Here is a 461,373-nt window from a genome sequence, read left to right as displayed (position 1 = left end):
TAAAATGACCCCGAAGACCTTGCGAATAACGCTAAGTCCGTTTTTGCCCAAAACCCGTTCTATTCTGGAACTGGACTTTAATACAAGATATACAAAGATAATATTTACAATAATTGCTACGATAATGTTTTCAACATGATATTCTGCCCGCAATGTTAAAATGGAGGTCAATGTACCTGCACCGGCTATAAGTGGAAAGGCAATGGGAACAATAGAAGCAGTTTCGGGCATGTCGTCCCTAAAAAGTGTAACGCCCAATACCATTTCAATAGCTAGGAAAAAAATTACAAAAGCACCGGCAACCGCAAAGGAATTCACATCAATTCCGATCAATCCAAGAATACTCTCGCCTACAAAAAGAAAAGCAGTCATAATAAAGGCAGCTACTATAGAAGCTTTTTCAGATTGAATATGGCCCACTTTATTCCGTAAAGAGATAATGATAGGGATACTGCCCAAAATATCGATTACCGCAAAGAGAATCATGCTGGCCGTTATTATTTCTTTAAAATTAAAATGCATTGTTCAAATTTTAAGGGTGCAAATTTACGTGTAAAAATTACTTTTAGATAATATAAAAATGTATAGAAAACATCAAATTTTATGTTTTGAATTACCTTTACCGCAAAAGTTGATACTATCATGTTCCAAATTGGAAAAACTATTGTCTCTGAGGAGATTATTGAAAATGATTTTGTATGTAATTTAAGTGCATGTAAAGGTGCTTGCTGTGTGGATGGCGAATATGGCGCTCCCTTGGAAGATTATGAAACTGAAATACTGGTGAATGTTTTTGAGGCTGTAAAACCATATTTAAGACCAGAGGGAGTAGATGCCATTATGGAACAAGGTGCCTTTGTTAAGGGAGAGGATGGCGAATGGGAAACACCTTTGGTGAACAAGAGTGAGTGTGCCTATGTTATTTTTTCTGAAAAAGGAATTGCAAAGTGCGGTTTGGAAGCGGCTTATAATGATGGGGCCACAACTTGGAAAAAACCGGTCTCTTGCCATTTATATCCCATACGAACCAGAGAGTACAGTGAGTTTACGGCAGTGAACTACCATAAATGGGAAATTTGTGATCCCGCATGTAGTTTAGGCGAAGAACTTAAAGTCCCTATCTATAAGTTTGTAAAAGATGCGCTGATCAAAAAATTTGGAAAGGCTTGGTACGAAGAATTGGAAACCGTGGCTGCGGAAAATTCTAAATCGTAGGAATATCCAAGATAACTTTGGTCCCTTTGGGATTTCCATTTTCATTGAACAGATCTATAATATCAACTTCGAATTTGTTTTGGTAGTCCTTTGAAAAGTTTGCCAAGCGTTCTTTGGTAATACGAATGCCTACGGATTTCCTTTTTAACACTCTATTTTCTTTATTGGTCTGTGCCGCACTTCTTCCTACCCCGTTATCCGTAATTTCTATAGAAATATGGCTTTCGTTTTTCTTTTTGATGTTTACATGGATTTTCTTTTCCCCTTCCTTAGGAGATAGGCCATGCCATAGGGAATTCTCTAAAAATGGCTGTAATGCCAAAGAGGGGACCTTTATGTTTTCGGGATTAACGGTATCATCTACGGTAATCTTAAAATCTATTTCATTTGAGAATCGTATGTTTTCAATATTCATGTAGAGTTCTACGGTCTCTAATTCCTCTGCAAGGGTAATCTCCTTTAATGAAGACGCTTCCAATATCTTGCGCACCAATTTGGAAAATTTGTTCAGATAATGGACAGCATTTTTTTGCTCATTGTTAATGATATAAAGTTTTATGGAATTTAATGAGTTGAACAGAAAATGAGGGTTCATCTGACTGCGCAACAGATTTTGTTCCAAGCTTAGCACCCTTTTTTCATTTTTGCTCTGGTATTGTCTGTAAAGAATATAGAGAATTGATGCGATTAGGCCTACTATGAGGGTACTGACGAGCAATGTTGTCTGATTTTTTCTAAGCCTTAACCGAACAATCTCATTTTCCTTGGCAAGAACAGAGATTTGGTTGTTTTTTTTATCTGCTTCATAACGAACGATGATATCGTTCATATACCTAAAATTGGTGGCACTGGAAATCTCTTCGTCGTATTCGTCCGCTTTTTTATAGAATTCATATGCTTTTTGGTAGTTGCCCCTTCTTAACTCAAAATCTGAAAGTTTTTGATAACCATAGAGTATGTTGCCAGGCATACTGTGAGTTTTTGCCATATTCAGGCCATCTTGTATAAATTCTTCCGCTTTATCAAAATTGCCAAGCTCTGTATGTGCCCATCCGGTATTTATGAAAACAGAGGAGGTAACATAAAAATCGCCAACATTTCTGGTTTGTTCATAAAGTGGCTCTAGAAGAACCAGGGCAGCGTATGGCATATTCTGCTTTAAATAGATTTGAGCTATACTGTTTTTACAATAGATTCGCCCAAAGTTGGAGTCGATTTCATCATTGTAAGCCAATGATTTTCTATAGTTTTCAAGTGCACCTTCTAAATCTCCCTTTTGTTCAAGACAACCCCCAATGTTTTGATGGTTAATGGCCAAACCAAGCTTATTGTCGAGCTCCTCTTCAAACTTTAGTGCTCTTTTAAACTGTATTATAGCTAAATCGTATTGTTCCAGTGCTTTATAGAGATTTCCAATGCAGTTGAGTGAGACATTGATACTTCTTTTTATGTGGTGCGAAGGATTTACGACATCTTCTGCCAATTCAAGTGCTTTTTGATTATAGTCCAAAGCAGTTTTAATGGCATCCGTTCTTCTATAGACTACCCCCAACATGTTTAGAGCTCTTACTTTGAGTTCTGTGTTGTTTGCCTCTTCAGCAATACGCAATGCTTCCTGATGAAGGTCTGCCGCCTTTTTAAATTGTGATATGTTTCTATACTTGGCACCAATTTGGTCTAGGGCATAGGATTCGCCTTCCAAATAGTTTTCTTCTTTGCATAAATCGGCAAAATAACGCAAGAGTGTTGTATCTCTTTTTTCAATTTGCAACTCGGTATCCAAAGTAAGATAGGTCTTGGGCCTCATGGATACGATTCTTTCTGCTTTTTCTTTAAATGAATCTGGAATTTCTTGAGCGTTTATGGTATAAAAAGCCAGAAAAAAAAGAAGTGTAAGTTTTTTTTGTGATAGTAGGTTTCCGGGTGTTATCAATAGTTTTTTAAGCACAGTCGGTTTGGGAAGTTACAGCATATCCAAAAAATCGGATTTCTTTTGCCGGGAGACGGGAATTTTATGATTGGACTCCAAAACCACATAACCGTCCGTTTTTAAAAACTCTTTTATCTTATTGAGGTTGATGATGTATGAATTGTGTATCCTAAAGAAACTATTATCTGGGAGTAGATTGTTCACCTCTTTAAGTTTTTTGGTAAGTAAAATTTTTTGTCCATCACTAAGAAAGATAGTACTGTAGTTTCCATCCGACTCTGCATATAATATGTCATCACTGTTAAGGAACAACAATTTACCATCCGTATTTATGGTTATTTTTTTACTCTTGGATTCTGCATTGAAGTTTAGTAGAATTTTTTCCAACTTGTCAATCGTCAGATTTTTTGCATTGTACTTTTTGATTTTGGTAAGTGTCTCGCGAAGATCATCCGTATCTATGGGCTTCAACAAATAATCAATGGCTTCGTTTTTTAAAGCCTGTAGGGCATATTGATTGTAAGCCGTAGTAATGACGACTGGGAAATCTTTGTTTTTTAGATTCTTAATAAATTGAAAACCGTCCATAGTCGGCATTTCTATATCCAAAAAAAGACAATCTGGAGTGTTTTTTTCAAGGTAATCCAATGCTTCTTGGACATCTGTAAAGGAAGCTATGATATCCACTTCATCGCTTAAGTTGGTCAACTCCCAACTCAAGCTTTGCAAGGCTTTTACCTCATCATCAACTATAACTGCTTCTAACATTCCTTAATTTATATGCTATAGTATCAAATTTAAGATTATTCTGCTCAAGCTATTCAAAAATATGTGCTAATGGACATTTTAGGCTTATAACTGGTAAGAAAACTTAGGCGATGTACATATTGTAGCATTTTTCTTAAAAGCTAATTTCTTTTTTCTATCGCCCTTGCATTCAAGCTAAAAGACTAAAAACCAACTATACACAAAAAATAACCGTTTATACATACTGTGTTATTTACGATCTTTTCGTTTCATACTTTCACAATGTCAAAAATAAATAGACAGCCAAAACCAAACTCAAATGAGAAAATGTGTTGTATTATTCGCGATTTTGATATTTGCTCTAATTTTTGCTGCGGTTTTAGAGAATAAAGAATTGAAAATGCAGTCAAACTGGGAAAAGGTAGTTGCAAAAGACTAAAATTTTCGACAGTAACAAGTTCATAAACATTACCAATAAAAGTACGGCCAGGGCAACCAAACTCTTGATTATAGAAACTGCTTGCAACGTATAACCTTTGGTTGGGTTTTAGAAAGAAAGTTGGCTTTGGGTTTCGGGGGAACTACCTAAGGACAAAATAATTCTAAGGTACAACTAAGTTGGCCGTACAATTTTGGTAATGTTATATCGCTCCATGAACCTTATCATAAATATAGTAGCTCAAGACCAAAAAGTATATTTATAAATACTTTTTGGTCTTTTTTGTTATTGTTGAATCTTGTCCAAAAACACATCCAAAGACTATAGTTTAAAAAGCCTAGCGAACATCACTTGCGAACCTAGATTTCAACATGTTGTGTTAAAAACTTTGTTTTCAATTTGATGAAACAAACTTTACAATCTGATTACATTTTTAAATCTTTGTTTAGCTTGCAGTAAGTTGTTTCTTCCAGAGTATAAACTTTTAACAAAAAAAAATGTCCGTAGCAGTAGAACCTATTTTAGAAGAGAATGAAGACAGATTTGTGATTTTCCCTATTCAACATCATGATTTATGGGAATGGTACAAAAAATGTGAAGCCTGTTTTTGGACTGCTGAAGAAATCGATTTACACCAAGACCTAAGGGATTGGAACAATAAATTAAATGACGACGAGCGCTATTTTATAAAGCATATTTTGGCATTTTTTGCCGCCTCGGATGGTATCGTCAATGAAAATTTGGCCGAAAACTTTGTAAATGAAGTACAATACTCTGAAGCCAAGTTCTTTTATGGGTTTCAGATTATGATGGAAAACATCCATTCAGAAACATATTCGCTACTGATAGATACCTACGTAAAAGATGAAAAAGAAAAGAATGTTCTTTTTAAAGCAATAGAGAACTTTCCTGCAATTAAAAAGAAGGCGGACTGGGCGTTAAAATGGATAGATTCCCCAAGCTTTGCAGAGCGATTAATTGCTTTTGCAGCAGTAGAGGGTATTTTCTTCTCAGGAGCGTTCTGTTCCATTTTTTGGCTCAAAAAAAGAGGCCTTATGCCTGGATTGACATTTTCTAATGAGCTTATTTCCAGAGATGAAGGAATGCATTGCGATTATGCAGTACATCTTCATAATAAACATCTGATAAACAAAGTGTCCAAAGAACGCATCACTGAAATTATTGTAGATGCCCTTAATATAGAACGCGAGTTTATCACAGAGTCACTTCCCGTAAGCCTTATTGGAATGAACTCCAAATTAATGACTCAGTATCTAGAGTTTGTAACGGATAGGCTTTTGGTAGAATTAGAGTGTGAAAAAGTATACAATTCGACCAATCCTTTTGATTTTATGGATATGATTTCATTACAAGGAAAGACCAATTTCTTTGAAAAGCGGGTGTCAGAATATCAAAAAGCGGGCGTTTTAAACAAAGAAAAAGATACTGATGCCCAAAAAATCAGTTTCGATGCTGATTTTTAAATAGACCACGCACGGCCTTAAAAAGAAACCCCATTACCCCAACCGTTCTTAACTGTTCTTGACCAACTTGCATTGCGAAACCCGTAATGCATAGCAAAATGTAACCATGGCTTGATTTTTCATGCCATATTAAAAATATTCGTAGCCTATGTTTGTAGTAAAAAGAGATGGAAGAAAAGAGCCGATGATGTTCGATAAAATCACGGCCAGAGTAAGAAAGCTTTGTTATGGCCTCAACGATTTGGTCGACCCTGTGAAAGTGGCCATGCGGGTGATTGAAGGTTTGTATGACGGAGTGACTACTTCAGAACTTGATAACCTTGCTGCTGAAATTGCAGCGACAATGACGACTACCCATCCGGATTACGCTAAACTGGCAGCTCGTATTTCAGTTTCAAACCTACATAAAAACAGTAAAAAATCCTTCTCGGAAACCATGAAGGATTTGTATGAGTATGTCAATCCAAGAACTGGAAAAAAGGCCCCGTTGTTATCGGACGAGGTGTATAAGGTAATTTCTGAAAATGCCGATAAATTGGATTCAACGATTATCTATAATCGGGATTTTGGCTACGATTACTTTGGCTTTAAAACATTGGAACGCTCTTATTTGCTGAAGATCAATGGTAAAATAGCAGAACGTCCACAACACATGCTCATGAGAGTTGCCGTTGGGATTCATTTAAACGATTTGGATTCGGTAGTGGAGACCTATGAGCTCATGTCCAAAAAATACTTTACGCACGCTACACCTACCCTTTTTAATTCTGGAACACCAAAACCGCAAATGTCCTCTTGTTTTCTTCTGGCGATGAAGGACGACAGTATAGATGGCATTTACGATACCCTAAAACAAACTGCTAAAATTTCTCAGTCAGCCGGTGGAATAGGTCTCTCTATACATAACGTTAGGGCTACTGGGTCCTATATTGCAGGAACTAATGGTACTTCCAACGGAATTGTGCCCATGCTTCGTGTATTTAACGACACTGCCCGCTACGTAGATCAAGGCGGAGGCAAAAGAAAAGGAAGCTTTGCCATTTATGTAGAACCATGGCATGCCGACATTTTTGACTTTTTGGATTTGAAAAAGAATCACGGTAAAGAAGAAATGCGAGCCCGTGACCTCTTTTATGCGATGTGGATTCCCGATTTGTTCATGAAACGGGTAGAAGCAGATGGGGATTGGACGTTAATGTGTCCTAACGAGTGCCCAAACCTTTTCACTACCCACAGTGAAGAGTTTGAGGCCCTGTACACCAAATATGAAGCTGAAGGAAAAGGTCGTAAGACCATAAGAGCCAGAGAGCTTTGGGAGAAGATTTTGGAATCCCAAATAGAAACGGGAACACCATATATGCTTTATAAGGATGCAGCAAACCGTAAGAGCAACCAGAAAAATCTAGGAACCATTCGTTCATCCAACCTTTGTACCGAGATTTTGGAGTATACCTCACCAGATGAGGTTGCTGTCTGTAACCTTGCGTCAATTGCATTGCCCATGTTCGTAAAGAACGGAGCGTTTGACCATAAAGAACTTTTTAAGGTCACCAAGAGGGTCACTAAAAATTTAAACCGAGTAATAGACCGCAACTATTATCCTGTAAAAGAAGCGGAAAACTCCAACATGAGGCATAGACCAATTGGATTGGGAGTGCAGGGACTTGCAGATGCTTTTATCATGTTACGATTGCCTTTTACAAGTGATGAAGCTAAAAAGTTGAATCAAGAAATCTTTGAAACGCTTTATTACGCGGCAGTTACAGCTTCAATGGAGGAAGCAAAAGAAGATGGACCTTACTCAAGCTACAAGGAATCACCTATAGCCAAAGGAGAGTTTCAGCATAATCTTTGGGGAATTGATGACGAAGAGCTATCTGGTAGATGGGATTGGGGCAAACTGAGAAAAGAAGTTAAAAAACATGGTGTACGCAACTCGTTATTGGTCGCTCCCATGCCCACGGCTTCAACTTCACAAATTTTAGGTAACAATGAATGTTTTGAACCCTATACCTCAAACATTTATACAAGAAGAGTACTTTCTGGAGAATTTATCGTAGTTAATAAACATCTTTTAGAAGACTTGGTAAAACTAGGACTTTGGAACGAGAACCTAAAGCAAGAATTAATGCGTGCCAACGGTTCCATACAACATATAGATGGTATTCCAGAAGATATAAAGGAACTATACCGAACGGTATGGGAGCTTAGCATGAAGGACATTATAGATATGAGCAGGCAACGGGGCTATTTTATCGATCAGAGTCAATCCTTGAACTTGTTCATGGAAAATGCCAATTATCCAAAATTGACTTCTATGCATTTTTACGCATGGAAGAGTGGTCTCAAAACGGGTATGTACTATCTAAGGACCAAGGCTGCCGTTGATGCTATCAAGTTTACGCTGGACAATACCAAAAAGAAAGAAGTTCCAGTTAGTGTTGCCGCTGAAGCTGAAGTGGTCGCAGCTACTCCTAATGCTACTGAAGAACTTAAAGTTGATCCTACTCCGGTAAATCAACAAGAAGTAGATATACAGCCAATGACGGCAGAAGAGATGAAAGAAATGATTGCACGGGCCAAAGAAGGCCAAGCGGACGATGATTGCTTAATGTGTGGATCATAGTTTATACTGAACTTATCAGTATGTGATAGTGTTTATTAAATAGACGCCTCGGGAAAGTTCCTTAAATAACGAACCTTTCTCGGGGTGTTTTTATTGATTATTGAGATAAAAGATGTCTGAAACTGAATCCAATGTCAGAATTTAGAAAATATATCCCCTAACTCATTTATTTTGATGAACTAAGGCTCTAAATAAACCAAACATCTAAGAAATCACACTACGCGCTTGTCGAGATGTTCAACCCCTGACCGTTTATCGGAAGTCAAAAAAATAGATTTAGATTCAGAATTAGTTTTGAACTTAAAAGGTATAATTAACTTTTACGTTTTACCCTTGACTCAAAAAAAATCAAGAAACAAAAACTAAACTTTAGAGCTTATAAGTGAGCATCCATAAAATTACATTTCGTACTTTTCACCTAACACCTAACACCTAACACCTAACACCTAACACCTCTAAAGCGACCATGCCTTACCTTGTGTCAAGGTCTGTTCATCCTCACAGGCAATATATTCTCCAGGAACTGGTAAATAGGCCAAGACCTCTTCCCCTACATATTCGGACGTCTTATATGACCAAATAGCCATGTCCCGCAAAGAAGTGGCAAAGCTAAAGTGGGCAATCTCATCGTCTATAATTGCACTGCCATTTTCTTTTACCGCAATGAAATAATCCTCTACTGCTTTTTCGTGTGACTCTTCAATAGCATCTGTTCTTTTCTTTAAGTACTTGGCCAGAGTAGGTTCTAAGTCTTCTTCGCCCAGTTCGGCAAGTGTTTCTTTTTGTGCTACTGTCAAAACGGTGTTCATGAATTTGTCCATACCGTTTTTTAGAAAGTCCTGATGCTCTTTTGGCAATACTTCGTTCACAAACTTGTCTATAAAGACATGTACATTCACTTCTGTGGCAGAAGGAGTATCTGTTTTGGGCAATATCATGTCTACAAGGGTATGCAGGACAACACCTTCATCTTTGGTAAAAAAGTCTGGTGTCCAATCCAATACCTTTTTGGTGCTACAGCTTTGTACAATTCCCAAAAGTGTGGGGGCGACAATGGTATACCCAAAGGCAAGCCCCATGTTTTTTAATGCAACTCTTCTTTCCATTAGATATTTCCTTTTTTAAGTTCTTGGACTGCATGATTGGCAGCTCTGGCCGTAAAAGCCATATAGGTTAATGATGGATTTACACAACTTGCGGAAGTCATAAAGGCACCATCTGTAACATAAACATTTTCAACAGCATGCAATTGGTTGTTTGCATTAACTACGGAGGTCTTTGGGTTCTTGCCCATTCTGGCCGTACCCATTTCGTGTATACCAAGGCCAAGCGCATAGGTTTCATCGTAGGTTTCAATATCGCGAACACCTGATTTTTCCAACATGGCCGCTGCCTGCTCCTGCATATCCTTGCGCATATTGAGCTCGTTATCCTTTATTTCAGCATCAAAAGTAACCGTAGGCAGACCCCATTGGTCTAATTTGTCATAATCTAAGGTCATCTTGTTTTCGTGATAGGGTAAAATTTCACCAAAACCATTAATGCCCACCTGCCATCCTCCGACCCCCAAGATAGCTTCCTTAAGCTCTTTTCCGTGGGAGACCTCTGCAATTATATCCTCATAATTTCCTCTGGATGCACCTCCTTGATAGCCATAACCGCGATTAAAATCTTTCATTTCACTGGCACCTCCGAGGTTTCTAAAACGGGGAACGTAAATTCCGTTCGGCTTTCTTCCTTTGTAATATTTGTCTTCGTAACCATCCATTTTACCTCGTGCACCTGCCTTAAAATGGTGGTCCATGATGTTGTGTCCAAGTTCTCCCGAATCATTGCCCATCCCATCAGGAAATCTATCCGATTTGGATTGCATAAGAATGGAAGTTGAGGCCACGGCAGAAGCACAGAGGAAAATAACCTTTGCCTTGAACTCATAAGTTTCCTTTGTGACCCTGTCAATTACTTTTACACCGGTAGCCTTCTTGGTGTCCGCATCATAAATAATCTCATGGACAATGGAATCCGGTCTAAGTGTCATGTTTCCGGTACGTTCAGCTGCGGGCAAAGTAGACGAATTGCTGCTAAAATATGCCCCAAAAGGACAACCTCTTATACATCTGTTCCTAAATTTACACGAACTTCGGTTTAGGCCCTCAAATTTTTTATCACTATTAATATGGGCCACTCTACCTGCCGTAATCACCCGTCCATCAAAATGTTCCGCTACTTGCTCACGAACATGTTGTTCTACACAGTTCAACTGCATCATGGGCTCAAAAATGCCATCGGGCAGTTGTGATAATCCGAGAGTTTCCCCGGTAACCCCTATATAACTTTCCACTTTATCGTACCAAGGGGCAATATCCTTATAGCGCACTGGCCAATCTACAGCAACACCCTCCTTTTTATTGGCCTCAAAATCCATTTCACTCCATCGATAGCTATGTCTTCCCCACAATAATGATCTCCCGCCTACATGGTAGCCTCTCATCCAATCGAAGCGTTTTGTTTCATTGTAGGGATGGTCAATATCATCCACAAACCAAAAATGGTGCGCTGCTTTTACCGTGTAACCTGTTCTATTTTGCTTTTCTTGTCTTGCAATTTTCTCAGGAGACAGTTCCCCATTGTTGGGAAAATCCCAGGGATCTAGGTTTGCCGTGGGATAGTCCGTAATATGGTTAACCATACGACCACGTTCCAAGACCAATGTCTTTAGTCCGTTCTCGCAGAGCTCTTTGGCGGCCCAACCTCCACTAATGCCCGTTCCTACTACAATGGCATCATAAGATTCCTGCTCTTCGTTGTAATAAAATTTACTCATTTAACAGTATTGTTTATTTCCTAAATGTATTAATTATTAAATTAATTTTCTACATTTAATCCCTACGTTTATTGAGAATTCCCTACTATAACGTTGTAGTTTTTTGATTCTTTTTGACGTATTACAATTAATTTTTATGAAAAGAAGGTATTTTATCCAAAATAGTGCCCAAGCAGGGATAGCTCTTATGATATTGGGAAATTACGCATGTAAACAAAATCAAAAGAAGGATATGACTGCTCCAATAGCAGAAGAAGTTGAACCATTATTCAAACTCTCCCTTGCGCAATGGTCCATACATAGGATGATCAAAGACGAGGGAATGGATCCATATCAGTTTGCGAAAAAAGCAAAGGATTGGGGATTTTCAGGTTTGGAATATGTGAGTCAACTTTATGAAGAAGAATTGAAAGCCGCTAATTTTTCTAAAGAAGCAATGGATGGTTTTGTAGCAAAGTCCAAAGCAGCGAGTGAAAAGTATGGATTGGAGAATCTTATCATAATGATCGATCACGAAGGGGATTTATCCGCTGCCGACGAGAAGGAACGGAAAGCTGCCGTTGAAAACCATTATAAATGGGTAGATGCTGCTGCTGCTCTTGGATGCCATTCCGTTCGTGTAAATTTAATGGGAAGTAAAGTAGCAGAAGAGTGGACACCTGCCTCAGTAGATGGATTAACGCAATTGGCGAGTTATGCGAAAGACAAAAACATCAATGTTATTGTTGAGAATCATGGTGGATTTTCATCGGATGCGCAAATGTTGGTCGAAGTGATGAAAAAGGTGAACCTTCCCAACTGTGGTACACTTCCAGATTTTGGCAATTTTTGTATGAAAAGAGAAGATGGTTCTTATTTTGAAACTGCTTGCATTGAAGAGTACGACAGATACAAAGGAATAGAAGAATTGATGCCCTTTGCAAAAGCCGTAAGCGCAAAATCACATGACTTTGATGAAAAGGGCAACGAAGTCCATACAGACTATGACCGTATGATGAAAATTGTAAAGGATTCAGGTTATACCGGTTACGTTGGGGTAGAATATGAAGGCGAAGGTCTAAGTGAAGAAGAAGGAATCATTGCTACAAAAGAATTAGTTGCCAAATCACTAAATCTATCTACATAAAACACTAGGTTTATGAAGGCATTCTTACACCAGCTCTTTGATTATAATTTTTATTGCAACAAAAAACTTATAGAGCAATGTACGGCCATAAAAAAAGTTCCTGAAAAGAGCTCAGGGCTTTTTAACCACATCCTAAATGCACACCATACATGGAACAAAAGAATTGTGGGAAAACCGACAGATTTTCCTATTTCCCACATACATCCAATAGAAAACTGGGGAGATATACACTACGAAAACCAGCGGTCTTCCTTTGAGATCATCACCAATACAGAAGATTTTAGCACACGTATAGATTATGAAAGTAGCGAGAACAGAACTTATGCCAATGAGTTAAAGGATATCCTATTTCATATTATAAATCACTCTACTCACCACAGAGGGCAGATTTTGGCAGATTTTCGAGTCAATGGAATAGAGCCAGAATCTTTGGACTATATATTTTACAAAAGATAACCCCTGTTTGTATGAGCTTTAGAATTAAGTTTCAGCTTTCTTTTATGATGTTCTTGGAATTCTTCATTTGGGGAGGATGGTTTGTTACACTAGGTACTTTTCTGGGAGAAAACCTAAATGCAAATGGTGCAGAAATAGCCCAAGCTTTTTCGACTCAATCTTGGGGAGCCATAATAGCGCCATTTATTATAGGCCTGATTGCCGACAAGTATTTTAATGCTGAACGAATTCTTGGGGTTTTACATCTTTTAGGTGCATTATTAATGTATCAAATGTATGCCACAAACGATTTCAATACTTTTTACCCATATGTCTTTGTGTACATGATTTTATACATGCCAACACTAGCCCTTGTAAACTCTATATCTTTCAATCAGATGAAGGACCCTGCGAAGGAATTTTCTTTTGTAAGGGTATTTGGTACCATGGGATGGATAGTTGCAGGATTAATCATAGGTTATGTTTTTTTATGGGATTCCCCACAATCACGTTCTGAAGGCTTGTTGAAAAATACCTTTTTAATGGTAGCAATTGCTTCTGCTCTTCTAGGGTTGTTCAGTTTTACCCTTCCCAAAACACCACCCAGAATCGCAAAAGACGAAAAAGTAAATATTTCCACATTATTGGGGTTGGATGCACTTAAGCTGCTTAAAGACAGAAACTTTCTTATTTTCTTTTTAGCTTCTATCTTGATATGCATTCCTTTGGCATTTTACTATCAAAATACAAATCCGTTTCTTTCGGAAATTGGAGTAAACAATCCTACCGGGAAAATGACCATTGGACAGGCATCAGAAGTGGTTTTTATGCTATTGTTGCCCTTTTTCTTTAAAAAATTTGGTTTTAAGAAGACCATATTGATAGGAATGCTCGCTTGGACCGTTCGTTATATATTGTTCGCCTATGGCAATGCTGGAGAATTGGCCTTTATGTTGTTGATTGGGATAGCCTTGCATGGAATTTGTTACGACTTTTTCTTTGTGTCAGGACAAATATATACCGATTCAAAAGCAGGGGAAAAATACAAAAGCGCCGCTCAAGGCCTCATAACACTAGCTACCTATGGAGTAGGGATGCTAGTTGGATTTTGGATTTCGGGAAAGGTTACGGACATGTATCTCATTTCTGAAAAAATACATAACTGGCAAAGTATCTGGATTATTCCTTCGGTCTTTGCTTTAGTTGTGATGCTATTGTTTGCCTTGTTCTTTAAAAAAGAAGAGGTGGAATATAAATCTTGATAAAAACCAAAACTGATAATAACAATGGAAAGTGTAAACAAAAATCGATTATTTGTCGCGTCCTGTATCGCACTCTTGGTAACGGCCATGACATTTGCGATTAGAGCAAGATTGGAAACCGTTTTTGGACCCGAAGGTATTGGACTGACATTAGAACAAATAGGTTGGGCTTTTACCCCAGCTTTTTTTGGCTTTACCATTGCAATGATATTTGGTGGGTTTTTGGTAGATACCTTGGGAATCAAAAAAATCACTTGGTTGGCCTTTATTACCCATGCTATAGGAATTACATGGACATTATTGGCCAAAGATCAGACTTCTCTCTTTTTGGCCACGCTTTTTGTGGGCATAGGCAACGGTATGGTCGAAGCGGCCTTAAACCCTATGATTGCATCCATGTATAGTGAAAACAAAACAAAAATGCTGAACCGTTTCCATATCTGGTTTCCTGGGGGAATTGTAATTGGGTCAATAGTAGGATGGTTGATTATGGATGTAATGGGTCTAAGCTGGCAGATTATGGTAGGAGTTCTGTTTATTCCATTGGTTATTTATGGTTTTATGTTCTTAGGACAGGATTTTCCTGTTACAGAGCGTGTAAAACTTGGCGTAAGCAATCAGAAAATGTTTTCCAGCGTTGCTAAACCACTTTTTATTTTTATGGTGATTTGTATGCTGTTGACAGCAGCTACGGAATTAGGTACCAATCAGCGGATAGAATCCTTGCTCAAATCAACCGTAGCAGTACCACTTTTAGTATTAGCGTTCATAAATGGTATCATGGCATTGGGAAGAGCTTCTGCTGGCAAAGTAGTACATAAACTAAAACCGGAAGGAATGTTATTGTTTTCTGCAATTTTTGCTTTTTTGGGCCTATGGCTACTCACTATAACAAGTGGACCGATGACATTTTTTGCAGCAGCGGTTTTTGCTGTGGGAATAACGTTTTTTTGGCCAACTATGCTTTCCTTTGTGGCGGAATACATTCCAGAAAGTGGAGCATTGGGATTATCCATAATGGGAGGTGCCGGAATGTTCTCCGTTTCCTTGATTTTACCCATCATGGGAAATATAATCGATAATGCCAGTGCCAATGATGCGTTAAAAATAATGTCGATCCTACCAGCAATTCTAATCATTCTGTTTATTGGATTGAATATTTACATGAAAAAAAGAAAAACAAATCCACAAGTAGTTTAAACGAGTTAACATGCCAAAAAAAATAAAACTTGGAGTTCTTGGTGGCGGTGGTGACTCCCTTATTGGGGTGCTTCACAGAGTAGCCGCACATATCAATGATAATTATGAAATTGTAGGTGCCGTATTTAATGCCGATTTTGAAGAGAGCTTAGAATTTGCCAAAGAAATCGATGTGCCCACAAATCGAATTTATAAAGATTTTGAAACCTTGGTGGAAGAGGAGTTAAAACTTCCCGAAGGCGAACGTATTCAGGTATGTTCAATATTGACCCCTAATTTTCTGCATTTTCCCATGGCGAAGAAATTGCTGGAAAATGGGTTTCATGTTATCTGTGAAAAACCGATGACCACAACATACGAAGAGGCCAAAATTTTACAAGAGGCTCTGGTAAAAGCGGGAACTGTATTTGCAGTTACCCATACCTACACAGGTTATCCTATGGTACGCCAAATGCGGGAAATGATTAAGGAAGGAGCTCTAGGAAAAATGCATAAAGTAGATGCGCAATATTACCAAGGATGGATAAATACAATCATCCATGATAAGGACAAACGTTCTTCCGTATGGCGTCTTGACCCAGAAAAAGCGGGAATAAGTTCCTGTATGGGAGATATTGGGGTCCATGCCTTCAATATGATTGAGTTTACCACAGGATTACAGATTAAATCGCTTTTATGCGATTTTAATTACCTGTACAAAGACAATCAAATGGATGTGGACGGTACGGTATTGATACGGATGGATGAACATGTAAAAGGTGTCATCAGGGCAAGTCAGGTTGCAACAGGAGAAGAGAATGGGCTAACAATTGCCATATATGGGGAGAAAGGAGCTTTTAGATGGGAACAGGAAAATCCAAATTTTCTTTATAAGCTGAGCGATACGGAGCCATTACAGGTTTATAAACCGGGGCATGCCTATAATTCTGAATTGTCCTTGGATGGAACTAAGTTACCGCCCGGTCACCCTGAAGGTATTTTTGATGCCATGGCCAATATTTATTTGGGTGCTGCTCGTGCCATTCGTGGTGAAAAATATAACGATGGTGAATTCCCTACAATGTTGGATGGTGTAAGGGGACTAAACTTTATTGAGAGTACAGTAGCTTCCCATAAGCAGGGAAATGTTTGGATAAACCTGGACTAAGGGGAAATTATCTTTCAAATACTTTTTCGAACTGCTCAAAGACTACGATCATACTTTCTCTTGGTGTTTTCTCAAATGCCGAAAGTTCTCTGGTATAATAGTCCCAGTGTGTTTGTTTCCAGTATTCCAAGCTTTTGTCCCCTTCACCTTCTATGCGGGCATGATCTGCATTTATGGCGAAATAGGGCACTAGTTTTACAGAGGTGGTCCTAATGACGCATTTTGCATTTCCAGACCAGTCCGTCACTATTGCAAAATCACCGATTTTAGGCAATTCTTCTTTGCGCAGTTGTAATCCTAAAAGCGAATGTGAAGTAGCTCTTTTAATATCTTTTCGGACTAGGCTTGCACAAGTATTGGCGTCTTTTTCATTATCACAAAAATGAATCACTTTTGGGGCATCCTCAGAGGCAAATTCCAGATGTGCATCAAGAAAATCGCCCCATAAATTTCGGGCTGAAGCATTTTCCATAGTAGGTATTTAAGAAAATTTATTGTTTTTAAATTGTTGTACTGCATGATTGGCCGCTCTGGCGGTAAATGCCATATACGTTAGAGATGGATTTACACAGTTGGACGAAGTCATAAAAGCACCATCCGTAACATATACATTTAGTGCTTCATGTACTTGATTGTTCTTGTTTAAAACAGAAGTTTTTGGATTATCTCCCATCCGAGCACCACCCATTTCATGTATTCCTAAACCTGGACCAGTTTCCTTATCGTATGCCTTCACCTTTTTATACCCCGCTTTTGTTAACATAGAAACTGCTTCTTTTTTTATGGCCTCCCGCATGTTTAGCTCATTTGTTTTAAACTCAACATCAAAATCCAATTGTGGTAATCCCCACTTGTCTTTTTTAGTTGTGCTTAAAGTTACACGGTTTTCCGGATGGGGCAACATTTCCCCAAAACCTGTCATGCCAATTTCCCAACCTCCAGGTTTAAGAACAGCCTCTTTAAGTTTTTCTCCATAGCCCATTTCAGCTATGACCTCAGACCAATTTCTTCTGCTTGCCCCTCCTTGATATCCAAAACCTCGTATAAAATCCTTTTGTTTCGTATCCTCGTCTAAGTTTACAAATCTGGGAATATAAAATCCGTTTGGTCGTCTTCCCTTGTAATATTTATCCAAATGGCCGTCAACTTTTGCAGATGCACCTAATTGGTAATGATGATCCATGATGTTACGTCCAAGTTGGTCATAGTTGTTGCCTATTCCGTTCGGAAATGTTTTTGATTTGGATTGCAATAGAATTCCAACAGAAGCCATAGCAGAAGCACATAGAAATATAATGTTTGCTTTGAATTCCAGTTTTTCATGGGTTTCCGAATCTATGACTTTTACTCCAGTCGCTTTTTTTTGCGTATCATCATAAACCACTTCATGGACTATAGAATTTGGCCGTAAAGTCATATTTCCTGTTCGCTCTGCAGCAGGCAGTGTAGAGGAATTACTGCTAAAATACCCTCCAAACGGACAACCTCTCCAACATCGATTTCTATATTGGCAAGGTCCTCTACCTTTAAATTCAGTAGTATTTTCTGTAATATGGGCAACCCTACCTATGGTCAAAAGCCGATTATCATCAAAATTGGCGCTGATTGAATCTTGTAGGTCTTTTTCAACGCAATTCAACTCCATGGGAGGTTGAAACTGACCATCAGGCAATTGCTTCAAACCTAATTTTTCACCACTAACACCTATGTACGATTCAACTTTATCGTACCAAGGAGCAATATCCTTATAACGAACGGGCCAGTCTATAGCAATACCATCTTTCTTATTGGCATTAAAATCAATATCGCTCCAACGATAACTTTGCCTGCCCCAAGTCAGTGATCTGCCTCCAACGTGATAGCCACGAATCCAATCAAAACGTTTGGTCTCTTGGTAAGGATGTTCCAAATCATTTACAAAAAAATGTTTTACGTCATCTCTTGGAGCCCACCCGACACGCAGTTGTTTTTGGTAGTTTTTTTTCTCATGCTCAGATAGTTCACCCTTTAACGGATAATCCCATGGGTCATCGTGCATGGTTTTATAATCTTCTATATGTTTTACCATGGGACCGCGCTCCAATACAAGTATTTTCAAGCCATTTTCGCAGAGCTCCTTAGCAGCCCAGCCACCACTTATTCCAGTGCCTACAACAATTGCATCGTAAACCATATTTTCATTCACTGTTCTGTTGTTTTAATTGTTCGCTAATTCCTATATTTATGTTTTTCTACGCAGAAAATAAAAACACGATAGTTTTTTTCTTAAATATAGGTGATAAATCCTAAAATGTTAAGGATTTATCAATTCTTAAAAAGCACAACTAAATGAAAACAATTAAAGGACCTGCAGTATTTCTTGCGCAATTTGTTGATTCCCAACCCCCGTTCAATTCTTTGGATGGGTTATGTAAATGGGCTTCAGACCTGGGTTATAAAGGAATACAGATACCAACTTGGGAATCGTTTTTGATAGATTTGGACAAAGCTGCGGAGAGTCAAGACTACTGTGATGAACTTAAAGGGAAAATCAACTCCTATGGTTTGGAGATTACCGAACTCTCCACTCACTTACAAGGACAATTGGTAGCTGTAAACCCTGCGTACGATATTATGTTCGATAATTTTGCACCAGATGCTGTTAAAAACAATCCTAAGGCCCGGACGGAATGGGCTGTGGAAACCGTAAAAAAAGCAGCTACTGCAAGCAGAAGATTGGGACTAAATGCCCATGCCACATTTTCAGGGGCCTTACTTTGGCATACCGCGCACCCTTGGCCCCAAAGACCACCGGGTTTAGTTGAAATGGGTTTTGAGGAGCTGGCCAAACGTTGGATGCCCATTTTGAATCATTTTGATGCAGAGGGTATCGATGTTTGCTATGAAATACACCCGGGAGAGGATTTACACGATGGGGATACTTTTGAGCGATTTTTAGAGGCAACGGGAAATCATAAACGGGTAAATATTTTATATGACCCAAGCCATTTTGTGTTGCAGCAATTGGATTATATCGCATACATAGATCACTACCACGAATTTATAAAATCATTTCATGTGAAGGATTCCGAGTTTAATCCCACAGGAAAGAAAGGTGCATTTGGGGGCTACAACGATTGGGGCGACCGTGCTGGCAGGTATCGTTCCTTGGGCGATGGACAGATCGATTTTAAGACCATTTTTTCCAAGTTAACACAGTACAGTTGCGATGTATGGGCAGTGATGGAATGGGAATGTTGTATTAAAAGCCCGGAGCAGGGAGCCCGTGAAGGCGCAAAGTTTATTCAAGAACATATTATTGAGGCAACCACAAAAGCCTTTGATGATTTTGCTGGCGCAGAGATCGATAAAGAAAAACTTAAAAAAATATTGGGACTATGAAAAAACCAATTTTACTAGTTGTACTAATAACTGTTTTTGCATGCAAGGAAAAATCAAAGGATACTCCTGGCGAAGCGAAAGAAGAAATGGAAATACAAACAGAAGAAGACGATGAATGGGTTGTTTTGTTTGATGGGTCCTCTTTTGACGGCTGGCATTTTTATAATGGTGAGGGAATTACTGAGCCCTGGAAATTGGAGAACGGAGCTATGGTTTTTTATCCACCCGAAGAAAGACCGGAAGGAGAAAGCTATAACATAGTTACAGATAAGGAATACACCAATTTTGTGCTTACCTTGGAATGGAAAGTCGCCGAGGGAGGCAATAGCGGTATTTTCTGGGGAGTTTTCGAAGGCGGTGAATATGGACAACCCTATCAAACCGGGCCAGAAATACAAGTATTGGATGATGAAAGGCATCCCGATTCCAAGAATGGCACGACCCACCAGGCCGGTGCCTTGTACGATATGGTTGCACCTGCGAAAAAAGTAGTTAAACCAGCAGGTGAATGGAACAAGGTAGAACTGATGGTGAATCACGATACGAATGAAGGCCATGTTTTGCTCAATGGGAAAAAAATAGTTGAATTTCCTGTACATGGTCCAGATTGGGAAAAGATGGTGGCCAGTTCCAAATTTGCAGATTGGGATGGATTTGGCGAATATAAAACGGGAATAATAGGATTGCAGGATCACGGTGACCGTGTAGCCTTTAGAAATATTAAAATCAAAGAATTATAAAAATGTTAGAGTACTCAAAAATCTTTCTGGTCTTTCTACTAATTTCTACTATTTCTTTCGGTCAAGAAAAAGAACCGACTACGCCAGAAGCTACTGAATTTTATGAGCCAGTTCCTCCAAAGGTTGTCCCCGGAAAAGATGGTGCACCGCCAAGTGATGCCATTGTTCTTTTTGATGGAACGAGCTTTGACCAATGGATAAGCAGCGTAGATAGTACCGCTGTAACATGGCACTTAAATGAGGATGGTAGCATGACCGTTAAGGACAAAACCGGAGACATACAGACCAAAAAGACCTTTGGCAGCATACAACTTCATCTGGAGTGGAAATCACCGGCCGAGGTACAACGTGAAGGTCAAAATAGGGCCAATAGTGGTGTTTTTATACAGCAGCGTTATGAAGTGCAAGTCTTGGACAACAACGACAACCCTACATACACCAATGGCCAAGTAGGGTCTGTTTACAAACAAGGAGTTCCTTTGGCAATGGCGTCGGTGCCAACAGGCGAATGGAATACGTACGATATTATTTTTCATGCTCCAGAGTTCAGTAGGGGCGGAAATATTGTTGAACCTGCAACGGTAACGGTACTGCACAATGGTGTTTTGGTACAGGACCATTTTGTCATTGAAGGTACGATCAAGTATATAGGATGGCCCAAATATGAGGCCCATGGAAAAGCTCCGTTAGTATTACAGGACCATAGGGATAACAGTAGGGTGAGTTACAGAAACATTTGGGTGCGGGAATTGGATTAGGCTATAAAGTAGCCCCTTAAGCGCCCTAGTACAAACCAAACGGTAGAATCCTATTTTGGTTACCTTTGTTGAAATATAATCACCCCGTATGATTCAATCCATGACAGGCTTTGGGAAGCATGTAGTACAGCTTCCTTCTAAAAAAATTACCGTTGAGCTCAAATCACTTAACAGCAAAAACCTCGATATCAATGCCAGAATATCCCAATCGTATCGGGAAAAAGAATTAGAGCTTCGGAAAATGATCGCCAATATTTTGGTTAGGGGCAAAGTGGATTTTGGACTTTACGTAGAAATTACGGGAGAGGAGACTACAGCAGAAGTAAACCAGGTTGTAGTGAAACAATATATGCAACAACTTTCCAAAATAGCAGATGGCGATGATTTGAAATTATTGGAAATGGCCTTGCGCATGCCAGACACCATGAAGACCGAAAAAGGGGACATTGACGAGACGGAGTATGCATCCATAAAAGAGGCAATGAAACAGGCACTTACCAAAATCGTTGCGTTTCGTAATGAAGAGGGAGAAGTTTTGGAAAAAGATTTTATAGAACGGCTTAAAAATCTAAAAGTTCTCCTAGACGAGGTAAATACTATGGACCCAGAACGTTTAAATACCGTAAGGGAACGTTTGGAAAAAGCTGTTGCTGACTTGAAAGTAGAATTGGATGCCAATAGGTTTGAACAGGAATTGATCTACTATCTGGAGAAATACGACATCACCGAAGAGAAAGTGCGCCTGACGAACCATCTAAACTATTTTGAAAGTACACTGCAATCCAAAGACTCCAATGGTAAGAAACTTGGTTTTATTGCGCAGGAAATCGGTAGGGAAATCAATACGATAGGTTCTAAAGCCAACTATGCACCAATGCAGCAATTGGTAGTCCAAATGAAGGATGAGTTGGAGAAAATTAAGGAACAAATGTTGAACGTATTATGAAGAAAGGTGGAAAACTTCTCATTTTTTCGGCACCTTCGGGCAGTGGAAAAACCACAATAGTCAAATATTTATTGGAACAACCAGAGCTTAATTTGGCGTTCTCCGTTTCGGCAACATCACGCCCAAGGAGAGGTAAGGAGAAGCACGGTATCAATTATTATTTTATGTCGATATCCGAATTTAAAAATCACATTAAAAATGAAGATTTTTTAGAATGGGAGGAAGTCTACCGCGATAACTTCTATGGTACGCTAAAGAGTGAGGTGGAACGTCTATGGTCCGAGGGCAAGAATGTAATTTTTGATATCGATGTGGTTGGCGGATTGCGCATAAAAAAGAAGTTTCCTAAAGAGACCTTGGCAGTTTTTGTAAAGCCACCCAGTGTTGATGAATTAAAAATTAGGCTCAAAAAACGCAGTACAGAAAGCGATGATAAAATAAACATGCGTGTCGCAAAAGCTTCCGTTGAACTTGCTACGGCACCACAGTTTGATGAAATCATCAAGAATTATGATCTAGATATTGCATTAAAAGAAGCCCATAAATTGGTCTCTGATTTTGTGGGAGCGGAAATAACCACTTCAGACGAAGATTAGGAAATGAAGCAAGTAGGACTCTACTTTGGTACTTTTAACCCCATACATGTTGGACATTTGGCCATTGCCAATCATATGGTCGAATTTTCCGAATTGGATGAGATTTGGTTCATCATCACCCCGCAAAGCCCCTTTAAAACAAAACAATCCCTATTGGAAAACCACCATCGGTATCAAATGGTTTTTGAAGCGGTACAAGACTATCCAAAATTGAAACCGAGCAAGATAGAGTTTGACCTACCACAGCCCAATTATACCATTACAACTTTGGCACATTTGGATGAGAATTATGGCGAGGGCCATAGCTTTTCACTTATCATGGGCGAGGATAACCTAAAGAGCTTTCATAAATGGAAAAATTATGAAGCCATTTTAGAACATTATTCAATCTACGTGTATCCCAGAGTATCTGAAGGAACCATAGAACATAGGTTTAAAGGACATCCAAAGATTACGGCCATAAAAGCTCCTATAATGGAGATTTCCTCTACGTTCATTCGAAAAGAACATAAAAACGGGAAAAACATCAGGCCATTACTACCTGATGCTGTTTGGCGGTACATGGATGAGATGAATTTTTACAGGTAAGTTTACTTTTGAGCTGAACCTTTTAAAGTATCCGTAGCCAAATACGTATTATCCTTGTTATAGTACCATGCCCTTTTCTTGGGCATTTTTATTCCATTGATATCTTCTAAGTCTTCCAAAAGAATATACTCCCCATCATTTTTTGTCTCATCATGATAAAATTGGTAGACTTCCATAGCATAGGTTTTCGGGTCAAAATAGAAGTACCAGACATCATCACCAACGCCCTCTGTATAATTAACTTTTAGAACCAAATAGTCTTTCCCCTTAAATTTTTTGTGCTGTACCTTGTCATCAATAATAGTTCCAGGGTCTTTTAATTTCATGGGAAGCCCATATAGATAGGTATAGTAATTTCGCATCATTTTACCCCGTTCACAGGTCAATCTGTACTTTTTTCTAGCTGCATCGGTAACTTCTGGAGAGCCATTCAGGGTTGTAGTACACTTCTCTCCATCAAAATCATATTGGTAGACGGCACTATCTTTTTCTACTTTTAAATTGAATTGTTCCTTTGGGTTATTTAAAGCTATTATACTTAATCGCTCGCTGGATTTAGGAGTTTGCATTGTAATCTTAAAAGAACCTTTAAAGGTGTTCCATCGTTTGTTTGGATCGTGAAATTCGATGGTCTTTTCCAATAATTCAGTAGCTGAAATGTTTTGGGCAACAGCAATTCCACCAATTAGCAGCACAAAAACTATAAACAGTTGACGCATAGGACCAAAGATATGTAAGGTAGACTAATTATTTTGTTTTTCAATTCTGGCCGGCTCCACAGTGCTATCATGCTCTGAATAATAGAGTTCCAATAATTTCATTGTGGATTTTACCAAGTCCTTACTCTCTGTCAAAAAGGAGAAATATAAGGTTGTGTTTTTTGGGCTCGACTCTTCGGTACGTGTTCGTGCTACCTGCTTTTCTATTTTTTCCGAAATAATTTTAAACAGTTGATCCCTACGTATCAAGATTGATTGAATTTTTTCAAAAGTCCTGGTCTGAAAAATTTCTTGGGTATTGTTAAAAAGTTGTTCCAGTTCAACATCCAGTTCCTTGAGTTCCTTGATCTGTGTATACTTTAACTTTTTATGATTGTTATGCACATGTTTGTAACCCAATGTGGAAATGTATTCCAGAGATTGTGAAAAATCCTGTAGGTGGCCCAATAGACTGATGTAGAAATTACTGGCACCACCAACACTGGATTCGTCCAAATTTTTGATAAAATAGAAAATGTTGTTTTTTAGATCGTCTATTTCACCAGACATTTTATTGACCCCCTTTCTATTTTTTCTGAGTGTTTCTATATCATGTCTTGCCAATCCGTTGACACAATTGGTGTATATTTTGTTACTTCTCTTGATCATGTTGCCAATATTATCGGCACTTTCTTCGATAACCCCCTGTATGGAACTGCTCTCTGCCCTGCGCAAGCTATCTTCCGCTCTAATGACCTTTGTTTTTTTGTTGTGAGACATGTAATTGCGCAGTAAAATAGTGGCTGCGGCAAGCAACAATAGTATCAGTCCAATAAATCCGCCAAGGTAAAGGATATAGGCTATGATCGAAGCTGCTACAAAGGCACTCAAGGCCGTAAAGAACCAACCGCCTATTACATTCAATACTCCGGCAACTCTATATACAGCACTTTCCGCTCCCCATGCCCTATCTGCTAGAGATGTACCCATGGTGACCATAAATGTGACATAGGTAGTCGATAAAGGCAACTTCATGGAGGTGGCAATGGATATAAGAACACTGGCCACCATAAGATTTACAGAAGCTCTTACCATATCGAATGCAGGCATTTCCTGAACTTTACTTTTTGGAACATAAGTGTATGGAACAGCAAAACGTTTGTCTATACCTTTTTGAATAGAAGGTGGAATTACTTTTGAAAGATTTTCAAATGCGGCAATACTCAGTTTTACAACCTGTCTAGAAAGATAATTGGGTTGAAAACGCTCATCGCCTTCGTCCTGTCTTGCAAGATCTACACTGGTCTTAACGACACTTTTTGCTTTAGAGGAAAACCAAAGTGTAATGACCATGATGCCACCAGAAAGAAGTAAAAGTAGTGTTGGGGTCTGTACAGCAGCAGATAATCCACTCATGTTATAGTCTGCCGGGGCTATACCTGAAGCACTCCAATCTTGGAAGGATTGTAGTGCTGCAATGGGAACACCTATAAAATTTACGAGGTCATTTCCAGCGAAGGCCATAGCCAATGCAAAGGTTCCAAAAGCAATGACAAGTTTATAAACATTCCAGTTCAGAAATTTGGCAAAAACATAAGAAATTAGTGTCCATACTATAATGTCCGCCAATACAAAAAGTTGTGGTTGGGTGGCAATAAATTCAGAAAGAGCGCCATTAAAAATAGCGGCACTTTTTAGGCCCTTTACCAATATAAAATAAATAATCGCGGTAATGGCCAAGCCCCCAAAAAGAGCTTCTACCCATTTGGACCTTGCTTTAAAGTTAAAGGAAATCCATAATCTTGAAAGGAACTGAACTATGGCACCAATGGTGAAAGCTATAAAAACCGAGAGCAATATTCCTACAATGATTTCTGTGGCCTTATCTGTATTGATGTAGGTTGCCAGGTCTGAAAACCCACCATCCATTTTGTTTATTTTGACCAATGAGATTGCCACGGAAGCACCTAAAAGTTCAAATACAATGGAAACAGTTGTAGAGGTGGGCATACCCAACGTATTGAAAAAATCCAAGAGCAGAATGTCCGTGATCATGACCGCCATAAATATGATCATAATCTCCTCAAAGACAAATTCACCCGGATTAAAAATACCCTTTCGGGCAACTTCCATCATACCACTTGAAGATATAGCACCAAAAGCGATACCTACACTTGCAACGATCATTATTGTTTTAAAGGAAATTGCTTTGGACCCTATTGCAGAGTTTAAAAAGTTAACAGCATCATTACTGACACCAACCACTAAATCGGTTATTGCAAGAATTGCCAAGGCGATAACCATGAAAATGTAGATGTTCTCCCCCATATAAAAGAAATATGGCAAAAATGCTATTATAAATCCGCATCAAGGTTAATAAAATGTTACGAAATGCAATCAGGAAAACAGGATTATTTTTAATGCTAAAAGAAGAAAATTTATCTTTTGGCATATCTTCGCCCAAAACTAATAATGCTATGGACTGGGAACGGTTACTTTCTTTGAAGCGCTATGGGGATACGGGCAAAAGGCTACGAAAAGAACAGGAAGAGACACGTTTAGGATTTGAAGTAGATTACGATCGTATCATTTTTTCTTCTGCATTTAGAAGTCTTCAGGACAAAACCCAGGTCATTCCCCTGCCCATAAGCGTTGGTTCTAAAAAGGACTTTGTGCACACACGACTCACCCATAGTCTGGAAGTTTCGGTAGTGGGTAGGAGTTTAGGACGTATTGCAGGGCAACGGATCTTATCAAAAAATCCATATTTAAGCGAAGTCCATGGATATCATTTTAATGATTTTGGGGCCATTGTTGCTGCGGCGGCCCTTGCCCATGATATAGGAAACCCGCCTTTTGGTCATAGTGGTGAAAAAGCTATTGGAAATTACTTTAAGCAAGGAAATGGAAAGAATTATAAAGCTCTCCTTTCAGCCGAAGAGTACCAAGATATCATAGATTTTGAAGGAAACGCAAATGGATTTAAACTTTTGACCGAATCGCGAAAAGGGGTTCCCGGTGGGCTGCGTTTAAGCTATGCTACCTTGGGGGCATTTATGAAATACCCCAAAGCTTCATTGCCTACAAAACCTTCCAAGCATATTGCGGATAAAAAATTTGGGTACTTTCAGTCCGAAAAAGAGTTTTTTGGACAAGTCGTTGAAGAAATTGGCCTTAAGACTAATCCCAATAATCCTAAAACAGGATTTTATAGGCATCCTTTGACTTATCTGGTGGAAGCTGCAGATGATATATGTTATACCATTATTGATTTTGAGGATGGTATCAACCTAGGTCTTATTCCAGAAGAATATGCATTGGAATATCTCATAAATCTGGTAAAAGGCAGCATCAATACCAAAAAGTACAACGCCATGAAATACCCAAGTGATCGACTTAGTTATTTGAGAGCACTTGCCATAAACACTTTGATTTTGGATGCGGTCGAGGTTTTTGAAAAGAATGAGAAGGAGATTCTGGATGGTAGTTTTAGTTCATCCTTATTGGACAAAGGAATGTATAAAGCACAAGTAGATGATATCATAAAGCTAAGTATTGAAAAAATCTATAGGTCGACAGAGGTAACTGATAAGGAATTGGCCGGATATAAAATCATTTCAGATATTCTTGATATTTATACGAATGCGCTTATCAACAAGAAAGAAGGAAGCCACACCAATTATGATACGCTATTGATACGGAGTTTGCCTGAAACGTATAGAAATACGGATACCTCTGTTTACAGTATTTTATTGAATACCTGTTGTTTTGTTGCTAGCTTGTCGGATAGTGCAGCGGTACACATTCACGAAAAATTGATGGGGAAACATTTTTAGAAGGCATAGGTCAACCCTACACCCAACAATTGTTTAAACTGTATTCGTGGAGTTCCGGGGTCTGTGACTGTTCCGTCATCGGCAACCACTTCGTCAAATTTAATATCATCATCATAAATTACATGGGTGCCTATATTGGCGTTGATGAACTTGTTCACTTTTAGATTAAAGTTCATTTCCCAATCGATATCAACATTTCCAAAGCTTAAGAGGTAATCTGTATACAGACTTACCCTATGGTTCATAAGCACGTTTTTGAGGATTTCAGTTTCCCATGAGTTATTGATAAGAAATCCAATTTCCATAAAAATGTTTTCACCTTGCTCTACTCCAAAAGCTCCCTGTTCAGATAAATCTTCGTCTAAGACAAATGTTGCTTTTTGGGTCAATGGTGATATATATAGATTGAACTTTCCATCTTCGGGAATATAAGATTTACCTGCACCTACAAATAGGTATCCAGGGGACATAAACCTAGAGATAGGAGTATCTCTATTTGGGTATTTAAATCCATTGGAAAATTGTGTGTTAAATGTTGCTTTGACGGAATAATACCAGTTGGTAATCGTATCTTTCCTGAAACTTATTGCGGATGCGAGACGAATTTGATCGTCGGTTTTTCTGAGTTTCCTTCCTTCCTGTGCGTTTACACCATATCTAAGTTGGGCCTCATTGTTCCAGTTTAAGTATCGAAACTTATAGTTCCTGACAAAACGTGCGCTACTCAGTGCGGATACCGAGTTTTCTCCACCCGCGTTCCAGTTGACAAATGCAACTTCATTGATGTTAAGGCCAAACTCATTGACTTTTGTCCAAAACGAGGTTGGTTTAAACTGCTTGTATCTTTTACGAACAGGCTTCACCCTGTTAAGAACAGTTCTCGGATCCGTAAGTTTCGCACTCCGCGGAACATACTTTAGTTTGATGTCTTTAATGCGCTGCACCTGAAATGCTGGTGCTACGCTATCCTTTTCAAATACTTGTAAAGGATTTACCTGTGCATAAACCGAAGAAAAAGCAAAAAGAAAAATAGCGAAAAAAGTAACTAGTCGCATGATGAGGTTGATTTAATATAAGTGTATAGTGCATCAAAATCCGTACCAGCCATTTGCTGGGTTTCTGGTATTGTACCATGCTCAATAAATTTATCTGGAATACCAAAGATTTTAATGGGAGTTGAAATATTTTGTTCGTTGGCAAATTCTAAAATAGCAGAACCAAAACCACCTGTCTTGCAACCATCTTCGACCGTAATGATGTGGTCATATTGTGTAAAAATGTTTCTGAGCATTTTTTTATCCAATGGTTTTACAAAACGCATATCGTAATGCCCTAAAGATTTTGGCTGGCCTAGTTCTTCCATAATGTTGGCAACCTGATTCCCGGGATGCCCCAAGGTCAGAACAGCAGTTTTTGTACCTTTTTTTAGACAACGTGCCGTGCCAATTTCAATAGGCTTTAATTGGGTTTTCCAGTTAAGGTTTGCACCACGCCCCCTTGGGTAACGTATAGCTATTGGTGACTCTATTCCTCTTTGAGCAGTGTACATGATGTTGCGGAGTTCCATCTCGTTCATGGGGGCATAAACAATTAGATTGGGAATACACCTTAGATATGCTAAATCAAAAACTCCGTGATGGGTTGGGCCGTCCTGCCCTACGAGTCCTGCCCTGTCCAAGCAAAATATGACAGGAAGTTTTTGTAGTGCTACATCATGTATTACCTGGTCATAGGCCCGTTGAAGAAAAGTGGAATAAATAGTGCAAAAAGGGATCAGGCCTTGAGTTGCCATTCCTGCAGCAAGAGTTACTGCGTGCTGCTCTGCAATACCGACATCAAAAGCTCTTTCTGGAATCTCTTCCATCATGAGCTTTAGGGAACTTCCAGTAGGCATGGCCGGGGTAATACCAACAATTTTTTTGTTTTGTTTGGCCAGTTCAAGTAAGGTAAGACCAAAAACATCTTGATATTTGGGAGGTTGTTCTATACCGGCTTTTTTTATTTGTTCGCCAGTATCTTTGTCAAATTTTCCCGGGGCATGATAGACTACCTGATTTTCTTCGGCTTTTTTTAGTCCTTTTCCTTTTGTGGTAATGATGTGAAGTAATTTAGGTCCCTCCACAGACTTGAGTCGTTGCAGTTCTGATACTAGCTTGTGGATATCATGCCCATCAATAGGGCCCGAATAATTTAAATTAAGACACTCAAAAATATTTTCATCCTTTGCTGTTCCCAACTTCACATTGGTAAGGTATTTTTTTAATGCGCCAACACTTGGGTCGATACCGATAGCATTATCATTGAGTATGACCAAGCAGTTTGTATTGGTGACCCCAAGGTGGTTCAAACCTTCAAAAGCCATTCCGCTGGCTATGGAAGCATCACCAACAACAGCGATATGTTGTTTTGAATTCTCGTCGACTATCTTTGAAGCCATGGCCATACCGAGAATGGCAGAAATGGCGGTTGAACTGTGTCCCGTGCCAAAATCATCAAACTCACTTTCACTACGTTTGGGAAAACCGCTTATGCCTCCTAACTGTCTGTTCGTATGGAAATCTTCCTTTCTACCTGTCAAAATTTTATGTCCATAGGCCTGGTGTCCAACATCCCATATCAATTTGTCATTTGGAGTATCAAAAACATAGTGTAGCGCAATGGTAAGTTCTACAACTCCCAAACTTGCGCCAAGGTGTCCTTCCTTGGCAGAAACAATATCAATAATAAACTCCCTCAGTTCCAAGGCAAGTTGAGGCAACTCATCGAGCGATAGTTTCTTGAGGTCTTTTGGAGTATTGATATGTGTTAAAAACTTTTTCAAGGAAACCAAAAGGCAAAAGTACCCATTAATCGGCAAAAACTATTTTATGCTTAGCTTAGCCTCGTTATAAATTTGTAGAAAATAGTGGAGAATCCGTTTGATGATAATTACTTTATGAGAAAGGCCTTACAGGAGGCCGAGATTGCTTTTGAAAATGGTGAAGTACCCGTAGGTGCCGTGGTAGTCATAGATAACAGAATCATTGGCAGGGCACATAATCTCACAGAACGGTTAAAAGATGTAACGGCACATGCAGAGATGCAGGCTATTACTGCTGCATCTAATTTTTTAGGCGGTAAATATTTACATGGATGTACACTTTATGTAACTCTAGAACCTTGTCAAATGTGTGCTGGTGCATTGTATTGGAGTCAAATTTCTAAAATTGTATATGGAGCTCCCGATTTGGAAAGGGGCTTTAATGTAATGGGAACGAACATACATCCCAAAACCGAAGTTGTTAGTGGTATTTTGGAAAACGAAGCCTCACAGCTTTTGAAACGTTTTTTTGTGCAGAAAAGAAATTTAAACTAAAAACCCTGATGCATGCATCAGGGTCGTAATCAAATCAAGAATACATATTTTTACCCGATTACCTGCACTTGTGCGGCAACTGTTCCTTTTCTCCCTTCTTCTTCTTGGTATTCTACTTTGTCGCCTTCGTTCAGTTCCACTCCGTTCAATGCCGTAACATGAACAAAAATGTCTTTTCCCGTGTCGTCGTTGGTAATGAAGCCAAAACCTTTTGACTCATTAAAAAATTTTACTGTACCAGTCATGAAATTAAATAAATTGTTAAAATACTAATGTAGGGTATTTTGAATCTATCAAAGTAAATTAAGCTTTAAATCTTAAGAAAATTATTGATTTTCAGGGTTTTTCTGGTCTTTACCTTGCATTTTTTTAATGTTTTCGTTGGTTAGCATATAATCTTTCATACTTTTCCCCTTACTTTCCTTGATTAAAAAAAGAGGCATAGCAATTAGGAAAAGTCCTAAAGTACCAAATCCGATACATTTGTTGGCTTTAGGTGGATTTTCTTCTTTTATGCTGAAACCATAACCAATTGAAGCGAATGATGCCAGTACAATGATGACTATAAGATATTTAATCTTGAATTTCATTTCGTAAAATTGATAAGTTTTCTTCGATATGCGGTCAACAACTTTGATTTAGAAATAAATCCTACATATTTACCTTCTTTTATTACCGGCAAATTCCATGCCCCGCTATCTTGAAATTTTTGCATTACTTGTTTCATGCTATCTGCTTCGTAGAATATTTGTTCGGGTGGGGCATGCATTAAATTCTTTACATATACGGAAGTGTAAAGTTCGGTATCGAACATAAACTCTCGAATATCATCCAAAACAATGATGCCCATTAATTTTTCCTCTACATCAAGTACAGGAAAAATGTTACGATTTGATTTGGATACCGATTCATGGAGCATTTGTCCAAGTGACATTTCTGGACGGACAGCTTTAAAGTTTTTCTCAATAATGTTTTCCATTTCTAGCATCCTCAGTACCATTTGGTCTTTATCATGGGTTAAAATCGCTCCAATTTTCGCCAATTCTTTGGTGTAAATAGTATAGTCCAATGCATTTTTTGTAATCAGATAAGATATGGATGCCGTAATCATCAACGGGACAAAAAGTTGGTATCCTCCCGTAATTTCAGCTATCAAGAAAATAGCCGTTAAAGGGGCATGGATAACCCCGGCTATCAATCCTGCCATACCAATAAGGGTAAAATTACTTTCAGAAACCTCAAAACCCAGCCCAAGGTTATTGATAACTTTTGCAACTGCATTGCCAAGTGCACTTCCCATGACCATTGTGGGTATAAAGATTCCTCCTGCACCGCCAGCTGCAAAAGTGGTCGTCATTGCAATGGCCTTAAAAATGGTAATCCCGAACAATAAGGCGATAACCACCCAAATATTATCCATGTAAGCATCTAGAGGAGTTTTTCCCAGTGCTTCTACATGATTCCCGTCTAATAGGTTGTTTATAAACCCAAAACCTTCTCCATATAAGGGTGGTACGGCGTAGAGCATGATTCCAATGGCAATACCCCCGACCAAAAGCTTATATTTTGGACTTTTAAAACGTTTGAATATATCGAAAATGCCAAAATACATTTTGGTAAAATATATAGATGAAAAAGCGGTGCCAACACCCAGAAGAATGTAAAAGAAAGTGTCCTCTAGTTGAAAACCTTCAGATAATGAAAAACTAAAAAGGACTTCATTTCCCAAAAAGAAATAGGAGGTAAGCACCCCGGAAATTGAAGCCAAAAGTAATGGAAGCATAGACAGCATGGTCAAATCCATGGTAAATACTTCTACGGCAAAAATAATGGCTGCAATAGGGGATTGAAAAATAGAGGAGATAGCACCAGCTGATGCACAAGCAACGAGCAACGAGCGTGTTTTTGTATCTATATGAAATAATCTGCTAAGGTTTGAACTTATGGCTGACCCTGATTTTACCGCAGGGCCCAACAATCCTACCGACCCTCCGAAACCAACGGTCAAAGGAGCCGTGATTAAAGGGGCATAAATATTTTTTACTTTTAATAATCCTCCTTTTTTTGATAGTGCGAAAATGATGGAAGAGACAGCATGTTGGATCGGTTTTTTGTTTACAAACTTTACATAAAGAAAGACAAAAGTCAAGCCAATGGTAGGAAGGATAAAGTACAGTTGATTTTCGGAAAAAACAATGCCTTTTTCTAAAAGGGCTTCAATAAAATAAGTGGTGTTTTTTAGGGTTACAGCTACCAATCCTGCTAAAAAACCAACGATTATGCTCATAAGGTGCACAAAAGTCTTGTTGGAAATGTGTTTGTATCTCCATTTTAAAAATCTTGTGAGAAGTTTTTTGGTGTTCGGCATGGGGTTAAGGTTGATTAAAAGTACTGATTTAGTCATCAATACTACTGCTCAATTCCTCTAAATCTTCCCAATAAATTTGTCGCAGAGCCTCTACATAAACCCTATTGTTGTAAAATCCTTTTTTAAAATCCACTTTAGCCTCTTCTACGAATTTCCTTGCTTTTTTGTACTGCTTTTGTTCGAGGAAAATTTTGGCCATATAGTATTTTGCGTCTGCAGAGGATTTGAAGTATCGCAGAATTTTTTCGAAGTCTTCCAAAGCTCTATCAGTATTGTCGGATTCATAATATGCTATGCCACGGTATAGAAATGCTTCCAATTCTACCCAATCTTCACCGGAATCGTTGGTTTCTTTTATAATGTGCTTGTCCCAATAGGCTATGGAATTCTGATAATCCTTCAATCCTAAATAAGCGATGCCCCTCCAAAAATCTACACTATGTCCTTGCGGATAATCAATATGGGGCGTTAAGGTATCTGAAGCATTAAAGTCGGCAATGGCCTTTTCATAATCTCGATAAAACCATAAATAGAGATAACCCCGCCATGGTTGCCAAGTTTTGGCATCGTAATAAACTGCTCGGTCTATAATTGGCCTCCATTTATGTGGCATACCTCTTTTAAGATATGCAACCGAGAGTTCTTGAATAGCCTCTGCATACGTGGTATCAATCTTTATAGCTGCTTCTATCCTAGTCATGCTTTTTGGTGAACCTTGAGGTAGATGTGAACCATTCTTAAAAACTTCTTCCGCACGGGCTCTTCGTTGCGCCGCATTTAGTTCGGGCTTTTTTTCATGGCAAGCCAAACAAAGTATGGCCAGATAAAGGCTAAGGTAGTATTTCAACAATTTCTCCATTTTCAATACGATAGGATAAGTAAATGTAAGAATCCCAAAATTCATCTCGAATAAAATTGGGATTCCAATTTTTTAATTGGGTTGTCAACTGAAAAATTTGTTCCACCATATCTTCGTTCAGTTTTTTGGGGTTGAGGTCCAAATCGTTTTCGTGTATGATATACCTTCCTGCTTTTCCGTGGCAATTTATCACAAATCTGATGTTAAGGTATCCTGAGTCCGAATACCCCTTGTTGGTATAATTTGTGAGAATAAATTTTCGCAGGCCATTCTTACCTTTGCTGTACGTGGCTTTTTCTGGATTATAATATTGACCTATTCGACGTTCGTTGCATAGTTTAAAGCCTTCGTTCAATCGAGCCTCATTAGGACTTATGTATTCCACATTATGGACATATTTTTTGAAACCTTTTGAAGAGTCACAGGATTTATCAACTGTTTTATTGCAGGACATGATGCCTACAATCCATATGGATACGGTAACTATTGATAATATTGATTTTTTAACCACTTTTAAAATTGATACTATTTTATGCATCGATTCTGTTTTTAATCGAAGACATAAACTCATATATTTTAACTAGAGGCTGAAACTTTTAATGAGGTTGCTATAAAGTTAAGCAAATATTATAAATCAAGTTTTAAATGTAGTTCTTTCAATTGTTCGTTGTCGATTGTTGCAGGGGCATCTATCATTACATCTCTTCCGCTGTTGTTCTTGGGAAATGCTATAAAATCTCGAATAGTTTCCTGTCCACCCAAAATAGCGACCAACCTATCAAGTCCAAAGGCAATTCCACCATGGGGTGGGGCACCATATTGAAAAGCATCCATTAAGAATCCGAATTGCGCTTTTGCTTCCTCTGGCGTAAAACCAAGATGCTTGAACATGGTAGCTTGTATTTCCTTATCGTGGATACGTATGGAACCGCCACCTATTTCATTGCCATTAAGCACCAAATCGTAGGCGTTGGCCTTTACGTCTCCGGGATTGGTTTCCAATAGCTCTAACTGTCCAGGTTTTGGTGAGGTGAACGGATGGTGCATAGCATGGTAGGTACCTGTTTCTTCATCCAATTCCAATAATGGAAAGTCAATCACCCACAATGGAGCAAATTCATCTGGTTTTCTAAGTCCTAAACGTTCAGCAAGCTCCATACGGAGTGCGCTCATTTGTGCTCTGGTTTCATTGGTGTTTCCTGAAAGCACGCATATCAAATCCCCTACTTTTGCATTCGTGACCTCTGCCCATTTGGCCAAATCACCTTGATCGTAAAACTTGTCTACCGAGGATTTATAGGTGCCATCTTCGTTACATTTTACATAGACCATGCCCTTGGCTCCAACTTGAGGACGTTTTACCCAATCCACAAGCTTATCAATTTCTTTACGAGTGTACGAAGCACCATCTGGAACTGCAATACCAACTACTAATTCTGCTGAGTTGAACACATTAAAATCCTTATGTTGGGCCACGGCGTTGAGTTCGCCAAATTTCATTTCAAAACGAATATCGGGCTTATCGTTACCGTACAGGCGCATGGCATCGTCATAAGTGATTCTTGGAAAATCCCCAGAATCTATACCATGTACTTCTTTTAACAGATGTTTGGTCAACCCTTCAAAAGCGTTTAGAATGTCTTCCTGCTCTACAAATGCCATTTCGCAATCTATCTGGGTAAATTCAGGTTGTCTATCTGCACGCAGGTCTTCGTCCCTAAAGCATTTTACAATCTGAAAATACTTGTCCATTCCACCTACCATTAGCAATTGCTTAAAGGTTTGCGGCGATTGTGGGAGCGCATAAAATTGTCCTTCGTTCATTCTGCTGGGCACCAAGAAATCACGTGCACCTTCTGGAGTGGATTTTATCAAATATGGTGTTTCCACCTCAATAAATCCATTGTCCGATAGATATTTACGGACTTCCATGGTAACCTTGTGCCTGAAGATAAGGTTGTCTTTAACAGGATTTCTTCGTATATCTAGATAGCGGTATTTCATTCTCAAATCCTCGCCACCATCCGTTTTATCTTCTATAGTGAATGGAGGTAGAATCGACTCATTCAAAATTTGAAGCTCAGAAACAAGTACCTCAATGTCTCCTGTAGGAATATTAGGGTTTTTGGAAGCCCTTTCTATCACCTCTCCCTTAACCTGTATTACAGTTTCTCTTCCCAGTGCTATGGCATTGTCCAAAAGTCCTTTTTCAGTGCGGTCTTGGTCGAACACCAACTGCGTAATGCCATAGCGATCGCGCAGATCTACCCAAACAACAAAGCCCTTGTCCCGTACCTTGTGTACCCATCCACTTAATGTAACCTTTGATGTAATATGTGATGCTCTAAGTTCACCACATGTATTGCTTCTGTACATAATCTTTAATCTGAGCGGCAAATTTAATAGGAATGTCCATATTAATTGCCAGTTATGGTCATTTTCTGAATCTTAATGTGCCATTGCTGTTTTTTGGAAGTAGTGGACGATGAAATAACTTGACAGTCATCATGTAATTGAGATGTGGCGTTAAGATTACAATCGTTTTTCTTGGATTAAAAGTAAGATTTGTTCGTTGATTGTTTCTTTTTTACAGCGCTCTTGATTTTTTAATCAATTGAAAATAAGTATTTTATAATCTTAAAGTTAATTTAATGTAAATTAATTGTTATTTAAACATGTAATTAATGTAAAATAATATTTACTTTTGTAACGTTAATGTTATTGAAATAATTTAAAACCCATATCATAATGAAGAAAGCAATATTTTTTTTAGCGGTGATGTTTTCGGTCTGTATATATGCTCAAGGTACAGAACCGACTTTGGAAAAAGTGGGGAAAATGGTAAAAGCTACATATTTTCACGAAAACGGTGAGATAGCCCAAACTGGCTATTTATTAAAAGGTAAGTTACATGGACAATGGTTCAAGTACGATACAAATGGTAAAAAAATTGCCTCTGGTAAGTACAATGAAGGTAAGCGAGCCGGGAAATGGTTTTTCTGGGAAGGTCAGATATTGAAAGAGGTCGATTTTGCGGATAATCGTATTGTCAACGTAAAGAATTGGAATCAATCTGAATTGGTTTCGGTAGATAAATAATTTTAGAATTAAGTGTGCTAAAAAGCCCTGACCGTAATTTTACGGTCAGGGCTTTTTATTTATGCTCAAACTAAATTAGGTCTAGGCCGCTATCTCCAGAGTTCCTTTTTTATTGTTCTCTTTCTTATTTCTATTTCTTCTAATCCTTACTTTAATTCTGTAGACAAGGCTGAAAAGAATTGGTACAACTACCAAGGTTAAGAACGTAGCCACTAATAGTCCGTAAATGACGGTCCATGCCAAGGGTCCCCAGAAAATGACATTATCTCCACCAAAATAGATATTGGGATTAAATTCACTAAAGAACGTAAAGAAATTAATATTGAACCCTGTTGCCAAAGGAATTAATCCTAAAATAGTAGTAATAGCGGTAAGCAATACAGGTCTTAGTCTCGCCTTACCTCCTTTTACTACAGCTTCCATAAAATCCTCTCGTTCCAACATGTCATCTTCTTCAAGGTCCAATGCAACTTTTTTTCTATCTATCACCAACTGAGTATAGTCCAAGAGTACCACACCGTTGTTGACCACGATACCTGCCAATGAGATGATGCCCATCATGGTCATTATGATAACGAAGGCACTACCGGTAGCAACAATGCCTCCAAATACTCCGATCAAACTCAAGAATATTGCTAACATGATGATTCCCGGTTTGGAAACCGAGTTGAATTGGAAAATCAAGATAAAGAAAATCAATCCGAGCCCAGTAAAGAAAGCACCCATCAAAAATGAAAACTCTTTTTCCTGCTCTTCTATTTGACCCGTATAGTCAATTTTGATATCCGCAGGAAGTCCATCAAAATTCTTCATTTCGTCTTGAACTTTGCTTACAACTACTCCCGCATCGTTAAACCCTGGAGCAAGTGCAGAATAAACCGTAACAACACGTTTAACATCACGATGTTTTATGGCGCTAAAACCAGAACTGTTCACTTGTTTGGCCACTGCAGAAACAGGAACTTCCTTTATTTGGCCCGAGGATGCATCCCTGAATGTGATTTTTTGGTTGAAGATTGCACTCGTATTGTATCTATTCTGTTCATTGAAACGAACATAGATGTCATAGTCCTCGCCATCTTCTTTGTAAATACCAGCTTTGGCCCCAAAAATTGAATTACGTAATTGTTGTCCAACTTGTCCGGTGGCAACACCGAGTTCGCCAGCCTTTTTACGATCAACTTCAACCAACATTGCAGGCTTGGATTTGTTCACATCGACCTTAAGCTCATCTATACCTGGGATGTTCTTTGAGTTGATGTAATTCCGCATTTTCTCCGCGGTAACAATCAATTCTGAATAGTCATCACCTTCCAATTCTATATTTATAGGGTAACCGGCTGGCGGGCCAACGGCATCTTTTTCAACAGAAATCGCAACACCGGGATAGATGTCTTTTAATGCCTCTTGAATCTCTTTCATGAGTTCATTACTATCCGCTCCCTCTCTAAACTTATACTCTCTCATCGTAGCGGTTATCTTTCCACGATGGGGCATTTCTGCAGCTGAACCTCCATCCGTCATTGGATTTCCGGCTCCTTCTCCAACCTGTGATACCGCACTTTCTGTTAAAAAGTTGAAATCCGCGTTCATGTAGGTATTTTGGTTGATGATATCATAAACCCGCTCTTCTATATCTTTTGTGATAGCATTGGTTTTTTTAATATCGGTACCTTCTGGATATTCAATGTAAACCGTAATTTGATTAGGAGTATTATCTGGGAAAAATTCGATAGCTGTCCGTTGGGTAGCTGCAGAGAATATAAACCCAGCTATGGCTACAAACAGAAGTACAAAGGTTCCAACAGCAATGAAAATTGCTTTTTTGCCAGACAAAGCATAGCGCAATGTTCTTTCATACAGACGTTCCCATCTTGGCAAAATCTTGTTCTGAAACCCGTTCGCCCAATTTCTTAAGAAAAGTCTGTAAATCCACAGTAAGATAGCTGTAAACAACATTAAAGTGCCCAGTGCCCGGTAGGCTCCGCCAAAAATCAAAATCAGTAGTCCTATTACGCCCATAATTGAGGTAGTTCTAATAATTTGTTTTAACGGCATACTTTTGTCCTCTGTGGTCATAAACTTGGAGACCAATACAGAGTTAAAAAAGATAGCAACAAATAGTGATGAACCAAGAACTACGGAAAGGGTTACAGGGAAGTAGATCATAAACTGCCCCATCACTCCTGGCCAAAGACCAAGCGGAACAAACGCTGCTACCGTTGTCAACGTAGATATGATTATAGGAAACGCGATTTCCCCAATCCCTTTTTTAGCCGCTTCTACGCGCGACATACCTTCCTCATCCATTAAGCGGTATACATTTTCGACAACAACAATTCCGTTATCTACCAACATACCAAGCCCCATGATCAATCCAAAAAGAATCATGGTATTCATGGTGTACCCCAAAAGATTCAAAATCATGAGTGACATGAACATGGACATTGGGATGGCAAAACCAACAAACAATGCATTCTTGAATCCCAGAAAGAACATAAGTACTGTAACCACCAGAATGATCCCAAAAATAATGTTGTTCACCAAATCATCTACTTGACCTATGGTTTTGGAGGATTGATCGTTTGCAATGGTCACTTCTACATCCTGTGGAAATACGTTTTTTACAGCTTTGTCAACGATGACTTGAATTTGTTCTGCCGCAGCAACCATGTTTTTGCCGGCACGCTTTTTTACGTCCAACATAACTACTGGGTGTCCAAATTCCCTTGCGAACGTAGTTTTATCCTCTTCTTTAAAGGACACTTTTGCTATATCCTTTAAATAGATAGGATTACCGTTTTCGGCTTTGACAACAAAATTTTCAAGCTCACTGGGTTTGTCGATTTCACCAACTATTCTAATGGTTCTTCGCTGTCCGCTCGTAATAAGATTACCTGCGGAGGTCGTCATGTTTTCCCTACTGATCGTATTGATAACATCATCGAAACTTACTTGTGCAGCCATCATTTTATAGATGTCCACTGCAACTTCTACCTCTTTCTCCTGAACCCCTCTAATATCTACCTGCTTTATTTCCTGCAAGCCCTCGATTTCATCTTCTAAATATTCCCCATATTCCTTTAGCTTATCAACTGGATAATCACCGGAAATATTGATATTGAGAATTGGTATTTCTTCGGACATGCTCAAGTCAAAGACATTGGGCTCTACTTTAGCCCCATTGAAGGTAGGCCAATCTTCACCAGCAGTTTCGGTGTCTACCTCGTCTTTTACTTTTTGTAAAGCAGCTTCAACAGTAATCTTTTCATCAAACTCAACAATGATCATGGAATAATCCTCTTGCGATGTAGATGTAATCTCGGTTACGTTACTTACCGTTTTCAACTCATCTTCGAGTGGATCGGTAATCAATTTTTCAATATCCTCAGCAGTATTCCCAGGGTATATGGAGCTAATGTAGATTTTGGTTTCCTTTATCTCTGGAAAGCTTTCCCTTGGCATACTAAAGTAAGCCGAAGCCCCCAAAAATAAGATTACAGCAATTAAAACATACATGGTTGTTTTATTGTCGATAGCCCAAGACGATAGCTTAAATTCTTTGTCTACTTTTTTCTTTTGCTTACTCATATTTCTGTCTTTTGACTATTCAGCATTCTTAATTTTTACTTTTTGCCCTTCTTTTACGCTTCTGGCACCTTCATCGATGATGCCGTCACCATTATTTATTCCAGAAAGTACTTCTACAAAGTCTCCTTGCGTTTTTCCTGTTGTAATAATGGTCTTCTTGGCAATGGCATCAGCGGAGACCGAATCACCCTCGACCACATATACATACTGTTCTCCTTCTGCATTTTCAGATACAATACTTTGAGGGATTAGAATGGCACTTTCATTGGTATAGTCGTTGATCATTACCCTTGCGGTCAAGTTGGGCTTTACCCTACCATCATTACTTGGAACGGGTATTTCAGCGGTAAAAGACCTATTACTTGGGTTAATGAAATTGCCTGTTTGCCTGATTTTGGCGGTAACACTATCACCTAACACAGGAAAATAAACATTTACATTTTTCCCAGGTGTAACATTGGGCAGGTGACTTTCGGGCACTTCTACTTCAATGTACATGTTCGATAGGTTAACGATTCTAAAAACTTCAGAACCAGGGCCTGGAGCTACCACTGTCCCTTGGTCTTTTATAACATCGTCTATGATTCCTGAAAACGGTGCCCTGATATTGGATTTAGAAACCTGGCTCTGCATTTGTTTTACAGCGCTTTCTTGTGCTTCGTAAGAAGTTTTTGCCTGCAGGTACTGAATCTCTGAACCGATATTTTGTTCCCAAAGTCTCTTTTGTCGCTCAAAAGTAGTCTTAGCCAGTTCGGATTGCGTTTTCATTTGTGCCAATTGACTGGACAATCCACCATCGTCTATTGATGCAAGTAACTGACCTTTGGAGACTTTTTGTCCTTTTTTGACATAAACACGATTCAATGTTCCGGATATTTCTGGATAAATAAGCACATTTTGTTTGGTCATTACATCTCCTTGGAGTTCAAGATAATGGTCAAAGTTTTCTGCTTTTGCTTCTATGGTGGTAACCAATGGTAGTTTTTCATTAACATCCAAAGTAGCGATTACAGAGTCCAATGAACGGATTTGATTTTCCAAAACCTTTTGTTGTTCAGAGATTTCGCTTCGTTTTGTGCGCATGGCAGCCAAATCGTTTCCAGCAATAACACTTTCCACTGTGGCTTTGGAATTTCCGCCGCAAGAGTATAAAATGACTGATGTAAGGACTAGATATATGATTGTTTTCATGATGATGTGGTTTTCTTTTTTGATTATTGATTAAGTATGATTTCCAGTTCGGTTTTTCTATTGATAACATCTACCATTGATTGTAGATATTCCTGCTGGGTCGTGTACAGCTGCGTTTGTGCTTGCCTCAATTCAAAACTGGTAGCTATACCTTCTGAATATTTTATCTGATTCTTGTTTTCAATACGTTCGGCAAGTTTTAAGTTTTCTTTTGAAGTACCGTATTCCTCTATCGCCAAAATATAATCGCTCTTTGCATTTGCCAGTTGAAGACGTATTTGCTCCTCTGCTTCTGTAAGTTGTGTTTTTGCTTTTTCCAAGGCGATTTTTGCCCTTTGGGTACTTGCGCTTCTTTTGAAAGAACTAAAAATTGGGATGTTCAAGTCAACGCCAAAGTTTGAAAAAGCAAACCAGTCTTGTCCGTTATCCAAAAAAGTGAAACTATCCCCAAACGAAATACCGCCATAGTTAATGAAAGCGTTAAGGGTGGGCAAAGCTCTACTTTTGGCCAATTTTAATTCGTAAAAGCGTTGTTCATTTAAATTGTCGGCAAGTTTAAAATCAACATTGTTTTCCATCTTAAACTCGGTATCTAACAATCCCAAATCTATTTTTTCTTGGGCCAGATCATCCAAGTTCTCCGTAAGACTTGTTGGAGAATCAATGGGCAACCCCATCATTAGATTTAGCATTTGTAACGTAATCTTTTCCAAACGCTTGGCATTCTTCAGTTGATTTTCAACTGAAGAAAGGGTGATTTGCAATTGGTCTACACTTTCTTCATCTCCAAGCCCATTTTCAAAGATGCGTTTGGTTTCATAAAGATTTTTCTCTAAAGTAGTCTTGTTGTTTTCTGAAATTAGAACACTCTCTTGAGCCAGAAGTACATTACCGTAAGCTTCCACTACCGCTTTGCGAACGTCTAAATCCGTTTTTTCTTTGTTGTTCTGGCTATAGCTCAAAAAAGCTTTTGTTGCTTGTACTCCAACAATATAGGAGCCATCAAATATTTGTTGCCTTAGCGTAGCCGTTGCCGTTGCCTGTTGGGGCTGTCCAAAAACAACTTCTACAAAAGTACCGGGTTCACCATCTGCAATTTCACCAGGTAACTGAACTACTTGCTGTTTTAATTGGTTCAGATAATTTACGGTACCGTCTATCTGTGGTAATCCTCCAGCAATGGTTTCCCATTTTTGTTTTTGGGCATCAACAATATCCCTATCGGCATTGATGGCCTTATAGTTGTTCTGTAGTGCATATATGATAGCCTCGTCTAGACTAAAACTAGTTTTATCGGTACTTTCTTGAGCCAGTAAAAACCATGGCAAAATCAAAAGTATACTTGTAAGTGTTGTTCGCATTTATTCTTGGTTTGAGTTGATGATTGAGTTTAATATTTTTCTTCCTTTTGGGGTTACGATTCCCCTTAAATGATATTCTAAGTAATAGTCTTCCAGCTCAATTTTCGTGAACATGGTTGATGGAAAAAGGTCCAAGTCGCCAAGACTTACCGCACCCGAAAAGTAAATGCGGGCTACAAATTGTATGTTCAGATTTTCGCGGTATATTCCAATTTCCATTCCTCGTTTTATATTATCGACCACACATTTTTGCATTACTTCGAACTCTTTCTTTTTTAGAGTTTCAAAAATTTTTGGATAATATTTTCGTAGTTGATGCTGCGGGGACGATTTCTCATCTTTTAAATGTAGCATCACAAACTTTTTTATTTCATACAGTTCCTCAATAGGGTTTTTTTTATCGGTCAGAATCTCGTCAATGCCATTGGAAATACACCAGAATAAATCCATTGTACTTTCTTCTATCAATTTGGTCTTATTGTCAAAATGGGAGTAGATCGTCTTTTTTGAGATTCCCATTTCATTGGCCAAATCGTCCATGGTAACACTCTTAAACCCCAGATTTAAAAACAATTCCGTTGCTTTGTGTAAAATTTTTTCTCGCATAACAGGGCGCTAAAGTATACATGGAAACTTTAGAAACAAAAAAAGTTTCTAAAGTTTTACATTTTTTTAACGTCTTATTCATTTTCAGTTTTCACATCTAAATGAATACTATAGAGACGAAAGTGCGAATTGATTTTGGACTGAATTGTCGTTTTTTTTCTTGAATACATGAAAAAATGTCCTGTATTGCTTCTCATTCTGGCCTTTAAAGAGGCAAGTCTTTTTTTGGGGATCATTCTTCTTTTTGTTTACGGGTTACATAATCTGTGTAAGCAGACTTACCTTCTTCTTTCCAAAATGCATCGTAATGTTTCCAGTCGGAAAATTCATCTTTAGAGTCGCAAAACCGTTTAAGTTTGCTTTGGTGTTTATTCTTTTTATGGTTTTTGCTTCCACCTTTGTTGCCAAAACCAAAGATTATTTTGGCCAATGCCAGTAATCCCATTGCTTGCCAATAACTCAATGTTGCTAAGCCAAAAATATCGGGCATAAGCCAATTCCATAGTAGCATAAGGATATATCCCATTAGAAATATAAACAGGATACCAATGAAAATCATGAACAGGACCTTAAACCCTTTGGTGACATATTTCTCTATTTTTCTCTCGTATTTTTCTCGTTTTTCCATAATTTATTTTTTTATGTACTTGTTTTTTCTTGTTCTAATTTTTTTGATAATATAGATAATGCCCTATGTCTTCTGGACATTAAAGTACCTTGGGAAATACCGGTCTGCTCCGATATTTCTCTATAGGAATATCCTTCAAAGTCTATGGCCAGAATAATGTCCCTATAGTCTGGCTTTAAGCTTTCTATCTCGTATTTTAAGGCATTTTTTAAGCCTGGGGGATAGGCATTGTCGGCATCACTGTAAAATAATTCAGCAAAGTCGGCCCAAAGTCTGTCAATTTCATCATTTTCTTGTCTTACCCTTTTTCCCGTCCGCATAATGTCGATGATTCTATTTTTGATAGCATTGTAGACAAAACCAGCAATATTGGTTATGGGCGAAGCGTCTTCTGACCTTGAAAATATGCGCAGCGCCACATCTTGTATTATATCTTCGGCATCCTGCTCGGTAGTATCCGTTATTTTTGAATGCACATACCCTCTTAAAGAACTATATTCTTCACTAAAAAAAGTGGATAGTTTATTATGATTTTCTTTATTGGATACCATTCAAAAAAGGCTGTTAGCTGTCTTCAATTATAAAGACGAACATTTTCAAATCTATTGCGTTTTCAGATAAACTTTTTTTAAATTTTGCTTTCGTGTCTTTATTGACATTATTTTTGATTCATGGTAAATTCAAAAACTATAGACGACTACAGGGCGGAATTTGTTTCGTACCTGAACCAAGAAATCCAATCAAAAGAACCTAAAAACCTTTATGAGCCCATCAATTATATTTTGGGGCTGGGCGGTAAGCGTCTGCGTCCAGTACTAACACTTATGACAACTGACTTGTTTGGTGGTAAGTCCAAAGATGCCATGAATGCCGCATTGGCCGTAGAGATGTTTCATAATTTTTCGCTGGTCCATGACGATATTATGGATGACGCCCCGCTCCGAAGAGGGAAAACTACAGTGCATGAAAAGTGGGATATAAATACGGGTATTTTGTCCGGTGACGCTATGCTCATCAATTCGTATCAGTTTTTTGAAAGTTATCCTCCCGATAGTTTCAAGGAACTTATATCATTGTTCAGTAAAACAGCGGTTGAAGTTTGTGAAGGACAGCAGTATGATGTGGATTTTGAATTACGGGACGATGTAAGTATTCCCGAGTATCTAAAAATGATAGAATACAAAACAGCAGTTTTGGTCGCTGCGGCCATGAAAATGGGAGCTATAATTGCCAACGCATCCCAGCAAGACGCCGATGCTATATATGATTTTGGAAAGAATCTTGGATTGGCATTTCAACTTCAAGATGATTATTTGGATGCTTTTGGGGACCCTAAATCTTTTGGCAAACAGGTTGGTGGGGATATTATAGAAAACAAGAAGACCTTTCTTGTTTTAAAAGCGATGGAGCTGGCACCAAAAGAACAAAAAGAAGGTCTTATGCATTTGTATTCCATAAGACCAAAAGAAGCCACTTCTAAGATTGAGACGGTAAAATCAATTTTTATGGAAAGTGGTGCCGTTGAAGAGACAAATGCTGCCATAGCTGATTATACAAAGAGGGCTTTTAATGCGTTGAACGCTATCAATATTTCAGAATCGAATAAACAGGTATTGAAAAAGTTTGGTGAAAACCTTATGAAACGGACAGTTTAAAAAATCCTGCTTAAAAGTGCTTTTATAAATGGGAAGGGTTTTGGTGCCGACATAATTTTTATATCCTCCCAAAGCGAGGTTTCGTTATCTAAAAATTTTAAGATAAGCGATGCTTTTCTCCTTTTAAATAGTGATTCAAAAATCGGTTGTCCCAAGTGGTTCTTCTTGTAAAGAATATCTAACAACAATAGATCGTAAAACCAGAATTTATCTTTCTTGGCAAATTGTTTTAAAGGTTTTTTCTTTTTTAGGTGACCAATCAATGCATCCACTTTTTTATTGGTATTGTAAAAAGTAAAACCTGTGCTTGGTTTTGCCCACCCTCCTGCAATGCCAATATGTAAGATTCTATTGGAATTATGTTGATGAAACTCATAACAGGTCATTGGAATATTGCCACTTTCCTTTTCCAAAATAGTATAGTTGGAGCATTCCAATTTATTTTCTAGGTAATCTATGATACCTTTTTCATATTCCGAACGTTCAAGTGTAGTATTGGAAAACAAGGTGTATTCCAAGAGGGCTTGGTTTTCAGAGAAAGGAAGTACGTACATAAAACGTGTGTTTCCTTTCTGTGGAATTGAAAAATCCATAAAGGTAGCCTCATCCGGTTTGAAGACCGGTTTTTCTGTTTTAACGAACCAGCCCACAAAGTGCTGTTGTAGAACAGGATATTTTTTTTGGTTTTTGGCTTGTTTATAATCAAAGAGGCTATTGAAGACTTTTCCCCCGGTATGGCTCTCGGTCTCGGTAACTACCGTTACATCATTTTCGTTGTCTTGAATATCGATGACCTTGTCGTGCAGCCAAGTAACATTCGCAGAATTCTTGACTTCACTTATATATTGGTTATAAAAGTCGATTCCTCGAAGCATCTTATAGCAATACGGATGCAATGGTGTTGAAAGCGCTAGCTTTTTACCGGCAAAAAAAATGTTTGGCCATTTTCTGTATATGAGTTCATCAAATTTACCACTGCCTTTCTCCCAAAAACACCAAGTACGGTCATTTTTGGTCTTATCATCTTTATCAATTATCAATATGGATTTGGATGAAAAAAAGTCATCTTTTCCAAAAGCGCTGGCCAATAGAAGCCCCGAAGCTCCAGCGCCGATAATGATGTAATCGTAGTTAGGCATTCATCAAAAATAAGGAATGGAAAGTTCTACTCCGCAAAAACTTCATAATGCGTCACTTTTTCTTCAAATTCCAGTAAGTACTCATGATCAAGCGTGTAGTATTTGGCAATTTCAAAATCATCACCAGCAAAATTTTTGATGACACCAATGTTCTCCCAGTAGGTTATTAAGGTAAAATGGGCAATATCCCCCTCAATTCTTCTTAAAAAAGAGAGCTTTACAAAACCTTTTGTTTCTCTATAATCTGGTATCGCTTTAGATTTCATAAAGGCGGTGTACTCCTCATAATCTTCAGCCTTAGTTGTTCCATGCCATATTCGTGCAATCATAATGAGTTATTTTGCTGTTCGCTAAGAATAAATGTATTTCAATTATTCCAGTTCCTGAACAAACATAACTTTCCTTTGGGAATTCTAGCTATACTTTTATTTAATAATGTTTATGGACTATGCTTTAAAATTTAAGAAAGTGTTTTGTATATCAATTTGAAAGCGATTTTAGAGTCATCTAAAAATTTGTTTTTACAAATAAAAATGTATTTTTGAAAAAATATTCTTATGACTCGCTCTGAGGAGAATTATATCAAAACCATATTCCATTTAGGAGGGAATACTACAACACTTGTTGCCACCAACGCTATTGCGGAACAGATGGAAACAAAGCCGTCCTCGGTAACGGATATGGCCAAAAAACTTGCAGACAAAGAGTTTTTAAACTACCAACCCTATCAAGGTGTTTCTTTGACAGATTTTGGAATAAAAACAGCGCTTTCCATTATACGCAAGCATCGTTTGTGGGAAGTGTTTTTAGTTAGGAAGCTGGATTTCTCTTGGGATGAAGTTCATGAAGTGGCCGAACAGTTGGAACACATTAAAAGTGAAAAATTGATCGATAAGCTCGACGAGCTTCTGGACTTTCCAAAGTATGATCCACATGGTGACCCTATACCCACAAAGGATGGAATCTTTTTAGAACGGGACAAACAATTGTTGAGCGAACTACCAATAAATACCAAGGGAGTTTGTGTAGGCGTAAAGGATACCTCATCAGCTTTTTTAAAGTTTTTGGATAAGTACAATATTGCCTTGGGCAAAACGATAGAGGTTTTGGAAAGAGAAGATTTTGATGAATCGTTGCATATAAAAATGGAGGGCAAAGACCTTCATATATCCCATCAAATAGCATCTAACCTATATGTTAAAAAGAATGACTAATGGAACAGGTTGTCCAATATTTTGAAAGTATCAATCCCATTTTAGCAGCTTTTTATGCTACACTTTTCACGTGGGGATTAACCGCCGCCGGAGCAGCTTTGGTGTTTTTCTTTAAAGGAATGAACCGTGCGGTACTGGACGGAATGTTAGGTTTTACTGGAGGTGTTATGGTTGCAGCAAGTTTTTGGAGCCTACTTGCACCGGGTATTGAAATGAGCGAGGGAGAAGGTTTTGTAAAAGTGATTCCGGCTGCGGTAGGATTTTTATTGGGAGCAGCTTTTATTTTTGGTCTGGACAAAGTACTTCCGCATTTGCATATCAATTTTAAAGAAAGTGAAGCCGAAGGCGTAAAGACACCTTGGCACAGAACAACCTTGTTGACTTTAGCAATTACATTGCACAACATTCCGGAAGGATTGGCCGTCGGAGTACTTTTTGGAGGTGTGGCCGCTGGTTTTGATGGTGCAACGATTGGCGGGGCAGTTGCACTGGCCTTAGGGATAGGCCTACAAAACTTCCCTGAAGGCTTTGCAGTAGCAATGCCACTTCGTAGACAGGGATTGAGTAGAACTAAAAGTTTTATGTTTGGGCAAGCTTCTGCAATGGTAGAGCCTATTGCAGCTGTTTTGGGAGCTTGGGCCGTACTCACTTTTGAACCTATTTTGCCCTATGCACTATCTTTTGCAGCCGGGGCTATGATTTTTGTAGTGGTAGAAGAAGTTATTCCCGAGACCCAAAGAGATAAATATACCGATATAGCTACGATGGGTTTCATAGGAGGTTTTATCATTATGATGACTCTGGATGTAGGACTAGGGTAACAATAAAGTACATTCTAAAAGATTGAGTTATGCGCAAGTTAATTTTGATACTCTTTGTATTCACTGCTTTTTTGAGCTATTCCCAAGATTCTGTCACCCAAATTCAAGAAGAAATCAACAGAGAAGTTTGGAAGCGTTTCAAAATAGCTTTTGAAACGCTAGACGGTATTGCATTAAATTCAATATATGCAGATGAGGTACTAAGAGTAACCCCACAAGGAATTGATACCGAGAGTATATTTAAATCCGGAAATCTGGAGCGGTTTCAAAAAAATAAAGCAGATGGAATGTCTATTGCGCTGGACTTCTGGTTCGATAGTAGGCATACCAATGAATCCACATCATACGAAGTAGGTTTTTATCGAATTGGGTTCAAGGATAAGGCAGGCGTGACCAACTATAGCTATGGGCAATTTCATATTGTGCTCAAAAAGATTGATGGCACTTGGAAGATAACCCAAGATTGGGATACCACCAATATCAATGGGAAACCCATTACAGCTGAAGATCTAGCTAAGAAAGAGTTTCAAAAATTTTAGTATTCCAATTCTTCAAGCATTAACCCAAAATCATATTGCAGATCTTCATGTAAGAGAAGTATTTTTTTACGGATATAGATTAGTTGCCGCTCATAAAGGTTGGTCAACGTAGTGTTTCGTTCAATAGAGGGTCTAAAGTCTTTGAGTTTTTGGCAAAAATATAGTAGCAGCTCAACTTCTGTTTCCTTGTTCCCCGAGTAACGGATATACTTTTTGAGATTCCTGAGGATTTTTCGAATACTTTTTTTAATGTAGAAATAGCTACTGGTATTGATTTCTTCGAAGAGTTCGTCTATTTCGGACTTTACGGTTTCTATATACCCTTCTTCATTATCTGCTTCGAACAAGAGATAAGTCAATAACTCTTTATTTTCTTTTTTAAATTTTGATAAGCGAAGGCATAATTCCAATAACTCATCAGGATTTTTATGTTGAAGCTCTTTTTTAATTTGGACAACGGTAGCTGCTTTCATAATGCAAAGTTAACTCCTTAAATAAGAAGCCCCATTAACATCAATAATTGTTCCCGAAGAATACTCAGCACCTTCCGAAGCTAAGAAAAGTATGGCATGAGCTACTTCTTTTGGCTGTGCCATGCGCTGAAAAGGAGATTCCCTAAGCAGGTTTTCCCGTTCGGCAGGGGTCAAGGTTACAGCGGCCATTTCAGTTTCGGTAAAACCGGGAGCCACAACACCAATATAGATTTTATGGGGCGCCAATGCTTTTGCCAAAGACTGACTCATGGAATTCAATGCAGCTTTGCTAGCACCGTAGGCCGGTTTGGTTGGCTCTCCTCTAAAAGCACCTCTAGAAGAAACATTTACAATACGTCCGCCTCCTGTTTGCATCATGGCTTTTGCACCCCAATAGCACAAATTTGAAACTGCAAAAAGATTAGTTTTGAAGGTGTTTTCCCAAGCTGATGTCCAATGGTCAAAATCAACTTCATCAATTGTATGAAAAATAGAGATGCCCGCATTGTTAACCAAAATGTCCAATTTGCCATAATGCGAGACAAAGTCGTTAATGAGTTTTTCAGGACCTCCTTTTTCCGAAATATCTTGTTGGAACAGTTGATGACCCGTACCTGGCAACTCTTCTAGTGTTTGTTTTGCATTTTTGGTATTTGTTCTATAATTAATGCCCACTTTGGCACCTTTTTCGGCAAAAGCAATTGCCGTGGACTTTCCAATGCCCCTCGAAGCTCCAGTAATTAAAATATGTTTTCCCGAAAAATTCATTTTGACAAAAAGTATGGAATTAGTTTTTGTTGCGTGAAATTAGTTGTTTTTAAGAAGAATATCCGATACTTCAACTGGTTGTTGAAATCACTTCTTTCCACTACCTTTAAAAATTACAAAAACAGCCTAACATGCGTACTCTTTTTCCATTATTTGTATTTCTTTTTTCAATCCAATTTTCAACTGGACAAAAACAGCATTTCTCTTATTTGGATGTCTTTGATCTGCAATATGTGTCCGACCCTCAAATTTCGCCAAATGGGGAGTGGGTGGTATATCGCAGAATGGGCTTTGATATGATGAAAGATAGATCTGTCGGGAATTTATGGCTCATAAAAACTGATGGTAGCCAACACCAAAAAATGACGACAAGGGAAGGCAACGAGTCCAGGGCCAAATGGTCGCCCACAGGAGATAGAATCGTTTTTTCCAGCAGTACGGAAGAAGGTTCTGAAATCTACATGTATTGGGTAGCTTCAGGCAAAGTTGCCAAGCTGACCCAACTGCCTTTTAGTCCCAGTTCTTTAACGTGGTCACAAGACGGAAAGCAATTGGCTTTTTCCATGAACGTTCCCAAAGCACCACTAGTGATTGCCAAGATTCCCAAAAAACCAAAAGGGGCAAAGTGGGCAGATTCCCCACGGATTACGGATAGGGTCTATCATGAAGCAGATGGCCGTGGCTATATAAAGCCAGGGTTTAACCATATTTTTGTTATGCCTTCCAATGGAGGTGCGGCAAGGCAGATTACTTCTGGGGATTGGCACCACAGAGGCACACTATCGTGGGCGCCAAATGGTTCTAAAATTTACTTTTCAGCCAATCGGGTAGAAGATTGGGAATATCGTTTTCGTAATAGTGAGATTTATTCTGTCGATGTTGAAAATGGTACAATAGTCGCTTTGACCGACAGGGATGGCCCGGACAACACTCCAGCAATATCTCCAGATGGAAAACATATAGCCTACATCAGTTATGGTGATAAACGGGAAGCCTATCAAACACGAAAATTATACCTCATGGATAGTGATGGTGGCAATAAGCGAAGCATTACGGACAATTTAGATAGGAGTGTTTCAGGATTGATGTGGGATGCCAAGAGCAATGGACTTTATTTTAATTATGATGATAAAGGCAATGGAAAGGTTGGCTATGTAACTACTTTGGGAAAAATAACCAAGCTAGCGGACAATAGAGGAGGAACTACCCTTGGAAGGCCTTATGGTAGTGGTTCGTACAGTGTTTCCAACAGCGGTACTATTGCCTATACCCATTCAAGACCCGATTACCCTGCAGAACTTGCGATTATTGGCCCAAAGGCAAAAACACCTAAAAAAATCACAGATTTAAATGGTGGATTATTAAAATATAGAACTTTAGGAAAGGTGGAAGAGGTATGGTATAAATCTTCTTTTGATGGCAGGGATATTCAAGGATGGGTAGTTTATCCCCCAAACTATGATGCCTCTAAAAAATATCCGTTCATGGTAGAAAACCACGGAGGACCAATTCTTAATTACGGAGATCGTTTTTCCATTGAAATGCAGCTCTATGCATCCGAAGGGTATGTAGTCTTTTATCCAAACGCTCGCGGAAGTACAAGTTACGGAGAAGAGTTCGCCAATTTATTATACCGTAACTATCCAGGGCAAGATTATGACGATACTATGGACGGCGTGGATCATTGTATAAAAATGGGAATTGCTCACGAAGATCAGTTGTTTGTTACGGGTGGTAGTGCCGGAGGCATCATGTCCGCTTGGATGATTGGCAAGAACAATAGGTTTGAAGCGGCAGTGGTCGCAAAACCTGTCATGAACTGGATCAGTAAGACCTTGGTCGCCGATAATTATTTTGGCTATGCCAATTCGCGATACGAAGGACAGCCTTGGGAAAATTTTGAGCATTATTGGAAATTTTCACCAATTTCGCTCGTTGGTAATATAGAGACCCCAACTATGGTAATGGTAGGCATGAACGATTTGCGAACGCCACCAAGTGAGGCCAAACAATTGTACCACGCTTTAAAATTGCGCAAAATTGAAACCGTTTTGGTCGAGATTCCGGGGGCAAGCCATGGAATTGCAAGCAAACCGAGTAATCTGATCGCCAAAATTGCACATACCGTTGCTTGGTTTGACAGGTATAGAACAGCGAACAAAAATGAATAAAGAGAAACGGCATTGGTTGTGGAATATCATAATTGTTGTAACACTCGTTGTTTGCGTTTTTGCATTTATCCTACACTATAAAAACTGGCATAAAATTGAAGAAGGGGAGCTTAGAATCCTATCTGGCATCTATTACCAGAACATCCCAATAGCGGAAATCGACAGTCTTTTATTGGTCGATAAACTGCCCGAAATGGAACGTTTTAACGGATTCTCTTGGATGGCAAAGGAGAAGGGAGTGTTCAACGATTCCATTACACAGACCAAAGTTTATGTTTTTGTAGATGATTTAATGCAACAAAAAATAAAGCTGGTCCATCATGATTCACTAAAGACGTATCTAAATTTTAATGATAGCTTACAGACCCAACAATTTTACGAAACCTTGAACTCGCAATTCATGGCAAACCTTGAGAACCCTAATTAAGTTTTGACACAATACGTGTTTTTTAAAAATAGCTGATATCAAAAGTATCTATGAGATTTACTTGTTTTTCTTTTTTTCTGATTCCTGCTTTTTTGCTTTCACAACATACGATTACGGTAAATGTGACCAACATTCCTTCGGAAGAGGGAAATATTAACGTGGCAGTTTATGATTCTGATGCAACTTTTTTAAAGTTTGAAGGTGTTTTTAAATCTGGAAGCACCTCTGCCAAAAAAGGAAAGGTCAGTTTAAAAATTGATGATATCCCCACTGGAAAGTATGCCATAGCACTGTTTTATGATAAGAATGGCAATGACGAGTTGGATACCAATTGGTTGGGGATTCCCAAAGAAAAAGTAGCCTTTTCCAATGCCAAAATGAAAACGTTTGGTCCCCCAAAATATGAGGAATGTGCTTTTAGAGTAACTTCGGACTTTGAAATTCGCATAGACTTATAAACTTACATTAAGCAACGACATTCCTATGGAAACGATTTTACTGGCCCAAGTTATGGGCGCTCTTTACGGACTTTTGGCGGTTATTTTTGGTGCATTCGGTGCACATGCCCTAAAAAAGAAACTCACCCCAGAACTCCTCCATAGTTTTGAGACTGGGGTGAAATATCAAATGTACCATGCTATTTTGCTCGTCATTCTGAGCTTCAATTTAGGCTTTGACCAATCTTTAGATAGCTATATCGCCTATTGTTTCATTATAGGCATTTTGTTATTTTCCTTCAGTATTTATGGCTTATGTCTAAGCGCTGCCAACGGAAAAAAACTTCGTTTTCTTGGGCCCGTTACGCCGATAGGAGGTTTGCTACTGGTGATTGGTTGGGCTTTGTTGCTGTATTCTTTTATCGCTCCAATACTATAAATACCATTCTAAAGCCTAAGATACATGTTCCCGTTTACGGTATCTAACCGCAAGCTGTTGGTGGCGTTTCCAAAGTTACCTTTGACTTTTTGACCAACGTGGCGGTCGGTCACCTGCAAGTCTAGTTTTTCATCTGCATAGATTTGCCCGTGAACCGTTTCTGCGCTGAACGTAGTATCTGTGAGTGTTACATCTATCTCTCCATTAATAGTCTTTAGGTCTAGGTCACCCTTGTATTTTTTGATATCGATAGTGCCATTGATCAAATCAGCAGTAAAATCCCCTTCAATGATTTCTGCTTGCAAATCACCATTGATACTGCTCACCGAGAAATTGGCATTTTTGGGAACATACAAGGTATAATCAAACTGATACATTTGATAGGTGAAGTAATAGCGTTTTTTTCCATCTGGCCTGTTTTTATCGCGCTCTTCTTGGAGTGCCTTAAAAATTGCCTTTGTCTCTGAAGTAATTGTGATGGAACTGGAGCTTTCCTTTACATCGAGTTTGTACATGTCAAGATATTTTTCACCCTCGGTCATTATCTCTGCTTTAAAGTATACCGTAGATTTATCCCATGTCTTCACCTTGATGTCCGAAGCGAATTTCACATCAACGGAAACGGTCCGGTTGTTAAGTCCAATATTCTTTTCAATGATTCTTTGGGCATTCAACGGTAGGTATAGAAAACCTACCATCAGTAGTATTACTAATTGTTTCATGATTGTTCGTTTTTTGATGCTATAAACTTTATTACAGGTACTTTCTTAAAAGGGAAACCATTTTCTTGTCATTAGAGGCAAGGGCATGGTACATAGGGTTTTCATCACCTGGGGCCTCAAGTTTTGGATCTGCCCCGTTTTTTAATAAAAGTTCTGCGACCTTTTTATGACCGTTCTTTGCAGCTTGTATCAATGCAGTACCATCGCCAGTGACTATGGTATTGACTTCGGCGCCATTTTTAATAAGATAGTTTGCCACCTCATAGTTGCCTTCTCTTGCAGCAATCAACAACGCAGTGCCATCGCCAGAAAGCGCTTTATTTATAGTCGCTCCTTGTTGTATCAAATAGTCAACAAGCGCCACATTATCATTTAATGCGGCTGCCATCAATGGGGTTTCGTCTCCTTTACTATGGAACTTTACATCTGCCCCTGAGGTTATTAATTGCTTTACGATTTTAAGATTCCCCATTCTTCCTGCCAAGACCAAAGGTGTTCGTGGATCGCTGTTCCATTGGCACGTACAATTTGGGTCGGTGGTTTTAAGAAATTGTGTAATTTCTTCTGCTTCATTGACTTCAATCGCTTTGAGTAAGGTTTTACAAGAATCGACATCTGTTCTTTTGGCCTGGGATAGCATACTAAGAAATCCAAGTAACGTGAATACGGTTAAAAATAAGGTTCTAGTTTTTTTCATGATTGTTCGTTTTTTGATGTTTCGACTTTGCTCAGCACAAGTATTTCGACTTCGCTCTGTACAGCTTATTTTTTTCTTAGATAAATAGTTCCATTGGTGGACTTTAGTGAGATATTCACTCCTCCATTGTTGATCGTTGCTTTTACTTTTCTGCCGGACATTGATTTTAGTCCATCCTTTTCTTCCCGCGTAAGCTCAAAATCGGTATAAATATCTCCATTGGTCGTACTCATGACCAAGTCTGATGGAGTATCCGAAGGGAGGGTGACATCCACTTCGTCATTTGTGGTATAAATAGAGATGGGAGAGTCTTGATTTACTTTTCCAAAAACCACGTTAATTTCGCCGTTCAAGGCATTAGCGGTAACAGGGCCTCTTGCATCCAAGATCTCTATACTACCGTTTAATTCCGCATCTGCTTCGATTTCTCCATGAAAGCCGCTCATCTCAATGTCGCCATTCCATGTGCTTTTAACCGATACATTTTGGTCCTTGGGCAAGTAGATTTCGCCTTCGTCATTCTTTCTCAGGTTTTTGACAATCAAGGTGTTTCCATCCTGTACTACATAAAAACCAACATCGGTATTGTCGGAGCCTCCTTCGCCAATAAGTCTAAGGCCTTTCGCCCTTTGGGATACTTCTGAGCTTCTACTGTTTTTTATCAATAGTTCATCCGCAGAATGTGTCTTTAGGATAATGTCCGATTTTGATTCGATTTTGACCCATTCAATACCACTTAGGGATTTGGTGTAATCTGTTTGGGATTTAGCACTTGTTCCTATGACAAATGCGAATAAAATTAGTGTTAACTGTTTCATGATTTTTCGTTTTTGATGTTTCGACTTCGCTCAACACAGCTATTTCGACTGCGCTCAGCACTTTACTTTTGTTTATATAATTTTTGGTAATCCTTGTTCAATTTCTTTTTTGATAAAAGGTTGTGTATCCTCTTTTTCCAATAATTTTTGCATAGGACCTATGGCTTTTTTTTCCTGTATTTTCACCAATGCTTGTATTATAGCAACCTGTATGCTTGGATTTTTCTCTTGTTCCAATGCCTTAATAAAAGCGATTTTTACTGTTTCCGAAGTAGTGAAACCTGATAGTGCTTCAAAGGCATTTAACCGTACGTTGTCATTTTCGTCATAAAGCAATCGGTCCGTTAATGCTTTCACGATAGCTTCGTCTGGATTTGGAAATTCCTCAATATAATTTACGCCTTGAATGCGTTTGCTTGCAGATTGGTTTTCCATTAAAGAAAGCATTGCAGCTTGCTTAAACTGAAGGGTCTCGTCTTGTAGAACAACCAACTCTTGATTGTTTTTCTGTGATTGTATCACCCTACCTATTTGAAAAGAAGTAACCAATAGTGCAATACTTGCGGCAACCTTGAGCAAGTTGGACGCCCAATTGGATTTTTCTTTTTTGGGAGCAATGGAAACTATTTTTGTGGTAGCGGCTTTTTCTTGGTTCAAAGCTGCTTCAAACTTAACCGAAAGCCTATCCGAAGGAACAGAAACACTATCGTTTTTAAAGGCTTTGAACAAGAGTTTCATTTCGTCCAACTCTAGTTTGCACTGTATACAACTTGCCAGATGTTGCTCTATCTTTTGTTTGTCGCTATCGTTCAATGTATTGTCCAGATATTCTGGGAACAAATCTGATATATGGTCGTCTTTCATAGCTATATACTTTCTAAATAAATATTCTTAAGTTTTTTCAATACCCTACAGACCCTTGTTTTTACAGCTCCTGGAGTACTTCCAATAATTTCTGCCAGTTCTTCGTACTTCACTTCTTGAAACCGGTTTAAGATGATAAGTTCTCTGTCTGCTGAATCGAGCTTGTTGAGTGCGTTTTGTAAATGCGAATAGTCTTCTTTTTCAGTTTCCCCATTTTCTGCAGGTTTGAATTCGAGTACATCGATATCATCGTGTTTTTGATTATTCCTTGTAAAATGGGTCTTTAAATTATTTCTTGCTATGGTGAATAACCAAGACAGAAAAGACCCATTCTTGTATGAACTTCTATACTTGATTAATTTGTAAAAGACATCTTGTGTTAAATCCTCGCTCAACATGCTGTCTCCCGACATTTTGTACAAAAAATTATATACGTGTTTATGATGTCGGTCAAAAAGAACCTTTAACAAATCCAGATTGCCCAAAGCAACTTTTTGCATTAACATTTCATCTGAAAGCTCTTTCAAATCTTCTTTTTAATTGGTGTTGTTATGCTATAGAATCAGGAATTTAGAAAAGGTTACACAAGAAGTGGAATTTTTTTGAAAAATTGTTTTCTAAGGAGAAGTTTGACTATTGATAACGTTCAAAGTACGAGACGGGAAGTACAAAGTATGAAATAGGAAAAAGTGCGAAGTACGAAAAGAGTAGACTTTTTATCAACCATCAAATATTCAGCTACATCCACAATCTTCTTGACCACAAGATTTGGAAGTCTTTTTTTTGCTTGAAACCAAAGACTTGGGGAGCACAAATTTCCATAACAAATATCCAATCGCGACGGTTAAGGTCAGATACATCAAAGTGTGTTGCAGAAGTTCCATTAGTTAAGAATTTGATAAGCGGTCAATGCTACAAGATACGCAATAATGCTCATACTTAGTAATTGTAACAAGGGCCACTTCCAAGAGTTGGTCTCTTTTTTTACAATAGCTAAGGTACTCATGCACTGCATGGCAAAAGCGTAGAACAGCATTAAAGAAATTCCTGAAGCTAAGTTGAAAAGGGGCTTTTTCCCCGAATGGTGCAGCTCGGCCGCCATTCTACTTTTAATGGTTTCTTCTTCATCATTGCCAACACTATAAATGGTTGCCAAAGTACCTACAAATACTTCTCTAGCTGCAAAAGAGGTTATTACTGCTATTCCTATTTTCCAATCATAGCCCAATGGTCGTACCAAAGGTTCTATAGTCTTGCCTAAGTTACCTATGTATGAATGTTCTAATCGGTAGCTTGCTATTTCCTGTGCTCTTGCTCTTTCTTTAAGAATATTTGTCATTATTTGCACAGAATCTTGTAGTGATTTTAATCCAATGGCATTAGACTGGTCGACGACACTCAATTTTGTATTCTGCTTATATGCAGTAATATTATTCTGAATGTAATTTTTGCTATAGGGGGACAATCCTTGTTCCTCAATTCTTTTGCTTACGATTTCTTCCGCATTTTTAAAATCTTTGGAATATCCATTGGAGCCCAAGAACCAAAGCACGATTGAAATTGCCAGAATAATCTTTCCCGCCCCAAAAACAAAACTTTTGGTCTTTTCCAGAACGGTATAGGCAACATTTTTTATTAGCGGAAGCCGGTATGTGGGCATTTCTACCATAAAAACAGAACTACTTCTTATTTTGAGGATCTTATTCAATACCATGGCTGAAAAAATGGCCATTCCAAATCCCAAAAGATATAAGAGCATCAATGTTAATGCCTGATAGCTTAATCCTAAAAATCTCCCTTCAGGGATTACCAGGGCAATAAGGATAAGATAAACCGGTAGTCTGGCAGAACATGTGGTAAACGGTGTTACTAAAATGGTAATCAATCGTTCTTTCCAGTTTTCAATAGTTCTGGTCGCCATAACTGCAGGGATGGCGCAGGCGGTTCCAGATATAAGCGGCACGACACTTTTGCCACTTAGCCCAAAAGGGCGCATGAGTTTGTCCATTAGAAAAACCACTCTACTCATATACCCTGTCTCTTCAAGTAGTGCGATGAACAAGAATAAAAAGGCTATTTGTGGAATAAAGATAACGATGCCCCCAATGCCCGCAAGAATACCTTCAGCCAATAAATCTGTAAACACACCAGCAGGCAGGGTGTTTTTGATCCATTCCCCTGCCATTGCAAATTGCTCGTCGATAAAGTCCATGGGATAAGTGCTCCAGTCAAAAATAGCCTGAAAAATAGTGAGCAGAATGACAAAGAAAATAATATAGCCAAAAATCTTATGAGTCAAGATTTTGTCTAGGGAAGCCCTTAATCCTTTAGCGGCTTGAAAATCTACTTTGTAGGTTTCTTTTAAAGTGTCATTAATAAATTTGTAACGTAGTACGGTTTCTTTATGCTGTAGTTTTTTGAGCTCTGCTTTGGATTTTGTGGAAAATGAAGTGGCATCTTGAATCCGCTTCTTCTCAATACGCATAAAATTCACATCTTGCGTAATGACCAACCAAAGTTTGTACAAATCCTCTTTTGGGAAAGCTTTCTGTAAACGCTCAAAATATTCTGGGGAAATTCTAGCGGTATTCACATTTGGTGAATTGGACAATGCCGTATAGTCGGCAATCAATTCCTTAATGCGTGCAATGCCATTGCGTTTTCGGGTACTTACCAGGGCAATTTTTGTATTCAGTTTTTTTTCTAAGGCCTCAACATCAAGTGTGATCCCTTTTCTGGACATCCTATCGGACATGTTGATGACCAAAATTGTTGGAATCCGTAAATCCTTTATTTGGGTAAATAACAATAGATTCCTTTTTAGGTTTTCTACGTCACTTACTACTACGGCAACATCTGGATAATCTTTATCTTTTTTATTTAGCAAAAGCTCTATAACCACGCTTTCGTCCAATGAAGTGGTGTTTAGACTATAAGTACCAGGGAGGTCAAGAATATGGGCTTTGACACCCATAGGTAGTTTGCAGATTCCTTCTTTTTTTTCAACGGTGATGCCCGGATAGTTGCCTACTTTCTGTTTTAATCCGGTAAGTTGGTTAAAAACGGAAGTTTTTCCGGTGTTAGGATTCCCAATGAGTGCAACATTGATTTTTTTGCTCATACGGTCGTGGAATCTTCAATAACATCAAGCTCAATAAGTTTAGCCAAAGAACGTCTTATAGCTATGTGGCTTCCATTCACGTTGATGTAAATAGGGTCGTTTAAAGGCGCTGTCTGTATCAGTTCCACCATGTTACCTGGCAAGCATCCCAATTCCAATAACTTTATAGGAAGAGCGGTTCCTAAAAAATCACGTATAATTCCCTTTTGCCCTTGTTTAAGATCGGTAACTGTGGCCACAAAATCTTATTTAGATTAATTTTAATTAAGCGCAAAAATAGGTAAAAAAGCGCATATGGATTTCCAAATATTCAAAAGACACTCTTAAATTATTCAGAATAGCTGGCTTTTAAGATGTCCAAATCTATAAGAAGCTTCTCTATTTCTTCTGGATTGGTTCCATCGTAAAAACCTCGAATACGTCGTTCCTTGTCCACTAGAATAAAGTTTTCGGTATGGATCATATCATAGGGGCCACCATCGCCATCGGTTTTTACTGCCAGATATGATTTTCGAGCAAGCTCATAGATTTGTTTTTTATCACCAGTGACCAAATTCCATTTTTTGTCAATAACGCCCTTTTCTTTGGCGTATTTTTTTAACTGGGGTACGGAATCAATGGCTGGGGTAACCGAATGGGACAGCAACAATACGTTGTCATCGTCCAAAATCGAATTTTGTATCTGCACCATGTTTTTGGTCATAATGGGGCAGATGGTGGGGCAGGTGGTAAAAAAGAAATCTGCCACATATATCTTGCCTTGATAATTCTTTTGGGTTATCATATCGCCATTTTGATTGATCAATTCAAAATCGGCTATGGTGTGGTACTTTTTTTTATAGTGCAAAGTGCTATCGACCAATTCTTGACTTACCATAGAGGGTTGGAAAACGGGAAGCATTTTTTTTGGCTGCAACGCATTGTAAAACAAATAGATGATGACTGCAGAAAGTAGCAACAGGACAACCCCAAAAAATTTGTATTTTGAGAAAAATGAGCGCATAGCCTACAAAATTACGACCATAGGGTAGATTCTTCAAGATAAAGTATGAGTTTTGGTGCTAAAACTTTCTTAAATCCGTTAATTGACATGGTCATCTTTTTTAGGAAAGTGTTAAAAGCTTACTTTTGTGAGCTTAAATTTAGATACAGTTGTCGATGGGTATTTTTACGCAGATAGTGATGTTCGTGTTGATCATCTCTGTTTTGGTGATTTTGCATGAGTTGGGGCATTTTCTGCCCGCCAAATATTTTAAAACCAAAGTTGAAAAGTTTTACCTCTTTTTTGATGTTAAATTTTCCCTGTTCAAGAAAAAGATAGGGGAGACTGTTTACGGTATTGGATGGTTGCCTTTGGGCGGTTACGTTAAAATCGCCGGTATGGTGGACGAGAGCATGGATACCGAGCAAATGAAGGAGGAGCCAAAACCATGGGAGTTTCGTAGTAAACCGGCATGGCAACGTCTTATCATAATGATCGGGGGAGTAGTGGTTAATTTTCTTCTTGCATGGATTATCTACACCTTTTTACTTTTCAATAATGGCGATACCTACATTCCTTCAAAAAGTTTAAAGTACGGTATTCAGGTTGATTCAATAGGAGAGAAACTGGGTTTAAAGACCGGGGATAAAATAGTTGCTGTGGATGGTAAACCGTCCAAACGATTTAATGAAGCCGTTCTCGATATTATTTTAGGAGATGAAGTAACAGTAGACAGGAACGGTGAAAACCTGACGTTTCCACTGACCGACGAAGGCAAAAAAGAAGTGCTTGAATCTCAAGGCCGAAACTTTATTGGATATAGATCAAAGGCCAAAGTCCTAGCGGTCTTAGATTCATCTGTTGCAAAAGAGGCAGGGATAACAGCCGGGGATGAAATTTTACGTATCAATGGTGAAAAAGTTGATTTTTGGGATGAGTTTACGGATATCGTACAATCTTCACCCAATAAAAAGCTGGATATTCAAGTACTAAATGATGGAAAAGAAAAAACCATCACCGTTACTGTTCCAGAAGAGGCGAAAATAGGGGTTTATCCAGATTATGATGATCTTAGAACGACAGATACCTTTGGATTTTTTCAAGCAGTTCCCGCTGGTTTCACTAGAACTATCAAAGTTTTGACCGACCAAGTAAGACAGTTCAAAATAATATTCAATTCCAAAACAGGTGCCTATAAGCAAGTAAAAGGACCTATTGGAATTGTTGAAATGATGCCAACATCTTGGAACTGGACTTTTTTCTGGAGCTTCATGGCCATGTTCTCCGTTTGGTTGGCCTTTGTGAACATTTTGCCCATCCCAGCTTTAGATGGCGGACATGTCATGTTTTTATTATATGAAATGATCAGTGGAAGACCGCCAAGTCAAAAAGTATTGGAGCGGGGACAGATAGTAGGTTTTGTTATTTTAATGGGGCTTATGGCCGTAATCTTCGGTAATGATATCTGGAATCTTGTGAAGCGTTTTATTTAGGTTTTGATGTTTTGCATGTTTCTATAATGCACTCTGATTTTTTATGAAATTTTGGAAAAAATTTTAAGGGTAAAAAAGTTTTTTTGTTTGTAACGTAATAAAGAAACTGCTATATTTGCAGCCGCTTAAGACAAATATTCCTCCTTAGCTCAGTTGGTTAGAGCATCTGACTGTTAATCAGAGGGTCCTTGGTTCGAGCCCAAGAGGGGGAGCAATAATAGTAAGGCTTTAGAGAAATTAAACTCTAAAGCCTTTTTTATTTGCACGCAATTTGCACTCGGATTGAGAAAAATTTTATTTGGAGTTAAACTTTAACATTTCAGTCTAAAAATTTCTAGAATTACTTGCAATTTGTCCCAAATCCTTACCCTTAAACTTTGCGCATGGATCCTGTTCCAATTTTATAGTGTTCGGAAAGATACGCGTAAAGTAAAATTGGGATAGGGCGCACCTACCATCCTCTTAATATCCTTTTTTCAATCTAAAATGAGACTTTCAAACAGCACTAAACAATGTCAAATTAAATTTGACACAAAAAGTTTCCCAAACGGCTACAAATTGAGGTAAATAATATTTTTACAGTAAAAAATTCTAGTGTTTACGGGACCTACCAAGGTTTTTACAGTAAAAACTTATTTTGATCATACTTTAAATCATCATAATTTATTGAAAATCGAAAAACTAAAAAACGTAACATTGCGTTAGCGTGTTACCCTCTTGCTTTACATTCTTCGTCCTGCAGGTAGGACAAAAACTGTAAACACTAAGGCCTTTCGCGTCAATCATATTTGGCCAAAAGACTCCAAATTTTGCTGATACCTAAAATCTAAAGAAAATCAGATTCTTAGAAATAAAATAAACCTGTTTAACATTAATTATAATCAAAATGTGATAAGAAACTGAATATGTGTGTCGAACTGTCCCATAAAAGGTGAATTAGCGAAACTATTAAAAAAGACCAAGAAAAGGACACCTCAATTATCCGGAAATTGATTTTGTCATACATTCCCTTAAAACTGCCAAAAAATAAAACCCGGTTCTATACTGATTAAATCAATAATTAGAAATAAGTAATTTTAACCCATGGCAAGGTGAATTCTTGTCAAATTGTTTAACAATTAAGGTTTTATCAAATAGGTTCACTGTTCATTATAGGGATTTTACAAGGACTCATACTTGGCTTTGGTTTACTGATCAAAAAACAGAAAGATAAATCAATTGATATTTGGTTGCCTCTATTGATATTAATAGCGACCTTATGGATATTTGGTGAATATTTAGTGCAAAATTCACTTTATCTTCAGATTCCAATTGTTTTCTTGATTGCTACAACTGCTCCACTGATATTGGGCCCTATTCTTTATCTTCACATTCGCGGATTTTCAAACCAAAAAAAGTCCTCTTTTAGCAATCGTGACCTGTTGCACTTCGTAATAGCATTAATCTATACTTTGTTTGTTCTAGGCTATTATTACTTTTATTTAAAAGGAGATCCAAAAAAGCTAATTATTGGTTTTAATTCAGTAAATACAGGGGAAAATTTGATTTCCTTTCCTAGTTTAATTAAGGGATTACATCTATTATTATATACCAGTAGTTCTATTTATTTACTTCGAAAACAGAGGTTGAGTATAAAAAGTTCTTTATCAATATTCATTTTATCATTTATTATTGTACAAATAGCTTTCTGGACTACTATTATATCTGGAAATCTTATATCTGATTCATTTTATGCGATTCTCTTGGTTGCACTTATTTTTTTTCTAGGGTATATTGGGTTCTTCTTTCCTATGAATTTTACAAAACCAAAAATCGAAAAATACAGCTCTAATAAACTTTCTTACCAAAAAGCAAAGGAAATCTTTGAAAGAGTGGACTATCAAATGGTTAAACAACAACTGTTTCTAGACCCACAATTATCTTTGAAAAAAATATCCACAGAGCTCGCAGTTAACGAAAGACAACTTTCCCAGACCATTAATCAAGTCTCAAAAAAGAACTTTTCAGATTACATAAACTCTTACAGAGTGGAACATGCTAAGTCTCTTTTATTATCTAACGATCATAATCATCTTAAAATTCTGGGAGTTGCTTTTGAATCTGGTTTCAATAGCAAGGATTCGTTCTACACATCGTTCAAAAAATTCACAGGGAAAACACCAAATCAGTTCAGAAAGCAAAAAGAGGAATAGAATCCATCCGTTTAAATGAATCTGGGATGATGATTCCGTACTTTTTTTGAATGAATTGTTCCCAGTTTTGCTAAAAAAGACAATGAGATACTTAGTTTCTTTGGTTTTGATTGTTTCAACGACCATGCAATCCCAAACTGTCTCCTTAGAGGGGGTCAATATAGTAGACGTAATTTCTGGTACGATAATAAAAAATCAGAATATCCAATTAAACAATGACATCATTCAACAGATTGGTCCAAGACCATTTAGGAAATCCGACAAAAGAATAAAACTAAAAGGCAAATATGTCATTCCTGGTCTATGGGACATGCATGTTCACCTGACCAACGTTGGTAAAGAATCTCTGCCGCTTTTTATAACCAATGGCATTATTGGCGTAAGAGATATGGGTGGAAATTGGAAGGATATCAAAAAATGGAAGGAACAAAAACATAGTTACTGGCCCACAATTTTCTCTCCAGGCCCGATACTTGAGTCAAAACCATTTTATCAACTTGTAAAACAGTTAATGGGACCGGATTTTGCAAAAACAAGAATTCCCGTTCCTTCACCTGAAAGGGCCTTTGAAATCATAGACTCTCTAAATACAGAAGGTGTTGATTTTATTAAGGTAAGATCTGCAAAAGATATGCCTACCTTATCAGCGATTGTACAATTCGCCAAAAAAAAGAACCTTAATGTTGCTGGCCATATCGAAGCTAACCTTAGAATGATGGATGCATTGAATATCCATCTTTATAGTGTGGAACATACAACCTTTTTCCAATTGTTAGGAGCTGAAGATTCTATAAAGGAAAGTATCATCGAATCCTTTAAAAGTAAATCCCCTTACTTCACCCCAACACTAATAGCAACTGAAAATTCAAGGCTCAACTCTACAGCATTTAAAGATCTAACAGCTATTGAAAAACAACAACTTAGTCCAGAACTTAAAGAAAACTGGGAAGTTTTTGATGCCATTAAAATGTTGGAAGCTCCAATGAAGTGGGACAGTATAAATGCAATTTTCAATGAATTCTCCAAGAGGATTGTCAATCCAGAAACTTTGTTAGCTGGAACAGATTTAGGAGTGCCGGGAGTTTTAACCGGTTCAAGTCTTCATAAGGAACTTGAATTACTAGTAAATAGATTGGATGTGACAAATTTGACTGCCCTCAAATCCGCTACCATCAATGCATCAAAAACCCTTGGCCTTCAATCAGAATATGGAAGCATCGAAGAAAACAAGAAAGCCTCTCTATTGGTTTTGGATAAAAACCCACTGGAAAATATAGCTAATACTAGAACGATTTATATGGTAATACACAATGGTATAATAATCGATAAGGAAAAAGGCATTGAACTTACAGCAGATGTAGAAAATGAATTAAATCTAAGTAGAAAGAATTATCCCAATTCCATTTTGGACCATCTAAAAGAAAGCATAAAGAGAATGAAAGGAAACAAGTAGCTAAATCAAGAGCAGCAACTTGCCCACTATTCTTGAATGGAGTTCCTCCATCCCGATATTAACTCGTTCTCATTATTTAGCAATTCATCCAAATCATTGAACCCCAAAAGTCCTATCAGCTTTTCCCTTCCATATTTTAAATCTATATATCTAACAATGGAACTGGCCAGACCATACTTATTGTCACCTTCCCAAAAACTCGCAAGTTTGGATGGTGGCCCATTTGTTAAGATGAAAAATTGTTAAAAAAAGAGTTTTTGACGAATCAAAGTTTAAAAATTCCATTCTCTTTCCGATGAATAACTAAAAAAATGTAGTGGATGAAGATAGATAAAGGATTTTGCCCTATGGAACTTTGAAAAAGCATTCGTGGTTTCAAATCCTTGACGGTATAAATCCTAAAATTTTCTAGCACTACTGTAACAAAACTGATAATAAGAATTCTTTAAAATCAAATTTCCAAACATCTAAAAATGATACGATCTATGACCCGAATTATGCTAGTATTTTCTTTATTGATACTGTTCGCAAGCTGTAAGAAGAAAGAGCTTACAGAGGTGGAAATACAAGAAGGGTTAGTCTATGCACTACCGATAGAGATGCCCAAAATTGATGGAAATCTGGACGATTGGCCCCAAACGATAAAGTGGAATACGATATCCAGGCCTTTAAAGCATCCTGAATCCAAAGATACCTTACGAAATACAGCGTTCAAGGTAGCGTACGATTCGGATAATAGCAAGTTGTTTGTGGCAGTACGGTATTTTGACAAGTACAGACTAATCAGTGACTCCCTATCCAATGCGTCACAAGACGTGCATATACTTTACATAGATAACCATCGAGATCTTGGGGGGCCGGCCGTATTGTCTCACTATGCTAACGAAAGAATTGCGAAAACAGAAGGAACAAACAATTCTTGGGATAAGAGTATAGCGCAATTTACTTCCGAAAATATTACATCCAAAACAAAGTATGAAAACGGAAAGGTCACAATTGAATATGAGGTGGAACTTGGAAAGCCCATAGAGGTCGGAAGCTCCATAGGTCTAGGTCACATGACTGTTGATTTTAACAAGGATAACACCAATGAGTTGATTGTATGGACAAAGGCAGGTGCCAAAAGTTATACTTCCCAGAGAATGGGTGTTGTAGTGTTCGCAGATACTGGATATTTGAAGAAAATGGGAAAATTACAGGGTAAGATTCAACCGCCAAAAGGCACTGTTCTGGAAATGCCTAAATATCTTAGGGTCAAATCGATGGATAATGCTAATCTGTGGTTTGATCTAGCAGTAGACAGCATAGGCAACTATAGTGCACAACTACCTATGGGGAGGTATAGCATAACTCCATTTTCCACTTTTATAAGTAAGGGTGAACAAAAGACGGCAACAGATATAAGTTGGATAAAATGGGATAAGACACTTTCCCATTCCGAAGTAGTAGTAAAACAAAATGAAGAAACTGTGCTTGAGGGGCCGGAATTGCACTTGAAACCTTTTGATTCACCAGAATATCCCTTATCGCTATTATTGGATGAAAAAGAGTATGACAAATCGATTATTAAAGCGGAACTAACAAAATATATGGATTACTTTCAGGTACCGGGCATCAGTTTAGCGATTATCAAAAATGGTAAACTAAAGGATACCTTGACCTTAGGAAAGGCGAACGCTTATTCTGGTACTGCATTGGACAATAAGTCCCTCTTTGAGGCGGCTTCCATTTCCAAGCCTGTATTTGCTTTTGCTGTAATGCGCCTTGTTGAAAAGGGTATTATTGATCTTGATGAACCGTTGTACGAAACTTTGACACATCCTGACGTGGCAGACGACCCTAAAATGAAATTGATTACGGCACGCTACGTTCTCAATCATAGCACAGGTTTTCCAAATTGGCCGGGAGGAAACGCAAACAATAAGTTGTCGATCAATTTTACTCCAGGTACAAGTTTTGGTTACAGTGGAGCTGGATTTGAGTACCTCAAAGATGTAATTGTCATTAAGACGGGCAAAGACATTTCTACGGTATTAAAAGAGGAAGTCTTGGATGTTTTCAACATGAAAAATGCGTACTTCGAAGAAAACGACTACCTTAAAGAATACAAAGTCAATGGTCATCTGGATGGTCACCCTACTCGACGGGATTTTCTCGAAACCGCTGAGGTGTCCTCTAGTTTGCACATCAATGCTGCCGAGTTGGCCAAGTATTTTATTGGAATAAGAAACAGAGAAGGGTTACAACCGAAAACGTACGACGCCTTTCTGGAATTTGATACTCGAACCCATAGCGAATGGGAAGATAAAATTGGTTGGAAAAGCTGGTTTGGTCTTGGAATGGGGCTTCAAGAAACACCATTGGGCAAAATCTTTGGGCATAGCGGCAACAATGGTGATTTCACATGCATTGCCACGTATTTTGAAGAAAAAGATGTTGGTTTTGTATTGATGACCAATAGCAATAAGGGCGGCATATTATTTGAACCTCTTGAACGTATGCTCGTATCGGGCAAAAACGTAGGTCGTTAGTCTTTATACTACTATTAAAACCTTAGTGATATTGCTCTTTACTTTCTACAAATGATATTCAACGACACTGTCAATTAAAGTAATTCAAGGAAACTCTTGATAAAAGGGCTTTGAAGACTAAATGGCACAAGAACCCTAACACACTATGGTTTTTTATTTACTGTTTTTGAAAAAAGTAACTTTTTGACAAATACATAAGTAGGTGAACCTATTACTTTTACCCAGAACCTGGAATTTTATAGCAATCGAACCTACTTTACTTTGCATATAATTTTTAATGAAAGTTTAGTTTCCCCGTCTTGGTCAAGTGCGGTAAGTAACATCCATAAAGAGAATTTTCCTTATAGGATGTCCGTACTTGTTCCGAGTAAACGAATCATGGGTTCGTTTTTGTCCCTCTTGTTCTTTGAAGGGCAGTTTTTTTTTAATCCAAAACATTTCAATGCCACAAGGTGTCTTCCAATGGTCGCACTAAAGAAAATGATGCGCCAGGTTTTGCTGGTTATACACGAGAATGCATTATGGGATATCAGAATTGTAAATAACACACGCTCTTTTTCTGATAATTGAAAAACAAATAAAACGTAAGATGATGAACCACATAAATGTTGAAGTATTAAGTTTAATTCTAAAAATGGATATATAATGATAGGAGGAACAATTCTGCTGATTCTTGCACTGGTTTTTTGGTTCGTTATGTCAGAAGCCCCATCCGAAGAATCAACAACCATGTTTGTAAAAGTATTCAAATCTATATTTGGAGTAAAAGGATACGTGGTTACCATTAAAGTTTTGGCGGTAATTCTTTTATGCGCTTCGCTCTTTGAGTACTATAAATATTTTACGGTAACGTCGTTATAATTATAATGTATCAATAAAAATAACTTGACCATGGAAACAATTACTTACAATCTTACTAGGAATGAAGGGGAAGACATTGAAATAGTTTTGAAAAACACCTGTACTGAGATTATTGCAAAACTAAAAAATGAGTTTGGCGAAGCATATGAAATTTCATTTTCCGATATAGAACCCCCAAAAGAAGATTGGTCTCATGAAATTAAGATAAGAAAAGGAGCCAAGATAGGAGCGCGGTTAGATTTAAAGTGGAAAAAGGAATCCCCTGCTATCGTAGAGATGAATGTTGAAGAATCATCAAAAATAGGCAACATCTTAATTTATGTTGTTTTAATACCCATCTCGTTAATCTGCGCATATATGGGGTTGAACAATATAGAACCTCTTGCATTTTTGCCGGGAAGAAAATTAGCAGCAGCGTTAGGAGGAATCGTTGGACTTATTCCAGGTGGGCTATTGATATATTTTTTTAAATCGATATTTCTCAAGCAGGAGAAAAAAGAAAACGACCAATTAATTCTAGATATAAGAAAGGTCATATCTATGCAAATTGTCGCTTAGATGAAAAAGGGTTTAAAAATAGGCTGTTCAGTACTAATTGTATTGATGTTAATAGCCGTTGTCTTTGGTGTTATTGCTGACCGGTCCGATGGCCCGAGACAGTCTTTTAAATTTGTGAATACAAGCAATGGTACAAAGTCGGTAACGTTTGAGATGTTCAATGCTGATGGTGAACTATCCGATGTATGGTACGTTGACGAAAAGCTTGAACCCAATTCGAGCATCATTAAAAGAATTCCTGAAGGCAAATACAAAATCAGTGTCTGGGATGATAATGATAATCTGTACAAAGAGATCATTTTTGAATTTAAACTAGAAAACCCTGATGAATCGGATTATAGGTTGTACCGATTTGATCTGGCAATGGACAAACACCATGTTTTGGTGTGTATGAATGCCCTTTATGAAGGCAATAGTTTGTCAGAAAGTATTTCAAAAGTTGCTGGAACCAATCACAATTCTTTGAAAATAGAACAAATTTACAATGGTAATTTGCCTTATCGTATTTCTGAAACATATACAGGCAGGACTTTTAAGGATTTAGGGGAAAGCCTGCCAAGAACAATAAGATCTCGTGAACTTATCTATCGCTTGTTCGCATTTCCAGATTCTTTAAGTACAAATCAAATTGATAAAAAACTTAGGAGAGGATTGCTTGACAATTATATTGATTAAGCCCTGTACAAACCTAAAAAGCTTGGTGAATATAAATAATGACTACTTTTTTTCATGGCCTCAAAGAACAAATTGGGTACAAGGGGAGTCACCTTTCTGGGATTATTTCAGTCAGATGGTTTTACATAACATTGATTAAATAGAAACCTTACTTTTATATTACTTGTTTTCACTTTTAACAGCAACATGTTTTCTCCTTATCATATAATTGATTGGTTTTGTCAACCATTTATTAATGTACTTTGCAAGTAAAAACGAGAGGATAATAGTGGATAAATACAACACGTAAATAGCTTCCTTTGGAGCCTTGATTTTATTGAAGGCACCCACCAAGGCTATAATGATGAACATATGTGTTAAATACATCTCATAGCTCAATATTCCCATTTTTCTTATGCCATTGAGTAACCAGTAGTTTTTCTGTTTCCCGGATATATGACGATAATGCATCCAAATGACCAGCAAACCGGTCCCCAAGGATAACAGTGTCACATTTAGACCAATCGAAGCTAATCCAGATCTGTAGACAAAACCTCTAAAAAATAATACCAAAACGATTAGAGCCAAACCGTTTACCAAGGCAATATTTTTATAATATGCCAATTCCTTAATTCTATGGACCGCCAAAGATGTGATGCAACCGATACCTATCGCGTCTAAGTATGCCAAATGATTACGGTCTCCCAGCTCGTTCTCTGGAAAAAACCCTGTTCTGGCCCAGGGCGATATAAATAGAAAAATCAACACTAGTGCTGCAAAGTGCCATTCCTTACGGACAATTAGGCAGAGTAGCGGAAAAACGAGATAAAAAGATTCCTCAATGGAGATAGACCATAAAATATCCCAACTGCCCGGTAAATAGCCTACTTCTAATTGCAAGTGATTCATATGAAAGGTCAAAACAGAAAAGATGGCTGTTCCCAAAGATGTTTGCTCCTCGTTGATTACAAATCCAGGAACGGACATTAAGTGCAATACAGCCAGTACCGCTAGCAATGCCAACAATAAGGGCATGATTCTGGCGATTCTTAAGATATAAAAGTCACTGGCTTTGATTTTCGTCAGATTCCCCCATTTCTTCAATGTGGAATTGGTGATTAGGTATCCAGATAAAGTGAAAAATACGATTACACCATAATACCCGCTCCAAAAGAATAAGGTGTACAACTTTTTGGGCATAAACGTTCCAAGAAAGGTATCCTTAAAAGGCACTTGAATGTTGAGGTGTAAAAGGATTACCGCCAGAATACATAAACCCCGTACTACATCTATGGCACTATTTCGTTTATTTTTTTTCAAATCACTGTACGGGTTTTTTGCAGCTATTACTGTTTAATGGCATGACATTTTTCAGCATGTCCGTCCGCAAGAAATCCGTCAATATAGGCTAATCACAGTCAATACGCTGTTTACTTCCGGGAATTACCCTTCTGTAGAACAAAGGTCCGGAAAATTCACTTCCGTTGTAAGCCTGACCAATGGTAAATTCTTCTATCATACACTTGCTATCGTGAACAGTATAGGCATAAAACCTAATTTCCCTAACCCTAGAGGTCTTTCCGTAAGCTGTTGCATAAAAAGAGTTCCAGTCCGTATTGAATTTCACCTTCTGCAAAGTTCCATCCCATCCTTTGTCTTTATAAACTTTGGACATTACTTTAACCACTTCATTCGCTAGTTTGGGGTCTTTTCGTGCCTCATCAAGGTCAGCATATTTAATGCCAGTGGATACTGTGGCGTTACCGCTTTTCACCAAGGTAAATTCGCCCGCGGCCAAGGGTCTTATCACATGATCGTTACTATTGCCAGGAATGTACTCTATGCGAACATGGTGCTCTCCCTCGGGCAGTTTATCCAATTCTTGCAACCAATACCGGGATACTGGTTCGTCCTCCGGTTTGGGGGCCAACCAGACTTGTCGTGTTGTATGGTGCAAAGATTCTTCGGTGAACTCTACATTTTGTATGGCCCAACTGGACAACTCCCCATTGATAAACAACCTATACGAAGCTCTGGCATCTCGATAGTAATCATGGCCGCGCGTCACCCATACTTTTTTCTTCTTGGTCAATAGTTGCAATCCTTCGCGATTATCATTGTCTCTTCCAGAATTGGAATAGAGGGTGTCATTGGGTATGGAACATACTAAGTACATTCTACCATAAATGTTGTCACTAACGTTCAAACGTGTTTTTAATTTTGAGGCATCTTCATTTCTAAATGGAATCTTTTCGTTGGAAAAAACGATCTTTCCAATATTGTTTCCGTGCATCTCACTGGTTATTTCCTGCTCTGGCAGGGTTTCTCGCCATGAGGCGGAAATATAATTGACCCCATCTTTCGTATATTGATAGGTTTTCTTGCCTTTATGGAACCGCTGTCCATATAAGTTTGTAGTACCAAGCCCGAGTGCAGCAAGAGCTATAACAAGCCTTATTTTTTGTTTCCTCATATGTTGTTTTTAGTTTTGATTAATTTGAAAACGATACTCCTTCTCATAGGTATTCCTGTTAGCATCTTCAAGGATTACTTGGATGATATTCTCTCTTGTATGGTCTATTTCGGTCACCAAGAAACTGTGATCGACTTCCACCTGATCGGCCTCTGGTCCTCCATAGTTATGAAGCGTAATATTCAAAGCGGGAATATGAACTGTTAGGTATTCCGCACCGTCGGAATCCGACCCTGTGATTTCTATCGTAAATTCTCCCCCCAAACTGACACTACCATCGGTATTGTCGCCAAAAGCATTTATGTTGATTTCTCCTTCAGAGTCACGTTTGGTATCTAAGTCTACGTCCGCATCACAACTTAAAAATCCTACTGCTAGCAATGCCCAGCTAAATCTAATTTTCCTATTCATCTTACTTTGTATGTTGAAATTTTATGCTTTTTATTTTTGAATTATTGTTCGCACTCGGCGGTATCGTCTTTTATAATCCCTTCTAGTTTTGGTAAATCACAAATTTCAGAGGGTATCACAGTTATCTGATTTCTATGGATGTACAAGTATTGTAATTGGGTAAGACCAGCCATTTCAGATGGTAAATTGGTAAGCTTGTTATTATCAAGGAATAGAGTCCTCAGTACACCAAGATTTCCAATTTCCGAAGGTATGCTTGTCAGAGCATTTTCACTCAAATCCAAATAAGTAAGGTTCTCAAGGTTGAAAAACTCAGGATTCAAACTATCTATTTCATTTTCTGACAAGTTTAAAAGCGTAAGACCGTTTAGTTCATTGATTGCCCCAGGAACCTCTGTAAAATCATTTTTATATAATTCTAAATAGGAAAGATTCTTAAGATTGCCTATCTCTTTTGGTAAGGAGGTCAAGCGGTTAATGCTTATAAACAACTCACTAAGGTTTGTCAGGTTTCCAATTTCAGCAGGAATTTCACTTAGTGAATTCGCAACTAAATTTAGGACTTTAAGATTCTTAAGATTGCCTATTGAAGCTGGCACGGATGTTAAGCGGTTTTGTTGTACGGATAAACTTTCAAGTTTGGTCAGGTAACGGATAGAAGCAGGTAAGGTGGTCAGGTTTTTCCCTCCAAAGGGTGGTGCGTCGTTAAATCCGTTAAAAAAGCGCAGTCCAACCACTCTACCGTTCTTAACGGTAACATTTTCCCAGTTGGAGATGTCCTCATCGTCCAAGTCCCAAGCCAAAGTATTATCGGGATTGGCATTGTACAGTTCGATCAATACCTGTCGGTCGGTAAGTGCCACGTTTACTGTAATGGTATACACTAGTGTACTGCCGTCTTGGGCAGTAACTTTATATTCTACTTTTGTACTGAAGTCTTTTGCCACTCCATTATCTGGAGAAACCGTGGAGCCCTCCGATACAACGATACTGGGCATTAAAGATGTGGTGACCGTACCGATGGGCATTTCTGCGGTTATGGTCTTCTGCTCTTCATCAATTTCTGCCTCAACATCTTCTGAAAGGGCTTCGTTGTCCGCTGCCAGGAACACAAAGGAGGTGATTTCCTTGGCACTGGACTTTCCAACAGAGACCGTAACAGCGTACTTGGCCTCACTGCCATCTTCTGCGGTAACGGTATATTCGACCGCTTCGGTAAAGTCTTTAGCCGCTTTGTTGTCAGGTGAGGTCTTTGCCTTCTCTGAAACCGTCAAGGTGGGTTTCAAGACCTTAACGTCGGTTCCCGAGGGTACCGTGGCCGCTATTGTTTTTTCGCCTTCATCAATTTCGGCCTTGATGTCTTCGGTCAGCGCATCATTATCAGCTGCTGCGAACACAAAGGCGGTAATGGCCTTGGCATCGCTTTTATCAACATTAGTGTTGTCATCGTCCTTGCTGCACGAGACCAGCACCAATAGGCTTAAAAATAAAATACTTACTTTTTTCATCTTTAGGTATATGAATTTGGTTTTTGAATACATGTTATTGCCCGCATGGAACGGAAAGGTCTTTTTGGAAAATTGTAAAATCTAAATCACAAATAACCTTTGGAACGATAGTAAGCTGGTTGTTTTGCAAATACAAGAACCGCAACTCTTTAAGATTGCCGATTTCAGCTGGAACCGAAGTCAAGGAGTTGACCGAAAGATTCAAAAATTCGAGATTTGTAAGGTTCCCTATGGAAGTAGGAACAGCTGTAAGAACATTGTTCGATAGACTTAATCTCTCAAGCTTTGTCAAACTTCCAATAGATTCAGGAATGGATGTTAGACGATTGTTTTCTAGGCGTAATTTTGTAAGATTGGTGAAACCATCTAAAGAAATAGGGAGTGATGTTAAAACATTATTGGCCAAGAATAATTCATTAAGATTCTCAAGATTTGTAATTTCAGCTGGAATCTGGGTCAAGGAATTCGAAAATAGATCGAGGATCTTCAGGTTTGATAAATTACCGATCGTAATAGGAATAGATGTTAGGGAATTCTGGTCCAAGAACAATTTTTCAAGATTTCCGAGACTCCCTATTGAAGAAGGGATATTGTTCAACGCTGTTTTTCTGAGAAATAATTCAACGACTTTACCATCTCTTAAGGTTACACCTGACCAGTTCGAAATATCATCATCTTCTAGATTCCAATCCAATGTATTATTTGGGTTCGCATTGAACAATTCTGTCAAGACCTGTCGTTCCGTAAGCTCCGTTATAAGGATACTTACACTATATTTTACCTCACTGCCATCTTCTGCAGTCACCGTATATTCCACATCATCGCTAAAATCGGCGCCAGCTTTCCCATTTGGGTCGATGACAGCACCTACAGATAGTTCAATACTGGATTTGAGGGCCGTAACGTCCGTACCAAAAGGCAGCTCAGCACGTATTGTTTTATTATCTTCATTGATTTCGGCCTCAACATCTTCTGAAAGGGCCTCATTGTCCACTGCCAAGAACACGAAAGAAGTGATTTGCTTCGAATCCGACTTTTCGACCGTGACGGTAACGGTGTACTTCTTTGTGCTACCATCCTCGGCAGTAACGGTATAGGTAACGTCATTGTTAAAATCGATTGTCATTTTTTCTTTTGGGTCTACCGTGGCATTTTCCGATAGTGTGATGCTGGGCTTTAGTGAGGTTACATCCGTACCAAGAGGTATTTCCGCAGTTATCCTTTTTTCGTCTTCGTCAATGGTCGCCTTTACGTCATCCGCTAACGCTACATTGTCGTCGGCCAAAAAGGTAAAAGCCGTGATTGCTTTGGCATCGCTCTTTTTGTCGCCACCAGCATTATTGTCGCCGTTATTGTCATCGTCCTTGCTGCACGAGGCAAGTACAAAAAGGCTCAAAAAAAGTATGCTGATTTTTTTCATGATTAAGATTTTATGGTTTTGATTTGAGTTTATTGTTCGCACACAGTGGTATCATCTCTTAAGAACACCAACAAGTCCAAGTCACAGATTTCCTTAGGAATACTGGTCAATGGATTGGATCGAATCCTTAAGTCTCTCAATACGCTAAGATTTCCAATTTCTACAGGTAAACTGGTCAACTGGTTTCTTTCTATATAAAATGAATTAAGGTTGGTAAGGTTTTCTATTTCAGATGGAAGAGCCGTAATCTCGTTCCCTGATAAAAAAAGGATTCTCAAATTGGCAAGATTTCCAATACTGGTAGGAAGACTTGTCAAGTCATTGTTAAAAATTGTCAACCTTTCAAGTTTTGTCAAATTTCCTATCTCCTCCGGTAAGCTTACAATGGGGTTATTTGAAAATTCCAACAACTTTAAGTTGACCAATGCACCCACTTCTGCAGGTAAACTCGTCAAGGAATTATCACCTAATGCCAACAGTTCTAAATTGGTAAGCTTCCATAACGAATCGGGTAAATCTGTAATCTGATTATCATCTAAGCTAAGATATCGTAGATTGGAAAGTTCACCTATCTGTCCCGGCAACTGTGTGATTGCATTACCTGAGGCAATTAAATTCACCAAATTGGAAAGTTCACCTATACTTGGCGGTATTACGGAAAGCTGTTTTTCGAATAGAATCAAACTGTCAATTTCAATGCCATCCATTGAATACACTCCTTCTAAATCATTAAGTTCACCTTCATCTAAATTCCAGCCTAGAATATTATCAGGATTTGCATCTAAAAGTAGCTTTAACACCTGTCTGTCCGTAGGGCCAGTTATGGAAACAGTTACCGCATAGGTAACTTGACTGCCATCCTCCGCGGTAACGGTATACTCCACCGCTTCCGTAAAGTCCTGTGTTGTCTTGCTTTCTGGCGAGACCTTGGTTTTTTCAGATATGGTGATGGTCGCTTTCAATGCCGTGACATCGGTACCAAAGGGTACTTCTGCATTTATTGCCTTTTCGCCTTCGTCAATGGTCGCCTTTACGTCATCCGCTAACGCTACGTTGTCGTCGGCCAAAAAGGTAAAGGTCGTGATTGCTTTGGCATCGCTCTTTTTGTCTCCGCCAGCATTATTGTCGCCGTTATTGTCATCGCCCTTGCTGCACGAGGCAAGTACAAAAAAAGCTAGGAATATTATGCTTAGTCTTTTCACGGGGGTATGATTTTTTGCTTTTATGTATGGTCTAGGTTATTGTTCGCAGATGGCGGTAGAGTCCCTAAAGAAGTTTTGTATACCTAAATCACATATAGCCTTTGGTATCATTGTAATCTGATTTGATCGTAGGTCTAAAAAATTGATATTGAAAAGGTTGGCCAGCGTATCTGGAATTTGAACAAGTTCATTGTTCGACAATATCAAAGACTGTAGATTTGATAAATCCCCCAAGGTATCGGGCAAACCGGTAAGAGCATTATGCTGAACATCCAATAGTTCTAAATTGGAAAGGTTGCCTATCGTATCCGGAAGTGTTGTTATTGAGCTATAGCCCAAGTTAAGAATCGTCAAACTAGAAAGACTTCCAATGCTTTGAGGTATGCTCAAGCCTTCATTCCGTGATAATTCTAAACGTTGAAGATTCTTTAGATTACCAATGTTGGAAGGTAAGTTGGTCAATTGGTTCGAAAATAAAAATAGAGACTCCAAGCTTTCCAGTTCGGACAAAGCATTTGGAAGCTCAGCAATTTGATTTGAAGCCAACTCTAGTCTTTTTAGCTTTTGTAGTTGGCCAATATTTGCCGGTAAACCTGTTATCTTATTTTCGGATAACGAAAGATCCTCTAAATCTGGATATTCCAATACAATGCGGGGAAACTGGTTAAAGTTACAGCTTGAAGCATATAGCCCCTTTAGCTTTTTGAGACTGGCAAGCTCTTCTGGAATCTCGGATAGCAAACGATTATTGCCAATGGAGATACGCTGCAATGCTATCAAACTTCCTAGTTCTTTTGGAATGTTTTGTAACTCATTGGAGGATGCCAACAGAATTTCAAGCGCTTTCAAATACTTTATTTCGGGTGGCAATTCTCCAATGTTGCTTTGACCAATATTTAGCCTATAGACCCGTCCGTCTGCATTTAGCTCCACCCCGGACCACTGGGAAAGGTCCTGCTCTTCAAGGTCCCAATCCAAGGTATTACCCGGGTTGGCATTGTACAGTGCAACGAGCACCTCACGGTCGCTCAATGCCACATTTACGGTAACCGTGTACTCGATTGAGCTCTCATCGTTAGCCGTTACCATGTAAGTGACCGTCTTGCTAAAGTCCGTTTCTATGGAACTATTAGGGGCAACCTTTGCCCCTGCGGAGATTTCGATATTGGGCACCAGTGCCGTTACATCTGTCCCCGAAGGAACTTCTGCAATAATGGTCTTTTCGTCTTCGTTAATGGTCGCTTGCACGTCTTCGGAGAGTACTGCGTTGTCCTCGGCCAGGAACACAAAAGACATAATTTCTTTGGCCCCAGAGGTGGCTATGCCAATGTTCACTAGGTACTTGTCGGTGCTACCATCTTCTGCAGTGACCATGTATTCCACTTCTTCCGTAAAGTCTTTGACGGCTTTGCTATCTGGCGACACCTTGGCTCCTTCGGATACTGTGATGGTAGGTTTAAGTGCCGTTATATTGGTGCCAAAAGGCACTTCTGCATTTATCGCCTTTCCGTCCTCATCAATTTTGGCCTTTACATCTTCGGTCAATGCTTCATTGGCCGTAGCCGCAAATACAAAAGCAGTGATTGCCCTAGCACTGCTCTTTGCGTTATCGTTATCATCATCCTTACTGCAGGAAACAAGTACAAATAGGCTTAAAAATAGAATGCTCAGTTTTTTCATCTGTAGGGTTATTAATTTAGTTTTGAATACATGCTATTGTTCGCACTCGGCTGTGCTATCTTTTAAAAAAGTCTCTATGTTTAAAGCGCAGATTTCCCGGGGAATAATCGTTATTTGATTGTTAGCTACCCAGAATACCGCAAGTTTTGTAAGCTTGCCCATTTCGGGAGGCAACGATGTCAGGGAGTTTTCGGTTAAAAATAATAGTACAAGATTCGTTAGATTACCGATCTCGGAAGGTATCGACGTTAAGGAATTACCTGACGCCGACAAATCTACAAGGTTCGTTAGATTGCCAATCTCGGAAGGCAACGATGTCAAAGAATTTTTAAACAAGCTCAAGTCTACAAGACTTGTCAGATTACCAATCTCGGAAGGCAACGATGTCAAGGAATTTTCATCCAAGTCCAAGATTTGAAGACTTGTCAGATTACCGATCTCCGGAGGCAACAATGTCAGGGAATTTTTTTTCAAACTCAGGTTTTCAAGATTCGTCAGGTATCCTATTGTGGCAGGTAAGTTGTCCAAACCAGCTCCATCTATATCAAGCCTCACAAGCCTATCGTTGTCGTCGAGCGTTACTCCGTCCCATTTAGCAATATTAGCCTCTTCAAGGTCCCAACCGAGTGTATTGTTCGGGTTCGCATTATATATACCAACAAGTGCCTCTCGTTCCGTAAGCGGCCTTGTAACGGCTGCAGTATACTCGACTTTAGTATCGTCCTCCGCAGTTACCGTGTAGGTGATCGCACTGCTAAAGTCCGTCAACACCTTTTCTTTAGGGTCAATGGTAGCTTTCTCAGATATGGAAATGGTCGGTATAAGAGCGGTCACATCAACTTCCGTGGAAACCGCTATCGCAATGGTCCTTGCCTCAGTATCAATAGATGCTGAAAGGTCGTCGGACAAGGCATCATTGTCCGCTGCCAAGAACACGAAAGAAGTAATCTGTTTCGCATCCGACTTTTCGACCGTGACCGCTACGGTATATTTCGCTGTGCTGCCATCCTCACCGGTAATGGTATAGATAACGTCGTTGCTAAAATCAGTTGCCGTTTTCTCCTTTGGATCTACTGTGGCATTTTCCGATATTGAGATACTTGGTTTTAGCGTCTTGACATCGGTATCCGAAGGCACTTTGGCGTTTATCGTTTTTTGGTCCTCATCAATTTCGGCCTTGACATCTTCGGTCAAGGCTTCATTGTCGGTAGCGGCAAAGGTAAAGGCGGTGATAGCGGTGGCTCCACTTTTCTTGCTAGCTTCATTATCATCATCCTTGCTGCAGGAGGCCAGCACAAATAAGCTTAAAAATAAAATAATGATCTTTTTCATATTTACTTTTTTAAATGGGGTTTTGACTATGCGAGTTATTGTTCGGGTGCCGCAGATTTATTCTTTTGTATACCTTGCATGTTCAGGGTATATGTTTCTTTTGGCATGTAAATTTGATGTGGATTCAATCATTTGCTGATTCTAAAAAAGAAGGTTATGCTGTGATTGTCTGGTCGATCTTATTTTTGAATTTGGCAGCTGCCAAATCTTTTTGCGTCGAATTAAATATGTAAGTTTCTAATGGATATAAGTTTGATTTTTTCAAGGCTTAAGTTTTGGAATTAGTAACGATTTCGCTAAAACCCGACCGTAAAATTAACCAGGGCTTTATCCAAGAACTCGTCGAAAAATTAAGATTTTGGTTTTTTTGTAGATTATCCTTCTTAAGGACTCACCATCAACTTTGCACAGAGCAAGTATGTAAAAGTGAGACGGACCCAGACTTAAGCTTTAGGTACGGTAGTATGAGGGTGGACGACCATATGCTTTTTTAAAGACCTTACCAAATACGGTTGGGTCGTTGTAACCAAGAATATCCGATATTTCGCTTAAGGAGAAATGACTTTCCTGAACATATATCTTGGCCTTAGCCATTTTTAGCCTATTGATATATTGGTGCGGCGTTTTGCCATAAATCTTTTTAAAAGAGTTGTATAAGTGATAATTGGAAAGTGCGGATACCCGTGATATATCATCCAAGGATATGGGATTCATTAAATTATCCTGAATATAATCGTTTGCCACCAATAGACGTTTCAATGTTTCTAGCTTAGTGGAAGATTTTTTCGCTTCAATATGAGAGGCAAGGTCATATCCCCTATGTTGGTCTTGATAGATGGCCTGTAGCACTTCCATACAAAGTTCTTCTGCAGATGTAAACCTATAATCGCCATTATTGCTCAATGTATGGACAACTTGTAGGAGATTTCCAGAACGATAATAATCCGCGCCAAAAGTTTGTTCCATAAAATAAGTTTGTTCCGTAACAATTTGAAATGGATCATCGAGGAGTTTACGTTGCGATGCACTGATATAATGATCGAATTGCTTCTTAAAACTATCACAGATTACCATGCTCAGCACATCGATATATTGCTTTTTTTCGTTAACATATTCCCACCCTATACTCGGATTGATTGCTATAAACTTATTGGCCTCTACTTTTACACGTCTATCTGTACATAGTAATTCACCCACGCCATCTTTAAAATATATTATGGTTAGGTTGTTGTTGTCAAAAGTAAAATGTGAAAGGGGAGCACAAAACCGCATCATGTAGTTTTCCTCTTTCCTAAATACTGGTGGGATCTTGCTGTTTCTTTTTGAAAAATGGTCGTAGTAATTGTCGGCATATTTGGAAATCATCTAACCTCAATCTTAAAGTTTTAAAAACCAATGACATTCCGATGATCCTTTTAGGCATATCCAAACCAAGACATGACGTAAATAGTATAAGTTGCTTTCAAATACTTATTATTGAGTGTTTTATGATGATGCTATTTTCAAATAACCAATGATTGTACTGAAAACAAAAACATGAAAAGTCATTATATTTTGAATTCCAAATATGAAAGAACCAATAGGTGACGAAGTCTCATTTTGTAACTAATGAGACTTGTTTTAACAAAAAACCGATGAAAATTTAACTTTTTATAATCAAGATGTTTAAGAAAACAATAGGAATCCCTTGGGCACACCATACCTTTTAAATATCAAATGGCGCCAATCAAAATAGAAAAGGAAAACTTTTAAATCTTGATTGTGAGTTGTTTTTTGGTTTATCCGATTCAATTCTCAATTTTTAGTTGAAAGCAAGTGTTTATATATTTGGGGCTTTTGTAAGACCATAAATTTCATAAAAGCAATTAATTCATGGATGAACAACAAGTAGTTGGACTTATAGCCTTAATGCTTTATTTGTTGATCGTTATTTTTCCATTTCTGTTGCTTCCCATTATATTCTTTAAAAAGAACAAAGAGCTTCATGATAAGGTTTTAATTGCTTGGCTAAGTATGAGCGCCGTCAACTCGCTTATAGAAATCTTGAAAATTGTTGAACCTTCAACTTCGATACCGCTGCTTGTTGATATAAATAAATCTTTCCTTTTCCTGAATCTATTTTTCTTTTATGCTTATGGTAGAAGTGTCCTGCAAGAGGAGTTTAAATGGAATCGAATACTTACGATTACCCTTGTTCCATTTACTATTTGGACGTTAATGGGTATAGGTATTTTGGGTTATATGAATGTACCCCAAAATGAAGTGTTTGAATATACTGCTGTCACGCTTGAATATCCCTTTTTGTCCAGTTTAGTACATGCGCTGTTTTTAGTGGGTACTTTGCTAATTAGTATTGGTGTCTTTCTTGAAAAAAGGAAAATAGTTAAATCGGACAACAACCTGATTATCCTAGTACATACCAGTAACCTTCAGAAGATATTGGTAATCCTGACCTCCATTTATTTTTTGTTCGCAATATGGGAATATGTCATATCCAAGTTGGTGGAAAACGATGATTTTGAGTTATTCTTGGGAACTTTTCTATTGTCTGTTGTTGTTATTTTGATTTTTGTTTTAAGCTTTTTGTTTTTTAGGCAAAAGGGCGTATACAAAAAACGGAAAGCAATACTGGAATTAACTGAACCGATCAAGCAGTTAGCGAGCAAAATAAAAATACTTATGGAAAAAAATAAACCTTATTTGGATGCTGACTTCTCTGTTTCTAAGCTTGCTGTGCTATCTGGTGAGTCGCCCCAGAAAGTATCCGAAGCGATTAAGGCCAGCACTAATGAAAACTTCTTTTCTTTTGTAAATAAATATCGGGTAGAAGAGGCCAAAAATCTGTTTCAGAATATATCCTATAAAGACTATACCTTGGTTTCGATAGGTTTGGAGTCTGGTTTTAACTCTAAAGCAACGTTCAATAGGGTCTTTAAAAATGAAACAGGTATGACGCCATCGGCCTATTGCAATAAGGTTAAATCCTTAAAGGGGTATTGACCAGTACTGAACGTGCATGTTTTTGCGGCTATAAACTTTCTTTCTTTAAAAGGTACATTGAACTTCGAGAAAGAATTTTTTTATCAAGTTTTTTAACGTATTCTTAGGGTGTAATTGGTTAACCAATTCCGTATTTTTATGATGCTTTGACATCAATTGGCATAAGCACTTAAGATTAATGAAAAAACTGTATACTGTTTCGGGTATTGTATCCTTGGTTAGTCTCTTAACTACAATTTTACTTCTACTGGTGGGGCATACCCAACAAACAGGGCCATCACTGATCCTGCTCTTTTTGTCTTTAGCTCTGGCGGCAAGGGGGCATAAAAAATTTAAAGGCTTTTCTTTTACCATATTAATATTTGCTGCAGTATCCCTTTCCATGTATTACCCTTCTTATTTAATAGAAATTAGTGGCTTTCAAATGAAAGTTTTGATTGTGCCATTACTACAGATTATTATGTTTGGTATGGGAACCGCAATGAGTTTAAATGATTTTGTAGGGGTCATTAAAATGCCCAAAGGAGTACTGGTTGGACTTATTTGCCAGTTTACGCTCATGCCCATCTTAGGACTTTCAATTGCAACTTTGTTCGGCTTTCCTGCAGAAATAGCGGCAGGCGTAATATTGATAGGTTCATCACCAAGTGGATTGGCATCTAATGTTATGGTCTATTTAGCCAAAGCGAACGTTGCACTTTCTGTAACACTTACAGCTGTTGCCACGTTGATGGCCCCTTTAATGACTCCTCTATTGATGGATTTGTTTGCAGGTGAGTTTGTGCCCATAGATTTTTTGGGGATGATGTTGAGCATTGTCAAAATGGTCATTTTACCTATCATAGCAGGGTTGCTGTTCAATCACTTTTTTAAGGGCAAGGCCAAATGGATGGATAAAGCAATGCCTATTGTTTCTATGGCAGGGATAACCTTGATTATTATGATTATCACGGCTTCCGGGAGAGATAGCCTACTTTCTATTGGATTATTTCTAATACTTGCAGCGATACTTCATAACTCAGCTGGCTACTTTTTGGGGTATTGGGGTGGGCGTCTGTTTAGAATGGAGGAAAAAGATTGCCGCACCATTGCCTTAGAAGTAGGAATGCAGAATGGGGGACTTGCCTCTGGTATTGCCTTAGAGATGGGAAAAGTAGCTACTGTAGGTTTAGCTCCTGCTGTTTTTGGACCTTGGATGAATATTTCAGGGTCTTCGTTGGCAACGTATTGGAGAGATAAGGGTCTTGAAAAGAAGAAAATACCGCATAAGCGTAAGAAGGACTAATCCTGAATCCCAGTACCTAAAAACCAAAAAGATTCTTTCAAAACAATTACCTTAGAAGAATAATCTTTAGCTCAATGACGGAAGAATTCCTAAAAACTTTTGGAGCCCATTTTGAAAAACCCCTACTTGATGAAATTGCTGAAGTTGGTAATAGTATTGAAGTATCGGCAGGAGATACTATAATGGAAATTGGTAACTATGTAAGGGCCATGCCATTGCTTTTGGTCGGTGCCATAAAAGTTTTGAGAGAAGATGACGAAGGGGATGAATTGCTCTTATATTATCTTGAGCAGGGAGAAACCTGTTCTATGTCCCTGGCTTGCTGTATGGGATCAAAAAAAAGTGAAATTAGGGCCATTGCCGAGACGGATGCGAAGATACTCATGGTGCCTGTGCACAAAATGCAAGAATGGATGGCCAAATACAAAGGATGGCGAAACTATGTGTTCGAAAGCTATCATTCCCGGTTGAACGAACTCTTGAACACTGTGGATACCATTGCCTTTAAGAATTTGGACCAACGACTTTTAGAATACCTGAAAAAGAAATGCCAAGTCACCAATGATACCAACATTTGGAATACCCATCAAGAAATTGCGTATGATCTGCACACTTCTAGAGTAGTAATTTCCAGATTATTGAAAAAATTGGAAAAGATGAAAAAATTAAAACTCCATAGAAGCCACATTCATCTCTTGGATGTGTAGGTTTATAATCTGTGCTATTTTTATAAAAAATTGGTGAATGCTCAAACGCTACTTTCCATTTTTAACTTGGATAACAACGTATAAACGTTCTTTCTTATATCGGGATTTAATTGCTGGTGCCACCTTGGGAGTGCTCTTGGTACCGCAAGGAATGGCTTATGCGATGATTGCCGGGATGCCTCCAATTTATGGACTTTATGCTGCCCTTGTTCCACAATTCATATATGCGTTCACAGGAACATCAAGACAATTGGCGGTTGGCCCTGTTGCAATGGATTCGCTTTTGGTGGCCACTGGTATCGGTGCATTACAACTTTCTAACATTCAGGATTACATCGCCGCGGTAATCTTTCTAACCTTTATCATAGGGAGTATTCAACTCTTGCTTGGGTTTCTAAAGATGGGCTTTTTTGTTAATTTTTTGTCCAAGCCCGTTATCAATGGTTTTACATCCGCAGCAGCTATTTTGATTGCATTGGGCCAATTGAAACATGTATTGGGAATCACTGTTGAACAATCTAGCAAACTACATACCCTTATCGCAAATACGATGATAAATATTAACGAAACAAACTACTATGCCCTGGGCTTGGGCGCTGGTGCAATGTTATTTATCTATTTATTGAACAAAACAAGCAACAGGATACCTACACCATTGTTAGTGGTCGTTATAGGAATCTTGACCGTTTTTTTCCTTGGCTTGGAAGAACAGCATATTCGGATTGTAGGTGATGTTCCAAGTGGACTGCCCAAGTTTCAATCCCCAAATATGCAATTGGGTGTGTTCGGTCAATTTGTGCCCATAGCATTGACCGTGGCTATTTTCGGATTCATGGAATCTATGTCCATAGCAAAGACGGTAGAAGAAAAGCATCCGGAATATGAGTTGGATGTCAATCAAGAACTTAGGGCATTGGGGCTATCAAATCTTTTAGGGTCTTTATTCCAATCCTTTCCAGTATCGGGTAGTTTCTCAAGAACTGCAATAAATGATCAAGCCGGCGCCAAAACAGGTATGGCGCTCATCTTTAGTGCACTTCTCATAGGGTGTACGTTACTGTTTCTTACTCCATTATTTTACTATTTACCAAATGCGGTGCTTGGGGCGATTATTATTATGTCAGTGGTGAAGCTTGTCAATTTCAGTTATCCTGTAGTACTGTATAAACATCGAAAAGACGAATTCCTATTGCTGGTAATCACGTTTTTAATCACCCTTTTTATTGGTTTGATGGAGGGTATCCTATTAGGGGTTCTATTCTCGTTGTTTTTGTTGGTATACCGTATTTCCCGTCCGCACATAGCAATATTGGGCAGGATTAAGAACACGGAATATTTTAAAAACATCCATCGTTTTGATGAGGTTGAAGTAGATGCGGATAAATTGATTCTAAGGTTTGATGCACAACTTTACTTTGGAAACAAAGACTATTTCAAAAAAGAACTCGACAGACAAATTGAAAAAAAAGGTCCAGAATTAAGGTATGTCATTTTAAATGCTGAAGCCATTAATTATATTGATAGTAGTGCGGCATTAATGATGGAACGTATCGTTTTGGATTTGCGTGCCCGTAATATTCAATTTTTTATTGCGGGAGCAATAGGGCCTACCCGAGATATTTTTTACAGCAGTGGACTTATCAATAGCATTGGAAAAAAGAATCTTTTTGCCCGTACTTTTGAGGCCGTGACCTATTGTTCGGATCAAAAGGAGAGAAGTAAAATCGAAAAGAAGATTTCATTGCAATCCAAAACGGGGGATTTGTAACTTTGGTAACATCAAAGTAGTACGATCAATACTATCTTTGGACGCAAAAATCAACTCAAAATGAATATAGAGCAGATATATACCGGATGTTTGGCCCAAGGAGCCTATTATATAGAAAGTGATGGAGAGGTGGCCATTATTGATCCGTTACGAGAGGTGAAACCCTATATAAAAAGAGCAGAAAACGACGGTGCTACGATAAAGTATATTTTTGAAACCCACTTCCATGCCGATTTTGTGAGCGGACATGTAACACTGTCCAAAGAGACGGGTGCGCCAATTGTTTACGGTCCAAATGCAAACCCATCTTATGATGCTATTGTTGCGGAAGATGGTCAAGAATTCAAATTAGGAAAGTTGATAATAAAAGTCTTGCACACGCCTGGCCATACTATGGAGAGCACCACCTATCTCTTAAAAGATGAAATGGGAAAAGACCACGCTATTTTTAGTGGCGATACTCTGTTCTTGGGAGACGTAGGAAGACCGGACCTAGCACAAAAGGCTGCTGATATGACCCAAGAAGAACTTGCGGAAACTTTGTATGACAGTCTTCGAAAAAAAATAATGCCCCTTGCCGATGACGTTATCGTGTATCCTGCTCATGGTGCAGGTTCCGCATGCGGAAAAAACATGATGAAAGAGACGGTCGATACGCTTGGCAATCAAAAACAGATGAACTATGCACTCCGTGCCGATATGACCAAAGAAGAATTTATCAAAGAAGTCACGGACGGTCTATTGCCTCCGCCTCAATACTTTCCTTTAAATGTGAAAATGAATAAAGAAGGCTATGAGGATATAGATACGGTATTGGAAAGAGGTACAAGAGGATTGTCTCCAGAAGCTTTTGAGGCTGCTGCCAATGAAACGGGAGCAGTGATTTTAGATGTACGCCACCAAGACGATTTTGCTAGGGGACATGTGCCGAGGTCAATTTTTATAGGACTTGGGGGAAGTTTCGCTCCATGGGTAGGTGCTTTGGTCGCAGATGTAAAGCAGCCCATACTTTTAGTGGCTCCAGAAGGAAAAGAAGAAGAGACCATTACCCGTTTGTCCAGAGTAGGTTTTGATGGCACTTTGGGATTTTTGAAAGGAGGTCTTGAAGCATGGAAACAAGAAGGAAAGCAGATAGACACGGTAAAAAGTATAAGCGCTGAAACATTTAAAAAAGTGTTGACTGAAAAAGTTCCTGTTTTTGATGTGAGAAAAGAAACCGAATTTTCTGCTGAACATATTGAAGGTGCAGCTCTGGCACCCTTGGATTTTATCAATGAACACTTAACGGAATTTCCTGAAAACGAAACATTTTATGTTCACTGCGCCGGGGGTTATCGCAGCATGATTGCCGCTTCAATCCTGAAAAGTAGAGGCATTCACAATTTGTTTGATGTTGCCGGGGGCTTTAAGGCCATAAAAGAAGCAGGAATACCGGTCACGGATTTTGTTTGTCCCACAACATTAAAATCATAAATGAGAAGTTTGACCATAACCACACTAGTCGTTTTTTGCTTTTTACAAATAACGGCTTGCCAGTCACGACAGCAGCGCACCATTGTCAAAATAGATAAGAAAACAGTACTGGAAAAAGTTATTGGTGCCGATGTGCAATTTATTGATGTTAGGACCCCTAAAGAATACCAGGAAGGACACATAGGACATGCGTTAAATTTCAACATAAAAGACAGTATTACTTTTCGTAAACAAATAAGTACCCTAAATAAGAAGGAGCCCGTTTACCTCTATTGTCGAAAAGGGGGCAGAAGCAATAAAGCTTCCCAAATACTAAAAGAAAATGGATTTAAAATCATCTATGATTATTCAGAAGGCTACAATGATTGGAAAATGACCGAATAGTAGTACAGCTTACTGTAACAAAGTGTTGCTATGTTTCTCTTTTATAAAAACCCATAATAATGAGAACAAACAGTACTATTTTCTTCATGTTATTGGCAATGCAGATAGGCATTGGACAACAACTTTCAAACAACAGTGAACAAATCAAACCCCCTTCAGAATTCTTTCCCAAAAACCGGGCAAAAGTGCTCGTTATAGGAACGTTTCATTTTAACTTTCCTGGACTTGATACTCACAAAACAAGTGACTCCAACAAAATCGATGTTTTAAAAGAGCCAAAGAAAACAGAAGTAACCCAACTGGTCGAATACATTAAAAAGTTTAAACCCAATAAAGTTTTCATTGAAGCGGAAACCGATTGGAACGACCGATATCGAGCTTATCAAAAAGGGGAGCATCGAGATAAGAGGGATGAACGTTATCAAATTGCTATGCGAATTGCCAATGAGCTACATATAGATAGCATTCAAAGTATCGATGCGCCTACGTTGGAAAGTGAGATGTTAAAAAAGGATTCAGTATTGACAAAATCGCTAGTTGACAAATATGACTGGAAGGCCAGGGATTCCTATTTGAATATGGGTTTTTCCTATATAGAATACAGGGACAGTATGATGAAAAAAGTACACCTTCTTGACTTTTTGAAAAATATGAATACCAGGGAATCGCATAACATGAATTTTGGTCTTTATCTGACCGGTGAATTTGCGAATGCCGATTACGATGGTGCGGATAAACTCACGATATGGTGGTATAGCCGAAACGCAAGGATATTTGCGAACATTGCAAGATTGAGCAAAAAAGAAGATGACAGGATCCTTGTGGTCATCGGGAATGGTCATGCAGCAATTCTTAGACAGTTTTTAGAAGCCAGTCCCCAATTTGATTTTATTGAGTTCGACAGTCTGTCCGAATAAATTTGGAAATCACTTTTTGAGCTTTTGGAATCCATGTAAAAGTTGAGCCATAAAGTTTTTAGGGACAGATTCATCTCCTGGGAAACCCAGTTGAATGGTACCACTATCCTCTGGAACATGGTGTGTGGCAAAAATATAATCCCATAAGCTAAGACTAATCCCAAAATTAACTCCAAATTTTCCTGTGGGTAGTTTGTAAGAATGATGGTAGAGATGCATTACCGGATTGTTGAATATATATTTTAACGGGCCATAGGTCAGCTTTACGTTTGCGTGGTTTAGATGGCCAATGCCAATTGCCGCAAAGTGAACAATATATGCCTGTTCCGGTTCAAAACCACCTAAGAGCATGACCCCAAATGTTTTTAGAGGTTTGTAGAGAATATTCTCCATCCAATGGTAACGTAAATGGGCGGCAAACCCCATTTCCTTAACACTATGGTGCACTTGATGAAACTTCCATAAGAAAGAGAACTTATGCAACAGCACATGCGTAAACCACTGTACAAAATCAAGGATAATAAAAAAGATAAGTAACTGCGACCAAACGGGCCAGCCTGAAAAATCGATAAGTGCAAGACTTTTGGCATTGATTCCTAGATTGTTGAACAATAATTCCAGCACTTTGTAAACTCCACTTATGATAATGGCGAAAATGAAAAAATTAAAGAACATGTAGAAACCATCCAGCCAAAAATCCTTTCTAATAATGGATTGTTCTTTTCGCCAAGGAAAAAGTACTTCCAATCCCCAAACCAGAAGAGATATTATAAGTAAACCCCAGAAATAATTGGTATACCATGGCACTTGAAACAGGATTGATTTCCAGGTCCATTGTGCGGTTCCTAAAAACCCGCTGCTAAAAGCCTCAACTAACTCTTGCATTTTTTTAAATTCAGAATTAAAAATAGGATAAAATAATGTAGGATAGTGTAACCAAAGTTACTGAAAAGTATGCATGGGCAACATAGTTTTGAACCTTCTAAAAGGTTATGGTAAGTAATATCGATTTTGAAGGTTACGCTAACCAAAACAAAAAAATGAATATGAAAAAAAATATGGGTGGACTAGACCGTGCCATAAGATTTATTATCGCAATAGGGGTAGGTCTGTTATTTTACTTTGGTGTGATCGAGGGAACATTGGCGTACATCGCTATGACATTGGCAGTGGTGTTTTTAGTAACAAGTTTTATAAACTTTTGCCCGTTGTACGCTCTTTTTGGCATTAACTCTTGTAACGTAAAAAAATAGTTTTAGCGAGGTGTTTTATAACTAATAGCGATTGTATGAGGAATATCATGTTTTTTATCGGCTATGCTGGTTAAATTTGGATTTCATCAAATTTGAAAAATATGAAACTACTTCATGTAATACCTTTGGTTTCTTGGGAAAATGGTATCTGGATGATCGGTGTTTTTGCTGCAGTTGTCATTGTCCTGATAGTAGGCGTATTGGCATTAATGAACAGTGGCAAAAAAGAAGGGCAAAACCCTTGAGACCATATCGTTCCATATGCCGAACAAAGCCAAAGGGCTGCTACTATAGTATGAAGCATCCAGATTGATTGTATAATAGATAGCAGTGATTGGGGTTTTTGGTTTGAATACGTATTCATTCAATATCTTCCTACTTTCACATAAAATAGTATTGAATGGATTGGATTTTACAGCCTTGGCCGTGGTATGTTTCTGGCCCTTTGATCGCATTGGTCATGTTTTTGCTTATTCTGTTGGGCAAAGGTTTTGGGATGTCATCAAATTTAAGAACGCTTTGTACGATTTGCGGTGCGGGGAAACAAGCGGAGTTTTTCAGGTTTGATTGGAAGGCCCAAAAATGGAACCTTATAGTGGTGTTCGGTGTCATTATAGGGGGCTATATTGGCGCTAATTTTTTATCTACGGACACAGCTGTGAATATAGATGTGGGTACTGCATCCCAACTAAAGGCACTGGGTTTTGATAGTGCCGGAACAGCATATCTTCCAACAGAACTGTTCGCCACAACGGTATTTTCAGATGTAAAGGGAATCTTTTTATTGATTATTGGTGGTTTTTTGGTGGGATTTGGAGCTCGCTATGCAGGTGGCTGTACCTCTGGCCATGCCATCTCTGGTCTTAGTAATTTACAACTTCCTTCTTTAATTGCCGTAATCGGTTTCTTTATAGGCGGCCTGCTTATGGTCCATTTTTTATTTCCTCTAATATTTTGATTATGCGTTCACTAATATACTTGCTGATAGGTATTTTCTTTGGAATAGTATTGTTCAAATCACAAGCTGCTTCGTGGTTCAGGATTTATGAGATGTTTCAGTTTGATGCATTTCATATGTATGGAATCATAGGCTCTACCGTGGTTTTGGGTATTTTGGGCATTCATTTGATCAAACGATTCAGCATTAGGTCTTTTTACGGTGATCAAATTGTTTTTCAACCAAAAGAAAAAAAGGTTAAAAGATATATTTTCGGAGGTATCCTTTTTGGACTTGGTTGGGCTTTGGCAGGCGCATGCCCAGGCCCCATATTTACCTTGTTGGGAGCAGGTTTCCTACCAATGGTCATCGTATTGGCTTCAGCAGTTTTAGGAACTTATGTCTATGGGTTACTAAAAAATAAACTGCCACACTGAACCCTTTGCGACTACTTTATTGCACTTAAAGGAACTTTTAGGTTTTAAATCGATTATATAGGTTTTTTTAAAGAAGAATCCTATAAATTTGTAGGTTGATAATTATCCTTCTCAATACCAAACCAATAGGTATGAACAGAACAATATGGATTATTGACGATGACCTTGTTTCGCAATTTGCAACACGCTACTGCATTGAACAATATGACGAGGTTTTTAGTATTGAAACCTTTGAGAATGCCGAAGCAGGCTTGGTCGCAGCTTCTGAATTGAAAGAAAAGAAAAAGCCATTGCCACATATTATTTTTCTTGATTTGATTATGGACGATATGAATGGTTGGGAATTTATCGATAACCTTAAACTGTTGGCCAAAGGAATGATATTGCCAGATATCTACGTATTATCCGCTTTTGTTAGGGCCAAAGACAGGGAAATTGCAAAGAAGCATAAGGTCGTTTCCGGTTATTTTGATAAACCTATTACGCGGATGGGTCTGAATAAAATTTTCGCAAAAAAAGTTCCGGTAAATCCTTAAAAGGTACTTTTTACAGCAGGTATAGATTTCTAAAAAAGTATATTTTTGCAGTCCATTCACCATAATGGCCCCGTAGTTCAATGGATAGCCCCGATAGCTATCGGGGGAAGTTTCAAATATCAGCACATTAAGATGCACTATGTATACATTATTCAATCAAAAATCGATAATGGGTTTTATGTTGGAGAAACCAGAGATTTAGTTGATAGGCTGACAAGGCACAATACGAAAGAACTGAACGCTGGTATAACCAATAGAAAAATACCTTGGGACTATTTTTATATTTTAAAGGTTAAGAATTCTACAGTAGCTCGCAAAATTGAAAGACACATCAAGAAAATGAAGAGTAGGGCCTACATAGAGAACTTGAGAAAATATCCTGAAATCGCTACTAAACTTATAGAAAAGTATTCATAGCTTTGCTTTTTTTGGCCCCGTAGTTCAATGGATAGAATAGAAGTTTCCTAAACTTTAGATGCAAGTTCGATTCTTGCCGGGGCTACTTTTTAAGGTTTATCGCTCGCCAGTTTTATTCAAGGATTTATTGCAACTCAGCTTTCACCAAGGTTAAAATATCCGATTTTAGAAGTTTTAGTATTTTTAAGTACCAAACCAAACTTAAATTGAAACGATGTCTAAACATATTTTTGCTTCTCCTCTGTACTGCATTTTTGGTACAGGCTCAGACCGAAAAGTTAGATAGTTTACAGAGACGCTTTGAGGATAAAAGCATTCCCGATTCGGTTCGTTACGAATCTGGTGTTGCCATGGCCCGGTTGCAACTACGGTTTAGCGCGGATGATTCCAGAAATACAGGCGAAAAGATTTTAGCATTCGCCAAAGAAAAGGGCAATAAAAATTGGGAAGCGGAAATCAATAAATGGATAGGCATTACCTATGCCCACCAAGGCCTGTTTTCAAAAGCCCGTACGTATTTTTTTAAAAACCTTGACCTTGTCAAAGAACTTGGTGATCGAAAAGGATTGACCATCATACTTGGAAATATTGGTACGGTCTATTATGAACTGGGCAACTATCCCCTAGCGCAAGAGTACCTTTTAAAATCACTGAAAATTGCTGAAGAAATTGGTGATGAGGTCATCATTTCAAGAGCTTTGAATAATCTGGGCAATATCAACTACGACCTAAAAAATTACAAAACTGCTCTTGACTATTACAAGAAGAGCTTAGAAATAAAAGACAAACTTGGGCTTAAAAGCAGTCTTCCCCTTGTTCACAATAATATTGGGCTGATACATTCGGAAATGAAAGACCACAATTTGGCCGTAGCCAGTTTTGACAAAAGTGTGTCATTGTCAAAAGAATTGGGGAATTTAAGCTCCGAAGCACGTACCTATACGAATCTTGGCGAAGAATTTTCAAAAGTTGGGGAGTATGCCAAAGCCTTGGAATACTTGAATAAAGGAGTACAAATAAAAACCAACATCAATGACAAAGATGGCTTGGCCACAGCGCTCGTTCAACGTGGTAGAAACTTTCTGCTCATGGGCCAATTTAGGAGCTCGCTCAATGATTGTCAAAAAGGGTTGGATATTGCTTTGTCCTCTGGTGCCATCATTCTTCAAAAAGAAGCATGCGATTGTTTGGGCGAAGCATACAAAGGCCTTGGCGATTATAAAACCTCATTGACATTCAATGAAAAATATATGGTATTAAAAGATTCATTGTTCAATAAGGAACGCACCCAAGCGATTACCCGTGCCGAAATGAACTACCAATTTGAGAAAAAGCAGTTGGCCGATAGCATAAAATTTCACAAACAACAGACTGAACAACAAGTTGCCTATGAGCGTAAACTTAACAAACAGAATACCAAGTTTTACGCATTGCTCATTGTGAGTTTGGTCATCATTGGTTTTTTAACGTTCCTGTACTATAAATACCGTCAGAATCTCAAATTGAAAAAGGTGGAAAACCAACTTTTGAATTCTGAAATTGAATACAAAAAGAGGGACTTGACGACGATGGCGGTCAATATTTCAAACAACCAAGAATGGGCCGAATCATTAGCTGAACGATTAGCATCTGTGAAAGCTGCTACTGGACGTAAGCGTCAAAAGGAATTGGAAGATTTGGAAGGAGAAATCAAGAACAAAGTTTGGGTCAATAAAGACGGTGACGACTTTTACCACAAGGTCGATGAACTAAGTAGCTCGTTTTATGCTAGGCTTAATGAACAGTTTGAAGGCCTTACCAAAACCGATGTTCGTTTATGCTCATTTATTAAGTTGGATTTGAATACCAAACAAATTGCAACCTTACAGAATATTAATCCTGCTTCGGTAAAAATGAGCAGAAATAGACTCAGAAAAAAGCTGAATCTCTCCCCAGAAGATGATTTGTCAGCGTTTTTGCACACTTTTTAAGTTTTTAATTAATAATTTGATTTTCAAGATATTAAAAAATTTAAAAATCATTTTGTAACCCATTTGTAATCCCGTTAATTCGAAGGTGTAACCCATTTGTAACCGTACCAAATTCTTTTGAAAGCTTTCTCCATGGCTAGGTTTGCCCCAAATTAAAATCTAAAAGTCATGAAGAAAATTTTAATGTTTACGTATTCCGTGATAGCGTATTTGATCGCTTTTGCTTCCATTCTTTTTTGGATTGCCTCTGTTGGCAACCTGATTCCAGAAATTGGAATTGACCAAGAACCCCAATTACCAGTTTTATGGGCACTATTGAACAACGTTATGTTGATTTCCCTATTTGGGGTCCAACATAGTGTAATGGCAAGGAAATGGTTCAAAGAACTTTTTGCACGTTATTTCCCAAGACCCGTAGAGCGGAGCACGTTTGTTCTGGTGTCTGGGATATTGCTTTTTAACCTAGTTTACAACTGGCAACCTATCGGTGGGCAAATATGGCAAGTAGCGACCAACAGTATAGGGTACTTTGTACTTTACGGGCTATTCTTTGCGGGTTGGGCCATTCTGTTCATTAGTTCTTTTTTAATCAATCACTTTGATTTATTTGGGCTTCGACAGACGTTTTTGGAATTGATGGACAAGCCCTATACCCAATTGAAATTCAGGGTGACCTTATTTTATAAATATGTACGCCATCCACTCTATTTTGGAATGCTCTTGGGTATGTGGGCAACACCAAAAATGACGGTAACCCATTTGATCTTTGCAATGGCCATCTCCATATATGTGATTATCGGAACCTTGTTTGAAGAAAAAGACCTCGCCAACGAATTTGGAGAGACCTATAAAGCATATCAGGCTAAAAAACCAATGCTTATCCCTTTTACCAAGTGGAGAAAAAATAAGGGCGCAAATCAGATAGCTACAGAGAAATTATAACAGCAAATCAATCATTCATCAAAAAACGCAATACATAATTCAACCATGAAAACAAGAACACACTACAGAACACCCGTATTCTTCGGATGGTATACCGCCAATTCCGGAAACAGAAAAAATCAAAACAATTTCACAAAAAAGCACAAATTTTCTGAAAAGGATACAGGTTCTTTAAAGTGAACTGTAAAAACTAAAAGGGCATCTATTAAGATGCCCTTTTAGTTTTGCGACTATCACGGATTACCCATGAGAATATTCATATTGTTTTTATTCGATTCGAATTTACAGGTAAGTGTGTGGTAAAACCAGTCAATTACATTTGTAAGTTAAATCTTGATAAAATTAAAGATATTATGTAGTATAAAATATCAGAATTTTATATTTTTAGTGTGCAACCAAGCTGATATATCTAATCATGGAATTTTTCCTTTGAGGAAGGTTCTATTTACAAGAAATACACCCTAATGCTATAATTAAGTTAGCGTATGCTTTGTTGTTAAAACCAAGAAAGCATGAAAAAACTTTTACTCTTCACTTTACCCTTCACGTATTTTATTTCATTTGGTCAAATCCATGAAGCTCCCAATGGAAATGTAGGAGTAGGAACAACCAACCCAGATATCAAGTTACATGTCCTAAAAGAAGAAGTTGGGGTTAAATCTACACATTCAGCTTCTATTATCGAAGCTATCGACTCACAATTGGATTTAACTTCAAGTGCTGCGGGAACTTGGGGGTCAGCTATCAATCTTATTGAAGGGAATGGCTTGTCCAATACAGATATTTGGTCTTTTGCCAGACAGACTACCAACGGAAATGGAGATTCCAGTTTAAGAATCAACTTTGGAAATTTAAATCGGCACGATAACACCTCGTTGGCCACTTTTAAGTCAAATGGAAATGTAGGTATAGGTACTGCTAGTCCAGATGCTAAACTTACCGTAAAAGGAAAAGTCCATGCGGAGGAAGTCAAAGTAGACCTATCGGTTCCAGGACCTGACTATGTCTTTAAAGAAGACTATGAGCTTAAATCTTTAGAGGAAGTCCAGGACCATATTAAAAAACATGGACACTTGCCCAATATCCCCCCAGCTAAAGAGATGGAAGAAAACGGCATTGAACTGGGCGAGATGAACATGAAGCTGTTGGAGAAGATTGAAGAGTTGACGCTATATATTTTGGAACAAGAAAGACGCTTACATAAAATAGAACTACTCTTAAAACATAAATAATGGACAAGTACAAATTACAATTTCTAATATTCGCACTAATCGTATGGTGGTGCTTAGGAGTAGATGCTCAAGTTACCAATACGTTCCCTGATGACGGTAACATTGGAATCGGTACTGTCAACCCGCTTCAAAAATTGGAAATATTTAATCCAAACTTGTTTAATACAAGTATGAATTCCGAGTCCCAAGACCATATTTCTTTTACCTCCAATATTGCAGGTTTAGATAATTTTTTTGGGGGGATAACTTGGAAAGTTGGTTCGAGACGTAGAGCGGCCATAGCAGCAGTGCAAGAACATACTGATTCTGATCATGTTGGTCTAGTGTTTTTTACAAAAGGGACTGATGGTCCGGGCCCTATGTATGAAAGCGTTAGAATTACAAGAAATGGATTGATGGGAATTGGAACTTCTTCGCCCGACTCCAAACTCACCGTAAAGGGAAAAATACACGCTGAGGAAGTGAAGGTAGATATTTCTGTTCCAGGACCTGACTATGTCTTTAAAGAAGACTATGACCTCAAATCCTTGGAAGAAGTCCAGGACCATATCAAAAAACATGGGCACTTGCCCAATATCCCCTCGGCAAGGGAAATGGAAGAAAACGGCATTGAACTGGGCGAGATGAACATGAAGCTGTTGGAGAAAATCGAGGAGTTGACGCTTTATAACATTCAATTGATGGAAAAAATTGAGAACCTATCGTTACAAAACGAGAAACATCAAAGACAACTTGAGAAAATTTTAAAAGCAATAAAATGAAACAACTACTGCTATCAATTTTTCTGTTCGCAACACTCATTGCTTTCGGTCAAATCCATGAAGCTCCCAATGGAAATGTGGGGATTGGCACCACAAATCCTGATTCTAAATTACATGTAGCTGGCAACGGAGCTGTAATTCGCTTGCAGAACACCAACCATGAGGATACGGACAATGCCTTCTATGGATGGTTAGGGGGTTATGATATGAGTGGCGATGAAGTGTGGTGGTTGGGCGAAGGAAGTAGCAATACAAAACAGCTTGGTTTTTTTACCAATAGGGCAGGGTATGATCTAAAGATTTTTAACAAAGACCGAGGTATAAATATAAGAGACAATGGAAATGTTTCCATAGGAACCGAAGCATACCCAAAGTCACAATTGGTGGTTGAAAGCAATTTTGGGGCGAATATTTCTGGTTCCACAGGAGGCAACGCTGTTTTCGGTTCCAACTTAGCTGTTGTGCAAGGAGGGACTAGCCATAACAACATCGTTACACCGGCCAGCCATACCAACAATTACGGTTTTTCCGGTATGCGGGCTAGTTGGGGAAAACTATACTTCTACACAAAATATGGAGATACTGTTGAGGGCGTAGTGGTCACCGAAGAGCCAAGAATGTATATAGGTCATAATGGAAAAATAGGTATGGGAACTACTTCTCCTGATTCCAAACTTACTGTAAAAGGAAAAATACACGCTGAGGAAGTGAAGGTAGATCTTTCTGTTCCTGGTCCTGATTATGTGTTTAAAGCGAATTATGAGCTTAAATCTTTAGAGGAAGTCCAGGACCATATCAAAAAACATGGACACTTGCCCAATATCCCCTCGGCAAGGGAAATGGAGGAAAACGGTATTCAACTGGGCGAGATGAACATGAAGCTGTTGGAGAAGATTGAGGAGTTGACGCTTTATATTTTAGAACAAGAGGAAAAGCTTGCCGAACAGGAAACCCGCCTCATAAAAATTGAAAAGCTTTTAAACCAAAACCGATGAACAAATCAAGGTTAATGGCAACTATTGCCTTATTGTCATTTTTGACCATAAATTCCCAAATCACCAATTCATTTCCCAACGATGGTAATGTTGGGATAGGAACTTTATCCCCACAGGCCAAATTACATGTTGAAAGGAGTGGTACCATTGGTGGCACTTGGAATCCTACCAATAGTTTTTTGACACTTTTTGACGGTGGTGGTCAGTATACTATTATGGACTCTAATGAAATGTATGGTTCTAGCACATTGCACATTGGTTCCAGAGATGGGGATGTGGTTAAATTTCGTTCGGTTTTTGATGGTGGTCTCGCCATTGACCGGATGGTTATAAAAAGCAATGGATCTGTTGGAATTGGTACCACATCTCCTGCCGGTCAACTTGATGTTCGTACAACTGACAATAAAGGTGTTTGGATTAATCGAAATAATGAATCTGCGGTTAGCTTTTGGCCAAACAACGGTAATTCTATTTTTCATATAAGCCATGGACATGATAACAGATTACATATCTCAACAGGGACCAATGTTGAAGGAGGTGAACTTTTTACAATAGTACATAATGGTGCCGTTGGTATTGGAACCACAAATCCTGGGACCTACAAATTGGCAGTTAAAGGCAAGATTCGCGCCGAAGAAATCAAAGTAGAAACTGGTTGGGCAGACTATGTGTTCAAAGAAAATTACGACCTACCTACGCTTGAAGAAGTGGAAAAACACATTCAAGAAAAGGGACACCTCATCAATATTCCCTCGGCCAAAGAAGTTGAGGAAAATGGGATTCAATTGGGCGAGATGAACAAATTGTTATTGGAAAAGATAGAGGAATTGACGCTGTATACCCTTCAACAACAAAAAGAAATTGAGCAGTACAAACGGCATATGGCACGCTTAAATACAAAACTGGAGGCCATCGACCAAAAAATCAATAACCTTAAAAACTAATATTTTGAAGCAAAAATTACTTCTATTTGGGATGTTATGGATATTCTCATTGACAGCTGCAATGGCCCAATCCCAGTATAAAATCCAGTTTAGTTACGACAGCGCAGGAAACCAAACCTTAAGAGATAGGGTATGTGTCAACTGCGGAACATCAAAACAGGCTTTGGACTCTACTTTGGTGGAAGAGGTTGCTTTGCAAGAAGACATTTTGGAAGAACTGTCCGGTCTAAATGAAGGAGACAATTTTTCCAATATCGTAGCGTATCCAAATCCCGTGACCGAACAACTTACAGTGCAATGGCAAGACAATCAAAAGCAGGTTGCGCAAATAGTGCTGTTCAATGGTATAGGCCAGCAACTATTTCAAAAAGTGGTACAAAACAGGCAAGGGAGCATGAATCTCAACTTTGGCATCTACCCTGCAGGCAGGTATATGGTCTCGGTATTCTACACGGACAACACCAAACAAACATTCCACGTCATCAAAAAATAGCCCAATGAAAAACCTAACATTTCTTTTTTGTTTTTTTGCAATTCAAATAGCTATAGCACAAGATACATTTACATACAAAACTGTAAAAGCTTCCAGCGTAACGGAAAGTACTGTCCAATTGGAAGGTGCCTCTGAACAAACCACAAATTTTTCCTCAAAATCTATCAATTTATCAGCTGCCTCTAAAGGTGGTGGTACTGTGAATGGAAGTACGATAGGAAACCTTTCCGTTTCTCCTACGGGTGCGGTAACCTACTCGGTTCCCATCGATGTTCCCCCTGGTATCAATGGAATACAGCCAGAGATAGCATTGGCTTACAATAGTCAATCTGGCAATGGACTGGCAGGTTGGGGATGGAATGTATCTGGAATTTCAGTAATCACCAGAATTCCATCCACACTTTTCCATGATAATCAGATTGATGCCGTAGATTTTGATTCCAATGATCGGTTTACTTTGGACGGCCAACGCCTTATCCTAAAAATAGGAACTTATGGTGCCAACGGGGCAGAATACCAAACGGAGAGCTATTCAAATATCAAGATTACGTCCCATGGAACCCATCATACATCCGGTATAGCCGGCCCAAGTTATTTTAAGGTATATTATCCAGATGGATCTATCGCTTTTTATGGTCAAAACACAAATTCAAGAGGGCGTAACGACTATGCCATCACCTATTGGGAAAATCCGCAAGGAATACGAATCAACTATAGCTACAATACCATTCAGAATTCGTTACGGATCTATAAAATATCTTATGGACATAGGGGAACGGCATCTCCTATAAATGAAATTGAATTTGTCTACGGAGATAGAAAACGGGATGAGCAGTCTTACATCAATGGCACACGGTTCATAAGGAATACCATCCTTAAGGAAATCAATGTAAGAGGGCAAGGCGGAACAGCGTATCGTAATTATGTAATACAGCATAGTGAAACATCCTTGGGCTATGAACGGGTGACAAGTGTTCAAGAAAAAACGGGTGACAATAGTGATTCACGTAATGCCATTACTTTTACCTATGGGAATACACCTACATCCACAAGTAGGGTCGACCGGGCAGGACTAACAGTCCAGAACATTGAGCAAAGAAATGCTAAAGTGATACCTCTGGATATGTCAGGAAATGGAAAAATGGACTTTATCGTATATCCTACTACTGGAACAGATGCAAGAAAGAAGTTCTGGTTGTTCAACGATATACAGAATGCAGGGGGTATTAATTTTTATAACGAGGCAAATACGGGACGCTTCCAAGAAATTTTTCCTGTAACTTGGTTAAATTATGACTATAAATTATTGCCAAATCAAGGCTTGGCGATTATACAGAATAGTGGAAATACCCAAGTGAAATTTAAGGTGTATTCCTCTGGGAGTGCAGCTCAACCCATAGCTTACAAATACGAAAAAATATGGGATGCTCCTACCTATTTAGATTATCCTATTTTTCAGTGTGATTTAAGTTTTGAAACACGGATCGAGCAAGAATATTTGTCAGGTGATTTTGATGGCGATGGACTATCCGATGTAGTTGCCATATCTAAACCTTATAGCCAAGAAGCCTGTACTTTTAACCAATCTACGAACGAATGCAATTGTCAGTATAACTATGTTACGCCCAACAGTATTAAGTTGATAAAGCTCGACAGAAGGCTCACCACAAATTTTGCATCCAGTATAGGCGGTTTTTCAGGTGGCCCATATAAATCCTCAGATCAACTTCTCACTTTCGATGCCAATGGGGATGGAAAAACGGATATTTTACGATTTCAAGATGGAAAAGTACAGGTATACTCGTTAAACCCAAGTAATTCATCACTTACTTTGCTTTGGGAAACTTCAGATTCGAGAATAAATCTGGACTATCCCATTCTTCCAGGCGATTATAATGGCGATGGAAAGACAGATTTTATAATTCCCACTGCGGACAATAGTTTGGATTTTGCCACATTTCTTTCAAGAGGGAACAGTTTTGTAAAAGATGTAAAATTAGAACCTTTTCAATACAAGGAAATGGATTATAATGGACAGGGAACACTTTATGGATATAACTTAATCCCTGTTGATATTAATGGCGACGGAAGAACAGATATTATTGACTATAGGACCACGACCTATAACAACAGTAGTAATGGGACTCAAAATATAAGGATTTATCAGAATTTTAAGCCTTCAAGTACAAGTTCCAATCCTAGATTTATTTTTTCAGGTTCCACTAGTAAAACGGGTGATTTAAAACACTATCCTATACCGGTTTTTTTAAGCTCGGATAGACCCAATAACAACCTGGATTTTGCCTCTATTAGCGATAATCATGTTACTTCTTTTGTGTTCAATAAAGATCATCGGGAAGATGTAGCCATGCAACAGGTTACCAATAATGGAGTAACCACCACAATAAAGTATGACCAAGTAAACCCATACTATAACGGGGGTGGTGACCCGTATTATTTTCCTTCATATAGCGCTGGCTACGGTGAAGTATATCCTTTTATCAACGTTAACGTGGCTCCTTCTTTTAAAGTGGTTCGTGAACTGGAGCAAAATGGGTCTGGGCTTACCAGAAATCAAAAATTTTATTATAAAGGGGCGGTGTCCCATGCCACCGGTTTGGGATTTGTGGGATTTCAAGAGCTTAAACGCTCCAATTGGTACGGCGATGGGGTAGGCACCTTATGGAATATTTCCAAACACGACCCCATGTTAAGGGGAGCGGTAACTGAACAGATAGTTGCCAATTCATCTAGCTCTAATCCATCCCAATACCAGAGTAAGGTCAACTATTTTTATGATTATAAACTCATTGCCAATCCAGGATCCCCCAGTGCACCACAGTATATGGAGAACATTACTAGAAGTTCCAGTATTTCTGGGGCACAAACCGACTTTGCTGAACAAACCATTACTTTTTTACCCGGTTTTCATGCCATAGGAGCAAATGGAAATTATCATGCCTATATATTTCCGCCAAGCGAACAACCTGGAGATGTAGGTTATGCCGGTGCCGTGGACATTCGGTTAAAACGTATGGAGACCGATAACGGGCTTACCGGTGTTAGCACAACCGAAACCTATTCGTATGATGCCTATAACAACCCCTTGGTAACCAATACATCTTTTACAGGGGGTAATAAGGCAACTACCTATCAATATTATAACAATGCAAGTGCTTCCAATAACACCTATCATATAGGACGGGTCAAAACAATGACGGAACGAATCACCTTAAACGGAAATTCGTTCAATACCGAAGAACAATATGCCTATAGTAATAATCTGGTCACCCAGGTTAAAAAAAGAGGGAATGGCACCAATTGGTTAACAGAGGACTTTACACATGATGTCTACGGAAACGTACTGACCAAAACCTTAACGGCAAGTGGATTATCGCCCAGAACGGAGACTTTTGAATACAGTGCAACCTATGGGGGTAGGTTTTTGACCAAATCCATTGATATTGAAGGTTTGGAAACGACCTTTTCCTATACATCGGCCACGGGTAATCTGGTGTCCACAACAAATCCTTATGGGCTTACTACGTCCTATATAAATGATAAATGGGATCGGGTCGATAGAATGACAGATTACCTGAACAACCATACGGACTACACCTACACGCCCTTGGTGGGGGAGGTCAAAAGAATACGGTAGACCACCCCGATGGCGGTATGGAAGAAACCATTTACAATGCTTTTGGATGGATAACAAAATCGGGTACGCTGAGCCTCAATAGCCAGTGGATTTATAAAAGCTATGAATATGATGTAAGCGGCAGGAAAAAACGGGAAAGCGAACCCCATAACGGTTCCCCCAACCAATGGAATACCTACACGTTCGATGAATATGGGCGACCGGTCACCCAAACCTTGTATACGGGCAAAAACATCAATTACACCTATTCGGGATTATCCACAACGGTGAACGATGGTACAAAAAGCGTTACCTCTACCCTTGATGCCTTGGGCAACACGGTACAACTACAAGATCCGGGGGGCAGTATCGATTATACCTATTTTGCGAATGGTACGTTAAAGACTGCAGATTATGGCGGTAATGTGGTCACCGTGGGGATAGATGGTTGGGGGCGTAAGACCAGCCTCAATGATCCTTCGGCGGGCAATTATACCTATGAATACAATGACTTTGGGGAATTATTGGAAGAAACCACACCCAAGGGAACGACCACCTATGTTTACGATGCTTTTGGAAAGGTGACATCCAAAACTATGACCGGAGACCTTACGGACCATAGCTTAAACTATGTGTACGACAACGCCACAAAGCAGGTAAAGACCATAAATGGATTGGACAATACCAATACGGCCCGAGCCTATACGTACCAGTACACCTACGATACCTATCAGCGCCCTGCTACCATAAAGGAGAATACAGGATTTGCAAGCTTTGAACAACGCTTTACCTACGATGGGTACGGAAGGGTATCTAAAGAAACCATGATTTCCAATCTCACGGGAGGGGCCTCCAAAACCTTGGTGACCCGTAATGAATATGATACTTCTGGGATTTTAACGGAAATTTGGAACGATGGTACACCGGATAAACTATGGGAGCTCGCTAGCATTAATGCTAGGGGGCAGGCCCTAACGGTCAATTTGGGCAATGGCATTACCAAGACCAAAGTGTACGATGCCTATGGGTATCTGACCAAGATCGAAGATAAGGAAAGCGGCACCAACCCCACGGTGGCATTGCATATGGAGTATGATTTTCACCAACAACGGGGCATTCTCAACAGCCGTGAGAATTTTGGGTTTAACTGGCAGGAGACCTTTACCCATGACAACCAAGATCGCCTAACAGGTATCAGTGGGGATGTGGCCCATACCAAAACATACCTGAACAATGGGAACATTGCGACAAATTCTGCCCTTGGGGATTACGAATATGGGGATACCAGTAAAAAGTACAGGCTTACGGAGATTGACCCCAATACCACAGGTGCAACCTATTTTGAACAACATCCTACCCAACAGATCAGTTACAATGCTTTTAAAAAACCTATCGACATACATCAAACCGGTCATGGTAGGGTAAGTTTTGAGTACGGTCCACTAATGAACCGTAGTACCGCCTATTACGGAGGAGAAGATGAAGATAAGGCCCTACGTAGGTATAAAAAGCACTATTCTGCGATTATTCCTGTGGAGATTGTTGAGGATACCCAGGCCAATACTACCAAGATCATTACGTATGTGGCGGGGGATGCCTACACGGCCCCTATTGCCCATATTAAGACCACTGGTACAGGAGCTGTAGACGAATACCACTACCTACATCGTGATTATCTGGGAAGCATTTTGGCCATTACCGATGCTGATGGGGATGTGAAGGAAGAGCTACATTTTGGAGCTTGGGGCTCCGTAGATCAATTTATGGACAGTGGTGGCGGTACCACTTTTGGTCATGATTCCCTTTTGGGCAGGGGCTATACGGGCCACGAGCACTTTTTTGAGGTAAGCCTTATCCATATGAACGGCCGTATGTACGATGCCCAGTTAGGGCGCTTTTTAAGCCCGGACAATTTTGTACAAGACCCTTACAATACACAGAACTATAATAGGTATGGGTATGTAATGAATAGCCCTTTGAGGTATACTGATACGAGTGGGGAATTATTATTTTCTGTCATTCTTGTTGGAGCGTTAATTGGCGCGGCAACTGCTGGTGCTGCATATATTGGTTCTGCAATAAAAACAGGGTCATGGAATTGGGGAGATTTTGGAATTTCTCTTTTGGGAGGCGCGGCAATAGGTGCATTAACGGCGGGACAATTGCCAGCTAGCATAAGTATTAGTTATGTCACCTCGACAGTGGTTGGAGGTTTGGCAGCTGGGGTATTACCAAGCTTAAATTTAGGTATTGGAAATTGGAATTTTGGAATTTCCCCTGCTATTGCGTTTGGAAAGGCCGGGGGAATAGGTGCTAATTTATCGGTTGGTTTTAATGATGGAAATTTCAGTGCTTCGGCTGGTATTGGAGCTAGTTTTTATGGTTCAGCCTTTGGCACGGGAAAAAGTGGATGGGAGTTTAGAAAATCTTGGGGGGTAAACTGGGACGATGGCAAAAATGGTTTTGGTATATATAGTACCAAATATTCCAGTGGTGAAACATCACAGACTCTAGGAGGTTTTAACTATAGAAATGGAGATTTCAACTTACGATATGAAAATGATTTTATTGAAACTCCGTTAGTAGGCATAGGAAAAGTTCTTGCAGATGGTTATGATAGATATAGAACTACTGCAGCTTCTGTGGGATGGAAAGAATTTAGTTTAAATTTAAAGATGTTTACGGGAGACCCAACTAAAGATTCAGGTGGAATTATTGCTGGAGACGAGTTTTATCCTGGTGCCTCACCTTATGGAGGCCCAAACGGCAGTTATCAGGGTGCTAATGCTAATAAATATAGATTAGGGTTTATGTCGGTCGGTTATAAAGGATATCAAATGGGAAGAAATAGTGAAGTAATTAGGAATTTTTGGCAAAATTCGGTTATTCATGATAATATAAAGGTGCCAAGGTTTCCTGTATCTCCTCTAGCTCCTAATGAAACTATTTTTCAATATCAATCCTCGAATCGATTCTCGCTATGGTAAATAAATTTGCATTTTTGATTGTAATCGCAATCATAGTACTAAGTTGTGCAAGTAGATATCCAGTAGGAAAAATGACTTTTTTGCACAAAGAAGGAGGTTCTTATAACGGAATCCCCAGAATTCAAGGTTTTTATCATGTGTCTTTAAAGGGAAAAAGTAATATTGCCTTTATTCTTTACGAAGATAATTCTGTTTTATTTTTCAATAAAGAGAATTATGACGCTAAATTCTTATTTAACAACTTTGAAAAAGGAACTGATTTAAAAAGTAGTATGTGGGGAGTGAGCAAATTTTATGAAGATTCTTTAAAAATACAACATTTTGGAAAAGCAGGATTTTCAAAACTATTTGTATTCGAAGATACATTTTTAATAGTAGATGAAAGAACGTTAAAACATATAAGAACTAGGAGTCTTGTAGACTCCCAACCTGATATTGAATATGATATACCGATGACATATCAGTTTCATGAACTGAATAAGAAACCAGATTCTTCTAATTGGTTGAGTAAATTGAGAAAGTGAGTGATTTAATAATGATTTTAGTATTACTATCCCCCCGCTCCCGCCAGTTTATAACTGGTGGCAGATATGAGTAAGCAACACGAGAACCAATCTAGTTTTATGTATTGGTGTTTTGTCAATTCAAACAGCGCATCCGTCCATTCTGTAAACTATTCATACGGCGGATATGTTATTCTTGCTTTATGAGCAGGAACTATAAGTTTCATAATAAGGCCGGTGCTTACTTTGTATCGTTTGCCACGGTGTACTGGATAGACGTTTTTACGCGACAGCTGTATCTGGACATTCTTGTGGAAAGCTTACAATATTGTAGGATGAATAAAGGAATGGAAGTCTATGCCTACTGCTTTATGCCCAGCCATGTCCATTTCATATTCCGTTCGACAAGGGAAGATCCTTCGGGAGTATTGCGCGATTTCAAGAGGTTTACTTCAAGGAAAGTGATACGTACAATTGAGGAAAACCCTCAAGAAAGCAGGAAAGAATGGTTGCTTTGGATGTTTGGGCGGGCCGGTAAAAAGAAAGGCAATATTGTGAAGTATCAGTTCTGGCAGCACCATAACAATCCCATCGCCTTATGGAGTGCAAAGATCATTGGGCAAAAAATCGATTATGTTCACAATAATCCAGTTGTATCAGGTTTTGTGACCATGTCGGCTGACTGGAAGTACAGCAGCGCAAGAAATTTTGCAGGAGACCATACGGTGATGGAAATCGATACCATTGGTTTTTTGGGCTGATTTATTTTATATTGTTTGGCCACCAGTTGCAAACTGGCGGTAGCCGGGGCCTAAAAGGACAATATTTTGCAATAACAAATACACAAGTAGGCACCGATGTACCTGTTCTTGGAGTCTACTTTGACGATGCATCAGTATTTAAACAAGTAGAGACATGGTATTTAAAATACCACATACAAAATCAGCCTCAATATGAAAATCCTTGGAAAAATTAAACTTATAGCTTCAATAGTTGTTTTAATTCTAATTTCTATTTTTTGTTACAATAAGTATTCTCTTTATGATCAATTTTTTGACGAAGAAATTTTGAAGAATCTTTCTGATGGTCTTGGTAGATATACTCTCTCATATTTAGATAAAAACCTTGAGAATGATTCTGAAATATTGAATAAAAGTGAATTTGAAAAAATGAAATCATGGCTCGAAACAAATATGGTTTTGAAGGAAGATGAAGCTAAGATTTTGAACTTTGGTTATTCAATTAAGTATCTTCCAGAGGAAGAAATTTATATTTGTTGCCTACATGGTCCAGATAGAAAAGAAAGTGATTTAAACTATGTAGTACCTGAAAATTTAAAATCACAGATAACAGATTTTGAGGATATACCCTCGTTTTCTTCTTTTTTATTTAAATCAAATGATTTTGATATTATTTTATTTGGATACAAATCTGATAACATTCCCCGCTCCCGCCAGTTTACTTCAGCAAGCTCAGTTTATTTTTTGAGCTGTCCAAACTTACTTTCCTTTGGACTTTAATACCAGAACTTCCTCGCTTAACCGTTCTATCTCTTTTTGTTGCTGAATCGTATACAACATAAGCTCCTCGATTTTTTGCAGGAGTTTTGCATTCATCTCACCTAAATGAACACCATTTTCTTCCACTTCCTTCGCACTGGGAATATCCTGTAGATGTCCTTTGTGGGCAATGTGCGCTTCTACTTCTTGTAATGTTGGTAGTTCGTAGTTGTTTTCAAAGACAAAATCGGGCCAGCCGATTAAATCCACTTTTACTTCTTTAGTGTGGATGTTGCCGTTTACGGCAAGTCGCGTATCTGGAGTGGTTGTTCCTATTCCAATATTGCCGTTGCTATCAAAAACCATGGCATTTGAACCATTGTGATAATTATATACACTTAGTTTATCTTGATGTGGATAATGGGACAAGAGTCCCCAAGTATCGGTTCCCGCATCTTGAAATCTGATAATTGATGGTCTTCCGTTCGTAGAGGAATTGATGTGTATCTCGGCATTGTCATCGGCTACTGATTTTACTTCAAGTTCTGCTGAAGGATCAGACGTTCCTATGCCAAGTGAACCAGAGTTTGTTAATGATAGTTTTGTTACATAGTCATCTGCTTCATAGTGCTTCCAATTAATGGCCAATCCGTTATACATGACTTGATAATAGTTGGCACCATCAACCTTGAACCGATAACCCATTTCAGAATGGTCGGTTCCGTCAAAAGCCAAGGAAACACCTTCATTTTTTGTGGCATTCGAAACGGAAGTAATGGTTATTGGAGCCCACGTTTGTGATGCTCCAATGGCTAATTGCCCTGTAGTATAATTGTTCCCAGAACTCGTCCATTGAGATTGCAACTGGGAACAAAATAGTATAGCGGTTGAAAAAAACAGTAATGTTTTCATTGTATTTATTTAATCGAATTTCGGGTTATGTTCACTAGCTACAGTGTAAGGCTATAAGTGTGCTATATTACAAATATAAATAATAGGTGTCACAATCTATAGGATTTATCTTATACGATATTAAAAAAGATACTGCATACAAAACTTACCAAACAAACAATCTTTTACAAGGGATACAAATTGTATCTTTTCATTTTTTCTTAATTATTTTAGTGTAAATTGGTTTTATGAAAACGAAAATTAAGAACGTATTCGTGGAAGGCGCCATAAGTCCCAACTTTATCGCTGATTCCATTGCCAAACACCAATCAAAAACCCAAATAGGGGCTCACGATATTTTTTTGGGGCAAGTACGGGCCGATGACATAGATGGAAAAGCAGTAAGTGCCATTGAATACAACGCTTACGAAGAAATGGCGAACAAAAAATTTCATGATATTAAAGAAACCACCTTTTCAAAGTTTGATATTACCTGTATGCATATCTACCATAGTTTGGGAAAAGTTGGGGTGGGTGAGTTGTGTCTCTTTGTTTTTGTTTCCTCCCCGCACCGTAGGGTAGCGTTTGAGGCACTTGAATATGTCGTAGAGGAAATCAAGGCGCATGTGCCCGTCTTTGGAAAAGAGCTTTTTGAGGACGATTCGTACCAATGGAAAGTAAATACTTAGATTATGGTAGACATTACACAAAAGCAACCTACCCATAGAACTGCCATTGCACAAGCTATTGTTAAAGTAAGTTCTACCGTTACTATTGATGCCATTAAAAAAGGTGCGGTTCCAAAAGGAGATGTGTTTTCAATGAGTAGGGCGGCGGGTTTTTTAGGAGTGAAAAAAACAGCCGATTTGTTACCGGACTGTCATCCTTTGCCCGTTGAACATTGTAGCATTGATTATGAAATCAATGAACTGGATATTACGGTAAAGGTCTTGGTGAAGACGTTCTACAAAACAGGTGTCGAGGTAGAGGCCATGCACGGCGCAAGTGTTGTGGCTTTAAATATGTACGATATGCTCAAACCTATTGACAAAGGTGTGGAAATCCATCAAATAAGGCTCTTGAAAAAAACAGGCGGCAAATCAGATATTAACAATGCGTAAAGTTTCATAAAAAATTTCCAGTTATATCGTTTTTGTTCTAATTTCAAGTTGATTTATTGCTATGCTCTGAACATGAATAACCCCAAACGAGTAATTGTCGATTATAAAAAACTGACCCCAGAAGTACTGAAACTTTTGGTAGAACGGTATCCAGACGGATATGGTGACAGCGATATCATCAATTTTAAAAACCTGAAAGGAGAAGCCATCGAAGCTGTTGAAGTTTGCAAGGACGACACCAAGTATCTGGTCAAAATAAGTTCAAAACTAGAGCGTAGCATGGCCAATTTTGATGATGATACCGAGGTTTCCGATGCAGGGGATATGGAAGATTTTCCCAATGCAGATTTTGCTGAATCCGAAGAAGAATAAGGAACTAAACTGTATCCTTTAAATTATCCAACATCTCTTCCGTAGTTTTTTCCAAATCAAATTCAGGTTGCCAGTTCCAATCCCTTTTGGCAGCACTATCATCAATACTACTGGGCCAAGAATCAGCAATTTGCTGGCGAAAATCAGGATTGTAGGATATTTCAAAATTGGGGATATGCTTCCGGATGTTTTGAGCAACCTCTTTGGGTGTAAAACTCATGCTTCCTAAATTATAGGAAGACCTAACACTAAGTTTTTCGGAAGGACTTTCCATCAAATTTATTGTGGCCCGTATGGCATCGTCCATGTACATCATGGGTAATTTAGTAGCTTCGTTCAAGAAACATTCATACGACTCCTTTTTCAGGGCTTCATGGTATATGTCTACAGCATAATCCGTAGTACCGCCCCCGGGCATGGTTTTCCAACTAATTAGACCAGGGTAGCGTACACTTCGTACATCCACATCAAATTTCTTAAAATAATACTCGCACCAACGCTCCCCGGATTGCTTGCTTATCCCGTACACCGTACTAGGTTCCATTATGGTGCTTTGCATGGTGTTTTCTTTTGGGGTATTGGGTCCAAAGACCGCTATGCTCGATGGCCAAAAAATCTTGCTTATCTTTTTCTCCTTTGCTAAGTTGAGCACATTAAAAAGCGAGTTCATGTTCAAGTTCCAAGCGCGCATCGGAAATTTTTCCGCGGTAGCACTCAACATAGCGGCCATGAGATAAACTTCATCAATTTCGTAATGCATCACCACATCTTCAATGGCTTCGTAATTGGTAGCGTCCAAAAGTTCAAAAGGCCCAGACTGCATAAGGCTTTCACCACCTTCCCTAATATCACTGGCGACTACGTTTTCAGAACCATACCTGGCCCGTAATTCAATAGTGAGTTCTGTGCCTATCTGACCACATGCACCAAGAATAAGAATGGATTTTTGCATTTAAATTGGAGTTAATAAAATTTGGCGATAAAGATAGCCTTTATTAAAATTTGTACATTCGCTTATGCGAAAATTGTCATACCTTTTGGTTATTGCATTGTCCTTGTCGGCATGTAGGGATAGTGGTGATGGTACTGAAGAGATTCAGGAAGAAGAACGGTTTTTCAACTATCAGAAAATGCCAAAAAAACTAGCGATAAATTCGGTAGCGACCCCAATGGTCGATGAGTGGGCGGAATTCCAAGAACTATCAAGCAGTTTTGATGTGCTCTACAAAGCAAAAAATGATGAAGACTTGCTTTTGGCCATTGACGACCTTATCGAAAAAGAAAAGCTGTTGGCAAAAGGAACCTATCCAGAACTGTTCGATAAACTTCAGATTAAAAGCCGACAGCGTGTGCTAAAAACGTATATGATAAAGGTAAAAGCGGCCATTCTGAGCAAAAATGATACGGCAGAGCCTACAAAAGAAATGATAGAAGCCTATAATGCACTTCGGAATCAGTTCAATGTCATCGTAAACAACCCTCTGGATAAAAAACTAATTTTAGATGAAGAATAGCATCACTTTCTTGGTAGTATTGATATGCGGCTTTATGGCAAAAGCACAGACCAATGAGAAAAGTAGTATTGACAATGTATTGAATGCATGGCATCTTGCTGCTGCCAGTGCCGATTTTGATGCTTATTTTGATAAAATGACCGAAGATGGTGTTTTTATTGGAACAGATGCTACGGAAAATTGGCAAAACGAAGCCTTTAAAGCATTTTCAAAACCTTATTTTGATAAAGGGAAAGCTTGGAACTTTACAGCGGTCGAGCGAAATATCTATGTTGACGATTCTAATGAAATTGCTTGGTTTGACGAACTGTTGGATACACAAATGAAGCTGTGTCGAGGTTCTGGTGTCGTAAAGAAAATAAACGGTGATTGGAAAATTGCCCATTACGTGCTCTCCATTGCCGTACCCAATGAAAATGTTTCAGAACTTATCCAGATTAAAAAAGAAAAGGACAGCCTATTGCTTATCGAACTTAAAAAGCAAAAGTGATTTGGAATACTCTTATTTATTGACCTTCGGGTTTTTCTTTTCTGGATTCCAAAGCTTGCTTGCTCAAACTGGCCAGATTAAAATTGGGGTCAATTTTTAAAGCTTCATCAATAGAAGCAATGGCACTGTCTATTTTGGTCTTGTCCTTATTGTATTCCACAAGGCCCTTTAAATGATAAAATGCTGCTTTTAATGCGACTTCGTAGGGTTGTTGTCTTTCATAAAAGGCATATTTCATGTCGTCCTTGGCATTGGCAATACCGTACTCTATGTTTACGGAAGCACCCTCGTTATTTCCGGTTTGTATTTTTAAGTCTGCCAGTTCATAGGCCAAATAGGCAGAAGGCTTACGTTTGAACAGTATTTCAAAATGTTCCAATGCTCTTTTTGGTTGATTTAATGCTTTTAAGGAAACGGCCTTTACTTGTACCGACAAATCGGAATCGTCATCTTTTTTCTCGATCCCAATAGTGTTCAATGCCTGCATATGCTGGTTGTTGTTCATATAGACAAATGCCAACGTATCTTTTCTTTCTTTGCTAGGGGAGAGCACATTAAGATGTGTCAAGGAATTGATTACCCCATTGACATCTCCTTGCAATCGCATTTCTTTGTAAAAATTCTGATAGTGTTCAAGAAGCTCGTTTTTGGTCTGTGAAATAGCGGTAAAGCATACGAACGTTAACAACAATACAACGACTTTTTTCATTTTCTCGGGTTTGGAGCGGCTAAACTAAAAAAATAATTGATATCGTGCTGTTAAAGAATGCTATAAGAATCAAAAACAAGAACCAACATAATGGTATTGTTCAATTAAGAACATACTTAACCAAAATACCTATTTGTTGGATTTCTGCTTTATAACGCTAACAAGGCCACGTCTTTGTTTGTATATTGTTTAAGTAAGGTGGCATAAAAAGCAAGTGTGCTCACATCTTCCGTTAAGCAAGCCTTTAAAAAGGAGCTCAGATTTTTATAATGTAGATTTAAGGGCATTGTGGAAACCACCGTATTGATTTTTTTTGGATCGTACTCATGATCGTTGAGCACAACATCCATTTTTATACGCTGCCTATGATAATCTATCTCTACATCCGCTGCATTGTAGTGCTTTCTTAGAATTGATTTATGTAAATCTTGAAATCTTGAGGTTATGTTTTTTCTTGTACTACTTTCTGTAATCAAATCATCCATCGCCATCAAGATTCTTGTTGTTAATCTTGAATTTCCCATGACATTAATAAATTAATCTGCTACAAAGGTAAAATCAAGATTTATAATTAGTTTAAAATCAGTTAATTAATTAACTTAAAATTGTCTTAATTGTTGTGAAACATCAGTTTTGCAATGTCAGTCACGAGATTATGGAAGTGTAGAAAATATGGTTTTTATGAAGATAGTTATTACTGCGTATAATTTTCCCCGGTTTGCTTGTGAACTCGTCAGAATATTCTGGGATGTTTAGGCCACGTTTTATGGCTTCATTGGTATAGTATTCCTTCTTGCTGGGATGCAACGGATAGACTCCATTAAAGACTTCGCTCCAATAATTGTTTTCGATAATGGTATCTATTAGATGTATACAGTCTTTTAGATGGATTAAATTAACGGGATCATTCCCATTCTTGAGGTTCTGCCTGCGGGATAGCATCGTAACCGGATGTCTAGTCGGTCCGATCAATCCGCCAAAACGAATTATTGTACTCTCCAGTGCTCCATCATTGATAAATAACTGTTCACATTGTAGCAATTGCTTTCCAGATTCTGTTACGGGCTCTGGTCTGGTCTCTTCCGTAACCTCACCTTCTACATCACCATACACCGAGGTGCTGCTTACAAAAATGAGTTTAACTACAGCGCTTTTCTTTACTGCACTGTATAAAAGTCTTATTTTTTCAATATAACTCTCTTTATTCGCCCCTCTAAGTTTTGGGGGAACATTTAGAATCAAGACATCTATATGGGACAAAAAGTTTTGAATATCTCCTTCAATTTTAGTGACTGATAAAGAGATGTGATAAGGAACGATCCCTTCTTGTTTTAGTTCCCTTAACTTTTGCTCAGAAGTAGTAGTGCCGTGTACTTCATATTTTTTGCTTACAAAATGCTTCGCTAATGGTAAACCCAGCCAACCACAACCCAAAATACCGATTTTCTCAATCAAATTTCATCGTTTTGGTGACCAAGATAGCATCATTTAATACAAAAGGCATAGGAATACTGTTTTTAGGTCTTTCGGGAACTCCAAATTTTTTGTTTGTCAACAAATCATTGGAAGCTTCATAAATGGTAATATCTAGAATGGAATCTTTTGGGAAACTCAACTCAAGTTCCGTGTAGTCGTTATCGCTTATGTAATGCGTAATCAATCTTCTTTTTCGGTTTTCAAGAAAATAATCGGAAAGGACCACATTGTTTATCTTGGCAGCATTAAGTTTTAGAATATTGGTGTAAATATCCAATCGATTGACTGCTCGCTTGGGCGTAATACACAGATCAAGAATTCGTTCCTCGCCTATGACCGTGTCCCTAAGCGTATCTATCCATGGTGCTTGCACGTTTTTTCTGGGTGCATTGGCAACATACGTGAACTTAGTTCTGTATTTGCTTGGTATAGTTTTTAGTTCGCCAGCTTTTGGAACTGTTTTATCAGGTCCAATTAATTGATTGTTCCAATCTATGAGTTGATTGTCATAGGTGGCCCAGATAGCGGAATCGGTATCTGCATCGTAAACATAGAGCAAACTGCTGGGTTTTGGTCGTTCTTCGTTAAAGTCCGATTTAATATGCCCAGAAATACTAAATACTAGAAACAAGAATAAGCTCAGATATGCTAATCGGTCCTTCTTCAGTTGATTTAAAAAAGGAAGCGTTATGAAGAACAAGAGTGTGGTGAAAACAGTGGCTGCGACCATCATTTTTAATCCAAGTCCTACGGGGAACATTTTTATAAATGGAGCAAATATAAAAACTCCGGGAAGGGTTAGAAATACCAATAAGAACGGATTGGGCTTATCTTGATTTATGACTACCATGAATGCTACCAGAAGACTAAATACAGGTACTACAAAAAAACTGGCCCCTTGCAAATAAGCTGCCATAAGTCCGCATAGTAACAACCAAATTATAATAGGAGCTACCAAAAGGTCTTGGGTGTTTGTTTTTCGGAACTTATGATATGTCCAAAAACAAATGGTCAAAGAAAGCAATACATAGACCAAAATATAGGTATGCCCGTTGTAGGTAAACCCATGAAGCATATCTTTAAACCCTGGATACCACCATGTAATGGCAGTCCAAGCAAAGTATCCTATTATCCCATTTAAGACCAAGCAGATTAAAAGTGGCAAGAATCCTTTTATGGTTCCCATTAAGGAAAGCCTTCCTTTTTTGAAACCTGCAAAGAGCAGTAGTAAAAAGGCAATGATAGCGATACCGAACATGGGCCAAATCCATTCAAAAGGATACGAAATCAACTTGAAAAAGGGAATGTTGAAATACACTAGGTCATCCAAGCTTTTCAAGTTGTTCAAATCGGTTTCACTAAAATAATGGAGCAATGGCATCAGATAGCTTCCTTGATGTGCCAAGGATGTTCTGTCCAATCGTTCATAGGTGTCCAGAGCGGTATGATAATCGAAATGGTCATCGATAAATGCAAAATTAAAACCTTCAATATCCGCATCTTCCCTAAAAACGGTCAAATCGGTATCGTTGGGCAACATTTTGTAAATACTGTATGCCAAAGAATTTGCTACAGGATACTCAGGATTTGCCTTTGTAAATTCCTTTATCAACGTTCCGTTCCCCCTGTTGGTTTCAATGAGCATATAGCTGGGACCTCCGCTACCGCGTGCTTCAAAATTAAGAACAAGTCCAACATCTTCTGCCCAAGGGTGCTTGTCGACAAACAAATCTGCACCATTGAGCCCTAATTCTTCAGCATCGGTGATTAAAATGATAATATCATTCTTTGGAGTCTTATTTTCTGCAAGAAATGCCCGCACCCCTTCTAGAATGGTAGCTACACCACTGGCAGCATCACTGGCTCCAAAAGAAGAATGTGGGCTGCTATCATAATGCGACATTAGCAACAGTGCCTTTCCTTGTTCAGAACCTTCAATCCTTGCCATGATATTAGTGGCCTTGCTCAGATTGGCCCAATCACCTGCCGTGTAACCTTCTTGGGTATTGGTCTCTAATCCAAGTTTTTTGAGTTCGGCAATAATGTAAGTTTTGGCATTCGAGTGCCCAGGGAAGCCTACCGCATGGGGTTCTTTGGAGAGATTTTTAACATGTTCCAATGCCCTATCCGTTGAAAAACTGTGCAAGGCTATATCAGCATCACTCTGGTATGACGGCATCAAAGATTTATAACTCCAATAAATGGCCAGAAAAAGTAATAGAAGTGCGAGGGTTTTAGAAAACTTCATGGTTTGATTAAGTTGTATATAAATGTATGAAATTATGAAAGGTTCTCATATAAAAGGGGAAATACTTAAATAATTCGTTAAATTTTCCTATATTTAGTAATCAACCCAAAAAAAGTAACGATATGGCTATCAAGAGTTTTCAAGGTGCTAGATCTAAAGATGCCTCAAAAAAAGAATACAAAGCCCCAATACTTGTGGAGGACTATATGACAAAGAAGTTGGTTACTTTTTCACCGGAACAATCTATTTTAGAAGTCATGGAGGCATTTGCAAAATACCACATATCCGGTGGTCCTGTACTTGATCAAAATGGATTTTTGGTCGGTATTATTTCTGAAGCCGATTGTATGAAGCAAATCTCGGAAAGTAGATATTTTAACCAGCCCATTCTTGACAAAAGTGTGGAACGCTACATGACCAAAGATGTGGAAACCATACCACACGATACCAGTATTTTTGATGCCGCTGGTGTTTTCGATATACACAACAGGCGAAGGCTTCCGGTAATGAAAAACGATATTCTGGTCGGTCAAATAAGTAGAAAGGACATTGTGGTAGCAGCATTAAAGTTAAGTGCTCAAAACTGGAAATAAATACTTTGTCATTTTTCTTATTCCCGCTTTACGATCATATAACGGTCGTTGTCAAGAGGTAAATAACCAAGGTCATACACAAAATAATACGTGCTTCCTTTTTTGGTGGTATAAAGATTGGTAATATATTCAAAGTCAAAACCTTTGTCTACCAACCTCATTTTGGTGGTAGTTGTTTTTCCGTCTTTTAAAGTAAAACTATCCAATACCCTATAATTCTTTCGGAGCCTGTTATTAATGTTGCGGACCAAATTTTTACTGTCCTTGTTCAACCTGTTGTTATAGGCATTTCTGCAATGGTCGGAGCAATATTTTTTATCGACCCTTCCCATTAGTTTTTCACCACATTCCAAACATTCTTTTGTCAAAGTTTAACCCTTTTGTAATTGAACTTGATTTCTTCGGGGTTATTTGCTTCGCCACTGATCATGGCATAGATGTTTACTTCGTTATTCTCGATTCTTTCAAAAGTAAATCCTTCGAAATATACACGATTTTCATCCACTTTTACCAGTTTGAAGGATTGTACTTCATTTTTTTCCTCCCAGCCCTTTAGGTCATTGTTGAAATGTTTCAATTCAAAAACCAAGGTTCCACCTATTTCCCTAATATGTCCCGTTTCGTAAAAATTGACTTTATCATCCATTACATGTTTGAAAACAAACATCATTGAACCGCCAAATGGTGGGCTCCATATTTCTTCCGCAATTCCCCCAAAGGCTTCTCCTTTCCAATGGCCCTCCATCCAAGAAACGATGGTGAGTGTGGCTTTTGGTGAAAGCTCACCGTTTTTTAAGGATAAGGTGTTCTGCGCTTTTACAGAGACGGTCACAAATAGGCATAGCATAAAATACTGTCGCATCATTTACGTTTTATTTGATTAATATAAAATTGAACATTGCGTTTCATTCTATTTTATGAAGGCATCAATGTTCTAACAGTACGACGTTTTCAGCGAGGTTAATTGGACAGCTATACTATTTTTATTTCATATTTCTTCAAAAGACCGGATAGCCCGTTTTTAGAAAATTTGGCTTTTTTCAGTTGATTTTTTTCTGGGTCGATGGTATAGTTGAAGGAAGTACTCAGGTCTGCACCTTCAAGTATCGTTTGAAAGAAGATGGCTTTTTCTAAATTACAATTTTGGAGTTTGGCTGATGTCAAATCGGTTCCGGTAAAATCTGTTTCTAAGAGGCTACAACCTGAAAATAACGTTCCCTTTAATCCAACTTGATAAAAAGAGGTCAAATGTAAATTACAGTTATCAAACTGAACGGACAACAAGAACTCGTTACAATCTTCAAACCGGAGGCCAATGAGCTTAGAATCCTTAAATAGGGACTCTTTAAAAGTAGTATGGCTTATGTTCGCATTGGTTAGGTCACAAGCAACAAATTCACACTCCATAAAGTTCTGGTTGTCCAAATACGCATTTGTAAATGTGCAATTCGTAAAAATACAGTTTTCATAGTCTGCTTTGGGCAACCGATTTTTAGTATAATCAATACCTACAAATTCTTGATCCGCAATAAATGAATCCTTCATAAGCAATATCTAGTCTTCCAATAGAATGGCCGGTAGTTTTAGTGCACCGTACAAATCATTGTAGCTGTCCATTTCATTCGTAACAATGGTGCTTTTTTCATTCTCAAATACCTTCCATTGTGCCAAAAGATCACGTAATCGCTCTTTGGCTCCTTCTGTTACTTGGGGTTCCGAGGAATCAACAAAGCCTTTTAAATGCATAAAATCCGCGTTGAGCTGGTTGTTGAAATTAATCACATCCTGAAACGTTTTTTGCTTAGGTTGGATGAGCTTTTCCTCCCATGTTTCAATTCTTTTTATCAATGAATCACCAAGTTTAACAAGTTCTTCCGCATCATCGTTGTCTTTTAGAAGTTTTTTATAAGCTTTTAATTGTGATTTTGCAGAACGCATCTGGTTGACGGCTTCATGCATGGAACGAAGCGTATTTTCAATTTGGTTCAAAACCTCTTGTTGTTCTGCATATTCCGCTTCAGAAGCCTTGATTTTTGGATTGGGTAAAATCGTGACCATAGTTTCTACAGTTTCATCTTCTAATGTTAAACGTAAGGTATAATCACCTGGTGCTACACTTGCGCCGCTATAATTTCCAAAAACAAATACGTTATCTATAGCAGGAATAGGATCTTTGCTAAAATCCCATGTAAAACGGTTAAACCCTTTTTTTGAAGGAAGTACAACAGGTTTTGGTGGACCTCCGGGCCATGATTTAAAATTTTCAGGTTTTTTATTTGTCAAGGTTCGGATTATTTTTCCATTTTGAAGCACTTCGAGTTTCAAGTCTAGGGAATCTGCTTCTTTCGGTAAATAATAGTCAAAGGTTACACCCTGCTTCGGGTTTTGTCCTAATCCGGGAACAGGTTTTTCCGGGCTTCCACCAAAAATTCTGTAGGTGTCCTTTGGTTTGAAGATTTTCAATTCTTCCGTAGTGTCAAAACTATTTTGAATTGCTCCTAAATCATCCAAAATCCAAAAAGAACGTCCAGCGGTGGCCGCCACCAAATCGTTATCTTGAATCACTAGGTCATTGATGGGAACTATAGGGAGATTCAGTTGAAACTGTTGCCAGTTTTTGCCATCATCCAGAGAAACATAAAGACCTGTTTCTGTGCCCGCATACAACAAACCTTTTTTCTTTTTGTCCTCACGAACAACGCGAACAAAGGTATGCTTGTCTTTAAAACCGTTTGTGATTTTCGACCAGGTTTTCCCGTAATCATTTGTTTTAAAGATATAGGGTTTTAAGTCCATAAATTTGTAGCGCATTACGGTCATGTAGGCCGTTGCTGGGTCATGTGGCGATATTTCGATACTGTTAATGATGCCTTCCGATAGACTCGGGGGAGTAACGTTCTCCCAGTTTGCGCCACCATCTTTGGTAATATGCACAAGGCCATCATCGCTACCGGCGTAAAGTACGCCTTGTTCATGGGGCGATTCAACCAAGTACATCAAGGTATTATAGTTTTCACCTCCCGCGGCTTCATTGGTATAAGGACCGCCACCCGGACCTTGTTTTTCAATTTCGTTTCTAGTCAAATCCGGACTTACTACATCCCAACTTTGCCCTCCGTCTGTTGTTTTAAAAACAACGTTGCCTGCATGGTAGATGGTATTCCTGTCATGGGGCGAACTGATGATCGGTGCGTTCCAGTTGTATCGAAACTTAAAGTCTTTAGGTACTTTTCCTAACCCTAATTCGGGATATGCTTTAATGGCTTTTCCTTCTCTAGAAGCTTTTATCCATCGTTCAATGATACCTTGGTAACAACCTCCGTAAACAACCTCGGGGTTATCCGGATCAAAAGCCAAATAGGCACTTTCGCAACCTGCAACGGAATACCAATCCTTCCAATCTATTCCGTTATCGTTGGTTCTGCTTGCAATAGCGATGGCCGAATTGTCCTGCTGGCCTCCATAGACATTATAAGGTACCAAATTATCGGTAATGACCCGATAAAATTGCGATGTGGGTTGATTTTGCTGTGTACTCCAACTTTTACCTCCATTGTTGGAAACATTGGCACCTCCATCGTTGGAGTTTATCATTTTGGAGTTGTCGTAGGGATTGATCCATAAATGGTGGTTGTCTCCGTGTGGCGTAGGTAATGGCTTGAATGTTTTACCGCCATCTATAGATTTGGTGACCGGAGCATTCAATACATAGACGATATTTTCATTTTGGGGGTCTGCGAAGATTTCCATGTAATACCAAGACCGGGCAATGTTGATTCGGTCCGAATTGATTTGCTTCCATTTTTTTCCGGCATCATCACTTCTGTAAACACCACCTTTTTTGTCTCCGGCTTCAATTACTGCGAAAACGCGCTCAGGATTTGCCCGTGAAACTGAAATCCCTGCTTTTCCGAATTCTTCCGGTAACCCTTCTTCCAATTTTTTCCATGTTGTGCCACCATCAGTCGATTTATGGATTCCAGAAGAAGCTCCACCAGATTCCATAGTCCACGGATAGCGTCTGTGCTGCCACATAGCCGCGTAGAGAATCAAAGGGTTTTTCATATCCATGGATAACGAAGAAGCTCCAGTGTTCTCATCCACAAAAAGTACATTTTCCCAAGTAGTTCCTCCATCCAAGGAGCGATAAATACCTCTTTCTTTTGAAGCTCCATACTGTGCACCCTGCGCAGCCACAAAAATGATATCAGGATTTTTAGGATCAATAATGACATCTGAAATGTGTCGGGTTTCATCCAATCCAATGTGTTTCCAGGTTTTTCCGGCATCGGTAGATTTATAAACCCCGTCTCCCATGGATGTCATTACCCCTCTTGCAGCATGTTCACCCATTCCGACGACTATAATATTTGAATTGCTTTCGGAAACGGCAATTGCTCCAACAGTTCCTGTACTGAGTTGTCCATCTGAAACATTTTTCCAAGTGATACCGTCATCAACAGTTTTCCATATGCCTCCACCTGTAGAACCCATATAATAGGTCATGGGTTGGTCTATAACGCCAGAGGAAGCAACGCTTCGCCCTCCCCTAAAAGGACCAATGTTTCGCCATTTTAAACCATGATAGGTAGAATCGTTAAGAACAATGTTTGGCGTTGTTGCTTTCTTCTTTCTACGTTGCGCTTCACTTTGAAAAGAGATAAGCAACAGAACAACTAGGAGTAATCGGAGTACTTTCATTTTGGTTTGATTTAGCTAGTGGTAAGATACGAAAACGGAACTTTATTGTTAACAAAAAGATAAACCTCGTTTTTTATTTGGAACAATCGTTCCGTTATTTATATGTTTGTATTGGAATGATTGTTCCAAATAAAATTAAAAACTTTAAATAAAATCAAAATGGGAAATCTAGAAGGAAAAATAGCTGTAGTTACCGGTGGAAATAGTGGTATCGGTTATGCTTCAGCGAAAAAATTTAAAGAGCAAGGGGCCAATGTGATTATCACGGGGCGCTCAGAAGAAAAAGTAAACACGGCGGCCAACGAACTTGGCGTACAGGGTGTAGTGGCGGATGTTAAGGATCTCAATGCCTTGGACAGTTTGGTTGCCCAAGTAAAAAGCAATTATGGCGCGGTCGACATTCTATTCGTAAATGCTGGTATTTTTACTCCGGCCCCAGTAGGTCAAATTACAGAAGAGATGTTCGATAACCAGATGGGAATCAACTTTAAGGGAGCAGTATTCACTGTTGAAAAGTTCCTGCCTATTATTAAAGATGGTGGGGCCATTATCAACCTGTCTTCGGTCAACGCCTATACCGGTATGCCGAATACTGCTATCTATGCCGCAAGTAAAGCAGCAATGAACTCGTATACAAGAACGGCAGCAACGGAGTTGGCTCCAAGAAAGATACGTATCAATTCGGTGAATCCTGGCCCGGTATACACCCCAATTTTTGGTAAGACAGGTATGCCTGAAGAACAATTGAACGGTTTTGCCGAAGCTATGCAAAACAGAATTCCCTTAAAACGTTTTGGACAACCTGAGGATATTGCTAGTTTGGTCAACTTTTTAGCATCTGATGAAGCCTCTTTCATCACCGGTGCAGAGTACAATATTGACGGGGGTATCAACGTAAATCCATTATTGGCGGGATAATCTTATTTTTGCATATGCCACGTACCAAACAGTTTGATGAAAAGGAAGTGCTGCAAAAAGCCATGGAACTCTTTTGGGAAAAAGGGTTCCATGCCACTTCCATTCAAGATTTGGTGTCGCATTTGAGTATAAATAGGGCAAGCCTTTATGATACGTACGGTGGTAAGGAAGAACTTTTTAATCAGGCTTTCCAGCATTACAGAACCACCAATGGGGCTATTGTAAAAACCCTTTTTGAAAAGGAAAGCTCAGTGAAAAAAGGGTTGAAGATACTTTTCGATAAAGCGATCCATGCATCGGTGCAGGATGATTGCAAAAAAGGTTGTTTTGTCGTAAATACCGCTACGGAGCTTATTCCCGGTGATGAAGCCATACATAAAGCTTTAATGGCGAATACCGAAAGTTCTGAAAAACTCTTTGTCGACTATGTCCAAAAAGGAATCGATGCTGGAGAAATTCCATCTTCCAAAAATGCAGCAAGTGTAGGGTTGATGCTTTTTACGTTGTATAATGGGTTACAGGTTCTGGCAAAAATAGAAACGGCTCCGGATAAATATAGAAGTATGATAGAAGCGGGTCTATCTGTTCTTGATTGACCCTATTCTGAAATCTTGAACTTCACGTTCACTGAGGTCTCTACTTTTATCTTTTCAAAATCGATATCCAAAGGCTCTGCTTCCACAGCATCCATGGTCTTCATTTCCATGCGTGGAGCTTGGTTGTATCTTGGATAGTAGGGCGTAGATACATCCATAATATGAATTGCAGTACCTACGTTCTGTCCCAATGGAGAGGTTAGCGCTTCAGCTTTTTTCTTGGCTTTTTTGACCGCTTTGGATTTTAATTCCAATTCCAGAGCATCCATCTTTGAATATTCGGTTTTTTCCAGATATGTATTGGAAATATCCAGTTTTTCCAAAGCGACCATAACTTCACCGGCTTTTTTTCCGGAATAGACCAGAAGTGAGTATTGTTTACTTTTAAGTACTTCTTTTTGTCTTAGAAAGTACTTTTTGAAGTTGCTGCTAAGATCTTTAATAACCAACTGCTTATCCAAATTAATGCCCAATGCCTTAAGTCTAGTGGCCATTTGGTTCTCTTGTTCTTCAACTGATTTTCGCCCTTTTGAGTCTTTTTCCTGGATGGTAATACTCAAGTATATCTTATCGGGAGTAACCAAGGTATCGACCCTTGCGGAGGTTTCTAGATAGGGAACGTCCAAGAAGTTTTTGGTTTGGCTTAATAGCGCAGTAGTAAATAAAAGGCAGAGTATGGGAATCAGGGTATGTTTCATGAGTTGAAATTTTAGTTAAAGGTAAATACTTTTTTTGAGGGGCAAAACCTTTACCACTTTGATAAAACTATAAGGTTAGAATAAGAAGGGAAAGAGTCCTATTCTTTCATTATTTTTAGCGTAAACTAATTCCGTCCAATAATTTACAATACATGAAATTTGTTCTGGCCCCAGATAAATATAAAGGTTCCCTGAGCGGACTACAATTCTGTGAAGCTGTAGAAAACGGATTGCAAAAAGTGTTCCCCCATGCAGAAATTTTAAAAAAACCCTTGGCCGATGGGGGTGACGGTACCATTGAAGTGGTAAAGCACTACTTGAATGCTGTTGAAGTAAAAACCACGGTCAAAGACCCTTTGTTTAGGGATATTGCATCGGGATATCTTTTTTCAAAAGAAAAGGAAATTGCCTTTATAGAAATGTCCGAAGCCTCAGGTTACAAATTACTTTCCAAGGATGAATTGGACTGTATGAAAACCACCTCATTGGGAACAGGACAACTGATTGCCAATGCATTGGAACTGGGTGCAAAAGAAATTATTTTGGGTATTGGAGGTAGCGCTACCAACGATGGTGGTATGGGAATGGCTTCTGCTTTAGGGTATTCTTTTTTGGATAAAAACGGGGAAGTTCTAGAACCCATTGGCCAAAATCTGAATGAAGTCGTAGATATTAAAACGGATAAGGTACTGCCACAACTCAAAAGCCTTAAGGTGAAGGTAGCGTGTGATGTTAAGAATCCACTTTATGGAAAAGATGGGGCAGCTTACGTATATGCTCCCCAAAAAGGGGCATCTCCCGAAGAGGTTAAAAAATTAGATGAAGGACTTCAGAATTTTGCTGAGGTAATTTATAAAAAGTTTGGTGTTGCTATACAAAATATGCCTGGAGCTGGTGCAGCTGGTGGTATGGGTGCTGGAGCAGTAGTCTTTTTGAATGCTTCCTTGATTTCGGGTATTGATTTGGTTTTGGATATGGCCACTTTTGATAAAGCTTTGGAGGATACAGACTGGATTATCACAGGAGAAGGGCAGTTAGATGACCAAACACTATCGGGAAAAACCATTGCAGGTGTGCTAAAGGCTGCCAAAGAAAAGGATATTCCTGTAGCGGCATTATGTGGGTCGGTTACCTTATCGATAGACGAGCTCGAAGTTGCAGGATTGCAGTATGCGACTTCTATATTGAATCAAGTGGGTTCGTTGGACGAGGCAAAAAAGAACAGTTTTAAAAATTTGGAATTGGCCAGTTATAACTTTGCCAATCTTTTAAAAAAATCAATCGAACGGTAAAAGATCTGGTTGTAAGTACTCCTGTTTTGCCAATGTGGAGTTGTAAATGTCAAACCCATAATGACACACCATGAGTTCCTTGAAATTGAATTTCAGTCTAGGGAATTCCTCAATAAAGTCTTGAAATGTTTCGGATTTTGATTTAAGCACAAAATGATATACGGCTCTAACCGCTGCTATGGTAAGGGTATGGTTGTATTTGTCCAAAGCACCATGCTTACGGGTAAACTGTCTTATTTGTTTCGTGACATTGTTAACAGCTGCAGTAATACCGTATTTTGTGACATGAATCCAGGCTAGTCTCAAATGGGCTTCATGTGTAAATAAAGCTGGAGGTAATTCGCTCGTAGCAAATAGTTGTTCAAATTCTAAATCGGTCATAGTTTTCGATTTATTGCGATTATCGTATTAACCTAAATACTAAATATGACTAAAGTTAATAAACTTATTTAAATGGATTTGAGATATTTATGATTGACAATACTTTATCACCAGTTACCTTTTTCAAAAAGGTCCAAAAAAGCTGGAGCGGATAGATTGAAAAAGTCCACCAAGAAGTGAGAAAAAATAGCCCATCGCAAACTTTTTGTTGTATGGTGCAAGAGGGCCCAGACCAGACCCATAATAAACGTGGAAATAATCAATTCCACTCCTCGATTGACTTCTGAGTTGATGCCAAAAGCGATATGATTTACGGCAAATAGGGTACTGCCAAACAGTATCGAAACCCATATAGGCCAATGTTTTGTGTAATCGGATAGCAATCCTCGCCAATAAAATTCTTCAATCCATGGGTTAATAAGTGCCAATACTATCCAAGGGAACCAGACTTCCCATTCTTTTAGGCTCGCTGAATGTAGAATGAAAATTGGTAGGGGAATAAGTCCGATAAGTAACGCCAACAAGCCCCATCCCAAAGAAGCTTCGGGCCTTGTCAACCATTTTTTGATGGAGTTGATTCCCCCAAATCTTAAAATGAAGAAGGACCATAGTCCCCATCCTATCAAAATCATGGGAACAAAGGCCCATTTTCCTATCACGCAACCAAAAAAACAGGCTGTCAATAGATTAATGACTATGATGAGAAAAGGCGATAAGAGAACAATTCTTTGACGGGTCATTTATGATAGATTTAATTTTTTAAACGTGTCAATGCTATCAGGTTTAAAAATCTCTTCTTATGATTTTATTCCTATGGAATTAACTCCTTATCAACTTGCATTGTTCTTTCTATTTCGAGAATCTCGGACCACGAATCATTTTCAAAAAGATATATTCCAGTGCCTATACCACTATATTTAGGCCCCTGGCCCATAGGATATAATTTCCATTGAAAGTCGACCAGTACTACCTTTTCCGAAAGCATTTTAAGTTTCAGCTCGGGGATCTCCATTTTCATATTTGGAAATTTTTGGAACAGCTTGGCAAAACGCTTTCGCAATGCTTCCTTTCCAACATAATTGCCATCAGTGCCATACATATGGATTTCATCGGAAAAATTGGCAAGGAACAACTTTAGATTTCCTTGGTTGAAACCTTCTATAGTAGATAGAAACAACGCTTTAACGGAATGGTCATTTTCTAAATTTGGTATGGTTTTCTTAGTGTTCCCAGAATGATTACAGGCATAAAAATTCAGTGACAGCAATACAATAATACTTAATGCTCGTTTTGTTCTCATGATAAAAAGTGTTTGTGTTATTCTTTCACAAGTAGTAGATAATCAATGACTTGGGAAAGCGTTTTTTGGCGAGTAGCCTTAAAGATCAGTGAATGGTGTTTTCCTAAGGGTAAACGGAGGTAGGGAGTAAGCAAAATAGATTTTGAAAAACGTGTTCGACTTGGAACCTTACTTGCTATTGTAGTTTTATAAGCTTGCGAATGCTATTTGAATAGCCTTTGCTACTTATAATAGGATTTAGTTGGGGAGCGTTAAAATGAATGACATAACGCCCGTTCATATGAGGCTTGAATTGCTTGATTTGCCCCACATTGACAATATATTTTCGATGTACCCTTAAAAATGAATCTCCCAGCCGTTTTTCCAAAAAAAGTAAGGAATAGTCGCAAAGCTTTTTTTCTCCTTTTAGGTCGTGCAAAAAAGAATAATTGTCATAAGCTTCCATATAAGCTATCTCTTCTATGGGAATCAATAGAATGTTGTCTCCTAGCTTCACAGGAACCTGGTTTATGATTTCAGAGCTATCGGAAGACAGATCTGCTTCATTAGAGGAAGTATCTAAATTTTTTTCTCGAAGCGCCTCTGCATAAGGAAAAAGCCTGTGGTTAATAAAAAAGCTAAAGCCCAAGACGATTGAAATCACACCATTGAACACATAAATTTTTCCTCCTGAAAATGGTCGGTACTCTTCGTTGTTAAATAAAAGGGGACCAATGATTCTTTCGACTTCTGAAGCTATAACACCGGTTATAAAAAATGCTAGAAAGAGTATGGAATACAATTGCCAGTCAGATTTAAAGTAGGCTCTGAACCAAGATTTATTCGATGCGATCAAAACCAAGATGTACCCAATAATAAAACTATTTGAAATGGACTGCACTATCCATTGAATCCAGTTGAGGTTAGGATTCATAAAGTAATTGGCCGTTCCTATTCCCACTCCTATAAATGCTATATGAGGCAAATATCTCTTAGCTTTTTTAAAATCAAATCGGGGCATTGCCATGGTATAGTTAATAGGTTCTGTTCATCTTAAACTCCAAAGAAGTTTTTACAGTAGGCCATTCGCTGTTCAAGATAGAAAAGATAACCGTATCCCGAATGTTTCCTTGTTTGTCAATACGATGATTTCTAATGATTCCGTCTTGTCTTGCCCCTAATCGCAAAATGGCATTTCGTGAAGGGAAATTAAAGAAGTTGGTTTTGAACTCTACGGCGATGGCATCAAGTGTCTCAAAAGCATGTTGCAACAATAAATACTTACATTCTGTATTGATTCCTGTACGTTGAACATGCTTTGCATACCAAGTATAACCTATTTCCACCCTTCGGTTTGGTGCATCAACACTACAGAAACGGGTTGACCCAACTATTGTATTTGTTTTTTTATCAATAATCACAAAGGGAAGTGCGCGCTGTGCTTTTTGTTCGTTGATGGCAAAATCCATATAAGCATCCACGGTGGTAGAAGATGGAACAGAGGTATACCACAATTCCCAAAGATTACCATCTGTGGCTGCTTCCAATAGCCCCTCTCTATGTGTTTGCTGCATGGGAATTAGCTTGACCAAGTTCCCTTCAAGTTCAATAGGATGTAACCATGAATTCATATCAACAAGTTTTTTGATACTCAAATATAGGTTTTATGCATTGCTTTTTTTGAGTATGATTTTAATCAGCACTTTATTGTACTAAGTTTCATCGATTTTCTATCTAGCAGTATCTTTATGGATTGATATATATGTTTAATGGTTTCGCTATTTGTTTTTCAATAAATAAAGAAGAAGGAAAATATTTAATCAGATTAGATGAATTATAGAACACTTGGAAAGACAGGGCTAAAAGTTTCTGAGATAAGTCTAGGAACATGGCAGGTTGGAGGAAAATGGGGAAGTGGCTTTGATGCTAAAAATGCCGAACGTATTCTTACTGAAGCTGTGGATAACGGAATAAACTTTATTGACACAGCAGATGTATACGAAAATGGGAAAAGCGAACAAGCCGTAGGCAAACTCATTCGTTCGCGAAAAGAAAAAGTGTATATAGCTACTAAATGTGGTAGGTTCATAAATCCCCATGTTAGCGAAGGCTATCAACCAAAAGTGCTCAGGGAATATGTAGAGCAGAGTTTAAAGAATACAGGTCTTGAGAAGTTGGACTTAATTCAACTGCACTGTCCGCCTACCGAAGTATATTATCGGCAAGAGATTTTTGAAGAATTTGAAAAACTCAAAAAAGAGGGTAAGGTATCCCATCTTGGGGTGAGCGTTGAGAAAGTCGAAGAGGCCTTAAAGGCAATAGAATACCCCAATGTGAGTACGGTCCAGATTATTTTTAATATGTTCAGGCATCGACCTGCTGAGTTGCTTTTTGAGCAAGCGAAAAAAAGAAATGTGGGAATTATTGCCCGCGTACCATTGGCAAGTGGATTGTTAACTGGCAAATTCCATACAAGATCCATATTTTCTAATGATGACCATCGCCAATTCAACCGCAAAGGTGAAGCTTTTGATCAAGGCGAAACGTTCTCGGGAATAGATTACAATCTAGGTCTTGAAGCAGTAGAGCGGTTAAAATTGATTTTTCCCAAAGAATTTGAGTTGGTGCATTTGGCTATAAAGTGGATATTGATGTTCGAAGAAGTAAGCTGTGTAATACCAGGTGTATCAAAAAAAGAGCAATTGTATTCCAATTTAGAAGCGTTGAAGCTCCGTAATCTTTCAAAAGAAGAAATGCTGGCAGTTGAAGATGTTTATAATGAGATGATTCGCCCATCGGTGCATCATCGGTGGTAAAGCTTAACTATTATAGACGTTACCTACCCAAGCATCTGATTGCATTTTTCAAAAATTAGCAGCCTAAAGTATGGCAATTGTGTGACTAGCATATATCATAAACCAATTGGGGTGATAGTCGCTGTTACGTAGGGTAAATGTATTGTTTTTTTACCTCCCCTTTTTCCCTTTTAAGTGTCGATTTTCGCCCTCACTGAGGTTTTGTGGCATATTTTTCTTCATCATCATTTCTTTGTTTCATCAATTAAATCAACAGAACCAAATGAAAAGAGAAGCTACGAACAAACTGATTTATTTCTTTTTCCCCTTTACCTGTTTTATTCTTTCAACAGTAGTTTTCATAGTCCTATTGACGGTACGTTTAGGAATTTATAAGTAAAACGCGTTGTTGTAGAAAGTGAATTAGCAAACTCAGAAAAAAGGGAGATTAGTAGTACCCGAAACGTATAGTTTAGTGTTTATTTTAGTTGGGAAGTGCCCTCAATACATACATTGTTTTGAGGGCTTTCTTATAGTATGGTTTCTATCCTTTATTTGAACTTTTGAATTACGTTTGGGAGGTTTAAAAAGAATCCGAAAATATCCACTTGGTCAGCATTCCCACTATTCGCAAGCAATTAACGAGTCGCCATATTCTACCTAATTATCTCGGGACTGTATATACCACTATTTTATATAAATGTCCAAGTTCCGATTTCTATGGATTAGTGAATCAAAAATCAGATTCATCGCCAGTTCACTTTCACAAAACGGGTGTTTTTCCTAAAAGAATCGGGGGTATTGGACAGTATCGATTTTCTAAGTTCCATAACAAGGCGTTCCCTTATAAAATTTTTATGCGTAACAATACTGATTTCCCGTACGGGCTGTGGTTCCCTAAAACGAATAATACTTTTCTTATCGGTGGATTCCTTATAGGAAAGCTCTGGAATCAGCGTATATCCGGATACTTTCTTTATCATGGGTTTTAAGGTTTCGATGGACCCACCTTCCATGATTAGGTTACGTTCAAATTCCAACGTATCGAATTCGCAGAACTTCAAGGTTTGGTTCCTAAAACAATGTCCTTTCCCCAATAACCAAATACCTTCGGGCTTTAGGTCGTCTGTGCTTATCCTATCCTTTCCGTTCCTTATTTTTTCCACATCATCGGTATAGACCAAAAAAGGTTCGTAAAAAATAGGGGTTTCCACTATGTTCTTCTCATTTAGCGGTGTGGCCAACAATCCCATGTCCAACTGTTCCTTTTCCAATTGCTCTATGATTTCCTCGCTCTGTAGCTCCTGTATCTGAAGCTTGGTCTTAGGGAAATCCGTTAAAAACTCCTTTACGAACAAAGGCAACAAATACGGCGCCAAAGTGGGTATGACCCCAATACTGAACGTACCCTCCATTGAATTCCGCTCATCATTGACCAAGGCCCTTAATTGCTCTATCTCCCCTAGTATTTCCCGTGCTTTTTGGATAAACTTTTCTCCCGTGGGCGTTGGTTTTAAAGGTTGTGTACTTCGGTCGAACAACGTCAGGGATATCTGGTACTCCAACTTTTTTACCTGTAATGTAAGCGTGGGCTGGGCCACATGGCAACTTTCGGAGGCCCGTACAAAATTCCTGTGGTTGTCCAAGGCCACTATATAACGTAATTGTTGAATTGTCATATTTATTTTATAAATATCATAGTTTATATTATCTATTTGATAAATATAATCAATCCCTCTTACTTTGTTTAAAAATAAATAGTAAAACCGTGAGAAAACTGAACATCACTTTAATCTGCGTATTGTGTTTTGGATATACAATGGCGCAACAAATGACAACTAATTTTGGTGCCCCTGTGGGAGACAACCAAAATTCAAAGACCGTTGGTGAATATGGTCCCGTTTTATTGGAGGACATTCATTTGATCGAAAAATTGGCCGCTTTTGATAGGGAAAGAATACCCGAACGTGTGGTACATGCGCGTGGTGCCGGAGCTTTTGGTTATTTTGAAGCTTCAAGCGACATGTCGCAATTCACCATGGCCGCCCCTTTTCTGGAAGCTGGCAAAAAGACCGAGGTAGCGGTGCGCTTTTCTACGGTAATCCATGGGAAGGGCTCTCCTGAAACTGCTAGGGATCCCCGTGGTTTTGCAGTAAAGTTCTATACCGAGGATGGGAATTATGACATTGTCGGCAACAATCTACCAGTGTTTTTTATCCGGGATGCCATTAAATTTCCGGATATGGTACATTCTTTAAAGCCCTCTCCCATTACCAACAAGCAAGACCCGAACCGTTTTTTCGATTTCTTTTCCCACATTCCCGAAGCGACCCATATGTTGACCCGAGTATATTCCGATTATGGTATCCCTGCTGGCTATCAGTTTATGAACGGTAGCAGTGTGCATGGGTTCAAATGGATTAATGGAAAAGGTGAAATCACCTATGTAAAGTATCACTGGGAATCCAAACAAGGTGAAAAAAACCTTACTGTGGCAGATGCCACTAAACAGCAAGGTATGGATTGGCAACATGCCACCGTGAGCCTTCGCAATGATATTGACGAAAAACGCTTTCCGCAATGGGACCTCTATGTACAGATGATCAAGCCCGAAGACTTGCACAGTTTTGATTTTTTTCCGTTGGATGCCACTAAGGACTGGCCCAAAGATAAAATTGAGCGTATCAAGATTGGGACAATGACCCTTAACAAGAATCCCATGAACTTTTTCCAAGAGGTGGAGTCCATCGCATTTTCCCCTGGTTCCTTGATACCTGGTGTTCAGGCTTCTGAAGATAAATTGCTACAAGGCAGGCTCTTTTCCTACTTTGATACGCATAGACACAGACTTGGGCCAAACTATCTACAGATTGATGTCAACAGGCCCAAAGAGAGCGTGGTGAATTATAACTCCGACAGCTATGCGAGTGCCCGAAATGATAAATTCGCCCATGCCGATGTGAATTACCAGCCCAGCACCAAAATTTCCGTTTCCGATGACGAAAAGTACAAGTATGTAAAGGAAACCTTGAAAAACGTGACCTTGGGGCAGCAAAAAATATCAAAGACCAATGATTTCTCCCAAGCAGGAGATTTTTACAGGTCGTTGACCAAAAAAGAACAGGAAAACCTCATCGGTAATTTAGCTGGGGATTTGGGTCAGGTGAAAGATAAGGCCATCCAAAAAACAATGATTACCTACTTCTATAGGGCAGACCGTGATTTTGGTATGAAACTGGCCACGAACTTAGGTTTTTCCATGAAGGATTTTGCGAAGCCTTCCAGATAGCACAATCAAAACAATAACAATATTCTTGCGGAGCGTGTTGGGCGTTCCGCAAGTTAAAGCCGATCAAATGAGCAATCGATTAATGTATGTGGGTATTACCCACGAAACAGCTTCGGTATCTGAGCGCTCCTATTATTCGTTGGATGCGGTTCAAAAGGAGACTCTTATTGTGCGCCTGGAAAGGATTTTTCCCATAAAGGGAATTCTGGTGTTGACCACGTGCAATCGTACCGAGCTTTATTTTGAATCCCACTCCGCTACCCCTATTCTTGTTAGGGATAGCCTAATGGATTTTGTTCAAGAACGCCACAAAGTGGAACTGAATGCTTCCTCTTTTTCGTTACTGAATACCACGCATGATACTGTGAAACACCTTTTGCAAGTTTCAAGTGGCTTAAGGTCAGCTGTTCTTGGAGATGGACAGATAATTACCCAGATGCGGACAGCTTTTAAAGAGACTTTAAGGCAGAAACGGCAAGGATCATTGTTGGAACGGGCTTTTCAATCCGTCTTCCGCACCCACAAAAGGATTGCAAAGGAATCCTTGTTTCAATCTGGGAGCTCATCAATTGCCTACCTCTCCTTAAAATTGATTCGCGGTTATTTTCAAAAACAGTATGCCCCCAATAAAAAGGTATTGCTCATCGGTGCGGGTGATATGATACAGGAAACCTTGAAATACCTTAAAAAATTTGAATTGACCAACGTATACATTGCAAACCGTACCGAAGCGAAAGCCAAAAAAATGGCGAAAGAATATCAAATCAAAGTATTTGACTGGCAACGTGTGGTCGACAATTCCATTGAATCTTTTGATGCCGTCATATCGGCAGTGGGAAATCGAAAATACCTAATCAATAGTATACGGCTCTACGATAAAAAACGAATATGGATTGATTTAGCGGTGCCCTTCAATATTGATAAATCCATTGCCAATAGATTCAATGTCATTTATGATATCGATTTGATAGGAAAAGGGATAAGTCCTGAAAGTGATATACAGACCGACGCAGTTTCCGCTGTTGAAAACATCATCTATGAAGAACTTGAAGTTTATGCCACATGGCTGCACAAACATCTCAATAGAAGTTACCTGATCACGGTTCAAAATAAAAAACAGCAACATAACGCTACAATCAATAGGGACAATCCAATGTCCAAAGACCAATGTCCCCATTGGAATTTGGCCGTTTGAATGTCAAAAAACAAAATCATGAAACAAATTACAATAACTATAATCACTTTGCTACTATCTTGGAATGGCATCAAGGCCCAGTATTCCTCCAGTATCCATGATGCGAGCAGAAATGGAGAGACGGAAACGGTTAAAGCATTGATCGCAAAGAATCCTGACATACTAAACCAAAAAAATCCAATGGGCTTTACCCCTTTAATTTTGGCGGTCTACAATGACCAAGAGGAAACTGCAAAAGTCTTGATAGACGAAGGTGCCGATATCGATGCATTTGATAAAAGTGGAAATACAGCGCTAATGGGTGCCATCTTTAAAGGTTTTCTGAATCAGGTTGAACTTTTGGTCGCTTCTGGGGCCAATGTCAATCAACAAAACTATAACCATGCCACAGCGCTGACTTTTGCCGCTACTTTTGGCACCGCAGAACTGGCCAAAATACTTATGGAAGCAGGTGGTGACCCAAACTTAAAGGACAATCAGGGGAAAACACCCTTGGATCATGCCTTGTTCCAAGGAAATGGGGAAGTGGTCAGAATCTTTAAGAAACAATAAATCGTTTAGCAGGATGACATCTTACATCCTTAAATTTGCAATGATGACAAAACTAGATACTATACTTTCAGAAATAAATCCACTGCGGCAGCAACTGAAAGACCATCCACTTTATGATAATCTAAAAACTGTGGATAGTATCGAGATATTTACCGAATATCATGTGTTTGCTGTTTGGGATTTCATGTCATTATTGAAGGCATTGCAAGTGGAACTTACCTGTACCAAGACACCATGGCTTCCCAATAGAAATACCAACCTGGCCAGATTCATAAATGAAATTGTCTTTGGGGAAGAAACCGATATAAATGAATTGGGTGAGGCAAAAAGTCATTTTGAGATGTATTTGGAAGCCATGCAACAGTTGGGCGCAAATACCTCATGTATCCAAGATTTTGTTGATAGGGTTTCCGAGGACGTGCCCGTTAAAATAGCTTTGCAACAAGCGCAGGCCGATACTTGCGTCCAAGACTTTGTGAATTTCACCTTTACCATCATAAACACTCGAAAACCACATTTGATTTCAGCTGCGTTCACCTTTGGCAGAGAGGATTTGATACCTGATATGTTCGTTGAGGTCTTAAAACAAGCCGATGCCGAAAATAAAAAGTATGATAAGTTCAGGTATTATCTGGAAAGACATATTGAATTGGATGGTGATGAACATGGCCCCTTGTCGCTGCGGATGGTATCGGAATTATGTGGCTCCGATATTAAAAAATGGCAAGAGGCCTCGTTGATTGCAAAACAAGCTTTACAACAACGGATACAACTTTGGAACGGGATCAATACGATTTTTGTCAAAACGTTGGTCTGAATCCCTTTCGGCCTTGATTTCATTCTGAACCCAGTGCATCTAAGCTTCGTTGCCTGTCCGCAGTTCTCGGTTTTCAAAAAACAATCGTTTTTTTGAACTTTTGAAAGGACTTGTGTATGAAACGTAGCGAGCAAAAAGACACTAACTTTTCAGATTAACACTGAGCCGAATTTTTTATATTTTGTTTTTAACTTATCAATTTTAAAAGCCAAATTAAAAATTTGGTGGACTTTCTAAATATACACAAACCTTTCGGTTTAGCATTTATTAGCTATGTTTTATACACCGTGTTGTACTGCTTTATTTTTTGTCAAATTCATTTATCAGATTATGTAATTTATCTTTTTCAGGAACCCTTTCAATCCATTTTCTGGCTGAAATTCCGTGATTGTTTATTTTATCCAATTCAGCTCCACGATTCAAGAGTTCTTTGATAATTTCAAATCGCAATTGGTTGACTTCTTTTTGTTCTTCTCGCCAAGTCAGTCCGTATTCACGAATTGCAATAAATATTGGGCTATTTCCGTGTTTATCCTCCACAATATTTACATCTGGATTACCTTTTCTTAATAACAATAAAGATATTTTTGAGAGATTATGATAAGCAAGCGAAATATGAAAAGCATTGTATCCATCATCATTTTTCCAATTTACGTCAGCACCTTTGTCAATAAGAAATGATATTAGCTCTAATTGTTTTTCCGAACCTTTTAGTTTAGATAAACATGAAACGGCTTCAATTAAAATAGTGTCATTATTATCAAATCCCACATATTCGTTTACATCAATTTTTCCCAAATCCATCAATTCATACACCTTATCCAAGTCCAAATGGATAATTGCTTTGCTGAACTCAACATGGTCAATTATGGTGGATTTAAAAGGTGAAAATAGTTTTGGCAACTTCATCTAAATTGATTGTCTATAATGCATTACAACGGTCTCGTATAACCGTCAGTTACGGGTTAATATGAGTTAATTTTCGGTTTGGCACCGACTTTAGCAATTCCGAGTGGATTCGGACGTAGTCGAATCCGCCGTAATTGCGGTTATACATTGTTGTACGCAGTTTTTTATTCCTCCACAATATCAACTCCATAAATTCCATTTTTATTTTCTGGATAAATTTTTCTCATTGTTTCGTAATAATCGGATAGAAATCTATTTAAGTCCACAAGTCCATCTGTCGAATATCTTATTGTGTCTTTTTTATCTGTCAACGTTAAAATTCTACGCCTGTTTTGGTCAGTGTTTTTCCACTTTTCATTTCGTTTTAGAAACTGCTCAAATTTCCAAATTGTATCGTTTTCAGGTATTTTTTTGTCATAAACTCTTTCCCATTTTGAGTTTTCCTTAAAAGTCATTTCTTTAAAATTACTAACAATACTGATTGAGTCATATTGTTTTGTTATTTCAATTCGTTCATATCCTTGATAAGTACAAACAGAATGATCAAAAGAAATTGTCAAAGTGTCTAATTCAGTCATTTTTTGTCGGAAGTTGGTCAAATCCGCAATCAAGTCAAATTCGGACACGGGCTTTTCTTTTTCCGCTTTTTGTTTTTCTTGACAAGACACGAAAATTAATAGTCCGATTAATATGTAGATTACTTTTCTCAAATTGCGTACAACGTAGGAGTATAGATCATGTGATCTATACTTATTTTATGTATGGAACTAAGTTAAGATAATTTCAAAAGGATTGTTTAGGGATATTACAATCGTTTATTCGAACTTTAGATTGATTTGGTTCTTGTATTTGCCCACAAACTCTATTGCATCTCTCATGTTTTGAGGATAAGTGGCATAATTGGCCAAAACCGTTACCTCTCCAATTTCATAAATCTGTTTATAAACATGCTCATATAGAAAACCATTTCGCATTAGATGTTTTGCTACTTCCCATTGCTTTAGGTCTTTCTGTTTTGGTGGTCTAAATCTGTGAGTAACTTGTTTTATCAATTTTCCACAATCAGGACATTTAGATTTTCTAATCTCATTTAAATCAGTTCCTTGATTAAAGGATTTCCTGCAATCAAAACAAACATTTTTATAGCCCATTTTCTAATCGTATTTTGAACTTAGATGTAGAAGATTTCAGTCTTTTTTGTCAAATTTAGGTTTTCAAACCAATCATGAAAATATATTACCAATACTATTGCCAAATGATATCCAATTAATATCTTAACCATAAGTAATTTTGAATCGCTGGAATATATACCATAAAGTCCTGAAGCAATATGATAAGCAACCAACAGGAAAAGTCCTATTCTGGATTTGATTGCCAGTATTAAGAATATCAGGATAAGTTGAAATAACAACCTAACTGATTGTTCGGGAAGTCTTTCAATCCCAATCTTATTATAAACTAAGACAATTAGAACTCCTTCAACTAATTGTTCTAAGAATTAAGCCATTGTTTAAACTCGGCAGCTTTGTTCTTGCTGATGATAATATCGACTTCAGAATTAGGGTCGACCAAAATCTTTAATTGATTATTACCATACTTAATGATTTTATTGATTGCCGAAATCGCAACTATAAATTGACGGTTGGCTCGATAAAAATGACTTTCGTCCATATTTGAAAACAATTCATCCAAACTAACATTGGTCGTGGAACGACTTCCATCAAAACAAACTACATAGGTAATCGTACTTTCAGTATAGATATAGGCAATGTCCTCGGTGGAAATGGGTCTAAGTTCATTTCTTACGTAGGTGAGTATCCTTTTCTTATTCTTTTCAGATTCTGTTTGTTGCACATTGAGTTTGTCATCTACAACCCGTTGTTGATAGCTGTCCAGGTCTTTGTTGAGTTTGGCCAGGTTCACCACCTCATCCCCCAATCGTTGGTTTTGGTCTTCCAACTTTTGGTTTTTGGCTTCCAGCTTTTTCTCGTAGGCGCTTCCTATGATTCGTACCATAATGACGGAACAAAGAATCAATGCCGCACCCATGATGATGAAAATAACGTAGAACTTGTTTCTAATGTCATCAATCTGTGTAGAGATCTTTTTTACATTGGCATGGGCGGCAATGATCCAGTCGGAGTTTTTTACCGGATATAAATAGATGATTTCGGAATCTCTGTCTTCTTCTTTAAAATCCCTGACCCCTCCAAAGCTTTTTTTGTTGGTCAACAATTCGTAAAAATCCTCTGAGGTCATTTCACCATCTACCGAGGTTACTGAAGATTGATTTGGATTGATCTGCTGTCCCACTTTTGTAATATCCGGATGGCAGATTTCCTTTCCAGACCAATCGAACATGCAAATGAAACCATTTTCAAGATTCGTGTTTTCAATACTTCTTTGGACATTAGCGATTACCGAATCCTTTGGTATACCACTTGCCAATTGAAAACCTATTAGACTTGCAATTTCCCGAGCTTCTCGTTTACTGGATTCCAATTGTGTGTTTAAAAGGTTATTGGCACTGACCTTTATAAATGACCTGGTTGATATTCCTGCAATGAGCACAAAAATTACCGTAATGGCCAAAAATGTAAAAAAATAGAGCCTATCCTTTCTCATGGGGTTACAATGTTCAAAATGTAATTTCCTTAACTACGGAATAAGATTGATTGGTTTTAAAAAATCCATCACAAACCTTCTTTGCAAAAATAACTTTCTTTCCCAGTTTTGGGAAACTAGTTTTTCATTGGAAAATCTCTTTCCATATCACGGTCAATTCTTCCCTTTCAAAGTCAATTCTTCCCTCTCACGAACATTTTGTTCTTATAACCCCCTGGTATATAGTTGTTTTGCTGTGAACAAAAAATCAAACACAAATGAAGAACATTTTAAAACCCATCTTGCTTTTTTCAGCTGTTTTGGTATTTGGTTGCACCAACGATAGTGAAAGTGATCTATTGCTAGTGGACGATACCGAGAACACGGATAATGAAGGTGATGGTGAAAATGGAAATGCCACGGTTACATTTTCAGCCAACATTCAACCCATAATCACAAGCAATTGTTTGGGGTGCCATTCAAGTCCACCAAGAAACGGGGCGCCATTTGCTCTGGTAACCTACGACCAGGTACGTGCTCGAAATGCAGGAGTACTGAACACCATCTCCAAACAAACCGGAGAGCCTAGCGCCATGCCGCCTTCTGGCAGGATACCCCAATCATCGATAGACCTTATCGAACAATGGATTCAAGAAGGATTGGCAGAATAACACATAAACATAACACCAAAATAGACAACAATGAAAAACGTAAAGAACACGATTTTGTTAGCTATGATCTCTACAGTAATAGGAGTTTATACTGGCAATGCGCAAGAAAAATACATTGATAAAAATGCCAATATTGTATTTGAAGCTTCAGAAAAACTATTTGAAGAAGTGAAGGCAGAGACCGAATCTGCTACTGCCATATTGGATACGGGAACCAACCAAATAGCTTCTCTGGCTTTAGTAAAAGGATTTCGCTTCAAGAATTCGTTGATGCAAGAGCATTTCAATGAAAACTATATTGAATCCGATACTTATCCAAAAGCAACCTTCAAAGGAAAACTATTGGATTTTGATAGCTCAAAACTTACGGAATCCCCATCGGATGTTCCCGTAAATGGAACGCTGGGATTGCATGGAAAAGAAAAAGATATACGGACAATCCTATCGGTTCGTAAAGTGGAAGATGTCATTGTCATGGAGGGTGCTTTCAAAGTTGCTCCAGAAGATTTTGATATTGAAATTCCAAAATTAGTGCGCAACAAGATTGCTAAAGAAGTATTGGTACAAATCAACTTTAATCTTGTTGGAAAATGAAAATGCAAAAATATCTGACCATTGCCTTTGTAGCACTAATCATTATAACGTTTGTCTCTTTTTTTATGTACAGCTACATGTACAAACCTCACAGAAATGTGATTGAAGAACAAACAGTAGCGGTTTTATCGGCGACAGAGTTACAGAACAGATTTGCCGATGCTAACGGTTCGTTGGAAAGCTTTGCGGATAAAATTATTGAAGTCAATGGCTTAATAAGCAATGTGGAACAACAACGAACCATTATTGTAGATGATAAAGTTCAAATAGATTTTGATGGCAATAGCGACATTGAAGCAACCTTGATAAAAGGGAACATGATTCGTGTAAAAGGAAGATGCGTAGGCTATGACGATCTGCTCGAAATCGTAAAAATAGACCAGGCTATCCTAATCAATACCTACTAAACACTTCAGAAAACAGAAAAAATGAAAATAATATATCTCATCATATTTTTTATACCCATAGTTGTTTTTTCACAAGACGACCTATTATCGGAAATTGATACTAACGATACCAAAGACTTTGAAAGTGCCGCTTTTAAAGGATTGAAAATCATAAACTTTGAATCTACCAAAATGGTATCCCAAAAGGAGCTGTATTTTGTGGTATCCCACAGGTTTGGCTCCATAAAACCAGGATTTGAAGATTTTTTCGGGCTTGATCAAGCGGTTACCCGATTGAACTTCATCTATGGGGTCTCTGACGGTATCAACATAGGGGTTTCGCGCAGTTCATTTTTAAAAACCTATGAAAGCTCGTTAAAGCTTCGATTGGTAAGGCAGCAAAAAAAGGGATTTCCCGTTACATTGGTAGGCTTTGGAACTTTGCTTATCAATGGAGCTTTGGATGATGCCAATTTACCGCTCCTTCAGTTTGAGAATCGTCTTGGATATACTGCCCAACTGTTAATAGCTAAGAAGTTCAACAAGAACTTTTCTTTAGAGCTAATCCCGACCTTTTTCCACGACAATTTGGTGCAACTGGATGAACAAGAGAATTCACAATACGCCCTTGGAATTGGAGGTAGGCATAAATTGTCAAAAAGGCTATCGCTTAATATCGATTACGGATTTCACCTGAATAGAGCCGAAAACGCTCCTTTTAACAATCCCCTTTCCGTGGGTATCGATATTGAAACGGGAGGTCATGTTTTTCAACTGCATTTTACCAATGCCCAACCAATGAATACTAACGGTTTCTTAGGGCAAGCAACGGGTGACTGGTCTGACGGGGATATATTCTTTGGGTTCAATCTATCAAGAGTCTTTTAAAACTAAAACAATGAAAACAAGTAAACTAAGTATCGCAAGGATTCCGGTGCAACAATCATTTTGCTCTCGTTGTTCGGTCAAGATCAAAGAAGCACTATCAAGTATCAAGGACATCACCAATGTGAATCTTTACCCAATGGAGTCGCTGGTCGTATTCAATTTTGTTAGGGCAAATCAAATTTCCAATGCGCTGAACGTGCTAACGGAACTCGGCTATCCAGAAATGGGTGAAAAAAATAATGGCAGAACTCCTGTTCCGGTGTACAGTTGCAATGGGTGTGCCGCTAAATCATGTCAAAAATCAAATTATGAAGCATAAAGCGGAGAGGAAATCTATGTACCAGAGCATGCGATAAGCAATACGCTTAACAATTTTTCTAAAAACATAGCATCCCACCCTTTCCGCTAAACTTAATAGATGGCACAGTAATCAAAACGGTTACTGGACATTCAAACTTTTTAAATCTTCAAAACAATTATTCTTTAATTAAAAATTATCTAAAAATGAAAAATTATCTATTATCCCTTTTAACAGTATTGGCAGTATGGAGCTGCTCGGAAGACGATGCATACAACGACGACATAGACCCTGGAGGTCAGGATCCGGTTGAAGAAGGCCAAGATCCCCCAGCAGAAGAAGTACGTTCTGTAATTATCAACGAAGTAGAATACTTAGTGAACGACCAGATTGAACTTTATAATAATGGAGACGTAGCCGTGGATCTTACCGATTACTGGATGTGCCTTGGCCCTGGACAATATTTTAGAATCGGTGATGCAGAAGCTACCGAGATCGTAAGTGGATCGGTAACCCTTGAGCCCAGTGAATTTTTGGTGATAGCACCAGTAGCTCTTGAAGCGTCTGACAATGCGGGTGGACTTGGGCTCTACGCCAACAACGATAACTTTGGTAGTGCAGATAACATTAGAAGCTTTGTACAATGGGGTGCTGCTGGTAATGCAAGAGAAGTTGTTGCCGTGGAAGCTGGTATCTGGAATGCCGGTGGTTTCATCCCCAATGTGCCAACTGGGTCTAGTATAGCTTATGACGGAGAAGGCAACACATCAGATGATTGGTCAGGGACATCTACCCCTACCTTGGGCGAGGGCAATACATTTACAGAACCTGTGGCGGAGGTACGCTCCGTAATCATTAATGAGGTGGAATATTTGGTCGATGATTATATCGAATTATATAATAACGGAGATGTAACCGTAGACCTTTCAGACTATTGGATGTGCCTTGGACCAGGAAAATATTTTAGGATAGGTGACGGTGATGCCACTAAGATTATAAGTGGTTCTGTTTCCTTGGAGTCCGGTAACTATTTGGTTATTGCACCTATGGCTCTTGAAGCTCCTAACGATGCGGGTGGACTTGGGCTCTATGCCAATAACGATAACTTTGGTAGTGCAGATAACATTAGAAGCTTCGTGCAATGGGGTGCTGCTGGTAATGCAAGAGAAGTTGTGGCCGTGGAAGCCGGTATATGGAATGCTGGTGGTTACGTTCCCAATGTGCCGGTCGGTGCAAGTATTGCTTACGATGGTGAAGGACTTACTTCAGACGATTGGGCAGGCACTGATATGATCACCTTTGGTGAAGAAAACATATTCAAGGAAGTTGTGGTAGAACGTTCTGTGATCATCAATGAAGTGGAATATTTCTTGAATGACGATATCGAACTTTACAATAACGGAAACATAACAGTAAATCTTTCCGACTACTGGATGTGCCTTGGCCCTGGAAAATACTTTAGGGTAGGTGATGGCGACGCTACCGAGGTTGTAAGTGGTTCCTTATCCCTGGCCCCTGGTGAGTTCTTGGTCATATCACCAGTAGTTCTTGAAGTACCTGAGGACGCAGGTGGATTAGGTCTATATGCGAACAATGATGGCTTTGGTAACGCTGATAATATTAGAAGCTTTGTACAGTGGGGTGCAGCAGGTAACGCAAGGGAGGTCGTCGCTGTAGCGGCAGGTATTTGGAACGAAGGAGGTTTTGTTTCAGGTGCGTTCAGTGGTACCAGTATTGCCTATGATGGCGAGGGTTTCACTTCAGACGATTGGGGTGTTGATTCCAGAAGCTTGGGTCAAGACAATGGTGTCATTGGAATAGAGGTCGAAGAGATTGGCGGACTTGAATAAGAGTATGCTGTAAAGGCAGAGATGGGAAACAAATTGCTATGTTTGATTTTCTTTCAAACCCACGAAGTAAAAAATACTATTTTAAGCTTCGTGGGTTTCACTAATTTTGCAATAAACGGAGAAGTCTTTTTATGATATCTAAAAAAGTAAAAATTGTAACGATTTCATTATCAATTCTAATATTGATGGTCGGCTCTTACTATTTTTATAATTTTTTAACCAGAGAACCGTATGCTAGGGACGTTATTGTTGCTTCACCAGAACTTGCTATAAGTTCGGAGCTGTTGGTAGATAGGTTTCTAGAAGATGAACAAGAAGCTAACGCTGCGTACATGGAAAAGGTCATTGAAGTGGAAGGCGAGGTCAAAGAAGTAACCTTTCTAAACAATAGATACACCGTGTTGCTCTATAGTGGAAGTAAAGTTTCTTATGTAATGTGCGATATGCGAACCGAACAAGCAGAAATGGTAAGAAAATTAAATGAAGGGGATAAAGTTAAATTGAAAGGAGTGTTCAAAGGTTTTTTAATGGACGCTATAATGCTAAACTGTGTTTTACAGTAAGTTATATATATGAATAAATTCTTTACATTGTTTTTTGTCTTATTGTTCTACTGTGGGTTTTCCCAAAACACTTCCAAATACATCTCTAGACAAGGGCATGTCTCCTTTTTCTCGTACACATCTGTGGAGAATATTGAGGCGGAGAACAATCAAGTACTAAGTATCTTTGATACTACCAATGGTGAGATTGCCATAAGTATGTTGATGCGGGCCTTTGTTTTTAAAAAGGCATTGATGCAAGAACATTTCAATGAAAGTTATATTGAAACGGATATTTATCCGAAAGCTGTATTTGAAGGGGTCATAACCGACCTTGAAGTGCCTATTCCTGAACAGACCACAAAAATTGTAAAAGGTGCTTTAACATTACATGGTATCACAAAAGAACTGGAAATTAAGACCAAAATGGAACGGACTAACGACCTTCCTGTTTTTTCAGGATCTTTTGAGGTTTTAGTATCCGATTTTAAGATAAAGATACCTCCCGTGGTAGCGGGTAACATTGCAAAGCGTATAGAAGTCCAATTTAGATTTGAATATCAACCTTATGAGAACTAGACATTTTATTTTTTCACTTTTAGTTTTAGTATTGGGTTTTTCAAATACCGTAGTTGGCCAAGATTTGCTCAATACTTTGGAAAAAGAACGTCCACAAACCACGAACCACGTTCAGGCAACTTTTAAAACAACACGGATAGCCTTGGGACATTCTGTTGAGACCAGGAAAAAGGGAACTATGGAACTTTCGGCCAATACCAGGTTTTGGAATATTCCCGAACCGGATACCCAGACCTTCTTGGTAGATCGCATATCCACCCGGTTTGGTGTTTCCCATGCTTTTTCGGACAGATTGACTTTAGGTGCAGGAGTTACCACGTTTGACGGTATTTTTGACGGTTACTTTAAATATAAACTCCTAAAACAAGTTGAAGGTGGCAAAGGTTGGCCTTTTACCATTACATTATTGCAAAACTCCAGTTTACGGACAAGCGGTAGAGCTGGAAGAAATTTTAATGACGTTACAAGTTTTTCGGATAAACTGTCATTTACCTCGCAAGTTTTGATTGCTCGGAAGTTTACAAGAAATTTTTCGTTACAGCTGTCGCCAACCTTCATACACCGAAATTCCACACGATTTGAAGAAGACCCTACCAGTCATTTTGCGCTGGGTATTGGAGGTCGATATAGAGTAGGGGGGCATGTTTCCATTTCTTCTGAATATTACTATTTAGCCAATCCTGTGGAATCTGTGACAACTTATGATGCCTTTGTTATAGGGGTCAATTGGGAATTAACGGATTTAATGCTCCAGTTCCACGTATCAAACACCTTGCATATTGCCGAAGATGCATTTATTACGCAAAACAGAAGAAACTTCAATACCAAGAACGGGAGTCTTTTCTTTGGTCTGAACGCTGTTTTTTTATTGCACTTTAAAAACCAGTTGAAGAAATAGTTTTGCAAAAAGTTAGTTCCAACGATTGCTCAATTCTTCGTTACCATCTTCAAGCGGAAAGCTTTGTTGGTTTGTCATTATCAAGAAGGAAAAAAGGAATACCGTGCTTCTCAAACGCTATATTTCAATGAACATGGCCTATTCCAAATTCTTTAACACTCTATTTAAGCTTCTAATGGAGATTCCCAAGTAATTGGCGATATCATTTTTGGGTATTTTTTTTTGTAGTTCAGGAAATTGCCCAATCAGTCTGTTCAGATTTGATTCCAATGGGTGAGATTGGTTGTAAGAATGTCGGAGCGCAGTATATCGGATTTTTGACGCCATTAAATTAAGTACGAGTAAATTAAAACAGGAATCGTTTTTTATAAGGCCCAAGAAATCTTTATTATCTATCGTAAAATATGACATAGGAGTAATTGCTTCAATTGCACAAAAACTGAAATCCTTGGTGAATATCTCTATTTCTCCAAAAACTTCACCTTCACCGAAAAACTCTTGTATAAAATCTTTGCCTGTATCTTCAGTCAAGTAACATTTTGCCAATCCCGATTTGATAATATAAACGGTATTTATTCTAGTTTGCTGTTCAATGATTTTCTGGCCGATGGCAGCTTCTTTTTCAAGGATGGTATTCTTTAGTGTAGAATGCTTCAGTCTGGTTACATAATCCAAGAATTCTCTATTGATTCGTATCATTTTTTCTGCTCGGACAAATGTCCTTTTAAAATTCAATCCGTGGATTTTTCTTTGCTATGTGCTTTACTATTCAAAAAGAAAAATCACCCAAATGCAAAAAGGTCATGTAATTTATAACTTTCGATTCGGATTGTTGTGCATGAGCTCATTGTTCTTTTCCACAAGTTACAATATGCTCATTCCAGAGTTGCCAAGCTATTTGTCAAGTTTGGGAGGTTCACAATATATAGGTTTGATCATTGCATTATTTACATTGACGGCAGGGCTTTCCAGGCCCTTTAGTGGAGTGTTGACCGATAAAATAGGTCGAAAACCGGTTATGGTCTTTGGGGCTATGGTATGTGTGGTGTGCGGATTGTTCTATCCCATTTTAGGTACGGTTTCAGGGTTTTTGTTTTTAAGGTCAGTTCATGGGTTTTCTACAGGATTCAGCCCCACGGCAATAGTCGCGTATGTGTCGGATATAATTCCAAAAGACCGATGGGGAGAGGCATTTGGCATTCAAGGGCTGTGTTTTAGCACAGGTTTGGCGTTGGGCCCAGCAATTGGTAGTTCCATACGATTGCACTATTCCTTTGACATATTGTTTCATTGCTCTTTCGCAATGGCTCTATTATCGATTATTCTGATTTTAAAACTTGAGGAAACTCTTAAGAAAAGACAAGGGTTTAAACTGGGGTTGCTTAAAATCTCAAAAAGCGATATCATCGCTGTAGAAGTACTAAAGCCTGCTTTAATCACTTTTTTATCATACTCGGCTTTTGGGATGGTACTTACTTTGATTCCCGATTGGAGCGACCACTTGGGGATAAAGAACAAAGGCACTTTTTTCATTGTCTTTACAATTTCATCTTTGACGATTCGTTTTCTTGCAGGAAGGCTATCCGATAAAAAAGGAAGGAAAGTTGTAACAACTATAGGTTTGTTGGTTTTATGCCTTTCCTTGATCATTATGGCCCACTATAAAACACCAAACGGATTGGTAATAGGGGGATAATCTATGGTTTATCCATGGGAATATCCTCTCCAACGCTTAACGCGTGGACCATTGATTTAAGCCCAAAAAATCAACGTGGAAAGGGAATAGCTACGATGTTCATAGCGTTGGAAGCCGGTATAGGGCTTGGTGCTTTATTTTCTGGATGGTATTATGGAGGTTCCATCGAAAATATTCCGATAGCTATGTTTGGCTGTGCCGGGCTGGCTTTTATCGGGATTTTCTTCCTCTTTGTGAAAACAAAATAGATTCACTTATTCCATGACTTGTGCTAAACGCCTGCTTTTAAATTCGACAAATGTAGTTTCGTAAAATATATCTTTTTTGAATGGACGGGCTTATTCCTAACGTACTGTTCCCATTCAAGGCTCAAATAAAGGATTATTGGCCAAATGGCTTGTGGATAATCAAAATAAAAAACTAAGTTTATGATATGGCCAATTTCCAAATTGAACCTTTAAGAAAGAATAACTGGGGAAAACGACTCTAACTCTTAAAAGCAGCGTTAAGACATGCGAAGGAAGAGGGAATCGATATTTTGGAAGCCTATCCTACCATTCCGACCCAAGAAAAATTACCGGATGGTTTTTTATGGATAGGTCATTACAAGTCGTTTGAGAAAGCAGGTTTCGAAACTGTTGATAGGACATCGAAGCATCGACCAATGGTTAGATTTTATGTCGAACAATAAAGTTCAAACAAACGATATCCAATATCTCAAATTCTAACATAATATATCTATCGATTCCAATGCAATAAAACCAAACTTTACCAACTCAACCCAGTTTAAATATTATGATGAAAGCGTTTTTTTAAAGAAATATGTGACCTTTTCAATTTGATGGTGTCTGATTAACTGAGGTAAAGAGAAGTCAAATCCTAGAATTGACACTTTATCCTTAACTGAAAATCAGCACACCCATCGTAACCGGAAACGTTAAGAATTCATTTCCCCGGGATTGTACCTCGATGGGTGGCTTGTTTTACATTTGTGAGTTGCTGACCAATAACTTCCATTAAATAACCCGAAAAATGGAGCGGTATCGTTTCCATAGATTACCAAATAGGATTTCCCGCTGCCGTATATGATGTTGAAGCTCGATGCCTATGAAAACCTTGAAAAACTTAGAAATGCCAAATGAAGCATAATTTCACCTAAAGTCACTACTTTTCTCATTCTTTATCTAGGTATTTTAATTAAAGGGTTTATCTGTTTATAATAATAGTATTGAAACCACTTTGAAGGGATAAAGAGCCAGTATTGTTGTTGGTTATCAATGTTCCGTTAATAGTCACTTTTTTGGCATGCTTGGGAAGAATGAATTCTGCTGTCATTTCCTTGGGAAGAATCAATTTAAAGGTTTGTTGCCTTCCTTCTTTCTTATAATCTCCCAAAATATAACCTTTTATCGTTGGCACTTTAATTTTAGAGAAAGTTAAATCATCTAATTGCGGTCTTATCCGTGCAGTTTCAAAACCGGGTGTCTTAGGGGTAACCCCCCAGAGATGTCTAGTAACTATATTTGTTGGTGCCGTTCCCCAAGCATGGTTCCAATCTAAATTGGGCTTATAGGCGGGATCCCAAGCTTCTAAGGTCATTGTGGACCCTATTTTGATCATATTATACCAACTACGGTCATGTTTTGCGGTAAGTAAAGCTAAAGCATATGAAGCTTCGTCAGCATTAAATAATGCATCCAAAAGATATTGTGCACCATAAACGCTACAGGCCATACCCCTACTTTTAATAAAAGCTACTACGGTTTTTTTGTATTCCTCTGAAACCAAACCAAAGGCCAATGGAAACATATTTGCATGCAATGAGGCATGATTTGTGCCTTCACCATCAATATAAATGCCCTTATCTTTATCAAACAATTTGGTATTGATGGTTCTCTTTACTTTTTCAGCTTTGGTATTCCAAAAAACAACTTCCTCGTTTTTATTTAAATGCCCAGCAATTTTAGACATCAAGACCAAGTTCCTGTAGTAAAATGAATTTACCACTGTATTTATAGGAACCATATCATACCCATCGCGTTCACCGGCTGCATTTTTTAATTTCCAACCAGTATCTTGTTGTCCAGGTGGCCAGTCCACGATATCCTTAATTTTTGTTTCAGGATTTTTAAAGCCCAGTTTTGAAACAAAGGCTTGGTCCATTTTTTTAGATTTGGAACTAATTAATCCATCTTCACGTTCCAAGTCCAAGAGTGTTCTTAGTTTTAAGGCTTCGTAATTGCTAGCTAGCGTTTGAATATCCCCACTGTACATAAAATCATGATAAAATAATAATACGGTATGCAAAAGCCACTCTGTGGGCCAAGTGGGATTGTCTAAAAAATATTGGTTTGTTCTTTTACCGATAGAATAATCATTGTCCAAGCAATAATGACTCAATTGATTGATATATGCATCTGCTTCGTAAGGCAAACGTTCCCTATCACCATCTACATAAAAACCAGTAAAACTTGTCGCTTTAACAGTATGCTTGCATAAATCCCAAATAGTATCCAGTATGGCGTTGGAGGAAGAAAAATGACTCGCTTCGTCATTAAATTTATAGTGAAAGACTTTTTGTAAAATCTCAATGTCAGCTATGGGAATTTCTAAATTCTCAATTTCAACATACCTAAATGGCATAACAACCCCAAAAGAAGGTGGTAGTTGTATCGCTGGTTGGCTAGTATTTTTTTTATTTGCCGGTAATGATAGAACAACAGGTGTGTTAGGTTGGTTGATAGTTAATTTGGTTTTTTGATATCGGATACTTCCCCCAGGGTTTCTATCTATGGTATGGAGAGTAGCAAGTTTTTCACCTAGATGAAAAATTAATGAATCGTTTTGAGTGACTTTGCTCTGTATTTGAACTGTGCCAAAAAAAGACTTTCCAAAATCAACAAAATAATGCCCTTTCCCTTTTTGTATAATATCAACAGGTGTATTTAAAACAGTTTGAAACGCTGTTTCAGGAACATCAAAATAGTCTTGCCCGTAACTTTTCACAAAAAAAAGTAACATTAAAAAGCAAGGGGCAATTGCATTTCTGCGTAGTCCTTCACTAAATCTTAAAGCTAGTTCTAAAGCCCGTTTGGCATAATTGTCTAGTGCAGCCTTGGAGGTCGAATAGCCTACTACACGATTAATGGTACTTTGCGCTGGTATGGATGATATATTAATAATGACTCCTTTTTTATGTTTGACCACTTCTTTCCCAAAAATGAGTGATGGGAGTACGTTGGTAAGATTTTTTCTTTCAATGCACTGCAAGCAAAGCCGAAACCTTATCGCATATCTTTTAAGGTGCGTAACGGCAGTATCCACACTTTCTTCACAAGGTTCAATATGGTAAGGGTAGCTTCATTTTTTAACAGCGATTACGCTATACTGCCTCCAAGAACACCACCACCTTTAATTAACACCACGTTGTCTTTTATGCTAAAGAGGTTCATTTATTTCTTTAGTTGGTTAAGAATTAATATGGATTGCCCAACTTCATGAGTTGATTTTATTCTTTGCTATTGTTGTATATAATTTTATCCTTGTACATGGCATCTAGCCCCATTTGCACACAAATGGCGGCATTTGCACCGGTTGTGATACCCGAGAACGACTTTTTGTTATCAACAACGTTATCACGAAAATCGATAAGTGCTTGTAAGGTAGGTTCGGTATGTTCCATGTGAATAGGAATTCCTTTTCCCTCTTTCCAAGATATGGTAGCTCCAGATACACCGTCCACTTCGCCAATCTCTCTTTTGTAGTTCCCTTCTGGATAAAACCATGCCCTTGCATATTCCAAAATTAGAGTTCCTTTATCCCCAATGACTTTAATTTTATACCCATCTTTTGCATTTGCGGTAAGACAGGTGAATTTGGCCTTCACGCCATTGGGATAGCTATATATTAAGTGTATATTGTCATAAGTTTCCCTGCCATCTTTCCAATAATCTACGCCGCCAACTCCCATTACTTGATTAGGCATGGCCTCCAATATCCAATTGACAAAATCCAGTTGGTGTGAGCAAAGCTCTGCAAGCAGACCGCCAGAAAACTCACGATACATACGCCAATTGATAATCTTTTCATATTCGGGTTTGGGAACTGGTCGTCTCCAGTCGCCATTTCGGTTCCATTGACACTCAACAGTCTGTATAGTCCCTACTTTTCCATCTTTAATAAGACCTACAGCATGCCTATATAGTCTTGAACTACGGTATTGATGACCCGTTTGAAAAATCGTATTGGACTTTTTTTCTTGTGCAACTAGGTTGTCTATACCCTCATAGGTTTTAGCCATGGTCTTTTCGCAATAAACATGTTTTCCAGCGTCCAAAGCATCAATGGCTATTTGAGAATGTGTATTAAACGGTGTAGCTACTAGAACGGCATCAATATTTTTATTATCTAGTAAGTATCGATAATCCTTATAAGCTTTAGCTTTCCCACCATCAACTTTCGCTAATGCCTTATCTAATCTGAAGGGTAGGATATCGCTACAGCCTATAACATTAAAATTTCCTATCCCATTAATTAATGGAATAGCTCCTGACCCCCTATCACCAGTTCCTATAATTCCTATGTTTACAGTTTCATTTGCACTTGATCTAGGAAAGTTATAAGCCCTAAAAGTTTCTGGAATCATAAGCGTAGCAGACGCCAATCCGCTCTTGCATATAAAATCTCTTCGTTTCATTCAGAATAGCTATAAATTCAAGTAATAAAGTTAAGAACTTGTGTCCAAATCATACAGGTTGTATCTCCCAGCCTGGCTCATAGGTTCGGGACCATAGTTTCATGGCCTCTCTATTGAAAATTCTACCTGTATTCTCATCTACTTCGAAAGCGTCATCTATTCTATAAGCAATATTGGCATAATGGGTAAGTAATTGACTAATGGCCCCTTCGTCTATAGGAGATGTTAACTTAGCTTTTCCCCTGATGGCATCAAAAAAATTGACGGTATGCAAAGTGGACATGTCGCCACCACCGCCTAAAGCAGTACCCGCTTCCTCGCCTGCAGCACTTTTTTCTTTTATAAGATCACCCTTTAAGTCGAACAGTTTATATCCGCCTCTGTCTATGTAGACCGAACCTTCAGAACCATAGATGATCGTACCGCGCCCGTATCCATATTTATTGTATCCGTTTCTACTCCTCCCGTCCCACTGAATAGTTTTATGCTTACCAAATTTAAAGGTAGCTTCCATGGTATCGTACATTTCCCAGCCATCATCTTTATACTGGTATTTACCTGCGTTGACCGATACATGCTCTGGGTACTCCACCTGTAATGCCCATCTTGCAATATCCAGTTCATGTGTGGCATTGTTTCCCATTTCGGCAGTACCGTAATCCCAACCGTACCAATGCCAATTGTAATCCCATGTATTATCGGTGTATTCCCTTCTTGGGGCCGGTCCTTGAAAAAGTTCCCAGTCCAAGCCTTCTGGTGGATTGGTTTTTGTCTGGTTTGGCACACGCCCTCTTTTGCTTGTGTAAAAAGCTATGGCATGATAAACATCACCAATAATGCCATTATGGATTTCTTTGATAATTTCTTGTGATTCAGATGAGGAACGTTGTTGATTGCCCATTTGGACCATCTTTTTATATTTTTTCTGATAAGCCACGACCAGCTCACCTTCTCTAGGGTTATGGCTACAGGGTTTTTCTAAAAATACATGTTTGCCGGCTTGCATTGCCATACATGCGCCAGGTGCATGCCAATGGTCGGGAGTTGCCATAAATATAGCATCTACCTTTTTATCATCTAAGATTTTTCTGATGTCATTCTCAAGTTTTGGTTTGTTCTTGATTTTATCAGCAACCTTAGCGGCAGCATTTTCTCGCTGACTTTTCATCACATCACATAGATACTCAAGTTCTATATTATTCTCCTTGGCAGCAATTGCGGATATGTAGGCGCCATAGCGTCGACCTAGACCTTGAAGTGCAACATGGATTCTGTCGTTGGCACCTATTATTTTTGAATAGCTTTTTGCAGACATCGCATTCACGCTAGTTGAACCTAAGCTTACACCAACCGCACCTATGGCTGTTTTCTTTATAAAATCCCTTCTATTTGAACTCATTGTATGTTTTGTTTTATTGATTGGATAACATGCTGATAGGACGAATCTTTATATTTTTAAAGCTAACATGGTCTCCATGATCTTGTAGTAGAATATGGCCCTCGTCCAATTCACCAAAATTGGGCCAGTCCACGTATTTGCTCTCGGACACCAATTTTCTATATGCTTCGCTTTTTCTTTTATATTCCAAGACCTTCATACCATTTAACCAATGCTCAACATGATTGCCTTTTGAAATGATATGGGCGGAGTTCCATGCTCCGATCGGGTTCATATATTTTGTGGTATCCGCTTGTATTAAATCATATAAGGAAGCGACCGTTCTGCTACCTTTATGATTTCCTTTTTTGGCATCAGGATGCCTTCTATCATCTAAAATTTGATATTCCAACCCTATTGAAGAACCGGGACCTTTGTTCAAATCAGTATCAACATAATATTTGATGCCACTATTGGCACCTTCGGTAAGCCTAAAATCGACCTTTAGCTCGAAATCACCATAAACATCTTTTGTGACAATATCACCACCTGCCGAGGACTCTTCGCCGCCAGAGGAAAGAACGGTCAATTCACCATTGTTGATTTCCCAACCCTTATTGGGGAAATCATCTAATCTTGCCCCACGCCATCCGTTTGTAGAATGTCCATCCCATAATAATTTCCATCCATTCTTGCGCTCGTCAATGGTCAATTGATTTTTTGTTATGATTGGTTTTATCGGACTCTTTGTGGCGTATTTGGCAACGCTGTCGGTAATGATTTTTATGTTCTTCCACCTAATTTCGGTCCCTTCTTGTTGCTCTGGTTTAATACTGTGTACCTGGAGTGCGATGAAACCTGAAGAAGTTTTCTCATCAACCAGATGGGCAGCGGGGATTCCATTTATCCATGTCTTTAAAGTATCACCGATAGCTTCAATACGATAATGGTTCCACTCGTTTTGTTTAAATGCTTTTTGAGCTTCTATATTTTCGGTCATAGGATTCAACCAACCTCTTCTGGATTCGTCATAAATACCAGCGCTCCAAGCACGATCGGATGGGTCTATTTCGACCTGATAACCATGTACTCTACCTTCTCGATAATGTGGGAAACTATTGCTTCGAATTTGAATGCCCGAATTCATGGAAGGGTCTACCTTATAGTCAAGTTCTAAAATAAAATCGCCATACTTGGTATTGGACGTCAAGAAGGAGTTAGGGGTATCATGAACGGTGCGGCCAATTATAGCACCATCGTTTACTTCGTATAGTGCTTGTCCACCTATTTGTGTCCATCCATTCAATGTTTTACCATCAAAGAGAATAAGCCAAGGGGTATCATCTTTAGTTTGTTCGGCGCAGTTTAAAAATAGTAATACAGAGAAAAGTAGTGTAAAACAGTTGAGAGTAACAGGTTTCATAGTAATTGTGGCTTGAAGTATAAATAAAACTATAAATATACTTTACAACAAGCGTATTTTAATGGATGGATTTTTCAAAAACATGGATGAATTCAATATCAGATTTATCATGTTTGCTCTGTAGAATTGAAAATAGCATTTTTTTAGGACAAATTAGATTGCCCCAGCTTTCTAAAACCATATTGTTTTATTGAAGATTTTAGCGATATCTAGAAGGCTAGCCCAAAAAATCAGCCTTTCTTTTTTCTGTTTCTGAAGGAATATCCATGTATTCGAATAAATCGTCCATAACGCTCCATTGTTTTCGATAATACTTTTAACGAAATATTAATAACTAAACAATATGAAACTGAAACTTTTACTACTGTTAGCTTGTACTGTTTCGTTTGCTTCCTTGGCACAAACCCAAATTACCGGGGTAGTGCTGGATGAGAACAACGCACCCTTACCAGGTGCCAATGTACAAGAGAAAGGAACCACAAATGGCGTGGTTACGGATTTTGATGGTAACTTTATTATTAATGTCCAAGATAGCAATTCGATATTGGTGATTTCCTATATCGGATTTGAAACCAAAGAACTTACTTTAGATGGGTCATCAAACTACACCGTACAACTAAGTACCTCCTCTACTGGATTAGATGAAGTTGTGGTTATTGGTTATGGATCTGTGAAAAAAAGTGACTTAACAGGTGCAGTGGCATCATTAAGTAACGAGACCGTAACCGAACAGCGAAAAACCGATATTGGTCAAGCCATCCAAGGTCGGGTAGCTGGGGTAGATGTTCGTACCCTAAACTCTAAACCCGGCGCACCACTATCCATTCAAATTAGGGGTAATACCGTGATAACGGCCAATCAAGGAAGTGAACGTGATGGGGTAAGCGATGATGTTACTACGGACCCTGACCAACCCTTATATGTTGTGGATGGAGTGTTTTTTGATAATATCAATGTGCTAAATCCAGCGGACATTGAACAAATTGATATCTTAAAAGATGTTTCCGCAACAGCAATCTATGGTGCCCGAGGCGCAAATGGTGTTGTTATTATTACTACTAAAAACGGTATAGAAGGTGTTTCCAGATTTACATATGATGCAACTTTCGGTTTGCGTTCCGCTACCAATTTACCCGATTTTTTCACTGGTCCGGAATATGTTGGATTTGTTGATGATGTCCTAAGGGCCAGAGAATGGCTGGGAACTGATTTGAGTATAGATGCCTACAACAATGTTGCAATTGACCGTTCAACTGAATTTCAAACATCAAACGAAGAAGCAAATAATGTAGCCAATGGCAGGTATACCGATTGGGCGGATTTATTAAGGGGTACAGGGATTCAGACCAGCCATACCGTGGGTATTTCAGGTGGAAGCAACGGTTTGGTATACAATGGATCTCTTGGTTACCTAAAAGATGAAGGTGTTATAGGAATTGAAGAATTTGAGCGCTATAACATAAGCCTATCAGCCTCCAAAAAGCTTTCTGATAAATTTACGCTGGGTATAAAAACGTACTTGGCATTGTCTGAACGTGAAGCGGGCAGTCCTGAGCTGTTTCGTAGTTCATTACGATTAGCCCCTACGGTAAACCCATTTGATGAAAATGGAGAACTGATATTGGTGCCCGACGAACAAGATCAACGCTTTATCAATCCATTCTTTGAAGACCAAGGATCATATACAGCAGAAACAAAATCTTTGGATGTTATCGCCAATGTGTTTTTAAATTACAAGCCCAATAATTGGTTCAACTTTAAGACACAGTTTTCGCCAACGGTTTCTTCTACACGTTTTGGTGAGTTTAGGGGATTGTTGACCAGGTCTTCCCGTAACGACCCAACTAGAGTTAGGTCTACCTACGATACGCGTTTACGGACATCGTACACTTGGGACAATATTGCGGATTTTGACTTCAATATTAAAGAAGGTCATAACTTAAAAACAACCTTGATTACTTCATTGTTTTATGACAATACCGAGGGTAGTGACATTGAAACTAGAAATTTTGATACCGATGCTTTCTCATTTTTTAATACCGAAGGCGGTACCGACATACGAACTTTTGATACTTTTCAGACACAAGAGACCTTGGCTTCATTTGCTGCACGTGTAAATTATAATATAAAAGATAAATATTTATTCACCTTAACGGGTAGGTACGATGGGTCTTCAAAATTAGCTGCCGGCAATCAGTGGGACTTTTTCCCGTCAGCTGCTTTTGCATGGCGTGCAAGCCAAGAGAGTTTTTTGAAAGATGTAGATTGGTTGAACAATTTAAAATTTCGAGTAAGTTATGGAGAATCGGGTAATGATAATCCAGTATCCGCATTCTCATCCTTTGCGTTTTTAGAGCAATCCAGCTTTTTGTTCGGTAGCGATTTAGCAAATGGACAATTTGTGCAAACCTTACCTAATGAAGAGTTGACGTGGGAGGTTTCTAGAGAATTAAATTTAGGAATTGATTTAGCTATTCTGAGTAATAGAATAAACCTTGCTTTTGAATACTACAATAAAACTACCGATGGAAGCATACTTGCACGTACCTTGTCCTCTATCACAGGTTTTGGGGATGATGGACTGCCAACTACAATAGGTAATTTTGGTTCCGTTCGCAATAAAGGAGTCGAATTCACCTTAAACACCGTCAATGTTCGAACGGATAACTTTTCATGGCGTACAAGCTTAAATTTTTCAGCCAATGACAATGAGATTTTAGAACTGTTCGGTGATACAGAGCAAATACCTATAAGTTCTGATGTTCGCTTTAATGGAGTTTTGCAAGAGGGTGCGCCTATAGATGCAGTATGGAGCTATGAAGTTGATGGTATCTATGGAACCGATGATGTGGCCGAGGCAGCATCGTTTGGGTTTCTGCCAGGCCAATATAGGTTTGTAGATCAAAATGATGATGGAGTCATCAACCAAGAAGATAGGGTGGTTTTAGGATCGCAAGCACCAGATTGGATTGCAGGTATGACCAATACCTTTAGTTATAAGAACTTTGAGCTCAACGTACAGGTTAACACTAGACAAGGTACGTTCGGGCATTCCGAGTTCCTTCAAAATTTTTCAACCTTTCAAGGAGATAGGGCTGTATTTAATAGTTTAGATCAAAATTATTGGACACCGCTTAACCAAGATGCTGAGTTTCCATCTCCAGAATATGGTGAAGACTCTTCTTTTCCTTGGTTCAATACTAGTTTTGATTTTGTAAGGGTAGGTAATATTGGTCTGGGATATACATTTTCACAATCTGTATTGGACAAATTAAAAATGTCAAGTTTCCGACTATCACTGGATGTTCAAAATCCGTTTACATTTACCGACTTCGCAGGACCGGATCCAGAAACAGGTCTCCAAAATTCTTTCGGCCAGACCTATGCCATAAAAACCTTTTTGTTTGGTTTAAAAGTAGCCTATTAACACTAAAAACATTAAAAATGAAACGAATTAGAAAAATTAAATATTTCAGTTTCGCACTAATAGGTATGATTGCTTTTAGTGCCTGTGACGATTTTTTGGAGGAAGATCCGAAATCAGATATAACGGCTGAAAACTTTATCAACGAAGAAAATGCAGATCAACTTGTTGTTGGAATCTATAGTGAGCTTCGTGATGTTTATCGCGATTATACATTTAAATTTTTTGGCACTGATTTATTTGCCAGTAGAGCGGAAGCCTTTTCGTTTACTCCTGAAAACGACTATTTCAACCTTAATGCAGGTATTGGGTTTACGGTTTGGGCAAGTAACTATCGTGTTATAGGTAGGGCCAATATTGCCATTAATCGATTCTTAAATGAGATCGATTTTAGTGAATCAAATATACCCGAGAGAGATTTGGGCGTAGCACAAGCAAGGGCACTTAGAGCTTTGGCGTACTTTAATTTGGTACAGCAATATGGTGGTGTTCCCATTGAACTTGAAGAGCAGACCACCGTTCGCACGGATTATACCCGCGCTTCAGAAGCGGAAGTCTACCTACAGATCATTGATGATTTGGAAACGGCTATACCTATTTTGGAAGATTCGCCAGACCCTGGGCGTTTTTCGTCTAGAGCGGCACAGCATTTATTGGCCGAAGTCTATTTGACAAGAGCGTACACCACATTTGCAGAAGCCAATGATTTTCAAGCAGCAGCCGGTTTGGCAGAGGCCGCAATTGGGTCATACGATATAAGAAGCCAGTCGTATGCAGAAGTTTTTGATATCGATAACCAAATCAATGATGAGATACTTTTCGCTATACAGTGGGGAATTGAAGGTTTGGCAGAGGATTTCAACAACAATAAGCATTCGATATTCATGAGTCAGGTTTTCCAATATCCAGGGATTAGTAGAACTGGTAATATTTATGGAGTTAGTGGCTATGATGCCCAACCAACAAACTTCTTCTATTCTTTATTTGCTGATAACGATACTAGGGAAGAAGCTACAATTCATCGTGTACTATTTGCAGATGAGGAAGTTTTGTTCGATCCTGATGGCGATGGCCCTATTCCCAGTGATTTGATTCAGCCAGGAGATACAGCTATCTTTTTTCCAAAAAACATGTTGGACGATGCTGAATTGGCCAATCGTTTGAACAGATATTTTGTATATCAACCCGACCAATATGAATTTGGGTTACCCGATAACATTCCGGGAGTTACCTATCAATACTCATCAAACATCTTGCGTAACAATTTTCCGATTTTCAAGAAATTCGATGATACCGTTTTTGATGAAACGGAAGGTGGCGCACGCGATACTTTTGTTTTTAGAGTTGCTGGCACGCATCTTCTAGCGGCAGAAGCACACCTAGGGGCAGGTAATACAGGTCAGGCCCTGTTTCATATGAATAGGGTGAGGGAACGCGCAACCGGTGTTGCAGATGAATTGACCGAGGTTGATATTGATGCAATTATTGACGAACGCGCTCGAGAATTGGCCGGTGAGACGAATAGATGGGCTGTGTTAAAACGTACCGGAAAATTGGAAGAACGTATCAATTTGTACAATCCGCAAGTAATTGATCATGGGGCATTCGATTCAAGCATACATTTATTACGCCCAATACCTGATGTTGAATTACAGCTTACAGATGGCTCTTTGGAGCAAAACCCTGGATACTAAGAATATAAGGATTGTAGGATTGTTTGAGTTTAGTTTTGTGTATGGGCAGGCAAAACATTGTCTGCTCATACTTTTTAATCCAATTGCATTCATTTACTAATTATAATCGCCAGATGCTTTTGAATTAATTATAGACTATTCCTCTTTCGCAAATGGTTTTATAAACAACTATTTTATTTTAAGAAAAACGTGACGAAAAGTATTCAAATAAAAGCTTTCTATTTTTTTTGTTTGGGGTTGGGTATATTGATTTCTACATCGTGCTCAAATGAAAATCCCGCCAACTGTTACATTGTACAAGGAACAAATTTAGACGCTGTTGAGGCCAATGTAGTGTCCGATTTAAAAAATGATCTTGAGAAGGTAATCCCTTTGGAAATTGCAATCCTTTCAGGAACAGACCCTTTACCTGAGCATGGTATCTTTTATTTTATAGGAACCCAAAAATCTAACCAAGCCATTACGAAATTGGTAAATCAAGGAAAGGTTTCAATTTCCTCTGAAAATCCTAGGCCAAGAGGTGGAATATGGACCAAAACGGAACTTGACAACAATCAAAATGCAATTGTTCTGGCCGGTTCAGACATTCAAGGGCTGCAACGTTCCGTGTACAATTACGCTCAAGAAATTCTTGGAGTAGATCCTTTAGAATATTGGACAGGTAGTGTGCCAAAAAAAATCGACGCTTCGAAACTATTCAATTTTGAAAATAAAATCATTTCACCACCAAAAGTACCTATACGATGTTATTTTGAGAATGATGTTGACGAGTTAGCAAACTATCGGGGCAAACTACTGGAATATGATTGGGAAAGCTATACCGAAATGATTAATTCTTTGGTCAGATTAGGGTATAATGCCATTGAGTTTTTTGATATGCTGGGCAGACCTGAATTCTTTCTCCGTCCTGAGTATAAGGCTTTGCATCCAGATTATGAGGTTGACTTGGACTATTTGGACAAAATGATGGACTATGCCCATGAAAAGGGCATGAAAATTCAAATAAATTTTGCCCTGGGGTATCAAATACATCCGTTTCCGCTTGAAAAATCCGATTGTTGGGACAAGTACAAGGATGATTGGGTTGCTGCGTGGAAATACTATCTAGAAAAAACGCCTTTGTCCAAAACGGACATTTTTGCGCTACGCCCAAGAAATCAGGTCTGGGATTGGGAATACAAAAGTAGTTGTGGTGAAAACAAGATAGAAGTCTTCAATGAGGTATATGAGGTGTTTAGTGAGCTTATAGATGATTACAATCCCAAGGCACAGAAAGTATTGGTGTGCTATTCAGATGCCATGGAAATGTGGAACGAGGGTTTCAGGCCTCCAAAGGATTGGATAGTTGCTTGGGCCGATGATGGGTTTGGTAAATTTGAAAGCTTACCTAAAACCACCGACGGATACGATTTTGGCACATACATGCATGCGGGCTTTTGGTCCAATCATACCGTACACGATCCTTACCCCAAGATTGTAGAAGATAAAATGAAAACGATGTTCAACGACTTTAATGCGCATGCGTACTGCTTGGTGAACGGACAAAATTTTAGGCCTTTTCTATTGAATTTGGAAGCATATGGTGCAGTATGTCAAAATCCAGATTCATTTGATGGCGAACAATTTTACAAAAGATGGACTTCGCGCTATTTTGGTGATTTGGGTAGCCCATTTGCTATAGAAGCTATGAAAAAGTTACATGAGGCCCAATTTGATAGGGTAGGCTATGTTCAAAATCTTTGGGAAATAAGGGAAGCCATATCCTACTTAAGCGATTCTCCCATAGAACGCCCTGGCAAAGCCCCAGTTCCACATTCATACGAAAAAGTACAAGCCGATTATGAATCCTTGGAAAGAAGATTGACCCATATCTCTGATGCACTTTCAGCTGCTGAAAAAGGCCAGGATTTAATCACAGGGGAGCGTATGATTTTTTATCATGATTATGTGTTGTTGCCCATCAAAATATATAACGACCTCTTGACCTTTGAACATCAATTGCATAAGCTATGTAAACTTAAGAAAGCGTATGAAGAAACATCGGATAAACAACAAATAGTGAGTGCACTAAACCTATCGGAAAAAGCGAAGGAAGATTTGAAAATTGTTCATTCAAGACGTATTGAAAGTGATAAGAACCCCAAATGGAAAGGGTGGTACGACCCAAAAATAAGAAGGCCTAACAATGGTTTTCCTACGATGGATATGATGAAGGCCATCCAAGTCAATTTAACTGGCATATTAAATACGCATGAGACTAAATAAAATCCTACTATTCATATTACCACTGTTGTTTGCACTAACGCTTACATGTAATGACTCTCCCAATAGTACTGTTGTGTCAAAAACAGTACCTGCTCTAAAGCCAGTGGATTTAGTTTACACGCAATTGGACACCGAAAATTCCCGTTGGTTTCTTTTTTCATCTGCAAGTCGTCCTTTTGGTATGGTCAATTTAAGTCCCGATACCCAACTACAAGGTACCTGGGGAAGTGGTTATCGCTATGAAGTAGATACCATTAAAGGTTTTAGCCATATTCATGGGTGGCAATTATCGGGACTATCCGTAATGCCCGTAACACTAACGGATATCAATAGGAACTCCGTGTATCAGGATTTTTATTCAAAATTCAGTCATAAGGAAGAAGAAGTATCGCCAGGCTATCATTCCTTAAGATTGCAACGATACAATATTCATGTTGCCCTTACCAGTACCAAGCGCGTAGGATTGCATCAATACATATTTCCCAAGACCAGTGAAAAGGCTATTCTCTTTAATCTTAATGGAATTTTGGGGCCGTGTGAAATTATACAAGGAAAACTGGAAAAAGCAGGAGATTCTGAACTTATGGGCAGTTTTGTCATCGCTCCGACCAAAAGAAGGCCTAAACCTGTAAACGTTTTTTTTAAGGCTGAACTGAACACATCAATTTCCAATCTAAAAAAGGATGAAAAAAGTGGTAACTATTTGGTGTCCTTAGACAGTGAAAAAGACACTGTTTTAATGAAAGCTGCTATTTCCTATACCTCTGTAAAAAATGCTGTAGCTAACTTGGAAACGGAACTGCCCCATTGGGATTTTGAAAAAACGGTCAATGAATCCAAATCCGAGTGGAATGGACTTTTAGGAAGAATCAAAGTAGAAGGGGGTACGGAAAAGGCACAAAAAAGGTTTTATACCGATTTATGGCATGCATTGCTCGGCCGTAAAATTATTAGTGATGTAAACGGTGCATACCCAGACAATACCGGAGATACTTTTAGAATAGGTCAACTACCATTAAAAAAAGATGGGACACCACAGTTCAACCATTATAATTCTGATGCATTTTGGGGTGCGCAATGGACAATAAATACACTATGGGGACTAGTTTATCCAGAAATAAAGAAAGAGTTTGTTTTATCGCTTTTGCAATATTATAAAGATGGTAGGCTAATTCCTAGGGGACCTTCGGGAGGCAATTACACATATGTGATGACAGGCGCTTCAAGCACACCATTTATTATAAGCGCCATTCAAAAAGGGCTTGTATCTGAAAATTTGGATACGATTTACCATGCGCTAAAAAAGAACCATATGCCAAACGGTATCATGGAAAAGGCCGGATATGAGCACCATACCAATCTAGGGGGCGGTCTTAGATATTATTTGGACAAAGGATATGTCCCTTACCCTATCCCAGAAGGCAAATTTGGAGGGCATCAAGACGGGGCAAGTCTCACTATGGAATATGCATACCAAGATTACACATTTGCCCAATTGGCAAAAAAACTAGGTTATGATGATGACTACGCCTATTTTATGGAGAGATCTAAAAACTATAGAAATGTATATGATTCAGATACAGGTTGGATGCGACCAAAAAATGTAGACGGAAAGTGGAAAACTGATTTTGACCCTTTTAGCTATGAAAATGGATTTAATGAATCCAATGCATCACAATCAACGTGGTTCGTTCCCCATGATTTGGACGGACTTGCCCAGCTGATGGGTGGTAAGGAGATAGCAATCGAAAAATTGAATCAACAGTTCAAGGAAGCCGAAAAGCTAAACTTCACTGCCGGTAGTTCACATGATCGCGAGATGCATCCTGATTACAGCCGCATCCCAATAAATTATGGCAATCAACCGTCTATGCAGACCGCTTTTGTATTCCATAAATTGGGGAGACCTGACCTGACCCAATATTGGTCCAGAAAAGTTGTAGAAAAGGTATTTAGTGGTCTGTCCCCCAAAACTGGGTACAATGGCGACGAAGATCAAGGCCTAATGGCAAGTTTAGCGGTGTTAATGAAAATTGGATTGTTTCAAATGAACGGTGGTACGGAAGAAAACCCTGAATATCAGATTGGAAGTCCAATTTTTGATAGAATAACCATTGAGCTGAATACTGATTTTTATTCTGGTAAAAAAATAGAAATAAACGCGTTGAACAATAGTAAAGACAACGTCTATGTTGATGGGGTTTTATTTAATGACAAACCATTAAAATCATGTACTATTCTACATGAAGATATTACCAACGGAGGTGTTCTTACTATTCAAATGTCTGGAAATAGTAGTATTGAGTAACTACTTTCGTATTAATTTTATTAAACAGGATGTAACTCAACAAAACAGCCATGTACAACAATTCGATAAAGCTTTTTTTTCTGTTGAACATAATAAGTATTTGCGCATTCGCGCAACTTAAAAACAACCCTGTACTAGAAAAGAATTTTATGGATATGGGGTTTGGCATATTCGTACATTGGAGTATGGATTCCCAATTAGGGAGCGTTATAAGCCATTCTATGGTTGGAGCATCTAAAGCGTACCTCAATAAATATATAAATGAGCTTCCCAAAACATTTTACCCTGATAAATTTGACGCTGATGAATGGGCGCGCCTTTTTAAATTGGTAGGAGCGGAATATGTTGTTTTTACTACAAAACACCATAATGGATTTTGTATGTGGGATACCGAAACAACAGATTTCAATGTCATGAATACGCCCTATGGGAAGGATATCACTGATATGCTTTTCAAAGCTTTGCGTAAGCAAGGACTTAAGGTTGGAGTATATTTTTCCCCTGAAGATTTTAGCTTTCTCAATAAACAAGGAGTTACGATTTCCCGCAAAGGAAAGATGAGCCAAGTTACCGAGAATGTTGAGCTTTTAGAATATGATAAAGCACAGATCAAAGAACTCATAACCAATTATGATCCTATAGATTTACTATTTTTTGACGCTTTTGAAAGCGGTCCGTTAGTCCAATATGTACACACGATTGACCCTAATATTCTTGTCACCCGGGGTGAAATGGAAACCCCTGAGCAAAAAATTCCTGATAGTCCAATGCCCGGCCCGTGGGAAACTTGTATGACCATGGGTACCCAATGGCAGTATAAACCTACCAATGAAGAATATAAAGATGGAACCGAGTTGATAGAAAAACTGATTGAAGTTCGTGCCAAAGGTGGAAATTTTCTATTGAATGTGGGTCCAAAACCGAATGGTGAAATCCCGATAGAACAAGAAGAGCTTCTACGCGAACTGGCCCTTTGGATGTTTGTTAACGATGAGGCCATAAAAAATATAAGGCCACTTCCTACATTGATCAAAGATGGTTACCTATGGTTCACCCAAAACGAAGATGAGAACGCTGTGTACGCATTTGTAACCGAGCAAAAAGATTGGTTCAAAGGAAGACGGCGAAACTTTCTGATAAAAAATCTGAAAGCAACATCGAATACAACAATTTCGGTATTGGGACAAAATGATCTTGTAGTTGAATATTGGCCTGAAAATATTCCCAAATCAAGATTTGTTCAACATGAAGATTTATTGGAAATCTCAATAAGTAAAGCACAAAGACTTTACAATGATAAAATTTGGCCCAATCCTATTGTGGTTAAATTGACCAACGTAGAATTCGTAGAATCAAAATAAGAATTAGCAGGTAATGTGTTTCAAAGAAAAACTCCATCTATTCTTCTTGATTTTTCTGTTACATTCAAGTGGATATGGTCAATCAGAAATCGCCTTGAACGACATTCAGGTTATTGGCAGTCACAATAGTTATAAAATTGCTATTGAAAAACCATTATGGAACTACCTTTTTAAATTGGATTCAACAATGGCAAAGTCTTTACAGTACGACCATCCATCATTAACAGATCAATTGGATTTAGGTTTACGCAACTTAGAACTTGATATTTTTCATGATCCCATAGGTGGCAGATATGCCAAACCAAAAGGCATTGCCATCATAAAGCAAACCGGGGAAACTCCCTTGCCCTTTGATATAAATTCTGAGTTGAAAGAACCTGGCCTAAAAATGTTCCATATCCAAGATATTGATTTTAGAAGCCATCAATTATTGTTTAAAAATGGGCTTCGCGAATTAAAAAAATGGTCTGATAAAAATCCAGATCACTGTCCTATCTTTATACTGATCAATGCAAAAGATAGTAGCGTACCACAAACTACCGAACCGTTGCCGTTTACAAAAGCGGCTTTGGATAGTTTGGATTTAGAAATCACTAGTGTTCTACCTAAAGATAAACTCATTACGCCCGATATGGTACGTGGTAATTATAATAGTTTGGAAAAAGCCATAACCACAAGGGGATGGCCAAATTTAAAGGCTATGAAAGGCAGATTTATTTTTGTACTTGATGAAAAGGAAAGAAAAATCAATGCCTATATCGACGAGCATCCATCTTTGAAAAATAGAATATTGTTTGTGAATATTCCCGAAGGAAATCCTGAGGCGGCATTTCGCATCATCAATGACCCAATAAAAGATTTTGACCACATCAAGACCTTGGTTGCAAAAGGCTATTTGGTGCGCACAAGGGCAGATGCCGGAACTAAGGAGGCACGTAGCAACGACTATACCCGATTTGAAAAAGCAAAAGCTTCTGGAGCGCAGATTATTTCTACGGATTACTATATTCCAACAACCTTATTTTCTTCGGATTATCAAGTATATTTTGAAAAAGGTGTCTATGAGCGGATTCAGAGGTAAAATTATGCTAGGAAGATTTTTCCTTGTCCTTTTAGTGCTCCCCTTGTCTTGTGAAAAAAAGAGGGAACAAAAAGAAGCAAGGAAAATTGCATTTTTGGCAGATATACACCTTCAGGATATATATGCGGAATTTTCAGATACCGATTACAAAGGTGTTTTAAATTCGGAAACCGGTAGACATAATACAATTAGAACCATGGGAGCGCAATTACGCTCTACCCGCTTGTTCAATGAAAACTATTTTGCCTTTACCACAGCATTAGAAGATATAGCGAAAAGAAATATTAAGCTAGTAGTTCTTCCTGGTGATTTTACCGATGATGGACAACCTATGAATGTTAGGGCACTTCAGAAAATACTAAAAGACTATTCAAAAACCCATGGGATTCAATTTTTAATGACTACGGGAAACCATGATCCTGTAAGACCATTTACCCAAGATGCCGGCAAAACGGATTTTCTTGGAGAAGATGGTCGGGAACAAGCTATCTATAGTGATTCGAGTATGGTTCAACGCTCTAAAACAGGGGTATTGACCCCTGTTATTACCCAGGACATCAAAGAATGGGGATATCAAGAGATTATCGATGAACTGGCTGATTTTGGGTTTTATCCAAAAAAAGAGTTTTTGTATTGGGAAACTCCCTACAGCACTTACTCATATGATGATTATACGCACAATAAGGCGAGCGATGAAGCGCCATTGACAAAAAGAGTGTATCGTATATCAAATACGAATAGTCCCATTCCAGATGTGAGCTATTTGGTGGAACCTGTTCCAGGAATATGGCTTTTGGCAATCGATGGCAATGTATATGTGCCAAAAGAAAATATGGCAAACGACACGAATGCGTCCACTCATTTTCATGGAGCAAGCATTGGCTATAATGATGTTATTGTACATAAAAAACATTTGGTCGAATGGGTGAGGAAAGTATCCAATGAAGCCAAGCTGAGGGATAAAAATCTGATTGCTTTTAGTCATTACCCAATGGTAGAATTCAACGATGGAGCATCAGAAGCAATTAAAACTCTTTTTGGAATCGATAAAATGCAGTCTCGAAGGATTCCGGACAAGGAAGTAGCAGAAATTTTTGCCGATGCCGGACTACAAATCCATTTTGGGGGTCATATGCATCTAAATGATACAGGAGTGCATACCTCAGCAAAAGATAACACTCTCTTTAATATACAGACCCCATCACTGGCCGCTTATCCATCGGCTTACAAGATATTGACTTTAAACTCCGCGCATGAATATCAAGTTGAAACTGTTCCATTACATGATGTTTCCGAATTTAACTCGTTGTTTTCATTGTATTACAACGAACACAAACATTTGAAAAACAATCAGGATACGCGAATTTGGGACAAGGATATCTTAAGTTCAAAAAACTATAAAGACTTCACCGATTGGCATTTACATGAATTGATTCGTTTTCGATTTATTCCAGATGATTGGCCCAAACAATTTGTGGATAACATGGTATTAAAATCGGGAAAAGAATTACTCTCTGAGAGTACCGTAAATTTCGGTGAACTTTCAACCCAACTGGATTCAATCGATGTTACCATTGCGGATTTTGAAGAATGGACTGGTTTTGATATGGTTCTTGATTTTTATAAAATGTATAAGGCGGATGAGCTTGCTTTTTCAGAAATAGGCGCTCATCGACTGAAACTATATGAACTGTTGTGCGAACAGTGGCAAAATTCAGAAGAGGAAAACCTACGGTCCTGGTCAAGTATTTTTTATAGCTCTTTTAACGGTGAACCCTCCAATAATTTTACCATTGATTTGAAAACTGGAACCATAGAACGGTTGGATGCCGAAAAATCAGTAGTAAGTGATTGATAAATTGTAAATTACACTATGCATTTGCTGTTCCAATTTTGTGAAAGACTGTACCGGAAAGAATTGATTTCCATACTATTTCTGTGTTTCATAGGGAATTCGCAGAATATCAAGTTTGAACATTACAATGATAATGATGGGTTGTCCCATAATTCTGTTCGCCACATCACACAGGACAACAACGGTTTTTTATGGTTGGGTACATTTTCGGGTCTCAATCGTTTTGATGGATACCAGTTCAAACCTTACTTGAGTAGCGTGACCAATACATACGGACTCAATAATGATGATATCACAGCATTGGAGTTCGATAGCGATTCGAATGAACTTTGGATCGGTACCAGAAATGGATTGACACATTTGAATCTAGAGCGACATTCCTTTCGAACGTTTTTGCCAGAGGCGGGTAATCCAGATAGTTTGGGCGATAGCGAAATACGTTCTGTGCTTGTAGATAGTAAAAAGAGAGTATGGGTCGGTACAAAGACCCGCGGACTGTACAGGTACTCGCGAATTGAGGATAGTTTCATAAAGATTGATATCGACGGATTCAAATACGTCAAGGAAATCTTTGAAGATCACGAAGGAAATATTTGGGTCGGTACGTACGGTAAAAAATCTGTGGCAAGGATAGTTTTGAATAGTGATGGCAATAGTAATCAGATATTCCAGTATACGTTAGCCACTGCTGGTCTAGAAGAACAAAACCCTTATTTGAATTTTATTTATCAAGACCATAAATCTGACATCTTCATAGGTACACGAAATGGTCTTTATAAATTAGATAAGGAAGAAAATGTTTTTAAAGATCTATATATCCAAGATAGAGGAGTTAGAGAACAATTGGGCCCTCATTTTATTTCTGTGGCGCGTTCCCCAGAAGGGCAATATTGGGTTGGTACCTTGGGTGGTCTTCTCACTTGTAACCAACTGGAAGATGTAGCAGATGGAAATTTCGATTGGCACTACACCATACTTTCAGATGATAGTTCTGTTGTGGACAATCTCGTCTATGCACTTTATTTTGATACTTCTGGAGTGCTGTGGATAGGCACCGAAGACGGTCTTGATAAATATGACCCATACAAAAACCAGTTCAAGCTTAATAAGAGCATCTCATTGCACATCGACAATCAAGTTCCTCGAATACGTGGATTTTCAAAAACATACGATGATAAGGTAATCGTAGCTACTAGGCACAATGGGTTGTTCATCATGTACGAAGATGGGATTTTGCCTCTTTTCGACAAAAAATATGATATTGCCAGCATCTATTCCGAAGATGGTAAAGTTTTCTATTGTGGGCTTTGGGACGGTCGTATTTTGGTGTACGACTATGTTAACAATACTGGGAGAGATGTAGATTTAGGATTTCAAAGCTCATCGGTACTTACATTTAGCAAGTACAGTAATACTGCTATGATAGCCGGTTCTTTTGAGGGCGGGGCACTTTTGTTTGACAAAAAAACATTGACTCCTATTCAAGACATGGGAAGGTTGCTTCCCGGGCGGTCCATAAATAAAATAGTAGTTGAGAACAATAATAAGAAGGTATGGTTCGCTACTGAAGATGGTGTTGCAAGTTTAGATTTGATAACAAATAATATCACAAACTATAGGGCTTCTACAAATTATCCAGAAGGTCTACCTCATGATAACGTAAGCGATATCATTATAGACACCCAGAATAATCTGTGGGCCGCGACAAGACTTGGTCTTAGTTATTATAATTCAAAAGAAGACGTTTTTGAGAAGTTTGATGGTCCTTTGGAGCTATCTGGTAAATGGATAACCGATATGCTAATCGATGCCAATGATATGCTCTGGTTGAACATGAACAACAGTATTGCCAAATTGGACACACAGGATAACGAGGTCAGTGTTTATAATACCAATAGCGGAAACCGACTGGATGTGTTCAGTTCAAGTGGGTTTTATCATGTGCCAGGCTCAGACATCTTTCTTGGAGGCAAGAATGGGGTCATTCATTTTTCACCTTACAACTTAAAAGAAAACCAATGGTCGCCAAAACCGTTTGTCACAGAATTTAAAGTACAGAACAAAGTAGTACATCCAGGGGTCGAGATCAATAAGCAAAAATTTGATATACAAGATCTTAATTATGGAAAAAAGGTCGATCTCAATTATAATAACCGCAATTTTTCACTACAATTCTCCAACCCTTCTTTCTCCAATGAACGTTTGAACAAATACGAGTACATGCTAGAAGGTTTTGATGAAGATTGGATCAGTGTTGGAAGCAATTCGAGAACCGTACAGTACACGAACCTTTATCCCGACAAGTACACCTTCAAGCTACGTTCCAGCAATAGCAATGGATATTGGAGTGATTTGGCTACTTATGATGTCACTATAAAATCACCATTTTGGTTAACTCCGGAAGCTTTATTGATCACATTTTTTGTTTTGTTGATTGTGTTTTTTGTTGTTCGACGGGAATTAAAGAATAAATCTCGTCTGCGTCAAGCATTGCTTTTTGAAAAAATAAAACAAGAGCGCATTGAAAAACTGAACAATGAAAAATTTCGATTTTTCACCAACATTTCACACGAACTTAGAACACCTCTGACGTTGATTTTAGGGCCGGCCAAAGATCTTGTTAAAAAGTCGACCGAAATACAAAATCATTTTTTGGAGTCACGTTCCCAGCTTATCCATCAAAATGCCAATCGATTGCTAAACCTGGTCAACCAAATATTGGACTTTAGAAAGGCGCAAACAGGAGAGTTGAGCCTAAAAGTTAGTCAAATCGATATACTACAGCAATGTCAGGATATTTTTGACTCATTTAAAGATTGGGCCATCAGCAAGAATATATCGTTCAACTTTAATTGTGAGTATGACATTATAACTGGATGGATAGACAAGGACAAATTGGATAAGATACTGTACAATCTTTTATCCAATGCGATAAAATTTACTGATAGTAATGGTAGTGTAGACCTATTTGTGGGGTTTGCCGACGATTCAAAAAAGCATTTACTGCTCGAAGTCAGCGATAATGGTATTGGTATACCACAATCGGCTCAAAAAAACATTTTTTCACGCTTTTACCAAGCAAGAAACAGTAAAGATAGTACTACTGGTTCAGGTATTGGCCTCTCATTGGTAAAGTCCCTTGTTGAGGTACATAAGGGAACAATTTTACTTCAAAGTGAGCCTAACAAGGGGTCAATTTTTACAGTGAAGTTGCCTATAAAACGAAAGTACTTTGATGATAGTGAAATACGTAATATATCGGTAAAAGGGTCGAGTATAAAGACATTAGGAAAAACGGCCCATAAGAAGAAGATAGTACAATCGACCCATATTAAAGAGAAAATACTCATTATAGAAGATAATATTGAATTGCGTAATTATATTGAGGAGTATCTTTCGGAATACTATAAAGTATATTGTGCAGAGGATGGGGAAGAAGGCCTGTTAATGTGCCGTAAGATAATGCCCATACTATGTGTTGCGGACATTATGATGCCTGTCATGGATGGACTACAATTCTGTGAAGAACTGAAACAAGACCAAGCCATAAGCCATATTCCTGTTATTTTGCTTACGGCACGCTCAGAAAATGAGGATAAAGTGCAAGGATACAATGTGGGTGCGGACGGCTATATGGTAAAACCTTTTGATCCTGCTTTGCTAAAGACAAGAATCGTCAATATTATAAATTCACGCAAAGAACTGAAGGCTAAATTTTCTGGTGAAGTTGATAGCGAAATATCCCTTTTGACGCACTCGCCTATCGATGAAGAGTTTATGAAAAGAATAACCAGGCTGATTGATGAAAAAATTGGCGAAGCAGATTTGACCACTTCGTTACTGTGCCAAGAACTAGGTATGAGTTCTTCTAAACTATATAGGAAAATCAAAGAATTAACCGATTTGGCACCTAATGAATTCATTCGAACAATACGTTTAAAACAGGCAGCAGTGTTGTTGAAAAGCAGAAGATATAATGTTTCTGAGGTATCTGTCTTAGTAGGATTCAACGATCCCTTGTATTTCAGTCGTTGTTTTAAAAAGCAATTTGGCTATCCGCCCAGCCAACTGATTAAAAATAGTGTACAAGCGAAATCGCTATAAAGCATGGAATTTTAAAATGTCCATGTTTTTGATATGATATTCCATATCGTAAAGTTTACGAAATAGTACTTTCATTTTTCTAAATTAACTAAATACAGCGTCTATGAAACCATCTGAAAATAAGAACCTTCGACAGCCAATGAACGATGTGGATGACTGGGAAGACGATTTGTTACAACGCTACCCAGACCCTGACGAAACCATAAAAGAGAAAGAAGACTATAGAAATTATGTAGATTCCGAAAGGGTTGATGGTGTACGTGAATTCTATCGGTTGAACCATAAATTTCAGACCTACAGTTTCGTAAAAGAAAAGGAAGCGGAATTTCTAAAATTTGATAAACGTACCATGACACTCTGGGAAGCTGTCGATTTTCTTAATACGCTTGTCGATGACAGTGATCCAGATATCGATTTAGATCAATTGCAACACTTGTTGCAAACATCAGAAGCGATTCGTGCAGATGGACATCCCGACTGGTTTGTATTGACCGGTTTCTTGCACGATATGGGCAAAGTACTTTGTCTCTTCGGTGAACCACAGTGGGCCGTTGTGGGCGATACCTTTCCCGTAGGATGTGCCTTTTCGGATAAAATAGTATATCCTGAATTTTTTGATGAGAATCCAGATTCAAAAGACGAAAGATATACAAGTAAGTTGGGGGTATACAAGGAAAATTGCGGGTTGGATAATGTAAAAATGAGTTGGGGGCATGATGAATACCTCTATCAAATCATGAAAGATTATTTGCCCGAACCAGCACTTTATATGATCCGTTACCACTCGTTTTATGCCCAACACCGTGAAGGGGCTTACGATCATTTAATGAACAAAAAAGACCATGAAATGTTTGAGTGGGTAAAAAAATTCAACCCATACGACTTATATTCAAAAGCACCCACACCACCTGATGCTAAAGCCTTAAAGCCTTATTATGAAGATTTGGTTGCCAAATATTTACCGGCAACATTGAAGTTCTAATTAGGTAACTGCCAGAATGAACTCAGCATATATTGGCTTTTTTGGATTTACGCTATTCGTCATCTTTTACACGGTTTATAAGCTTCGAAAAGATAATTTCAAAACGGCAAAAGGCTACTTTTTAGCAGGAAAAAGTCTGACAGGGCCCATAATTGCCGGGTCAATGATCTTGACAAATATTTCTACCGAGCATTTGATCGGAATGAATGGTAGTTCATATAAAAATGGAATTATCGTCATTGCTTGGGAGGTTACTTCAGCAATTGCGCTTGTCATTGCTGCAATTTTCTTTTTGCCGCGGTTTATCCGAATGGGTTTAACCACTATCCCAGAGTTCTTGGAAAAGCGTTTTGATGGCACCACGCGTTCTATAGTGGCCTTTTTATTAATGCTTTCCTTTGTGGTCACCCTGTTGCCAATTGTACTGTACTCGGGCGCTATTAACATTGAAAGTGTTTTCGATTTTTCTGCACTTTTTAATGTTCCACGGAGAATGGCGATGATCTATATGGTCTTGGTCATTGGGGTTATAGGCTCTTTTTATGCCATTTTTGGAGGATTAAAAGCCGTTGCATATTCAGACACTTTAAATGGGGTAGGGCTTATGTTGGGCGGCTTATTGATACCTGGAATTGCTTTGTATGAAATTGGTAGCGGTAATATTCTTGAAGGACTATCTACGGTATATAATTTTGCTCCCGATAAATTTGATATTATTGGAAAGCCAGATTCCGTTTTGCCCTTCTCCGTATTGTTTACTGGGTTGATGATCAATCAAATTTATTTTTGGGGAATGAACCAAGCCATCATTCAAAGAGCGTTTGGAGCAAAGAATTTGGTTGAAGCACAAAAAGGTCTCATTTATACGGGTGTTCTTAAGCTTCTGGTACCATTGATCATTGTATTGCCGGGCTTGATCGCCTTTTACTATTTTCAAGACGCTTATTATAAAACACCGGATTTGATTTACCCCATGCTGGTGAAAAAAGTACTCCCCACGTATTTATTCGGTTTTTTTGCAGCAGTTATTCTTGGTGCGGTTCTTAGTACCTTCAATAGCGTACTGAATTCCGCAAGTACTGTATTCTGCTATGACATCTATAAAAAATCCATTGATAAGAACGTTTCGGATGCAAAATTGGTACGTTACGGAAAATTGATATCAGTGCTATTGGCAGTTATCGCAATAACTGTTGCACCTATGGTAGCTTATGCTCCCGATGGGCTTTATTTTCTTTTACAGGAATTAAATGGCATTTTCTTTATACCCATTTCTTCAATCATTATAGCAGGTATATTTATTAAACAGATAAATACGGTCGGTGCGAAAGCTGGACTATTTTTTGGGTTTACCTTCTATATACTAACAACCTTCATTTTAAAAGTTGATATTCATTTTGTTCACTTATGGGGGATTGAATTTGTATTAAACTTTCTCATCATGTTTTTGTTTTCTAAATTATTCCCAACAACAGTTTTTTTGGAAGACACCTCAGAAGATTCTGCTGAAAAAGGTTGGTCTTCGGTCAATTTTGCTGGAATTATTTTGGTGGTGCTGACCATTCTAATTTACATATTGCTGTCGTGATTATACAGAGATTTAAAACCTATAAGCTCAATATTTCCAATTGGAGAGAGCGGTACAAATATTGGTCATCCCATTTTATATCTATTTTTAAAAGTTGATAGTATATTTAAGTCATTTCGTCTTTCTCTATTATTTTTAATGGACCTTAAATGATAATAAAATGATACGAATACTATATAGCTGGCAAGTAGAGCCCGAAAAATTAGAGCTTTTCATCGAGACATGGAAAAGAACAACGAATAGAATTCATAAAGAAGTTGAAGGAGCAAGAGGTAGTTTTATGTTGCAGAACGATAAGGATACCAAAGAAATAAAGACAATAGCAAGATGGGATTCTCTAAATGACTGGAAGAAATTTTGGCATGATGGCAATCATAGCCAAATGGGATCCATGCATGATTTGGGCAAACGAATCTCCGTAGAAATCTTTAGGGAAATAGATGATTTTACAAGGTGAAATTGAATGAAGTATTCTTTGAGTAAATTTTAAAGCTTAAAATAAGGGATAACAAGTGTGGCGAATATTTAGAGATATTGGAGGGTTTTTTTGGAGGGTTTTTGCAAAGTTTGGCACGTCTGAACTTGAGCATGAACAATCACAAATTAACTGGAATAGAAACATAATGGTTTCGATAATTGTTCTCCTCACATTGACTTTTGTAATTCTAAAGTTTAAATAAACGACAAAAAGTAAACGCCCTTTCGAATCGCTATAAGTATTGTCGCTCCTAATTGCTTTGTTTTTTACATCCACCCCGCTCTTTTTAAGTTAAAACATTTACATCCGTTTACAAACGAAAACAAATGTTTTAAAACCGATTCCTGTTTTTTACTGCTCTTATGTTTGCCCTGTCGAATGATAAGCGTTCGATAGTATGAACTGTTTAACATGTAAAATTTAAAAAGATGAATTCACTAAGAAACAAAGTACAGTTGATTGGAAACCTAGGAAATGACCCAGAAATCGTACTGTTGGAAAATGGCAGTAAACTGGCAAAATTTTCAATAGCTACAAACGAATCCTATAAAAACGCCGAGGGGGAAAAAGTAACGGATACCCAATGGCATAATATCGTTGCCTGGGAGAAAACAGCCGAGATTGTGGAAAACTATTTGGTAAAGGGCAAGGAAGTCGCGATTGAAGGAAAACTTACTTCACGTTCTTACGAGACCAAGGATGGTGAAAAAAGATATATCACTGAGATCAAGTGCAATGAACTTTTGATGTTAGGCAAATAAGTCGTACTAACAGATAAACGATAAAGGGGGTGTTTGACCCCCTTTTTTCTTTTCATTGATAAATTAACTTTAATTTAAAGAGAAATCACGCAACATTTTGGTCGGTGTTCCGTCCAACTTAAAATAGAAAAGATTAATATAAATGAAAGCAATTCGTTTTCCCTTAGTGGTTCTTGCTTGTAGCTCTTGGTTTGGGACGTTTGCCCAAAACCATGGCCACACGGTAAACGGATTTCGATTTTACGAAAAGCTTGCCCAGCGCGATGCGGATTACGAACAATCACTCTTACTTTTAAGTCATCAAGATGAATCGGATTATTGGGTAGATCAGAGAATGTATGAACGAAATTTAGGGAAGATGAACTTTACCTCTTATCTGGTGTATATGAAAGGTAAAAAGGATGCGTACAAAGAACATCTTAAAAACTGTACACATGATAAGCCGCATAGTGAACTGTACTTTCAGAAAGCAAAAGAGTATTTATCACTATCGGATTCAGATTTTTTCTCGATTCAGAATACTGGTAAAGTAACGCAATCTGATATGAAGAAATAATATCATGGCCAGAAAATACAAAAGCCACCGATAAGGTGGCTTTTTTTTATGCTACTTTCTTAAGCAGGTCAAAACATGGGCAACGCTTACAGCGTTTACTCTCTGCCTTTTTGTATTTTTTGCAACATTTTGTCTTACAATTGGTGGGCGTTAGCTCCTTTAGTAAGGCTTTATTGCTTTTTTTTGATTTTTTCTTTTTACCCATCGCAAAACACAGATGAGCCAAAAATAACTTATTTTAAATTAATCTAAATAAATTCGATTGTTAAAATTATTCACCACCAGTATCCGATGCAGCACTCTCAACAGTTAACTGTTGAATGTCCCTATCAAAAAGATATAGTCCTCCTTTGTCGTTTCCTATCAAATTGATCTTATCCAGAACGGTTCTTGCCAAAGCTTCTTCTTCTAGTTGCTCCGCTACATACCACTGTAGAAAATTGTGTGTGGCATAGTCCTTTTCCTCTAAAGTAACATGAACCAGGTCATTTATACTTTGCGAAACAAAAACTTCATGATCGTAAAGCTTTTGCAACATTTTTGTTAACGTTCCAAACTCGGTCTCTGGTGCTTTCAAATCTGAAATAATGGCGTGTCCCCCTCTTTCGTTTACATATTTGACCAATTTTAGCATATGCATGCGTTCTTCGTCTGAATGGCCGTACATGAATCCAGCTACGCCCTCTAATCCCTTTACTTCGGCCCAAGAAGCCATAGATAGATAAACTTGAGACGATTCAGCCTCTATTCGTATTTGATTGTTCAGCGCTTTTTCTAGCTTCTTTGATAACATATATTGTCCTTTTTAACAAAGTTACGAAATCTAGCTACGGATTTTAGAAGAAGATTTTCTGTGCAAGGCGAAAAGTATTGGCATGGGCTTCGACTATTGTTTTTATATCTGGTGAATATCCACCGCCCATGCTGCATTGTAAGGGTACTTCGGCATCCAGACATGTTTGGAGCACATAACGATCACGTTCTTTACAGCCTTCTAAAGACATTCCTAAAGTTCCCAGTTTATCCGAAGACAGCACATCTACGCCACAGAGATAAAAGATAAAGTCGGGATTCACTTTTTTCAATAGTGCTGGAAGTGTTTTCTTTAGAATGGACAGGTATTCCTTGTCGGATGTGCCTTTTTCTAAAGGAATATCCAAATTTGATATTTCTTTTTTAAACGGATAATTTCCACTACCATGCATGGAAAAGGTAAAGACAGCATCGTCATCCTGAAATATTTCAGCCGTACCATTGCCCTGGTGCACATCCAAATCTACAATCAATATTTTTTGTGCTTTTCCTTCATTTTGAAGATATCTAGCGCCTATAGCTTGGTCGTTCAACATACAGAATGCTTCGCCCCTGTTGGAGTAGGCATGATGTGTGCCTCCTGCAATATTCATGGCTATGCCATGTTCCAAAGCAAATTCACAGCCTTTTATGGTGCCGTCCGCTATAATTCGCTCCCGTTGTACCAGCTCGGTGCTTAAGGGAAAACCTATTTTTCTGGCGGCACTTGGTTTAATGTCTAGATTGATGAGTTTGTTATAGTATTCTGTATCATGGGCAGCTAAAATGAATGTATCGTTCGGAGTTTTTGGTTGAAAAAAATTGGCTTCATCACAGGTGCCTTCATACAATAACTGTTGTGGTAAGAGATCGTATTTCACCATTGGGAAGCGGTGTCCTTCCGGTAAAGGATGTTTATAAATAGGGTGGAAAGCAATTTTGAGCATTGTAAGATCAATCTTTTTTATGCAATGCCAATTGGATACGTTTTCTTGGCACATCCACATCCAGAACTTTTACTACGATTTGTTGATGTAAACTTACATGGGCATTCACATCCTTCACAAAAGAATCGGATAGGTTCGAAACATGGATAAGACCACTTTCTTTGATACCGATATCTACAAAACATCCAAAATTGGTAATGTTGTTGACAATTCCCGGCAACAACTGCCCTTGCTGTAAATCGGTAATTTGTTTAATGTTTTGATTGAAGGTGAAAACCTTCGCTTTTTCCCTACGGTCCAGCCCTGGTCGTTTCAATTCTTCAAGAATATCCGTTAAGGTTGGCATTCCAACAGTATCCGTGCAGTACAATTCTATATTTATCTGTTGTATGACAGCTTCGTTTTGGATGATATCCGATATTGCTATCCCTTTGTCCTTGGCCATGTTTGCAACAATACGGTAACTTTCAGGATGCACTGCAGAATCGTCCAAGGGATTGATACCGTCTTTTATCCGCAAAAATCCTGCGCCCTGCTCAAAGGCTTTACCGCCCAAACGGGGAACTTTTTTTATTTCTTCCCTACTTTTAAAAGCACCATTTTCATTTCTATAGGCAACTATATTTTCGGCGAGTTTAGGCCCAATACCCGATACGTAACTGAGTAAGGGAACACTAGCGGTATTTATATTTACCCCAACGGAGTTCACACAACTTTCCACGACCGTATCCAACGAAGTTTTAAGTTTTGTCTGGTCTACATCGTGCTGATATTGTCCCACACCAATGGATTTTGCATCTATTTTGACCAATTCTGCCAATGGGTCGGCCAAACGCCGTCCAATAGATACCGCTCCGCGCACGGTAACATCGTAGTTGGGAAATTCATCCCTAGCTATTTTGGAAGCAGAGTAAATAGAAGCACCCGCCTCGCTCACCACGAATACTTCAATAGGATTTTTAAAGGCTATTCGTTTTACCAATCGTTCCGTTTCGCGCGAAGCCGTTCCGTTCCCAATGGCAATAGCTTCAATTTTGTGCGCATCTACTAAGGAACTTATCTTTTTAATGGCATCCGAGCTTTTGTTTTGGGGCGCATGGGGATAAATGGTTTCATTGTGTTTTAAATCTCCGTGAGCATTCAAGCAGACCACTTTACATCCCGTTCTAAAACCTGGGTCTATGGCTAAAATTCGCTTTTCGCCCAATGGTGCCCCTAGCAGCAACTGTTTTAGATTTTTGGAAAACACTTGGATTGCACTGGTATCTGCCGCTTCTTTAGCATTTTTTAGAAGCTCATTGGACAATGAAGGCAGCAACAATCGTTTGTACGCATCGGCAATGGCCAATTTGATTTGAACAGTACATGCGTTGTTCGATTTTATGATGCGCCTTTCCATGTTGTCAAGCGCTCTATCCGTATCAATTTCAATTTTTATGCGGACAAAACCTTCTTTTTCAGCTCTTAAAATAGCCAAGAGCCTATGTGATGGGCATCTGTTAAGCGATTCGCTCCAATCAAAATAATCTCGGAATTTTTGAGCTTTTTCACTAGCCTCTTTTGTTTTGATGATTTTTGAAGTAATCAAAGCATGTCGCTCCAATTGATTTCGTAGTTGGTTGCGAATATCGGTACGTTCATTGATCCATTCTGCGATGATATAGCGAGCACCTTCCAGCGCTTCACCTTCATTAATGACGTCATTACTGAGAAATCTAGAAGCTATGAACTCAATTTCATCGCTTTTTTGGGCCATGATGATTTTTGCCAAAGGTTCAAGCCCCTGTTTTCTGGCAGTTTCTGCTTTTGTTTTTTTACTTTTTTTAAAAGGAAGGTATAAATCCTCCAAGACCGCTAAATCAATACAGTTTTCAAACTTTATTTTTAAGTCTGGAGTAAGTGCTCCTTGTTCGCCAACAGCTTTGATAATGGTTTGTTTTCTTTTTTCCAGTGCTTCAAACTGGGTTTTGAGCTTTACGATTTCACCAACCTGAACCTCGTCTAGATTGCCCGTACGTTCTTTCCGATATCTAGATATAAAGGGAATGGTGCAGTCTTCGTTCAATAGTGCAACTGTATTCTCGATACTTTTTTCTGAAAATTGTGCTTGTTTTAGAATGTAGGGGATGAGTTGCATGGATTCTTAATAGGGTGTATGTATTCTTTTTCTAGCTAGGCTCAAGTGTACTGCATCTCGACTGCCTGACCGAATTCGTCTTTCAGGTGGGCGCTCGATGTGATATACATATGCAATTATTGGAATTAATTTATACCCTCACCATTACCAACTCCATCCTCATCTGGGTTCACAAATACCAATTTACCCTCCTTGTTTTCGGTCATCAAAATCATCCCTTCGCTTTCCACACCTCGCAATTTTCTTGGTGCAAGATTTACTAAAACAGTGACCTTTTTACCTACTATTTCTTCAGGGGTAAAACTCTCGGCAATTCCGGAAACGATGGTCCTGGTATCCAAACCAGTATCTACTTTTAACACCAAAAGCTTGTTGGCTTTCGGCATTTTTTCCGCTTCGATAATTGTGCCCACACGCATATCCAATTTGGTGAAGTCGTCAAAAGTGATGGTGTCTTTTTGTGTTGTAACTTCTTTTTCCATTTGTTGGTTTGCTTTTTTTGTAGCTTCAAGTTTTTCCAATTGTGCTTCAATTTCTTTGTCCTCTACTTTACGGAACAACAATTCACTTTTATTGATTTGATGACCCGATTGGAGCATTGCTTCTTGGGTTTCGAAAGTATTCCAAGAGGTGTCGACCCCACTAGCCCCGAAATTGAGTATGTTTTTGAGTTTCTTGGAGGTAAACGGTAAAAAAGGTTCACTTAGGATAGCTAGACCCGTTGCGATTTGAAGTGCTACAAACATGATGGTTTTTACACGTTCTTCATCGGTTTTTATAAGTTTCCAGGGTTCCTCATCTGCCAAATATTTATTGCCCAATCGTGCTAGGTTCATCAACTCTTGGCTTGCCTCCCTAAATCGATAGCGCTCCAGAGAACTTGAAATAAGGGCTGGAAAATCCTGCAAAGATTTCAAAGTTTCTTTGTCAATATCTTGAAATTCGCCAGGGGTAGGAATTATGCCATCATAATACTTATGTGTCAAAACCGCCACCCGATTTATAAAATTGCCGAAAATAGCTACCAGTTCATTATTATTTCTCGCCTGAAAATCCTTCCAAGTAAAATCATTGTCCTTGGTCTCAGGTGCATTGGCGGTCAGGGTATATCGGAGCACATCTTCCATGTCTGGAAATTCTTCCAAATACTCATGCAACCAAACGGCCCAATTTTTGGATGTGGAGAGCTTGTTGCCTTCTAAGTTTAAGAATTCATTTGCAGGTACATTTTCCGGTAAGATAAAGTCGCCATGTGCCTTGAGCATGCTCGGAAAGATAATACAGTGGAAAACGATGTTGTCCTTGCCAATAAAGTGAAGCAATTTACTCTCTTTATCTTTCCAATAGGGCTCCCAATCTTTTCCCTCTCTTTTTGCCCATTCCTTAGTTGAAGAGATATAGCCAATGGGCGCATCGAACCAAACATAAAGCACCTTTCCTTCACCACCTTCAACAGGTACTGGAATACCCCAATCCAAATCGCGCGTAACGGCACGTGGTTTTAAACCATCATCTATCCAAGATTTACATTGCCCATAGACATTGGGTTTCCAATCGTTTTTGTGGCCTTCCAAAATCCATTCTTTTAAAAAATCTTCATAACGGTCCAGTGGTAGAAACCAATGTTTGGTTTTTTTCAATATTGGAATACCACCTGTTATGGTAGATTTTGGATTGATCAAATCCGTTGCATTGAGGGAAGAACCACAATTCTCGCACTGATCTCCGTAAGCTTCTTCATACCCACATTTTGGACAGGTGCCCGTAACAAATCTATCTGCTAAAAACTGCTTGGCTTCATCATCATAAAGTTGTTCTGTGACCTCTTCTATAAAATCCTCTTGTTGGTATAATTTTTCAAAAAAATTCGATGCTGTCTTATGATGGATTTCTGCCGATGTGCGGGAATAATTATCGAAGGAAATTCCAAAATCAGCAAAAGACTTTTTAATAATTTCGTGGTATCTGTCAATAATCTCCTTTGGAGTAACACCTTCTTTTTTTGCCTTCATTGGGATGGCCACTCCGTGTTCGTCGCTACCACAGATAAAAGCAACGTCTTTCCCCTGTAATCTTTGATAACGGGCATAGATATCTGCGGGGACATATACCCCTGCCAAATGTCCAATATGAATAGGGCCATTGGTATAGGGCAAGGCTGCGGTAATGGTATATCTTGAAGGTGATGAAGTCTGAGACATGTACTATTTTAATTAAGCCTCAAAAATACAGAATTTCATTAGAGTGATTTCACCATTTCTATGAAGTAGTTTATGAGCAAGCATACCGATATCGAAAACAGTATTGATTTTTAGTTGGAGATATAGATATTCCATATATTGTAAGAATATGCCTATAAAAATTGATGCTATGAGTACTGGTAATCCTAAAAGGTTGAAGAATCTTGAGAAATTTAAATCCGTTTTAAAAGAGGAAAAGAAAGAAGTGACCAAAGTCTACAAAGACAAAAATCACGAAGTGAAGAAGGCACTGTCATTTAAAACAGATAAGGACAAACCCAAGTTGACCTAAAAAGGAAACCTCCGATTATGCAACCCTAAAAGGGGTGGGGAGATGCACTATCGGAGGATTCTGGAATGTAAGTGTTACTCGTTATTACATAATCATTACTGATTTGCTCATTCTTTGGTCGCCCACCTGGATTTGATAGATATATTTTCCAGTAGATAGGCTATCCCGCATCCTTTCCCTAATGTTGATTTCTGCAGAACCTTCCAACATCATTTCGTTGAAAACTGTACCCACGTTTTGGCCAAGTATATTGTACAATTGAATATCAACATGGGCTGCAACAGGCATTTCCAAATAAATATGTGGATTTCTTTCTGAAGGATAATACGGCTTATGAACAATAGTGTTCAATAATTCCGGATCGGGGTTCAAACTATCTTGACTTGGTGGGGTATCTGGCAGAGTAGGTGAGTCGCTATCCATGGCAATATCCGGGAAATCCGTACCACTACAATTAAACCCAAGATTGACCGGGGCATAGGTATGGTTCAATAAATGTTGTTCTACCAAAGGTATTGGAACACAGAGCCATTCGGCAAGAACAGTGGCGTATAAATCTCTAAAATCCATAGTGTATTCTAAGTTTCCACGACCATTGGGATTTTCTAAAGAAGGATGTTCCCCTACAAAGGCACTCCCTTTTAATCCTGATCCAAAGAATAGCGTAGGTGCAGCTTTTCCGTGGTCTGTACCTGTAGAGCCATTTTCAAAGATTCTACGTCCAAATTCGGAGAAGGTCATACTCAATACCTGTTCGTCCTGATTGGTAAAGGCAATATCTTCGTAGAAATTGTTTATCGCTATGGAAAGATTTGACATCAACCGTTCGTGAACTATAGGTTGATTACCGTGCGTATCAAAACCACCCATGGAAATCATATAAACTTTTGTACCCAAGTTTCCTTTAATTAGTCTAGCTAACAAAGCTAACTGTCTTGCAAAACCATTGTCTTGATATTCGACTTGATTCTGCCCTCTTTCGTATGCTTCATGTATTTTACCAGCATATTCATAAGTGGTATTGGCAACTCCTCTTAAAAATTTAAGTTGATCACCGTACATACAATTATCGAAAGGTGCATTTTCAATTTCATAAAAAGATCCCGTTTGGGCAATTTCTTCTAATTGATCTACATTATTGGTTACAAACGCATAATTGGTCTCTTCACCTTGAAAAACCAAATTTGCAATATTTCCAATTTGAATTGCTGCTGGAGCATCTGGCCTTCCACTTTCCAATAAATAATCCGGATAGATGTTTTCAAAGTGTCTGCCCATCCAGCCGGTGTTTAGGCCTGAGAAACCAGAGGTGGTCAAATCCGTATTCGCAAAAATATCAGAACCCGTAAAATGGGATAAGCTTTGGCGTTCATAACCCACTCCATGCACCGCTTTAAATTGGCCTTCGCCCCAAAGAGGTTCTAAGGAACTCATATAGGTGGGTATTCCAAAGTCATCCGTAAGCTTTAAAACTTTACTTTCCGGAATATAGATATTAGGTCTTGCATTAGCATAGGTATCATATTGCTGAATAGGAATAACGGTACTTAATCCATCGTTACCTCCAGACAGTCTTATCAAAATAAGAATATTGTCGGTTTCAGCTGCTGATATGGCAGAAGTTAATGGAGAAGGTCCTGATGCGGTAAGCAGGTTGCTTCCCAAAAACATGGAACCAGAACCTGCTATACCCAATGCTTGGATAAAGGAACGCCTGCTCCAGTTTTTATGTTCTAGATCATGGCCTTCGTGTTCTAGGCCTTTATATGGTGTAGTATCGTTATCGTGATGAGTATCGCACATAATAGTAGGGGTTATTTAAGTTGAAATTCAGGTTGTCTTACCAAATGACGCAAGAGTAAGTACACTTGAACATCAGTATTCATGGGTAGTGACATGTCCCAAGAACCATTTTCAAACATATTGGTGTTCTCAAAAGGTTCCCTAAATACGGTTATGGCGGCATCATATTGGGAATCTTCCAAAAGTCCTTTGGGAGTTATTTTGTCGATGATGGCCCTAGCTACTACTTCTGGATCGTTTTCGGAGGCTCCGTCAGCTCCCGTTGCGTTTGTGGCCTCAATTCCAAATGTTATGAATTGATCCTTGTCCGCGGCGTGGAGATTGGCAAGTAACTCCTCCATACTTAACCATCGGCCAATGATAAAGTTGGTATTGATCCATTCCCTGTCCCGTTGCCAACCTGCCACATCAAACGGGTCAAAAAGTTCTTGCCCCAATAATTCTGAGCTACCAATGGCAAACGATAAGTTACTATCATCATAGGTAAAATTAGTTTCCTTGAAAAAGTTTAAATAAAGATCAAAGGGACTTTTTATGATAACACCAATTGCAGTTTCATCAAAAAAGTGCTGGCTTTTAAATAACTCTGAAAGTACTGGGGCAATTTCAAAGTTACTGGAAACCATTCTCTGTGCCATTCCGTTGATGATATCTGGAGCGTTTCCTCCCTCATCATTTGTAGAATCTGGGTGTACAAAAAATTCGTATAGTTTCTTGCAGATGAAACCAGCAATTAAATCAGCTTTTTGGGTAAAGAGAATATCAATGGTATCATCATAGTCCCAATTTCCTGTTTGACCAAATATCGTTTTGTTTTCCGTATTGAAATGTTCTGGATTGAACGTTACTTGCGTACATCCTTCTTCACCACGTTCGGTATATCCAGAAAGTGATTTGGAAGTTTCTATAATATCTTCTTCAGTATAGCCATTGCCTTCTCCCAAGGTAAAAAGCTCATAAAGTTCACGGGCATAATTTTCGTTTGGGTTGTTACCTCGGTTTCTAACGCCATCTAAATAATAGAGCATAGCACTGGTCAAACCAATTTCGCTGACGAAGGTTCTAAAGTTTCCTAGAGCGTTACGCTGTAGACAATTTATATAGTAATACAGAAAAGAATTACAATTATAAACATCCAACTCTGTAACAAAATGATTGCTCCAAAAGAAACTCATTCTATCCCTAAGGTTATTGTCCAGTAGCGAATTAACATAGGAGAGTGTAAACTCTTCTTGTTGAGCTCGCCTTATCTGTCTGGCCAGGTCGTCATCTTCTGGGTAATTGGCGTTTGTCCAATCGGCCCATTCAGGGGCTGGGATAACAGGTGCAGCTAGGGCTTGGTTCACTAAATTGTCAACAAGATTACCAGCCGTATCTCCAACAGCTGCATTAATAGTCTGTACCGATGCGCTAAAACCTAGCCTTCGGTATAAGTGTTCAGCACGGATTTTATCCAGTGGTGTATTGTACTCCGCTAAAGGTGAGGAATTACAATTGATGAAGTACTCCATAACAATGTTTGGGGTTAAGAAAGTCCATAGTTTAGGGGCAACTATATGTTTAGTTGATGTTGGTGTGGTTCAATTGTGCCAACAAATTACAATAGTTAACGTTGTTTTTGCCGTGAACTGTTAAATTTTTCGATGAACTGCATATTTTTTTTAATATTTTTCCGCATTTATGGGAAAACATAATGAGTTTGGAAAGCTTGGGGAGCAAAAAGCAGTGGATTTTCTGCTTAAAAAGGGGTATGAAATCCTATACAGGAACTATAGGTACCTGAAGGGAGAGATCGATATCATTGCTAAAAAAGAAGATACACTATGCATAGTAGAAGTAAAATCAAGGACCAGTGGCTTTTTTGAGACTATTTCGGATACCATAACTAAGAAGAAGATCGGACTCTTGGTCACAACAGCAAGTCACTATGTTGAAGAAAATGATTTGGATGTAGACGTACGATTTGATGTAATAACCATCATTAAAAAACAGGAAAGGTTTGAAATAGAACATCTGGAAAATGCATTCTATCATTTTTAACCATTTGTTTTATTTGTAACAATATGTTATTTTTGTATCAAACTAGACCAAATGAAAACAATATCTGCCGTAGTTGAGCATTACATCAAAAAAAAACCATTCTTACAAAGTGCCCTGGCCCAAGGTATCATCAACCTTACATCATTGTCCAGACAGATAAAACCTGAAATCTCTGATGCTTTAGGTAAGGATGTAAAAGACGGCGCTATTGTAATGGCGCTCAAACGGCTTTCTGATGATTTGGAATTTCGCGCAACGCACAAAATTGTTAAGGTCTTAAAGAATATTGGGGAAATTACGGTACGCTCTTCTTTAACGGATTATACTTTTTTAGCTTCTGATACCATCTTGCAACAGCAGGCCAAACTTTTAGAGGAAGTAAATGCAAACCAAGACGTGTTCTATACTTCTTCAAGGGGGGTAAATGAAATCAATATTGTCATCAGTAATATAATGGATGGTGTAGTGGAAAAATATTTTAAGCACGAACGCTGTACCCAAAAAGCAGAGAATCTTTCATCAATAACGGTTAAGCTTCCAGCAGAAAATGTCTCCGTTCCAGGAATTTATTATTTTATCTTTCAACGACTGGCTTGGGAAGGTATCGTGCTTTACGAGGTGATTTCAACTACAAATGAGTTCACTATTTTGGTTAATGAGGAACAGGTTAACGTTGCCTTCAAAACAATTAAAGATTTGAAAACCTTATAACCAGGCAAGTAATGAACTAAAGTATTGTCTTTTTCGTTGTTAAGAAAGAAATATCCCTGATCAATAATGAAAAAAAGAGTTCTGTTCGGCCTATTGGCACTATTGTTCGTATATATTGGTTATCTACTTTACATATTTGTTTTATCGCCCAAGACCAATTTACAATCCATTTATCTAATTCCGAAAGATGCGGTTTTCGTCATTGAATCCGATAAACCCGTAGAAAGCTGGGAGAAAGTAAGTAAAAGTGAGGGCTGGCACCACCTTCAAAAAAATGGATATTTTGCCGAATTGACAGAGAATATCCAGAAGGTCGACACGATTTTCAATAATAACCATAAACTGTTCGAATTTTTTGATGGTAGGTCGCTCTTTATTTCCATCCATATGGTTTCGCCTAAAGATTATGGTATTTTTTATGTGCTGGATTTAAAACGCATTGCCAAGCTCAAGCTCTTAAAAACCTATTTGAACACTTTGCTCAATGATAACTATACGCTGAGCAAGCGAAATTATCATGATCACGAAATTCTTGAGGTTTATGACCGCAAGAACAAGGAAACCATGTATCTGGCCTTTGTAAAAAATCAGTTGGTAGCTTCATATACCCATACTCTTGTTGAAGCATCAATAGATCAATATCAAGAACCTATTCTGGGTAGGGACCTTAACTTTATTGAGATCAATAAAAAAGTAGGGTATGAGGATTTGTTCCGCCTATACCTGCAATATGATTTCTTGGATGAATATTATAAACGTTTTTCCGATAAGCCAAATGATTGGGTCAATAGGATGAATGAAAATTTTCTGTTTTCAGGGTTCAGCTTTGACTTGGACGAAAATGGTACAATTACCGCCAATGGATTTACAAATCTTGATGAGACGAATCAAAACTATTTAAAAGCGCTTCAAAAATCTGGAACAGCAGAACGCACTATACCTAAAGTTGCTCCAAAACGAACCGCGCTATATGTGAGCTATGGGTTTGAGAGCTTTTCTGATTTCTATGATAATTTTGAGACGGTTCAACAAGATAATCCTGAACAGTTTGATAGCTATGAGGAGGGAATATCGAAAATCGAAAAATTTCTAAAAATCGATATAAAGGAAAATTTTGTGAGCTGGATAGGTGATGAAATCGCCTTGCTTCAAATTCAATCCACTATTACAAAAGGAAAAAATGAAGTGGCGTTGGTACTCAAGACCAACAGCCAAGAAGATGCAAAGACAAATCTGGATTTCGTCTTAAAACAGATAAAAAAGAAAACACCGGTCAAATTCAAGGCCGTAACTTATAAAGGACATGAAATCAACTTCCTTTCAATTAAAGGATTTTTCAAAATAGTATTAGGAGGTCGCTTTGAGCAGTTTGATAAACCCTATTTTACGATTATAGATGATTATGTAGTGTTTAGCAACAACCCCAATACGCTTAAAAGTATCATCAATGACTTTACGGACAAACAAACCTTGTTGACTTCGGAAGATTTTCAAGATTTCGATAAAAAATTTGAAAAAGAATCCAGTCTGTTCGTTTATAGCAACATACCGGTTTTGTACTACAACATGTACGATTTGGCCGATGGTAACACTAGGATGCAATTGCGAAAGAACAAAGATTTTATTATCTGTTTTCCGCAGGCAGGTTTTCAATTGACACCCGAAGATGATTTGTTTGAGAGCCGATTGGTGGTCAATTATCAAGATGTGGAAAAGGTTAAAAAGAAGGCACAGTTTCAAGAAGATACTATGCGACCCAAACCTAAAAATCAGCCTATAAAACAACAAGGGATTACGGAAGCTATCTTTAATTTAAAACCGATATACCCTTCAGACCTTAATGCAAAATTATATATTAAAAAGTATCCGAACGGAAAACCCAGATTTGAGGTCGAGCTAAAGGACGGTCTTAAACATGGTCGTTATACGGAATTCTATACCAATGGTACTGAAAAAATAACAGGGCGTTTTAAAAATGACCAACAAGTGGGTACTTGGCGGTACTACGATGATAAAGAAGAGTTGATTCTAAAGAAACGGTTTTAAGGATAATTTTTGTAGAACTACCTGGAATCGACTTTCATTTAGTAACTTCATTTCCCAAACCAAGAGTTACTACAAATGAAAAAGGCCTTCCAAGCAACAGTAATACTTCTTTTTGTTTTTTCAGCCCATTTTGGAATTTGTCAAGATTTTTATTTTCCAGAACGTAATGAAGCATGGCAATCCGCTGAAAAGAATCAATTTTCTTTTGATGAAAGCAAGTTGAAGGCAGCAGTAGATTTTGCAAAGCAGAACGAATACTCTGGTTCTAAGGATTTACGCCAAGCCATTTTAAAAGGCTTTCAACGCGAACCGTTTCATGAGATTTTAGGACCTACCAAGAAACGTGGTGGGCCTGCAGGAATGATTTTAAAAAACGGGTATCTCCTTACATCATGGGGAGATACCAAGCGAGTGGACATGACCTTTAGCGTGACCAAAAGTTTTCTTTCCACAATGGCTGGATTGGCCGTGGATAAAGGACTAATTGCCAATGTAGATGACAAGGTTGAAGATTACATTTGGGACGGTACTTTTGATGGCAAGCACAATAGTAAAATCACTTGGGAGCACTTGCTCCAACAGAATTCAGATTGGTCGGGCGAACTTTGGGGACTAAAAGACTGGGCAGATAGGCCTCCAAAAGAAGGTGATTTGGACGATTGGAAATTTAGAAAGCTCAACGAACCAGGTACGGTAATGGAATACAATGATGTTCGTGTTAATGTTTTATCCTATTCGCTTACCCACGTTTGGCGCAAGCCCATGCCAACGGTATTGAAAGAAAATTTTATGGATAAGATAAATGCCTCAACAACATGGCGTTGGTATGGCTATGACCATGCCTGGACCGAAATTGATGGGATACAAATGAAATCTGTTACAGGTGGTGGACATTCGGGAGCTGGTCTTTTCATCAGTACCGAAGATATGGCTCGATTTGGTTTGGTATTCCTTAATAATGGTAAATGGGAAGATGAACAATTGATAAGTGAAGATTGGATTGCAAAAGCCGTTGCACCTTCCGTACCAAACACAAATTATGGATACATGTGGTGGTTAAACAAAAAAGGGTCTCGCCATTGGGAAGGAGTTCCAGAACATATTTTTTATGCTGCTGGTTTTGGAGGTAATTTTATTGTGATAGACCAAAAAACGGGATTAATGTTGGTCACCCGATGGTTGGAACCCAACAAAATAGGGGAGTTTGTTAAACTGGTTTATGATGCTTTCAAATAAGCTTGTGAACGTTAATGCCAGAAGTTTGTCAAACTGAGCCTGCCTGTACCGAGCATAGTCAAAGTATCGAAGTGTATTTTAAACATCTGCAATAAAGTAACTCAATTTTTTAGCTTGATATCGCAAAACCCAAACGTAATGCTATTCTTTATATCCGAAGGATTATCGTAATCCCTAAAGACCTTCTCTCCAATTTCAAAAGGAACAGGGGTTTGAAAAATGGGCCCATCAAAACAAAAAGTATGAAATTCCCCATTTTCCCCACAAGGGTCAATATCCTCTGGAAATTTTTCAACGAGTTCCACAGACAGTTCCTTTCCGAGAAAGGATGCATTCAATTTGGAATTGTTGATACATACAATCACCGCTTTGAATCCTAATTCAATAAATTCATGAATCAAGGCTTTGGTATCTTTCTTCCAAATGGGAAAAATGGGTTCAATGCCAAGAGGTTGGAGCATATCTTCACGATATTGCTTTAAATCGTCTAAAAAAATATCACCAAAAACAGTTTGTGTGTATCCTCTGGATTTTAAATCCAGGACTTTGTTTTTCATTAGGGCATTGTACTCATCCATACTTGGGTTCTCAGGAACTTCGAGGATATCCAAAGGTGTTCCTATAGCTTTGGCCTGTGCTTCTAGAACCTCCCTGTGCAGACCATGCATGGACACTCTGTTATGATGTTTATTCAAGGTCGTTAACAAAAGGTCGATTTCTACGTTATTTTTCCGTTGTAGGTAATAAAACGCCAAAGCTGAGTCTTTTCCAGAACTCCAATTGAAATAGGTTTTTGTTTTTTTTGGCATGACCCTAAGATAAAATTTTAACCCTATATATTTTATGATGGTATTTTTGAAATCGTCCGTATGTTGTTGATTCAGATGTCAAATGCCGTCTAAATGTCGGGTCAAAACCCATCAAATTCCTTGGGCTTAATTTATCTTGGACTTAACATTGCTGAAAGAATTTAAAAGAGATTGCCATGCAACAGCCAGAGTTAGGATTGAAGATTGTAGAACTAAGAAAACAAAAGGGATTCACCCAAGAAGAATTGGTTGATAGGTGCAACATCAATGTAAGAACCTTACAACGAATCGAAAGTGGAGAAGTGTCCCCAAGAAGCTATACGATAAAAACAATTTTATCAGCCTTGGATTACGACTTTGAGACCCTACATCAAACAGATAATGAAAATGCTGTTAATAGAATAATTACAGTACCTCCAAAGGAAGCGAAATCCATCCATAACTTATTGACCGTTTCATTGATAGCTGGAATTTTATTTTTAATTGTAGCGGTATTCGAAGGAATCGCAGATTACATTCGGTTTGAGGATGGAGAATTAATTTACGGCACATGGGGACACGTTGCAATGAAAATTTTGGTGCTTGTTTTTAATACCCTGTTTATCTATGGTTTTTTGATATCCGGAAAACTACTGAAAAGCTATTTAATGAAAATTGCTTCAGTATTATTTATTTTTATACTCTTCCTTTTCTATATCTATGATATTATTTCAGTTTTTCACGATACCTTCGGTTTTGAAATTGTAATACTGGCGGAATCGATTTCTTTTGGTGCTATAGGAATTCTATTCGGGATAGCTATTTTGAAAGTTGGAAAGCAATTAAGAACTATAGCTTTTGCAGCTGGTGGCATGGAAGTATTGATGTCCCTTTGTCTATTAACAGTTTTTTTGGCTCCATTGGCCTTGTTTTTATTTTTTCCCACGGTTATCGTTGAGGTGGTTTTGCTCTACAAAATAATAACCTTAGTAAGGGAACAAATGTGATAGATACTGTTTTTTTAAGTCAAGAGCTGCGTAAAACCCCTTAAAACCGTGAAGTTTTTAGATGATGGTTGTGCTACTTTTGGTTTGATTAAAAACCTGTCTTATGATTTTCTTCTTTGGAACCCGAGCATCGAAAATTAAGGAGCGAAAACTAAAAGGCACAGCTTGTCCCTATTGCCAAACGAAAGATTCATTTACGGTTTCAACTTTCAGCAAGTATTTTCATTTTTTCTGGATTCCCATAATACCACTTTTCAAGACCCATGTTGCAGAATGTTCACATTGTAAGAAAACCTATTCAAAGGCACAGTTTACTCCAGAGATGTTGAGGAGCCTAGAGAATGAAAATAGGATTGATCCTGCGAAAAGACCCTTGTGGCAAGGTTGTGGATGTTTACTGTTGGTTGTTGTTTTTGCTGTTCTTTTTGGTTTGTCAATGTATGGGGTGTACATGCGTGCCAACAATCCGAATGCAGCAATTGAAAAAGTTGATGCCAGAAGACAACTTTTAGATGTTGATATAGCCAAGATGACAAAGGAAGTACAACAAAAAGATACCTTGGCCTTTGCCCTAAAGTCTTGTGTAGATTATGATATTGTTGATGGTCTGGATACAGGAAAAATTGAATATTTTACGAAGCTAAAAGAGGATAAGCTTTTGATATTGATGAAGGTAAGCGATATCAAAAAAATAGATGTCCAGTATAGAAAAGAGCTTATTGATGTTATTGAAGATTGCCTGTATGCTATGGATCGTGATAACTTGATAAAGGAAACGTATATTGGAGTTGAAGGAAAATGGAATACGGTTCTGGTCAAGACCCCATTTGATGAAGATTTGGGAGGTCGCTTTGCGGATAAAAACCTGTTATTGCCCTTCTATGGGATTAGAGATACAACTTTAACTACCACAAAAATTAAGGATACCTTCATGCTTGAATAACTAGTTTTTATTTATTTCAACAGAATTTACCTAAGCTATCCCATTGTGTAACATCTAAATCGTCTGGTTATAAAAAAGCAGTGAATTTATAAATTAACATATTATGTCTTTTAGATACAATGGAATTAACTATTCCTTAGCCTCTAGAAGCATTACTTTTTTATTAAAATTGGACGCATTGAGCATGATAAACCTATTGTTTTGAAAAGAACCGCTATATGGATGATAAATATCTCTTCCCTTGTTTTCCCTTAACTTTTCTTGTGTAACCTCTCCATTTTCATTGTATGAATAATCAAACAATGCTGTGGATTGAAGCCAGCCCTTTTTGGCCTTTATCCTTCCGTCCTCTTTTTCTTTAAGGTTTTTTCCGGCATTGAACAATATATGGAGTCTTTTATCCAGAACAAAAGCATTATATGACGGTGCGTCGGACACCTTAAAAATACTGCGTCCCCATTTCAACTTACCATGATTGTCAATACTTAGAATTAGAATGTTGTTATAGTGAAATGTGGTCATCCAATATCCGCCATATTGACCATTATTGATATAAACCTGAGTAGTATAAAACTGTTCGGCAAGGAGAGTTATATTTCCACGCTCATCTTCAATTACGTAATCGAGATAATAATTATTAAGCTCTTTGTCTTTTTTGGATTCGATTCTTTTGGAACTGTATATATCGGCTAAAACTGATTCGGGCAACTTGGTCTGTTCAGTTTCAATTATATTGATTTCATCTTTTTCAACAATAAATTTGCTTAGACCAGAAATTCTTCCAGCAACCTTAGTGGAATAAAAACCGTAGAGATGAAGTTGGTTTTCCTTTTGAATAATCTTCAAATCGGCAATATGCTGACTCTCGTTCAACTGAATTCGATTTGAAAAAGTTTCGCTTTCTGAAGTTTTGTTTATTACAATCGAATAATTCGGAATTTCATCCACTCGTCTTTCGTCCCTGCCTTCCTCGTACTCTTTGCCAATTGAGAATACCGTGCCCAAATCATCAATGACCATGTCAAAAGATTTGAAAAATTTTTCTGGATTCTCAAAAAATGTTTGTTGATAAACCAATTCCATTGTTTTGGAACTGTAGACATGGATATTATACGAATTGGAATTCTTTTTAATGTTGTCGGTTGCCACGGCAAAGAAAGTACCGTTGGGAGAAGTGGCAAAATTAGTCTGACGCTTATTTTGCCCAGAGAACAACACTTGCTTTTTTTCAACTGTAGTTTTAAAAAGTTCAACAAATTGATAAGACCTTTTTTGAATATCAAAAACATAACATCTGATTTCCCGCTCCGTTTTTTTAGGTGCAAACACAGTGAATATTTTCAGTAGGTCATTGTGCTCCAAACGCCCAACAATTTCTTCCTTTTTGTTCAATACTATGACTGCATTGAAAACGCTGTTTGCATTTGAATCATAAACGTCAAATGCTAGTTTGTTTTTCCCGGTGCTTGCTGTGGCAATCTCACCACTTGAAGCAATATAGGCCGTTTCGATAGATGAGATTTTGTTTGTATCTGGAAACGCTTCAGACTCGGTTATATCAAAATATGTGCTTTGGGAATATAATAGTTGGAACGAGATAAGCAATAAAAAATGGGTAGTCGTTTTTTTCATTCTAGGTATGATTTGGTCTTATAATTATAGTAATTTTATTGTTTTAAACTAAAGTTTCATCGTTTCGTAATGGTTTCAAAACTTTCAGTGCCTTTTCCACGCTAGTAATCCCTTCAAAGACCAATAACAAACGCAATCCGTTTCGGGTTTGTTTTTCTTTTAACTGGCATTGTTGTGGGTGACTTTGTACATATTGCAAGACCCTTGTAAATGCTGCGGTTTGATAAAATGGCGACTGTTGGTCAGATAGAAAATAGCCAATGAACTTGTTCTTTTTTAAAATTACCTTTTCCAATCCTATACCGTTGGCAATCCATTTGATACGAACCGAATTGAACAAGTCAACAGCTTGGGTAGGCAGTTCACCAAAACGGTCTACCAGTTCCGCTTCAAACGTATTCAAACTTTCTTCATCTTCAATAGTGTTCAGTTGGGTGTATAGATTTAATCGTTCCGTGATGTTATTGATATAGTCATCGGGAAAGAGCAGTTCAAAATCGGTGTCCAGTTGAGTTTCTTTCACAAAAACTTTTGGTTTTTCTCCTTCTACTTCCTCATAAAGCTCCTTGAACTCGTTTTCTTTAAGTTCTTCAATCGCTTCGGCGAGTATTTTTTGATAGGTTTCAAAACCGATTTCATTGATAAACCCACTTTGTTCTCCGCCCAATAAATCACCTGCCCCACGAATCTCCAAATCTTTCATGGCAATATTGAATCCACTGCCAAGCTCGGTAAACTGCTCTAGGGCCTCAATACGTTTTCGGGCATCGGGAGTCATGACTTCGTGCGGGGGAGTAATAAAATAGCAGAATGCCTTTTTATTGCTTCTTCCTACCCGACCGCGCATTTGATGCAGGTCACTAAGTCCAAAATTATTGGCATTATGGATAAAAATGGTATTGGCATTGGTGACATCCAAACCACTTTCAACAATGGTGGTTGATACCAGAACGTCAAATTCCCCGTTCATGAATGCGAGCATTAAAGTCTCTAGTTTTTTGCCTTCCATTTGACCGTGACCGATTCCGATTTTGGCATCCGGAACCAATCGTTGGATCATTCCTGCCACTTCTTTGATGTTTTCAATTCGATTGTGGATAAAGAACACTTGTCCGCCGCGTTGAATCTCATACGAAACAGCATCACGAATGATTTTTTCGTTAAAGCGAATCACCCGGCTCTCAATAGGGTAGCGGTTTGGTGGTGGCGTTGTAATTACAGAAAGGTCACGTGCGGCCATCAAACTAAACTGTAGCGTACGGGGAATGGGCGTTGCCGTGAGTGTCAACACATCCACATTTTCTTTGATGGACTTTAACTTGTCCTTTACGGCAACTCCAAATTTTTGTTCTTCATCAACAATGAGCAGTCCCAAATCTTTGAACTGCACACTTTTGTTCACTAGCTGATGGGTGCCGATGATGATATCGATTTTACCTTCGGAAAGGCTTTCGTGAATGTCTCGTTTTTCTTTGGCAGTTCTAAATCGGTTGAGGTAATCGACCATAACGGGCATTTCCTTTAAACGCTCCCCGAATGTTCTGGCATGCTGAAAGGCAAGAATAGTAGTTGGTACTAAAACAGCCACTTGTTTACCATTGTCAACAGCTTTAAAAGCGGCCCTAATGGCAACCTCTGTTTTTCCAAACCCAACATCACCACAGATTAAACGGTCCATTGGACGCTCACTTTCCATATCCTTTTTTACATCTTTTGTGGATTTTTCTTGGTCAGGTGTATCCTCATAGATAAAAGAAGCTTCCAGTTCATGTTGTAAGTAGCTGTCCGGAGCGTATTGGAACCCCTTTTCCAAACGTCTCTTTGCATAGATTTTGATAAGGTCAAAAGCAATTTTCTTGACACGGCTTTTTGTTTTTTGTTTCAATTTTTTCCAAGCTGCAGAACCAAGTTTATAGATTTTGGGAGGAGCTCCGTCCTTGCCATTGAACTTTGAAATTTTGTGGAGCGAATGGATGCTCACGTACAGAATATCACGTTCCCCGTACATCAATTTGATGGCTTCTTGCTTTTTGCCCTCAACGTCTATTTTTTGTAATCCTCCAAACTTGCCGATACCGTGGTCAATATGGGTGACATAGTCGCCAATCTCTAACTTATTAAGCTCTTTTAGGGTAATTGCCTGTTTTTTGGCGTATCCATTCTTAAGATGAAATTTGTGGTAGCGCTCAAAAATTTGATGGTCGGTATAGCAGACCAATTTTAAATCGTGGTCAACAAATCCTTGAAATAGGGGAAAGACTATGGTTTTATAATGGATACTTCGACTACGTTCAGTATCCGAAATACTCTCATTTTTTTGGTGGCTGACCCTTTCGGCTCCGCTCAAGACAGGCATAGTCGAAGCCACATCATCAAAAATATCGTGAAAACGCTTGGCCTGCTGATCGGTTGAACAAAAAATATAATTGGTAAAACCGGCTTCATGATTATCATTGAGGTTTTCAATGAGTAAATCAAACTTTTTGTTGAACGAAGGTTGGGGTTTGGTATTGAATGTTATTTCGTCACTTTGACTCCGCTCAGTGACCAAACCTTGTTCTTTCTGCAGGTTGAGTGAAGTCGAAGCCCCAATTTCCACCAAACAAAACTTCTGCAATTGTGTTTTTAAAAGAGCAGAGTTAAGAAACAATTCCTCTGGCCTTGAATGTTTGATCTCGTCGCTGAGTTTTTTGAAACTATCTTCGGCTTTCTTAAAAAATGAATCGATTCGGGCATAGACCAAATCCAATCGTTTTGAAAATATGATGGTCTGTGGCGAGATATATTTTAAAAAACTTTCCCGTGATTCTTGTAAAAACTTGTTTTCCACATTAGGGATAATCGTGATGCGCTTCACCTTTTCGGTTGATAGCTGTGTTTCTAAATCAAAAGTTCGGATGCTCTCAACTTCATCCCCAAAAAATTCTATGCGGTAAGGTTCATCATGTGAAAACGAAAAGACATCCACAATACCGCCTCGAACTGAAAATTCCCCCGGTTCGGTTACAAAATCCACTCTTTTAAACTGGTATTCAAAAAGCACTTCGTTCAGAAAGTCAAGTGAAAGCGTATCATCCAACTTAATTTTCAAAGTATTTTTATCCAATTCTTTACGAGTGACCACCTTTTCAAATAACGCATCGGGATAGGTTACGATGACCGCAGGTTTTTTTCTGGAATTTATGCGGTTCAACACCTCGGCTCTCAACAACACGTTTGCATTGTCAGTATCTTCGATTTGATAAGGATGACGATAACTGCCCGGATAAAAGAGCACTTCGTTTTCACCTATCAATTGCTCTAGGTCATTCAGATAATAAGCGGCCTCTTCTTTGTCGTTCAAGAGTACCAAAAACGGCAAATCACTATTGTTGAAAACTGTTGAAATTGCAAAAGATAAAGCGGAGCCGGTAAGACCTCTTAAAGAAATTGTATTGCCTCCTGTGTTATCGTGAGTTTCGGATTGGGCAATGGCAGATTGCAATTTTCCTACTTGGGAAGACTGTTCAAATAATTGCGGAACGGACGATTTGGTCAATCCAAAAAGATTTTCAGCAAATATAGATTGAAGAAAAATTATAGGCAACGCATTGTCTATACTTTTACAACTTCATCTTCCACAATGGCATAAACCTCGTCTTCCTTGGTCGGCTCTAGCACAAAAGTTCCAGTAAATTCACCAAAAGCAGGTAAAATCAATTGTTGTGGTTTTTTTAAAAAACACGGGAGTTTTAGGCGCTGTCTGCCAAATCCCTGTAGACGTATGGCTGGGTGAATGTGTCCGCAAAAATTGAAGAATCCTTCTTTTTCCTCAGGATGGTGTGTCAACAAAAAACCGTCAATTTCTAATTCAGGAAATATCTTGATACTAAGACTTTCAAATTTTTCTGGAGCGATGATATCATGATTGCCAGCTACAAGAATAAACTCTGCTGGTGTTTTTCCTACCCAATTTTCAAACAGCTGCCATTCTTTATTCAACGAGGAATGAAACAAATCCCCAAGAAAACAAATTTGAAAAGGTTGAAATTCACTAACGATTTCATCCAAAAGCATAAAGTTTTTATGTATGGCTTTTTGCGGTACGGCCGCCCCAAACTTTCTGAAGTGAGCTACCTTTCCCAAGTGCACGTCACTGATCAATACCATGGATTTTTCCATCCAAAAAATTCCACCCAGCGAATGGAGTTTAAATTCTTGATTTCGGATTTGAATTGATAGGGTCATACTATAATTCCAAACTAGAAGGGTTTTGTCTAGTATCCCAAATAAGATGGATTACAATTTCGTTTGGTCTTGGTTCATAAAAAATTTTAAAATGGCCTTTGATGAGCATGTACAGGTTGGATTGATTCGTTTTTATTCCTAATAACGGATACTTAGATAAGAGTTTGACCGCTGTCTTGATTTCTTTATTAAGTTTACGGCTGTAAGTCTTTGAGCCGTTCCGTTCACAATAGAATTCAAGAAGTTTGGTAAAAACAATATCGGCCTTTGATGTCCAAACTATTCGTTTAGCCATCTATCGTTTTTTTTGAAAACGGATTCATTGGCCAGAACCTTATTTGCCTTGTAATTGGCAATACTTTCCGCAATCAGATCGGTCTCAGTTGTACTAAGCTGATATGTTGGTGTGCCTGCATGATTGCTAAGAAGTTGTTTGAACAGCAATAATGTTTTTTCATCTTCGATGGCGAGTAAATCTTTTATAATTTCATTTTGAAGTTTGGGAATGTCCATATCACAAAATTTAAATAAAGATACTAATTTTCAATAGGGCTTATTTCATCAAAATTTTAGTCATTCGTTTAATACGATCGGCCAATTTTTCATTGGATAATTTTTCGCGAAGACGATCTGTAATAATCGGGAACGAAAAGGGTGTGGGGTTTTTACAGGGTTTCCAAACGATTTCTTGATTTGCGATTCTTTCCAGTGCCAGTCGCAAACGTCCTTCCTCAAGTTGGTGCTCAAAGGTTTCTGTAAATGCCTGTTGATACAACAAGTTGTCCGCTTCAAAATCTTTAAATACATCGAACAACAGTTGCGAACTACTTTGTAAGTGTTTCATCTTAATGCCCTTTTCTGGATATCCCGTAAAGACCATACCGCTGATTACGGCAATATCCCGAAACTTACGTCTCGCCATTTCATTACTGTTCAAGCTCTTTTGTAAATCGGAAAGCATAAATTCCGTAGTGAACAAGTCATTGTCCAAAACAGCTTGTATATCAATGGGTTTATCCGAAAGCATTTCGAAGCCGTAGTCATTGAAAGCCAATGAGCATGTAATTGGGGAAAGCAAACTGATACGATAGGATAGTAAACTGCTCATTGCCTCGTGTACTCCACGGCCTTCAAAGGGATAAAAAATATGGTGGTAACCATCCCGGGTCTTAAAAGTCTCTATTAAGAACTCATTTGGCTTAGGTACAATACTCTCTTCTCGCTGTTTGGCGAACATGGGTAAGAGTGATTTTATTTCATTGGATTGTTTTGAAATCGCTAGTTCAGCAGTGTACAGTTCCTGTCGCAACAACTCTGACATTTGGGCTGAAAAACTCAGGCGTCCTCCCATCCAACTGGGTACTTTATTGGTTCTTTTGGTTGAATTGCGAACATGGGCCTGCACCCCTTTTATTCTGATGAATTCTAGATTCCTTCCGGCAAAGGTAAACACATCTCCCGGTGTGAGTTTTGAAATAAAATACTCCTCGATAGATCCAATATAACCCCCTTTTTGATAGCGAACCGAAATAACTGCATCTCCAACGATAGTGCCTATTTGAAAACGGTGCCGCATAGCGATACCCCGATTGTTCACTTTGAACTTGCCATCGGCTTCGACTTCCACTTTTTGGTATTCATCATATGTCTTGAGACTTTGACTCCCCATGACCAAAAAATTCAACAGCCATTGCCATTCCTCTTCTGAAAGTGCTTGGTAACAAAACGTTTGTTTTATCTCTTGATAGATTTCATCAGGATAAAACCCATCAGAAACTGCCAGTGTGGTAAGATATTGTAATAACACATCGTAACTATTCAAATAGGGAATTCTATCTTCCACGGCTTCATATTTAACCGCCTTCTGCATGGCGGAAGCCTCTATAAGTTCCATGGCATGGGTAGGTAGAAAGTGAATGACGCTTTCTTCACCTGGTCGATGTCCACTACGTCCAGCCCGTTGTAAAAAACGCGCAACACCTTTGGGGCCACCTATTTGAACTACAGTTTCTACAGGTGCAAAATCAACCCCCAGATCAAGGCTTGATGTGCAAACTACCGCTTTTAAACTTTCGTTACGAATGGCCTGTTCCACCCAAATTCGGGTCTCTTTGTTGACACTACCATGGTGCATGGCCATTTCACCTGCGTATTCAGGATGCTTTTCCAGTATTTTTTGAAACCAGATTTCACATTGGCTTCGGGTGTTCGTAAAGAGTAAAGTTGTTTTACTAGCGTTGATAATTGGTACTACATCCTCTAGTAAATGAAGTCCAAGATGTCCCCGCCACGGAAAAGTCTCCATTTTCTCGGGGATGATGCTCTTGACCGTGATTTTTTTATTGAGCTTGGCTTTGACCAGAATGGAGTTTTGAAATGCTTTGGAAGTTGGTCCTAAGAGTACTTCCCTTGCCTGTTCCAGATTTCCAATAGTAGCTGAAATGCCCCAAATACGTAAATCATTGCAAATGGTCTTCAATCTGGACAGGCCCAATTCCATTTGAACCCCACGTTTGGTGCCCAGCAATTCGTGCCATTCATCGACTACTATTGCCGAGCAGTCTTTGAATACTTTTTCGTAACCTTTTGATGAAAGCAACAACTGTAAACTTTCAGGTGTTGTAATCAATAGGTCGGGCATATTGGTTTTCTGTCGGGAGCGTTCCTTGGTAGAAGTATCCCCTGTACGGATTCCAACCGTCATCTGGGTATCTAAATCCTGTGTTATCCGCTCTGCGGATTGTTTTATTTCTTGGGAGAGTGCACGGAGCGGAGTAATCCAAATTGCTTTTAGGCCTTTTTTGTGCTTGGTCTTATACTCAGGATGTTTTTTAATGTAGTTCAGTACGATGGGAAACCATAGTGCATAGGTTTTTCCGCTGCCCGTTGGGGCATTAAGGAGCCCATGTTTACCTTGCAAAAAAGCGGTCCACGTTTCTTTTTGAAATGCAAATGGTTTCCAATTCTGCTGGTGGAACCAATTTTCTGCAATCTCAAAAAGTTGTTTTCTGTTCATATTCCGAGCAAAGCGAAGGAATCTGCTGATTTATTCAAGATTCCATTCCAAAGATAAATCCTTCCAATCTGGATTTATGGAGTTTATCAAATCTTCTTTTCTTTTTCTATTGCCTGATTTTAACTGTTTCTCTCTGGCAAATGCATCTTTTATCGTATCAAATTCTTCAAAATATACCAATAGATTACAATTATATCTTTTTGTGAACGAATTTGCATATTTACCATTCTTATGTTCACTTGTGCGTCTTCGTAAATCATTGGTTGCCCCAATGTATAGCACGGTTTTATTCTTATTGGTTAGAATGTAGCAATACCCTTTTTTCAAAACTTTGATGTTTTAAGTCTTTTTATACTAATGGGGTATGCTGAAATATCCTTGTTTTTTTGTTTAATTACTAAGGGATTCCTTCACTGCGCTCGGAATCAATGTCTTCAAATCCTCCAAGCTATTTGCTTCCTCAATCTTTTTGTCTTTTCGCCATCGCAAGATACGTGGAAACCTTGTTGCCACACCGCTTTTATGTCTTTTGGAAAGTGCAATACCTTCAAAAGCAATTTCGAAAACATGGTGCGGGGTTACACTCCGTACGGGACCAAAACGTTCCAAGGTGTTTTTCTTTATCCATGCGTCCACTTGCCGAAACTCGGCGTCTGTCAATCCCGAATAGGCCTTTGCAAAAGTCACCAATTCTTTTTCTCCATTTTCCTTTTCTTGCCATAATGCAAAAGTATAATCTGTGAATAGATTGCTTCGTCGTCCATGGCCACGCATGGCATAGGTAAGTACTGCATCAATGGTCAAGGGGTCGACCTTCCACTTCCACCAATCCCCTTTTTTACGGCCTACTTGGTAGTGTGAATCTTTTCTTTTAAGCATCAATCCTTCACTTCGCATTTCTCTGGATTTTTGTCGTTCTTGGGCTACTTCGTCCCAAGTATTGAACTGCAAACGTTTAGAAAGAAGGAGGGGGAGGTCACTTCGACTCCGCTCAGTGACCGAGTCGAAAGGCTCAGTGATCATTTCTTCTTTTCGGTGGTTGAGCGTAGCCGAAACCACAGTATCATAAAGTTTTTCCAATAACACCCTGCGCTCCAAAAAGGTCCTAGTTCTAATATCTTTACCTTCCCATTCCAGTAAATCATATACTTTTAAAACTACTGGGGTTTTTTGTAGCAAAGCTTTGGAAACTGTTTTTCTACCAATACGTGTCTGAAGATCATTAAAAGTTCCTAATTCACCATTGGGGTAGGGTAGCAATTCTCCATCTAAAACTGTCCCATTTAGAATCAACTTAATAAACGTTTGGAATTCCGGATATTTATCCGTCACCAACTCTTCACCACGACTCCAAACAAAAATCTCATCGTTCCTAATAATGACCTGACAGCGAATACCATCCCATTTATGCTCAATGGACCATTCTTTGACGTCACCCAGTTCGGAAACCTCGTCTTCAATAGCATATGCCAGATAAAAAGGATAGGGTTTGGAGAGATAGTCGCTTTCGTTTTCTTTTAATATCAAATCTTCAAAAGTGATGGTGTTTGGATCCCAATTGCCCATAAGTTTGTAAGCCAATACATCTTCGTCGATTTCGGTTGCTTTTGAAAGTGCTTTGGTCATTAGTTTTTGACTGACCCCGATTCGGAACCCTCCCGTAATCAGCTTGGTGAAAACAAAGCGTTCGTAATAATTGAGTTGGCTCCAGTTACGAAACAGATACTTCTTTTTTTCTTCTTCGGTTTTGGGTTTTAGCAAAATCATCTCTTCCAAAAAATTTGTTAGACTCTTTTTGGTCGATGTTTTTCCCGCTGGAATTACCAGCGCAATGGTTTCTGCCAAGTCGCCCACAATATGGTAGCTTTCCTCGAAAAGCCATAATGGGATACTTGCCAATTCTGCGGCCCATTCACGAAGTAAGGTAGTGTTAACGGGCCGTGGTGGCCTTCGATGCGAAAGTATGGCAATGGTCCAGACCTTGTCTTTAACATAGGCCTTTTGAAAATAGTCCGCCAACGCCTGGACTTTTGCATTTGTTTTGTTGGTGCTGTCCAGAGCTTTGATGAGGTTTGCAAAATCTTTCATTCGGCCTCAACTTTTGAAGTTTCTGAGGTGTTTATTTCTGCCAGCTCACCTTCATATTGTGTACTTTCCGTTCGGGCATCGTACCCAAGCTCACGTAGATATTTTGAAAATATTTCGGTGTAACCATGGGTGCAGATAATCTTTTCGGCTCCTGTGTCTTTTATGGCACTTAGCAATCCGGGCCAATCGCAATGGTCGCTCAATACAAATCCTTTATCGATGGCGCGTCTGCGACGCGCACCACGGAAGGCCATCCAACCGCTTGCGGAAGCTGTGACATAGGGTACCATTTTACGAATCCATGTGCTGCCGTGCGCCGAAGGTGGGGCGATGACGATATTTCCTTTGATATCCTCTTTTTTAGTATCTCGTGTAATCAATTCTGTTTCGGGAAAATCGACTAGGGAACGTAATACCTGGGTCATGTTTTCTACTGCTCCATGCGTGTAGATTTTTCCGATTGATGGATCTAGGTGTTTCAACAATCTCTGTGCTTTTCCTAAAGCGTATCCGAATAGAATCGAGGTATTACCTTCCGCCTTATTTTGTGCCCACCAGTTGTTGATGTTTTCAAAAACTTCCTTTTGGGGCGTCCACAAGAATGCAGGTAAGCCAAAGGTACACTCGGTAATGAACGTATGACATTTTATGGATTCGTATGGAGTGGTCAACCCATCATCTTCAATTTTATAGTCACCTGTAAAAACCCAAATTTCTCCCTTATGCTCTACACGTATCTGTGATGAACCTACAATATGGCCTGCAGGATGTAAACTGAATTTGACTCCTTGTATAGTAAATGTTTCACCCCACTCTTTTCCCGTAATATTTATTTCTCCCAATCGATGTCTTACAATGGGTACATTGCGATGGTGGGTAATATATTTTCTATGCCCCCAACGGCTGTGGTCTGCATGACCATGGGAAATAATGGCTTTGTCCACGGGTTTCCATGGGTCTAGATAAACATTGGCCGCATGGCAATAAATTCCGCGGTCGGTGAATTGTAAAAGAGGAGTTTTCATAGCAGTGTTAATTTACAAATTTAAAAAATAGCCCGCGTTAGCGATAGCAGTGAAAAACACACAGGGCATTGCAAATGCCCGAGGCTTTGTAACGGATAGCGCGACCCAAAACAAGGGTTTGGGAAACGCCAAAATAATAAACGGCCTTATTGATGGATGCTTTTAAAAAGAATTATATTTGCGCAGAAAAATTTTAACATATGCCAATTATTGATCTCTACGAGCACGGGGAAAAGCGAAAAAATCTTGCACATTTTGCAACCTTAGCTTCTTTAGCTGCCGTTGATGGGGAAGTAAATCCCAAAGAAAAAGCTGTTCTTGATAGGTTCGCCTTTAAATTGAACATTACCGATGCCGAATACAAAGAGGTAATGAAAAAGGAAAACAAGTATCCGATCGAGACGCCCCATAGCGGTGAGAAAAGATTAAAGCGGCTTTTTGAATTTTTCCAAATGGCATTTGCAGACCATACGATTGATGATGATCAGGTAAAATTGATTGAAAAATATGCCGTTGCCTTGGGTTATCCTGCCAAAGATGCGGAATGGATCATAAAAAAATCGTTCGACATTTTTGAAGGCAAGATATCTTTTGAGGCCTACCAATACGTTCTGGAACACTAGCTTCTGAGCGCCATAAATTCCTCGGCTTTTTCCACCATTTTTTTACTTCCGCAGAAGAAAGGTACGCGTTGGTGCAATTCTTTAGGCTCAATATCCATAATAGGTGTGAATCCATCGCTTGCCTTACCATTGGCCTGTTCCGCTAAAAAGGCCATAGGGTTGCACTCGTAAAGCAGGCGAAGTTTGCCTTCTTCGGCCTTGCTGCTTTTTGGATATAGGTATATGCCGCCTTTTATCATGTTTCTGTGGAAATCCGATACCAATGAGCCTATATATCTTGAAGTATAGGGTCTATCGTCTTCCTCTTCTTGGCAATATTTGATATAATCCTTTACGCCTTGTGGAAAATGTATATAGTTGCCCTCGTTCACGGAATAGATTTTCCCCTGTTCCGGGAATTCCATGTCTGGGTGGGAAAGGTAAAAGGTTCCCAGAGCTGGATTCAAGGTAAAGCCATTTACACCGTCACCCGTAGTGTACACAAGCATTGTAGAGGTACCATAAACGATGTAGCCCGCAGCAACTTGGTTTCTCCCAGGCTGGAGAAAATCTTTAATGGTAACGGGTGTTCCCACTGGTGTAATTCTCCTATAAATCGAAAAAATGGTTCCTACGGATACGTTTACATCAATGTTTGAGGAACCGTCCAAGGGATCTATCAATACAATGTATTTGTTTTGATGCTGTTTGTCAAAGCTGTTAATACTTATAAAATCATCCTCTTCTTCTGAGGCAATACCGCAAACAATCTCACGTTTGGACAATGTTTGTATGAATTTTTCATTGGCCATGACATCCAGCTTCTGCTGGTTCTCTCCTTGGATATTGGTGTCTCCGGCAGCACCAATGATGTCTACCAGACCTGCCTTGTTCACTTCGTGATTAACAACTTTAGCAGCTAATCGTAGACCATTTAAGAGCCTTGATAATTCGCCTGAGGTGTATTGAAAGGAGTCTTGGTTTTCGATAATGAACTCTCCAAGGGTCATGGTTTTTTTGTCCATATGGGCAGGTGTTTTATTTGCTGACAAATATCGGGTATTTTGTGATACTACATCGTTTTCGACGATGTAAAGTATTTTAAATTTATAACTTTGAGTTTTATTTGTAACAATATGAATCATTTAATCAGAGAAGCACAAGAAGGAGATATGGGGCAAGTCTTGGCACTTGTGCAAGAATTGGCCGATTTTGAAAAAGAGTCCAATGCGGTTGAAGTCACCAAGGCAGATTTAATTAAAGATGGGTTTGGGGATAAAAAGCTTTTTCATTGTTTTGTTGCCGAGAAAGATGGGAATATTGTGGGTATTGCGTTAGTATACCCAAGATATTCAACCTGGAAAGGGCCCGTGATTCATTTGGAGGATTTAATCGTGTCTGAAGCTATGCGAGGAAGTGGTTTGGGAACAGCACTGTTAGATGAGGTGGTAAAATATGGGCACACTCTAGGTGTAAAACGCATCTGTTGGGAAGTGTTGGATTGGAATGAACCTGCAATAAAATTTTATGAAAAACAGGGGGCAAATGTTATGCGGGATTGGGATGTTGTGCAGTTGGACGAGAAAGGAATCAAAAATTATATAGACAACATTCGATGAGTTGTCTTAAGTAAATAGAACTATAAAATACATGAGAGTTTTTAAGTTTGGCGGCGCATCTGCAAAAGATGCTAATGGGGTAAAAAATATTGTGAATGTTCTGCAACAAGTAGGTCATGAAAATACGTTGGTCGTGATTTCCGCAATGGGAAAAACGACCAATGCTATGGAAAAAGTGGTAGCTTCCTATTTTGAGGACAAGAAAACGATATCTTCATCTCTACAGGAGGTCATTGATTACCACGAAAGTATTTTAGTCGATTTATTTGAAAACAAAAGTCACCCGGTTTATGGAAAAGTGAAATTGCTTTTTGAAGAGGTAAAAGGTTTTTTGACCTGGAACAAGTCACCCAAATATGCTTTTGTATACGACCAAGTTGTTGGTTATGGTGAACTTATATCCACTACAATAGTCAGTGAGTATTTTAAGGAAGTGGGCATATCGAACACATGGCAAGATGTCCGTAATTTGATTAAAACGGACAATACGTACAGGGATGCCTCCGTAAATTGGGAACGTACCCAAAAAGAGATCTCCACCAGAATCGATGTATCCCAGTTGAACATTACCCAAGGTTTTTTGGGAAGCGATGATAACAATTTCACCACAACTTTGGGCAGGGAGGGGTCGGATTATACGGCCGCTATTTTAGCGTATTGCCTCAATGCGGATTCGGTCACGATTTGGAAGGACGTCCCAGGTGTCTTGAATGCAGATCCCAGAAATTTTAAAGAAACCCAACTGCTCGATGAGATTTCATATCGGGAGGCTATAGAATTGGCTTTTTACGGAGCTTCCGTGATTCACCCAAAAACGTTACAGCCCTTGCAAAGAAAAGAGATTCCACTTCATGTAAAATCCTTTCTTAATCCTACACAGGATGGAACTAGGGTTGCAAAGGGAAAAGGAATATCTCCTGAAGTACCTTGTTTCATCGTAAAAAAGAACCAAGTGCTCATAAAATTATCCTCTTTGGACTTTTCGTTTATCATGGAGGATAATATCAGTGAAATATTCAAACTGTTCCACCACCATAGGATGAAGGTAGATTTGATTCAGAACTCGGCTATAAGTTTCTCTGTTTGTTTGGACAACAAATTCAATGGTCTACAGGCTATGCTAGACGAGTTGAAGCGCAAGTTCAAAGTCGTATGTCATGAAGATGTTTCACTCTACACAATCAGACATTTTAATGATAAGGCGGTAAAATCACTTCAAAACGGAAGGTTGGTCCTTGTGGAACAGCGTGGTAGGGAAACTGTGCAGCTTGTTGTAAAATAAAACCTAAAATCATTTTTTGCCAGAAAGTCCAATTAGGGTATTTTTCTATCTTTACAGTTACCTAATTAATAAAATATGGGGTTGGTTTCTGCGAAAGAGGTAGCAAAAGTCATTCATCTGGACAAATACGGATTTTTGGGAACCTTTGTGGGTTGGCTGTTAATGTTGGCCACCAAAATCACTTCTATAAACCACTTTTACAATAAGAATAAATCGCTTCCTGGCAGAGCGTTCCTTGATACTATCTTGGACCACTACGAAATTGATTTTGATATACCGGAAGAGGATTTGAAGCGCCTTCCCAAAGACGGTCCCTATATTACCATCAGCAATCACCCTTTAGGAGGAATAGACGGCGTACTGCTGCTAAAATTGATGCTTCAAGAGCGAGAGGACTTTAAGATTATAGCCAATTTTTTGCTGCACCGTATTGAGCCACTGAAACCTTATATAATGCCAGTGAATCCGTTCGAAAACCATAAGGATGTAAAGAGCAGTGTCATGGGATTTAAGAACGCACTGTTGCATTTAAGGGAAGGACACCCACTGGGCATTTTTCCTGCCGGGGAAGTATCGACCTATAGGGATGGAAAGTTGGTCGTTGACAAGCCTTGGGAAGAAGCTGCACTAAAGTTGATACGAAAAGCTGAGGTACCGGTTGTGCCCATTTATTTTCATGCACGAAATAGTAGACTTTTTTACAGATTGTCCAAACTGAACGATGTCTTCAGAACAGCAAAACTCCCATCGGAACTTACTTCCCAAAGTACGCGACCCATCAAGGTAAGGATTGGACAGCCCATAGCCGTAAGTGCACAGAAAGAAGAAGAAACCTTGGAGTCTTTTACAGATTTGTTACGAAAAAAGACATACTTGCTTGCAAATGCCTTTGAAAAAGAGCGCTTAATAGACAAAGTGCCTACTACATTAAAAATCCCTAAGACGCCAAAAAAGATAGCAACTGCAGTAAGTGCTGCCGTTTTGGAAGGAGAAATAGAAAAACTACGTGAGAAGGGCTGTAGGATGTTACAGAGCAAGAATTATGAAGTTTACTTAGCTCAACAGAAAGACATGCCCTTTATTTTGAATGAAATCGGAAGGCAACGGGAAATAACGTTCAGGGAAGTTGGGGAGGGGACCAACAACGCTATCGATTTGGATGATTTTGATTCCTATTACCACCATCTTTTTCTTTGGGACGATGAAGACAAGGCCATAGTTGGCGCATACCGAATGGGGCTTGGTTCGCAAATTTTTAAACAGTATGGAATAGATGGATTTTATCTTCAGGACCTGTTCCGTTTTGAGCCAGAGTTGCATGGAATGATGGAAAAGTCCATTGAAATGGGGAGGGCTTACATCGTAAAAGAATATCAACAAAAGCCAATGCCCCTATTTTTACTTTGGAAGGGTATTGTGCATACGACCCTACGGCATCCCGAGCATAAATATTTGATTGGCGGGGTAAGTATTAGTAATCAGTTCTCCAATTTCTCAAAATCTTTGATGATCGAGTTTATGAAATCAAACTACTGGGACCCATATGTGGCTCAATATGTTCATCCCAAAAAGGAATTTAAGGTCAAATTGAAGGATGCGGACAAAGAATTTATTTTTGATGAGACCCAGGCTGATTTAAACAAATTTGATAAACTCATCAACGAAGTAGAACCTGGAAGCCTTCGTTTGCCCGTTTTGATTAAAAAGTATATCAAACAAAATGCAAAAGTGGTTGCTTTTAATGTTGACCCGTTGTTCAACAATTCGGTCGATGGATTGATGTATATTAAAATTGCTGATTTGCCCGAGAGCACTGTTAAGCCTGTAATGGAAGAATTTCAAGCGGAATTGGAACAAAAAATGGCAGAAGGAAATAATCCAACTGCCACATACTGAACAAGACTTACCAGATCCTAGTTCAACAATTCTTCTTTTATAAAGTCCTGACAAAACTCTTTGATTTCGTTTCTGGCCTTTAGAAATGCTTCATGTTTTTTGCCTTCTGTTCCTATCACTTTTGAAGGATCAAAAAAGTTATGATGTATTCTTTCAGCATTTTCTGCGGGGATAAAAGGGCAGTTTTCCTTTGCATGGTCACAAACCGTGATAATGAAGTCCCATGCTATTCCATTGTATTCATCCACATGGTTAGAGGTATGCGACGAAATATCTATTCCATCCTCCTTCATTATGGCGACCGCACCAGGATTTAATCCGTGTGTTTCTATGCCCGCACTGTAAACGTTTGCCAAGGCGTCTTGAAAATAATTCAAATACCCATGTGCCATTTGGCTTCTACATGAGTTTCCTGTACAAAGGACCAATATGTTTTTCATTTTTTTTGATTTGATGATTACTGTATTCCGATAATTTTACTTCGTCTTTCGAACAACAAATTGTCTTTCCAATTATTATTTATTTTACCTACGCGCTCACGCTTGCCGATATATCGAAAACCAACTTTTTTATGGAGTGCTATGCTTGATTCATTTTCAGGAAAAATACTGGATTGCAGCGTCCAAAACCCTTCTTTCTCACTTTTATCGATCAATTGATGCATCAGTTGTTTGCCAATGCCCTTTCCTTGGTTTTCCAAATCGATATAAACACTGACCTCGCCTATACCTCTATAAACATACCTATGGGATACCTGTGATAGTGCTGCCCATCCCAAAATGGTATTTTCTTTGACTGCTACCAATCGACATTTAGCTGTATGTGCGCTATCCCAAACGGGGTAGTCCGGAACTTTTTGCTCAAAAGTTGCGAAGCCCGTAGCAATTCCTTGTGCATATATTTGGGCTACTTCTTCCCAATCGGATCTTTTCATTTCACGAACATGCATGGTAAAAAGTTAACAGCAACCGCTTCCCGGAGCGCAGCTGTTTTTTGATGATGGTATGATTTCTGTTTCCGTCTCGACTATTCCACAGGTTTCTTTTGCCTTGCAATCGGTTTTTTGGACAGATAGTTTTAAAACCAATGAATTCTTGTCCATGCTATAATCGTCAACAAAAAGTTGTGCTGTGTGAAAAGCTTCGTTGCTATATTCAAACTTGATTTCCGCATCCCTCACCATAGGTTTTATTCGATCTACCTTATTGAGAATGCCCAAAGCTTTGTAAGCTGACATAAATTCTTTTTTCTCTTTTTCCTGGGGGCTTTCCCAAAGTTGTACAATGGTTTCTTTCCAATAGTCTGTTCCAGCACCACAATCTACAGCGTCTATCACGATATTTTTTATTTCCGTGATATGGTAGTTTGCACCCACAAATTTACCCTTGGTATATTCAAAAAGTAAGCTCTTGTCTTGGTGTTGTTTTAATAACGATAAAAAATCAGCAGTGTTCATAATTAACAACAGTTATAGTTAATATTGGTAAAAAATGTATGAAAGGAATGTTGTAATTCTTCCCATCGTTTCTCATTGATGCAATAACAAAGATTTTTGCCTTCAAAAGTACCTTTAAGAAGCCCAATCTTTTTTATTTCGTTCAAATGCTGTGATATGGTTGGCTGAGCGAGTCCAATAACATCGACCAAATCATTGCAGATGCAATTTTCCTGTCTGCTTATGTATTCCAAAATGGCTATGCGTGCTGGATGGGCCAAGATTTTGGCTGCTTGTGCCAGCTCGTTTTGAGTTAACGAAAACATATGTGTTTTGGAGGCTCCCAACTAGTATAATATATTTTGAGTTATATAAATATATTGCAATATTACGATAATAATAGTAAATAAAAAAGCCAGAAGATAATTCTCTGGCTTTTTTTATTATAATCCTTTAAACCATTTTTGGAAATGCTCCCCTACAAGGAACACAGGTTTTTGGTTTCCGTTTATGGCACCAATTAGGCTCATAATCCACAATACAAAAGGGAAAATCCATCCAATTAGATTTACAATCGGTATTATACCTAGTACAAGTCCCACTAGAAAAATTCCAAGTACTTGTCTTACATAAAAAGAACCTATCTCAGTTTTATTGTTATTGTTCATAATAATAGCAATAATCCAACCGATAAAGGTTAAGTGTGCAATTAATGCCACTGTTTTACCACTTTCTGGATTAGCTGGATCAAAAGTATCTTTTACATCCTTTTCAAAATCTTTTGCCGCTTCTTTGGCTTCTTCTTTAGTTTTTTCAAAACCTCCTTCGGTTTCATTGGTGTCTTTGTTTTCTTCGGACATTGTAATTTTAAATTTGTTGGTTGAACATGGTTAAAATTAAGGAATATTTATTAGCTACAGAAAAGCTTTATCAACATACTCCCAAAGTCAAGTTTTGCTATTTTTTGGGCTAAGATACAACCAAGTTTACAGTGATTGCACCTACCTGTTTTAATGCTTTACTAATTCCACTACGTCTTAAACTCTAAAGTTCTTAATAAATTGTATTGCACCTGATTGAAAAATGGACTAGGTAATACGCATTTAGCGTTTTATATTTTTCTCATATAGCGATATCCAATCTTTTACGGTCATTTTTTGACATAGTTTGGCAATGAGCTCAAAAGGAATGCTTTCCATTTTTTTAAATCGAATACAGCTTTTGCCCATGTCCAATTTCGTTTTCAACACCTTGCCGTACTCTTTAACAAACCATTCTGACAATTCTTTATCGGCATAAACTCCGGAATGATACAAAGCCACATAGTTTTTTTGTGAAGCTATATTGATAAATGGCAAAGGTAACTTAGGGTCACAGTGATACCCTTTTGAATATATGGAGTGGGGCACTACATATCCGATCATTTTATAATTGATGCACTCCTCAAATCCCAATGGAAGATTTTTTCTTATTGTATCCCTTAGCCTTGAAAATGCTTCTCTACGTTCTTCTTGGACCTTGTTTACATATTCATCGGGCGTTTTAGCATCAATGGTCATACTAGTGTTATTTACGTTGAAGTATCAATGCTGAAATTAAGGAAATTATAAATCCAATGACAAAAACGGTCGTGGCCATTATTGCAAAAGAGAAAAGTGGATTCGCAAACAATGCTTTCTGAGACTCCATTTCAGCCAATTTTGCTTCAAACTCCATTTTAGGAAGGGAAGCTTTCATAGTTTCAATGGAGCTTTCATAATACTCGGCTGTGAAATCGGGGTTGATCACTTTAATGTAAAACACATCGAGAATTCCAAAGATTATAGACACAATAAGACTTATGAGTACTCCAATAATCAGTGCTTTCTTAAAACTAATTTTTCCATTATTTTCTGTGTCCCTATAACTTTTGATGCCAAAATAGACAAAACACAACGAGAGAATAATAGAGATATAGCCCAATACCTCTTGTGTGGAGAATGATAAATCGCTTAAGGCGAGCCAACTTGTCAAAAAGAGGGCGGAAATAGCAACTGCCCCGTACATTCCAAACTTAAATACTGTTTTTTTCATGTTTACACGTTTTAACTGGTTGGTATAAAGGTAGATGGATGATAGAAAGAAACACTCATACTAAAGTACCAAAACAATAGTACTTTGGTTTGAAACTAAATTAGATGGCCAAAATTTGTAAGTCTTTCGCCTTCTGAATTGCCTGTGTTCGACGTTTGGCATCCAATTTTAGCAATAAATTGGAAACATGTGTTTTAATGGTGCTTTCCGAGACAAAAAGCGCATCTGCTATTTCTTTGTTGGATAATCCTTTGGAAATTTGGACCAATACTTCATATTCCCGTTTGCTAATGCCAAGCTGCTCGACCTTTTCATGATTTATTGCAACGGAAGAGTATTTTTGGTTTTCTGATGATTTCTTTTTGGTATAAAGACCGATGATAAAGAAGACAATAGCTATAACGGAAATAACAATTTCAACGGAAATGTCACTGGAAACGTAAGCATACTTACTTAATTGAAACAGGATAAGCAAGGAAACAATAAGGGCAGAAAAAACAAATACGGTCTTTTTCACCCGCTAAATTTAGCAAAATCTAGCTTGGATTTTGTCCACGATGGTTTGTGCCAATTTTTCCTTGCTCTGTGTAGTCCAGCCGGCTACGTGGGGAGTCAATACTACATTTTTGGCCTTCCGCAAGTATTTGAAGGCCTTTGGTTTTTGGACGAACATGTTTTCGAATGATTTTTTCTCGTATTCCAGTACATCCAGTCCCGCACCCAGAATTTTCCCTGACTTTAATCCATCGACCAAATCTTTGGTGATGACACATTTGCCCCTTGCGGTATTCAATAACCAAAACGGTTTATGAAATGCCGTTATAAATTCTGAATTGACCATGCCAGTGCTATGTTCTGTTTCTGGTACATGTAGGCTTATGATATCGGATTTTTGTTGAAGCTCCATAATGCCTACCTGTCTTGCATTTTCATCGCCGACACCGCCAATAATATCAAAACATATGATTTCCACGTCAAAGCCCTGAAGCTTTTTGGCAAAAGCTTTGCCCATGTTCCCATAACCAATAATACCAACTGTTTTACCATCCAACTCGGTACCGCGATTCCCTTCTCGGTCCCACTTTCCTTTTTTCACCTCTTTATTGGCCTTGGGTATTTTGTTCAATAAGGATAACAGTAAGCCCAAGGTGTGTTCGCCAACGGCATTACGATTTCCCTCAGGGGCCGAAGCCAAGAATATATCTTGTTGTTTGGCATATCGGGTATCTATATTTTCCAAGCCTGCTCCAACACGCCCTATAAACTTTAGGTTTGTTGCTTTGTCTAGAAACTGTTGGTCAATGGTAAACCTGCTTCTGATAACGATTCCGTCATACAAATGGATTTTCTTCTCTATTTGCTCTTTGGACGACTTATAATCTTCATCGTTTTCAAAGCCAAGTGCTGTAAATTGTTCAATAAGTAATGGGTGGTTGGTATCTAGGTGGAGGATTTTCATAGACTAATATATGCAATTCCCTAAATTTTGGGATATTCGGTTTGGGTCATTTCATGTTGTACCGCACCGGTATGGGCCGTATTTTGTTTTTCGAAAAGTAATAGATGCACCTCTTCCCCATCTTTTGTTGAGGGGCAATGCTCCACACCTTTGGGGACTACAATAATTTCCCCTTCTTTTACGACTTCGGTTCTATCACGAAACTTCATGTACAAAGTACCTTTCAATACTTGAAAAAGTTCATCTTCATTTTCGTGCGAATGCCATACAAACTCTCCTTTTATTTTTGCTAGGATAACTTGCATATCATCGACAATAGCAATTTGATGTGGGTGCCATTGCTTCGTAAATTGAGCGTGTTTTTGCTTAAGATTGATAGGTTTCATAGGTGGAAAAATTTAAATACCTAAAATCATTTTGGCAATCAAAAAATAGATTAGGATTCCAAAAATATCGTTACTGGTCGTTATAAAAGGGCCTGTAGCTATTGCTGGGTCAACACCGCGTTTGTGTAGAAATAGCGGAGTGAACGTGCCTACAAATCCAGCTACAACAATTACGGCAATCAATGAAATGGAAATGGCAAGTGCGGTCATAAAATTGCCTTTCCATCCCCAGGTAAAAATCAATAGGATTATCGCCAATATGACTCCATTTAAAAGCGCCAATACGATTTCCTTTACCAATCTATTGCTTATGCTTCCCTTTAAGTCGTCATTTGCCAAACCTTGGACAATGATGGCACTGGATTGCACCCCTACATTTCCTGCCATAGCGGCAATCAATGGTGTAAATAAAAACAGAACGGTGTATTTACTGAACATTTCTTCAAATCCCCCCATGATGTAGGCTGCCGCCGCTCCACCGAAAAGCCCTAAAATCAACCAGGGCAGGCGTGCACGTGTCAGTTCCCAAATACTGTCATCCGCTTCTACATCTTGTGAGATACCTGCGGCCATTTGATAATCTTTATCGGCCTCTTCCCGAATAACATCCACAATATCATCGATGGTAATACGACCCACAAGGCGACCAATCTCGTCTACAACGGGAATGGCTTCCAAATCGTATTTGGACATTATTTTGGCAACCTCTTCAGATTTTTCATTAACGCCTACAGAATCTACCTTTGGAATATAAATGTCTTTAATATGTGTCTTTGTCGAAGTCGTGAGCAAATCTTTTAATGAAAGTCGGCCTTTGAGTTTTTCTTCGTCATCGACCACATAGATAGAATGTACACGGGTTACATTTTCTGCTTGTGCCCTCATTTCCTTTACACAGGTGAGCACGTTCCAATTTTCATTGACTTTTACCAATTCTTTTGCCATAAGTCCACCCGCTGAGTCCTCATCATAGCGTAAAAGGTCAACGATGTCTTTGGCATGCTCCCTATCCTCAATTTCGGATATGACCTCCTGAACAATTTCTTTTGGAAGTTCACCAACAATATCGGCAGCATCATCCGTATCCAATTCTTCAAGCTCACCGGCAATCTCTTTTACCGAAAGATTGTTCAGCACAGACTCTCGGATATCCTCATCCATTTCAGCAAGAATGTCCGAGGTTTTTTCACTATCCAAAAGTTTAATAAGATAGGTAGCTTCCTCTACCGTAAGCTCTTCTGCAATTTCTGCGATATCCGCATAGTGGAACTCGCCCATCATCAACTGAAGATCGGTATTCCTTTTTTCTGATATCATTAATTGAATATCAGCTATAAGCTCGTCTGTGAGTTTAAACGGAGTCATTTGCTATCTTCTGTGTTAACGTTATAAAATCTGCTACACTTAGCTGTTCCGGGCGTTGGTCAAATATAGTATCTTCTTTTAGATTATCGGATAGGTTGAAGGTTTTAAGACTGTTACGAATGGTCTTTCTTCGTTGGTTGAATGCCAGTTTTACGACCTTAAAAAATAGGTGCTCATCACAATCTAGTTTTATAGAAGCTCTTCGGGTCAATCGCAAAACACCTGATTGTACTTTTGGAGGAGGGTCAAATACCTGTGGATGTACCGTGAATAAATACTCGGCTTTATAAAAAGCTTGTACGAGCACAGATAAGATGCCGTAGGTTTTACTGCCCGGTTTTTCACAGATGCGTTGCGCTACTTCTTTTTGAAACATTCCCGAGAATTCAGGAATTTGCTGCCGCATCTCCAACATTTTGAAGACGATTTGACTAGAGATATTATAGGGAAAGTTTCCAGTTATGGCGAACTGTTCATTTCCGTACAGTTGTTTTAAATCGAATTTTAGAAAGTCTGCCTCGATAATGTTCAGCCGATCATTTTTCTCAAATACTTTTGGATGCTCCAATCTAAAACTGTGATTGAGATATACTACGGATTCTTCATCTAGGTCCATGGCGACCAAATCCAAATCTTTTAATAACAGATACTTGGTAAGTACGCCCATGCCCGGGCCGATTTCCAAAACATTGGTGTAGCCATTGAGCGATAGGGTATCGGCAATTTGTTTGGCAATATTTTCATCTTTAAGAAAGTGTTGGCCTAAGTGCTTTTTTGCTTTTACTTCACCTTCTTTGTGCCCGTTCCTGGCTTTTTTGGGTCTGCCATTGCCGAACTTTTTCTTATTCTTTTTGGACACAGCTGTTTTTTTGCAAGGTAGCATGAAAATTCGATATATGCTTTTGCTGTCGAAATTCTAATTCCACTGCTCTATATCGATGAAAACCATAGGGCAGCCAGAAAAGAAAACTTAAAAAATCAAGGGATTTGTTGGCTTATTACTTCCAATTCCGTTCTAAAGGCAACAAATTTATTTGGGAAATATTTTTGTGCATCTGCCCGTAATCGTTCAGCATCTTCCTTGTAATAGGCTTCTAAAGTAATTCTATCCTTTGTGGTATATTGGATAGAATAAGTGACTCCGCCCGTTTCTTCCTCGACCAAGACCTTGGTCATTTTGGCATGGGAGAATTTTCCCGTAGCCAACATGTCGGGAATATGTGTTTCCTGCATCCATAGCAACCATTGGTCATGAACACTTTCATCTATATTTATGGTAACATTATATATGAGCATCAGCTTGTCTTGATTGGCAAAAGTAAACAAGAATCAGTTAATGATGTCTCCCCTAAGCCTCCTAAAGTTTTTTCGCGCCTTGGGAAAATAGTAGCTGTCCTGGTAGTTGTAAATAATCTTTTCGTAATGGGTTTTTGCTTTCTCGGGCTCGTCCAATATATTTCTGTACAGTTCTCCCAATGCAAAATGTGCATCATCCGCCAAAATGCCATCCGCATAGAATTCTACAATCTTTTTATAATTGAATTCGGCTGTTTCATAAGATTTTTGGGTTTCTAAAAGCTGTCCCTGCCTTAATAGTGCTTCATCCTCTATTTTCTCGCCCTTATGGTTTTGTAGAATATCTTCCAATGCTTCAATGGCTTCTTTATTTTTGTTTTGATAGGCCAAAAGATCTGCCCTAGCGTATTTTTTGAGTGCGGTTTGTGTAGAATCTTCCAAAGAATTATCAGATATCAAAAGACTCAATTGCATGGCATCGTTGGCAATCAATTGTGAGGTGGAGCCCCTAAGTACTTTTAACTGTGTCAATGCCCAATCAAAATCACCCTTATAGAAACTGGTCTGTGCCACTTTAAAACGGGCATCCTGTCCCAATACATCGTTCTTTAAGCTTTTTTGGATTTGGGTGAAATAGATGAGTGCCTGATTGAATTTTTGATCGTACACTAAAATATCCCCTAATGCCAGTTTTACATAGGCCACGGCTGTTCTTCCCATAGGTAGTTCCAAACTTTCCTTTAGCATCGCTATGGCCGGTGCTGGGGTTTCCTTTTTGAAAGTAAGGAAGTTTGCGTAGGCTATTTGTAACTGTAAGGTGCGGCTTTGTATTCCATATTCTTCGATCAAGGCCTGAAATTTCTTTTCTACAGTTTCAAGCTTTTTCTTGCCTTCGCCTCCAAGTTCAATATCGATCAAGTGCAGTTGGGCGTTTAATCTAACTTGACCGCTGTTACTGTTTTCGACAATATATTCAAAAATAGAGGCTGCAATTTCTTGTTGTTTGTCATCTAAAGCAATCTGTCCTAAATTTTCCAACCTGTCCAATGAACCTTCACCAGTACGTTTATAGATTGCTTTTTCTTGTGCCAAGGCACTGGAATATTGCTTCTGTTGGATAAATAACCAACTCAATAATTCGTTCCAAAGTGTATCTGGATTTTTTTGGGCATTCTTGAGCAGTACTTTTCTTAGTAGCACATTATTGGTGTCCTCTGGGTCTTCCGAAATAAAATCATCAATATTCCTTAGGACATTGGAGCGAGAGGTTCTTCCTTCATATATTAGATTTAAGTACGCTTGGTACATTTGTTCAATGTTGCCCTTCTCCCCATAAATTCTTGCCAATTGATAATCGTAGTTTAGGTCGGGATTAAGTTCCATGGCTCGATTGTATGCCATTACGGCTTGGTCCAAGAGCGCATATTTTTGGAACCGATACCCAACACTATACCCAAAATTTGGGTTTTCATCTATTTTTTTGATGGCATTTTCATAATAGATCGTGGCTTTTTCAGGCTGGTCTTGTAACGTGTAATTATAGCCCAATTCTATAAAGAACGTAGGGAAGGCGTTGGAATCTTCAATTTTATTCAACAAAAAATGCTCTGCATCTTCATAGCGTTCCAATTGTTGGTAACAGGCTACAAGACCTTCTCCATAGTCGGTTCGGCGAGGATGTTTGTCGACCAATTTTTCATAAAAAACTACTGCCTTCTCATAATCCCCGTCGGTAAAATACTGTTTGGCCAAGAAGTCCTCCTGGGTATATGCCGAAGTTGATAGCACGAAGTATGTTATAAGAAATAGGACGTATCGCAATGCAATCTTTTATTTCAAATATAACGCAGAAAAACACTGAATCCTGTTAAGTGAATCCAAATAAATGCTTTATGGGCCTAGTTGATCATATCAAAACCACAATAGGGAACCAAAACTTCAGGTATTTTGATACCGTCTTTTGTTTGGTAGTTTTCCAAGATTCCCGCCAAAACACGTGGCAATGCCAAAGAACTGCCGTTTAAGGTATGGGCCAATTGACTTTTGCCGTTTTCATCCTTAAATCGAAGTTTTAACCGATTTGCCTGAAAGGTTTCAAAATTGGATACGGAACTTATTTCCAACCATCGGTCCTGCGCGGTCGAAAAAACCTCAAAATCAAATGTTAGGGCAGCTGTAAAGCCTAAATCACCTCCGCAAAGACGAAGAATACGGTAAGGCAATTTGAGTTCCCTAAGGATATCCTTGACGTGCTCTGTCATCTCATCCAATGCTTGGTACGAATGATTAGGCTTTTCAATTCTCACCAATTCTACCTTATCAAATTGATGTAGCCTGTTAAGTCCGCGTACATGTGCTCCGTAACTCCCAGCTTCTCTTCTAAAACAAGGCGTATATCCGGTATACTTTATAGGAAAGTTTTCTTGGGGAACAATATCATCCCTATGAATGTTCGTAATGGGTACCTCTGCTGTTGGAATCAGATAAAGGTCATCATTCTGTACATGGTACATCTGTCCTTCTTTGTCGGGCAACTGTCCTGTTCCATAACCCGAAGCTTCATTGACCACAAGTGGTAATTGAAGTTCGGTATATCCTGCCTCCGTATTTTTATCTAAAAAATAGGCAATGAGCGCACGTTGTAAACGGGCACCTTTTCCTTTATATATTGGAAACCCGGCTCCGGTGACCTTTACACCAAGTTCAAAGTCGATGATGTCGTATTTCTTAGCCAATTCCCAATGCGGTAAGGCACCTTCCCCTAGTTTAGGAATCTCTCCCTCTTTAAAAATTTCTTCGTTATCCTCATCAGAATTTCCTGCTGGAACAGAATCATGCGGTACGTTGGGAATTTGATACAGTAATTCCTGTAACTCAGAAGAAGTCGCAGTAAGTTCTTCTCCCAATTGTTTTGAAGCTTCCTTAAAATCGGTAGTTTGTTCTTTCAACGCAGTGGCTTCTTTTGCCTTTCCTGATTTGAAAAGCATTCCGATTTCTTTTGAAAGTTTATTGGATTTTGCCAACGTATTGTCCAATTCGGTCTGGATGGCACGTCTTTTTTCGTCTAAATCGATAATGGCCGACAATACGGGTTCTGCATCAATATTTCGCTTTTTTAAAGCGTTGATTATAGTGTCTTTGTCCTCTCTAATTTTGTGTAATTGAAGCATCGCCTTGTTTTGAGCGGCAAATTTAAGTCAATCTATGCAAGTTGACCAATTATTCTTCCTTTTGTGAGGGTAGTATCCATTCATTGTGCGATAAATGCTTCCATGGTACGCTGGTCAAATCTACTTTTGGGTCTATAAGTTCTTGGTACTTTCCATTGTTTACTTTGACCTTGCCCAAGAGAAATACCTGAATGTCCTCACCTTTTTCAGCATATTCCTTTTTTAGGTATTGGGCAAATTGCCACGAAAAATCTGGATAACAGGCTACTTTTCTTTTCTGTTTTTTGGTGAGATGGTCATCTTGTTTTATATAGGTTTCTTTGCCTGTCTCTTTATTGACTACTTTAAACCTTGCCGTGCCGGAACGACTACGCAACATCATACGCCAGCTGAGTCGGTGGCCTTCCTCGGTCCAGAGTACATCATCAGGAATAGTGTGGTGCCTTAACGGAAGTAACAACTGTATAAAGAAATAGATGCCCAAACATGCCAAGATCAATTTTCCCCTTTTTGGAACAACCAATGTTTTATCAATAACAATTGTTTTCTGCTTTAAAAATATATTTCTAATGGTCTGAGGAGGGAAAAAGAACAGATTGAAAGCCAATGACAAATAGGGGAAGATGCCTATTTGAAAAACGATGCTATTGAACAGGTGAAAAAATATTGAAAATATAAAGGCAATCTTTCGAGTGGGTTTCCAGAGTAGTGCAGGAACAATAAGCAAGTCGAACAAAATTCCAAAAGCAGCTATTATTTTGTGGATCCACTTTTCTTGTAACAAATCTCCGATCAAATAATAGTTTTGCTTGGATTTCATTAAGATTTCAATAATGCTGAAATCCAACCAATCCCCATATAGCTTTGCAATAGATGCGTAGGTGTATACGATGAACAACTGCAAAATAATCATCCATCGAATCCAATTGTACATGACCGGTGACTTGAATTCCGGGTCTTGTTTGGCATCGATTGAAAAGTCACGGTTGGCAGGAAGAAAGGCCATGATAAAGCCTAAGAGCATGAGCAAATAGTAATGATTGTTGTACGATGTTTTTTGCATGAGATAAACACCTGTCCATAGTACGGCAAAAGCAAAGGCACTAAAACGGTATTTGTAGCCTAAGGCAATCAACAATCCCAAAGTGCCCATCGCTGCAAAATAGATATACATCCAATTTCCCGGTAAAGGTTGTAGCCATTCAAACCCAATAAATGAAAAAGTAAATTTGGGCTCTACCATGGTTCTTCTTACCCAACCTGTGATAATGGCACCGTAGCATTCCGCACTTACCAATAATCCATAAAAAACCCTGAATATAACAAGTTGGGCATTGTCGATTTTTTTAAAAAGAAATTGATTGAGCACTTTACTTGGAAATTAAGGTTAACGAAGTTTCTCTGTCCCTCTTAAGTTGTTTTCTTAGTTCCTCAACGGAATCGAATTTATGCTCATCCCTAATGCGATGTAGAATGTTGACTTGAATCTTTGTATCGTAAAGGCTTCCCTCAAAATCAAAAAAATTGATTTCGATACTCTTTTCTGTACCTGATACGGTCGGGTTGAACCCAATGTTCATCATCCCAAAGTATTCTTTGTTATTTAACGTGCTCTTTGCAACGTAGACACCATTTTTTGGAATAAGCTTATAGGCTTCAGGTATATGAAGGTTAGCGGTCGGAAAACCAAATTGCTTTCCCAGTCCTTTTCCTTTTTTTATGGTACCCGTTAACATGTAAGGGTAATTTAGATAACTATTTGCCGTTTCTATATCACCCTCCAAAAGTGCATTCCTGATTTTTGTTGAACTAACGGAGACATCATCGATTTCCTGTGCGGGGATTTCCTCCACTTCAAAATCCAATGTGTTTCCAAAGGTCATTAAATCTTGAATGTTGGCATTACGATTTCTGCCAAACCTATGGTCATACCCAATAATGATTTTTTTTGTTTTTAGCTGGTTGACCAAAACATCCCGCACGAATTCCGTAGCGGAAAGCCTGGAAAAGTCTTTGGTGAATGGATGTACTATTAGGTAATCAAGACCTAGACTTTCCATTTTTTCCATTTTTTCATCCAGTGTATTCAATAACTTGATGTCCGTATCTTTTTGTAAAACCATTCTGGGATGCGGAAAAAATGTAAGTACTGTGGCTTTTAGACCAGAAGTTTTGGCATTATTTATGAGGCGTTCCAATATCTTGCTATGACCAAGGTGTACTCCATCAAAAGTGCCAATGGTCACAGCTGTTTGAAATGTATTGTCTATAAAGTGAGAGATACCCTTAAATGTTTCCACTAAACCAAGAAAATAAAAAAGGCTATTTTTGAAATTGACTATGCCCTTATCTATGAAAGCTAAATTACATCTTGTTTTCGCAATAACCATATTTTTTACCTGCTTTTACACTTACGCACAACAAGGTTACTGGAAATCCGTAACGGCAGAATCCAGTTTCAAAAGTCCTTCAATTCAAAGTATAGGAAAAGCCGAAGCTGTATTTACACTAGATACCCAGAGTTTTTCTCAAAAAATCAAATCTGTTCCTGCCTTTAAAAACCAAAGTCAGGTTATTGACCTTCCAAACTATGATGGAGAAATAGTGTCTTTTGCTTTAAGGGAAACTTCAGTCTTTCATCCAGATCTGGCAAAAAAATATCCGAATATAAAATCGTTTTCAGGTTTAAGTTTAGATGGAAAACACAGGGTGAGGCTAAGCAGTTCACCCAAAGGATTGCAAAGCATGATTGTTGATGTGGACACTCATGAGACTGTATTCATGGAGCAACTGTCCAATAAAAGCGACATGTACGTTGTCTATAAAAAAGGCGAAAGTGCTGCCGGTAAGGACGGTTTTGTTTGTAATACCGAAAAGTCAAGTTCACTTGTCGGTAAGACAATCAGCCCATTAGTGGCCGACCAAGAGCTAAGAAGGTTTAGAATTGCCGTTTCAGCGTCTGGAGAATACACGGATTTTCATGGCGGTACGGTAGCTGGTGCCCTTGCTGCGATCAATGCTACCTTAACCCGTATAAACGAAGTTTTTGAAACAGATTTGGGCGTTACTTTGGAACTAGTGCCTAACAATGACCTCATCATTTTTACCGATGCGGCTAATGACCCCTACAGTTCATTTTTAAATGGCCAAGCACCTAATACTGTCTTAAATGGGGAAGTACAGAACACGATAACCGAAACTATAGGGGAGGCGAATTATGATGTTGGCCATCTTTTTTATAAAGTTGATTTGAGTTCTCAGAACAGTGGTAATGCTGGGGATATCGGAACAGTTTGTAGGAATGGTATAAAAGGAAGTGCTTTTTCGGCTACCTCCATTCCACAAGGCGATGTGTTTGATTTGGACTTTGTTTCCCATGAGTTAGGGCACCAATTTGGAGCCAATCATACTTGGTCTTTTCAAGGAGAAGGAACAGGGGTACAGGCGGAACCAGGAAGCGGAACGACGATTATGGGGTATGCAGGAATTGCAGGGGTAAACAATGTGGCTCCCAACGGAGATGATTATTTTCATTATAACAGTATTTTTCAGATTTCTGAATATTTGCAGACAGTTTCTTGTGGACAAACTGTTAATTTAAGCAATGCTCCACCCGTTTTAACTCCAATGGGAGATTATGCTATTCCAAAGGGAACTGCTTTTGTTCTGGAAGGTACGGCTACGGATAGCGATGTGAGTGATGTCTTGACCTATACTTGGGAGCAAATAAACAATGGAATCGTTACAGTCGGCAATTTTGGACCTGAAAATCCGAGCGGAGCAAATTTTAGATCTCTCCCCCCAACTACAGATCCATCACGCTATTTTCCAAGATTGTCAAGCGTAGTGCAGGGAAATCTGACCCAAACGAATCCTACTTTAAATAGTGCTTGGGAAACAGTATCTACAGTAGAGCGAACCCTAAGCTTTGCTTTTACGGCTAGGGACAATGCATCAGGTGGTGGGCAAGTGGTTTCGGATTTGCTCGATGTTCAAGTGATAAATTCTGCAGGACCCTTTGTGGTCACTTCACAGACTTCGAACGAAGTTTATAAAGCAGGCTCCATTCAGGAGGTGACTTGGGATGTAGCTAACACGAATAGCTCGCCAATTGATGCCCAAACAGTTGATGTTTTGCTGTCCGTAGACGGAGGTAGTAGCTTTCCAATTACTCTTGTAGAAGATGAACTGAATGATGGTAGTGCGGATGTTCTCATTCCTGGGAATACTACTACTACGGCACGTATTATGGTAAAGGCTAGTGAGAATGTCTTCTTTGCAGTCAATTCATCAAACTTTTCTATTGAAACATCCAATGTGGTACTAGACTTTCAAAATCTATCATTTGATGGTTGCCAGCCAAATGACATTGTTATTCCGTTTACGTATCAAACGTTTTCAGGATTTAGCGAAACCTCTACATTTTCTGCGGATTTACCTCCTGGATTAACGGCTTCCTTTGTTCCCCCTCAGGCTTCCGCCGATAATACCAATGTACAATTGACCATATCCAACACCAACAATGTTGCTCCTGCGGCATATCCTATTACAATCACTTCTACTGCTGCTTCGGAGGTTCAAAACATACCGCTTTCGCTTGCCGTTGGTGATACAAACTTTCCTGATATAATTCTACTAGCTCCTACGGATGCTGAAGTTGGTACATCTGTTGGTCCAAGATTGGAATGGGAGGAGAACGAGCTTTATAAAGAATATGATATTGAAATCGCTACCGATGTTGGATTTGCCAATATTATTACTGCTGAAACAGTGCCTTTCAACTTCTTTCAATCAGCAAGTCTAGACCCGGGAACATCTTATTTTTGGAGGGTAAGACCAAGAAATGATTGCGGTGTAGGAACTTTTGGAACTCCATTTAGTTTTACAACTACTACAATCGATTGTAAAAACCTTTCATCTAGAAGCCTACCATTGACAATAGCTGCAGTAGGCACCCCAACTGAAACGACTTCGCTTCAATTTGTCGAAGATTTGACCATTACCGATGTTAATATTAATCTGGAACTATCGCATACTTTTTTAGAAGATTTGATTATAACGCTTATTTCACCAGCAGGTACACGAGTGGCATTGATTTCTAACGTATGCGGAAATTTAAATAATGTTAGTGCAACCTTTGATGATGATGGAGCTAGCATCGTTTGCTCTGGAAACCCTGCAATTTCAGGAACTGTAAATCCATCAGGGTCTTTGTCAGCTTTCAACGGAGAATCTGTTTTAGGAGAATGGGTTTTGGAAATTAAAGACCTGGCTGATGGTGACGGAGGTACATTAACATCTTTTTCTATGGAAGTTTGTGCCGAAGGTCAATTTAGACCAGATGAGGATGAAGATGGTGTTTTTGATGACGGTGATGATTTATGTTTGGGTACACCAGCTGGCGTTGAAGTTGATGCTACGGGTTGTCCAATAAATAGATTGCCCGCAGACAATTATACCGTCCAAATACAAAGCGAAGCCTGTAGAAGCAACAATGATGGCTCAATAATATTATCAGCTTCAAATACCTCTTTGACCTATTCTGCCATATTAAATGGCGGCGGCAACACAACTACAATTGACTTTACGAATGAACATGTTTTTGAAAACTTAACTGCTGGGAATTATTCTTTATGCATAACTGCAACGGATGGTTCTATCACGTATGATGAAACTTGCTTTGATGTCATCGTTTCAGAGCCAGAGCTTTTGAGCGTGTCTGCAATTGCAGATTCTGGGTTGCTTGCGCTTTCCTTAAATGGCGCAAGTCTTTATAATATTGAACTGAACGGCGTGGTAACGCAAACTGGGAATACACAAGTTCAATTGAACTTAAAAAATGGACTGAATACATTGAGGGTCTTTAGTAATCTGCCTTGTCAAGGAAGTTATGAGAATACTTTTTTCTTTTCATCAAAGCCTGTTGTTTATCCCAACCCAGTGGATGAGCTTACCAAAGTATTTCTAAATGACCTAACGGGGGAGATTGATATTCAGGTTTTTTCAGATAATGGTCGGTTAGTGCTGCGTGATAAAAAAAGAGTTGAAGGAAATGAAGTAGAGATGGATTTTTCGACCTTGTCCACTGGAGTTTATTATTTGAGTATAGCTGGATCGGGGATTCGGGAAACAATTAAATTAATTAAGGAATGAAACAGATTTTTCTAAGTGTGATGGTTCTTGTTTTAGTTTCTTCATGTGGGGGCAATGATGACGGCCCATCAATTCCCGAAGGTGCAAACCTGATATTTCCTGAAGAAAATTCGGAATGTACTACTGGGGTTAGTGTCAATGAAGCTTTGAGTCAAGTAACTTTTGAGTGGCAAGCTTCAAAAAATACGGATACTTATAGGTTGAATGTAGTAAATCTTGAATCCAATATTCCCCAGGAGATAACTACCGCTGCTACATCGGCAAGTCTTTCCATTGCGAAAGGCACGCCTTTCTCATGGTCTGTAACCTCCGTTAATTCTAGATCGGATGAAACTACCAGTGAAACATGGTTGTTTTATAATGCAGGTTCGCAAACGACCTATGCGCCATTTCCGGCCCAATTGGTCAGCCCGGTCTCTGGTTCAACTGCCGTAAAAAATCTTTCTAACGAAGTTACCTTAACATGGCGTGGTGCAGATGTAGATAATGACATAGTTTCTTTTCAAATTTTCTTTTCCGAAGAAAACCCACCTACTGCTATATTAGGAACTACAGCAGCAAATATAATGGAGCTCGATACCAGTGTAGAGTCCAATACCGTCTACTTTTGGAGAGTGGTCACTACGGATTCTGAAGGTAATACCTCGGACTCTGGAATTTTTGAATTTAAGGTGTTTTGATCAGGTACCATTAAATTGGTTCATGGTATTATTAATACCGGAAAAAACAAAAGAACGTATTAAATCAGCTGATTTAGGCAATCGTTCCTTTAATGAATTTGTTTCTTCGACATTCCATTCGCCCAAAACATAATCTACCTGTCTGCCCTTGCCAAAATCGGAGCCAACTCCAAATCTAAAACGGTTGTATTTTGAAGTTTGCAAAGTGTTTTGAATATCCTTTAAGCCATTGTGTCCCCCATCACTCCCTTTTGTCTTTAATCTAATTGAACCAAATGGAAGATTGATATCATCGGTAACAATAAGAATGTTTTCCAAGGCTATTTTTTCCTTGTCCATCCAATATTTTACTGCCTTTCCACTCAGGTTCATATAGGTTGAAGGTTTTAAGCACAAAACACTTTTACCTTTATGCTTAAACGTCCCTACACTTCCCAGTTTTTGGTTTTCAAAGACAAAACTTTCTTGCTCTGCTAGAAAATCCAATACTTTAAAACCAATGTTGTGTCGGGTCTTTTCATATTTGGGTCCAATGTTTCCAAGGCCAACGATAAGGAATTTTTTCATAATATCGGTTTCTTGGAGTATTTGTTCGGTTGTGCCAAAAAGAGCTTTAAAGAATCTGAACATGTAAGGGTTTCCATTTTCTCAAAAATACAAAAGCATCCCAAAGTTCCACGGAAGTGCAAAATTTTGGGATGCCCTTAAGAAATAAGTTTAAAAACTATTCAGTGGCCTCGGCTTCAGCTGCTGGAGCTTCTCCACCTTCAGCTGCTGCTTCAGCTCCTTCTTCCTCTTCTTCGTCTGCATCATCAACAGAAGTTCTAGAAGCTTTCACCTGTACAACTGCTGTACTGTCTGGATGAAGAATTGTATAATCATCATTTAGAAGTGTTTCCACTGCAATGGTACCTCCAATTCTAAGTTTGGAAATATCAACGGTGATAAAATCAGGTAGTAAATTTGGCAATGCTTTAATAGAAAGCTTTCTTTTTCTAAAAAGCAAACGTCCACCATTTCGTACACCTGGTGAATTTCCCTCTAAGCGGATAGGAATATTCATAGTGACAGGTTTGTCATCGAACAACTGATAAAAGTCTATATGAAGAATCTTATCGGTTACTGGATGAAATTGAATATCCTGTAATACGGCGTTAAACTTTTGGCCATCTTCCAACTCAATCACAGCGGTGTGCGCGTTGGGAGTATACACTAAATGTCTGAACGCTAGTTCATCTGCTGAAAAGTGTAATGGTGTTTCCCCTCCGTACAGTACGCAAGGGACCTTTCCAGCATTACGTAAGGCTTTGGTAGATACCTTGCCCACGCTTTCTCTTTGGGATCCTTTGATAGTAATTGACTTCATAACTTCTGTTATCTATATAATATTTAATTTATTCTATTTCATTTTCGAATTGCCAAGCGTATCAGCCTGAGCGTAGTCGAAGGCTACATTAAAAACTTTGATGATATCGATGTATTATGGTGTACCCTGTGCATAACATCTGCAAACAAGTTGGCACAACCCAATACTTTTATTTTTTTTCTATTGTGCTCTATTGGAATAGAATCTGTGATGATAAGCTCTGAAAGCTTTGAGTTTTCTATTTTCTCGTAAGCGTTTCCAGATAAAAGGCCGTGAGTGGTGATTGCCCTAACACTTTCAGCACCACGTTCCATCATTAAATCTGCAGCCTTTGTAAGGGTACCGGCAGTATCTACCATATCATCTACCAAAACCACGTTTTTACCTTTAACCTCACCGATAAGCTCCATATGGGAAATTACGTTTGCCTTGGCTCGTTGCTTGTAACATATCACTACATCGCTTTCCAGAGCTCTAGAATAGGCATACGCCCTTTTTGAACCTCCCATATCAGGTGATGCAATGCACAGATTATCCAAATTCAATTCCTTCAGATAGGGTAAGAATAGGGTGGAAGCAAAAAGATGGTCAACAGGTTTTTCAAAAAAGCCTTGAATTTGATCTGCATGCAAATCCATTGTTATAATACGGGTAGCACCAGCTGTCTCTAACATTTTTGCGACAAGTTTTGCCGCAATGGGTACACGTGGTTTGTCTTTTCTATCTTGACGTGCCCAACCAAAATAGGGCATTACAGCCGTAATGTGTCGTGCAGAGGCCCTTTTGGCCGCATCTAACATCAACAACATTTCCATTAAGTTCTCTGGTCCGGGATTGGTTGAACCTATAATAAAAATACGTGCTCCTCGTATCGATTCCTCAAATGAAGGCTGAAATTCACCATCACTATATCTTGAAAAATGAATCTTTCCTAGGTCTGCACCATAAGAAGCAGCTATTTTCTCCCCTAAAACAGTACTTTGGGTACATGCGAAAATTTTTGGTTCTGGGACTTGATACGGCATTACAAACTCTTGTTAACTAGCTTTTTAAAACTTGTATTTTTTAAAGAGGTGCAAATTTATAAATTAATTCGGGTTGCTAAAGGATTAATGCAGGTATTTTTGGTGGTAAACAAAATTATTTTTTAGCTTTGCAGTCCTTTACAAAAATGCTCGAGTGGCGGAACTGGTAGACGCGCTGGATTCAAAATCCAGTTCTTTCGGGAGTGTGGGTTCGATTCCCACCTCGAGTACTTTAAAAAGCTTAGATGAAAGTCTAGGCTTTTTTTATGCTTAATTATGAAGTGTAAATAGTGCTTTGCCAATCAATAATATATAATCTAGTTGTATGTTGTTAGATATTAGTAACTTATTCTCGTGAAAGAAATACTATTGAGAAAGGGTGAAATTCTACAGTATAGTGGTGAATTAAACACTAAGGTTTATCATGTTAAATCGGGTTTGTTAAGAAGTTATTCCATTGATAAAAACGGTAAAGAAAACATATTCATGTTTGCACCTGAAGGTTGGGTCATTGCGGATACTTGTAGGCCAGAATCTGAAGCAATCTTGTTTATTGATGCCCTTGAAAATTCAAAGGTGATTGTCTTACAGAAAGACCTAGAAAGAGAAAAACAACATGTTGGCGCTTTGACTAAAAGATTAAATACGTTACAAAAACGTGTTTTAATGTTGATCAGCACAAATGCTATTGAACGTTACGAACATTTTGTTCAAGCATATCCCAATATAGTCAACCGCGTACCCCAACGTATGATTGCCTCATATATTGGTGTTAATCCTGAAACTTTGAGTGCGGCCAAATCAAAATATCTAAAAAAGTAGTAAGCCCTTCATTTCTTATGAAATCATAATGCATAGTTTTTATAAGTCTGCAAACTTTATGCAAAACAATAAGCAGACTAAAAAAATAAGTGGCATTATGAAAAATTATAGCGTCTTTTTAAAAATTTCCACTGTCTTATGGATAGTATGGGGCTTAGTGCACATATTCGCGGGAGTTATGACCGATTATTTTATCCTAACTGGCGATATTGCAGGAGCTGTTGGTGGCATAGCGGATGCCATTGAACCAAGCACCCTCCAAGTAAATTACCCAGATGCCGCTGGGGCAGTAATAGGGCAACATGGATTTAATCTACTATGGATTGGACTTACTACATTGATCTGTTCTTTTTTTATTTGGAAAGGAAATAAGAATGCCATTTTCCTCGCTGCCCTAACTGGCGGCTTGGCTGATTTGGGCTATTTCCTGTTTATGGACCTAGGCGGGTATGTAAACTTTATGCTAGGTACCGTAATGACCTTAGTTTCATCTGCAGCAATTATCTTGAGCTTTACCGCTTATTTTAAAACCAAAAATCAAGAAACTGTTGCTTAATTGCAAACTGGCACGAATAAACATAGTTGTATTATTCTGTTTAACTATAGACTTGGTGTTTGCCCAAGAAGGGAAAATCCCAGATATTAATCTATTAAGAGCTGAAGAATCATATGCGTATCTAGATTCGGTGAAAGAAAAAATCATTTTTCTTCAACCCCTTAAACGTATCGCTATCGATAGGCGCAATTCTTTTTACCTGTCCTTAGGGGGTGAATATCGTGCAAGACTTGAACACTATACCAATGAGAATTATACATCAAATGACTTGACGTATTATTTACAAAGAATCAATTTACATGTATCTTTACAACTGGGTGCAAAGCTACATCTGTTTGGGGAACTTTATAGTGGTTATGTGACAGGTAATCAAATTATTGGTCTTGAATCTGACGAAGTTGGTGTACATCAAGGCTTCTTGGAATGGAAACCTGTAAACTCTTCCAACCTACAGGCAATGGCAAGATTTGGAAGGCAAGAAATAGGATATGGAACTTCTCGCTTGGTGGGTATTAGGGAAGGCCCTAATATGAGGAGGTCTTTTGATATGGCTCGTGTCGTTATCCGAAAAAACAACTCATCCATAGACCTACTATATGGAAAAGAAGTTGATATTTCCCCATTTAGCTTCGATAATACATCCAATATTTTTAAAGGTGGCGCATCAAACCCTAGTTTCTGGGGAGCATACCACAGACGCCCTTTTTTAAAGGATATAGGTAAGCTAGATCTCTACTACTTTGGCTTTTATACCAATCGCTCTCGTTTCAACGATGTTTCGGGTATGGAAACAAGGCATTCAATTGGGATTAGATCTTTTAGCGTTAAAGGACGATTGTCCTACAATACCGAAATAATTGTACAGTGGGGTAAACTAGGAAGTAGTACCATTTCTGCCTATAACATCGAAGCAGATTGGAAATATACGCTTATCGAGAATGGCTGGAAACCAAAACTTGGCATTACCGCAGACTGGTCGAGTGGAGATAAAGAGATTGAAGATGGACGAGTAGATACCTTTAATCCATTATTCGTAAATCCAGCTATTTACAGTTTAGCTGCCGTAAATACCCCGGCAAATATTACGAGTCTGCATCCTAACCTCACATTTTACCCCATTAAGGGCCTAGTGATTTATCTAGACTATGCGATTTTTTATCGAACCGAATCCAATGATGGGCTCTATGCTCCACCACGTTTTTTAACCCGTGAAGTAAATGGTCTTCGCACAAAACATATTGGGAACGTATTTGGATTACAGCTATCTTATGAAGTAAATCGTAATATCTCTTTCGACCTACGGAGTTCTTATTTTATTGCGGGCCAGTTCATAAAAGCATCAGGTGATTCGGAAAACACTTTTTATATAGCTCCAACAATGAGTTTTAAGTTTTGATTTTTAGATAAAGCAGGACATCTAATTTAAAACTGTAGTTATTTAGACATCATAAAATAATGTCTTGAACCAACTTGTAGATTTCATTTATTTAAAAATATATCTTTCAATATTCCAAGTATAATAGGACATTCCATAGTTTTTGTAAGAATTGTATGCAATAAGGTTTTTAGTAAACGTTAAAATTTTCCAAACCGTCTCATCGATTAATCGATGTTTCACAACAAATGATCGTTGAAATACAACATATATTCATTTCGTCGATGAAATTGATATACGTTTGAATATTCTTACACATAACACAACCTCATAACATTGACTATGGATGTCTTATTAACCAATCTCCTAAAAAGGCACTTTTTTGTCTTTGTAATGTTTCTTTTCATATCGCTTCAAAGTAGTTACGGTCAAAACTGTTCTGTAAATGCAGGTATCCCCGAAACTATTTGTGAAAACATTACAGTTTTTAATCTTTCTGGTTCATCATCAGGGCTAATAGGAAGTGGGCCGACATGGTCGCAAGTTGGTGGTCCATCAGTTATTATTGCAGACCCATCAGATATGGAGACCCAAATAACTGGTCTCGTTGGAGGGAATATCTATACCTTTAGACTTAGTGCCGTATGTACCGACGGCTCTACACAGTTCCAAGATGTAAACATTACTGTGGAACCGATTACTAGTGCAGATGCAGGGGATAATATTGAGTCTTGTCCCGGAACAGTGAACTTAAATGCCAACCTGCCAAGTACAATTAACGGAGAAAGTGGTTCGTGGAGCATAGTGGGCAATAATAATGCAGGGATTAGCTTCAATGATGTTACATCGCCTACTACAAGTATTACCTTACCAGAAAATAGAGCGGGAACAACAACGTTGCAATGGACCATAGAAGGGCAAGAATATGCGCCGGGAGAGTTTTGTGAATCTACTTCAACCATAACAGTTACAAACTTTGGAGGTGTTGCTACCGTGGATGCCGGGAACACTCAAAATCTTGACAATTGTTATACCGTTACACAATCAACGACCCTGAACGGAACTTTTGCGGGTAATGGAACTAATGGACAGATAGGTACGTGGTCTTTTGTATCTGGACCAAACAATCCAAATATTGTCAGTCCAAACATTAGAAATACTGGAGTTACGGGACTTATTCAAGGTCAATATGTTTTTAGATGGTCAGTTTCTGGCCCATGTGTTATTGGAGAAGATACCGTAACGGTCAATGTTGATGAAGGAACCCAAGAGATATCCAATGCTTCCATTCAAAATAATAACATACGATTCTGTGATCCTTCAATAACAACTGTAACATTAGTGGGTTCTGAACCCCAATTTGCAGGGGATACCGTAGAATGGGAGCAGATTGAAGGGCCTGGTGTTACAACTGGTGGAACACCAGCTAATATTCTTACTCCTACCAATAGCACGACACAGGTAACTGGTTTGGATGGTAGCAGTACATATCGATTTTCGTATACCATAACCAATACAACCCCGGGAACAGGATGTAGTGATTCTAGTAGCGCAGTAGTAAGATATTCAACAAATCCTGTAGGTATAGAGGTGAACGGTGGCGATGACAACATTGTAGCTGCCTGTGGTACTACTAGGGTCACTATTCCTTATACCACACAAGGAAATGGTAGCAATACCTTTAGTATAGTTAGTGGACCTATAGGTTCTACCGTAGTAAATCCAAATTTGTATAGCAATGCAGGAAGTACATCAAGAACTATCGATTTTGATTTAGAAGGAACATACACCGTAGTTTTTAGGAGGTCACTGAATGGTGCCGTTCAAACAGGTTGTAGTGAAGCTACGGATGCGGTTAACGTAATTATTTCTTTAACTCCCACACAAGCAAATGCAGGTACCGATGTGACACTTAATTGTGATGATGTATCAACGGAGTTGACAGGGAATGAAGTTTTAGATGGAAGTTCTTTATGGTCACAGCTAAGTGGACCAAGCACGGCCACAATTACTGCGCCATATAATAGAATAACAGATGTCGAAGATCTGGTTCCCGGAACTTACGTTTTTCAATATGCCATTACTGGTGGTAACGCTTGTGCACCCTCTGCCGAGGCAACTGTAGCTGTTAATGTTTCAAACGATGACCCAATAACCACCGAAGCTGGTCCTACACAAGACATTTGTTTTAATACACCTACTCGGTTAGATGCTGACGAGCCGCCTGCCAGTAATCTGGTCGGTACATGGACTGTAGATACTGCACCATTAGGTTCTACTATTGTTTTTGAAGATGAGAATGATCCTAAGACTTTAGTTTCTGGTTTGGATACTGCGGGTGAAAGCTATACGTTTCGTTGGACAGTGGCAAACCCAAACAGTAATGTTTGTCCGGCCCCAAGTTTTGATACAGTTGTTATTACTACAAATTTAACTGAAGGTCCTTCTTTAGCCGTTGCGGGTCCAGACCAATGTTTATCTGCTGGTTCGACCAGTGTCACGCTTGCAGGAAATGAGCCAGCTTCAGGTGAAACGGGTATTTGGACTTCCGTGCCAGCAACAGGCATTACCTTTGACAATCCAAATCAATTTGATACTGACGCTACCATAACAACGGAACAGAGTTATATACTCACGTGGACTATAAGCAGTCCTGGATGCCAATCGACAACAGACGATGTTGAAATAAGTATAGGTGCAGATGCAAATGCTGATGCAGGCCCAGACCAAGCCGATTGTAATGATACATTCACTTTGGATGCAACCGGTTCAGTGGGTAGTGGAGGTACCTGGTCGCAGATCTCTGGTCCGGGAGGAGTAACCATTGCAGATGAGACAGACCCTGCTACACAGGTAACATTTTCTTTTTCGGGACAATATGTGTTTGAATGGACAGCAACAAATGGAAGTTGCTCTTCTGACACCGATACGGTTACATTGGATGTAGGGATACCACCGACCATAGCACAAGTTGCTACCCCAATTGAAACAGATTGCCTTACTACAGCGGTAACAAGTATAGTACTTGATGGAAATGCATTTGATAGTAACATCGAAAATGGATTTTGGTCCGTACTTTCTGGTGCACCCAATACACCAACATTTTCAGACATCAACGATCCTAACGCTACATTGTCCAACTTGGTATCTGGAACTTACAATTTAGAATGGACTATCATTGGTGATAGTAATTGCCCAATCTCGTCAGCGTCAAAAACGATAAATGTTTATTTTGAGGCCAATGCAGGTTTGGATTTAAACCTATGTGACGTTAGCAATTTCTTGTTAGAAGCGACTTTTGGTACTACAGGAACATGGACCCAAATATCTGGACCTGGAGTTGGAGGTGCTCCTGGAACAGCTGCGACTATAAATCAAAACCCTTCGGATAGCAATGTCGCTGAGGTTACGATAATACCAGGGAATACTTATGAATTTCGTTTTACAACAAACGGCGCCGGAGCTGCAGCTTGTGGTGTTACAACCGATGATGTAACTGTTGTTTCCAGTGCAGCACCTTCCATACCGCCAAATGCAGGTCCGGACAGGATCCTATGTGCGGGAGAGTTTACTGTGGGGAACGAGTTTATAACCTTAGCCGCCAACACTGCTCCTGGAGATGTGAGTTCTGCAACATGGACAATAAGAGAAGAACCAGCCGGAAGTGCTGCTGCATTGACCGATAACACAAATCCTACAACAACACTTACCGGGTTGACCGTTCCCGGAGTTTACGTTTTGGAATGGAATTTTGTTACTGGAAACTGTTCTGATACGAAAGACGTGTTGAGGGTTGAATTATTTGAAGAATTGATTGCTGATGCAGGCCCCAACCAATCGACTGCATGTCAGTTAGACACCCAGTTGGCAGGTAATATTATACCTTTTAGTGCCGGTCAATGGACATTGACAAGTACCCCAACGGGTTCGGAAACGCTTACAATTGATGACCCAACCTCTCCAACCTCAACAATATCCAATGTTTCGGCTCCAGGGCAATATGAACTTACATGGACTTTGGAATATGATCCCTCCATCTATCCAACTCCACCTACTGCATGTGACCCAGATTCAGACACAGTTCTTATAACTTTTGGAGCAAACCCACCTTCTGATGCAGACGCAGGTCCCGATCAGGAAGTATGTGGTGACCAGACCAATATGGCCGCTGTAGTACCTGCTGTAGGTACTGGAAACTGGACACAGACAGCTGGTCCTGGTTTTGGAGGTAATCCAGGCAACGCACCAAACATTGTGACTCCATCAAGTGAAACTACTGTCATAAACAATCTAGAAGTGGGTACTTATGAATTCACATGGACCGTAACGAACGGGAACTGTGATCTCGAAGATACTATGGAGGTCATAGTTTACGAAGACCCTGGAACTGCTGATGCAGGGCCGGACCAAACAGTAGATCAATTTTCTGCTGTTACTTTAGCTGCAGTTCCACCTTTAGTGACTGGTACTGGTGTCTGGACACAGGTTTCTGGCCCAAATACGGTAGGATTTGTAGATGAAAATGACCCAAATACCGAAGTTTTCGGTGCTACTTCAGGAACCTATGTCTTTGAGTGGACCGTTTCCAATGGTAGTTGCCCTACGTCTTCGGATACAATGGAAGTTTCTTTGGTAGGGGTAGATTTAGAATTAACAAAATCTGCTTCAGTGGCAACTGCTAATGCAGGAGATACGATAACGTTCACAATCGATGTATTTAACAATGATGCTTCTACAAGTGCAGACGCAACAGGTGTTTCAGTTAGGGATGCTATTCCTTCAGGATACACCTTGGTACCTGGAACGGTTAGTAATGGAGGCGTAGTCAATATAGGAGACCTTTCGATTACATGGTCAAATCTTTCCATTACCAATGGAAGTACGCTAAGTCTTTCTTTTGATGTAACTGTTAACAATACAGGAAATTATCTAAATACCGCAGAGATTATTGCTAACGATATTTTTGATATTGATTCTACAGTAAACAATGGTCTTGATGGTGAAGATGACCAAGATTCTGCTGAAGTTGCCGTAAATGTTTCAGATTTAAGTTTAACAAAAGATATTAGTTCGGGTTCAAGTGCTACACCAGATGTTGGGGATACCATCATCTTTGAACTTTCTGTAACCAACGGTGGTCCTCAAACAGCGACCAATGTAGTGATAGAAGATATTGTTCCCTCTGGTTTTACGATAGGCACTGTAAACGATGGTGGAACTGTTTCGGGAAATACGATAAGCTGGAACATAGCTTCCTTGGCAGCAGGTTCCATAACATTGTCCTATGAAGTGACCGTAAATGCACCGACAGGAACATCTAATGAATACAGAAACACAGCACAGATAATGGCCTCGGATCAACTAGATCCAGATAGTACTCCAGGCAATGATGATGGAAACCAGAGTGAAGACGATGAATCGGCATTTACCATAACCACTCCAGATGTTATCGATTTGGAAGTAGAACTATTGGCGAGTACCAGCTCACCAAGTGTTGGGGATGTAGTGACTTTTACCATAAACTTGAGCAATCTGGGAACTATTGATGCTTCTGGCGTTAGCTTGGAAAATCTGGTGCCTTCTGGTTTTGGTAATGTTACTGGAATTACTGGAGGAGGATTATTTGATAACGGAACAGGTCTGATTACATGGAACGGGTTATCTGTTCCACAAGGTACAGATACTACGGTACTTACTTTTCAAGCTACAGTGCAATCTCCAACTGGATCAGGTGGGGAATATACCAACATCTCTGAAATTACAGCTGCCGATCAGTTTGATGTAGATAGTACACCGAACAATGACGATGGAAATCAAAGTGAAGATGATGAAGATGCCATTACTATTGGACTTACCGAAGTGGTTGATTTAAGTATTGCGAAAAATGTAATTGCGGGAACCACAACACCCAATGTTGGAGAAACCGTTACGTTCGAGTTGGTCATTTCTAATTCAGGGCTAAGTAACGCTTCTGGCGTAGATGTTCAGGATGTGCTTCCAATTGGTTTTACCCTTACTGCTGTGAATAGTGGGGGAACTATATCAGCCAATACAGCAGAATGGTCAGGGCTTTTTGTTCCTGCCGGTGGGAATGTGGCCGTTACCTATCAAGCAACGGTTAATACTCCAACAGGTGCTGCTGGAGAGTATACAAACAGTGCACAGATTACGGCAAGTAATCAATCCGATATAGATAGTGATCCCTCGGTGGGACCGGGAGTGGATGACTTAGGAGATGGTATTGCAGATGATGATGAAATAACATTGACGCTTACGCCGCAACAAGCAAACCTCTCTTTGAACAAATCAGTAAATGAATCTAACCCTGAAGTAGGGGAAGTGATTACATTCACCATTCAAGTAAACAACGCAGGACCTAGTGTGGCCACCAATGTTGGAGTAGAGGACATTGTACCATCAGGATACTCTATAGTTTCTGGAAGTGTCTCTGATGGAGGTATCTATAATTTTGGAGGCTCCTCAATACTATGGGATTTAGCTACGGTACCACTTACCGGAAGTACGCTCACATATCAGACTACGGTAAATGCACCTACAGGAGCAACAGGTGAGTATGAAAATACAGCACAGGTTACCGCCTCGGATCAGTACGATCCTAACAGTACACCAAACGATAATACAGGTGATGACCAAGACACTGAAACAGTAACGCCTAATGCCGCTGACTTAAGTCTTGTGAAAGATATTAACGCAGTATCAAGTGCAACTCCTAATGTTGGAGATACTATACTATTTGAATTGACCTTGACCAATGATGGTCCTGAAGAGGCAACGAATATTGTATTGGAGGATATTGTTCCTTCGGGATATACCTTGGGTACGGTTAATAATGGAGGAACTGCTATTGCGGGAACCTTTATTACATGGAACATTGCTTCATTACCCGTTGGAAATACTACGGTTTCCTATGAAGTCACGGTAAATGCTCCTACCGGAACAACAGACGAATATTTGAATACTGCGGAAGTTGCTTCCGTAGATCAATTTGACCCCGATAGTGAGCCAGGAAACGATGATGGAGATCAAGATGAAGATGACGAAGACTTTTTTGTCGTTACTCCTCAATCCGTAGATATTGAACTGGAAATAGTTGCAAGCAATACACAACCAGATGTTGGTGATGTAGTGACCTTTACTATTAATCTTAGTAACTTAGGAGACGTAGCGGCAACCGGAGTGTCTGTTACTGATTTAGTACCACCCGGATATGGAAACATTACGGGAATCACCAATGGCGGTAGTTTTAGCCTTATAACAAATGTCATTTCATGGTCTGGACTTGGGGTGCCCGTTGGAACCAATACCACAACCTTGACCTTTAATGCTACAGTACAGACACCGACTGGTACAGCAGGAGAGTTTACGCATGTTGCCGAAGTGACCGCTAGTGATCAATTTGATATAGACAGCACGCCAAATAACGATACTGGTAACCAAAGTGAAGATGATGAGGATGCTATAACTGCCGCTCCATTACTGGCAGATTTATCCCTGACCAAGATTGTTGTTGACAATGATACTACACCAAATGTTGGAGATGAAATAAGTTTTGAAATTACAGTTTCCAATGATGGTCCTGCTGATGCAACCAACGTTCAGGTAGTAGATCAACTACTTTCCGGTTTTGATTTTGTATTGTATAGTGCCACCTCGGGTATTTACAATGCAAACACTGGAATCTGGCAAGTAGGTACTGTGGAGAACGGTGAAACAGAGACATTGGTTATCGATGTTCTGGTTAATGCCTCAGGTTTATATACGAATACCGCACAGGTAATTGCCTCAGATGCATTTGATATTGATTCTACTCCAAGCAATGGGGTTGCAGCAGAAGATGATCAAGATGATATTGTAATTGTACCTCGATCTATAGTAGATGTTTCGTTGACGAAAACCGTTGACAATAGCACACCAAATGTTAACTCTAACGTGGTCTTTACATTGACTGTTGCCAACGACGGACCAAGTGATGCCACCACCTTACAAGTTACTGATGTTCTACCCTCTGGATTTACCTATGTTTCGGATAATGGGGCAGGCGCTTATGACGATGGAACTGGAATCTGGAATATTGGTACACTGGCCAATGGTGCTTCTACCAGTCTTAACATAACTGCTAGTGTGAATACTACGGGTGTTTACACCAACGTAGCGGAAATAACCCAGCATACAGAAGGTGATTCAGATTCTACACCCAACAATAATGTGCTTGCTGAAGATGATCAAGATGAAGTAATTGTTACCCCAGTACAGCTTGTAGATATTTCAGTTACAAAAGTAGCTGACGATCTTACTCCAAATGTTGGTGATCCAATTGTATTTACGATAACGGTGACCAATGATGGTCCAAGTGATGCAACAAATATTGTAGTAACGGACTTTTTGGCCTCAGGGTATCAATTTGTTAGTGCAGTACCGAGCGTGGGCGTCTATGAGCCGTTGAATGGATCATGGACCGTAGGAGATTTGGACAATGGTGTTACTGAAAATATAGTAATAACAGCGAATGTACTTGCAAACGGAGATTATACCAACACGGCTGAACTTACGGACTTGGCAGAGCAGGATATTGATTCTGAGCCCGCGAACAATGATGACACAGAAGATGATCAACAGACGATTGAGCCAACACCCGTATTGGTCTCTGATCTCATTCTTCGTAAATCGGTAGATGTCCTCAGTCCATTTATAGGTGATGAAGTTATCTTCACTATCAGTATTTCTAACAATGGGCCAAGTGATGTTACTGGAGTAGAGGTCTTGGATCTACTGCCTTCTGGATATACCTATGTTTCCAACAATAGAACTGCAGGGGTTTATGTGCCAGGAACCGGAATTTGGGAACTGAATGGAATCATACCAAATGGAACTACGGAGACCCTGAATATTGTTGCTATTGTAAACCCAACGGGAGATTATTTCAATGTCACAGAAGTCTTTTCTTCAAATAATCTAGATCCAAACTCAACGCCCAATAACAATAATATATTTGAAAACGATCAAGATAGTGCAGGTACCACGCCGATCCCTGCAGCAGACCTTTCATTGGAAAAAACAGTGGATAATGAATTTCCAGATGTGGCATCTAATGTGACTTTTACATTGAACCTGACCAATGATGGTCCAAGCGATGCAACAGGAGTTGTAGTGCAGGATGCTTTACCTTCAGGATATACATATATTTCTGATGATTCGGGTGGAACCTATAATGCAACTACAGGACAGTGGATTGTGGGCACAGTTCCTTTGAATAGCAGTATTGTGCTCAATGTGACCGTTCAGGTGAATCCAACAGGAGATTATATCAATAGTGCTGAAGTTGTAAGCGTTATCGAACTAGATCCAGATTCAACACCAGGGAATGGTATACTTGCTGAAGATGACCAGGATGAGCAATCAACTACGCCAAGAGTGTTGACAGATGTTTCGGTTACTAAGAATGTGGACAACCTAAGTCCTTCAGTAGGAGATCAGATTGTATTTACGATAGCCGTGAACAACGCTGGCCCTAATGATGCGACCGGTCTTGTAATAGAAGATGTTTTGGCATCAGGATATAGTTTTGTGTCGGCAACTTCTTCATCAGGAACGTATAATGAGGTGACCGGAGCATGGTCGTTGGCGAATATTGCTAACGGTGCTACCGAAACATTGGATATCACAGTTCAAGTACGTCCAAGTGGAGATTACAGGAATACGGCAGAACTTATCGCTTTGGATACATTCGACCCTGATTCAACGCCTGACAATAACTTGGAATCAGAAGATGATCAAGATACGGTTGTCCCCATTCCAGATGGACTGGCAGATCTTTCTTTAACGAAAACAGTTGATAATCCTACGCCCAATGTTGGTGATGTAGTGGAGTTTACGGTCAATGTGACCAATAACGGTTCTAGTGATGCTACTGGAGTGATAATTACTGACCGTCTACCTTCGGGATACACGTATCAATCCCATATTGTCACTGCTGGAGTATATGATGCTTCTTCAGGAATATGGAATACCAATGGGACTATCTTAAACCAGAGCACCGAGACGTTGGTCATATTGGCAACTGTTAATGTACCAACAGGCAATGCAGATGAGTACTTGAATGTTGCAGAGATTACAGCTAGTGATTTAGCTGATCCAGATAGTGATCCAAATCAAGGTTTGGATGTGGATGATTTATCTGACGGTATTGATGACGATGATGAGGCAGTAGCATTTGTGACACCACAAACTACAGATATAGGAGTTGCCAAAACTGTTGATAATGCAACACCCAATATAGGAGATGAGGTTAGTTTCACGATTACAATAACCAACCAAGGCAATTTACAGGCAACCAATATCGGTATTGAAGAACAAGTGCCATCAGGATATAGATTGGTTTCATTCCAAGCATCCGATGGAACGTATGATGGAGTTTCTGGATTTTGGGAAATAGAAGCTCTGGACGCTCTTGGCACTGCCAATCTTCAAGTTATTGTCGAAGTATTGGATATAAATGATTATGTAAACATGGCGAGTTTGGCCTTTGTGGACCAGTTGGATGTCAATAATACCAATGATTCCGCCGAAGCTACGGTTGAACCATCTTGTTTGATTATTTATAACGAGTTCTCTCCTAATGGGGATGGTGTCAATGAGTTCTTTAAAATCGATTGTATTTCTAGATATCCGAATAACCTATTACAAGTGTATAACCGATGGGGCAATATTGTATTTGAACAGCGCTCCTATAACAACGATTGGGATGGCACATCCAATGGTCGTGCTACAATACAAAAAGGAGATTTACTACCTGTAGGCACCTATTATTACGTGCTTGATCTTGGTGATGGCTCTGAGCCAAGAACGGATTGGTTGTACATAAATAGATAGAGAAATGGGTATAAAAAAAGTGATAAAAAAACCTCAAATGAAAATACAGTTAAGATATACCTGTTTGGTCGCTGTACTATTGGGAACCTTCATGGTTTCAGCGCAACAAGACCCACAGTTTACACAGTACATGTACAATACATTGAGTGTAAACCCAGCTTATGCAGGCTCACGTGGACACCTTACAGCATTATTGATGCATCGTTCGCAGTGGGTTGGCATCAATGGAGCACCTAATACCCAAGTGTTGGCCGTTGATGGTCCAGTTGGGAAAAATGTAGGTTTAGGTCTTGTACTTTCACATGATGCTTTAGGCCCATCATCAGAAGTTTTTGTGGATGCAAATTTTGCGTATACGGTAAGACTTGATGATGCAGATAAAAAATTATCCTTTGGACTTAAAGGAGGAGGGCGTTTGTTTAATGTGGATTTCTCAAAAGGATTGTTCGAAAATCCCGATATAGCCTTTCAAAATAACATTGAAAACAAGTTTTTTCCAACCATTGGAGCGGGTATCTATTACCACACGTCCAAGAGTTATCTGGGCCTTGCAGTCCCTAATTTCTTTTCTGAAGACCATTACGATGGACAGGAACAAGAAATAGCATCGGAACGGTTACATTATTTTTTAATTGGTGGAAAGATTATTGATTTGACCGCAGATGTTAAATTCAAACCAGCCTTTTTTGTAAAATGGGTGCCCGGGTCTCCTATCATAGCAGATGTTTCGGCAAATGCGATGATCAGGGAAACACTAACACTTGGGTTGGCATATAGATGGGACGATTCTTTCTCTGGGCTTTTAGGACTTCAAATCTCTCCAGATTTAAGCATTGGATATGCATATGACTTTACCACTACCGATCTGCGAAATTATAATAGTGGCACACATGAGATATTCCTTAGATACGAGTTCAAAACTGTAGAAAAACGACTTAAATCACCAAGATTTTACTAAGATGAAAAGCATAAACACCAATATAGCGCTACTTTTTTTGTTCATGGTCAGCTTTGTGCAGGCGCAATTGAAGTACAATGATGCCGACAGAAATTTTGATAATCTCTTTTATGTTAGAGCTGCAAAGCAATATGAAAGTATAGTGGAAAAAGGAGATGATTCCCAAGAAGTACTACAACGCCTTGGTGACTCCTATTTTTTTAATACGGATATGGAAAATGCCGCTAAGTGGTATGGATTGCTCTTTTCAAAGTATGAAAAGACACTTGATCCAGAGTATATTTTTAGATACGTACACGCTTTGAAAGGAGTTGGAAACTACCAATTGGCAAAAGCCATCATGAAAATATATACCAAGAAAAAGGATACTTCTGAATTTACAGTGGAGCAATTAAAGGATAATGATGAGAAATTGGATGAGCTGCTGAACAGGCAACCGCAATTCTATATATCAAACTTGGGAATAAACACTTCAGTAGCCGATTTTGGTACCATGTACTATAAAGATAAAATTGTATTCTCCTCTAGCAGGGATTCTTCAAAATTGGAAACCCGTTTGTACGAATGGAACAAACAGCCCTACTTGGATTTTTTTATGGCAGATACCAATGATCTTGGTGCCGACCTTACGGAAGTAACGCAATTTTCAGAAATACTGAACACCAGATACCATGAGGCCGTTGCTGCATTTATCCCAGAAGGAAATGTCATATATTTTACCCGTAATAACTATACAGGTCAGGATTTAGGCAGGGATGATGAAGGCACCAATCATTTAAAAATGTATACTGCGGAATTACGGGGAGGCGAATGGACCGAGGCTGAAGAAGTACCCTTTAATAGTGAAACCTATTCGGTGGGGCAACCAGCGCTGAGTCCAGATGGCAATTTTCTCTTTTTTGTGTCGGATATGCCCGGGAGCATAGGCGGTACAGATATTTTTATGGTAGAATTGCTTGAAGATGGCGGTTTTTCGGAACCTGTAAATCTTGGGCCGACCATAAATACCAGTGGACGGGAAATGTTTCCTTTTGTCACAGGGGAGAAATTATATTTTGCCTCGGATGGGCATTTAGGCCTTGGTGGTCTTGATGTTTTTGAAAGCGAACTGACTTCTAAAGGATTTGGTGCACCCGTAAATTTGGGAAAACCGCTTAACAGTAACAAAGATGACTTTGCCTATATCGTAAAAGAGCATACAAAAAGGGGATATTTTTCGTCAAATCGTGACGGTGGCAAAGGTGATGATGATATTTACTCTTTCCAGCGTTTAGAAGACCCTTGTGAACAAACGGTAAAAGGGAGTGTTATCAGAAAGGCAAATGCGCAACCTATAGTCGATGTGGATGTTGAGTTGTTCACAACAGAAGGTAAATCCTTGGGAAAAACAAAAACAGACCCCTACGGTGCATTTAGTTTTGACCTTAAATTGGATTGTGAAACAGCATATGCTATCAGAATAAACAAGGACGGATTTCTTCCAGGAGAAAAGGAGTTTACAACAACAGATGAAAAAGACTTCGAGAATAATGTTCCGTTAGAAATAGAAAAAGAATTGAACAAGCTTATTGTGAATGAAAACGGAGTGCTTAAAATTAAGATCGATAATATTTATTTTGACTTGAACAAGGCCAATATTCGTCCAGATGCTGCACAGGAGCTTGATAAAATAGTAGAGGTGATGAAAGAGTATCCTAAAATGGTAATAAAGATTGAAGCGCACACAGATTCTAGGGGAAGTGATCGCTACAATGAGAAACTTTCGGACAGAAGGGCAAAATCAAGTGGAAATTACATCGTTTCACAAGGAATAGAAGCAAACAGGATTGAAAGTGCAATAGGCTATGGAGAAAAGCAATTGCTGAACGAATGCAGCAATGGAGTAAAGTGTACCAATGAACAGCACGATGTAAACCGTAGATCGGAATTCATCGTATTGAAATTGGAATAAGAAACCTACAAAATAAAAAATCAAAAAACCTTCAACTTAAGTTGAAGGTTTTTTGATTAAATACACTTTAATGCAACCCTTGTGTTTTTTGTTTGTCTTTGGAATAGACGAATAAGAATTATTTTTAGCTGTCATTGAATAATCGTCGAGAATTTTTGGAAGCAAACGTACGTTTTACGCATCAAGCTTTGGTAGAACAGAGCAAAGAAGGAAACCGGACTGCCCAGTACCAATTGTACGGGTTGTACGTGGATGCCATGTTCAATGTAGCCATGCGCTTATTGACGATACGTGAGGATGCGGAGGATATTATTCAGGAAAGCTTTGTTGAGGCGTTTAAAAAACTGGATTCATTCCGGTTTGATAGCACATTTGGAGCTTGGTTAAAGCGCATTGTGATCAATAAGAGTATTAACCATTTAAAGACCAAACGGTTAATGTTATCTTCTTTGGAAAACGAAGGAGAACCTTCTGAAGATGTTGAAATAGAGGATGCCACCAGTATGGATATCGAAAAGATAAAACTTGGTTTAAGCCAATTACCAGAAGGGTACAAACAGATAATTACATTGTATTTGATCGAAGGATATGATCATGTGGAAATAGCAGAGATTTTGGGAATAACAAACTCAACTTCTAAATCACAATACCACAGAGCGAAAAAAAAATTAGTTCAAATTGTAAATGAATTGTAATGGACAATTTTGAAAAATATATCAAAGAAAATAGGCAAGCTTTTGAAACCCATAAAGTGGATAAAGATAAATTATGGCAAGGAATTGCCCTGGAACTTAATACAGAATCAGAAATAGAGGCAATTCCACTTTGGAAATCCAGTATACTAAGAGTGGTGGCCAGTGTTGTCCTTTTAATGGGATTATCCGTAACAGCTTTTTTAATGTTAAGTACCCCAAGCGAAAAAAATATGGAGGGCTATGTTAATGAAGAACTTTTTGATATTGATATGCACTATCAGGGTTTGGTCCATCAACAAGTACAATTGGTAAAGAACCATCCAAAACTGACTAAAAGTGATAAAGAAGAATTTTTATCGTTCATGGATGAACTGGATAATGAGTATGAACAATTGAAGCTAGAAATGCAAAACAACCTGGATAATGAGCTGGTATTGGAAGCCATTGTAAACAACTATAGAAAACGCATTGAATTGATGGAAAACCTCCTCGAACAAATCAATGCCTCTAAAAAAGAAATAGACTATGAAGGGTATACATTATAAGAGTAACCTGCTCGCACTACTGTTATGTTTGTTCGCACTTGTGGCCATGGCACAAAGTGAACAAACAAAGAAGTGGGAAAAGAGCTATGACCTTTCGGCAAATGGAAAGGTCCATATTGAAAACAAATATGGAAATGTCGTTGTAAATGGCTGGAACAAAAATCAGCTTAAAGTCTCCATTGCCATAAAAGTGAAACATAGAAAGGAAGAAAATGCAAAAAAGCTATTGGAGAGGATTCGGCCAGAAGTCACATTTGCTGGGGACTTTATAAAGATTACTTCGGAAATAGTAGACCGTAGCTCAAGTGTTTTTACCAGATATTTTAATAAGGCCAATCCTTTTGACTTTGATAAATCCAATATTCAAATAAATTATGAAATCTATTTGCCAATACATTCAGAACTAACAGTAACAAATAAGTTTGGGGATATCGTGACAAGTGGTTGGCAAGGAGATTTTGAGGCCGAGGTACAACATGGGGACATCTGGTTGAACGATGACGTGTCAACCGCAAAAATAGATATGAAATTTGGAAAGTTGAACGGGGACAATATAGGCTATGGAACTATAAAAATGAACAATGGTTCTATAGATATTGAAAGCGCGGAAAAGTTAAAGATCATCAGTAGTGGAAGCGATATAACATTGAATACGGTATCAAGGTTGGAAATGTATTCAAGTAAAGATGAAGTAAGCTTACTTAACATTGGACGTTTGCGCGGAGATTTCAAATTTTCCAATGCAGATATCGCTAGTATTGGGAGCGAAATGTTCTTGACCCTCAGAATAGCTGAAGTTGAGGTGCATGAAGTTCTGGATTCAAACGCAGCGATAAACATAGTTCAAGAATCTTCCGAAGTCAATATGGACATTTCTGGTATGGCCTTCAATTTTGAGGCTACTTTGGAACAAGGGCTTTTGAGAGTTCCAAAATCATTTTCGAATATCAGGACGGATGTTACCAATATAGGAAAGAAAATAAGGGATGTTAAAGCTACCTACGGGGCTGGGGTCATGGGAAACTTTTCCATAAACGGAATAAAGGGAGTTATTGTACTCAGGGATTAGGAATCTTTCACAATCAGAAAAAAAATCAAAAAAATAGATTTTTATGCAACCTTTTAACAAAACCGTTGTCTTTGGTACAACAACCTATATGATAAAAATGAAACCATATAAATTACTGCTCTTTTTAGCACTCCTTAGTTGTGCTGCACAGGGTCAAAATCAAGAAGATAACACGTACATAGAATTTAACGATAGAAACAATGTAGTACATGGAGTTTACCTTGGTTTGGGTACCTACTTTGGTGAAATAGATGGGGAAAACACATATCATGGTGTTTTTAAGGTGGCATACGTAGCCAATAGACAATTTGAGGTTGGTTTTGCTGCAGTCGGGTTTTATTCTGACCAGGACATAAGGGTAAATACATTTGATACTTTTGATTTTGCCGGGGCATATGGTGGGCTCCACATAGAACCTATTTTATGGGGTCGTTCCAAAGCGAATCTTTCATTTCCTATACTTATAGGTGCAGGAGGTGTAGTTTATGTTGAAGACGATAATGGGGATGTTGAAATAGATTTGGATAAAGATGATTCGGATGAGGTGTTCGTTTTTGAGCCGGGAGTCAACTTTCTATACAATCTTTCCCGTTTTGTTCAGTTAGAAGTAGGTATGCGTTACAGATTTTCGAGCAGAATAAAGCTAGAGCCCAATGAGATAAAGAACATAAACGGTTTTTCTGCAGGCTTTGGAATCAAAGTAGGTATTTTCAATATGGGGCGTAATCGATATAAAAAACATTTGGGCAATGAATGATAAATCAACGAACAAAGGCTTAATGACCAAACATGTATTTTCAGATAATGGGGCGGTATACGTAAGAAGCTCGCAAAATGTTGAGATGGATGAATGGTCGGTAATAAACTTTTATTGGATGCCGGTATTACAATTAGAACAAGAGCTCAAATAATTTTTGTATCGTAACGTCGTGGCAGCACCATGAGACAGTTATTTATTACAATTAGGTAATCCGTCTTACAATTTTTTCATTGACTCAATAAGTTCATCTTTTTTTCTGGGGGAAATACTCACATGCATATCATTGCTCATGATAATATATCCGCCATCTGATTTTACGTATTTCTTTACTTCTTTTAAATTGATCAAAAAACTATTATGAACCCTCATAAATTGTTGTTCTGCCAATAAGATTTCATACTCCTTTAAGTGTTTGCTCACCAAAAGGGTATTCTTATTTTTTAGGACAAAACAGGTGTAAGAACCGTCGGCTTTACAAAGGACAACGTCTTCAATAGCAATAAACTCCATTCCAGAAGTAGTGGCGAGGCATATTTTTTCTTGCTTGTAAGAGTCATTTCCAATGCTTTGCATGAGGGTTTCTATTTGTTGCCTATATATATTGGTGTCCATTCTTCTTCTCGCTTTTTCAACAGCTTCTTTCAATTCATCAAGGTCAATGGGCTTTAACAAATAATCCAATGAGCTGAATTTTATAGCCCTTATGGCATATTTTTCAAATGCGGTAGTAAAAATAATTTCAAAATCCGGGTCTTTGATTTGTTCCAAGATATCAAAGCCTACTCCAGACTGAAGTTCAATATCCAGAAAAACAACGTCTGGACTAAAAACGGACAATACCTTAACGGCTTCAGAAACACTGCTTGCGGTAGCTATGACCTGCACATCTTTACAAAATTCTTCCAGAAGGGTCTTTAATGTGTCTCTACTTCGTTTTTCATCTTCTACAATAACTACTTTTAATATCATATCATCGGGTTTATGATGGGCCAATCTTTATAGAAACTCTGGTGCCAGTAGATTTGTTGTTATCGTCATATTTATCTATAATCTCAATTACACTTTTTTGCGAGTCGGGCTTACCCATTAGATTCGGTCTTTTCTCTGTTATTTCTATACCTCTTGACTTCTTTTTCTTTTTTAAAGTATTGTTCAGCTTTTCTGATGCAATTCTGCCTATGCCATTATCCTCTATAAAACAAAAAATAACATCCCCTTTTTTCTTGAAACTTATTAAAAGTTTTTTATCACCTTCCTTTTTTTTATTCAGACCGTGGATAATAGCATTTTCTATGAAGGGTTGAATGACCATGAAAGGAATTTCTGTGGTATTTGTATCTAAATCCTCCGAAACATTTATTTTATATTCGAAAAAATTGTCAAAACGAAGTGATTCTAGTTCTAAGTAGGAATTTAATAATTTTATTTCATCTCTCAACAAAACTTTTGTCTCAATAGAATTTTCCAGAACGCTGCGTGTAAGGCTTCCAAATTTTGAAATGTATTTTAGGGCCGACATTCGGTCGTTGTTCAGATTTTAATACACAACTCCCTTTAATGATATGCTCCTAATGTTGGGTAATTGTTTTTCGTGCCGATTCTTAAAAAAGCGCCTTATATAATTAAAAGGTATTGCTCTTCTATCAAAGACAGGCTTATTGTTTGGGACATACAATTATTGAATCGTGTTTTATTGTTTTAAAAGGAGAATTTAAGACTGGACATTTTGCAAAATGGGGGAGAGGATTAATAATTGGAGGATATCCAATTAGATGGCGAAATGCATTTTGTCTCTGTAGGAGTTATTTTTCAAATAGATTTTGTTTAATAAAAAAGTCAACAATCCAGATAATCAAATCTTTTTTCCGGTAGTATGAAATAAAAACTCACCGTTTTCATTTTTAAATGATTGCTACGCAGCATAACCCCATACTCGTTTACAACCTACTATAAAAATTACTAATGGTGAGTTTATCATACTATGTGAAATGTAATTCGATTAATACCAAATGAATCAATCTGACTTATTTGCTTAACCTTATCAACCTAGACTCAAAATTAAAGTGATAGCAACTAATAATAGGTGCCCATTTGATATAGTGCCCATATGAATTGACCGATGGGGCTTTTGAATTCATGGTTGAGAAAATAGCTGTTTTGAGTTTATGAAATTAACCTTCAAAATTTGTCTGCAACACTCCAAGAAGGGACAGAAGACAGTATTTTTACAATAGAAAAATAGAATCAGTTTAAACGCAATAGACCAATTGATCTTAGTGTACTATATTTTATGATTATCCTGTAGAAGACAGTTTTTGGGTGCGTGTTTGTATGGAGGGCAAGCTGTTAGTGCGTTTTCTATTGGTGGTATTTGAAAAATGACCCTTAAATTCTATAGCAGCTATATTGCTGAAATAACCTAAAGTTTCTTCGTAATCATTTATATTGATTCCTGCTTTTTTTAATCCTTTGAAAATTTCGGACTTGTCTGGTTTGGCCCCCCAATCCCCATAAATTCTTTTATCCCGAGATTTTATGATTAAAATCTTCAATTTATGCAGATGCCACGCTGGCACATAAAAGTTGGACACCCCATCTGCTAGGGATTTAAAAGTTACATAGACTTTCCCGGTATTTTTATAGACAAATGCAGAATAACCTAAAATGGCATTGTTCAAAGGCAGTTTAAGGCAAGTGTCATTGGATTCTAGATAAAAAAGAATAGGATTGTTATAAAGGACTTCCTCTGTAATTTGAGGTACATCTAACTTAAAAGACCATCCAGGAGATTGGTTTTTTAAATCAAATGATACTAATTCAACAGTACTTGAGGCCATAGCTACGGTGTTCTTCTTTTTATTGAAAGCCATCAACGATAAAGATTTTCGATAGAGATAAATCGGGTATCCTACAATTATGGCGGCACAGGTCAATGTCCATATAATGGTTAATAGATGCATAATGAAAAGGTATTAAATTAAAAATCTGGGAACTTTTAAAACTTTACACTAAGGAACAACTTTATGTAAGTTTTACAGGGGTGAAATATATGGATGGGCCTTCTTAATTGACGAATGAGGCCATATAGACAAAATGCAGATTTATCGGATGAAAGGAATTAAAAATCAAAACAGGCATTTTGTCTATGACCTTGCAATTAAAAACAGATAAAAAAGAAACTATAAATCTAAACCTCTGGTTTCGTCCAATTTTTGTAATTCACCAACCACGTTCATAACATCATAATCCACAATTTTTCTAGTACTATAGCTCCTCTTGATATTATTTACATATTTGTGAATTTCAAGAGTATAATAACTCTCCATATCAAACAGAGATTCGTTTATGGTTTCACAACTTACCGCAATGCTTTTTTTTCCATAAGCTCTTGCACTATATATTATTTTGTACTCAACGTTTTCCTTGTTCAACCATATTAGCGTAACCTCTATAAAGTTGTCCATGCGTTCTTTTAATTTATACGTTGCACGTTTGGGAATATTCCCCAGTTCATACTCTAGCTTGATTAAATCAAGAATCCATTTTTCAAGAAAGTCTTTTTTCATTTCGGTCAAATTTATTTTCTATTTGGGTTTGTTCTAATTCTGGTTCTTTTATGAACCAACTTTATTGATTTTATTTTTTGAGGATGATTTCTTCTCTTTTGATATAATCTCAACAGTATTTAAAATCATATCAAAAAAGACGTAATTAATAATTCAATTAACTTGGTTATTGGTCAAAACCGGGACTTGTAAATATGAAGAAAGGTTGAAAGCCTTCATGGGAAGAGGTTAAATTGGAAAATTATACAAATCGAGCAATTGAACGGGAGGTTTTGGTATATGGTACTTAAAGTGTCTAATTCATATTCAATATCTTTTTAAACCAGTTAATAGTATTTTTCCTTGCAATAATACTTTGTACGTTGTCATCAAAATCAAAACCGTGACCAACATTGGCATATACATTTAGTTCCACGTTGTTACTCTTTTTTTTGAGAAGATCAACCAAGCATAGACTATTTTCCGTGAGATATCCATTGGCAGGAAGTTGGTATAGTATAGGAGCATAGGAAACATATACATTACCTTCCAAACCATTGGTGCCACAAGCATGACTTCCCCAGTAATCAAAGCCGCCAGAACCGCCATAATAAAAGACACCACCAGCAAAACCACCATCAGTTGGAATTTTTGGAGGTGCTTTTACTCCAGAAGAGGTATTATACTCTTTACCATCAAACTTTTGTTTCCATACCCAATCGGATGGAGTAGCATTCGAATCATATAAGGTTGAAGCAACAGTAGTAGCGCCATCTGAAAAGCCAAGAATACCAATGTCTTTTGGCCTTACTATACTTCTGCCATCACCAAAGGTTAGACCTCTTAATAGTGATAACGTAGCATTTGCATCCCTTGGACGAACAAACTGCGAACTAATTTTGAAATTATCTGGGGCTGTGGTCCATTTTCCAATTCTTGTCGTTACCCCTCTTGTAGAATAACTGTCGACAAAAGCCCCGATGATACAGTTATCATCAAATATTTTTCGCCATTCATTATTTTGTCCAGACATTGCTTTGCTTTCTGGGTCATGATTTTTCCACATTCCGTCAGAGCCATGCATCACTACTACAGCAGGGTAATTTTGAATATCGCACCCTTCTGGAAAAGATAGATAAACAGGAATCCTAGTGTTGTCCACTATGGCATATAAGATTGTATCGGTAGTACCTGAAGATATAGAAATTTCACTTTGTTTTTGTGTTAAGCCAAATAAGCCATCGTCGTTTCCGTCTCCACAAGATGAATAGAAGAGGACAAGAAAAAATAAGATAAGTAGCTTTAAAGAACCGATTGCTTTTAGAATTGATTTCATTTTCATTAGTTTTTTAAGTTCAATATGTACATGTACAATTGGAGATGCCTTGAAAAAGATCTATCCCAACCGTAACGACATGCGTGCCACTGGAATAACCCAATATTTCGTTCATGATTACCTGATAAGAATATCCAAAGTAAAAATCCCCTTTTTTCAGTCCCATCATCGGTCCAACATAAAGGGGTTTTCCCAACTGATCATTTAAAAATCGATAAGTAATACCTGCATAGTAATAATTTATAAAGTCATACCATTTGAATTTGGTGTTCAGGTCCGTGACGGAACGTCCATCGTTCTCAAAATATTGTAAGAAAATAGATGGCTCTATTTCAAAGTCAGAACGCCTATTCTTTCTATGCTTATAACCAGAATAGAGTTGATAATTTCTTAAGACATTGGGTTCAAAAAGTTGGTTGAATTTTTGAAAATCCTTATTTAAAATATTGCCAATATTGAAGCTTGCATAAAAACCGCCATTTCTGTATAATGTTCCTATATCAAAATTGGGATTGCTCGATGATCTATCATCAGTTATTCCAAGATCATTGTTTGGGTCAAAGTTCTCAATGTCTATCCTAAATTGATTTAGATTAAAGGATAGCGCGAAAGAGAAATATTGATCTTCATATTTATCAATGGTCAAATGGTGCGCAAATGATATTTTTGCACCTCTTTGCTTTGTTTCGCCATTGGAATCATTATATAGCACAAAACCAACACCAGACCTATTTCCCAATCGAACATCAGCGGATAGGGACTGAGTATTTGGGGCATCTTCTATGCCAACCCATTGCGTAAGCCCAGCCATTCTTACCTTCACATAATTTCCAATGCCAGCATAGGCAGGAGACATAAGAAAAGGATTATCGGAGAGATATTGTGAAAGTTGTGGTACCGTAAGTTCCTGTCCTTTTAAAGGTAGAAAATTCAATAACACTATTAGACTTGCAATTTTAATTAAATTATATCTTAACATATTTTATCTGTAAAGGGTAAAGTTTCCAACAAACTCACGTCCAGTACCATCGTTCAACCGTATGGTATACCAATAGTCACCAGAAGGCATTAGATTAGATTCGTAGGTACCGTCCCAACCGTTGTTGGATTGCCCCATGATTTTTATTTTTCTACCATACCTGTCAAAAACGTAGGTTTCTATATTAGGTAGGCTTTCTATGTTTCTTGGTCCCCAGAAATCATTTTGTCCATCGTGGTTTGGGGTAAAGAAATTAGGAATTTCAATATCTACTAAATTCACAGATGTAGTATCAAACACCTCACAACCAAGACTGTCAACCACGCGGACTACGTAGTTTCCACTTTCCAGTACCGTGAACGTATTTTGGGAAGTTCCAGGATTGTCATTCAAGAAGTAAGTATATGGAGGTAGGCCACCAGATGCATTAATTTCAATTTCAGCTTCATTGTTCTTCACTACCACCATTTCCAACGAATCGATTTCATCAATCTCAAAGGGAACTGTACTTAAACAACCATCAGTGTGTAAAATAGCTGCGAAGTGCGTGCCCGGTGCCAAACCATTAAAGACTGGTCCCAGAACAAAGTCCTGCGGATTGGTGGAATCTATCGCATACAGTACCTCTGAAGAAATGCTTTGGTCTACCAAAAAGATTTCTGTACTGTTGGATGGAGCATTGCCGTTACAAAATTGATCAGTGTCTACAGTAGCACGTAGATCAGGTCCTGTGATTAAAATCTCAAATGACGATTCGGATGAACACCCATTGTTGGATGTTACGGACAGATTGTAATTTCCGGGTGCTAAATTATCTATCGTAAAACTATCTGTTTGAAGTATCATATCGGCACCTGAATTCAGTTGTACCGCATAGGGTGCATCTCCATTGGTAATTGTAACGTCCACTGAGCCATCTTCAGAGTCCAAACACAATGTGTTTTGAGTATTTAGACTTATTGATAAGTTGTTGATGATGACATCAAAGGAGTTCTCTGCTATACAGTTGGGAGATGTTCCGGTTTCATTGAAAACGTACAGCGTCATCGAACTGGTGATATTGTCTCCAGGACTGAAAGCATTTCCTCCACCGTTCGGCGCATCGAAGTAACTTCCATTGACCAGTGTTGGTAGTGTATATGAGTCGCATACCGTTACATTAGATGGGTTGTCAGCTAATGGGGTGTCGATGAAGTTGAGCACTATGGTATCCGATGCGTTGCATCCGTTGACTGCTGTGGCGGTCAGAGTGAGGGTCACGCTGCCTGCGGTCTCGTCGGCCTCGGACGGACTGTAGGTGGGATTTAGTGTCGTGTCGTTGTCGAAGGTCCCTGTTCCAGTGGTAATCCAGGTGAGCATTGCCCCGACAGAAGCTGTAGCTGTAGAGAGTTCGTAGGTAGATCCTTCGCAAATTTGATCGTCCTCGGGCCCTGCATCAGCCTCTGGTACTTGCAGCTGTGTTCCTGCGTCGAATGCGAATGGCGCTGAATCTTGTGTGCATCCGTCGGAGTTCTCCGCTGTGATGGTGTAGTTGACCCCGTCGTTGCCCCCTGTGATGTTCCCTCCTGCGCCCACGCTCAGCCCTGCCGGGTTGGAGGTATAGGTCAGGTTGGGGTCATAGTTGGTCACGGTGTTGGTGGCGTCCCCTGCGCAGTCCTCTGGCGTTACGTTGATGGTCGGTGCTAGCGGTACTTGCAGCTGTGTTCCTGCGTCGAATGCGAATGGCGCTGAATCTTGTGTGCATCCGTCGGAGTTCTCCGCTGTGATGGTGTAGTTGACCCCGTCGTTGCCCCCTGTGATGTTCCCTCCTGCGCCCACGCTCAGCCCTGCCGGGTTGGAGGTATAGGTCAGGTTGGGGTCATAGTTGGTCACGGTGTTGGTGGCGTCCCCTGCGCAGTCCTCTGGCGTTACGTTGATGGTCGGTGCTAGCGGTACTTGCAGCTGTGTTCCTGCGTCGAATGCGAATGGCGCTGAATCTTGTGTGCATCCGTCGGAGTTCTCCGCTGTGATGGTGTAGTTGACCCCGTCGTTGCCCCCTGTGATGTTCCCTCCTGCGCCCACGCTCAGCCCTGCCGGGTTGGAGGTATAGGTCAGGTTGGGGTCATAGTTGGTCACGGTGTTGGTGGCGTCCCCTGCGCAGTCCTCTGGCGTTACGTTGATGGTCGGTGCTAGCGGTACTTGCAGCTGTGTTCCTGCGTCGAATGCGAATGGCGCTGAATCTTGTGTGCATCCGTCGGAGTTCTCCGCTGTGATGGTGTAGTTGACCCCGTCGTTGCCCCCTGTGATGTTCCCTCCTGCGCCCACGCTCAGCCCTGCCGGGTTGGAGGTATAGGTCAGGTTGGGGTCATAGTTGGTCACGGTGTTGGTGGCGTCCCCTGCGCAGTCCTCTGGCGTTACGTTGATGGTCGGTGCTAGCGGTACTTGCAGCTGTGTTCCTGCGTCGAATGCGAATGGCGCTGAATCTTGTGTGCATCCGTCGGAGTTCTCCGCTGTGATGGTGTAGTTGACCCCGTCGTTGCCCCCTGTGATGTTCCCTCCTGCGCCCACGCTCAGCCCTGCCGGGTTGGAGGTATAGGTCAGGTTGGGGTCATAGTTGGTCACGGTGTTGGTGGCGTCCCCTGCGCAGTCCTCTGGCGTTACGTTGATGGTCGGTGCTAGCGGTACTTGCAGCTGTGTTCCTGCGTCGAATGCGAATGGCGCTGAATCTTGTGTGCATCCGTCGGAGTTCTCCGCTGTGATGGTGTAGTTGACCCCGTCGTTGCCCCCTGTGATGTTCCCTCCTGCGCCCACGCTCAGCCCTGCCGGGTTGGAGGTATAGGTCAGGTTGGGGTCATAGTTGGTCACGGTGTTGGTGGCGTCCCCTGCGCAGTCCTCTGGCGTTACGTTGATGGTCGGTGCTAGCGGTACTTGCAGCTGTGTTCCTGCGTCGAATGCGAATGGCGCTGAATCTTGTGTGCATCCGTCGGAGTTCTCCGCTGTGATGGTGTAGTTGACCCCGTCGTTGCCCCCTGTGATGTTCCCTCCTGCGCCCACGCTCAGCCCTGCCGGGTTGGAGGTATAGGTCAGGTTGGGGTCATAGTTGGTCACGGTGTTGGTGGCGTCCCCTGCGCAGTCCTCTGGCGTTACGTTGATGGTCGGTGCTAGCGGTACTTGCAGCTGTGTTCCTGCGTCGAATGCGAATGGCGCTGAATCTTGTGTGCATCCGTCGGAGTTCTCCGCTGTGATGGTGTAGTTGACCCCGTCGTTGCCCCCTGTGATGTTCCCTCCTGCGCCCACGCTCAGCCCTGCCGGGTTGGAGGTATAGGTCAGGTTGGGGTCATAGTTGGTCACGGTGTTGGTGGCGTCCCCTGCGCAGTCCTCTGGCGTTACGTTGATGGTCGGTGCTAGCGGTACTTGCAGCTGTGTTCCTGCGTCGAATGCGAATGGCGCTGAATCTTGTGTGCATCCGTCGGAGTTCTCCGCTGTGATGGTGTAGTTGACCCCGTCGTTGCCCCCTGTGATGTTCCCTCCTGCGCCCACGCTCAGCCCTGCCGGGTTGGAGGTATAGGTCAGGTTGGGGTCATAGTTGGTCACGGTGTTGGTGGCGTCCCCTGCGCAGTCCTCTGGCGTTACGTTGATGGTCGGTGCTAGCGGTACTTGCAGCTGTGTTCCTGCGTCGAATGCGAATGGCGCTGAATCTTGTGTGCATCCGTCGGAGTTCTCCGCTGTGATGGTGTAGTTGACCCCGTCGTTGCCCCCTGTGATGTTCCCTCCTGCGCCCACGCTCAGCCCTGCCGGGTTGGAGGTATAGGTCAGGTTGGGGTCATAGTTGGTCACGGTGTTGGTGGCGTCCCCTGCGCAGTCCTCTGGCGTTACGTTGATGGTCGGTGCTAGCGGTACTTGCAGCTGTGTTCCTGCGTCGAATGCGAATGGCGCTGAATCTTGTGTGCATCCGTCGGAGTTCTCCGCTGTGATGGTGTAGTTGACCCCGTCGTTGCCCCCTGTGATGTTCCCTCCTGCGCCCACGCTCAGCCCTGCCGGGTTGGAGGTATAGGTCAGGTTGGGGTCATAGTTGGTCACGGTGTTGGTGGCGTCCCCTGCGCAGTCCTCTGGCGTTACGTTGATGGTCGGTGCTAGCGGTACTTGCAGCTGTGTTCCTGCGTCGAATGCGAATGGCGCTGAATCTTGTGTGCATCCGTCGGAGTTCTCCGCTGTGATGGTGTAGTTGACCCCGTCGTTGCCCCCTGTGATGTTCCCTCCTGCGCCCACGCTCAGCCCTGCCGGGTTGGAGGTATAGGTCAGGTTGGGGTCATAGTTGGTCACGGTGTTGGTGGCGTCCCCTGCGCAGTCCTCTGGCGTTACGTTGATGGTCGGTGCTAGCGGTACTTGCAGCTGTGTTCCTGCGTCGAATGCGAATGGCGCTGAATCTTGTGTGCATCCGTCGGAGTTCTCCGCTGTGATGGTGTAGTTGACCCCGTCGTTGCCCCCTGTGATGTTCCCTCCTGCGCCCACGCTCAGCCCTGCCGGGTTGGAGGTATAGGTCAGGTTGGGGTCATAGTTGGTCACGGTGTTGGTGGCGTCCCCTGCGCAGTCCTCTGGCGTTACGTTGATGGTCGGTGCTAGCGGTACTTGCAGCTGTGTTCCTGCGTCGAATGCGAATGGCGCTGAATCTTGTGTGCATCCGTCGGAGTTCTCCGCTGTGATGGTGTAGTTGACCCCGTCGTTGCCCCCTGTGATGTTCCCTCCTGCGCCCACGCTCAGCCCTGCCGGGTTGGAGGTATAGGTCAGGTTGGGGTCATAGTTGGTCACGGTGTTGGTGGCGTCCCCTGCGCAGTCCTCTGGCGTTACGTTGATGGTCGGTGCTAGCGGTACTTGCAGCTGTGTTCCTGCGTCGAATGCGAATGGCGCTGAATCTTGTGTGCATCCGTCGGAGTTCTCCGCTGTGATGGTGTAGTTGACCCCGTCGTTGCCCCCTGTGATGTTCCCTCCTGCGCCCACGCTCAGCCCTGCCGGGTTGGAGGTATAGGTCAGGTTGGGGTCATAGTTGGTCACGGTGTTGGTGGCGTCCCCTGCGCAGTCCTCTGGCGTTACGTTGATGGTCGGTGCTAGCGGTACTTGCAGCTGTGTTCCTGCGTCGAATGCGAATGGCGCTGAATCTTGTGTGCATCCGTCGGAGTTCTCCGCTGTGATGGTGTAGTTGACCCCGTCGTTGCCCCCTGTGATGTTCCCTCCTGCGCCCACGCTCAGCCCTGCCGGGTTGGAGGTATAGGTCAGGTTGGGGTCATAGTTGGTCACGGTGTTGGTGGCGTCCCCTGCGCAGTCCTCTGGCGTTACGTTGATGGTCGGTGCTAGCGGTACTTGCAGCTGTGTTCCTGCGTCGAATGCGAATGGCGCTGAATCTTGTGTGCATCCGTCGGAGTTCTCCGCTGTGATGGTGTAGTTGACCCCGTCGTTGCCCCCTGTGATGTTCCCTCCTGCGCCCACGCTCAGCCCTGCCGGGTTGGAGGTATAGGTCAGGTTGGGGTCATAGTTGGTCACGGTGTTGGTGGCGTCCCCTGCGCAGTCCTCTGGCGTTACGTTGATGGTCGGTGCTAGCGGTACTTGCAGCTGTGTTCCTGCGTCGAATGCGAATGGCGCTGAATCTTGTGTGCATCCGTCGGAGTTCTCCGCTGTGATGGTGTAGTTGACCCCGTCGTTGCCCCCTGTGATGTTCCCTCCTGCGCCCACGCTCAGCCCTGCCGGGTTGGAGGTATAGGTCAGGTTGGGGTCATAGTTGGTCACGGTGTTGGTGGCGTCCCCTGCGCAGTCCTCTGGCGTTACGTTGATGGTCGGTGCTAGCGGTACTTGCAGCTGTGTTCCTGCGTCGAATGCGAATGGCGCTGAATCTTGTGTGCATCCGTCGGAGTTCTCCGCTGTGATGGTGTAGTTGACCCCGTCGTTGCCCCCTGTGATGTTCCCTCCTGCGCCCACGCTCAGCCCTGCCGGGTTGGAGGTATAGGTCAGGTTGGGGTCATAGTTGGTCACGGTGTTGGTGGCGTCCCCTGCGCAGTCCTCTGGCGTTACGTTGATGGTCGGTGCTAGCGGTACTTGCAGCTGTGTTCCTGCGTCGAATGCGAATGGCGCTGAATCTTGTGTGCATCCGTCGGAGTTCTCCGCTGTGATGGTGTAGTTGACCCCGTCGTTGCCCCCTGTGATGTTCCCTCCTGCGCCCACGCTCAGCCCTGCCGGGTTGGAGGTATAGGTCAGGTTGGGGTCATAGTTGGTCACGGTGTTGGTGGCGTCCCCTGCGCAGTCCTCTGGCGTTACGTTGATGGTCGGTGCTAGCGGTACTTGCAGCTGTGTTCCTGCGTCGAATGCGAATGGCGCTGAATCTTGTGTGCATCCGTCGGAGTTCTCCGCTGTGATGGTGTAGTTGACCCCGTCGTTGCCCCCTGTGATGTTCCCTCCTGCGCCCACGCTCAGCCCTGCCGGGTTGGAGGTATAGGTCAGGTTGGGGTCATAGTTGGTCACGGTGTTGGTGGCGTCCCCTGCGCAGTCCTCTGGCGTTACGTTGATGGTCGGTGCTAGCGGTACTTGCAGCTGTGTTCCTGCGTCGAATGCGAATGGCGCTGAATCTTGTGTGCATCCGTCGGAGTTCTCCGCTGTGATGGTGTAGTTGACCCCGTCGTTGCCCCCTGTGATGTTCCCTCCTGCGCCCACGCTCAGCCCTGCCGGGTTGGAGGTATAGGTCAGGTTGGGGTCATAGTTGGTCACGGTGTTGGTGGCGTCCCCTGCGCAGTCCTCTGGCGTTACGTTGATGGTCGGTGCTAGCGGTACTTGCAGCTGTGTTCCTGCGTCGAATGCGAATGGCGCTGAATCTTGTGTGCATCCGTCGGAGTTCTCCGCTGTGATGGTGTAGTTGACCCCGTCGTTGCCCCCTGTGATGTTCCCTCCTGCGCCCACGCTCAGCCCTGCCGGGTTGGAGGTATAGGTCAGGTTGGGGTCATAGTTGGTCACGGTGTTGGTGGCGTCCCCTGCGCAGTCCTCTGGCGTTACGTTGATGGTCGGTGCTAGCGGTACTTGCAGCTGTGTTCCTGCGTCGAATGCGAATGGCGCTGAATCTTGTGTGCATCCGTCGGAGTTCTCCGCTGTGATGGTGTAGTTGACCCCGTCGTTGCCCCCTGTGATGTTCCCTCCTGCGCCCACGCTCAGCCCTGCCGGGTTGGAGGTATAGGTCAGGTTGGGGTCATAGTTGGTCACGGTGTTGGTGGCGTCCCCTGCGCAGTCCTCTGGCGTTACGTTGATGGTCGGTGCTAGCGGTACTTGCAGCTGTGTTCCTGCGTCGAATGCGAATGGCGCTGAATCTTGTGTGCATCCGTCGGAGTTCTCCGCTGTGATGGTGTAGTTGACCCCGTCGTTGCCCCCTGTGATGTTCCCTCCTGCGCCCACGCTCAGCCCTGCCGGGTTGGAGGTATAGGTCAGGTTGGGGTCATAGTTGGTCACGGTGTTGGTGGCGTCCCCTGCGCAGTCCTCTGGCGTTACGTTGATGGTCGGTGCTAGCGGTACTTGCAGCTGTGTTCCTGCGTCGAATGCGAATGGCGCTGAATCTTGTGTGCATCCGTCGGAGTTCTCCGCTGTGATGGTGTAGTTGACCCCGTCGTTGCCCCCTGTGATGTTCCCTCCTGCGCCCACGCTCAGCCCTGCCGGGTTGGAGGTATAGGTCAGGTTGGGGTCATAGTTGGTCACGGTGTTGGTGGCGTCCCCTGCGCAGTCCTCTGGCGTTACGTTGATGGTCGGTGCTAGCGGTACTTGCAGCTGTGTTCCTGCGTCGAATGCGAATGGCGCTGAATCTTGTGTGCATCCGTCGGAGTTCTCCGCTGTGATGGTGTAGTTGACCCCGTCGTTGCCCCCTGTGATGTTCCCTCCTGCGCCCACGCTCAGCCCTGCCGGGTTGGAGGTATAGGTCAGGTTGGGGTCATAGTTGGTCACGGTGTTGGTGGCGTCCCCTGCGCAGTCCTCTGGCGTTACGTTGATGGTCGGTGCTAGCGGTACTTGCAGCTGTGTTCCTGCGTCGAATGCGAATGGCGCTGAATCTTGTGTGCATCCGTCGGAGTTCTCCGCTGTGATGGTGTAGTTGACCCCGTCGTTGCCCCCTGTGATGTTCCCTCCTGCGCCCACGCTCAGCCCTGCCGGGTTGGAGGTATAGGTCAGGTTGGGGTCATAGTTGGTCACGGTGTTGGTGGCGTCCCCTGCGCAGTCCTCTGGCGTTACGTTGATGGTCGGTGCTAGCGGTACTTGCAGTTCTGTTACGGTTACCTGTGCTGTTGCGTCGGTGGTGCAGGGTGCTGTTGCGTTGACGGTGTAGGTGTATACCCCGGCCCCTGCAGGTGCTGGGTTCCATGACCCCCCGATATCTGGCGTCCCCCCGAGCTGTGCGAATAGCTGAGCTGCGCTCACGGTATCGCCCTCGCATATGGCCATGTTGGCGTCGGTCCCTGCATCGGGCCGTTGCTGTTCGGTTACGGTGACCTGTGCGGTCGCATCTGTGGTGCATGGCGCGATTGCGTTGACGGTATAGGTGTAGACCCCTGGCCCTGCGGGTGCCGGATTCCAGCTTCCCCCTGCGTCGGGCGTTCCGCCGAGCTGTGCGAATAGCTGAGCTGCCGTTACGGTACCGCCCTCGCATATGGCCATGTTGGCGTCGGTCCCTGCGTCGGGCTGTTCGGTTACGGTCAAGTCCATCGCATCGATATTGTCAGGGCATATGCCGGAACTGCTTGCGGTGAGGGTCAGGGTCACCGTCGTTCCGACATCGGATGCATCGGGTACGTACTCCGCGTTCACGACGGTGGCGTCGGTGAAATTTCCGTTCCCGTTGTGGGTCCAGAGCAGGCTGTCGAAACCTGATGCCGAAGCACCTGCAACTGTATATGGCATGGCATCGCATATCGCGTCGTCCGCCCCGGCATCGACTATGGGCTGTTGGTCATTTGTTATCACAACCTCATCGAAGGATTCGGTACAGGATCCGTTGGCGATGGTCCACCTGAGCGTTGCGGAACTCCCTGCGGGAAGTCCGTTGACACCGCTGGTCGGGTCGTTGGCACTGACTATGGTTAGCGCAGGGCCCGCTGTCTGCGTCCATGTACCGGTGCCCACTGCCGGTGAGTTGGCCGCCATGGTGAAGTCGGGCGTGCCGCACTGTGGGATGTCCGGGCCGGCATCTGCGTTCGTGGGCTCTTCGAAGAAGTTGACAGTTATCTCGTCGAACCCTGAGCACGATCCGTTCGCATCGGTCCACCGGAAGGTATAGCTTCCGTATGCGTCCACTGTTATATCGGTGGTCTCGTCGTTGGGGTCTGCGAACGTCGCGGTGCCCACAAGGGGCGTCTGGTTCGTCCATGTGCCCGTTCCTATCGCCACAAGGGCGTTGGTTGGGAAGGCGTTTGCGATATCGCAGACATCTCCCCCCGTGCCCGCATCCGGGGTGGGGTCCCCTGGATCGGTGAGGGTGGTGTCGGGGTCATCGGTGGAAGTACATCCGTTGACGGTTATTCGAATGTTGTCGTATATTCCTTGCGGTGCGCCAATGGTGGCCTCTCCCGCCGAAACAGAAACCCCGATAAAGGTCCCGGCATCATATACGATATCATAGTTTCCATCGGGAACGTTCGAAAATGTAAGTTCTATCGTACCATTTCCCCCACAAGCCAAAGGATCCGAAGAGGAGACCATAACGATTTGTGGAATCGTACCTATGTTCAGGTCCATCGCATCGATATCGTCAGGGCACACGCCGGAACTGCTTGAGGTGAGGGTCAGGGTTACCGTCGTTCCGACATCGGACGCATCGGGCACGTACTCCGCGTTCATGACGGTGGCGTCGGTGAAGTTACCGTTCCCGTTGTGGGTCCAGAGCAGGCTATCGAAACCTGATGCCGAAGCACCTGTAACGGTATAGTTCACTGCACCGCATATCGCGTCGTCCGCCCCGGCATCGGCATCGGGCCGTTGCTGTTCGGTTACGGTCACCTGAGCTGTTGCGTCGGTGGTGCATGGTGCCGTTGCGCCGACGGTATAGGTGTAGGTCCCGGCCCCTGCGGGTGCCGGGCTCCAGCTTCCGCCTACGTCCGGTGTTCCCCCGAGCTGTACGAAAAGGTCCGCAGCGGTCAGGGTATCGCCCTCACATATGGTGAGGCTTCCGTCGGTCCCTGCGTCGGGCCGTTGCTGTTCGTTTACGGTCACCTGAGCCGTTGCATCTGTGGTGCACGGCGCGATTGCGGTGACGGTATAGGTGTAGATCCCTGCCCCTACGGGTGCGGGGCTCCAGCTTCCCCCGGCATCGGGTGTTCCCCCGAGCTGGGCGAAAAGGTCCGCAGCGGTTAGGATGTCCCCCTCACATATGGTCATGTTGGCGTCGGTCCCTGCGTCGGGCCGTTGCTGTTCGTTTACGGTCACCTGAGCCGTTGCATCTGTGGTGCACGGCGCGATTGCGGTGACGGTATAGGTGTATAATCCTGCCCCTGCGGGTGCCGGGTTCCAGCTTCCGCCTACGTCCGGTGTTCCGCCGAGCTGAGCGAAGAGGTCCGCAGCGGTTAGGATGTCCCCCTCACATATGGTGAGGCTTCCGTCGGTCCCTGCATCGGGCCGTTGCTGTTCGTTTACGGTCACCTGAGCCGTTGCATCTGTGGTGCATGGCGCGATTGCGGTGACGGTATAGGTGTAGACCCCTGGCCCTGCGGGTGCCGGATTCCAGCTCCCCCCTGCGTCGGGCGTTCCGCCGAGCTGAGCGAAGAGGTCCGCATCGCTCACGGTATCGCCCTCACATATGGCCATGTTGGCGTCGGTCCCTGCATCGGGCCGTTGCTGTTCGTTTACGGTCACCTGAGCCGTTGCATCTGTGGTGCACGGCGCGATTGCGGTGACGGTATAGGTGTAGGTCCCGGCCCCTGCGGGTGCCGGGCTCCAGCTTCCCCCTGCATCGGGCGTTCCGCCGAGCTGGGCGAAAAGGTCCGCAGCGGTTAGGATGTCCCCCTCACATATGGTCATGTTGGCGTCGGTCCCTGCATCGGGAGAGGGGTAAATATTAATAGTCTGTACTACATCTACAAAATTGCCAGAGGTGTCAGTTATTCTATAGGTACGAGTGATAATTTCAGGATTGAATCCACCATCTGACACATCGCTGATGTGGACCACGGTGTCCACAGAACAATTATCGTCTTCATCGTCGACAACGGACGGGTCTGGAGCTGGTGCTGTACCACAAACATCTATGGGGTTTGGATTACTTGCCGTTGGGTCGGTAAAGTCCCCAAAACCAATGGAGAACACGTCCAAATGTTCTAAATCAACATTATCAAAAAAAGCATCGGTACCTACTATAGCTGTTGCCGTTACATAATCAATAATGCCAGTCGTGAAATTCCCATCTCCATCTCGATCTATCATGAGTTGGATACCACAGGCATCATTGGTTAAGATATCCGAACCTGAAAGGTCTACCCGAACGCTCACCCCTGAAATTGGCAAGACCCCCGGAGAAACTGTTTTTTGAATTTTCCATTCTCGGGAAATTCTTAAAGTAATGTCACCTGAAGCAGGTAGCTCTACGTTAGTTGAATTTAAACTTGCACGATCGTTGGCCCATATCAAATAGTTATGAAGGTATGAGTGCAACGAAGTGCCGGAAAAGGTATTGTGAATTTCGGGTCTACTTAGGTCTAAGTTGTCACCTGAGAAATTTGGGTCTGTAGACATAGTGACCAAGGCATTGTCATTTACGCTTTTAGCAATACGTTGATGTAGGTTATATCGTAAATCTGGGTAAACACCAGTGTTATCCCGGTATCTATCCCTGGCCAATCCTGCTATGTCAAACCGGTATACAGGATCTATAGCGGGATCCCAGATTACGGTTCCATCTGCAGCGAGGTATTGGTATCCTTGATTCCCAAAGGTGCTTCCCAATGAAGTTGTATTGAGGGTAATGCCATATTTTATGGCCAAATAGCTTTCTGCACGTTGTACGGAGTTAACATCGAGTGCTCCATCCGCGATCAAAACTTCTGCTATGCTGCCTGTTAGATTACTATCGGAATCGCCACCGCCACTATTAAAGTGTTTTCCAAGGCGGCTGAATAAATAGAGGTCATTTTCTGCAAGGCTATGATTTCGTATTTCTAAGATATCCTGTAGCCCATTTACCCTTGTTGCCAGAACTTCTTGTTGGCTTCCAATGGGTTCCACAACATCTCTAATGAACACACCAACGGTTGGACGATCGATAAGATCTATGCCGCCACTTTGAAAAAAGGAACCCCCGTTCCAGGTCCTGCCCACTGAAAATCGATTCCCATTTGAAACTCCCAGTGAAAGATTGGTGGTAGAACTATGATAGGCCTCTATATCCCCTCCATAGAGCAGCCTTTGGGTCTTTGCGGTATTCCCCGAACCCTGGGCCTTGAAGACAATAAAAACAGTTATCTCTTCTCTGGAGACAGGGCGCGTATGTAAGGCTTCGCCGTTACCGCTTCCATCAAATTCGAGAGCGGGATTAAAATTCATACTATTTCTTCGCAAAGTAGGTATGCCAGGCACCGAACCGGCGGGATGTAGATAAGTAGGAAGCCCAAAGGAATGTTCAAAGCCGGGATTAACGGGCGCATTCCAGGGATTGGGATAATGTGAAGGGTCCGCAGGATGTTGTACCGCATTTTGATTAGAACTGAGTCCACCATCAACGAAATCGTACCAAGTGGTTACGGGAGTTCCATCAACCGGGGCATATGGGGTGTATTGATAGAATTGGCCAGGGGGCAATGGGGCCGTGTTAACGGCCCTATCCGCAGTGTACCAGGTATCTACTTCAATCTGTGCAAATGCTGTTTGTCCTATGAGGACAGACAACATAATAAGTACGGATTGGTGAAACCGGGTAAATTCTTTGACTGAAAAAGATTTTTCAGTTTTTGGTCTATTGGGCAAAAAATGTAAAGATCTAATCATATCGGTCAAGTTTATTGTGATTTCTTGGAGGTTAGGGGCAAGAAATAGATTTGGTATAATAAAGTAAAGGATAAGTTGTTGAACCCAAGTTCATTGATCAACGAACAGCCTGTTTCAATTGATGGATGGGGTAAATGAATTCATGGTTGTACAATTTCAATTCATTTGATTCTATGGATACTTAGTATTATTAACAGTATTATTCTTCTAAAGCAAGGCGTATTTAATATAATTGTAATAAAAACCACCAAGAAAATATCTTGGTGGTCAAACCATCGCATCGCATTAAGAATTTAAGAGAACACCAAACATTTCTATCCTTAATGAATCGTTAGATATGAATTGGATGGTTATTTAAATATACTTGTAGGGAGATGTTTTCAATTTTAGTTTATCCATTACGACCAAGGAATTTTAAAAACTCCTTGGCGTAATGGAAACCTCAACTAAACTAAACACTTTTATGATCAACAGTTCAAAAAGTGTACTTTCATAATTTCGCGTTAAAACATACTAATAATTAAACCAAACTTTATTTTAACGCTCATTTACAATACAAACGTAGTATATCCTAATGTTTAAAAGAGGGCTAATCTCATGAATGCCTTGTTTCGATCAATGGATAGCTGATATGGACTGACGGTTCGGTAAAAGGCTGGATTTAAATTTCCATATTCTTTATAAGTGTACATTTTACGAAAACAACGGGTATCAATAAAACCTAGCCTCTTTATAGTGGCAATTGGTTTCAGTTTTTTACTTTTAGCATATATCAACGAGACTAAGAATAAAGCTGGGCAAGTAGAACTGGAAAGTCACTTACCTTAGACTTTGTATGAAGACTACAGCAAAATGACATTGCCAAAAACTATACTATACTATTGGTTAACAATTATTGTTTTTTTGAGCCTACCTGTATTTTTATGTGGTCAGAATTTACTGCCACCAGTTTATAATTACAATATTCTTGAGTACCAAGGCGGGAGTAAAAACTGGGATTTGACGGTAAACTCTAAAGGAGAACTCTTTGTTGCAAACAATAAAGGGATGCTTTATTTTGATGGTGAACGGTGGACGCTCAATAAATTACCCAATAGTACGATTATACGCTCCGTTCTATCCGTTGGTGAACGTATATACACAGGATCGTATGAGGAATTTGGTTTTTGGAAAAAGAATGCGGGGGTCTTAGAATATACTTCTTTGACACATTTAATAAAAGGACACTTGTTCACAAGTGAAGAATTTTGGGAGATTCTCTCGGTCGATGATACCATTTTTTTTAGGTCCTTTTCATCAATTTACATTTATAAAAATGATACAATAACGGTTATAGAACCTAGCGAGGTCATTTCGGATTTTATTTGGTATGATGACAGAATGATTGTTGCCAGTAGTACAAGTGGCCTTTTTGAACTACAAGATGATGCTTTGGTTCCTCTAGAAAATCAAGAGAAATTATTAAATAGGACAGTCACTGATATTGCAGTTGTTGATGGAAAATTAATTGTGGGAACCAAATTGAATGGTTGTTATTTTTTTGAAAACGACGAATTGATTTCTTGGGACGAAGATTTGAACGAGGAGCTCAAAAAGCATCAGTTGAACAAAATCCTAAAACTCGATAACGGTAAGATTGCTTTTGGAACCATAAAAAACGGAGTTTATCTATATGACTTTCAGACAAAAGAATCAAGAGTTCTAAACAAAGCTTCTGGTCTTCAAAATAATACATTGCTTTCCATGCTTCAATACGAAGACCAATTATGGCTTGGGCTCGACAATGGTCTCGGAAGGGTAAAATTGAACAGTCCTATTAAATACTACACAGATAACTCAGGAGCATTGGGTACAGTCTATGATGCTAATTTTTTTGAAGATAAACTCTACTTGGGCAGTAATACGGGCGTATTCTATTTTGACGATCATGACTTGAGATTTATCAATGGAACCCAAGGTCATGTTTGGGATCTGGAAACAATAGATGATAATTTATTATGCGGTCATAATACGGGAACATTTAAAATTCAGAAAGGTAATACGGAAAAGATTTCCAACATCTCCGGAGGGTATGAAATTATAAAAATTCCCGAGCAAAGTAGGACCTATATCCAAGGAACATACAATGGATTAGCTACATATAAAAGACAGGAAGATAATTCTTGGGAGATAAGCAAGGTAGAAGGGATAGTTTTCCCAATAAAGCAACTATGTTTTGAATCTCCAACCATAGTATGGGCAGTACACCCGTACAAAGGTTTTTATCGTGTTCACTTGAATGAAGATTACAAGAGTGTTTTGAAGATAGAGCAGTTTGATGGCATTGATATACCTACTAACTACAATATCAAAGTTTACAAGATTAAAAACCAAATTACGCTAAACATTGGTGGCATATGGCATAAATATGATCCTATCTTGGGAGAAATTGTGTTGTTCAATGAGTTCCAAAAATTTAATGGGAACGATATTTTAAATTTTGATAGCAGTCATTTTTGGTTTGTGGCCAATGAAGAGATGAAGGAAATCATGTATACCGATTTAAAGTCGGATAGCTTGGTGATAACCGATTTGAACCTCAGAAAAAGGTTGGTGCCCGACTCTCACAATATTATTAAGATAAATGATTCCATTTCATTTATCGTGTTAAGTGATGGATTTGCCAAGATCAATACAAAAAGTCTCAAAAAACAGCTGGATTCAAATAAGCTTCCTATTCCTGAGTTGAATTCTTTGAAAGGGGAAAGCATCCGTATTCCAATAATGGACCAGTATGCATTTCAATTGTCTTTCAAGAACTCAAGACTATTGGAAGTGGAATTTTCCACGCCAAAACTAATTCAGCCCAGATATTTTTACGAGTTACAAGGGCCTCAAAATTATTCTGGATATGTGGAAGATGGTTCCATAAGTTTTCAAAATTTAGCCTATGGCGAATATGAATTCAAAGTTTCAACAGTGGGTGTGGACAATGCCATATCCTTTCCAAAAACGTTAACGCTTACCATTGATCCACCATGGTATTTGTCAAAATTTAGTTTGGCACTTTATGGGTTGGGGATTATACTTTCCATTTTTTTTATACGCTGGTACAATCATAGAAAGTTAACGCGAAAGCAACGAGAATTAGAAGGGAAAATGCAAAAAGAACAGGAAGAAACGCTTGCTGTTTTGGAAAAGGAAAAATTGGCGAAGGAAATTAAGCTCAAGCAAAATGAATTGGCAAGCACCACCTTGAATATTGCCAAGAAAAATGAGATGCTTTTAGAATTGAAAGACATGTTGTTGGTGGATAAGGATAAGTTTGCAAACTCTCAACGATATCGAACTTTTATAAGAAAACTCAATAACTCCGTCAAGGATACAGAGGATTGGAAAAGATTTGAAATAAGCTTTAAGGAGTTACATAATGACTTTTTTGAACGGTTACTTTCCGCCTATCCAAAACTAACGCCCAAAGACCTCAAATTATGTGCGTATCTTAAAATGAATCTTTCCACAAAAGAGATTGCTCCTTTAATGGCCATTACTGTTAGAGGAGTAGAAATACATCGTTACCGCCTTAGAAAAAAGCTACAGATTGATGGCTCGGAGAATCTTTCCAATTTCTTAATCACTTTCTAATTAATAATATAAAGACTACATTTTCTTAAAATCCATGATTTTTTGAAATACATCAATACTACATCATTTTGTTAATTATTTTATCATTCCAACTGCAGAATACTACAACTTTCCCTGTGAAATAGGCACTTCTCAAACGTTTTCGTTGATGATGTAGTTGTTATGTATACCGAATAAAATAAGGAGCACAGCTATTTTGCTAATTTGGCAATTATCTAACTCAAATTTTAAAGAATTATGAATATGAAAAGCGTATTATTATTAATTTCGTTTTTGATGTTGCCTGTAGCTTTTTTCGCTCAGGATAACATAACGGTATCAGGTACCGTTTTGGATGATACTGGACAGCCTTTGCCCGGTGCCAATATTATCGTTAAGGGTACAACAAACGGAGTACAAACGGATTTCGATGGAAATTACGTTCTGGATGATATTCCAAGCGATGGAATATTAATGTTCAGTTATGTAGGTTTCAGAACACAGGAAATTTCAGTTAATGGGCAATTTACCATCAATGTAAATCTTCAAGAAGATTCCCAGTTGCTGGATGAAGTGGTTGTAATTGGTTATGGTGAACAAAAGCGTTCGGACATTACGGGGGCGGTGGTTTCCATAAAATCAGAGGAAATCGTCAAAATTCCGGCATTGACCGCGACACAATCCATTCAAGGAAAAGTAGCTGGGGTAAATATTATCGCTAACGATGCGCCAGGCGCTACACCAACGGTACTTGTGAGAGGTTTGGGAACTGCCTTGGGAGGAAGAGACCCTTTCTTTGTTGTTGACGGTCAGCCCTTACAGGATATAAGAACTATTAATCCTGCTGATATTGAATCTATAGAATTTTTGAAAGGTGCTTCCTATGCTAATATTTATGGAATAAGGGCCGCAAACGGTGTGATTCTAGTTACGACCAAAAAGGGTAGGGAAGGAAAAATAAATTTCAATTTCGATACCTTCTTTGGCCTACGATCTATATTAAACCGAGTTGAAATGGCAAACGGGGCTCAATATACGCAGTTTTTCAATGAAGAAAATGCAGCGATTGACGGACCACAATTACAACTAAATCAGCGTTATGATACAGATTGGTATGATGAACTACTACAGACAGGGGTCATACAGAGCCATAACTTTTCTGTGTCTGGCGGGTCAAAGACTGTAGATTATTTTCTAAGTTATAATTTTTATGATGAGGAAGGAATTCTGGCAGATAATAAGTTTACTAGAGGAAATATACGAAGTAACAATACATTTAAATTGTTTGACAACAAGTTCAGAATTATTCAAAACTTGAACTTGACCTATACCAACGAGACACCAAAACCTTTTGGAGCTTTCAATAATGCATATAGACAATCTCCGCTGGTGCCAGTACGCTATGATAATGGGCGTTTTGGGCAATCCTTTTACAATCAAACTACTGGAATTGTTGGTTTTGAGGCTAACGAAGGAGAGTCAGTTGGTCGTTTGAATACAGCTGGGAATCCGGTCTCCCAAGTGTTTTTTGATGATGAAAACAGAAGTACTACCACGATACAAGGTCAAATTACCGCAGAGTTGGATATCACGGACTATTTAAAGTCTACCACAAGATTTGGTGCTACACAGGGGTATGTGAAAAGAAATATATTTGAACCTAGACGGCAAACATGGTTGAACGCTGATCCTACCCGTACAGAAGAAATGTTCGAAGAAGGAAGAGCGGATTTAGATGGTGATGGCGTTATATCACCAGAATTTGCCAACAATAGATTCAATGTTAGGGATGAGGAATTTTTTCGATGGAACGTAGAAAGTTTCTTGACCTTTGACAAGTCATTTGGAAAACATAATCTATCCGCAACAGTAGGATTGAGCCGTGAAAATTTTGGAGGACGGGAAATTGTGGAAGCACAAGCGTTTGATGTTTTTGAGGAGCCTAGATTGCGAAGCTTGGGAAGAAGAACCTCTGCTTTTTTCGATAATACAGTTGAACAAGAGTTTAATCAATCTACCAATTTACAGTCTTATTTTGCAAGGGCGGAATATGACTTTGCCGAAAAGTATTTTATTAGAGGAGTCATAAGGCGGGATGGTACTAGTAATTTTGTTGATGGCGAAAACTTTTTTGATAATTTCCCAGCCTTTAGTGTAGGATGGACCTTGACCGAGGAAGATTTCCTAAAGGAAAATAAGTTAGTAGACTTTTTAAAAGTTTTTGGTGGTTGGGGCCAAGTAGGGAATGCCAACGTACCACGTAATGAACAAGTAGTAAATACAGACCCCGATTCTGGAAATCAGAATTACGTCTTTGGGCCTAATCAAGATTTGATATTTGGTGCATCTTTCGGAAGCCCAGTGGCTAGATTACAGTGGGAAGTTACTGAGGAATGGGAAGGAGGTTTAGATTTTGCAATGTTCGACCGTAAACTTTCAGGGACCTTTACGTATTATTATAGAAATAATACGAATACCATTATTCAAGCCCAAAATTTATTGAATTCAGCGCCAGAAGGGAACTTTAATGTACAGGCTGCTAGGGTAACCAATACAGGTGTCGAAGGTTTATTGAATTGGAGAGATCGTATAGGGGAAAACTTTAGCTATAACGTTGGAGTCAACTTTTCAACAAATAGAAACCGGGTTGAGGACTTAGATCCAGCTTTAGGTGGTCAAACTGGAGGAAGTCTCAGCAATGGGCAGATTACCAAGAGATTGGAAGAAGGTCAGCCCATATTTGCTTGGTGGTTATTTGAAGCTGACGGCGTCTGGCAGAATCAGGAAGAAATAGATAATAACCCATCTGTAGGTAATGCTAGACCCGGACATTTAAGGTATAAAGACCAAAATGAAGATGGGGTTATCGATGATAGGGACAAACGCTACTTTGATAATTACATCCCTACTTATAACTATGGAATTACTATAGGAGCTCAGTATAAGAATCTGGACTTCAGTTTGGATGGCTTTGGGGTAGGAGGTAATAAGGTGTACAATGGACTGGCCAATACAAGACTACAAAGTGTAAACATCTCAGAAGAAATCTTTAACAATCGTTGGACCGGCGAAGGTTCTACTAACTCTGCCCCAGGAGCGGATAGAGATGCTCTGGCATCTTCTTTCTGGTTAGAGGATGGTGACTTCTTTAGGATAAACAACATCACCTTGGGCTATACTTTTAACCAGCTTGATGGTTTTTTGAGTCGGGCAAGGCTCTATGTTACCGCCCAAAACCCCTTTATGTTTACCAGCTATTCGGGCTTTACCCCAGAATTACTTGGTAATGGAGTGCCTAATCAAACTGCTGGGATTGAACTGGCGGCATATCCAACTACAAGGACATTTATTCTTGGTCTAAACATTCAGATTTAATAAAAAACAGATGAAAAATATAATTATCAAGATTACGGAAATGAGGACTTTTTTATGGTCTATTATAATTTTATCGGTACTATTTGGTTGCGATGATTTTGTAGAAGAGGTGGAGGTAGTAAACCCTACGGCCGAAGAAAGTGGAGAGACTTTTGAACCCGTTCAATTTGTAACCGGGGTCTACGGCAGGCACACTGATTTTTCTTATGCCTTCTCCTTTTTGGGTCTTACCGAGATTATTTCGGATAACGCAGATAAAGGGAGCGCACCAACGGATACGGGAGCTGATAAAGATCAGTTGGATGGATTGACACATACTACTTCAAGTGTATCCATACGGGCTATGTGGACTACATGGTACAAAACCATTGGAAGGGCTGCACTGGCCATAGAGTTTGCCGAAGAGTTTGAAGATCCTATTGACGAAGGTTTACGGGCAAGGCTGATTGCCGAATGTAAATTCTTGCGGGCTCTAAATTATTTTTGGTTGGTTCGCAGTTTTGGTGATGTTCCGTTACAGCATATAGATTTAATTGATAGAGTGCCCGTCTCCGAGGTTTACGCATATATTGAGCAAGACCTTAATGAGGCGATGGCAGACCTTCCCCTTAAGAGTGAATACGCTCCTCAAGATTTAGGAAGGGCTACGCGTGGAGCTGCTCAAACGCTTTTATCAAAAGTGTATCTATATCAGGAAAAATGGCAGGGGGCAGCCGATATGGCCAATACCGTTATCAATTCGGGGGAGTATGATTTAGAACCGGACTATGCTACCGTATGGAGGGCGACAACAGAAAACGGTATTGAATCCATTTTCGAACTTCAAGGTCGTGGAGAGATCATTGCACATGGTATTCAGCAGTATTCTTCAACCCAGGGCGCTAGAGGACCTGATGGATTTGGATGGGGTTTTAATACGCCATCGGAAGACCTTTTAAATGCCTTTAACGATGAAGGAGACGATATACGTAGGGATGCCACCATTATTTTTGCTGGTGAAACCCTGTTCGATGGTAGGGTTATTAATCCTGGGGTAGAAAATCCAAGATATAATGAAAAAGCATACTCCAGTGCCAATGCAGGTCAGGCTGATGGGGATAAGAATATCCGTATCCTTCGCTTTGCAGAAATTTTATTGATTCGTGCGGAGGCATTGAACGAGTTGGGGCAATCCTCTGATGCATTAGGACCATTGAATCAGGTAAGAAACAGGGTAAGTTTGCCCAATGTGAACACCACAGATCAATCTACTTTGCGCTTGGCCATTTGGAAAGAACGTAGGTTGGAACTGGCCATGGAGCACGATCGTTGGTACGATCTTTTGCGTCAAGGAAGAGCTGCAGAAGTAATGACCGCACATGGAAAACCCTTTGAAGTAGGAAAACATGAGCTTTATCCCATACCAAACGATCAATTGATACAAACCCCAGAAATGACGCAAAACCCGGGTTGGTAGTATGGGGAACAAATTAGTAGTTAAGTTAGTTTTAGTTTTTTCGGCTGTTGCATCTTTAGTAGCGGGGTGCAATGGCCCGAAAACTAAAAAAAATACCGCTGAAAATACTCCCAAAACCATTTCTTATACCGATAAGGAGTTGATGGACAAAGTACAAAGACAAACCTTTGACTATTTCTGGGAAGGTGCCGAACCTATATCGGGACTTGCCCGTGAAAGAATACATTTGGACAATGTATACCCCGAACATGATAAGGATATTGTGACCATAGGTGGATCGGGATTTGGATTGATGGCAATTTTGGTAGGTGTTGAAAGAGGTTTCATTACACGCGAACAAGCTTTGGAACGTTATGAAAAAGCCATTGATTTTCTCACAAAGGCCGACCGTTTTCACGGAGCTTGGCCACACTGGTTAATACCAACAGGAAAAACAGCATCCTTTAGCAAACATGACGATGGTGGAGATTTAGTAGAAACTGCATTTCTGATTCAGGGATTGTTGACGGTCAAAGAATATTTCAAAGATGGGAACGAAAGGGAAAAACAACTTGTGGAAACGATTCAAAAACTCTGGGAGGAAGTAGAATGGGATTGGTATACCAAAGGTGGCGAGAATGCCCTCTATTGGCATTGGTCCCCAAACCATAAGTGGAAAATGAATTTTAAGGTGATGGGTTATAACGAAGCACTTATCATGTACGTTTTGGCAGCATCGTCCCCCACGCATCCCGTTAGCAAAGAAGTATATACGGAAGGTTGGGCAAGAAACGGGGATATTTCAAATGGTACTACGTATTATGACCTTGATACAGAACTGGACCATTACCCAGGAGGGAATTCTCCCGTGGGACCACTTTTTTGGGCACATTATTCTCATTTGGGATTGAATCCAAAAGGATTAAAAGATCAATTTGGAGATTATTGGAAACTGAACCAGAATCATGCACTTATCCACTACAGGCATAGTGTTGAGAATCCGAATGATTTTAAAGGTTATGGTGAAAAATGTTGGGGACTTACCTCTAGCTACTCCATAAACGGCTATACGGCACACAGACCGGACAAAGATATTGGCGTGATTTCACCCACGGCAGCGCTTTCATCTATGCCTTATACCCCTAAAGAAAGTTTACGCTTTTTACGGTTTATGTACGAAGAACAGGACTCCCTTATTGGAAAATATGGTCCGTATGATGCATTCAGTTTAGAAGAAGATTGGTATGTGCCACGCTATTTGGCCATAGATCAAGGTCCGATTCCCGTTATGATCGAAAATCATAGGACTGGACTTCTTTGGAAGCTGTTTATGCAAAACCAAGATGTGCGGAAAGGTTTAGAAAAGCTTGGGTTTACATCATCAAACTAAATCAATACAACAAATAAAGAATTTGTTCAGACTGGAAGCAAAACAAAGTATACTCAGAAATGGTAAAAAAGCTATATATACTGTGCGCTCTTTTCATACTTTGTGGATGTTCCAGTAATGAAACTGATGAGGTAAGTACAATTGACCCTCCCACCGAGCCTGTTGATCCCGTAACCGAGCCAGAACCAGAACCTATCCCAGATAAAGAACTTATGGATTTGGTGCAAGAACTAACTTTCAAATACTTCTGGGATTTTGCAGATGCTGATTCTGGTGCAGCAAGGGAACGTTATCATCCCTCAGAACCTGCTTTGGGTGAAGGCACAGTTGCTATCGGCGGAACAGGGTTTGGATTGATGTCCATTCTGGTGGGAATGGAACGAAATTTTATCAGCAGGGAAGAAGGACTTCAACGTTTAGACCAAATAGTAGCTTTTTTGGAAACTTCGGATAGGTTTCATGGTGCATGGCCACATTGGTTAAGTGGAAGTACCGGAAAAGTCATTCCCTTTAGTCCGTTGGATGATGGGGGAGACTTGGTGGAAACAGCATTTTTGGCCCAGGGGTTGATTTGCATAAAAGAGTATTTCAAAAACGGAAACGAAGAGGAGGTATTATTGGCACAAAAAGCAGATGCACTTTGGAAAGGAGTGGAATGGAACTGGTATACCCAAGGCCAAAACACGTTGTATTGGCATTGGAGTCCCCAAAACGAATTTACCATCAATTTACAACTAAAGGGATATAATGAAACCTTGATTACTTTTATCCTTGCCGCTGCATCTCCAGATTATAGCATTGCAAAGCAAGTCTATGACAATGGGTGGGCATCGAATGGAGGTATGGTCTCATCCAATGTTCAATATGACATACCAATTTTAGTAAACCATCCTGGCTCCCCACAATTTGGAGGTCCCCTTTTCTGGGCGCATTATTCCTACTTAGGATTGAACCCGAATGGCCTCTCCGATGCATATGCCGATTATGGAGCCGTAAACGTAAACCACTCCAGGATTAATTATCAATACTGTGTTGAGAACCCTTTGGGATATCGTGATTATGGACCAGATGCTTGGGGACTTACTGCCAGCTATACCAGGAATAATGATGGAAGTATTGGATATACCGCACATAGTCCTGCTAATGATCAAGGGGTAATTTCTCCTACCGCGGCCATAAGTTCTATCCCTTACACACCTGAAGAATCCCTCAGGGCCATGCAAACATTCTATAGGTTGAAAGATATGCTTTTGGGACCGGCGGGATTTTACGATGCTTATAGTCCGCAACACAATTATTGGGTTGCCGAAGCGTATTTGGCCATTGATCAAGGACCTCAGATAATCATGATTGAAAACTATAGAACAGGTCTTTTATGGAATCTGTTTATGCAAAACGAAGACGTTCAAAAGGGTTTGGATAAACTTGGTTTTACATATTGATTAACGCTTTAAAATGGTAAGGTTTTTGATGAAAAAATGTAAGATATGAAACACACATCCCAGAAATTGAAACAAACTACATCGACAATATTCTTACTCTTAATATCTATTGGGTTTTTTGGACAGGAAACAACTAAAACCTATTGTAATCCTATAAATCTGGATTACACCTACATGATCTACAATGCCCATAAAGATTTGTCCTATCGCTCTGGGGCCGATCCTGCAGTGGTGCGCTTTAAGGATGAATATTACATGTTTGTTACACGATCCATGGGATATTGGCATTCAGAAGATATGGATGAATGGGAGTTTATCCGACCCAAACAATGGTATTTTCAAGGTTCCAACGCACCTGCGGCCCATAACTATAAAGATTCGGTGCTATATATGGCAGGAAACCCATCAGGTTCCATGAGTGTTTTATACTCGGAAAACCCTAAAAGTGGCGAATGGAGCGCTACGCCTTCTATTTTACATCGTTTACAAGATCCGGCGCTTTTTATCGATGACGATGACCAAGGCTATATCTACTGGGGGTCGTCTAACAAGTTTCCCATCAGGGCAGAAAAGTTGGATAAGAACAAAAAATTTCGCCCTTCCAATGAAATTCATGAGCTCTTTAATTTAGAGCCAGAAAAACACGGTTGGGAACGTTTTGGGGAAAACCACCGTGATACCATTTTGAGCGGATATATCGAAGGTCCGTGGATGAACAAATTCAACAACAAGTATTATTTGCAATACGGTGCTCCAGGTACCGAGTTCGATGTTTATGGAGATGGTGTTTATATTGGCGATTCTCCCTTAGGTCCTTTTGAATATGCCCCGAATAACCCTTTTTCCTATAAACCAGGAGGCTTTATCAACGGTGCGGGACATGGTAGTACGGTAAATGGGCCCGATGACCAGTTGTGGCATTTTTCATCGATGGCGGTGAACGTGAATGTGGGTTGGGAAAGACGTGTAGGGATGTTTCCCACCTATCTTGATGCTGATGGACTCCTGTATTCCAATACCCGTTTTGGCGATTATCCGCACTATGCTCCATCAACAAAGGATAAAAAGGGCAAGTTTACAGGATGGATGGTGCTTTCGTATAAAAAACCTGTAAAAGCATCTTCCCAATCCGAAGAATATCCAGCCAGTCATCTAGTGGATGAAAACGTAAAAACGTTTTGGTTGGCAGAAAACACAAACGACACCCAATGGGTTGAAATCGATTTGGAAAAACCGATGGAAGTCCGTGCGGTGCAAATAAATTACAATGACTACAAATCGGACATGTATGGTAAAATTCCAGGCTTGTACCATCAGTATACCGTTGAAGCTTCAAGCAATGGAAAAGATTGGAAAACCATTGTGGACCAAAGCCGAAATAAAAGAGACGTTCCCAACGATTATGTAGCCCTCAATAACCCAGAAAAAGCAAGATACATACGCTATCAAAATATCCATGTGCCTACACCTCATCTATCCATTTCGGACATCCGTGTTTTTGGAAATGGATTTGGCAAAGCTCCCAAATCGGTAAAACAGCTAGTCGTTGAACGTCATGATAAAAGAAGAGGCGCGCTGGTTACTTGGGATGCGGTCAAGGGAGCTCAAGGTTACAATGTTTTATGGGGTATTGCTCCCGATAAATTATACAGTTCTTGGTTGGTCTACGATAAAACAGATCTGGAAATAAAATCATTGAACACGGACCAAAAATATTACTTCTCGGTAGAAGCCTTCAACGAAAATGGCGTTTCCGAACAATCAAAAATCGAAATAATAGAATAATAATCGAATACATATGAAAAATCAAAAGCCTACTTATATTTTATGCATCTCTATCTTCCTTTTTGGTATCATGTCCATACAGGCGCAGGAACGTACCCCTCAGATTGAAGCACTTTTGGAGAAAATGACCCTGGAAGAGAAAATAGGACAATTGAATTTATTGACCCCAGGCGGGGGTGTTGCTACCGGTTCCGTGGTGAGCAAGAATGTAGAGAAAAAAATAAAAGCGGGGCAGGTAGGTGGCCTATTCGGGGTTTCAGGTCCAGAACGCGTACGGACAGCCCAAGAACTTGCTGTTAACAATACCCGTTTAAAAATACCATTGCTTTTTGGTTCCGATGTTATCCATGGCTACAAAACCACCTTTCCAATTCCGTTGGGACTTTCAAGCAGTTGGGATATGGATGTAATAGCAAAAGTGGCACGTATATCTGCTACCGAAGCTACCGCAGATGGGATTAACTGGAACTTTTCACCTATGGTCGATATTGCTAGAGATCCCCGTTGGGGCCGTATAGCCGAAGGAGCGGGAGAAGACCCGTTTCTAGGTGCTGCCATTGCTAAAACTATGGTGGAAGGATACCAAGGCGAAGATATTATGGCTCCTAATACCATGTTGGCCTGTGTAAAACATTTTGCCCTTTACGGTGCTTCAGAAGCGGGACGCGACTACCATACCGTGGATATGAGCCGGACCAGAATGTTCAACCAATACCTTCCTCCATATAAAGCTGCTATAGACGCAGGCGTAGGAACGGTGATGAGTTCTTTTAACGATGTGGATGGCGTCCCCGCTACAGGAAACAAATGGTTGCTCACCGATTTGCTTCGTGACCGTTGGGGTTTTGATGGAATGGTCGTTTCCGATTATACCTCCTTAAATGAAATGATTGCCCATGGTCTTGGTGATTTGCAAGCAGTATCGGCTTTGGCATTAAAGGCGGGACTGGATATGGATATGGTGGGAGAAGGTTTTTTGACCACATTGAAAAAATCCTATGAAGAAGGAAAAGTGACCGAACAGGAAATCACAAATGCTTGCAGACGTGTTTTGGAAGCTAAATACAAACTGGGATTGTTCGATGATCCCTATCGTTACCTTGATAAAAAAAGACCGAAGAAGGATATTTTGACCCCTGAAAACAGGAAATCGGCAAGGGAAATTGCTGCACGTTCCTTTGTGCTCTTTAAAAACCATAATGAGGTGCTGCCATTAAAAAAGGACGCAAAAATTGCATTGGTGGGCCCATTAGCGGATAGTCGAAACAATATGTTGGGTACGTGGGCACCTACGGGGGACACAAGATTGGCGGTAACCATTTTAGAGGGTTTTAAAAATGTTGTGCCCAATGCTACTATAACATACGCCAAAGGAGCCAACATTTCGGATGACCCTGAATTAGCAAAAAAGGTGAATGTCTTTGGCCCCAGAATTGTAATTGATAAAAAATCTCCTGATAAATTATTGCAAGAAGCGATGCAAGCTACTGCCAATGCGGATGTTGTCGTTGCTGTTGTTGGTGAAGCAACAGAAATGAGTGGTGAAGCAGCAAGTAGAACGGATATTTCCATTCCTGAAAGTCAGAAAAAATTGATCAGGGAATTGGTTGCTACTGGGAAACCGGTCGTATTGGTCTTGATGAGCGGAAGACCATTGACCATTCCAGAAGAGTTCAATATGCCCGTTTCCATTTTACAGGTATGGCATCCGGGTGTGGAAGCTGGGAATGCTGTTGCTGATGTGGTTTTTGGAAATTACAATCCTTCAGGAAAACTAACCGCAACCTGGCCCAGAAATGTGGGGCAAATACCTATTTATCACAGTGTAAAAAATACAGGGAGACCCCCGCTAAAAGATGAATTTCAAAAGTTCAAATCGAACTATTTGGACGTGGAGAATACCCCATTACTTCCGTTTGGTTATGGACTTAGCTATACCTCATTCAAGTACTCGGATTTGGTTTTGGATAAAACTAAAATTAGTCAGGGAGAATCCGTACAAGCGACCGTTACATTGACCAATACCGGTGATTACGACGGTGAGGAAGTGGTGCAGCTATATCTTAGGGACGTAGTACGTAGCATCACACCGCCAATGAGGGAATTAAAAGGATTCAATAAAGTTTTTCTGAAGAAAGGTGAAAATAAAAAGGTAACGATAGCCTTGTCCCCTGATGATTTAAAGTTCTATAACAGCGACTTGGAATTTATTTCGGAACCTGGAGATTTTGAAGTTTTTGTGGGAACGGATTCCAATGCATCGCTCAAAACATCTTTCACGTTAAAATAGGATATTCATGAAATTTAGAATTATAACCACTTTCATAGTATTGTTCAGTTTTATATCCGCGACGGCACAAACACGTTATGTAGATGCTATTTTTTCTAAAATAGAGACGACCACCCATACCTATTCAGACACATTACAACTAGATGTTTACGCTCCAAAAAAGGATGATATCGAAAATAGGCCTTTGATTTTACTGGTACACGGAGGAGGTTTTAGTAGTGGGAAACGTGACAATCCTCTGGAAAAAGAGTTCTGTATCACGATGGCGAAGAAAGGTTATGTAGTTGCTTCGATGAGCTATCGACTTTTGAGAAAGAACAAAGGTTTTGGATGTGGTGTTCCCGCCGAGGAGAAAATAGACACTTTTTTGGCAGCTACGGAGGATATTTTAACCGCTACTAATTTTCTATTGAAAAAAGCTGTGGATTTAGGTGTGGATTCCAACAACATTATTTTGGCTGGGAGCAGTGCGGGAGCCGAAGCGGTGTTGAATACGGTTTTTATGAAAAATCAATATCAGTTTAAAAAATTGCCATATGGAGAAATAAGTTTTTCTGGGGTTATTTCCTTTTCGGGAGCGGTTGTGGATGCAGCATATATCACAAAGGAAGCGACGATTCCGGCTCTATTTTTCCATGGTGTAAAGGATAAGCTTGTTCCTTATGCTACGGCACCGCATCATTATTGCGATACTGGAAAACCGGGCTACTTGATACTGGACGGCCCAGAAAGTATGGCAGAAAAACTAAAGGATTTAAATACTTCATACCTATTGGCGGTTGACCCTATCGGTAACCATGATTGGGCGAATTTGGCCTATGCTTATGCTGATATGATAGCTGAATTTGTTGAAAAAACAATTATTAGAGGAGAAATGCTTCAATCAAAAATAGAAATTGGAAGAAACCAATGAGAAAGTGCGACAGATTAGTAGTGTTGATGATATGCTCATTAGTTTTGGGAGCATGCAAAGACAAAACAATTGAGGAGGAAGCGGTAACGGAACTCCCAAATATTCTGTTTATCATGGCAGACGACCATGCCATTCAGGCCATAAGTGCATACGGTCACGAGTTGAGTCAGTTGGCACCTACCCCAAACATTGACAGAATTGCTAAAAACGGAGCTATTTTTAGAAACAATTTTTGCACCAATTCCATTTGTGGCCCCAGCAGAGCCGTAATATTGACCGGAAAGCACAATCATATGAACGGTTTTAGACAAAATGGTGAACGTTTTGACGGAAGTCAACCAACCTTGCCCAAGATGTTGAAAAAAGGCGGATATGAAACTGCAATTACAGGGAAATGGCACTTACACGGTAGTCCCGAAGGGTTTGACTATGCCAAAATATTAGTGGACCAAGGGAATTATTACAATCCCGATTTTATAGAAAATGGTGATACCACCCGAATAGAAGGTTATGTAACGGACATTATAACAGATGATGCCATAAACTGGCTGCAGCATAAACGAACGGACAGCTTACCATTCTTTTTGATGGTTCACCATAAAGCCCCTCATAGAAATTGGATGCCTGCTTTACGACATACCAATAAATATGATTCTGTACAGTTTCCGTTGCCAGATACCTATTTCCCTGAGTTCACTGATCAACAAGCTGCTAAGGAACAACAACAGACCGTTTATGAGGACATGTACGAAGGTCATGACCTAAAAATGACATTGCAATATGGCAGTACCGAATTGGCGCATAACCCATGGACGACCGATTTTGAGCGTATGTCACAAGAACAGCGTAAGCAATGGGATGAGGCCTATCTGCCAAAAAACAATGCCTTCCATAAGGCTGATTTAAAAGGGAAGGAGTTGGCCGAATGGAAGGGGCAACGCTATCTCCAGGATTATTTGGCGACTATCGCAGCTGTGGATGAGGGTATAGGCAGGATTTTGGATTATTTGGAAGACAACGGACTTGATAAAAATACGTTGGTGGTCTACACGTCGGACCAAGGATTTTATCTGGGTGAAAAGGGATGGTTCGATAAGCGTTTTATGTACGAAGAATCCATGGGAATGCCATTGGTTATGCAATTACCTAGCAGAATCAAACCGGGTACCGAAGTTGAGGCGCTTACCCAAAACCTGGATTTTGCCCAGACCTTTTTGGATTTTGCCAATGCATCTGAATTTGCCGGCGAAATGCAAGGGGAATCCTTCAAAGGATTATTGGAAGGCACTATGAAAGAAGGAGATTTTAGGGATGTGGTCTACTATCACTATTACGATTATCCTGCTTTTCATATGGTAAAAAAACAGTATGGTATCCGTACCAAGCGTTACAAACTCATACACTTTTATGATGATATCGATTCTTGGGAGTTTTATGATTTGGAAAAAGACCCACAAGAATTGACCAACTTAATCGATGAAGATTCCTATTCAGGGGTAATTGATGCTATGCATAAAAAGCTGGACAGCGTTCAAAAATATTACAAGGTTACGGAGAAAGAATTCGAAAAGGCTCCCAAAGAAAAAGTGGACAGGGCCTATGAAGCATTTGAAAGATTACGCGGCAAAACAAAATGATGAAAATAACAATCTTTTTTAACCTGCTATTAATTTCGCAAATTGTCCTTGGTCAACAGCTAGATGTGCTTACGTACAACATCCGATATGATAATCCAAAGGATAGCATAAACGGTTGGGACCAGAGAAAGGATTTTCTTATCTCACAGCTTAACTTTTATGCGCCTGATGTCTTTGGAACCCAAGAAGGGCTCATCCATCAGCTAAAGGATATTGAGAACGGACTGGATGATTATGCTTTTACAGGAGTAGGACGTGACCAAGGTGACGACAAAGGAGAGTTTTGTGCAATTTTCTATAATAAAGATAGACTGGAGCTTTTAGAAAACAACACTTTTTGGCTTTCTACAACTCCTGAAAAGCCATCGAAAGGTTGGGATGCTGCAATCAAGCGTATTTGTACCTATGGGAAATTTAAAAGTAAGGAAAACGGAAAGGAGTTTTTCGTATTCAATACACATTTTGACCATGTTGGAACCAAGGCGCGAGAAGAAAGTGCTGCATTAATTCTGAAGCAAATAAAAGCGCGGAATACAGAACAACTCCCAGCTATCTTGATGGGAGACTTTAATTTGGAAACTGCCAGTGTAGGCGTACAGCTTATTTTGGAAGAATTGCAGGACGCCCATATAGCTGCTGGAAAAAATGTCCATGGACCTGAAGGCACATTTAACGGATTTTATTTTACACAACCCGTTACGCACAGAATAGATTTCATTTTTACAGACACCCATAATTTTGAGGTAATAAAAAGTGCTATTCTAAGCGATTCAAAGGATTGCAAGTATCCTTCAGACCATTTGCCTGTTTATACGAGATTGTATGTAAGATAGCCTTTTAGGTTGGACAGTGAAACATAATTATCAATTCCAAAGAAATTGAAAACCAAGAAACTCGGAAAAAGAAAAGTACGAATTTTTAAGATGGCAGCTATGCTGTTGGTGTTTTTGCTGCTTTTTCTAGTTGAGGTTGCACTGCGGGTCGTCAACTATGGAACCGATTATCCATTGTTTGTCCAAGCTAAGGGCAATCCTGAATTTTTGGTAATGAATCCCAATATTTCAAAAAAGTATTTCGGTAACAAAGAAGATGCAACTTCTGGATATTATGAATTGCTCAAAAAAGAAAAAGACAGTGGAACTACTCGAATCTTTGTTTTGGGTGCTTCCACTGCGGTAGGCTATCCTTACCAAAAAAACGTATCGTTTCATCGCTGGTTACAATATGCGCTCAACACAACCTATTTAGAGGAAGAGGTTGAGGTCATCAACCTCTCTTTGACCGCTGTAAATTCATATACCTTGTTGGACTTTACAAAGCAGCTTATCGATTATGAACCTGATGCGGTTTTGATTTATGCAGGTCATAACGAGTACTATGGAGCTTTGGGTGTTGGTTCGGTAAATTCGATTTCTAGGCGACCTTGGATGGTGAATATGGCACTAAACCTGAAAAAATATCGATTGGTGCAGTTGGTAGAAACAGGTTTAAGCAGTATTGGAAACCTCTTTAATAAAGAAGCTGGAGAAAGAGAGACATTAATGGCAAAGATGGTCGCCGATAGGCAGATTGCGTTTGGTTCGGAACGATTCCAAGAAGGAATTCATCAATTTAGCTCCAACCTCCAAAGTATGGCCGATATATTGGAGAAGCAGAGCATTCCTGTTTTTATTTCTACCGTTTTCAGCAACGAGAAAGATTTGGTTCCGTTCATGAGCGATAGCATCAATATTGAAAAATCTGCAAAGCATCAATATGAACTTGGTATAAAAGCTTATGAAACCTCAGATTTTTTAAAAGCTAAAAATCACTTTTCATTGGCCAAAGAGTATGATATGCTACGTTTTAGGGCTCCCGACACGATAAATACGATTATAAAGGAATTGGTAAGCCGACACCAAAACTTTTACTTGGTAGATACAGAAAAAAAGTTTCAGGATGCATCTGAGAATAGTATTGTTGGAAACAATTTATTGCTAGAACATGTGCATCCTAATATTGATGGATACGCATTGTTAGGCCATACATTTTATGCTTCGCTAGTTGATAAAGCATTGTTCGGGACAAAGCCAGATCACATTCTAAAATTGGATGAATTAAAAGAACAAATGCCGGTTACAACCGTAGATTCTTTGGCAGGTTATTATGAAATAATTCAGCTGAAAGAAGGTTGGCCCTTCTTTGAAGAACTCCCTTCAATAAACAGTGATACGATGAGCTTGCCTGAAAAGCTGGGAGGAAAGCTCGCGATAGGAACATTAAGTTGGGATGAGACCATGTCAGAATTATATAACTATTATGAACGCTTGGGAAATAAAGCAGGGCAACTAAAAGTTTCAGAGAATCTTGCTTTGGAGTATCCGTTGAAGGAACGCTTTCATACGCAAACCGCAATACTGGCATTACAGTTAGGTGCATTGGATAAGACTAAACACTATTTTAAAAAAGCTTTTTCATTAAATAGAACGGTAGCGATGGCCCACAAAATAGTGGTAACTTTAGTTGAGGGAAATGCCTTTGAAGCGACAATCCCGTATCTTGAGTATTTATGGAAAAAAGAACCTGATAATAAGCAGGTGACCCAATTATCCGAAGCCATTAATTTGATTATTGTCTTCAGAAAAAACGAAGGTGAAATGAAAAGTGAAATGGCCGTTGATGTAGCCAGAAGTTATTTGACTTTAGGGAAAAGAGGCGAAGCTGCAAAAGTTTTGAAAAAAGTCCTTGAAGAAGAGAAGTTGAATGAAGAAGCGAGAGCACTATATGAAAAGATAAGCTAGAGTATGTATGGAAACCGTGAAAGAGTTTTGGTTATTTCTTAGAACACGCAAAAAGTACTGGTTGATTCCCTTGCTGATTGTACTTCTTTTTATCAGTATTGTAGTGGTATTGACCGCAAGCTCGGCATTGGCACCGTTCATTTATTCCCTGTTTTAATAATGGATCCGATATCTAAAAGACAATGTGTGGAAATCGGTATTTTAGCTTCGATACTATTCTTAGCGTTGTTTCTGTTTTATCGTGATGAAACAACATTCATCTGGATTTCCTTGGGTCTTTTATTTCTGAGCCTTCTAGTTCCTATTATTTTTTATCCATTTGCTTATCTGTGGTTCGGTCTGGCGAAACTATTGGGATTCGTTTCCACCAAAATTTTATTGACGCTGGCATTTGTTCTTATATTGATACCTGTAGGGCTTTTACGAAGATGGTTGGGAAAGGATAACCTTTACTTGAAACAGTTTAAGAAAAACTCAAAATCGGTATTCATCAAAAGAGAACATTTATATAACCCACAAGACTTGAAAAATACCTTTTAATGGCTACTGTTATCTTAGGTATTTCCGCATACTTTCATGACAGTGCCGCAGCAATTCTAATCGATGGTAAAATTGTAGCTGCTGCACAAGAAGAACGATTTACAAGAATCAAAGGCGATGCCTCTTTTCCTGTCAATGCAATAGCTTATGTGCTGGAAGAAGCAGGCCTTCATAAAGGTGAACCGCTCATGGTCGCTTTTTATGAAAAACCCTTGTTGCGGTTTGAACGGCTGTTGGAAACGTACCATGCCTTTGCCCCAAGCGGACTACCGAGCTTCTTAAAAGCTATGCCTTTATGGCTAAAAGGCAAACTTTTCATTAAGAAAACCATTAGAAATCACTTTAAGGAATTGGGTTTTCCAAAAGTGACATTGCATTTTACAGAACATCATTTATCGCATGCTGCAAGTGCTTTTTTCCCGAGTCCATTCTTAATAGCTACCATACTTACCCTGGATGGCGTAGGCGAATGGGCAACTGCAACCGTGGGCAAAGGTGAGAACAACACAATCAACATTTTACGCGAACAACACTTTCCGCACTCTTTGGGATTGTTGTACTCGGCGTTCACCTACTATTTGGGTTTTAAGGTGAATAGGGGAGAGTACAAGGTCATGGGGCTGGCTTCTTATGGTAATCCCGAAAGCTCAGAAACACAGGAGTATATTACCAAAATAGAATCGGATTTGGTGGACATAAGACAGGATGGCTCCCTATTGCTGAACATGCCATACTTTAAGTTTGCTACCCATTTGACAATGACGAATGATGCTAAGTGGTTGAATCTGTTTTCTCTTCCAAGAAGGAATGCTGAAGATGATTTGAATCAATCACATGCCAATTTCGCTTTCGCGGTTCAACATGTTTTGGAGGAACTTGTTCTAAAAATGGCCAATTCGGCCATAGCACTTACAGGTTGTCCAAATTTGGTTATTGCTGGTGGCGTAGGATTAAATTCAGTGTCGAATGGGAAACTATTGGATAATCCAAATATTGAAAATCTTTGGATACAACCAGCTGCAGGTGATGCTGGTGGGGCTTTGGGCGCAGCATTTTCGGTTTGGCATATCGTTGAGAATAAGAAAAGAGAAGTAAAGTTGCCAGATAGCATGCATGGCGCTTTTCTAGGACCTGCTTTTACGACAAGCCATATCATTAACGTTGCTCAAAAAATTAAAAAGGTCGCCTATAAATGTTTTGAAAGCGAAGATGAACTAATCACCAAAACAGTTAATGCTTTGATTGAGGGAAAGATAGTGGGATGGTTTCAAGGTAGGATGGAGTTTGGACCCAGAGCTTTGGGCAACCGAAGTATACTAGCTGACCCAAGAAATCCTAATATGCAGAAACGCATCAATGAAAAAATAAAATTTAGGGAAAGCTTTAGGCCTTTTGCACCATGTGTTTTGGAAGAAGATGTACATGAATATTTTGATTTAAAAATACCATCACCCTATATGCTTTTGGTGCGAAAAATTAAATCTGAAAGATGTAAAAAGGAAATAGGCGAATCAACCACCTTAATGGAAAGACTTTCCCAAACCCGTTCTGATATTCCTGCGGTTACCCATGTTGATTATTCGGCCAGAATACAAACGATATCCAAAGTTACTAACCCAAAATTTTGGAGACTTTTAAATGCATTCAAACAAAAAACAGGTTATGGACTTTTGATCAATACGAGTTTCAACGTAAAAGACGAACCCATCGTTTGCAATCCACATGATGCACTGCGTTGTTTTCAAGAAACAGAAATGGATATTTTGATTATGGAAGATGTAATCTTTTCAAAAAGTGGAGATTAAAAAAGCCCGATAAGGGTCTTGACAAACAAAATCACCATCACAATCCCAAAAATTATACGCAATAGCGCTGCCGAGGTTCGCTGTGCTATTTTTACGCCAAATGGTGCTGCTATAAATACGCCGACTAAAATAGGTATTGATATGCTTAAAGAAATATAACCAAATTGATAGGGCAAACTATTTTTTAGCGTATTTGAAGGGTCAATGCTTAAATAACTTGCACTAACTGCTATGGCCAAAAGCATTACGACGCCAATCGATATAGATGCCGCCTTTCTGATGGAAATACCAAAAATATCCGTCAGGGCTGGAATCAAAACGATGCCACCACCAAAACCGGAAAGCGCAGATGTGATTCCTGTTAAGGCACCCAAGCTGGCGTAACCGATTTTGCTTTTTTGCATGCCTTGCTGTTTTTTGGAACTATGTTCGGATTGCTTAAAGAATAAAAATCGTATTGCCACCAGTAAAACCAACACCAGAAACAAAGAATCAAAATATACTTTTTTGTACCAGAGGGTTGATTTTAAGAATTCTGAAACAAAATAGCCCGCAATGACCGCCAATAAACCAATAAGCACTACTTCTTTTATATGAAAGTTGTTCATCCTGTAATGTTTCAGGCTTACCGCAAAGCCATTAAAAACTGTTATGAACAAGGAATGGGCGATGATATATTTTACTAATTCCGGACCCTCTATTCCAAATGAGACCAAGACCAAATCAAGTGCGGGGATCAATATAATATTTCCACCTGTACCCATAAGCCCCGAGTAGAATCCGTTGGCCAGACCTATAAAAAAAAGAATCAATAGTAAGGATAGAGTCACTGAACGTGTTTAAATAGCAACGAAAAGTTCAAATGTAAAAAGCTTTGGATTAAAATAGGGTTTATCAAAGATTTATTTTTCACCTACGTATTTTAATAATGAAAACAGAGTTAAAAACTAAAAATTAACATTATTATAATAGTGAATAGATTATATTTAAAGTAAGAATTTATTTCAAACTTAAATTTCGTATTATGAAGAATTATGTGCTTATATCATTGCTGGTTTTATTTGCATTTTCGTTCATTTCTTGTGTAAATGATGAAATTACGGAAGATCAAGATATTCAGTTATTTGAAGAATCGATTGATTTAATCGCTAGAGCTCCTTGCACCATAGATGGCCCTGACTGTGGTAACCCTGGTTCCCAGGTTGTTTTTACGTACGATTCAGCTGTTCATAACCAGAATATCACTTGGTCGGTAGAAGGAGGGAATATCTCATTGAGTAGCGGACAAGGAACTGATACTGCAACATTTCAATTAGCAAGCAATTTTAATGGAGGAACGGTTAATGTGACGGCTGGTATTTGTGACCTTAGTAAACAAATTTTAAGATGCAGTACGCCAATTTCTTGCGGTTCTATTGGTAGGGTATATGAACTAAATGCGTTTGGCAGCGATAATGTTGTTTTTTATGTAGTCCCCTCACTAAATTCCGGATGGTCTATAACTAATAGCACTTTTGTAGTAACTAGGGATTCTGGAATAATTTCAACACATTCCGGATCACTTAATTCAAATGGCCTTCCACAAATTATAATTCCAGTACCCTGCAGTCCTCATAGTGGGAGGGTAGATAAAGTAGAAGTAACTGTTAATGCTTCATCAGGTTCTAACACATGTACCAAAACTGTTGAAACGGATTTCTTGTCAGTTTGCGGAACTGGTGGCTTTAATTAAAAATGATACTATGGCCAATAACAGTGTAAGCTAATAATAAACAAGGGTTATGGGCTTTTTTCTATCAATCCTAATCCTTTTATAGACTATTTTACGGTACGTTTTTGTCACTATATATAGACTCGTGACTGTGTGGTTCATTGAGAAGGACAGTTTTGACAAACGACAATAAAAGGATTAGTTTCCTTTAATCTTTGACACTTTTATAGTTTATAATACCAAGTACTCTTCGAGCATTTTTTGAGTAGTCTTATTGGCAGATGTGTCTTCAACAATATTCTATTTACCTTTTTTCAACTTTGGATTAGGATAATTATCCGATTGGTCTTCTATGGTATTGTCCAGACAGGTAAAATCCTTTTCCACTAAAATAGAGAGTGCGGTTGGGTCGTTCCAATCCACTTCATTGCTATAGCCGACACGGTTGCTGGTTGCCCAAGTATGCTTTTCTTGTTCTGGAAAATATACGGTAATTGTATCGTCTTGGTAATCAGATTCAAGCGAGGTAATATTGTCTTTTGCTTCAAGTACATAAGTAAGTGTCTTGTTGGCAAATTGAACAGTTTCCAGATATTTACCTTCTTCATTGAACGCTTCTACTTCGGTTTTTGTCAATCGAAGGCGTACCGAATTTCCTTTGATCCTAATTTTCATCTTTTTCTTTTTTGTTGACCAATCCTTTAGTGAACTCGTTGAGTGTCTCTACTTTTTCCTCAAAATCCCCTTTGATGGTTTTTCGGTATTCGTTGAGGTTTTTTACTAGGTCGTCAATGTTTTCGGGAATTACATCTTCAAAATATTGACGCAGACGTTTTGCCGTAGTAGGGGATTTTCCATTTGTGGAAATAGCCACTTTTACATTACCTTTTGTAACAATACCTCCCATATAAAAATCACAAAAAGGAGGATTGTCCGCAACATTGACCAGAATGGAGCGCTTTCTACAGTGATGGTATACTTTTTCGTTTACCGCAGGTACATCAGTGGTCGCTACTACGATATGCTTTTTCTTCAAATACTTTTTTTTGTATTTGCCCTTATACATTTTTACTGCATGTTTATCTGCCAGTGCAATGGTATCTTTTCTGTACATTGGAGAAATCATTTCAACCTTGGCATTGGGACTGGATTTTAATAGAAAGGTAAGCTTTTCTTCTGCCACATTACCACCACCTACTATTAAGACCTTTAAATCGTTCACTTTTAAAAAGACAGGATAAAGTTCGTTCCGCTCCATCTATTTTCAGCTTTTTGAATGACATCCTTAACTGGATGCCGAATAAATAAAGATACATCGATATTGTAAAAAATATACGTACTCAACAACTATAATTTTTGGGCAAAGTGAAAAAAAGACGCAGCCAAATTGACTGCGCCTTCTCGCTACTTAAACAAAACATTAATGACGATAATGTTATTTTTGTCTTTACTGTCTCACATTTCTTAGTCCTTTCGCCTTTAGGTATTCTAAAAGTTCACTGGGCCGGTCCGTCATGATTCCATTGGCGCCATTTTCAATAAGCCATCCCCATGAAGTATCGGGACCTTCCAATAAACTTAATTCATCGGTATGGCCTGCTACCAATGCGTCCCATAGTGCAATATTGAGCACAAATATGTTTTCTTTTTTCAGAAATGCTATCTGCTCAAAGTTTTCGGAACTTTCAGAATCAAAAGTTACTTCATATGCAATAGGTGAAAGAATTTCATTATAATCTTGAACGAATTGAGAGGGATTTTGGGTATTATCAATTAAGATGGGCATATAAATTATGGAATCCATAAGACTGCCGTACTTCTTTTTCATAACCTGAACGGTTTCTCGTCCCTTAAAAATAGCTTGTTCAATTGTTCCTGTTTTTTTTAGGATTTCGTAGGCTTCCTTAACGGTTTCTCCCTCTACCTTATCTAGATTTACCATTATCCTGTCCTTCGTAAGATTCATTATTTCCCCTAAAGTGGGTACTTGTATTTTAGACCCTCTCACCCCACATGCGTTTTTTAAGCGAAGTGTCTTTATTTCATTTAGTGTAAGGTCGCTTACTTTTCCTTTTCCATTGGTTGTACGGTCTACGGTTGTATCGTGCATGGCCACTAAGTGTCCATCTTTGGTCAATCGTACATCTATCTCAACAATGTCAACCCCTAGATCGATGCACCTTTGAATGGCCGGTAAACTGTTCTCTGGTGCGTACCTCCAATCACCTCTATGGGAAACTGCCAGAACATAATGTTCTTTGGGATTTTTTAGATGTTCCAAAATCGTTGCAGCCCTTTTTTCTGATAGGCTAGAATCCAACTGTGCTTGAAGCGAAAACCCCAAAAGAAGTATGCCAACGAGGTATATTCTCTTTTGATTTTTCATGCTATAATGAATTTAACGGTGTAGCCCTTTGCTCCTTAAATAATCCAACAGCAACTGAGGTCTATCTGTCTGGATAATATCGATATTGTTTTTGATGAACCAGTCGTATACTGAAGGATTTAAAGCTGCTTTTTCATCATCATGTCCACCATTATGCGGTGGCCATAACGAGTTGACCCATACAGAAGACCCTTTTTTCCTGATGTCATCAAAATACCCAATCATTCTTATAGTGTCCTGTGGTACTGTAAATTCAAAGGCTACTGGGCGTAAGCTATCAAGATATTTATCCACGATACCTTTAGCGTTTGGTTTTTGTAATCGTACGATGGGCATAAAAAATACCTTGTTAAGATAAGCTCCAAACTCTTCTTTTACCTGTTCGTAGGGTATGGCACCTTTGATGACTACTTGCGCTTGTGTTCCTGTTTTTTCAATAACCTCAAAACACTTGTCAAAAATGGGATAGCTTTTATCAAGGTTTACCAAGACTTTATCTTTGCTCAGGAGCAATGCTTCTTCCAAAGTCGGAATCTTATGGGGCGTTTCGTGACCTATACCATCGCGTAATTGCAACGTTTGCAGATATTCCCAGGTTACTTCCGAAACTTTACCTGTGCCCGTAGTGGTTCTGTCGATAGTCTCGTCATGCATTAAGACCAATTGGCCGTCCTCGGTTTCCCTGATATCGATTTCTACCATATCAACACCCATTTTGATACAATTATCAATAGCTTGTAAGGAGTTTTCGGGTGCATTCCTCCAATCACCCCTATGGGCCACTACAATAACTTGATTGTCTTTTGAATCCTCAAGATTTGCAATCAACATATCAATGGGAATAGTTTGATTTGTTGTCTCGGGTTGTACCGCCTTGTTTTCTAATGAAACGTCCTTAATATTTTCTTCTCTTCTACAGGAGAAACATACCATGATGGATAGTATGCACAATCTTATAATGTTTTTCTTCATTAGCTGATTATTAAAAGAGGGCAGCATTGAAACTGCCCTCAATTTTTATTGCTTAATATCCGGGATTCTGCTTTATAAAATCAGGGTCGGTATCAATCTGACTTTGTGGAATAGGGAGTACCAAATTGTTCTCGTTTATAGTGACTCCAGGATTATTGATTGTGAAAAAAGCGTTCATTACATCAATGGCGGTACCATAGCGTTTAAGGTCGAACCATCTTTTGCCCTCACCAATAAACTCAAAACGACGTTCTTGTTTTATGGCCGCTCTCACTTCTTCTTGTGTTGTGGCTGTTGTTCCTGCCAAACCTGCCCTTGTACGAATACGGTTCAACTGTAAAATAGCTTCGCCGGTCTGGTTATTTTCGTTCAATGCTTCGGCATATTTTAAAACTACATCTGCAAAGCGAATGATAAGATGGTCGCTGCCTCCATCATCGGCACCAGTTGCAGATATTTCGTATTTAGTTGAAAAATAGAATGGATTGGCATCTGGGTCAATGGCAACATAGTCGTCAAGTCTGGTATCTCCAGCTTCAAAAGAATCGATAAAAGCTTGGGTAGGTAAATTATGTCCTTTTGCATTGGCAGTGGTTCCAGAGGGTCTAAATTGTGAGCCTGCAGAACTTCCTTCATTTTCCCCCTCAACATTTAAACCGCTCACATATTGTACCTCAAAAATAATTTCAGCGTTTCCTTCGTTAGCTTCTCCAAAAATCTCTGAAGTAGTGGGCATTAATTCGTATACTCCAGAGTTGACTACTGCTTCCAGGTTTGGCAAAGCACTGGAAAAATCCCCTTGTGTCAACTGCACATCTGCCAACAATGCTTGGGCGGCTCCCAAAGCGGGCCTACCTGGTGATTTGGTCGTTGGCAAATCTTGAATGGCTTCTGATAGATCTGTCTGGATTCGACTATATACTTCTGTAGTGGACGTTCTTCCTTGTCCAAAGAAATCAAATGGATTTTCGGTCTCTTCAATCACTAAAGGGACATCACCATACAAACGAACCAAGTTAAAGTATAACAGAGCACGTATAAACTTCATTTCCCCTATTCTATTGGCCTTTAGTGCCACATCTTGAAACTCAATATCGGATATACGGTTGAGGACCACATTGGTTCGTTGGATTCCTTCATAGGATTCTCTCCAAATGTCGCCCACCAAATCATTTTCAGGATTGGTGGAAAAATCATCCAATTGCCCAAAACGACCTCCGTCGTTCGCTGCAATTTCCTCAAAGGAATCTTCGGCAGAAATTTCACCAACGCCAATCAAATCCAATCCATAAAGACCGTTGTTTTGTAATTGTGCATAAATGCCTATAATAGCGCTTTCCAGTTCTTGCTCGCTGGAAAAAAAATTGTTTGCCGCCTTTTCTGAGATAGGTATAATGTCCAACTCATCATCACACGAAAAGTATCCAAGTAAAACAATCAGTATCAGAAATATTTTTTTTGTAGAGTTCATTTTATCTTGATTTATTGTTTTAAAATTTTACGTTTAGTCCAAGAGCCACAAACCGTGTCAATGGACTTGTGGAATTGATCCAGCCTCTTGTAAGGGTTTGTGTTCTATTGTTCGAAGTATCCAATCCATCGGAATTGTACCCTCTATAATTGGTGATGTTAAAAATATTGTTCCCTGTTAGGTAAAGTCTAAGAGAATTTATTCCTAAATAATCCGTAATATTTTCCTGAAAATTGTACCCTACTTGAAGACTTCTCAGTCGAAAATAATCTCCGTCATAAACCGAAAGACTAGAAGCTCTTGTAATTCTTCCTGCTGAAGAAAAACTAGAGAAATCAGGTCTTCTGAAAAAGCCATCAGGATTTCTATCATTGAAATAATTGTCAACGTAATATTGCGTTGGAACGAAAAAGCCTTCGCCACTTTCCGCATCATAGAGCATATTATCAGCAACTTTTCTTCCTTCTATACCGGTAAATTGTGCACTAAGGTCAAAACCCTTGTAGTTTACCGTAAATCCAAAACCATACGTAAAATCTGGGTTGTAATCTCCCAAAGAGACCCTATCGTCTGGAGTAATTTGACCATCTCCATTAGCATCTCTTACGATATAATCACCGACCTCTGTCCCCGCAAAGGGCGTAATGGTCTCTGCATCCAACTGCTCTTGGTTTCTGTATACTCCAATGATTTCGTATGTGTAAAATTCAGCAATGCTTCCACCTACTTTGGTCAAAAAGCTCATGCCGCCATTACTTTCAATGATTTGACTATTTACGTCCGGACCATCGCCCAACGCCAATACTTCATTTTGGTTGGTGGTAATATTTGCGTTAAACCCTAATCTAAAATCTCCAAACTCAAAATTGTTCCCTTTAATTTCCAGTTCAAAACCTTTGTTTTCCAATTCTCCAATGTTCTGAAGCGAGTTGGTAAACCCAGATTGTTGCGGAACAGGTACCTGTAATAGAAGGTCCGTGGTTTTTGAATTATAGTATTCGCCCGTTAATAATAGTTTATTGTTCAAAAACCCTAAGTCAATACCTAGGTTAAGAGCTGTATTGGTTTCCCAAGACAAATCAGGATTAGGGGAAGTACGGGTGTACGAACCTGCTTGTAGTTGACCATCAATCACATAATTTTCTGGCTCTACTAAAGCTATGGATGCAAAATCACCTATTTGATTGTTACCGGTCTGCCCCCAACTCGCCCTTAGCTTTGCAAAGCTTATTGCTCCTTCTGAAGGAAAGAAGCTTTCATTGCTCAATGTCCAACCCCCCGATACGGAAGCAAATTCCCCAAACTTTGTGTTTGCGCCAAATCGAGATGAACCATCCCTTCTATAAGATGCCGAAAGCGAATATCTTCCATCAAAATCATATTGTAATCGACTAAAATAGGATATCAATGCCCATTTGCTTCGTTCTACTTCGGTAGAGGGATTTGTAGCACCGGCGATGTTACGTAAGTTGTCATCTGCAAAGTTGTTGCTCTCCAACCTAGTATTAAAACGACTTTCCTCCTGATAACTAAATCCGAGTAGTGCATCAAGATTGTGTTTTCCGAAAGTTTTATTGTAGGTCAATAAATTTTCAGTGATATAATTTTCCCTTCTGTTATTGTTTTCAAATGCTTCTGTTAGGCTGTTCTCTACAGGGGTTCTATAATTACCGATATTGGATGGGGCAAAGAATTCCGTAAAAATTGTATTGTAGTCTCCACCAAAAGAAGTTTTGAATCGTATGCCATCCCAAATATCTATCTCCAGATAAGTGTTTCCAAAAACCCGCAAACGACGCTCAAAAAAATCGGACAGACCGACTTTTGCGATGATATTTTCAGAAATGGGACCATCCCAATTATCATTGTTGTCATCTATTTGATTGGCAATTGCGAAAGTTCCATCCGTATTGTAGATTGGATAGTATGGATGCATCAACACCACGGCATAGGCCGGGTCAGGTTGTCTTCCTTCTCCGGCATCATGTGCAGACCAACCTCTTTCGCCAGTTGGGTTGGAATTTACCAAAGAAACATTCGATGTAATTCCAAAACGGATACGCTTGCTTATTTGGGAGTTTAATTGGATGTTACTGGTATAGCGCTTATAATCAGAGTCGATAATAATATTTTCCTGGTCTAGATAGCCGAAAGAAACCGCATAATTTGTTTTGTCCGTTCCTCCACTCAAATTCAGGTAATGGTTTTGTTGTGCCGCACTTCTAAAAACTGCATCGAGCCAATCTGTGTTTGTCAGACCTTGTTCTCCATTGAGGTAGTTTTGAAGAAATCCTTGTACCCTACTACGCTTTCCACCTCCGTTTGCGTCTCGGGTCTGGTTATCATCAGAGATGCTTCTACCAGTCCCTCCCGAGAGATAGCCAAAGTTTCTAGCATCAAAATCAAAAAGAGCTGTATCATAAGCATCAGCCAATTCAAAATTGTCGATTCGATTCTGAAAACCGTAATAGGTGTCATAGGTCACTTTTAAATCTCCTGACTTTCCTTTTTTAGTAGTTATTAAAATAACCCCATTGGATGCTCGTGAACCATAAATTGCAGCCGATGCTGCATCTTTTAAAATATTAATGGATTCAATATCTTGAGTATTGATCGAGCTGAATGAAGAGCCTTCAGATAGTGGATTGCCATCTACAACAATCAATGGATTGGTTCCCGCGGTCAGTGTATTCAATCCCCGAATTTGGATAACAGAATTCTCTCCCGGGTTTTTTCCATTACCCACGACCTGTACCCCAGCAACGTTACCGGATAGCGCCTGTTCAAAGTTGGCCGAAGAGAAGTTGTTCAGTTTTTCGGTCTCCACTTTTGAAACGGCACCGTTGAATTTCTCCTTAGTTGCCGTTCCGTAGCCATATACAATGACTTCTTGCAGCTGATCCACATTTTCTTTTAGGATAATGTCCAAACTGGTTTGATCAGTAATTTGGACTTCGATTGCTGTAAAGCCAATGTAAGAAAAGACGAGTACGTCACCAGAGGTGACCTCAATACTGAAGTTTCCATCAAAGTCGGTGACTACACCGGTTTGTCCTCCTTGCACAAAAACATTGACTCCCGGTATTGGGGCGCCAGATTCATCTGTTACTGTTCCGTTGATGGTGCGCTGTATATTGGATTTTTTTACAGAGATGTTGTTGCCAGAGATTTTGTAGATAAGACCAGCTTTGTTGCCAATGTCATCAAGAATTGTCTTAAGTGGTTCGTTTGTATAGGTAAATGAGAATGTACGTTGGTCCTTGAGAATATCTTCAGAATAACGAAAAGAGAAGGCCGTCTTGCTTTCAATATTCTTGAATATCTTATCAATGGTTTCATCGTTTGCTTCGATACTTATTTTTGGATTATCAAAATTGTTGGCTTGGGCATGCAATGAAACACTAAAAAATAGTAAGGTTATGTAAAGTTTGTAAATGACAATACTTCGTTTGCCATAATTGGTTGTTTTCATATGTTTGTAATTAGAGATTTATTTTGACGAGTAAATTTCTTTTGTGGGTTGGGACCATTGCACTGGTTTCAACCCTTTTTATTTCTGTTTTCAGTTTTTGTCCATGGGTATAGGTTTAAGTGTTATCTCGTTTTTTTTGTTGTCTATGTTAAAATTGAAATTGGTCATAAAAGCTAAATCGTTTAAGACGGTATCAAGCGGTTCACTTTTGTAACTTGCCCTTATGCGTGTCTGCAAGAGTTTGGGGTCTGCGCAGATTATGCGCACTCCATATTTGCGTTCTATTTGTTTTATGGCGTTGCCTAATTCTAAATTTTCAAAATGTAGCGTATCATTTTTCCATGCCATGATCCATTTAGAATCAAAAGTGGTTTTGACCAATTTTTTAAGCCCCAAGTCATATCTTGATTGCTCATTTTTTACCAAAACTATTTTTGAATTTGAACCTGAATGTGCTACTTCGACCTTACCGCTCTTTACCGATACCGTAGAAGATTCGCCCTTAAAATTGTATACATCGAAAGACGTTCCCAATACTTTTACGGATAATCCATCGGTTTGTACAATAAAGGGCTTTGCGGGGTTCTTTTTCACTTCAAAGAATGCGTTGCCTTCTAAAACTAGGTTACGGGAGTCCGAATCAAACCTTTTTGGATAGGAAATAGAAGAAGCATTGTTTATCCAGACCTTGGAACCATCCGGTAATATGACCTCCTTGATTTTTTCGCCTGAAGCTACATGCACTTCTATCGTAGTATATAAGGAAGAATAGATGAGCATTGCAGAAGCGACCAATATTGCCAGACTAGCAGCTATGCCATATTTATACAGCTTAATTACCTTCTGTTTTTTTATGGAGGTACTATTGATAAGTTTATTCCATGCTTTGTTCTTTTCCTTGCTACTGATTTTTAAAATCTTTTGTTTTTTCCAATTTGTGCGTAGAAGATCTTCTAATTGGGCATCTTCATCATCAATGGCCTTTATAAGTTTTCTTTTTTCGTTAAGGTCAGCTTTTCCAAGCTTGTATTTATTCCAAATCTCTTGAATGGATGCCATAAGTAAGTATCTCGTTTATAGGTATATCCCATAAATGGCATTTGCACCCTATGCAAATACGTTACCAAAATGTTATGAAAACTTGTTTTTAAGGTGAATTTAAAAGAAGTAAACAAGGATGAGCCAAGCTAAATGTTCCAATTCTTTTTTGAGTAGGGTCAAGGCCCTGTTCATATAGTTTTCTACGGTCTTGGGAGCAATGCCCATTTTCTGCGCGATTTGATTAGTGGACATCCCTTCATTGCGTTTCATTTGAAAAACCGCTCTTGATCGCGGGGGTAAGTTATTGACGGAAGACCTTATTTTTTCTTCATATATACCAATGTCCACAATACTGTCGAGCGGAACAGAAGTATCACCAATTTCAACCTCGGAAGACCTTATTTCGCTAATAATTTGTTTCCGAAGATTTTTTAGCGCATAGTTTTTTGCAATCGTGAATATATAGGAATCAAAGGATTTTTCAAGATTAATTTGCGTTCTGTTTTTCCAAATACTTATAAAGGTTTCTTGTAGTATATCGTCTAGATCATTTTTTAAGTTGGAGGAAATAAGAAAAGATTTTACTCTTGGATAATATATATCGAACAGTTTTTTGAAAGCTGTTTCTTCTGAATTTTTCAACCCTATTAAAAGATGCTGCTTATCCACGTTTTAGATTGACTGAGGCTTAAATATGGAAACAAATTAATTAAAAAAGCAATACTCTAAAGCATGGTATGGAAAATATAACCTTTAGTTAATTAAATGTTTTTTTGAAACTATCTACTAAATAGTGACAGCGAAGTACTATGTTGGTCGATCAAAGAGTAACTTTCATTGTTATAAGAAATACATCACCAATATATCTGTTCTTTAAACCAAAAAGACCTTAAAACTGATATTGACCTACCAATTCCCCATCAATGGATGGCCTTGGTAGATTCCCTTAAAATCAACTTATGTTTCACTACAGTTTGGATATGATTGTTCGGCCTAGGTACATCACGGGTTATTTGAAACAAAAGTCGTTTTAATGCAATAGCTCCCATAGTGTTTGCATTTTGACTTATTGAAGTGAGGGAGGGACTGGAATGTTGTGATAGTTGACCATCGGTAAAGCCTATGACCGAGACATCTTCGGGAATTTGTAGGCCTTTCTTTTTTATGATGTTCATTGCTTTTATAGCTGCGAGCTCATTCGCTGCAAGAATTCCATCAATAGCGTTTTGTTGAATAAAAGAATCCAATTCTTTCTCAAAATTTCTATACCCGTTCAATTCTAGGACCAATCCTTTAGCGTTGTTCTCATAAAGTTTTTGCTGAATTGCCGATCTATATCCTTTCTTTCGTTCCTTGCCTACATTCGTCTTGGGAATTGTTGATATAAATGCGGGTTTTTTACACCCTGTAGCGATTAAATGTTCCACAGCATGTTCCGATGCTCCAAAATCGTTTATGCGAACCTTCTCACATTCAATGGAATCGCATGTTCTATCGACCATCACAACAGGGATTCCGTGGTCCATTAAGCTCAAGATATGCTTGTAATCCCTTAGTTGTTGGGTCTGTTTGGACATGGAAATTATGATGCCATCCACGCTCCCGTTGCAGAAGTTCTGGATAATTTGAGATTCTGTCATGAACGATTCCTTTGAAAAACAAAGGACACTCTTAAAACCTCTTTTGCTGGCGGATGTTTCTATCGCCTGTACCAATTTAGAGAAAAACTCACTTGAGATTTCGGGCACGATAATACCGATATGATGGGTAGCACTCCGTTTTAGGGCCACTGCGGCACTATTGGGAACATATCCCAACTCTCGTGCTATGGCTTTTATCTTAGCAGATGTTTGGGAGCCAATTTCAGGACTGTCGTTAAGCGCTTTTGAAACTGTGGATACCGAAACATTTGCTAGCTCAGCAATGTCTTTGATTGTTGCCATGTGCAATTATAATTTGGAATAATATGCTATCGGAGGTTTTTTAAGTATATCGACCGATTGTTCCGATGTCGATGTAATGTTCCGTTGTGACAAGACCAATATCTGCCCTATTGTAAGCATATGTCCTCTATAAGTTGGTTCATTAAGTTTCGATTTCATATGGTATCGTTTAAAAGTATGGTTCCTTGGCTTGGCAAGGTTTGAAAATGTGATAGCTCAATACTGAACTCATCCTTATAAGCCCTTGCAGCCTTTTTGATAAATTGTTCAATAGCATCCTTATGAATCAAATTTAATGTACAACCACCAAAACCTCCACCCATCATTCGTGCTCCCAGAATCTGGGACTCGTTCTTTGTAAGTTCGACCAAAAAATCCAATTCTGGGCAACTTACTTCATATTTTTTACTTAAACCTTCATGGGTTAGGTACATGAGTTTCCCCATTGCTTTAAGATCATTTCTTTTTAGTGACTCTACCGCTTCCAAAACCCTTGCGATTTCTTCAACAACATAGGAGCAACGTTTGTGAAGTAATTCGCCCAGCTCATTTTTTGCCTCATCGAGCATTTTAAAGGTTACGCTTCTAAAGGATGCATCGATACCAAATCGCTTGACCAGCATACCCAGTCCTTTTTCGCATTGCTGCCTACGTATATTGTACTCTCCAGTGGACAGGTTATGCGAAACATTGGTGTTCAGAAGTAACAGTCGATATGGTTCAATGCCCATGGGTATGTATTCAAAATCGAGGGAACGGCAGTCTAAGAGCATTACATGTCCATTTTTCCCCATAACCGAAGCGAACTGGTCCATAATACCACATTGGGTCCCTACAAAATTATGCTCTGCGTTTTGTCCTATTTTAATGAGTTGCCATTTATTAAGTCCCAGTTTAAAAAGCTCATTGAGCCCATAAGCAAGGCCGCATTCAAGGGCAGCAGAAGAGCTTACTCCAGAACCCACGGGAATATCGCTGTGCATTTCACAATCAAAGCCCTTCAGCTTATTGGTCAGTTTTTGGATTTCGGCGATTACGCCCAAAATATAATCGTGCCATCCTTCCGTGCCTTTACCAAGATTTTCCAGATTGACCACTAAAATGCTATCAAATCCCTTGCTTTTAATGGTGCAACGGTTTTTATCGCCATTGGTCGTAATGGTCATGTGCATGCTCTTGTCAATTGCCGCTGGCAATACAAAACCATCGTTATAATCAATGTGTTCCCCGATCAGGTTGATTCTTCCGGGAGACTTAACGGTAACAGAAGTCTTTGAGGAATGGTCCATGGTTGTTTTTTACAAAGGTCTCGTATAAATTTTAATTATTTCGAAACAAAAAACATTTTTTAATTGTAAAGTATTTGTATTCTGATTTCAAACGATTTTATATACCCAGCTTAACATGACATAAGAAATAGAAAGCCTGTTTTCTGAAAAATAAGAAAAGGTTGGGTCAATAAATTAGTATATAGTTCTTATGATGTAGCAGTACCTGCACCAAAAAGTTTACCCGATTGTAAGCCGCCATTACATTTGACAGTTCATTATGCTTGCTTAATACTATCAGCCTTGTATCATAGTCGCATATTTCCGATTCTATTCTGTTGGAATTGGCTAATCTAATAACCATCACTATGGCGGACTCGTTATTGTCTTTTTTAGGTGAAATATGCTAGGGTTCCTATAACAATTACAATACGTAAAGCCGATAGAATAACATCTATAATATCATAACTTTTTCTTGCTGGCATCAAGAATTGTTAAACCTCACTATTTTTAAACACTTTAAAAAGTCGGATTGAACATAAGAAAATCGGTTATACTTTTACTGTATTACCAGAGATATTGATTCTTTTAACAACAACGGATTTTTTTTCTATTCTATGTTCTGAAGGTTGTGCCCCACCCACTGAAATAAGATATTGCCCTGGAGTTACGACTTTATCGCCTTCTTTGTTTACATTACTTAACTGCTCACTGTTTATTTTGAAGGTCAAAGTTTTCTTTTCTCCGGCTTTAAATGCAATTCTTTCAAATGCCGCTAAAGTTTTGTGCGGGTTAAATACATCAGCATTGGGATTTTGAACATAGACTTGAACTACTTCTTCGCCATCTAACTTTCCTGTATTTTTAACATCTACCTTTACAGTGATGTTATTGCCAGCTTTAAGGTTTTCAGGCACATCAAAATTGCTATACTCAAATGTAGAATAGCTTAATCCATATCCAAATTCATATAACGGGCTTCCTTTAAAATAACGGTAGGTCTTTCCTCTCATGTCATAATCACTGAATGGGGGTATATCGTTAATGTCTTTATAGAAGGTTACAGGCAACCTTCCTGCAGGATTATAATCTCCAAAAATCACATCGGCTATTGCCGTACCACCTGCTTGTCCAGGGTACCATGCTTCTAGAATTGCAGGAATGTTTTCTTTTTCCCAATTAACGGATAGTGCGCTGCCATTTAATAACACCAAAATAGTGGGTTTGCCCAAGTCCTTTATTTTTTTTATCAATTTGGCCTGGGTCTTGGGTAATTTGGTATGTACACGGTCGCCTCCAGAGAAACCATCTACTTTTACTTTCATTTCCTCACCTTCTAACAAAGGACTGATCCCCATACATAAGATCACAGCATCTGCATCTTTAGCTATGGTAATGGCTTCCTCTTCCAAATTGTCTTTTGGAGCTTCCCATAACAAGCGCATGATAGAGTGATCTGTATTATCCTGAACACATTCAAAGCGAAGTTTATATTTTTTGCCTGCTTCCAATTTCACATATTCATAGATTTTTTTTGGATGGTGTACATCTTGCCTTTGCATCAGCAATTTGTCATCAAGAAAAAGTTTCATGGAGGAAAAAGCTTCTCCGCCCAAGGCGTAACTGCCTGTTTTTTCAACAGTCAGAATGCCCGTCCATCTTATGGAATAAGCATCATAGGACATATCTTCAAAAGGGGTGGTGGTCCTCCAGGTAAAATCGACCGTTTTATCAATTCTCGTGTGTTTTGGTTTGCCATCAAAGGAAATGTTATCAAAGTATTCGCCCTTCAATCCTGTAACTTTTCCTGAATTGTCCGTGAACAAAACAGATTGTGGTATTGCCTCAAATACCGGAAGGCCCTCAGCCAATTTACAGCCTACTGCATAGGATACTTCGGCATTGGGAAGTTTTTGTTTGATGCCTTCCAAAGGTGTGACAGGTTCCGTGGGATAGCCATTGTAATTGCCTAGCAACACTTCCAAATCATCTGCATTTGAACCAATAACAGCGATTTTATTTACTTTTTCCTTATCCAATGGAAGCATGTTGTCTTCGTTTTTTAACAATACCATCGATTTACGGGCGGTCTGTAAAGCCAGAAGCCTATGTGTTTCAGAATCCACTACATCATAGGGAATGCTTTCATATTTTACAGCATCATCTGGTGCGAACAATCCCAATTTAAGACGTGCCACCAGCAATCGCTCTAAAGAAACATCGAGTTCTTCTTCTTTGATGAGCCCGCTTTTTACGGCTTCGACCAAAGCAGGATACGAATCACCGCAATTTAAATCTGTTCCGGCCTTTACTGCAACGGCAGAAGCTTCTTTGACATCGGCACTGATTTCATGGGCCCCTTTATCATAAAAGTCTTTGATGGCCCAACAATCTGACACAATATATCCATCGAACCCCCAGTCATCCCGCAGTAAGCTGTTCAGTTCTTGGTTTCCGCAACAGGGCATTCCATGATAGCTATTGTAGGCACACATTATGGAATAGACTCCGGCTTCTTTTACTACCTTTTCGAAATGGGGACTATACGTGTTTAAAAAGTCTTGCGGACTGGGTGTAGCATTAAACCGATGACGATCCACTTCGGGGCCACTGTGTACCGCAAAATGCTTTGCCGTTGCGACAAGCTTTAGATAGTGGGGGTCATCTCCTTGCAATCCTTTAATGAAACGAACGGCCAATTCACCCGCTAAATAAGGGTCTTCGCCATAAGTTTCCATACCACGCCCCCAACGCGGATCCCTAAAAATATTGATGTTGGGCGTCCAAAAAGTCAGCCCTTGGTAAATTCCCCGTTTACCACGTGATACAAATTCATGGTGTTTGGCACGGGCCTCGTCGGAAATAGCTTCGGAAATTTTAGTCATTTGATCTTTGTCAAAAGTAGCTGCCAACCCAATGGCCTGCGGGAAAACGGTAGCCTTTCCCGCTCTGGCTACACCATGAAGGCATTCGTTCCACCAATTGTATTTGGGAATTCCCAACCGCTCAATGGCAGGAGATTCATAATTCATTTGAGATACCTTTTCTTCTAAGGTCATTTCAGCTATCAGTTCCTTTGCTTTTTGTTCAAAATTGGGAGGATTGCTTTCTTCCTTAGCGTTTGTTCCATTTTTTGATTTGGCGTCCGAACAGCTGGAAATAATACATAGAACAATTGCAAGCTTGTATAGGGATTTAGTAAGGTTCATTGTTAATTTTTTATAGGGATTTTGAGAATTCAATTGTATGGAATAGCTGTTATAATTCTAATTTTAAATAATGGGATAGACTAGTCCAATGCTTGTAAAAAACCTGAGTAGGCTCTTTTTCTTCCAAAGGAGCTATCAAACAAAAGTGGCCAATCCGGGAAACCGTAACGGGGTGTTATCCATGAATCGTCATCTTTAAGCCCCCAAACAGTGAGTGCATATTTATATGCCTCTGGAATACTATTGTAAACACTTACTATCTCGTATACTTTTTTGCCTTGTGCCTGATTTCTTTCTTCTGTAAACTCATTGATGTCTCCCTTGGGATTGGTTTTGATGTCCAGTTCGGAAAAATGAACCAAAAGTTCACGTTCCACAATAAGGTCCGTTGCGGATTTTATCATTGTCTTGTTGGGGTAATTAAAGTCGATATGCATTTGGTATCCTACACCATCTATTAGGCTTTCGACTATCAAGGTATCTACTAGTTCGAACGCTCCTTTCTGTTTCTTTTCATCGTAAACCAGGCCGTAATCGTTGTAGAACAATTTAACGTCTTTGTCTGCGTTCCTGGCGTAACGGAAGCACTTTTTTATATAGTCTGGCCCCATGCGTTCAAAAAATATCGATTTTCTAAGTTCTGATGAACCATCCGCAATTGCCTCGTTCACCACATCCCATGAATCCACTTTTCCTTTATATCTGGACACTACAGCCGTAATATATTTCTCAATGATCAGTTCAAACTCCTCATCAGTTCCTTGAAAATCCTTTAGGAAATCGGGGATGCTTTCATACCAGATAAGGGTATGCCCATGAAGGTTCATGTTGTTTGCCTCAGCAAAATCTACAATATGATCGGATTTTGTCCAATCGCATATAAGATTTCCTTCCTCATCAACACCTTGAAGTATACTTTTCATTTTCATGGCATTCTCTGCGGTAATGCTATTGAATTCCTTTTGATATACAGTTGTATAATCCGTGTTTTTGATACGTTGTGGATTAACGGCCACACCCACAAAAAAGTCGTTCGCCAAGGTTTTTAGTGATGCGTCATCAGCTATATTGGTATTCGTATCATAATTTTTTACATTGTCTTTTACGACCAATGCAACATTATCAAATTGAACAGTTTGTCTTTTAGGTCCAGAAAAAATATCTATGCCCACTTTAACCCTGCCAACTTTATTGATATCAATATGCTTTTCATGATTGCTTGGGTCGTAGGCATAGCCAAACTCTCCCAAATTAATTTCTATGGTTTCCCATTCACAGGTGTTTTTCGTGAACTGATATAACCAATTGACGTCGTTGTTGCAACAGTCATTTGGACCGTCTACTAAGACAATGTTGACTACTGTGCCGGAAGCTCCCCCACAGTTGACATCCATTTTTAAATAGACATTATTTATAGTTTTTCCTTTAAGCTTCTTTTTTGGAATCAACCGAAAAGTAATACCAGATTGGCTAACGCTGTAACCTTCGGTCGTTGAACCGTTCCAAATTAATTCGTAATACTTACCATCGCTGTTGCCCCTTTTGTTTTGTACTCCATAGGGACCTAAGTCTCCATAAGCTTCCCAAGTATCGGGTAAGATGCCTCCTCCGTCAAAATCAGTAATTAGAAATTCTTTTTCACCTTGGGTAAAACCTAACTGCAAAAAAAGAAATGTAAATAAAGAAAAAATCAAGGTTGATTTTGTTATTCCCATTGTGGCCGTATTTAAACTTACATGTTAGCTTGATTCAACTGTTCAAAAATATTTGTAGCATCAGTGCCTGCAAAAGTTATATGTAGCAATAACTATAAAATTTGATGCATTGCTGGATTCAGCTTAAAAAGCTTGGATTTCTTAATCTTTGTATTTCCATATTGATAAGAAGTTTCGCTGTTTTGCATTCTAAATCAAAGGGCGGCCATAAACATTATATACCCGCCCTTTTTGATGTATTCTTTGAATCGAATACCAATTTGTTATTCCGGACACGCCCCCAAATTATCGATATAGAAGGTTCCCGAAACATCTTCTCCCGGACCAATAAAGAATGTTGGCTGATTGTATTGACCGGTAGGTGCAAGCGCCTCACCGTTAGGAATTCCAAGCGCTTCACCTCCGTCTGCAAAACCTGCGACGGCATCGGCAAAATCAAATCTGAGCTCTTCCCAACCAGTACCCCCATGTTCCACGGCGACTTCAACCTCTCGCTCGGTTTCATTGTTGTTTGGATTTTGCTGCATGTTTAACCTAACAGCTACGACAGCATCGGACCACATAAGGACTCTTACTTCTTTGTCCTCGTCACTAAAGTCTGCGGGTATATCCAACACGGTGCCGAATCCGTCAAAGTTGCTTCCGCCGTCTTGAACAATTTCAAGAACATTTGAAGCGTCTGGATTTGCCCCGGACAGATCAGGATTAGCTATAACTTGTACATCTACCCCATTGAATCCAAAGAAAGATTCTCCATTCTCCAAAGTTACGGGACTCTCAAAAATAGTGGAACAGGGGTCAGGTTCAACAGGAGTTGCTGGTGGGGTAGCTCCGCCGCCTGGACATATTCCAAGGTCGTCCAAGTAATATGTTCCTGCTAAATCCGCCTCTCCAGCGCCTATGGTCATTTGGGCTCTTATGTAAATCCCTGTTGGAATAAATGGAGCACCGTCGGCAATTCCAAGCGCTTCTCCACCTCCGCCACTGAAATTGGCGAGACCGTCGTTAAAATCAAACCTGAGTTCTTCCCAACCATCACCACTGTGAATTAGAGTAACTTCCACACCACGTTCTGAGGTGTTGTCAGGTTCTTGTTTTATCTCTAATCTCACGGGCACCTCAAACTCCGACCAAAATAATAGTCGAACTATTTTGTCTTCTGCTGCGAAGTTGATATCACCGTTCATTTGTATCCCATAACCATCGAAGGGATCACCTCCTGGGTCTACAATTTGAAGAACGTTGGAAACTTCTGGATTTGCTCCGGATGGGTCTGGATTTTCAACAACGGTTGGACTTTCAATGTTACCAAATCCGAATGTAAATGCTGGATCGTTTCCGTTGTCCCAGGAAGCAGGTGCACTGAAAATTTGTGTGCACGGGTCCGCAGGAGGTACTATTTCAAATTGTTGCTCGGTTACCATATCGTTGGCTGCGATAGCTCTGATGGTCACAAAAAAATTCTCATCCGATTCAGGATAACTGAAAGTCGAGGATTGTTGTATTCCAATAAGTTCTGCACTTGCTCCTGGAAGCCCTGATATAACTTCGAATGCAGTAGCTCCTTGAGCTGTTGGACTCACAGTTACGGAAAATGGTGGTTCTTCGTTATTAAAGACTATATTGGCCTGGAGTTCTGTTGGTGCTGGACCTTGTACCAAAATAGCATCAAACGTTACCTCTCTATCGCAAGAAATTATAAAGAGTAATGTTGTTGCGAGAATACATAATCGCAGAGTGAACTGTCGCATAGTTAGTTTGTTTGATTAATAGAGAGACAATATAACTTTTTACTTCCTTTGGTTGGGCCATGAACATTTGTTTGGAAGATGTTTGCAACATTTGAAGCTTAAAATGCTACAAATTTTATTTTTACTAGGTTTAAAATGCTTTTTCTTGAATTATTAATTCAACAACGGATGGTGAACGTTATAAAAGAATGTCCTAAGCTTTTAAGGTTTCTGGTTTTATTTGTTTTTCTTTTAAGTTCCAAAGGAGCTTGGTCACAAATTGACTTTGGGTCCTTGGAGTTTAATTCCGTTAAGGAAAATATCTTTCAACGTCCTATAACTACCATGGTAACGGACAAGTTTGGTTTTATATGGATAGGTACCGATGGGGCCGGTCTGTATAAGTTCAACGGTTATTCCTACACATACTACGTACATGATTTAAATGACACCAATAGTATTAATAGTAACTCGATAAGCTCACTATTTGTTGATGCATCAGGGCAATTATGGATAGGTACTGATGCGGGTCTATGTTTTTATGACGATAGGTTGAACTCTTTCAAAAGATTGAATAATAACGTAGATGATACTATACGACCGAACTACACTAATATATTGTGCTTTGCACAATACGAAGATAAGTTTCTTGTAGGGACCTATGATGGCATACGGGAGGTGAATACGGAAAAGAACGCCTTAAAAAATTACGCCTTGTTGGGAACTGCAGTTTTGGACTTGCAATATTCAACCAAAGGAGATCTTTATATCGCAACGAATGATGGATTAAAACTAGAACGCTATCGTCAAAAGGGACAAATTGAAAAGATGCCTTTAGATCTAAATGGTTTGGACAAGCACATCACAAAATTACATTTGGACAAGCGGGAAAGCCTATGGGTAGGAACTTTAAGGAGCGGAGTGTTTAAAGGGGATTTGAAAAAAGCACGACCGACTTTTGACAAACTGGATATTGTTCAAAGTGCCATAATGTCCATAACAAGTGGCATAGAACATATTTTTATTGCTGTTGAGAATGAAGGCCTGGCTATTCTGGATATGAACGGTAACATCGTAAAGCACTATCTGTATAATGCAAAGGACAAGTACAGTATAGCTTCTGACTCTGTTTGGTCCATATTATTGGATAATGAAAATAGACTTTGGCTTGGCTATTATGAAAATGGGTTGGGCTTTTTTGATGAACACTATAACAAATTTAATGCACTACAGAGAGGGGATATAGAAAATAGCATTCAAACCAATGACGTAAAGGCTTTGGCCAAAACAGAAGATGATAAGATTTGGATCGCCCAAATAAACGGAATCGATATTTTGGATGCGAACACAGGTGCTATTGCCAACGTATATGGGAAATCTGATTCAATTTATAGTGGTATAAAACAAGGGGTATATATTGAAGATGTCTTTATAGATAGTGGCGGAAATGTCTGGATAGCAACTTGGGGAGATGGAATCTTTCTATTGAAAAAAGGTACAAAGACTTTTTTAAACTTCACTGAGACGAGCACTTCTGGAGTGCTCAAAACTGATAAAGTCCGTTGTTTTACAGAAGATGGTACGGGAAAGATATGGATAGGTTCCTTTTTGGAAGGGGTCTATTATTATGATCCTACAACGGAAGAAATCATGGTTCCTGCTGGTGATTCATACAGTAGTTCCCAAATCACACAAAAAGATGTAAAAGTATTGTATCATGATAGTTATGGTTATATATGGGTGGGAACTTCTTCTGGGCTTTATCATATTAAAAAGAAGGGTGAAGATAAGTACAATGCAGTGGGCCATAATATCGCAATTTCATCCAAGTTTGGAGGGCACCCAAGTTCTAGCCGTATCTTGGATATTTATGAAACTCAGGACGGAACAGTATGGTTTGGAACCAACGGAGGCGGTCTGTTCCTGTATAAAAGAGATGAACATGGTTTTGAGCGATTGGAACTAGAGAATCATAATCTGACCTATGTCAACGCCATCTTTGAGCCGATTAAAAACGAACTTTGGTTAAGTAGCAAACAAGGAGTCTTAAAAATAAATAGGGAAACAAATGACTTTATCCGATTTACAACTTACGACGGGTTACTGGAAAATTTCTTGATCGATCGCGCAGTGGTAATGGATAAGAACGGTAGGGTATACTTAGGTACCAAAAAGGGAGTGAATATCATAGAACCTAAAAACATAATATACAATCCGTACTTGACAAAGCCTTATTTAAAGGATATTAAGCTTTTCAATAAAAAAATTGATAAGACCGACCAATTCAGTTTATTGGATTCAACCCCAGAGTCCAATATGATAACATTGCGGCATGATCAAAATGTATTGACCATCGATTATGAAGCGATAAGCTATACAAGACCAGAAAAAAATCAATACGCCTATTTTCTGGAAGGTTTTGAAAAAACATGGAACTATGTGGATTCCAAAACCAGTGCTACGTATACCAATCTTGCTTCTGGGGACTACACTTTTAAGCTAAAGGCATCAAACAACGATAACAAATGGAATGAGGCCTCGGTCATATTACAGATTAGGGTGATGCCCCCATGGTGGAAGACCGTTTGGGCTTATTTGCTCTATGCTCTCTTTTTTTCGCTTTTGGTGTTCTCTGGAATGTTCTTATATAAAAAGCGGGTAAATGAAAGAAATACATTTAGGCTCGAACGTGAACGCAGAAAACAAAAAGTAGAACTCCAACAACAGAAGCTTCAGTTCTTCACGAACATTTCCCACGAGTTTAGAACGCCATTAACATTGATAATCAATCCTATAAAGGAACTGATAGAATTGAATGAATCCAGTTTTTCCACATCTATCCGTCAAAAACACAACATTATACATAAAAACGCAGAGCGTTTATCAAGATTGATCAATGAGTTAATGGATTTTAGAAAGCTTCAATCCAATAAACTTAGGTTAAGGATTAGTCAATTTAACCTCATAGCGCATACCAAAGGGATACTCAGCTTTTTCAATGAAGAATCTAAACGAAGATCTATCCGTTTGGAGTTAAAGTACGAGAGCAAAAATCTGGATGTATGGGCCGATAAGGGCATGCTGGAAAAGATCTTGTTCAATTTATTGTCCAACGCCTTTAAAGTTACCCCAAATGAGGGCAAGGTTCAGGTGCGCGTAATTTCTGGGGACAAAAGAATTCTTCCCTTAATTAGTGAAGAAGCTCCAATTCCCGTTGTGGAAGTCAGCATAAAAGACAATGGCCCCGGTATCGATCAAAAAGATTATAAAAAAATATTCAAACGTTTCTATCAAATCAGTGAGCTGAACAAATCGTATTACGGAAGCACAGGTGTAGGTTTGGAAATGGTAAAGAGCTTTGTGGAACTTCACAAGGGAGTTGTAGAAGTGCAGAGTGAGCTGGGAAAAGGCTCCATTTTTAAAATAATCCTACCCTATGGAAAGGAGTTCTACCAAGGGGCGCAATATTCCCAAACGAAGAAAGAACAGCAGCTTGTATCGTCTATTGATACTTCAAAATCAAAACCTGAGATTTATAAGATTGAGGATATTCTATCCAAAAAGGAATCGAAAAAAAAGTTGCTTATTGCTGAGGACAATGTAGATCTCCAGGATTACCTTATTTCGATATTGGAGCAGGATTATGAGTTGATTTTGGCATCCGATGGTCAAGAAGGGTGGCTAAAAGCCATGGAACACCATCCAGATATTATCATTACCGATGTGATCATGCCACTTATGGATGGAATAGAGTTTAGTAAAAAGGTAAAGAACGACCCTTCATTAAACCATATACCAATTATAATGCTCACCGCTAAAGAACTTACAAAGGATAGAATAAAGGGAATGGAAGCAGGAGTAGAAGCCTATCTGGTCAAACCTTTTGATACAAAAGAACTTAAAGTGGTCTTGGAGCAGTTGTTATTGAAAAAAGACCGGCTACTGCAACGATATGCAAACGTATCCGTACCTAATACAGAAAAAAGAGAAACCGATTTGGACAATGACTTTATCCAAAGGGTTGTGGAATATGTTCAAGATAATATTGAAAACCCGTCTTTAAATGTTGAGAAACTATCCTCACATCTCTGCTTAAGTCGAAGCCAAGTCTACAGAAAAATTAAAACCTTGACAGGGCTATCCCCTATTGAATTTATCCGAAGGGTTCGTCTGGAAAGGTCGAGAACGCTTTTCCAAAATGATAAAAACCTTAATGTAAGTGAAGTTGCGCATAGGGTTGGTTTCTTATCAGCTTCGTACTTCACGGTTTGTTATAAAAAGCAATTCGGCGAGCTTCCAAAGAGGAGCAAATAGAAGATTATAGGTTTTTTTTCATTAAATGAGGAGTGATACTGCCGCTCTTCCGAATGCAGCATATTCGCATATTTATACGTGTTCTTCCAAATGCAACATATGACATATTTATTGCATCAAATCAAGTTTCCTCAACCTACTGTTAAATCTAACTTGCACTTTGTCAACCTTATCCATATCTATATTCAACTGAAATAATGGTTAGGATATGGTCTGAAATTAAATCTAAACTAATCAAACAAATGAAGCTAAAGAACTTATGTTTTGTCCTATTCTTGGTGATATCAAGTCAAACTATTGGGCAAGTTATAACAGGTACGGTAACCTCCAGTGATGGACCGCTACCAGGAGCAACCGTTATCGTTAAAGGTACCCAAAACGGTGTGGTAACCGATTTTGATGGAAAATATACCCTTGCCAAGTTGAACAATGGTGATGTTTTGGTCTTCTCTTATGTCGGATTTAAGTCAAGAGAGATTACGTATTCTGGTCAAAACCAAATGAATGTTCAACTTATTGAGGATGTGTTCACTTTGGATGAAGTGGTCATAGTCAACTATGGAACACAGAAGAACATTGCCACATCGGTAATCGATGCCGATGAACTAAGTGAGTTTCCCAACACTGATTTGGGGCAAGCATTACAAGGTAGGGCTGCAGGGGTGACCATTACCAATGGCGGTTCGCCGGGATCACAGACTTTGATACAAATTAGGGGTGTAAATACCTTTAGTGATGGTAGACCGCTTATCGTAGTGGATGGGGTGTTCACAGATAATATCAATAGTCTTGATTTGGCAAGTATTGAAAAGATAGATGTATTGAAAGACGCGGCTTCCACTGCAATTTATGGGTCAAGGGGTACCAATGGGGTGGTCATTGTAACCACAAAGAAAGGTAAAGTTGGCAAAGCGTCATTTTCATTGAACATATCTTCGGGTATCCAAGAATTCAATAGGCGATATGATCTTTTGAACACTGAGCAATACATTCAATTTCTTAGGGAGGTCAACGCACTGGCTGGTCAAAGTGGTGGTCCCGATTTTCCAGTAGGACGAGTTAACAATGACCCTTCATTTGATGGAAATGGAGTGGATACAGATTGGCAAGAGGCATATTTTAGACAAGCATCCATCTATAATATTACCGGTAATGTAAATGGTGGTAGCGAAAAAGCACGATTCAATGTTGGCTTTTCACGTTTGGACCAACAAGGGGTATTTGTAGATACCGGTTTCGAAAGAACCACACTAAATGTAAATACAGATGCCAATGTAACAGATTGGTTGGATATTGGACAAACCTTGTCTTTGGCATACACTGAAACTGTATTGCCCGAAGTTGATGCAGGACGTGACCCATTCCAAAACATTATAGGCCAGGCACCCTATATTCCTGTGACTACGGAAGATGGTCTTTTTGGAGGAACTGATTCGGATGACTTTAACGACTCAAGGAATCAAATCAGAGTTCAGGCAACACAAGACAATTTGAATAGAAACACGAATATTATTGGTAGCCTTTTTGCAAATATCAAACTGGCTAAAGGGCTTTCATTTAGGTCTCAATTTGGATTGAGCGCAAACCTTTTCCTGCAAGATAGGGAAAGAAGAGCTTTTGCGGAATCTGGTGGTAGATTTGTGAACCCTATCAATTTTATCGATAAGACCAGACAGACACTATCTCAAACGGTTTTTACCAATACATTGGCTCTTGATCGTGATTTTGGCAAACACTCGGTGAACGCCTCGGCGGTATTGGAACAAACAAGAATACGATTTGAATCGACCGCAATATCGGATAACAACGAAGTATCTTCTGCTATACCTGAGGCTTTTTCACCTAATGCGAGAGCTTTATCCTTTTCGGTTCCAGACAACATCAACTCAATTCTTTTTTTAGGGGGGTATGGATATGATGACCGATATTCTATAAGTGGTTCGGCCAGACGGGATGCTTCGTCTAGATTTTCTTTGGACAACGGAAATGCTTTCCAGTGGTTTTATTCAGGAGCTTTGGGCTGGAACGTTTCTAACGAATCTTGGTTCAATGTAAGTGCGATTAACAACTTAAAGTTACGAGCCAGTTACGGAGAGGCAGGAAATAATAGAGTTGGAAATGGTCCTCTTTCGGTAAATCAGTTTAACTCGGCATTGGGTGTAAATTTACCAGCTTCGATAGGAAATGAGACCGTAACGGGAATTTCCCCTGTAACCCCTGGAAATGCTGATTTACGTTGGGAAACCCAAGTAAAGCAAAATTATGGCTTGGACATAGGCTTCTTATATGACCAGATTCAGTTTGGTTTCGACTATTTCAAAAACCGAAGTAGTGATCTTTTAGTTCCTGTCAATTCTGCTCCTTCCAATGGTATTCCCGGGGATAGCAATGAAGGCGTCCCCGTAATCAGAAATGTGGGTGATGTAGATGTAGAAGGTATGGAATTTACGTTAGGCTATAATGATTATAAAGGTAAGTTCAAATGGAATTTTTGGGCAAACGTAACTCATGCAAAAAATGTTGTTGAGAACCTTGGGGTATCAGATGACCCTATCGAAAGGGCGAGGCTTGATCCACCTTTCGATTCTGCACTGTCCAGATTGGCTGTTGGCGAAGCTCCTTTCCACTTCTTTGGTCTAGTGGCAGATGGTGTTTATTCCACGCAAGAACAAATAGATGCAGAACTTCCTAACAACAATGATGCGGCTGTGCCTGTTCAGCCAGGTGATGTTCGCTTTCGTGATGTTAATGAAGATGGTCAAATCAGTTTGGAAGATAGGGCAGTTATCGGAAATCCAAATCCGGATTTTACTTATGCTATTAATCTAAGGGCAGAATACAATGGTTGGGATTTTGATGTGCTGTTCAACGGAGTTCAGGGAGTTGATATCCTAAACAGCAACATTTTTTACTTGGAAGGCTTGGACAACGGTTTAAATTACGGTACCCAAGTCTTACGAAGATGGCAAAACCCTGGAGATGTTACCGATATCCCACGTTTTAGATTTGGTTCGAATATAAACAATGAAATTTCATCAAGATATATTGAAGACGGTTCTTATCTCAGATTAAGAAACGTGACCGTTGGCTACACTTTTCCCAATACCTTAGTGAACAAGTCTGGAAACGGTATCATCAAAAAGTTGCGGATTTATGTACAGGGCCAAAACTTACTGACATTTACAAACTATACAGGATTTGATCCAGAAATAGCTCCTTTTTACAACGCACAAGGTTTGGTCGATGGTTTAGGAATCGATAGAAGCGCACAGCCTAGACCGATTACCGTCTTGAGTGGAGTCCAATTTGAATTTTAAAAAAAAATGTGAGAAAGATGAAAACGATAAACAGTATTTTTTTAAGAAACGTAGCATTGATGATTGCCATGGTGTTCGTTGCTTGTGATGAAGATGTGCCAGTAGAGAACACAAATGTATTGAACGCCAATATTTTCTTTGAATCGTCGAACCAAGTTGAAGCTGCCGTCAATGCAAGTTACAACCAGTTCCAAATTGTTTACCAGCGAACCGGTTACATTTTTCCAGATGCGATGTCCGATGAGGTGGTGTCCAGCGGAGATCCAAATTTTGCTCCTTTTAATCGATTTGAATTTAATGCTACCCTTGATAATATAGCACAATATTGGACAGCATGTTTCAACGGAATAGGGGCTTGTAATTTTGTTATAGGGAATGAAGAACGAATGCGAACAAATGCTCTCACAAGTGATTTTGATGATACCGATATTAATGACGCACTGGGACAAGCCTATTTTTTGAGGGCATTATATTATTATCACTTGGTAAAACGTTTTGGAGGCGTGCCCCTCAAAGTGGACCTGGAAGAACAGTTAGTAGATCAGCCACGTGCTACTGTCGATGAAGTCTATAATCAAATGATTGACGATTTGATTTTATCTACCCAACTTACTTTTCCTAAGGGGACTACGGAAACGGGAAGAGTGACCAAGGAAGCGGCTTATGCCTTATTGGGTAAAATTTATCTGCACAGGGAAAGGTACTCGGAAGCACAACAAGCATTTAATAACGTGACCAATCACAGTTTACTCCCACTTGAAGAATATCGCGATAACTTTAGTGAATCTGGGGAACATAATGATGAATCCATGTTTGAAATAGGATACAACGGCGAAGTGGGTACTGAGCAAGAACGATGGGCACAGACGGGTATAGGTACTTCTGAAGTTACTTTTCGTTCGCAAGATTATACGGGATGGGCCAACGCAAGACCTTCAACCAAAGTCATATCTGAATTTGAAGAAGATGATCCAAGATTGGAACAGGCTATACTGATCGATAGTGACAATACCTATGGTCCCGGGGATGCTTTTACATTCCCATGCCCTGGTTGTGTGGGAGGACCGGTGTGGTACAAGTTTTCACAATTGTACGATGAGCAAAATGTATCGGAGAACAGTGGTATCAATGCCAGAATCATGCGCTATGCTGATGTAATTTTAATGCAGGCCGAAGTTGAACTGAACTTGGGTAACAATGAAGCTGCCATAGATTTTTTAAACCAGATACGGGATAGAGCTGAAATGCCCCAATATGGAACTGCTACCATGGATGCGAGAGGTTTTCCTGTGAATACCTCAGAGCAGATATTTAACGCCATTGTCCACGAACGTTTTGTGGAACTTTGTGGGGAGCAGCAACGTTTTGATGATTTGGTACGATGGAATTTGGATGACCAAGAACTTTCCATTTTCCCCGATGCTAACTTTAACAATCCAGACCCCTCTCTGCAAGTGATAAGGAACTATGATCCCAGTGTACATAGGGTTATGCCGATACCACAGAATGAAATTGATAGCAACACTGCCATAGGACAGGGTGATCAGAACCCTGGTTACTAAGGTGTTGAGTTAGTTAAGTTTAGTTGTAATGAGCGAGAATCCTAATTTTCGCTCATTTCCTTTTTTAGTATTTTAAGGGAAGTATTTAAATGAAGCATAAAACAGAATAAAATATGTGGAGGAGTCTCATAGTATTGGGCATAGTAGTTTTTTTTGGTTGTGATGATATCAAAAAAGAAGAAAAAGTTGAAGGTAAGAAAGGTGAAAATGAGCAAAGAATTTTCACCAAGCTATCATCGGAAGATACAGGAATAACATTTGAAAATATACTTGTAGAAACTGATACCCTCAATTACTTTACCTACCCTTACATTTATATGGGTGGTGGAGTATCTGCTGGGGATATCAATAATGATGGCCTTACGGATCTTTTCTTCACAGGAAATATGGTGGACAATAAACTCTACATCAATAATGGTAATCTGAAGTTTACGGATATTACTTCAGAATCTGGTCTGAAGGGGGATAATAGATGGTACACAGGAACAACCATGGCCGATGTAAATGGCGACGGTCTTTTGGATATTTATTGTCTGGTAGCGGGACAATCTGGCAATAAAAAAAACCAACTCTTTATAAATCAGGGTGACAATACTTTTGTGGAGAGTGCCGCTGAATATGGTCTAGATGATGCTGGTAACAGTGTCGACGCCACTTTTTTTGATTTTGATAATGATGGCGACCTAGATGTGTATGTTGCCAACTATCCCATAACACCATTTGAATACAATAGTTATAACTACAAGATGCGGATGGATAGGGTAACCGATTTAGAAACGGATAACTTGTACAGGAACGATGATGGACATTTTACAAAAATCACGGAATCTTCCGGAGTAAAATTGTACAGTCTTTCTTTGAGCGTTACGGCATCCGATTTAAATGAAGATGGATGGACCGATCTTTATGTTTCCAATGATTTTGGTACTCCAGATTGCTTGTACATCAACCAAAAAGACGGCACGTTCAAAAATGAGATTAAGAACGCAACGGCGCATACGGCATTTTACGGAATGGGCGTGGACATAGCGGATTTTAATAACGATGGTTTCATGGATATTGTCCAAATGGATATGGATGCAGCTTCAAACCGTAGGTCCAAGGCCAATATGGCCAGTATGAACCCAGAACTCTTCGAGAATATTGAACGTGTTGGGTTTCAGTATCAATTCATGCAGAATGCTTTGCAAATGAATACGGGATTCAGTCATAACGGCATTCCAAAACTGAAGGATATTTCACGTCTGGCCGGCGTTTCATCTACAGACTGGAGCTGGGCTCCTTTATTGGCTGATTTTGACAATGATGGTTTTAAGGACCTGTTTGTTTCTAACGGAACCCGAAGGGAAATTAATAACAAAGACTATTTTGAAAGCCTTAGAGGAGAAAAGAAACATAAAGACAGTTTATTGATCAAAAGTCTTCGCATTCCTTCAGAGCCTATTGATAATTACATTTTTAAAAATAATGGAGATCTTACCTTTTCAAGAAATAATGAAGTGTGGGGTATGAAGGATGAGGGCTTTTCAAACGGAGCTGTTTATGTGGATTTGGATAATGATGGTGACTTGGAACTGGTTACCAATAATATAGATAAAGTGATATCTGTGTTCGAAAACCATAGTTCCGATACCAACAACCATATCACATTGGGGTTTAAAGGAAGCCCAAAAAATAGATATGGTATAGGTGCTAAAGTGCATGTATTTCATGATAAAGCCCATCAAGTTCAAGAAGTCACACTAAGCAGGGGTTTTCAATCATCTGTAGCACCAAAGCTTCATTTTGGTTTGGGCAAGGCGGATATTATTGATAGCCTTGTTGTGATATGGCCCAACCAAAAAAGGCAGAAATTGACCAAGGTTGAGGTTAATGGTAATTTGGTCTTAGATTTAGAACTGGCTAAGAGAGAAATTGAAGACAATACTGTTGCTGCCAAGTTATTTGAAAGCTATTCGGATACATTGGCGCTCTATAAACACAAAGAGAATACCTATGATGATTTTAAAAATGAAATCCTGTTACCGCATAAAACTTCAAGATTTGGACCTGGTTTGGCCGTTGGTGATCTAAACGGTGATGGTCTGGATGATTTTTATATTGGAGCTGCTTCAAAGTATCCTGGAGGCTTATTTTTTCAAAAGCCCAATGGCTCTTTTGAACAACAGAAGTTAAAGATTCTCTTGCAAGATAGAATGCACGAAGATATTGGGGCACTTATTTTCGATGCTGACGGTGACGGCGACAATGATCTTTACATCGTTAGTGGGGGCAATGAATTCAAACCAGGTTCTCCAATGCTACAGGATAGACTTTATGTCAATCAAGGAAAAGGAACGTTCGTAAAAGACACAAATGCACTACCACGGCTATTTGAGAGTGGCAGTAGAGTATATACCTGTGATTTTGATAAAGATGGCGATCAGGATCTTTTTGTGGGCGGTAGATTGATTCCCGGAAATTATCCCTACCCAGCTACAAGTTATATTCTGGAAAATGTTGGTAGACCCAATATGCCCAAATTTATCAACGCTACCCGTAAAATTGCGCCGAAGTTCGATCAGATAGGTTTGGTGACGGCTGCGCAATGGCTTGATTATGATGATGATGGATGGAAAGATTTAGCGATTACAGGGGAATGGATGAAACTGCGAATTTTTAGGAACGAAGGTGGGAAGAATTTTAAAGAAATGACCGAAGAACTGGGCCTGGACGATACTATGGGCTGGTGGTTCAGTCTTAGGGCGAACGATATTGACAATGATGGTGATATAGACCTTGTTGCAGGAAATCTTGGGGACAACTATAAATACAAAGCTTCTAAAAATGCAACCTTCGATGTTTTTCTAAACGATTTTGATGGAAATAGAACAAATGACATTGTCTTAAGTTATTATAATGATGGAGAGCAGTATCCGGTTAGGGGTAGGGAGTGTACTTCGCAACAGATACCATCCATTAAAAAGAAATTTGAAAATTACGATGCGTTTTCCAAAGCTACTTTGGTAGATGTGTACGGGGAGAAAAAACTGGAAAACAGTATTCATTATCAAGTATCGTCGTTTAAAAGCGCCATATTCATTAACGAAAATGGAAAGTTTAAAAGGAATGATTTGCCGCTTAGAGCACAAATAGCCCCTACAAACCAAATTTTAATTGCCGATTTTGATTTAGACGGCATAAAGGATATTGTTATGGGAGGAAATCTATACGCATCTGAAGTAGAAACCCCAAGAGCTGATGCTGGCCATGGAATGTTCTTAAAAGGAACAAAAAGCACAACATTTGAAACAAAAACTCCACAAGAAACCGGACTTTTTATGGATGGTGATGTCAAGGATTTAGCTACAATCACTATACAAGGAAAGCCTTATATATTGGTTGCCCAAAATAATGATTTCTTAAAATTTATTGCCATAAAAAGCCAAATGGAACTTTAAGATATATTGAAAAAAGCTTTAGTAGTAGACCAATTTTGTCCTATTTATTCGCTTCTACAATAATATCGGCGATTCCGCCAAAAGGCCAAGTCAAGATCTGTCTATTAAAAATAGCAAGTCCATCATTGGAAACACTGCTATTTCCATTATCCCACCAGACACTGGCAAAGCCTCTTTCGGCTGCGGCTTGGGCATAAAATGTTGCATGGGCAATACGGTCTTCCAAGTTACTTTGATTGCCAGAGGCCCATTCCCCCAATACGACAGCTTTCCCGTTGTCCGTGAATTTGGCTTTTATCCTGTCCATTTCGGCTTCAAGTTGTGCTTTATCTCCATCTGTCCCCCAAGTGGTGTCCGTACCTTCCAATGTAAAAGGAAATGGAAAATAGGAATGTAGGGAGATTATTGTTCGTTCATCGTCATTTGGAATAATGAGAGCGTCCATAGCAAGAGGTATTGTACTGGCTGCATAAGTAGAAATCATGACCTGTCTTAAGCTATTGTTACCACCAGTAGCCCGAATAGCATCCAAACTTACCTGATGATATTGGTTTACCATATCTCTGCCCTCAGCGGTTCCGCCGGACCACTCTTCTGGTGAGTTTTCAAGGCGAGGTTCGTTCAGCGTTTCAAAAATTAAGTAGTCGCTATAATTTTTGAATCTATTCGCAATTTGAGTCCATAGTTTGGAAAGCCTGTCCTTCACTTCGTCACCTTTTTCATAGGTAGGGATGATCCAAGGGTCGTCATGGTGTACGTTGATAATTACATACATGTTATTGGCCCTTCCGTAATTGACGACTTCCTCAACTCTATCAAACCAACTTTCCTCTACAGAATAATCGGGGGCATCTCCCTGATGAAAACGCCAGGTAACGGGCACCCTCAATGTATTGAACCCTCGGCTGGACACTTCATCGATCATGGCTTGGGTCGTTACGGGATTCCCCCAAAAGGTTTCATCTGGACCTTCAGTATCTAGGCTATTTCCCAAATTCCAGCCTGTCTTCATTTCGGCAACAATTTCAACAGATGAGAGGTTACGCATTACGCCATCATCAAATTCACTGGCCGCGCCACTTTCTTCACTAGGATTTTCACTTACTGGTTCTTCTTGAGTAGCATCATCTCTTGGCACAATAGTTATACTCCCAGAATCTGAACCACAGGAAATAATATGAAAAAGAACAACTAATGCCAACAATAAATTCTTCATCTTAATCATCAATTTTTACATTCAAATGTAATGAAAGCTGTTTTCAGTAAATATTGAAGATGATGTAAAAGTTACAAGAAATGTAGCATTGGAGTGTGTTTGGTTTTGAAGTAGCATCCAATAATTTCATTTATATGATACGCTTTGGTAAAAACAATGAAATATTGACCATATGGGTAACCGCTTCTATACTTGGATGCGCTAGCTGTGTTTCTTTCAAAAAACACATCAAGTTTTAGTAAAGCTCGTTATAAGATTGATTCAATCATCATTGAATTGTAATATAAACAATGCGAAATGAGGTTTAGAGGGTTTTACCATACACAAATCGTACAATAATTAAAACAAAAAATCCTAACTAGCTTTTTATAAACTAATTAGGATTATGTTAAGCGGTCTGGACGGGATGCAAATAGGGGTGTTTGGCTTTACATTATTTGGAGTTAATTAACTTATTATCAGTTAATTATAAAATATCTTTTACACTATTAAACACTACTTATCATTAAAATTACTTCAAAATTACTTCAAAATTTTTTCCATAAGATAAACAGTTGCGAGTGCCATTTTTACTGAATAGAAAAATGAAAAAAGAAAGTGGAAACAGTATTCCTAATGAGACGAGTGTTCCAATTTTATTTGCTTATAAAAGTCTTAAAGTTGTTCTTTACACTTTACAGTATTTAACATTACCTTGTATTGGGAATGAAACAATACTAACTTGGTTATGGAGAGAAGATTTGATTTAAACAAGATGCTCCTGAATGGAGGAATCCGAAACGAACTGGATTTGGAAGTTGCTTTGGTTTATGATCGGTTATTAAGACCCATGATTAAAGAAAATCCTCAGTTAAAGGCTATCCGTAAAAGATTGCGAGATACCATAGAAGACTATGAAACCAAAAATTGGTCCGCTAGTTCAACTATAACCTCAGAACAAATAAAAGAAAGTGATTTGGCTGAATTGAATGTGGAAAAAGAAATACATGAGATTAAGCAATCACTCATACGTTTTGTTCAGCATGATTTATCATGAAGTCTTTACAAATGACTGATAATGATTTATTGTGTTATCATATCAATGGGTTTGCAAAGTATTATATGAATGGGGGACAAAAGGTATAGGAATCTCCTTTTTTATTTATCCAATAGGTTTATTTAGACAATTCATTAAATGTCCATATTTGCTAAATATGGATATATATTATAAATTTACATACTAATGGATTTGTTATGAATATCAGTTTCACTAAAAAACAGGAAGAATATATTGCTGACCAAGTGGCCACGGGCGAATATCAAAACAATAGCGAAGTAATCCGTGATGCCATTCGTTTGCATAGAATTTATCGGGACAAGGTCATCGGAGATCTTCAAAGAGAGGTAGAGAAAGGCTGGAAAGCTCCCGATAGTCCAAGATCTATGGAGGATATCATTGCTTCAAAGAAGAGCAAGTGAAAAACGGTTATGTTCTATCGCAAGAAGCGGATAATGATATCGAGGATATTTTCGAATATGGCGAATACCGTTTTGGAAACCCACAAGCAATAGAATACCTTCTCGGGCTGAATGACCATTTCAAGGCAATTGCCAAAAATCCGGATATAGGTAAGGAAAGAAAAGAAATTAAGGATGGACTGTTCAGTTTTCCTTACATATCCCATATAATTTTCTATCGTAAGATGAATGGATATATACGGATTATTAGGGTATTGCACGGAGGAAGGGATTTGGTAAGGTTTCTAATTTAAGAGTTCAAAAAAACGATGATAGAATACTTGTATAACTGGCCATCGTAATCAATTACTTTTCTAATAATCACTGTAAGAACCAAAAAAGATTTAGAGACAGGTAGTCATACCAAATTGAATGATTAGATGTATTTAGTAACTATCTCAAATACCTATCTGTACTGGTCACAACTGTCAGGTGAGGGGCAGCGGCTAGTAAAACTAAAGAATGGACGGGACTCGAACTTTTCACTGAAATGCCCTGTACACAGGGCCTGCCAAGGGGCCGTTTTTTAGGCTCACCGTGTAGCTCACCTTTTAACAAAGTTTAACATTTGACAAGACAGCATTAAACTACGTTATAATGAATTTCATCTTTCCATTTCCAACTAATTGGATAACCATGACCTCAAGGATACTTCTTTACCATTGACTCCGTGTACAATTACCTGAGAGCTTTTAATATTGTCTAAGTCATTAGCGTTTATTCTCATTTCGGAATAAAGATGCAAATATTCGTTTCCTTTCCATTTACCACTTTTTGTCTCAATTGGTAGAATGGCAAGATTGTCATTTCCTTTCATAGCATCAGCTATGCCCAATTCCCAATTACACCATTTAGATCTTAATCCATGATAGGTTGCTAAAAATAGGAACTTGTCGCAATCTTTAATTTTATTTTTTATTGAAGCGGCGGTAACGGCATTGGTTGATTCAGGTAAGGATTTATCTAACCAGTCTACATAAATTTCAATTTCTAATTTGCTAAATAATAGGCCTATTTTTCCGACAATGGTTTTATCCAAATGACTGTGCGAAAAGAAGACTTTACCCTTTGGAAGTCTTTTGTCTAAAGTAGGATTGGCATCTCTTATTTTATCTTTTACCCTAACTACACCAAGACTTCTCTTTTCTTTGCGATATATTTTGTCAAGCTCTTTTTGTGATAAGTACTTGCTCATATCTAATTAAAGCGTACAGTTTTTAAATATCAAAATAAGAATCAATGCAATTATGCCTTGTAGGGCATATAATGGTAGAATGGTTTTATTTAGCATTGTATGGTTCCAAGAATTTTTTCCGGAAATGTAATCTGAATCTAATTTAAGGTTGAAGTCAACATCATTTTCGTGGGTGTGTCGAACGTCGTCATATAACTTTCTATAACCTTTTTCTTGACTCAAATAATAGGCATCTAAACACCAAAAAATAAATAATGAAAAATAAACTATTGAAGCATATAAAACATTAAAATCACTTGCTGATAAAGCTAATAAAGCTGCCGTAATGGTCACACTCATCCCTTTAACTTGAAATGAGTTTGTATTCATCCGGGTAATTATGTTTTGAATAAATTCAAGATGCTTATGTTTATTTTCCATAAATCAAACTTTAAGTTTGGTTTGGTTATGTTCATTCGAATGCTCCTTCCAATTTATTGGATCGCCATGAATACCCTTTTCGAAGTTTTCTTTCAACCAATTCACAAAATTATCGGCAATATTGGTATCAATACTGGTCGATTTCATATTTCTACCTTCATTACATATATCCCAGTACTCATTTGGAATCTTTGGAGAGTTGCTGCCAAAATAATAGAAGTTCTCCGAAAAAAGAACATATTTACCCTTGGTGTCATTTTCTAGATGTTCCTCTTTGTCGACTACTGTATGAGCGGATTCTTCCTGAATCCATTTTCCTGTTTTTGGATTCTTATGGTAAAAATTGTCGCCATATAGTTGAACTAAACTGCCATTAAGAATAGGTTTTTTGTATTGAAACCTTTCATCTTTCCAATATTCATCAAGAGTAATTTTTCCTTCTACTTGCATTGCAAAAATCAGGTGATGCAAATTACCTAACTGAGCACTGCCAGTCCCTACCACCCAATCACCAAGCTTCAAGTTTTTATTATTCCTAATAGTAGGCTTACATACCGCTAGGGTACAATATTGACCGAATGGATTAGGTGCCAAACCATAATCATGTTCTATCTTATATGAAAAATAACCAGTCATTATTTGCTGCATTTAACTTTCTTTCTTTTATATATCGGTGTCCTTGAAGTTCCATCCGGATTTTCATTTGGAAAATCTTTACCATCCATAATGTCTCCTAATTTATCTAATGAATTCCAACCTATAGTAGGTCCTCCATATTTTTTAAAGGCTTCAGGTAATTCAACGGAATTGTTGTTGCCATGAGTATATATACCCACTATTTTCTTTCCTTGGAGATGGGCTTTTCTAATTTCATAATTCACCCATTTTCTAGTGTGAGTTTCTTTTCCAATCAAACAAATAAAAGTTCCGGCCCAAGTAATTTGTCTTCTTAAGTACCTCTGGATGACTGCATCACTAGGTCTTCTACCATCCTTATGTTTAGTGCTATCAACAGAATAATTCCTTATTGAATAGCCTTTGTCTATTAATCTCTTCTTTAAACCCTGTACCTTGTCATCGTCTTTACCGTGGTGGCTAATGAAAACATTATACTTTTTCTTCTTGCTCATTGTAATGACAATTTATTTTCTCATTAATATTCCATTTTGGGGGGTACCAATATTTTATATCATTAGATTTAGGTTTGAACTTTTGTTTGATTCTCTTTCTTCCGGAAAGACCAGAAATATTTGGATGTGCTACTCTGGAATATTTATCTACTTCGCAGAAAAGATTTTGACAATCTATAAGTTGTAGTGCCCGACCCCACAAATCTTTAAAATCCAAGTTATTCTTTTCAAACTCAATTTGCTGTCTATCCGTTACATATCTTATAATATCGATTTCATCATAATCACCCAAATCAATAAAGCACTTTTTTATTCCATCAGATGCTCCCGGACCAGGGAATACAAAATCCATTTCGTCAAAATCAACCACCATACTATAATTTATATCAATGGTATATTGGTATGCCAAAAAGTTTCCTATTGTCGGGTAGTTTCTTAATATTTCAAAAAGGTTTTTCATGTTACTTGAGTTTTCTACTTTTTCTGCAAAATCATCATTGATCATGTGCTCAATTAACTTTAAATGATTCCTATGTTTTTTTGTGTAGCCAAAAGCACTTCGTCCTGAGGTCATAATATAGGCACCTGAATAAATGGAAACTCCGTTAATCATTAAGTCAGTTAAAACGGCGTCATATCGTTCGAATTTATAGTCAGCGTAAGAAATGTTGCCTAATCTTGCCAACAGAAACTCCCAAGTTTCAATTTTATTAAATGTCTTGAACAACAATATTCTAAATAGAACCTCCTTTGTTTCTTGACTATAATTGTAAATAACATTTTTGATTAAATACTGACTTACTCTATCTGAGGCTCGATAGGCATTAGTAAACTTATGTTTTAACAAAATTTCATCAAATGTCCAATCAACTTCATTTTTAATTCTGTTGAAGAATATGTTCTGTCTTTCGGAAGCAAATCTCCAATAAGTTGCGTACACTTCGGTTTCCTTCGGGAGGCTTAATTTGGTGTTAATCTCAATCATCTTGTTCTCGGATACTTTATCTCATAATTTAAAGTTTTAATTCTTCCCAAGGTAGATTAGAGACCTATTTTTTTTGCTTACTAGCACGCGTCCACCGTCATTTTCTCTTAAATCATTAAATATCTTGTATGATTCAAGTATTGCCTTTTCCCATTGCTTGCCACTACACTCTTTAATCTCTGTATTTTTAACCAGGTTTTGAACCTTTTTTATTATTCCTGAATCTACACTATTACTATACTTTAGTAAGTCATGTTCTAGTGCATGATGATAGATAAATAAAGAAATAAGCTCTTCCGTTATTTGGGCCCTGGCGCCATCTTCATTCTCATCAACTAATGGTTTACTTTTTCTTTTGAGGGAAAGTAATTTTCTAACAACAGGCGACCAACCTAAAATAGCTAAATAACCGTAATGGAAAATATCATGAAACCTATAGCCATCATCTTCATAAGAATTGTCGGTTAAAGGATCTCCAATCAACTTGCCATCTCTTTTATCAATGATTTTCAACTTATTTTTTTCATCTTCAACATAAGTGATGAATTCAATTTCAAATTCATCAGGGAACCTCTCATTCGGAGGATAATTGGAATCAAAATCAATGTATTCAGATGGGTCTGTAATTAAAAATCTATCTTTAATCTTAGAAAGATTTAGATTGACAACATCTTCTAAAAGTATATCGTTTTGAGTTGCAATTGTAGATAAATACCATAAGACATCGCCTATTTCTTCCGCTAGTTTGGTATTGTAAGCGATATAAGCTTCGCCATCTCTTAGTTTAATTTTTAATTGCGTTAGCACAGAACCTATCTCACCAATTACTCCTAAAAAGGGTACAACTTCGTTAGCGTGATCTTGTATCGTTTCTTTGGCAGCTTCTTGATATTCCTCAAATGTCATTTTATTTCTTATTTAAGTTTTAGCGTTTTAAATTGTTTATTGTTTAATGATTGGTTGAAAGAACTCCCCGATTTTCTTGAAATTAAATGCTTTTGAAAGTGTTGCGACAAAAAATGGTCTTGGATTTATTGCTGAATTCGTAACTTCAGCTTGCAACGTAATTCCTGTTTTGGAATCAGTCACCCATGCTCTTCCTGAGAAAAAAATGTCACTCCTTTGTTTAATACTTGAAGACCTGAAATTATCTTCGAAAACCCTATTGTAATTTGATGCATAACCAACTGAGCCGTGAACCCTAACACTAATAGTTTTATTTTCTAATGACAAAAACAACCCTATTATTCCAGCATTAAATGAATATTCATTAAATGTCTCTGTAAAAAGAGGGGCATTCAGACTAGGTAGAATTTCACCTTCAGGCATTTCTTGGCCTGCAATGAATTCATCAAAACTTTGATTAATTATTATTGAATCGTTGGTGCTGATATTTAAGTTTTCAAAGCTCAGTGATGATCTGCGATAGACAAACTCCAATGAAGGAGAATAGTATAGATTTATATTTCGATTTGGATTATTGGATTTAAACCAATTTAGTTTTATTAAAGGACTTATGTAAGCACCGATATTGTCTGTTACACGTTTATTAGCATAAAAATCTGTACTTACTGTTCGTAAACTAGTAGAATCTGTTAATGATTCAACTTTAGTTCTTGTTCTAATTGTTCCTAATGAGTCGGTTTGAGTAAAGGCCCTATTGCCATATAAACTAAGGTAAAAACCAACGTTTTTATTTTTTCCTTCCAATGGTTGAGAATATACATTTGTGGCAAAAAATAAATCTTTTGCTCTTATGCCTTCTACTAGATCAAAATTAGTACCTACATATGCCAAATATTTATACCCATCTAGTTTTTCCTCCTTATAGGAATCAATTAAAATCTCCATTCTTTTATGTGAGGCCTTGTTTATTTTATTTAGTGCTGAATCCTTTTTGGAAAGCTCAATTTCGAGTACTAGCTTTCTTTTTCTATCTAATATCGTATCCTTAGTAATTTCTAAGAAAAAACTCTCTTTACTCTCTAGTTGTGAAAGTAATAATGGCTTAAAATGTAGTTTATAGAATTGGCCTGCAATATCAGTTTCTTTCTCATTCACCTTTAGTTTCAACTTGTACAGACTCAGGCTGTCTTTAGATATATTCTTGGCTTCAAATAATAATTTAACAGGAAGAAAAAGTTCCTTTTTCCCTCTCTTGACTTCAACCTTGGAAGTGTCGAAGCCGACTTTAAGTTCAACTTGCTGTTCTTGGGATTGAGCAGTAAATAAAAGACTAAACAATAATACTGTGGTTAAGAAGGATGTTTTCATTATTGCGATTATTTGGTCGGTTGAATTTTAATAGTAAAATGGCAACATGTAAATACCCATAAAAGGGTATTCTTTGGGGGAGAAAACAAAAGGAAGTAAGTCAATAGTTTGGAGTGCTTCAATATAGAAATAGAATGTTAAAATTGATTGCACAAAAACCTTAGAAATTTTGAGGTTTTTCTCCAATTCTAGGTGTTTTTAGCTTTCCAATTCCGTTTGTTTGGTTAAAACAGTATTTTACAGCTTTTGGAGAAGTTTCTTTCTTTTCAAGAATCTACTATATTAGTCAAAAGAAACAAACCTTGACCACCTTAACACAGTATGTTCAAATCCCCTTTTTCATTTGAAGGTCGTATAAGACGATTGGAATATGGATTAAGCTATCTTATTTACATTCTACTATATTTTACTGTAGCTTTTATTTGGCAAGAACTTCAAAAAGGAGGTGTTGTCTTTTTTCTCCTCTATGTAGTTTTTATTTGGTTTTTTCTGGCTCAAGGTGCAAAAAGATGCCATGATTTGGGTAATAGTGGATTTTACCAATTAATTCCTTTCTATGGATTATGGCTTATTTTTCAGGATGGTGAACCACATGAGAATAAATATGGTTTTAGTCCAAAGGGTGAAAAGGCAGATAAAAATGTTGAACAGCCTAAAGGAGGTTCACTAGTAAAAACATTGGTAGGTGTTAGCAGCCCGGTATTGCTAAATACACTATTTATAGCACTTTGTATTGAGTACTTATATACAAGCGGACTTGCTCTTTTTCTCTGGATTGCTCTATCAATCATAATATCTTATTTTGTGATGTTGGTAATTAATTTTAGAGGACGTGAGCTCCCTGATAGCAAGGAAGTAATCATTAAGCTTCCCCTTCTTTATGCTATTTTACTATATATATGTCTTCGTCTGTACACGTTTTATTTCAGAGGTGTTGAAATCTACATTCAGACAATACATTTTGAGTTGCTAATAGCAGTCCTCTTTATGGCGTTCACTTATTTGCCATTTTTGGGATATAAAATGTTGTTTAAAACCAAAACTGGAAACGATGAAGCCTAGACAGCATTTAGTAGCCTCTGTTGTATTACTGGCCTGTATTTTGGTATTTGGCTTCACCCATAAAGTGGGTTCAGGTAATAAAGAAATGATATTGTGGTCAGAGACTCAATTAAAATGGGATGATTTTGAACCTGTACGCTATGTTGAAGATGGGTATGATGCAAGTATCAACTCTAGTATTTTTTGTCCGGATTTAATCACTGAAAAAAACTCAAAGGTTTATGCATATATGAACCCAAATGAATCGAAGAGACTAAAAAATGAAGAACTTACTGGGCAGTTGCTAATACACGAGCAGTATCATTTTAATATCACGGAGTACTGTGCTCGACTTTTAAGAAAAGATATTATTCAAAAAGGTTTAGGAGGTCTTTCATTTGAAACGATTAAATCTTTAAAAGCTAAATACTCTAAGAAGTTAGAAGATTTACATGACTTGTATGACAGTATTTCAGATCATAATGTCGATGTTAAAATGCAGCGTTACTGGGAGCTAAAAATTGATGATTGGTTAAGACAAACGGCATATTACAAAAACAAGGACATTTATGATTACTATGATTTCTCGAAAAACCGGACAAACTTCTACAGGCATATCTATTTTACTTTTGACCATAAGGTATTAACCTCCTATCCAGTTGGAGAAAGGGAAATCAAGTATGGAAAAACTTATGAGCTGATATTTAATAAAAACAATGAAAAAATAATCAGATTTTATAAGAACGGTGAATTATTTAATGGAGGGTATTTTGGGACTGCGATTACCAAGATTATAAAAAGAGATAATAACCATTTTGAAGTACAGTATCTAAACCCTGACGAATCTTATAATAAAAACCTAAAATTTTGTGTCAAGAGTAGTTCTATTGATAAAGATGGTAATTGGCTCTTTGAGTACCTTGATGATGAAGGAAATCGAATTAATAATGGCCTGGTCTTCATGACCCAATGGGAATACGATTCTGACTCCAACTCATACTTTTCATCATACTTTGGGAAAGGTGGAAAAAGAATTGCTAACAATAATGGAATATACCATGAGAAAAGGGTGCTGGATGAAAAAGGAAGAACCATATTGTTTGAAGGTTTTGACCAATATGGCAAACCAAAAAATGACAATGATTTAATCGCAAAATATGAATTGGAGTTTAATGATGATAATCTAAAATCATATTATCGACTATATAATGAAAGTGGTGATTTTGCTTATCATTTAAACGATTTTCATTTAACCTATGTTTACGACGAAAGGGGTAATATCACAAGGGTTACTTCCCTCGATGCTGATGGTAAAAATACTTATGACCAAAATGGTGCTTCCATATACGAGTATACCTATGATTTGTATGACAACGAAACAAGTATTAAGAGATTTAATGAACATCATAAGCCCATAATAGCTAATGATGATATTTTTCATATCGTAAAAGAATATGATTCTTTAGAACGCTTAACTTATGAGGCCACATATTATCCTGAATATGTTCTAAGGTTTACAGAATCTAAACTTGCTGCCACAAAATATTTGTATGAAGGCGATAGTATTGTCGTTGAACAAAATATTGATGGCTATGGAAACATTTTTGCTGGCAATGATAAAATTGCCATTACCAGAAAAAAGCTAAACTCAAAAAAATATATTCTTAGTGAGACTTACTTTGATAAAAATGGAAATTTTGCAAAAACTAGTGATGGAGTGGCCAAATACACTTTTGAATATGATAGATACGGAAACAAAATAGAAACCAAAGCCTATGATTCCATTGGTTTGTTAAAGGAGTTTGATTCAGATGTGGCTATAATTCGTTGGGAATATGACAACAATGGGAATAAGTCAAAAACAACATATTTTACTAAGGACAATGAATTGGCCAATACTGGAAACAATACAACATATAATTTTTATAAATACAACAGCAAAAATCAACTTTCTGAGCGTACTTATTACGATATCAAAATGAAACCTTCAGAGATTGAAGGTGCTTTTAAAAAACAGTTTTACTATAACCAAAGTGGATTGGATTCTTTGGTGATTGAGTATGATATTCATAGTAAACTCAAAAAAGGTGTAGCCATTACTAAATACATTTACAATAAATATGGTAATAAGGTGAGGGAGGAGTATTTTGATTCGAATTGGAAGAGGGTAAAGAATGAAAATGGAGTTAGTGTGATAGTTTATGTATACAACGAGAGGCAACTGATAACCCAATATCATTATTTAGATGAGCAAAATAGACTCACAAACAATCAATATGGTGTGGCAATTGAAAAATGGGCAATGGATGATTTAGTCCATACATTGACCTATGAATATTTCGACAAAAATCTAAAACCTGTTATTGGGGAATATGGATACCATAAAATCGATTATGAATGGCACGATATAGGCGAGGCAAAAAAAAGTACAACTTATGATGTTAATTTAGATTTGATTGAAGATGAATATGGTACAGCTATTTATAAATATAAATTTGCCCCTTCGGGACTTATTGGAACTATAGAGCGTTATAATAAAAATGGAGATTTAGCAGACAATACCGAAAAAGTGGCTGTCACTCATTATAAATCTGAGTTGAATGGTCTTTATTATTTGGATAAGCAGTTGAATGCTATTGGTGAAGTAGTGAATGATTCTCTTTCAAATTAAATTCTAATATTAATTGACATAGAAATCTGCATAAATAGATACTTCCCTAGTCAAAATAACTACTTCACTCATTGGTGGTTGAATCAAAGACGATAATTTTAATACTTGTAGGAAAACTGACCACCATGAGAAAATTACTACTCCTTGTATCCCTAATCCTTGGATTTCAGTGCATTTTGGCACAAACCAAATACGAAAAACTTTGGAAGGAAGTTGAGCAATTTGAACTTGAAGGGAAGTTTAAAAGTGCATCTGAAACAGTTGACAAAATTCTCAAAAAGGGCAATAGGGCTAATGACAGCGACCAAATAGTCAAAAGCTTTATATACAAGTCCAAATTTGCTTTATTATTAGAAGAGAACGCGCAGCAAAGCATTGTCAAAGAAATCAAAGAATATATCAATACTTCTAGATTTCCGACCAATGCACTTCTTCAATCCGTTTATGCTGGTTTTTTGGAACAATACTTGGCTCATAATCAATATAAAATCCGTAACAGAACGGAGACTTTAAATAATGACGAAACGGATGATTTTGAAAAGTGGGACGCCAATACCTTGGTAGCTTATATTGGAGAGCAGCATAAAAAAGCCTTACAAGGCTCGGATAAACTAAAGGAAATATCCATTGACAATTTCAAGGCAATACTAACAGAAAGTAACACTTCTATAAAATATAGACCCACACTCTATGATTTTTTGATGCATCGAGCATTGGCGTTCCATAAAATCGATCGCTGGTACGTAAATAGGCCGAGTAAGCGTTTCTTTCTTACCAATCCCATAATCTTTGGATTCACAGAGAAATTTGTTGAAGAACCCTTTGTTACAGTTGATAGTATTTTTTCAAACCGTAAGGCTTTAAAATTGTTCCAAAGTTTGGAATCCTTCCATAAAGACCTGGATACAACGGCATATGTTGATGTTGTTATTCAAAGACTCAAATTTTCTAGGGATAACTCGCCTTTAGGGAATAAGAATCAGCTGTACTTGAACAGATTAAAATTATTGTATAAAGAATATGATGGACATAAGGTTTCCGGTGTGATTGCCTATGAAATTGCAGAAAGCTTGTTGGGTGCTTCCAACATCTCGAATGCCAAAAACAATCCTTTGCTTGCTGAAAATAGAATCACAGCTTATGACCTGTGCAAGGAAGTAGTTGAAAGATATCCAAATTCAGATGGCGGACTCTTGTGCAAGATTCTTGAAAATAAGATTGAAAAACAGGATTTGGATATTGAAATAGAAAAGAATATAGTGCCGCAAAAACCATTTTTAGGAAAAACAACTTTTAAAAATGTAGACTCCCTATATATCTCCATTTACTCCATTCCGAACGAATTTTTTGCCAATACTTACTCTTATAAACGTGATAGTGTTGCACTCGACATTATTATATCCAAAAAAGCCATTGCCAACAGCTTTTATAGGCTACAAAAGCGAAAGGATTTTTATGGCCATAGTACGGAAATAGACTTTCCAGGACTAGAGATAGGGGCTCACTTGATAGTTGCATCCAGAGTCGAGAATCCTAGGTCACTCAATGAGATATACGCTTACGAAAAAGTCCAGGTCACAAACTTGGTGTTGTTATCTTCATTAACTGAGCAACGTTTAAACCTTAAATTACTCGATAGGTCAATTGGGCATACAGTTTCTGGAGCTAAAATTACACTTAGCGATGACGATGATTACCTCAAGATTGGAGAAACGGATGCCGATGGTTCTTTTTCGATCAAAAGACCAAAGAAAGATTCCTATGATTTAAAGGTTGCCGTCTCCAAAGACAATGATACTATTGTGAACCACGACTACTGGTTATATGCAAAAAACGATTATCGATACGGTGATGATGAGCACGAAGCAAAAATGTCCCTTTTTTTAGATAGGAGCATATATCGACCAGGACAAACGCTTTACTTTAAAGGGATAGTCGCCGAAAGAAAAAAGGGCAAAACGAGAGTGGTTCCAAACGTCTGGGTTACACTCTTTATACATGATGCCAACAATGAAGAACTAAAGGAAATACGATTAAAGACCAATGAATTTGGATCGGTTCATGGCCAATATGAAATACCCCGAAATGTTCTTACAGGTGAATTCTCAATTGAAATGGATGAAGATTATGGAACGGACGAAGAAGATGAGGATCCCTATTGGTACAAAATTGATGATTTTGAAATGGCAGAAGTTTATTTCTCGGTTGAAGAATATAAGAGACCTCGTTTTGAAGTAACGCTTGATGAAGTAAAGGAAAGTCTTTTGGTTGGGGATTCTGTCCTGGTCAAGGGTAATGCCAATGCCCTATTGGGAACTGCTATTAAAAATGCAACTGTAAAATACACTGTAGAACGGAATACTACTTCATTAAGGGGAAGCCTATACTATCATGGTAAATCACAAATAATAGCTCAAGGTGAAATGGAAACTAACGAAAAAGGAGATTTTGAGATTCCATTTTTATCAATCCCTGATTCTACCATTGCGATTGCACATAAACCTACGTACTCTTATTATATCAATGTGGATGTTACCGATATCAATGGCGAGACAAGATCAGCCGAAACTACGGTTCGTGTTGGTTATCATAACTTGGATGCCAAACTTGAAATCGCCTCTAAATTAGATAAGGAGGAATCAAACGGCGTTACCATAACAGCGCAAAATTTAAATTCCCAACCCATACCGGCCCAGCTTGAAATAGAGGTATTTAAATTAAAAGAACCTACCAATGTGTTCCGCAAAAAACCTTGGAGTTTGCCAGAAATACAGGTCATTGGAAAAAAAGAGTTCAGACAACTTTTTCCGCATGAGCCTTACGATAGTTTAGATATAAAGAAACATTGGCCCAAAGGTGAAATAGTACTAAGAAAACAAATGCAAACAAATGGGGAGGACAAAATTGAATTCGGCAATATGAAACAATGGCAAATAGGAGCTTACGCCATTGTACTGACTGCAATTGACAATTTAAATGACACGGTCAAAATTGAGCGAAGGTTCGATGTTTTTGATAAAAACACGTCTACTGTTCCTAGTGGTCAACTCTTCGATTATAAAATCGCAAATAGTGCTTATAAACGGGATGGCGTTGTACAGCTTCAAATTAGTACAGCTGCAAAAAAGCTAAAGTTCTTTTTGGAAGGTTATTGCAATGAACAAAAGGTGTACAGCAAAGAAATTGACATTGAAAAAGGTGTTACATCCATAGAAATTCCTGTCAAGGAAACCTATAAGGATAAAATGATATTCAATGCCTATTTTGTCAAATTCAATAGTCTTTACTCCAAGCAATTTGCGGTTGACTTTCCCCAAATTACCAAAGGGCTGTCCATAGAAACCTTAAGTTTCAGGAACAAACTTGTACCTGATGCCAATGAAACATGGAGTTTTAGAATAACCAATTCTGAAAATAAAAATGCAAATGCCGAAATTTTGGCAAGTATGTACGATGCTTCCCTTGACCAGTTTAAACAACATGAATGGAGCAATCAACTGGAATCCCGAAACTATTATAACCCTTCTGCTCCAAGAATTGATGACCACTATTCTTTTACGACGACAAGCTTTAGAAAATTCAACTATGCGCCAAGAACCAATGTACTCACTTTCCTGAAAAACTATCACCAGCTTAACTGGTATGGATTTGATTTCGGCAGCACCAAGTATGATAATGACCGTTATCTTCAAAAGCTAAAACTCAAGACATACGAACCCCCTAAAGCAGAAGGCAATATTAGTGGTATTGTTACCGATGGAGACGGGATTCCACTTCCTGGTGTCAATGTAGTGATCAATGGTACAACTGTGGGCACACAAACTGATTTTGATGGCTATTATTCCATAAATGCTCCGGTAGGATCAGAACTGACTTTTAGTTATATAGGGTTTAAAAACGATATTGTGCCCATCACTCAACCTTCTTCCGTCAATGTGGCTCTTACTGAAGACGCCCAAGCTCTTGATGAGATTGTGGTCACAGCTTATGGAGTGGTCAGGAAAAAGGATTTAACTGGTGCGGTCTATACAAATGCAATCAGTATACAAAATGATATAGAAAATAAACTAGCAGGGAAATTGGCCGGGGTCCAAATAACCCAAACAGTTGGAAATGCAAGTTCCGGGACACAGGTCATCATACGAGGAATGACATCATTGAACACCAAAAAAAGACCACTCTTTATTATTGACGGGGTAATCATGACTTTCGGAGAAGGTGAATTTAATGAAACAACCCTTATGCCATCGGACATCGAAGATATCTCAATCTTAAAAGATGCAGCAGCAACAGCAATTTATGGATCCCGAGCAGCAAACGGTGTTGTTATCATAACTACGAAAAAAGGATTGGAAGAAGCGTTACAGGTTGAAACTAGAACCAATTTAAAGGAAACAGCTTTTTTTCTTCCCAACCTAACGACGGACCCCAGTGGAACTGTCAATATCAATTTTAACTCTCCTCAGGCATTGACTAAATGGCGGTTTATGATGCTTGCCCATACCAAGAATTTAGAGCTTGGTAGACTAGAAAAAACGGCGATAACACAAAAAGACTTAAGCATTGTTCCAAACTATCCACGTTTTCTCAGAGAAAAAGACTCTTTGGTGTTTTCTGCCAAAATCAGCAGCCTTACTTCCAGTCCACAAACTGGCACAGCAGTTTTGCAGCTATTTGATGCAGTGACAATGAAATCATTAGATATAAAGGTCTTTAATGACGACCAAAGCCAAAACTTTTCTATTGCTCCAAACAATGATTTAAATGTTTCTTGGAAGTTTTATATACCGGAAAACATAAATGCCATCAAGTTTAAGGTGCTGGCAAAATCAGGCAAAAAGAGTGACGGCGAAAGTATTGTTATCCCGGTTTTGTCAAACAGAATCTTGGTCACTGAATCTAAACCTATATGGGTTTTACCAAACAATACCAAAGAGGTTGTCTTTGAAAAATTAAAGACACAAAGCTCCAATTCACTCAAACACCATCGATTTACATTGGAGTATACTTCCAACCCAGCATGGTCGGCCATAAAATCACTGCCATATCTCATGGAATTTCCATACGAGTGCGCAGAACAGACATTTTCAAGGTTTTATGCCAATGCCATCGCAGAACACATTGCAAACAGTAATCCTAAAATAGCGGAGGTTTTCCAGAGTTGGGCCAACTCTGGGCAAGAACAAAATCCTTTGGAGGAAAACAAAGAGTTACAATCCATATTGATTGCCGAAACACCTTGGGTAAGGGATTCTAAAAACGAAAGTGACAACAAAGCAAGACTTGGAAAGCTTTTCTCAAAAAACTTAGTTATTGACCATCAAATGCAAGCCATTAATAAATTAAAAGAACTACAGTTGACTTCAGGAGCATTTCCATGGTTTTCAGGCGGTCGTGAAAGTAATTTTATTACAAGACATATTGTGGCTGGCTTTGGCCATTTGAAAAAAATGAATATCAGGACTGAAAGCGACTATAAAACCAAGAAACTTATTGAGAAGGCTTTGATGTATTTGGATCTGGAGTTTGTCAAAAGTTATGAGCGAGTTCTTGAGAATGTGATGGACTCTACCAAGATGACTCTGACCAATTCTGATATCCATTACCTATACGCTAGAAGTTTCTTTTTGGAGAGTCACCCCTTATCGGAAAAACTAAAAGCAATTCAATCAAAATACCTCAGGATGTGTGAGGAAAGTTGGCTCGCTAGATCACTGTATAACAAAGCCATGATTTCACTCATTTTGGATAGGTCTGATAATAAAGAGATCTCAAGAAAGATTATTGATGGCTTGGAGGAACAAGCTGTACATAGTGAAGAAAATGGGATTTATTGGAAAGAGAATACAGCTGGTTGGTATTGGTTTCAGGCTCCAATTGAGACCCAAGCTTTGCTTATTGAAGCTTTTACCGAAATTGGAACTGACAAGAAAATTATTGATGGTCTTAAATTATGGCTGTTAAAAAACAAACGAACCCATCAATGGGATACCACCAAAGCTACTACAGAAGCAATTTATGCACTACTTATACAAGGGAGTGACTGGCTATCTGTTTCCGATAACACTTTAATTTCAATTGGTAATCAAAAAATTCAAACCAAGAAGTTAGAACCAGCAGAAAAAGAAGCCGGAACAGGATATCTAAAAATTAATTGGGCCGAAGATGAAATATCAAAGGAAATGGCCACAGTCAAAATTCAAAACAAAAGTAAAGTTTCTGGGTTTGGAGGGGTGTACTGGCAATATTTTGAAGATTTGGACAAAATAGAAGATTCTGAAGACGGGCCGTTGACAATCAAGAAAAATCTATTCCTAAAGGAGAAATCAATAGACGGGGAACGGCTTATACCTATAAGTGCTGAATCTAATTTGAATCTTGGGGACCTAATTACAATAAGATTGGAAGTAAGCTCCAATGATGATTTGGAATTCGTTCATCTGAAAGATTTAAGAGCTTCCGGGCTGGAGCCAATAGATGTAATTTCCATGTATAAATGGCAAGATGGTTTGGGGTATTATCAGTCTACGAAGGATGTAGCGACACATTTTTTCTTTGATAATCTTCCAAAAGGCACATATATTCTCGAATACGATTTAAGGGTCAATAACAGTGGTAATTTTTCTACTGGGATATCCACTTTGCAAAGCATGTATGCCCCTGAGTTCTCCGGACATTCCAAAGGGCAAAGAGTAGTTGTGCAATAGAGGTGACTTAGACAAAAAGCAAACATCCCAACACTTACCTGAAAACTTAATACTGAAGGAACAGGATAATGGATTTGAAGGTGTGATAATGTTCGAAAATATGTTTCTTTAACAAAGGTTTCCAAGGCCACGCCATGAGGGATTTACAAGATTTAATCAAAAAAAATATTTTCAAACCTCTTAGAGTAGCTCATAGCATTAACCATAAATTAAAGGCAGTCTGGTTCAGACCGCAATGATTTTTACCCCAAGAGAATTCATTACAGCATTTGGCAATAGTTTACAAATAAGTAAACTATCTTATAAAGTTTACTTCAAAATTACTTCAAAATTTTAGGAAAAGGGAAGAAATGAGGTTTTTGCTATTTTTTTAAATAATTGATTTTCAATTACTTAAAAATAAAAAGCTCCGATTTCTCGGAGCTTGAGCGGTCTGGACGGGACTCGATTATTATATCATTTTGAAACATATTTGATGACATCCGCTTAAAACATGAACTGCCAAGCATAATTTGACTTTCTGTCATTAAATAAGTTTTAATCTTTTTCAGAATTATTTAGCCCTCAAGCACACCGTCAAGCACACTGCATTGGCACATAAATGGATATAGTTCTGTAAAATCTAAAAAAGAAATTTATGAATTTAACAGCAGGAAGTGCACACGGAGTGATTAGGTTTAGCCTAAAAGAATCTTTTAAAGTTTTAGCGGAAAATCCTAAGCAAGAAAGCCTAATCGTTATGCACTTTTCTTCGAAAGGAAGAAGGTTTAAAAAAAGTATCGGGTATAAATGCCCATTTAATCAGTGGGATATGGCCAAACAAAGAGTCAAAACAACAAAGGGAATGTTGGCTAATGCTTACCAAATAAACGAGACCATTGACAGGGCAAGGGTTTTTGCTCAGAATCAACTATCCAAAATGATTAATGAGGACAATTTCATAGATATAGCCGAACTGTCTCGTTTAGTTGCAACCTACTTAGACAAGAATGAAGATGAGGATATCAAAGATGATGATGGCAGATTAATTCCATACGCATTAAAGTTGCTTCAATCCAAGAAAGGTCAAACAAAGGTTACCACCTATACAGATTGTCATCAGACTATTAGATTACTTGAACTATATGAGAAAAAAAATAGAACGGTAATTAGATTTGATGATATTGATATGGTATTCTATAGAAGCTTTGTGTCCTTAATGGAAAAAGAGGACTACAGATTAAACAGTATTGGAAAGCATATAAAGAATCTAAAGACTTTCCTGAATGATGCTTTGACTAACGGAGTTACCAACAACGCAATATTTAAAAACCGAAATTTTAAAGTTCTTAAAGAAAGAACTACAGAAGTTTATCTCACAAATGAAGAAATAAAAATTCTTGCTAAGGAAGATTTTAGTGAAATGCCCAGAATTCAACAAGCTAGAGATATTTTTTTAATAGGCTGTTACACTGGGCAACGAGTTAGTGACTACAATGGTATATCTGAGAAGAATATCGAAATAATTGATGGTCACAAATTTATTAAGCTTAGTCAAAAAAAAACTGACACAATCACCCATATCCCCATTATCAAAGAGATTCGGGAGGTAATGAAAAGATATGATAATCGATTTCCTCCAAAACTAAGCGAACCCATTCTAAGAAAAAATATCAAACTCGCTTGCAGTTTAGTTGGATTCAATGAGCTTATAAATGTCACCTATACCAAGGGAGGTAAAAAAGTAGCTGAAGAAATACCAAAATATAAACTTGTAAGGACGCACACGGCACGCCGAAGTTTTTGTACTAACTTTTATATACAAGGGAAACCTGTACAAAACATTATGTTATTCACTGGTCACAAGACTGAGAAAGATTTTTTGACTTATATAAGAATAGAGAAAAAACAAGAGTCATTGGCTGTTTTAAGAAGTGGTTTCTTCGATTAATACCTTTTGGGCTGGACATGGAAAACCTAAAAAAAGAGATAGAACTTATTTATAAGACCGTTCAAAAACTCCCGCCGTCAAAAAAACGTGATATTATTTTATTGATGTTGGCTATTTTGAGCTCTAAGGTGTAATCAAAGGAGAAGATAATTATAACCAGAGATATGCGAAAATTTCAATGTGATAAATGCTCTAATATAGCTTTTGAGGCCCTTAAAGGGGATTGCCTTATATGCTCAAAGCTTGGTAAAAACGGTTTAGAACTGGACAACTGCAATCTGTCAAACACTTCTTTGTACTCATTTACCTTTTTTTACGCAAGTCTAAGGCTTGGGAATTTACAGAACGCAAGCTTTGACCGAGTAAAGTTAGATGGATGTGATTTCAGCGCTGCCAACCTAGAAAACATAAAATTTTCAAACCTGTCCTTTAAGAAGAATCCAAAGTATGGCTCTGAAATTTCACACTGTTATTTTCATTTGGCAAATATGAAAGGAGCCAGTTTTGTTGGAGTGCAACTAAGGGATAATTATCTAGTTGGTGCCAATCTTGACATGCTATTTGTAGCAGATGAAAACTGGATAGATGGCTTGGATGATAAGTCTAAGGAATACGTAAAAGAAAAATACATATTGCTCGACCACAATAGATTCACTTCAACAATTAGCGACAGGGATGAAGATAAGTTATGGAGTGATACTTTTTTTCTAGTAAGAAAAGAAGATACTGTAAAGCATAAGCATTACAACGGGAGAGAAATTAGAAATTTAGAAAATGAACTTAGTGGTGAATCTGAAGAGATTGAGGAAGAGAATTGATGTTATGAATAATTACTTTTTGAACAGTTCAGTTAAGTCCACTTCAAGTGCATTCGCAATCCTCCCCAGGGTAACTAAACTTGTATTTATTTCACACCGTTCTATTCTTCCTACTTGATTTTTTGGTATTTCTGCTTTCACGGCAAGTTGAAATTGAGATAGGTCAGCTTCCTCACGCAAAAAGCGTATCCTTTCGCCAACTTTTTTGATGAGTCTTTCGTCTTCGGATGTATATTCTTTAAACACATCCCAAAATGTGAATACTACAATAATTTATCGGACACATCGTTGTGTTTTTAATTATTGCTAAAATTCTAAATCATGAAATCAAAAATCTTTGTAAGTATTTCTTTTACGCTAGTATTTTTCTTGTGTTTAATCGGATGTAGTTCAGACACCGCTGAAGGTCCATCGGAAACCAAAGAAATATCACGTGAGCTTCTAATTGGTACTTGGACTAGGGATGGGGCAGATATAGTTTTTAATAATGATGGCACAGGAGAGTCTGAAGTCTTTGATTTTGATAGTGGAAACAATACATTACAGTTTCAACCCTTGACATGGCGATTGGATTCAAATATTCTAACAATTAATTTCTCCGTGGGCACATCTATATTTCAGATAATTGAATTAGATACTGACAACATGCAACTGCAAGATGATAATGGAGTTCGAAGAGACTATATCAAAAAGTAAAGAACAACCATTTAATAAAAACCTTTTCAGTTTTATTACGATCCTGCGTGCGTGTTATGGATTTAAAAGCTGAAAAGGGCGGTGAGTCCATAGAAAAGAAGTGGTTCTCATCTTAATTAGAGTGAAAAGTCAAACCTAATGTCTACCCTGAAAGCGTGGACATTAGTTAGTATTTTAGGGTTGAGATTATTAAAGCTTGAGAAATTCCAAAGCGGTTTATTTGGCCTTGTTGTCATGTCAGGCTGTTTTTGCTCGGTTTCTAATTTCTATGAGCGATTCTTCGATGATTAGTTTTCCATCCCTAAAAACTTCTCTGAGTTCGCCTAATCTTTCTTCTTCCCAGGATACTTGATCAACAAGCTCATATTTTCCATCTGATTTGACGATTTTTAAGAGTCCCTTTGCGGATTTTTTTGTGCCATCATCTGTAATCGGGTTTTTGAAAATCTCTCTGCCAACTCCATTAACTTCTCCGTAGGTGGCTTTCATTGCAAAGCCAAAAGTATCTCGTGTATTAAACTGGTAGGTGAAAGAGCCTATCCCCAATACAATATTTGTAGATGCAAAACCTTTCATTTTAAGACGTTCGCAAATTTGTGTTGCCCGTTCCAAGGTGATACTATCTCCGTAGATGGCTCCAATATGAGAATCCAACTCTTTATACCCTTTCTCGTTAATTGTGCCGCCAAAGACGTCCCAAAGCAGTTCAATAACACCTTTTCGCTCTTTCAGAGTTTCTCCATTTGGGTTTCCACAAATAATATCTACTGGGTCACCGCTATCTGGACGGATAACAACTTTTCCGTTTCGTCCTAAAACCTCCTGTTTGAGGTTTGGTAAATACTCAGTAAGTACCTTCCAAAGGTCCCAAGTATCAGAGACAATGGAAACTATACCATTAGGATAAACTTCCGTTATAAGCCTTTTAAAGGTGTCTTCTTCGCCAATATTTGTTCCCATACACATGACAGAGTGTTCGGTAGCTGCCACCGACCCACCAATCAATTCAGTATCGGAGTTTGCATTATAGTAGGTTTCCAAAAAGTCTATGGCGGGTATGGTGTCGGTTCCTGTAAAGCTCAATAGATGTCCTATTGCGCTAAGTTTGGCAGCTTCTAGCCCAGCCATGCCACGCATGGAAAAATCATGACCTTGCCAATCTACGAACTCGGGTATTGAAGATGTTTCTTTAGCGTACTTATCGAGAATTGTGCGATACTGTTTTGCGATAGTGGCTGAATTACATGGCAACCAAACAGTGGTAGATAGTAATGTTTCAAAGTAGTTGGTCAACCAAAAGAATTCAGGTCTTGTATTGTACATGGTAAACATGGGCACTCTTACGGGTACGGATACACCTTCAGGTAAAGCTTTTATAACCATAGGGATATAGCCCAAATCATGAAGTGCAGCAATGTGTTGAACGCCTACATTGTTTTCGCCCAGATAATTATTGATTCTTCTGGCGTATTTTGCGCAAACGGCCTCTTTAGGTTGATTAAAGAAGTTGTTTTCGAAATCTTCAATGATATATTTTTTGATAAAATATTGTAGGCCAAAGAAAACGACTTCATCGATTCCTTTAATCCTGCTTTTTCTTGGTGTCCAATTTGAATACACTAAAGTTGTGTTTTCTGGATATTGCCTTCTATGATCTACTTTATAACCGTCTGTGAATAGTAGTGGGTTCATATCTTTTATATTTGCGTAATATTTACACAAATATAAAATCGTATTTTGATTCTCCAAATTAATTTGCGTTTTTTTTACGCAAAAAAAGATGAATTACCTGAAATCAGCGATAATATGGGTGCTTTTTGACTACATCCATAACTTTTCTGGCATAATCTCTATCCAGTTCTTTGATGCTTTCTGAAAGTTGCTCATAAGGGACAAAAAAGGATTGCCATCTTGTAATGGTGGCTTGAGATAGATTTTCAGTATGGATTAAATGCTTGGCCCAATTCATCCACTGTTGGTGTTCCAGTTCGGCTAGTTGCTCTAAAAGGTGCTCTTTATGCATGGTGGTTTAGTTTCAACATGTTTTCAAAAGATGTAGCATTATCCACGAAATGAAATAACTCATGTTCCTTTTCTGGTATTAGTAACTGTTTTAATGACTCTAGGGCCGATTCCCAGACTTCTCCGATAAAGTAGATTCTTTTTTTGGAAGCCTCCTTTCTAAGCACATCCAATGTTAAGAACACTTCCGAAAGGGTGCCAATACCTCCCTTTTGTACAACAAACACCTCAGTATCTTCTATAAGCAATTGCAATCTTTGATACAATTTATCGGTCACAATGGTTTCTGTTAAAAAGGGATTGCCTTCGGAGGTTCCTACTTGCTTACATGTTATACCTATTGTCTTTCCTCCAGATTGCGCAGCCCCTTTTGAAATGGCTTCCATCATACCTCCATAACCGCCATTTTTCACAGTAAAACCATTTTTAGACAATATCTTACCAATAGTTATGGTCTCCAGATACTCTTTAGAATTTCGATTATTGCCAGAACCTCCAAATAATGTAGCATACTTTGTCACAGTCTCGTTTTTTTCTTTTCGTTAGTTCCTTCCCCTTTCTCTGGGATAGAGTAGGGTTAAGTTGTCACTTTGCCAATATTTTTTCGTGTCCACGTCCATAATAGTGAGTTTGCCTGTAAATGCTGCTCCAGTATCTATGTTCCATAGGTTAATGGAGTTAATTGGTTCTGTTTCTCCGTAATTCGTGGTAGGAGTATGCCCAATATATATTTCCTTATAAAGTGCTAGTCTAGTCTCAATTTCAGATCGCTTTTCTTTTTTCACATGTCTTAATATTCTCGCTGCTTCCCAAAGTGTCCTATCCCAGTAGAAATCATTCTCATTATATTCTTTTTCTACACCATGCATGGATGTAAACCCAGCGTGCACAAAAAGACGATTATTATCATCTATCCAATAGTTTTTTAACCCATTAAAAAAATCTTTATGACTTGGTTTGGTCAAAAAACCTGATTTTATGTAACTGTTAATGGTGCCCTCCCCTCCATGTGCTAGCCAAATAGGATTCGTTGTACCCTTTTCAAGCCAAAGTTTGCACCATAAATCATGATTCCCTAGAACAAAAATGCAGCGCTGTTCTTTTGATAAATTAATTAAATACTCAATGACCTGGGCCGACTCACTCCAGCCATCAACATAATCCCCAAGAAAAATCAAGGTATCATTTTTGGTTACGGCTGCTCGTTCCAATGCTTGTGTCAATCCTTTCAGACCCCCGTGAATATCCCCTATGACAAGTTTTCTCTTCATCCTTGGTCTTTAAAGTCTATAAACATAGACGGTACAGCATCTGTTAACCATACGCCATTTTCAGATTTATAAAACCGATGACCTTTAGTATGCATTTCCAAAGCCCAAATGCTTAACAGAACTGGCTTGCCTCTTCTTGATCCAACTCGAGATGCGGTCTCTCTATCCTCGCTTAAATGGACATGTTGTCGACTCATCTTTTTAAGCCCCTGTTGTTTGATGTTAGGAACAAACCTGGCTACCGTTCCATGGTATAAATACACTGGCGGAGTTTGAGTTTTTAGCCCCAAATCTATGGTTTTTAAGGAATGCCCTTGATTGGCCCGAATTTTAGTTTTGTCCTGATTCAATGAGAATCTTTGCTTATCATTTGTGACCACAACCTCTTCTAATTCATTGAACGTAAATCGTAGCTTAGATTTCTCAAGAATTTCGGCAATGGAAGCCCAGCCATTTTCATCCAAGCTCAATCCGATTTTCTCAGGTTGATGCCTTAAGATAAGGCTCAAAAACTTACTGATTTGTTTTTTATGTTGTTCGGTCATTGTTCTAATATTTTTTTGTAAACCCTATAGTTCTCCTCATCATAACACACAAATAGCACTTTATTTATTATGGGATTTTCTTTAACTGTATCAATAGCAATTGAAGCTGCAAGTTTCTTGGGGAACTTATAAATCCCTGTACTAATATTTGGAAAAGCAATACTATTTACCTTAGAAGATTTTGCAAGAATTAGGCTGTTATAATAACAGTTGCGTAATAGTTTCTCTTCGTTGCTATTGCCGCTGTTCCATACTGGACCAACTGTGTGGATGACGTATTGCGCTGGCAATTCACCTGCTGTTGTAATAACAGCCTCACCAGTTTTACAGCCCCCTTGCCTATTTCTGATTTTTATGCATTCTTCCAGGATGCTGTTACCTCCCGCTTTATGGATGGCGCCATCAACCCCGCCTCCACCTAGCAATGAAGTGTTTGCGGCATTTACTATGATGTCTGTGGATATTTTGGTGATATCGCCTTTTATATATCTAACTGTCATTATCGCCAAGTCTTTTTATTATTGTTTGTGATATTGAATGAGTTGTATTTTTAAACTTATCACCTTTGAAAACTTGAATTACCTCAATATTCCCAATAATGGCGTTATTGAAATCTTCCAACGCCTCTGAAGGAACCCAAAGCTCGTTATGATGGGCTCCGCCAACATTTTCAATTTTATATTTCGAGAATTCTGCCATACTTATTTGGAACTGGGTTACAAAGCCCAGATAGTTGCCAAATTCGTCATTGGTGTTCCATTTTGAAGCGATTTCACATGCATATTTTTCATTCAAAACAGGATAAAAAATAGGTTGCCACTCTAGTCTTGGAGGAAACTCTTTGAAGTCACTTTCCGCAATAAGAATAAGTTCCTTTTCACCTATGGGTCTATAAAGTACTTTGCTTGACATTCTGTCTATAAACTAAATTGTAAAAAGTGTTTTGTGCTTTCAATACTATTAAAAGAATTGGTGCTATAAACTTTATCAAAGTATTGACTAAGTTCATCTAGCCCTTTACTAAATATTCCATGACTAACCGCCAAGTATAGCTTTCCAGCATTTTTGCTTTTAAGTTCTTTGGCCAACCCTATGAAGGTTCCTCCGCCATCACAGATATCATCGACTATCAAACAGTTTTTCCCCTGTAAATCTTCCGCATAAACTTTGAAGTCTGAAATGCGACCAGTTTTAACATCCCTTGATTTGGAGCATTCAACAACTTCAATTCCACCTAAGGCACTTGTTAACTTATATATTTTCTTCAAAGCACCTCCGTCAGGGGAAATAAGAAAGACTTCATCTCCAATATTCTCTATGACCTGCTTAACAAAATTATGATTTGAAATCACGGTACAATTATTCAAAAGGGCAGGGGTAACTTCTGAATGCGGATCGTAAACGGTAATTTCATTCAAATTCAATGCATTTAATATATCCGTATAAACCTTAACCGATAAAGGTTCACCTCCCACCATCACCCTATCTTGTCTTGCCGCAGGGAAGTAAGGAATGAAGACACTAACGTTCTCGATACCTAATCTATGTAATGCATCAATCGCCAAAAGCAGTAACCCAAAATCATTGAAAGATTGTATTCTATGTGTAATGGTTACCAGTTCGTTTTTGTCAATTGAAGACAATATTTTGAGGTGCGGCTCGCCTCCATAAAAAGTAAAACTCTCAAATTCAATAATCCGCTTATTCGGATAAGGGTTGAAATTAGTATCAAGATTAAGAACCATATTGCGTTTATTTTACGCAAATTTATAAAGAGAAAGTGAGCAAACCAAATTTTGTGTAAAATTTACACAAACTTAATTTCAAAGTGAAAGTCGCCAGATGAAAGTTGTTCGAATTTCTTTTTGTTGAATTTAAAAAGCTTGGCAGGGCGACCACTACCTATTTTTTCTATTTTATTGGTCTCTTGAATAATGCCAAAACTTAGCATCTTTTTCCTGAAGTTTCTTCTGTCGATTTCCTTTTCCAAAATAGTCATATACAAGTTCTCCAGGTCCGAGAACGGGAATTCATCATTTAACAGATCAAAACCGATAGGTTGGTAGCTAAGCTTGGATTTTAATCTTTGATGAGCTGTATCCACAATTACTTGATGATCAAACGCCAGTTTAGGTAATTCATCCAAATTGAACCATTTTACGTCGGCGGCATCCGTTGCTGCTTTGATATCAAAATGGTTAGGTTTTACCAAGCCAAAATAACTTACAGAAATTACTCTATTACGAGGGTCTCTTTTTGGCGTGCCGAAGGTATAAAGCTGTTCTAAATAGTCAATTGTTATTCCAGTTTCTTCTTTTAACTCCCTCAAAACGGCCTCTTCTAGCGTTTCATCGTTTAAGACAAGTCCACCTGGTAAGGCCCATTGATTTTTGAATGGTTCAATTCCCCTTTTTATCAATAAAACAGATAGGTTGTTTTTTACCTCATAGCCAAAAACTACAGCATCCACTGAAACTTTGATATCTTGCTTGACACCCATATATGCGTAAATTTGACACAAATATACGAAGCAATTTATTTTATCATGTAATATTCAAAGTTTGACTGTTAGTTAAAGTGATAGAATTTTTCTCTTGCGGTGACAAGCAAGTTATTAATTGCCTTCAGATTTGACTTTTTTGGTAAAGTTGAGGAGTCATATAAATTCTCCAGTTCTTTTTTCTTTTCTTCGGCCCAACCAACTAGTTCATCATATTCGTATTTTCCTTGCTTTACATCCAGCAGAAATTCTCTATCGGGCCGTTTTACCCTAATAGTATTTTCCAATGCAATTTCTTTGGCCATATGTAACAACCTGAAGGTATGCATCATATTTTTGGAATCGTAGTTTTTGCCATGTGATACTGTTGTTCTATAGCGTTCCTCGTTGCGTTTGTCTACCCAATCCCAGTATTCTTTGTACTTTTTACAATATGATGAATAGCCATCTTTATTGAAAAAAAGCATTCCAATAGGTGTCTCTTCCTTTGGTATCGAACTCAATGCAATATCGTTTGCCTTATCACTTTTTATGATTCCCTTAAATGGGATGTTTGGGTTGTGATATAAATTGTGACAATCCTTTAGGTGGGCTATGTTGGATATACCGCAATGTTCTTGCTGAATATTGTTTTTTTCAAGGAATATGTTCAGGGGCAAAGACTTACCCTGGTTATAGACAAAACAAAAATCCAGGACTGACTTACGTTCCTTTTCAACTGGATTTACAATCTTTTTTTCGAGTCCTCTTGCCTTTTTGATTTGTGCATACGCATAGTTCGCAAATGATTTTTCACACTGTTTTGATAAGAAAAGCTCCAATTTTATTTCATTGAAAATTTCATGTTTATAAAGAATGCATTCTTCTGGGACATTCAACAATTCCAATATGTTTGGATTATTCTTAGAACATAAATCAATGAACTTGCGCAATTCATAATACACAATATCATTTGATTCGTTGTTTATCTGTCCAATGTAGTCAAGGGAATAAAAGTGTTCTTTAGGAAGAATGAACACACCTCTGATATCCGTGTCGGATGAAGGTGTGTCCAATCCATAAGCTCTACTCCCGCTAATGCATTCGAAAATGATATGCCCAGATTTCTTTAGTTCTTCTATGGTCATGATATGGTCTTTAAAAAGAGGTTGTTGAATTCTTCAGGCTTTGGTTTCCTATTGATCAAATCATTTTTCACGCTATCATTTTCCTTAACCAATTGCTTGACGAGTTCTATCAAAACAGGGTCGACGGGTTCGTTACTTTTTTCGATGTGCTTGCTCTTTAAAAGTATTAGGTCATCCAACATCCCATGATATTCTGAGTCGATTAAAGGATATAGTTCTTTAAAAAACACAGGAGGAATCGTATTCTTTTCATACACCCATTTAGCACATAAGGCTGTACGAATAGCATAAAAGAAGCTTTTCAACGTCATCTTATCCGAACCCAAGGTTTCTTCAAAACCTCTGTTCATGCTGTGATAATGGTAAAATCCAGAAACGGGATTAAAATTGTTTGCCGCCAATTCCTTTATTTCGTTAAGAAAGATAGGATTCTCTCTATAAACAATAGGGGAGAATAACCATCCCAAAAAAGAGGCATTGGATTTTGCTAGAAGTTTGAGTGCTTTTCTAACATCCCATCCAGAGCCATCTAAATCCTCTTCGGTCATAAATTGAATAGAATCTTTTTGTTCCCAAAGATTCAAATACCAATCCTTATCATGCTTGTAAACAAAACGGATATCATAATCAGAATCAGGAGAAGCAAAGCCCCAGGCTCTGCTTCCCGATTCTACCGCAAATAGTATTTCTATTTTCTTATCACGTTCTATTTCTCCTAACTTGTTTAATATCTGTTCTTTCATGATTTTAAATCATTTTCCTGAAATAACTTTATCAGGGTGTCCTTTTCCAATCTCTCCAAGGAAAGGATGTAATCAGCCTGATCCTTGTTTTTGATTATTGAACCACCCAATAATTCTATCATTTCATTTAACATTAATGGACTACTCCATTGTTGATGTAACGCTTGTGTCGCCAAGTTTGATACTTCTGAATTTCCAGAAACTCTAGCCTGTCCCGCTCCAAAATTTAACAAGACAAAACATTGTTTGTTGTCTTCTGGTAATAGCATTCCTAAAATGGTTTGCCTTTGTACCGATTGACATTTGACTTCAGCGAAAAGCTCATTGGGATTCATCATGTATTTATAGTTTACATCTGAACCACGTCCAACAATAATCTTGTAATCACAATTGTTAGCACCTGAAAACACATTGCTTTTAATAAGAGTGGGCATTTTTAACCCTTTATTGGCATACATGTATTCAACAGCTCCATTTGGCGCATCGGTAATATCCCCTGAGTACATTAGGCTGCCATCATCTTGATTGTAAGCTGAATTCCAACCTATTTTGCCCCCAATATTTATTCCTGACAAATCAATATCATGAGCTCCCCAGGCATTTTTCCAATAAACTCCAACCGCCAACTGATTCCCAAAAAACTTTGTTCCAGTTGGAATATTGCCTACAAACATTTTCTCTGAGGTTGGCAAGGCCAATTGAATATCCCTTGGCAAGAAAAACGTTTTGTTCGAAAGATTGAACCTTGTTTTTAAATAATCTTCTAAAAACTGATAGTTTGCCCAAACTACTTCTTTAATCCTGCTCTTCTTTACAAACGATTTACCGTTTCTAATTCTATACACGAAGGCATCTTGACCATTCATTCTTGTGTAACATGCCGATATAGCCTTGAACAAAGCAAATGGTGTTGCGTTATCCAACCAATGTATGTCCGCATGGGATATATACATATTGGTCACATGGTTCAATGGGTTGGCTACCAATGGTACATGATGTAGTTTAGACAACTTTGATATTTTGTTGATTGTCGAACCACACTTAGGCTTAAAAGCCAAAAACAAAGGTTTGAATCTATTAAAGATTTCCGCCAACTTCTCCAATCCAAAATTCTCAAATTGAACTGCTGGGTTAAAATTAGAAGCTTTTATGGCCTCTATGGTGTCGTCATTTTTAATCAGCAATGATTCACCAGTAGCTCTATATATGATATACCTAAAGAACTCCATAGTATCTGGAGGTAATACCCCATACATATCCGCTATCTTGACAATGGCCTCCTTATTCTTGATTCTTTCTTTGCCTGTGAACTTATACTTTAACTCATCAACCAAAACTGAAAGAACTTCGTTTATGGTCTCTTCCTTTAAAGCCATTCCAGATTGCAATAGTTCCAAACATTTTGCTGTCAATTCTTCTTTACTGTATCCTTTAATTACTTTAAATACCACCTTAAGTTCAGGGACGTCCAATACCTCTTCAGGGATGTACATCTCATCTTGAAAGTTGCTTCCGTAGGTAGAGACATAATGTTTTATTTGTTCCATCAGAAGGTTCAACCTTGAACTTGATTTGATCTTAATCCAGGATTTATGGAAGGTTTTGTTCAGGCCATAACCATCTAGTTTTTCGTTTTTATAAAACCTGATGATTTCCTTTTTGGCCCACATAGCGCTGGATTCTATAATAAACCCATCCTTTGATACAAAATGGATTTCCGTGGATTCCTTAGCGATTACTGCATTAAATAGTTTTAAAGTTTTCATTGTTTTAAATTTAAAAAAGGTGGGAAGTAAATTTGATTAACGGTCAATAATAGGAACTTCCTTTACCTATTTTTTGAAGATGGGAAGTAAACTAAACCACTTACTCTTTCGAGCTCTGGAGTCGAACCAGAAACATAGGAACTTCTGTTATCTTCAGATTCATACTGGCGAGAAGTAATTTTCGTCAAAAGAATAATAGGAACTTCTTGTGCCAATATTGTATTGTAGTCCAGGTGGGATTCGAACCCACGACCTCCTGATTTTGAGTCAAAAAGAGGAACTTTTTTTTGCCAATCAGCGAAAAGTATGGCGCTCTATCCTCTGAGCTACTGGACTATGTAAAAGAACATTTATGAAGCCTCGCCAGCTACCAACGTCTGACGAGGCACTACTATGAAGCTGATTCCAAAAGCTTCTATTTAATTACATGACAAAGATTCCAATAATACTACGCAATCATCTTGCGTAGTAAAATATAATTTCGGATTATCTTAGTTTTCTAAATGTCAGACTCATTCTTCCATTTACTGTATTTGATTCTGGAATAGCATGTTGCCATGTTTCTTGAATCAAATTGTCCATATAAATGAGAGAACCAGATGGAAGATCATAATCTATGTTGACTTTTCTTTCTTTAATATTTCTAAACCTAAGGGTTCTTGTTTCCCCTAATGAAATAATTACAACCCCAGTATTTTCAAACAACATGTCGGTTTGATCTGAGTGAAATCCCATAGTTGAACGTCCGTCTTCATATAGATTGATCAAACAATTATTTGGCCTGAAGTACAGCTTATTATTGATAGACTCTATTATCTCATTTAGTTCTTCTGTAAACTCCTGATAAGGGTAATCCATTTGAGAATAATTATATGCCTTGCCAAAACTTGCTGTTTTACGGGCTTTCATTCTTGCATCCCATGCAATACTATCTATCAAGCTATTGAACAACTCAAAATGATTTTCTAAAAAATTCTCTATATATGTAATTCCATTCATAATCATAATTTTTTTGATTCATACAGCCATATCTGCACAAGATGAACTTGCAAAAGCATTAGGTTTTGCTTTAAAAACAAAGCCCATCCCAAGGATATAGCCCATAGCCTCTTTTAATGCCACATTTGATTCAAATTTTGGGTCTGTGTTGATATCCGCATGAACTTCAAGTTCGACATTGTATCTGTCAAGAATATGGCAGATGGCGTAGGCTGTTTCAACAGACATCGCTACCTCTTTGAGCATTCGTTCTTTAGTGCTGATTTTAGTAGTTCCCTTCAGATTTTTGATAAACATAAAGCCTCCTTTGCCTTCCCTAAGTATAACCACCACAGTAGCATAAGCAACATGAGCTTTATAGGCTTGTGAATCGGACCCAACGCAAATCTTAAGTCGATATCCTGCCTTTTGCTCCCTGACTATGGCCTCCTCGACAAGTGTTGTGATGGGCTGGTCAAAAACTTTACCACTAAAATTCCTCCATTTGTTAACTGCTATTTTCATGATTTCTAATCATTAGTCTTTTTTCGTGTGGAACAGATCCGAATCGAACGGATACCTCTGGTGCTTCAAACCAACGTGCAGACCTACTACACTACTGTTCCATTTTGGGTGTACTCTGGGACTCGAACCCTATTCTCCCCATTCACAGTGGGGTGCTTTACCAGATAAGCTAGAGACACCATTTTGTTAACCTGGAAGGATTCGAACCTTCATCTCTGGAGTCAAAGTCCAGTGTGCTCCCATTGCACCACAGATTAATTTGTAGGCCTAATAGGATTTGAACCCATACCACAAGGGTCGAAACCTTGCATGCTATCCATTACACCATAAGCCTATGGTACTCCACCCAAGATTCGAACTTGGACTGTATGGATTTTAAGTCCATTGCCTCTTCCATTTGGGCTAGTGGAGCAAATAGTACAGGGAGAGAGATTCGAACTCTCAAATTCCAGATTCTAAATCTGGCGCCTATACCAATTCGGCTATCCCTGCTTGTGTTGAGATGTCAGGAGTCGAACCTGAATCTTTCGCCTTATGAGAGCGATGCTCTACCTTTTAAGCTACATCTCAATTTGTTGAGGCAATAGGATTCGAACCTATGACTATCACGATGTAAGCGTGATGCTCTTCCACTGAGCTATGCCTCAAATAGTACTCCGTAAGGGAATCGAACCCTTAATTCCACATAGAAAGTGTGGCGTCTTGACCATTTGACCAACGGAGCATGTTGTCTAAGGGACAGGATTCGAACCTGCAACCTCCCGCTTCCAAAGCGGGTAAACAGCCATTGTTATTCCCCTAGATTTTGCGGTTCATACGAGAATCGAACTCGTATCTCCCGAGAGACAGTCGGGAAGGATAGCCATTACCCCAATGAACCCTATTTTGTACATCTACTAAGAGTTGAACTTAGACTTAGAGATTAGAAGTCTCTTGTGCTATCCGTTACACCATAGATGCTTCTGCACGTCCATAAGGATTTGAACCCTAACCGCAAGTTTTGGAGACTCGCATGCTACCATTACACCATGAACGTGTTTTATAGGAGCATCCATCGAGACTCGAACTCGAAACTGAAGATTGGAAGTCTACTATGTTGCCAATTACACCATAGATGCCTGTTGTGGAAGCAGTAGGACTCGAACCTACACGCTCCGAAGAGACCAGATTTACAGTCTGGCGAGCCAACCAATTGCTCAATGCTTCCATAATTTGAGACAAGGACAGGATTTGAACCTGCAAAAAACAGATTTGCAATCTGCTGCTTTAATCCATTCAGCCACCTTGTCTTAGCGATATTGGTAGGGCTCGAACCTACAACCTCAGACTTAACAGGTCTTTGCTCTACCATTGAGCTACAATATCTTTGGCGGAGAGTAAAGGAATCGAACCTTTATCACGAGGACCGTGAACTTGTTTAGCAGACAAGCATAACAAACCAATATTTATCTACTCTCCATTTGCGGAAGGAGTGGGAGTCGAACCCACACGAGTCGTTATCTCCGAACACTTTTCAAGAGTGTGGCCACCGCCCATTGGCTTGTCCTTCCGTTTTGTTGACCCGATGGGAATCGAACCCATGACCTCGACCTTAAAAGGGCCTTGCTCTAACCTGCTGAGCTACGAGTCAATCTTTATTTCAATGAACTACATAAAAAAAGCACCTCTTTTCGAGAGGTGCCTTTAACTATACTTAGCATATGTTCTGTTATCAGATTTACATATGTATACCCTCTCTTTTTGTTTTATTAATGGATTTCACATCACTATAACACTCCTCCATGAGTATCGGCGAGCGAAAGCCGAAACACCATTCTGTATTATGCTGTAAACTATTTTGTCTCATGGTTTCTTTTCTTTTATACCTAATCCTGAATTCGCTGGAAATGACGCTGCAAATATGAAATCAATTTTTGAATTATCCAAGATAAATTTAAAATTAATTAATTGAAAATCAATTAGTTAAATCAAATTTGGACAATAGGACCCCTGTCCGCTTTTCAGCAGATTTCAAACATTTTACAATCGCCTGTCTCTCAATTGTTTTCTGTTTCAATTACCCTGTATTATGTTGTTTTACTTTTCAAACATGATTTTAAAATATTCCATAAAAAAAGCGCCCAATTTTTCTATTGGACGCTAGTACTATTATTTACAGTTCTTTTTTACCTCAGAATTTACGGTTCAAATAGATACATAACGTCCTTTTTAGACAGCGATACTAAATTTGCCGTCCATCTATAATCACATTCACTAAAACGTGATTTCGGTTGTGTATGTATCTGTTGTATATCCATTTTGCAATGCAAAGGTGTCATTTTATTTTTATACTACAAATTTGCGATGCTATTACGCATTCTTTTTACGCAGTATATTTCATCTCTTTTTCTTCTTTCTATTTTTAGAAGTTTTTCCTTTTGACATTTTATCCTTAATCCTAGATTTTGCCTCGTTTACATCAGTCATAAAGTTGTCGTTATAGGTGTAGCGCTTTGCCGATTTTAGATGTTGCAACGCTTCTTTATAACGAACTTGTTGTTCAAAGAGAATAGCCTTTTTATAATGCAGTACAGCTTTATCCGAACCTTTTACCGTTAGAGCAAAATCGATAAAACCTGCTGCTTCTTCATAATCCTCATTCCATAACAAAAGATTTAGATAATGCGGATAAACGTGAAATGCATTTACGTTTTCAGCTAGGGCTTCTGTATAAAATGCTTTGGCTTTTTCATAATCATGGAGCGTCTCTGCGTAAATACGCCCCATTAAACATAAGGCCATGGTATTTTTCGAATCATAAGCCAGTGCATAATTCAATGCCTCTATAGCCTCCTCTAAATCGTAGGGATAAGCGTCCAATGCTTTGAATATATGGTTGTTTACCAGTGTCATTGTTTCAATTGTTTTCTTAGGTCAGTTTTTAGCTGATTCCGCTTTTGTTTATACTTTTTTGTTGTCTTTTTGGGCTTGAAATCCGAGCCTTCAAAAACCCTGATGGGATTCCCTCTTTGTAAATTGAGGGTATTCTCCCACTGGTGCTGGACAGCAGTTTTTAATTTTTCGTTATGGTATTCAACCATTTTTTCCTGTAACCGCTTTATCGCTGTCTTTTTGTTTTGGTGTTGAGACCTGCTATCTGCTACTAAAACCTGTATGCCCGTTTTGGTATGGGTAGCTCGTACTGCCGAACTTACTTTGTTTGCATGTTGCCCTCCTGGCCCTGAACTTCTGATGGCTTGAAATGTGATATCACTATCTTTTAGATTACTTGGCTGAACGGTATCAATTTCATAGATGCCGATAAACCAATTCTTTCGTTTATGAAACTTTCGAAAAGATGATTTTCCAATCCATTGTACCGTGCCTAACCAAGCTGCCAAGAACTTCGCCAATCCATTTCCCGTCAATTGAATAGTTACAGATTGTAGGGTGCCATTTTCTGTTCCTTTTTCTCGATGAAGGATTTGATAGGATATATTGTTTTTCTTCAAATCTTCAATAAATAACTTCAATACTTGGGCTACAACCCAGCAACATTCAACAGGCCCTCTCCCAGATGTTATTTGTATAATTTTTGTGTCCATCACTTATCCATTCTCACAATTTTTGGTGTAAATGTTCCCAACACCTCAACCAATTCTTGCTGATTATTCATTACTTTCTTTATGTCTTTATATGCCATTGGTGCTTCATCAATTCCTCCACCTATGAGGGTTACATCATGCAATTTCAATTGATGCTTAATATCGCTTCTTGTGAATTGCTCCTTGCACTTTCTTCGAGAATGGAGACGTCCTGCTCCGTGTGAAGCCGAGTTTAAGCTTTCACTGTTTCCTAAGCCCCTTACGATATATCCAGGGGCGGTCATGGAACCAGGGATAATACCCAATGCTCCAAGGGATGCAGGTGTGGCTCCCTTACGGTGTACGATACAAGCTGATCCATTTACAGTTTCTTTCCAAGCGAAATTGTGATGGTTCTCAATTTTCACTACTGCTCTAGCTCCCAAAAGTTTACCTATGCGGTTATGAATATCGTCATGGCATGCTTTAGCATAATCACCTGCCAAATTCATAGCCAACCAATACTCCTGCCCATCATGGGTGTTTAGATCCAACCATGCCAAATGCTGAACATTTTTAGGCAACGGACATTGTTTAGTGGCCAAATAGGTGTAATGTTTGGCAATGTTTGCACCAAGCCCTCTAGAACCGCTATGGGACAGGACTCCAATATAATCACCCACTTTAAGCTGCCATGGATTCATTGTATCGGTTATGGAAACCACTCCAAACTCTACAAAATGGTTTCCTCCACCAGATGTACCCAATTGTTTGAAGGCTTTTACCTTAAGTCTTTTTAACAAAGGGATGTCATTAAACTCCGATCGTTCAAATAGCTCATGGTCATGTTTTTTATCATGTGTTTCATACATTCCGAACTTGGTATGTTCTTTTAGAATGTTTTCCAACTGATGTTGTTTTCCTTTCAGATACGATGCTTTAATCGGATAGACCGTTAAGCACATTCTACATCCAATATCCACACCGACTCCATAAGGAATCACGACATTATCCGTGGCCAAAACACCACCAATCGGCAATCCATAACCTGAATGTGCATCTGGCATTAATGCCCCAGCTACTGCCACTGGCAATTTCAAAGCATCATATAATTGATACTTCGCTTGTTCATCAATCTCATTCTCGCCATAAATGGAAAAGGGTGCTCTGGTATTCCTTAGTTTATGCAACTTAAGTTCAACAGGTTTTAATAGCCCCTCGGCAACTTTACCCCAAATGGCATTACCTTGAAATTTTTCAGGATTTTGCAATACTTCCTTTGCTTCTTCCAAGATGCGCTCTTTTTTTTCTCTTTTGCGATATCTATTAATTTGCCCTAAGGCGATATTGATACTGTTATTTTTTGGGAAGCCCAACTTGATTAGGTCTTTCCCTCTTAGTTTATTTCCCATGATATTTTTTCATTTAAGATGTCCTTAATAGCATGTTTCTTCAAGCTCTTAAGGGCTCTTTCTGTTTTTAATTTTTCTTTTTTCCTGTCTGTTAGATCCCAATGATATTTCCATCTGTCCAGTTTTCTATCTGCTTCGTAGAACCCACTTTTTAAAAGTTGTTGTTCCAATAAAGCCGACTCCCTTTCCAATAATGGATCAATGCGTTTGGAATGTGTTATGTAAGCCCTGGTGTACTTAATACTATAAGATCCTTTAGGTATTCTTATGTAGAACCTGAGCCTAAGTTTTTTGCGTTCATTTCTATATTGAAAAGGAGTACATAGTCTCTGGGCTTTAAAGCTTAGGGTATTGAATTGCCTTTTACTTATGGTTGGGAAATCCTTGTAAATAATATGCTTTGAGGTTTGATTGAGCCATTTTTGTTGTGCTTCTTCCTTTGTTCTTCCCCAAAAAACTTTTTCAATCTTATCGTATACTTCCATAATGGCCGCCTTGTTCTTGTAGCGTTCCACTTTATGGGTTATTACGATTTCTTTAAACCAACCATGACGAATAGGCTTCTCCAATGCTATGTAACCTAACTCCCGCATTTCCTTCCAGACTTCGGAACGTCTTTTCCATAGGCGACGTACTTCTTTCTCCCTTTTTTCTTTGAGATGTTTTGGTTTCAATTATCATATTTAAATCTTCACATTGGTTTCGATACCATTTAAGTAAGACCTAAATACGGTGTACAAAAAAAGTCCGAAACGTTACTGGCTTCGGACTCTTCTTCATATGATAGATGAAAATTCTATGTAATAGGAAAGTAGTCTCGAAGCTGATGCACAATGGAACCTTGTTCCTGTGACATCGTATTATGTAGTTTGATAAATAACATTGTTGCTTCTTTTAAAATTTCTTGTGCTTTATTGCGATGCAAATATGCAAGCTATTCCTGGAATAAACAAGGAAAATTCAATTTATTTAATTGATTGTCAGATAGTTATAAAAAATAAAGACAATAGAATCCCTGTCCGCCTTGGGCGGATATCAGTTACTTTTTATAACTGATTAATGGACTGGGACTTAGGTGTGAACTCACATTTCGCCAACTCAGAAAAAAATTCATAAAAAAAGCGCCCAATTTCTTGGACGCTCTTCAGATTTATATCTCTTAAAAGTTTTTTACCTATTTCACATGACATGGAAACAGCCTTTCAGCGTCCTTTTTATTTTTACAGAAAATGTACCTCATAGGATTAACTTTTATTTTTCTATTCTTGAATGCAAAGATGCATTGAACACACGAAACTTACAAAAATTATCGACGTTTGTTTCTTTTCCAAGGCGCATTCTTCTTCCAATCCCCAGCCATAATGCAGCCATAAGGCATAACCTCATCGATCACTGTTCCTAAACCAAATTCATCCATTTGATTTCTAACGGTCTCTGCATTTTTATAGGCGCTAGGTAATTCTGTAATATCAATCTCATTGGAGAAAAAGCGTACATCCAACCCTTGAGTTTCTTCATCAAATATTTCCTGAAACGTGCCTACTTTGCTTTTTCGATGTTGGGTTCGACTCACATTACGTCCTGCTCCATGGGGAGCAAAACCTAAGTTTGTCTTTGTAGTCTCTCCCTCAACAATCAGCACTGGCTCTGACATGTTCAATGGGATCAACCTTGGACCTGTGATGTCGGGCATGAATTTAGCATCCAAGGGGGTTGCTCCTTTGGCATGATAAAACAATTCATCATCACGGAATACAAAATTATGCTCGTTCCAGAATCGATTTTCTGGATTGATTCCTAATTTGGCCAAAGTGGCATCATGAATACATTCATGGTTCTTCTTGGTCCACTTTCTGATAATTTGGAGCGCATCCCAATATTGTTCACCCTCTTCACTATCTATTGGAATCCATGCATTTTGCTTTAAGGTTTCGGGGGACAATTCTTTTCGGAATCGTTCGGCCACTTTCATTCCTTTAGAATACAAGTTGGCGCCAAAACCTCGGCTACCGTGATGCGTTACCATCATTGTATTACCTGTTTCCTTTGAGATGCCGACGAACAAAAAATGGTTTCCATCTCCTTGAGTTCCCAAATGAGATCTTGCGGCAGAAATACACTTTTGGTCATTCAAAAAGTAATTCGCTTCTATTTCGACCAATAAATCCATAGGAAATCGAAATTGATCCTCTCTAGAACGACCACCTGGACCAAAATGGGTAATCCCATGAGCGGCGTTCAACACATCTTTTGGGTCTGCGTTGCCAAAATCGGTCAACAATACAGAACAACAGATATCTGCACTATGCATTCCTGGGTGGATTGCATTTTTAGCGACCGCTACTCCTCCTACAGGGATTGTTCCCTTTGGACCTGTTGGACAGGCATCTGGCATGATGGCCCCGTCTACCAATGTTGGGGTTTTCATTAAGGCATCCATTGTTTCGATAACAGAATTGACATTAGTCTCCTCCATTTCATTTTCTGCCCTAATATTTACCGAAAAAGGAACTGCTTTTTCATGTAAACCTATCGTTGGTGGTGATTTGAACTGTTCCAAGTAGTTGTTCAAGGCATCCCCTTCCAATTGGTGTTCATTAATATGGGCAATAGCCTCCTTAAACCATTTTCCAGATTTGAAGCCCATGGCTATCAATTCCTTTCCTGTAAAAATATTTTTCGGTTCCATTGTTTTTTCTTTTTAAAGCCCCGTCGACTCCCCGTTCGACGGAGCACTACTGATGCGCTTAAAGACGCTTTATGATTCCATACAAAGATTTGACACTAACTACGCATTCTTTTTGCGTAGATAAATGAAATCCTTAATTTTCAATAAAAATAGAAGGTATGGCCCTCAATAAGAATGCACTAATACGCTATAAGACTATTGATAAATGTTTGCAGAATGGGTATCGTCAGTGGACTCTGGAGGATTTGATTGAAGCATGCTCCGATGCACTTTATGAATATGAGGGGCGGTCCATCAATGTCAGCAAGCGTACGGTGCAATTAGATATCCAAATGATGCGTAGTGATAAGTTGGGCTATAATGCGCCTATAGAGGTATATGAAAGGAAATATTACCGCTATGCAGATGAGGGCTATTCGATGACGGACATCCCTTTAAATGAAAATGACATGAATGTGCTCTCCGAAACAGTGGAAATGTTGAAGCAGTTTAAAGACTTCTCGTTGTTTTCAGAACTAGGTGGCATTATCCAAAGATTGGAAGACAAGGTTTACATGGAAAAAACAAATCAATCAGCGATTATCCATTTGGATAAAAATGAAAACCTGAAAGGACTGGAACATTTGGATGTTTTGTATCAGGCAATAGTTAAAAAGATGGTACTAAAAATCAAATACCAATCCTTTAAAGCAAGGCAGGCTTCGATACTTACTTTTCATCCGTTCATCTTGAAAGAGTTTAATAATAGATGGTTTCTAGTTGGAAAAACATCTGAAAAAAAACCAATACTAACTCTGGCACTTGACAGGATATTAGAAATCGACTTTGATACCTCAATTTCTTATTTAGATGAAAATTTTGATGGTGACAAATACTACAAAGACGTTATTGGTGTAACCGTTTTGAATAACCGAGCTGAGCGAATTCAATTTTGGGTTGATAGACATAATGCGCCTTACGTCATTACAAAACCGCTCCATAGTTCACAACGACTCATAAAGCGGACGGAAGATGGTGTTATCTTCAACATTTTTGTGCAGATAAACTTTGAACTAGAACGCTTAATTCTAGGGTTTGGAGATTCTATTGAGATATTAAAACCAAAACGACTTAGGGACCGTATGAAACAAAAATTGGAGAAGGCGGCCAGCTTTTATCAAAAAGAGGTAAGATAACCACCTTCAACAGTTTTTGTGGTTAAATCTTTAATTCATTTTTAACAGATGAACAATACTTCTGAATCGTTTTCAAATTCATCCCTGTAACCTGGACTAACTTCTTATGCGTAATCTTTCCCATCTTTTCATAGTCCCATTTTGACAGCGCCGACCTCAGCCGCTGTTTGGTCTTGGTCACCTTGTCTTGACCTATTTTCTTTGCGTTTAAGCGTCTTTTTTCTTTGGTTGTAAGATTGTGTAGTGGATTGTACAAAAATCTTCTCCTGGCATTTAAAATGGGGTTTAACCGAGTTCTTTCCAGATACTTTCGTTCAAATGCTTGCGCTATAGTTTTATCGGGCAGTGGTGGAGTCATTTTGGTTCTGTTCACGTAATGACACAATTTCAGAAGCTGTTCTTTAGGAAACTTTGGATTTAGTGCAATGAGCTGGTGTATTATCGTTGTCATTATTCTATCCCTTTTGCCCTCTTTTATTTTTCGGAAAGGGATAACAACTTCAGAATATGCGAGTTTTTGACTGCTGCCAAAATCATAAACCCCGTCCTGGTCGTAGATAAGCTCGATTCCAGATTCTTCTAGGGTATAATTGAGGTTGTTGTAGCGTATTTTAACCCCATTACATTCGGAACAATGAGAAAAAGATTTTTCTATAGTATTGTAATGGGTCTTTTTGTTGTGATGCAACTCTACTTCTTTACAATCAGTGTTGTAATAGGCTTTTGTATCATAGGAAAGTACTGTGAGTCTATCCTTTGATATTGCCGCTTCATCATATTTTAGGTCAAGTAATTCTCCAACCTGTTGGTAGGACTCTTTGAGACCATCTGGATACAAATCGTTAACCTTTACGATAACCGAGTACCCTTGATTCGAAAGACTCTTCCAGTAGGCCGCCACGTAATTCATATCCACATCTCCCATTGTGTCTTCATCCACATCCATGAACATATATCCCGTTGGGTTGGTGATGGTTGAACCTTGGACATACCCGTCATGGTTGAAGTTGATTGTGGTACAAGGAATTTTATCTGTCTTGATTTGGCGATATCCTTCGGTGCCCTTTCCAAGTTCTCTTGCCTTTAAAATGTGCTTCACTTCAGGTCTATCTGATCTTTTGACATAATTAACGACGGCCTCCAAATTTTCAAAACTCCCAGTGATGGTTCTATCTCTTATTTTTTCTATTCTGTCAAACATGCTTCTCTTTTTTAAAATATGGCAAAGCGATATCCTCGATAGATGAATATCGTTTCGCCATTGGTTAAAATTTAATTTGGATGCTAAGTCTGGTTGTTATCGAAGTTTAACAACTCACTTTTCAAATACAGGACCTTTCCGTTAAGCCTTTTTGCAGGGAGTACCTGGGTCTTATCCAAGTTCCAGAGACTGGTTTCCGAAATCCGTAAAAACTCTGCTGCCTCCTTACGACTTAAATACTCGTCAGACGGCTGCTTCAGCTTTTCAAGCAATAGATTAAAACTTTCTTGCAGTACTTGGGCAACTGCACTCCTGATAATTGATTTGAATCCTTCTAAATCAATATCAATTAGATGTACTTTTTTTAATGTCATTTCTATAATTTTTGTGCAATTTGGCAGAATGACGTGGGGTACTAAATTCAGTACCGTACTAAAACAGTACTATTGTTGATTATCCAAATCGGTAAGTCTTTCGATAAAGAAGGCGCTTAGTTTTCCAGCTTCTTCAGCACGGACTGCTATTTCCTTGAGCACATCTAATCTGGATTTTTTGAAGATGATTTTATCTGGATTCTGAGAAGTTTTATTTGGTTCCTTAGTAGCGCTCAGGTATGATTTGAAAGAATTGGGCTTAATCTTACCACCAACATGCTTTGAAAGTAGTTTGTGCAGTTCGGATTCATTTTGCATCTCGCTTCCCTCTAATATATACTGTCCATTTCTTAATTCAAGAGTTCCACGGGCCATTAGCTCGGCCACTGCATACCAAATTTTTGAACTATGGTCTTTTTTGGTTGTTGGAACTTGGCCTTTTTGTATGGTGGTAACAAAATTATTACTGACATATTGAATTAAATACTGGAGATTCTGTTCCATTGCAGACAGTACTTCAATTTGTAGCCAATTGCAATCGCTTTTATTTTGAAGACTTTTTAATGACTGTAAAGTTCTAGTTAAAGATGACTTCATTTCGTTGATGAAGTAGTTCCCTTTGAAAAACGAACAATCAAATAAGAATTTTTTTATTGACTCACATTCATTTTCTAGACGTTCAGTGCGCCAGGCTTCGATTTCGATGTTTAACCCGTCAAAATCTTTTAATAAAGCATTGTAATCAATCAGGTAAAAGTCAAACAAAACGCTCCGCCGTTTCTTCTGGGTTTCCGTCGCCGAATCTTTTGGTAGGAACGTTAATTCCTTTCCTTGGAACTCATGAATATATTTTTTCAAGTATTTTGATTCGAAACTAAATGGGTCTTTGCTCTCATTGGGTAGAATGAGTTTGACAAAATCATCAATTTTTGACCACTCCCCAGGGTAACGGTCTTCAAACCTGTCTACAAAAGAATCAATTTCATCCATTTCCAAAAATTATCCAAGCCTTTCTGTGTTAACGCTCCATTAAACCTCTTTATTTCAACCTTTTTCAAGTCTCCTTTTGAGACTAATTTCTATAAAAATTATATCCCATGCATGCGTATACGGATTTTGTGGGTCAAAGGAGAATGGTAATTCTAACTTAAATTTGCGATTTTTGGAGCTATAAGCTTGGTTTTGCTATTTACAAGAAAAATGGCAAAATTCCCTTCTTAGAGATAATGTTTAAATTACTCTCCATGCGCACGTATACGGATTTTGTGGGTGTGGAAAAGAACTAATTTGTTAACTAACTAATGACAAACACCAGAGAATCAGCCACCTTTATTTGATCCATTATGGACTTACTTCGTGGCGATTACAAACAGAGTGATTACGAAAAAGTAATTCTACCGCTAACCATGCTGAGGGATAGATTGGGTTTTGGCTCTCTTCTTTCTTAGCCCCTAAGCTGAAAACTATATGAGTTGCCATTGGATTTTCAAATGGCACATCTTAAATTAGGTTATTATCCTTAAGAGAGTAATGTTATAATATTTAGAATACATCGTTTCTTCAATCACAAAAAATTTGTTTGCAAAATCTTTTTGTAGATTATATGACCAAGAGGATAATGGAGTAACCGATTGATGGTATTCAATTTTAGTCAAGTCATCAACCTTGACCTTTTCCTCCAATAGCGGTCTTTCCAAATTCAATTTTATAGATAGCCCGTGATCTCCAATTGTAGATGCAAAACTTTTAGAAACACCTTTGTTTAAAATTCCTTGTTGCGTCCAAGTAACACTCACAGTAGGTTCTAGGTCAAGTCTAACAAAACGAATCATGGCCGTCGTTACGGAAACATTGTAAAATGATTTCAATGCAAAAATGGCTTCAAAACCTTGTTTGCCAAATTCCATATAACTTGTTGTAAAATGCCCCTTTGGCATTAACAAGGAGGCCGCAAATTGTTGTGCTTCTCCTTCTAGGATCTTTTTTTCAGCATATTTTAAACTTGTGCCAGAAAAAGCTATAGACTGACCTAGTTTCAACTTATTTCTATGTTTTTTTTAAAAAAAATGTCCCAATTCATGGCTACAGGTGTACCGAGCCGAGGCATAGTGGGACTTCTTTAAAAAATCAAGGTTCAATAAAATATAGAACCGACGGTTTTCATATTTTATCAAACCTTTAAAATGCTCTCCGAAGTTACCTTCGATAACATCGATTCCCAACTTATCAGCTATTTGGAAGGGGTCAATTGGGTACTGGGTAGAATATTTAGAAATTATTCCTTCTGCAAGTTCATCAATTTCTTCACTTGGTATCTCCATTTTTACTTTGGTTTACTCTTCTCCCATATTTTATACTATCCTCAATTTTTTTCTTAACATGGTCGGGAAGATCCTCCCCCTCTTCTGCCTGGGCGGCTATGGCTGAAATGTCACCACCCTCATCTGTTATTTCATCTTGATTTTCTTCTAAAAACTTCTTGTAAATTTCGTCAGGATTACCAACAGCATCTGGAAGTTCAATTTTAGTATTACCAAACATTTCTACGTATGATTCAATCTCTTCATCAGATTCAGGTAGATTGTATCCGTAGAATTTAAGCGCATCATAAACTTGCCTCTCAAAGGACTCACTAAATTTATTTGACTCGTTACTGCTTGCCATAATTGTTGTTTTTCCGTTTTTTAAAATACTCCTTATAGGTTTGTTAGTTGTAATTGATCTTTAATTCTTTTTATCAGTCTATTTTTACTTTGAATAATTGCATTTCTTCCAATGCCGTGTCTTTCGACCAGCTCCTCCATCCGAGTCTCTGGCAGGTTCCAGTTTCCCCTTTCATCAAATATTCCAGATTGCACGTAGACCTTCAGAATATCCTTTTGTTTTTCAGACACACTTATTTCCAAAATTACTTTTTGTATTGCCCGATACATTTCTAGTCTTGCATCAGAAAGCTCCCCGCCCTCATCGGAATCATTAAATAGCTTCTCCTCAGCCTTGCTTCTCTGTTCTTCATCGATGGAAACGATTTTAATCCGTCTTTGTGGTTGTTTAATATATTGATCGTAAAAGGAGTTTCGAATGATTTTATACAACCAGCTCCTGACATGCACTACAATCCTATCAGCGCTGATTCCTAATTTGCGTTTGAAGCCCGAAGACTTCTTCAGCACTTTTAAAAAGGTATCCTGACTAAGGTCACTCGCTCTTGTCCTTGCCTCATCGGGAGGCCATTCTTTAAAAAAGTTATAGCAAGATCCAAAAACAAAATCTTTGTGTCTTCTGTGAAACTCGCCAAAAGCTTCTTCAGAGAATGGGTCATCCCTATCTCCAATCATTTCTAATAATTCGTAATCCGAAGTCCCTGTTTTTACGACCATAACAATAAGTCTTGATTTAAATGTTAAGCAGAGCTGGTGGTTTCATTTCAATTGTAATATATACTATTAGTACGAACACCGATGACAGAATTTGTTCGCATACTACAAAGTACATCAAAAATCTAGGTTCTGTCATTACTGCTCGTACTACTTACAAACATAAAATTCACATATTATGACTGAAATAATTGATATTGAAGAGTTCGTTAAAATGAAAAAACCTATACCCAAAAAAAGGCGATATAGGATTAGAGTAGACCGTCAAAAATATGTCACGGACAAGGAATGCCTTACGGGTAAAGAGATTTTAATTCTGGCGGGAAAAGAACCTTATACTAGGTTCCAATTGAACCAACGATGCAAGGGGTCCGTGTCAAAGATAGATTATGATGAGAAGGTAGATTTTACCCAACGCGGAGTAGAAAGGTTCATGACCCTGCCGCTTGACCAAACAGAAGGTTAATGGTAAGGCGGGAATTTTTATTGCCTGAAGAAGACATGGATTTTCTTTCCAAATATATGGGCGAATGGGAAACTATAATATCATCTGGGCAGCAATGGATAATTTTTAATGACTATCCAGTTCCAAAAGGGTATAATGTACCGAAGATTAGACTTGCCCTAAGAATCGATCGAGGTTACCCAAGCTCTCAAATCGATATGGCTTATTTTTTTCCTCCATTGGCTAGAGCTGACAATAAACCTATCGGGGCTTTGGCCAACCAACCATTAGATGGTAAGGTATTCCAAAGGTGGTCAAGGCACCGAACCCCTCAAAATCCTTGGAGACCTGGATTGGATAATCTTGAGACACACTTATTGCTGGTTGAACATTGGATGAAAAGGGAATTTAATATCAGATGATGAAACACTTCAAAATTGCTAAACAACATTACGATTCATTAACAAAACATCTTTTCCCAGGTGACGGAAAAGAAGCGGTATCAATAGCCATATGTGGTAGATCTAATAATGGCAACACGTTTCTGGTACATGACCTTATTCACATTCCTCATGACCTTTGCGAGAGAGAATTCGATTTTATAAAGTGGCCTACCCATCTAATCATAGATAAGCTCCCAGCCATGTTAACCAAAAACCTTGGTCTATTTAAAATACATAGCCATCCTGGAGGGTACGAGCAATTTTCTGAATTAGATGACGAATCCGATTTAGAGCTGTTCGATAGTATCTATGGATGGTTTGACAACGAGGATTATCATGGTAGCTTGATTTTGTTGCCTAACGGAAATTTAATTGGAAGGGTTATCACTCCTGAATTGGAATTTGATGAGATAGATAAAATCACAGTTGTGGGCCATACTATTAAAATATCTCAAAAGGAAAAATTATCATTTGACGATAGCCTGAACCTAAGGAATAGACAAACGCTAGGAAAGGGAACGCAGCAATTACTCAGGAATATGACTATTGGAGTTGTTGGTTGTTCAGGGACTGGGAGTCCCGTAGTAGAACAATTGTCAAGGCTTGGTGTAGGAAAGCTAATTCTTGTCGATCCAGATGTTATTGAATCAAAGAACCTCAATAGGATAATCAATTCAAAAGATATGCATGCTTTGGAAGGTGCCTTTAAGGTAAATGTTGCCAAAGATGCCATTGATCAAATGGGGTTTTCCACAGAGGTAGTGGCACATGCAAAGAACTTGTATGATGACATATCTGTAATCCAAGATCTTTCTACCTGTGATTTTCTTTTTGGATGTATGGATAGCGTTGATGGTAGGCATTTACTGAACAACATCGCCAGCTTCTATATTATTCCTTATATCGACGTTGGAGTTAAAGTAATTAGTGACAAGCGGGGAGGCATCGATCAAATTTGTGGCAGTATCCATTACTTACAACCTGGCGGATCTTCATTGTTGACGAGGGGAGTTTATACTTCAGAAGATCTAAGGGCAGCAAATATGCTCAGGACAGATTTGGAAGAATATGAAAACCAAAAAAAATCGGGTTACATTACAGATATTAATGTTGAGGCGCCTGCGGTAATTAGTATCAATATGCTTGCTTCAAGTTTGGCGGTAAACGAATTTCTCTCCAGAATTCACTGTATAAAAACGGAGGAGTTAGCTCAGTATGATATAATCCGATTCAGTTTGACTGATTACTACCTAATGAATGAGCATTCCGAACATAATAACGACATATATCTTAATAAGTATGTTGGAAGAGGCGATATGTCACCATTGTTGAACATTCCTACATTTATCGATTATGCGGAAGCTATTTAAAGGACTGTGGGATTTTCTCTTCCCGAAGAAGTTTAAAATAAAACACTTTGAGGAAACGCCTCAAAACTTAGACATAGATACCATTTATATCATAGCCGATTGGTCAATATGTTTTATGTGTCCCTGCGGTTGTAATTCATGCATCCAATTGAACACCATTCCAACAGTAAAACCCAGATGGTGGTACAAGCTTAGGTTTGGGAAGATTTCAATATTTCCTTCTATAAGAAGGACAACTGGGTGTAGAAGTCATTTCTGGATTACAAAGAGTAGATTACATTGGTGTTAAACAGTAAACCTATTTTTTAAATGGAAGACCTTGTGAAACGAAATTTTATAACCCTTTTTTTTGATTTTGGTTTTTTACAGAATTTACCAAGCCCTAATAACTTCATGAATTTTAGTTAATGTGTCTGTATGGACCATTACAAAATCGATTTTTATAAATCTGTTTTTTTTCAGTACCCCCTCCCAATTTATTTTGGTTATGCCAAAATCAGATTTGCTTTTTGAGGTTTTTGATTTTTCGTTTAAGGAACAAGTATGTAATTGGTCTAAATGAATTGGCTATAACCAAGGAACTTCGTACTTTTAAGTAGTCAGAAAGGATAATATTTCTTCGAAGTTCATTACAAGCACCCTCTGGAGCACCCTGCTAAAAACAAAAAACTCGCAACGTTACTATTTATAGTATGTTACGAGTTTCTTTTGCGGTCTGGACGGGACTCGAACCCGCGACCCCCTGCGTGACAGGCAGGTATTCTAACCAACTGAACTACCAGACCAAGGATTTTATGCCGATAGCTATCAGCACTTCCGCAACAGCGGGATTCAAATCTTGTTACAATTGCTTTTTGCAAAGCGAGTGCAAATATACATTCTCCAAATTGATTCAACAAAAGAAATTTAAAAAATAAAGTATGGACTATGCAAACGTTTGCCGTTCAATCATAAAGGCGTTCAAGACTTGTGAAAAGTTAGAGCCAATATCCACGCCAACGTACTTTATCCCGTATTGTGCGCACTTTAATTTTAGATTTTCTTGATACTGTTTTACCTTTTCATGGTAAGCGCTCTTAATGTTATCGGCATATAAATCGATGTGCGTGCCAGTTTCTATATCAACATAACGTTTGGGCGTATTTTCAAAATCAAACTGAAGTTCATGTGTGTAGTCCAATAAATGAAAAAGAACCACAGCATGCTTATTGTATTTTAAGTGACGCAATGCCTCAAATAATTGTGCCTCCTCTGTTTCTGTTTGGAACATATCGGAAAACAAAAAAATTAGGCTACGCCGATGTATTTTTTCTGCTATTTGGTGTAAATAGGTATATGTTTTTGTTGTCTGGGAAACACTTTTATTTTTTGAGACCTCGTTCAATTTGGAGTACAACATCTGAAAATGGCGCTCACTACTTTTTTCAGCGGCGTAGAAGTTATAAGTATCGGAATAAATGCTTAGCCCAACTGCATCACGTTGTTTTTTGAGCACTTGCATAAGTGCGGCTATGGACAGAACGCCAAAACCTATTTTATTGAGTTTTTCAATGGAAGGTTGCTTTATTTCTGGATAATACATCGATGCGGAATTATCCAAGATCATATGGCATCTTAAATTCGTCTCATCCTCGTACCTTTTAGTGTAGAGCCTATCAGTTTTGGCAAAAAGTTTCCAGTCAATATGTTTTGTGCTTTCTCCTGGATTGTAAATCTTATGTTCTGCAAATTCGGCAGAGAATCCATGGAACGGACTTTTATGGATGCCACTGATAAAACCTTCGACGATTTGGTTAGCCAAAAGTTCTAGATTTTGGAAAAGTTGGGATTTATGAAGTTCAGACCTTATATCCATTCTGGGTTCAATATAAAACAAAAAAGGTTTGGCACATGCCAAACCTTTTTTAAAACTCGTTTATAAAGTTCAATTTATAACGCTGCTTCTATTGCATCTGTATAAACTTTCTTTGGAGATACACCAACTTGACGATTTACGATTTCACCATCTTTAAAGACGAGTACCGTAGGAATGTTACGTACACCATATTTAGCTGCAAATTGCTGGTTAGCATCTACATCTACTTTTCCAACAACGGCCTTACCTTCATATTCAGCACTGACCTCGTCAATGATCGGGCCTACCATTCTACAAGGGCCGCACCATGCCGCCCAAAAATCTACAACGACAGGCTTGTCGCTTTTAAGTACTACTTCATCAAAAGTTGCATCTGTTATTTCTAGTGCCATTTTTTTTGTTTTAATGTTCGCAAATTTAGTCAAATATCAATCACTTTCCTTACTGATGGTACATACGTTTTGATTATTGCGCCATCAGCAATAATTATAGGTGTCTAATTCAATTTGTAATGTATCTCGTTCTCCTCTAGCACAGAAAGAAGTTCACTATTGATTTTTACCTTCTGTTTTCTACTTGATAAATTGAGTTTTATTTCATCTCGCATTTCATATACCACAAAGTTTAACTGATGGTCTCCCTTGTGTGAAGTAAGCGTATCTTTTAAAATCTGTATTCGCTTTTCCTGAAGCGCATCGATATTAAGTTTAATGGTCAATTTCTTGGCATAGGCATCCATTACGTCCTGTAACTGTTTAAAGTCGTTAAACTGTAACCTTGGATCTCCTTTTTTGCCCGTTTCCCGATTTACCCATCCCTCGCGTACAAAAGCTTTCATGTGAACGAAAGAATTGATCATAAAAAAATGTCTGAATTTAAGGTACTCCTCCCCAAAAATTCGGAACTCATAGGTATCGGTATAGTCTTCCAATGTAAAAAGACCCCATCCCTTTCCATTCTTTGAAATTCGATGCTGTACATCTGTTATTACGCCAGCAACTGTTAATTCTCGATTCACATAATGCTCCAAATTGGTAAAGGCCGATACGCTACTATTGCAAAAGGCGCCTATCTCTTTTTTAAAGTCATCTAAAGGATGCCCGGAGATATAAATCCCAACAACCTCTTTTTCACGGCGGAGCTTTTCCATAGTGCCCCAATCTTCGCATGGCGGCACTTCGGGTTCTGGTATTTGCGCTTCACTAATGCCCCCGAACATGTCCATTTGGCTGGAATTTTTGTTTTCCTGATATTTTGCCGCAGACTTGATTACTTTTTCCAAGAATGTAATGTTGTCGCCTTCAGTATGGAAATACTGGGCACGATGCGTATCCCCAAATGAATCAAATCCACCAGCTAAAGCTAGGTTTTCAAAGGATTTTTTGTTTGCCGAACGCAATTCCACACGTTTGGCCAGATCAAATACGGATTTGTACGGGCCGTCTTCTTTTCTGTTCTCCACAATGGTTTCGACCGCAGAACGACCAACACCTTTTATAGCACCCATGCCAAAACGAACGGCATTGTCTTTGTTCACGGCAAATTTGTAATAAGATTCGTTTACATCTGGTCCCAATACCTCCAATCCCATACGCTTACACTCCTCCATAAAGAAAGTGACCTGTTTGATATCGTTCATGTTGTTGGACAATACGGCCGCCATGTATTCGGCGGGGTAGTGGGCTTTTAAATATGCGGTTTGATAGGCAATAAATGCATAGCAGGTGGAATGGCTCTTGTTAAAAGCGTACGAAGCAAAGGCTTCCCAATCTTTCCATATTTTTTCCAGCACATCTCTGGGGTGTCCGTTCTTTTCCCCACCATCCAAAAACTGGGGCTTTAATTTTTGGAGTAAGGCAAAAATCTTTTTCCCCATTGCTTTTCGTAAGACATCTGCATCACCTTTAGAAAAACCTGCTAACTTTTGAGAAAGTAACATCACCTGTTCTTGGTACACCGTAATTCCATATGTTTCCTTTAGGTATTCCTCCATGTCAGGAAGATCATAGGTGATTTCCTCATCTCCATGTTTACGGGCAATAAAGCTGGGAATATACTCCATTGGTCCGGGCCGGTACAGCGCATTCATGGCAATAAGGTCATCAAAAACCGTAGGCTTCAGGTTTTTCATATGCTTTTGCATTCCGGGAGATTCGTACTGAAAAATCCCCACGGTATCTCCTCGCTGGAACAACTCGTATGTTTTTTCATCGTCCAAAGGAAACTCATCTGGAACCAGTTCCTTACCTGTACGCGCTTTTACGATCTTTACGGTGTCCTTGATGAGCGTAAGGGTTTTTAGTCCCAAGAAATCCATTTTCAAGAGGCCTGCGCTCTCCACAACTGAGTTGTCAAACTGCGTTACATATAAGTCTGAGTCTTTGGCGGTGGCGACTGGTACGAAGTTCGTGATGTCATCGGGGGTAATGATAACCCCGCAGGCGTGGATTCCAGTATTTCGTAACGAACCTTCCAGTACGCGCGCCATTTTAACGGTTTGCCCTTCCAAGTCATCCCCTTCAGAAATATTTAGAAGCTCATTCACTTTTTCCAAATCGTCTGAACGGAACTTTTTCTTTAGGTCGGACTCGGCCACTCCAAAGATTTTGTTCAGTTTGGACATGTTCGGGATGAGCTTGGCAATACGGTCGGCATCATTCAAGGGTAAATCCAGAACTCGTGCGGTATCACGAATTGAGGATTTTGCAGCCATGGTACCGTAGGTAATGATTTGCGCCACTTGGTTGGCTCCATACTTATTGATTACGTAATCCATTACCCTGCCACGCCCTTCATCATCAAAATCAATATCGATATCGGGCATGGACACCCTATCCGGATTTAGGAAACGCTCAAAAAGCAAATCGTACTTTAATGGGTCGATATTAGTGATTCCCAAACAATAAGCAACAACAGAGCCAGCAGCCGAACCACGGCCCGGACCTACGGACACATCCATATTTCGGGCTTCACGTATGAAATCCTCAACAATTAAAAAGTAACCGGGATATCCAGAATTTTCAATGGTTTTTAGTTCGAAATCGATTCGTTCCGTAATCTCATCGGTAATCTCGTTATATCTTTCTTTGGCGCCTTCGTAAGTGATGTGTTTCAAATAGGAATTTTCCCCTCGTTTTCCCCCATCTGTCTCGTCTTCTTTTACCTTAAATTCTTCAGGAATATCAAATTTTGGAAGCAGAACGTCCCTGGCCAAATCAAAAGGTTCTACCTTATCCACGATTTCCTGCACGTTCAAGATAGCTTCGGGAGCATCTTTGAACAAGGTCTTCATTTCATCCGAAGACTTGAAATAATATTCCTGATTTGGCAATCCATAACGATACCCACGTCCTCGTCCTATGGGCGTAGCCTGTTTTTCACCGTCCTTCACGCACAATAAAATGTCATGGGCGTCAGCATCTTTTTTGTCGCAATAATAGGTGTTGTTCGTAGCGACCAATTTAATCTGATGTTTTTTGGCCAATGGAATCAAAACTTGGTTGACACGATCTTCATCTTCCTGACCATGACGCATCAGTTCTATATATAAATCATCACCAAACCGTTCTTTCCACCATAGCAGGGCTTCTTCTGCCTGATTTTCCCCGACATTCAGTATTTTATTGGGTACTTCACCATAAAGGTTTCCCGTAAGCGCAATTACGTCTTCTTTGTATTGTTCAATTACGTTCTTGTCAATTCTTGGCACGTAATAGAATCCATCCGTGTAAGCGATGGAAGACATTTTTGCCAGATTTAGATACCCCTTTTTGTTTTTGGCGAGTAATACAATTTGATAACCATAATCTTTTACGTTCTTGTTGGTATGGTCATCACAAACAAAAAATTCGCAGCCAACAATGGGCTTTATTTCTTTCTCTAGAATTGATTCCCCTTTGGAAATAGATTCCTCATTTTTTTCCTTTACACTCTTGTTGTGCGCCTTTATTTCTTTCACAAAGTGAAAAGCGCCCATCATGTTTGCATGGTCAGTCAATGCAACGGCCGGCATTCCATTTTTTGCTGTAGCTTTTACTAAATCTTTAATATTGATTGTGGATTGAAGCACCGAAAACTGGGAATGGTTGTGAAGATGGGAAAAAGGTGCATCCGCTAGATTTTCTACATTTTCATTGATCTCAGCTTCGGAAATCTCATTGGTGTCTTTTTTCCAAAGCGTATCGGCAATTTTTTTAGAAGCTTTTTTGAGATTGATGTGCTTTAGACCAATAAGTTCAATTACCTGTGGATTGGCTTCTGAAAAATGTTCAAAATAATCGGGTTGTACATCCAGTTCATTTATGGAATACTGCTTCTTTCGAACCAACTCCAAAAAACATCTTGTCGTAGCTTCCACATCGGCAGTTGCGTTGTGCGCTTCGGCAAAAGGTTCTCCAAAAAGGTGTTCATGCAGTTCTGTAAGCGTGGGGAGCTTAAATTTACCGCCACGGCCCCCTGGAATCTTGCAAAGTTCGGCGGTTGCTTCGGTACAAGTGTCCAAAACAGGAAGTTCTTGTAATGGGTTCTCCACATTTTCGCGATGGAATTCCGCTCCCATGATATTTACATCAAACCCTACATTTTGTCCAACAACAAACTTTGCCTTAGAAAGCGCTTCATTAAAACGTTCAAGTACTTCATTCAATGGAATACCCTCTTGTTCGGCCAGTGCTGTTGAAATTCCATGGATCTGCTCCGCCTCATAGGGAATATTGAATCCTTCAGGTTGGACCAAGTAGTCTTGATGCTCGATACACTTGCCCATATCATCGTGCAATTGCCAAGCGATCTGGATACATCTAGGCCAATTGTCGGTGTCAGTTATAGGGGCGTCCCAACGTTTGGGAAGACCCGTGGTTTCGGTATCGAAGATTAAATACATAATATAAGGTTCTGTTGATTCCAGCAAAGACTTGAATCAAGTAAAAAGTAAAGAATAAAAATAAGCAAGAAGGCAGAGTTCAAAAAAAAGAGTTGTAAAGATTTATCAACCAATAAAAAACACAATACATATTGATTGTTAATGGATTTGGGTTATATTTGCACCCGCTTAACTAAAAAGCGAAAAAAAAGAATTAATAACAAGGGTCGGGCACCCTACAAATTAATGTGATATGCCAGTAAAAATTAGACTTCAGAGACACGGTAAAAAAGGTAAGCCATTCTATTGGGTGGTAGCCGCAGATTCCAGAGCCAAAAGAGATGGTAAATTCTTGGAGAAATTAGGGACGTATAATCCTAATACCAATCCTGCCACCATCAACCTAGATGTTGACGGATCTGTAAAATGGTTGAACAACGGTGCTCAACCTACCGATACTGCCAGAGCTATTCTATCGTACAAAGGTGTACTATTGAAACATCATTTATTGGGAGGTGTTCGTAAAGGAGCATTGACCGAAGAACAGGCAGAGAAAAAATTCAAGGCTTGGGTGGAAGAAAAAGAAAAAGCTATTGCAGCTAAAGTTGGTGGCTTGGATAAAGCGAAAGCAGATGCAAAAGCCAAAGCACTGGAGGCTGAGAAAGAGGTTAGCGCCAAAAGAGCTGCCGCTGCACTACCGGAAGTAGAAGAAGAGGTCGCTGAGGAAACTGCTCCTGTTGAAGAAGTAGCTGAAGCTGTTGTTGAGGGAACTGCTGCTGTTACAGAAGAAGCAGCCAAAGAAGAAGTTGCTGAGCCAGAAGCTAAAGCTGAAGAAGCTGCTCCTGCTGAAGAAACTGAAGCAAGCAAAGAAGAAGAGTAAACACTCGTACGATGCGCAAGGAAGATTGCTTCTACCTGGGCAAAATCGTTTCAAAATATAGTTTTAAGGGTGAATTGCTGGTGAAATTGGACACCGACGAACCCGATATCTACGAAAACATGGAATCAGTATTTGTTTCAATTGGGAACAATCTGATTCCATTTTTTATTGATCGTTGCCGATTGCATAAATCGGCATTGTTACGAATCGATTTTGAAGAGGTCAAGGACGAACCCACAGCAGACAAAATGATAGGTGCAGAACTGTACTTGCCCTTATCGATCCTTCCACCTTTAACAGGAGATAAATTTTATTTCCATGAGGTTATTGGGTTTACTTTGTTAGATGAGGTTCATGGAGATATTGGAATCATAAAAGCGGTAAACGACAGTGCATCCCAAGAACTTTTTGAAGCAGAGAAAGATGGCAAGGAGTTACTGATTCCTATCAACGATGATATCATAACCAAGGTAGATCGCGATAATAAGCAGATTCACGTGAAAACACCAGAAGGATTGGTAGATTTATATTTGAATCCCTGATGCAAGAGCCATTTCAATTCAAACAATTTACCGTTCATCAAGACCACTGTGCCATGAAAGTCGGTACCGATGGAGTTTTATTGGGTGCTTGGGCGTCATTGAAAGAACAACCCAAAAGCATATTGGATATTGGGGCTGGAACGGGATTGATCGCTTTGCAACTGGCACAACGGTCCAATGCGGATACAATTGATGCCATTGAGTTGGATGAAAATGCCTACGAACAATGTGTAGAGAATTTTGAAGCCTCTGCATGGGCAGATAGATTATTCTGCTATCATGCCGGACTGGATGAATTTGTTGACGAGGTTGAAGATCAGTATGATTTGATTGTTTCCAATCCCCCATTTTATTCAGAAGAAGTTGCTAGCGGTAAAGTTTCACGGGATACGGCACGTCAAAATAGTTCCCTACCATTTAATGAATTGCTACTGGCTATTTCAAAACTACTTTCCAAAAAAGGAAGCTTCTCTGTTATTGTACCATATAAGGAGGAAACTGATTTTATTGCTATAGCGGAAAGTTTTGGTCTATTTCCAAAGAGGATCATGCGAGTGAAAGGAAACCCAAAAGCAGTTATTAAACGAAGTTTATTGGAGTTTGGTTTTGCTAAAGTTGTGGCCGAAAATAGCGAGTTGGTCATCGAATTGGAAAGACATCAATATTCCCAAGAATATGTTGATTTAACCAAAGCATTTTATTTAAAAATGTAACAGTAGCTTCTGGTATTGTTATATTTCATTAGTACATTTGATAAAATTTTGCTGAATGAAACCTGATTTATTTGAAGCCCCAGATTATTACAATCTAGACGATTTACTTTCCGAAGAACATAAGCTAGTACGTGATGCAGCCCGACAATGGGTGAAGCGTGACATTTCTCCAATTATAGAAGAATATGCACAAAAAGCGGAGTTTCCTAAACAGATTATAGGGGGGCTTGCAGAAATCGGGGCCTTTGGGCCTTACATTCCGGAAGAATATGGAGGAGCTGGCTTAGATCAGATTAGCTACGGATTGATTATGCAGGAAATTGAACGTGGGGATAGCGGTGTTCGTTCAACGGCTTCGGTACAATCCTCTTTGGTGATGTACCCAATTTTTGCATATGGTACCGAAGAACAGCGAAAGAAATATTTACCAAAATTGGCCACCGGAGAGTGGATGGGTTGCTTTGGACTAACAGAGCCCAATCATGGTTCTAATCCCGGGGGTATGGAAACCAAGTACAAAGATATGGGTGACCACTATCTATTAAACGGTGCCAAACTATGGATTTCCAATTCGCCCTTTGCCGACGTAGCCGTGGTATGGGCAAAAAATGAGGAAGGAAGAATACATGGACTTATCGTGGAACGTGGAATGGAAGGTTTTTCCACTCCTGAGACCCATAACAAATGGTCGTTACGTGCCTCGGCAACTGGAGAACTTATTTTTGATGACGTCAAAGTGCCCAAAGAGAACTTGTTGCCCAATAAAACGGGATTGGGCGCCCCTTTAGGCTGTTTGGATTCTGCTCGTTACGGCATTGCTTGGGGTGCTATTGGTGCTGCCATGGACTGTTATGATACTGCACTACGTTATGCCAAAGAACGTGTTCAATTTGGAAAGCCTATTGCCGCTACACAATTACAGCAGAAGAAGCTGGCAGAAATGATTACGGAAATTACCAAAGCCCAATTGTTGGCTTTCCGATTGGGACAACTTAAAAATGAAGGCAAAGCTACTACGGCCCAAATATCTATGGCAAAACGGAACAATGTGGATATGGCCATTAACATTGCACGCGAAGCCAGACAGGTCTTAGGAGGAATGGGAATTACAGGTGAATATAGCATCATGCGCCATATGATGAATCTGGAAAGTGTGATTACTTACGAAGGCACACATGATATTCATTTATTAATTACTGGCGCGGATATTACAGGGCATCCTGCTTTTAAATAAAAAAGTCTACTTCTTTAGAAATTAGTTAGGTTTGGCCCAATCCTTTGTTGTAAGCGCAGGATTTATTTCATAATTGTCATATTTGACCTCAATATTTCCTTCTGATGTTTCCGTCTTTTCGGTAAATGGGAGTAAAAGATTGCCCGTTTTTCTAAAATTGGACATATAGGTAATTTCCTTTTTCCCGTTTTTGAAGCTAAATGAGGCTAGCATTTTATGATTTTGATTATCGATGGTGTAGCCTACGATTGCTTCCCCGATCTCCAAAGCGATAACGATATAGTCATCACTTTCTTGAGAATCCTTGATTATGGCTTTTTCAAGCATGCTATCCCGTAATCCGAATATCCCCGAAGCAAAACTGAGCTTTATTTCTGCCACTCTTTCTTTTGGCATTTGTTGGTTACGTCCGTTCTTATAAATCCAACCTGTATTTCCTTCGAGTTGTTCAATGTAAGGGAAAGTGGGTGAAAGAGATTCCAGCCGAACAAATGATTTGTCCGCATCCATTAGACCTCTGAATGGTATTCCAGATACGGTAAATTCGGTTTTTACTGTTTGCAAGGCATCAATATATTTACCGCCATGGGCCTGCTTTGCCTTCCGAAGAAGCCCTAGCATTTTATCTTCTTTCGTTAAGGAAGTATTCTTGTCACTAGTGTTTGCGGTTGATTTTTCAGCATTATTTCCTTCGTCCTCTTCTCCATAAAAGAAAATATTTCCATCGATGACGACCATAAAATCGTCGGTCTCACTACTGTCATAAAAAAAACTGCTTTTTTCAACTTTTCCATTATCATAGGATAAGGTCAACAAGCCATTTTTTATGGTGTACTTCCCTTTTTCAACATTGTCGCTACTTGTTCCTCCTGCAACGTTGTTCCCACTTACGATAACCGCCCCTGATGTACTTTTGTTGAATGTTCCATTATTATAAAAATTAAACCCTTCGTGACGCTGGGTTCCCACATACGTCATGCCCGTACCCATGCCACCTGAATTGCTGGCACTGGAAAAACTATAATATCCCGAGGGTACTTTATTGGGCGGTTCCATTCGTATGACTTGAGTGCCGTAAAAATCACCTATTGACTTGTCACCCTCAAAAACGATAGTATCATTTTCTATGGTTTTGTCCAGATATTCCATGATAATGTTCGTATTGGTCTCTTTATAACGACCGTTTACCTTGGTTTGCCAATCTATTTCATGGAGGTCTTCACAAAAAGTACCATCTTTTCTAAAGAGTATCGTGTAATCGATACGCTCCATCTGCATAATGAATCTTATACCGACCCCAGCATAAACAAAATCTGTATTTGTTTGTTGTGCATTTAAGTACGGATTTGTTGTCAAATAAAAAATTGTAAGGGCGGGAAAAAGTAATTTTTTCAGCATTGGGGTTAACTATTAGATGACAGGTCATTTGGATGTTGCCCAAGATACTAAAATCTGAGAATCAAAACTTTACCCTAATGTTATGAGAAAAATCTTTTTCTTAGGTATATTCCTAACATCCTTAAGTGGATTTTAGGTTTCTCTCACCTTTTTAATAAAGGGCTAGGTGAAATTCTTATATTGGACTAAGATTATTTTAAGAATACCATCCTTTATAAAATAGTATAGATGGATAACAAAAACAGAAGAACGTTTTTAAAACGTATTGGTCAAGGGGCATTAGGGTCATTCACATTGCCTATGTTCGGTAGCTCATTGTCCGAATATTGGAAAGCTGAAGGCTTAATGGAAGGTGATTATACTTCGGAAGCGTACTGGGAACTGGTCAAATCCCAATTTAATATGGCTGAAGGGCTTCATTATTTTAATAATGCTTCTCTGGGCGCTTCTGCTACTTCAATACGCCAAGCTACGCTCGAATTTAGAAATCTGTTGGATGGTTTTCCTTCGAAATACATGTGGGGTGGGTGGCAAAAAGAAAAAGAACAGGTTAGGAAGAATGTTGCCAGTCTTTTTTCTGTGGATGAAGAGGAAATTGCTTTAATCCATAATACTACCGAGGGAATGAATCTTATTGCGCGTAGTTTTGATTTACAACCTGGCGATGAGGTTATTCTAGGAAACCATGAACATGCTAGTGGTACAATTCCTTGGGAAGTATGGCAAGAGACAAAAGGCGTAAAATTGGTTTGTCCAGAATTGCCTATTCTTCCTAAAACGGTCTCTGAGGTAACAGAAGTTTATAAAAAAGCGATTACCCCTAAGACCAAAGTGATTTCCATGTGCCATATAGTCAATACCAATGGGATGTTGCTGCCAGTAAAAGAGGTTTCTAAAATAGCGCATGATAAGGGTATTTTAGTTGCGGTTGATGGAGCACAATCAGCAGGGATGTTCAATATAAATCTAGATGAATTGGGCTGCGACTTTTATGCGGCCAGCTCTCATAAATGGTTGTTTTCCCCTAAAGGGGTAGGTATTTTTTATGCAAGAAAAGAAAGCCAAGAGCATTTAAAGCCGCTCATGGTAGCACGTGGACATACCGATGAAAGTATTCGTAGGTTGGAAAATTATAATACTCGCAATTTACCAGAAGTTTTAGGATTGGGTGCGTCCATAGATTTTCATAATACCATAGGAGCGGATGCAATCCATAAACGTAGCTATGAACTGAAGGCATATTTCCGTTCTAAAGTTGAGGACAATGACCATTTTACCGTAAAAAGTCCGGCACACGATGAGCTTTCAGCAGCTATTCAGGTAGTTGAGGTAAACGGAAAGGATGTTAAGGATATTAAGGAAAAACTTTGGGATGCCTACGGTATCGATTGTAGACCTATGTCGACCCATGATTTAAATGCACTACGACTCTCTTTTGCCATTTACATTACCAAAAAGGATATTGATTATTTGGTCAATGCATTAGAGGAACTTGCAATAGGTTAGTTTTTGGTTCCCATATGGTTTGGTCATACTTGAAAATGTTAATGCAGATTTAATATTGGCAATGGCAAGACTTCGTTCCCTATAGATTTATTTTTACGGCTAAGATTGCTTTTCAGGCTGTAAAAAATCCATTACATTAGAGCATGTTTGCCTTAGTTGATTGTAATAATTTTTATGCTTCTTGTGAACGGGCTTTTCAGCCCCAATACAACGATGTTCCAGTGGCCATCCTATCCAATAATGATGGTTGTTTTATCTCGCGAAGTGATGAAGCCAAGAGACTCGGATTGCCCATGGCCGCTCCGGCGTTTAAATACCGAAAGTTTTGCGACGACAATGGTATAAAGGTCTTTTCGTCCAACTATCCCTTGTATGGTGACATGAGTAAAAGGGTGATGAACATTTTGAGTACGTTCACTCCAGATGTGGAAGTGTATAGTATTGACGAGGCATTCTTAAAATTTGAAGGTTTTGAAGACTATGATTTCAAGGAATATGGAAAGAAAATTCAATATAAGGTGCAAAAAAGCACGGGAATCCCTATCAGTATAGGAATAGCACCTACAAAAGCGTTGGCCAAGGTCGCCAATAAAATAGCCAAAAAATTCAGGTCAAGGACTCATGGTGTTTTTGTTATCGGGTCCGATGAAGAACGGATAAAGGCAATAAAGTGGACAAAAATTGAAACTGTTTGGGGGATAGGGCATGGAAACCTGAAGCGGTTAAAATCCAAAAATGTAAAAACCGCCTATGATTTCATCCAATTGTCGGATGATTGGGTAAAAAAGCAAATGGCGATTATTGGTCTCCGTCTAAAAAAAGATTTGGAGGGTATTCCTACCTTGGATTTAGATGATGATACAAGGGATAGAAAAGCTATTGCAACAACACGTAGCTTTGAATACACATATTCTGATATCGAAGACATTGAGGAACGGATATCAACATTCGCTAGTAGTTGTGCCGAAAAGTTAAGAAGCCAGAAAAGTAGCTGTAACCATGTTTGGGTTTTTTTGAGGAGCAATAAACATAAGAAAAATGAACTACAGGACAGGGCGAACAACATGGTAACCCTGCCCTATGCCACAGATTCCAGTTTGACCATAAGTGCATATGCGATTGAAGCGGTACGCGAGATATTTAAGCCGGGCATAAAATATAAAAAGGCAGGCGTCATTGTTTCGGGCTTGGTTCCAACGGATCAAAGACAGTTGGATTTGTTCTTATCGGAAAACCCAAAGCATAATAGAATCATGCAGGTAATGGATCGTGTAAACGATAAATATGGATATAAACTTAAAATTGCAAACCAAGATTTGGAACGTACATGGAAAATGCGACAAGAGCACCTTTCCCCTAAGTATACGACCAATATTAACGATATCATTAAAGTGAAATGAGTTCAAAAAAAGTAGGTGAGATCAATGCGTTGACTTTTTTCACTCTAGATGAAGGTAAGAATATAAACATTCCAATATCCAATAATACAGTTTCCGCAGGATTTCCTTCCCCTGCCGAAGATTTTAAGGAAAAACGTATCAGCCTTGACACTAGTTTGATACAAAATAAAGAAGCTACATTTTTTGCTAGGGTAAGTGGTAAATCCATGATTGGTGCAGGTCTTGATGATGGGGATTTATTGGTAATAGATAGAAGTCTTGAAGCTGAAAACGGTAAAATAGCGGTATGCTTTTTCGATGGGGAATTCACCGTAAAACGACTTCAAATGGAGAAGGATTCAATTACGTTAATGCCCGAAAATGAAAAATATAAACCCATTACAGTTCCCAAAGGGAGCGATTTGTTGATTTGGGGAATAGTTACTTACGTTATCAAAGCGGTATAACCAATTGCGATATCATCCAAACAAGTTGATACATCCAAATACTTTGTTATCTTTGTCCTGTTGTGTTGGATTTCAATCTATATTTGATTGAAATCAGGTTGAAGCATCAAGTGATGTTCACCAATGAAAGGCTTTCCATAAGGAAGGCTTTTTTTGTTTTAAGTGGTTTTAGTGGATGGTATGCATTACAAAATGCAATAGGGATGCAGCCAGTTTTGCTGTTTGGCCATCAATATCGAACGTTGGATTCATCTCGGCAATATCAAGGCTTATTAATTTTCCTGAACCAATGATGGTCTTAAGGCATTCCAGAACAATTTCTGGTGTAAAACCCATAGGGGATGGAGCACTTACACCAGGTGCATAAGCCGAAGAAAACCCATCCAAATCTATAGTTACGTAAACCTTGTCCACAGTTTTAATAAAAGCATCTATCCATGTATTGATTTCATCCAAAAACTGCATCTGAAAAGTATCAGAAAGAATATAGGTTACGTTCAGGTCTTTTGCTGTTTGAAAAAGTGTTCGGTCGTTTGCATCTTTCCTAATCCCAAGACACAAATAATTGAACGGAACATCTTCTTTTTTGGACTCCTTTGCAATTTGATAGAAAGGAGTGCCGGAGTTATTGTTGGTCGCATTCTGGCGGAGGTCAAAATGAGCATCAAAATTTATGATACCTATGGTTTGATCATCATTTTTTGAATCCAGATAGTTTTTAATTCCATGATAATGGCCGTAAGCCATATCATGACCACCACCCAAAATAATAGGGAACTGTTTCTTGTTTAAAAGTGTATAAACCGCAGTGGAAAGTCCAGCTTGGGCTTCCTCCATATTTCCATCCTCACAGGTTATTTCACCAGCATCTTCCAATACTACGGTACTGGCTAGATGATTGGGAAATTTCCCTAGGCTGCTTTTAATGACTTCGGGTCCTTTTGCCGCTCCTATTCTACCTTCGTTGCGTTTAACACCTTCGTCACAGGCGTAGCCTAGCAATGCTATGGATTTTTTTGAGGGCTCACTGATTTCCTCTAAAGGAATGCAACGCACTTTTTCATGTAGGTACAGGTATTTATTGCTAATCCGCCCATGCCAAATTTCCTTATCTGGATTTCTATATCGTTTCATTAGGTATTAAAAAGATTATCTAAAATATCCGTTTCGACTAGATTGGGTAAAGTTACCCTTAAATTAGGAGTGCGTTCCATTTCACGTTTTATAGCAAATAGTGCTTCTTTGTTTCTAGCCCAACTTCTTCTGGAAATACCATTGTTGACATCATAAAACAGCATATTTTTTAGTTTACGGGACGCTTCTTTTGAACCATCCAGAACCATGCCAAAACCTCCGTTCATGACCTCGCCCCAACCAACACCACCACCATTGTGAATAGAAACCCAAGTAGCTCCTCTAAAGCTATCCCCAATTACATTATGGATGGCCATATCCGCAGTAAATTTACTGCCGTCATAGATGTTGCTGGTTTCCCTAAAAGGGGAATCGGTACCACTTACATCATGATGGTCTCTGCCCAATACGATAGGTGCGGTAATCTCACCTTTAGCTATTGCTTGGTTAAAAGCCTCCGCTATTTTTGTGCGTCCTTCGGCATCCGCATATAAGATACGGGCCTGGGAACCTACAACCAACCTGTTCTGCTCTGCTTCTTCAATCCATGTAATGTTGTCCTGCATTTGTTGCTGAATTTCCTCTGGGGCATCAGCCTTTATTTTTTGCATGACTTCCAAGGCAATAGCATCGGTTTGTTGCAAATCCTTTGGGCTACCGGAAGTACAGACCCATCTAAATGGCCCAAAACCATAGTCAAAACACATAGGTCCTAAAATATCCTGAACGTAGGAAGGATATTTGAAATCAATACTGTTAGTGGCCATAACATTTCCACCTGCACGCGAAACTTCCAATAAAAAGGCATTTCCATAATCAAAAAAATAGGTGCCTTTTGCAGTGTGTTTATTGATGGCGTTTATTTGTCTCCGCAAAGATTCCTGTACTTGTTTCTTAAATGCTGATGGATTCTCGGCCATCATTGCATTTGCTTTTTCAAAAGTCAATCCTACAGGATAGTAACCTCCCGCCCAGGGATTGTGCAATGAAGTTTGATCGGAACCTAAATGCACAAAGATTTCCTCTTCATAAAACTGTTCCCAAACTTCCACAATATTACCAATGTATGCCAAAGAAACTACTTCATGTTTGGCGATAGCTTTTTTTGTTCTTTCGACCAGACTTGAAATGTCTGTCAACAATTCATCGACCCAACCTTGTTGATGCCGCTTTTTTGCTGCTTCTGGATTCACTTCGGCGCACACCGTAATGCAACCTGCTATGTTTCCAGCTTTTGGTTGTGCACCGCTCATACCTCCCAAACCAGCAGTTAGGAAAACCTTTCCATTTGGAAATTCTCCTTTTTGAAGTACTTTTCTAAAGGCGTTCATTACTGTGATGGCTGTACCGTGTACAATGCCTTGTGGCCCAATATACATATAGGAGCCTGCGGTCATTTGTCCGTATTGCGTAACCCCAAGGGCGTTGAACTTTTCCCAGTCATCTGGTTTGGAATAATTGGGTATCATCATACCATTGGTGACAATAACCCTTGGCGCTTCTTTTGAAGACGGGAAGAGTCCCATAGGATGTCCTGAATACATGTGAAGCGTTTGTTCTTCGGTCATTTCGGCCAAATACTTCATGGTCAATAAATATTGCGCCCAATTTTGGAAGGCGGCTCCGTTGCCACCATACGTGATAAGTTCCTCGGGATGTTGTGCCACAGCTGGATCAAGATTATTCTGAATCATGAGCATAATAGCAGCGGCCTGTTGTGTTTTTGCAGGATATTCCGAAATAGGCCGGGCATACATTTTATACTCTGGTTTAAACCGATGCATATAGATTCTGCCGTAAATATTGAGTTCGTTGGCAAATTCTTTGGCTAATTCTGCATGCCATGCTTTTGGAAAGTAGCGCAAGGCATTTTGAACGGCCAGTTTTTTCTCTTTTTTTGATAAGATATCCTTTCGTTTGGGAGCTGGATTTCCTGTCTTGGGATACGCTCTTTTTATAGGAAGATTTTTAGGAATTCCTTCCAATAGTTGTTTTTGGAAACTTGTTGTCATTTCAATCTCGTTCATACACTTTTTCACCTTTTTTCCAGACCATGCTAGGTCGTAGTTGTCCTTGATTATAGGTAATCTCTTGATAGTTGTGCGTGGGGAAAATGACGAGGTCCGCCAGTTTGTTGGTTTCCAATGTTCCTCTGTCCAAAAGTCGTAAAGCGGCACTTGCCCTAAAGGTTATTCCAGCCAAGACTTCTGCATTGGAGAGCTTCTCAAAAGCTCCAAGGATACTCGCTTGGGCAAGCAGATTTCCCATAGGTGCCGAACCTGGATTATGGTCGCTGGCAATGGCCAAAGCCCCGCCCACATCCAATAACCTTCTGGCAGGGGTAAAGTTGCATCCTAGACCCAGTGATGCGCCTGGTAAAGCTGTGGAAACGACATTGCTGTTCGCCAGTAATTGAATTTCCTTTTCTGTACTGGCTTCCAAATGATCTGCGCTTATGGCATTGAATTCTATGGCGATTTTGCTGCCGCCTGTGGTAAATTGATCCGCATGTACCGTAATGTTGAACCCCATTGTCTTTGCTTTTTGAAAATAGGGCGTAATTTCTTCGGTAGAAAAAGCACTTTCTTCAATAAAAGCATCAATTCTGTTGGTAAGCCCTTCGGATTTTAATACAGGAAAAAGTTGTGATGCAATTTCCTCCAGATAGTTTTTTTCACTGTTCCAATCTTTAGGCTTCATGTGTGCGGCCAGGCAAGTTGGCACAAGGTCGGCATTGGTTTTTTCATTGGACTGTTTTATGGCTTTGAGCATTTTGAGCTCTTCATCAATAGAAAGTCCATACCCACTTTTTACTTCTATTGTAGTAGTACCATTTTCCAAATGTGATGTACTTCTTGCAATGATACCCTCAACTAAGTTTTCTTGCGAAGCTTTGCGAGTTTGGATTACGGTATCCCAGATGCCGCCGCCAGCTTTTGCAATTTCCAGATAGGTTTTTCCAGAATTTCTGTAGGCATAATCCCTAGCACGTGAACCACCAAAACAAATATGGGTATGGGCATCTACAAATCCAGGAAGACAAACCTGTTTTCCTTCAATCTGGTGGATAGCGACCGCTTTGGACTTTAAATCCCCAAAAACACCTACAGCCCTGATTTTTCCATCAGAAACAATAATCCCCCCATCTTCGATTACTACCAATTGTTCATCGGACAAGGCTCCCTTTATTGGAAGACCCGACATTGGGAGCAGTTGGGTAAATGGACCTATCAATAACGGTATGCTCATATTCTAATATGTTTCAAATTCTTCAAGATAAGGCGTATTCCAATTAAGATGTTTAGTTACCATAATTTGCTCCACGAGGGTAATTATTTCGCCATTTTTAATGATATCGATACCTATTTCAATATCATCCGAAAAAACACGATCATTGTCTGCAAAAGAAACTTTGGTCCTTATGAATTTATGAATTTCATCCAATACGACCCCTGATTTTAAAGGTTTTCTGAATTCAAAGGCTTGTGCGGCGGTTAAGAGCTCAATAGCTAGTATCTTTTCAACATTTTCAATAATTTGAAGCGCCTTCCTTCCGCTAATGGACCCCATGCTTACATGATCTTCTTGCCCTAAGGAAGTTGGAATACTATCTGCACTTGCCGGAACGCACAGGCTTTTGTTTTCACTGGCCAAGGCTGCTGTGGTATACTGTAGAATCATGTACCCAGAATTGATTCCGGTGTCTTCCATCAACAGTTTGGGTACTCCTGGACTATTGCCTTCCAATGCTAAATAGATTCTTCTGTCGGAAATATTTCCTAATTCCGAAGCTGCAAGGGCTGCATAATCCAAGGCCATGGCCAAGGGTTGTCCGTGAAAATTACCACCGCTAATGGTAAGTTCATCATTAATGATTACTGGGTTGTCCGTCACGGAATTAAGCTCTATTTCCAACAGCTCTTTTAGATGCAGCCATGTATTTCTGGATGCACCATGTACTTGGGGCATACAACGAAGGGAGTATGGGTCTTGCACACGTTCGCAATCGATATGGTCTTCCAAGATTTCTGAACCTTGAAGCAGTGTCCGGATTCTTCCGGCTACATGTTGATTTCCTTTAAAAGGGCGAAGTGCATGTAGTTCTTGATGGAATGGTTTCATGGAACCTTGCAACCCTTCCAACATCATGGCGCCAATAATGTCGGCATGCTTAAGACAATGTTGGAGTTTTTGTAGTACGAGTACGCCATGGGCAGCAATGAATTGTGTTCCGTTTATCAATGCCAAACCTTCTTTGGGGCCAAGTTCCAAAGGTTGAAGTTGGGTTTTCTTGAAGAGTTCTTTTGTAGTGATTGCTTTACCCTCATAAAGTACTTTTCCAAGTCCTATCAATGGAAGAAATAAGTGTGATAAGGGTGCCAAATCCCCTGAAGCACCTACGGAACCTTGTGATGGGACTACGGGAATGGCATCATTTTGCAAATGCCATAGCATGCGTTGAATGGTCGTGACCGCAATTCCAGAGTATCCTTTGGCCAATGCATGAATTTTTAAAGTTAGCATGAGTTTGGATAGCTGTTTTGATATCGGTTTACCAACACCAACACTATGGCTTTGCAGAATATTGGATTGGAGGATTTTAGTATCTTCTTTAGAGATTTTGGTATTGCACAAAGGGCCAAAGCCCGTGTTTATTCCATAAACTGTGTCGCCCTTGGCAACAATGTTTTTTACGCGCAAGTTGCTGGTCTCAATTTTTTTGAGATAATTTGGGGAGATAACTCCTTTAACAGCCCCATCGGCGATGCCTAAGGCAATACTTGCGGTTAAATGATGTTCACCAAAATGAAATGTTTTGGGCAGTTCCATAAACGTAATTTGAGATATATAAAGGTATTATGCCTTATTAATAATTACCAATACTTATTTTTATAGTATTTAATAACTATGAATTATCAAATAGAATTACGGCACTTTGTTTATTTTTTGGCCGTGGCCGAAGAATTGCACTATCGTAAGGCAGCAGAAAAACTGTTCATATCCCAACCTGGACTAAGTACGCAGATCAAGCAAATGGAAGGGATTTTGGAAACGCAATTGTTTATTCGGGATAAAAAAAAGGTAGGGTTAACCCCTGCAGGTGAATTTTTAAAATCTGAAGTAGAATTTATATTGAACCATTTGGAACAGACCAAAAAACAGTTGAAATTGATAGGAGAGGGGCATCAAGGAGAAATTAGAATTGGTTTTTTAGGTTCTGCGATGCAGCATGTGGTTCCAAATTTATTGCTAGATCTAAATAAAAGGTTTCCTTCAATACATACGAGCCTTGAAGAACTTTCTAATAGGGCGCAGCTTCGTGCTATTCTACAGGATAAATTGGATTTGGGATTTGTTCGGTTGTCCAGAGTCCCCAAAGGATTACAACTGAAACCTGTTTTTGAGGATACATTCTCTTTGGTCTTGCCGTCAAATCATGCTATTGGGGCAAAAAATTTTAAGGGAATTCATCAGTTTTCCCAAGAGGATTTTATTCTGTTTTCACAAGACTACAGTCCACAGTACTATAATACGGTGCTTAGTATATGCGAGGATGGTGGTTTTACGCCTAATGTTTCCCATAAATCTGTGCATGCGCAAACTATTTTTAAATTGGTGGAGAACAATCTGGGAATCGCGATAGTTCCAACGGAGTTGCAATATGGGTTTCGGATGAAGGTGAAGTTTATCGAATTGAAACACATAGAACAGCGTGCTGTTTTATCTATGGTCTGGAAAGAGGATAATCGAAATCCAGCATTGAGAAATTGTATGGAATTACTCTTAAAGTTATAGCACGAAAACGTTTCAAGATGTAACTTTGAGAGAAGTAGAAAAGTAAGAGTATGATATTTGATATAATCAAAAAGAGACGAAGTGTTTTTCCAGCACAATATAATGATAAGCCGATTGAAAGGAAAACTATTGAGCAACTGTTAGAAGCTGCAAATTGGGCGCCTACCCACAAAAAAACCGAACCATGGCGGTTTAAGGTTGTAATGGGCAAGAAAAAGGTGGCATTAGGAAAATTCCTATCGGATAAATACCAAGAAATAGATTCGAAGCCAAAGCAGATAAAAATAAGAAAGCTACAGGAAAACCCTGCTCGTTCTGGAGCGGTAATCGCCATTTGTATGCAGCGCGACCCCAATAAAAGTTTGCCGGAATGGGAAGAGTTGGCCGCTACTGCAATGGCTGTACAGAATATGTGGCTGTGCTGCACGGAAATGGGTTTGGGGTGCTATTGGAGCTCACCTGGACTCATTACGCATATGGATGAATTCTTTGACCTGAACGATGGGGAAAAATGTTTTGGATTTTTATATATGGGGTATTATGATGATGCCATACCTCCTTCAAACCGAACCTCGATTGAAGATAAGGTGGAGTGGTTGTGATTATTCTTTCTGTGGTTTTACAAGATGTGTTTATCTAAAATTAACTGAAGTCTAGGTTGTAGTTCATAACGAATTTTTTAAAAAATCCAGTGCTAGTTTCAACGTTTCTTCGTGTATTTTTTTTCTGCTGACGGTAGGTTTGTCAATTGTTATTTCTGGTGCTACCTCTTTCCCAAATGCTGTGGGCTCGTTCAAGAATACATAATGGTCAACATCCTTACTGAACAAATGTATTTGGCTGGTTTTGATCAAACCATGGTACTTTTCGGCATTATTTTTTATGGGCGTGTTTGTATCGCCTTTTCCTGCTATGATAAAAATAGGTGCGGTGATTTTTTCTGTTTGCGCTGTGGAATGGAATCCAAAGCCAATTGCTGGTGCCATTACAAAAAAAGCCTTGATTCTATCATCTTTTACTAGGTTTCTGTATTTATTGTAAGATGAAACGATAAGACTGTCATTTTCAAAATCTATGATTTCGTCCGTTTTTGGAAATTCGGCAGGCATTTCCCTTTCCTCGGAGTTTTCATCTTCTCTAACTGTTCTATCTACATAACCACCTGCCAAAGCAATATTAGTATAGCCTCCCAAGGAAAAGCCAACTCCCCCAATTCGCGAAGTGTCGATTCTTGTTCCAATTTCTCGGTCTTCAAGAATGTTTGTCAGCACAAATTGTACATCAATAGCTCTTTCCCACCATTTTACGAATTCTCGGGGTATTTTGTTGAAAGTTGAATTCCCGTAGTGGTCTAGTGAAACAACAATATACCCCTCTTTTACCATTCTTTCTATGAACCAAGTCAATGAAAACCTGTTGCCTCCCGTTCCGTGCGAAACCAATAGTAAAGGGAACTTCCCATTGGGAATCGTTGCGTTCGGAATTGTCCTGATGGCTTTAAAAAGCTCTTTTCCGTTTTCTTTTGGTTCTTTTTTGGTCAATGTATCCAAAGTGGGATACCATATTTCCGTTAGTAACGGTCTGTTTCTTGATTCGTCCACATACGTTATTGATTTTTGACCTATGTTAAAGGATTTTTCTTTTTGTTGTGTGCAGGAAAATAATACGGTTACAAAGATTGAAATTAGTGGCAGCTTTTTCATGTATTGGTTTTCAGTTGCAATTAAAGACAAATGAAAAGCGCAACTGTTACGGTTTTAAGCTAATCATTTAGTGCTAAAAGCACATAGCTATATAATTTGATAACAAACCAAGGATGGAGAAATCAATCAAAATGTAAATAAAGGCGTTCTATACTCCCAAACTTTTACCACAAAAATCCCCAAGTAAATAACAGCCAACATAAATTTTAGAAAAGTACCCGTAAGAAACCCGATAAAGGAGCCAAAAGCTGCTTTTAACGCTGTTTTCTTATCGGCTTTATTGATGAGTTCACCAACCAGTGCACCTACAAAAGGCCAGATGATAATCCCAAATATGCCCAAAACGGGAAAAAAGATAGCGACCAACAAGCCAATTACCGTACCTATCATCCCTGCCTTGCTACCGCCAAATTTTTTGGTGCCCATCGCTGGGATGATATAATCTAATACAAATACCAAAATTGCTACAGCAGCAGTAATGCCCAAAACCCACCAATCATCGGGCACGGCTTTGGTAAGATAGAGTAATAATAGACCGACCCAGCTTATGGGTGGTCCAGGTAATACGGGCAGAAAACTGCCCAGTATGCCGACAAGCATGAAAACAAACCCCAGAACAAGTAAAGCAATATCCATAATCCAGATTTACCAATAAGACAAAATTAAGGATCTAATGTTACAAGGAATATTTAAAATAAATTTAGTTTTTAACTAAAAAAATAGTTTAAACTAAAATTTTAGTTATATTTGTTTTATATAAAACTAAAAACTTAGTTCAATAATGAAACAGCTTACTAAAGCAGAAGAGGAAGTAATGCAGCTGTTGTGGCGATTGGAAAAATGTAACGTAGCCGCTATAATCAATGAATTGCCAGAACCCAAACCAGCATACAATACGGTATCCACCATAGTGCGGATATTGGAGGACAAGGGATTTGTAGATCATGAAAAAGTTGGAAAAGGCCATTTGTATTTTCCTTTAGTAAAGAAATCCGATTACAGCAATCAATCCATCAATAAACTGGTAGATGGCTATTTTCAAGGTTCTTTTAAAAGTATGGTTTCCTTTTTTATGCAGAAAAATGACATTAGTCTATCTGAATTGGAAAGTATTATGAAACAAATAAAGGACGGGGAAGAATGATACAGTATTTTTTAGAGTGTTTGGTATTTCAATTGGTTTTTTTGTTGATCTATGACCTGTTTTTAAAATGGGAAACTTTTTTTCAATGGAACAGGGTGTATTTGATAGGTACTTATTTGCTATCGCTTGTGTTGCCTTGGATTACGATTGAGGCATTTAAAACAACCGTTCCTGAGGAATTTTCAAATTACACACAATTTGTATTTCAACTTAATGAGATACAAGTAGGAACAACTGATACTGAAGCTGCTTTTCTCTCTCCAGCAGAATGGGGATATCTTATTTTCTTTATAGGGGTCTTGTTTATGACATTTTGGTTCGGATTTAAACTATTTCGTTTATATCGTTTGCGACAAACAGGAGCGGTTAGCTATCATACGAATTACACTAAAGTTGTGGTAGCCGAAAGTGCACTTGCCTTTTCCTTCTTCAAGTATATTTTTTTAGGAGCAAAAGTTTCTAAAGAAAACACCCCTAGCATTATTGCCCATGAACTTGTTCATATTGAGCAGAAGCATTCGTTGGATTTACTGTTCTTTGAATTGATGCATATTATTTCTTGGTTCAATCCCTTGGTGTATCTCTATCAAAAAAGAATTGCTGAACTGCATGAGTTTATTGCCGATTCAGAAGTCTCCAAGCACAATAAAAAAGAGCAGTACCAAATATTGTTATCTGAAGTGTTTCAAACCCAAAACATCAGTTTTGTCAATCAATTTTTTAAAAAATCATTAATCAAAAAGCGAATAGTCATGCTACAAAAATCAAAATCAAAACGAATTTATCAGTTAAAGTATCTGTTTTTGCTACCTATTATTATGGGAATGTTGTTATATACCTCATGTGAAAACGGGACAGGTGAAAAGAACAGTATTGAAAGCTCAATTGAAAAGAAAGGCAATGAAACCTTTCTGGTGGTGGAAGATTTAAATGCAATGACCGAAGACGAAAAGAATAGGCAAGATGAAGTGGTGGATGAATTGATGAAAACGAATGTTGCGCAAACCTTAATAGCGGAAGATGGTAGTAATTCCGTAAAGATTTATATAGATGAAGGTAAGATACAGAAAATGGAGGTAGAAAAAGATGATGCTACAATGCGCGCATCTCAAACTTCTAAAAGTTCGGTTCCATTTGGAGAAATTGATGAAGTTCCAATATTTAGGGGCTGTGAGGGAGCTACGGATACCAGATTATGTTTTATGGAAAAAATACAAACACATATTAAAAAGTATTTTTATTATCCAGAAGAAGCACAAAATAAAGGTATCGAAGGGCGTGTTAATGTCATTTTTACAATAACGGAAGAAGGCTTTGTTGAAGATATAAGAACAAGAGGTCCCGATAAAATACTAGAAGATGTGGTTACGGATATTATTTCGAAATTACCAAGAATGCAACCAGGAAAGAGCAATGGACAGCATGTAAGTGTTCCTTTTTCCATTCCCGTAACGTTTAAGCTACAGTAACACCTTTACAGGAAACATATATTCTGTTTGGTGGCAATTTTGAATCAAACCCAAAGAGTATTCTTTGGGTTTTACGTTTTACTTTGAAGGCGGATTCTTCAAAAAATCGTAATTTCAGCCAAATATTTGGGGCTGTATGCGGAAGTTTTTAGTGTTATGTTTTTTTGGTTTGCTTGCCTCTTGCGAACTGTTTACCTCAAAAGAAGATAAGACCCAAGAGATTGTCAATAAAGAACTCTTGGAAATCGACTGGAACGATGTTGACCAGTATCCACTTTTTGAAAAGTGTGATGAAACCGCAACAAAGCAAGCACAAAGAGATTGTTTCCAAAGTGTGATGATGGAGTATTTTACCAAGGCCATGGATGGACTTCAATTTCAAGTAGAAAGGGACTTGAACGATACGACCTATATTGATTTTTTAATCGATGAACATGGATTTATCACGATATTGAATGTTGAGGAAAACACGGAAATACTTAATGAAATAGGCGATTTTAATACAAAAGTATCCAACAGGTTAAATGATTTAACGACCGTAGCTCCAGCATTAAAAAGAGGGATACCCGTTGCGTTAAAATTTAGGCTTCCTATAGTTCTAAATACCAATTGAAAAATTTGGCTACAGAAAAGATTATTTTAGGAATTGATCCGGGCACGACCGTCATGGGTTTTGGGATTATCAAGGTAGTCAACAAACAGATGCATTTTGTTCAGATGAACGAATTGATGCTCAAAAAGTATAGTGACCCCTACACCAAGTTAAAACTGATCTTTGAGCGGACCTTGGAACTTATCGATACATTCCATCCAGATGAGATTGCCATTGAAGCCCCTTTTTACGGAAAAAACGTACAGTCTATGCTCAAATTGGGTCGCGCACAGGGCGTTGCGATGGCCGCAGGACTTTCTAGGCAGGTGCCCATAACGGAGTACATGCCCAAAAAGATTAAGATGGCCATCACGGGTAACGGTAATGCTACCAAAGAACAGGTGGCCAAAATGCTTCAAAGCATGCTAAAATTAAAAACCCTTCCCAAAAATTTGGATAGTACGGATGGACTTGCTGCCGCGGTTTGTCATTTTTATAACGAAGGTAGGGTTGAGGTCGGTAAACATTACACTGGATGGGATGCGTTCGTGAAGCAGAATCCGAAGAAAATTGGTAAATAGGAGTTAGAGGTCAGTAGTCAGTAACCAGTAGTTGGTAATCAGTATGTAACAGCTTTTTTGAAAGTTATTTTCATAAGAGTTTAACAATAATAAAAAGTATGTTCCCTAAACCCTAAACCCTAAACCCTAAACCCTAAACCCTAAACCCTAAACCCTAAACCCTAAACCCTAATTCACTAAATGAGCGGAATCTACATCCATATCCCCTTTTGCAAACAGGCGTGCCACTATTGTGATTTTCACTTCTCTACTCAAATGGGAAAGAAAGAAGCAATGGTCAAGGCACTTCAGAAAGAAATGGAATTGCGCAAGGATAAGTTTAAGGATGAATTGGTCGAGACCATTTATTTTGGTGGTGGAACTCCTTCAGTTCTAACGATTGTTGAGATAAACGATTTGATAAAAACGGTGTACACCAACTATACTGTTGTTGAAAATCCAGAAATTACTTTGGAAGCAAATCCAGATGATTTAACGGATGATAAAATTCTGGAACTGGCCGAAAGCCCTATCAATAGATTGAGCATTGGAATTCAGTCCTTTTTTGATGAAGATTTAAAATTGATGAACAGAGCGCATTCATCTAACGAGGCAATTCAATCATTGTCTAGGGCAACACGTTATTTTCAAAATATTTCCATTGATTTGATTTACGGAATTCCGGGTATGGACAACAAAAGATGGAAGGCAAATATCGACAAAGCCCTCTCTTTTGGACTTCCCCATATTTCCAGTTACGCATTAACCGTAGAACCCAGAACTGCATTAAAAAAGTTTATAGAAAAAGGAATTGTGGATGCTGTAGATGATGATCAAGCACAGGAACAGTTTCATATTTTGGCAGATACTCTAGAAGCGCATGATTTTGTCAATTATGAGATTTCCAATTTTGGTAAGGAGGGTTTCTTTTCCAAAAACAATACCTCATATTGGAAAGGGAAAAAATATATTGGAATAGGTCCATCGGCACACTCTTTTGATGGGAAAAGGAGAGGTTGGAACATCAGAAATAACATAAAATATATAAAAGCACTACAGCAAGGGGAACTTCCGTTAGAGATTGAGAAGCTGACCAAAAGAGATCAATATAACGAATACGTGATGACAGGCTTGCGAACTATTTGGGGCGTTTCTTTAAATAAGGTAGAAGAAGATTTTGGAGCCAAATATTTAGAATACTTGAACCAACAATCCGAAAAATATATAGCAAAGCACTTACTTTTTATGGACGGGGAAAAACTAATCGCTACTAAAAAAGGAAAATTTCTGGTCGATGGGATTGCCTCTGATTTATTTATGATTAATTTGGAATCATGATTGCAACGGTTAAACATGGTTCCAGAAATGTTAAGATAGATTTATCCAAACCATTGGATATTTCGATTCCGTTAATTGGTACGGATACCAATGTAAATGCATGGTACCTAAGTCCCCCAAAGATTGAACCACATCAAGAAGGTGATTTCATTGGAAAAGTTTCTGAAGGTGCAGCCGTTAATTTTAATAACATTTGGTTTAACCCCCACTCACATGTGACGCATACCGAATGTTTAGGCCATATTACTGCAGATTTTCATTCTGTAAATGAAAACTTAAAGCGATTTTTTTTCTTCGCAGAAGTGATTACGTTCGCTCCAGAAAAATTAGGGGATGATATGGTGATATCGGAAAAACAGCTCAAATATGCTTTGAGAAACAAGAAAAGAGAAGCTTTGATCATAAGGACCATTCCAAATTTGGAAAACAAGCGTTCTATGCAGTATTCCAATACAAACCCTCCGTATTTGTTAGAGGAAGCGATACATTTTTTAGTCAAAAAAGAAATCATGCATTTGCTCATAGACCTTCCATCGGTTGACAAGGAAAAAGATGAGGGAGCGCTTTTGGCTCATCATGCTTTTTGGGATACAAAAGGACAATCGAGACAGAACGCTACAATCACAGAATTTATATTTGTTCCCAACGATATAGAAGATGGGTGCTATTTTCTAAACCTTCAAGTGGCCCCTTTTGAGAACGATGCTAGCCCGAGTAGGCCTGTATTGTACAAGATTATACAATGAAGAGTTAACGGCAATCTTCATATATTTAAGAAATGGATAGTATCATAGAAGCTTTTTTAGGGCTGGTTCTGGGAGCAATACTTATGTATTGGTTGTTTTCTATTTTCAGAAAAAAAGAGAATAAAGAACTCACAAAACAGCAGTCTACGGTCTTGCTGGATAAAATACAAAGTGTCTGCAAATTAGTTTCCGTAGAAGGGGATTTTGCAGAGATCTATCATTATGAGAACACCAAAGAACGTTTTATGAGCCTTTTAAGCAGCAAGAAAAAAGCGCTGATCGTTGTGAAAGCAAAAGTGCACATTGGGTATGACCTAAAGAAATTGGACCTAAAAGCTGATACTGAGAACAAACGAATTATTCTTGCTAATTTTCCCGAACCTGAAGTGTTATCCATTGAGCCCGACCTCCAATTTTATGATATAAAAAATGGACTCTTTAATAGTTTCTCTCCAGATGATCTTACTAAATTGAATTTGGAGGCAAAAGACCACATAAAACAAAAAATACCAGAAAGTGGATTGATGGCAACTGCAAAAAAAGAGGCTTTGCAAGCTGTTTTACTGGTAGAAAAAATTGTTGAGACCATAGATTGGACATTGGATTACTCGGCCTTGGAAATAACAAACACAGAAAAACAATCAATTGAAGAATAGAGAAATTATGAAAAGAGGAATTATTGCTATATTACTGATGATAAGCTTTGCGGCAACCAGTTTTGCACAAGTTGAGGATACTATGAGAACATTTGACCCAGCCTTTTCCCATACTGTCTTTTTTTGGCTTAAAAGCCCAGAAAGCAGTAAAGACAGAACACAGTTTGAAAAATCTTTGAAAACGTTCCTTCAAAACTCTAAGTATGCAAAGACAAATTTTATTGGTACACCACCTAAGGCCACTAGAGATGTTGTTGATGGTTCATTTACGTATTCATTGATCGTAACATTTGAATCTGCCGAAGCCCAAGAAGGATATCAGAAAGAAAAAGCACATCTTATTTTTATTGAAGAATGTAAGGACCTTTGGGAGAAAGTTATTGTATACGATTCTCAAGGTATTTAAAATGAATATAGAAGAACTAAGAGATTATTGTATTCAAAAGAAAGGGGTAACAGAAGAGTTTCCTTTTGATGAGGTTACTTTGGTATTTAAGGTAATGGGCAAAATGTTCGCTTTGATGGCATTGGAAAGAATGCCTCCACAGTGTAATTTAAAATGTGATTCCGAAAAGTCAGTAATGCTAAGAGAAGAGTATGATGGGGATATAATTCCAGGATACCACATGAGCAAGAAACATTGGAATACGTTACTTTTGAATAACCTGCCACCAAACTTGATCTTGGAATTAGTAGATCATTCCTATGATCTGGTAGTTTCAAAATTGACCAAGAATTTAAAAGAACAATTGGCTATTTTATAGATAGATTTGATCAATAAATCAATTATTTATCGTAAGATGTATACCATTCACCGATAGTTTTTCCTAATTTAACCAAATTGTAATCTTTTTCTTAATGTATTTTTGGATTTTTGTATACTAAACGATAAAAGTTATGAATGTTCTGTTCATAGAAGATGATATGATAGAAACCATGAAATTGCAGCGTGCGATTTCTAAGTTTCAGTCTAAGCACAAAATCGTTGAGGCTAAAAATGGAGAAGAAGCCTTAGCTTTATTAAAGACAGGTAGCTTACCTGATATCGTTTTGCTTGATCTTAATATGCCAAGAATGAGCGGAATAGAATTTCTTTCCATTTTAAAAGCTGATGACAAACTCAAGTTCCTTCCTATTATAATCCTTACCACATCGGAAAATCGTGTGGATTTGTTAAAGTGTTTTGAGATTGGAATCGCAGGATATATCATAAAACCTTTAAAATATGAGGATTACGAGTCAAAACTCAGGAAGGTTTTTGATTATTGGGAGATTAGTGAGCTAATCAAAGCCTAACAAAAAAACTGATTTCACAACATAATTTTTAATATCAGGTAGTGTAATTCCTACTTTTAAGTCATAATATCTTGTTATGAAAGGAATTGTATTCACCGAATTCTTGGAAATGGTCGAATCTATTTATGGATTGGAGACTGTTGATTCCCTGTTGGAGAATTGTGATCTTCCCTCTGGTGGGGCCTATACTTCTGTAGGAACTTACGATTTTAATGAAATGGTAAGTTTAATTGCTGAATTAAGTACAGTAAAAGAAATTTCCCAAGAGAATCTATTGTATTCCTTTGGACATCACCTTTTTGTTGGTCTAGTGGAAGCACATCCAGATGTGGTTTCGAGTTACAGAACGCCATTGGGACTTCTTAATAGCATAGAAGATCATATTCATATCCATGTAAAAAAACTCTACCCGGATGCTGAACTACCTCAATTTAAGGTGCTTTCAAAAACAGACAATTCCCTGGAAATGATTTATAGTTCATCCAGAGGCCTTTATGCACTGGCCCATGGACTTATTGTGAGAACATTTGAACACTTTGAAAAAATAGTAGAGGTTGATTATAAACTAATGAATGAAAACGGAACAGAAGTCAAGTTTGCGATCGTCCAACACGGATAGTAACGAACTTTCCATATTAAAACGTGCACTTGTACGGGAGAAAAAAGCCCGTAAAACTGCTGAGAGTTTGCTAGAAAATAAAGCAAAAGAACTCTATGATGCCACGTTGCACTTAAAAGAAGCAAATGGCCGTTTGGAAACTTTGTTGAATGATGGCGGGACAGGTATAGACAATGCTTTCGTCAATATTATTGACCCATATGTGGTGATGGATATGATGTCCAACGTCATAAACATGAACACCTCTGCAAAAGAGTTTCTTGGATATGACCATACCAAAGAAAAAATATGTCTTCAAGACTTGGTTCATCAAGACTATCTGGAATATACCGCAGAGTCTTTCCAGACGCTTCTACAAGTTGGAATCTTAAAAAATTACACGGCCAAAATATTGACAAAGTCTCAAGAAGAAAAATTTGTAAATATCAACGCAAGTCTTGTTTATAATAAAGATGGAAATCCAATAGCTGCCCAAGGTGTTATAAGAGATATTACCCAAGAAGTAGAAATAAGAAAACTTCTAGAAAACCAGAAAAAACAACAAGATATTATTGTTGAGAATTCTTCTTTGGGAATACTATTGATCGTTAATGAAAGAATAATAAAGGCCAATAAATCATTTATTGACCTTTTGGGGTATTCAGAAGTAGAGTTGAAAAAAATGACCATCAACGATATTTCATCATTGGAAGACAGTAGTCTTTATAAAGACTTGATGCAGAAAAGTTTAGAAAGCGACAACAAAAAATTCTCTATAGTTAGAAAATTCTATAAGAAGAGCGGTGAAACACTTTACGGAAAAACATCCATGAGTTCCGTATTGGATGCAAATGGGAATATAGAATATAGCGTTGCCATGATAGAGGACATCACATATGAGAAAATATCGGAAGAAAAAGTAAGGGCTTCGGAAGAAAGGTTGATGAGCTTGATAAAAAACCTACAAACAGGGGTTTTATTGGAAGATCAGAACAGGAAAATCGTTTTGGCCAATCAAAAGTTCTGTGACCTTTTTGACATACCTGTTCCACCACATGTATTAAAGGGACTCAATGCGGAGAAAGCTATTCACAAGTACAAAAAACTGTTCTTGGAACCAGATACTGCCATACGACGAATAAACCATGTTGTGGATAAAAAGGAAGTGGTGACTGCCGATGAGATGGAGCTTTTGGACGGAAGAACATTTGAACGTGATTACATTCCATTGTTCAATAATGGAGAATATCAAGGACATTTATGGAGCTATAGCGATGTTACGCTACGTAAAAACTATAGGAAGAATTTAGAAGTTCAAAAAGAAAAGTACGGGAGTATTATAGCTAATATGAATCTTGGTCTTGTCGAGGTAGACAGCGATGGGAATATTTTAATGGTCAATCATAGCTTCAGCGATATGGTAGGGTATTCTTCAAATGATCTAATTGGTAAAAATGTGTATGAGGCCATACCGATCTTGAGCGAAGAAACCGAAGAATTGAAACTGCATAACAAGAATCATGAAGAAGGTATCTCCGATTCTTATGAAGTTGCTGTTAAGATAGCTAACGGGGAGAAGCGATTTTGGTTGGTTAGTGGAGCCCCAAGGTATGATGATGCCGGTAATATAATTGGATCTATAGGCATTCATTTGGATATCACCGGGCAAAAAAACCTAGAACTGCAAAAAGAGACTCTTTTAACCGAGTTGGAAGCCAGTAATAAAGGGCTACAGGAATATGCCCATATTGTTTCACATGATTTAAAATCACCGCTAAGAAGCGTAAGTGCCCTAGCTACATGGCTATATGATGATTATAAAGAATCTTTGGACGAAAGCGGGCGCTATAACCTGAAGATGATGCAGGAAAAAATTGAAGGGATGGATAAACTCATCAGTGGAATTTTAAAGTATTCTACGGTCAATAATGATGTTTTGGACCATACCGAAGTCGACGTAAACGAGGTTATCCAAGAAATAAAGGAAATTATTTACATCCCTGAAAACGTTACGATCAAAACCAAAAAGAAGCTGCCGATAATTAAAGCGGACAAAACGAAAATTCATCAATTGTTCCAAAACTTTTTGAGTAATGCCGTGGTCAATATTGATAAAAAGAAAGGCCTGGTGGAAGTGGATTGTAAGGAACATTCCAAGTCTTGGGAATTTAGCATAAAAGATAATGGCGTAGGCATACCGAAAGAATACCATGAAAAAATCTTTCAAATTTTTCAATCCATTGGAAACAATGAAAGGTCGACCGGAATAGGGCTGTCCATCGTTAAGAAAATTATTGACAGATATAACGGAAAGGTTTGGTTGGAAAGTGAAATTGGAGAAGGGACAACGTTTTTCTTCACTTTAAAGAAAGAGCTTAACATTAAGAAATAATATAAAAACACACAAAGGAACCTAAAATTACCTTTTAACCCATTGAATAGATAAATGCATTCTTTATTAAAAAAACAAATGAAAAAGCTTCTCTCCAAAGACCTAAAAGAACATCCGGGAATGGAAGCATTTATCGATGCAGTTAGCCAATCATATTCGCAGTATGATGAACGATTGGGCAAAGAAGTCAAAAGCCAACATGAAATAGCTGAAACATTAAAAAAAGCAATTGTAACCATACAGCATAAGAAGAATGGGAAAATCAATACCGAACAAGATTTTGACATTAAAAAACTTATAACGGATCTAGAAAGGCAAACCCAGAAGATAGCCAAGGTTACTTCAGAAAAAGATGTACTGTTAAAAAATCTTGAACAGCAAAATGAATCACTGAACAATTATGCGCATATGGTCTCTCATGACTTGAAATCCCCAATACGAAACGTGCACTCGTTGGTAAGCTGGGTTTTTGAAGATGCCAAAGATGAATTCAAAGAACACAATAGTGAAAATGTGCAGCTTATTTTTAAGAACCTGTCTAAAATGGATAGCTTGATAGATGGTATTATGAGGCACTCAACAATAGATTCCGTTGAGGAAAGTGCTAAGATAATCGACTTGAATCTTTTACTGGATGAAATACAAGAGACCACATTCATACCAAAGAACATATCCATAAAGAAAAGTAAGGATATGCCCAAATTGTTTACAGGGAAATATAGGCTGGAACAACTGTTCAAAAACCTTATTACCAATGCCATAGCTGCCACAGAACACCGAAAATATGGACAAGTTCTCATAGATGTCAAAGAACAAGATGACGGATGGTTATTCAGCGTAACCGATAATGGCAAAGGAATACCAAAACACTTGCAGGCCGGAATTTTTAACATGTTCAAAAAACTGGAAAATAATGCCGATACAACTGGTATTGGACTGGCTCTGGTTAAGAAAATAATCAATTATTACAAAGGTGATATCTGGCTCTCCTCAAAAGAAGGAATGGGCAGTACGTTCTTTTTTACTATTAAAAACCCCCATAATGACTGAACAACCCAACCTTGACTATATAAAAGAAATCTCTGGAGGAAACGAAGAGTTTGAAAAGAAATTTTTGACCATTATACAAACAGAGTTTCCAAAAGAGAAGCAGGAATATCTAGATTTTTTAAAAGTGGACAATCTAGAAGAATCTGCAAAAATCATACATAAGATAAAACACAAATTGGGTATTCTAGGACTTAACACTAGCTATAGATTAGCAGTAAAGTATGAAGAAGACCTAAAGCGTGGAGATATACAACTCAAAGAAGAGTTTGACGAAGTATTACAGGTAGTTGAAGATTTTGTTTTAAAACTGGCGTAAGGTGAAATGTATAATTGTAGATGACGAAGCAAGTGCAAGGGCCATAGTTACGGCGCTTTGTAAAACAATTCCAAAAATGGAAGTTGTTGCTGAACTCCCAAATGCTTTAGAGGCCTTAAAGTTCTTAAAGCATACACAGGTAGATTTAATTTTTCTGGATATTCATATGCCAAAACTTACTGGCGTCGATTTTATCGAGACCGTTAACGATCCACCTAAAATCGTACTTACAACATCCGATAAAGATTTTGCTATCGAAGCCTATGGGTATGAGTTCATCGTAGACTATTTGGTAAAGCCCATAACCTATGAACGATTTCAAAAATGTGCTGTAAAATTGGAGAATGCCTTTAAAAAATCTGAACAAGAACAGTTAGAGATCAACGCTGCTAAAAGTGAAGACGAAGATTTGTTCATAAATATAGATAGGCGACTCATCAAATTAAAATTTAGGGACATTCTGCTGATTGAGGCCAAAGGGGATTATATAGAAATACTGACTCAAAACCAACGATATAGAGTGCATTCTACGCTCAAAAAAATAAAAGAGAAACTGCCAGAATCAAGATTTCTTCAAATTCATCGATCTTATATCATCAATTTTACACAAATAATCGACATACAGGATAACAGTGTTCTCATAGAAAAAAGTGTAATACCCATTAGCAGGTCTAACAGACCAGAATTGATGCAACGTCTTAATCTTTTATAGAAAGAAAGAAAAATACTACAATATTTCAATTCTTACACGTTAATATAAATAGACGCTTTTTTGAAAATGCTAAAAAGATAGCAGTAACATATTAATCTACTTAGCATATGTCATTAGAAATAAAAGAAAACCGAGGAATTTTTGAGATTTTTGGTAAAGTTACCACGCAGCATATAGGTGCTCTAAATTCTTATTTTGATTCAATTCTAGAGAAACATGAGAGCATTGTAATCAGTTTGGAAAATATAACTTTCCTGGATTCCGCGGCAGCACATTTCTTTGAAAAACTGTATTTAAAGTCGGTAAAACAGAACAAAGTTGTTTCGTTGATTGGTAGACAAAATATGAATATTCAAGAGATTATGAATGTTACGCAAACCAATTATATCCTCAGCAAGGATCGCGTATAATATCAAAATCTTCCAAAGCTCAAAAATGAAAGTAACAGCGTATAGCCCTTATTTTGGAATTGAACCAAAACACTTGAATGATACTGATTTCAATAAACTGATTTCATATTTTGAGTTATTGGATGCTGTACAAAAACCAACGGTAAGCTTGGTAGTGCCCGTCTATAGGGCAAAAGAAACATTGGTAGCACATATACTTTCCTTGGCTAATCTAAAGACCATTATTCCTTACGAAGTGATATTCGTGGAAAACAATGCGGATAAGGAAACCTTATCAATTTTAGAACAGCTCGGCGCCAAAGTTGTAAGCCAAAGACAGCAAGGAATAACGTTTGCACGACAGAAAGGATTGGAAGAAGCCAAAGGTGAGATCATTTGTAGTATGGATCCAGATTCTATCTATGACCCCTACTATATAGATAAAATGGCACTTCCATTTTTCAGGAACAAAAATCTGGTGCTATGCTACTCCGTTTCCAAAAGCTATGAAAATGATTTTCAGTTATCCCTAAGAATGAAACTTAGGAACTCTTTGAAGAACTTCTATTTTAGATGGAAGTTATCCCAAGGATTTGTTTTGAAAATCAAGCATATAAGAGCGGTATGTATGGCTATGAGAAGAGATTCCGTTCTTCCTATTGGATATGAAACAGATTTACGGGCCGTATCTGGTTGCGATGATGGGATGTTGGCCATAAAACTGTACCAGTCTGGTCAATTTCAATTTGTGCCGGTAGATGTTTATACCGCTTTGCCCCCAAAAAGAGAACCTGCAAAACCTTTCCCATTTTGTAATCAAAAATACATGCCGAGTAAAAAAGCAATGCAAAAAACCTATGAAGAACTTCAAGTAGAAGGAATCTCTGAATAGTTTTTTTAACGGCAATGGATAACAATCGTTTCCTTCTGTTATCAGAATAATCACAATGTTTATTGATTGGAAAGTTTAGAGGTATACAATTCTCTAAAAAGTGTACTTATACCTCGGTTTTTAGCGGGTCATGGTAAGCAGCTATAACTTAAAGACATTACTTACAAGAAACAACAACTTACAACACCCTCCTCTTGTTTTACAACAATGAATTATTAATACGTAATATTTAACCTACTTTTCACATATGTTTAGGATTACAATAGTATAAAATAAATATAATATGAAAATACTGGTAGTAGACGATAAACAATCACTAAGTGATTTGGTATCACAATTTCTGGGTCAATCATATGATGTCACTACGATGGAAGATGGTTTGGCGGCATTGGCATGGATGCAAGAAGGAAACATTCCAGACCTAATAATTACAGATTTGGAAATGCCCAAAATGGATGGCTTCGAACTCATTAAAAAAGTAAAAGAAAGCGGGTATTTCTCCAACATACCAATCATTGTATTGAGCTGTAGGGACAGTAGCGCAGATCGTATCCAATGTCTAAAATTAGGAGCTGACGACTATCTGGTAAAACCTTTTAATCCAGAAGAGCTGTTAATTCGTGTAGAAAAACTACTTATACGAGCTTAATATTATGGAAATTGTATCTGATAAAAAACTTTGTATTCTCTATGTAGGAGCAAACCAGAAAATGGTTGATCAATTTCTGGAATGCAGCGATAAAGTGGATTTTAATGTAACCAAGAACGCTGTTTTGGCAATAAATTGGTTGGAGAAAAACAAGGAAGTGGATGCCGTTATTTGTGAAAAACAGATTCCGGGGCAGTCAGGTATAGCATTTCACCAAACGTTACGTGAGAAATTTGTGGAGCAACCTTCCATTCCATTTATTCTTGTGGCCGAAAATCGTAATAAGGCAGACTTATCAGAAGCGGTCAAGAATGGAATAGATGATTTTTACGTACAACCGATTTCTACTTCAAATATTTTGGATAGGGTCCAGTTTTTAAAAGAACTTAAGACTAACCTTAACAAAGAGAAAATCTTGATTCCAAAAGGGTCGATAAAGGAATACAAGATAGGTTTTTGGAAACGAACCTTCGACATTGCCGTAGCAGGGACTGCGCTACTTCTAGGGTCTCCTTTTTTGCTATTGTTCATTATAGCGATTCGATTAGAGTCAAAAGGAAAGGTCTACTATATTTCAAAAAGGGTGGGAACGGGATATAAGATTTTTGATTTTTACAAACTAAGGTCCATGTATCCCGATGCAGATAAGCGCCTAAAAGAATTTCAGCATCTAAACCAATACGTACACGAAGATCAGGCTCAATCAGAAGAAGAAAATATAGTGGAGGACGATTATGAGTTCAAAGGAACTGTGCTTTTTGGTGATGACACCGAAGTGAATGAAAGTTTTCATAATAACAAGAGAAAAGAAAGTGCTAAAAGTGCTTTTGTAAAATTTGATAATGACCCTAGAATAACTAAGGTGGGAAAAATCATTAGAAAACTAAGTATTGATGAACTACCACAATTGATAAACGTGTTAAAAGGAGATATGTCCATTGTAGGTAACAGACCATTGCCTTTATACGAAGCAGAAATGTTAACGACAGACGAATGGACAGATAGGTTTAATGGACCTGCGGGAATAACAGGCCTGTGGCAAGTTGAAGCTAGGGGCAGGAGTTCTAAAATGTCGCCTGAAGAACGAAAAACATTGGACATAAAATATGTGGAATACGCGAATAGCAAAAATGCTTTTTTGATAGATATGTGGATAGTACTTAGAACATTCAGGGCGGTATTTCAAAAAGAGAATGTATAATGCGAAGGAGTAAGTTCATCTTTACATTGGCAGTGTTACTTTGCGGTTTTTCATATAGTCAAGCCATAAATGATTTTATTGAAAAAGGGCTTAAGGAGAATGATATCAGTAAAAGCTTACCTTCCATAGACAGCCTTATAGCAATGGCCAAGGACTATTCCCCTTTTATAAAGGTTACCGTATCAGAGCAGGAATATAGGGATGGCGTCGTATCCGCAGAGCAAAGGGCTTGGTTGGAATACATAAATCTTGAGGCTGGTTATAACTATGGCATCTTTGACAACCTTAGCAACCAGCAGATTGCAGGCGACCCTCAAAGTCAAACCCTTTTCTCCACAGAACAAAGTAGGTATAATGTTGGGGTCTCACTGCGTATGCCCTTATCTGCATTGGTCAATAGAAAAGCGAGGATAAAAAGCGCAAAAGGGGAAGCAAAAAAGGCACGATTTGAGACTCAGGTAGCTGAGGTGGAATTGGAGCAAAAAGTGGTGGAGTTGTACAATGACTTGCTCAAAACACATCGACTCTTTTTTATTTCAGGTTCTATTGTGGATAATTTCAGGGTTCAATCCATACGTGCCGAGAAGGATTTTGCAAGCGGTATTATAAACGTTACCGAATATACCCGTTTACAGCAGATGATGAACCAGGCAACCATGAATTTTGAACTACAGCGTTCAGAGTTTATTTCTTCGGTAATGGCATTAGAGAGTGTTATTGGAGCAGATTTGAATATTTAATAATGAAGTTTAACCTCTTATTTTTTGTTCGCCTTTTATTAAGGCATGCAGGCTTATTGATTGCTATGCCAATCATTCTGGCTTCCCTGGTATTTTATTTGACACAAGACGAACCAAAGGTCTATAATTCCAAAGCGCGTGTATATACAGGTATAGCAACAGGGTCTAATATAGAGCTGGAAAACACAAAAATAGATTTTAGGGCCACCAACACTGCCTATGATAATTTGCTCAACCTTATCAAGGCAAGAACGACAATAGAAATTGTAGGACTAAAATTGTTTACCCAACATATGGTGTTGGACAGTGCGGACATTAAAATTATTTCGAGGGAAAAATATCAAAGATTGATGGAATCCGTTCCCGAAGAAGTGAAAGATTTAGTGGTCAAGGGCGATGTCGAAAAGACTTTTGAAAACTTTGTAAAACTGAAGGAGTCCAATCATACCAATTACATCTATCAGCTTATTAATCTTGACCATCCAGACTATAGTATAGAAAAGATCAATGGTCGTGTTGGATTAAGGCGAATTTCAAACAGTGATTTTGTCGATATCGAATTTGAATCCGAAGACCCAGGAATATGCCAAAATACTTTACTCATTCTATGTGAAGTCTTTGTGGAGCTTAATGCGGATATAAAGGTCAATCAATCTGATGCCGTTGTAAAATACTTTCAAGGTCAATTGGGAAAATCCACGATTAGTTTGAGAGGGGCAGAAGATGAGTTGCTGCAATTTAACCAAAGCAATAACATCATCAATTACTACGAGCAGACCAAGCATATAGCTGCGGAGAAGGAAGAATTTGAAATAAAATACTTAGAAGTGTTCAGACAGCACAATGCAGCTAAGGCTGTTCTGGATATTTTGGAATCAAAACTTAAAACGCATGAACTAAAGCGAGTATCCAGCGAACGTGTAATGGGACTGAGAAAAGAGTTGTCAAGCCTAAGTTTTGATGTGTCCATGTTAACGTTGGGGATTGAGTCCGATTCCACTATCCAGAATAAAAAAGCGAAAGAAGCGGCTCTAAAAATGGAAAAGATAGCCGCAATAGAAAAACAAATGGCAGAGAATATTGATACGCTCTATGTTACGGATTATGACAATAAAAGTTTGGCATCGACCAGTGTTTTAGCGGATTGGCTACAAAATACAATAGATTACGAAGGAACTAAGGCGCAGTTAAAAGTCATGGACGAAAAGCGCAAAGAGTTTGAAAAGTTATATCAGGAATTTTCACCTTTAGGTGCTACGATGAAGCGTTTGGAGCGTAAAATAGATATAGCGGAGCGGGAATATTTAAGTCTGTTACATAGTCTAGGGCTGGCAAAACTAAGGCAACAGAATGTAGAGTTAAAATCGAATATCAAACTTACTGAAGTTCCATATTTTCCTATAAGTCCAAAACCGAGCAAACGAATGCTGTTGGTCATTGTGGCGGGAATGGTAGGTTTTGTTTTGGTAGCAGCTACAATACTTGTCCTGGAACTTTTGGACGGAAACATCAATACGGCAACACGTGCCGCAGATAAGATAGAATTAAAGGTTTCATCAATCTTTCCGGTCATTAGCGATAAAAACAATAAAATAGACTACGAGTACCTCCAAAATAAAGCTGTTAATGCAATTTCCAGGAATATTATTCTGAATCAGTATAAGAAAGAAAAGGAAAGTGAGCCAGTAATCAATATGCTTTTTTCAACACAGGAGAATGAAGGGAAAACGTTTATTTGCAAACATTTGATCGCTAAATTGTGCGAGCTCGATTATAGAACATTACATGTTACCTATGATGATGAGGATTTGGGATTGATGGGCGAATGCTACCATAAGATTCTTTATGGCGTGAGCGATCAGCTTTATAAGATTTCCAATGTCCAAGATTTTGATGTTGACAAAAGCATCGAAGATTTTAACAGCTTTGACTTTATCATACTGGAAATCCCCAGTATTATAAAGAATCCTTTTCCAGTAAAGCTGGCCTCTACCATGGATTACACTTTTTTGGTCACAAGAGCGAACAGGGCATGGGGAGAAGCGGACAAAAATGCATTGAACCTTTTCAAAGAAGCAACTACAGGACCCGAACCCACCATCATTCTCAATGGTGTAAAAGTATTGGAGATGGAAACCGTTGTGGGCGAACTTCCAAAGAAAAGATCATTGATCCGTAGCTGGATTAAAAAGATGGTACAGTTTCGTTTTTTTAATAAAAAATCCGTGGCCTAATGTTGGGAAGATTGAAACATATTGGCAAAGAAAAGAATCTATCCTCCTTAATGGCCAACGTGAGCGTTGCGTTTTTAGGATTGTTGAGTTTTATGCTATTGACCCGGCAATTGAACAAAGAACTGTTTGGAGAGTGGGTATTATTTATAACCTTGGCCACCTTTGTAGATCTCTTGCGTTTTGGATTGACCCGAACATCTTCTGTGCGATTACTTTCCGGAGCCGACACTAATAAATGCAAAACAATACTCGGTGCTACATTCAAAATAAATATTGTCCTTTTAGGAATATTGACATTCTTGTGTTGGTCAATTTTTGTCTTTTTTGAATTAAATACTATCGAGATAAACAATGGCTACAGCTTGTTTCTTTTATACTATCCTTTTTTGGCGCTCTCCAATCTAAGTTGGAACAATGCAATGGCCCTCTTTCAATCAGAGCAAAATTTCAAGCGGATGATGTTGGTAAGGCTTTCCAATGTAGGACTGTTTTGCCTATTTCTTGTTTTAAATCAATTCTGGTTGAATCTTGGCCTTTTGGAAATTGTTTGGATAAATATTTTGGTCAACGCCATTTCGAGTATTTGGTGTTCCGTTAAATATTGGGATGGGTTATTTTATGTGGGAAAGACTAAAAAATCCATTGAAAAAGAATTGGTGAATTTTGGAAAGTACTCCATGGGAACTTTGGTGAGTTCTAGTCTTTTAAAAAGTTCGGATACGTTTATCATTGGAATGAGTCCATTTTTAGGTTCTGCCGGTATCGCCATGTATGCCATTCCGTTAAAGTTGACGGATCTTTTGGGAATACCTTTGCACAGCTTTGCCATGACCGCCTATCCCAGAATGTCCAAAAAGTCCATAGAAGGGGATTTAGGAGGAGTAAAGAAGATTTTCTACTCGTATGTAGGCATTATTACGCTATTGTTTTTCCCTGTGGCCTTAGTAAGTTTTGCATTTGCTGAATATATGGTTCTCTTCCTTGGAGGAAAGGAATATATGGATTCATTGCCTTTACTTACTTTGATCTTCAGGGTGTTTACGGTATATATTATGCTCTTGCCCATAGATCGTTTTACAGGGGTGTTATTGGATAGTATCAACCAACCCAAACTTAATTTGTACAAGGTATTGGTAATGACTTTTGCCAATATTGTTTTAAACATATTGGCCGTGTTCGTATTTAAAAGCTTGGTGGCCGTAGCAATAGGTACGGTACTTTTTACAGCAGTGGGAATATTTCTTGGGTTCTATTATTTAAAAAGAGAAATTCAAATTAAAAGCACACAAATAGTTTCTGAAAGTTTATCATTTCTCAAAAACCTAAAAACGCATTTGAGCTAATGAATCCGTTCAATAAAACATATGGATCGGACTACTTAAAAAAACCACTTCCTGTTTTGGTGCTCTTATCAGTAGTAATTACTACGGCTCATCTTACAGCGACAAAAGGACTGGTAGCAGGTATTGGGGTAATGGTTCTTCCATTTGCAATAGTGTATTTAGGGGCACTCTTTGTAAATCCAAGAATAGGAGTGATAACCGTACTCATTTTCAATTTTTTTGTATTGGGCATAGGCAGATATATACCAATGACATGGGGTTTGCTTATGGACGGTCTAATGGTGCTAATGTATCTGGCTCTTTTTTTTAAGGCTTTCAGAATAAAGGTTCCTTGGAACAGGGCCAGTTCTCAATTGACCATTTTGGCATCGCTTTGGTTTGGATATGCTATTTTTCAGATTGTTAATCCAGAGGCGGTTAGTGTGGCCGCTTGGTTTTATGCCATGCGTGGACTCTCCTTGTACATGTGGTTGTTTATACCGCTGGTTTTCATTCTTTTCAACAAACCGAAAGACCTCCAGTTGTTTTTTATTATTTGGGGCGTTTTGTCGCTTTTGGCAACGACCAAAGGTATGCAGCAGTTAATTTTTGGTGTTGACCCTTTTGAACAAGCATGGTTAGATGCAGGAGGTAATGTTACACATATACTCTTTGGAAAACTGAGGATATTTTCTTTCTACTCTGATGCAGGTCAGTTTGGTGCTGCACAGGGCCATACAGGGGTTGTTTTTGGTGTACTTACACTATTTGCAAAAAACAGAAGATTTCAGATTTTTTGCGCAATAGTTTGTTTGGCAGGTCTTTTAGGCATGATGATTTCTGGAACTCGTGGAGCAATTGCTGTTCCCGCTGCCGGTGGTGTGATGTTCCTCATTATTAGAAAACATATTCCAAGCATAGTCCTCGGAGCGCTCGTGGGAATAAGTGTTTTTGTTTTCTTTAAATATACTACCATAGGTAACGATAACGATCAGATAAGAAGAATGCGAACTGCGTTCGACCCTAACGATGCCTCGTTACAAGTACGGTTGGAGAACCAGGCCAAGTTAAAAGGATATCTGGCTTCTAGACCTTTTGGAGGTGGTATAGGTTCTACAGGGAACTGGGGGAAACGTTTTTCGCCAAATACTTTTCTGGCGAACACAGCAACAGATAGTTGGTTTGTGGCAGTATGGGCGGACACAGGTATCGTTGGTCTCTATTTACATTTGTTCATACTCTTTTTTGTACTGATTACAGGCGCATACAATGTAATGTACAAAATACGGGACGGCTGGCTAAAAGGACAGATTGCAGCGTTGGTATGCGGTATGTTCGGTATTATGGCCGCTTCCTACGGTAATGGAATTTTTGGACAGTTTCCAACTTGTATATTGATGTATGCAGGGATGGTATTCATGTTCATTGCCCCAAAACTGGACAAGAAGATCATGGAAGAAAAAGAAGTTGAATTAGAATTGAAAGCAACATCCTGAAATAACCCACAAAAAACATGAAACCACTTGTATCGATAATCACGATTAACTATAATGAATCTGAAGTCACTTTGGATTTATTGCAATCGATTAGGGAACTTACCTACCAAAATTATGAAATCATTGTGGTTGATAATGCTTCACCAAACGATAACCCAGATAGCATAAAGAAAAAGTATCCAGAGATACATCTTATCAAGAGCAAGGAAAATCTGGGTTTCGCAGGAGGCAACAATCTTGGGGTTAAACAAGCAAAAGGCGAATACTTGTTATTTATAAATAACGATACCATTGTCCCAAAAGGTTTTATTGAACCCTTGGTACAAAAACTTCAAGATGATGAAACTATTGGGATGGTAAGCCCAAAAATTAAGTTCCATTGGGATCCTACACTTATTCAGTATGCCGGTTATACGCCCATGAGTCATTGGACAATTAGGAATAACAGTATTGGATACCATCAAAAAGATAATGGAGATTTTGATGCTGAGGGAGAAACACAGTCCATACACGGAGCGGCAATGATGGTTCCAAAAAGTGTTGTGGAAAAAGTAGGTATGATGACCGAAATTTACTTTCTATATTACGAAGAACACGATTGGGCCGAAATGATAAAACGGGCAGGCTATAAAATTTACTACCAACCAAAATCATATATACTGCATAAAGAATCGGTTTCCACCGGAAAGTTCAGTCCATTGAAGACCTATTATATTTCTCGAAACAGGATTCTCTTCGCCAGAAGAAATTTTAAGCCGTTTCAATTATGGATAAGTTTACTATTTCAATGCTTTGTTTCCATTCCCAAAAACAGTTTCATGTTTATTGTAAAACGCCAAAATGAGCACTTAAAAGCGTTCTGGAAGGCAATTTTTTGGAATTTGAAAAACAGTTCTACAATTGGATAATAATACGACTTGCAGATTGAGTTAATTGATTTTAGGGTATTCTTACCACCTAGATTCTAACTAGTTGACAACACCAAGAAAGTATTTCACAACAATTAATTTTCTTTCCATAAATGTAGGGTAATATTTACAAATCATTAAGCCTGCTAGAATGGTTAAATCCTTCAAGTTTTCAATTATCCTATGTCATTGTGCTTGCGTCAGCGAAAATGACCTTGATTCGCTAGTTGAAGATTCAACAACAATGGATGAGAATAATTCATTCGAGGTTAATGATTATCTGGAACAAATCAAACTTAATATACTTTAAAATTATGAATATAACAGTAATAGGTACAGGCTACGTTGGCTTGGTAACCGGTACCTGCTTTGCAGAGACGGGAATCAACGTTGTCTGCGTGGACATTGATGAGAAAAAAATAGAAAGGCTTCGTAAAGGTGAAGTCCCAATTTATGAACCGGGTTTAGATACGCTTTTAGAACGTAATATAGATAAGGGGAGAATTTCCTTCACTACAAGCTTAGAGAAGGGTATCAAGAATAGTGATGCTGTTTTTATTGCCGTAGGAACCCCACCAGATGAGGATGGAAGTGCAGATTTAAAGTATGTACTCGGTGTGGCCAGGGAAATAGGGCAACATATGGAAGATTATAAGGTAATCATAACCAAGAGCACTGTACCCGTAGGAACATCTTATAAGGTAAAAGCTGCCGTTGAAGAAGAGTTGAACAAAAGGAGTGCGGACATTCCCTTTGATGTGGCGTCAAATCCCGAATTCTTAAAAGAAGGTAGCGCAGTAGATGACTTCTTAAAGCCAGACCGTATCGTGGTAGGTATAGAGAGCAAACGAGCTGAAAAAGTAATGCGTAGATTGTACAAGCCTTATTTAATGAACGGACACCCACTATTGTTCATGGATATTTTCTCTTCGGAAATGACCAAGTATGCAGCCAATTCCATGCTGGCGACAAAAATTAGTTTTATGAACGACATTGCCAATCTATGCGAACTTGTAGGAGCCAATGTGGATTTGGTAAGAAAAGGAATAGGTTCCGATTCTAGAATAGGAAATAAATTCATTTACCCTGGAACGGGTTATGGAGGCAGTTGTTTTCCAAAAGACGTACAGGCACTGGTACGGACAGCTGATGAATACGGGCATTCTTTGGAAGTATTAAAAGCTGTGGAAAGTGTCAACTACCGTCAAAAATCAGTCTTGGTGGAAAAAATAAAAAGTCATTTTGGAAAGAATCTTAAAGGCAAGCAATTTGGACTTTGGGGATTGGCATTTAAGCCAAAAACAGATGACATGAGAGAAGCTCCATCATTGGTGATTATAGAACAATTGAAAGCCCTTGGTGCTACGGTAAGAGCTTATGACCCGGTTGCGATGGAAGAGACCAAACGGATTTTAGGTGATAGTATCGAATATGCCAAAGATGAATACGACGCCATTATTGATGCCGATGCACTCATCTTGGTGACTGAGTGGTCTGAATTTAAAATGCCCAACTTCAGAATATTGGAAAAGCTCATGAACAGCAAAACCATATTCGATGGTCGAAATGTATACGATCCAGAAGAATTAAAAGAACAAGAGTTCACCTATTACAGCATTGGTAGGGAAGTTGTGAAAAGCACAGAAATAGAAACCGTAAACCTTTAAACAAGATTATGAAACGAATATTGGTAACAGGGGGTGCAGGTTTTGTGGGCTCCCATTTATGCGAAAGACTCCTAAACGAAGGCAATGAAGTCGTGAGTATGGATAACTACTTTACCGGAAGGAAAAGCAAAATAGTACATTTAATGGACAACCCTTATTTTGAGGTAATCAGACATGATGTAACCTTGCCTTATTTTCTTGAGGTAGATGAAATTTATAATTTGGCGTGTCCTGCCTCACCAGTACATTACCAACATAATCCGATTAAGACCATAAAAACATCGGTTTTGGGGGCAATCAATATGTTGGGATTGGCCAAACGGATTAAGGCGAAAATTCTTCAAGCTTCCACAAGTGAAGTCTATGGAGACCCAGAATTGCATCCCCAACCAGAGGACTATTGGGGTCATGTAAATCCAATAGGGGTTCGCTCCTGTTACGATGAAGGCAAACGTTGTGCTGAATCACTTTTTGTGAACTATCACAATTCCAATGATGTCTTGGTGAAGATTATAAGAATCTTCAATACCTACGGACCTCGTATGGAACCCGATGATGGCAGGGTAGTATCTAATTTTATCATACAGGCACTCCAAGGAAGGGACATTACCATTTTTGGGGACGGAACCCAAACGAGAAGTTTTCAATATGTAAGTGATTTGGTAGACGGCATGATAAAAATGATGGACACCGAGGATGAATTTATTGGTCCCATCAATATTGGAAATCCAGGCGAATTCACCATGTTGGAACTAGCCGAGAATATCATTGACCTAACAGGTTCAAAATCTAGGATAATCCATTTACCCTTACCTGCCGATGATCCTATGCAACGAAAACCGGATATCTCTTTAGCACAAGAAAAACTGAAGGATTGGAGGCCAGAGGTTGATTTACGAACTGGTCTTGAAAAAACCATTGCATACTTTGATAATCTGCTCAAAGAGCAATCCATTAAAGAATTAATAGAAGGGTAATCACTTTAAAGAATAGATAAATGGATGTCATAAGAATTTTAATTCATAGCTTGGAAATCCTTTTATTTGGATATTTTGGATTTGCATCCGTTTACATCTTTATTTTTTCCCTTGCAGGTCTTTTTAAACGTAAGAAACAAGATAAAAGTTCTAATGAACAGCGGAGATTTGCCGTACTGATTCCCGGATATAAAGAAGACAACGTAATTGTCGAAGTAGCTAAAAAGGCTCTTGAACAGAGCTATTCAAAAGATTTTTTTGAAGTTATTATCATTGCCGATTCTTTTCATAAAAGCACTTTGGAAGCCCTTGAAAAACTCCCGGTAACCATTGTTGAGGTTTCCTTTGAAAAGAGTACCAAATCCAAAGCCCTTAATCGGGCAATGAAGGTAATCGGTGACGAATACGATGTGGCCTTGGTCTTGGATGCCGATAACATTATGGAGGAGGATTTCATTGATAAAATCAATGATGCTTTTGATAAAGGGTATTGTGTAGTGCAGGGACATAGGGTTGCTAAAAATACGAACACCCCTTTTGCAATTTTGGATGCCATCAGTGAAGAGGTCAACAACCATATTTTTAGAAAAGGACACCGTGTGCTGGGACTATCCTCTGCCTTGATCGGTTCTGGTATGGCATTCGACTACCATTTTTTTAAAAGTACTATGGCAAATGTTAATGCAGTGGGCGGATTTGATAAAGAATTGGAATTAAAATTATTAAAGGGCGGAACAAAGATCGAGTATGTAGATGATGCATTGGTTCTTGATGAAAAAGTCCAAAAATCAGAAGTGTTTTCCAACCAGCGCAAGCGTTGGCTTTCAGCACAGTTCATTTATTTTAGAAATTATTTTGCATCAGGTTTAAAAGAATTGTTTGTTCGGGGCAATGTGGATTTCTTTGACAAAGTCTATCAAATGGTATCACCTCCAAGGGTATTATTGCTGGGATTGGTAGTGATTATCACCTTTTTGTACTTTATGACAACCTTGTTTTTCCCAATCAATTTCTTAACAATTCCCGCTGTCTTTTGGTATGCTGTTTTGGTATTGACAGTATTGGCTTTTTCCTTCGCGGTACCCACAAAGTTTTATAGCGTGCAAACGCTAAAAGCTTTGCTTACACTTCCAAAGGCATTTCTGCTCATGTTTTTGTCACTGTTTAAATTGAAAGGAGCCAACAAAAAGTTTATTCACACGGAACATGGTACGATTAATAGTTAATAACAACATATGAAGATAGGCATTGAAGGACAACGACTTTTTAGAAAAAAGAAACATGGCATGGACATGGTCGCTTTGGAGCTCATTAAAAATCTTCAAAAAATCGACAATGAAAATGAATATGTAATTTTTGTAAAACCAGATTTTGATGACACCTGTATTCCCAATGCACCTAATTTTAAAGTTATAGAGCTAAATTCAAAATGGGGTTATCCAGGATGGGAACAAATTGCATTGCCCAAAGCGGCTTTTAAAGAAGGCTGTGATGTTTTGCATTGTACAAGTAATACAGGCCCTTTGTTTTCTAAAGTACCGCTGATTACCACCTTGCACGATATTATCTATCTGGAGAGTATCAGTGTTTTGAAAAAAGGTGGAACATGGTATCAAAAACTGGGGAACATGTATAGAAGATACTTTGTGCCACCTGTGATTAGAAAAAGTAAAAAGGTCATTACGGTTTCCAACTATGAAAAAGAGCGTATCAGCAATTATTTTGGGTTCAAGGACAATCGCTTAACGGCCATATACAATGGTGTTGGTTCACATTTTAAAAAAGTGACCAATTTGGACCGTTTAAAAGCAATAAAGCATAAGTATACTTTACCAGAAAATTTCTTTTTCTTTCTTGGTAATACAGACCCCAAGAAAAATACCAAAGGTGTCTTAAAAGCATTTACAGATTTCAATAAAATATATCCCAACCAATACAAGTTGGTGATGCTGGATTACGATGAAGTCGAACTTCAAAAACTTTTGGTTTCGATCGATGGAGAAGAAATTAGACCATTGATCCATTTAACGGGATATGTTCCAAATACCGATTTACCTGCCATTATAAGCCAATGTTCAATATTTCTATATCCTTCGCTGCGGGAAAGTTTTGGTATTCCAATCTTAGAGGGAATGGCATGCGGAGTACCTGTAATCACATCAAATACATCATCGATGCCAGAGGTAGCCGGAAAGGACACTGCCTTGATGATAGATCCCTTTAATCCAGTAGAAATTACAACTGCAATGCAGACTTTGGTAGAGGATAAGATGTTGGCTCAAGTTTTGGCCGAAAAGGGCATCAAAAGAGCAAAACACTTTTCATGGGAAACCATGGCGAAGAATGTTCTAGAACTATATGAAGATGTCCATAATGAACTAAAAAACAGCTAATATGATCAAAGGTCAAGATATTATAGTTGTAGGAATACAAGCATGGGATATTGAAATTGGCAGTAACTGTAAAAATATTGCTACGGAGTTTGCCAAGCAAAACCGAGTACTTTATGTAAACCCTCCATTGGACAGGGCAACGCTAAAGCGGGAAAAAGCTACGGAAAAAGTTCAGAAAAGAATTAAAATAAAAAATGGGGAAGAAACGGGACTTGTACAAATAGGGGAAAACCTTTGGAACCTTTATCCCAAAACGTTAACAGAATCTATTAATTGGATTCCCTTTCACTCCATATTTAAACTGCTTAATAAAAGAAATTCAAGGCTTTTTTCGAATGATATTATAGCTGCCATGCATAAGCTAAACTTTAAGGATATATTCTTATTTAATGATAGTTCCATGTTTTTGGGATTACATCTTAAAGAATACCTTTCCCCTAAAAGTTATACGTATTACATGCGTGATTATTTGATTAAAGTGCCCTATTGGGGAAAACATGGGGAACGTATTGAGCCGCAGCTTATCGAACAGGCTGATACGGTTGTAAACAATTCCACGCTCTATGCTGAATATGGTTCTAAATTTAACCCCAACAGTTTTATGGTAGGTCAAGGTTGCGATGTATCCTTGTTCAACGATGAAAACGATACGATACCTGTACCCAAAGAATTTGAGTCCATTCCAAGACCTATACTGGGTTATGTAGGATACTTAACAAGTATGCGATTGGACATTGAACTTTTGGAATATATGGCCAAAACTAAAGGGGGCTGGAGCATTGTTTTGGTAGGGCCCGAGGATCAAGACTTTAAACAATCAAAATTACATGGGTTGGAGAACGTATTCTTTTTAGGAAGCAAAGATGCTTCCGAACTACCCGCTTATGTTAAAGGGTTTGATGTTGCCATGAACCCCCAAGTGGTAAACGATTGGACCATAGGGAACTATCCTCGAAAGATTGATGAGTATTTGGCGATGGGAAAACCTACCCTGGCTACGAAAACGAAGGCCATGGAAATGTTTAAAGAGCACGTGTATTTAGGAAGTACCAAAGAAGAATACATTCAATTGGCAGAAAAGGCTTTAGCAGAAAATAATTCAGAATTAGTTGAAGAACGAATAGCATTTGCGAAGAGCCATACTTGGGAGAATAATGTTCAGGCCATTTACGATGCCATTAAAAAATCAGCATAAACCAAAAGTTATGGGACTAAAGGACAAGATTAGAAGTAGCGAGAGACTTAAAAAGTTTGTGTACTGGTTACTGGTTCCCAAAAACCAGGCAAGACCTCGTTTATGGGTAAAATGGTTTGTAAATCCTTTCTATCATAAAAAAGGAAGAGGCGCTACCATTTGCCGTAGGACTCGCATGGATGTATTGCCATGGAACATTTTTGAATTAGGTGCAAATTCCACAATAGAAGATTTCTCTACCGTAAACAATGGCGTAGGTGCTGTTAAGGTAGGCAGCAGAACCAGAATAGGTCTTGGTAATACGATTATAGGTCCGGTAACGATAGGAAATGATGTTAGATTGGCGCAAAATGTGGTGCTTTCGGGACTTAATCATAACTATGAAGACGTTTCAATGCCTATTCATGAACAAGGGGTTTCCACAGCCATAATTACGGTAGAGGAAGAAACTTGGATAGGGGCAAACTGTGTAGTTGTAGCGGGTGTTACCATAGGGAAACATTGCATTATTGCTGGCGGAAGCGTGGTCACCAAAGATATTCCGGCGTATTCTGTGGCTGTTGGGAACCCGGCAAGGGTGGTTAAAACATACAACCATGATACTGGCGAATGGGAGAGAGCGGTAAACAAGAATTTGATTGCAGTATAGCTGGGTCATGAATTAAAAAAGGAGTGATGGAGTTTTTAAAAGTATTTTTCTGGGGTTCACTTTTTATCATTTTTTATGCCTATCTAGGGTATGGAATACTACTGTTCATTATCATTAAACTTAGAAGGATTTTTGGATTATCCAAAAAATTTGAAGGTAATGCTGATTATGAACCGGAAGTAACGCTCTTTGTAAGCGCGTTTAATGAAAAAGATTATTTAGAGCAAAAAGTAAAAAATTCAAAAAGTCTTAATTACCCACAGGACAAAGTGACTCAAATTTGGGTTACTGATGGCTCTGATGACGGTACGCCGGAACTTTTAAAAAAAATCTCTGGTGTAGAAGTGTACCACAAAGATGAAAGAGCTGGAAAGATTGCAGCTATGAACAGGGGAATGGAATTTGTGAAAACCCCGATCGTTATCTTTTCCGATGCCAATACAGACTTGGGCAAGAATTCCATACAAGAAATAGTACGCTTGTTCAGAAATCCAAAAGTAGGTTGTGTTTCTGGAGAAAAACGTATTTATTCCAAAGATGCGGACAGTGCTGCAGGCGCAGGAGAGGGGTTATATTGGAAATATGAATCGCAGCTAAAAAAATGGGATGCGGAACTATATTCCGTAGTTGGAGCGGCAGGAGAACTTTTTGCCATTAGAACGGCACTTTGGCAAGAAGTGGAGAAAGATACATTGTTGGACGATTTTATGATTTCATTGCGTGTTGCAATGTCCGGTTATACCATTCAATATAATCCAGAGGCGTATGCCATAGAAACCGCTTCTGCTAATGTAAAGGAAGAGCTAAAACGAAAAGTAAGAATTTCTGCCGGGGGCATACAATCTGTAGTTAGATTAAGGGCGTTGCTTAATTTCTTTAAATACGGAACATTATCTTTTCAATACATATCGCACCGCGTATTGCGATGGACACTTTCCCCACTGTTGCTTTTTTTGATCATTCCTATAAATTTTGTTCTGGCACAAAATGAGGGGCTGTTGTCATTTGGTTTGTTCAGTACATTATTTTGGGGACAAGTATTGTTCTATGCAGCAGCACTGTTAGGTTGGTTTTTAGAAAACAGACAAATTCGTTTAAAGGTTCTTTTTATACCGTACTACTTTTTTATCATGAACCTTTCTGTTTTTTTAGGTTTTGGAAGATATATCAAAGGGAATCAATCTGTAAATTGGGAGCGCGCCAAGAGAAGTTCACAGGCAGAAGTGATCGCTTAGTCCTGTTCTTTATAAAGGGGAAGGTCAAAATAAAATGTACTTCCTTTTCCAACTTCACTACGAATTCTCAATGTCCCGTGGTTTTTTTCCACAAAGCTTTGGCATAGCACAAGGCCTAGACCAGTACCAGGTTCTTTTTCCGTACCTAATTTGCTAAAGTGCTCATTTGGGTTTAGGATTTTATCAATGTCTTCTTTTGGAATTCCGTTGCCGTTGTCCTCAATTTCTATAACAACGTTGTCCTTGACCAATTTTGAATTGATTTTAATGATACCATCTACAGGCGTAAACTTTATGGCATTGGAAAGTATGTTTCGCAATACGGTCTTGATCATATTGTTATCCGAAAATGAGTGGATTTCTTCAGCAACATTGTTTTGTATTTTGATTCTTTTATGATCACTGCCCAATTTTAAAAGCCGAATGGTTTGGTCTACCAAATTGTTCAAGTTCAGTTTCTCTGGAATCATTTGAATCTGGTTGCTTTCAGATTTCGCCCAACCCAACAAGTTCTGAAGCAGGTTCAATGCTTCATCCATCGTTTTTAAAAGGTCAAAAACAGTTTCATCCAAGAAGTTCTCGTCTTTAGGGTTTATAATTCCCCGCATGATAAAGTCCATTTTTAATTTGGCTGCACTTAGTGGGGAACGTAGATCATGTCCAATAATGGAGAACATTCTATCTTTTAGTTCGTTGGATTGTTTTAGGTTTTTAGCTTGTTCTGCAATTTGGTTTTTGGCACGTATCAGTTCAACATGGGTTTGTATTCGTGCAATAAGTTCTTTCTCGTTAAAAGGTTTGGTCACATAATCCACTCCTCCAACCTCAAACCCTTTTATTTTATCCGTTACATTGACTTTTCCGGTTAGAAATATGATGGGAATATCCTTATAAGCAGGAATTTTTTTGACTTTTTCACACAGTTCAAAACCTTCAATTCTAGGCATGATAATATCGAGAAGGATAAGATCTGGCTTTCTTTTTTTAAGGCTTTCAAAGAAATAGTCGTCATCGCTTGTACCTTCAAATATGTAATTATTTCGCTCTAAAATAAACCGGAGCAGTTCTAAATTCAACTGCTCGTCATCTACAGCAAGGATATAGGGTTTTTCCGTAACTTGGTTTTTCATTTAAACTAGGGACGATTGTTTTTAAGAGTAGGAAAAAGTTTTTATTAAAATTAAGTATTTACTTTCAGATTGCTTCTAGAAAGGCCAATAAATTGGTTGGTGTTGTTTTAAAACCTATATTATGTGTTCTACCAACAAAAACTGACCGTTCACAACAATAATTGACCCAACCTAAAAAGTAAGATTATATTTACAAAGTAAGTAATACGAAAATAATATCCATGATACATGTTTTGGTTACTGGGGGAGCGGGATTTATAGGCTCCAACTTTATTCCTTATTTCTTAGAATTAAATGCGGAAATCCATTTGGTCAATATTGATGCCCTCACCTATGCCGGTAATCTTGATAATCTGCATGAGGTCGATGGGCATGATCGATACACTTTTATTAAAGGGGACATATGTGATAGAAAGCTTTTGGAAAAGATTTTCGAAAAGTACGACATCCAAGGTGTGATTCACTTTGCGGCCGAATCCCATGTAGATAATTCCATAACCAATCCAGATGCTTTTATGCAAACCAACATTTTGGGTACGTTTAATTTGATAGATGTGGCCAAAAAATACTGGATGATAAGCCCGGGAGTATATAAGGAAGCCTATAAGCACTCAAGATTTCATCATGTTTCTACAGATGAGGTATACGGTACGTTGGGAAAAGAAGGTCTTTTTATGGAATCTACTCCTTATGCTCCAAATAGTCCGTATAGCGCTTCAAAGGCTTCCTCGGATTTTATCATCAGAAGCTACTACCATACCTATGGTATGAATGTGGTAACAACCAATTGTTCCAATAATTATGGTCCAAAGCAACATGATGAAAAATTAATTCCGACCATCATACGAAAAGCCTTGGCAGAAGAACCTATACCCATTTATGGGGATGGATCTAATATAAGGGACTGGTTGTATGTTTTGGATCATTGTAAAGGAATTGCCTTAGCCTATGACAAAGGTGCATCAGGAGAAACATATAATATTGGTGGTAGGAACGAACGAGACAATCTCTATATAGCCCAAACCGTTTGTAACATACTAGACAGAAAATACCCAAGAGGAAAAGACACCTCTTATAAAGACCTGATAACGTATGTTAAAGATAGGGCCGGACATGATTTTAGATATGCCATAGATGCATGTAAAATTGAAAATGATTTAGGCTGGATGGCAGATGAAAATTTTGAAACAGGTATCGATAAAACAATAGATTGGTATCTAAAGAAGTTTGATGTAAACAAGACAAAAAGTTTAGTCCAGTAAATTTTGGACACCATATCCGTATAGGTTTTAAACCAAGAAAGATGAAAGGAATAATTTTAGCAGGAGGCTCTGGAACAAGACTACACCCTATAACATTGGCGGTCAGTAAACAGTTGATGCCAGTGTATGATAAACCAATGATATACTATCCTCTTTCGACGCTTATCGAATCAGGTATTTGGGAAATATTGATCATTTCAACACCTCACGATTTACCCATGTTTCAGCGATTGTTGGGAGATGGGAGAAAATATGGTTGTAAATTTGAATATGCAGTTCAAGAACAACCCAATGGATTGGCAGAAGCTTTCATTATTGGAGAGGATTTTATAGAAAATGACAAAGTTGCTTTGATACTGGGAGATAATATTTTTTACGGAACGGGCCTAGAAAACCTGTTGCAATCCAATAACGACCCAGATGGAGGTATTATTTACGCTTATCACGTAACTGACCCAGAGCGATATGGTGTGGTTGAATTTGATGATTCAGGTAAGGTGACATCCATTGAGGAAAAACCAAAAAAGCCAAAATCCAATTATGCTGTTCCCGGAATTTATTTTTATGATAATGATGTGGTAGAGATAGCAAAGAATATTCAACCCAGTAAACGGGGCGAATTGGAAATAACGGATATCAACCAAGAATACCTTAAAAGAGGAAAGCTGAAAGTGAGCATAATGGATCGAGGTACAGCTTGGCTGGATACCGGAACCTTTCAATCGTTAATGCAGGCTTCCCAGTTTGTACAGGTCATAGAAGAAAGACAAGGATTAAAAATTGGTGCTATAGAGTCATCTGCATACAAGATGGGATTTATTACAAAAAGTCAGTTTAAAAAATTAACCGAACCATTTTTGAAAAGTGGTTACAGTAAAAGATTGCTAGAAGCTTTGGTATAATTATGGAGGTACTTAAAACAGCAATAGAAGGATGCTTTATCATTGAACCCAAGGTTTTCGAGGATAAACGAGGATATTTCTTTGAAAGCTACAATCAAATGACATTTGAATCATTGACCGGTTCAAAACCATTTTTTGTACAGGACAATGAATCTTTCTCTTCTAAGGGCGTTTTAAGAGGGCTTCATTTTCAAAAAGGGGAACATGCACAGGCTAAGCTAGTACGTGTTCTGGGCGGAGAGGTTTTGGATGTTGCCGTAGATATAAGACCCAACTCCACTACATTTGGTAATGTAGTTTCCACGTTGTTATCATCGAACAATAAAAAGCAAATGTTCATTCCAAGGGGATGTGCCCATGGATTTGTAACGATAAGCGATACCGCCAAGTTTTCTTATAAATGCGATAATTTTTATAACGCTGCTTCGGAAAGTGGAATTATTTATAACGACCCAACGTTCAATATAGATTGGATTTTAGCAGAGGAAGATTTGATCATCTCAGAAAAAGATAAATTTTTACCTGTTTTTAAAGAAGCAGTTTCCCATTAATTTTAGATAAGCATTATGAAGATATTGGTTACAGGAGCAACTGGTCAATTAGGAAGTACCTTTAAATCGCTCATTGCTGAGGGGCACACCAAGAATCTTGATTTTGTACTTAAATCCTCCCAAGACCTGGATGTTGCAGATTTTGAAGCGGTTAGGGAAGAATTGCTTTCTTCGGATTATTCCTATTGCATTAACTGTGCAGCATTCACAAATGTAGATAAAGCAGAGGTTGAGACGGATTTGGCCTATAGCGTCAATGTTACTGGAGCTAGAAATCTAGCTATCAACTGTAACGAGAGCAAGACGGTTTTAATCCATATTTCCACAGATTTTGTTTTTGATGGATTCCTGAATACCCCATATTTGGAAGACGATATTGCTAGACCTATTGGGTTTTATGGTGATACAAAATATAAGGGCGAAAGAGCGGTTATCGGCAATTTAGAAGAACATTTTATTATAAGAACCTCCTGGTTGTATTCAGAATTTGGGAATAATTTCTTAAAGACCATGGTTAGATTGGGGAATGAACGAAAAGAACTATCCGTTGTCTATGACCAAGTGGGAACACCAACATATGCTTTGGATTTGGCAAAAGTTGTACTTTACATCATCAAGGCCCATAGTATCGACTACGGGGTTTATAACTATAGCAACGAAGGTGTGGCCAGCTGGTATGATTTTGCCAAGGCCATATTCGATAACGCTAAAATTGATATTGAATTAAAACCGATTCTCTCCAAAGATTATCCGTCTCCTGCAGAACGCCCAAAATTTACGGTGTTGGATAAATCCAGAATAAAAAACACTTTTGGTTTGGCAATTCCACACTGGAAGGATAGTTTAAAGGTGGCTCTGTCCAAAAAAGACGTGATGAATCATTCTTAAGACCTTGTTTTAGCCCTTCAAAAAAGCATTCTCTTTTTTTAACGTATGATTTTTAAAATTCGACGATAGTTTTTGCTTGCTCGTCTTTACCTCTTTTTCCATTTGATACCGGTACTATACATTTGAAGTATAAATCAAAGCATAACCCCAAAATCTGACATCATGAAAAATAAGAAAGGCCGCATAGTTTATTTCGGATTCGCAAAATTGGACTTTAAAACCGACTCCTACCAACTTTGCGATATACAGCTCGAAAAAGAAGAAATGGTAATCAATCTACACACTCCAATAGTGCTATAATCAACTACAATCAGCTTACATTCTAAAGTACTTGTGTTAAAGGCACATCAAAGAAATTTTATAGCCCTTTTACCTGTACCTTGTGAAAAGAATCGGCCTGTAACTTGAGCAACTCCTCGGCTTTTTCTTTTTTATACCGATATAGTTCTTCCTCGGTTTTAATATCCTCATAAATCTTCTGGTTAAGCTCTCCATCGGTAGCGAACAGTAGTTTACGCTGAGCCACTTTCTGAGAAACCCAAGTGGCGACGACACTTTCCTGTTCTTCAAATTTATAGTCATACTCACCTTTTGGAGCTAGAAGTTTTACAATAATGGGTGCCGTTTCTATAGCCAAAAACAGGAGGAAAATAAAAAAAGAGGGTAACCACGGTAGCTTTTCCAAAGCATTTATACGAGCCATAAGTCCATCAAAGCCATCAATCGTGGGTTGCGAATTGTCCACTGCCGCTTTGTAATCTGTTCCTAAACTTGCAATCTCATTTTCTAAGCTAATGATTTTTTGTTGATTGGTCTCCTTAAGTTGAGAAAGCTCCTTAAGATATGCGTCGTGCTTTTCACGCTTTTCTTTATATACAGGACCTTTGCCCAATAAACCTGTTCCTGCTGTACCTTCAGCTTCTGAAATATAAGTGTCGTACAATGCATTGGTTTCAGCTTCTTTAGTTGCTATTTCATTTTTTAAACTGGCAATCTCTTGATTCAGATTTTCGATTTTTGGATTGTACTGTAAAGCAATTTGTTCTTGATTGGCCAGTGTCATTTCATTTTTCTCCTCCAACAAGACCTGATTGATTTCTTTTTCAAAAATTTTCATTTCCAGCGGCTTGGAAATAACGACGGCAATAATCAGCGCAAGAATTATTCTCGGAGCTGCCTGAAAGAGTTCACTTTTAAGATTATCCCTTTTCTTTATGGTTGACACAATGTATCTGTCAAGATTAAAAATGAGAAGCCCCCATAATAACCCGAAAAAAACAGCGGTGTAGATGTTGTCAAAAACAGTGTATAGTGCATAGCCGCTGGCGATAAATGCCATGACTGCAGTAAAAAAAACAGTTGCTCCTATGCCTACATATTTGTTGCGTTCCCCATTGGAACAAGTTTTCAGGATATCAGTGTCCGCTCCCGAACAGAAGATAAAGAATTGTTGTAACATGATAGTGCTCGTTTTGGTTTGATCCCTCGACTATGCTCGGGACTGATTGACTATTAGAACGCAAATGCTGTTGATTTGTTACAAAAAAGCCTTCTAAATGAAGGCTTTAACAGTGATTTATAAAAAAATCAATTAGGTAACTTGTAGAATTTTAAAAAAATTACAACTAAGATTGTTGCTATCACAAAGGAAATAATGAACAGAAGTAAGGTAATTGCTTGGTCTTTTTTAATCTTTTTTTTGATTTCTACTTTGAATTTCTGTAACTCATATTCCGAAATCTTAGGAAAGTCAAATAAGGTTGCTTCGGTGTTGCGAACATACATAAGTTTGCGATTGTCCCCTTGGAACTTCTTCCTTTTTGGAATTTTGTTCTGTTTAATTCGATTGACCATATCGATGATGTGTCCGCTCATAGATTTGATTTTATCTTAAAATACTAAAAATGAATAGATTTCACAAGACTTTTCTATGTTTCATAACTATCAAAACATCAAAAATGAGTGTCAATTTTAACAATAGGGGTTTTGTTATCGGTTTTTTCAATACTGATACTTAGATTCTTTTCCTTTTTTAAGATTTTGATAGCTTCATCAGAAGTTACTTTTTTCCCTTTGTAAAAAAAGATGGCACCTTGTTCTGCCATTTCAGTAGCGTGCTTTAAAGGGGTTTTTGGCTCTGGTGGTAAAGGTGGCATTGGTGGCTCCATAGCTTTTTCATGTGCTCTTATAGCAATTTCTTGTTCTTTTAGAGCTTTTTCGTGCGCTCTCATGGCCTTCTCATGCTCTTTCATTGCAAGCTCCTGTTCTTCCAAAGCTTTTTCCTGTTCCTTCAAAGCGAGTTCTTGTTGTTTTAATGCAGCTTCCAGTTCTTCTTTTTGGGCATTGCTTGCCATGGATGTTGTTTGTTGCATCACAGTCTCCGTAATGGTTTCCCCATCTTTGACCACAACACTATAAGTTTCTTGATTCTTTATGCTTTCTTGTATATGGTTGCCAACAAATTCTTCTTCTACATCAACGTGGTCAGGTGCCATAGGGGGACTGGGAGGTTCGGGAAATTCTGGAAAAGGCTCTGCATCCTCACGTTGTTTATCGGACATTATCCTATAAATATACTTGAGTCGGTCAACCTCTTTTGTTTTAATATGCATATTATCCTTGGGCATGGTATTGTATTTCTTTGCCAGTTTATTGTATTCGGCCATTTGTTCTCTAGAAGCACTTTGTTGTGACTTCTGATTGGAAAAACCAACAGTTTGCCCCTTAATATCAAAACGTTTAGATGTTTTTTCCGAATTGTGTTGGGTTCCCAAAATGATTTCTTCATCCATATTTGGTAGTGCTATGGTCTTTTTTTCGCTAAAACCATAAAGCAATAGGGTCAGTAACGGCAGTACTAAAGTGCTTCGTAAAAGGATAGATGATTTTGATGTGTTTTTTTTCATTATGACAAATCTTTTTTTGATTGATGAATAATTAATGGCATTTGCCATTTTGACTGACTGATATTTGGATAGACTATCGTTTGATAAGTACGATAGCAATGTATTTTGATACTCGTTGGTCGAACCCTTCTGTTTTAAGACAGCGCTATCTGCCAAGAATTCATGATTCAGTTTTATGGATTTTTTATAGAAATATAGTAGTGGATTAAACCAGAAGAGGACATTTAGGATTTCGATAAAGAGAACATCTATACTATGTTTTTGTTTTGCATGGATTGCTTCATGTAACAATACTTCATCTGGAATTGCCTTTGACTCAAAATCGAGCTTGTTCAAAAAAATATAATTGAAAAAAGTATGTGGTGTAAATTTCTCCAGCAGCAATACATTGATAGTGAAGTGTTGCTTTACTTTGGGATTATTACTAATTCGATTTAATATTTGAAAAAGGTTCCTAAAAAAACGAAATACAAAACCAAGTAATCCTATACCATATAAAGACCACCAAACCAAAGACCAATTGATGGTATCCATGTCATTGGGTAAAGGTGCTTCAACATATGTGGCCATGTCATTTAAGGGTTGAACAGCTATCGAAGCAGTTATAGGCTCTACATACTCTACAAAAACAATACTTGGGACTATAAGAGAGAACACTAGTGCCCCTAGCAGATAGAACCGCTTAAACACATGCATGTTTTCTCTTTCCAGTAGAAGTTTGTAAAAGAATAGGAGAATCGCCATGCAGGCACCAGATTTTACAAGGTATGCTAACACCGTTACTTCTTTTTGATTTCGCTATCGATCAACTTCTTCAGTTCTTCAAGTTCAGATTTGCTAAGGTTGGTTTCTTGAGTAAAGAAAGAAGCAAATTGTCCTGGGCTGTTATTAAAGAAATTTTTAATGAGACCGTTCACATGTTTTGAGAAATAGTCTTTCTTCTTTACTAAAGGAACGTATTCACGCGAGCGTCCATAACTTTTATAGGTCACAAAGCCTTTGTCGGTCATCCGTTTTAACAATGTTGCCACTGTGGTGGTGGCAGGCTTGGGCTCTGGAAATGCATCTAATAAATCTTTCATAAAAGCCTTCTTGCGCTTCCATAGAATATTCATGAGTTCTTCTTCCGATTTTGTTAGCTTCATTTTCTACACTATTAGAAGTTGTTCTACAAATATAGAATAAAATATTATTTCTACAAATGTAGAGTAATATTTTTTGAGATTGAATAGATGTTTTTTGTGGTTTAGTATTATCTCTATCAGCAATCCTACAATGAAGGTTCAGATAACTTTGTTATGTATCCTTAGTTAAGCCAATGTCTGTTGTCTTCCGTTTTTTCACCATTATATTAACCAAAATGCCAATAAGAATGGTGCCAATGGCTGCATAAATTGCAGAAAAGACAAGTGGAAAAAAACGAAACATCAAGACACCTAAAACACCTTTAAGCGTGAAGGGTGGGGGAGCATCTTCATACACGGGCACACACTCGCCAAACCAGAGGTAACACAAACGATTTCCCAATATAGTAAGAGCTTGCCAGAAAAAGGGTGCCGATAATCCAACCGGTAGACCTGCTAAAATTGGCGTAAAGTAGATAGAGCTGTTCGGAATGCTATCGAATAGTCTCCATAAAATAAAACTCGAAACAAACATCACCAAAAAGCCAGTGGCCAAAATCACGATTAAACTGGGAAGATCAAAATAACTGTACCAATAGTAATTGTATGCGACTGCTGCCATACCATTGAGCAGTGCAAAAAGAAATGCTTTTAACATTATTCGTACGGGGCTATGGAAAAAGTTTTTTAGTGGCCGCTATTTAATTTGGTGAAGTACTTATAGAAATATGGAATGGTCTCAATACCCTTTAAATAATTCCATACGCCAAAGTGTTCATTAGGTGAATGTATAGCATCACTATCCAGTCCAAAACCCATTAGAATCGTCTTGCTTTTCAAAACCTCTTCAAATAGTGCAACTATGGGAATACTTCCTCCCGTACGTTCAGGTATTGGTGTTTTGTCAAAAGTAGTTTCATAGGCTTTTGCTGCTGCCTGGTAACCGATACTGTCAATATTGGTGACATACGGTAGACCTCCATGGTGGGGCGTAACTTTTACCTTGACACTTTTAGGGGCTATCGCCTCAAAATGTTTGGTGAACAATTCCGTAATTTCATCTGGGTCTTGATGTGGAACCAAGCGCATCGAAATTTTGGCGTAGGCCTTGCTGGCAATGACGGTCTTTGCACCTTCGCCGGTGTATCCTCCCCAAATTCCGTTAACATCCAAAGTTGGACGAATAGCGTACCTTTCTGGAGTAGAAAAACCCTTCTCTCCTTGAACATCATCAATATCCAAAGCTTTTTTATAGTTTTCTAAATTGAATGGGGCTTTGGCCATTTCTGCACGTTCTGCTTCAGAAACTATCTCAACCTTATCATAAAAACCTGGAATAGTAATATGATTGTCCTCATCATGTAATGAGGCAATCATCTTGTTGAGAACGTTTATAGGGTTGGGTACGGCACCACCGTATATTCCTGAATGCAAATCCCTATTGGGACCGGTGACCTCTACCTCAACATAACTTAATCCCCTTAATCCCGTAGTAATGGAAGGTACATCATTGGCCATCATTCCCGTATCGGAAATCAAAATAATGTCATTGGAAAGCTTTTCTTTATGGTCTTCTAGGAATTCTGCTAAACTATCACTGCCTACTTCTTCTTCTCCTTCGATCATAAATTTGATATTGCAAGGCAGTACTTCGTTTTTGATCATAAATTCAGCGGCTTTCACGTGCATGTACATCTGACCCTTGTCATCACAAGCACCTCTGGCGAAAATCGCTCCTTCGGGGTGTAGTTCGGTTTTCTTGATGACGGGCTCAAATGGAGGTGAAGTCCATAACTCCATAGGGTCGGGCGGTTGTACGTCATAATGGCCATAGACCAATACGGTGGGTAATTTAGGGTCAATTATTTTTTCGCCATATACTACGGGATATCCTTTGGTTTCACATATTTCCGTTATATCGCAACCAGCATCTTTTAAAGATTGTTCTACCATGTTGGCCGTCTCGATTACATCTTGCGAAAAAGCAGAATCGGCGCTTATTGATGGTTTTCGTAATAGCTCTAAAAGTTCATTGATAAATCTATCTTTATGTTGGGAAATGTAATTTTTTATCTGGTCCATATGGTTTTTTAAAAGGAGTTTAAAATTACAAAAAGAACTTTTTAAAAAGAGTGTATTTGAGAAATGAAAAATTGATTTATATTTGCAGCCCGATTATTCGGGTCAACAAGCGGGCGTGGTGGAATTGGTAGACACGCTAGACTTAGGATCTAGTGCCGCGAGGTGTGAGAGTTCGAGTCTCTCCGCCCGCACATTTTGATAAAGGCTCTTCTTCATGAAGGGTCTTTTTTATTTCTAAAAGGGGGTAAAGACTCTTTGGGATTATTTATTGGAACAACAACATCTCTATGAGTGGGATAATTTTGATACATGAAATGATTTGCATATTAGTACATAACTTCTCGTAAGAAATGCATTAAACCTTGCCGTTCCACAAGTTTCCACCTAAAATCTTTGGCAGCACTTCTTTCTTGTAATTACGACTTAAAGGAATCTTATGTGACCCTATTTGTATTTCGTGCTGTGCCACTCCTTCGATTTTATCCAAAGCAACGATGTACGATTTGTGTACCTGTAAAAAAGCATTGGAATCCAACTTTTCGATTACGTTCTTTAGCGATAACAGACTTATATATTTTCGTTTATCGGTTTGTATGGTTACGTAGTTTTGTAAGGCCTGAACAAAAAGAACAGCATCATGATAAATCTTCTCATATTTTCCATCACACTTAACAAAAAAACAGGTGCGTTCCTCTTCTTTGCTTATAGGAATTTGATGTCTTTGCAAAAGTTCCATTTGCTGTTTGGCCTTTGTCGCTGCTGTAAAAAAACGACTGAACGAAATGGGTTTGAGTAGATAGTCCAATACATTCAAATCAAACCCCTGAATGGCATAATTAGGGAAAGCGGTGGTCAAGATGGTCATTGGAGGTTTAGGATTGGACTTTAAATACTCAAGTCCGTTCATCATAGGCATTTGCACATCCAAAAACAATACATCAACCTCAAAACTTCCTAGTAATTGGGGAATATCAAGTGCAGAAATACCAGTGCCCACACATTGCATAAAATCAACCTGGTCAATATAATTGACAATGCATTCTCGGGCCAAAGGCTCATCGTCTATAACGATACAGTTCATCATCCGCTTACTTTTGTTAAAGATATCGAAGCTTCTTCTTCTAATTGCAACTGTAGTTTTATGGTATGCGTATCCTTTCCCTTAGTGATAATAAGGATATGCTCGTTTGGATAGATTATTGCCAATCGTCGTTTCACGTTTTGGAGCCCCAATCCACTATATGCAGCTTCGTTTGGCAGAGTATGTCGTAACTCAAAATCTGCACTGTTCTCCAGTTCAAATTGTAATGCTCCATCTTCTAAAATTATGTTCAAATGAATCCATTTCTTGAGCTTTTGGTCTTCTGACAGATGTTTGAAGGCATTTTCAATAAATGGCAATAAAATAAAAGGGGCAATGGTCAAGCTTTCATCAAATTCTTGAATATTGACCTTCAATTCAAAATTTTGATTTTGCCGTAGACTTTCCAGTTCTATAAAGCTTTCAATATAAGCCAGTTCATTTTTGAGCGGAATTTTGGAACTGTTGCAATCGTATAGTTGGTAGCGCAGTAGGTTGGAAAATTTCACCAAGGAATCGGACGCCATTTTTGGATTTTTATTGATCAACACAAAAATGGAATTGATGGTATTGAACAAAAAATGGGGGTTGAACTGTGATTTCAGGAATTTTAGTTCCGTTTCTAATTTCTCTTTTTCCAATATTTGTTGCCGCTTTTGTGCTACAACCCAGATTTTAGCCAATTTAATGCTCATGCCCAATGTTGTGGCCGCGATACATGATGGAAAAGCATTGTATCTAAAAATACTAAAAGGAGTAGCAGGCGATATGTTGAAAAGTTCGTATACGTTGGCATTGGCTACGGTCGCGGCAACAAAGTAATTGCCGGTAATAACAGTTGACATCAACACTACAACGGCAATAGTCGAAACAAAGAAGATAAGGTACTTTTCCTTTTGCAGTAACTTGGGAATGAGTACATACAAACAAAAATAGACCCCAACAGCTTGGTATACTACGTAACCAAGATACTTAACGATTGTGTAAGGTTTTGCAAGTGATTCCAATACCTCGTTTACGCTACCTGCGAACAGTGTCCACCATGCAAAATGGTATCCTGCCCAAAAAAGCACATGATGTAGCTTATAACGTTCTAAAAAGACCCAGATGGCATTTGTGGGCATAGTTCTCTTGAGAATTAATGGGTTGTGAATAACACAAGGTACAACGATAAACTTTTTTTGTAAAATACCACCTCTTTTAACTTGACGTCAGGTAGGTTTTTATTGACCAAATACATTTTATGGTTTTTATCGATGCAAATTCATCCAAAAAAGGATGGTTTCTTCCTGTGGTGCTTATAAATGCACACTTGGTCATTCTCTTTTTCAAGGCGATACGGATTGGTGCTACTTGCGTTCAAATCCATGCAAATGAAGTTATATTATATTTCCATTGTTCTTTTTTTAGGATCTTCTAAGATGATGTTAGGACAACTATCAGGTTCGGTTACCGATGCAAATGGCAATCCGATTGCGTATGCTAATATCATGGTATACACTATTCCTGATTCCATAATGCAAACGGGAACCATTACCAATGACGATGGTCTGTTTGAAATTGATTTCAATAAAGAAGGTACATATACCCTTCGCATTTCTCTTTTATCCTTTCAGACATGGAATTCCGAACCCTTTATCCTGTCAAATGCCAATCTGACCAAACATTTTCCCACTATTGTGTTGACGGAAGAAGTTACTTCGTTGCAAGGTGTTGAGATTACTGGGCAACGGAGACTTATTCAACGAACCCAGGAGGGCAGCGTGGTCAATGTTCAGCAGAGTATTTTGACGAAGGGAAGTACCGCCTTACAATTATTGGAGCGTTCCCCAGGCGTAATTTTAGATCTACAGAACAATAGTTTTTCGCTTAACGGAAAGAGTGGCACGTTAATCATGATTAATGGTAAAGTACAACGGATTCCCACTGCCGATTTGATTACGATGTTGAATGGAACGAGTGCCGATAACATTGAGAAAATAGAATTGTTGACCAACCCTTCGGCGCGATACGACTTGGATGGGAATGCAGGCATCATCAATATTGTGATGGCAAAAAATGAAAACCTTGGTATCCGTGGAAACCTAAATCTTAGTGCAGGTTATGGAGAAGGTGCAAAGCAGACCACAGGACTTTCTCTTAATTATGGTGGTGAACGCGCCAGCGTATTTGGTTCGTATACCTTTTCCTATGATGATACTTTTTCGGGTTTCAGAGGGGTTGGTACCACAGAAATTCCTGCTTTAGGTGGTAATACGGGTATTGATTTCACCAATCGAGCACAACAGATCAACCGAAACCATAATATCAATCTCGGTTATGATTTTCGACTTTCCGAAGTATCCTATTTTGGAGCAAACGTGTTGTACAATCAATCAAGGTCAATGAGTATGGTTCGCAATCGGGGGCTATATGATTTTATGGATGCTCCTTTTTTAGAGGCTCAAATCAGGTTGAATGCCAATGGCACCTTAAAAAACGTTAATGCTTCTGCCTATTACGAAAAGAAGACCGAGGCGAGCACTTTGACTTTTACAGCAGATTACATTAATTATAATAACCAAAGACCTAATAGAGTGGATAGTTCGTATTTGGACGAAAATGGAGATTCTTTTCAACCTGATAATGAAATCTATAATCGTGGCAACCGTGGAGTCAATGAGACTGATATTAATGTTGGTGTAATACAATTGGATTATAAACACATTGCAAACGAAAATTTATCCATTGAGACTGGAATAAAAGGGTCATTATCCAAAACGGTGAATGATGCCCGTATCGAAATTTTACAAGATGATGAGTTTGTGGCTGACGATCGTTTTATAAGTAGTATCGAAAATGAAGAAAGAATAGGTGCCATGTATTCCCTTGCCGACTACGAATTTAATAAAAAGCTAAAGGGTCAAGTTGGACTGCGCTACGAGTATTGGGACCAGAATTTTGATGATACTACATTGAACCGTAGCTTTGGAAGACTTTTCCCTTCGGTATTCGTAACCCATTCTTTTTCGGATACTACAGCCTTGAATCTGGCCTACAACAAACGTATTACACGACCCGACTATGCAGATTTGGCCTCTTTTTTGATTTACAATAGTCCTACTTCCGTATTTAGTGGAAACCCACAATTGCTTCCGGCAATTACGGACAATATTGCCCTTACCTACAATAACAAATCATTTAGCATTTCGATATTGACTTCAAATGAGAAAAATCCAATTTCCCGTTTTCAAATTACCCGTAACGCACAGAGCAATGTAGCGGTTATAGCACCGGTAAACATGGATTATCAGCGAAGTATAGATATACAGACCAATATCCCTATTCGTTTTACCCATTGGTGGAGTATGAATCTTAATGGTACTTTGGGAGTTCGTGAATTCAAATTATCGCATACGGATGAAAAAATCACTCACGATTACATACACTTTAACTTCAATGGAAACCAAACCATGCGTTTCCCAAAGAATTTCTCTTTGGAGCTATCGGGTTGGTATACTTCTCGCCATTTTAACGGAAGTGGTAAAGTTTTTGGTTTTGGTGTTTTAAATGTAGGTCTGAAAAAAGAATTTAAAAATGGAAGTAGTTTTCAATTTTCGGTAAACGATATTTTCAGGACGTTTGATATACGTTCCCGTGTAGGCACCCTCACTAGGGAAGCTTTTGGGGATATATTTAATGTAAGGTATAGGCCAGAATCCGGTTTTTCCCAAATTTTCCAAGTTGCGTATTCTTATCCTTTTGGCAATAAGAAAGTGAGGGATGCAAAAACAAAAACAGGGGCAGATTCTGAGAAGTCCAGATTGTGATTATTTCATGAATTGTTTACTCTTAGGATTTGATAGCATTAGTCTGAAATCCCATTTTTTGCTAGAAATGCAGAGAGTTCTTGTACGCTTGGATTTTTGATGAATTCGGGCCCGTAGGTTACAGTGGGGAATTTTAATTTGCCATCATATAATGAGCGAACCGTTTCTTCGGCTTCCTTATCGGTTTCTACATTAAAGTCCTCGAACGTTATCCATTTTGACTGCATATAGTTTCGCAAGGCGGAAGATTTCATACACCAATCGGTTCCGTATAGTTTTAGACTAGGCATTTTTAGATTTTAATTTTAACAAAGCTGGCTGTATTTTTTCTGCGTTACCGACAATGAAGGGGGTCAATGACATGAGGATAATGGATACCGCTAAAAATATTTGATAATTTGTGGCACTTATAAGTTCGTATTCCAAACCACTTTGTGCCAACACAAAGGAAAATTCCCCTATTTGAGCAATTGAAAACCCAACAGCTATGGCGGTTTTCCAATCCAATTTCATGACTTTTACGGCCAAGATTCCGGCAATAGCTTTCACTGCAAAAGCAAATAAGGTCCAGAAAACGATCCAACCTAAATCCGTCAGGAATATTTCATAGTTCAAAAGCATTCCCATAGAGATAAAAAAGAAACTCATGAATACATATCGAAAAGGCAAAAAACAAGATATGGCCATATGGTTGTAGTCGGTCTCGGCAATGATCAATCCGGCGATAAAAGCACCTAGAGCCAGTGATAGCCCTAATTGTTCCGTAAGCAGTGCAATGCCCGTTACAATAAAAACAGTGGCAATTAAAAACACTTCTTGGCTTTGTACTTTCATCACCGTTTTTAAGAAAAAAGGAATGACAAACCTAGCCAAAACATAAGCAATCCCACCCATTAATACCAACTTCCCCAATAACCATAACAAAGCGGTCAAAGGGTCGTCACCAGCACCTGCTAAAATTGGCGTGAAAAGCATCAATGGCACGATCATAATATCTTGAAACAACAATACCGCCAGAATGAATTTGCCGTGTGGGGTGGTAATCTTATTTCTATCCTGTAAGGTCTTTACAACAATTGCCGTACTGCTCAACGCATATAAAAATCCCCAAAAAATACTCTCTTCTACACTTGGTCGCATTAATAACCAAATAAGTGCAGCAGTTAGGATGATGGTAAAAAACACCTGGGCACTTCCTCCACCCAAAACGTATTTCTGTATTTTCTTTAGGTTACTGAATGAAAATTCCAATCCAACGGTAAATAGCAGTAATATGATGCCAATTTCTGCATAGACATCTACCTCTTCCATATCGGCAAAATACTGGCTTGTGTTCGGGCTAAGAAGCACTCCAGTGATCAAGTAGCCAATAATATACCTGATTTTTAAAAACTTACAAATTATGATGACTGCTGTCGCTACACCAAAAATGGCACAGATGTTAATGAGTATATGGTGTTGCATGGGAGATTTTCTTTACAGGAAAATTACAAATATTACAAATTGAAATATTGATTTGAGTAGTAGAAATTAGTATTGAATAATGTTAATCTTTCATAATCAAACATTATTTTTATTTAGAACTATTAAAAATAATAAGTATGTTTGTGAACATAAAATTTTGACGCATCAAAAATCAAAAGCGTGGGTGTAGTACTTGTGTTTGTAGGTAGTTTATTGCTCTATGCAAAATCGAAGCATTTTCCACAATTTTTAAACTTCGTTGGAATAAGAGCACGGCAAAAACCAGTGTTAACTAGGGTAGTGGCTTACATTGTTTTTTTGCTTTCTATTCTAATATTTACTGTCCAATTTGATTTTGCCACAGCTTTGGTCATATTCATGATAACGGTAATGCTTGCCTTAGGACTAATAATTACCCTGCTGCCTTTAAATCAAAAATATGTGTATCTCTTTGCGGGTTTGAGCCTGGTAATTATAGTAATGGAAAATCTCATCTAAAATGCCAGCAAATAAAAAACACTTATCGAGCACGGGGCAACGTTTTTTAAAGATCAGTGCAGGTATTTTAGGAGGCTATCTGGTTACCATCTTTGCCCATAATGCACTTGGAAGCCTCTTAACGGAAAAAGGAGGCTTGATAATAACCACTGCATATACTTCTTTTTTACTGTGGGCCCTACTATTGGTTTTGTCATTTATGGCCAAAAACGGCTGGAAAGTTTGGGGTCTGTATATTTTACTGACAATCATTTTTGCTTCAATTATTTTTTTGAACAAGTAGTTAAAGGAACTAATACGTAAAATCTAGTTTGATGAAATTAAAAGCTTTAAAACCAAGATTGCACAATGCGATGTTCCATACACATACCGTATCTGGTATTGTGATAAGTTTTGCTTTGTTTGTTTGTTTCTACGCTGGTGCAGTGGCGCTATTTATGGATGAACTCTATCAATGGGAAAATCCAAACGCTAGAATCGGAGCAGTAAACCCTGGAGAGGTTGATTACAATAAAATAGTAGCAACTGTCACAGAAAACATTGAAGGTTTTGACCAGAGTGAACAATTTGGTTTTGTTCCACCAAGTAGGATGAATCCTTTAATTGAATTTTATGGAAGTAAAACCAATGGTTCTGATGTAACCGAGAGATTCGCTGCTTCCATTCATCCAACTGAATACAAAGTATTGTCATATGGAACAGAACCCATGACCCATATGGCTCGAACTATTTATGAGCTTCATTACTTTCATCAATTACCCGTTATTGGTATTTATCTATCTGGTTTTGTGGCATTTTTCTTTTTGTTTGCTGTTTTTACGGGTGTGCTAACACATTGGAAGAATATTGTAAACAAGTTCTATTCCTTTACAACAAAAGGTAAATGGAAACAGATTTGGACCAATGGCCATATATCATTAGGAATCATAACATTGCCATTCCAAATAGTATATGCAGTAACGGGTGCGTTATTGGGACTATCCCTACTCTTATTGGCACCTAGTGCTTTTCTTATGTTTGATGGGGATACCAATGAAGTCATCAAGGCTGTACGTCCAGATGCGGGAATTAAATACGATAAGAATGCCAGAGTAATTGATAATGGAGTGAGCATTAACAGCATCTATGAAAATGTTAGTACCTCGTATCCTGAAACTCCCATAACGTATATCTATGCCAGAAATTTTGGAAAAGAAGATGGTACCGTTAATGTAATATTCAATGATAAAAAAGGAATCACTGGCGATGGTATTTTTGTTTACGGTTATAAGGATGGCAAACTATTACAAGCTGTTGAGCCTGATAACAAAACCTATTCGAAAGGAACTTATGGTGTATTGATAAAATTGCACTACGCCACTTTTGGAGGTATTTTTCTCAAGATTATCTATTTCATTCTTGCGATGATTACATGCTACATCATCCTAAGTGGTGTAATGATTTGGCGTACAGCACGTGACAACAATAAGTATACGGATAAACAACGTAGGTTTCACCATAGGGTAACAAAATTCTATCTGGCGATTAGCTTATCCATGTTTCCGGCATTGGCGCTTATATTCATTGCCAATAAACTGGTTCCTTTAGAAATGATTGAAAGGGTGTTTTACGTGAATACGATTTTCTTTTTGGGTTGGCTGTTACTTACACTCATAGGTCTTTTTTGGAACAACTATCGCAAACTAAACCGTAACTATATCTTTTTGGGAAGTGTTTTTGGACTCTGTATACCTGTGATAAATGGTGTCATTACGGGCGATTGGATATGGAAAACATTAGTGAACGGACAATACTATGTATTTAGCGTAGATGCAACTTGGCTTATTATTGGCGTATTTGGTTTGCTTGTCTGCCAGTTCAATTTGAATACTAAAAACAGCACTGCCCATAATATTTTGAGGGATTCAGAAAACAAACTAACAACAAAACCTGAATCCCAAGAAGAAAGGTCCGCCGTACTACAATCCGTATCAAAGGATAGTTAGTTGATAATGAGGCACTCTTAAAATATTATTTTTATTTAGAATAATTAAAAATAATATTTTAAGTTTGTCTTCAATTGAAGAACTGACCAGAAATGATACGAACTATAGTTGTTTTTTTATTTCTTCCAATAACCCTCTTTGCCCAAAACAGATTTGAGATTACAGGTACGATCACTAGTGATGATGGACAACCATTGGCCTTTGCTAGTATTGCACTTGACAAAAACAATAAATACGCCATTGCAGAGAATAATGGAAGCTACCGTATCCCAAACGTTAAGACTGGAGAGTACATGGTAACGGTGAGTTCGCTTGGTTTTGAAACTGTTGTCCGTACCATCACAGTTGACAAAGATTTAAAACTCGATTTTGTTCTCGCGGAGAGTGCACAACAACTGGACGATGTGATCGTACAAGGAAAGAAAACTGCAACAGAGCAAGCGGAAAAAGCAATTACTATTGGAAGCTTTGAGCTTGCGGATATTGTTGCCCAAACCAATATTATTACAGATGCAATAGACCGTATTTCTGGGGTTCGGATAAGGCGTTCTGGTTCGTTGGGAGACAATTCAGATATTTCAATTAACGGATTAAACGGAACAGCGGTACGGGTTTATATTGATGGTATTCCATTGGAATTTTTATATCCAGGCCTTGATTTAGCCACATTGCCCCTAACGGATATTAAAAGGGTGGATGTATACAAAGGTGTATTGCCTGTCGATATTGGAACGGATGCATTGGGTGGAGGAATCAATATTATAACAGAGACAAAATATACCAACCGAATTAAGGCTTCCTATAGCTTGGGTTCCTTTAATACCCACCTCGCTGATATAAACATGACCCTAACGGATGGTAACGATAATTTCCTTAGTCTGGCAAGCGGAATCAACTATTCCGATAATGACTACACGTTTCGGGCAGACTTATTGGTCAATAATCCTTTTGCATCAGCAGGCGCACCACCAATAGAAATCGAAAATCAGAATATTCGTCGTTTTCACGATATGTATCGTCTACAGTACACATCGGCTTCGTTGGGGACGACAAATAAAAGCTGGACGGACAATGCTCAAATCAATTTCAACTACCTCAATTCTTTCCGGGAGATTCAAAATGGCTTGCAAATTACAAATCTTGCTTTTGGGGAAGCAGTAGGAGAACGGGAAAATGTGTCCGTTGTAGCCAAGTATGACAAAACGATTTTGAAGGATAAGTTAAAACTTAGGACCGTTACAAATTATAGCGACGAGCTTATAAAGTTTGTGGATACGACCGCAAATGCATACAACTGGTTGGGAGAGGTGATTTTTAGGAACAGGCCGGGAGAGTTTAACGAAGGAACTCCTGCACTTACAGAGACCACTACCAAAAGTGTTGTAAATAGGACATCGTTAAATTTTGATATTTCTGAAAATAATAGACTTATCCTAAGTAACCTATTGGCCAACCAAAGAAGGGAAATAAAGGATTTTGATATTAATGAGCCTACTGAATTTGAAATCATTCCGGAGCAGAAAATCACCAAGAATATTACCGGGCTACAATATGAGGGTGGGTACTTGGACAACAAACTGGAGTTCTCTTCCGCATTGAAATATTATACGTATAACCTATCGGCTATTGAATTCAATAGCCAGCAAATCATAGAACAGACCGAAGGTTTTTTTGGGTGGAACGCTGGCCTTAAATATACTATTTCCGATAATTTATCTATACGAGGTTCCTATGAACGTGGGTTTTTGATTCCAGAAATTTTTCAGTTTGCAGGTAATGCTACTGGGATAGTCCCCAACGGAGAGATAGCTCCAGAAGAAAGTGACAATTATAATCTAGGGCTCCTTTTTTCAAAGCAGTTCAATGATGATTATGCATTTTCTTTAACGACCAATGCATTTATTAGAAATCAACGGGATATCATTTTTTTGGATGTTAACCGTACACCACTTCGTTATGTAAATGCTGAAGACGTTAGTTCAAAAGGGATAGAAGGTGAATTAAAGTTCAATTTTTTAAAGAATTTTGACTGGACCTCAAATGTGAGTTACATTGATAAAATCTTTGTTTCTTTCGTAAACTCCGGTGTTACGAACGATTTTTTGGTAGATAGCCCTTTTCCCAATACCCCAAGTTTCTTTTTTAATACGGAGCTATCATGGTCTAAAGACAATTTTTTGAATACTGGAGTTGGTGTGCGCTTATATGGATTGTTTAACCATGTAGATTCGTTCAACTTTGTAATTGTTGGTGCAGGAGATACCATAGAAACAAATCCCAACGCATTTGTTCCTGAACAAAATAGACTGGATGCAGGTTTTTCGCTCCGATTCTTTGATGACAAGTTTACAGCTGCATTCAATGTTGTCAATATTACAGACGAAGACTTATTTGACAATTTTAGCATTCCGCGTCCAGGGCGCAACTATAATTTTAAACTCATATATGAAATCTCAAATTTTTAATACAATGAAAACCAATAGCAAGTTTATAGCGATATTGAGTTCATTATTTGTGTTCTTTGGTTCATGTGAACCTGAGGCAGTGGTTACTGAAGTAACCGTGAACCAAGGTCAAGGGACTGAAGGGCCTGATGAAGACTTATTCAAAACGGAAGGTTTTATTGTTTCTGCATTTGCATCTACCACGGGGGAAATGCTACGTTTGCTGGATATGTAGATTCAAAACCAGTTGGTAATCTCGATTTGACTCAGTTTAATTCATTTTCTGGGTATTATCCTGAGATTGTTTATAAAAACTTTGCATACGGAGGCCCTCTGGACAATGAGAACTTTGAATTGAGCCGATACGCAGTTGATGAGGAATCAGGTCAAGTTATTGCTGCTGGAACTATTCCAACAACAGCCCAGGTTTCGAACATAAAGATTTTGAATGACAATATGGGAGTTTATACAGTATTTGATACGCAAAAGTTGTTTGTATTCAATCCTTTGACCATGGAATTTATACAAGAAATAGATTTGTCACAGGCGATTACTTTTACAGAGGAAGATGACCAGCGTAATTCTTATTTTCAGATTATTTATAGACCTCAGGATAATAAGGTGTTTTTACCTTTGATTACGGATATTCCTTCAACAGGGCCTTTTTATGACCAAACCAATGTTTATGTAGAAGTTATTGATATGAATGCAATGGCATGGGAATCCACGGCAGAGTTGGCAGATGCTACATATCCTATAACCCGGGGGATGGAAAACAGTGTTGTGGATGAACAAGGAAATATTTACATAACGTGCCAAGGCTCCTACAGTTTAGATGGGCAGGCGGGTCCCACAGCTGCTCCACGGTCAAGGCCGCAAATCTTGAAGATTCCGGCCGGAAGTACTGATTTTGACCCAAGCTATAGATTTAACCCTGTAGACTTTTTAGGATTTAACTTTGTTGTTGCACAGTTTGTAACGGGAACCACATATGGTGCCAGCGGTATTGCTTATGCTGCTATTTCTGCAAAAGCCGATGATGCAAGAGTATTGGAATTATTGCAGTTGGTAGGAGCGGGAACTGCCACGGAAGCTGAGTTTAATGAACTTCGGAATCTTGTTATCAACGGTGCAAATTCACGATGGGCGAAATTGGATTTAAATGCGCAAACGGCAATGGTAATCGAGGATATTCCGTTTACAGCTGGGTTTGGATATCCATTTGGGTATAAATATGATGATAAAATGTATTTTCAGACATTTAATCAAGAGGCAGGCATAAACGGGTATTATGAATATGATCCAGCTACGGATACGAGCTTTAATATCTTTAACATTACGGCAGGCGGTATTGCAACACAGTTAGTGAAACTACAAGAATAATTCAGCGTTTATTTGAGTTTTTTAGCAATCAAAAACGCCCTCAATCGAGGGTGTTTAAACTTCTACTCCTTATGTATATATAGAATACAGATTAAAAATTAATGCCTAGTTCCAACTCAAAACTAAAGTTACTTATGTTAACTCTCAATGTTTGTAGTTATTGGAAGAGACATGCTCCAACAAAGATTCCGTGATCCTTACATGGAACTATTTTATCCAGTAATCCGTTGCTTAATAACTAGTTGCAAAAAGGAGAAAAAGATTAATGTAAATTTCTTAGAATCATTCCAAATAACGTTTACATTTGCACTTTATTTTTAATAATTCTAAATAACCGTAAATGAAATTTGGTATTTCTTTAACTGCTTTTTTACTCTTCTTTACCATTGTAAATGCACAAACAGGAACCATTTCCGGAATCGTTGTCGATGGTAATAACGAACCGCTCATGGGCGTTAACCTCATGGTCTTGAATACCGCTATTGGTGGGCAAACAGATTCAGATGGCAGTTTTTCCATTACTGGTATTCCAACTGATAACAATGTGCTCAAACTATCCTATTTGGGGTTCAGATCTAGAGAAATCAATATAACAATAGTTTCTGGCGCGAATGAAAATCTAGGAACTATAGTTTTATATGAAGGGAATGAGGTTCTCAATGAGGTTGTAGTCCAAGGAGAGCGCCGCAATAAATTTTCTAGAAAGGAGACAGCCTATGTTTCCAAGCTTCCATTAAAAGATATAGAGAATACTCAGGTATATAGTACGGTTACTACTGAATTATTGGAATCGCAAGTAGTCGTTAATTTTGACGATGCACTTAAAAATGCCACTGGTGTTGAGAACCTTTGGGCATCTACAGGACGTGGAGGCGATGGTGCGGGATATTACGCGTTAAGGGGTTTTTCGGTACAACCGCAATTGGTAAACGGTCTTCCGGGATTGACCAATGGAACAATAAACCCCGCAAATATAGAGCGTATCGAAGTCATTAAAGGTCCATCCGCCACATTGTTCGGGAATGCGGTTTCATCCTATGGCGGTCTCATCAATGTTGTCACCAAAAAGCCATACATAGGCTCTGGCGGTTCACTCTCTTTTACCTCAGGTTCTTTTGGCTTTAACCAAATAGTCGGGGATTTCAATACGGCGCTGGATAAAGATGAAAACCTATACTTTAGGCTTAATTCTTCATACAGTACAGAGCAAAGCTTTCAAGATGCCGGATTTAGAAAATCCTTTTTTGTAGCGCCATCATTGTCCTACAGGGTTAACAATAGGTTGTCATTTTCCTTCTATGGTGAAATTACCCAAGCAGAGCAGACCAATCCTACCTTTTTATTTTTGAACAGGACCGCACCTACAGAAGCTCAAAATTTGGATGAGCTTAATTATAATAACAAGCTATCTTTTACGAGTAACGAGCTCACCCTTCAAAATCCGACGCAGAATTATCGGTTAGAAATGGATTATAAACTTTCTGATGCATGGCAATCACAAACGTTGTTGTCAACAAGCGCGACTTCAACAAGTGGATATTACACGTATTTGTTTGAATTTGGCATTTTGGGCGGAGATACATTTACCCGCTTTGTAAGCAAGCAGAATTCTAACACCAATACAATCGATGTGCAACAAAATTTCATTGGTGATTTTAAGGTTGCCGGATTAAGGAACAGAATGGTCATTGGTCTGGATTACCTAAATGTGACTACGACGGATAACAGTAGTGGTTTTGTTTTCTACGGCAATACCACACCCGAGGGTGTATCGAGTGGTGACAACCCCTTTACCCCAGATGTAATCGAGGAGGATACATTCCCACTTTCAACCGCTGGAGTTGATGCGGCACTGGAAAATACAGCTATCGGGAATAATAATTCAGAATACAGTATTTACAGTTTGTATGTTTCCGATGTCATCAATTTTACCCCACAGCTTTCCATTATGCTCGGTTTACGATTGGATAGATTTGACAATGATGGTGATTTGCTCGACGAGGAAGATGATTTTGCACAAACCGCCCTTTCTCCAAAAGTTGGTATTATGTATCAACCCATAGCGAACAAACTATCTGTATTTGCTAACTATCAAAATGGATTTAACAATGTAGCCCCACAATTGGTCGGAGATCCAGAAGCAGGTGCACAGACTTTACAAACATTTGATCCAGAACAGGCAAATCAGCTTGAAGGCGGTTTAAAAGCAAATTTTCTCGGAAATAGATTGAACGGTACGATAAGCTATTACGACATTACTGTAAAAAATCGTGTCATACAAGACCCGGCAAACCCTTTCAATTTTATTGCAAATGGAGAAATTGAAAGCAGGGGAGTGGAACTTGAGCTTAATGCAAATCCTATAAGAGGGCTTAACGCTCGTGGAGGCTATAGTTACAATGATAGTGAGACAACAAGAACAGATGACCCTTTGATACTTAATAAAAGACCTCTTGAAGCTGGTCCAAGGAATTTATACAATTTCTGGGCAAGCTACGCCTTTCAATTTGAAAAGCTCAAAGGTTTTGGATTGGGTTTTGGCTTTAATGGTGCAAGTGAACGGTTTGTTAAGAACTATACGACCACAGGGAATTTTACCCTGCCAGCATACACGGTATATAATGCCTCCGCCTTTTACGAGGCCGATAAATACCGTATCACCTTAAAATTGAACAATGCGACCAATCTTGAATATTATACAGGTTGGTCTACCATTAATCCGCAACAGCCACGTGCCGTA

The 461,373-nt window shown here is 38.8% G+C and carries 391 protein-coding genes and 26 tRNA genes (2 of these 417 running past the window's edge); 209 read left to right on the top strand and 208 right to left on the bottom strand.

Going from position 1 to position 461,373, the window contains the following annotated elements:
• On the bottom strand, positions 1–522 hold the 5' portion of the coding sequence (locus tag LV716_RS06650) for a MarC family protein (RefSeq protein ID WP_163416971.1). 57 nt of this gene lie to the left of the window's left edge; 522 of the gene's 579 nt are visible here — the first part of the coding sequence; its start codon is at positions 520–522; its stop codon lies off the left edge, out of view.
• A 120-nt stretch (positions 523–642) separates the two neighbouring features.
• On the opposite strand from LV716_RS06650, the gene LV716_RS06645 reads away from it, so the two are divergent.
• Positions 643–1,215 carry a DUF3109 family protein gene (locus LV716_RS06645; RefSeq protein ID WP_163416970.1) on the top strand — a complete coding sequence of 191 codons (573 nt, stop codon included), beginning with the start codon at positions 643–645 and terminating at the stop codon, positions 1,213–1,215.
• Here LV716_RS06645 and LV716_RS06640 read toward each other — a convergent pair.
• The gene (locus LV716_RS06640) at positions 1,205–3,163 is read right to left on the bottom strand and encodes a tetratricopeptide repeat protein (RefSeq protein WP_233759250.1); all 1,959 of its coding nucleotides are present in this window, start codon (positions 3,161–3,163) and stop codon (positions 1,205–1,207) included. The two genes, LV716_RS06645 and LV716_RS06640, sit on opposite strands and share 11 nt — an antisense overlap.
• A 15-nt stretch (positions 3,164–3,178) precedes the next feature.
• Positions 3,179–3,913: a LytTR family DNA-binding domain-containing protein gene (locus tag LV716_RS06635; protein ID WP_163416969.1), complete on the bottom strand. Its 735-nt coding sequence runs from the start codon at positions 3,911–3,913 to the stop codon at positions 3,179–3,181.
• Positions 3,914–4,828: 915 nt separating this feature from the next.
• Here LV716_RS06635 and LV716_RS06630 point away from each other — a divergent pair.
• Positions 4,829–5,815, top strand: a complete 987-nt coding sequence (locus tag LV716_RS06630) for a ribonucleotide-diphosphate reductase subunit beta (protein ID WP_163416968.1) — start codon at positions 4,829–4,831, stop codon at positions 5,813–5,815.
• 148 nt (positions 5,816–5,963) lie between these two features.
• Positions 5,964–8,441, top strand: coding sequence for a ribonucleoside-diphosphate reductase subunit alpha (locus LV716_RS06625; RefSeq protein ID WP_163416967.1), 2,478 nt, complete (start codon positions 5,964–5,966; stop codon positions 8,439–8,441).
• 455 nt (positions 8,442–8,896) lie between these two features.
• Here LV716_RS06625 and LV716_RS06620 read toward each other — a convergent pair whose 3' ends face one another.
• Both LV716_RS06620 and LV716_RS06615 read right to left on the bottom strand, forming a co-directional pair.
• Positions 8,897–9,547: a gluconate 2-dehydrogenase subunit 3 family protein gene (locus LV716_RS06620; protein ID WP_163416966.1), complete on the bottom strand. Its 651-nt coding sequence runs from the start codon at positions 9,545–9,547 to the stop codon at positions 8,897–8,899.
• Positions 9,547–11,265 (bottom strand): GMC oxidoreductase, encoded by a 1,719-nt coding sequence (locus LV716_RS06615; protein ID WP_163416965.1) that lies wholly within the window; start codon positions 11,263–11,265, stop codon positions 9,547–9,549. Before LV716_RS06615 ends, LV716_RS06620 begins: the two co-directional genes overlap by 1 nt.
• A 136-nt stretch (positions 11,266–11,401) precedes the next feature.
• Between LV716_RS06615 and LV716_RS06610 the strand changes: the two genes are divergently transcribed.
• Genes LV716_RS06610 through LV716_RS06590 form a run of 5 tightly spaced genes read left to right on the top strand, consistent with a single transcriptional unit; the run spans position 11,402 to position 16,435 of the window.
• Positions 11,402–12,391: a sugar phosphate isomerase/epimerase gene (locus tag LV716_RS06610; protein WP_163416964.1), complete on the top strand. Its 990-nt coding sequence runs from the start codon at positions 11,402–11,404 to the stop codon at positions 12,389–12,391.
• Positions 12,392–12,403: 12 nt separating this feature from the next.
• Complete coding sequence (locus LV716_RS06605) at positions 12,404–12,847, top strand: DinB family protein (protein WP_163416963.1); 444 nt, start codon at positions 12,404–12,406, stop codon at positions 12,845–12,847.
• A gap of 11 nt (positions 12,848–12,858) precedes the next feature.
• Positions 12,859–14,088 (top strand): nucleoside permease, encoded by a 1,230-nt coding sequence (locus LV716_RS06600; RefSeq protein WP_163416962.1) that lies wholly within the window; start codon positions 12,859–12,861, stop codon positions 14,086–14,088.
• Between the two features lie 24 nt (positions 14,089–14,112).
• Entirely contained in the window at positions 14,113–15,288 is a 1,176-nt protein-coding gene (locus tag LV716_RS06595; RefSeq protein WP_163416961.1) for a sugar MFS transporter, read from the top strand.
• A gap of 10 nt (positions 15,289–15,298) precedes the next feature.
• Positions 15,299–16,435, top strand: a complete 1,137-nt coding sequence (locus tag LV716_RS06590) for a Gfo/Idh/MocA family protein (protein WP_163416960.1) — start codon at positions 15,299–15,301, stop codon at positions 16,433–16,435.
• 7 nt (positions 16,436–16,442) lie between these two features.
• On the opposite strand, the gene LV716_RS06585 is transcribed toward LV716_RS06590, so the two are convergent.
• Together LV716_RS06585 and LV716_RS06580 are read right to left on the bottom strand one after the other, a co-directional pair.
• Positions 16,443–16,907 carry an ASCH domain-containing protein gene (locus tag LV716_RS06585; RefSeq protein ID WP_163416959.1) on the bottom strand — a complete coding sequence of 155 codons (465 nt, stop codon included), beginning with the start codon at positions 16,905–16,907 and terminating at the stop codon, positions 16,443–16,445.
• 9 nt (positions 16,908–16,916) lie between these two features.
• Positions 16,917–18,608, bottom strand: a complete 1,692-nt coding sequence (locus LV716_RS06580; RefSeq protein ID WP_163417884.1) for a GMC oxidoreductase — start codon at positions 18,606–18,608, stop codon at positions 16,917–16,919.
• A gap of 155 nt (positions 18,609–18,763) precedes the next feature.
• Between LV716_RS06580 and LV716_RS06575 the strand changes: the two genes are divergently transcribed.
• From LV716_RS06575 to nadD, 6 genes are all read left to right on the top strand, one after another.
• Positions 18,764–19,816 carry a sugar phosphate isomerase/epimerase gene (locus tag LV716_RS06575; protein ID WP_163416958.1) on the top strand — a complete coding sequence of 351 codons (1,053 nt, stop codon included), beginning with the start codon at positions 18,764–18,766 and terminating at the stop codon, positions 19,814–19,816.
• A complete protein-coding gene (locus LV716_RS06570; protein WP_163416957.1) occupies positions 19,813–20,556 on the top strand; it encodes a DUF1080 domain-containing protein in 744 nt (247 codons plus the stop codon). Before LV716_RS06575 ends, LV716_RS06570 begins: the two co-directional genes overlap by 4 nt.
• Positions 20,557–20,558: 2 nt before the next feature.
• Positions 20,559–21,314: a DUF1080 domain-containing protein gene (locus LV716_RS06565; RefSeq protein ID WP_163416956.1), complete on the top strand. Its 756-nt coding sequence runs from the start codon at positions 20,559–20,561 to the stop codon at positions 21,312–21,314.
• A gap of 88 nt (positions 21,315–21,402) precedes the next feature.
• Positions 21,403–22,260 (top strand): YicC/YloC family endoribonuclease, encoded by an 858-nt coding sequence (locus LV716_RS06560; protein WP_163416955.1) that lies wholly within the window; start codon positions 21,403–21,405, stop codon positions 22,258–22,260.
• The gene (gene gmk, locus LV716_RS06555) at positions 22,257–22,856 is read left to right on the top strand and encodes a guanylate kinase (RefSeq protein WP_163416954.1); all 600 of its coding nucleotides are present in this window, start codon (positions 22,257–22,259) and stop codon (positions 22,854–22,856) included. Before LV716_RS06560 ends, gmk begins: the two co-directional genes overlap by 4 nt.
• 3 nt (positions 22,857–22,859) lie before the next feature.
• Positions 22,860–23,444 (top strand): nicotinate (nicotinamide) nucleotide adenylyltransferase, encoded by a 585-nt coding sequence (nadD, locus tag LV716_RS06550; protein WP_163416953.1) that lies wholly within the window; start codon positions 22,860–22,862, stop codon positions 23,442–23,444.
• A 2-nt stretch (positions 23,445–23,446) separates the two neighbouring features.
• On the opposite strand, the gene LV716_RS06545 is transcribed toward nadD, so the two are convergent.
• Together LV716_RS06545 and LV716_RS06540 are read right to left on the bottom strand one after the other, a co-directional pair.
• Positions 23,447–24,163 carry a DUF6503 family protein gene (locus tag LV716_RS06545; RefSeq protein ID WP_163416952.1) on the bottom strand — a complete coding sequence of 239 codons (717 nt, stop codon included), beginning with the start codon at positions 24,161–24,163 and terminating at the stop codon, positions 23,447–23,449.
• A 24-nt stretch (positions 24,164–24,187) separates the two neighbouring features.
• Positions 24,188–26,470 (bottom strand): inorganic phosphate transporter, encoded by a 2,283-nt coding sequence (locus LV716_RS06540; protein ID WP_163416951.1) that lies wholly within the window; start codon positions 26,468–26,470, stop codon positions 24,188–24,190.
• 149 nt (positions 26,471–26,619) lie between these two features.
• On the opposite strand from LV716_RS06540, the gene dgt reads away from it, so the two are divergent.
• Entirely contained in the window at positions 26,620–27,978 is a 1,359-nt protein-coding gene (gene dgt, locus LV716_RS06535; RefSeq protein ID WP_163417883.1) for a dGTP triphosphohydrolase, read from the top strand.
• Here dgt and LV716_RS06530 read toward each other — a convergent pair.
• Entirely contained in the window at positions 27,975–29,033 is a 1,059-nt protein-coding gene (locus LV716_RS06530; protein WP_163416950.1) for a DUF3078 domain-containing protein, read from the bottom strand. The two genes, dgt and LV716_RS06530, sit on opposite strands and share 4 nt — an antisense overlap.
• Positions 29,024–30,799: a 1-deoxy-D-xylulose-5-phosphate synthase gene (gene dxs / locus LV716_RS06525; RefSeq protein ID WP_163416949.1), complete on the bottom strand. Its 1,776-nt coding sequence runs from the start codon at positions 30,797–30,799 to the stop codon at positions 29,024–29,026. Before dxs ends, LV716_RS06530 begins: the two co-directional genes overlap by 10 nt.
• An 84-nt stretch (positions 30,800–30,883) precedes the next feature.
• Between dxs and LV716_RS06520 the strand changes: the two genes are divergently transcribed.
• Positions 30,884–31,333, top strand: coding sequence for a nucleoside deaminase (locus LV716_RS06520; protein WP_163416948.1), 450 nt, complete (start codon positions 30,884–30,886; stop codon positions 31,331–31,333).
• A gap of 50 nt (positions 31,334–31,383) precedes the next feature.
• Here the strand turns inward: LV716_RS06520 and LV716_RS06515 are convergent, their stop codons facing one another.
• From LV716_RS06515 to aspS, 6 genes are all read right to left on the bottom strand, one after another.
• Complete coding sequence (locus LV716_RS06515) at positions 31,384–31,578, bottom strand: cold-shock protein (RefSeq protein WP_163416947.1); 195 nt, start codon at positions 31,576–31,578, stop codon at positions 31,384–31,386.
• An 81-nt stretch (positions 31,579–31,659) separates the two neighbouring features.
• A complete protein-coding gene (locus LV716_RS06510) occupies positions 31,660–31,923 on the bottom strand; it encodes a hypothetical protein (protein ID WP_163416946.1) in 264 nt (87 codons plus the stop codon).
• A complete protein-coding gene (locus LV716_RS06505; RefSeq protein ID WP_163416945.1) occupies positions 31,920–33,701 on the bottom strand; it encodes a chloride channel protein in 1,782 nt (593 codons plus the stop codon). Before LV716_RS06505 ends, LV716_RS06510 begins: the two co-directional genes overlap by 4 nt.
• Before the next feature lie 28 nt (positions 33,702–33,729).
• Positions 33,730–34,560 carry a tetratricopeptide repeat protein gene (locus LV716_RS06500; RefSeq protein ID WP_163416944.1) on the bottom strand — a complete coding sequence of 277 codons (831 nt, stop codon included), beginning with the start codon at positions 34,558–34,560 and terminating at the stop codon, positions 33,730–33,732.
• Complete coding sequence (locus LV716_RS06495; RefSeq protein WP_163416943.1) at positions 34,532–35,098, bottom strand: hypothetical protein; 567 nt, start codon at positions 35,096–35,098, stop codon at positions 34,532–34,534. The genes LV716_RS06500 and LV716_RS06495 overlap by 29 nt, the downstream gene beginning before the upstream one ends.
• A gap of 89 nt (positions 35,099–35,187) precedes the next feature.
• Positions 35,188–36,936, bottom strand: a complete 1,749-nt coding sequence (gene aspS, locus LV716_RS06490) for an aspartate--tRNA ligase (RefSeq protein ID WP_163416942.1) — start codon at positions 36,934–36,936, stop codon at positions 35,188–35,190.
• 372 nt (positions 36,937–37,308) lie between these two features.
• On the opposite strand from aspS, the gene LV716_RS06485 reads away from it, so the two are divergent.
• Entirely contained in the window at positions 37,309–37,659 is a 351-nt protein-coding gene (locus LV716_RS06485; RefSeq protein ID WP_163416941.1) for a toxin-antitoxin system YwqK family antitoxin, read from the top strand.
• A gap of 81 nt (positions 37,660–37,740) precedes the next feature.
• Here LV716_RS06485 and LV716_RS06480 read toward each other — a convergent pair whose 3' ends face one another.
• The 6 genes from LV716_RS06480 to LV716_RS06455 all read right to left on the bottom strand — a co-directional run bounded on the left by LV716_RS06480 (position 37,741) and on the right by LV716_RS06455 (position 45,587).
• Positions 37,741–41,250, bottom strand: a complete 3,510-nt coding sequence (locus LV716_RS06480; protein ID WP_163416940.1) for an efflux RND transporter permease subunit — start codon at positions 41,248–41,250, stop codon at positions 37,741–37,743.
• 15 nt (positions 41,251–41,265) lie between these two features.
• Positions 41,266–42,441 carry an efflux RND transporter periplasmic adaptor subunit gene (locus LV716_RS06475; protein WP_163416939.1) on the bottom strand — a complete coding sequence of 392 codons (1,176 nt, stop codon included), beginning with the start codon at positions 42,439–42,441 and terminating at the stop codon, positions 41,266–41,268.
• A 23-nt stretch (positions 42,442–42,464) separates the two neighbouring features.
• A complete protein-coding gene (locus LV716_RS06470; RefSeq protein ID WP_163416938.1) occupies positions 42,465–43,802 on the bottom strand; it encodes a TolC family protein in 1,338 nt (445 codons plus the stop codon).
• Positions 43,803–44,408, bottom strand: coding sequence for a TetR/AcrR family transcriptional regulator (locus LV716_RS06465; RefSeq protein ID WP_163416937.1), 606 nt, complete (start codon positions 44,406–44,408; stop codon positions 43,803–43,805). It abuts the gene before it with no gap.
• Positions 44,409–44,640: 232 nt separating this feature from the next.
• Positions 44,641–45,036, bottom strand: coding sequence for a hypothetical protein (locus LV716_RS06460; RefSeq protein WP_163416936.1), 396 nt, complete (start codon positions 45,034–45,036; stop codon positions 44,641–44,643).
• Between the two features lie 11 nt (positions 45,037–45,047).
• Positions 45,048–45,587 carry an RNA polymerase sigma factor gene (locus LV716_RS06455; protein ID WP_163416935.1) on the bottom strand — a complete coding sequence of 180 codons (540 nt, stop codon included), beginning with the start codon at positions 45,585–45,587 and terminating at the stop codon, positions 45,048–45,050.
• A gap of 120 nt (positions 45,588–45,707) precedes the next feature.
• Between LV716_RS06455 and LV716_RS06450 the strand changes: the two genes are divergently transcribed.
• On the top strand, positions 45,708–46,691 hold the full coding sequence (locus tag LV716_RS06450; protein WP_163416934.1) for a polyprenyl synthetase family protein: 984 nt from the start codon (positions 45,708–45,710) through the stop codon (positions 46,689–46,691).
• Here LV716_RS06450 and LV716_RS06445 read toward each other — a convergent pair.
• Complete coding sequence (locus LV716_RS06445) at positions 46,688–47,830, bottom strand: lycopene cyclase family protein (protein ID WP_163416933.1); 1,143 nt, start codon at positions 47,828–47,830, stop codon at positions 46,688–46,690. The genes LV716_RS06450 and LV716_RS06445 overlap by 4 nt on opposite strands.
• A 26-nt stretch (positions 47,831–47,856) precedes the next feature.
• The gene (locus tag LV716_RS06440) at positions 47,857–48,159 is read right to left on the bottom strand and encodes an antibiotic biosynthesis monooxygenase (RefSeq protein WP_163416932.1); all 303 of its coding nucleotides are present in this window, start codon (positions 48,157–48,159) and stop codon (positions 47,857–47,859) included.
• Positions 48,160–48,387: 228 nt separating this feature from the next.
• On the opposite strand from LV716_RS06440, the gene LV716_RS06435 reads away from it, so the two are divergent.
• From LV716_RS06435 to LV716_RS06425, 3 genes are read left to right on the top strand one after another with little or no spacing between them, the layout of a single operon-like run.
• Positions 48,388–49,044: a metal-dependent transcriptional regulator gene (locus LV716_RS06435; RefSeq protein ID WP_163416931.1), complete on the top strand. Its 657-nt coding sequence runs from the start codon at positions 48,388–48,390 to the stop codon at positions 49,042–49,044.
• Positions 49,044–49,865: a ZIP family metal transporter gene (locus LV716_RS06430; protein WP_163416930.1), complete on the top strand. Its 822-nt coding sequence runs from the start codon at positions 49,044–49,046 to the stop codon at positions 49,863–49,865. Before LV716_RS06435 ends, LV716_RS06430 begins: the two co-directional genes overlap by 1 nt.
• A 29-nt stretch (positions 49,866–49,894) precedes the next feature.
• Positions 49,895–50,404, top strand: a complete 510-nt coding sequence (locus LV716_RS06425) for a nuclear transport factor 2 family protein (RefSeq protein WP_163416929.1) — start codon at positions 49,895–49,897, stop codon at positions 50,402–50,404.
• On the opposite strand, the gene LV716_RS06420 is transcribed toward LV716_RS06425, so the two are convergent.
• On the bottom strand, positions 50,401–50,877 hold the full coding sequence (locus LV716_RS06420; protein WP_163416928.1) for a hypothetical protein: 477 nt from the start codon (positions 50,875–50,877) through the stop codon (positions 50,401–50,403). The two genes, LV716_RS06425 and LV716_RS06420, sit on opposite strands and share 4 nt — an antisense overlap.
• 9 nt (positions 50,878–50,886) lie before the next feature.
• A complete protein-coding gene (locus tag LV716_RS06415; RefSeq protein ID WP_163416927.1) occupies positions 50,887–51,645 on the bottom strand; it encodes an SDR family NAD(P)-dependent oxidoreductase in 759 nt (252 codons plus the stop codon).
• A gap of 131 nt (positions 51,646–51,776) precedes the next feature.
• Between LV716_RS06415 and LV716_RS06410 the strand changes: the two genes are divergently transcribed.
• The 4 genes from LV716_RS06410 to LV716_RS06395 are packed head-to-tail and all read left to right on the top strand — an operon-like array spanning position 51,777 to position 55,119.
• Positions 51,777–53,816 (top strand): S9 family peptidase, encoded by a 2,040-nt coding sequence (locus LV716_RS06410; protein ID WP_163416926.1) that lies wholly within the window; start codon positions 51,777–51,779, stop codon positions 53,814–53,816.
• Complete coding sequence (locus tag LV716_RS06405) at positions 53,809–54,243, top strand: hypothetical protein (protein WP_163416925.1); 435 nt, start codon at positions 53,809–53,811, stop codon at positions 54,241–54,243. Before LV716_RS06410 ends, LV716_RS06405 begins: the two co-directional genes overlap by 8 nt.
• 50 nt (positions 54,244–54,293) lie before the next feature.
• Entirely contained in the window at positions 54,294–54,701 is a 408-nt protein-coding gene (locus tag LV716_RS06400) for a DUF2141 domain-containing protein (RefSeq protein ID WP_163416924.1), read from the top strand.
• Positions 54,702–54,726: 25 nt separating this feature from the next.
• A complete protein-coding gene (locus LV716_RS06395; protein ID WP_163416923.1) occupies positions 54,727–55,119 on the top strand; it encodes a DUF423 domain-containing protein in 393 nt (130 codons plus the stop codon).
• An 8-nt stretch (positions 55,120–55,127) separates the two neighbouring features.
• Here LV716_RS06395 and LV716_RS06390 read toward each other — a convergent pair whose 3' ends face one another.
• The 8 genes from LV716_RS06390 to LV716_RS06355 all read right to left on the bottom strand — a co-directional run bounded on the left by LV716_RS06390 (position 55,128) and on the right by LV716_RS06355 (position 62,344).
• On the bottom strand, positions 55,128–55,841 hold the full coding sequence (locus tag LV716_RS06390; protein ID WP_163416922.1) for a hypothetical protein: 714 nt from the start codon (positions 55,839–55,841) through the stop codon (positions 55,128–55,130).
• Positions 55,842–55,872: 31 nt separating this feature from the next.
• Positions 55,873–56,538 carry an ankyrin repeat domain-containing protein gene (locus LV716_RS06385; protein WP_163416921.1) on the bottom strand — a complete coding sequence of 222 codons (666 nt, stop codon included), beginning with the start codon at positions 56,536–56,538 and terminating at the stop codon, positions 55,873–55,875.
• Between the two features lie 65 nt (positions 56,539–56,603).
• Positions 56,604–57,356, bottom strand: a complete 753-nt coding sequence (locus LV716_RS06380; RefSeq protein WP_163416920.1) for a DUF4097 domain-containing protein — start codon at positions 57,354–57,356, stop codon at positions 56,604–56,606.
• 72 nt (positions 57,357–57,428) lie between these two features.
• The gene (locus LV716_RS06375) at positions 57,429–58,220 is read right to left on the bottom strand and encodes a HEAT repeat domain-containing protein (protein ID WP_163417882.1); all 792 of its coding nucleotides are present in this window, start codon (positions 58,218–58,220) and stop codon (positions 57,429–57,431) included.
• 2 nt (positions 58,221–58,222) lie between these two features.
• Positions 58,223–58,747 (bottom strand): RNA polymerase sigma factor, encoded by a 525-nt coding sequence (locus LV716_RS06370; RefSeq protein WP_163416919.1) that lies wholly within the window; start codon positions 58,745–58,747, stop codon positions 58,223–58,225.
• Between the two features lie 356 nt (positions 58,748–59,103).
• Entirely contained in the window at positions 59,104–61,341 is a 2,238-nt protein-coding gene (gene feoB, locus LV716_RS06365; protein WP_163416918.1) for a ferrous iron transport protein B, read from the bottom strand.
• Positions 61,338–61,580 (bottom strand): FeoA family protein, encoded by a 243-nt coding sequence (locus tag LV716_RS06360; RefSeq protein ID WP_163416917.1) that lies wholly within the window; start codon positions 61,578–61,580, stop codon positions 61,338–61,340. Before LV716_RS06360 ends, feoB begins: the two co-directional genes overlap by 4 nt.
• Positions 61,581–61,669: 89 nt before the next feature.
• Positions 61,670–62,344: an SCO family protein gene (locus LV716_RS06355; RefSeq protein ID WP_163416916.1), complete on the bottom strand. Its 675-nt coding sequence runs from the start codon at positions 62,342–62,344 to the stop codon at positions 61,670–61,672.
• Between the two features lie 155 nt (positions 62,345–62,499).
• On the opposite strand from LV716_RS06355, the gene rseP reads away from it, so the two are divergent.
• From rseP to LV716_RS06315, 8 genes are all read left to right on the top strand, one after another.
• Positions 62,500–63,816: an RIP metalloprotease RseP gene (gene rseP, locus LV716_RS06350; protein ID WP_163416915.1), complete on the top strand. Its 1,317-nt coding sequence runs from the start codon at positions 62,500–62,502 to the stop codon at positions 63,814–63,816.
• Positions 63,817–63,954: 138 nt separating this feature from the next.
• A tRNA-Asn gene (locus LV716_RS06345) sits at positions 63,955–64,028 on the top strand.
• Positions 64,029–65,606: 1,578 nt separating this feature from the next.
• Positions 65,607–66,008 carry an AraC family transcriptional regulator gene (locus LV716_RS06340; RefSeq protein ID WP_163416914.1) on the top strand — a complete coding sequence of 134 codons (402 nt, stop codon included), beginning with the start codon at positions 65,607–65,609 and terminating at the stop codon, positions 66,006–66,008.
• 82 nt (positions 66,009–66,090) lie between these two features.
• The gene (locus LV716_RS06335) at positions 66,091–67,461 is read left to right on the top strand and encodes an amidohydrolase family protein (RefSeq protein ID WP_163416913.1); all 1,371 of its coding nucleotides are present in this window, start codon (positions 66,091–66,093) and stop codon (positions 67,459–67,461) included.
• Positions 67,462–67,934: 473 nt separating this feature from the next.
• The gene (locus LV716_RS06330) at positions 67,935–69,992 is read left to right on the top strand and encodes a serine hydrolase (protein ID WP_163416912.1); all 2,058 of its coding nucleotides are present in this window, start codon (positions 67,935–67,937) and stop codon (positions 69,990–69,992) included.
• A gap of 645 nt (positions 69,993–70,637) precedes the next feature.
• Positions 70,638–70,853 carry a hypothetical protein gene (locus LV716_RS06325; protein ID WP_163416911.1) on the top strand — a complete coding sequence of 72 codons (216 nt, stop codon included), beginning with the start codon at positions 70,638–70,640 and terminating at the stop codon, positions 70,851–70,853.
• 30 nt (positions 70,854–70,883) lie between these two features.
• Complete coding sequence (locus LV716_RS06320; RefSeq protein WP_163416910.1) at positions 70,884–71,411, top strand: hypothetical protein; 528 nt, start codon at positions 70,884–70,886, stop codon at positions 71,409–71,411.
• Positions 71,412–72,086: a hypothetical protein gene (locus LV716_RS06315; RefSeq protein WP_163416909.1), complete on the top strand. Its 675-nt coding sequence runs from the start codon at positions 71,412–71,414 to the stop codon at positions 72,084–72,086. It begins immediately after the preceding gene.
• 159 nt (positions 72,087–72,245) lie between these two features.
• Here LV716_RS06315 and LV716_RS06310 read toward each other — a convergent pair whose 3' ends face one another.
• From LV716_RS06310 to LV716_RS06270, 9 genes are all read right to left on the bottom strand, one after another.
• Entirely contained in the window at positions 72,246–73,385 is a 1,140-nt protein-coding gene (locus tag LV716_RS06310) for an acyltransferase (RefSeq protein WP_163416908.1), read from the bottom strand.
• Positions 73,386–73,473: 88 nt separating this feature from the next.
• Positions 73,474–74,538, bottom strand: a complete 1,065-nt coding sequence (locus LV716_RS06305; RefSeq protein WP_163416907.1) for a hypothetical protein — start codon at positions 74,536–74,538, stop codon at positions 73,474–73,476.
• 9 nt (positions 74,539–74,547) lie between these two features.
• Entirely contained in the window at positions 74,548–74,949 is a 402-nt protein-coding gene (locus LV716_RS06300; protein ID WP_163416906.1) for a hypothetical protein, read from the bottom strand.
• Between the two features lie 41 nt (positions 74,950–74,990).
• On the bottom strand, positions 74,991–76,457 hold the full coding sequence (locus LV716_RS06295) for a leucine-rich repeat domain-containing protein (RefSeq protein WP_163416905.1): 1,467 nt from the start codon (positions 76,455–76,457) through the stop codon (positions 74,991–74,993).
• Positions 76,458–76,491: 34 nt separating this feature from the next.
• On the bottom strand, positions 76,492–77,877 hold the full coding sequence (locus LV716_RS06290) for a DUF5018 domain-containing protein (RefSeq protein ID WP_163416904.1): 1,386 nt from the start codon (positions 77,875–77,877) through the stop codon (positions 76,492–76,494).
• Positions 77,878–77,906: 29 nt separating this feature from the next.
• Positions 77,907–79,079, bottom strand: coding sequence for a leucine-rich repeat domain-containing protein (locus tag LV716_RS06285; RefSeq protein ID WP_163416903.1), 1,173 nt, complete (start codon positions 79,077–79,079; stop codon positions 77,907–77,909).
• A 36-nt stretch (positions 79,080–79,115) separates the two neighbouring features.
• The gene (locus LV716_RS06280) at positions 79,116–80,759 is read right to left on the bottom strand and encodes a DUF5018 domain-containing protein (protein ID WP_163416902.1); all 1,644 of its coding nucleotides are present in this window, start codon (positions 80,757–80,759) and stop codon (positions 79,116–79,118) included.
• A gap of 33 nt (positions 80,760–80,792) precedes the next feature.
• Positions 80,793–82,091 carry a DUF5018 domain-containing protein gene (locus tag LV716_RS06275; RefSeq protein WP_163416901.1) on the bottom strand — a complete coding sequence of 433 codons (1,299 nt, stop codon included), beginning with the start codon at positions 82,089–82,091 and terminating at the stop codon, positions 80,793–80,795.
• Between the two features lie 450 nt (positions 82,092–82,541).
• Positions 82,542–83,456, bottom strand: coding sequence for an AraC family transcriptional regulator (locus LV716_RS06270; protein WP_163416900.1), 915 nt, complete (start codon positions 83,454–83,456; stop codon positions 82,542–82,544).
• A 507-nt stretch (positions 83,457–83,963) separates the two neighbouring features.
• On the opposite strand from LV716_RS06270, the gene LV716_RS06265 reads away from it, so the two are divergent.
• The 7 genes from LV716_RS06265 (at position 83,964) to LV716_RS06235 (ending at position 91,625) form a co-directional block, all read left to right on the top strand.
• A complete protein-coding gene (locus LV716_RS06265; protein ID WP_163416899.1) occupies positions 83,964–85,091 on the top strand; it encodes an AraC family transcriptional regulator in 1,128 nt (375 codons plus the stop codon).
• Positions 85,092–85,269: 178 nt separating this feature from the next.
• Positions 85,270–86,376, top strand: coding sequence for a bile acid:sodium symporter family protein (locus tag LV716_RS06260; protein ID WP_163416898.1), 1,107 nt, complete (start codon positions 85,270–85,272; stop codon positions 86,374–86,376).
• Positions 86,377–86,450: 74 nt separating this feature from the next.
• Positions 86,451–87,083, top strand: a complete 633-nt coding sequence (locus tag LV716_RS06255) for a Crp/Fnr family transcriptional regulator (RefSeq protein WP_163416897.1) — start codon at positions 86,451–86,453, stop codon at positions 87,081–87,083.
• A 37-nt stretch (positions 87,084–87,120) separates the two neighbouring features.
• Positions 87,121–88,851 carry a SulP family inorganic anion transporter gene (locus tag LV716_RS06250; RefSeq protein ID WP_163416896.1) on the top strand — a complete coding sequence of 577 codons (1,731 nt, stop codon included), beginning with the start codon at positions 87,121–87,123 and terminating at the stop codon, positions 88,849–88,851.
• A gap of 60 nt (positions 88,852–88,911) precedes the next feature.
• Entirely contained in the window at positions 88,912–90,324 is a 1,413-nt protein-coding gene (locus tag LV716_RS06245; RefSeq protein ID WP_163416895.1) for a rhodanese-like domain-containing protein, read from the top strand.
• Positions 90,325–90,708, top strand: a complete 384-nt coding sequence (locus LV716_RS06240) for a rhodanese-like domain-containing protein (protein WP_163416894.1) — start codon at positions 90,325–90,327, stop codon at positions 90,706–90,708.
• Positions 90,709–90,767: 59 nt separating this feature from the next.
• The gene (locus LV716_RS06235) at positions 90,768–91,625 is read left to right on the top strand and encodes a DUF5694 domain-containing protein (protein WP_163416893.1); all 858 of its coding nucleotides are present in this window, start codon (positions 90,768–90,770) and stop codon (positions 91,623–91,625) included.
• A 9-nt stretch (positions 91,626–91,634) separates the two neighbouring features.
• On the opposite strand, the gene LV716_RS06230 is transcribed toward LV716_RS06235, so the two are convergent.
• Entirely contained in the window at positions 91,635–92,510 is an 876-nt protein-coding gene (locus LV716_RS06230) for a sterol desaturase family protein (protein WP_163416892.1), read from the bottom strand.
• Positions 92,511–92,617: 107 nt separating this feature from the next.
• Here LV716_RS06230 and LV716_RS06225 point away from each other — a divergent pair, with 107 nt between their 5' ends.
• The 20 genes from LV716_RS06225 (at position 92,618) to LV716_RS06135 (ending at position 111,189) form a co-directional block, all read left to right on the top strand.
• Positions 92,618–92,878 carry a DUF2892 domain-containing protein gene (locus tag LV716_RS06225; RefSeq protein WP_317167630.1) on the top strand — a complete coding sequence of 87 codons (261 nt, stop codon included), beginning with the start codon at positions 92,618–92,620 and terminating at the stop codon, positions 92,876–92,878.
• Between the two features lie 101 nt (positions 92,879–92,979).
• Positions 92,980–93,123 carry a hypothetical protein gene (locus LV716_RS06220; RefSeq protein ID WP_163416891.1) on the top strand — a complete coding sequence of 48 codons (144 nt, stop codon included), beginning with the start codon at positions 92,980–92,982 and terminating at the stop codon, positions 93,121–93,123.
• A gap of 155 nt (positions 93,124–93,278) precedes the next feature.
• On the top strand, positions 93,279–93,836 hold the full coding sequence (locus LV716_RS06215; protein ID WP_163416890.1) for a YeeE/YedE family protein: 558 nt from the start codon (positions 93,279–93,281) through the stop codon (positions 93,834–93,836).
• 2 nt (positions 93,837–93,838) lie between these two features.
• Positions 93,839–94,252: a DUF6691 family protein gene (locus LV716_RS06210; RefSeq protein ID WP_163416889.1), complete on the top strand. Its 414-nt coding sequence runs from the start codon at positions 93,839–93,841 to the stop codon at positions 94,250–94,252.
• Positions 94,253–94,383: 131 nt separating this feature from the next.
• Positions 94,384–94,788 carry a response regulator gene (locus tag LV716_RS06205; RefSeq protein WP_163416888.1) on the top strand — a complete coding sequence of 135 codons (405 nt, stop codon included), beginning with the start codon at positions 94,384–94,386 and terminating at the stop codon, positions 94,786–94,788.
• 45 nt (positions 94,789–94,833) lie between these two features.
• Positions 94,834–95,205: a GIY-YIG nuclease family protein gene (locus LV716_RS06200; protein ID WP_163416887.1), complete on the top strand. Its 372-nt coding sequence runs from the start codon at positions 94,834–94,836 to the stop codon at positions 95,203–95,205.
• A gap of 13 nt (positions 95,206–95,218) precedes the next feature.
• Positions 95,219–95,290, top strand: a tRNA-Arg gene (locus LV716_RS06195).
• A gap of 121 nt (positions 95,291–95,411) precedes the next feature.
• Positions 95,412–97,175, top strand: coding sequence for a tetratricopeptide repeat protein (locus LV716_RS06190; RefSeq protein WP_163416886.1), 1,764 nt, complete (start codon positions 95,412–95,414; stop codon positions 97,173–97,175).
• 168 nt (positions 97,176–97,343) lie between these two features.
• Complete coding sequence (locus tag LV716_RS06185; RefSeq protein WP_163416885.1) at positions 97,344–98,117, top strand: isoprenylcysteine carboxylmethyltransferase family protein; 774 nt, start codon at positions 97,344–97,346, stop codon at positions 98,115–98,117.
• Between the two features lie 45 nt (positions 98,118–98,162).
• On the top strand, positions 98,163–98,297 hold the full coding sequence (locus LV716_RS18455; protein WP_255674409.1) for a hypothetical protein: 135 nt from the start codon (positions 98,163–98,165) through the stop codon (positions 98,295–98,297).
• A 332-nt stretch (positions 98,298–98,629) separates the two neighbouring features.
• A complete protein-coding gene (locus tag LV716_RS06180) occupies positions 98,630–99,349 on the top strand; it encodes a tail fiber protein (protein WP_163416884.1) in 720 nt (239 codons plus the stop codon).
• Positions 99,349–100,110 carry a tail fiber protein gene (locus tag LV716_RS06175; protein ID WP_163416883.1) on the top strand — a complete coding sequence of 254 codons (762 nt, stop codon included), beginning with the start codon at positions 99,349–99,351 and terminating at the stop codon, positions 100,108–100,110. Before LV716_RS06180 ends, LV716_RS06175 begins: the two co-directional genes overlap by 1 nt.
• The gene (locus LV716_RS06170) at positions 100,107–101,105 is read left to right on the top strand and encodes a tail fiber protein (protein ID WP_163416882.1); all 999 of its coding nucleotides are present in this window, start codon (positions 100,107–100,109) and stop codon (positions 101,103–101,105) included. The genes LV716_RS06175 and LV716_RS06170 overlap by 4 nt, the downstream gene beginning before the upstream one ends.
• Positions 101,102–102,049 (top strand): tail fiber protein, encoded by a 948-nt coding sequence (locus tag LV716_RS06165; RefSeq protein WP_163416881.1) that lies wholly within the window; start codon positions 101,102–101,104, stop codon positions 102,047–102,049. Before LV716_RS06170 ends, LV716_RS06165 begins: the two co-directional genes overlap by 4 nt.
• A gap of 4 nt (positions 102,050–102,053) precedes the next feature.
• A complete protein-coding gene (locus LV716_RS06160) occupies positions 102,054–102,542 on the top strand; it encodes a T9SS type A sorting domain-containing protein (protein WP_163416880.1) in 489 nt (162 codons plus the stop codon).
• A gap of 4 nt (positions 102,543–102,546) precedes the next feature.
• Positions 102,547–106,200, top strand: coding sequence for an FG-GAP-like repeat-containing protein (locus tag LV716_RS06155; RefSeq protein ID WP_233759249.1), 3,654 nt, complete (start codon positions 102,547–102,549; stop codon positions 106,198–106,200).
• 17 nt (positions 106,201–106,217) lie between these two features.
• Positions 106,218–109,166 (top strand): polymorphic toxin type 23 domain-containing protein, encoded by a 2,949-nt coding sequence (locus LV716_RS06150; protein ID WP_233759248.1) that lies wholly within the window; start codon positions 106,218–106,220, stop codon positions 109,164–109,166.
• Entirely contained in the window at positions 109,160–109,690 is a 531-nt protein-coding gene (locus tag LV716_RS06145) for a hypothetical protein (RefSeq protein WP_163416878.1), read from the top strand. Before LV716_RS06150 ends, LV716_RS06145 begins: the two co-directional genes overlap by 7 nt.
• A 182-nt stretch (positions 109,691–109,872) precedes the next feature.
• On the top strand, positions 109,873–110,430 hold the full coding sequence (locus LV716_RS06140; protein ID WP_163416877.1) for a transposase: 558 nt from the start codon (positions 109,873–109,875) through the stop codon (positions 110,428–110,430).
• 192 nt (positions 110,431–110,622) lie between these two features.
• Entirely contained in the window at positions 110,623–111,189 is a 567-nt protein-coding gene (locus LV716_RS06135) for a hypothetical protein (protein WP_163416876.1), read from the top strand.
• Here LV716_RS06135 and LV716_RS06130 read toward each other — a convergent pair.
• Positions 111,169–112,080: a hypothetical protein gene (locus tag LV716_RS06130; RefSeq protein ID WP_163416875.1), complete on the bottom strand. Its 912-nt coding sequence runs from the start codon at positions 112,078–112,080 to the stop codon at positions 111,169–111,171. The genes LV716_RS06135 and LV716_RS06130 overlap by 21 nt on opposite strands.
• Before the next feature lie 227 nt (positions 112,081–112,307).
• Here LV716_RS06130 and LV716_RS06125 point away from each other — a divergent pair, with 227 nt between their 5' ends.
• From LV716_RS06125 to LV716_RS06115, 3 genes are all read left to right on the top strand, one after another.
• Positions 112,308–112,748, top strand: a complete 441-nt coding sequence (locus LV716_RS06125) for a molybdenum cofactor biosynthesis protein MoaE (protein ID WP_205600105.1) — start codon at positions 112,308–112,310, stop codon at positions 112,746–112,748.
• Positions 112,749–112,751: 3 nt separating this feature from the next.
• Positions 112,752–113,180 carry a cyclic pyranopterin monophosphate synthase MoaC gene (gene moaC, locus LV716_RS06120; RefSeq protein ID WP_163416874.1) on the top strand — a complete coding sequence of 143 codons (429 nt, stop codon included), beginning with the start codon at positions 112,752–112,754 and terminating at the stop codon, positions 113,178–113,180.
• Between the two features lie 72 nt (positions 113,181–113,252).
• The gene (locus LV716_RS06115; RefSeq protein ID WP_163416873.1) at positions 113,253–113,552 is read left to right on the top strand and encodes a hypothetical protein; all 300 of its coding nucleotides are present in this window, start codon (positions 113,253–113,255) and stop codon (positions 113,550–113,552) included.
• Between the two features lie 4 nt (positions 113,553–113,556).
• Here LV716_RS06115 and LV716_RS06110 read toward each other — a convergent pair whose 3' ends face one another.
• Positions 113,557–114,504: an NAD-dependent epimerase/dehydratase family protein gene (locus LV716_RS06110; RefSeq protein WP_163416872.1), complete on the bottom strand. Its 948-nt coding sequence runs from the start codon at positions 114,502–114,504 to the stop codon at positions 113,557–113,559.
• A gap of 64 nt (positions 114,505–114,568) precedes the next feature.
• On the opposite strand from LV716_RS06110, the gene LV716_RS06105 reads away from it, so the two are divergent.
• Together LV716_RS06105 and LV716_RS06100 are read left to right on the top strand one after the other, a co-directional pair.
• Positions 114,569–115,066: a hypothetical protein gene (locus LV716_RS06105; RefSeq protein WP_163416871.1), complete on the top strand. Its 498-nt coding sequence runs from the start codon at positions 114,569–114,571 to the stop codon at positions 115,064–115,066.
• Positions 115,056–115,556, top strand: coding sequence for a nuclear transport factor 2 family protein (locus tag LV716_RS06100; protein WP_163416870.1), 501 nt, complete (start codon positions 115,056–115,058; stop codon positions 115,554–115,556). The genes LV716_RS06105 and LV716_RS06100 overlap by 11 nt, the downstream gene beginning before the upstream one ends.
• A 16-nt stretch (positions 115,557–115,572) precedes the next feature.
• Here the strand turns inward: LV716_RS06100 and LV716_RS06095 are convergent, their stop codons facing one another.
• The 4 genes from LV716_RS06095 to LV716_RS06080 all read right to left on the bottom strand — a co-directional run bounded on the left by LV716_RS06095 (position 115,573) and on the right by LV716_RS06080 (position 119,989).
• Positions 115,573–116,265 (bottom strand): hypothetical protein, encoded by a 693-nt coding sequence (locus LV716_RS06095; protein ID WP_163416869.1) that lies wholly within the window; start codon positions 116,263–116,265, stop codon positions 115,573–115,575.
• Between the two features lie 149 nt (positions 116,266–116,414).
• Entirely contained in the window at positions 116,415–116,789 is a 375-nt protein-coding gene (locus tag LV716_RS06090) for a hypothetical protein (protein ID WP_163416868.1), read from the bottom strand.
• A 121-nt stretch (positions 116,790–116,910) separates the two neighbouring features.
• Positions 116,911–117,720 (bottom strand): SDR family oxidoreductase, encoded by an 810-nt coding sequence (locus LV716_RS06085; RefSeq protein WP_163416867.1) that lies wholly within the window; start codon positions 117,718–117,720, stop codon positions 116,911–116,913.
• Entirely contained in the window at positions 117,713–119,989 is a 2,277-nt protein-coding gene (locus LV716_RS06080) for a M20/M25/M40 family metallo-hydrolase (protein ID WP_163416866.1), read from the bottom strand. The genes LV716_RS06085 and LV716_RS06080 overlap by 8 nt, the downstream gene beginning before the upstream one ends.
• Positions 119,990–120,111: 122 nt before the next feature.
• Here LV716_RS06080 and LV716_RS06075 point away from each other — a divergent pair, with 122 nt between their 5' ends.
• On the top strand, positions 120,112–120,582 hold the full coding sequence (locus LV716_RS06075) for a CBS domain-containing protein (protein WP_163416865.1): 471 nt from the start codon (positions 120,112–120,114) through the stop codon (positions 120,580–120,582).
• 17 nt (positions 120,583–120,599) lie between these two features.
• Here LV716_RS06075 and LV716_RS06070 read toward each other — a convergent pair whose 3' ends face one another.
• The 4 genes from LV716_RS06070 to LV716_RS06055 form a co-directional block, all read right to left on the bottom strand.
• Entirely contained in the window at positions 120,600–120,950 is a 351-nt protein-coding gene (locus tag LV716_RS06070) for a hypothetical protein (RefSeq protein ID WP_163416864.1), read from the bottom strand.
• Positions 120,947–121,444 (bottom strand): DUF6265 family protein, encoded by a 498-nt coding sequence (locus tag LV716_RS06065; protein WP_205600119.1) that lies wholly within the window; start codon positions 121,442–121,444, stop codon positions 120,947–120,949. Before LV716_RS06065 ends, LV716_RS06070 begins: the two co-directional genes overlap by 4 nt.
• A 110-nt stretch (positions 121,445–121,554) precedes the next feature.
• Positions 121,555–122,127, bottom strand: coding sequence for a pentapeptide repeat-containing protein (locus LV716_RS06060; protein WP_163416862.1), 573 nt, complete (start codon positions 122,125–122,127; stop codon positions 121,555–121,557).
• 9 nt (positions 122,128–122,136) lie between these two features.
• Positions 122,137–125,283: a glycosyl hydrolase gene (locus LV716_RS06055; protein ID WP_163416861.1), complete on the bottom strand. Its 3,147-nt coding sequence runs from the start codon at positions 125,281–125,283 to the stop codon at positions 122,137–122,139.
• 159 nt (positions 125,284–125,442) lie between these two features.
• Here LV716_RS06055 and LV716_RS06050 point away from each other — a divergent pair, with 159 nt between their 5' ends.
• Both LV716_RS06050 and LV716_RS06045 read left to right on the top strand, forming a co-directional pair.
• Positions 125,443–126,201 carry an SDR family NAD(P)-dependent oxidoreductase gene (locus LV716_RS06050; RefSeq protein WP_163416860.1) on the top strand — a complete coding sequence of 253 codons (759 nt, stop codon included), beginning with the start codon at positions 125,443–125,445 and terminating at the stop codon, positions 126,199–126,201.
• Between the two features lie 14 nt (positions 126,202–126,215).
• Positions 126,216–126,797 carry a TetR/AcrR family transcriptional regulator gene (locus tag LV716_RS06045; protein WP_163416859.1) on the top strand — a complete coding sequence of 194 codons (582 nt, stop codon included), beginning with the start codon at positions 126,216–126,218 and terminating at the stop codon, positions 126,795–126,797.
• A 2-nt stretch (positions 126,798–126,799) separates the two neighbouring features.
• On the opposite strand, the gene LV716_RS06040 is transcribed toward LV716_RS06045, so the two are convergent.
• On the bottom strand, positions 126,800–127,495 hold the full coding sequence (locus LV716_RS06040) for an SIMPL domain-containing protein (RefSeq protein ID WP_163416858.1): 696 nt from the start codon (positions 127,493–127,495) through the stop codon (positions 126,800–126,802).
• 152 nt (positions 127,496–127,647) lie between these two features.
• Between LV716_RS06040 and LV716_RS06035 the strand changes: the two genes are divergently transcribed.
• Positions 127,648–128,787 carry a glycerate kinase gene (locus LV716_RS06035; protein WP_163416857.1) on the top strand — a complete coding sequence of 380 codons (1,140 nt, stop codon included), beginning with the start codon at positions 127,648–127,650 and terminating at the stop codon, positions 128,785–128,787.
• Here the strand turns inward: LV716_RS06035 and LV716_RS06030 are convergent.
• From LV716_RS06030 to LV716_RS06010, 5 genes are all read right to left on the bottom strand, one after another.
• Positions 128,773–129,168 carry a hypothetical protein gene (locus LV716_RS06030; RefSeq protein WP_163416856.1) on the bottom strand — a complete coding sequence of 132 codons (396 nt, stop codon included), beginning with the start codon at positions 129,166–129,168 and terminating at the stop codon, positions 128,773–128,775. The genes LV716_RS06035 and LV716_RS06030 overlap by 15 nt on opposite strands.
• 107 nt (positions 129,169–129,275) lie before the next feature.
• Positions 129,276–129,908, bottom strand: coding sequence for a CPBP family intramembrane glutamic endopeptidase (locus tag LV716_RS06025; RefSeq protein WP_163416855.1), 633 nt, complete (start codon positions 129,906–129,908; stop codon positions 129,276–129,278).
• A 71-nt stretch (positions 129,909–129,979) separates the two neighbouring features.
• Entirely contained in the window at positions 129,980–130,468 is a 489-nt protein-coding gene (locus LV716_RS06020; protein ID WP_163416854.1) for a nuclear transport factor 2 family protein, read from the bottom strand.
• Between the two features lie 175 nt (positions 130,469–130,643).
• The gene (locus LV716_RS06015) at positions 130,644–131,474 is read right to left on the bottom strand and encodes a LytTR family DNA-binding domain-containing protein (RefSeq protein WP_163416853.1); all 831 of its coding nucleotides are present in this window, start codon (positions 131,472–131,474) and stop codon (positions 130,644–130,646) included.
• Between the two features lie 7 nt (positions 131,475–131,481).
• On the bottom strand, positions 131,482–132,078 hold the full coding sequence (locus tag LV716_RS06010; RefSeq protein WP_163416852.1) for a GNAT family N-acetyltransferase: 597 nt from the start codon (positions 132,076–132,078) through the stop codon (positions 131,482–131,484).
• A gap of 198 nt (positions 132,079–132,276) precedes the next feature.
• On the opposite strand from LV716_RS06010, the gene LV716_RS06005 reads away from it, so the two are divergent.
• Entirely contained in the window at positions 132,277–133,263 is a 987-nt protein-coding gene (locus LV716_RS06005; protein WP_163416851.1) for an aldo/keto reductase, read from the top strand.
• A gap of 725 nt (positions 133,264–133,988) precedes the next feature.
• Here the strand turns inward: LV716_RS06005 and LV716_RS06000 are convergent.
• Positions 133,989–134,921 (bottom strand): hydrogen peroxide-inducible genes activator, encoded by a 933-nt coding sequence (locus LV716_RS06000; RefSeq protein WP_163416850.1) that lies wholly within the window; start codon positions 134,919–134,921, stop codon positions 133,989–133,991.
• 89 nt (positions 134,922–135,010) lie between these two features.
• Here LV716_RS06000 and LV716_RS05995 point away from each other — a divergent pair, with 89 nt between their 5' ends.
• The 4 genes from LV716_RS05995 to LV716_RS05980 all read left to right on the top strand — a co-directional run bounded on the left by LV716_RS05995 (position 135,011) and on the right by LV716_RS05980 (position 139,095).
• A complete protein-coding gene (locus LV716_RS05995; RefSeq protein WP_370637494.1) occupies positions 135,011–136,531 on the top strand; it encodes a catalase in 1,521 nt (506 codons plus the stop codon).
• A gap of 67 nt (positions 136,532–136,598) precedes the next feature.
• The gene (hemA, locus tag LV716_RS05990; RefSeq protein ID WP_163416849.1) at positions 136,599–137,726 is read left to right on the top strand and encodes a glutamyl-tRNA reductase; all 1,128 of its coding nucleotides are present in this window, start codon (positions 136,599–136,601) and stop codon (positions 137,724–137,726) included.
• 18 nt (positions 137,727–137,744) lie between these two features.
• Positions 137,745–138,278 (top strand): ankyrin repeat domain-containing protein, encoded by a 534-nt coding sequence (locus LV716_RS05985; protein WP_163416848.1) that lies wholly within the window; start codon positions 137,745–137,747, stop codon positions 138,276–138,278.
• Positions 138,279–138,318: 40 nt separating this feature from the next.
• Positions 138,319–139,095: a DUF3050 domain-containing protein gene (locus LV716_RS05980; protein WP_317167629.1), complete on the top strand. Its 777-nt coding sequence runs from the start codon at positions 138,319–138,321 to the stop codon at positions 139,093–139,095.
• A gap of 300 nt (positions 139,096–139,395) precedes the next feature.
• Here LV716_RS05980 and LV716_RS05975 read toward each other — a convergent pair whose 3' ends face one another.
• The 4 genes from LV716_RS05975 to LV716_RS05960 all read right to left on the bottom strand — a co-directional run bounded on the left by LV716_RS05975 (position 139,396) and on the right by LV716_RS05960 (position 142,629).
• The gene (locus tag LV716_RS05975; RefSeq protein WP_163416847.1) at positions 139,396–140,004 is read right to left on the bottom strand and encodes an ankyrin repeat domain-containing protein; all 609 of its coding nucleotides are present in this window, start codon (positions 140,002–140,004) and stop codon (positions 139,396–139,398) included.
• Positions 140,005–140,168: 164 nt separating this feature from the next.
• Positions 140,169–140,630 (bottom strand): hypothetical protein, encoded by a 462-nt coding sequence (locus LV716_RS05970; protein WP_163416846.1) that lies wholly within the window; start codon positions 140,628–140,630, stop codon positions 140,169–140,171.
• Between the two features lie 189 nt (positions 140,631–140,819).
• Positions 140,820–141,155: a hypothetical protein gene (locus tag LV716_RS05965; RefSeq protein WP_163416845.1), complete on the bottom strand. Its 336-nt coding sequence runs from the start codon at positions 141,153–141,155 to the stop codon at positions 140,820–140,822.
• Positions 141,156–141,495: 340 nt separating this feature from the next.
• Entirely contained in the window at positions 141,496–142,629 is a 1,134-nt protein-coding gene (locus tag LV716_RS05960) for a LytTR family transcriptional regulator (protein WP_163416844.1), read from the bottom strand.
• A 257-nt stretch (positions 142,630–142,886) separates the two neighbouring features.
• On the opposite strand from LV716_RS05960, the gene LV716_RS05955 reads away from it, so the two are divergent.
• From LV716_RS05955 to LV716_RS05915, 9 genes are all read left to right on the top strand, one after another.
• Positions 142,887–143,279, top strand: coding sequence for a hypothetical protein (locus tag LV716_RS05955; RefSeq protein ID WP_163416843.1), 393 nt, complete (start codon positions 142,887–142,889; stop codon positions 143,277–143,279).
• Positions 143,280–143,309: 30 nt separating this feature from the next.
• Positions 143,310–143,873 (top strand): YceI family protein, encoded by a 564-nt coding sequence (locus LV716_RS05950; protein ID WP_163416842.1) that lies wholly within the window; start codon positions 143,310–143,312, stop codon positions 143,871–143,873.
• Positions 143,870–144,280: a hypothetical protein gene (locus LV716_RS05945; protein WP_163416841.1), complete on the top strand. Its 411-nt coding sequence runs from the start codon at positions 143,870–143,872 to the stop codon at positions 144,278–144,280. The genes LV716_RS05950 and LV716_RS05945 overlap by 4 nt, the downstream gene beginning before the upstream one ends.
• A 21-nt stretch (positions 144,281–144,301) precedes the next feature.
• Complete coding sequence (locus LV716_RS05940) at positions 144,302–145,147, top strand: DUF5777 family beta-barrel protein (RefSeq protein WP_163416840.1); 846 nt, start codon at positions 144,302–144,304, stop codon at positions 145,145–145,147.
• A 10-nt stretch (positions 145,148–145,157) separates the two neighbouring features.
• Positions 145,158–145,466, top strand: coding sequence for a hypothetical protein (locus tag LV716_RS05935; RefSeq protein ID WP_163416839.1), 309 nt, complete (start codon positions 145,158–145,160; stop codon positions 145,464–145,466).
• Positions 145,467–145,651: 185 nt separating this feature from the next.
• Positions 145,652–147,295, top strand: coding sequence for a lamin tail domain-containing protein (locus LV716_RS05930; RefSeq protein WP_163416838.1), 1,644 nt, complete (start codon positions 145,652–145,654; stop codon positions 147,293–147,295).
• Positions 147,296–147,426: 131 nt separating this feature from the next.
• Positions 147,427–147,858, top strand: coding sequence for a hypothetical protein (locus LV716_RS05925; RefSeq protein ID WP_163416837.1), 432 nt, complete (start codon positions 147,427–147,429; stop codon positions 147,856–147,858).
• A 9-nt stretch (positions 147,859–147,867) separates the two neighbouring features.
• Positions 147,868–148,416, top strand: coding sequence for a YceI family protein (locus tag LV716_RS05920; protein WP_163416836.1), 549 nt, complete (start codon positions 147,868–147,870; stop codon positions 148,414–148,416).
• Positions 148,406–149,314, top strand: a complete 909-nt coding sequence (locus LV716_RS05915) for a DUF5777 family beta-barrel protein (RefSeq protein ID WP_163416835.1) — start codon at positions 148,406–148,408, stop codon at positions 149,312–149,314. The genes LV716_RS05920 and LV716_RS05915 overlap by 11 nt, the downstream gene beginning before the upstream one ends.
• Positions 149,315–149,452: 138 nt before the next feature.
• On the opposite strand, the gene LV716_RS05910 is transcribed toward LV716_RS05915, so the two are convergent.
• A complete protein-coding gene (locus LV716_RS05910) occupies positions 149,453–150,013 on the bottom strand; it encodes a Crp/Fnr family transcriptional regulator (protein ID WP_163416834.1) in 561 nt (186 codons plus the stop codon).
• Positions 150,014–150,104: 91 nt separating this feature from the next.
• On the opposite strand from LV716_RS05910, the gene LV716_RS05905 reads away from it, so the two are divergent.
• Together LV716_RS05905 and LV716_RS18535 are read left to right on the top strand one after the other, a co-directional pair.
• Entirely contained in the window at positions 150,105–151,010 is a 906-nt protein-coding gene (locus LV716_RS05905) for an MFS transporter (protein WP_370637493.1), read from the top strand.
• A gap of 14 nt (positions 151,011–151,024) precedes the next feature.
• Complete coding sequence (locus LV716_RS18535) at positions 151,025–151,258, top strand: hypothetical protein (RefSeq protein WP_370637492.1); 234 nt, start codon at positions 151,025–151,027, stop codon at positions 151,256–151,258.
• Between the two features lie 958 nt (positions 151,259–152,216).
• On the opposite strand, the gene LV716_RS05900 is transcribed toward LV716_RS18535, so the two are convergent.
• The 4 genes from LV716_RS05900 to LV716_RS05885 all read right to left on the bottom strand — a co-directional run bounded on the left by LV716_RS05900 (position 152,217) and on the right by LV716_RS05885 (position 158,507).
• Complete coding sequence (locus LV716_RS05900) at positions 152,217–154,334, bottom strand: SDR family NAD(P)-dependent oxidoreductase (RefSeq protein ID WP_233759247.1); 2,118 nt, start codon at positions 154,332–154,334, stop codon at positions 152,217–152,219.
• Positions 154,335–154,518: 184 nt separating this feature from the next.
• Positions 154,519–155,706 carry a Gfo/Idh/MocA family protein gene (locus LV716_RS05895; protein WP_163416831.1) on the bottom strand — a complete coding sequence of 396 codons (1,188 nt, stop codon included), beginning with the start codon at positions 155,704–155,706 and terminating at the stop codon, positions 154,519–154,521.
• Between the two features lie 49 nt (positions 155,707–155,755).
• Positions 155,756–157,105 (bottom strand): Gfo/Idh/MocA family oxidoreductase, encoded by a 1,350-nt coding sequence (locus LV716_RS05890; protein WP_163416830.1) that lies wholly within the window; start codon positions 157,103–157,105, stop codon positions 155,756–155,758.
• 13 nt (positions 157,106–157,118) lie between these two features.
• A complete protein-coding gene (locus tag LV716_RS05885) occupies positions 157,119–158,507 on the bottom strand; it encodes a DUF1080 domain-containing protein (RefSeq protein ID WP_163416829.1) in 1,389 nt (462 codons plus the stop codon).
• A 343-nt stretch (positions 158,508–158,850) separates the two neighbouring features.
• On the opposite strand from LV716_RS05885, the gene LV716_RS05880 reads away from it, so the two are divergent.
• The 13 genes from LV716_RS05880 to LV716_RS05820 all read left to right on the top strand — a co-directional run bounded on the left by LV716_RS05880 (position 158,851) and on the right by LV716_RS05820 (position 180,964).
• Complete coding sequence (locus LV716_RS05880) at positions 158,851–161,934, top strand: TonB-dependent receptor (RefSeq protein WP_163416828.1); 3,084 nt, start codon at positions 158,851–158,853, stop codon at positions 161,932–161,934.
• A gap of 17 nt (positions 161,935–161,951) precedes the next feature.
• The gene (locus LV716_RS05875) at positions 161,952–163,625 is read left to right on the top strand and encodes a RagB/SusD family nutrient uptake outer membrane protein (protein WP_163416827.1); all 1,674 of its coding nucleotides are present in this window, start codon (positions 161,952–161,954) and stop codon (positions 163,623–163,625) included.
• A 189-nt stretch (positions 163,626–163,814) separates the two neighbouring features.
• A complete protein-coding gene (locus LV716_RS05870) occupies positions 163,815–165,890 on the top strand; it encodes a glycosyl hydrolase 115 family protein (protein ID WP_233759246.1) in 2,076 nt (691 codons plus the stop codon).
• Complete coding sequence (locus tag LV716_RS05865) at positions 165,877–168,198, top strand: GH92 family glycosyl hydrolase (RefSeq protein ID WP_163416825.1); 2,322 nt, start codon at positions 165,877–165,879, stop codon at positions 168,196–168,198. Before LV716_RS05870 ends, LV716_RS05865 begins: the two co-directional genes overlap by 14 nt.
• Before the next feature lie 83 nt (positions 168,199–168,281).
• Positions 168,282–169,559, top strand: coding sequence for an alpha-L-fucosidase (locus LV716_RS05860; RefSeq protein ID WP_233759245.1), 1,278 nt, complete (start codon positions 168,282–168,284; stop codon positions 169,557–169,559).
• 46 nt (positions 169,560–169,605) lie between these two features.
• A complete protein-coding gene (locus LV716_RS05855) occupies positions 169,606–170,640 on the top strand; it encodes a phosphatidylinositol-specific phospholipase C1-like protein (RefSeq protein ID WP_233759244.1) in 1,035 nt (344 codons plus the stop codon).
• Positions 170,621–172,495 carry a metallophosphoesterase gene (locus tag LV716_RS05850; RefSeq protein ID WP_233759243.1) on the top strand — a complete coding sequence of 625 codons (1,875 nt, stop codon included), beginning with the start codon at positions 170,621–170,623 and terminating at the stop codon, positions 172,493–172,495. Before LV716_RS05855 ends, LV716_RS05850 begins: the two co-directional genes overlap by 20 nt.
• Before the next feature lie 18 nt (positions 172,496–172,513).
• Positions 172,514–176,599 (top strand): hybrid sensor histidine kinase/response regulator transcription factor, encoded by a 4,086-nt coding sequence (locus tag LV716_RS05845; protein WP_163416822.1) that lies wholly within the window; start codon positions 172,514–172,516, stop codon positions 176,597–176,599.
• Positions 176,600–176,702: 103 nt separating this feature from the next.
• Positions 176,703–177,581, top strand: coding sequence for an inositol oxygenase family protein (locus LV716_RS05840; protein WP_163416821.1), 879 nt, complete (start codon positions 176,703–176,705; stop codon positions 177,579–177,581).
• A 16-nt stretch (positions 177,582–177,597) separates the two neighbouring features.
• Positions 177,598–179,169 (top strand): solute:sodium symporter family transporter, encoded by a 1,572-nt coding sequence (locus tag LV716_RS05835; RefSeq protein WP_163416820.1) that lies wholly within the window; start codon positions 177,598–177,600, stop codon positions 179,167–179,169.
• 160 nt (positions 179,170–179,329) lie between these two features.
• Positions 179,330–179,626, top strand: coding sequence for an antibiotic biosynthesis monooxygenase (locus tag LV716_RS05830; RefSeq protein ID WP_163416819.1), 297 nt, complete (start codon positions 179,330–179,332; stop codon positions 179,624–179,626).
• A gap of 449 nt (positions 179,627–180,075) precedes the next feature.
• On the top strand, positions 180,076–180,408 hold the full coding sequence (locus tag LV716_RS05825; RefSeq protein WP_163416818.1) for a single-stranded DNA-binding protein: 333 nt from the start codon (positions 180,076–180,078) through the stop codon (positions 180,406–180,408).
• Between the two features lie 142 nt (positions 180,409–180,550).
• Positions 180,551–180,964, top strand: a complete 414-nt coding sequence (locus LV716_RS05820; RefSeq protein WP_163416817.1) for a hypothetical protein — start codon at positions 180,551–180,553, stop codon at positions 180,962–180,964.
• A 271-nt stretch (positions 180,965–181,235) separates the two neighbouring features.
• Here LV716_RS05820 and LV716_RS05815 read toward each other — a convergent pair whose 3' ends face one another.
• From LV716_RS05815 to metG, 4 genes are all read right to left on the bottom strand, one after another.
• Positions 181,236–181,757: a ferritin gene (locus LV716_RS05815; RefSeq protein ID WP_163416816.1), complete on the bottom strand. Its 522-nt coding sequence runs from the start codon at positions 181,755–181,757 to the stop codon at positions 181,236–181,238.
• Between the two features lie 43 nt (positions 181,758–181,800).
• Positions 181,801–182,703, bottom strand: a complete 903-nt coding sequence (locus LV716_RS05810; RefSeq protein ID WP_163416815.1) for a histone deacetylase — start codon at positions 182,701–182,703, stop codon at positions 181,801–181,803.
• Between the two features lie 7 nt (positions 182,704–182,710).
• Positions 182,711–184,840 carry a Tex family protein gene (locus tag LV716_RS05805; protein WP_163416814.1) on the bottom strand — a complete coding sequence of 710 codons (2,130 nt, stop codon included), beginning with the start codon at positions 184,838–184,840 and terminating at the stop codon, positions 182,711–182,713.
• Between the two features lie 125 nt (positions 184,841–184,965).
• On the bottom strand, positions 184,966–187,041 hold the full coding sequence (gene metG / locus LV716_RS05800; protein WP_163416813.1) for a methionine--tRNA ligase: 2,076 nt from the start codon (positions 187,039–187,041) through the stop codon (positions 184,966–184,968).
• Positions 187,042–187,210: 169 nt separating this feature from the next.
• Here metG and LV716_RS05795 point away from each other — a divergent pair, with 169 nt between their 5' ends.
• The gene (locus LV716_RS05795) at positions 187,211–187,372 is read left to right on the top strand and encodes a hypothetical protein (RefSeq protein WP_163416812.1); all 162 of its coding nucleotides are present in this window, start codon (positions 187,211–187,213) and stop codon (positions 187,370–187,372) included.
• Between the two features lie 84 nt (positions 187,373–187,456).
• On the opposite strand, the gene LV716_RS05790 is transcribed toward LV716_RS05795, so the two are convergent.
• Both LV716_RS05790 and LV716_RS05785 read right to left on the bottom strand, forming a co-directional pair.
• Positions 187,457–189,175 carry a DUF1501 domain-containing protein gene (locus tag LV716_RS05790; RefSeq protein WP_163416811.1) on the bottom strand — a complete coding sequence of 573 codons (1,719 nt, stop codon included), beginning with the start codon at positions 189,173–189,175 and terminating at the stop codon, positions 187,457–187,459.
• Positions 189,176–189,186: 11 nt separating this feature from the next.
• The gene (locus LV716_RS05785) at positions 189,187–190,686 is read right to left on the bottom strand and encodes a DUF1800 family protein (RefSeq protein WP_163416810.1); all 1,500 of its coding nucleotides are present in this window, start codon (positions 190,684–190,686) and stop codon (positions 189,187–189,189) included.
• A gap of 169 nt (positions 190,687–190,855) precedes the next feature.
• On the opposite strand from LV716_RS05785, the gene LV716_RS05780 reads away from it, so the two are divergent.
• The 4 genes from LV716_RS05780 to LV716_RS05765 all read left to right on the top strand — a co-directional run bounded on the left by LV716_RS05780 (position 190,856) and on the right by LV716_RS05765 (position 195,208).
• A complete protein-coding gene (locus tag LV716_RS05780; RefSeq protein WP_163416809.1) occupies positions 190,856–191,215 on the top strand; it encodes a YraN family protein in 360 nt (119 codons plus the stop codon).
• A gap of 51 nt (positions 191,216–191,266) precedes the next feature.
• A complete protein-coding gene (locus LV716_RS05775) occupies positions 191,267–191,926 on the top strand; it encodes an aspartate kinase (RefSeq protein WP_163416808.1) in 660 nt (219 codons plus the stop codon).
• A 66-nt stretch (positions 191,927–191,992) separates the two neighbouring features.
• Positions 191,993–193,972 carry a DUF3352 domain-containing protein gene (locus LV716_RS05770; protein WP_233759242.1) on the top strand — a complete coding sequence of 660 codons (1,980 nt, stop codon included), beginning with the start codon at positions 191,993–191,995 and terminating at the stop codon, positions 193,970–193,972.
• Between the two features lie 75 nt (positions 193,973–194,047).
• Positions 194,048–195,208 carry a serine hydrolase gene (locus LV716_RS05765; protein WP_163416807.1) on the top strand — a complete coding sequence of 387 codons (1,161 nt, stop codon included), beginning with the start codon at positions 194,048–194,050 and terminating at the stop codon, positions 195,206–195,208.
• A 101-nt stretch (positions 195,209–195,309) separates the two neighbouring features.
• On the opposite strand, the gene LV716_RS05760 is transcribed toward LV716_RS05765, so the two are convergent.
• Positions 195,310–196,017: a diphthine--ammonia ligase gene (locus LV716_RS05760; RefSeq protein WP_163416806.1), complete on the bottom strand. Its 708-nt coding sequence runs from the start codon at positions 196,015–196,017 to the stop codon at positions 195,310–195,312.
• A gap of 176 nt (positions 196,018–196,193) precedes the next feature.
• Between LV716_RS05760 and LV716_RS05755 the strand changes: the two genes are divergently transcribed.
• Both LV716_RS05755 and LV716_RS05750 read left to right on the top strand, forming a co-directional pair.
• The gene (locus LV716_RS05755; protein ID WP_163416805.1) at positions 196,194–197,003 is read left to right on the top strand and encodes a helix-turn-helix domain-containing protein; all 810 of its coding nucleotides are present in this window, start codon (positions 196,194–196,196) and stop codon (positions 197,001–197,003) included.
• Positions 197,004–197,106: 103 nt separating this feature from the next.
• On the top strand, positions 197,107–197,946 hold the full coding sequence (locus tag LV716_RS05750) for a zinc-ribbon domain-containing protein (RefSeq protein ID WP_163416804.1): 840 nt from the start codon (positions 197,107–197,109) through the stop codon (positions 197,944–197,946).
• A 129-nt stretch (positions 197,947–198,075) separates the two neighbouring features.
• Here the strand turns inward: LV716_RS05750 and LV716_RS05745 are convergent, their stop codons facing one another.
• The 9 genes from LV716_RS05745 to LV716_RS05710 form a co-directional block, all read right to left on the bottom strand.
• A complete protein-coding gene (locus LV716_RS05745) occupies positions 198,076–199,578 on the bottom strand; it encodes a hypothetical protein (RefSeq protein WP_163416803.1) in 1,503 nt (500 codons plus the stop codon).
• A 43-nt stretch (positions 199,579–199,621) separates the two neighbouring features.
• On the bottom strand, positions 199,622–203,116 hold the full coding sequence (mfd, locus tag LV716_RS05740) for a transcription-repair coupling factor (protein WP_163416802.1): 3,495 nt from the start codon (positions 203,114–203,116) through the stop codon (positions 199,622–199,624).
• Between the two features lie 56 nt (positions 203,117–203,172).
• Positions 203,173–203,805, bottom strand: a complete 633-nt coding sequence (gene pdeM / locus LV716_RS05735) for a ligase-associated DNA damage response endonuclease PdeM (RefSeq protein WP_163416801.1) — start codon at positions 203,803–203,805, stop codon at positions 203,173–203,175.
• Between the two features lies 1 nt (position 203,806).
• Positions 203,807–204,100 (bottom strand): type II toxin-antitoxin system RelE/ParE family toxin, encoded by a 294-nt coding sequence (locus LV716_RS18530; protein ID WP_163416800.1) that lies wholly within the window; start codon positions 204,098–204,100, stop codon positions 203,807–203,809.
• Positions 204,085–204,318, bottom strand: a complete 234-nt coding sequence (locus LV716_RS05730; protein ID WP_163416799.1) for a hypothetical protein — start codon at positions 204,316–204,318, stop codon at positions 204,085–204,087. Before LV716_RS05730 ends, LV716_RS18530 begins: the two co-directional genes overlap by 16 nt.
• Before the next feature lie 40 nt (positions 204,319–204,358).
• A complete protein-coding gene (locus LV716_RS05725) occupies positions 204,359–206,821 on the bottom strand; it encodes a ligase-associated DNA damage response DEXH box helicase (protein ID WP_163416798.1) in 2,463 nt (820 codons plus the stop codon).
• 30 nt (positions 206,822–206,851) lie between these two features.
• The gene (locus tag LV716_RS05720) at positions 206,852–207,148 is read right to left on the bottom strand and encodes a GIY-YIG nuclease family protein (protein ID WP_163416797.1); all 297 of its coding nucleotides are present in this window, start codon (positions 207,146–207,148) and stop codon (positions 206,852–206,854) included.
• A 63-nt stretch (positions 207,149–207,211) separates the two neighbouring features.
• Positions 207,212–208,909, bottom strand: coding sequence for an ATP-dependent DNA ligase (locus LV716_RS05715; protein WP_163416796.1), 1,698 nt, complete (start codon positions 208,907–208,909; stop codon positions 207,212–207,214).
• Positions 208,906–209,934, bottom strand: a complete 1,029-nt coding sequence (locus tag LV716_RS05710) for a ligase-associated DNA damage response exonuclease (RefSeq protein WP_163416795.1) — start codon at positions 209,932–209,934, stop codon at positions 208,906–208,908. The genes LV716_RS05715 and LV716_RS05710 overlap by 4 nt, the downstream gene beginning before the upstream one ends.
• Before the next feature lie 200 nt (positions 209,935–210,134).
• Between LV716_RS05710 and LV716_RS05705 the strand changes: the two genes are divergently transcribed.
• Positions 210,135–210,557 carry a TerB family tellurite resistance protein gene (locus LV716_RS05705; protein ID WP_163416794.1) on the top strand — a complete coding sequence of 141 codons (423 nt, stop codon included), beginning with the start codon at positions 210,135–210,137 and terminating at the stop codon, positions 210,555–210,557.
• On the opposite strand, the gene fbp is transcribed toward LV716_RS05705, so the two are convergent.
• A complete protein-coding gene (gene fbp / locus LV716_RS05700) occupies positions 210,554–211,561 on the bottom strand; it encodes a class 1 fructose-bisphosphatase (protein WP_163416793.1) in 1,008 nt (335 codons plus the stop codon). The genes LV716_RS05705 and fbp overlap by 4 nt on opposite strands.
• A gap of 111 nt (positions 211,562–211,672) precedes the next feature.
• On the opposite strand from fbp, the gene LV716_RS05695 reads away from it, so the two are divergent.
• The 3 genes from LV716_RS05695 to LV716_RS05685 all read left to right on the top strand — a co-directional run bounded on the left by LV716_RS05695 (position 211,673) and on the right by LV716_RS05685 (position 215,333).
• Entirely contained in the window at positions 211,673–212,155 is a 483-nt protein-coding gene (locus LV716_RS05695; RefSeq protein ID WP_163416792.1) for a GNAT family N-acetyltransferase, read from the top strand.
• Between the two features lie 31 nt (positions 212,156–212,186).
• The gene (locus LV716_RS05690; RefSeq protein ID WP_163416791.1) at positions 212,187–213,437 is read left to right on the top strand and encodes an aspartate kinase; all 1,251 of its coding nucleotides are present in this window, start codon (positions 212,187–212,189) and stop codon (positions 213,435–213,437) included.
• Between the two features lie 75 nt (positions 213,438–213,512).
• Entirely contained in the window at positions 213,513–215,333 is a 1,821-nt protein-coding gene (locus LV716_RS05685) for a lysophospholipid acyltransferase family protein (RefSeq protein WP_163416790.1), read from the top strand.
• Positions 215,334–215,350: 17 nt separating this feature from the next.
• Here LV716_RS05685 and LV716_RS05680 read toward each other — a convergent pair whose 3' ends face one another.
• The 17 genes from LV716_RS05680 to LV716_RS05600 all read right to left on the bottom strand — a co-directional run bounded on the left by LV716_RS05680 (position 215,351) and on the right by LV716_RS05600 (position 228,817).
• On the bottom strand, positions 215,351–215,773 hold the full coding sequence (locus LV716_RS05680) for an arsenate reductase ArsC (RefSeq protein ID WP_163416789.1): 423 nt from the start codon (positions 215,771–215,773) through the stop codon (positions 215,351–215,353).
• Positions 215,774–215,790: 17 nt separating this feature from the next.
• A complete protein-coding gene (locus LV716_RS05675) occupies positions 215,791–216,267 on the bottom strand; it encodes a GNAT family N-acetyltransferase (RefSeq protein ID WP_233759241.1) in 477 nt (158 codons plus the stop codon).
• Between the two features lie 24 nt (positions 216,268–216,291).
• Positions 216,292–216,789, bottom strand: coding sequence for a DUF6428 family protein (locus LV716_RS05670; RefSeq protein ID WP_163416787.1), 498 nt, complete (start codon positions 216,787–216,789; stop codon positions 216,292–216,294).
• Positions 216,790–216,791: 2 nt separating this feature from the next.
• Complete coding sequence (locus tag LV716_RS05665; protein ID WP_163416786.1) at positions 216,792–217,115, bottom strand: helix-turn-helix transcriptional regulator; 324 nt, start codon at positions 217,113–217,115, stop codon at positions 216,792–216,794.
• A 96-nt stretch (positions 217,116–217,211) separates the two neighbouring features.
• Complete coding sequence (locus LV716_RS05660; RefSeq protein ID WP_163416785.1) at positions 217,212–217,628, bottom strand: YtxH domain-containing protein; 417 nt, start codon at positions 217,626–217,628, stop codon at positions 217,212–217,214.
• A 243-nt stretch (positions 217,629–217,871) separates the two neighbouring features.
• Complete coding sequence (locus LV716_RS05655) at positions 217,872–218,327, bottom strand: DUF1801 domain-containing protein (protein ID WP_163416784.1); 456 nt, start codon at positions 218,325–218,327, stop codon at positions 217,872–217,874.
• A gap of 7 nt (positions 218,328–218,334) precedes the next feature.
• Complete coding sequence (locus tag LV716_RS05650) at positions 218,335–218,841, bottom strand: DUF4199 domain-containing protein (protein WP_163416783.1); 507 nt, start codon at positions 218,839–218,841, stop codon at positions 218,335–218,337.
• Between the two features lie 100 nt (positions 218,842–218,941).
• Positions 218,942–219,358 carry a response regulator transcription factor gene (locus LV716_RS18500; RefSeq protein WP_163416782.1) on the bottom strand — a complete coding sequence of 139 codons (417 nt, stop codon included), beginning with the start codon at positions 219,356–219,358 and terminating at the stop codon, positions 218,942–218,944.
• A gap of 9 nt (positions 219,359–219,367) precedes the next feature.
• Positions 219,368–220,300: a 2-hydroxyacid dehydrogenase gene (locus tag LV716_RS05640; protein WP_163416781.1), complete on the bottom strand. Its 933-nt coding sequence runs from the start codon at positions 220,298–220,300 to the stop codon at positions 219,368–219,370.
• 20 nt (positions 220,301–220,320) lie between these two features.
• Positions 220,321–220,686 carry a cupin domain-containing protein gene (locus LV716_RS05635; protein WP_163416780.1) on the bottom strand — a complete coding sequence of 122 codons (366 nt, stop codon included), beginning with the start codon at positions 220,684–220,686 and terminating at the stop codon, positions 220,321–220,323.
• 12 nt (positions 220,687–220,698) lie between these two features.
• Entirely contained in the window at positions 220,699–222,051 is a 1,353-nt protein-coding gene (gene mgtE / locus LV716_RS05630; RefSeq protein ID WP_163416779.1) for a magnesium transporter, read from the bottom strand.
• Entirely contained in the window at positions 222,038–222,910 is an 873-nt protein-coding gene (gene rsmA, locus LV716_RS05625; RefSeq protein ID WP_233759240.1) for a 16S rRNA (adenine(1518)-N(6)/adenine(1519)-N(6))-dimethyltransferase RsmA, read from the bottom strand. Before rsmA ends, mgtE begins: the two co-directional genes overlap by 14 nt.
• Positions 222,911–223,029: 119 nt before the next feature.
• Complete coding sequence (locus LV716_RS05620) at positions 223,030–223,347, bottom strand: DUF4286 family protein (protein ID WP_163416777.1); 318 nt, start codon at positions 223,345–223,347, stop codon at positions 223,030–223,032.
• A gap of 33 nt (positions 223,348–223,380) precedes the next feature.
• Positions 223,381–225,135 (bottom strand): tetratricopeptide repeat protein, encoded by a 1,755-nt coding sequence (locus LV716_RS05615; RefSeq protein ID WP_163416776.1) that lies wholly within the window; start codon positions 225,133–225,135, stop codon positions 223,381–223,383.
• A 110-nt stretch (positions 225,136–225,245) separates the two neighbouring features.
• Positions 225,246–226,517, bottom strand: a complete 1,272-nt coding sequence (gene serS, locus LV716_RS05610) for a serine--tRNA ligase (protein WP_163416775.1) — start codon at positions 226,515–226,517, stop codon at positions 225,246–225,248.
• Positions 226,518–226,566: 49 nt separating this feature from the next.
• A complete protein-coding gene (locus tag LV716_RS05605; RefSeq protein ID WP_163416774.1) occupies positions 226,567–227,886 on the bottom strand; it encodes an HTTM domain-containing protein in 1,320 nt (439 codons plus the stop codon).
• 1 nt (position 227,887) lies between these two features.
• The gene (locus tag LV716_RS05600; protein ID WP_233759239.1) at positions 227,888–228,817 is read right to left on the bottom strand and encodes a bifunctional riboflavin kinase/FAD synthetase; all 930 of its coding nucleotides are present in this window, start codon (positions 228,815–228,817) and stop codon (positions 227,888–227,890) included.
• A 52-nt stretch (positions 228,818–228,869) separates the two neighbouring features.
• Between LV716_RS05600 and LV716_RS05595 the strand changes: the two genes are divergently transcribed.
• Both LV716_RS05595 and LV716_RS05590 read left to right on the top strand, forming a co-directional pair.
• The gene (locus tag LV716_RS05595) at positions 228,870–232,670 is read left to right on the top strand and encodes a reprolysin-like metallopeptidase (RefSeq protein ID WP_163416772.1); all 3,801 of its coding nucleotides are present in this window, start codon (positions 228,870–228,872) and stop codon (positions 232,668–232,670) included.
• The gene (locus tag LV716_RS05590; protein WP_163416771.1) at positions 232,667–233,350 is read left to right on the top strand and encodes a hypothetical protein; all 684 of its coding nucleotides are present in this window, start codon (positions 232,667–232,669) and stop codon (positions 233,348–233,350) included. Before LV716_RS05595 ends, LV716_RS05590 begins: the two co-directional genes overlap by 4 nt.
• Here the strand turns inward: LV716_RS05590 and pth are convergent, their stop codons facing one another.
• From pth to LV716_RS05575, 3 genes are all read right to left on the bottom strand, one after another.
• The gene (pth, locus tag LV716_RS05585) at positions 233,351–233,980 is read right to left on the bottom strand and encodes an aminoacyl-tRNA hydrolase (protein ID WP_163416770.1); all 630 of its coding nucleotides are present in this window, start codon (positions 233,978–233,980) and stop codon (positions 233,351–233,353) included. It abuts the gene before it with no gap.
• 94 nt (positions 233,981–234,074) lie between these two features.
• The gene (locus LV716_RS05580) at positions 234,075–234,716 is read right to left on the bottom strand and encodes a 50S ribosomal protein L25/general stress protein Ctc (protein ID WP_163416769.1); all 642 of its coding nucleotides are present in this window, start codon (positions 234,714–234,716) and stop codon (positions 234,075–234,077) included.
• 83 nt (positions 234,717–234,799) lie between these two features.
• Positions 234,800–235,741 (bottom strand): ribose-phosphate pyrophosphokinase, encoded by a 942-nt coding sequence (locus tag LV716_RS05575; RefSeq protein WP_163416768.1) that lies wholly within the window; start codon positions 235,739–235,741, stop codon positions 234,800–234,802.
• Positions 235,742–235,889: 148 nt separating this feature from the next.
• Here LV716_RS05575 and LV716_RS05570 point away from each other — a divergent pair.
• The 12 genes from LV716_RS05570 to LV716_RS05515 all read left to right on the top strand — a co-directional run bounded on the left by LV716_RS05570 (position 235,890) and on the right by LV716_RS05515 (position 255,513).
• A tRNA-Leu gene (locus LV716_RS05570) sits at positions 235,890–235,971 on the top strand.
• 124 nt (positions 235,972–236,095) lie between these two features.
• A complete protein-coding gene (locus LV716_RS05565; RefSeq protein WP_163416767.1) occupies positions 236,096–236,563 on the top strand; it encodes a Crp/Fnr family transcriptional regulator in 468 nt (155 codons plus the stop codon).
• A gap of 97 nt (positions 236,564–236,660) precedes the next feature.
• Positions 236,661–237,119, top strand: coding sequence for a hypothetical protein (locus LV716_RS05560; RefSeq protein WP_163416766.1), 459 nt, complete (start codon positions 236,661–236,663; stop codon positions 237,117–237,119).
• A 55-nt stretch (positions 237,120–237,174) separates the two neighbouring features.
• A complete protein-coding gene (locus tag LV716_RS05555; protein ID WP_163416765.1) occupies positions 237,175–238,515 on the top strand; it encodes an alginate export family protein in 1,341 nt (446 codons plus the stop codon).
• A 321-nt stretch (positions 238,516–238,836) separates the two neighbouring features.
• Complete coding sequence (locus LV716_RS05550; protein WP_163416764.1) at positions 238,837–249,384, top strand: gliding motility-associated C-terminal domain-containing protein; 10,548 nt, start codon at positions 238,837–238,839, stop codon at positions 249,382–249,384.
• A 37-nt stretch (positions 249,385–249,421) separates the two neighbouring features.
• Positions 249,422–250,342, top strand: a complete 921-nt coding sequence (locus LV716_RS05545; protein ID WP_163416763.1) for a type IX secretion system membrane protein PorP/SprF — start codon at positions 249,422–249,424, stop codon at positions 250,340–250,342.
• Between the two features lies 1 nt (position 250,343).
• Positions 250,344–252,293 carry an OmpA family protein gene (locus LV716_RS05540; RefSeq protein ID WP_163416762.1) on the top strand — a complete coding sequence of 650 codons (1,950 nt, stop codon included), beginning with the start codon at positions 250,344–250,346 and terminating at the stop codon, positions 252,291–252,293.
• 155 nt (positions 252,294–252,448) lie between these two features.
• Positions 252,449–252,988, top strand: coding sequence for an RNA polymerase sigma factor (locus LV716_RS05535; protein WP_163417875.1), 540 nt, complete (start codon positions 252,449–252,451; stop codon positions 252,986–252,988).
• A complete protein-coding gene (locus tag LV716_RS05530; RefSeq protein WP_163416761.1) occupies positions 252,988–253,533 on the top strand; it encodes a hypothetical protein in 546 nt (181 codons plus the stop codon). The genes LV716_RS05535 and LV716_RS05530 overlap by 1 nt, the downstream gene beginning before the upstream one ends.
• Entirely contained in the window at positions 253,514–254,602 is a 1,089-nt protein-coding gene (locus LV716_RS05525) for a hypothetical protein (RefSeq protein ID WP_163416760.1), read from the top strand. The genes LV716_RS05530 and LV716_RS05525 overlap by 20 nt, the downstream gene beginning before the upstream one ends.
• Before the next feature lie 43 nt (positions 254,603–254,645).
• Entirely contained in the window at positions 254,646–255,359 is a 714-nt protein-coding gene (locus LV716_RS05520; RefSeq protein ID WP_233759238.1) for a hypothetical protein, read from the top strand.
• Positions 255,352–255,513 carry a hypothetical protein gene (locus LV716_RS05515; protein WP_163416758.1) on the top strand — a complete coding sequence of 54 codons (162 nt, stop codon included), beginning with the start codon at positions 255,352–255,354 and terminating at the stop codon, positions 255,511–255,513. Before LV716_RS05520 ends, LV716_RS05515 begins: the two co-directional genes overlap by 8 nt.
• A gap of 65 nt (positions 255,514–255,578) precedes the next feature.
• On the opposite strand, the gene LV716_RS05510 is transcribed toward LV716_RS05515, so the two are convergent.
• From LV716_RS05510 to LV716_RS05480, 7 genes are all read right to left on the bottom strand, one after another.
• On the bottom strand, positions 255,579–256,331 hold the full coding sequence (locus tag LV716_RS05510) for a LytTR family DNA-binding domain-containing protein (RefSeq protein WP_163416757.1): 753 nt from the start codon (positions 256,329–256,331) through the stop codon (positions 255,579–255,581).
• 10 nt (positions 256,332–256,341) lie between these two features.
• Positions 256,342–256,881 (bottom strand): sensor histidine kinase, encoded by a 540-nt coding sequence (locus tag LV716_RS05505; protein WP_163416756.1) that lies wholly within the window; start codon positions 256,879–256,881, stop codon positions 256,342–256,344.
• Between the two features lie 775 nt (positions 256,882–257,656).
• Entirely contained in the window at positions 257,657–258,322 is a 666-nt protein-coding gene (locus LV716_RS05500; protein ID WP_163416755.1) for a hypothetical protein, read from the bottom strand.
• A gap of 219 nt (positions 258,323–258,541) precedes the next feature.
• Positions 258,542–258,928: a hypothetical protein gene (locus tag LV716_RS05495; RefSeq protein ID WP_163416754.1), complete on the bottom strand. Its 387-nt coding sequence runs from the start codon at positions 258,926–258,928 to the stop codon at positions 258,542–258,544.
• Positions 258,929–259,223: 295 nt separating this feature from the next.
• Positions 259,224–260,243, bottom strand: a complete 1,020-nt coding sequence (locus LV716_RS05490) for a hypothetical protein (RefSeq protein ID WP_163416753.1) — start codon at positions 260,241–260,243, stop codon at positions 259,224–259,226.
• Positions 260,244–260,262: 19 nt separating this feature from the next.
• Positions 260,263–261,222, bottom strand: coding sequence for a type IX secretion system membrane protein PorP/SprF (locus LV716_RS05485; RefSeq protein WP_163416752.1), 960 nt, complete (start codon positions 261,220–261,222; stop codon positions 260,263–260,265).
• Positions 261,223–261,225: 3 nt separating this feature from the next.
• A complete protein-coding gene (locus LV716_RS05480; protein WP_233759237.1) occupies positions 261,226–274,188 on the bottom strand; it encodes a T9SS type B sorting domain-containing protein in 12,963 nt (4,320 codons plus the stop codon).
• A 903-nt stretch (positions 274,189–275,091) separates the two neighbouring features.
• On the opposite strand from LV716_RS05480, the gene LV716_RS05475 reads away from it, so the two are divergent.
• From LV716_RS05475 to LV716_RS05410, 14 genes are all read left to right on the top strand, one after another.
• Positions 275,092–277,812: a Two component regulator three Y domain-containing protein gene (locus LV716_RS05475; protein ID WP_233759236.1), complete on the top strand. Its 2,721-nt coding sequence runs from the start codon at positions 275,092–275,094 to the stop codon at positions 277,810–277,812.
• A 243-nt stretch (positions 277,813–278,055) separates the two neighbouring features.
• Positions 278,056–281,166: a TonB-dependent receptor gene (locus LV716_RS05470; protein ID WP_233759235.1), complete on the top strand. Its 3,111-nt coding sequence runs from the start codon at positions 278,056–278,058 to the stop codon at positions 281,164–281,166.
• Between the two features lie 10 nt (positions 281,167–281,176).
• Positions 281,177–282,622: a RagB/SusD family nutrient uptake outer membrane protein gene (locus LV716_RS05465; RefSeq protein ID WP_205600104.1), complete on the top strand. Its 1,446-nt coding sequence runs from the start codon at positions 281,177–281,179 to the stop codon at positions 282,620–282,622.
• A 1-nt stretch (position 282,623) separates the two neighbouring features.
• A complete protein-coding gene (locus LV716_RS05460) occupies positions 282,624–283,991 on the top strand; it encodes a glucoamylase family protein (protein WP_163416748.1) in 1,368 nt (455 codons plus the stop codon).
• A 59-nt stretch (positions 283,992–284,050) separates the two neighbouring features.
• Entirely contained in the window at positions 284,051–285,433 is a 1,383-nt protein-coding gene (locus tag LV716_RS05455; RefSeq protein ID WP_163416747.1) for a glucoamylase family protein, read from the top strand.
• Between the two features lie 45 nt (positions 285,434–285,478).
• Positions 285,479–287,218 (top strand): family 43 glycosylhydrolase, encoded by a 1,740-nt coding sequence (locus LV716_RS05450; RefSeq protein WP_163416746.1) that lies wholly within the window; start codon positions 285,479–285,481, stop codon positions 287,216–287,218.
• A gap of 13 nt (positions 287,219–287,231) precedes the next feature.
• Positions 287,232–289,508 (top strand): beta-glucosidase BglX, encoded by a 2,277-nt coding sequence (gene bglX, locus LV716_RS05445; RefSeq protein WP_163416745.1) that lies wholly within the window; start codon positions 287,232–287,234, stop codon positions 289,506–289,508.
• Positions 289,509–289,515: 7 nt separating this feature from the next.
• Entirely contained in the window at positions 289,516–290,421 is a 906-nt protein-coding gene (locus LV716_RS05440; protein WP_163416744.1) for an alpha/beta hydrolase, read from the top strand.
• Positions 290,418–292,058, top strand: a complete 1,641-nt coding sequence (locus LV716_RS05435) for a sulfatase (RefSeq protein WP_163416743.1) — start codon at positions 290,418–290,420, stop codon at positions 292,056–292,058. The genes LV716_RS05440 and LV716_RS05435 overlap by 4 nt, the downstream gene beginning before the upstream one ends.
• Positions 292,055–292,891, top strand: coding sequence for an endonuclease/exonuclease/phosphatase family protein (locus tag LV716_RS05430; RefSeq protein ID WP_317167627.1), 837 nt, complete (start codon positions 292,055–292,057; stop codon positions 292,889–292,891). Before LV716_RS05435 ends, LV716_RS05430 begins: the two co-directional genes overlap by 4 nt.
• Positions 292,892–292,936: 45 nt before the next feature.
• Positions 292,937–294,838, top strand: a complete 1,902-nt coding sequence (locus LV716_RS05425) for a hypothetical protein (RefSeq protein WP_163416742.1) — start codon at positions 292,937–292,939, stop codon at positions 294,836–294,838.
• A gap of 7 nt (positions 294,839–294,845) precedes the next feature.
• On the top strand, positions 294,846–294,995 hold the full coding sequence (locus tag LV716_RS05420; RefSeq protein ID WP_163416741.1) for a DUF5989 family protein: 150 nt from the start codon (positions 294,846–294,848) through the stop codon (positions 294,993–294,995).
• A gap of 29 nt (positions 294,996–295,024) precedes the next feature.
• Positions 295,025–295,378: an SxtJ family membrane protein gene (locus tag LV716_RS05415; protein WP_163416740.1), complete on the top strand. Its 354-nt coding sequence runs from the start codon at positions 295,025–295,027 to the stop codon at positions 295,376–295,378.
• On the top strand, positions 295,378–297,183 hold the full coding sequence (locus LV716_RS05410; protein ID WP_163416739.1) for a carbamoyltransferase N-terminal domain-containing protein: 1,806 nt from the start codon (positions 295,378–295,380) through the stop codon (positions 297,181–297,183). The genes LV716_RS05415 and LV716_RS05410 overlap by 1 nt, the downstream gene beginning before the upstream one ends.
• Here LV716_RS05410 and LV716_RS05405 read toward each other — a convergent pair.
• Positions 297,180–298,013, bottom strand: a complete 834-nt coding sequence (locus tag LV716_RS05405) for a sulfite exporter TauE/SafE family protein (RefSeq protein ID WP_163416738.1) — start codon at positions 298,011–298,013, stop codon at positions 297,180–297,182. The genes LV716_RS05410 and LV716_RS05405 overlap by 4 nt on opposite strands.
• A gap of 194 nt (positions 298,014–298,207) precedes the next feature.
• Between LV716_RS05405 and LV716_RS05400 the strand changes: the two genes are divergently transcribed.
• A complete protein-coding gene (locus LV716_RS05400) occupies positions 298,208–298,915 on the top strand; it encodes a hypothetical protein (protein ID WP_163416737.1) in 708 nt (235 codons plus the stop codon).
• 279 nt (positions 298,916–299,194) lie between these two features.
• Here LV716_RS05400 and LV716_RS05395 read toward each other — a convergent pair whose 3' ends face one another.
• From LV716_RS05395 to LV716_RS05330, 14 genes are all read right to left on the bottom strand, one after another.
• A complete protein-coding gene (locus tag LV716_RS05395; protein WP_163416736.1) occupies positions 299,195–299,569 on the bottom strand; it encodes a hypothetical protein in 375 nt (124 codons plus the stop codon).
• Positions 299,559–300,152: a bifunctional precorrin-2 dehydrogenase/sirohydrochlorin ferrochelatase gene (locus LV716_RS05390; protein WP_163416735.1), complete on the bottom strand. Its 594-nt coding sequence runs from the start codon at positions 300,150–300,152 to the stop codon at positions 299,559–299,561. Before LV716_RS05390 ends, LV716_RS05395 begins: the two co-directional genes overlap by 11 nt.
• 189 nt (positions 300,153–300,341) lie before the next feature.
• Positions 300,342–301,280 (bottom strand): glycerophosphodiester phosphodiesterase family protein, encoded by a 939-nt coding sequence (locus tag LV716_RS05385; protein ID WP_163416734.1) that lies wholly within the window; start codon positions 301,278–301,280, stop codon positions 300,342–300,344.
• Between the two features lie 12 nt (positions 301,281–301,292).
• Positions 301,293–302,252 carry a glycerophosphodiester phosphodiesterase family protein gene (locus LV716_RS05380; RefSeq protein WP_163416733.1) on the bottom strand — a complete coding sequence of 320 codons (960 nt, stop codon included), beginning with the start codon at positions 302,250–302,252 and terminating at the stop codon, positions 301,293–301,295.
• 52 nt (positions 302,253–302,304) lie between these two features.
• Positions 302,305–303,723 (bottom strand): RagB/SusD family nutrient uptake outer membrane protein, encoded by a 1,419-nt coding sequence (locus LV716_RS05375; protein WP_163416732.1) that lies wholly within the window; start codon positions 303,721–303,723, stop codon positions 302,305–302,307.
• Between the two features lie 19 nt (positions 303,724–303,742).
• The gene (locus LV716_RS05370) at positions 303,743–307,195 is read right to left on the bottom strand and encodes a SusC/RagA family TonB-linked outer membrane protein (RefSeq protein WP_163416731.1); all 3,453 of its coding nucleotides are present in this window, start codon (positions 307,193–307,195) and stop codon (positions 303,743–303,745) included.
• Between the two features lie 90 nt (positions 307,196–307,285).
• Entirely contained in the window at positions 307,286–308,254 is a 969-nt protein-coding gene (locus LV716_RS05365) for a FecR family protein (protein ID WP_163416730.1), read from the bottom strand.
• A 99-nt stretch (positions 308,255–308,353) separates the two neighbouring features.
• Complete coding sequence (locus tag LV716_RS05360) at positions 308,354–308,905, bottom strand: RNA polymerase sigma factor (RefSeq protein ID WP_163416729.1); 552 nt, start codon at positions 308,903–308,905, stop codon at positions 308,354–308,356.
• Positions 308,906–309,156: 251 nt separating this feature from the next.
• Positions 309,157–310,179, bottom strand: a complete 1,023-nt coding sequence (locus tag LV716_RS05355) for a LacI family DNA-binding transcriptional regulator (RefSeq protein WP_163416728.1) — start codon at positions 310,177–310,179, stop codon at positions 309,157–309,159.
• A gap of 6 nt (positions 310,180–310,185) precedes the next feature.
• The gene (locus tag LV716_RS05350; protein WP_163416727.1) at positions 310,186–310,338 is read right to left on the bottom strand and encodes a hypothetical protein; all 153 of its coding nucleotides are present in this window, start codon (positions 310,336–310,338) and stop codon (positions 310,186–310,188) included.
• Positions 310,335–311,468: a galactokinase gene (gene galK / locus LV716_RS05345; protein ID WP_163416726.1), complete on the bottom strand. Its 1,134-nt coding sequence runs from the start codon at positions 311,466–311,468 to the stop codon at positions 310,335–310,337. The genes LV716_RS05350 and galK overlap by 4 nt, the downstream gene beginning before the upstream one ends.
• A 530-nt stretch (positions 311,469–311,998) precedes the next feature.
• The gene (locus LV716_RS05340; RefSeq protein ID WP_163416725.1) at positions 311,999–314,656 is read right to left on the bottom strand and encodes a glycoside hydrolase family 3 C-terminal domain-containing protein; all 2,658 of its coding nucleotides are present in this window, start codon (positions 314,654–314,656) and stop codon (positions 311,999–312,001) included.
• An 80-nt stretch (positions 314,657–314,736) separates the two neighbouring features.
• Complete coding sequence (locus LV716_RS05335; protein WP_163416724.1) at positions 314,737–316,371, bottom strand: endo-1,4-beta-xylanase; 1,635 nt, start codon at positions 316,369–316,371, stop codon at positions 314,737–314,739.
• 263 nt (positions 316,372–316,634) lie between these two features.
• Positions 316,635–318,122: a hypothetical protein gene (locus LV716_RS05330; RefSeq protein WP_163416723.1), complete on the bottom strand. Its 1,488-nt coding sequence runs from the start codon at positions 318,120–318,122 to the stop codon at positions 316,635–316,637.
• A 168-nt stretch (positions 318,123–318,290) separates the two neighbouring features.
• Here LV716_RS05330 and LV716_RS05325 point away from each other — a divergent pair, with 168 nt between their 5' ends.
• From LV716_RS05325 to LV716_RS05310, 4 genes are all read left to right on the top strand, one after another.
• Positions 318,291–322,415 (top strand): hybrid sensor histidine kinase/response regulator transcription factor, encoded by a 4,125-nt coding sequence (locus LV716_RS05325; protein WP_163416722.1) that lies wholly within the window; start codon positions 318,291–318,293, stop codon positions 322,413–322,415.
• 242 nt (positions 322,416–322,657) lie between these two features.
• The gene (locus LV716_RS05320; RefSeq protein ID WP_163416721.1) at positions 322,658–325,732 is read left to right on the top strand and encodes a TonB-dependent receptor; all 3,075 of its coding nucleotides are present in this window, start codon (positions 322,658–322,660) and stop codon (positions 325,730–325,732) included.
• Between the two features lie 17 nt (positions 325,733–325,749).
• On the top strand, positions 325,750–327,294 hold the full coding sequence (locus LV716_RS05315; RefSeq protein ID WP_163416720.1) for a RagB/SusD family nutrient uptake outer membrane protein: 1,545 nt from the start codon (positions 325,750–325,752) through the stop codon (positions 327,292–327,294).
• A 113-nt stretch (positions 327,295–327,407) separates the two neighbouring features.
• Positions 327,408–330,734 (top strand): FG-GAP-like repeat-containing protein, encoded by a 3,327-nt coding sequence (locus tag LV716_RS05310; RefSeq protein ID WP_163416719.1) that lies wholly within the window; start codon positions 327,408–327,410, stop codon positions 330,732–330,734.
• 40 nt (positions 330,735–330,774) lie between these two features.
• Here the strand turns inward: LV716_RS05310 and LV716_RS05305 are convergent, their stop codons facing one another.
• A complete protein-coding gene (locus LV716_RS05305) occupies positions 330,775–331,950 on the bottom strand; it encodes a glycoside hydrolase family 5 protein (RefSeq protein ID WP_163416718.1) in 1,176 nt (391 codons plus the stop codon).
• A gap of 727 nt (positions 331,951–332,677) precedes the next feature.
• Here LV716_RS05305 and LV716_RS05300 point away from each other — a divergent pair.
• The 3 genes from LV716_RS05300 to LV716_RS05290 all read left to right on the top strand — a co-directional run bounded on the left by LV716_RS05300 (position 332,678) and on the right by LV716_RS05290 (position 333,701).
• A complete protein-coding gene (locus LV716_RS05300) occupies positions 332,678–332,986 on the top strand; it encodes a hypothetical protein (RefSeq protein ID WP_163416717.1) in 309 nt (102 codons plus the stop codon).
• Between the two features lie 197 nt (positions 332,987–333,183).
• Complete coding sequence (locus LV716_RS05295) at positions 333,184–333,408, top strand: type II toxin-antitoxin system ParD family antitoxin (protein WP_163416716.1); 225 nt, start codon at positions 333,184–333,186, stop codon at positions 333,406–333,408.
• Positions 333,405–333,701 (top strand): type II toxin-antitoxin system RelE/ParE family toxin, encoded by a 297-nt coding sequence (locus LV716_RS05290; protein ID WP_163416715.1) that lies wholly within the window; start codon positions 333,405–333,407, stop codon positions 333,699–333,701. Before LV716_RS05295 ends, LV716_RS05290 begins: the two co-directional genes overlap by 4 nt.
• Before the next feature lie 368 nt (positions 333,702–334,069).
• Here LV716_RS05290 and LV716_RS05285 read toward each other — a convergent pair whose 3' ends face one another.
• Genes LV716_RS05285 through LV716_RS05255 form a run of 7 tightly spaced genes read right to left on the bottom strand, consistent with a single transcriptional unit; the run spans position 334,070 to position 339,451 of the window.
• A complete protein-coding gene (locus tag LV716_RS05285) occupies positions 334,070–334,642 on the bottom strand; it encodes a toll/interleukin-1 receptor domain-containing protein (protein ID WP_163416714.1) in 573 nt (190 codons plus the stop codon).
• Positions 334,643–334,648: 6 nt separating this feature from the next.
• The gene (locus tag LV716_RS05280) at positions 334,649–335,062 is read right to left on the bottom strand and encodes a hypothetical protein (RefSeq protein WP_163416713.1); all 414 of its coding nucleotides are present in this window, start codon (positions 335,060–335,062) and stop codon (positions 334,649–334,651) included.
• 3 nt (positions 335,063–335,065) lie between these two features.
• Positions 335,066–335,710, bottom strand: a complete 645-nt coding sequence (locus tag LV716_RS05275) for a hypothetical protein (RefSeq protein ID WP_233759234.1) — start codon at positions 335,708–335,710, stop codon at positions 335,066–335,068.
• The gene (locus LV716_RS05270; RefSeq protein ID WP_163416711.1) at positions 335,698–336,192 is read right to left on the bottom strand and encodes a TIR domain-containing protein; all 495 of its coding nucleotides are present in this window, start codon (positions 336,190–336,192) and stop codon (positions 335,698–335,700) included. The genes LV716_RS05275 and LV716_RS05270 overlap by 13 nt, the downstream gene beginning before the upstream one ends.
• A complete protein-coding gene (locus tag LV716_RS05265) occupies positions 336,170–337,177 on the bottom strand; it encodes a nucleotide kinase domain-containing protein (RefSeq protein WP_233759233.1) in 1,008 nt (335 codons plus the stop codon). The genes LV716_RS05270 and LV716_RS05265 overlap by 23 nt, the downstream gene beginning before the upstream one ends.
• 36 nt (positions 337,178–337,213) lie before the next feature.
• Entirely contained in the window at positions 337,214–338,083 is an 870-nt protein-coding gene (locus tag LV716_RS05260) for a nucleoside triphosphate pyrophosphohydrolase family protein (protein WP_163416710.1), read from the bottom strand.
• 36 nt (positions 338,084–338,119) lie between these two features.
• Positions 338,120–339,451 (bottom strand): hypothetical protein, encoded by a 1,332-nt coding sequence (locus tag LV716_RS05255; RefSeq protein WP_163416709.1) that lies wholly within the window; start codon positions 339,449–339,451, stop codon positions 338,120–338,122.
• 321 nt (positions 339,452–339,772) lie between these two features.
• Between LV716_RS05255 and LV716_RS05250 the strand changes: the two genes are divergently transcribed.
• From LV716_RS05250 to LV716_RS05230, 5 genes are all read left to right on the top strand, one after another.
• The gene (locus LV716_RS05250; protein ID WP_163416708.1) at positions 339,773–340,513 is read left to right on the top strand and encodes a DUF805 domain-containing protein; all 741 of its coding nucleotides are present in this window, start codon (positions 339,773–339,775) and stop codon (positions 340,511–340,513) included.
• Positions 340,503–343,163, top strand: a complete 2,661-nt coding sequence (locus LV716_RS05245) for a hypothetical protein (RefSeq protein ID WP_163416707.1) — start codon at positions 340,503–340,505, stop codon at positions 343,161–343,163. The genes LV716_RS05250 and LV716_RS05245 overlap by 11 nt, the downstream gene beginning before the upstream one ends.
• A gap of 125 nt (positions 343,164–343,288) precedes the next feature.
• Positions 343,289–349,870: a carboxypeptidase-like regulatory domain-containing protein gene (locus LV716_RS05240; protein WP_163416706.1), complete on the top strand. Its 6,582-nt coding sequence runs from the start codon at positions 343,289–343,291 to the stop codon at positions 349,868–349,870.
• A 637-nt stretch (positions 349,871–350,507) separates the two neighbouring features.
• Positions 350,508–351,800, top strand: a complete 1,293-nt coding sequence (locus LV716_RS05235; RefSeq protein ID WP_163416705.1) for a phage integrase SAM-like domain-containing protein — start codon at positions 350,508–350,510, stop codon at positions 351,798–351,800.
• Between the two features lie 164 nt (positions 351,801–351,964).
• Positions 351,965–352,618 (top strand): pentapeptide repeat-containing protein, encoded by a 654-nt coding sequence (locus tag LV716_RS05230; protein ID WP_163416704.1) that lies wholly within the window; start codon positions 351,965–351,967, stop codon positions 352,616–352,618.
• A gap of 12 nt (positions 352,619–352,630) precedes the next feature.
• Here the strand turns inward: LV716_RS05230 and LV716_RS05225 are convergent, their stop codons facing one another.
• Positions 352,631–352,864, bottom strand: coding sequence for a helix-turn-helix domain-containing protein (locus LV716_RS05225; protein WP_163416703.1), 234 nt, complete (start codon positions 352,862–352,864; stop codon positions 352,631–352,633).
• Positions 352,865–352,939: 75 nt separating this feature from the next.
• Between LV716_RS05225 and LV716_RS05220 the strand changes: the two genes are divergently transcribed.
• Positions 352,940–353,314 (top strand): lipocalin family protein, encoded by a 375-nt coding sequence (locus LV716_RS05220; RefSeq protein ID WP_163416702.1) that lies wholly within the window; start codon positions 352,940–352,942, stop codon positions 353,312–353,314.
• Positions 353,315–353,551: 237 nt separating this feature from the next.
• On the opposite strand, the gene LV716_RS05215 is transcribed toward LV716_RS05220, so the two are convergent.
• From LV716_RS05215 to LV716_RS05020, 40 genes are all read right to left on the bottom strand, one after another.
• Positions 353,552–355,006 (bottom strand): nicotinate phosphoribosyltransferase, encoded by a 1,455-nt coding sequence (locus tag LV716_RS05215; RefSeq protein WP_163416701.1) that lies wholly within the window; start codon positions 355,004–355,006, stop codon positions 353,552–353,554.
• Between the two features lie 103 nt (positions 355,007–355,109).
• Positions 355,110–355,337 (bottom strand): hypothetical protein, encoded by a 228-nt coding sequence (locus LV716_RS05210; RefSeq protein ID WP_163416700.1) that lies wholly within the window; start codon positions 355,335–355,337, stop codon positions 355,110–355,112.
• Complete coding sequence (locus tag LV716_RS05205) at positions 355,330–355,857, bottom strand: LOG family protein (RefSeq protein ID WP_163416699.1); 528 nt, start codon at positions 355,855–355,857, stop codon at positions 355,330–355,332. The genes LV716_RS05210 and LV716_RS05205 overlap by 8 nt, the downstream gene beginning before the upstream one ends.
• Positions 355,858–355,878: 21 nt before the next feature.
• Positions 355,879–356,607 (bottom strand): metallophosphoesterase, encoded by a 729-nt coding sequence (locus LV716_RS05200; protein ID WP_163416698.1) that lies wholly within the window; start codon positions 356,605–356,607, stop codon positions 355,879–355,881.
• Positions 356,604–357,152 (bottom strand): RNA 2'-phosphotransferase, encoded by a 549-nt coding sequence (locus LV716_RS05195; RefSeq protein WP_163416697.1) that lies wholly within the window; start codon positions 357,150–357,152, stop codon positions 356,604–356,606. Before LV716_RS05195 ends, LV716_RS05200 begins: the two co-directional genes overlap by 4 nt.
• Positions 357,149–357,652 carry an O-acetyl-ADP-ribose deacetylase gene (locus LV716_RS05190; protein WP_163416696.1) on the bottom strand — a complete coding sequence of 168 codons (504 nt, stop codon included), beginning with the start codon at positions 357,650–357,652 and terminating at the stop codon, positions 357,149–357,151. Before LV716_RS05190 ends, LV716_RS05195 begins: the two co-directional genes overlap by 4 nt.
• Positions 357,642–358,064 (bottom strand): ADP-ribosylation/crystallin J1, encoded by a 423-nt coding sequence (locus LV716_RS05185; protein ID WP_163416695.1) that lies wholly within the window; start codon positions 358,062–358,064, stop codon positions 357,642–357,644. The genes LV716_RS05190 and LV716_RS05185 overlap by 11 nt, the downstream gene beginning before the upstream one ends.
• Positions 358,065–358,069: 5 nt before the next feature.
• A complete protein-coding gene (gene prs, locus LV716_RS05180) occupies positions 358,070–358,897 on the bottom strand; it encodes a ribose-phosphate diphosphokinase (protein ID WP_163416694.1) in 828 nt (275 codons plus the stop codon).
• A 62-nt stretch (positions 358,898–358,959) separates the two neighbouring features.
• Complete coding sequence (locus LV716_RS05175) at positions 358,960–359,652, bottom strand: NUDIX domain-containing protein (RefSeq protein WP_163416693.1); 693 nt, start codon at positions 359,650–359,652, stop codon at positions 358,960–358,962.
• 68 nt (positions 359,653–359,720) lie between these two features.
• Positions 359,721–360,779, bottom strand: a complete 1,059-nt coding sequence (locus LV716_RS05170; protein ID WP_163416692.1) for a DNA polymerase beta superfamily protein — start codon at positions 360,777–360,779, stop codon at positions 359,721–359,723.
• Positions 360,776–361,522, bottom strand: coding sequence for a nucleotidyltransferase domain-containing protein (locus tag LV716_RS05165; RefSeq protein ID WP_163416691.1), 747 nt, complete (start codon positions 361,520–361,522; stop codon positions 360,776–360,778). The genes LV716_RS05170 and LV716_RS05165 overlap by 4 nt, the downstream gene beginning before the upstream one ends.
• Entirely contained in the window at positions 361,519–363,288 is a 1,770-nt protein-coding gene (locus LV716_RS05160; protein ID WP_163416690.1) for a hypothetical protein, read from the bottom strand. The genes LV716_RS05165 and LV716_RS05160 overlap by 4 nt, the downstream gene beginning before the upstream one ends.
• A 225-nt stretch (positions 363,289–363,513) precedes the next feature.
• Positions 363,514–363,624: transfer RNA gene (locus LV716_RS05155), tRNA-OTHER, on the bottom strand.
• Between the two features lie 150 nt (positions 363,625–363,774).
• A complete protein-coding gene (locus LV716_RS05150) occupies positions 363,775–364,287 on the bottom strand; it encodes an alpha-ketoglutarate-dependent dioxygenase AlkB (protein ID WP_163416689.1) in 513 nt (170 codons plus the stop codon).
• A gap of 18 nt (positions 364,288–364,305) precedes the next feature.
• Positions 364,306–364,791: a ribonuclease H-like YkuK family protein gene (locus tag LV716_RS05145; protein WP_163416688.1), complete on the bottom strand. Its 486-nt coding sequence runs from the start codon at positions 364,789–364,791 to the stop codon at positions 364,306–364,308.
• 28 nt (positions 364,792–364,819) lie between these two features.
• Positions 364,820–364,892 (bottom strand) — tRNA-Phe (locus LV716_RS05140).
• Between the two features lie 4 nt (positions 364,893–364,896).
• Positions 364,897–364,971 (bottom strand) — tRNA-His (locus tag LV716_RS05135).
• A 6-nt stretch (positions 364,972–364,977) separates the two neighbouring features.
• Positions 364,978–365,048: transfer RNA gene (locus tag LV716_RS05130), tRNA-Gln, on the bottom strand.
• A 5-nt stretch (positions 365,049–365,053) separates the two neighbouring features.
• A tRNA-Arg gene (locus LV716_RS05125) sits at positions 365,054–365,125 on the bottom strand.
• A gap of 1 nt (position 365,126) precedes the next feature.
• Positions 365,127–365,203 (bottom strand) — tRNA-Leu (locus LV716_RS05120).
• 6 nt (positions 365,204–365,209) lie between these two features.
• A tRNA-Leu gene (locus tag LV716_RS05115) sits at positions 365,210–365,283 on the bottom strand.
• 5 nt (positions 365,284–365,288) lie between these two features.
• Positions 365,289–365,361, bottom strand: a tRNA-Met gene (locus LV716_RS05110).
• Between the two features lie 5 nt (positions 365,362–365,366).
• Positions 365,367–365,438, bottom strand: a tRNA-Val gene (locus LV716_RS05105).
• A gap of 5 nt (positions 365,439–365,443) precedes the next feature.
• Positions 365,444–365,515 (bottom strand) — tRNA-Glu (locus LV716_RS05100).
• 6 nt (positions 365,516–365,521) lie between these two features.
• Positions 365,522–365,593, bottom strand: a tRNA-Pro gene (locus tag LV716_RS05095).
• 6 nt (positions 365,594–365,599) lie between these two features.
• Positions 365,600–365,671 (bottom strand) — tRNA-Asp (locus LV716_RS05090).
• An 8-nt stretch (positions 365,672–365,679) separates the two neighbouring features.
• Positions 365,680–365,751, bottom strand: a tRNA-Arg gene (locus LV716_RS05085).
• A gap of 5 nt (positions 365,752–365,756) precedes the next feature.
• Positions 365,757–365,827: transfer RNA gene (locus LV716_RS05080), tRNA-Trp, on the bottom strand.
• 10 nt (positions 365,828–365,837) lie between these two features.
• Positions 365,838–365,909 (bottom strand) — tRNA-Gly (locus tag LV716_RS05075).
• A gap of 6 nt (positions 365,910–365,915) precedes the next feature.
• Positions 365,916–365,998, bottom strand: a tRNA-Tyr gene (locus LV716_RS05070).
• An 8-nt stretch (positions 365,999–366,006) separates the two neighbouring features.
• Positions 366,007–366,080, bottom strand: a tRNA-Cys gene (locus LV716_RS05065).
• Between the two features lie 4 nt (positions 366,081–366,084).
• Positions 366,085–366,156, bottom strand: a tRNA-Asn gene (locus LV716_RS05060).
• Between the two features lie 2 nt (positions 366,157–366,158).
• Positions 366,159–366,249: transfer RNA gene (locus tag LV716_RS05055), tRNA-Ser, on the bottom strand.
• Positions 366,250–366,254: 5 nt separating this feature from the next.
• Positions 366,255–366,341, bottom strand: a tRNA-Ser gene (locus LV716_RS05050).
• 6 nt (positions 366,342–366,347) lie between these two features.
• Positions 366,348–366,421, bottom strand: a tRNA-Lys gene (locus tag LV716_RS05045).
• A gap of 746 nt (positions 366,422–367,167) precedes the next feature.
• Positions 367,168–367,683 (bottom strand): hypothetical protein, encoded by a 516-nt coding sequence (locus tag LV716_RS05040; protein ID WP_163416687.1) that lies wholly within the window; start codon positions 367,681–367,683, stop codon positions 367,168–367,170.
• The gene (gene prfH, locus LV716_RS05035; RefSeq protein ID WP_163416686.1) at positions 367,680–368,375 is read right to left on the bottom strand and encodes a peptide chain release factor H; all 696 of its coding nucleotides are present in this window, start codon (positions 368,373–368,375) and stop codon (positions 367,680–367,682) included. The genes LV716_RS05040 and prfH overlap by 4 nt, the downstream gene beginning before the upstream one ends.
• Complete coding sequence (locus tag LV716_RS05030) at positions 368,375–369,766, bottom strand: RtcB family protein (RefSeq protein ID WP_163416685.1); 1,392 nt, start codon at positions 369,764–369,766, stop codon at positions 368,375–368,377. The genes prfH and LV716_RS05030 overlap by 1 nt, the downstream gene beginning before the upstream one ends.
• Positions 369,751–370,440 carry a hypothetical protein gene (locus tag LV716_RS05025; RefSeq protein WP_163416684.1) on the bottom strand — a complete coding sequence of 230 codons (690 nt, stop codon included), beginning with the start codon at positions 370,438–370,440 and terminating at the stop codon, positions 369,751–369,753. Before LV716_RS05025 ends, LV716_RS05030 begins: the two co-directional genes overlap by 16 nt.
• 632 nt (positions 370,441–371,072) lie before the next feature.
• A complete protein-coding gene (locus tag LV716_RS05020; RefSeq protein WP_163416683.1) occupies positions 371,073–372,455 on the bottom strand; it encodes an RtcB family protein in 1,383 nt (460 codons plus the stop codon).
• 158 nt (positions 372,456–372,613) lie between these two features.
• On the opposite strand from LV716_RS05020, the gene LV716_RS05015 reads away from it, so the two are divergent.
• Complete coding sequence (locus tag LV716_RS05015) at positions 372,614–373,630, top strand: YafY family protein (RefSeq protein WP_163416682.1); 1,017 nt, start codon at positions 372,614–372,616, stop codon at positions 373,628–373,630.
• A 22-nt stretch (positions 373,631–373,652) separates the two neighbouring features.
• Here the strand turns inward: LV716_RS05015 and LV716_RS05010 are convergent, their stop codons facing one another.
• The 7 genes from LV716_RS05010 to LV716_RS04980 all read right to left on the bottom strand — a co-directional run bounded on the left by LV716_RS05010 (position 373,653) and on the right by LV716_RS04980 (position 378,585).
• Positions 373,653–374,831 (bottom strand): hypothetical protein, encoded by a 1,179-nt coding sequence (locus LV716_RS05010; RefSeq protein WP_163416681.1) that lies wholly within the window; start codon positions 374,829–374,831, stop codon positions 373,653–373,655.
• 83 nt (positions 374,832–374,914) lie between these two features.
• Positions 374,915–375,205 (bottom strand): helix-turn-helix domain-containing protein, encoded by a 291-nt coding sequence (locus tag LV716_RS05005; protein WP_163416680.1) that lies wholly within the window; start codon positions 375,203–375,205, stop codon positions 374,915–374,917.
• A 69-nt stretch (positions 375,206–375,274) separates the two neighbouring features.
• Positions 375,275–376,195: a hypothetical protein gene (locus LV716_RS05000; protein ID WP_163416679.1), complete on the bottom strand. Its 921-nt coding sequence runs from the start codon at positions 376,193–376,195 to the stop codon at positions 375,275–375,277.
• Positions 376,196–376,710: 515 nt separating this feature from the next.
• Entirely contained in the window at positions 376,711–377,244 is a 534-nt protein-coding gene (locus LV716_RS04995; RefSeq protein ID WP_163416678.1) for an ImmA/IrrE family metallo-endopeptidase, read from the bottom strand.
• An 18-nt stretch (positions 377,245–377,262) separates the two neighbouring features.
• Positions 377,263–377,526, bottom strand: a complete 264-nt coding sequence (locus LV716_RS04990; protein ID WP_163416677.1) for a hypothetical protein — start codon at positions 377,524–377,526, stop codon at positions 377,263–377,265.
• Positions 377,510–377,869 carry a hypothetical protein gene (locus LV716_RS04985; protein WP_163416676.1) on the bottom strand — a complete coding sequence of 120 codons (360 nt, stop codon included), beginning with the start codon at positions 377,867–377,869 and terminating at the stop codon, positions 377,510–377,512. Before LV716_RS04985 ends, LV716_RS04990 begins: the two co-directional genes overlap by 17 nt.
• 32 nt (positions 377,870–377,901) lie before the next feature.
• Entirely contained in the window at positions 377,902–378,585 is a 684-nt protein-coding gene (locus LV716_RS04980) for an RNA polymerase sigma factor (RefSeq protein ID WP_163416675.1), read from the bottom strand.
• A 175-nt stretch (positions 378,586–378,760) separates the two neighbouring features.
• On the opposite strand from LV716_RS04980, the gene LV716_RS04975 reads away from it, so the two are divergent.
• Genes LV716_RS04975 through LV716_RS18525 form a run of 4 tightly spaced genes read left to right on the top strand, consistent with a single transcriptional unit; the run spans position 378,761 to position 381,129 of the window.
• Positions 378,761–379,048, top strand: a complete 288-nt coding sequence (locus LV716_RS04975; RefSeq protein ID WP_163416674.1) for a multiubiquitin domain-containing protein — start codon at positions 378,761–378,763, stop codon at positions 379,046–379,048.
• The gene (locus LV716_RS04970; protein ID WP_163416673.1) at positions 379,048–379,449 is read left to right on the top strand and encodes an E2/UBC family protein; all 402 of its coding nucleotides are present in this window, start codon (positions 379,048–379,050) and stop codon (positions 379,447–379,449) included. Before LV716_RS04975 ends, LV716_RS04970 begins: the two co-directional genes overlap by 1 nt.
• Positions 379,446–380,840 (top strand): ThiF family adenylyltransferase, encoded by a 1,395-nt coding sequence (locus LV716_RS04965; protein ID WP_233759231.1) that lies wholly within the window; start codon positions 379,446–379,448, stop codon positions 380,838–380,840. Before LV716_RS04970 ends, LV716_RS04965 begins: the two co-directional genes overlap by 4 nt.
• Positions 380,824–381,129, top strand: a complete 306-nt coding sequence (locus LV716_RS18525) for a DUF6527 family protein (protein WP_370637485.1) — start codon at positions 380,824–380,826, stop codon at positions 381,127–381,129. Before LV716_RS04965 ends, LV716_RS18525 begins: the two co-directional genes overlap by 17 nt.
• A gap of 422 nt (positions 381,130–381,551) precedes the next feature.
• Here LV716_RS18525 and LV716_RS04960 read toward each other — a convergent pair.
• From LV716_RS04960 to dnaE, 4 genes are all read right to left on the bottom strand, one after another.
• Positions 381,552–381,625, bottom strand: a tRNA-Asp gene (locus LV716_RS04960).
• Positions 381,626–381,765: 140 nt separating this feature from the next.
• On the bottom strand, positions 381,766–382,695 hold the full coding sequence (locus LV716_RS04955) for a DUF58 domain-containing protein (RefSeq protein WP_163416671.1): 930 nt from the start codon (positions 382,693–382,695) through the stop codon (positions 381,766–381,768).
• 74 nt (positions 382,696–382,769) lie between these two features.
• Positions 382,770–383,087: a thioredoxin gene (gene trxA, locus LV716_RS04950; protein WP_112378394.1), complete on the bottom strand. Its 318-nt coding sequence runs from the start codon at positions 383,085–383,087 to the stop codon at positions 382,770–382,772.
• Between the two features lie 104 nt (positions 383,088–383,191).
• The gene (gene dnaE, locus LV716_RS04945; protein ID WP_163416670.1) at positions 383,192–387,577 is read right to left on the bottom strand and encodes a DNA polymerase III subunit alpha; all 4,386 of its coding nucleotides are present in this window, start codon (positions 387,575–387,577) and stop codon (positions 383,192–383,194) included.
• 232 nt (positions 387,578–387,809) lie between these two features.
• On the opposite strand from dnaE, the gene LV716_RS04940 reads away from it, so the two are divergent.
• From LV716_RS04940 to LV716_RS04925, 4 genes are read left to right on the top strand one after another with little or no spacing between them, the layout of a single operon-like run.
• Positions 387,810–388,436: a 30S ribosomal protein S16 gene (locus tag LV716_RS04940; protein WP_163416669.1), complete on the top strand. Its 627-nt coding sequence runs from the start codon at positions 387,810–387,812 to the stop codon at positions 388,434–388,436.
• Positions 388,437–388,447: 11 nt separating this feature from the next.
• Positions 388,448–388,978, top strand: coding sequence for a ribosome maturation factor RimM (gene rimM, locus LV716_RS04935; protein ID WP_163416668.1), 531 nt, complete (start codon positions 388,448–388,450; stop codon positions 388,976–388,978).
• A complete protein-coding gene (locus tag LV716_RS04930) occupies positions 388,978–389,691 on the top strand; it encodes a tRNA1(Val) (adenine(37)-N6)-methyltransferase (RefSeq protein WP_163416667.1) in 714 nt (237 codons plus the stop codon). The genes rimM and LV716_RS04930 overlap by 1 nt, the downstream gene beginning before the upstream one ends.
• Before the next feature lie 55 nt (positions 389,692–389,746).
• Complete coding sequence (locus tag LV716_RS04925; RefSeq protein ID WP_163416666.1) at positions 389,747–390,925, top strand: acyl-CoA dehydrogenase family protein; 1,179 nt, start codon at positions 389,747–389,749, stop codon at positions 390,923–390,925.
• A 21-nt stretch (positions 390,926–390,946) separates the two neighbouring features.
• Here the strand turns inward: LV716_RS04925 and LV716_RS04920 are convergent, their stop codons facing one another.
• A complete protein-coding gene (locus LV716_RS04920) occupies positions 390,947–392,323 on the bottom strand; it encodes a hypothetical protein (RefSeq protein WP_163416665.1) in 1,377 nt (458 codons plus the stop codon).
• A gap of 228 nt (positions 392,324–392,551) precedes the next feature.
• Between LV716_RS04920 and LV716_RS04915 the strand changes: the two genes are divergently transcribed.
• The 3 genes from LV716_RS04915 (at position 392,552) to LV716_RS04905 (ending at position 395,675) form a co-directional block, all read left to right on the top strand.
• Positions 392,552–393,829: an aminotransferase class V-fold PLP-dependent enzyme gene (locus LV716_RS04915; RefSeq protein ID WP_163416664.1), complete on the top strand. Its 1,278-nt coding sequence runs from the start codon at positions 392,552–392,554 to the stop codon at positions 393,827–393,829.
• 143 nt (positions 393,830–393,972) lie between these two features.
• Entirely contained in the window at positions 393,973–395,229 is a 1,257-nt protein-coding gene (locus tag LV716_RS04910; protein ID WP_163416663.1) for a Y-family DNA polymerase, read from the top strand.
• Positions 395,226–395,675, top strand: coding sequence for a LexA family transcriptional regulator (locus LV716_RS04905; RefSeq protein WP_163416662.1), 450 nt, complete (start codon positions 395,226–395,228; stop codon positions 395,673–395,675). Before LV716_RS04910 ends, LV716_RS04905 begins: the two co-directional genes overlap by 4 nt.
• 168 nt (positions 395,676–395,843) lie before the next feature.
• Here LV716_RS04905 and hutG read toward each other — a convergent pair whose 3' ends face one another.
• The 4 genes from hutG to hutH are packed head-to-tail and all read right to left on the bottom strand — an operon-like array spanning position 395,844 to position 401,639.
• The gene (hutG, locus tag LV716_RS04900; protein WP_163416661.1) at positions 395,844–396,809 is read right to left on the bottom strand and encodes a formimidoylglutamase; all 966 of its coding nucleotides are present in this window, start codon (positions 396,807–396,809) and stop codon (positions 395,844–395,846) included.
• Complete coding sequence (locus tag LV716_RS04895) at positions 396,809–398,836, bottom strand: urocanate hydratase (RefSeq protein WP_233759230.1); 2,028 nt, start codon at positions 398,834–398,836, stop codon at positions 396,809–396,811. The genes hutG and LV716_RS04895 overlap by 1 nt, the downstream gene beginning before the upstream one ends.
• A complete protein-coding gene (gene hutI, locus LV716_RS04890; RefSeq protein WP_163416660.1) occupies positions 398,823–400,058 on the bottom strand; it encodes an imidazolonepropionase in 1,236 nt (411 codons plus the stop codon). Before hutI ends, LV716_RS04895 begins: the two co-directional genes overlap by 14 nt.
• A 3-nt stretch (positions 400,059–400,061) precedes the next feature.
• Positions 400,062–401,639, bottom strand: coding sequence for a histidine ammonia-lyase (gene hutH, locus LV716_RS04885; protein WP_163416659.1), 1,578 nt, complete (start codon positions 401,637–401,639; stop codon positions 400,062–400,064).
• Between the two features lie 78 nt (positions 401,640–401,717).
• On the opposite strand from hutH, the gene LV716_RS04880 reads away from it, so the two are divergent.
• Both LV716_RS04880 and LV716_RS04875 read left to right on the top strand, forming a co-directional pair.
• Positions 401,718–402,605 carry a LysR substrate-binding domain-containing protein gene (locus LV716_RS04880; protein WP_163416658.1) on the top strand — a complete coding sequence of 296 codons (888 nt, stop codon included), beginning with the start codon at positions 401,718–401,720 and terminating at the stop codon, positions 402,603–402,605.
• A 50-nt stretch (positions 402,606–402,655) separates the two neighbouring features.
• A complete protein-coding gene (locus tag LV716_RS04875) occupies positions 402,656–403,207 on the top strand; it encodes a nitroreductase (protein ID WP_163416657.1) in 552 nt (183 codons plus the stop codon).
• Positions 403,208–403,270: 63 nt separating this feature from the next.
• On the opposite strand, the gene LV716_RS04870 is transcribed toward LV716_RS04875, so the two are convergent.
• Entirely contained in the window at positions 403,271–404,308 is a 1,038-nt protein-coding gene (locus LV716_RS04870; RefSeq protein WP_163416656.1) for a dienelactone hydrolase, read from the bottom strand.
• A gap of 126 nt (positions 404,309–404,434) precedes the next feature.
• Complete coding sequence (locus LV716_RS04865; RefSeq protein ID WP_163416655.1) at positions 404,435–404,944, bottom strand: DUF456 domain-containing protein; 510 nt, start codon at positions 404,942–404,944, stop codon at positions 404,435–404,437.
• A gap of 145 nt (positions 404,945–405,089) precedes the next feature.
• Here LV716_RS04865 and LV716_RS04860 point away from each other — a divergent pair, with 145 nt between their 5' ends.
• From LV716_RS04860 to LV716_RS04700, 31 genes are all read left to right on the top strand, one after another.
• A complete protein-coding gene (locus LV716_RS04860; RefSeq protein ID WP_163416654.1) occupies positions 405,090–405,452 on the top strand; it encodes a BlaI/MecI/CopY family transcriptional regulator in 363 nt (120 codons plus the stop codon).
• Positions 405,449–406,921: a M56 family metallopeptidase gene (locus tag LV716_RS04855; protein ID WP_163416653.1), complete on the top strand. Its 1,473-nt coding sequence runs from the start codon at positions 405,449–405,451 to the stop codon at positions 406,919–406,921. The genes LV716_RS04860 and LV716_RS04855 overlap by 4 nt, the downstream gene beginning before the upstream one ends.
• Positions 406,922–407,057: 136 nt before the next feature.
• Positions 407,058–407,534: a hypothetical protein gene (locus LV716_RS04850; protein WP_163416652.1), complete on the top strand. Its 477-nt coding sequence runs from the start codon at positions 407,058–407,060 to the stop codon at positions 407,532–407,534.
• A 5-nt stretch (positions 407,535–407,539) separates the two neighbouring features.
• The gene (gene ruvC, locus LV716_RS04845; protein ID WP_163417869.1) at positions 407,540–408,094 is read left to right on the top strand and encodes a crossover junction endodeoxyribonuclease RuvC; all 555 of its coding nucleotides are present in this window, start codon (positions 407,540–407,542) and stop codon (positions 408,092–408,094) included.
• A gap of 180 nt (positions 408,095–408,274) precedes the next feature.
• Entirely contained in the window at positions 408,275–409,411 is a 1,137-nt protein-coding gene (hemW, locus tag LV716_RS04840; protein ID WP_163416651.1) for a radical SAM family heme chaperone HemW, read from the top strand.
• Positions 409,408–410,157, top strand: a complete 750-nt coding sequence (locus tag LV716_RS04835; protein WP_163416650.1) for a cyclase family protein — start codon at positions 409,408–409,410, stop codon at positions 410,155–410,157. The genes hemW and LV716_RS04835 overlap by 4 nt, the downstream gene beginning before the upstream one ends.
• Positions 410,158–410,189: 32 nt before the next feature.
• On the top strand, positions 410,190–410,813 hold the full coding sequence (locus tag LV716_RS04830; RefSeq protein ID WP_163416649.1) for a DUF4230 domain-containing protein: 624 nt from the start codon (positions 410,190–410,192) through the stop codon (positions 410,811–410,813).
• A gap of 7 nt (positions 410,814–410,820) precedes the next feature.
• Entirely contained in the window at positions 410,821–411,219 is a 399-nt protein-coding gene (locus LV716_RS04825; protein WP_163416648.1) for a Dabb family protein, read from the top strand.
• A gap of 1 nt (position 411,220) precedes the next feature.
• On the top strand, positions 411,221–411,577 hold the full coding sequence (locus tag LV716_RS04820; RefSeq protein WP_163416647.1) for an MmcQ/YjbR family DNA-binding protein: 357 nt from the start codon (positions 411,221–411,223) through the stop codon (positions 411,575–411,577).
• Between the two features lie 133 nt (positions 411,578–411,710).
• Positions 411,711–412,109, top strand: a complete 399-nt coding sequence (locus tag LV716_RS04815) for a response regulator (protein ID WP_163416646.1) — start codon at positions 411,711–411,713, stop codon at positions 412,107–412,109.
• A gap of 76 nt (positions 412,110–412,185) precedes the next feature.
• The gene (locus LV716_RS04810) at positions 412,186–412,728 is read left to right on the top strand and encodes a heme NO-binding domain-containing protein (protein WP_163416645.1); all 543 of its coding nucleotides are present in this window, start codon (positions 412,186–412,188) and stop codon (positions 412,726–412,728) included.
• Positions 412,682–415,099 carry a PAS domain-containing sensor histidine kinase gene (locus LV716_RS04805; protein ID WP_163416644.1) on the top strand — a complete coding sequence of 806 codons (2,418 nt, stop codon included), beginning with the start codon at positions 412,682–412,684 and terminating at the stop codon, positions 415,097–415,099. Before LV716_RS04810 ends, LV716_RS04805 begins: the two co-directional genes overlap by 47 nt.
• A gap of 78 nt (positions 415,100–415,177) precedes the next feature.
• Complete coding sequence (locus tag LV716_RS04800; protein ID WP_233759229.1) at positions 415,178–416,149, top strand: ATP-binding protein; 972 nt, start codon at positions 415,178–415,180, stop codon at positions 416,147–416,149.
• The gene (locus LV716_RS04795; protein ID WP_163416642.1) at positions 416,142–416,465 is read left to right on the top strand and encodes an Hpt domain-containing protein; all 324 of its coding nucleotides are present in this window, start codon (positions 416,142–416,144) and stop codon (positions 416,463–416,465) included. Before LV716_RS04800 ends, LV716_RS04795 begins: the two co-directional genes overlap by 8 nt.
• A gap of 1 nt (position 416,466) precedes the next feature.
• Positions 416,467–417,177 (top strand): LytTR family DNA-binding domain-containing protein, encoded by a 711-nt coding sequence (locus LV716_RS04790; protein ID WP_163416641.1) that lies wholly within the window; start codon positions 416,467–416,469, stop codon positions 417,175–417,177.
• A 107-nt stretch (positions 417,178–417,284) separates the two neighbouring features.
• Positions 417,285–417,587: an STAS domain-containing protein gene (locus LV716_RS04785; RefSeq protein WP_163416640.1), complete on the top strand. Its 303-nt coding sequence runs from the start codon at positions 417,285–417,287 to the stop codon at positions 417,585–417,587.
• A gap of 25 nt (positions 417,588–417,612) precedes the next feature.
• Positions 417,613–418,458: a glycosyltransferase family 2 protein gene (locus LV716_RS04780; RefSeq protein WP_163416639.1), complete on the top strand. Its 846-nt coding sequence runs from the start codon at positions 417,613–417,615 to the stop codon at positions 418,456–418,458.
• A gap of 283 nt (positions 418,459–418,741) precedes the next feature.
• A complete protein-coding gene (locus LV716_RS04775; protein ID WP_163416638.1) occupies positions 418,742–419,107 on the top strand; it encodes a response regulator transcription factor in 366 nt (121 codons plus the stop codon).
• Between the two features lie 4 nt (positions 419,108–419,111).
• The gene (locus LV716_RS04765; protein ID WP_163416637.1) at positions 419,112–420,308 is read left to right on the top strand and encodes a sugar transferase; all 1,197 of its coding nucleotides are present in this window, start codon (positions 419,112–419,114) and stop codon (positions 420,306–420,308) included.
• A complete protein-coding gene (locus LV716_RS04760; RefSeq protein ID WP_163416636.1) occupies positions 420,308–421,048 on the top strand; it encodes a TolC family protein in 741 nt (246 codons plus the stop codon). Before LV716_RS04765 ends, LV716_RS04760 begins: the two co-directional genes overlap by 1 nt.
• A 2-nt stretch (positions 421,049–421,050) precedes the next feature.
• Positions 421,051–423,282: a hypothetical protein gene (locus tag LV716_RS04755; protein ID WP_163416635.1), complete on the top strand. Its 2,232-nt coding sequence runs from the start codon at positions 421,051–421,053 to the stop codon at positions 423,280–423,282.
• Positions 423,282–424,625 carry an oligosaccharide flippase family protein gene (locus LV716_RS04750; protein ID WP_163416634.1) on the top strand — a complete coding sequence of 448 codons (1,344 nt, stop codon included), beginning with the start codon at positions 423,282–423,284 and terminating at the stop codon, positions 424,623–424,625. The genes LV716_RS04755 and LV716_RS04750 overlap by 1 nt, the downstream gene beginning before the upstream one ends.
• Positions 424,625–426,100, top strand: coding sequence for an O-antigen ligase (locus LV716_RS04745; protein ID WP_163416633.1), 1,476 nt, complete (start codon positions 424,625–424,627; stop codon positions 426,098–426,100). The genes LV716_RS04750 and LV716_RS04745 overlap by 1 nt, the downstream gene beginning before the upstream one ends.
• Positions 426,101–426,117: 17 nt before the next feature.
• Complete coding sequence (locus LV716_RS04740) at positions 426,118–427,008, top strand: glycosyltransferase family 2 protein (protein ID WP_163416632.1); 891 nt, start codon at positions 426,118–426,120, stop codon at positions 427,006–427,008.
• 314 nt (positions 427,009–427,322) lie between these two features.
• A complete protein-coding gene (locus LV716_RS04735; protein WP_163416631.1) occupies positions 427,323–428,675 on the top strand; it encodes a UDP-glucose/GDP-mannose dehydrogenase family protein in 1,353 nt (450 codons plus the stop codon).
• A gap of 8 nt (positions 428,676–428,683) precedes the next feature.
• Entirely contained in the window at positions 428,684–429,652 is a 969-nt protein-coding gene (locus LV716_RS04730; protein WP_163416630.1) for a UDP-glucuronic acid decarboxylase family protein, read from the top strand.
• A gap of 20 nt (positions 429,653–429,672) precedes the next feature.
• Positions 429,673–430,878 carry a glycosyltransferase family 2 protein gene (locus LV716_RS04725; RefSeq protein ID WP_163416629.1) on the top strand — a complete coding sequence of 402 codons (1,206 nt, stop codon included), beginning with the start codon at positions 429,673–429,675 and terminating at the stop codon, positions 430,876–430,878.
• A gap of 9 nt (positions 430,879–430,887) precedes the next feature.
• The gene (locus tag LV716_RS04720; RefSeq protein WP_163416628.1) at positions 430,888–432,045 is read left to right on the top strand and encodes a glycosyltransferase family 1 protein; all 1,158 of its coding nucleotides are present in this window, start codon (positions 430,888–430,890) and stop codon (positions 432,043–432,045) included.
• Between the two features lies 1 nt (position 432,046).
• Positions 432,047–433,240 carry a glycosyltransferase gene (locus LV716_RS04715; protein WP_163416627.1) on the top strand — a complete coding sequence of 398 codons (1,194 nt, stop codon included), beginning with the start codon at positions 432,047–432,049 and terminating at the stop codon, positions 433,238–433,240.
• Positions 433,241–433,250: 10 nt separating this feature from the next.
• Positions 433,251–433,889, top strand: a complete 639-nt coding sequence (locus tag LV716_RS18450; RefSeq protein WP_163416626.1) for a DapH/DapD/GlmU-related protein — start codon at positions 433,251–433,253, stop codon at positions 433,887–433,889.
• A 26-nt stretch (positions 433,890–433,915) separates the two neighbouring features.
• Complete coding sequence (locus LV716_RS04700; protein WP_163416625.1) at positions 433,916–435,124, top strand: glycosyltransferase family 2 protein; 1,209 nt, start codon at positions 433,916–433,918, stop codon at positions 435,122–435,124.
• Here the strand turns inward: LV716_RS04700 and LV716_RS04695 are convergent.
• Positions 435,121–436,254, bottom strand: coding sequence for a hybrid sensor histidine kinase/response regulator (locus tag LV716_RS04695; RefSeq protein WP_163416624.1), 1,134 nt, complete (start codon positions 436,252–436,254; stop codon positions 435,121–435,123). The two genes, LV716_RS04700 and LV716_RS04695, sit on opposite strands and share 4 nt — an antisense overlap.
• 221 nt (positions 436,255–436,475) lie before the next feature.
• Here LV716_RS04695 and rfbB point away from each other — a divergent pair, with 221 nt between their 5' ends.
• The 5 genes from rfbB to LV716_RS04670 all read left to right on the top strand — a co-directional run bounded on the left by rfbB (position 436,476) and on the right by LV716_RS04670 (position 440,157).
• Positions 436,476–437,516, top strand: a complete 1,041-nt coding sequence (gene rfbB / locus LV716_RS04690) for a dTDP-glucose 4,6-dehydratase (RefSeq protein WP_163416623.1) — start codon at positions 436,476–436,478, stop codon at positions 437,514–437,516.
• A gap of 41 nt (positions 437,517–437,557) precedes the next feature.
• A complete protein-coding gene (gene rfbA, locus LV716_RS04685; protein WP_163416622.1) occupies positions 437,558–438,418 on the top strand; it encodes a glucose-1-phosphate thymidylyltransferase RfbA in 861 nt (286 codons plus the stop codon).
• Positions 438,419–438,420: 2 nt separating this feature from the next.
• Entirely contained in the window at positions 438,421–438,969 is a 549-nt protein-coding gene (gene rfbC, locus LV716_RS04680) for a dTDP-4-dehydrorhamnose 3,5-epimerase (RefSeq protein ID WP_163416621.1), read from the top strand.
• A gap of 15 nt (positions 438,970–438,984) precedes the next feature.
• Positions 438,985–439,857, top strand: a complete 873-nt coding sequence (gene rfbD, locus LV716_RS04675; protein WP_163416620.1) for a dTDP-4-dehydrorhamnose reductase — start codon at positions 438,985–438,987, stop codon at positions 439,855–439,857.
• Positions 439,858–440,019: 162 nt separating this feature from the next.
• Positions 440,020–440,157 carry a hypothetical protein gene (locus LV716_RS04670; RefSeq protein WP_163416619.1) on the top strand — a complete coding sequence of 46 codons (138 nt, stop codon included), beginning with the start codon at positions 440,020–440,022 and terminating at the stop codon, positions 440,155–440,157.
• Between the two features lie 58 nt (positions 440,158–440,215).
• Here LV716_RS04670 and LV716_RS04665 read toward each other — a convergent pair whose 3' ends face one another.
• The 6 genes from LV716_RS04665 to LV716_RS04640 all read right to left on the bottom strand — a co-directional run bounded on the left by LV716_RS04665 (position 440,216) and on the right by LV716_RS04640 (position 445,969).
• Positions 440,216–441,316, bottom strand: coding sequence for a DUF4407 domain-containing protein (locus LV716_RS04665; RefSeq protein ID WP_163416618.1), 1,101 nt, complete (start codon positions 441,314–441,316; stop codon positions 440,216–440,218).
• Between the two features lie 128 nt (positions 441,317–441,444).
• Positions 441,445–441,732: a hypothetical protein gene (locus LV716_RS04660; protein WP_163416617.1), complete on the bottom strand. Its 288-nt coding sequence runs from the start codon at positions 441,730–441,732 to the stop codon at positions 441,445–441,447.
• A gap of 77 nt (positions 441,733–441,809) precedes the next feature.
• Positions 441,810–443,507 (bottom strand): M56 family metallopeptidase, encoded by a 1,698-nt coding sequence (locus LV716_RS04655; RefSeq protein WP_233759228.1) that lies wholly within the window; start codon positions 443,505–443,507, stop codon positions 441,810–441,812.
• Positions 443,508–443,542: 35 nt separating this feature from the next.
• Positions 443,543–443,908, bottom strand: a complete 366-nt coding sequence (locus LV716_RS04650) for a BlaI/MecI/CopY family transcriptional regulator (protein ID WP_163416615.1) — start codon at positions 443,906–443,908, stop codon at positions 443,543–443,545.
• A 151-nt stretch (positions 443,909–444,059) separates the two neighbouring features.
• Positions 444,060–444,545 carry a hypothetical protein gene (locus tag LV716_RS04645; protein ID WP_163416614.1) on the bottom strand — a complete coding sequence of 162 codons (486 nt, stop codon included), beginning with the start codon at positions 444,543–444,545 and terminating at the stop codon, positions 444,060–444,062.
• A 29-nt stretch (positions 444,546–444,574) separates the two neighbouring features.
• Positions 444,575–445,969 carry a dipeptidase gene (locus LV716_RS04640; RefSeq protein WP_163416613.1) on the bottom strand — a complete coding sequence of 465 codons (1,395 nt, stop codon included), beginning with the start codon at positions 445,967–445,969 and terminating at the stop codon, positions 444,575–444,577.
• Between the two features lie 109 nt (positions 445,970–446,078).
• Here LV716_RS04640 and LV716_RS04635 point away from each other — a divergent pair.
• A tRNA-Leu gene (locus tag LV716_RS04635) sits at positions 446,079–446,160 on the top strand.
• Between the two features lie 164 nt (positions 446,161–446,324).
• Here the strand turns inward: LV716_RS04635 and LV716_RS04630 are convergent.
• On the bottom strand, positions 446,325–447,053 hold the full coding sequence (locus LV716_RS04630; protein ID WP_163416612.1) for a LytTR family DNA-binding domain-containing protein: 729 nt from the start codon (positions 447,051–447,053) through the stop codon (positions 446,325–446,327).
• On the bottom strand, positions 447,050–448,174 hold the full coding sequence (locus LV716_RS04625) for a sensor histidine kinase (protein ID WP_163416611.1): 1,125 nt from the start codon (positions 448,172–448,174) through the stop codon (positions 447,050–447,052). Before LV716_RS04625 ends, LV716_RS04630 begins: the two co-directional genes overlap by 4 nt.
• 249 nt (positions 448,175–448,423) lie before the next feature.
• Here LV716_RS04625 and LV716_RS04620 point away from each other — a divergent pair, with 249 nt between their 5' ends.
• The gene (locus tag LV716_RS04620) at positions 448,424–450,859 is read left to right on the top strand and encodes a TonB-dependent receptor (protein WP_163416610.1); all 2,436 of its coding nucleotides are present in this window, start codon (positions 448,424–448,426) and stop codon (positions 450,857–450,859) included.
• 38 nt (positions 450,860–450,897) lie between these two features.
• On the opposite strand, the gene LV716_RS04615 is transcribed toward LV716_RS04620, so the two are convergent.
• Complete coding sequence (locus LV716_RS04615) at positions 450,898–451,149, bottom strand: glutaredoxin family protein (RefSeq protein WP_163416609.1); 252 nt, start codon at positions 451,147–451,149, stop codon at positions 450,898–450,900.
• Positions 451,142–452,323 (bottom strand): cation:proton antiporter, encoded by a 1,182-nt coding sequence (locus LV716_RS04610; protein WP_163416608.1) that lies wholly within the window; start codon positions 452,321–452,323, stop codon positions 451,142–451,144. Before LV716_RS04610 ends, LV716_RS04615 begins: the two co-directional genes overlap by 8 nt.
• Positions 452,324–452,822: 499 nt before the next feature.
• On the opposite strand from LV716_RS04610, the gene LV716_RS04605 reads away from it, so the two are divergent.
• From LV716_RS04605 to LV716_RS04580, 6 genes are all read left to right on the top strand, one after another.
• Positions 452,823–453,104, top strand: a complete 282-nt coding sequence (locus LV716_RS04605) for a hypothetical protein (RefSeq protein WP_163416607.1) — start codon at positions 452,823–452,825, stop codon at positions 453,102–453,104.
• Positions 453,105–453,135: 31 nt separating this feature from the next.
• Positions 453,136–454,806 (top strand): PepSY domain-containing protein, encoded by a 1,671-nt coding sequence (locus tag LV716_RS04600; protein WP_163416606.1) that lies wholly within the window; start codon positions 453,136–453,138, stop codon positions 454,804–454,806.
• Between the two features lie 92 nt (positions 454,807–454,898).
• The gene (locus tag LV716_RS04595; protein WP_163416605.1) at positions 454,899–457,271 is read left to right on the top strand and encodes a TonB-dependent receptor; all 2,373 of its coding nucleotides are present in this window, start codon (positions 454,899–454,901) and stop codon (positions 457,269–457,271) included.
• Between the two features lie 4 nt (positions 457,272–457,275).
• Positions 457,276–457,485: a hypothetical protein gene (locus LV716_RS04590; protein ID WP_233759227.1), complete on the top strand. Its 210-nt coding sequence runs from the start codon at positions 457,276–457,278 to the stop codon at positions 457,483–457,485.
• A gap of 26 nt (positions 457,486–457,511) precedes the next feature.
• Positions 457,512–458,633: a hypothetical protein gene (locus tag LV716_RS04585; RefSeq protein ID WP_233759226.1), complete on the top strand. Its 1,122-nt coding sequence runs from the start codon at positions 457,512–457,514 to the stop codon at positions 458,631–458,633.
• Between the two features lie 340 nt (positions 458,634–458,973).
• A protein-coding gene (locus LV716_RS04580) for a TonB-dependent receptor (RefSeq protein ID WP_163416603.1) crosses the window boundary here: on the top strand, positions 458,974–461,373 show its 5' portion. Its footprint extends 27 nt past the window's final position; only the first 2,400 of its 2,427 coding nucleotides appear in the window; its start codon is at positions 458,974–458,976; the stop codon falls past the right edge of the window.

The sequence above is a fragment of the Flagellimonas sp. HMM57 genome, from assembly GCF_021390175.1.
Taxonomy (GTDB): Bacteria; Bacteroidota; Bacteroidia; order Flavobacteriales; family Flavobacteriaceae; genus Flagellimonas.
The sequence above is the reverse complement of the archived record's forward strand: the minus strand, read 5'-3'. Positions and strand labels throughout refer to the sequence as shown.

Coding starts and splice junctions, on each gene's coding strand:
- LV716_RS05985 (WP_163416848.1), top strand. CDS start 137,745: ATGAAACAAATTACAATAACTATAATCACTTTGCTACTATCTTGGAAT.
- LV716_RS06000 (WP_163416850.1), bottom strand. CDS start 134,921: ATGACAATTCAACAATTACGTTATATAGTGGCCTTGGACAACCACAGG.
- LV716_RS05395 (WP_163416736.1), bottom strand. CDS start 299,569: ATGAAAATTAGGATCAAAGGAAATTCGGTACGCCTTCGATTGACAAAA.
- LV716_RS05680 (WP_163416789.1), bottom strand. CDS start 215,773: ATGAAAAACATATTGGTCCTTTGTACAGGAAACTCATGTAGAAGCCAA.
- fbp (WP_163416793.1), bottom strand. CDS start 211,561: ATGGACAAAAAAACCATGACCCTTGGAGAGTTCATTATCGAAAACCAA.
- LV716_RS05725 (WP_163416798.1), bottom strand. CDS start 206,821: ATGAACAGAAAACAACTTTTTGAGATTGCAGAAAATTGGTTCCACCAG.
- LV716_RS04745 (WP_163416633.1), top strand. CDS start 424,625: ATGAATCCGTTCAATAAAACATATGGATCGGACTACTTAAAAAAACCA.
- LV716_RS05705 (WP_163416794.1), top strand. CDS start 210,135: ATGCCAATTATTGATCTCTACGAGCACGGGGAAAAGCGAAAAAATCTT.
- LV716_RS06135 (WP_163416876.1), top strand. CDS start 110,623: ATGAAAATCCTTGGAAAAATTAAACTTATAGCTTCAATAGTTGTTTTA.
- LV716_RS04820 (WP_163416647.1), top strand. CDS start 411,221: ATGAATATAGAAGAACTAAGAGATTATTGTATTCAAAAGAAAGGGGTA.
- trxA (WP_112378394.1), bottom strand. CDS start 383,087: ATGGCACTAGAAATAACAGATGCAACTTTTGATGAAGTAGTACTTAAA.
- moaC (WP_163416874.1), top strand. CDS start 112,752: ATGGTAGACATTACACAAAAGCAACCTACCCATAGAACTGCCATTGCA.
- LV716_RS05320 (WP_163416721.1), top strand. CDS start 322,658: ATGAAGCTAAAGAACTTATGTTTTGTCCTATTCTTGGTGATATCAAGT.
- LV716_RS04830 (WP_163416649.1), top strand. CDS start 410,190: ATGGATAGTATCATAGAAGCTTTTTTAGGGCTGGTTCTGGGAGCAATA.
- LV716_RS06065 (WP_205600119.1), bottom strand. CDS start 121,444: ATGCGACAGTATTTTATGCTATGCCTATTTGTGACCGTCTCTGTAAAA.
- mgtE (WP_163416779.1), bottom strand. CDS start 222,051: ATGACTCCGTTTAAACTCACAGACGAGCTTATAGCTGATATTCAATTA.
- LV716_RS06280 (WP_163416902.1), bottom strand. CDS start 80,759: ATGAAAAAACTGAGCATTCTATTTTTAAGCCTATTTGTACTTGTTTCC.
- LV716_RS04955 (WP_163416671.1), bottom strand. CDS start 382,695: ATGGATATAAGGTCTGAACTTCATAAATCCCAACTTTTCCAAAATCTA.
- LV716_RS05160 (WP_163416690.1), bottom strand. CDS start 363,288: ATGAAAACTTTAAAACTATTTAATGCAGTAATCGCTAAGGAATCCACG.
- LV716_RS05380 (WP_163416733.1), bottom strand. CDS start 302,252: ATGAAGAAAAACATTATAAGATTGTGCATACTATCCATCATGGTATGT.
- LV716_RS04920 (WP_163416665.1), bottom strand. CDS start 392,323: ATGCTGAAAAAATTACTTTTTCCCGCCCTTACAATTTTTTATTTGACA.
- LV716_RS06450 (WP_163416934.1), top strand. CDS start 45,708: ATGGTAAATTCAAAAACTATAGACGACTACAGGGCGGAATTTGTTTCG.
- LV716_RS06340 (WP_163416914.1), top strand. CDS start 65,607: ATGAATTTTACAAAACCAAAAATCGAAAAATACAGCTCTAATAAACTT.
- LV716_RS06225 (WP_317167630.1), top strand. CDS start 92,618: ATGGTAAGTAATATCGATTTTGAAGGTTACGCTAACCAAAACAAAAAA.
- LV716_RS06510 (WP_163416946.1), bottom strand. CDS start 31,923: ATGAAATTCAAGATTAAATATCTTATAGTCATCATTGTACTGGCATCA.
- LV716_RS05530 (WP_163416761.1), top strand. CDS start 252,988: ATGGACAATTTTGAAAAATATATCAAAGAAAATAGGCAAGCTTTTGAA.
- LV716_RS05375 (WP_163416732.1), bottom strand. CDS start 303,723: ATGAACTCTACAAAAAAAATATTTCTGATACTGATTGTTTTACTTGGA.
- LV716_RS05170 (WP_163416692.1), bottom strand. CDS start 360,779: ATGACCATAGAAGAACTAAAGAAATCTGGGCATATCATTTTCGAATGC.
- LV716_RS05020 (WP_163416683.1), bottom strand. CDS start 372,455: ATGGAACCGAAAAATATTTTTACAGGAAAGGAATTGATAGCCATGGGC.
- LV716_RS06180 (WP_163416884.1), top strand. CDS start 98,630: ATGAAAAAACTTTTACTCTTCACTTTACCCTTCACGTATTTTATTTCA.
- LV716_RS04810 (WP_163416645.1), top strand. CDS start 412,186: ATGAAAGGAATTGTATTCACCGAATTCTTGGAAATGGTCGAATCTATT.
- LV716_RS05655 (WP_163416784.1), bottom strand. CDS start 218,327: ATGACCATTGATGCTAAAACGCCCGATGAATATGTAAACAAGGTCCAA.
- LV716_RS05955 (WP_163416843.1), top strand. CDS start 142,887: ATGAAGAACATTTTAAAACCCATCTTGCTTTTTTCAGCTGTTTTGGTA.
- LV716_RS05525 (WP_163416760.1), top strand. CDS start 253,514: ATGAAGGGTATACATTATAAGAGTAACCTGCTCGCACTACTGTTATGT.
- LV716_RS05220 (WP_163416702.1), top strand. CDS start 352,940: ATGAAATCAAAAATCTTTGTAAGTATTTCTTTTACGCTAGTATTTTTC.
- LV716_RS05450 (WP_163416746.1), top strand. CDS start 285,479: ATGAAACACACATCCCAGAAATTGAAACAAACTACATCGACAATATTC.
- LV716_RS04975 (WP_163416674.1), top strand. CDS start 378,761: ATGACTGAAATAATTGATATTGAAGAGTTCGTTAAAATGAAAAAACCT.
- rfbB (WP_163416623.1), top strand. CDS start 436,476: ATGATACATGTTTTGGTTACTGGGGGAGCGGGATTTATAGGCTCCAAC.
- LV716_RS06475 (WP_163416939.1), bottom strand. CDS start 42,441: ATGAAAACAATCATATATCTAGTCCTTACATCAGTCATTTTATACTCT.
- LV716_RS05710 (WP_163416795.1), bottom strand. CDS start 209,934: ATGAAAACTCCTCTTTTACAATTCACCGACCGCGGAATTTATTGCCAT.
- LV716_RS18535 (WP_370637492.1), top strand. CDS start 151,025: ATGGGAATATCCTCTCCAACGCTTAACGCGTGGACCATTGATTTAAGC.
- prs (WP_163416694.1), bottom strand. CDS start 358,897: ATGGTTCTTAATCTTGATACTAATTTCAACCCTTATCCGAATAAGCGG.
- LV716_RS05440 (WP_163416744.1), top strand. CDS start 289,516: ATGAAATTTAGAATTATAACCACTTTCATAGTATTGTTCAGTTTTATA.
- LV716_RS06240 (WP_163416894.1), top strand. CDS start 90,325: ATGAGAAGTTTGACCATAACCACACTAGTCGTTTTTTGCTTTTTACAA.
- LV716_RS05730 (WP_163416799.1), bottom strand. CDS start 204,318: ATGGACATTCCCAAACTTCAAAATGAAATTATAAAAGATTTACTCGCC.
- LV716_RS05885 (WP_163416829.1), bottom strand. CDS start 158,507: ATGAAACCTGTTACTCTCAACTGTTTTACACTACTTTTCTCTGTATTA.
- LV716_RS05215 (WP_163416701.1), bottom strand. CDS start 355,006: ATGAACCCACTACTATTCACAGACGGTTATAAAGTAGATCATAGAAGG.
- dgt (WP_163417883.1), top strand. CDS start 26,620: ATGGACTGGGAACGGTTACTTTCTTTGAAGCGCTATGGGGATACGGGC.
- LV716_RS05910 (WP_163416834.1), bottom strand. CDS start 150,013: ATGATACGAATCAATAGAGAATTCTTGGATTATGTAACCAGACTGAAG.
- LV716_RS06295 (WP_163416905.1), bottom strand. CDS start 76,457: ATGAAAAAAGTAAGTATTTTATTTTTAAGCCTATTGGTGCTGGTCTCG.
- LV716_RS04605 (WP_163416607.1), top strand. CDS start 452,823: ATGCCAGCAAATAAAAAACACTTATCGAGCACGGGGCAACGTTTTTTA.
- LV716_RS06185 (WP_163416885.1), top strand. CDS start 97,344: ATGAAGAAAATTTTAATGTTTACGTATTCCGTGATAGCGTATTTGATC.
- LV716_RS06375 (WP_163417882.1), bottom strand. CDS start 58,220: ATGAAAGACGACCATATATCAGATTTGTTCCCAGAATATCTGGACAAT.
- LV716_RS05280 (WP_163416713.1), bottom strand. CDS start 335,062: ATGGAAAATAAACATAAGCATCTTGAATTTATTCAAAACATAATTACC.
- LV716_RS05460 (WP_163416748.1), top strand. CDS start 282,624: ATGGGGAACAAATTAGTAGTTAAGTTAGTTTTAGTTTTTTCGGCTGTT.
- LV716_RS05410 (WP_163416739.1), top strand. CDS start 295,378: ATGGCTACTGTTATCTTAGGTATTTCCGCATACTTTCATGACAGTGCC.
- LV716_RS05835 (WP_163416820.1), top strand. CDS start 177,598: ATGAACTCAGCATATATTGGCTTTTTTGGATTTACGCTATTCGTCATC.
- LV716_RS06400 (WP_163416924.1), top strand. CDS start 54,294: ATGAGATTTACTTGTTTTTCTTTTTTTCTGATTCCTGCTTTTTTGCTT.
- LV716_RS05165 (WP_163416691.1), bottom strand. CDS start 361,522: ATGAAAGAACAGATATTAAACAAGTTAGGAGAAATAGAACGTGATAAG.
- LV716_RS06420 (WP_163416928.1), bottom strand. CDS start 50,877: ATGAAAGCAGCTACCGTTGTCCAAATTAAAAAAGAGCTTCAACATAAA.
- LV716_RS06315 (WP_163416909.1), top strand. CDS start 71,412: ATGAAAAAGGGTTTAAAAATAGGCTGTTCAGTACTAATTGTATTGATG.
- LV716_RS06380 (WP_163416920.1), bottom strand. CDS start 57,356: ATGAAACAGTTAACACTAATTTTATTCGCATTTGTCATAGGAACAAGT.
- hutI (WP_163416660.1), bottom strand. CDS start 400,058: ATGAGCATACCGTTATTGATAGGTCCATTTACCCAACTGCTCCCAATG.
- LV716_RS05845 (WP_163416822.1), top strand. CDS start 172,514: ATGCATTTGCTGTTCCAATTTTGTGAAAGACTGTACCGGAAAGAATTG.
- LV716_RS06530 (WP_163416950.1), bottom strand. CDS start 29,033: ATGCGACTAGTTACTTTTTTCGCTATTTTTCTTTTTGCTTTTTCTTCG.
- LV716_RS04755 (WP_163416635.1), top strand. CDS start 421,051: ATGAAGTTTAACCTCTTATTTTTTGTTCGCCTTTTATTAAGGCATGCA.
- LV716_RS05790 (WP_163416811.1), bottom strand. CDS start 189,175: ATGTGCGATACTCATCACGATAACGATACTACACCATATAAAGGCCTA.
- LV716_RS05500 (WP_163416755.1), bottom strand. CDS start 258,322: ATGCATCTATTAACCATTATATGGACATTGACCTGTGCCGCCATAATT.
- LV716_RS04985 (WP_163416676.1), bottom strand. CDS start 377,869: ATGGCAAGCAGTAACGAGTCAAATAAATTTAGTGAGTCCTTTGAGAGG.
- rfbA (WP_163416622.1), top strand. CDS start 437,558: ATGAAAGGAATAATTTTAGCAGGAGGCTCTGGAACAAGACTACACCCT.
- LV716_RS06600 (WP_163416962.1), top strand. CDS start 12,859: ATGAGCTTTAGAATTAAGTTTCAGCTTTCTTTTATGATGTTCTTGGAA.
- LV716_RS05420 (WP_163416741.1), top strand. CDS start 294,846: ATGGAAACCGTGAAAGAGTTTTGGTTATTTCTTAGAACACGCAAAAAG.
- nadD (WP_163416953.1), top strand. CDS start 22,860: ATGAAGCAAGTAGGACTCTACTTTGGTACTTTTAACCCCATACATGTT.
- LV716_RS06615 (WP_163416965.1), bottom strand. CDS start 11,265: ATGAGTAAATTTTATTACAACGAAGAGCAGGAATCTTATGATGCCATT.
- LV716_RS05830 (WP_163416819.1), top strand. CDS start 179,330: ATGATACGAATACTATATAGCTGGCAAGTAGAGCCCGAAAAATTAGAG.
- LV716_RS04925 (WP_163416666.1), top strand. CDS start 389,747: ATGAAACCTGATTTATTTGAAGCCCCAGATTATTACAATCTAGACGAT.
- LV716_RS05040 (WP_163416687.1), bottom strand. CDS start 367,683: ATGACACTGGTAAACAACCATATATTCAAAGCATTGGACGCTTATCCC.
- LV716_RS05485 (WP_163416752.1), bottom strand. CDS start 261,222: ATGTTAAGATATAATTTAATTAAAATTGCAAGTCTAATAGTGTTATTG.
- LV716_RS06355 (WP_163416916.1), bottom strand. CDS start 62,344: ATGCGCTCATTTTTCTCAAAATACAAATTTTTTGGGGTTGTCCTGTTG.
- pdeM (WP_163416801.1), bottom strand. CDS start 203,805: ATGACCCTATCAATTCAAATCCGAAATCAAGAATTTAAACTCCATTCG.
- LV716_RS06150 (WP_233759248.1), top strand. CDS start 106,218: ATGGAAGAAACCATTTACAATGCTTTTGGATGGATAACAAAATCGGGT.
- LV716_RS05755 (WP_163416805.1), top strand. CDS start 196,194: ATGCAACAGCCAGAGTTAGGATTGAAGATTGTAGAACTAAGAAAACAA.
- LV716_RS04800 (WP_233759229.1), top strand. CDS start 415,178: ATGAAAAAGCTTCTCTCCAAAGACCTAAAAGAACATCCGGGAATGGAA.
- LV716_RS05880 (WP_163416828.1), top strand. CDS start 158,851: ATGAAACTGAAACTTTTACTACTGTTAGCTTGTACTGTTTCGTTTGCT.
- LV716_RS05935 (WP_163416839.1), top strand. CDS start 145,158: ATGAAAACAAGTAAACTAAGTATCGCAAGGATTCCGGTGCAACAATCA.
- LV716_RS04665 (WP_163416618.1), bottom strand. CDS start 441,316: ATGTTACAACAATTCTTTATCTTCTGTTCGGGAGCGGACACTGATATC.
- hutH (WP_163416659.1), bottom strand. CDS start 401,639: ATGGAACTGCCCAAAACATTTCATTTTGGTGAACATCATTTAACCGCA.
- LV716_RS06130 (WP_163416875.1), bottom strand. CDS start 112,080: ATGAAAACATTACTGTTTTTTTCAACCGCTATACTATTTTGTTCCCAG.
- LV716_RS05175 (WP_163416693.1), bottom strand. CDS start 359,652: ATGGGTGTCAAGCAAGATATCAAAGTTTCAGTGGATGCTGTAGTTTTT.
- LV716_RS05430 (WP_317167627.1), top strand. CDS start 292,055: ATGATGAAAATAACAATCTTTTTTAACCTGCTATTAATTTCGCAAATT.
- LV716_RS06095 (WP_163416869.1), bottom strand. CDS start 116,265: ATGAAAAAAGTCGTTGTATTGTTGTTAACGTTCGTATGCTTTACCGCT.
- LV716_RS04805 (WP_163416644.1), top strand. CDS start 412,682: ATGAAAACGGAACAGAAGTCAAGTTTGCGATCGTCCAACACGGATAGT.
- LV716_RS06075 (WP_163416865.1), top strand. CDS start 120,112: ATGGCTATCAAGAGTTTTCAAGGTGCTAGATCTAAAGATGCCTCAAAA.
- LV716_RS05340 (WP_163416725.1), bottom strand. CDS start 314,656: ATGAACCTTACTAAATCCCTATACAAGCTTGCAATTGTTCTATGTATT.
- LV716_RS06325 (WP_163416911.1), top strand. CDS start 70,638: ATGATAGGAGGAACAATTCTGCTGATTCTTGCACTGGTTTTTTGGTTC.
- LV716_RS05465 (WP_205600104.1), top strand. CDS start 281,177: ATGAAAAATATAATTATCAAGATTACGGAAATGAGGACTTTTTTATGG.
- LV716_RS04645 (WP_163416614.1), bottom strand. CDS start 444,545: ATGTTAAAAGCATTTCTTTTTGCACTGCTCAATGGTATGGCAGCAGTC.
- LV716_RS04835 (WP_163416650.1), top strand. CDS start 409,408: ATGATTGCAACGGTTAAACATGGTTCCAGAAATGTTAAGATAGATTTA.
- dnaE (WP_163416670.1), bottom strand. CDS start 387,577: ATGTATTTAATCTTCGATACCGAAACCACGGGTCTTCCCAAACGTTGG.
- LV716_RS04940 (WP_163416669.1), top strand. CDS start 387,810: ATGCCAGTAAAAATTAGACTTCAGAGACACGGTAAAAAAGGTAAGCCA.
- LV716_RS05715 (WP_163416796.1), bottom strand. CDS start 208,909: ATGAAAGATTTTGCAAACCTCATCAAAGCTCTGGACAGCACCAACAAA.
- LV716_RS04715 (WP_163416627.1), top strand. CDS start 432,047: ATGATCAAAGGTCAAGATATTATAGTTGTAGGAATACAAGCATGGGAT.
- hemW (WP_163416651.1), top strand. CDS start 408,275: ATGAGCGGAATCTACATCCATATCCCCTTTTGCAAACAGGCGTGCCAC.
- LV716_RS05265 (WP_233759233.1), bottom strand. CDS start 337,177: ATGATTGAGATTAACACCAAATTAAGCCTCCCGAAGGAAACCGAAGTG.
- LV716_RS06290 (WP_163416904.1), bottom strand. CDS start 77,877: ATGAAAAAAATCAGCATACTTTTTTTGAGCCTTTTTGTACTTGCCTCG.
- LV716_RS06020 (WP_163416854.1), bottom strand. CDS start 130,468: ATGAGAACAAAACGAGCATTAAGTATTATTGTATTGCTGTCACTGAAT.
- LV716_RS04725 (WP_163416629.1), top strand. CDS start 429,673: ATGGATGTCATAAGAATTTTAATTCATAGCTTGGAAATCCTTTTATTT.
- pth (WP_163416770.1), bottom strand. CDS start 233,980: ATGTTCAGATTCTTTAAAGCTCTTTTTGGCACAACCGAACAAATACTC.
- LV716_RS05690 (WP_163416791.1), top strand. CDS start 212,187: ATGAGAGTTTTTAAGTTTGGCGGCGCATCTGCAAAAGATGCTAATGGG.
- LV716_RS04880 (WP_163416658.1), top strand. CDS start 401,718: ATGAATTATCAAATAGAATTACGGCACTTTGTTTATTTTTTGGCCGTG.
- LV716_RS05310 (WP_163416719.1), top strand. CDS start 327,408: ATGTGGAGGAGTCTCATAGTATTGGGCATAGTAGTTTTTTTTGGTTGT.
- LV716_RS05545 (WP_163416763.1), top strand. CDS start 249,422: ATGAAAATACAGTTAAGATATACCTGTTTGGTCGCTGTACTATTGGGA.
- LV716_RS06415 (WP_163416927.1), bottom strand. CDS start 51,645: ATGAATTTTTCGGGAAAACATATTTTAATTACTGGAGCTTCGAGGGGC.
- LV716_RS06480 (WP_163416940.1), bottom strand. CDS start 41,250: ATGAGTAAGCAAAAGAAAAAAGTAGACAAAGAATTTAAGCTATCGTCT.
- LV716_RS06395 (WP_163416923.1), top strand. CDS start 54,727: ATGGAAACGATTTTACTGGCCCAAGTTATGGGCGCTCTTTACGGACTT.
- LV716_RS04990 (WP_163416677.1), bottom strand. CDS start 377,526: ATGGAGATACCAAGTGAAGAAATTGATGAACTTGCAGAAGGAATAATT.
- LV716_RS06435 (WP_163416931.1), top strand. CDS start 48,388: ATGACTCGCTCTGAGGAGAATTATATCAAAACCATATTCCATTTAGGA.
- LV716_RS06625 (WP_163416967.1), top strand. CDS start 5,964: ATGTTTGTAGTAAAAAGAGATGGAAGAAAAGAGCCGATGATGTTCGAT.
- LV716_RS05805 (WP_163416814.1), bottom strand. CDS start 184,840: ATGCAACTCATCCCCTACATTCTAAAACAAGCACAATTTTCAGAAAAA.
- LV716_RS04965 (WP_233759231.1), top strand. CDS start 379,446: ATGATGAAACACTTCAAAATTGCTAAACAACATTACGATTCATTAACA.
- LV716_RS06390 (WP_163416922.1), bottom strand. CDS start 55,841: ATGAAACAATTAGTAATACTACTGATGGTAGGTTTTCTATACCTACCG.
- LV716_RS05635 (WP_163416780.1), bottom strand. CDS start 220,686: ATGAAACCTATCAATCTTAAGCAAAAACACGCTCAATTTACGAAGCAA.
- LV716_RS06220 (WP_163416891.1), top strand. CDS start 92,980: ATGAAACTACTTCATGTAATACCTTTGGTTTCTTGGGAAAATGGTATC.
- LV716_RS05550 (WP_163416764.1), top strand. CDS start 238,837: ATGGATGTCTTATTAACCAATCTCCTAAAAAGGCACTTTTTTGTCTTT.
- LV716_RS05355 (WP_163416728.1), bottom strand. CDS start 310,179: ATGGCAACAATCAAAGACATTGCTGAGCTAGCAAATGTTTCGGTATCC.
- LV716_RS06030 (WP_163416856.1), bottom strand. CDS start 129,168: ATGACCGATTTAGAATTTGAACAACTATTTGCTACGAGCGAATTACCT.
- LV716_RS04850 (WP_163416652.1), top strand. CDS start 407,058: ATGCGGAAGTTTTTAGTGTTATGTTTTTTTGGTTTGCTTGCCTCTTGC.
- LV716_RS05495 (WP_163416754.1), bottom strand. CDS start 258,928: ATGAAAAAAGACTTTCTTGAAAAATGGATTCTTGATTTAATCAAGCTA.
- LV716_RS05745 (WP_163416803.1), bottom strand. CDS start 199,578: ATGAAAAAAACGACTACCCATTTTTTATTGCTTATCTCGTTCCAACTA.
- LV716_RS05480 (WP_233759237.1), bottom strand. CDS start 274,188: ATGATTAGATCTTTACATTTTTTGCCCAATAGACCAAAAACTGAAAAA.
- LV716_RS06330 (WP_163416912.1), top strand. CDS start 67,935: ATGATACGATCTATGACCCGAATTATGCTAGTATTTTCTTTATTGATA.
- LV716_RS06425 (WP_163416929.1), top strand. CDS start 49,895: ATGCGCAAGTTAATTTTGATACTCTTTGTATTCACTGCTTTTTTGAGC.
- LV716_RS05810 (WP_163416815.1), bottom strand. CDS start 182,703: ATGCTCAAAATTGCTTTCCACCCTATTTATAAACATCCTTTACCGGAA.
- LV716_RS05145 (WP_163416688.1), bottom strand. CDS start 364,791: ATGAAAATAGCAGTTAACAAATGGAGGAATTTTAGTGGTAAAGTTTTT.
- LV716_RS06235 (WP_163416893.1), top strand. CDS start 90,768: ATGAGAACAAACAGTACTATTTTCTTCATGTTATTGGCAATGCAGATA.
- LV716_RS05815 (WP_163416816.1), bottom strand. CDS start 181,757: ATGTTATCAAAGAAGCTAGAAAAAGCGCTGAACAATCAAATACGAATA.
- LV716_RS06260 (WP_163416898.1), top strand. CDS start 85,270: ATGAAAAAACTGTATACTGTTTCGGGTATTGTATCCTTGGTTAGTCTC.
- LV716_RS06645 (WP_163416970.1), top strand. CDS start 643: ATGTTCCAAATTGGAAAAACTATTGTCTCTGAGGAGATTATTGAAAAT.
- LV716_RS06100 (WP_163416870.1), top strand. CDS start 115,056: ATGAAGAATAGCATCACTTTCTTGGTAGTATTGATATGCGGCTTTATG.
- LV716_RS04765 (WP_163416637.1), top strand. CDS start 419,112: ATGGAAATTGTATCTGATAAAAAACTTTGTATTCTCTATGTAGGAGCA.
- LV716_RS06575 (WP_163416958.1), top strand. CDS start 18,764: ATGAAAACAATTAAAGGACCTGCAGTATTTCTTGCGCAATTTGTTGAT.
- LV716_RS04910 (WP_163416663.1), top strand. CDS start 393,973: ATGTTTGCCTTAGTTGATTGTAATAATTTTTATGCTTCTTGTGAACGG.
- LV716_RS05350 (WP_163416727.1), bottom strand. CDS start 310,338: ATGAAATCGAAACTTAATGAACCAACTTATAGAGGACATATGCTTACA.
- LV716_RS06010 (WP_163416852.1), bottom strand. CDS start 132,078: ATGAATTCATGGTTACATCCTATTGAACTTGAAGGGAACTTGGTCAAG.
- LV716_RS05470 (WP_233759235.1), top strand. CDS start 278,056: ATGAAAAGCGTATTATTATTAATTTCGTTTTTGATGTTGCCTGTAGCT.
- LV716_RS06140 (WP_163416877.1), top strand. CDS start 109,873: ATGAGCAGGAACTATAAGTTTCATAATAAGGCCGGTGCTTACTTTGTA.
- LV716_RS06055 (WP_163416861.1), bottom strand. CDS start 125,283: ATGAAAGTACTCCGATTACTCCTAGTTGTTCTGTTGCTTATCTCTTTT.
- LV716_RS05950 (WP_163416842.1), top strand. CDS start 143,310: ATGAAAAACGTAAAGAACACGATTTTGTTAGCTATGATCTCTACAGTA.
- LV716_RS06465 (WP_163416937.1), bottom strand. CDS start 44,408: ATGCGAGAAAAAATTTTACACAAAGCAACGGAATTGTTTTTAAATCTG.
- LV716_RS05945 (WP_163416841.1), top strand. CDS start 143,870: ATGAAAATGCAAAAATATCTGACCATTGCCTTTGTAGCACTAATCATT.
- LV716_RS06270 (WP_163416900.1), bottom strand. CDS start 83,456: ATGATTTCCAAATATGCCGACAATTACTACGACCATTTTTCAAAAAGA.
- LV716_RS05960 (WP_163416844.1), bottom strand. CDS start 142,629: ATGAGAAAGGATAGGCTCTATTTTTTTACATTTTTGGCCATTACGGTA.
- LV716_RS04815 (WP_163416646.1), top strand. CDS start 411,711: ATGAATGTTCTGTTCATAGAAGATGATATGATAGAAACCATGAAATTG.
- LV716_RS05335 (WP_163416724.1), bottom strand. CDS start 316,371: ATGGGAATAACAAAATCAACCTTGATTTTTTCTTTATTTACATTTCTT.
- gmk (WP_163416954.1), top strand. CDS start 22,257: ATGAAGAAAGGTGGAAAACTTCTCATTTTTTCGGCACCTTCGGGCAGT.
- LV716_RS06635 (WP_163416969.1), bottom strand. CDS start 3,913: ATGTTAGAAGCAGTTATAGTTGATGATGAGGTAAAAGCCTTGCAAAGC.
- LV716_RS06485 (WP_163416941.1), top strand. CDS start 37,309: ATGAAGAAAGCAATATTTTTTTTAGCGGTGATGTTTTCGGTCTGTATA.
- LV716_RS06040 (WP_163416858.1), bottom strand. CDS start 127,495: ATGAAACATACCCTGATTCCCATACTCTGCCTTTTATTTACTACTGCG.
- LV716_RS05325 (WP_163416722.1), top strand. CDS start 318,291: ATGGTGAACGTTATAAAAGAATGTCCTAAGCTTTTAAGGTTTCTGGTT.
- LV716_RS06505 (WP_163416945.1), bottom strand. CDS start 33,701: ATGCCGAACACCAAAAAACTTCTCACAAGATTTTTAAAATGGAGATAC.
- LV716_RS06495 (WP_163416943.1), bottom strand. CDS start 35,098: ATGCATAAAATAGTATCAATTTTAAAAGTGGTTAAAAAATCAATATTA.
- LV716_RS05295 (WP_163416716.1), top strand. CDS start 333,184: ATGAATATCAGTTTCACTAAAAAACAGGAAGAATATATTGCTGACCAA.
- LV716_RS06460 (WP_163416936.1), bottom strand. CDS start 45,036: ATGGAAAAACGAGAAAAATACGAGAGAAAAATAGAGAAATATGTCACC.
- LV716_RS05515 (WP_163416758.1), top strand. CDS start 255,352: ATGAATGATAAATCAACGAACAAAGGCTTAATGACCAAACATGTATTT.
- LV716_RS06605 (WP_163416963.1), top strand. CDS start 12,404: ATGAAGGCATTCTTACACCAGCTCTTTGATTATAATTTTTATTGCAAC.
- LV716_RS05695 (WP_163416792.1), top strand. CDS start 211,673: ATGAATCATTTAATCAGAGAAGCACAAGAAGGAGATATGGGGCAAGTC.
- LV716_RS06110 (WP_163416872.1), bottom strand. CDS start 114,504: ATGCAAAAATCCATTCTTATTCTTGGTGCATGTGGTCAGATAGGCACA.
- LV716_RS04650 (WP_163416615.1), bottom strand. CDS start 443,908: ATGAAGCTAACAAAATCGGAAGAAGAACTCATGAATATTCTATGGAAG.
- LV716_RS06125 (WP_205600105.1), top strand. CDS start 112,308: ATGAAAACGAAAATTAAGAACGTATTCGTGGAAGGCGCCATAAGTCCC.
- LV716_RS06045 (WP_163416859.1), top strand. CDS start 126,216: ATGCCACGTACCAAACAGTTTGATGAAAAGGAAGTGCTGCAAAAAGCC.
- LV716_RS05240 (WP_163416706.1), top strand. CDS start 343,289: ATGAGAAAATTACTACTCCTTGTATCCCTAATCCTTGGATTTCAGTGC.
- LV716_RS05190 (WP_163416696.1), bottom strand. CDS start 357,652: ATGACAGTTAGATATATAAAAGGCGATATCACCAAAATATCCACAGAC.
- LV716_RS05940 (WP_163416840.1), top strand. CDS start 144,302: ATGAAAATAATATATCTCATCATATTTTTTATACCCATAGTTGTTTTT.
- LV716_RS04870 (WP_163416656.1), bottom strand. CDS start 404,308: ATGAAAAAGCTGCCACTAATTTCAATCTTTGTAACCGTATTATTTTCC.
- LV716_RS04905 (WP_163416662.1), top strand. CDS start 395,226: ATGAGTTCAAAAAAAGTAGGTGAGATCAATGCGTTGACTTTTTTCACT.
- LV716_RS06060 (WP_163416862.1), bottom strand. CDS start 122,127: ATGAAGGATTCATTTATTGCGGATCAAGAATTTGTAGGTATTGATTAT.
- LV716_RS05230 (WP_163416704.1), top strand. CDS start 351,965: ATGCGAAAATTTCAATGTGATAAATGCTCTAATATAGCTTTTGAGGCC.
- LV716_RS04895 (WP_233759230.1), bottom strand. CDS start 398,836: ATGAACGAGATTGAAATGACAACAAGTTTCCAAAAACAACTATTGGAA.
- LV716_RS06245 (WP_163416895.1), top strand. CDS start 88,912: ATGAATATAGAGCAGATATATACCGGATGTTTGGCCCAAGGAGCCTAT.
- aspS (WP_163416942.1), bottom strand. CDS start 36,936: ATGTACAGAAGCAATACATGTGGTGAACTTAGAGCATCACATATTACA.
- LV716_RS05275 (WP_233759234.1), bottom strand. CDS start 335,710: ATGCAGCAAATAATGACTGGTTATTTTTCATATAAGATAGAACATGAT.
- serS (WP_163416775.1), bottom strand. CDS start 226,517: ATGCTTCAATTACACAAAATTAGAGAGGACAAAGACACTATAATCAAC.
- LV716_RS04735 (WP_163416631.1), top strand. CDS start 427,323: ATGAATATAACAGTAATAGGTACAGGCTACGTTGGCTTGGTAACCGGT.
- LV716_RS05030 (WP_163416685.1), bottom strand. CDS start 369,766: ATGGGAAATAAACTAAGAGGGAAAGACCTAATCAAGTTGGGCTTCCCA.
- LV716_RS04780 (WP_163416639.1), top strand. CDS start 417,613: ATGAAAGTAACAGCGTATAGCCCTTATTTTGGAATTGAACCAAAACAC.
- LV716_RS06595 (WP_163416961.1), top strand. CDS start 14,113: ATGGAAAGTGTAAACAAAAATCGATTATTTGTCGCGTCCTGTATCGCA.
- LV716_RS06275 (WP_163416901.1), bottom strand. CDS start 82,091: ATGAAAAAGATCATTATTTTATTTTTAAGCTTATTTGTGCTGGCCTCC.
- LV716_RS06090 (WP_163416868.1), bottom strand. CDS start 116,789: ATGGGAAATTCAAGATTAACAACAAGAATCTTGATGGCGATGGATGAT.
- LV716_RS05150 (WP_163416689.1), bottom strand. CDS start 364,287: ATGAATGGAATTACATATATAGAGAATTTTTTAGAAAATCATTTTGAG.
- LV716_RS05965 (WP_163416845.1), bottom strand. CDS start 141,155: ATGGGCTATAAAAATGTTTGTTTTGATTGCAGGAAATCCTTTAATCAA.
- LV716_RS06250 (WP_163416896.1), top strand. CDS start 87,121: ATGCTCAAACGCTACTTTCCATTTTTAACTTGGATAACAACGTATAAA.
- prfH (WP_163416686.1), bottom strand. CDS start 368,375: ATGGACACAAAAATTATACAAATAACATCTGGGAGAGGGCCTGTTGAA.
- LV716_RS04865 (WP_163416655.1), bottom strand. CDS start 404,944: ATGGATATTGCTTTACTTGTTCTGGGGTTTGTTTTCATGCTTGTCGGC.
- LV716_RS05490 (WP_163416753.1), bottom strand. CDS start 260,243: ATGAAATCAATTCTAAAAGCAATCGGTTCTTTAAAGCTACTTATCTTA.
- LV716_RS06105 (WP_163416871.1), top strand. CDS start 114,569: ATGCGAAAATTGTCATACCTTTTGGTTATTGCATTGTCCTTGTCGGCA.
- LV716_RS05255 (WP_163416709.1), bottom strand. CDS start 339,451: ATGAAAACATCCTTCTTAACCACAGTATTATTGTTTAGTCTTTTATTT.
- LV716_RS05455 (WP_163416747.1), top strand. CDS start 284,051: ATGGTAAAAAAGCTATATATACTGTGCGCTCTTTTCATACTTTGTGGA.
- LV716_RS06440 (WP_163416932.1), bottom strand. CDS start 48,159: ATGATTGCACGAATATGGCATGGAACAACTAAGGCTGAAGATTATGAG.
- LV716_RS05200 (WP_163416698.1), bottom strand. CDS start 356,607: ATGAAGAGAAAACTTGTCATAGGGGATATTCACGGGGGTCTGAAAGGA.
- LV716_RS05300 (WP_163416717.1), top strand. CDS start 332,678: ATGGAGAGAAGATTTGATTTAAACAAGATGCTCCTGAATGGAGGAATC.
- LV716_RS04730 (WP_163416630.1), top strand. CDS start 428,684: ATGAAACGAATATTGGTAACAGGGGGTGCAGGTTTTGTGGGCTCCCAT.
- LV716_RS06620 (WP_163416966.1), bottom strand. CDS start 9,547: ATGGAAAGAAGAGTTGCATTAAAAAACATGGGGCTTGCCTTTGGGTAT.
- LV716_RS04875 (WP_163416657.1), top strand. CDS start 402,656: ATGATATTTGATATAATCAAAAAGAGACGAAGTGTTTTTCCAGCACAA.
- LV716_RS05015 (WP_163416682.1), top strand. CDS start 372,614: ATGGCCCTCAATAAGAATGCACTAATACGCTATAAGACTATTGATAAA.
- LV716_RS05435 (WP_163416743.1), top strand. CDS start 290,418: ATGAGAAAGTGCGACAGATTAGTAGTGTTGATGATATGCTCATTAGTT.
- LV716_RS04630 (WP_163416612.1), bottom strand. CDS start 447,053: ATGATGAACTGTATCGTTATAGACGATGAGCCTTTGGCCCGAGAATGC.
- galK (WP_163416726.1), bottom strand. CDS start 311,468: ATGGACCATTCCTCAAAGACTTCTGTTACCGTTAAGTCTCCCGGAAGA.
- LV716_RS05305 (WP_163416718.1), bottom strand. CDS start 331,950: ATGAAGAATTTATTGTTGGCATTAGTTGTTCTTTTTCATATTATTTCC.
- LV716_RS06230 (WP_163416892.1), bottom strand. CDS start 92,510: ATGCAAGAGTTAGTTGAGGCTTTTAGCAGCGGGTTTTTAGGAACCGCA.
- LV716_RS05760 (WP_163416806.1), bottom strand. CDS start 196,017: ATGCCAAAAAAAACAAAAACCTATTTCAATTGGAGTTCTGGAAAAGAC.
- LV716_RS06580 (WP_163417884.1), bottom strand. CDS start 18,608: ATGGTTTACGATGCAATTGTTGTAGGCACTGGAATAAGTGGTGGCTGG.
- LV716_RS04640 (WP_163416613.1), bottom strand. CDS start 445,969: ATGGACCAGATAAAAAATTACATTTCCCAACATAAAGATAGATTTATC.
- LV716_RS05400 (WP_163416737.1), top strand. CDS start 298,208: ATGAAGAATTATGTGCTTATATCATTGCTGGTTTTATTTGCATTTTCG.
- LV716_RS05925 (WP_163416837.1), top strand. CDS start 147,427: ATGATATCTAAAAAAGTAAAAATTGTAACGATTTCATTATCAATTCTA.
- LV716_RS05245 (WP_163416707.1), top strand. CDS start 340,503: ATGAAGCCTAGACAGCATTTAGTAGCCTCTGTTGTATTACTGGCCTGT.
- LV716_RS05650 (WP_163416783.1), bottom strand. CDS start 218,841: ATGAAAAAAACAGTATTTAAGTTTGGAATGTACGGGGCAGTTGCTATT.
- LV716_RS06015 (WP_163416853.1), bottom strand. CDS start 131,474: ATGGCAATGCCCCGATTTGATTTTAAAAAAGCTAAGAGATATTTGCCT.
- LV716_RS05780 (WP_163416809.1), top strand. CDS start 190,856: ATGGGAAAACATAATGAGTTTGGAAAGCTTGGGGAGCAAAAAGCAGTG.
- LV716_RS05365 (WP_163416730.1), bottom strand. CDS start 308,254: ATGGCATCCATTCAAGAGATTTGGAATAAATACAAGCTTGGAAAAGCT.
- LV716_RS05685 (WP_163416790.1), top strand. CDS start 213,513: ATGGGGTTGGTTTCTGCGAAAGAGGTAGCAAAAGTCATTCATCTGGAC.
- LV716_RS05385 (WP_163416734.1), bottom strand. CDS start 301,280: ATGAAAAATCAAAAGAGAATATACCTCGTTGGCATACTTCTTTTGGGG.
- LV716_RS06610 (WP_163416964.1), top strand. CDS start 11,402: ATGAAAAGAAGGTATTTTATCCAAAATAGTGCCCAAGCAGGGATAGCT.
- LV716_RS06025 (WP_163416855.1), bottom strand. CDS start 129,908: ATGACCCGTCAAAGAATTGTTCTCTTATCGCCTTTTCTCATCATAGTC.
- LV716_RS05820 (WP_163416817.1), top strand. CDS start 180,551: ATGAAAGCAATTCGTTTTCCCTTAGTGGTTCTTGCTTGTAGCTCTTGG.
- LV716_RS04760 (WP_163416636.1), top strand. CDS start 420,308: ATGCGAAGGAGTAAGTTCATCTTTACATTGGCAGTGTTACTTTGCGGT.
- LV716_RS06035 (WP_163416857.1), top strand. CDS start 127,648: ATGAAATTTGTTCTGGCCCCAGATAAATATAAAGGTTCCCTGAGCGGA.
- LV716_RS04625 (WP_163416611.1), bottom strand. CDS start 448,174: ATGCCCACAAATGCCATCTGGGTCTTTTTAGAACGTTATAAGCTACAT.
- LV716_RS04670 (WP_163416619.1), top strand. CDS start 440,020: ATGAAAAATAAGAAAGGCCGCATAGTTTATTTCGGATTCGCAAAATTG.
- LV716_RS04775 (WP_163416638.1), top strand. CDS start 418,742: ATGAAAATACTGGTAGTAGACGATAAACAATCACTAAGTGATTTGGTA.
- LV716_RS18450 (WP_163416626.1), top strand. CDS start 433,251: ATGGGACTAAAGGACAAGATTAGAAGTAGCGAGAGACTTAAAAAGTTT.
- LV716_RS05825 (WP_163416818.1), top strand. CDS start 180,076: ATGAATTCACTAAGAAACAAAGTACAGTTGATTGGAAACCTAGGAAAT.
- LV716_RS04610 (WP_163416608.1), bottom strand. CDS start 452,323: ATGCAACACCATATACTCATTAACATCTGTGCCATTTTTGGTGTAGCG.
- LV716_RS06145 (WP_163416878.1), top strand. CDS start 109,160: ATGGTAAATAAATTTGCATTTTTGATTGTAATCGCAATCATAGTACTA.
- LV716_RS04695 (WP_163416624.1), bottom strand. CDS start 436,254: ATGAAAAACCAAGTTACGGAAAAACCCTATATCCTTGCTGTAGATGAC.
- LV716_RS06115 (WP_163416873.1), top strand. CDS start 113,253: ATGAATAACCCCAAACGAGTAATTGTCGATTATAAAAAACTGACCCCA.
- LV716_RS04740 (WP_163416632.1), top strand. CDS start 426,118: ATGAAACCACTTGTATCGATAATCACGATTAACTATAATGAATCTGAA.
- LV716_RS06590 (WP_163416960.1), top strand. CDS start 15,299: ATGCCAAAAAAAATAAAACTTGGAGTTCTTGGTGGCGGTGGTGACTCC.
- LV716_RS05915 (WP_163416835.1), top strand. CDS start 148,406: ATGAGAACTAGACATTTTATTTTTTCACTTTTAGTTTTAGTATTGGGT.
- LV716_RS05795 (WP_163416812.1), top strand. CDS start 187,211: ATGAGTACTGGTAATCCTAAAAGGTTGAAGAATCTTGAGAAATTTAAA.
- hutG (WP_163416661.1), bottom strand. CDS start 396,809: ATGAAACGATATAGAAATCCAGATAAGGAAATTTGGCATGGGCGGATT.
- LV716_RS05980 (WP_317167629.1), top strand. CDS start 138,319: ATGATGACAAAACTAGATACTATACTTTCAGAAATAAATCCACTGCGG.
- LV716_RS05590 (WP_163416771.1), top strand. CDS start 232,667: ATGAAACAGATTTTTCTAAGTGTGATGGTTCTTGTTTTAGTTTCTTCA.
- LV716_RS05260 (WP_163416710.1), bottom strand. CDS start 338,083: ATGACATTTGAGGAATATCAAGAAGCTGCCAAAGAAACGATACAAGAT.
- LV716_RS06215 (WP_163416890.1), top strand. CDS start 93,279: ATGGATTGGATTTTACAGCCTTGGCCGTGGTATGTTTCTGGCCCTTTG.
- LV716_RS04795 (WP_163416642.1), top strand. CDS start 416,142: ATGACTGAACAACCCAACCTTGACTATATAAAAGAAATCTCTGGAGGA.
- LV716_RS06545 (WP_163416952.1), bottom strand. CDS start 24,163: ATGCGTCAACTGTTTATAGTTTTTGTGCTGCTAATTGGTGGAATTGCT.
- LV716_RS06470 (WP_163416938.1), bottom strand. CDS start 43,802: ATGCGAACAACACTTACAAGTATACTTTTGATTTTGCCATGGTTTTTA.
- LV716_RS06570 (WP_163416957.1), top strand. CDS start 19,813: ATGAAAAAACCAATTTTACTAGTTGTACTAATAACTGTTTTTGCATGC.
- LV716_RS04700 (WP_163416625.1), top strand. CDS start 433,916: ATGGAGTTTTTAAAAGTATTTTTCTGGGGTTCACTTTTTATCATTTTT.
- LV716_RS06410 (WP_163416926.1), top strand. CDS start 51,777: ATGCGTACTCTTTTTCCATTATTTGTATTTCTTTTTTCAATCCAATTT.
- LV716_RS06630 (WP_163416968.1), top strand. CDS start 4,829: ATGTCCGTAGCAGTAGAACCTATTTTAGAAGAGAATGAAGACAGATTT.
- LV716_RS04590 (WP_233759227.1), top strand. CDS start 457,276: ATGAAAACCAATAGCAAGTTTATAGCGATATTGAGTTCATTATTTGTG.
- LV716_RS04930 (WP_163416667.1), top strand. CDS start 388,978: ATGCAAGAGCCATTTCAATTCAAACAATTTACCGTTCATCAAGACCAC.
- LV716_RS05750 (WP_163416804.1), top strand. CDS start 197,107: ATGATTTTCTTCTTTGGAACCCGAGCATCGAAAATTAAGGAGCGAAAA.
- LV716_RS18455 (WP_255674409.1), top strand. CDS start 98,163: ATGAAAACAAGAACACACTACAGAACACCCGTATTCTTCGGATGGTAT.
- LV716_RS05775 (WP_163416808.1), top strand. CDS start 191,267: ATGAAAACAATATCTGCCGTAGTTGAGCATTACATCAAAAAAAAACCA.
- LV716_RS04970 (WP_163416673.1), top strand. CDS start 379,048: ATGGTAAGGCGGGAATTTTTATTGCCTGAAGAAGACATGGATTTTCTT.
- LV716_RS06445 (WP_163416933.1), bottom strand. CDS start 47,830: ATGCCTAACTACGATTACATCATTATCGGCGCTGGAGCTTCGGGGCTT.
- rimM (WP_163416668.1), top strand. CDS start 388,448: ATGCGCAAGGAAGATTGCTTCTACCTGGGCAAAATCGTTTCAAAATAT.
- LV716_RS06170 (WP_163416882.1), top strand. CDS start 100,107: ATGAAACAACTACTGCTATCAATTTTTCTGTTCGCAACACTCATTGCT.
- LV716_RS18525 (WP_370637485.1), top strand. CDS start 380,824: ATGCGGAAGCTATTTAAAGGACTGTGGGATTTTCTCTTCCCGAAGAAG.
- LV716_RS06080 (WP_163416866.1), bottom strand. CDS start 119,989: ATGAAGTTTTCTAAAACCCTCGCACTTCTATTACTTTTTCTGGCCATT.
- rseP (WP_163416915.1), top strand. CDS start 62,500: ATGGGTATTTTTACGCAGATAGTGATGTTCGTGTTGATCATCTCTGTT.
- LV716_RS06255 (WP_163416897.1), top strand. CDS start 86,451: ATGACGGAAGAATTCCTAAAAACTTTTGGAGCCCATTTTGAAAAACCC.
- LV716_RS06405 (WP_163416925.1), top strand. CDS start 53,809: ATGAATAAAGAGAAACGGCATTGGTTGTGGAATATCATAATTGTTGTA.
- LV716_RS04615 (WP_163416609.1), bottom strand. CDS start 451,149: ATGCCTAGTCTAAAACTATACGGAACCGATTGGTGTATGAAATCTTCC.
- LV716_RS06335 (WP_163416913.1), top strand. CDS start 66,091: ATGAGATACTTAGTTTCTTTGGTTTTGATTGTTTCAACGACCATGCAA.
- LV716_RS05315 (WP_163416720.1), top strand. CDS start 325,750: ATGAAAACGATAAACAGTATTTTTTTAAGAAACGTAGCATTGATGATT.
- LV716_RS05840 (WP_163416821.1), top strand. CDS start 176,703: ATGAAACCATCTGAAAATAAGAACCTTCGACAGCCAATGAACGATGTG.
- LV716_RS05875 (WP_163416827.1), top strand. CDS start 161,952: ATGAAACGAATTAGAAAAATTAAATATTTCAGTTTCGCACTAATAGGT.
- LV716_RS04855 (WP_163416653.1), top strand. CDS start 405,449: ATGATACAGTATTTTTTAGAGTGTTTGGTATTTCAATTGGTTTTTTTG.
- LV716_RS05785 (WP_163416810.1), bottom strand. CDS start 190,686: ATGGAGTACTTCATCAATTGTAATTCCTCACCTTTAGCGGAGTACAAT.
- LV716_RS04655 (WP_233759228.1), bottom strand. CDS start 443,507: ATGGCGATTCTCCTATTCTTTTACAAACTTCTACTGGAAAGAGAAAAC.
- LV716_RS06385 (WP_163416921.1), bottom strand. CDS start 56,538: ATGAAAAAAACTAGAACCTTATTTTTAACCGTATTCACGTTACTTGGA.
- LV716_RS05285 (WP_163416714.1), bottom strand. CDS start 334,642: ATGAGCAAGTACTTATCACAAAAAGAGCTTGACAAAATATATCGCAAA.
- LV716_RS05670 (WP_163416787.1), bottom strand. CDS start 216,789: ATGAACACTGCTGATTTTTTATCGTTATTAAAACAACACCAAGACAAG.
- LV716_RS05235 (WP_163416705.1), top strand. CDS start 350,508: ATGAATTTAACAGCAGGAAGTGCACACGGAGTGATTAGGTTTAGCCTA.
- LV716_RS06300 (WP_163416906.1), bottom strand. CDS start 74,949: ATGAATAGGAAAATTAGATTTAGCTGGGCATTGCTAGCAGTAGGATTT.
- LV716_RS05505 (WP_163416756.1), bottom strand. CDS start 256,881: ATGTCGGCCCTAAAATACATTTCAAAATTTGGAAGCCTTACACGCAGC.
- hemA (WP_163416849.1), top strand. CDS start 136,599: ATGAGCAATCGATTAATGTATGTGGGTATTACCCACGAAACAGCTTCG.
- LV716_RS18530 (WP_163416800.1), bottom strand. CDS start 204,100: ATGGCTAAACGAATAGTTTGGACATCAAAGGCCGATATTGTTTTTACC.
- LV716_RS06165 (WP_163416881.1), top strand. CDS start 101,102: ATGAACAAATCAAGGTTAATGGCAACTATTGCCTTATTGTCATTTTTG.
- LV716_RS05250 (WP_163416708.1), top strand. CDS start 339,773: ATGTTCAAATCCCCTTTTTCATTTGAAGGTCGTATAAGACGATTGGAA.
- LV716_RS05595 (WP_163416772.1), top strand. CDS start 228,870: ATGAAAGCTAAATTACATCTTGTTTTCGCAATAACCATATTTTTTACC.
- rfbD (WP_163416620.1), top strand. CDS start 438,985: ATGAAGATATTGGTTACAGGAGCAACTGGTCAATTAGGAAGTACCTTT.
- LV716_RS05920 (WP_163416836.1), top strand. CDS start 147,868: ATGAATAAATTCTTTACATTGTTTTTTGTCTTATTGTTCTACTGTGGG.
- LV716_RS05185 (WP_163416695.1), bottom strand. CDS start 358,064: ATGTCAAGCAAAGTACTTTATAGACCCATAGGTGAAAAGGAACTTATT.
- LV716_RS04980 (WP_163416675.1), bottom strand. CDS start 378,585: ATGGTCGTAAAAACAGGGACTTCGGATTACGAATTATTAGAAATGATT.
- LV716_RS06005 (WP_163416851.1), top strand. CDS start 132,277: ATGAATTATAGAACACTTGGAAAGACAGGGCTAAAAGTTTCTGAGATA.
- LV716_RS05330 (WP_163416723.1), bottom strand. CDS start 318,122: ATGCGACAGTTCACTCTGCGATTATGTATTCTCGCAACAACATTACTC.
- LV716_RS06265 (WP_163416899.1), top strand. CDS start 83,964: ATGGATGAACAACAAGTAGTTGGACTTATAGCCTTAATGCTTTATTTG.
- LV716_RS05010 (WP_163416681.1), bottom strand. CDS start 374,831: ATGTTTGACAGAATAGAAAAAATAAGAGATAGAACCATCACTGGGAGT.
- LV716_RS06515 (WP_163416947.1), bottom strand. CDS start 31,578: ATGACTGGTACAGTAAAATTTTTTAATGAGTCAAAAGGTTTTGGCTTC.
- LV716_RS05195 (WP_163416697.1), bottom strand. CDS start 357,152: ATGACCGAACAACATAAAAAACAAATCAGTAAGTTTTTGAGCCTTATC.
- LV716_RS06205 (WP_163416888.1), top strand. CDS start 94,384: ATGAACAGAACAATATGGATTATTGACGATGACCTTGTTTCGCAATTT.
- LV716_RS05865 (WP_163416825.1), top strand. CDS start 165,877: ATGAGACTAAATAAAATCCTACTATTCATATTACCACTGTTGTTTGCA.
- LV716_RS05370 (WP_163416731.1), bottom strand. CDS start 307,195: ATGAAAACAACCAATTATGGCAAACGAAGTATTGTCATTTACAAACTT.
- LV716_RS04860 (WP_163416654.1), top strand. CDS start 405,090: ATGAAACAGCTTACTAAAGCAGAAGAGGAAGTAATGCAGCTGTTGTGG.
- LV716_RS06455 (WP_163416935.1), bottom strand. CDS start 45,587: ATGGTATCCAATAAAGAAAATCATAATAAACTATCCACTTTTTTTAGT.
- LV716_RS05765 (WP_163416807.1), top strand. CDS start 194,048: ATGAAAAAGGCCTTCCAAGCAACAGTAATACTTCTTTTTGTTTTTTCA.
- LV716_RS05580 (WP_163416769.1), bottom strand. CDS start 234,716: ATGAAGTCAATTACTATCAAAGGATCCCAAAGAGAAAGCGTGGGCAAG.
- LV716_RS04620 (WP_163416610.1), top strand. CDS start 448,424: ATGAAGTTATATTATATTTCCATTGTTCTTTTTTTAGGATCTTCTAAG.
- LV716_RS06430 (WP_163416930.1), top strand. CDS start 49,044: ATGGAACAGGTTGTCCAATATTTTGAAAGTATCAATCCCATTTTAGCA.
- LV716_RS05640 (WP_163416781.1), bottom strand. CDS start 220,300: ATGAAAATCCTCCACCTAGATACCAACCACCCATTACTTATTGAACAA.
- LV716_RS06320 (WP_163416910.1), top strand. CDS start 70,884: ATGGAAACAATTACTTACAATCTTACTAGGAATGAAGGGGAAGACATT.
- LV716_RS05005 (WP_163416680.1), bottom strand. CDS start 375,205: ATGACATTAAAAAAAGTACATCTAATTGATATTGATTTAGAAGGATTC.
- LV716_RS05575 (WP_163416768.1), bottom strand. CDS start 235,741: ATGCCGTATCAAGTCCCAGAACCAAAAATTTTCGCATGTACCCAAAGT.
- LV716_RS04785 (WP_163416640.1), top strand. CDS start 417,285: ATGTCATTAGAAATAAAAGAAAACCGAGGAATTTTTGAGATTTTTGGT.
- LV716_RS05000 (WP_163416679.1), bottom strand. CDS start 376,195: ATGGATGAAATTGATTCTTTTGTAGACAGGTTTGAAGACCGTTACCCT.
- LV716_RS06210 (WP_163416889.1), top strand. CDS start 93,839: ATGCGTTCACTAATATACTTGCTGATAGGTATTTTCTTTGGAATAGTA.
- LV716_RS05560 (WP_163416766.1), top strand. CDS start 236,661: ATGAAAAATTATAGCGTCTTTTTAAAAATTTCCACTGTCTTATGGATA.
- LV716_RS05270 (WP_163416711.1), bottom strand. CDS start 336,192: ATGAGCAAGAAGAAAAAGTATAATGTTTTCATTAGCCACCACGGTAAA.
- LV716_RS05905 (WP_370637493.1), top strand. CDS start 150,105: ATGCAAAAAGGTCATGTAATTTATAACTTTCGATTCGGATTGTTGTGC.
- LV716_RS06585 (WP_163416959.1), bottom strand. CDS start 16,907: ATGGAAAATGCTTCAGCCCGAAATTTATGGGGCGATTTTCTTGATGCA.
- LV716_RS05540 (WP_163416762.1), top strand. CDS start 250,344: ATGAAAAGCATAAACACCAATATAGCGCTACTTTTTTTGTTCATGGTC.
- LV716_RS04600 (WP_163416606.1), top strand. CDS start 453,136: ATGAAATTAAAAGCTTTAAAACCAAGATTGCACAATGCGATGTTCCAT.
- rfbC (WP_163416621.1), top strand. CDS start 438,421: ATGGAGGTACTTAAAACAGCAATAGAAGGATGCTTTATCATTGAACCC.
- LV716_RS04720 (WP_163416628.1), top strand. CDS start 430,888: ATGAAGATAGGCATTGAAGGACAACGACTTTTTAGAAAAAAGAAACAT.
- LV716_RS05890 (WP_163416830.1), bottom strand. CDS start 157,105: ATGAGTTCAAATAGAAGGGATTTTATAAAGAAAACAGCCATAGGTGCG.
- LV716_RS04825 (WP_163416648.1), top strand. CDS start 410,821: ATGAAAAGAGGAATTATTGCTATATTACTGATGATAAGCTTTGCGGCA.
- LV716_RS05895 (WP_163416831.1), bottom strand. CDS start 155,706: ATGAAACGAAGAGATTTTATATGCAAGAGCGGATTGGCGTCTGCTACG.
- LV716_RS05930 (WP_163416838.1), top strand. CDS start 145,652: ATGAAAAATTATCTATTATCCCTTTTAACAGTATTGGCAGTATGGAGC.
- LV716_RS05210 (WP_163416700.1), bottom strand. CDS start 355,337: ATGCATAAAGAGCACCTTTTAGAGCAACTAGCCGAACTGGAACACCAA.
- LV716_RS06500 (WP_163416944.1), bottom strand. CDS start 34,560: ATGGAGAAATTGTTGAAATACTACCTTAGCCTTTATCTGGCCATACTT.
- LV716_RS05520 (WP_233759238.1), top strand. CDS start 254,646: ATGCAACCTTTTAACAAAACCGTTGTCTTTGGTACAACAACCTATATG.
- LV716_RS05770 (WP_233759242.1), top strand. CDS start 191,993: ATGAAAAAAAGAGTTCTGTTCGGCCTATTGGCACTATTGTTCGTATAT.
- LV716_RS05510 (WP_163416757.1), bottom strand. CDS start 256,331: ATGATATTAAAAGTAGTTATTGTAGAAGATGAAAAACGAAGTAGAGAC.
- LV716_RS06050 (WP_163416860.1), top strand. CDS start 125,443: ATGGGAAATCTAGAAGGAAAAATAGCTGTAGTTACCGGTGGAAATAGT.
- LV716_RS06540 (WP_163416951.1), bottom strand. CDS start 26,470: ATGGGGGAGAACATCTACATTTTCATGGTTATCGCCTTGGCAATTCTT.
- LV716_RS06175 (WP_163416883.1), top strand. CDS start 99,349: ATGGACAAGTACAAATTACAATTTCTAATATTCGCACTAATCGTATGG.
- LV716_RS05975 (WP_163416847.1), bottom strand. CDS start 140,004: ATGAAGTTGCCAAAACTATTTTCACCTTTTAAATCCACCATAATTGAC.
- LV716_RS04660 (WP_163416617.1), bottom strand. CDS start 441,732: ATGAGCGGACACATCATCGATATGGTCAATCGAATTAAACAGAACAAA.
- bglX (WP_163416745.1), top strand. CDS start 287,232: ATGAAAAATCAAAAGCCTACTTATATTTTATGCATCTCTATCTTCCTT.
- feoB (WP_163416918.1), bottom strand. CDS start 61,341: ATGAGCAAAAAAATCAATGTTGCACTCATTGGGAATCCTAACACCGGA.
- metG (WP_163416813.1), bottom strand. CDS start 187,041: ATGTCTCAGACTTCATCACCTTCAAGATATACCATTACCGCAGCCTTG.
- LV716_RS04915 (WP_163416664.1), top strand. CDS start 392,552: ATGGATAACAAAAACAGAAGAACGTTTTTAAAACGTATTGGTCAAGGG.
- LV716_RS06565 (WP_163416956.1), top strand. CDS start 20,559: ATGTTAGAGTACTCAAAAATCTTTCTGGTCTTTCTACTAATTTCTACT.
- LV716_RS05675 (WP_233759241.1), bottom strand. CDS start 216,267: ATGAAAAGATCCGATTGGGAAGAAGTAGCCCAAATATATGCACAAGGA.
- LV716_RS05620 (WP_163416777.1), bottom strand. CDS start 223,347: ATGCTCATATATAATGTTACCATAAATATAGATGAAAGTGTTCATGAC.
- LV716_RS06305 (WP_163416907.1), bottom strand. CDS start 74,538: ATGAGGAAACAAAAAATAAGGCTTGTTATAGCTCTTGCTGCACTCGGG.
- LV716_RS05850 (WP_233759243.1), top strand. CDS start 170,621: ATGAGCGGATTCAGAGGTAAAATTATGCTAGGAAGATTTTTCCTTGTC.
- LV716_RS05390 (WP_163416735.1), bottom strand. CDS start 300,152: ATGGAGCGGAACGAACTTTATCCTGTCTTTTTAAAAGTGAACGATTTA.
- LV716_RS05660 (WP_163416785.1), bottom strand. CDS start 217,628: ATGTCCGAAGAAAACAAAGACACCAATGAAACCGAAGGAGGTTTTGAA.
- LV716_RS06155 (WP_233759249.1), top strand. CDS start 102,547: ATGAAAAACCTAACATTTCTTTTTTGTTTTTTTGCAATTCAAATAGCT.
- LV716_RS04595 (WP_163416605.1), top strand. CDS start 454,899: ATGATACGAACTATAGTTGTTTTTTTATTTCTTCCAATAACCCTCTTT.
- LV716_RS04750 (WP_163416634.1), top strand. CDS start 423,282: ATGTTGGGAAGATTGAAACATATTGGCAAAGAAAAGAATCTATCCTCC.
- LV716_RS06560 (WP_163416955.1), top strand. CDS start 21,403: ATGATTCAATCCATGACAGGCTTTGGGAAGCATGTAGTACAGCTTCCT.